This is a genomic window from Streptomyces sp. Root1310, assembly GCF_001426425.1.
Taxonomy (GTDB): Bacteria; Actinomycetota; Actinomycetes; order Streptomycetales; family Streptomycetaceae; genus Streptomyces.
Map to the genome: position 1 here is coordinate 54,567 of NZ_LMEQ01000033.1, position 430,011 is coordinate 484,577.

At 71.4% G+C, this 430,011-nt stretch carries 365 protein-coding genes, 19 tRNA genes, 1 other RNA gene, 10 pseudogenes and 2 riboswitches (1 of these 397 cut by a window edge); of the genes and pseudogenes, 200 read left to right on the forward strand and 195 right to left on the reverse strand.

Features of this window, described 5'->3' with window-relative positions:
* A protein-coding gene (locus tag ASD48_RS36450; RefSeq protein ID WP_057606173.1) for an AAA family ATPase crosses the window boundary here: on the reverse strand, nucleotides 1-1,851 show its 5' portion. It extends 1,176 nt beyond the left edge of the window; the window shows 1,851 of its 3,027 coding nt (coding positions 1-1,851); it begins with the start codon at nucleotides 1,849-1,851; its stop codon lies off the left edge, out of view.
* 348 nt (nucleotides 1,852-2,199) lie between these two features.
* Here ASD48_RS36450 and ASD48_RS36455 point away from each other — a divergent pair, with 348 nt between their 5' ends.
* From ASD48_RS36455 to ASD48_RS36465, 3 genes are all read left to right on the forward strand, one after another.
* Nucleotides 2,200-2,859, forward strand: coding sequence for a response regulator transcription factor (locus ASD48_RS36455; RefSeq protein WP_057606174.1), 660 nt, complete (start codon nucleotides 2,200-2,202; stop codon nucleotides 2,857-2,859).
* A gap of 139 nt (nucleotides 2,860-2,998) precedes the next feature.
* A complete protein-coding gene (locus tag ASD48_RS36460) occupies nucleotides 2,999-3,673 on the forward strand; it encodes a DUF4255 domain-containing protein (protein WP_057606175.1) in 675 nt (224 codons plus the stop codon).
* A 278-nt stretch (nucleotides 3,674-3,951) separates the two neighbouring features.
* Nucleotides 3,952-5,913 (forward strand): AAA family ATPase, encoded by a 1,962-nt coding sequence (locus tag ASD48_RS36465; RefSeq protein ID WP_242432852.1) that lies wholly within the window; start codon nucleotides 3,952-3,954, stop codon nucleotides 5,911-5,913.
* A 30-nt stretch (nucleotides 5,914-5,943) separates the two neighbouring features.
* Here ASD48_RS36465 and ASD48_RS36470 read toward each other — a convergent pair.
* Together ASD48_RS36470 and ASD48_RS36475 are read right to left on the reverse strand one after the other, a co-directional pair.
* Nucleotides 5,944-7,277, reverse strand: a pseudogene (locus ASD48_RS36470) (RICIN domain-containing protein).
* A 119-nt stretch (nucleotides 7,278-7,396) separates the two neighbouring features.
* Nucleotides 7,397-8,776: a hydrolase gene (locus tag ASD48_RS36475; protein ID WP_057606177.1), complete on the reverse strand. Its 1,380-nt coding sequence runs from the start codon at nucleotides 8,774-8,776 to the stop codon at nucleotides 7,397-7,399.
* A gap of 313 nt (nucleotides 8,777-9,089) precedes the next feature.
* Between ASD48_RS36475 and ASD48_RS36480 the strand changes: the two genes are divergently transcribed.
* From ASD48_RS36480 to ASD48_RS44950, 4 genes are all read left to right on the forward strand, one after another.
* Nucleotides 9,090-10,682, forward strand: coding sequence for a phage tail sheath subtilisin-like domain-containing protein (locus ASD48_RS36480; protein ID WP_057606178.1), 1,593 nt, complete (start codon nucleotides 9,090-9,092; stop codon nucleotides 10,680-10,682).
* A 61-nt stretch (nucleotides 10,683-10,743) separates the two neighbouring features.
* Nucleotides 10,744-11,187, forward strand: coding sequence for a phage tail protein (locus ASD48_RS36485; protein WP_020132887.1), 444 nt, complete (start codon nucleotides 10,744-10,746; stop codon nucleotides 11,185-11,187).
* Entirely contained in the window at nucleotides 11,187-11,711 is a 525-nt protein-coding gene (locus ASD48_RS36490; RefSeq protein ID WP_057606179.1) for a hypothetical protein, read from the forward strand. The genes ASD48_RS36485 and ASD48_RS36490 overlap by 1 nt, the downstream gene beginning before the upstream one ends.
* Nucleotides 11,708-11,866: a DUF6760 family protein gene (locus ASD48_RS44950; RefSeq protein WP_020132885.1), complete on the forward strand. Its 159-nt coding sequence runs from the start codon at nucleotides 11,708-11,710 to the stop codon at nucleotides 11,864-11,866. Before ASD48_RS36490 ends, ASD48_RS44950 begins: the two co-directional genes overlap by 4 nt.
* Nucleotides 11,867-13,008: 1,142 nt before the next feature.
* On the opposite strand, the gene ASD48_RS44580 is transcribed toward ASD48_RS44950, so the two are convergent.
* Entirely contained in the window at nucleotides 13,009-13,371 is a 363-nt protein-coding gene (locus tag ASD48_RS44580) for a hypothetical protein (RefSeq protein WP_157880767.1), read from the reverse strand.
* Nucleotides 13,372-14,659: 1,288 nt separating this feature from the next.
* Here ASD48_RS44580 and ASD48_RS41385 point away from each other — a divergent pair.
* The 9 genes from ASD48_RS41385 to ASD48_RS36540 all read left to right on the forward strand — a co-directional run bounded on the left by ASD48_RS41385 (nucleotide 14,660) and on the right by ASD48_RS36540 (nucleotide 24,450).
* A complete protein-coding gene (locus ASD48_RS41385) occupies nucleotides 14,660-15,784 on the forward strand; it encodes a hypothetical protein (protein ID WP_063887539.1) in 1,125 nt (374 codons plus the stop codon).
* A 66-nt stretch (nucleotides 15,785-15,850) separates the two neighbouring features.
* Entirely contained in the window at nucleotides 15,851-16,276 is a 426-nt protein-coding gene (locus ASD48_RS36505) for a phage tail protein (protein ID WP_020132884.1), read from the forward strand.
* A 58-nt stretch (nucleotides 16,277-16,334) separates the two neighbouring features.
* Entirely contained in the window at nucleotides 16,335-17,060 is a 726-nt protein-coding gene (locus tag ASD48_RS36510; protein WP_057606181.1) for a LysM peptidoglycan-binding domain-containing protein, read from the forward strand.
* Nucleotides 17,060-18,961, forward strand: a complete 1,902-nt coding sequence (locus tag ASD48_RS36515) for a VgrG-related protein (protein ID WP_057606182.1) — start codon at nucleotides 17,060-17,062, stop codon at nucleotides 18,959-18,961. The genes ASD48_RS36510 and ASD48_RS36515 overlap by 1 nt, the downstream gene beginning before the upstream one ends.
* Before the next feature lie 49 nt (nucleotides 18,962-19,010).
* The gene (locus ASD48_RS36520) at nucleotides 19,011-19,454 is read left to right on the forward strand and encodes a GPW/gp25 family protein (protein WP_020132881.1); all 444 of its coding nucleotides are present in this window, start codon (nucleotides 19,011-19,013) and stop codon (nucleotides 19,452-19,454) included.
* Nucleotides 19,454-21,412, forward strand: a complete 1,959-nt coding sequence (locus ASD48_RS36525) for a putative baseplate assembly protein (protein ID WP_057606183.1) — start codon at nucleotides 19,454-19,456, stop codon at nucleotides 21,410-21,412. The genes ASD48_RS36520 and ASD48_RS36525 overlap by 1 nt, the downstream gene beginning before the upstream one ends.
* A gap of 31 nt (nucleotides 21,413-21,443) precedes the next feature.
* Nucleotides 21,444-22,001, forward strand: a complete 558-nt coding sequence (locus tag ASD48_RS36530; RefSeq protein ID WP_057606184.1) for a phage tail protein — start codon at nucleotides 21,444-21,446, stop codon at nucleotides 21,999-22,001.
* Between the two features lie 389 nt (nucleotides 22,002-22,390).
* Nucleotides 22,391-23,734, forward strand: coding sequence for a zinc ribbon domain-containing protein (locus ASD48_RS36535; protein ID WP_242432841.1), 1,344 nt, complete (start codon nucleotides 22,391-22,393; stop codon nucleotides 23,732-23,734).
* Between the two features lie 179 nt (nucleotides 23,735-23,913).
* On the forward strand, nucleotides 23,914-24,450 hold the full coding sequence (locus tag ASD48_RS36540) for a hypothetical protein (protein ID WP_057606185.1): 537 nt from the start codon (nucleotides 23,914-23,916) through the stop codon (nucleotides 24,448-24,450).
* A gap of 315 nt (nucleotides 24,451-24,765) precedes the next feature.
* On the opposite strand, the gene ASD48_RS36545 is transcribed toward ASD48_RS36540, so the two are convergent.
* From ASD48_RS36545 to ASD48_RS36555, 3 genes are all read right to left on the reverse strand, one after another.
* Nucleotides 24,766-26,079, reverse strand: coding sequence for an LCP family protein (locus tag ASD48_RS36545; RefSeq protein WP_057606496.1), 1,314 nt, complete (start codon nucleotides 26,077-26,079; stop codon nucleotides 24,766-24,768).
* A 430-nt stretch (nucleotides 26,080-26,509) separates the two neighbouring features.
* Nucleotides 26,510-28,231: a lysyl oxidase family protein gene (locus tag ASD48_RS36550; protein ID WP_242432842.1), complete on the reverse strand. Its 1,722-nt coding sequence runs from the start codon at nucleotides 28,229-28,231 to the stop codon at nucleotides 26,510-26,512.
* Between the two features lie 167 nt (nucleotides 28,232-28,398).
* Nucleotides 28,399-29,322, reverse strand: coding sequence for a hypothetical protein (locus ASD48_RS36555; protein WP_063887540.1), 924 nt, complete (start codon nucleotides 29,320-29,322; stop codon nucleotides 28,399-28,401).
* Between the two features lie 111 nt (nucleotides 29,323-29,433).
* On the opposite strand from ASD48_RS36555, the gene ASD48_RS36560 reads away from it, so the two are divergent.
* From ASD48_RS36560 to ASD48_RS36570, 3 genes are all read left to right on the forward strand, one after another.
* Nucleotides 29,434-29,877, forward strand: coding sequence for a GNAT family N-acetyltransferase (locus ASD48_RS36560; protein WP_057606187.1), 444 nt, complete (start codon nucleotides 29,434-29,436; stop codon nucleotides 29,875-29,877).
* A gap of 112 nt (nucleotides 29,878-29,989) precedes the next feature.
* Nucleotides 29,990-31,000 carry a glycosyl hydrolase gene (locus tag ASD48_RS36565; protein WP_057606188.1) on the forward strand — a complete coding sequence of 337 codons (1,011 nt, stop codon included), beginning with the start codon at nucleotides 29,990-29,992 and terminating at the stop codon, nucleotides 30,998-31,000.
* Between the two features lie 62 nt (nucleotides 31,001-31,062).
* The gene (locus tag ASD48_RS36570; protein ID WP_057606189.1) at nucleotides 31,063-31,947 is read left to right on the forward strand and encodes a M23 family metallopeptidase; all 885 of its coding nucleotides are present in this window, start codon (nucleotides 31,063-31,065) and stop codon (nucleotides 31,945-31,947) included.
* 77 nt (nucleotides 31,948-32,024) lie between these two features.
* Here ASD48_RS36570 and ASD48_RS36575 read toward each other — a convergent pair whose 3' ends face one another.
* Nucleotides 32,025-32,513 carry a hypothetical protein gene (locus ASD48_RS36575; RefSeq protein WP_057606190.1) on the reverse strand — a complete coding sequence of 163 codons (489 nt, stop codon included), beginning with the start codon at nucleotides 32,511-32,513 and terminating at the stop codon, nucleotides 32,025-32,027.
* 186 nt (nucleotides 32,514-32,699) lie between these two features.
* On the opposite strand from ASD48_RS36575, the gene ASD48_RS36580 reads away from it, so the two are divergent.
* Nucleotides 32,700-33,230, forward strand: a complete 531-nt coding sequence (locus ASD48_RS36580) for an FxLYD domain-containing protein (protein WP_057606191.1) — start codon at nucleotides 32,700-32,702, stop codon at nucleotides 33,228-33,230.
* Nucleotides 33,231-33,478: 248 nt separating this feature from the next.
* Here the strand turns inward: ASD48_RS36580 and ASD48_RS36585 are convergent, their stop codons facing one another.
* Genes ASD48_RS36585 through ASD48_RS36595 form a run of 3 tightly spaced genes read right to left on the reverse strand, consistent with a single transcriptional unit; the run spans nucleotide 33,479 to nucleotide 36,773 of the window.
* Nucleotides 33,479-34,864 (reverse strand): dipeptidase, encoded by a 1,386-nt coding sequence (locus tag ASD48_RS36585; RefSeq protein WP_057606499.1) that lies wholly within the window; start codon nucleotides 34,862-34,864, stop codon nucleotides 33,479-33,481.
* 5 nt (nucleotides 34,865-34,869) lie between these two features.
* Nucleotides 34,870-35,307, reverse strand: a complete 438-nt coding sequence (locus ASD48_RS36590; protein ID WP_057606192.1) for a hypothetical protein — start codon at nucleotides 35,305-35,307, stop codon at nucleotides 34,870-34,872.
* Nucleotides 35,304-36,773, reverse strand: coding sequence for an APC family permease (locus ASD48_RS36595; RefSeq protein WP_057606193.1), 1,470 nt, complete (start codon nucleotides 36,771-36,773; stop codon nucleotides 35,304-35,306). Before ASD48_RS36595 ends, ASD48_RS36590 begins: the two co-directional genes overlap by 4 nt.
* A gap of 586 nt (nucleotides 36,774-37,359) precedes the next feature.
* On the opposite strand from ASD48_RS36595, the gene ASD48_RS36600 reads away from it, so the two are divergent.
* Nucleotides 37,360-37,545, forward strand: coding sequence for a hypothetical protein (locus tag ASD48_RS36600; RefSeq protein ID WP_057606194.1), 186 nt, complete (start codon nucleotides 37,360-37,362; stop codon nucleotides 37,543-37,545).
* A gap of 9 nt (nucleotides 37,546-37,554) precedes the next feature.
* Here the strand turns inward: ASD48_RS36600 and ASD48_RS36605 are convergent, their stop codons facing one another.
* The 3 genes and pseudogenes from ASD48_RS36605 to ASD48_RS36610 all read right to left on the reverse strand — a co-directional run bounded on the left by ASD48_RS36605 (nucleotide 37,555) and on the right by ASD48_RS36610 (nucleotide 39,021).
* On the reverse strand, nucleotides 37,555-38,259 hold the full coding sequence (locus tag ASD48_RS36605) for a DUF6445 family protein (RefSeq protein WP_199876140.1): 705 nt from the start codon (nucleotides 38,257-38,259) through the stop codon (nucleotides 37,555-37,557).
* A gap of 121 nt (nucleotides 38,260-38,380) precedes the next feature.
* Nucleotides 38,381-38,608, reverse strand: a pseudogene (locus ASD48_RS45825) (hypothetical protein); the annotation flags it as partial.
* Nucleotides 38,609-38,619: 11 nt separating this feature from the next.
* Nucleotides 38,620-39,021: an ATP-binding protein gene (locus ASD48_RS36610; RefSeq protein ID WP_057606195.1), complete on the reverse strand. Its 402-nt coding sequence runs from the start codon at nucleotides 39,019-39,021 to the stop codon at nucleotides 38,620-38,622.
* 199 nt (nucleotides 39,022-39,220) lie between these two features.
* Here ASD48_RS36610 and ASD48_RS36615 point away from each other — a divergent pair, with 199 nt between their 5' ends.
* The 3 genes from ASD48_RS36615 to ASD48_RS36625 are packed head-to-tail and all read left to right on the forward strand — an operon-like array spanning nucleotide 39,221 to nucleotide 40,551.
* On the forward strand, nucleotides 39,221-40,057 hold the full coding sequence (locus ASD48_RS36615; protein ID WP_057606501.1) for a helix-turn-helix transcriptional regulator: 837 nt from the start codon (nucleotides 39,221-39,223) through the stop codon (nucleotides 40,055-40,057).
* Nucleotides 40,058-40,065: 8 nt separating this feature from the next.
* A complete protein-coding gene (locus tag ASD48_RS36620; RefSeq protein WP_057606196.1) occupies nucleotides 40,066-40,296 on the forward strand; it encodes a DUF397 domain-containing protein in 231 nt (76 codons plus the stop codon).
* Between the two features lie 9 nt (nucleotides 40,297-40,305).
* Nucleotides 40,306-40,551: a hypothetical protein gene (locus ASD48_RS36625; RefSeq protein WP_057606197.1), complete on the forward strand. Its 246-nt coding sequence runs from the start codon at nucleotides 40,306-40,308 to the stop codon at nucleotides 40,549-40,551.
* Between the two features lie 24 nt (nucleotides 40,552-40,575).
* On the opposite strand, the gene ASD48_RS36630 is transcribed toward ASD48_RS36625, so the two are convergent.
* The gene (locus tag ASD48_RS36630; RefSeq protein WP_057606198.1) at nucleotides 40,576-41,070 is read right to left on the reverse strand and encodes a MarR family winged helix-turn-helix transcriptional regulator; all 495 of its coding nucleotides are present in this window, start codon (nucleotides 41,068-41,070) and stop codon (nucleotides 40,576-40,578) included.
* Between the two features lie 71 nt (nucleotides 41,071-41,141).
* On the opposite strand from ASD48_RS36630, the gene ASD48_RS36635 reads away from it, so the two are divergent.
* Entirely contained in the window at nucleotides 41,142-41,957 is an 816-nt protein-coding gene (locus ASD48_RS36635; protein WP_057606199.1) for an alpha/beta hydrolase, read from the forward strand.
* Nucleotides 41,958-42,021: 64 nt separating this feature from the next.
* Nucleotides 42,022-43,641, forward strand: a complete 1,620-nt coding sequence (locus ASD48_RS36640) for a carboxylesterase family protein (protein WP_057606200.1) — start codon at nucleotides 42,022-42,024, stop codon at nucleotides 43,639-43,641.
* Between the two features lie 11 nt (nucleotides 43,642-43,652).
* Here ASD48_RS36640 and ASD48_RS42885 read toward each other — a convergent pair.
* Both ASD48_RS42885 and ASD48_RS36650 read right to left on the reverse strand, forming a co-directional pair.
* A pseudogene (locus ASD48_RS42885) lies at nucleotides 43,653-44,273 on the reverse strand (MOSC N-terminal beta barrel domain-containing protein); the annotation flags it as partial.
* A 15-nt stretch (nucleotides 44,274-44,288) separates the two neighbouring features.
* Entirely contained in the window at nucleotides 44,289-44,972 is a 684-nt protein-coding gene (locus tag ASD48_RS36650) for an O-methyltransferase (RefSeq protein WP_057606503.1), read from the reverse strand.
* Nucleotides 44,973-45,222: 250 nt separating this feature from the next.
* Here ASD48_RS36650 and ASD48_RS36655 point away from each other — a divergent pair, with 250 nt between their 5' ends.
* Entirely contained in the window at nucleotides 45,223-45,945 is a 723-nt protein-coding gene (locus tag ASD48_RS36655; RefSeq protein ID WP_057606505.1) for a DUF4142 domain-containing protein, read from the forward strand.
* 91 nt (nucleotides 45,946-46,036) lie between these two features.
* Here ASD48_RS36655 and ASD48_RS36660 read toward each other — a convergent pair whose 3' ends face one another.
* Complete coding sequence (locus tag ASD48_RS36660) at nucleotides 46,037-47,686, reverse strand: glycoside hydrolase family 13 protein (RefSeq protein WP_199876144.1); 1,650 nt, start codon at nucleotides 47,684-47,686, stop codon at nucleotides 46,037-46,039.
* 268 nt (nucleotides 47,687-47,954) lie between these two features.
* Between ASD48_RS36660 and ASD48_RS36665 the strand changes: the two genes are divergently transcribed.
* Nucleotides 47,955-48,923, forward strand: coding sequence for an LAETG motif-containing sortase-dependent surface protein (locus ASD48_RS36665; RefSeq protein ID WP_057606203.1), 969 nt, complete (start codon nucleotides 47,955-47,957; stop codon nucleotides 48,921-48,923).
* Between the two features lie 266 nt (nucleotides 48,924-49,189).
* On the opposite strand, the gene ASD48_RS36670 is transcribed toward ASD48_RS36665, so the two are convergent.
* Together ASD48_RS36670 and thrS are read right to left on the reverse strand one after the other, a co-directional pair.
* A complete protein-coding gene (locus ASD48_RS36670; protein WP_057606204.1) occupies nucleotides 49,190-50,149 on the reverse strand; it encodes a nucleoside hydrolase in 960 nt (319 codons plus the stop codon).
* A gap of 57 nt (nucleotides 50,150-50,206) precedes the next feature.
* Nucleotides 50,207-51,490, reverse strand: coding sequence for a threonine--tRNA ligase (gene thrS, locus ASD48_RS36675; protein WP_079074209.1), 1,284 nt, complete (start codon nucleotides 51,488-51,490; stop codon nucleotides 50,207-50,209).
* 401 nt (nucleotides 51,491-51,891) lie between these two features.
* Between thrS and ASD48_RS36680 the strand changes: the two genes are divergently transcribed.
* Complete coding sequence (locus ASD48_RS36680) at nucleotides 51,892-52,677, forward strand: hypothetical protein (RefSeq protein WP_057606205.1); 786 nt, start codon at nucleotides 51,892-51,894, stop codon at nucleotides 52,675-52,677.
* Between the two features lie 113 nt (nucleotides 52,678-52,790).
* Here the strand turns inward: ASD48_RS36680 and ASD48_RS36685 are convergent, their stop codons facing one another.
* From ASD48_RS36685 to ASD48_RS36710, 7 genes and pseudogenes are all read right to left on the reverse strand, one after another.
* Nucleotides 52,791-53,522: a GAF and ANTAR domain-containing protein gene (locus ASD48_RS36685; RefSeq protein ID WP_057606206.1), complete on the reverse strand. Its 732-nt coding sequence runs from the start codon at nucleotides 53,520-53,522 to the stop codon at nucleotides 52,791-52,793.
* 87 nt (nucleotides 53,523-53,609) lie between these two features.
* Nucleotides 53,610-54,437, reverse strand: a complete 828-nt coding sequence (locus ASD48_RS36690) for a TIGR03943 family protein (RefSeq protein WP_057606207.1) — start codon at nucleotides 54,435-54,437, stop codon at nucleotides 53,610-53,612.
* Entirely contained in the window at nucleotides 54,434-55,441 is a 1,008-nt protein-coding gene (locus ASD48_RS36695; RefSeq protein WP_057606509.1) for a permease, read from the reverse strand. Before ASD48_RS36695 ends, ASD48_RS36690 begins: the two co-directional genes overlap by 4 nt.
* Before the next feature lie 52 nt (nucleotides 55,442-55,493).
* Nucleotides 55,494-56,837 (reverse strand): helix-turn-helix domain-containing protein, encoded by a 1,344-nt coding sequence (locus tag ASD48_RS36700; protein ID WP_057606208.1) that lies wholly within the window; start codon nucleotides 56,835-56,837, stop codon nucleotides 55,494-55,496.
* Nucleotides 56,838-57,157: 320 nt separating this feature from the next.
* Nucleotides 57,158-57,577: pseudogene (locus ASD48_RS41390) on the reverse strand (hypothetical protein); the annotation flags it as partial.
* Nucleotides 57,578-58,351: 774 nt separating this feature from the next.
* Nucleotides 58,352-58,972 (reverse strand): annotated as a pseudogene (locus ASD48_RS45830) (hypothetical protein); the annotation flags it as partial.
* A 78-nt stretch (nucleotides 58,973-59,050) separates the two neighbouring features.
* Nucleotides 59,051-60,355, reverse strand: coding sequence for a PP2C family protein-serine/threonine phosphatase (locus tag ASD48_RS36710; RefSeq protein WP_057606209.1), 1,305 nt, complete (start codon nucleotides 60,353-60,355; stop codon nucleotides 59,051-59,053).
* Between the two features lie 188 nt (nucleotides 60,356-60,543).
* On the opposite strand from ASD48_RS36710, the gene ASD48_RS36715 reads away from it, so the two are divergent.
* Nucleotides 60,544-60,990: a hypothetical protein gene (locus ASD48_RS36715; protein ID WP_057606210.1), complete on the forward strand. Its 447-nt coding sequence runs from the start codon at nucleotides 60,544-60,546 to the stop codon at nucleotides 60,988-60,990.
* Between the two features lie 85 nt (nucleotides 60,991-61,075).
* On the opposite strand, the gene ASD48_RS36720 is transcribed toward ASD48_RS36715, so the two are convergent.
* The gene (locus tag ASD48_RS36720; RefSeq protein ID WP_057606211.1) at nucleotides 61,076-61,612 is read right to left on the reverse strand and encodes a hypothetical protein; all 537 of its coding nucleotides are present in this window, start codon (nucleotides 61,610-61,612) and stop codon (nucleotides 61,076-61,078) included.
* A 144-nt stretch (nucleotides 61,613-61,756) separates the two neighbouring features.
* Here ASD48_RS36720 and ASD48_RS36725 point away from each other — a divergent pair, with 144 nt between their 5' ends.
* Nucleotides 61,757-62,665 carry a hypothetical protein gene (locus ASD48_RS36725; protein ID WP_057606212.1) on the forward strand — a complete coding sequence of 303 codons (909 nt, stop codon included), beginning with the start codon at nucleotides 61,757-61,759 and terminating at the stop codon, nucleotides 62,663-62,665.
* On the opposite strand, the gene ASD48_RS36730 is transcribed toward ASD48_RS36725, so the two are convergent.
* Nucleotides 62,562-63,920: a PLP-dependent aminotransferase family protein gene (locus ASD48_RS36730; protein WP_057606213.1), complete on the reverse strand. Its 1,359-nt coding sequence runs from the start codon at nucleotides 63,918-63,920 to the stop codon at nucleotides 62,562-62,564. The genes ASD48_RS36725 and ASD48_RS36730 overlap by 104 nt on opposite strands.
* Before the next feature lie 190 nt (nucleotides 63,921-64,110).
* Here ASD48_RS36730 and ASD48_RS36735 point away from each other — a divergent pair, with 190 nt between their 5' ends.
* From ASD48_RS36735 to ASD48_RS36745, 3 genes are all read left to right on the forward strand, one after another.
* Nucleotides 64,111-64,893 carry an alpha/beta hydrolase gene (locus tag ASD48_RS36735; RefSeq protein WP_057606214.1) on the forward strand — a complete coding sequence of 261 codons (783 nt, stop codon included), beginning with the start codon at nucleotides 64,111-64,113 and terminating at the stop codon, nucleotides 64,891-64,893.
* 11 nt (nucleotides 64,894-64,904) lie between these two features.
* Complete coding sequence (locus ASD48_RS36740) at nucleotides 64,905-65,858, forward strand: endonuclease/exonuclease/phosphatase family protein (RefSeq protein ID WP_057606215.1); 954 nt, start codon at nucleotides 64,905-64,907, stop codon at nucleotides 65,856-65,858.
* Between the two features lie 78 nt (nucleotides 65,859-65,936).
* Complete coding sequence (locus tag ASD48_RS36745) at nucleotides 65,937-67,916, forward strand: FUSC family protein (protein WP_057606216.1); 1,980 nt, start codon at nucleotides 65,937-65,939, stop codon at nucleotides 67,914-67,916.
* On the opposite strand, the gene ASD48_RS36750 is transcribed toward ASD48_RS36745, so the two are convergent.
* A complete protein-coding gene (locus ASD48_RS36750; RefSeq protein ID WP_057606217.1) occupies nucleotides 67,913-70,048 on the reverse strand; it encodes a PhoX family protein in 2,136 nt (711 codons plus the stop codon). The two genes, ASD48_RS36745 and ASD48_RS36750, sit on opposite strands and share 4 nt — an antisense overlap.
* A 266-nt stretch (nucleotides 70,049-70,314) precedes the next feature.
* Between ASD48_RS36750 and ASD48_RS36755 the strand changes: the two genes are divergently transcribed.
* The 3 genes from ASD48_RS36755 (at nucleotide 70,315) to ASD48_RS36765 (ending at nucleotide 74,399) form a co-directional block, all read left to right on the forward strand.
* Nucleotides 70,315-72,066: a VWA domain-containing protein gene (locus tag ASD48_RS36755; protein ID WP_057606218.1), complete on the forward strand. Its 1,752-nt coding sequence runs from the start codon at nucleotides 70,315-70,317 to the stop codon at nucleotides 72,064-72,066.
* 83 nt (nucleotides 72,067-72,149) lie between these two features.
* The gene (gene metG, locus ASD48_RS36760) at nucleotides 72,150-73,766 is read left to right on the forward strand and encodes a methionine--tRNA ligase (protein WP_057606219.1); all 1,617 of its coding nucleotides are present in this window, start codon (nucleotides 72,150-72,152) and stop codon (nucleotides 73,764-73,766) included.
* A 141-nt stretch (nucleotides 73,767-73,907) separates the two neighbouring features.
* Nucleotides 73,908-74,399, forward strand: coding sequence for a hypothetical protein (locus tag ASD48_RS36765; protein ID WP_057606220.1), 492 nt, complete (start codon nucleotides 73,908-73,910; stop codon nucleotides 74,397-74,399).
* 62 nt (nucleotides 74,400-74,461) lie between these two features.
* Here the strand turns inward: ASD48_RS36765 and ASD48_RS36770 are convergent, their stop codons facing one another.
* The gene (locus ASD48_RS36770; RefSeq protein WP_057606221.1) at nucleotides 74,462-75,805 is read right to left on the reverse strand and encodes a polysaccharide lyase family 1 protein; all 1,344 of its coding nucleotides are present in this window, start codon (nucleotides 75,803-75,805) and stop codon (nucleotides 74,462-74,464) included.
* A 227-nt stretch (nucleotides 75,806-76,032) separates the two neighbouring features.
* Between ASD48_RS36770 and ASD48_RS36775 the strand changes: the two genes are divergently transcribed.
* The 3 genes from ASD48_RS36775 (at nucleotide 76,033) to ASD48_RS36785 (ending at nucleotide 78,697) form a co-directional block, all read left to right on the forward strand.
* Nucleotides 76,033-76,398: a PH domain-containing protein gene (locus ASD48_RS36775; protein ID WP_057606222.1), complete on the forward strand. Its 366-nt coding sequence runs from the start codon at nucleotides 76,033-76,035 to the stop codon at nucleotides 76,396-76,398.
* 110 nt (nucleotides 76,399-76,508) lie between these two features.
* Entirely contained in the window at nucleotides 76,509-77,966 is a 1,458-nt protein-coding gene (locus tag ASD48_RS36780) for an FG-GAP repeat protein (protein WP_057606223.1), read from the forward strand.
* A 53-nt stretch (nucleotides 77,967-78,019) separates the two neighbouring features.
* The gene (locus ASD48_RS36785; protein WP_057606511.1) at nucleotides 78,020-78,697 is read left to right on the forward strand and encodes a hypothetical protein; all 678 of its coding nucleotides are present in this window, start codon (nucleotides 78,020-78,022) and stop codon (nucleotides 78,695-78,697) included.
* A gap of 55 nt (nucleotides 78,698-78,752) precedes the next feature.
* Here the strand turns inward: ASD48_RS36785 and ASD48_RS36790 are convergent, their stop codons facing one another.
* The gene (locus ASD48_RS36790; protein WP_057606224.1) at nucleotides 78,753-79,781 is read right to left on the reverse strand and encodes a dioxygenase; all 1,029 of its coding nucleotides are present in this window, start codon (nucleotides 79,779-79,781) and stop codon (nucleotides 78,753-78,755) included.
* Nucleotides 79,782-80,221: 440 nt separating this feature from the next.
* On the opposite strand from ASD48_RS36790, the gene ASD48_RS36795 reads away from it, so the two are divergent.
* The 4 genes from ASD48_RS36795 to ASD48_RS36810 all read left to right on the forward strand — a co-directional run bounded on the left by ASD48_RS36795 (nucleotide 80,222) and on the right by ASD48_RS36810 (nucleotide 83,571).
* A complete protein-coding gene (locus ASD48_RS36795; RefSeq protein WP_057606225.1) occupies nucleotides 80,222-80,737 on the forward strand; it encodes a toxin-antitoxin system HicB family antitoxin in 516 nt (171 codons plus the stop codon).
* 132 nt (nucleotides 80,738-80,869) lie between these two features.
* A complete protein-coding gene (locus ASD48_RS36800; protein WP_057606226.1) occupies nucleotides 80,870-81,718 on the forward strand; it encodes a DUF4097 family beta strand repeat-containing protein in 849 nt (282 codons plus the stop codon).
* 60 nt (nucleotides 81,719-81,778) lie between these two features.
* On the forward strand, nucleotides 81,779-82,783 hold the full coding sequence (locus ASD48_RS36805; RefSeq protein WP_199876146.1) for an ATP-binding cassette domain-containing protein: 1,005 nt from the start codon (nucleotides 81,779-81,781) through the stop codon (nucleotides 82,781-82,783).
* A complete protein-coding gene (locus ASD48_RS36810; RefSeq protein WP_057606228.1) occupies nucleotides 82,780-83,571 on the forward strand; it encodes an ABC transporter permease in 792 nt (263 codons plus the stop codon). The genes ASD48_RS36805 and ASD48_RS36810 overlap by 4 nt, the downstream gene beginning before the upstream one ends.
* A 188-nt stretch (nucleotides 83,572-83,759) precedes the next feature.
* Here ASD48_RS36810 and ASD48_RS36815 read toward each other — a convergent pair whose 3' ends face one another.
* The 3 genes from ASD48_RS36815 to aspS form a co-directional block, all read right to left on the reverse strand.
* Nucleotides 83,760-84,293 carry a hypothetical protein gene (locus ASD48_RS36815; protein WP_057606229.1) on the reverse strand — a complete coding sequence of 178 codons (534 nt, stop codon included), beginning with the start codon at nucleotides 84,291-84,293 and terminating at the stop codon, nucleotides 83,760-83,762.
* Between the two features lie 209 nt (nucleotides 84,294-84,502).
* The gene (locus ASD48_RS36820; RefSeq protein WP_057606230.1) at nucleotides 84,503-85,480 is read right to left on the reverse strand and encodes an intradiol ring-cleavage dioxygenase; all 978 of its coding nucleotides are present in this window, start codon (nucleotides 85,478-85,480) and stop codon (nucleotides 84,503-84,505) included.
* Between the two features lie 228 nt (nucleotides 85,481-85,708).
* Entirely contained in the window at nucleotides 85,709-87,472 is a 1,764-nt protein-coding gene (gene aspS / locus ASD48_RS36825) for an aspartate--tRNA ligase (RefSeq protein ID WP_057606231.1), read from the reverse strand.
* A 144-nt stretch (nucleotides 87,473-87,616) separates the two neighbouring features.
* Here aspS and ASD48_RS36830 point away from each other — a divergent pair, with 144 nt between their 5' ends.
* The gene (locus tag ASD48_RS36830; protein WP_057606232.1) at nucleotides 87,617-89,758 is read left to right on the forward strand and encodes a SpoIIE family protein phosphatase; all 2,142 of its coding nucleotides are present in this window, start codon (nucleotides 87,617-87,619) and stop codon (nucleotides 89,756-89,758) included.
* Here ASD48_RS36830 and ASD48_RS36835 read toward each other — a convergent pair.
* Complete coding sequence (locus ASD48_RS36835) at nucleotides 89,722-90,774, reverse strand: AI-2E family transporter (RefSeq protein ID WP_057606233.1); 1,053 nt, start codon at nucleotides 90,772-90,774, stop codon at nucleotides 89,722-89,724. The two genes, ASD48_RS36830 and ASD48_RS36835, sit on opposite strands and share 37 nt — an antisense overlap.
* A 171-nt stretch (nucleotides 90,775-90,945) precedes the next feature.
* On the opposite strand from ASD48_RS36835, the gene ASD48_RS36840 reads away from it, so the two are divergent.
* Complete coding sequence (locus ASD48_RS36840; protein ID WP_057606234.1) at nucleotides 90,946-91,890, forward strand: Bro-N domain-containing protein; 945 nt, start codon at nucleotides 90,946-90,948, stop codon at nucleotides 91,888-91,890.
* A 97-nt stretch (nucleotides 91,891-91,987) separates the two neighbouring features.
* Here ASD48_RS36840 and ASD48_RS36845 read toward each other — a convergent pair whose 3' ends face one another.
* Together ASD48_RS36845 and ASD48_RS36850 are read right to left on the reverse strand one after the other, a co-directional pair.
* Complete coding sequence (locus ASD48_RS36845; protein ID WP_057606235.1) at nucleotides 91,988-92,959, reverse strand: pirin family protein; 972 nt, start codon at nucleotides 92,957-92,959, stop codon at nucleotides 91,988-91,990.
* Nucleotides 92,960-93,225: 266 nt separating this feature from the next.
* Entirely contained in the window at nucleotides 93,226-93,708 is a 483-nt protein-coding gene (locus tag ASD48_RS36850; protein ID WP_028806966.1) for an SseB family protein, read from the reverse strand.
* A gap of 207 nt (nucleotides 93,709-93,915) precedes the next feature.
* Between ASD48_RS36850 and ASD48_RS36855 the strand changes: the two genes are divergently transcribed.
* From ASD48_RS36855 to ASD48_RS36865, 3 genes are all read left to right on the forward strand, one after another.
* On the forward strand, nucleotides 93,916-95,757 hold the full coding sequence (locus tag ASD48_RS36855; protein ID WP_057606236.1) for an acyl-CoA dehydrogenase: 1,842 nt from the start codon (nucleotides 93,916-93,918) through the stop codon (nucleotides 95,755-95,757).
* A 120-nt stretch (nucleotides 95,758-95,877) separates the two neighbouring features.
* A complete protein-coding gene (locus ASD48_RS36860) occupies nucleotides 95,878-97,200 on the forward strand; it encodes a M18 family aminopeptidase (RefSeq protein WP_057606237.1) in 1,323 nt (440 codons plus the stop codon).
* Nucleotides 97,201-97,293: 93 nt separating this feature from the next.
* On the forward strand, nucleotides 97,294-97,542 hold the full coding sequence (locus ASD48_RS36865; protein ID WP_054242050.1) for a DUF6458 family protein: 249 nt from the start codon (nucleotides 97,294-97,296) through the stop codon (nucleotides 97,540-97,542).
* A gap of 245 nt (nucleotides 97,543-97,787) precedes the next feature.
* Here ASD48_RS36865 and ASD48_RS36870 read toward each other — a convergent pair whose 3' ends face one another.
* Nucleotides 97,788-98,186, reverse strand: coding sequence for a cupin domain-containing protein (locus ASD48_RS36870; protein WP_057606238.1), 399 nt, complete (start codon nucleotides 98,184-98,186; stop codon nucleotides 97,788-97,790).
* A gap of 52 nt (nucleotides 98,187-98,238) precedes the next feature.
* On the opposite strand from ASD48_RS36870, the gene ASD48_RS36875 reads away from it, so the two are divergent.
* Nucleotides 98,239-99,249 carry a helix-turn-helix domain-containing protein gene (locus ASD48_RS36875; protein ID WP_057606239.1) on the forward strand — a complete coding sequence of 337 codons (1,011 nt, stop codon included), beginning with the start codon at nucleotides 98,239-98,241 and terminating at the stop codon, nucleotides 99,247-99,249.
* Nucleotides 99,246-99,740, forward strand: a complete 495-nt coding sequence (locus ASD48_RS36880; protein ID WP_057606240.1) for an LURP-one-related family protein — start codon at nucleotides 99,246-99,248, stop codon at nucleotides 99,738-99,740. The genes ASD48_RS36875 and ASD48_RS36880 overlap by 4 nt, the downstream gene beginning before the upstream one ends.
* 189 nt (nucleotides 99,741-99,929) lie before the next feature.
* On the opposite strand, the gene ASD48_RS36885 is transcribed toward ASD48_RS36880, so the two are convergent.
* Nucleotides 99,930-100,754 carry a carbon-nitrogen family hydrolase gene (locus tag ASD48_RS36885; protein WP_057606241.1) on the reverse strand — a complete coding sequence of 275 codons (825 nt, stop codon included), beginning with the start codon at nucleotides 100,752-100,754 and terminating at the stop codon, nucleotides 99,930-99,932.
* A gap of 211 nt (nucleotides 100,755-100,965) precedes the next feature.
* Here ASD48_RS36885 and ASD48_RS36890 point away from each other — a divergent pair, with 211 nt between their 5' ends.
* Nucleotides 100,966-101,790, forward strand: coding sequence for a maleylpyruvate isomerase family mycothiol-dependent enzyme (locus tag ASD48_RS36890; RefSeq protein WP_057606242.1), 825 nt, complete (start codon nucleotides 100,966-100,968; stop codon nucleotides 101,788-101,790).
* 75 nt (nucleotides 101,791-101,865) lie between these two features.
* On the opposite strand, the gene ASD48_RS36895 is transcribed toward ASD48_RS36890, so the two are convergent.
* Complete coding sequence (locus ASD48_RS36895) at nucleotides 101,866-102,768, reverse strand: D-alanyl-D-alanine carboxypeptidase (protein WP_057606243.1); 903 nt, start codon at nucleotides 102,766-102,768, stop codon at nucleotides 101,866-101,868.
* A 363-nt stretch (nucleotides 102,769-103,131) separates the two neighbouring features.
* Here ASD48_RS36895 and ASD48_RS36900 point away from each other — a divergent pair, with 363 nt between their 5' ends.
* From ASD48_RS36900 to ASD48_RS36920, 4 genes are all read left to right on the forward strand, one after another.
* On the forward strand, nucleotides 103,132-103,803 hold the full coding sequence (locus ASD48_RS36900; RefSeq protein ID WP_079074231.1) for a GntR family transcriptional regulator: 672 nt from the start codon (nucleotides 103,132-103,134) through the stop codon (nucleotides 103,801-103,803).
* Between the two features lie 62 nt (nucleotides 103,804-103,865).
* Nucleotides 103,866-105,113, forward strand: coding sequence for an MFS transporter (locus tag ASD48_RS36905; RefSeq protein ID WP_057606245.1), 1,248 nt, complete (start codon nucleotides 103,866-103,868; stop codon nucleotides 105,111-105,113).
* Nucleotides 105,114-105,389: 276 nt separating this feature from the next.
* Nucleotides 105,390-105,461 (forward strand) — tRNA-Ser (locus ASD48_RS36915).
* Between the two features lie 3 nt (nucleotides 105,462-105,464).
* Nucleotides 105,465-107,792, forward strand: coding sequence for a hypothetical protein (locus ASD48_RS36920; RefSeq protein WP_057606246.1), 2,328 nt, complete (start codon nucleotides 105,465-105,467; stop codon nucleotides 107,790-107,792).
* 180 nt (nucleotides 107,793-107,972) lie between these two features.
* Here ASD48_RS36920 and ASD48_RS36925 read toward each other — a convergent pair whose 3' ends face one another.
* The 3 genes from ASD48_RS36925 to pdhA (ASD48_RS36935) are packed head-to-tail and all read right to left on the reverse strand — an operon-like array spanning nucleotide 107,973 to nucleotide 111,721.
* Entirely contained in the window at nucleotides 107,973-109,493 is a 1,521-nt protein-coding gene (locus ASD48_RS36925) for a dihydrolipoamide acetyltransferase family protein (protein WP_057606247.1), read from the reverse strand.
* A gap of 10 nt (nucleotides 109,494-109,503) precedes the next feature.
* A complete protein-coding gene (locus tag ASD48_RS36930) occupies nucleotides 109,504-110,496 on the reverse strand; it encodes an alpha-ketoacid dehydrogenase subunit beta (protein WP_057606248.1) in 993 nt (330 codons plus the stop codon).
* 1 nt (nucleotide 110,497) lies between these two features.
* The gene (pdhA, locus tag ASD48_RS36935; protein WP_057606249.1) at nucleotides 110,498-111,721 is read right to left on the reverse strand and encodes a pyruvate dehydrogenase (acetyl-transferring) E1 component subunit alpha; all 1,224 of its coding nucleotides are present in this window, start codon (nucleotides 111,719-111,721) and stop codon (nucleotides 110,498-110,500) included.
* 631 nt (nucleotides 111,722-112,352) lie between these two features.
* On the opposite strand from pdhA (ASD48_RS36935), the gene ASD48_RS36940 reads away from it, so the two are divergent.
* On the forward strand, nucleotides 112,353-113,636 hold the full coding sequence (locus tag ASD48_RS36940) for a phosphotransferase (protein WP_057606250.1): 1,284 nt from the start codon (nucleotides 112,353-112,355) through the stop codon (nucleotides 113,634-113,636).
* A gap of 72 nt (nucleotides 113,637-113,708) precedes the next feature.
* On the opposite strand, the gene ASD48_RS36945 is transcribed toward ASD48_RS36940, so the two are convergent.
* The gene (locus ASD48_RS36945; protein ID WP_057606251.1) at nucleotides 113,709-115,223 is read right to left on the reverse strand and encodes a protein kinase; all 1,515 of its coding nucleotides are present in this window, start codon (nucleotides 115,221-115,223) and stop codon (nucleotides 113,709-113,711) included.
* Between the two features lie 412 nt (nucleotides 115,224-115,635).
* Here ASD48_RS36945 and ASD48_RS36950 point away from each other — a divergent pair, with 412 nt between their 5' ends.
* Entirely contained in the window at nucleotides 115,636-117,273 is a 1,638-nt protein-coding gene (locus tag ASD48_RS36950; protein ID WP_057606252.1) for a Stk1 family PASTA domain-containing Ser/Thr kinase, read from the forward strand.
* A gap of 84 nt (nucleotides 117,274-117,357) precedes the next feature.
* On the opposite strand, the gene ASD48_RS36955 is transcribed toward ASD48_RS36950, so the two are convergent.
* A complete protein-coding gene (locus ASD48_RS36955) occupies nucleotides 117,358-117,906 on the reverse strand; it encodes a bacterial proteasome activator family protein (RefSeq protein ID WP_057606253.1) in 549 nt (182 codons plus the stop codon).
* A 163-nt stretch (nucleotides 117,907-118,069) separates the two neighbouring features.
* Between ASD48_RS36955 and ASD48_RS44585 the strand changes: the two genes are divergently transcribed.
* The gene (locus tag ASD48_RS44585; protein WP_079074211.1) at nucleotides 118,070-118,600 is read left to right on the forward strand and encodes a hypothetical protein; all 531 of its coding nucleotides are present in this window, start codon (nucleotides 118,070-118,072) and stop codon (nucleotides 118,598-118,600) included.
* Between the two features lie 13 nt (nucleotides 118,601-118,613).
* Here ASD48_RS44585 and ASD48_RS36965 read toward each other — a convergent pair whose 3' ends face one another.
* Nucleotides 118,614-119,594 (reverse strand): NAD(P)H-quinone oxidoreductase, encoded by a 981-nt coding sequence (locus ASD48_RS36965; RefSeq protein WP_057606255.1) that lies wholly within the window; start codon nucleotides 119,592-119,594, stop codon nucleotides 118,614-118,616.
* A gap of 187 nt (nucleotides 119,595-119,781) precedes the next feature.
* On the opposite strand from ASD48_RS36965, the gene ASD48_RS36970 reads away from it, so the two are divergent.
* Both ASD48_RS36970 and ASD48_RS36975 read left to right on the forward strand, forming a co-directional pair.
* The gene (locus ASD48_RS36970; RefSeq protein WP_057606257.1) at nucleotides 119,782-120,837 is read left to right on the forward strand and encodes an ATP-binding cassette domain-containing protein; all 1,056 of its coding nucleotides are present in this window, start codon (nucleotides 119,782-119,784) and stop codon (nucleotides 120,835-120,837) included.
* Nucleotides 120,834-121,682, forward strand: a complete 849-nt coding sequence (locus tag ASD48_RS36975) for an ABC transporter permease (protein WP_057606258.1) — start codon at nucleotides 120,834-120,836, stop codon at nucleotides 121,680-121,682. Before ASD48_RS36970 ends, ASD48_RS36975 begins: the two co-directional genes overlap by 4 nt.
* 32 nt (nucleotides 121,683-121,714) lie before the next feature.
* On the opposite strand, the pseudogene ASD48_RS36980 reads toward ASD48_RS36975, so the two are convergent.
* Nucleotides 121,715-122,413, reverse strand: a pseudogene (locus ASD48_RS36980) (NAD-binding protein); the annotation flags it as partial.
* A 120-nt stretch (nucleotides 122,414-122,533) separates the two neighbouring features.
* Here ASD48_RS36980 and ASD48_RS36985 point away from each other — a divergent pair.
* Nucleotides 122,534-123,652 carry a potassium channel protein gene (locus tag ASD48_RS36985; protein WP_057606259.1) on the forward strand — a complete coding sequence of 373 codons (1,119 nt, stop codon included), beginning with the start codon at nucleotides 122,534-122,536 and terminating at the stop codon, nucleotides 123,650-123,652.
* A gap of 90 nt (nucleotides 123,653-123,742) precedes the next feature.
* Here ASD48_RS36985 and ASD48_RS36990 read toward each other — a convergent pair whose 3' ends face one another.
* From ASD48_RS36990 to pdhA (ASD48_RS37010), 5 genes are all read right to left on the reverse strand, one after another.
* Complete coding sequence (locus ASD48_RS36990; RefSeq protein WP_057606262.1) at nucleotides 123,743-125,161, reverse strand: molybdopterin molybdotransferase MoeA; 1,419 nt, start codon at nucleotides 125,159-125,161, stop codon at nucleotides 123,743-123,745.
* Nucleotides 125,158-126,105 (reverse strand): NTP transferase domain-containing protein, encoded by a 948-nt coding sequence (locus ASD48_RS36995; protein WP_057606263.1) that lies wholly within the window; start codon nucleotides 126,103-126,105, stop codon nucleotides 125,158-125,160. Before ASD48_RS36995 ends, ASD48_RS36990 begins: the two co-directional genes overlap by 4 nt.
* Before the next feature lie 81 nt (nucleotides 126,106-126,186).
* On the reverse strand, nucleotides 126,187-127,572 hold the full coding sequence (locus ASD48_RS37000; RefSeq protein WP_057606265.1) for a dihydrolipoamide acetyltransferase family protein: 1,386 nt from the start codon (nucleotides 127,570-127,572) through the stop codon (nucleotides 126,187-126,189).
* A complete protein-coding gene (locus ASD48_RS37005; protein ID WP_057606267.1) occupies nucleotides 127,572-128,576 on the reverse strand; it encodes an alpha-ketoacid dehydrogenase subunit beta in 1,005 nt (334 codons plus the stop codon). Before ASD48_RS37005 ends, ASD48_RS37000 begins: the two co-directional genes overlap by 1 nt.
* Nucleotides 128,573-129,718 (reverse strand): pyruvate dehydrogenase (acetyl-transferring) E1 component subunit alpha, encoded by a 1,146-nt coding sequence (pdhA, locus tag ASD48_RS37010; RefSeq protein WP_057606268.1) that lies wholly within the window; start codon nucleotides 129,716-129,718, stop codon nucleotides 128,573-128,575. Before pdhA (ASD48_RS37010) ends, ASD48_RS37005 begins: the two co-directional genes overlap by 4 nt.
* A 175-nt stretch (nucleotides 129,719-129,893) precedes the next feature.
* Between pdhA (ASD48_RS37010) and ASD48_RS37015 the strand changes: the two genes are divergently transcribed.
* Nucleotides 129,894-130,469 carry an Lrp/AsnC family transcriptional regulator gene (locus ASD48_RS37015; protein WP_242432843.1) on the forward strand — a complete coding sequence of 192 codons (576 nt, stop codon included), beginning with the start codon at nucleotides 129,894-129,896 and terminating at the stop codon, nucleotides 130,467-130,469.
* Nucleotides 130,470-130,515: 46 nt separating this feature from the next.
* On the opposite strand, the gene ASD48_RS37020 is transcribed toward ASD48_RS37015, so the two are convergent.
* Both ASD48_RS37020 and ASD48_RS37025 read right to left on the reverse strand, forming a co-directional pair.
* Nucleotides 130,516-131,106 carry a TetR/AcrR family transcriptional regulator gene (locus tag ASD48_RS37020; protein WP_057606269.1) on the reverse strand — a complete coding sequence of 197 codons (591 nt, stop codon included), beginning with the start codon at nucleotides 131,104-131,106 and terminating at the stop codon, nucleotides 130,516-130,518.
* Nucleotides 131,103-132,620 carry a 3-hydroxyacyl-CoA dehydrogenase gene (locus ASD48_RS37025; RefSeq protein WP_057606270.1) on the reverse strand — a complete coding sequence of 506 codons (1,518 nt, stop codon included), beginning with the start codon at nucleotides 132,618-132,620 and terminating at the stop codon, nucleotides 131,103-131,105. The genes ASD48_RS37020 and ASD48_RS37025 overlap by 4 nt, the downstream gene beginning before the upstream one ends.
* Before the next feature lie 159 nt (nucleotides 132,621-132,779).
* On the opposite strand from ASD48_RS37025, the gene paaN reads away from it, so the two are divergent.
* On the forward strand, nucleotides 132,780-134,489 hold the full coding sequence (gene paaN, locus ASD48_RS37030) for a phenylacetic acid degradation protein PaaN (RefSeq protein ID WP_057606271.1): 1,710 nt from the start codon (nucleotides 132,780-132,782) through the stop codon (nucleotides 134,487-134,489).
* 31 nt (nucleotides 134,490-134,520) lie between these two features.
* On the opposite strand, the gene ASD48_RS37035 is transcribed toward paaN, so the two are convergent.
* From ASD48_RS37035 to ASD48_RS37045, 3 genes are read right to left on the reverse strand one after another with little or no spacing between them, the layout of a single operon-like run.
* Nucleotides 134,521-135,297 (reverse strand): TrmH family RNA methyltransferase, encoded by a 777-nt coding sequence (locus tag ASD48_RS37035; protein ID WP_057606272.1) that lies wholly within the window; start codon nucleotides 135,295-135,297, stop codon nucleotides 134,521-134,523.
* The gene (locus tag ASD48_RS37040) at nucleotides 135,294-136,505 is read right to left on the reverse strand and encodes an HTTM domain-containing protein (RefSeq protein WP_057606273.1); all 1,212 of its coding nucleotides are present in this window, start codon (nucleotides 136,503-136,505) and stop codon (nucleotides 135,294-135,296) included. The genes ASD48_RS37035 and ASD48_RS37040 overlap by 4 nt, the downstream gene beginning before the upstream one ends.
* Nucleotides 136,502-137,500: a DUF5819 family protein gene (locus ASD48_RS37045; protein WP_057606274.1), complete on the reverse strand. Its 999-nt coding sequence runs from the start codon at nucleotides 137,498-137,500 to the stop codon at nucleotides 136,502-136,504. The genes ASD48_RS37040 and ASD48_RS37045 overlap by 4 nt, the downstream gene beginning before the upstream one ends.
* A gap of 283 nt (nucleotides 137,501-137,783) precedes the next feature.
* Between ASD48_RS37045 and paaA the strand changes: the two genes are divergently transcribed.
* The 6 genes from paaA (at nucleotide 137,784) to ASD48_RS37075 (ending at nucleotide 142,717) form a co-directional block, all read left to right on the forward strand.
* Nucleotides 137,784-138,797, forward strand: coding sequence for a 1,2-phenylacetyl-CoA epoxidase subunit PaaA (gene paaA / locus ASD48_RS37050; protein WP_057606275.1), 1,014 nt, complete (start codon nucleotides 137,784-137,786; stop codon nucleotides 138,795-138,797).
* Entirely contained in the window at nucleotides 138,794-139,081 is a 288-nt protein-coding gene (gene paaB / locus ASD48_RS37055) for a 1,2-phenylacetyl-CoA epoxidase subunit PaaB (RefSeq protein WP_057606276.1), read from the forward strand. Before paaA ends, paaB begins: the two co-directional genes overlap by 4 nt.
* On the forward strand, nucleotides 139,078-139,800 hold the full coding sequence (gene paaC, locus ASD48_RS37060) for a 1,2-phenylacetyl-CoA epoxidase subunit PaaC (RefSeq protein WP_057606277.1): 723 nt from the start codon (nucleotides 139,078-139,080) through the stop codon (nucleotides 139,798-139,800). Before paaB ends, paaC begins: the two co-directional genes overlap by 4 nt.
* Nucleotides 139,794-140,333, forward strand: a complete 540-nt coding sequence (paaD, locus tag ASD48_RS37065; RefSeq protein ID WP_057606278.1) for a 1,2-phenylacetyl-CoA epoxidase subunit PaaD — start codon at nucleotides 139,794-139,796, stop codon at nucleotides 140,331-140,333. Before paaC ends, paaD begins: the two co-directional genes overlap by 7 nt.
* A complete protein-coding gene (locus tag ASD48_RS37070) occupies nucleotides 140,333-141,394 on the forward strand; it encodes a 2Fe-2S iron-sulfur cluster-binding protein (RefSeq protein WP_057606279.1) in 1,062 nt (353 codons plus the stop codon). Before paaD ends, ASD48_RS37070 begins: the two co-directional genes overlap by 1 nt.
* A gap of 99 nt (nucleotides 141,395-141,493) precedes the next feature.
* Entirely contained in the window at nucleotides 141,494-142,717 is a 1,224-nt protein-coding gene (locus ASD48_RS37075) for an acyl-CoA dehydrogenase family protein (protein ID WP_057606280.1), read from the forward strand.
* Between the two features lie 226 nt (nucleotides 142,718-142,943).
* On the opposite strand, the gene ASD48_RS37080 is transcribed toward ASD48_RS37075, so the two are convergent.
* The 5 genes from ASD48_RS37080 to ASD48_RS37100 all read right to left on the reverse strand — a co-directional run bounded on the left by ASD48_RS37080 (nucleotide 142,944) and on the right by ASD48_RS37100 (nucleotide 147,667).
* Nucleotides 142,944-143,273 carry a rhodanese-like domain-containing protein gene (locus ASD48_RS37080; protein ID WP_057606281.1) on the reverse strand — a complete coding sequence of 110 codons (330 nt, stop codon included), beginning with the start codon at nucleotides 143,271-143,273 and terminating at the stop codon, nucleotides 142,944-142,946.
* Nucleotides 143,274-143,334: 61 nt separating this feature from the next.
* Nucleotides 143,335-144,132 carry a J domain-containing protein gene (locus ASD48_RS37085; protein WP_057606282.1) on the reverse strand — a complete coding sequence of 266 codons (798 nt, stop codon included), beginning with the start codon at nucleotides 144,130-144,132 and terminating at the stop codon, nucleotides 143,335-143,337.
* Nucleotides 144,133-144,248: 116 nt separating this feature from the next.
* On the reverse strand, nucleotides 144,249-145,727 hold the full coding sequence (locus ASD48_RS37090; RefSeq protein WP_057606283.1) for a DUF2252 domain-containing protein: 1,479 nt from the start codon (nucleotides 145,725-145,727) through the stop codon (nucleotides 144,249-144,251).
* A gap of 307 nt (nucleotides 145,728-146,034) precedes the next feature.
* A complete protein-coding gene (locus ASD48_RS37095) occupies nucleotides 146,035-147,336 on the reverse strand; it encodes a histidine kinase (protein ID WP_079074233.1) in 1,302 nt (433 codons plus the stop codon).
* Nucleotides 147,337-147,583: 247 nt separating this feature from the next.
* Nucleotides 147,584-147,667: transfer RNA gene (locus ASD48_RS37100), tRNA-Leu, on the reverse strand.
* A gap of 411 nt (nucleotides 147,668-148,078) precedes the next feature.
* Between ASD48_RS37100 and ASD48_RS37105 the strand changes: the two genes are divergently transcribed.
* From ASD48_RS37105 to pknB, 6 genes are all read left to right on the forward strand, one after another.
* Nucleotides 148,079-148,951 carry a DUF3662 and FHA domain-containing protein gene (locus tag ASD48_RS37105; RefSeq protein ID WP_057606285.1) on the forward strand — a complete coding sequence of 291 codons (873 nt, stop codon included), beginning with the start codon at nucleotides 148,079-148,081 and terminating at the stop codon, nucleotides 148,949-148,951.
* Nucleotides 148,952-148,961: 10 nt separating this feature from the next.
* Entirely contained in the window at nucleotides 148,962-149,477 is a 516-nt protein-coding gene (locus ASD48_RS37110; protein ID WP_020130618.1) for an FHA domain-containing protein, read from the forward strand.
* 140 nt (nucleotides 149,478-149,617) lie between these two features.
* A complete protein-coding gene (locus tag ASD48_RS37115; RefSeq protein WP_057606286.1) occupies nucleotides 149,618-151,141 on the forward strand; it encodes a Stp1/IreP family PP2C-type Ser/Thr phosphatase in 1,524 nt (507 codons plus the stop codon).
* 27 nt (nucleotides 151,142-151,168) lie between these two features.
* Nucleotides 151,169-152,608, forward strand: coding sequence for an FtsW/RodA/SpoVE family cell cycle protein (locus tag ASD48_RS37120; RefSeq protein WP_057606287.1), 1,440 nt, complete (start codon nucleotides 151,169-151,171; stop codon nucleotides 152,606-152,608).
* On the forward strand, nucleotides 152,605-154,074 hold the full coding sequence (locus ASD48_RS37125; RefSeq protein WP_057606288.1) for a penicillin-binding transpeptidase domain-containing protein: 1,470 nt from the start codon (nucleotides 152,605-152,607) through the stop codon (nucleotides 154,072-154,074). The genes ASD48_RS37120 and ASD48_RS37125 overlap by 4 nt, the downstream gene beginning before the upstream one ends.
* A gap of 169 nt (nucleotides 154,075-154,243) precedes the next feature.
* Nucleotides 154,244-156,226: a Stk1 family PASTA domain-containing Ser/Thr kinase gene (pknB, locus tag ASD48_RS37130; RefSeq protein WP_057606289.1), complete on the forward strand. Its 1,983-nt coding sequence runs from the start codon at nucleotides 154,244-154,246 to the stop codon at nucleotides 156,224-156,226.
* A gap of 263 nt (nucleotides 156,227-156,489) precedes the next feature.
* Here pknB and ASD48_RS37135 read toward each other — a convergent pair whose 3' ends face one another.
* From ASD48_RS37135 to ASD48_RS37155, 6 genes are read right to left on the reverse strand one after another with little or no spacing between them, the layout of a single operon-like run.
* Nucleotides 156,490-157,251, reverse strand: coding sequence for a class E sortase (locus ASD48_RS37135; RefSeq protein WP_107104494.1), 762 nt, complete (start codon nucleotides 157,249-157,251; stop codon nucleotides 156,490-156,492).
* 22 nt (nucleotides 157,252-157,273) lie between these two features.
* Nucleotides 157,274-158,329, reverse strand: a complete 1,056-nt coding sequence (locus ASD48_RS37140; RefSeq protein WP_079074213.1) for a class E sortase — start codon at nucleotides 158,327-158,329, stop codon at nucleotides 157,274-157,276.
* The gene (locus ASD48_RS37145; RefSeq protein ID WP_020130625.1) at nucleotides 158,326-158,964 is read right to left on the reverse strand and encodes an aminodeoxychorismate/anthranilate synthase component II; all 639 of its coding nucleotides are present in this window, start codon (nucleotides 158,962-158,964) and stop codon (nucleotides 158,326-158,328) included. The genes ASD48_RS37140 and ASD48_RS37145 overlap by 4 nt, the downstream gene beginning before the upstream one ends.
* On the reverse strand, nucleotides 158,961-159,122 hold the full coding sequence (locus ASD48_RS43970; protein WP_020130626.1) for a hypothetical protein: 162 nt from the start codon (nucleotides 159,120-159,122) through the stop codon (nucleotides 158,961-158,963). The genes ASD48_RS37145 and ASD48_RS43970 overlap by 4 nt, the downstream gene beginning before the upstream one ends.
* Nucleotides 159,123-159,174: 52 nt before the next feature.
* Nucleotides 159,175-159,852, reverse strand: coding sequence for a class E sortase (locus ASD48_RS37150; RefSeq protein ID WP_057606517.1), 678 nt, complete (start codon nucleotides 159,850-159,852; stop codon nucleotides 159,175-159,177).
* 33 nt (nucleotides 159,853-159,885) lie between these two features.
* Nucleotides 159,886-160,704 carry a DUF881 domain-containing protein gene (locus tag ASD48_RS37155; protein WP_057606290.1) on the reverse strand — a complete coding sequence of 273 codons (819 nt, stop codon included), beginning with the start codon at nucleotides 160,702-160,704 and terminating at the stop codon, nucleotides 159,886-159,888.
* 139 nt (nucleotides 160,705-160,843) lie between these two features.
* Between ASD48_RS37155 and crgA the strand changes: the two genes are divergently transcribed.
* On the forward strand, nucleotides 160,844-161,098 hold the full coding sequence (crgA, locus tag ASD48_RS37160) for a cell division protein CrgA (RefSeq protein ID WP_054242100.1): 255 nt from the start codon (nucleotides 160,844-160,846) through the stop codon (nucleotides 161,096-161,098).
* A 301-nt stretch (nucleotides 161,099-161,399) separates the two neighbouring features.
* Here crgA and ASD48_RS37165 read toward each other — a convergent pair whose 3' ends face one another.
* The gene (locus ASD48_RS37165; protein WP_057606291.1) at nucleotides 161,400-162,290 is read right to left on the reverse strand and encodes a rhomboid family intramembrane serine protease; all 891 of its coding nucleotides are present in this window, start codon (nucleotides 162,288-162,290) and stop codon (nucleotides 161,400-161,402) included.
* 178 nt (nucleotides 162,291-162,468) lie between these two features.
* Complete coding sequence (locus ASD48_RS37170) at nucleotides 162,469-163,002, reverse strand: peptidylprolyl isomerase (protein ID WP_057606292.1); 534 nt, start codon at nucleotides 163,000-163,002, stop codon at nucleotides 162,469-162,471.
* A 332-nt stretch (nucleotides 163,003-163,334) separates the two neighbouring features.
* Between ASD48_RS37170 and ASD48_RS37175 the strand changes: the two genes are divergently transcribed.
* Nucleotides 163,335-164,042, forward strand: coding sequence for a DUF5324 family protein (locus ASD48_RS37175; RefSeq protein ID WP_057606293.1), 708 nt, complete (start codon nucleotides 163,335-163,337; stop codon nucleotides 164,040-164,042).
* Between the two features lie 90 nt (nucleotides 164,043-164,132).
* On the opposite strand, the gene ASD48_RS37180 is transcribed toward ASD48_RS37175, so the two are convergent.
* Nucleotides 164,133-164,205: transfer RNA gene (locus ASD48_RS37180), tRNA-Ala, on the reverse strand.
* Nucleotides 164,206-164,385: 180 nt separating this feature from the next.
* Between ASD48_RS37180 and ASD48_RS37185 the strand changes: the two genes are divergently transcribed.
* Together ASD48_RS37185 and ASD48_RS37190 are read left to right on the forward strand one after the other, a co-directional pair.
* Nucleotides 164,386-164,934 carry a DNA-binding protein gene (locus ASD48_RS37185; RefSeq protein WP_020130633.1) on the forward strand — a complete coding sequence of 183 codons (549 nt, stop codon included), beginning with the start codon at nucleotides 164,386-164,388 and terminating at the stop codon, nucleotides 164,932-164,934.
* Between the two features lie 166 nt (nucleotides 164,935-165,100).
* Complete coding sequence (locus tag ASD48_RS37190; RefSeq protein ID WP_057606294.1) at nucleotides 165,101-167,203, forward strand: serine/threonine-protein kinase; 2,103 nt, start codon at nucleotides 165,101-165,103, stop codon at nucleotides 167,201-167,203.
* On the opposite strand, the gene ASD48_RS37195 is transcribed toward ASD48_RS37190, so the two are convergent.
* Both ASD48_RS37195 and ASD48_RS42900 read right to left on the reverse strand, forming a co-directional pair.
* On the reverse strand, nucleotides 167,167-168,573 hold the full coding sequence (locus ASD48_RS37195) for a hypothetical protein (RefSeq protein WP_242432844.1): 1,407 nt from the start codon (nucleotides 168,571-168,573) through the stop codon (nucleotides 167,167-167,169). The two genes, ASD48_RS37190 and ASD48_RS37195, sit on opposite strands and share 37 nt — an antisense overlap.
* A 182-nt stretch (nucleotides 168,574-168,755) precedes the next feature.
* Nucleotides 168,756-168,884, reverse strand: coding sequence for a DLW-39 family protein (locus tag ASD48_RS42900; RefSeq protein ID WP_003999697.1), 129 nt, complete (start codon nucleotides 168,882-168,884; stop codon nucleotides 168,756-168,758).
* 349 nt (nucleotides 168,885-169,233) lie between these two features.
* On the opposite strand from ASD48_RS42900, the gene ASD48_RS37200 reads away from it, so the two are divergent.
* Complete coding sequence (locus ASD48_RS37200; protein WP_057606295.1) at nucleotides 169,234-169,599, forward strand: DUF6344 domain-containing protein; 366 nt, start codon at nucleotides 169,234-169,236, stop codon at nucleotides 169,597-169,599.
* 143 nt (nucleotides 169,600-169,742) lie between these two features.
* Here the strand turns inward: ASD48_RS37200 and ASD48_RS37205 are convergent, their stop codons facing one another.
* The 11 genes from ASD48_RS37205 to dnaA all read right to left on the reverse strand — a co-directional run bounded on the left by ASD48_RS37205 (nucleotide 169,743) and on the right by dnaA (nucleotide 184,767).
* Nucleotides 169,743-170,096, reverse strand: coding sequence for a VOC family protein (locus ASD48_RS37205; RefSeq protein WP_057606296.1), 354 nt, complete (start codon nucleotides 170,094-170,096; stop codon nucleotides 169,743-169,745).
* A gap of 137 nt (nucleotides 170,097-170,233) precedes the next feature.
* Nucleotides 170,234-171,043 carry a maleylpyruvate isomerase family mycothiol-dependent enzyme gene (locus ASD48_RS37210; protein WP_057606297.1) on the reverse strand — a complete coding sequence of 270 codons (810 nt, stop codon included), beginning with the start codon at nucleotides 171,041-171,043 and terminating at the stop codon, nucleotides 170,234-170,236.
* A 239-nt stretch (nucleotides 171,044-171,282) separates the two neighbouring features.
* A tRNA-Ile gene (locus ASD48_RS37215) sits at nucleotides 171,283-171,356 on the reverse strand.
* A 123-nt stretch (nucleotides 171,357-171,479) separates the two neighbouring features.
* The gene (locus ASD48_RS37220; RefSeq protein ID WP_057606298.1) at nucleotides 171,480-172,271 is read right to left on the reverse strand and encodes a DUF3566 domain-containing protein; all 792 of its coding nucleotides are present in this window, start codon (nucleotides 172,269-172,271) and stop codon (nucleotides 171,480-171,482) included.
* An 18-nt stretch (nucleotides 172,272-172,289) separates the two neighbouring features.
* Entirely contained in the window at nucleotides 172,290-174,884 is a 2,595-nt protein-coding gene (gene gyrA, locus ASD48_RS37225) for a DNA gyrase subunit A (RefSeq protein ID WP_057606299.1), read from the reverse strand.
* Nucleotides 174,885-174,926: 42 nt separating this feature from the next.
* Entirely contained in the window at nucleotides 174,927-177,011 is a 2,085-nt protein-coding gene (gyrB, locus tag ASD48_RS37230; RefSeq protein ID WP_057606300.1) for a DNA topoisomerase (ATP-hydrolyzing) subunit B, read from the reverse strand.
* A gap of 374 nt (nucleotides 177,012-177,385) precedes the next feature.
* Nucleotides 177,386-177,919 (reverse strand): DciA family protein, encoded by a 534-nt coding sequence (locus tag ASD48_RS37235; RefSeq protein WP_057606301.1) that lies wholly within the window; start codon nucleotides 177,917-177,919, stop codon nucleotides 177,386-177,388.
* Nucleotides 177,916-179,037 (reverse strand): DNA replication/repair protein RecF, encoded by a 1,122-nt coding sequence (gene recF / locus ASD48_RS37240; RefSeq protein ID WP_057606302.1) that lies wholly within the window; start codon nucleotides 179,035-179,037, stop codon nucleotides 177,916-177,918. Before recF ends, ASD48_RS37235 begins: the two co-directional genes overlap by 4 nt.
* A gap of 52 nt (nucleotides 179,038-179,089) precedes the next feature.
* Nucleotides 179,090-179,965: a phosphogluconate dehydrogenase (NAD(+)-dependent, decarboxylating) gene (gene gnd / locus ASD48_RS37245; RefSeq protein WP_057606303.1), complete on the reverse strand. Its 876-nt coding sequence runs from the start codon at nucleotides 179,963-179,965 to the stop codon at nucleotides 179,090-179,092.
* Nucleotides 179,966-180,166: 201 nt separating this feature from the next.
* The gene (gene dnaN / locus ASD48_RS37250; RefSeq protein ID WP_054242113.1) at nucleotides 180,167-181,297 is read right to left on the reverse strand and encodes a DNA polymerase III subunit beta; all 1,131 of its coding nucleotides are present in this window, start codon (nucleotides 181,295-181,297) and stop codon (nucleotides 180,167-180,169) included.
* 1,439 nt (nucleotides 181,298-182,736) lie between these two features.
* The gene (gene dnaA / locus ASD48_RS37255; protein WP_079074215.1) at nucleotides 182,737-184,767 is read right to left on the reverse strand and encodes a chromosomal replication initiator protein DnaA; all 2,031 of its coding nucleotides are present in this window, start codon (nucleotides 184,765-184,767) and stop codon (nucleotides 182,737-182,739) included.
* Nucleotides 184,768-185,144: 377 nt separating this feature from the next.
* Here dnaA and rpmH point away from each other — a divergent pair, with 377 nt between their 5' ends.
* The 9 genes from rpmH (at nucleotide 185,145) to ASD48_RS37295 (ending at nucleotide 192,050) form a co-directional block, all read left to right on the forward strand.
* Nucleotides 185,145-185,282 (forward strand): 50S ribosomal protein L34, encoded by a 138-nt coding sequence (rpmH, locus tag ASD48_RS37260; protein ID WP_020130646.1) that lies wholly within the window; start codon nucleotides 185,145-185,147, stop codon nucleotides 185,280-185,282.
* A gap of 21 nt (nucleotides 185,283-185,303) precedes the next feature.
* On the forward strand, nucleotides 185,304-185,675 hold the full coding sequence (gene rnpA / locus ASD48_RS42910) for a ribonuclease P protein component (RefSeq protein ID WP_079074216.1): 372 nt from the start codon (nucleotides 185,304-185,306) through the stop codon (nucleotides 185,673-185,675).
* Nucleotides 185,672-186,031, forward strand: a complete 360-nt coding sequence (gene yidD / locus ASD48_RS42915; protein ID WP_078615782.1) for a membrane protein insertion efficiency factor YidD — start codon at nucleotides 185,672-185,674, stop codon at nucleotides 186,029-186,031. Before rnpA ends, yidD begins: the two co-directional genes overlap by 4 nt.
* Before the next feature lie 3 nt (nucleotides 186,032-186,034).
* Nucleotides 186,035-187,321, forward strand: a complete 1,287-nt coding sequence (gene yidC, locus ASD48_RS37270) for a membrane protein insertase YidC (protein ID WP_057606306.1) — start codon at nucleotides 186,035-186,037, stop codon at nucleotides 187,319-187,321.
* A 15-nt stretch (nucleotides 187,322-187,336) separates the two neighbouring features.
* Complete coding sequence (locus ASD48_RS37275) at nucleotides 187,337-187,849, forward strand: R3H domain-containing nucleic acid-binding protein (protein ID WP_020130649.1); 513 nt, start codon at nucleotides 187,337-187,339, stop codon at nucleotides 187,847-187,849.
* Nucleotides 187,850-187,967: 118 nt separating this feature from the next.
* Nucleotides 187,968-188,684 carry a 16S rRNA (guanine(527)-N(7))-methyltransferase RsmG gene (gene rsmG, locus ASD48_RS37280; protein ID WP_028806977.1) on the forward strand — a complete coding sequence of 239 codons (717 nt, stop codon included), beginning with the start codon at nucleotides 187,968-187,970 and terminating at the stop codon, nucleotides 188,682-188,684.
* A gap of 250 nt (nucleotides 188,685-188,934) precedes the next feature.
* Nucleotides 188,935-190,008: an AAA family ATPase gene (locus ASD48_RS37285; RefSeq protein ID WP_078615788.1), complete on the forward strand. Its 1,074-nt coding sequence runs from the start codon at nucleotides 188,935-188,937 to the stop codon at nucleotides 190,006-190,008.
* Nucleotides 190,005-191,105 carry a ParB/RepB/Spo0J family partition protein gene (locus ASD48_RS37290; RefSeq protein WP_057606307.1) on the forward strand — a complete coding sequence of 367 codons (1,101 nt, stop codon included), beginning with the start codon at nucleotides 190,005-190,007 and terminating at the stop codon, nucleotides 191,103-191,105. The genes ASD48_RS37285 and ASD48_RS37290 overlap by 4 nt, the downstream gene beginning before the upstream one ends.
* A 327-nt stretch (nucleotides 191,106-191,432) precedes the next feature.
* Nucleotides 191,433-192,050 (forward strand): GNAT family N-acetyltransferase, encoded by a 618-nt coding sequence (locus ASD48_RS37295; RefSeq protein WP_057606308.1) that lies wholly within the window; start codon nucleotides 191,433-191,435, stop codon nucleotides 192,048-192,050.
* Between the two features lie 89 nt (nucleotides 192,051-192,139).
* Here the strand turns inward: ASD48_RS37295 and trxA are convergent, their stop codons facing one another.
* The 7 genes from trxA to ASD48_RS37330 all read right to left on the reverse strand — a co-directional run bounded on the left by trxA (nucleotide 192,140) and on the right by ASD48_RS37330 (nucleotide 201,968).
* Nucleotides 192,140-192,472 (reverse strand): thioredoxin, encoded by a 333-nt coding sequence (gene trxA, locus ASD48_RS37300; protein WP_020130654.1) that lies wholly within the window; start codon nucleotides 192,470-192,472, stop codon nucleotides 192,140-192,142.
* A gap of 42 nt (nucleotides 192,473-192,514) precedes the next feature.
* Nucleotides 192,515-193,483 carry a thioredoxin-disulfide reductase gene (trxB, locus tag ASD48_RS37305; RefSeq protein WP_057606309.1) on the reverse strand — a complete coding sequence of 323 codons (969 nt, stop codon included), beginning with the start codon at nucleotides 193,481-193,483 and terminating at the stop codon, nucleotides 192,515-192,517.
* 177 nt (nucleotides 193,484-193,660) lie between these two features.
* Nucleotides 193,661-194,572, reverse strand: a complete 912-nt coding sequence (locus tag ASD48_RS37310) for a hypothetical protein (protein WP_057606310.1) — start codon at nucleotides 194,570-194,572, stop codon at nucleotides 193,661-193,663.
* Nucleotides 194,569-195,294 carry an RNA polymerase sigma factor SigM gene (gene sigM / locus ASD48_RS37315; protein ID WP_057606311.1) on the reverse strand — a complete coding sequence of 242 codons (726 nt, stop codon included), beginning with the start codon at nucleotides 195,292-195,294 and terminating at the stop codon, nucleotides 194,569-194,571. The genes ASD48_RS37310 and sigM overlap by 4 nt, the downstream gene beginning before the upstream one ends.
* A gap of 27 nt (nucleotides 195,295-195,321) precedes the next feature.
* The gene (locus ASD48_RS37320) at nucleotides 195,322-197,037 is read right to left on the reverse strand and encodes a protein kinase family protein (RefSeq protein WP_057606312.1); all 1,716 of its coding nucleotides are present in this window, start codon (nucleotides 197,035-197,037) and stop codon (nucleotides 195,322-195,324) included.
* Nucleotides 197,038-197,175: 138 nt separating this feature from the next.
* The gene (gene murJ / locus ASD48_RS37325) at nucleotides 197,176-199,464 is read right to left on the reverse strand and encodes a murein biosynthesis integral membrane protein MurJ (RefSeq protein WP_057606313.1); all 2,289 of its coding nucleotides are present in this window, start codon (nucleotides 199,462-199,464) and stop codon (nucleotides 197,176-197,178) included.
* Nucleotides 199,465-199,508: 44 nt separating this feature from the next.
* Entirely contained in the window at nucleotides 199,509-201,968 is a 2,460-nt protein-coding gene (locus ASD48_RS37330; RefSeq protein WP_057606314.1) for a DUF6049 family protein, read from the reverse strand.
* A gap of 257 nt (nucleotides 201,969-202,225) precedes the next feature.
* Here ASD48_RS37330 and ASD48_RS37335 point away from each other — a divergent pair, with 257 nt between their 5' ends.
* Complete coding sequence (locus ASD48_RS37335) at nucleotides 202,226-203,692, forward strand: CCA tRNA nucleotidyltransferase (protein WP_057606315.1); 1,467 nt, start codon at nucleotides 202,226-202,228, stop codon at nucleotides 203,690-203,692.
* A gap of 111 nt (nucleotides 203,693-203,803) precedes the next feature.
* On the opposite strand, the gene ASD48_RS37340 is transcribed toward ASD48_RS37335, so the two are convergent.
* The 4 genes from ASD48_RS37340 to ASD48_RS37355 all read right to left on the reverse strand — a co-directional run bounded on the left by ASD48_RS37340 (nucleotide 203,804) and on the right by ASD48_RS37355 (nucleotide 207,611).
* Nucleotides 203,804-204,313, reverse strand: coding sequence for a hypothetical protein (locus tag ASD48_RS37340; protein ID WP_057606316.1), 510 nt, complete (start codon nucleotides 204,311-204,313; stop codon nucleotides 203,804-203,806).
* Nucleotides 204,314-204,427: 114 nt separating this feature from the next.
* Nucleotides 204,428-205,705, reverse strand: a complete 1,278-nt coding sequence (locus ASD48_RS37345) for an MFS transporter (RefSeq protein WP_057606317.1) — start codon at nucleotides 205,703-205,705, stop codon at nucleotides 204,428-204,430.
* 95 nt (nucleotides 205,706-205,800) lie between these two features.
* Nucleotides 205,801-206,883 (reverse strand): inositol-3-phosphate synthase, encoded by a 1,083-nt coding sequence (locus tag ASD48_RS37350; RefSeq protein WP_057606318.1) that lies wholly within the window; start codon nucleotides 206,881-206,883, stop codon nucleotides 205,801-205,803.
* A gap of 44 nt (nucleotides 206,884-206,927) precedes the next feature.
* The gene (locus ASD48_RS37355) at nucleotides 206,928-207,611 is read right to left on the reverse strand and encodes a PadR family transcriptional regulator (RefSeq protein WP_057606319.1); all 684 of its coding nucleotides are present in this window, start codon (nucleotides 207,609-207,611) and stop codon (nucleotides 206,928-206,930) included.
* A 353-nt stretch (nucleotides 207,612-207,964) separates the two neighbouring features.
* Between ASD48_RS37355 and ASD48_RS37360 the strand changes: the two genes are divergently transcribed.
* Nucleotides 207,965-210,643, forward strand: a complete 2,679-nt coding sequence (locus ASD48_RS37360; RefSeq protein WP_057606320.1) for a transglycosylase domain-containing protein — start codon at nucleotides 207,965-207,967, stop codon at nucleotides 210,641-210,643.
* A gap of 131 nt (nucleotides 210,644-210,774) precedes the next feature.
* Complete coding sequence (locus ASD48_RS37365; RefSeq protein ID WP_057606321.1) at nucleotides 210,775-212,274, forward strand: glycosyltransferase 87 family protein; 1,500 nt, start codon at nucleotides 210,775-210,777, stop codon at nucleotides 212,272-212,274.
* 115 nt (nucleotides 212,275-212,389) lie between these two features.
* Here ASD48_RS37365 and ASD48_RS37370 read toward each other — a convergent pair whose 3' ends face one another.
* The 3 genes from ASD48_RS37370 to ASD48_RS37380 all read right to left on the reverse strand — a co-directional run bounded on the left by ASD48_RS37370 (nucleotide 212,390) and on the right by ASD48_RS37380 (nucleotide 215,161).
* Nucleotides 212,390-213,421 carry an alanine racemase gene (locus tag ASD48_RS37370; RefSeq protein WP_057606322.1) on the reverse strand — a complete coding sequence of 344 codons (1,032 nt, stop codon included), beginning with the start codon at nucleotides 213,419-213,421 and terminating at the stop codon, nucleotides 212,390-212,392.
* Nucleotides 213,422-213,514: 93 nt separating this feature from the next.
* Nucleotides 213,515-214,636 (reverse strand): peptidoglycan bridge formation glycyltransferase FemX, encoded by a 1,122-nt coding sequence (femX, locus tag ASD48_RS37375; protein WP_057606323.1) that lies wholly within the window; start codon nucleotides 214,634-214,636, stop codon nucleotides 213,515-213,517.
* 213 nt (nucleotides 214,637-214,849) lie between these two features.
* Nucleotides 214,850-215,161: a hypothetical protein gene (locus ASD48_RS37380; protein WP_057606324.1), complete on the reverse strand. Its 312-nt coding sequence runs from the start codon at nucleotides 215,159-215,161 to the stop codon at nucleotides 214,850-214,852.
* Nucleotides 215,162-215,446: 285 nt separating this feature from the next.
* On the opposite strand from ASD48_RS37380, the gene rpsF reads away from it, so the two are divergent.
* The 4 genes from rpsF (at nucleotide 215,447) to rplI (ending at nucleotide 217,211) form a co-directional block, all read left to right on the forward strand.
* Entirely contained in the window at nucleotides 215,447-215,737 is a 291-nt protein-coding gene (gene rpsF, locus ASD48_RS37385) for a 30S ribosomal protein S6 (protein WP_006604399.1), read from the forward strand.
* A gap of 78 nt (nucleotides 215,738-215,815) precedes the next feature.
* On the forward strand, nucleotides 215,816-216,427 hold the full coding sequence (locus ASD48_RS37390; protein ID WP_057606325.1) for a single-stranded DNA-binding protein: 612 nt from the start codon (nucleotides 215,816-215,818) through the stop codon (nucleotides 216,425-216,427).
* Between the two features lie 82 nt (nucleotides 216,428-216,509).
* A complete protein-coding gene (rpsR, locus tag ASD48_RS37395) occupies nucleotides 216,510-216,746 on the forward strand; it encodes a 30S ribosomal protein S18 (protein ID WP_020130672.1) in 237 nt (78 codons plus the stop codon).
* An 18-nt stretch (nucleotides 216,747-216,764) separates the two neighbouring features.
* Nucleotides 216,765-217,211: a 50S ribosomal protein L9 gene (rplI, locus tag ASD48_RS37400; RefSeq protein WP_020130673.1), complete on the forward strand. Its 447-nt coding sequence runs from the start codon at nucleotides 216,765-216,767 to the stop codon at nucleotides 217,209-217,211.
* A 138-nt stretch (nucleotides 217,212-217,349) separates the two neighbouring features.
* On the opposite strand, the gene ASD48_RS37405 is transcribed toward rplI, so the two are convergent.
* Nucleotides 217,350-218,687 (reverse strand): MATE family efflux transporter, encoded by a 1,338-nt coding sequence (locus ASD48_RS37405; RefSeq protein WP_057606521.1) that lies wholly within the window; start codon nucleotides 218,685-218,687, stop codon nucleotides 217,350-217,352.
* A gap of 458 nt (nucleotides 218,688-219,145) precedes the next feature.
* On the opposite strand from ASD48_RS37405, the gene dnaB reads away from it, so the two are divergent.
* Complete coding sequence (gene dnaB, locus ASD48_RS37410) at nucleotides 219,146-220,624, forward strand: replicative DNA helicase (protein WP_057606326.1); 1,479 nt, start codon at nucleotides 219,146-219,148, stop codon at nucleotides 220,622-220,624.
* A gap of 32 nt (nucleotides 220,625-220,656) precedes the next feature.
* On the opposite strand, the gene ASD48_RS37415 is transcribed toward dnaB, so the two are convergent.
* Nucleotides 220,657-221,223 carry a dihydrofolate reductase family protein gene (locus ASD48_RS37415; RefSeq protein WP_057606327.1) on the reverse strand — a complete coding sequence of 189 codons (567 nt, stop codon included), beginning with the start codon at nucleotides 221,221-221,223 and terminating at the stop codon, nucleotides 220,657-220,659.
* A gap of 209 nt (nucleotides 221,224-221,432) precedes the next feature.
* Between ASD48_RS37415 and ASD48_RS37420 the strand changes: the two genes are divergently transcribed.
* Nucleotides 221,433-222,818 (forward strand): serine hydrolase domain-containing protein, encoded by a 1,386-nt coding sequence (locus ASD48_RS37420; RefSeq protein WP_057606328.1) that lies wholly within the window; start codon nucleotides 221,433-221,435, stop codon nucleotides 222,816-222,818.
* A gap of 84 nt (nucleotides 222,819-222,902) precedes the next feature.
* Here ASD48_RS37420 and ASD48_RS37425 read toward each other — a convergent pair whose 3' ends face one another.
* Nucleotides 222,903-223,355, reverse strand: a complete 453-nt coding sequence (locus ASD48_RS37425) for a GNAT family N-acetyltransferase (protein WP_057606329.1) — start codon at nucleotides 223,353-223,355, stop codon at nucleotides 222,903-222,905.
* A 9-nt stretch (nucleotides 223,356-223,364) separates the two neighbouring features.
* Nucleotides 223,365-223,838 (reverse strand): MarR family transcriptional regulator, encoded by a 474-nt coding sequence (locus ASD48_RS37430; RefSeq protein WP_057606330.1) that lies wholly within the window; start codon nucleotides 223,836-223,838, stop codon nucleotides 223,365-223,367.
* Between the two features lie 143 nt (nucleotides 223,839-223,981).
* Between ASD48_RS37430 and ASD48_RS37435 the strand changes: the two genes are divergently transcribed.
* Both ASD48_RS37435 and ASD48_RS37440 read left to right on the forward strand, forming a co-directional pair.
* Complete coding sequence (locus tag ASD48_RS37435) at nucleotides 223,982-225,199, forward strand: MFS transporter (protein WP_057606331.1); 1,218 nt, start codon at nucleotides 223,982-223,984, stop codon at nucleotides 225,197-225,199.
* A gap of 171 nt (nucleotides 225,200-225,370) precedes the next feature.
* Nucleotides 225,371-225,790, forward strand: coding sequence for a heme-binding protein (locus ASD48_RS37440; RefSeq protein ID WP_057606332.1), 420 nt, complete (start codon nucleotides 225,371-225,373; stop codon nucleotides 225,788-225,790).
* 70 nt (nucleotides 225,791-225,860) lie between these two features.
* Here the strand turns inward: ASD48_RS37440 and ASD48_RS37445 are convergent, their stop codons facing one another.
* Nucleotides 225,861-226,727 (reverse strand): GNAT family N-acetyltransferase, encoded by an 867-nt coding sequence (locus tag ASD48_RS37445; protein WP_057606333.1) that lies wholly within the window; start codon nucleotides 226,725-226,727, stop codon nucleotides 225,861-225,863.
* Nucleotides 226,728-226,993: 266 nt separating this feature from the next.
* Here ASD48_RS37445 and ASD48_RS37450 point away from each other — a divergent pair, with 266 nt between their 5' ends.
* A complete protein-coding gene (locus tag ASD48_RS37450; RefSeq protein ID WP_057606334.1) occupies nucleotides 226,994-227,620 on the forward strand; it encodes a haloacid dehalogenase-like hydrolase in 627 nt (208 codons plus the stop codon).
* 454 nt (nucleotides 227,621-228,074) lie between these two features.
* Nucleotides 228,075-229,829: a globin domain-containing protein gene (locus ASD48_RS42920; RefSeq protein ID WP_199876148.1), complete on the forward strand. Its 1,755-nt coding sequence runs from the start codon at nucleotides 228,075-228,077 to the stop codon at nucleotides 229,827-229,829.
* Nucleotides 229,830-229,885: 56 nt separating this feature from the next.
* Here ASD48_RS42920 and ASD48_RS37460 read toward each other — a convergent pair whose 3' ends face one another.
* The 5 genes from ASD48_RS37460 to ASD48_RS37480 form a co-directional block, all read right to left on the reverse strand.
* A complete protein-coding gene (locus tag ASD48_RS37460; RefSeq protein WP_057606335.1) occupies nucleotides 229,886-230,368 on the reverse strand; it encodes an NUDIX hydrolase in 483 nt (160 codons plus the stop codon).
* An 88-nt stretch (nucleotides 230,369-230,456) separates the two neighbouring features.
* A complete protein-coding gene (locus ASD48_RS37465) occupies nucleotides 230,457-231,362 on the reverse strand; it encodes a LysR family transcriptional regulator (RefSeq protein WP_057606336.1) in 906 nt (301 codons plus the stop codon).
* A gap of 231 nt (nucleotides 231,363-231,593) precedes the next feature.
* Entirely contained in the window at nucleotides 231,594-232,751 is a 1,158-nt protein-coding gene (locus tag ASD48_RS37470) for a cystathionine gamma-lyase (protein ID WP_057606337.1), read from the reverse strand.
* The gene (locus ASD48_RS37475; RefSeq protein ID WP_057606338.1) at nucleotides 232,748-233,239 is read right to left on the reverse strand and encodes a low molecular weight protein-tyrosine-phosphatase; all 492 of its coding nucleotides are present in this window, start codon (nucleotides 233,237-233,239) and stop codon (nucleotides 232,748-232,750) included. Before ASD48_RS37475 ends, ASD48_RS37470 begins: the two co-directional genes overlap by 4 nt.
* A gap of 7 nt (nucleotides 233,240-233,246) precedes the next feature.
* On the reverse strand, nucleotides 233,247-233,624 hold the full coding sequence (locus tag ASD48_RS37480; RefSeq protein WP_057606339.1) for a phage holin family protein: 378 nt from the start codon (nucleotides 233,622-233,624) through the stop codon (nucleotides 233,247-233,249).
* 58 nt (nucleotides 233,625-233,682) lie between these two features.
* Here ASD48_RS37480 and ASD48_RS37485 point away from each other — a divergent pair, with 58 nt between their 5' ends.
* The 4 genes from ASD48_RS37485 to ASD48_RS37500 all read left to right on the forward strand — a co-directional run bounded on the left by ASD48_RS37485 (nucleotide 233,683) and on the right by ASD48_RS37500 (nucleotide 236,099).
* Nucleotides 233,683-234,000, forward strand: a complete 318-nt coding sequence (locus ASD48_RS37485) for a cupin domain-containing protein (protein WP_057606340.1) — start codon at nucleotides 233,683-233,685, stop codon at nucleotides 233,998-234,000.
* A gap of 278 nt (nucleotides 234,001-234,278) precedes the next feature.
* On the forward strand, nucleotides 234,279-234,491 hold the full coding sequence (locus ASD48_RS37490) for a DUF5326 family protein (RefSeq protein WP_020130691.1): 213 nt from the start codon (nucleotides 234,279-234,281) through the stop codon (nucleotides 234,489-234,491).
* A 197-nt stretch (nucleotides 234,492-234,688) separates the two neighbouring features.
* Nucleotides 234,689-235,552 (forward strand): IclR family transcriptional regulator C-terminal domain-containing protein, encoded by an 864-nt coding sequence (locus tag ASD48_RS37495; protein ID WP_199876150.1) that lies wholly within the window; start codon nucleotides 234,689-234,691, stop codon nucleotides 235,550-235,552.
* A gap of 100 nt (nucleotides 235,553-235,652) precedes the next feature.
* Nucleotides 235,653-236,099 carry an SsgA family sporulation/cell division regulator gene (locus tag ASD48_RS37500; RefSeq protein ID WP_020130693.1) on the forward strand — a complete coding sequence of 149 codons (447 nt, stop codon included), beginning with the start codon at nucleotides 235,653-235,655 and terminating at the stop codon, nucleotides 236,097-236,099.
* Between the two features lie 218 nt (nucleotides 236,100-236,317).
* Here the strand turns inward: ASD48_RS37500 and ASD48_RS37505 are convergent, their stop codons facing one another.
* Nucleotides 236,318-237,955, reverse strand: a complete 1,638-nt coding sequence (locus ASD48_RS37505) for a YibE/F family protein (protein WP_079074218.1) — start codon at nucleotides 237,953-237,955, stop codon at nucleotides 236,318-236,320.
* A 585-nt stretch (nucleotides 237,956-238,540) separates the two neighbouring features.
* Nucleotides 238,541-238,730, forward strand: a riboswitch (TPP riboswitch).
* Here ASD48_RS37505 and thiC point away from each other — a divergent pair.
* Together thiC and ASD48_RS37515 are read left to right on the forward strand one after the other, a co-directional pair.
* A complete protein-coding gene (thiC, locus tag ASD48_RS37510; protein ID WP_057606342.1) occupies nucleotides 238,723-240,549 on the forward strand; it encodes a phosphomethylpyrimidine synthase ThiC in 1,827 nt (608 codons plus the stop codon). (Overlaps the previous riboswitch by 8 nt.)
* Before the next feature lie 143 nt (nucleotides 240,550-240,692).
* Entirely contained in the window at nucleotides 240,693-242,171 is a 1,479-nt protein-coding gene (locus tag ASD48_RS37515; RefSeq protein WP_057606343.1) for a VWA domain-containing protein, read from the forward strand.
* A 218-nt stretch (nucleotides 242,172-242,389) separates the two neighbouring features.
* On the opposite strand, the gene ASD48_RS37520 is transcribed toward ASD48_RS37515, so the two are convergent.
* The 3 genes from ASD48_RS37520 to ASD48_RS37530 all read right to left on the reverse strand — a co-directional run bounded on the left by ASD48_RS37520 (nucleotide 242,390) and on the right by ASD48_RS37530 (nucleotide 246,247).
* A complete protein-coding gene (locus ASD48_RS37520; RefSeq protein WP_057606344.1) occupies nucleotides 242,390-243,265 on the reverse strand; it encodes a hypothetical protein in 876 nt (291 codons plus the stop codon).
* A 204-nt stretch (nucleotides 243,266-243,469) separates the two neighbouring features.
* Nucleotides 243,470-244,555, reverse strand: coding sequence for a metallophosphoesterase (locus tag ASD48_RS37525; RefSeq protein WP_057606345.1), 1,086 nt, complete (start codon nucleotides 244,553-244,555; stop codon nucleotides 243,470-243,472).
* 579 nt (nucleotides 244,556-245,134) lie between these two features.
* Entirely contained in the window at nucleotides 245,135-246,247 is a 1,113-nt protein-coding gene (locus ASD48_RS37530; RefSeq protein ID WP_079074219.1) for a LacI family DNA-binding transcriptional regulator, read from the reverse strand.
* Nucleotides 246,248-246,661: 414 nt separating this feature from the next.
* Here ASD48_RS37530 and hisC point away from each other — a divergent pair, with 414 nt between their 5' ends.
* The 7 genes from hisC (at nucleotide 246,662) to ASD48_RS37560 (ending at nucleotide 256,331) form a co-directional block, all read left to right on the forward strand.
* Complete coding sequence (hisC, locus tag ASD48_RS37535; protein WP_057606347.1) at nucleotides 246,662-247,741, forward strand: histidinol-phosphate transaminase; 1,080 nt, start codon at nucleotides 246,662-246,664, stop codon at nucleotides 247,739-247,741.
* A 166-nt stretch (nucleotides 247,742-247,907) separates the two neighbouring features.
* A complete protein-coding gene (locus tag ASD48_RS37540; protein WP_057606348.1) occupies nucleotides 247,908-249,416 on the forward strand; it encodes a cytochrome ubiquinol oxidase subunit I in 1,509 nt (502 codons plus the stop codon).
* 20 nt (nucleotides 249,417-249,436) lie between these two features.
* Nucleotides 249,437-250,441 carry a cytochrome d ubiquinol oxidase subunit II gene (gene cydB / locus ASD48_RS37545; RefSeq protein ID WP_057606349.1) on the forward strand — a complete coding sequence of 335 codons (1,005 nt, stop codon included), beginning with the start codon at nucleotides 249,437-249,439 and terminating at the stop codon, nucleotides 250,439-250,441.
* 93 nt (nucleotides 250,442-250,534) lie between these two features.
* Nucleotides 250,535-254,023, forward strand: a complete 3,489-nt coding sequence (gene cydD, locus ASD48_RS37550; RefSeq protein WP_057606350.1) for a thiol reductant ABC exporter subunit CydD — start codon at nucleotides 250,535-250,537, stop codon at nucleotides 254,021-254,023.
* A gap of 55 nt (nucleotides 254,024-254,078) precedes the next feature.
* The gene (locus tag ASD48_RS44590; protein ID WP_157880768.1) at nucleotides 254,079-254,231 is read left to right on the forward strand and encodes a hypothetical protein; all 153 of its coding nucleotides are present in this window, start codon (nucleotides 254,079-254,081) and stop codon (nucleotides 254,229-254,231) included.
* A gap of 78 nt (nucleotides 254,232-254,309) precedes the next feature.
* Entirely contained in the window at nucleotides 254,310-255,365 is a 1,056-nt protein-coding gene (locus ASD48_RS37555) for a M23 family metallopeptidase (RefSeq protein ID WP_057606351.1), read from the forward strand.
* 99 nt (nucleotides 255,366-255,464) lie between these two features.
* Nucleotides 255,465-256,331 (forward strand): AraC family transcriptional regulator, encoded by an 867-nt coding sequence (locus ASD48_RS37560; RefSeq protein ID WP_057606352.1) that lies wholly within the window; start codon nucleotides 255,465-255,467, stop codon nucleotides 256,329-256,331.
* 15 nt (nucleotides 256,332-256,346) lie between these two features.
* On the opposite strand, the gene ASD48_RS37565 is transcribed toward ASD48_RS37560, so the two are convergent.
* From ASD48_RS37565 to ASD48_RS37595, 7 genes are all read right to left on the reverse strand, one after another.
* On the reverse strand, nucleotides 256,347-257,234 hold the full coding sequence (locus ASD48_RS37565) for an HAD hydrolase family protein (protein WP_199876152.1): 888 nt from the start codon (nucleotides 257,232-257,234) through the stop codon (nucleotides 256,347-256,349).
* Nucleotides 257,235-257,305: 71 nt separating this feature from the next.
* On the reverse strand, nucleotides 257,306-258,208 hold the full coding sequence (locus ASD48_RS37570; RefSeq protein WP_057606353.1) for an LLM class flavin-dependent oxidoreductase: 903 nt from the start codon (nucleotides 258,206-258,208) through the stop codon (nucleotides 257,306-257,308).
* Between the two features lie 42 nt (nucleotides 258,209-258,250).
* Nucleotides 258,251-258,694 (reverse strand): hypothetical protein, encoded by a 444-nt coding sequence (locus ASD48_RS37575; protein WP_242432845.1) that lies wholly within the window; start codon nucleotides 258,692-258,694, stop codon nucleotides 258,251-258,253.
* A 50-nt stretch (nucleotides 258,695-258,744) separates the two neighbouring features.
* Nucleotides 258,745-259,308: an RNA 2'-phosphotransferase gene (locus ASD48_RS37580; RefSeq protein WP_057606355.1), complete on the reverse strand. Its 564-nt coding sequence runs from the start codon at nucleotides 259,306-259,308 to the stop codon at nucleotides 258,745-258,747.
* Between the two features lie 122 nt (nucleotides 259,309-259,430).
* Nucleotides 259,431-260,381: a MerR family transcriptional regulator gene (locus tag ASD48_RS37585; protein WP_057606356.1), complete on the reverse strand. Its 951-nt coding sequence runs from the start codon at nucleotides 260,379-260,381 to the stop codon at nucleotides 259,431-259,433.
* A gap of 76 nt (nucleotides 260,382-260,457) precedes the next feature.
* On the reverse strand, nucleotides 260,458-262,269 hold the full coding sequence (locus ASD48_RS37590) for an SDR family oxidoreductase (protein ID WP_057606357.1): 1,812 nt from the start codon (nucleotides 262,267-262,269) through the stop codon (nucleotides 260,458-260,460).
* Complete coding sequence (locus ASD48_RS37595; protein WP_057606358.1) at nucleotides 262,266-263,153, reverse strand: M24 family metallopeptidase; 888 nt, start codon at nucleotides 263,151-263,153, stop codon at nucleotides 262,266-262,268. Before ASD48_RS37595 ends, ASD48_RS37590 begins: the two co-directional genes overlap by 4 nt.
* A 248-nt stretch (nucleotides 263,154-263,401) precedes the next feature.
* Between ASD48_RS37595 and ASD48_RS37600 the strand changes: the two genes are divergently transcribed.
* The 6 genes from ASD48_RS37600 (at nucleotide 263,402) to ASD48_RS37625 (ending at nucleotide 267,616) form a co-directional block, all read left to right on the forward strand.
* The gene (locus tag ASD48_RS37600) at nucleotides 263,402-264,379 is read left to right on the forward strand and encodes an ABC transporter ATP-binding protein (protein WP_057606359.1); all 978 of its coding nucleotides are present in this window, start codon (nucleotides 263,402-263,404) and stop codon (nucleotides 264,377-264,379) included.
* Nucleotides 264,369-265,277 carry an ABC transporter permease subunit gene (locus ASD48_RS37605; protein WP_057606360.1) on the forward strand — a complete coding sequence of 303 codons (909 nt, stop codon included), beginning with the start codon at nucleotides 264,369-264,371 and terminating at the stop codon, nucleotides 265,275-265,277. Before ASD48_RS37600 ends, ASD48_RS37605 begins: the two co-directional genes overlap by 11 nt.
* Nucleotides 265,274-266,185, forward strand: a complete 912-nt coding sequence (locus ASD48_RS37610) for an ABC transporter ATP-binding protein (protein ID WP_057606361.1) — start codon at nucleotides 265,274-265,276, stop codon at nucleotides 266,183-266,185. The genes ASD48_RS37605 and ASD48_RS37610 overlap by 4 nt, the downstream gene beginning before the upstream one ends.
* 9 nt (nucleotides 266,186-266,194) lie before the next feature.
* Nucleotides 266,195-266,914: an ABC transporter permease gene (locus ASD48_RS37615; RefSeq protein WP_057606362.1), complete on the forward strand. Its 720-nt coding sequence runs from the start codon at nucleotides 266,195-266,197 to the stop codon at nucleotides 266,912-266,914.
* 90 nt (nucleotides 266,915-267,004) lie between these two features.
* The gene (locus tag ASD48_RS37620; RefSeq protein ID WP_057606363.1) at nucleotides 267,005-267,247 is read left to right on the forward strand and encodes a hypothetical protein; all 243 of its coding nucleotides are present in this window, start codon (nucleotides 267,005-267,007) and stop codon (nucleotides 267,245-267,247) included.
* A gap of 284 nt (nucleotides 267,248-267,531) precedes the next feature.
* Nucleotides 267,532-267,616, forward strand: a tRNA-Ser gene (locus tag ASD48_RS37625).
* 324 nt (nucleotides 267,617-267,940) lie between these two features.
* On the opposite strand, the gene ASD48_RS37630 is transcribed toward ASD48_RS37625, so the two are convergent.
* From ASD48_RS37630 to ASD48_RS37670, 9 genes are all read right to left on the reverse strand, one after another.
* Nucleotides 267,941-268,747 (reverse strand): HAD family hydrolase, encoded by an 807-nt coding sequence (locus tag ASD48_RS37630; protein WP_057606364.1) that lies wholly within the window; start codon nucleotides 268,745-268,747, stop codon nucleotides 267,941-267,943.
* A complete protein-coding gene (serS, locus tag ASD48_RS37635; RefSeq protein WP_057606365.1) occupies nucleotides 268,744-270,021 on the reverse strand; it encodes a serine--tRNA ligase in 1,278 nt (425 codons plus the stop codon). The genes ASD48_RS37630 and serS overlap by 4 nt, the downstream gene beginning before the upstream one ends.
* 551 nt (nucleotides 270,022-270,572) lie before the next feature.
* Nucleotides 270,573-271,505, reverse strand: coding sequence for a prephenate dehydratase (gene pheA / locus ASD48_RS37640; protein WP_057606366.1), 933 nt, complete (start codon nucleotides 271,503-271,505; stop codon nucleotides 270,573-270,575).
* A 287-nt stretch (nucleotides 271,506-271,792) separates the two neighbouring features.
* Nucleotides 271,793-273,112: an iron uptake transporter deferrochelatase/peroxidase subunit gene (gene efeB, locus ASD48_RS37645; protein WP_057606367.1), complete on the reverse strand. Its 1,320-nt coding sequence runs from the start codon at nucleotides 273,110-273,112 to the stop codon at nucleotides 271,793-271,795.
* An 8-nt stretch (nucleotides 273,113-273,120) separates the two neighbouring features.
* Nucleotides 273,121-275,067, reverse strand: a complete 1,947-nt coding sequence (locus tag ASD48_RS37650) for a copper resistance protein CopC (RefSeq protein WP_057606368.1) — start codon at nucleotides 275,065-275,067, stop codon at nucleotides 273,121-273,123.
* 13 nt (nucleotides 275,068-275,080) lie between these two features.
* Nucleotides 275,081-275,554 carry a copper chaperone PCu(A)C gene (locus tag ASD48_RS37655; RefSeq protein ID WP_079074235.1) on the reverse strand — a complete coding sequence of 158 codons (474 nt, stop codon included), beginning with the start codon at nucleotides 275,552-275,554 and terminating at the stop codon, nucleotides 275,081-275,083.
* Between the two features lie 5 nt (nucleotides 275,555-275,559).
* Nucleotides 275,560-276,210, reverse strand: a complete 651-nt coding sequence (locus tag ASD48_RS37660; RefSeq protein WP_057606369.1) for an SCO family protein — start codon at nucleotides 276,208-276,210, stop codon at nucleotides 275,560-275,562.
* 149 nt (nucleotides 276,211-276,359) lie between these two features.
* Nucleotides 276,360-277,124, reverse strand: a complete 765-nt coding sequence (locus ASD48_RS37665) for a YcnI family protein (RefSeq protein WP_057606370.1) — start codon at nucleotides 277,122-277,124, stop codon at nucleotides 276,360-276,362.
* Between the two features lie 124 nt (nucleotides 277,125-277,248).
* Nucleotides 277,249-278,115: a hypothetical protein gene (locus ASD48_RS37670; protein WP_057606371.1), complete on the reverse strand. Its 867-nt coding sequence runs from the start codon at nucleotides 278,113-278,115 to the stop codon at nucleotides 277,249-277,251.
* 242 nt (nucleotides 278,116-278,357) lie between these two features.
* On the opposite strand from ASD48_RS37670, the gene ASD48_RS37675 reads away from it, so the two are divergent.
* The 3 genes from ASD48_RS37675 to ASD48_RS37685 all read left to right on the forward strand — a co-directional run bounded on the left by ASD48_RS37675 (nucleotide 278,358) and on the right by ASD48_RS37685 (nucleotide 280,831).
* A complete protein-coding gene (locus ASD48_RS37675) occupies nucleotides 278,358-278,819 on the forward strand; it encodes an ATP-binding protein (RefSeq protein ID WP_057606372.1) in 462 nt (153 codons plus the stop codon).
* A gap of 200 nt (nucleotides 278,820-279,019) precedes the next feature.
* On the forward strand, nucleotides 279,020-279,988 hold the full coding sequence (locus tag ASD48_RS37680) for an intradiol ring-cleavage dioxygenase (RefSeq protein WP_199876169.1): 969 nt from the start codon (nucleotides 279,020-279,022) through the stop codon (nucleotides 279,986-279,988).
* 9 nt (nucleotides 279,989-279,997) lie between these two features.
* Nucleotides 279,998-280,831 carry a triphosphoribosyl-dephospho-CoA synthase gene (locus tag ASD48_RS37685; protein ID WP_057606373.1) on the forward strand — a complete coding sequence of 278 codons (834 nt, stop codon included), beginning with the start codon at nucleotides 279,998-280,000 and terminating at the stop codon, nucleotides 280,829-280,831.
* A gap of 202 nt (nucleotides 280,832-281,033) precedes the next feature.
* On the opposite strand, the gene ASD48_RS37690 is transcribed toward ASD48_RS37685, so the two are convergent.
* From ASD48_RS37690 to ASD48_RS37705, 4 genes are all read right to left on the reverse strand, one after another.
* Complete coding sequence (locus ASD48_RS37690) at nucleotides 281,034-282,251, reverse strand: MFS transporter (protein ID WP_057606374.1); 1,218 nt, start codon at nucleotides 282,249-282,251, stop codon at nucleotides 281,034-281,036.
* A gap of 238 nt (nucleotides 282,252-282,489) precedes the next feature.
* The gene (locus ASD48_RS37695; protein WP_057606375.1) at nucleotides 282,490-283,857 is read right to left on the reverse strand and encodes a PLP-dependent aminotransferase family protein; all 1,368 of its coding nucleotides are present in this window, start codon (nucleotides 283,855-283,857) and stop codon (nucleotides 282,490-282,492) included.
* 82 nt (nucleotides 283,858-283,939) lie between these two features.
* The gene (locus ASD48_RS37700) at nucleotides 283,940-285,433 is read right to left on the reverse strand and encodes an aminopeptidase P family protein (protein ID WP_199876154.1); all 1,494 of its coding nucleotides are present in this window, start codon (nucleotides 285,431-285,433) and stop codon (nucleotides 283,940-283,942) included.
* A 105-nt stretch (nucleotides 285,434-285,538) separates the two neighbouring features.
* Nucleotides 285,539-287,074 carry a PP2C family protein-serine/threonine phosphatase gene (locus ASD48_RS37705; protein WP_079074220.1) on the reverse strand — a complete coding sequence of 512 codons (1,536 nt, stop codon included), beginning with the start codon at nucleotides 287,072-287,074 and terminating at the stop codon, nucleotides 285,539-285,541.
* 524 nt (nucleotides 287,075-287,598) lie between these two features.
* Here ASD48_RS37705 and ASD48_RS37710 point away from each other — a divergent pair.
* Both ASD48_RS37710 and ASD48_RS37715 read left to right on the forward strand, forming a co-directional pair.
* Complete coding sequence (locus tag ASD48_RS37710; RefSeq protein WP_057606377.1) at nucleotides 287,599-288,264, forward strand: bifunctional DNA primase/polymerase; 666 nt, start codon at nucleotides 287,599-287,601, stop codon at nucleotides 288,262-288,264.
* A 56-nt stretch (nucleotides 288,265-288,320) separates the two neighbouring features.
* Nucleotides 288,321-288,875 (forward strand): hypothetical protein, encoded by a 555-nt coding sequence (locus ASD48_RS37715; RefSeq protein WP_057606378.1) that lies wholly within the window; start codon nucleotides 288,321-288,323, stop codon nucleotides 288,873-288,875.
* A gap of 277 nt (nucleotides 288,876-289,152) precedes the next feature.
* Here ASD48_RS37715 and ASD48_RS37720 read toward each other — a convergent pair whose 3' ends face one another.
* The 3 genes from ASD48_RS37720 to ASD48_RS37730 all read right to left on the reverse strand — a co-directional run bounded on the left by ASD48_RS37720 (nucleotide 289,153) and on the right by ASD48_RS37730 (nucleotide 292,067).
* A complete protein-coding gene (locus tag ASD48_RS37720) occupies nucleotides 289,153-290,118 on the reverse strand; it encodes a DUF5926 family protein (protein WP_057606379.1) in 966 nt (321 codons plus the stop codon).
* 290 nt (nucleotides 290,119-290,408) lie between these two features.
* The gene (locus ASD48_RS37725; RefSeq protein ID WP_057606380.1) at nucleotides 290,409-291,047 is read right to left on the reverse strand and encodes an ATP-binding protein; all 639 of its coding nucleotides are present in this window, start codon (nucleotides 291,045-291,047) and stop codon (nucleotides 290,409-290,411) included.
* Between the two features lie 183 nt (nucleotides 291,048-291,230).
* Entirely contained in the window at nucleotides 291,231-292,067 is an 837-nt protein-coding gene (locus tag ASD48_RS37730; RefSeq protein ID WP_057606381.1) for a glycerophosphodiester phosphodiesterase, read from the reverse strand.
* A gap of 281 nt (nucleotides 292,068-292,348) precedes the next feature.
* Between ASD48_RS37730 and ASD48_RS37735 the strand changes: the two genes are divergently transcribed.
* A complete protein-coding gene (locus ASD48_RS37735; protein ID WP_057606382.1) occupies nucleotides 292,349-293,968 on the forward strand; it encodes a trypsin-like peptidase domain-containing protein in 1,620 nt (539 codons plus the stop codon).
* 110 nt (nucleotides 293,969-294,078) lie between these two features.
* Here ASD48_RS37735 and ASD48_RS37740 read toward each other — a convergent pair whose 3' ends face one another.
* Entirely contained in the window at nucleotides 294,079-294,930 is an 852-nt protein-coding gene (locus tag ASD48_RS37740) for a hypothetical protein (protein WP_057606383.1), read from the reverse strand.
* 479 nt (nucleotides 294,931-295,409) lie between these two features.
* On the opposite strand from ASD48_RS37740, the gene ASD48_RS37745 reads away from it, so the two are divergent.
* Nucleotides 295,410-295,496, forward strand: a tRNA-Ser gene (locus tag ASD48_RS37745).
* A 124-nt stretch (nucleotides 295,497-295,620) separates the two neighbouring features.
* On the opposite strand, the gene ASD48_RS37750 is transcribed toward ASD48_RS37745, so the two are convergent.
* A complete protein-coding gene (locus ASD48_RS37750; protein ID WP_063887541.1) occupies nucleotides 295,621-295,881 on the reverse strand; it encodes a hypothetical protein in 261 nt (86 codons plus the stop codon).
* 20 nt (nucleotides 295,882-295,901) lie between these two features.
* On the opposite strand from ASD48_RS37750, the pseudogene ASD48_RS37755 reads away from it, so the two are divergent.
* Nucleotides 295,902-296,552, forward strand: a pseudogene (locus ASD48_RS37755) (tyrosine-type recombinase/integrase); the annotation flags it as partial.
* A gap of 212 nt (nucleotides 296,553-296,764) precedes the next feature.
* Here the strand turns inward: ASD48_RS37755 and ASD48_RS42930 are convergent.
* Both ASD48_RS42930 and ASD48_RS37765 read right to left on the reverse strand, forming a co-directional pair.
* Nucleotides 296,765-297,079 carry a YrhB domain-containing protein gene (locus ASD48_RS42930; protein WP_157880769.1) on the reverse strand — a complete coding sequence of 105 codons (315 nt, stop codon included), beginning with the start codon at nucleotides 297,077-297,079 and terminating at the stop codon, nucleotides 296,765-296,767.
* 98 nt (nucleotides 297,080-297,177) lie between these two features.
* On the reverse strand, nucleotides 297,178-298,071 hold the full coding sequence (locus ASD48_RS37765) for a bifunctional DNA primase/polymerase (protein WP_057606386.1): 894 nt from the start codon (nucleotides 298,069-298,071) through the stop codon (nucleotides 297,178-297,180).
* Between the two features lie 361 nt (nucleotides 298,072-298,432).
* Between ASD48_RS37765 and ASD48_RS37770 the strand changes: the two genes are divergently transcribed.
* From ASD48_RS37770 to ASD48_RS37795, 6 genes are all read left to right on the forward strand, one after another.
* Complete coding sequence (locus ASD48_RS37770) at nucleotides 298,433-298,747, forward strand: hypothetical protein (protein WP_020131344.1); 315 nt, start codon at nucleotides 298,433-298,435, stop codon at nucleotides 298,745-298,747.
* Nucleotides 298,748-298,989: 242 nt separating this feature from the next.
* Complete coding sequence (locus tag ASD48_RS37775) at nucleotides 298,990-300,000, forward strand: bifunctional MaoC family dehydratase N-terminal/OB-fold nucleic acid binding domain-containing protein (protein WP_057606387.1); 1,011 nt, start codon at nucleotides 298,990-298,992, stop codon at nucleotides 299,998-300,000.
* Nucleotides 299,997-300,392: a MaoC family dehydratase gene (locus ASD48_RS37780; RefSeq protein WP_057606388.1), complete on the forward strand. Its 396-nt coding sequence runs from the start codon at nucleotides 299,997-299,999 to the stop codon at nucleotides 300,390-300,392. The genes ASD48_RS37775 and ASD48_RS37780 overlap by 4 nt, the downstream gene beginning before the upstream one ends.
* On the forward strand, nucleotides 300,389-301,567 hold the full coding sequence (locus tag ASD48_RS37785) for a lipid-transfer protein (protein WP_057606389.1): 1,179 nt from the start codon (nucleotides 300,389-300,391) through the stop codon (nucleotides 301,565-301,567). The genes ASD48_RS37780 and ASD48_RS37785 overlap by 4 nt, the downstream gene beginning before the upstream one ends.
* Nucleotides 301,568-301,956: 389 nt before the next feature.
* The gene (locus ASD48_RS37790; protein WP_057606390.1) at nucleotides 301,957-302,505 is read left to right on the forward strand and encodes a SigE family RNA polymerase sigma factor; all 549 of its coding nucleotides are present in this window, start codon (nucleotides 301,957-301,959) and stop codon (nucleotides 302,503-302,505) included.
* A gap of 127 nt (nucleotides 302,506-302,632) precedes the next feature.
* On the forward strand, nucleotides 302,633-304,312 hold the full coding sequence (locus ASD48_RS37795; protein WP_242432846.1) for a long-chain fatty acid--CoA ligase: 1,680 nt from the start codon (nucleotides 302,633-302,635) through the stop codon (nucleotides 304,310-304,312).
* Between the two features lie 309 nt (nucleotides 304,313-304,621).
* On the opposite strand, the gene ASD48_RS37800 is transcribed toward ASD48_RS37795, so the two are convergent.
* Nucleotides 304,622-305,803: an MFS transporter gene (locus ASD48_RS37800; protein ID WP_057606391.1), complete on the reverse strand. Its 1,182-nt coding sequence runs from the start codon at nucleotides 305,801-305,803 to the stop codon at nucleotides 304,622-304,624.
* 249 nt (nucleotides 305,804-306,052) lie between these two features.
* Between ASD48_RS37800 and ASD48_RS37805 the strand changes: the two genes are divergently transcribed.
* Nucleotides 306,053-306,652 carry a TetR family transcriptional regulator gene (locus tag ASD48_RS37805; RefSeq protein WP_057606392.1) on the forward strand — a complete coding sequence of 200 codons (600 nt, stop codon included), beginning with the start codon at nucleotides 306,053-306,055 and terminating at the stop codon, nucleotides 306,650-306,652.
* Between the two features lie 90 nt (nucleotides 306,653-306,742).
* Here the strand turns inward: ASD48_RS37805 and ASD48_RS37810 are convergent, their stop codons facing one another.
* Together ASD48_RS37810 and ASD48_RS37815 are read right to left on the reverse strand one after the other, a co-directional pair.
* Entirely contained in the window at nucleotides 306,743-311,320 is a 4,578-nt protein-coding gene (locus tag ASD48_RS37810) for a PAS domain-containing protein (protein WP_079074223.1), read from the reverse strand.
* Between the two features lie 336 nt (nucleotides 311,321-311,656).
* Nucleotides 311,657-312,226 (reverse strand): SSI family serine proteinase inhibitor, encoded by a 570-nt coding sequence (locus ASD48_RS37815; RefSeq protein WP_057606394.1) that lies wholly within the window; start codon nucleotides 312,224-312,226, stop codon nucleotides 311,657-311,659.
* 156 nt (nucleotides 312,227-312,382) lie between these two features.
* Here ASD48_RS37815 and ASD48_RS37820 point away from each other — a divergent pair.
* The 3 genes from ASD48_RS37820 (at nucleotide 312,383) to ASD48_RS37830 (ending at nucleotide 313,950) form a co-directional block, all read left to right on the forward strand.
* Nucleotides 312,383-312,473, forward strand: a tRNA-Ser gene (locus ASD48_RS37820).
* A 193-nt stretch (nucleotides 312,474-312,666) separates the two neighbouring features.
* Nucleotides 312,667-312,739, forward strand: a tRNA-Arg gene (locus tag ASD48_RS37825).
* Between the two features lie 338 nt (nucleotides 312,740-313,077).
* Complete coding sequence (locus ASD48_RS37830) at nucleotides 313,078-313,950, forward strand: helix-turn-helix transcriptional regulator (RefSeq protein ID WP_057606395.1); 873 nt, start codon at nucleotides 313,078-313,080, stop codon at nucleotides 313,948-313,950.
* 66 nt (nucleotides 313,951-314,016) lie between these two features.
* Here the strand turns inward: ASD48_RS37830 and ASD48_RS37835 are convergent, their stop codons facing one another.
* A complete protein-coding gene (locus ASD48_RS37835; RefSeq protein ID WP_057606396.1) occupies nucleotides 314,017-315,258 on the reverse strand; it encodes a PP2C family protein-serine/threonine phosphatase in 1,242 nt (413 codons plus the stop codon).
* An 893-nt stretch (nucleotides 315,259-316,151) separates the two neighbouring features.
* Between ASD48_RS37835 and ASD48_RS37840 the strand changes: the two genes are divergently transcribed.
* The 6 genes and pseudogenes from ASD48_RS37840 to ASD48_RS37860 all read left to right on the forward strand — a co-directional run bounded on the left by ASD48_RS37840 (nucleotide 316,152) and on the right by ASD48_RS37860 (nucleotide 321,243).
* Nucleotides 316,152-316,787 carry a DUF5994 family protein gene (locus tag ASD48_RS37840; RefSeq protein WP_057606397.1) on the forward strand — a complete coding sequence of 212 codons (636 nt, stop codon included), beginning with the start codon at nucleotides 316,152-316,154 and terminating at the stop codon, nucleotides 316,785-316,787.
* 5 nt (nucleotides 316,788-316,792) lie between these two features.
* A complete protein-coding gene (locus ASD48_RS44595) occupies nucleotides 316,793-316,957 on the forward strand; it encodes a hypothetical protein (protein WP_157880770.1) in 165 nt (54 codons plus the stop codon).
* Nucleotides 316,958-316,975: 18 nt separating this feature from the next.
* Nucleotides 316,976-317,452 (forward strand): DUF5994 family protein, encoded by a 477-nt coding sequence (locus ASD48_RS37845; protein WP_242432847.1) that lies wholly within the window; start codon nucleotides 316,976-316,978, stop codon nucleotides 317,450-317,452.
* 431 nt (nucleotides 317,453-317,883) lie between these two features.
* Nucleotides 317,884-319,191 (forward strand): annotated as a pseudogene (locus ASD48_RS46085) (ice-binding family protein).
* Between the two features lie 332 nt (nucleotides 319,192-319,523).
* Nucleotides 319,524-320,057 (forward strand): DUF5819 family protein, encoded by a 534-nt coding sequence (locus tag ASD48_RS37855; protein WP_348983245.1) that lies wholly within the window; start codon nucleotides 319,524-319,526, stop codon nucleotides 320,055-320,057.
* Nucleotides 320,047-321,243: an HTTM domain-containing protein gene (locus ASD48_RS37860; protein WP_057606399.1), complete on the forward strand. Its 1,197-nt coding sequence runs from the start codon at nucleotides 320,047-320,049 to the stop codon at nucleotides 321,241-321,243. Before ASD48_RS37855 ends, ASD48_RS37860 begins: the two co-directional genes overlap by 11 nt.
* 175 nt (nucleotides 321,244-321,418) lie before the next feature.
* On the opposite strand, the gene ASD48_RS37865 is transcribed toward ASD48_RS37860, so the two are convergent.
* A complete protein-coding gene (locus ASD48_RS37865) occupies nucleotides 321,419-321,829 on the reverse strand; it encodes a carboxypeptidase regulatory-like domain-containing protein (protein WP_242432848.1) in 411 nt (136 codons plus the stop codon).
* 183 nt (nucleotides 321,830-322,012) lie between these two features.
* Here ASD48_RS37865 and ASD48_RS37870 point away from each other — a divergent pair, with 183 nt between their 5' ends.
* The gene (locus ASD48_RS37870) at nucleotides 322,013-322,384 is read left to right on the forward strand and encodes a VOC family protein (protein ID WP_057606401.1); all 372 of its coding nucleotides are present in this window, start codon (nucleotides 322,013-322,015) and stop codon (nucleotides 322,382-322,384) included.
* Between the two features lie 46 nt (nucleotides 322,385-322,430).
* On the opposite strand, the gene ASD48_RS37875 is transcribed toward ASD48_RS37870, so the two are convergent.
* On the reverse strand, nucleotides 322,431-322,928 hold the full coding sequence (locus tag ASD48_RS37875; protein WP_057606402.1) for a MarR family transcriptional regulator: 498 nt from the start codon (nucleotides 322,926-322,928) through the stop codon (nucleotides 322,431-322,433).
* 127 nt (nucleotides 322,929-323,055) lie between these two features.
* On the opposite strand from ASD48_RS37875, the gene ASD48_RS45850 reads away from it, so the two are divergent.
* The 9 genes from ASD48_RS45850 to ASD48_RS37920 all read left to right on the forward strand — a co-directional run bounded on the left by ASD48_RS45850 (nucleotide 323,056) and on the right by ASD48_RS37920 (nucleotide 333,784).
* Nucleotides 323,056-323,481 (forward strand): HGxxPAAW family protein, encoded by a 426-nt coding sequence (locus ASD48_RS45850; RefSeq protein ID WP_057606403.1) that lies wholly within the window; start codon nucleotides 323,056-323,058, stop codon nucleotides 323,479-323,481.
* Nucleotides 323,402-324,277 carry a DUF2797 domain-containing protein gene (locus ASD48_RS37885; RefSeq protein ID WP_057606404.1) on the forward strand — a complete coding sequence of 292 codons (876 nt, stop codon included), beginning with the start codon at nucleotides 323,402-323,404 and terminating at the stop codon, nucleotides 324,275-324,277. Before ASD48_RS45850 ends, ASD48_RS37885 begins: the two co-directional genes overlap by 80 nt.
* 216 nt (nucleotides 324,278-324,493) lie before the next feature.
* A complete protein-coding gene (locus tag ASD48_RS37890; RefSeq protein ID WP_199876156.1) occupies nucleotides 324,494-324,868 on the forward strand; it encodes an antibiotic biosynthesis monooxygenase in 375 nt (124 codons plus the stop codon).
* Nucleotides 324,869-325,024: 156 nt separating this feature from the next.
* Nucleotides 325,025-325,765: a response regulator transcription factor gene (locus ASD48_RS37895; protein ID WP_020131327.1), complete on the forward strand. Its 741-nt coding sequence runs from the start codon at nucleotides 325,025-325,027 to the stop codon at nucleotides 325,763-325,765.
* Nucleotides 325,762-327,384: a HAMP domain-containing sensor histidine kinase gene (locus ASD48_RS37900; RefSeq protein WP_057606405.1), complete on the forward strand. Its 1,623-nt coding sequence runs from the start codon at nucleotides 325,762-325,764 to the stop codon at nucleotides 327,382-327,384. Before ASD48_RS37895 ends, ASD48_RS37900 begins: the two co-directional genes overlap by 4 nt.
* A 14-nt stretch (nucleotides 327,385-327,398) precedes the next feature.
* Nucleotides 327,399-328,970, forward strand: coding sequence for a bifunctional glycosyltransferase family 2/GtrA family protein (locus ASD48_RS37905; protein WP_057606406.1), 1,572 nt, complete (start codon nucleotides 327,399-327,401; stop codon nucleotides 328,968-328,970).
* Entirely contained in the window at nucleotides 328,967-331,213 is a 2,247-nt protein-coding gene (locus ASD48_RS37910; protein ID WP_057606407.1) for a glycosyltransferase family 39 protein, read from the forward strand. Before ASD48_RS37905 ends, ASD48_RS37910 begins: the two co-directional genes overlap by 4 nt.
* A gap of 134 nt (nucleotides 331,214-331,347) precedes the next feature.
* Nucleotides 331,348-332,868 (forward strand): MFS transporter, encoded by a 1,521-nt coding sequence (locus tag ASD48_RS37915; protein WP_057606408.1) that lies wholly within the window; start codon nucleotides 331,348-331,350, stop codon nucleotides 332,866-332,868.
* Between the two features lie 151 nt (nucleotides 332,869-333,019).
* Nucleotides 333,020-333,784, forward strand: coding sequence for a TetR/AcrR family transcriptional regulator (locus tag ASD48_RS37920; RefSeq protein ID WP_199876158.1), 765 nt, complete (start codon nucleotides 333,020-333,022; stop codon nucleotides 333,782-333,784).
* 104 nt (nucleotides 333,785-333,888) lie between these two features.
* Here ASD48_RS37920 and ASD48_RS37925 read toward each other — a convergent pair whose 3' ends face one another.
* The 4 genes from ASD48_RS37925 to ASD48_RS37940 form a co-directional block, all read right to left on the reverse strand.
* The gene (locus ASD48_RS37925; protein ID WP_057606409.1) at nucleotides 333,889-334,359 is read right to left on the reverse strand and encodes a PPOX class F420-dependent oxidoreductase; all 471 of its coding nucleotides are present in this window, start codon (nucleotides 334,357-334,359) and stop codon (nucleotides 333,889-333,891) included.
* Nucleotides 334,360-334,408: 49 nt separating this feature from the next.
* On the reverse strand, nucleotides 334,409-335,230 hold the full coding sequence (locus ASD48_RS37930) for a YceI family protein (protein WP_057606410.1): 822 nt from the start codon (nucleotides 335,228-335,230) through the stop codon (nucleotides 334,409-334,411).
* Nucleotides 335,231-335,310: 80 nt separating this feature from the next.
* Entirely contained in the window at nucleotides 335,311-337,926 is a 2,616-nt protein-coding gene (locus ASD48_RS37935; protein ID WP_057606411.1) for an MFS transporter, read from the reverse strand.
* Between the two features lie 13 nt (nucleotides 337,927-337,939).
* The gene (locus ASD48_RS37940; RefSeq protein WP_057606412.1) at nucleotides 337,940-338,467 is read right to left on the reverse strand and encodes a MarR family transcriptional regulator; all 528 of its coding nucleotides are present in this window, start codon (nucleotides 338,465-338,467) and stop codon (nucleotides 337,940-337,942) included.
* A 629-nt stretch (nucleotides 338,468-339,096) separates the two neighbouring features.
* Between ASD48_RS37940 and ASD48_RS37945 the strand changes: the two genes are divergently transcribed.
* Entirely contained in the window at nucleotides 339,097-339,294 is a 198-nt protein-coding gene (locus ASD48_RS37945) for a hypothetical protein (RefSeq protein ID WP_054242212.1), read from the forward strand.
* Between the two features lie 122 nt (nucleotides 339,295-339,416).
* On the opposite strand, the gene ASD48_RS37950 is transcribed toward ASD48_RS37945, so the two are convergent.
* From ASD48_RS37950 to ASD48_RS44955, 5 genes are all read right to left on the reverse strand, one after another.
* A complete protein-coding gene (locus tag ASD48_RS37950; protein WP_242432849.1) occupies nucleotides 339,417-340,151 on the reverse strand; it encodes a hypothetical protein in 735 nt (244 codons plus the stop codon).
* 147 nt (nucleotides 340,152-340,298) lie between these two features.
* Nucleotides 340,299-341,207: an RNA polymerase sigma factor SigF gene (locus ASD48_RS37955; protein WP_020131315.1), complete on the reverse strand. Its 909-nt coding sequence runs from the start codon at nucleotides 341,205-341,207 to the stop codon at nucleotides 340,299-340,301.
* 304 nt (nucleotides 341,208-341,511) lie between these two features.
* Nucleotides 341,512-342,444 (reverse strand): RNA polymerase sigma factor SigF, encoded by a 933-nt coding sequence (locus tag ASD48_RS37960; RefSeq protein ID WP_057606414.1) that lies wholly within the window; start codon nucleotides 342,442-342,444, stop codon nucleotides 341,512-341,514.
* Between the two features lie 219 nt (nucleotides 342,445-342,663).
* Complete coding sequence (locus ASD48_RS37965; protein WP_057606415.1) at nucleotides 342,664-342,957, reverse strand: Dabb family protein; 294 nt, start codon at nucleotides 342,955-342,957, stop codon at nucleotides 342,664-342,666.
* Between the two features lie 18 nt (nucleotides 342,958-342,975).
* Entirely contained in the window at nucleotides 342,976-343,152 is a 177-nt protein-coding gene (locus ASD48_RS44955) for a hypothetical protein (RefSeq protein WP_199876160.1), read from the reverse strand.
* Between the two features lie 182 nt (nucleotides 343,153-343,334).
* Here ASD48_RS44955 and ASD48_RS41400 point away from each other — a divergent pair, with 182 nt between their 5' ends.
* On the forward strand, nucleotides 343,335-343,616 hold the full coding sequence (locus ASD48_RS41400) for a PLD nuclease N-terminal domain-containing protein (protein WP_079074225.1): 282 nt from the start codon (nucleotides 343,335-343,337) through the stop codon (nucleotides 343,614-343,616).
* Here the strand turns inward: ASD48_RS41400 and ASD48_RS37970 are convergent.
* From ASD48_RS37970 to ASD48_RS37985, 4 genes are all read right to left on the reverse strand, one after another.
* A tRNA-Ser gene (locus ASD48_RS37970) sits at nucleotides 343,598-343,682 on the reverse strand. The genes ASD48_RS41400 and ASD48_RS37970 overlap by 19 nt on opposite strands.
* Nucleotides 343,683-343,737: 55 nt before the next feature.
* A complete protein-coding gene (tadA, locus tag ASD48_RS37975; RefSeq protein ID WP_054242215.1) occupies nucleotides 343,738-344,169 on the reverse strand; it encodes a tRNA adenosine(34) deaminase TadA in 432 nt (143 codons plus the stop codon).
* A gap of 50 nt (nucleotides 344,170-344,219) precedes the next feature.
* Entirely contained in the window at nucleotides 344,220-344,774 is a 555-nt protein-coding gene (locus tag ASD48_RS37980; protein WP_057606416.1) for a hypothetical protein, read from the reverse strand.
* A gap of 346 nt (nucleotides 344,775-345,120) precedes the next feature.
* Complete coding sequence (locus ASD48_RS37985) at nucleotides 345,121-345,324, reverse strand: hypothetical protein (RefSeq protein ID WP_079074236.1); 204 nt, start codon at nucleotides 345,322-345,324, stop codon at nucleotides 345,121-345,123.
* A gap of 168 nt (nucleotides 345,325-345,492) precedes the next feature.
* Between ASD48_RS37985 and upp the strand changes: the two genes are divergently transcribed.
* Nucleotides 345,493-346,128: a uracil phosphoribosyltransferase gene (gene upp / locus ASD48_RS37990; protein WP_057606533.1), complete on the forward strand. Its 636-nt coding sequence runs from the start codon at nucleotides 345,493-345,495 to the stop codon at nucleotides 346,126-346,128.
* A gap of 140 nt (nucleotides 346,129-346,268) precedes the next feature.
* Here the strand turns inward: upp and ASD48_RS37995 are convergent, their stop codons facing one another.
* Complete coding sequence (locus ASD48_RS37995; protein ID WP_242432850.1) at nucleotides 346,269-346,928, reverse strand: LytR C-terminal domain-containing protein; 660 nt, start codon at nucleotides 346,926-346,928, stop codon at nucleotides 346,269-346,271.
* A gap of 156 nt (nucleotides 346,929-347,084) precedes the next feature.
* Complete coding sequence (locus ASD48_RS38000; RefSeq protein ID WP_004943146.1) at nucleotides 347,085-347,381, reverse strand: type II toxin-antitoxin system VapB family antitoxin; 297 nt, start codon at nucleotides 347,379-347,381, stop codon at nucleotides 347,085-347,087.
* A 234-nt stretch (nucleotides 347,382-347,615) separates the two neighbouring features.
* Here ASD48_RS38000 and ASD48_RS45855 point away from each other — a divergent pair, with 234 nt between their 5' ends.
* Both ASD48_RS45855 and ASD48_RS45860 read left to right on the forward strand, forming a co-directional pair.
* Nucleotides 347,616-347,903 carry a helicase HerA-like domain-containing protein gene (locus tag ASD48_RS45855; RefSeq protein WP_057606418.1) on the forward strand — a complete coding sequence of 96 codons (288 nt, stop codon included), beginning with the start codon at nucleotides 347,616-347,618 and terminating at the stop codon, nucleotides 347,901-347,903.
* Between the two features lies 1 nt (nucleotide 347,904).
* Nucleotides 347,905-348,453: pseudogene (locus tag ASD48_RS45860) on the forward strand (helicase HerA-like domain-containing protein); the annotation flags it as partial.
* A 117-nt stretch (nucleotides 348,454-348,570) separates the two neighbouring features.
* On the opposite strand, the gene ASD48_RS46090 reads toward ASD48_RS45860, so the two are convergent.
* The 5 genes from ASD48_RS46090 to ASD48_RS38030 form a co-directional block, all read right to left on the reverse strand.
* Nucleotides 348,571-348,693, reverse strand: coding sequence for a hypothetical protein (locus ASD48_RS46090; RefSeq protein ID WP_282438425.1), 123 nt, complete (start codon nucleotides 348,691-348,693; stop codon nucleotides 348,571-348,573).
* Nucleotides 348,694-348,757: 64 nt separating this feature from the next.
* Nucleotides 348,758-349,075, reverse strand: a complete 318-nt coding sequence (locus ASD48_RS44960) for a hypothetical protein (protein ID WP_057606420.1) — start codon at nucleotides 349,073-349,075, stop codon at nucleotides 348,758-348,760.
* A gap of 77 nt (nucleotides 349,076-349,152) precedes the next feature.
* Nucleotides 349,153-349,827 carry an HdeD family acid-resistance protein gene (locus ASD48_RS38020; RefSeq protein WP_057606421.1) on the reverse strand — a complete coding sequence of 225 codons (675 nt, stop codon included), beginning with the start codon at nucleotides 349,825-349,827 and terminating at the stop codon, nucleotides 349,153-349,155.
* A 60-nt stretch (nucleotides 349,828-349,887) separates the two neighbouring features.
* Nucleotides 349,888-350,517 carry an HhH-GPD-type base excision DNA repair protein gene (locus ASD48_RS38025; RefSeq protein WP_057606422.1) on the reverse strand — a complete coding sequence of 210 codons (630 nt, stop codon included), beginning with the start codon at nucleotides 350,515-350,517 and terminating at the stop codon, nucleotides 349,888-349,890.
* A gap of 24 nt (nucleotides 350,518-350,541) precedes the next feature.
* Complete coding sequence (locus ASD48_RS38030; protein ID WP_057606423.1) at nucleotides 350,542-351,285, reverse strand: siderophore-interacting protein; 744 nt, start codon at nucleotides 351,283-351,285, stop codon at nucleotides 350,542-350,544.
* 78 nt (nucleotides 351,286-351,363) lie between these two features.
* Between ASD48_RS38030 and ASD48_RS38035 the strand changes: the two genes are divergently transcribed.
* The 5 genes from ASD48_RS38035 (at nucleotide 351,364) to ASD48_RS38055 (ending at nucleotide 357,346) form a co-directional block, all read left to right on the forward strand.
* The gene (locus ASD48_RS38035; RefSeq protein ID WP_057606424.1) at nucleotides 351,364-353,430 is read left to right on the forward strand and encodes a penicillin acylase family protein; all 2,067 of its coding nucleotides are present in this window, start codon (nucleotides 351,364-351,366) and stop codon (nucleotides 353,428-353,430) included.
* Complete coding sequence (locus ASD48_RS38040; RefSeq protein WP_057606425.1) at nucleotides 353,423-354,043, forward strand: GNAT family N-acetyltransferase; 621 nt, start codon at nucleotides 353,423-353,425, stop codon at nucleotides 354,041-354,043. The genes ASD48_RS38035 and ASD48_RS38040 overlap by 8 nt, the downstream gene beginning before the upstream one ends.
* Entirely contained in the window at nucleotides 354,040-354,525 is a 486-nt protein-coding gene (locus ASD48_RS38045) for a cupin domain-containing protein (protein ID WP_057606426.1), read from the forward strand. Before ASD48_RS38040 ends, ASD48_RS38045 begins: the two co-directional genes overlap by 4 nt.
* Complete coding sequence (locus tag ASD48_RS38050; RefSeq protein ID WP_107104498.1) at nucleotides 354,522-355,286, forward strand: SDR family oxidoreductase; 765 nt, start codon at nucleotides 354,522-354,524, stop codon at nucleotides 355,284-355,286. Before ASD48_RS38045 ends, ASD48_RS38050 begins: the two co-directional genes overlap by 4 nt.
* A gap of 179 nt (nucleotides 355,287-355,465) precedes the next feature.
* Nucleotides 355,466-357,346, forward strand: a complete 1,881-nt coding sequence (locus tag ASD48_RS38055; protein WP_057606428.1) for a copper resistance protein CopC — start codon at nucleotides 355,466-355,468, stop codon at nucleotides 357,344-357,346.
* 30 nt (nucleotides 357,347-357,376) lie between these two features.
* On the opposite strand, the gene ASD48_RS38060 is transcribed toward ASD48_RS38055, so the two are convergent.
* Together ASD48_RS38060 and ASD48_RS38065 are read right to left on the reverse strand one after the other, a co-directional pair.
* Entirely contained in the window at nucleotides 357,377-357,868 is a 492-nt protein-coding gene (locus ASD48_RS38060; RefSeq protein ID WP_057606429.1) for a thioesterase family protein, read from the reverse strand.
* A gap of 105 nt (nucleotides 357,869-357,973) precedes the next feature.
* A complete protein-coding gene (locus ASD48_RS38065) occupies nucleotides 357,974-359,146 on the reverse strand; it encodes a macrolide family glycosyltransferase (protein ID WP_063887542.1) in 1,173 nt (390 codons plus the stop codon).
* 325 nt (nucleotides 359,147-359,471) lie between these two features.
* On the opposite strand from ASD48_RS38065, the gene ASD48_RS38070 reads away from it, so the two are divergent.
* The gene (locus ASD48_RS38070) at nucleotides 359,472-360,803 is read left to right on the forward strand and encodes a wax ester/triacylglycerol synthase domain-containing protein (RefSeq protein ID WP_079074226.1); all 1,332 of its coding nucleotides are present in this window, start codon (nucleotides 359,472-359,474) and stop codon (nucleotides 360,801-360,803) included.
* A gap of 365 nt (nucleotides 360,804-361,168) precedes the next feature.
* Here the strand turns inward: ASD48_RS38070 and ASD48_RS38075 are convergent, their stop codons facing one another.
* Nucleotides 361,169-361,390, reverse strand: a complete 222-nt coding sequence (locus tag ASD48_RS38075; RefSeq protein ID WP_028807083.1) for a hypothetical protein — start codon at nucleotides 361,388-361,390, stop codon at nucleotides 361,169-361,171.
* A gap of 470 nt (nucleotides 361,391-361,860) precedes the next feature.
* Nucleotides 361,861-361,948, reverse strand: a tRNA-Ser gene (locus ASD48_RS38080).
* A 71-nt stretch (nucleotides 361,949-362,019) separates the two neighbouring features.
* Between ASD48_RS38080 and ffs the strand changes: the two genes are divergently transcribed.
* From ffs to ASD48_RS38105, 6 genes are all read left to right on the forward strand, one after another.
* Nucleotides 362,020-362,118: signal recognition particle sRNA small type (gene ffs / locus ASD48_RS41405), an RNA gene on the forward strand.
* A 70-nt stretch (nucleotides 362,119-362,188) separates the two neighbouring features.
* Nucleotides 362,189-364,567 carry a DNA polymerase III subunit gamma and tau gene (locus ASD48_RS38085; protein WP_057606431.1) on the forward strand — a complete coding sequence of 793 codons (2,379 nt, stop codon included), beginning with the start codon at nucleotides 362,189-362,191 and terminating at the stop codon, nucleotides 364,565-364,567.
* A 135-nt stretch (nucleotides 364,568-364,702) separates the two neighbouring features.
* A complete protein-coding gene (gene purD, locus ASD48_RS38090; protein WP_057606432.1) occupies nucleotides 364,703-365,965 on the forward strand; it encodes a phosphoribosylamine--glycine ligase in 1,263 nt (420 codons plus the stop codon).
* 370 nt (nucleotides 365,966-366,335) lie between these two features.
* Nucleotides 366,336-368,774 (forward strand): hypothetical protein, encoded by a 2,439-nt coding sequence (locus tag ASD48_RS38095; RefSeq protein ID WP_242432855.1) that lies wholly within the window; start codon nucleotides 366,336-366,338, stop codon nucleotides 368,772-368,774.
* Nucleotides 368,775-369,078: 304 nt separating this feature from the next.
* Complete coding sequence (locus ASD48_RS38100; protein WP_057606434.1) at nucleotides 369,079-370,590, forward strand: N,N-dimethylformamidase beta subunit family domain-containing protein; 1,512 nt, start codon at nucleotides 369,079-369,081, stop codon at nucleotides 370,588-370,590.
* Nucleotides 370,591-370,683: 93 nt separating this feature from the next.
* Complete coding sequence (locus tag ASD48_RS38105; protein WP_057606435.1) at nucleotides 370,684-371,583, forward strand: phosphoribosylaminoimidazolesuccinocarboxamide synthase; 900 nt, start codon at nucleotides 370,684-370,686, stop codon at nucleotides 371,581-371,583.
* A gap of 37 nt (nucleotides 371,584-371,620) precedes the next feature.
* Here ASD48_RS38105 and ASD48_RS38110 read toward each other — a convergent pair.
* The 5 genes and pseudogenes from ASD48_RS38110 to ASD48_RS38135 all read right to left on the reverse strand — a co-directional run bounded on the left by ASD48_RS38110 (nucleotide 371,621) and on the right by ASD48_RS38135 (nucleotide 373,130).
* Nucleotides 371,621-371,696: transfer RNA gene (locus tag ASD48_RS38110), tRNA-Gly, on the reverse strand.
* A 23-nt stretch (nucleotides 371,697-371,719) separates the two neighbouring features.
* A pseudogene (locus ASD48_RS42945) lies at nucleotides 371,720-372,290 on the reverse strand (hypothetical protein); the annotation flags it as partial.
* A gap of 145 nt (nucleotides 372,291-372,435) precedes the next feature.
* Nucleotides 372,436-372,508: transfer RNA gene (locus ASD48_RS38125), tRNA-Gly, on the reverse strand.
* Between the two features lie 80 nt (nucleotides 372,509-372,588).
* Nucleotides 372,589-372,660, reverse strand: a tRNA-Gly gene (locus ASD48_RS38130).
* A gap of 152 nt (nucleotides 372,661-372,812) precedes the next feature.
* Nucleotides 372,813-373,130: an Lsr2 family protein gene (locus ASD48_RS38135; RefSeq protein WP_020131279.1), complete on the reverse strand. Its 318-nt coding sequence runs from the start codon at nucleotides 373,128-373,130 to the stop codon at nucleotides 372,813-372,815.
* 363 nt (nucleotides 373,131-373,493) lie between these two features.
* Here ASD48_RS38135 and purS point away from each other — a divergent pair, with 363 nt between their 5' ends.
* The 7 genes from purS (at nucleotide 373,494) to purM (ending at nucleotide 381,107) form a co-directional block, all read left to right on the forward strand.
* A complete protein-coding gene (gene purS, locus ASD48_RS38140) occupies nucleotides 373,494-373,766 on the forward strand; it encodes a phosphoribosylformylglycinamidine synthase subunit PurS (RefSeq protein WP_057606438.1) in 273 nt (90 codons plus the stop codon).
* Complete coding sequence (gene purQ, locus ASD48_RS38145) at nucleotides 373,763-374,443, forward strand: phosphoribosylformylglycinamidine synthase subunit PurQ (protein ID WP_020131277.1); 681 nt, start codon at nucleotides 373,763-373,765, stop codon at nucleotides 374,441-374,443. The genes purS and purQ overlap by 4 nt, the downstream gene beginning before the upstream one ends.
* Nucleotides 374,440-376,698, forward strand: a complete 2,259-nt coding sequence (gene purL / locus ASD48_RS38150; protein WP_057606439.1) for a phosphoribosylformylglycinamidine synthase subunit PurL — start codon at nucleotides 374,440-374,442, stop codon at nucleotides 376,696-376,698. Before purQ ends, purL begins: the two co-directional genes overlap by 4 nt.
* Before the next feature lie 132 nt (nucleotides 376,699-376,830).
* Nucleotides 376,831-377,628, forward strand: a complete 798-nt coding sequence (locus ASD48_RS38155; RefSeq protein WP_057606440.1) for a maleylpyruvate isomerase family mycothiol-dependent enzyme — start codon at nucleotides 376,831-376,833, stop codon at nucleotides 377,626-377,628.
* Between the two features lie 72 nt (nucleotides 377,629-377,700).
* The gene (locus ASD48_RS38160) at nucleotides 377,701-378,183 is read left to right on the forward strand and encodes an META domain-containing protein (protein ID WP_057606441.1); all 483 of its coding nucleotides are present in this window, start codon (nucleotides 377,701-377,703) and stop codon (nucleotides 378,181-378,183) included.
* Nucleotides 378,184-378,437: 254 nt separating this feature from the next.
* Nucleotides 378,438-379,964 (forward strand): amidophosphoribosyltransferase, encoded by a 1,527-nt coding sequence (gene purF, locus ASD48_RS38165; RefSeq protein WP_057606442.1) that lies wholly within the window; start codon nucleotides 378,438-378,440, stop codon nucleotides 379,962-379,964.
* A 42-nt stretch (nucleotides 379,965-380,006) separates the two neighbouring features.
* Complete coding sequence (purM, locus tag ASD48_RS38170; RefSeq protein WP_199876161.1) at nucleotides 380,007-381,107, forward strand: phosphoribosylformylglycinamidine cyclo-ligase; 1,101 nt, start codon at nucleotides 380,007-380,009, stop codon at nucleotides 381,105-381,107.
* A 102-nt stretch (nucleotides 381,108-381,209) separates the two neighbouring features.
* On the opposite strand, the gene ASD48_RS38175 is transcribed toward purM, so the two are convergent.
* Together ASD48_RS38175 and ASD48_RS38180 are read right to left on the reverse strand one after the other, a co-directional pair.
* Nucleotides 381,210-381,470 (reverse strand): DUF3073 domain-containing protein, encoded by a 261-nt coding sequence (locus ASD48_RS38175; protein ID WP_020131270.1) that lies wholly within the window; start codon nucleotides 381,468-381,470, stop codon nucleotides 381,210-381,212.
* Nucleotides 381,471-381,780: 310 nt separating this feature from the next.
* The gene (locus ASD48_RS38180) at nucleotides 381,781-382,881 is read right to left on the reverse strand and encodes a Glu/Leu/Phe/Val dehydrogenase dimerization domain-containing protein (protein WP_057606444.1); all 1,101 of its coding nucleotides are present in this window, start codon (nucleotides 382,879-382,881) and stop codon (nucleotides 381,781-381,783) included.
* 188 nt (nucleotides 382,882-383,069) lie between these two features.
* On the opposite strand from ASD48_RS38180, the gene ASD48_RS38185 reads away from it, so the two are divergent.
* On the forward strand, nucleotides 383,070-383,912 hold the full coding sequence (locus tag ASD48_RS38185; protein ID WP_057606445.1) for a hypothetical protein: 843 nt from the start codon (nucleotides 383,070-383,072) through the stop codon (nucleotides 383,910-383,912).
* 603 nt (nucleotides 383,913-384,515) lie between these two features.
* Complete coding sequence (bldC, locus tag ASD48_RS38190; protein WP_003949541.1) at nucleotides 384,516-384,722, forward strand: developmental transcriptional regulator BldC; 207 nt, start codon at nucleotides 384,516-384,518, stop codon at nucleotides 384,720-384,722.
* Nucleotides 384,723-385,212: 490 nt separating this feature from the next.
* On the opposite strand, the gene ASD48_RS38195 is transcribed toward bldC, so the two are convergent.
* From ASD48_RS38195 to ASD48_RS38225, 7 genes are all read right to left on the reverse strand, one after another.
* Complete coding sequence (locus ASD48_RS38195; RefSeq protein WP_057606446.1) at nucleotides 385,213-385,404, reverse strand: DUF6274 family protein; 192 nt, start codon at nucleotides 385,402-385,404, stop codon at nucleotides 385,213-385,215.
* A gap of 265 nt (nucleotides 385,405-385,669) precedes the next feature.
* Nucleotides 385,670-385,744 (reverse strand) — tRNA-Asp (locus ASD48_RS38200).
* A gap of 94 nt (nucleotides 385,745-385,838) precedes the next feature.
* Nucleotides 385,839-389,807 (reverse strand): ATP-dependent RNA helicase HrpA, encoded by a 3,969-nt coding sequence (gene hrpA, locus ASD48_RS38205; RefSeq protein ID WP_057606447.1) that lies wholly within the window; start codon nucleotides 389,805-389,807, stop codon nucleotides 385,839-385,841.
* A gap of 116 nt (nucleotides 389,808-389,923) precedes the next feature.
* Nucleotides 389,924-389,997: transfer RNA gene (locus tag ASD48_RS38210), tRNA-Phe, on the reverse strand.
* 23 nt (nucleotides 389,998-390,020) lie between these two features.
* A tRNA-Asp gene (locus tag ASD48_RS38215) sits at nucleotides 390,021-390,095 on the reverse strand.
* A 38-nt stretch (nucleotides 390,096-390,133) separates the two neighbouring features.
* Nucleotides 390,134-390,206: transfer RNA gene (locus ASD48_RS38220), tRNA-Glu, on the reverse strand.
* A gap of 80 nt (nucleotides 390,207-390,286) precedes the next feature.
* Nucleotides 390,287-391,885, reverse strand: a complete 1,599-nt coding sequence (locus ASD48_RS38225) for a metallophosphoesterase (protein ID WP_107104499.1) — start codon at nucleotides 391,883-391,885, stop codon at nucleotides 390,287-390,289.
* 84 nt (nucleotides 391,886-391,969) lie between these two features.
* Between ASD48_RS38225 and ASD48_RS38230 the strand changes: the two genes are divergently transcribed.
* From ASD48_RS38230 to ASD48_RS38250, 5 genes are all read left to right on the forward strand, one after another.
* Nucleotides 391,970-392,320 (forward strand): metallopeptidase family protein, encoded by a 351-nt coding sequence (locus ASD48_RS38230; RefSeq protein WP_057606449.1) that lies wholly within the window; start codon nucleotides 391,970-391,972, stop codon nucleotides 392,318-392,320.
* Nucleotides 392,321-392,416: 96 nt separating this feature from the next.
* Nucleotides 392,417-392,956, forward strand: a complete 540-nt coding sequence (locus ASD48_RS38235) for a hypothetical protein (RefSeq protein WP_057606450.1) — start codon at nucleotides 392,417-392,419, stop codon at nucleotides 392,954-392,956.
* 710 nt (nucleotides 392,957-393,666) lie between these two features.
* Nucleotides 393,667-395,934, forward strand: a complete 2,268-nt coding sequence (locus tag ASD48_RS38240) for a DEAD/DEAH box helicase (RefSeq protein ID WP_057606451.1) — start codon at nucleotides 393,667-393,669, stop codon at nucleotides 395,932-395,934.
* Nucleotides 395,935-396,181: 247 nt separating this feature from the next.
* Complete coding sequence (locus ASD48_RS38245; protein WP_057606452.1) at nucleotides 396,182-397,735, forward strand: amino acid permease; 1,554 nt, start codon at nucleotides 396,182-396,184, stop codon at nucleotides 397,733-397,735.
* Between the two features lie 100 nt (nucleotides 397,736-397,835).
* Nucleotides 397,836-397,908: transfer RNA gene (locus ASD48_RS38250), tRNA-Lys, on the forward strand.
* A gap of 148 nt (nucleotides 397,909-398,056) precedes the next feature.
* Here the strand turns inward: ASD48_RS38250 and ASD48_RS38255 are convergent.
* Together ASD48_RS38255 and ASD48_RS38260 are read right to left on the reverse strand one after the other, a co-directional pair.
* Complete coding sequence (locus ASD48_RS38255) at nucleotides 398,057-398,416, reverse strand: hypothetical protein (protein ID WP_057606453.1); 360 nt, start codon at nucleotides 398,414-398,416, stop codon at nucleotides 398,057-398,059.
* A gap of 113 nt (nucleotides 398,417-398,529) precedes the next feature.
* Nucleotides 398,530-399,267, reverse strand: coding sequence for a hemolysin III family protein (locus ASD48_RS38260; protein ID WP_057606454.1), 738 nt, complete (start codon nucleotides 399,265-399,267; stop codon nucleotides 398,530-398,532).
* 255 nt (nucleotides 399,268-399,522) lie between these two features.
* Here ASD48_RS38260 and ASD48_RS38265 point away from each other — a divergent pair, with 255 nt between their 5' ends.
* The 4 genes from ASD48_RS38265 to ASD48_RS38280 all read left to right on the forward strand — a co-directional run bounded on the left by ASD48_RS38265 (nucleotide 399,523) and on the right by ASD48_RS38280 (nucleotide 402,784).
* Nucleotides 399,523-400,680: a N(5)-(carboxyethyl)ornithine synthase gene (locus tag ASD48_RS38265; protein ID WP_057606455.1), complete on the forward strand. Its 1,158-nt coding sequence runs from the start codon at nucleotides 399,523-399,525 to the stop codon at nucleotides 400,678-400,680.
* Nucleotides 400,681-400,771: 91 nt separating this feature from the next.
* On the forward strand, nucleotides 400,772-401,593 hold the full coding sequence (locus ASD48_RS38270) for a DeoR/GlpR family DNA-binding transcription regulator (RefSeq protein WP_057606456.1): 822 nt from the start codon (nucleotides 400,772-400,774) through the stop codon (nucleotides 401,591-401,593).
* A 31-nt stretch (nucleotides 401,594-401,624) separates the two neighbouring features.
* On the forward strand, nucleotides 401,625-402,002 hold the full coding sequence (locus ASD48_RS38275) for a hypothetical protein (RefSeq protein WP_057606535.1): 378 nt from the start codon (nucleotides 401,625-401,627) through the stop codon (nucleotides 402,000-402,002).
* Entirely contained in the window at nucleotides 401,999-402,784 is a 786-nt protein-coding gene (locus ASD48_RS38280) for an NUDIX domain-containing protein (RefSeq protein ID WP_079074228.1), read from the forward strand. The genes ASD48_RS38275 and ASD48_RS38280 overlap by 4 nt, the downstream gene beginning before the upstream one ends.
* On the opposite strand, the gene ribA is transcribed toward ASD48_RS38280, so the two are convergent.
* Nucleotides 402,762-403,403: a GTP cyclohydrolase II gene (gene ribA / locus ASD48_RS38285; RefSeq protein WP_057606457.1), complete on the reverse strand. Its 642-nt coding sequence runs from the start codon at nucleotides 403,401-403,403 to the stop codon at nucleotides 402,762-402,764. The two genes, ASD48_RS38280 and ribA, sit on opposite strands and share 23 nt — an antisense overlap.
* A 217-nt stretch (nucleotides 403,404-403,620) precedes the next feature.
* Nucleotides 403,621-404,145 (reverse strand): MarR family transcriptional regulator, encoded by a 525-nt coding sequence (locus ASD48_RS38290; RefSeq protein WP_057606458.1) that lies wholly within the window; start codon nucleotides 404,143-404,145, stop codon nucleotides 403,621-403,623.
* 68 nt (nucleotides 404,146-404,213) lie between these two features.
* Between ASD48_RS38290 and ASD48_RS38295 the strand changes: the two genes are divergently transcribed.
* The 4 genes from ASD48_RS38295 to ASD48_RS38310 all read left to right on the forward strand — a co-directional run bounded on the left by ASD48_RS38295 (nucleotide 404,214) and on the right by ASD48_RS38310 (nucleotide 408,354).
* Nucleotides 404,214-405,341: a dihydrofolate reductase family protein gene (locus ASD48_RS38295; RefSeq protein WP_057606459.1), complete on the forward strand. Its 1,128-nt coding sequence runs from the start codon at nucleotides 404,214-404,216 to the stop codon at nucleotides 405,339-405,341.
* A gap of 71 nt (nucleotides 405,342-405,412) precedes the next feature.
* Nucleotides 405,413-405,486 (forward strand) — tRNA-Met (locus tag ASD48_RS38300).
* A gap of 393 nt (nucleotides 405,487-405,879) precedes the next feature.
* A riboswitch (cyclic di-AMP (ydaO/yuaA leader) is annotated at nucleotides 405,880-406,048 on the forward strand.
* A 7-nt stretch (nucleotides 406,049-406,055) separates the two neighbouring features.
* Entirely contained in the window at nucleotides 406,056-407,078 is a 1,023-nt protein-coding gene (locus ASD48_RS38305) for a M23 family metallopeptidase (RefSeq protein WP_057606460.1), read from the forward strand.
* Nucleotides 407,079-407,409: 331 nt separating this feature from the next.
* Nucleotides 407,410-408,354, forward strand: coding sequence for an aldo/keto reductase (locus ASD48_RS38310; RefSeq protein ID WP_057606461.1), 945 nt, complete (start codon nucleotides 407,410-407,412; stop codon nucleotides 408,352-408,354).
* 57 nt (nucleotides 408,355-408,411) lie between these two features.
* Here ASD48_RS38310 and ASD48_RS38315 read toward each other — a convergent pair whose 3' ends face one another.
* The 4 genes from ASD48_RS38315 to ASD48_RS38330 form a co-directional block, all read right to left on the reverse strand.
* Nucleotides 408,412-409,935, reverse strand: coding sequence for a PrsW family intramembrane metalloprotease (locus ASD48_RS38315; RefSeq protein WP_107104504.1), 1,524 nt, complete (start codon nucleotides 409,933-409,935; stop codon nucleotides 408,412-408,414).
* 99 nt (nucleotides 409,936-410,034) lie between these two features.
* Nucleotides 410,035-410,877, reverse strand: a complete 843-nt coding sequence (gene trmB, locus ASD48_RS38320) for a tRNA (guanosine(46)-N7)-methyltransferase TrmB (protein ID WP_199876163.1) — start codon at nucleotides 410,875-410,877, stop codon at nucleotides 410,035-410,037.
* Nucleotides 410,878-411,305: 428 nt separating this feature from the next.
* Complete coding sequence (gene lhgO, locus ASD48_RS38325; RefSeq protein WP_057606464.1) at nucleotides 411,306-412,523, reverse strand: L-2-hydroxyglutarate oxidase; 1,218 nt, start codon at nucleotides 412,521-412,523, stop codon at nucleotides 411,306-411,308.
* A 79-nt stretch (nucleotides 412,524-412,602) separates the two neighbouring features.
* Nucleotides 412,603-414,027 carry a hypothetical protein gene (locus tag ASD48_RS38330; protein WP_057606465.1) on the reverse strand — a complete coding sequence of 475 codons (1,425 nt, stop codon included), beginning with the start codon at nucleotides 414,025-414,027 and terminating at the stop codon, nucleotides 412,603-412,605.
* Between the two features lie 706 nt (nucleotides 414,028-414,733).
* Here ASD48_RS38330 and ASD48_RS38335 point away from each other — a divergent pair.
* On the forward strand, nucleotides 414,734-416,854 hold the full coding sequence (locus tag ASD48_RS38335) for an asparagine synthase-related protein (protein ID WP_057606466.1): 2,121 nt from the start codon (nucleotides 414,734-414,736) through the stop codon (nucleotides 416,852-416,854).
* 58 nt (nucleotides 416,855-416,912) lie between these two features.
* Complete coding sequence (locus ASD48_RS38340; RefSeq protein WP_057606467.1) at nucleotides 416,913-420,407, forward strand: BTAD domain-containing putative transcriptional regulator; 3,495 nt, start codon at nucleotides 416,913-416,915, stop codon at nucleotides 420,405-420,407.
* Here ASD48_RS38340 and ASD48_RS38345 read toward each other — a convergent pair.
* Nucleotides 420,394-422,409 carry a sigma-70 family RNA polymerase sigma factor gene (locus tag ASD48_RS38345; RefSeq protein ID WP_057606468.1) on the reverse strand — a complete coding sequence of 672 codons (2,016 nt, stop codon included), beginning with the start codon at nucleotides 422,407-422,409 and terminating at the stop codon, nucleotides 420,394-420,396. The genes ASD48_RS38340 and ASD48_RS38345 overlap by 14 nt on opposite strands.
* Before the next feature lie 309 nt (nucleotides 422,410-422,718).
* Nucleotides 422,719-423,486, reverse strand: coding sequence for a TetR/AcrR family transcriptional regulator (locus tag ASD48_RS38350; RefSeq protein WP_057606469.1), 768 nt, complete (start codon nucleotides 423,484-423,486; stop codon nucleotides 422,719-422,721).
* 380 nt (nucleotides 423,487-423,866) lie between these two features.
* Between ASD48_RS38350 and ASD48_RS38355 the strand changes: the two genes are divergently transcribed.
* Together ASD48_RS38355 and ASD48_RS38360 are read left to right on the forward strand one after the other, a co-directional pair.
* The gene (locus tag ASD48_RS38355; RefSeq protein WP_057606470.1) at nucleotides 423,867-425,246 is read left to right on the forward strand and encodes an NAD(P)/FAD-dependent oxidoreductase; all 1,380 of its coding nucleotides are present in this window, start codon (nucleotides 423,867-423,869) and stop codon (nucleotides 425,244-425,246) included.
* A gap of 260 nt (nucleotides 425,247-425,506) precedes the next feature.
* Entirely contained in the window at nucleotides 425,507-427,159 is a 1,653-nt protein-coding gene (locus tag ASD48_RS38360; RefSeq protein WP_057606471.1) for a SpoIIE family protein phosphatase, read from the forward strand.
* Between the two features lie 109 nt (nucleotides 427,160-427,268).
* On the opposite strand, the gene ASD48_RS38365 is transcribed toward ASD48_RS38360, so the two are convergent.
* Nucleotides 427,269-428,540, reverse strand: a complete 1,272-nt coding sequence (locus ASD48_RS38365) for an MFS transporter (protein WP_199876173.1) — start codon at nucleotides 428,538-428,540, stop codon at nucleotides 427,269-427,271.
* Nucleotides 428,541-428,717: 177 nt separating this feature from the next.
* Between ASD48_RS38365 and ASD48_RS38370 the strand changes: the two genes are divergently transcribed.
* A complete protein-coding gene (locus ASD48_RS38370) occupies nucleotides 428,718-429,284 on the forward strand; it encodes a MarR family transcriptional regulator (protein ID WP_020665696.1) in 567 nt (188 codons plus the stop codon).
* Nucleotides 429,285-430,011: the final 727 nt, after the last annotated feature.

The following is a 430,011-nucleotide window of genomic DNA, read 5'->3' on the forward strand; positions in this document are numbered from 1 at the left end:
CGCGCCGACGAGTTCCGGGGAGCGTTCGGCGGTGTCGTTGAGCCAGCGGTAGGCCTCCCGGCGGACCGTCTGGTCCTGGTCCGAGAGCAGCGCGGACGCGGTCTGCAGGGCCCGCGCCAGGTCGGGGTGGCCGGCCAGCCGGCCCTCCAGCCGGCGCAGCACCTCCACCGCCGTACGGACCTCTCCCCGGCCCACGAGCGCGGTGCCCAGCGCGATGGCCGTACGGACCTGGTCACGGGGTTCGGCGGGCAGGTCGAGCGCCTCGGCCAGCCGTGGGATGCCCGCCGGGGTGTCGGCGGAGGCGTACTCCAGGGAGCCGAGTTCGGTGAGCAGCCGCTGCCGTAGGTCGTCGGGCAACGGTTCCTGGAGGGCTCGGCGCAGGTAGCGGACGGCGTCGCCGGGGCGGGCGGCGCGCGCGGCCACGGTGGCGGCGTCGCGCAGCACGCGCAGTGCCCAGGACAGGCCGGCGGGCGCGCTGCCCAGCAACTGCCGTGCCACGGCGTCGAGGTGGTCGCCCCGGCGCAGCATCGCCTGGGCGACCGCCCGGTGCGCGTCCTGACGGCGGGCGGGGGACCAGCCGCCGAGGACGGCGTCCCGCAGGAGCGGATGCGCGTAGCGGGGGCGGCCGGTCCGGTCCGGGCGCAGCACGCCGAGCCGCGTCATCGCGGTGAACCAGCCGGAGACCCGGGCCGGGTCGGCGCCGGAGGCGTCCGCGACGAGCGCGGCGAGGGCGTCGGTGGCGGCTTCGGTGGCGGGCAGGGATGCATGAGCGGCTTCGGTGACGTTGACAGTGCCGGTCACGGTGTCGGGACCAGGGACGGGGCCGGGGCCGGGGCGGGCGTGGGTGCGGGAGCCGGGGACGGCGTTCCGGGCCGTGGAGCCCGCCGCCCGCTCAGCGCCCGCCGCAGGTTCGACGCCCGCCGCCCGTTCGGCGCCACCCTCCCGTTCGGCGCTGTCCTCCCGCTCCGACGCCCGCTCGGCCGCCCGCTCGGCCGCGAGCCCGGCCCGTTCGGCCTGTTCCGTCTGTTCCGTGTGTTCCGCCTGTTCCAGGGCCGCGAGGGTCCGGGCCACCTCCGCCGTCGCCGGGCCGGCGCTGTCCAGCCACCAGGAGACGGCCGCCGGGTAGGAACCCGGGTACAGCGCGGCGCACGTCCTCGGGACGGCCGTCGGCGGCGGGGCGCCGTCGAGGTCGTCGAGGAGGGCGTGCAGGAGCAGCGGGCTGCCCGCGCCGGCCCGCACACAGTCCGCCGTCCACCGGTCGGAGGCCGTCGGAAAGGCGGCCCGGACCAGGTCGGCCGAGGCGTCGTCGGTGAGCGGGGCGAGGGTGTGGGTGCGGACCACGGACGGGGACAGGGCGTGGGTGAGACCGGCGGGACGCGGGTCGATGTCGTACTGGCTGCGCTCGGTGGCCACCAGGAGTACCGGTAATCGGTCGATACGGCGGGCCGCCTCCACGAACCAGCGGCGCGAGGCCTCGTCGGCGAGGTGGACGTCGTCCACGGCCACCATGAGCGGCGACTCGTCGGCGTACGAACGCAGCAGCCGCCACAGCCGCGCCGCGCTCCCCCGGTCGTCGTCGCCCGGCCCGACGTCCGCGAACTCGGGTACGGAGCCGAGGAGATGCAGCACCGAGGAGAAGGGCAGCGCGATGTCGTCGGGCGAGCAGCGGGCGCGCAGCACCCGCAGGCCCAGGTGGGTGGCGTGCGCGGCGGCGGCCTCCAGTACGGCGGACCGGCCGGTGCCGGTGGCCCCGCGCAGCAGGACGAGACGGCCTGCGCCGGCCCGGGCCCGCTCCGCCTCCGCCGTGAGCAGCGCGTGCGCGTCCTCGCGTTCCCGCAACGGTCCGGTCATCCCTGCCTCCTGCTGTCGGGCACATCGGACTTGTCCATGTACACGTAGAGGTCGTGCGGTTCGGTACGGGTCCGCGCGGCCGTTGTGGCGAGGCTCACGGTGCCCTGGCACACGTCGAGCCAAAAAGCTCTGACCTGCGACGATGCAGGCGAATCGTGGTGGTGGAGGGCTTGCTCTCGTGGTCCGCCTCGTGGTGCTCCACGATTGCGCGCGCCCCGGAGGTCACAGAAGTCTGGACCGTACCCACCCGTCACCGAGCCCCATCGGACGGCGGGCCCGTGAACTTGGGGGAAACGGTTGCTCAGCTCACCACGGACACCAGAGACCGGCGCCGCGGGCATCGCCGCGATGGGCGCCGCCGTTCCAGGCGTCGCCCTCGGCACCCGGCGGCGGATTCCCGTGGCCGTCCAGGCATCCGATCCGATCTCCCGCGAGGGCGCCGTCAGCCAGTTGCGCGGACGCCCCGAGGTCGAGGTCCGCGAGGAGGTCTCGGCCGCCGCCGGCACGGTGGCGCTGCTGATCGAGGACACCCTCGACGAGGGGGCGCTGGGCCGGCTGCGGCGGATCGTGCGCAGCGAGGGGGCGCGGGCGGTGCTCGTCGTGGGCACGATCCGCGAGACGGAACTCCTGGACGTCATCGAGTGCGGGGTCGGGGCCATCGTCTGGCGCCGCGAGGCCACCGCGCACCGGCTGGTGCAGGCGGTGCTGGCCGCCCACCGCGGCGACGGCGACCTGCCCGCCGACCTGCTCGGCAGACTCATCAGCCAGGTGGGCACGCTGCACCGCGGTGCGGCGGGCCGGCCCGGCGCCCCCTCCCTGGGACTCGCGCCACGGGAGGTGGACGTCCTGCGGCTGGTCGCCGAGGGCCTGGACACCGGAGAGATCGCCAGCAAGCTGTCCTACTCCGAACGAACCGTCAAGAACGTCATGCACGGACTCACGACGCGGTTGCATCTGCGCAACCGGGCGCACGCGGTGGCATATGCCCTGCGGGAAGGCTACATCTGACCGAACGGGCAATCGAAGGCGGACACGCGGGCAGGATGCCTTGCCCGGCCGCCGACCCTGGCGTGCCTGCGGATCCGGGGGCTTCCGGGGCACGATCGTCGGACAGTGGGTGTGGCACGGCAAGTTGAGGAGCACGACGGTGATCCACGAGGTGGACGAGGTCCTCAAAGAGCTGCTCGGAAGCGGCGCGCTCGCGGGCTCCGGCATCGACGTCTCCTTCGAGGCTCCGACGCGGGACTGGGCGGCCCGGCGCAACGCCCCTGTGATCAACACCTACTTGTACGACATCCGTGAGGACGTGACCCGTCGGCAGCGCGGCCAGATGGCGGTGCGGGACGAGCAGGACGTCGTCGTGAAGCGCCGTCAACCGCCGCGCTGGTTCCGGCTGTCGTACCTGGTGACCGCCTGGACGCGGACCCCGCAGGACGAACACCGGCTGCTGTCGGCCGTGTTGGCGACGCTGCTGCCGCGCGAGATGCTGCCGGCGGACGAGCTCCCGGGCTCCCTGCGCGCGTTGGGACTGGCGATGCCGGTGACGGTCGCCGGTATCCAGACCGAGTCGCGTTCGCTCGCCGAGATCTGGTCCGCCCTGGGCGGTGAGCTGAAACCGTCGCTGGACCTGGTGGTCACGGCCCCCTTCCCGGCCTACCCGGAGTACGACGCCGGGCCGCCGGTCACGGAGGGCGCGGCGGTCCGCCTGCGCGGGATGGACGGCGACCCTCCGGAGTCCGGCGAACGCGCCCACCGCCCCCACCAGGTGGCCGCGGCCCGCGCCGCCCGCGAGGCCGCCACCCACCGCCCGGACCAGCGGTGAACGACGCGTACCCCGAGGCGGCCACGGCCGGCACCGCCGCACCGGCGCCCGGCCCCGCCACCGTCGCGCCCGTGACCGTCGCGCCCGCCGCCGACCCGCACGGGACCGGCCCCGCCGGACACGGGGCGCACCGGGGCTCCGGCGCGCCCGCAGCCGGCACCGGGGCACCCGTACCCGCCACCGCCACCGACACCGACACAGCCGCAGCCGCAGCCGCAGCCGACTCCGAGGCTGCCGGTGCGCCGGGGGCCCGTGCTCGGGACGACGGGGCCGGCGCGCTGCTCGGGCGGGTCGGTGTTCTGCGGGACCGGGTCGGTGCCCTGGTCGACCGGCGGGCGGCCGTCGACCCGACGGCCGCCGATCCGCTGCGCGGCCTGTACCTCTCCGAGGAGGCGGTACGGCACCTGCTCGGCGGAGACCGGGCCGCCGCCGGTCCCGTCGCGACCCAGCCCCGGGAAACGGACCCGGCCGACCCGCTCGGCGCCCTCGCCGCCCGGCTCCGGCTCACCGAGCTGGACGCCGCGATCCTCCTCATCGCCCTCGCGCCCGATCTGGACCGCGACTTCGAGCCGCTCTACGGCTACCTCAACGACGATGTGAGCAGGCGGCGGGCCACCGTCGGGCTCGCCCTCGAACTGTGCGGGGTGCCCGCCCACCTGGCCGCCGCCCGCGCCCGTCTCCACTCCTCGGCGCCGCTGCGCGCGTACGGGCTGCTGGAGGTCGAGGAACCCGAACGGCCCTTCCTGTCCCGGACGTTGCGCGTCCCGGACCGGCTGCTCGCCCACCTGCTGGGCGACGACACCCCGGACGCCGCCCTGCACGGGCACCTGCACCCGCTGCCTCCGCCGCTGCCCGCCGACGACGAGGACTTCGTCCGGCTGCTGGCGCGCCGGATGCGGGAGGGCGGCCCGGTCACCGCCTATCTGCGCGAACACCGCGAGGGCGACGGCCTCGCCGCGATCACCTCCGCCCTGCGCGCCGCCGGAATCGACGCCCTGCGCTTCACGGGGCCCGAGAACGGCGTGCCCGGCCTGCTGCGCGAGGCACGGCTCGGCGGCCGGGCGGTCGTGCTGTCCGGGCTCCCGGACCAGCCGGGGCCGCTGATCGGCGCGCTGGCCGACGCGCCGGACGTCACCGTCCTGCTCACGGACCCGCGCCCCTACGACCCGCACTGGTCCACCCACGATCCGCTGGTCCTGGAGGCGCCGCGCCGCCGGGCCGGCGGGACGGCCGCCTGGGCGGCCGCGCTGGACTCCGCCGGTCCCCTCGACACCGCCCCCGGCTTCGACCTCGCCGCCACCGTCGCCCCCTACCGCCTCGGCGGCGAGCGGGTCGCCCGGGCCGCGCGGGCCGCGTCCGTCCTCGCCGCCTTCGAGGGCGGGCCGCTCACCGCCGACCATGTGCGGCTGGCCGCGCGACAGCAGTCGGCGTCCGGCCTCGAACGGCACGCGCGACGGATCCGGCCGGACGTCGGCTGGCAGGACCTCGTGCTGCCCGAACGGCCGCTGACCCAGCTGCGCGAACTCGCGCTGCGGGCCCGGCACCGCGACCGGGTGCTGGGCGAGTGGCGGCTCAGCGCCGGCGGCGGGCGCGGGCGCGGGGTGCTCGGACTGTTCGCGGGCGAGTCCGGTACCGGCAAGACGCTCTCCGCCGAGGTCGTCGCCGCCGAACTCGGCCTCGATCTCTACGTGGTGCAGCTCTCCTCGATCGTCGACAAGTACGTGGGCGAGACCGAGAAGAACCTGGAGCGCATCTTCTCCGAGGCCGACCGCACCGACGCCGTGCTGCTCTTCGACGAGGCCGACGCCGTCTTCGGGAAGCGGTCGGAGGTCAAGGACGCGCACGACAAGTACGCCAACATGGAGAGCGCCTACCTGCTCCAGCGGCTGGAGTCCTTCGACGGCATCGCGCTGCTCACCACCAACCTGCGCGCCAACATCGACGAGGCGTTCACCCGGCGCCTGGACCTGGTGGTCGACTTCCCGTTCCCCGACGCCGGGCAGCGGCTCGCGCTGTGGCGGCACGGGCTGTGTCACGTGCCGTGCGCCGCCGACGTCGATCCCGGGCCGCTGGCCAAGGACTTCGAGCTCGCCGGCGGTTCGATCCGCAGCGCCGTCGTCACCGCCGCCTACCTCGCCGCCGGACGGGACGAGCCGGTCGGCGACGGCGACCTGCTGGAGGGGGCCCGCCGCGAGTACCGCAAGGCGGGCCGCCTGGTGCCGGGCGAAGCCAACTGGTGAGCCCGGGCGGGGCTCGGCCACCCGCCGGGGCTACTCCGCGCGCCACTTCTGGTTGGGCGTCCCCGAGCACGTCCACAGCTGAAGCTTGGTGCCGTTGCCGGTGCCGTTGTCCTTGGCGTCGATGCACTTGTCGGCCTGCGGGTTGACCAGGTCGCCGTACTGGCTCAGCACCCACTGCTGGGCCGGGTTGCCGGAGCAGTTGGCCACCTGGATGACCGCGCCGTCGTCCTTCGACCCCCAGGCGACGTCCATGCACAGGCCGAGCGCGCGCACGGTGCCGTCGCTCTTGAACACCCACTTCTGATTGGCCGACCCGGCGCAGTCCCACAGCTGGAGCGGGGTGCCGTCCTTGCCCTTGCCGTTCTGGGCGCCGGTGATGTCGATGCACCGGTCGGAGGCCTGGCCGATGATCACGGCGCCGGGCACCGGGGCCGTCGTCTGCGAGCCGCCCGAGCCACCCGAGCCGGATCCGCTGCCGCTCCCGCCGCCCGACCCCGAGGAGCCACCGGACGTGGAACCGCCGCTGCCGTCCTCCTCCGCGGCCGGGGCGGAGGGCGTCTGCTGCTCGGGCAGCGGTGCGGCGGAGGCGTCCGCCTTCGGCGCCGACGGCGCGGAGACGGACGGACTGGGCAGCGCGGTGCTGCCGGCCTCCGCGAGTTTCTCGCTGGCGCTGGTGTTGACCTGCGGCTTGTACGCCAGCCAGATCATCACGAACGCGATCGCCAGGGCCATCGTCAGGCTGAGCGCCGTCGCCAGCCAGCGCGGCAGGAACCCGCGCTGCACGAACGTGCCGTCCACCGCGAGCGGCACCGCCCCCGACCGCTGCACGTTCAGCGCGTACGGCCGCTGCTCCTTGGAGCCGAACCAGATGATCTGGCGCGGGCGCAGCGTCGTGTCGACGAACACCGCCCGTCCCGGCTCGATCTGCACACTGCCCGGCCGGAACTCGTACCCGAGGTGGTCACCCATGTCGGCGCCCGTGACGGACGCCGTCAGCCTGGTGTTGCCGAGGTTGTCGATCGCGAGGCGCGGCCGGCCGCGGAACCGCCCCTTCACCGTCGGCGGCACCAGTTCCGCCCGCACCTCGGTGAACGGCGTGATCGTCAGGTTCCCCTCGGGGACGGTCACCGCCTCCGGATGCTCGGTCGGCGTGATGCGCACCGCGTACGGATTGGGGCCGGCCGTCGCGTCCGGGGTGCGCGGCGGGGCGAATCCACCGCCGTCCAGGGCGCCACCGCGCCGACCGGCTCGAAGCGGTACTCGTCGACGACGTCACCGGTGTTGCGCACCCGTAGCCGTACGGTCGTCGTGCCGCCGGGGTCGACGGTCGCCGCGGCCGGTTCCAGAGAAGTCCACAGAGTCACCTGTCGACGCTATGCCGCGGGGCGAGGGCCCGTCAGGAGACCGTGGGGCACGACCGCTGCCCGAAAGGGCCGAGCGGCCGTGCCCGTCCACCGGGTTTCGGACCGGGTGTCACCGCGTGTCAGACGGTGAAGCGGACCGCCTCCAACTGGAGCTTCTGCTCCATGGGGCTGCCGCCGTAGATCCAGTCGCCGTCCTTGGTGCAGCCGTTCCCCAGCCAGCCCCGGTCCTTGATGTGCGGGTTCTGGCAGACGGAGCCCTCGATCGTCTTGATCGTGTAGCCCTCCATCGCCGCGACCGCCGGCTTGCTGGAGCCCATGTACATGTTGACGCCGTCGCCGGCCTTCGACCACTTGTCGCCGGTCAGCCAGCCCCCGACCACATGGGCGGCGTTGCCCGTGACACCGCCGGTCCTCGCCGTGGCGATGTTGAGGGCCTTGATGGGCAGGTCCTTGCCGGTCGTACCGGCGATCGCGCCGTCGCAGACCGGGTCCTGCCAGCCCTTGTCCGCCACATAGGCGCGGTAGCAGATGTGCCGCCCGTCGCTGCGTGCCGCGAGCTTGTTCACGGCGTCGGCCGCCGTCTCCTGCTTGGGCTTCACGGGGGCCTTCGACTCGGTCCCGCCGCCCCCGCCGCCACCGCTGCCTCCGTCGGCCGGGGCCTGGCTGCTGGCGGGCGCCTCGACCACGGCGGGGGCCGTCGGGGTGGGCACCAGGGCAGGGGCGCTGGGCGTGGCCGAGGGGCTGGGCGCGAGGGTACTGACGCCGGCCTCCGCGAGCTTCTCGTTGGCGCTGGTGTTGACCTGCGGCTTGTAGGCCAGCCAGATCATCACGAACGCGATCGCCAGGGCCACCGTCAGGCTGAGCGCGGTCGCCAGCCAGCGCGGCAGGAACCCGCGCTGCACGAACGTGCCCTCCACCTCCAGCGCCTGCGCACCCGACCGGCGCACCGCCAGGTTGTAGCGCTGCTCCTCCTTCGAGCCGAACCAGATGATCTGGCGGGGGCGCAGCGTCGTGTTCACGAACACCGCCCGGCCCGGCTCGATCTGCACATTGGCCGGCTGGAGCTCGTACGCCAGCCGGTCACCGTGGTCGCTGCCGCTCAGCGAGGCGGTGAGCTTGGTGTTGCCGAGGTTGTCGATCGCGAGGCGCGGCCGGCCGCGGAACCGCCCCTTCACGGTCGGCGGCACCAGTTCCGCCCGCACCTCGGTGAACGGCGTGATCGTCACGTTGCCTTCGGGGACGGTCACCGCCTCCGGATGCTCGGTCGGCGTGATGCGCACCGCGTACGGATTGGGGCCGGCCGTCGCGTCCGGGGTGCGCGGCGGGGCGAACCGCAGTGTCTGCGGCTCCACCGTCGTCCAGGGAGCGGTCGGGCCGACCGGCTCGAAGCGGTACTCGTCGACGACGTCACCGGTGTTGCGCACCCGTAGCCGGACGGTCGCCCGGCTGCCGGGGTCGACGGTGACGGAGGCGGGTTCGAGGGAAGTCCACAGGCTCACGTGCCGACGCTACGGGGAGGGCGGCGGGCGGGGTCAGAGGCGACGGGGCAGGGTGCGTGCCCTGCCGGGCCGCGACCGGCTGCCCGAGGGGACCCGACGGCCCGGCACCGCCCCCGGGACCGCCCCCGTGCTGCCGCCGGGGAGCCCGGCGCACCGGCGGCGACTGCTGCGGCGCGGGCGGATGCCGGGGGCCCGTGCTGCCCGCGAGGGCAACAGCCGTGCCCCGGACCGTGCACCGGAAGCCGTTTCGGCAAACGCGCTTCGCGCGTGACGGTGAAAGACGTCCTGACGCGTACCCCGAGGAGAGCACAGCATGCCGTCCTACCTGTCGCCCGGCGTATACGTCGAGGAGGTGGCCAGCGGCTCCCGCCCGATCGAAGGGGTGGGCACCTCGGTGGCGGCCTTCGTCGGGCTCGCCCCGACCGGCCCCCTCAACGAGCCGACCCTGGTGACCAACTGGACCCAGTACGTGGCCGCGTTCGGTGACTTCACCGACGGCTACTTCCTGGCGCACTCCGTCTACGGGTTCTTCAACAACGGTGGCTCGGCGGCGTACGTCGTCCGCGTCGGCGGTACCTCGGCGGGTGCCGCCGGAGACGCCAAGTCGCCCGCCGCGGTGACCGGTTCCGGCTCCGCGCCGGCCGCCCTCCCGGCCGGTGAGCCCAAGCAGCTCGGCACGTTCACGGTGACGGCCGTGGCGCCGGGCGAGACCGGCGGCCCGCTGAGCGTGGAGGTCGCGGACGCGGAGGGCGAAGGCCCCGCCGAGCGCTTCAAGCTGATCGTCAAGGACGGCGACAAGGCCGTCGAGACGTTCGACGTGTCGGCGAAGAAGGGCAACCGCTCCTACGTCGTCACCCAGGTCAAGGAGCGCTCCAAGCTCATCACCGTGGCCGAGGCCGCGCCCGCCGCGCAGCTGGCCCGCCCGGACAACCAGACGGTCGCGCTGGCCGCGCCGCCCGCCGCCGCGCCGGCCGGTCCGGTCGAGGCCGCGCAGCCCGTCGGCCCTGCGCAGTACCTGGGCGACAGCTCCGACCGCACCGGCTTCGGCGGCCTGGAGGCCGTCGACGAGGTGTCCATGGTCGCGGTGCCCGACCTGATGGCCGCCTACCAGCGCGGCGCGATCGACCTGGAGTCGGTCAAGGCCGTCCAGCTGGGCCTGATCGCCCACTGCGAGCTGATGGGCGACCGTGTCGCCATCATCGACCCGCCGCCCGGCCTGAACGCCCGTCAGATCCGGGTGTGGCGCCAGGAGACGGCCGGCTACGACTCCAAGTACGCGGCCCTGTACTACCCGTGGATCAAGTCCTTCGACCCGTCCGCCGGCAAGGCCCGGCTGATCCCGCCGAGCGGCCACGTGGCCGGCGTGTGGGCCCGCAACGACTCCGAGCGAGGCGTCCACAAGGCCCCCGCGAACGAGGTCGTGCGCGGCGCGGTGGACCTGGAGATCCAGATCACCCGTGGCGAGCAGGACCTGCTGAACCCGATCGGCGTGAACTGCATCCGGGCGTTCCCGGGCCGTGGCATCCGCATCTGGGGCGCCCGCACCCTCTCCTCCGACCCGGCCTGGCGCTACCTGAACGTCCGCCGGTACTTCAACTACCTGGAGGAGTCGATCCTGATCGGCACCCAGTGGGTGGTGTTCGAGCCGAACGACCACGCCCTGTGGGCCCGGATCCGGCGCAACGTCTCGGCGTTCCTCGTGAACGAGTGGCGCGGGGGCGCGCTGTTCGGCGCCCGCCCCGAGGAGGCGTTCTACGTCAAGTGTGACGAGGAGTCCAACCCGCCGGAGTCGGTCGACCTCGGCCGCGTGATCTGCGAGATCGGCATCGCGCCGGTCAAGCCCGCCGAGTTCGTGATCTTCCGGCTGGCCCAGTTCTCCAGCGGCAACGGAGAGCTGGAGGAGTAGGCCCGGAGCAGGCCCTCCGCCGTCGTACCGCCCTCTTCACCACACTTAGAAGGAAAGCCAGATGAGTCTCCAGCCGGGTGACGCCCTTACTTCACATAATTTCGGCCTCCAGATCGACGGCGTGATGGTCGAGTACCTCGCCGAGGTCAGCGGCCTCAGCCTCGAACAGGACGTCATCGAGTACCAGCAGGTCTCCGCACAGGGCAAGCCCGTCACCAAGAAGCTGCCCGGTGTGAAGAAGGCGGGTACCTGCACGGTCGTGCGCGGTATGACCCAGTCCGCGGCGTTCAACCAGTGGATCACCGAGTCGATCAACGGCGTGATGGGCACCGCCCGCAAGAACGCCACGATCATGGTGATGGACTACCAGAACAACCCGGTCAAGCGGTACAACATGCGCAACGCCTGGTGCAGCAAGATCGACACCAGCTCGGTGAAGGCCGGCGAGGCCTCCGCGCTGACCGAGACCGTGACGATCACGTTCGAAGAACTGGTCATCGAGTAATGCGGCGCACGGCTGTCCGGGCAGCGGCGGCGGGCGGGGAGCCGCAGGAGGCGCTCCCGGCCACCGCCGTGCCCGAGTCCGAATCCCTGTCCGGCGCCGCGTCCGCGTTCTCCGCGCCGGGCGCGGCCGCCGCCCCGGCCCCCGCGCCGTACCGGCTCCAGACGGAGTTCCCCTTCGAGCTGCCGCGCGGGTACGTCGACGAGGCGGGCACCGTCCACCGCGACGGCGTGATGCGGCTGGCGACGGCACGGGACGAACTGGTCCCGCTCCGCGACATCCGCGTCCAGGAGAACCCGGCCTACCTGTCGGTGGTGCTGCTGGGCCGGGTCATCACCCGCCTCGGCAGCCTCCCGCTGGTCCACGACGGCGTCGTGGAGAACATGTTCGCCTCCGACCTGGCGTTCCTCCAGGACTTCTACCGCCAGGTCAACGCCGAGGGGCACACCCGCGCCTCGGTGCAGTGCCCCCATTGCTCGGAGCCCTTCGAGGTGGAACTCGGCGGGAGCCGCCTGGGGGAATCGTGACGTACGCGACCGACCGGCTGCACGAGGAGATCGCGTACGTCGCCTACCACTTCCACTGGGGCCAGGACGAGATCCTGGACCTGGAACACCACGACCGGCGCCGCTACGCCGACCAGATCGCGTCCCTGGTGACCCGGGGCGGGGCGGAGGGCTGAGGCATGGGGTTCCTGGAACGCTTCCGGGGTGGCCGCGGGGGCGGACGCGGGGACGGCTCGAGCGCGTCACCGGCCACTGCCGCCGGTGCCCCGGCCGCGACCGGCGGCGCTACCGCTCCGGCGTCCGACGCCGTGACGGCACCCCCCGTCGTCGCGGCCGCCTGGCCGACGCTTCCACCCATCCAGCGCGCGGCGGCCGGGGGCCCGTCGGGGGTCGCCGACGCCGGGTTCGGCGGACGGCTGGCCACCTGGCAGAACCCCTCCTTCACCGGCACCGGATTCCACGCGGTGCTGGACGCCGCGCCGGGCGGCCTGATGAGCAGCCTGCGGGCGGCTCCACCGGTCGCCGAACCCGAGCGGGTGGCCGCACCGCCCCGGCCGACCCCCCTTCAGCGTGCGGTTCCCGCGTCCTCGCCCGTCGCTCCCCGCCCGGCTCCGGCCGGCCCGGGCCCGACGGCCGGTTCCGGTGGCACGGGTGCCGCGGGCGCGGCGGCGCGCCCGTCCGGCCCGGCGGCTCCCGCGTCTTCGACGGCTGCCCGTCCGACGGCTTCCGCGGCTCCGACCGCCCCGGCGGTGCCCGTGGTGCCGTCCCGGCCGACGGAGCCGCCCGCTCCCGCCGCCTTCCCGGCGCGGGGTATCCGGGTGGCCCCGGCGAGCCCGGCGCCCTCGCCGGGTCCGGCCCCCTTGACGAGGTCCCTGTCGGCACCGGTACAGCGGCGCAGCCTGCCCGCCCGCCCGGCGTCCCCGGCCGCCTCCCCGGCACCGGCTCCGACCCCTGCCGCTTCCCCGGCCCCGGCCCCGGCTTCGTCCGGCGGCAGCGGCTCGGCTCAGGCCACCGGGCGGGGTGCGGAGACCGACGGCGGAAGCCCGGCCGGAGGCAAGGACCCCGCCCCGGGCCCGCGAGGAGCCGCCACCCCGGGTTCACCGGCTGCGGGAGGCAACTCCGCTTCGGGGGAGGCCCGTAAGGCCGCCCTCCCGCCCGTCGGGCTCCAGCGGGCGGTGCCCCGTCACGCGGGCTCGGCGCCCGGTGGCGCCCCGGTGCGGGTGCAGCGCGCGACACCGGGCACCGGCGCCACCGGTGCGGCTGTCCCCGGTCCGTCGGCGGTGGGCGGCGTCCCGGCCGCCGCGCGGACCGGCGCGGCTCAGCCGTCGTCGGCGAAGTCGTCCTCCGCGTCGGCCGGTTCGGGTCCCGCGGACGGTTCGGGTCCCTCGGCCGGTTCGGATACCGCGGGAGCGTCCAGGCCCACGGCCGCTCCGTCGGCCGGATCCGCCGGGTCCCCTTCGGCCGGCGCGGGTAACAGCGTGCAGCGTGCCGTTCCGGCGCGTACGGCACCGTCCTCCTCCCCCGCCGGGACACCCGGGGGCGCCGCCGCACCTCGGCCGGGCGGAACGCGACGCGGCCCGTCGCCGACGTCCCCGCCCGGTCCACCCCCGGCGACCCCGCCACGCTCCGCCCCGGCCTCCGGCACGGTCGCGCCGGTCCCTGTGAGCAGGCGTCCTGCCACCGCCGCGAGCTCCACTCCCACCGCCGACGTCCCCACCGGGTCGTCGGCCTCCCGCGGTTCGGGTCCCGGATTCCATCCCGGTCCCGGTTCCGCGGCCGGACACGTGCCCGGCTTCGGTCCGGCGCCTTCGCCGGGCCCGGCCGCCGCCCCCGCTTCGAGCTCCGCCGCGACCTCCGGTGCCGCTTCCGGCCCCGGGCGAGGATCCGGGCCTGCGTCGGGAGCCCGTCCCGCGTCGGGCTCCGGCCCGAGCACCGGCCCCGGCACGCCCGTGCGTCCCGGCTCCGCCTCCGGTGGCGGTGGTCGTGCCTCGTCCCCCGGCGTGCAGCGGGCGGCAGCGACTCCGGGCTCGGCCTCGGGCCCCACCGCGTCCTCGCGGGACGGCGGCGGCACATCGACGCCCGGCGTGCCACGCGCCGCGACGGCACCGGCCCCGGCCTCCGGCACCACTCCCGGTCCCGGCCACGGACCCGGGTCGAGTGCGGCCTCCGGCGCGGGCCCCGCCCCGGCTCCCGGCCCCACCACGACCTCGCACGACGGCGGCCGCACGCCGACCCCGAGCGTGCAACGCGCCGCGACGGCACCGGCCTCGACCCGCGGCCCCGGCTCGGGCCCCGCCTCGGTGCCCGGCCGCCCCACCGCGGGTTCCGGCGACGCCGGCCGCGCAGCGGCCCCCGGTGCACAACGCGCCACGACGGCACCCGCACCGGCACAGACCTCGACGCCGTCCCGGCCGACGACCACACCCACGCCCGGCCCCGCGCCCACGCCAACGCCAACGCCAACGCCAACCGTCTCTCGTACGGCGGCCACCGACGTGCAACGTGCCGTGTCAGCCCCCGTTCCGGTCACCCCGCCCGCGCGATCCGCCACGCCCGCTCCGGGCGGGCCGGGCGGCCCGGGCGGTTCGCTGCCGGCGCACACCGGCCCGGCGCTTCCGGTGCGCGCTGCCGCCGACTCCCCGGCGCCCGGAACAGGTTCGGCGTCCGCGCCCGCCTCTGTCTCCGCGTCCCCTTCCGCTTCCCCTGCCGCGAGGAGCGTCCAGCGGGCCGCCTCCGGTGCGGCCGCCCCCCGGCGTCGCGCGGGCCTCGGGGCGCCCACGAGCCTTCCCTCGGGCGAACCGGGTCCGGCGACGCCGTTCAGCCCGCCCACGGCCTCGCCGAGGCCTCCCGCGACTCCGGCTCCCGTCGGCACGCCCGCCGCGGCCTCGTCCGCCCACGGCACCGGCGCTCCGGGTGCGCGGACCGAACCGCTGCCCCCGCTGCGACGCTCCACCCCTCTCGGCGCCCCCGTGCAGCGCGCCGCCGTGCCGGTCACCGCCGCCGCGCAGCCCACCCAGCCCATGTCCGCGCGCCCCGCGCTGGGCGCCCCCCTCTCCGCCCGCCCCGCCAACGCCGCACCGCTGAACGCACCGCCGACCGCACCGCTGAACGCACCGCCGACCGCACCGCCGACCGCACCAAGCGGCATCCCGGCCGGGCTCCGGGGCGACGCCCCCCGTGCGGCGACCGCGCCCGGTGGCACCTCCTCGGCGCCGCCCCCGTTCACGGCCCCCGTCGTGCAGCGCAGCAGCGCGATGCCCGCCGGCCCCGAACTCCCGCTGCCCGCCCCCTCGTCCGCCCAGAGCACCGGCACGCCGACGCCTCGTCCGGCCCCGCTGCCCCGGGGCGCCGCCACCGGCCCGACGGCCCCCCTCCCCGTCACGGTCCGTCCCACGACGACGATCGGACAGCACCACCCCGCGCACCCCGTCGCCCTCACCGGCAGGCCCCCGGTGGCCCCGGTCGCCCCGGCGTCCCCGGCACCCGTGCAGCGCCACGCCGTCAAGGGGCCCGTACCGTTGCGCCGTACCGCGCCCGGCGCGACCGCGGGCGGGCCCGTGGCGCACCCGTACCCCACCCCCGGCCCCACGCCCGCCCCCGCTCAGTCACCCGCACCGGCACCGGCACCCGCGGCCGCGCCCGCTCCGGTCGTCCAGCGTCGGCCGCTGCCCGCCCCGGTGTCGGCGGCCACCGCCCCCGTACGCCCCGCCGCACCACCGTCACCCCTCGCCCCGACCGCCCAGGCGGCGCCCATCCCGATGCCCGCCCCCCGGCCGGTGCCGACCCCCGCGCCGCTGCCGCCCACGCCCCCCGCCCCGGTGGTGCAGCGACGCCAAGCCGCACCGCCCCCCACGCTGCCGAAGCCGCCGCGCGGCGCCGGCGGGCCCCCGCCCGGCGCCGACCAGGGGGCCGCGGACCCGGCTCACGCGCACGCGCACGCGCACCCGCATCCCGGTTTCGATCCGCGCGCGCTCACCGACTTCCAGCTCGACGAGCTGACGCACCGCCTGACCGGTCGCATCACCCGTCTGCTCCGCACCGAACTGCGGCTGGACCGCGAACGGATCGGCAGACTCCGCGACCCCCGCCACTGACCGCGCCGCCGACCCCGAAGCCCCCGCCGCTCCCGACGCCCCCTCTCCCAGAAAGGCCAGGCCCCGATGCCCTCCGATCTCGACCCGGGCTCCACCATCTTCTTCACCCTGACCATCGACGGCGAGAGCCTCGGCTTCTTCAACGGGTGTGAGGGGCTCTCGTCCCAGGTGGAGATCGAGCACCGCCAGGAGGGCGGCAACAACGGCTTCGTCTGGCAGCTGCCCTCCCGGGTCACGTTCTCCACGATCCGGCTGACCCGGCCGCTCACCCCGGACACCACCAAGGTCGCCAAGTGGATCTCCTCGGTCACCACGGGGGTGACCCGGCCGACCGCGCAGATCGCGGCGCTGCGCGCGGACGGTTCGGAGGTCGCCCGGTGGGGGCTCATCGACGTACTGCCGGTCAGCTGGCAGGGGCCGTCCCTCAGCCCGGACAGCCCCGGTGTGGCCACGGAGGTCCTGGAGATCACCCACCACGGCTTCACGGACTGAGAGCCGGGACGAGAACCAGACCAGCACCAGGACCAGGACGAGGCAGGGAGTACAAGCCATGGCCAAGGGAAGCAAAGGCGGCGCCGGCAAGAGCCTGGTCCGTGCCACCCTCGCGATCCACGAACCGCCGGTGGGCACGAGCACGACCCCCGGCGGGCTGATCAAATCCTTCGGGTTCGACTTCAACCCGGCGCAGCTCCAGCTCGGCCGTCGTGCCCAGTGGAAGGTCACCCCCACGGCGGCCGTCCGGGACGGCTCCGTACCGGAGTTCATGGGTCCCGAGCCCCGCGAGATGACCGTCGAGATCTTCCTCGACACCTCGGACCAGCCGGGCAGCAACACCGTCCTGAAGAAGGTCGAGTCGCTGCTGGAGTGCTGCGAGGTCACCACCAAGAGCATCGCCGCCAAGCAGCCCTCGCCGCCGTGGGTGGTCTTCCAGTGGGGTTCGTTCTCCACGGCCCGCTTCACCTCCTACGTCAGCAGCATCGACGTCACGTACTCGCTGTTCGGCACGACCGGCGTCCCGATCCGCGCCACCTGCCAGGTGCGCCTGCACGAGATCCCCAGCAAGACGAAGGGCCAGAACCCGACCTCCGGCGCCCTCACCGCGCAGCGCGTGCACCGGGTCGTCGCCGGTGACTCGCTCCAGTCGCTGGCCTGGCGCGAGTACGGCGACGCCTCCGCGTGGCGGTCCATCGCCGAGGCCAACGGCATCGACGACCCCTCCCGCCTGCCGACCGGCATCGAACTGGTCATGCCGGCCACCGAGGAGGTGCGCCACTAGTGGTCCAGTCCGCGTTCTCCAGCGTCATCCAGGTCACCCTCGGTGGCGGCCCCCTGCCCGTCGACATCGCGCCCCTCCTCGTCGACGGCTGGGTCGACCAGGGCCTCGGGGTGCCGGCCGCGTTCCGGCTCACCTTCCGCGACCCCGGCCGTCTGGTCCTCGGCAAGCTGGGCGTCAAGTTCGGCACCCCCGTCGTCCTCGCCCCGATCGCCGACGGCAAGGGCGCCTCCGACCCGCTCCTCACCGGCGAGGTGTGCGGCCTGGAGGCCGACTACGACGGCACCGGCACCTTCACCGTCATCCGCGGCTACGACTTCGGCCACCGGCTGATGCGCCAGCGCCGCGTCGCCGCGTACCGCAACCAGAGCGCCTCCGACATCGCCCGCAAGCTGGCCGCCCAGGACGGCGTCCCGGTCGGGAAGATCCAGTCCACCAAGACCGTCTACGAGTTCATCAGCCAGGCCAACGTCACCGACTGGGACTTCCTCGCCCGGCTGGCCGACGAGAACGAGATGGTCATGTCGGTGGACGCCAAGGGCAAGTTCCAGTTCGTCAAGCCCGACCCCGCGTCGGGCGCGCCGCCCACCTCCACCCCCGGCGACAAGAGCCCGTTCGTCCTCAAGGCCGGAACCGACATCCTCCGCCTGCGGGCCGCCGTCACCGCCGCCGAGCAGGTCGCGACCGTCGAGGCGCGCGGCTGGGACGTGACGACCAAGAAGAAGCTCACCGCGACCGCGCCCGCCAGGACCAACCCCGGCATCAGCATCGGCACCACCCCCGGTGAGGCCGCAGCCAAGTTCAAGCCGGCCAAGCTGGTCGACGCGCAGACGCCGTACGACCGGCAGTCGGAGGTGAAGTTCGCCGCCGAGGCGCTCGCCGACGACGTCACCGGCTCCTTCGCCGAGCTGGAGGTCATCGCGCGCGGCACCCCGAAGCTCCGCCCCGGGCTGCCCGTCACCCTCGCCGACGTCGGCGCCCCCTTCGAGGGCAAGTACACCGCCACCTCCGTACGGCACGTCTTCGGCGACGGCAAGCACTACGAGGCCTGGGTGACGGTCAGCGGACGGCAGTGGCGGTCCCTGTACGGACTCGCCTCCGGCGGCGGCAACGCCTCCAACGGCCTGAACCTCCCCGGCACCGCCAACGCCCTGGTCACCGACGTCAGCGACCCGCTCAAGCAGGGCCGCGTCAAGCTCCAGTTCCCCTGGCTCGACGACGCCTACGTCAGCGACTGGACGCGCGTGGTGCAGTGGGGCGGCAAGCGCGGCGGCTCGATCTTCCCCCTCGACGTCGGAGACGAGGTGCTGGTCGGCTTCGACCGGGGCGCCCTGGACCACCCCTACGTCATCGGCGGCCTGTACAACGGCAAGGACAAGCCGACCCCCGTCAAGGACGTGCCCCTGCACGACGGCGCCCGGCAGCGGGCCTCCCGGCACACCCTGTCCGACCGCGAGGGCAACCGGGTGGACCTGCTCAGCCAGCGGACGGGCGGCAAGCAGGGCGTGCGGCTGACCAGCGGCGACGACAAACTCGTCATCAACCTGGACCGGGCGCAGACCGAGATCACCGTCGACAGCAAGGGCACCGTCAGCATCACGGGCAGCCGCTCGGTGACCGTCAAGGCGGGCACAGACCTCACCCTCACCGCCGGCCGCAACATCGCCATCAGAAGCGGCGGCTCCATCACCCTGAGGGGCAACCTGATCAACATCAGGTCGATGACGGGCATGGTGTCGGTCGACGCGGCGGGGCTGCTCAACCTCAAGTCGGGCGGCGCCGCCACGTTCAGCGCGGGCGCCACCGTCCAGATCAACTCCACCGCCAACGTGGGCATCCGGGCCGCCACCCTCATGCTCCAGGGCATGGTCATGGTCAACGCCAAGCCGTACCCGCTGCCGTGACGCGCGGACGGCACGCCGTGAGAATCAGGAAAAGGCAGGTGGCCCTCTGATGGCCGAGCAATTCGTCGGATCGGGCTGGGCGTTCCCGCTCCGCATCGGCCCCACCGGGGGCATCGCCCTGGTCAGCGGGGAGCGCGAGATCGAGGAGGCCATCCGGCTGATCCTCGCCACCGCGCCGGGCGAACGCCCCATGCGCCCCGAGTACGGCTGCGCCATCCACGACCTGGTCTTCGCCCCGGTCAACGAGGCGACGGCCGGGCGTATCCAGCACGAGGTGTACACCAGCCTGGACCGCTGGGAGCCGCGCATCGAGGTCACCGACGTCGAGGTCACCGCCGGCGCCGAACAGGGCGTGCTCTTCATCGACGTCCAGTACGCGATCCGCGGCACCAACAATCCGCGCAGTCTCGTCTTCCCCTTCTACGTCATTCCGTCCCATGACGAGCCGGGTCTTCCCGGTCCGTCCGGTACGGCTTCCGAAAGCGACCGCTGATGGCCCTGCCCTCCCCGAACCTGGACGACCGCCGCTTCCAGCAGTTCGTCGACGACGCCAAGCGCTACATCCAGCAGCGCGCACCGGAGTGGACCGACCACAACGTCTCCGACCCGGGCGTGACGCTCGTCGAGACGGTCGCCCACATGGCCGACCAGATCGTCTACCGCCTCAACCGCGTCCCCGACAAGAACCACCTCGCCTTCCTGGACCTGGTCGGCATCCGCCTCTTCCCGCCGTCCGCCGCCCGCACCGAGGTCACCTTCTGGCTGTCCGCGCCGCAGGACGAGCCGGTCCTGCTGCCGGTGGGCACCGAGGTGGCGACGGTCCGCACGGAGAGCGAGGAGGCCGTCGTCTTCGCGACGGAACGCGAACTCACCGTCGTGCCGAGTCAGTTGAACCGCCTCGTCGTGCAGCACCGGGGCGAGCCGGTCACCGACCGGACCACCGACCTGGCCGAGGGCAAGGACCTGCTCTGCTTCGCGGAGGCGCCGCAGCCCGGCGACTGCATGCTGTTCGGCCTGAGCGCGGCCGTCCCGCACTGCGCGGTGGTCCTGGAACTCGACAGCCGCGTCGACGGCGTCGGCGTCGACCCGCGCCAGCCCCCGCTGGTCTGGGAGGCGTGGACCGAGGACGGCTGGCAGGAGTGCGAGATCGACCGCGACGGCACCGGCGGCCTCAACCGCCCCGGCGAGGTCGTCCTGCACATCACCGGCGGCCACGTCCTGTCCCGCTCCGGCGGCCAGGAGGCCGGCTGGCTACGCTGCCGGGTCACCGAACCCCTCCCCGGCCAGCCCTTCTACACGACCTCTCCGACCGTGCGGTCCGCCGAGGTGTTCACGGTCGGCGGCACCGCGCCCGCGGTGCACGCCGAGACCGTCTACGACGAGGCCCTCGGCGAGTCCACGGGCCTCCCCGGCCAGCACCTCGCCCTCGCGCACGCCCCCGTCGTCGGCGACGACCCGCCGCTCCTGCTCCAGACCGCCGAGCACGAGGGCTGGTCCGACTGGCAGGTCGTCCCGCACTTCGCCGCCTCCGGCCCCGACGACCGCCATGTCACCCTCGACGCGGCCACCGGCGAGATCGCCTTCGGCCCGTCCGTCCGCGAACCCGACGGCAAACTCCGCCAGTACGGCGCCGTCGCCCCCAAGGGCTCGGTCATCCGCGCCCGCCGCTACCGCACGGGCGGCGGCCGCGCCGGCAACGTGGCCCGGGGCGCGGTCCAGGTGCTCCGCACCTCCGTCCCGTACGTCTCGGAGGTCGTCAACCGGGAGGCCGCACGCGGCGGGGTCGACGGCGAGACGGTGGAGGAGGCGAAACTGCGCGCACCGATCACCCTGCGCGCCCAGGAGCGGGCCGTGACCCTGCGCGACTACGAGGAACTCGCCCGCCGAGCCGCCCCCGAGACCGCCCGCATCACCTGCCTGGAGGGGCAGCCCGACGAGCACGGCTCCTACGCGGTACGGGTGCTGGTGGTCCCGCAGGCCGTGCCGGACCCCGGCGGCCGCCTCCGCTTCGAGCAACTGGTGCCCGGCGACTCCCTGCTGGACCGCATCACCCGCCATCTCGACGAACGCCGCCTGATCGGCACCAGGCTGGCCGTCGGCCCGCCCTACTACCAGGGCGTGACGGTGGTGGCGACGGTGCACGCCTTCCGGGGCGTCGACACCGACCGCGTCCGCCGCCAGGCCCACGACGCCCTCTACCGCCACCTCGACCCGCTGATCGGCGGCGCGGACGGCAAGGGCTGGCCCTTCGGCCGCCCGGTGCAGTCGGGCGAGGTCTTCGCCGTCCTCCAACGCGTCCCGGGAGTGGAGCTGGTCGACCAGGTCATGCTGCACCCCGCCGACCCGCTGACGGGCAAGCGCGGCGAGGCCACCGACCGCATCGACCTGGCCGCCCCCGCCCTGGTGTTCTCCTACGACCACCGGGTGCGCGTGATCGGGGACGGCGCATGAGCGGCCCGGACGCACGGAAGGGAACGGGACGTTGAGGGGCTCGGTGGACGGACTCGGCTCCTCCGTGCCGATCGGCGCGATGCTCCCGGCCGTCTTCGCCGACGACGACCTGGCACAGCGCTTCGTCGGGGGCCTGGACGAGGTGATGGCCCCGATCCTCAACGTCCTCGACTGCCTGCCCGCCTACTTCGACCCGGCCCTCGCCCCGGTCGACTTCACCCGCTGGCTGGCGAGCTGGGTCGGCGCGGAGACCGACGGCACGGAACCGGAACCGAGGCTGCGGGCCGCGGTCGCGGCGGCCGCCTACCTGCACCGGGTGCGCGGCACCCGGCGCGGCCTGTCTGAGACGGTCCGGCTGGCCTTCGGCGTGGAGCCGGAGATCTCCGAGAGCGGCGGCGCCGAGTGGAGCGCCCGGCCGCTCGGCCCGGTCCCCGGCGAACCGCGGCCGCACCTGCACGTCACGATCCGGCTGCCCGATCCCGGCCCGGCGGACGAGCACCGCCTGGACACCCTCGTGGCCGCCGCCCGCCCCGCCCACATGCCGTACACGGTCAAGGTGACCGCCGCCGAAAGGACCCCGGAGAGATGACCACCCAGAACTGCGCCGAGTGCGGCACGCGGGCCGAGCCCGGCCAGTCGTTCTGCGACGCCTGCGGCGCCGTACTGAGCTGGACGGACCGCCCCTCGGCCCGTCCCGGCGCGGGCACCGGGACGGCCCCCGGCTCGGGGTCCGGGTCGGGGACCGGTGGGTCCGGGTCGGGCGCGGGGTCGGACCCCGGTACCGGACCCGGGTCGGATGCCGGGCCCGGGACGGGCGACGGGGCAGGGGCAGCGGCGGGGACGGCGGCCTACGGGTCCGCTTCGGCTTCCGGGTCCGGGACGGCGTCCGCTCACGGTTCCGGCTCGGGGTCGGGTTCCGGGACGGGGGCGGCCTCCGCTCACGGAACCGGGTCCGGACCGGGTCCCGGCTCCGGGGCCGTGGGTGGCGGATCCGGTGCCGGGTACCGCCCCGCGGAGGGCACCGGGGAGCCGTCGGGCACCGCGGGACCGGACGCCGGTGCGGTCTCCCGCACGGCCTCCGCCTCCGCCACCACCGCTCCCGCTCCGGCTCCGGCTCCGGCTCCGGCCCACCGCGCCGTCTCCGGTACGGCGGCGGCGAACACGTCGGCGCCCGCCTCGCCCCACGCCCCACCCGAGCCCTCCACCCAGGCCGGCACCCCGGCCGCCGCAGACGACGACTACGACCCGGACGACGAGGACACCACGGAAACTCCCCTGCCGGTCATCCCGCCGGAGGACGGCACCGCCGCCCCGTCAGGCGCGGCACCGGCCTCCGCACAAGCACCCGGCCACGCTCACGCCCCCGACCGGACCGCCCCCACCACTCCCGTACCGGCGGCCGCCCCCGCTCCCGCCCTCGGCGACACGATGGCCGCCCGCGCCCGCTCGCTCCTGGTCCCCGTCGCCGACGCGGAGCCCCGCCCCGCCGCGCCGCCGTCCGTGGCCCCGGTCCTGCCGGGCAGGCCGGTCGCGGACCGGCCGCAGGTACGCGCGCCCGGACCCGTCCAGGGCGAGCAGTACGGCGTCGCGTGCCCCTGGTGCGCCACTCCCAACAACCCCGACCGGCACTTCTGCGTCCGCTGCGCCATGCCCATGACGCTGGAGGACCGCTCCTCGATCCGCCTTCCCTGGTGGCGTCGCCTGTTCAACCGCAACGGTGCGTCCCCCTGGGCCGGCGACCGCCCGCGCCTGCGCCGGACGTTCGACCGCATCCTCAGCTGGGTGGTGGCGGCGGTCGTCCTCACCCTCGTGATCGTCGCGGCGATGAACACGCCGGAGGCGATCCAGGCCACCCGCGACCACTTCGCCAAGCGCGCGCCGGTCGCCCCGGACTCGTTCGCGGCCTCGCGCTCCTACCCGGGGCACAAGCCGGAGCTGGCCTTCGACAAGATCAACAACAGCTGGTGGGGTCCCGGTGTCTCGCAGTCGGGCGAGGGTGAGTGGATCGAGGCACGCTTCGACGAGCCGACCCGCCTGCTGGACCTGATCATCACCTCGGGCACGTCGGTCCGCCCCGACCAGCTCAACCAGTCGGCCCTCCCTCACCGCCTCAAGGCGACGATCACCCTGAAGGACGGCAAGACGACGACCCGGGAGATCACCCTGGACCAGAGCTCGGGGGGCCAGCGGCGCGCCTTCCGGGTGGGGGATGTCACCAAGGTCCGCTTCACCATCGAGTCGTCGTACATGGCGTCCGGGAGCAAGCAGGTGTCGATAGCCGAAATCGAGTTCTTCGGCCGCTCGAGCGCCAACTCGACGTGACGGCTGACGGCGTCGGCCGGAAGGCCTGACCTGGTGGTTCAGGGCCCTGGTCGGCCGGGAGGAAAGTCTCCCGGCCGACCAGGGCCCTCCCTCTTGAGCTTGTACTTGCGTAAGTCAAGCAAGCTATTTATAGTTGCCTGAGTTAAGCAAGCTAGTTACCCGCCGTGGAAGGAACCGCCGTGAAGTCGCTGACCTCCTTCGCCCGCTTCGTGGTCTTCGGCGGCGGCACCGGAGTCCTCTCCGGCCCGACCGTCCCGCTGCTGGCGGTGCTGATGCCGTGGACCCTGTCGAACGCGCTGGTCACCGCCGCCTCGACGGTCCTGTGCACCGAGCTCCACGCCCGGTACACCTTCCGCACCGGCCGCCGCGCGGGCCTGCGCCGGCACTGGCAGTCGGCGGGTTCGGCGGCGGCCGCCTACGCGGCGACCTCCGTGGCCGTGTTCACCCTCCACACGTTCCAGCCCACCCCCGGCATGCTCACCGAGCAGCTCGTCTACCTCTCGGCCTCGGGCCTCGCGGGCACGGGCCGCTTCGTGATCCTGCGTCTGTTCGTCTTCGCGACAGGCACCGACCACGAGACGGCGCAGACGGCCAAGGCGGCGAACACGGCGAAGGCCGCTAAGGCGGCGGCGACGGCGACGGCGACGGCGATCGTCCGCCCCCGGCGGACGCCGGTCCCGGCCGCCGGGCTCACGGCCGCCCTCAGCCCGAGCTGACCGGGGCACGGCCCGCGCGGCCGACGGCTCGCGTCACCGAGCCACCCCGCCCCGCCCCGCCCCGCCCCGCGCATCGCATCGCACCCGGAAAACGAACGAGTCCCACCCCGTCTGACACGGGATGGGACTCGTTCGAACTGGAGCGCCGGGCAGGCCTTGCACCTGCATTTCCCCGCAGGAAGCGGGGCGTCTTTCCTTGGACGACCAACGCATGAGTTCGTTCACCGTTTTTGTTTCCGGTGACCGGCTCAAGATCAAGCTTACCCCATCTCCGGGGTGCTCTTGACCATGTACATCGTCAGGCCGGACGCCTCGTCAGGCGACGTCGCCGACCTTCAACTCGGGCCCCACGACCAGGGTGACGACGCCCGGGGTGGCCGAAGCGTCGGCGGTGGCCTTCCGGCCGGGCAGCCGGGAGGCGAGGACGGCGGCCTGGCTGTCGAGGCCCGTCGGGTAGGTGACGGTCGTCCTGGCCACCGTCCGGGGGGCGTTGCCCGTGCCGGTGACGGTGTATCCGGCGTCCTTCAGCTTCTCCGCGACGGCGGCGGCGCGTCCGGAGACCCCTGTGCCGTTGAGCACCTGGACCCGCACACTGGAGGCGTACACCACGTTCTTCTTCGCCGCCTCCAGCTGCGGCTTGGTGACCTCCTTGTCCTTGGCCAGGGAGGTGAACAGGTCGGCGGCCTGCGGGTACTGCCAGACCACGTTGGCCTTGTCCGTCGGCTGGTCGGCCTCACGGCCGTAGTTGGGCACGGTGAGGAAGCTCAGCCGGTCGCTCGGTATCCCCTTGAGCTCGTCGGCGAGCCCGTACAGCGGCTTGATGCCGGCCATGTCGGGGTCGGTGGTGAGCGACTTGGTGATCGACTGGAGGAAGCCGTACATGGCGTCGGGGCTCGTGAGCTTGGACTTGGCCTTCTTGGCCAGGGCGTCCATGAACTCCTGCTGACGTCCGATGCGTCCGATGTCGGACCCGTCACCCACGCTGTAGCGGACCCGGACGTAGCCGAGCGCCTTCTCGCCCTTGACGGTCTGGCAGCCGGCCTCCATGTCCAGATGGGACTTCTCGTCGTGGATGGCCTGCTTCGGGCAGACCTCGATGCCCTCCAGCGCGTCGACCATGCCCTTGAAGCCGGAGAAGTCGACCGACATGAAGTGGTCGATGCGCAGCCCGGTGTTGGCCTCGACGGTCTTGATGCTGCACGCGGCGGCCTCACCGACCTTGCCGTTGCTGCCGCCGAGCGCGAACGCCTCGTTGATCTTGTAGTGGTGGGGCGAGGACGAGGTGCCGTCCCCCTTCTCACAACTGGGTATCTGCACCCAGGAGTCGCGGGGGAAGGACACGACCGAGGCCCACTTACGGTCGGCCGGGATGTGCAGCACCATCAGCGTGTCGGACTGCATGGTGGTCAGGTCCTTGCCGTACTTGGCGTTGGCGCCGTCGCGGCTGTCGGATCCGACGATCATGATGTTCTTCGAGCCGGGGCTGAGGTTCTCGGGCCGGTTCTCGCCCAGCTTGTCGTCCACGTCGGCGGAGTTGATGTTGTTGTTCAGGTCGTTGTAGACCCAGGCCCCGACCCCGCCCACCGCGAGGACGACGACGGACGTGACACCCGCGCCCCACGCGAGGATCCGCCCGCGCCTGGTGAGCCGCGTCCTGCCGGGCGCGCCCGTCCTGCTCCTGCTGCCGCGGCCGGCCGCCTCCTCCGGAGTACGCCCACGCCTCCTCGTCCCGCTCACCGGCGCTCGCTCCTCCGCCTCGGCTGTCTTCACCCCGTACACCGTGCTCGGATCGTCGGCGCTGGTCACCGCCGAACGTCGGAACCCTACACGCGTGCGGGAATACGTCTGAAAAGCACAGATGACTCAGGAGACTCACAGAGCCTCCCGAGGGTTGCCCCCGCGGTTGGTCACCGCGGGGGCGTCACGGATGGACGGATGGACGGATGGACCGATGGCCCGGCTGACGGACCGACCGCCCGAGAGACGGACCGACCGCCCGAGAGACGGACCGACGGCCCGAAGGACGGACCGACGGTCCGGTGGGTCAGGAGACGGACGCCTACGGCGCGTTGATCAGGTCGACCGGCGGGACCGAGACCGTCCGGGCGCCGTCGGTGCCGCCCAGGACGACCTTGCGCAGGGAGACGTTGTTCTTGGTGTCGGTCTCCTGGAGGCGGTTCGCCGGGTTGGCGATGACCTGGATGTAGTAGGTGCCGTTCGGCAGGCCGGTGATGTCGAAGGACTGGCCGGGACGGTACTGGGTGTACGTGTCACCGGAGCCGACGTCGAGGACCTCCCGCACGGAGATCGAGTTCTGCTGGCCGCAGGCGGTCGACAGATCGGTGTTGTACGGGTGCCAGTTGGCGTTCTTCACCGTGTAGTCGATGGCGTCGGTGTTGGCGAGGCAGAACGCCTCCTTGCCGCTCTTGACGATCTCCTTCTGGTCGGCGGCGAGCAGCCGGTAGCTGGCGAAGTCGGTGAAGTGCCAGTGCTCGTGGCCGATGCGCGGGTCCCACTCCATGGTTCCGGCGGGGGCGTACCCGACCTGCTTGCCCTTGGCGTCGTAGAAGTACTGGTACGAGTCCATCAGGTCCGCGCCCGGCTTGCGGAAGCCGTCCACGACGAGCGGCGCGGGACCGGCGTTCCAGACGTTGGCGCTGAAGGCGAGGTAGTCCTTGCCTGCCACGTCGCCGTCCTCGCCGTCGGTGACCGCGATGTCCCAGGCCGGCAGCGAACGCAGGTCCGGCTTGGGCACGTTGGCCGGTACGCCCGCACGCCCGGTGGGCCGCTTGGTGGCGGACTTCAGCGCGGGCGCGATCCGGGAGCCGTCGGTGTGACCGGAGCCGTCGCCCAGGTGGTGGGCGAGACCGCGGGCCTCCAGGGCGTGCGAGAGCGCGGAGGGCGTGGGGGCGTCGGCGCCACGGGGCCCGTAGTGATGACCGCCCCCCATGCCGGCCATGCCTTCCATTCCTGCCATGCCCGCCATGTCGTGCGACGCGCCATGGCCGCCACCGGTGGTGGCACTGTGGGCGGTGAGGCCGGCCCCGCCGGCTCCGCCTTCCCCGCCGTCGCTGATCTCCCGGACGGTCAGCGCGATGGTCGGCCGGTCGTCGGGGATGCCGAACAGGTCGCGGTACTTCTTCGCCACCCCGACCTTGACGGTGTACTCACCCGCGGCCAGGTCGACCGGCCTGTCGTAGTCGAAGGCGGAGGTGTTGGCCGCCCAGCCCTTCTCCACTCCCCAGACCGAGCCGAGCGTGAAGGGGTTGGTGGAGCAGCTCTCCGGATAGTGCGAGGTGGCCGGGGCGTCCGGACGCAGCCGGCCGGAGGCGTTGTTCAGGCAGAAGTTGCTCTTGCTCTTCTGCACCTCCACCCCGGCCGCGTTCTTGATGGAGACCTCCAGGAAGTCCGGGAGGCCGCCGAAGTCCTTGACGAGCCCGGCGGGCAGCGTCTTCGTCGTCACCTTCGATCCGTTGCGCAGGATCTGCTGGGCGACGATCGGGTCCTTGTACGACTTACGGGTCACCTTCAGCTCCAGCGGAGCGTTGTCGACGGTGACGTACGTACCGAGGTCAAGGTAGACCCCGGAGTTCCCCTCGTACCGGTCGGCGGTCACGGCCTTCGACGCGGCGACGAGCTTGAGCTTCGGCGTCCCGGCCGGGCTCGCCGGCGCGGCCCCGGCGCCGGGAGCGGACCCGGCGACGGCGGCCACGACGGTGAGCGCGGCCCCGGCGGCGAACGCCGTGCGCTTGAGGCCCTTGCGGTGTAGCGATCTGGTCATCGGTTCCTCGTCTGCGAGTGCCATGGTCAGTGGCATCGGACTGGACAGCCCAGACCTCCGGCCGGTCCGACACACCCCACGGACGCCGGCCAGAGCTTTGAGCAACCTGTGAGAGAGGTAAATGGTGTGCCAGGGTTGCCTGTTGACGAGAAACCGGCCGAAGAGCGTCAGAGGTTGTAGCGGGGCTTCAGGTGGCGCCAGAAGTCCCGGAGCATCCACTTGTCGAAGTCGGTGATCCGGGTGGCGCTGCCCGCGTTCATCAGGAAGCAGCACTGGCCGGTCGGGGTCCAGTCGTAGAAGTCGTCGAGGCCGAAGGTGTGGCCGACTTCGTGCAGGTAGATGTGGATGTTCTCCTGGTTCAGGACGCCGGTGAAGTACTCCTGGCCGACGCGCTGGCCCCAGTCACCGCCGGCGCCTCCCTGGAAGCCCTTGGTGAGCCAGAGGGACTGGTCGTAGTGGCGGGCGGTGCCGCCGGGGCACTTGGAGTAGTCGGCGTCCTGGTGGAAGAAGCGGCCGCAGTCGGGGGCGCACTGCGGGGCGCCGGCCCCGTCGAGGACGCCGGAGTAGATGTCGACGGAGTTGTCGGTCCACTGGAGGGTGGAGCGGTTCTTCACCGCCCAGCCGACGATGTTGACCGGGACGGTGGTGTACGGCCAGTTGTCATAGGCCCGGCCGTTCTCCAGTTGCGCCGCCATCCACTTGGCGAACTGCTTCTTCAGGGCCGCGTGGATCTGGTCGCGCAGGGTGGTGCTGACGGGGGCGTCGGACTCCCAGCGGACGCAGTAGTTGATGCTGCCCTTGTTCGCCATGACCTGGTCCCAGCCGTAGTTGCGGAAGCCGTAGAGGTCGGGGTAGGTCGTCGAGACGTGGTTCCAGACCTCGTTCAGGGGCTGGACCAGGTTGCCCGGCGGGTTCCACTCGTCGGCGGCCGCGGCTCGGGGGGCCGCGACACCGGTCGCGTGGAAGAGGAGGGCGGTGAGTGCCGCGAGGACGGTGAGCAGTCGGGCGAGGGGCCTTGCCGGAAGCCTTGCGGGATGCCTCGCGGGATGCCTCGCGGGACGGACGGGGTGCCGTGCGGGCTCTTTGCGCATGGTGAACTCCTCGTGTGGGGAACGGGATTCACTTGCCTTCGCGTTCGTTCGTCCCTGGGTCGTCGCCGGACCCGCGGCGGGTTGCCGCACTGCGGCCGTAGCATCTGCCCCATGGCGGACTGGGTGACCCGACCGGCCACGGCGGACGACGTCGAGGCCGTCGCGGAGGTGCGGGCGGTGGCGATGCGGGCCGATCTGGAGCGGCTCGGGCGCTACGACGACCACCGGGTACGGCAGCGGCTGCGCGACGGGTTCGTGCCCGCGCACACCCGCATCATCGAGGTCGACGGCGTCCTCGCCGGCTGTGTGGCCCTGCGTCCGGCGGACGACGCGCACTGGCTGGAGCACTTCTATCTCGCGCCGCACGCGCAGGGGCGCGGTATCGGCACCGCCGTGTTGCGGGAGCTGGTCGAGACGGCCGACCGCTCGGCGCTCCGGCTGCGCGTCGACGTCCTTCGGGGCAGTCCGGCCCGCCGTCTCTACGAACGGCACGGCTTCACGTTCGACCACGAGGACGCCGTGGACGTGTTCCTGGTGCGTGCGGCCCGCTCCTGACTCCGCCGTCGCCCTGTCCGTCGCCGGGTCCGTCGCCCCGTCCGTCCCCGGTCCGGGTGGTTCCGGGGCGGGTTCGGGGTGGGGGAGGCGGCCGCGGCTCCATCATGAGCCGGTGTTCCGCTTCCTTCGCTCCTTTCGCTCCCCTCACTCCCTTCGCTCCCTTCGGGCGCCGCTGACCGCGCTCCTCGTCGCCTGCGCCCTGCTCGTCGGGCCGGCCTCCGTACCGGTCGGCCGGGGGGTCGGCGCGCCGCCCGGGGCCTTCGGGGCGTACGTCGGGTACGACGACGCCGGTGTGCGGCGGATCGCGGCGCTCGACGGGTGGCTGGGGGCGGCCACCCCCCGGGTCGGGCACGCGTATCTGCCGGGCGACCGGTGGAGCAACATCGAGGGGGCGCCCGGGTATCTGGAGTACTGGGCGCGGTGGCGGCAGGAGCGCGCCGACCGCATGTTCGTGCTCAACGTGCCGATGCTCGAGCGCACCGAGGAGCATGTGCCCGACCGGGTCGTGCGGGAGGAGCTGCGCGCGGGGGCACGCGGGGACTACGACGAGCACTTCCGGGTGCTGGCCCGGCGGCTCGTCGCGCTCGGGGTGCCCGATGCCGTGCTGGTGGTGGGGTGGGAGATGAACGGGATCACCTACACGCACCGGTGCGGGCCCGACCCGGAGGCCTGGAAGCGGTACTGGGCGCGGATCGTCGGCGCCGTGCGGTCCGTGGACGGCGGGCAGCGGTTCCGGTTCGAGTTCACGCCCAGTCGCGGGCTGGACGCCGTCCCCTGGAACGAGTGCTATCCCGGTGACCGGTACGTCGACGTCATCGGCATGGACGCCTACGACCAGCCTCACGGCATGTCCTTCGAGGAACAGGTCGCCGAGCCGTACGGCCTCGCCGCGCACGTGCGCTTCGCGCGGGCGCACGGCAAGCCGGTCTCGTATCCCGAGTGGGGGCTCTACCGCAACGGCGACAACCCGGAGTACGTGCGGGGCATGCTCACCTGGTTCGCCGAGCACCGGCCGCTGTACCAGACCATCAGCGACTACTGCCCGCACGGCGTGTGGCGGTGCTCCGGCAATCCGCGGTCGTCGGCCGTGTACCGGTCGCTGGTCGGGGGGCCGTTCGGCTGAACCCGGCCGCCACGCGGGCCGCGTGCCGCGGTGGGCCGCCCCACCGGTCTGATGATCCCAAGATGGGACGAGAACACCACGCGCGCCGCCCACGAACGCGGGCGCGCTTCCGTGGCGCGACCGGGGCGGCCCTGTTCGCCCTCCTGCTGCTCGCGCTCGCCGCCGTGCCTGCGGGAGCGGGTACCGACGGGGCCCGCGGCGACGGCTTCCGCGGCAAGGGGCTTCGCAGCGAGGAGGTTCGCGGCGACGGCTTCCGCGGCGACGGCTTCCGCAGGGAGACCGCGCGTGCCGTCCGCGCACACGAGCGGGCTCGCGAGCGGGTCGACCGGCTGCGCGAGTCCGACGCCTCTTCCACGCAGGTCAAGGACGCCGAGCGCCGCCGGAAGGCCGTCCGCGCCGGGCTGTGGGACCTGCTGTGGGCCACCGGCAGGAACTCCGGCGATCCGGTGGCCGTCGACCCGTCCGGGCAGGACAGCCGCTGTCCGTTCGGCGACCGGAGCCGTCCGCCCGAGCGGCGCGCACACCCCTGGACGGCCCCGACCCGCCGCTACTGGCTGTCCGCGGGCTATGCCGCCAAGGGCTCCCGCTGGGCGCACCGGCACACCGGCCAGGACTTCGCCGTGGACTCCGGCACCCCCGTGTACGCCGTCGGCTCCGGCACCGTCCGCGCGACGACCTGCGGCGACGGCTTCGGCAACCAGGTCGTGATCCGCCACCGCGACGGCTACTTCACGCAGTACGCCCACCTCTCGCGCATCGACGTGCGCAAGGGCGGGCGCGTGACGGCCGGGCAGCGCATCGGCCTCTCCGGCGCGACCGGCAACGTCACCGGCCCGCACCTGCACTTCGAGGTGCGGATCACCCCGTACGTCGGATCCGCGGTGCCGCCCCTGCCCTGGCTGCGCCGGAAGGACGTCCAGGTGACCGGAGCACCCGCGCTGCCCTGACCGCGGACGGTGGCCGGGTACGCGTGGGGAGGGGCGGGGAAGCGTCGGGAGGGGCGGGGAAGCGTGCCCGGGACGTGCTACGCCTGCCGGGGGCGGTAGGCGGCCAGCGCCCAGATCACGAACACGTCGATGGCGATCTGGATGACCGCCCAGAACGGCGCGTACGGCAGGAACAGGAACTGGAGGATCAGGCTCAGGGAGGCCAGCGCGATGCCGCTGATACGGGCCCACCCGGCCCATTCGCTCCCGCTGAGCAGCCCGTAGCCGGTCAGCACGGCCACGACGCCCACGATCACGAGGATCCAGCCCCAGGCGGTGAGGTTCATCTCGTAGGCGTACTCGGCGACCCGGGTGTACACGTCGTTCTCGGCGATCGCGGCGATGCCCTGGAACACGGCGAGGAAGCCGCTCACGAACATGAGCACTCCGCCGAAGACGACCCCGCCGGTGACCAGTCCACCCCCCGCCGGCGGGGGCGAGCCCAGGCCCGGCGAACCGGTGCCCTGGTGGGACGGGTCCCACACCCGGGGCCCCTGCGACGGCTGGGAGTGCGGCTGATCGCTCATGGCGCCACCCCGTCTCTGAGTCGGTGTTCTGCACTGCACTGCACCGACCATCCGTCCGGACGGGGGCCGCCACCACGGGGGTGCGCCGTACGGGTGACCCGGCATGCGGACCGGCGGCGCCGCCCCTTCACTGGAGGAAGGCCCGCGGGACCCCTCACAAGTGGGACCCCCTCAGGAGGAGACAAGATGCCACGCACCAAGGGCGTGCTGCTGACGGCGGCGGCGATCTGCTGCGCCACCGTGCTCACCGGCTGCTCGGACGACGACACCCCCTCGTCGGTGTCGTCCGCGGCCAGCAAGGCGGCCTCGGCGGCCGAGTCGCTGGGCCGGGAGGCCACCGCGGCCGCGTCCTCGCTCGCCTCCGGTTTCGCCTCGGAGGCCTCGTCGGCGTTCGCGTCGGCCTCGGCGTCGGCGAGCCGCAAGCTGGACGAGATCAAGGGCGGCGTCGACGTGAAGTCCGACGTGAAACTCGGCACCCCGGACACGGACCAGGACGGCCGGGCCACCGTCGAGGTGACCGTCTCCAACACCACCGACGCCTCGAAGTCCTTCGCCGTCCAGATCGACTTCACCGACTCCGCGGGCAACCGGCTCGACACCGTCGTCACCACCGTCTCCGACGTGGCCGCGGGCAAGACCGGCAAGGAGACGGCCCGCAGCAACCGCGCACTGTCCGGCCAGGTGAAGGCGGCGGTGGCGAGGGCGGTGCGGTACTAGCCGGACCGGGGACCGTCACCGACCACGGCCGCCTCACCGAGCGTCCGGCCCTGTGCGCGGTACGCCACCGGACCCGGGTCTACGCCACCCGGGTCCGGTGGCGTACCGCACGAATGTCGGCCCGGCCCCCGCCCGCCCGCACCCGGTCGCCGCCCCGGGCGGCCGCGGGTCCGGCGGAGCGGGGCGACGCCCGACGCGACCCGGGTGAGCACGAGGAACCTCGGGAGCGGTGTGCCACCGGCACCGGCCTAGCGGCTCCGCCTGCTCCTCGTGCTCGCGAACTCCCGCAGGAACAGCGCCTCCACGTGCGCCATGTGCTCGATCTCGGTCGGGTCGACGCTCTCGTCGGGGGCGTGGATGAGGCAGCGGGGTTCCTCCACGCCCATGAGGATGATCTCGGCGCGCGGGAAGGCGGAGGCGAGGACGTTGCACAGGGGGATCGATCCGCCCTGGCCGAGGAAGGCGAGGGGTTCGCCGTAGACCTCTTGCATGGCCGTGCCGAGAGCGGTGTACGCGGGACCGTCGGTGGCGGCGCGGAAGGGCGATCCGGTGCCCTCCGGCTCCACGGTGACCTTCGCGCCCCAGGGAGCGGCCTCGGTGAGATGCCGCTTGAGTGCCTCGCGGGCGAAGTCCGCGTCCGTGCCGGGCGGGACGCGCAGGCTCACCCGGGCGCGGGCGGTGGCCGGGACGGCGGCCGCGGAACCGACGACCGGCGGACAGTCGATGCCGAGGACGGTGACGGCGGGCCGCGCCCACAGCCGGTCGGCGACCGTGCCGGTGCCGGTGAGCGACACGCCGTCCAGGACACCGGCGTCGGCGCGGAACCGGTCCTCGGGGTAGCCGGCGCCCTCCCATGTCCCGTCGCAGACCAGGCCGTTGACGCGGGTCGAACCGGTGACCGGGTCGCGCAGGGTGGAGAGCATCTGGATCAGTGCCGCGAGCGCGTCGGGGGCCGGGCCGCCGAACATGCCGGAGTGCACCTCACCCTCGAGGGTGCGGACGGTGACGACGAGGTTGGCGAGACCGCGCAGGGTGATGGTCGCGGTTCCGGTGCCGACCTCCGCGTTGCCGGTGTCGCACACCAGCAGGGCGTCGGCGAGGAACTGCTCCGGGTGCTGACCGACGTACGCCTCCAGTCCGCCGGTGCCCTGCTCCTCGGAGCCCTCCGCGACGAACTTCAGCCCCACCGGCACGTCCTCGCCGAGCGCGCGCAGCGCCGTGAGGTGCATGACGATGTTGCCCTTGCAGTCGGCGGTGCCGCGCCCGTACCAGCGGCCGTCCGCCCGCTCGGTGAGGGTGAACGGCGGACTGTTCCAGGCGGTGTCGTCGAGCGGGGGCTGCACGTCGTAGTGGCAGTACAGCAGGACGGTGGGCGCGCCGGGCGGGGGCGGGCGGTGGCCGAGGACGGCGTGGCTGCCGTCCGGGGTCTCGGCGAGGTGGACGTCCCGCAGGCCCGCCCGGGTGAAGGCGTCGGCGACCCACTGCGCGGCCCGCGTGCACTCCTCGGGCGGGTACTGGCGGGGGTCGGCGACGGAGGGGATGGCGACGAGCTCGGTGAGGTCGGCCTTCGCTTGGGGCATCAACGCGGCGATGCGCGAGCCCAGTTCGGTCGCTTCGGATGCGGAAGAGGTCATCGTCGTCACCGCCTCACCGTGTCGTCGGTCTCCAGGTCGTCCAGCCGGTCATGGAAGTCGTCGAGTTTCTCCGGACAGTAGATTTCGATGATCTTCGCCTCGGCCCGCAGCGCCCTGGTGTCGCCGACGACCGGCCGCTGGCCGACGAACGCGGCACCGTTGGACACGTTGATCTTCCACAGAGCCGATTTCAGGGCGCCGCCGGGGTTCTCGCACACGATGCCGCCGTCGGTGCCCAGGGCGCGGACGATGGTGTCGGTGTCGGGGCGCGGGTAGCCCGCGTCGACGGCCGCGTCGGCGAGCTGGTTCGCCTTGTCCGTGGTTTTGTTGGTCTTCTTGACGGTCTCGTAGTTGACGAGGCCGATCACGACGAACGCCAGCAGCACGACGATCGCGCCGACGTAGATCCACTTGTGCTCGGAAGCGAACCGGGTGGGGCTCATGACCCCGCCTCCTCGCGCGCGGCCTCCGTCTGCCAGTCCGGCTTGCGGAACTTCAGGAAGGCCCAGGGGATCAGCAGGCCGAGGATGCCCAGACCGCAGCCGATGATGAGGACGTACGACCACACGCTGCCGCCGCCGAACTGCGAGGGCGGCACGAAGCCGATGACCATGGCCGCGGCCGAGGCCAGCAGACCGACGGTGCACAGCACGTTGAGGGCGGGGACGCGGTAGCCGCGCGGGTGGTCGGGCTGGTTCTTCCGCAGGCGCATCGCCGCGACGAACATCAGCAGGTAGACGATGAGATACACCTGCGTGGTGATCGTCGAGAAGATCCAGTACACGCTGGAGACGTTCGGGATGAACGCGTATCCGAGCGCGATCACCGTGGTCACGACGCCCTGCGTCACCAGGATGTTCTGCTGGACGCCGAACCGGTTCAGCCGCTGGAGGAAGGGCGGCAGATAGCCCTCGCTGCGGGAGATCTCCAGCAGGCCCTTGGACGGTCCGGCGAGCCAGGTCAGCATCCCGGCCAGCGACGCGGAGATCAGCATGACCGCCGCGATCGGCGTCATCCAGCCGATGTGGAAGTACGCGAAGAACGAGTCGAAGGCCTGCATCACCCCGGCGGTCAGGCTGGTCTGGTCGGCCGGGACGACCCAGCTGATGGCCAGCGCGGGCAGGATGAAGATCAGCAGCACGAGTCCCATGGCCAGGAACATCGACTTCGGGTATTCCTTCGCCGGATTCTTCAGCGAGGACACGTGGACGGCGTTCATCTCCATGCCGGAGTACGAGAGGAAGTTGTTGACGATCAGCACCAGGCTGGCCAGGCCGGTCCACTCCGGCAGCAGGTGACTCGCCGTCATGGGCGCGGCCGAGGGGTTGCCCTGGGCGAGGAAGACCATGCCGAGCACGACGAGGATCGTGCCGGGGACGAGGGTGCCGATGACCAGGCCCCAGCTGGACAGCCCGGCCAGGGCCTTGGTGCCGCGCGAGGAGACCCACACGCCCGTCCAGTACAGGACCATGATCACGATCGCCGTGTAGAGGCCGCTGGAGGCGAGGGACGGATCGATGATGTACGCGAGGGTGCTCGCCACGAAGGCCAGCAGGCTCGGGTAGTAGAAGATCGTCATCGCGAACTGGCACCACACGGCGAGGAACCCGAGCGGCTTGGACAGGCCCTCGCTCACCCAGCGGTACACACCGCCGTTCCAGCCCGAGGCGAGCTCCGCCGACACCAGCGCGGTCGGCAGCAGGAACACGATCGCCGGCACCAGGTAGAGGAACACACAGGCCAGGCCGTAGACGGCCATCGTGGGGGCGGCACGCAGACTGGCGACGGAGGCCGTCGTCATCAGGGCCAGGGTGAGCCAGGTCAGCCGTGGCGCGTCGACCACTCTCGCCCGGTTCTTCTCCGCCGCGACCGCCGGTTGCCGGCCGGCGGGTACGTCCATCGAGGCCATGCGCCCTCCCTGCGGTGCGTTCGGGTCTCCCGCCAGCGTGTGGGGGCCGGGAGCGGCATGCAGCGCGGGTAGGCCGTTCGGGTGAGGGGCCGTGCCGTACGGGCAACCGGAGTGCGGACGGATCCGCCCGGACGCACGGGGTGACGTGCAGCCCCGGCCCTCGTCGACGACCTCGCCCGGCTCACCGCTCTACTGCTGCGGTCCTCGGGAGAGGGCGCGCACCTGATCGGCGGGACGGTCGCGCGGACCGCGCGGGCCTACGGGGCCGAGACGACCGTGCTGCTCGTGCCGGTGGTCACCGGCACCTCGACCCGGACCCTTTCGATGTCGCCGCCGACGCGGATCTGGCGCGCTGGGCGCTGTTCCTGGGCTGGATCGTGTTCACCGCGGGCACGGTCCTGGCGTTCGCGATCCCGCGGCGGATGTTCCGGCCGCTGCTGCTGCTCGTCTATCTCACGGTCGGTCTGCAGTCCCTGGTCACAAGGCGATCGGGGAGACCGGCGGCACGTTCGTCGCGGCCGTCGTCCTGGGGGCGGCGGCCACCGCCCTGAGCCGCCGCCCGGACCGTCCGCCGGGGCTGATCCTGATGCTGCCGGGCTTCTTCACTCTCACCGTCGGCTCGCCGGGCATGCGCGGGCTGACCACGCTCGCGGGTGGGCACGTCATCGCAGGCTTCACGGACCTGCTGAAACTGGTCACGATCGTGACCGCGATCGCGGTCGGCCTGGTGACCGGCGCGGCGCTGGCGGGCCGACGCGACGACGTCGTCTGACCGGCGGCGTCACGCCATCCAGAAGAAGACGGCCGTCATCCGCTTCTCCTCCAGCGTCGTGCCGGAGTAACCGGTCGCGCTGTGCACGAGGTTGGCGTTGTAGAGGAGCAGCCGGTTGTGCTTGTGGGGGATCCGTACGTCCTCCTCGAAGGCGTCCGGCGCGACGAACCGGGTGCCGAGCGCCTCGACGAGGTTGTTGTGCGGGGCCTGGACGACGTTGCCGCCGAGCCGTCCGCCGGGCAGGGACTGCCGGTAGAAGCTGGTGCCGCAGTCCTTGGGGACCACCGGGTTGAGGTACAGCACGGCTGCGTACCGGCACAGGGCCCGCGAGTCGGAGTGCGGCCGGGGCGTGCTCTCGCCCTCCCCCACCACCTGGATGCAGTTGTGGTTGAGGGTCCCGCCGCCTGGCGCCCGCTGCACCCACAGCTTCTGGGCCCCGGTCGCGTTCCTCACCAGCCGCTCCACCCGCCCGAGTTCACCGACGTCCAGCCCCGGCATGGTGCGCAGTCCGGGCCAGCTCTCGGAGGTGTACGGATACCCCTTGACCCAGTCGTCCTTGGCGAGACAGCGCTCGCGGATCGCGGTGACGTCGGCCTCGGGGAAGACGTCGTCGACGACCCAGTAGTCGCGGCCCTTGGTGGGCTTGCGGTACGGAAGCACGGGGAGGGTGGCGGCAGCCCTGACGGGCTGGTGGGGCCGCTGTGGCATGGACATGCAGTGAATCTAGGTCGGGTGATCCTCATGACTCGCCCTTCCGTTCGTCCGCACTCCTCCGCGAAGTGGTCAACGTTTCATCGAGCCGGTCAACGGTTCACCAATGGAGGAGGCCTGGGTGTCATCCGTTCGGATCGGCGAACAGATCGTCGGCGGCGGTGGCGTGGACGGCGCGCTGCGACCAGATGGTGAGCTGGTCGAGATCGGTGCAAGACTCGACTCGCTCACGGACGGCGTCCGGCACGGAGATGCCACGCCATTCCAGCATGCGAAGGGTCATATCGGCCCGTTCCGCGACCCGCCCTTCTTCGCGTACCTCCTGCGCGAGGGGGTGTCGCCAGAAATACTGTGATCAACGAGCTACGCCGCGTTCAGTTCGCACCACACGAGCTTGCCGCGATGCCCCATGCGCGACAGCGGCTGCCAGTGCCAGAGGTCGGAGCAGGCCCGGACGAGGGCCATGCCGCGCCCGTTCTCGGCGGCGGCCAGGTCCTCCAGCCGTCCCGGCGGCTCGGGCGGCTCGGGGTCCGCGTCCCACGCGCCGATCTGCAGGACCCCGTCCCGGAAGCGGAGCCGCAGACAAGCGGGGCCCTTGGTGTGCAGTACGGCGTTGGAGACCAGCTCCGAGGCGAGCAGCTCCGCGGTGTCCACGAGATGGATCAGGCCGTGCAGGGTGAGGACCAGGCGCAGGGTGCGGCGGCAGACGGTCACGGCGCGAGGGTCACAAGGGATGTAGAGGGAGTACTCCCAGGGATCGGACATGCGTCAACTCCGAGTGACGTGAGGGGATTTACGCGCGGTGGCATCGCCGCAGCCGTCATGGCAGGACGAAGCGGTGCACTTCCGCAGCGTGTGCGGTGCGTCACCGACGGTAGACCTGAATGTTTCGGTGTAACAAGCCGATCGCGTAATCTGGCCCCGAACGGGTCGCGCTTTCGGGCGCGTTGAGCAAGGGGTGTCGATGACGACCAGGCGCGAACCAACAGCACGTCAGATGCGCCTGGCGGTGGAATTGCGCAGGCTTCGCGAAGCGGCGGGACTCTCCGCCCGCCAGGCGGCCGCACTCCTCGGCGTGAGCAACGTCCAGATCAGCCAGATCGAGTCCGGCGTCACCGGCGTGAGTGAGGAGCGGCTACGTCGACTCGCCTCCCACTACGCCTGCACGAACGGCGAGTTCGTCGACGCACTGGTCGCCATGGCCACCGAGCGGACACGTGGCTGGTGGGAGGAGTACCGCGGACTACTGCCGACATCGTTCCTGGACCTGGCCGAACTGGATCATCACGCGAGGTTCCGGGACGAAGTGGCTGTGCTGTACGTGCCGGGCCTACTTCAGACGGCGACCTACGCTCGCGCCGTCTTCTCGTCCCGACTGCCTGAGCTCACACCCGGAGAGGTTGAGTTGCGCGTCCGCCACCGAATGGCGCGACAGGAGATCACCATCCCGTACAAGGTGGTCATCCACGAGTCGGCACTACGCATCAGGGTCAGTGACCGTGCGGCCTCGCGGGCTCAACTCTTGCGCCTCGCAGAGCTCTCCGAAGCGGACCACATCACCCTGCGCGTCATCCCCTTCGACCTGGACGGCTTCTCCCGGGCCGGCAGTTCCATGACGTACGTCGGCGGTGCCGTCCCCAGGCTGGACACAGTGGTCCGCGACGCACCCCACGGCACGGTCTTCATCGACTTCGAGTCCCAACTCAGCGCCTTCCGAGCGCTCTTCCATACTGTGGAGGCGGCGTCACTCGAACCTGACAGGTCGCATGACTTCATCCACAGGCTGGCCAAGGAACTGTGAGGCGCACCATGAGCACCCCGGGCAAATGGCAGAAGTCCTCCTTCTCCGGCGGCGGCGACGGCAACGACTGCGTCGAGCTCTCATCCGCCCCCGCCGCGCTCCACCTCCGTGAGTCCGACGACCCCGGCACCGTCCTCACCACCGCACCGGCCCCGCTCGCTCGGTTTCTGCACGCCATACGCACAGGAACTCCCGGAATTGTGGCCTCCGTCACAGCACACCCGGGCGGCGCCTGCTGAAGTGACCGCATGATCGGTCTCGTAATTCGCGTCCTCCCGTTCTGGGTGCGCGAGCCTCTGCTCGTCGTCGTCGGCGTGCCCTTCAGCGGCCTCCTCTTCTATGCCGCCATCCGGGACCAGGAGTGGATCGGGGCCGCTCTCGGCCTCGCCGTCGCCGTGTTCACCGCCGTCCGTATCCACACGATCCGGCGCGCCCTCCAGACCCGCCGCCAGCTGAAGGCCATGGAGGGCGTGAAGCGCATCGAGGGCATCTAGGGCATCCAGGGCGCCCCGGGTCCCTCAGTCGTCGACGTCGACGTGGTCGAACGTCCTCAGCATCTCCGTCAGCACCCGGACACAGCCCCGCACCTCGGCGTCGGTCAGATCGCCCCCGACCTCACGGTTCAGGGTGTGCTCGCGGTCCAGGACGGTGGCGATCAGGATCCGGCCCTCCTCGGTGATCCGGATCAGGGACGAGCGCTGGTGCGCGGGATTGGGGAGGGTCTCCACCCACCCGTGCGCCACCGCGTCGTTGACCATGCGCTGCACGAACTGCCGGCTCAGCGCCTGGATCCGGCTCAGCTGCGGGACCGTCATGTCCCCCTTGCGGCGCAGCAGATCGAGCACGGAGCGCACTCCGACGGAGGCCCCCTCGACGGCCTCGCCCTGTTCGACCTTGCGCAGGGCGCGGCGGTAGAGGGGGCCCACCAGGTCGAAGACCTCGGTGAGGCGTCGGCCGAGTTCGTCGGGCGGGAGAGGCGTACCGGCGGGGAGAGACGGATCGGTGTCGTTCACCCTCACATCATGCACCCGAAAACATGACACCTTGGTTGCCAAAAACCGATCAGGATGACACCTTGGTTGTCATGACTGCTGCTTCGGACATGAAGTACTTCGCCTCCGCCGACGGGGACCTCGCCTACCGCGAGGCCGGCGCCGGAGAACTCGTGGTCCTGGTCCACTCGGGATTCGTCGATCACCGTGTCTTCGACGCGGTGATCCCGGCGCTGGCCCGCACCCACCGGGTGATCGCGCCGGACGTACGCGGCCACGGCGCCTCCGCCAACGCGACCCGCCCCTTCCGCTGGACCGACGATCTCGCCGCGCTGCTGCGTCACCTCGACGCGGGCCCCGCGGTGCTGGTCGGCGTCTCGATGGGGGGCGTGATCGTCGGCGACACCCTGCTCGAACATCCGGAGCTGGTGCGCGCGGCCGTCGTGGGCGGCGCCTCGACCGGCGAGTTCCAGGACTCCGACCCCTGGCACCGGGCGGTCCAGGCCTGGATCGCCCGTGCCCTGGCCGACGGTGACATCGAGGGCTGGCTGAAGGCGTTCCTGAGCTATGTGCCCGGCCCGCACCGCACGCTCGACGACGTGGACCCGGACATCCCGCGCCGGCTGAGCGAGATGGCCCTGAACACCCTCTCCAAGCACACTCCCGGAGAGCAGGACCACCTCGTCCGGGTCACCGACACCTGGTCGCGGGTACCGAAGATCGACGTCCCCGTGCTCACGGTGAACGGCGCCCTGGACACCTCCGACGCGATCACCGCGGCACAACGCCTGGCCGACGGCGTACGGGACGGCCGGTCCGTGCTGATCGAGGGCACCGGGCACTACTTCAACATGGAGAAGGCCGAGGAGTTCACCGCCGTCGTCGCGGACTTCCTGCGCACCCTCTGACCGGCCGCCGGGGCGACGGGTATCCGGTGGATCAGGTGGTCGGGGAGTGGCAGGCTTACCGCTCATGGGGGAACAGCCTTGGGGGGAGACCGAGTTCAGGACGGCCGGCGGCATCGTCCGCGGCAGGCGATCGCCCGACGGGATCACCGCCGTGCTCGGCATCCCGTACGCCGCCGCGCCCTTCGGCGCGCACCGCTTCCGTCCGCCCCGGCCTGCCGCCCGCTGGAGCGGGTCGCGTGACTGCACGGTGTTCGGACCCGTCGCGCCGCAGTCCGCGGAGCTGCCCGGGGCACCGGTCTGGCGTCCGGGGGACGAGGAGGTGCTCACCGCCAACGTGTGGGCACCGCCCCCGTCGGAGGCCGGCCCGCTGCCGGTGCTCTTCTGGATCCACGGCGGCGCCTACACCTTCGGCTCCTCCGCCCAGCCCGACTTCGACGGCACCGCGCTCGCCCGGGCCGGAGTGGTCGTGGTCAGTTGCAACTACCGGGTCGGCTTCGAGGGGTTCGGCCACGTACCGGGCTTTCCCGACAACCGCGGGCTGCTCGACCAGGTGGCCGCGCTGCGCTGGGTCCGGGAGAACATCGCCGCGTTCGGGGGCGATCCCGGCAACGTCACGGTCGCCGGGCACTCGGCCGGAGCGGGTTCGGCCGCCTGTCTGATGGTCATGGAGCAGGCGCGGGGACTCTTCCGCAGGGCCGTCGCCCACAGCGTGCCCCACGGCTTCTTCGGCGTCGAGGTCGCCGCCGCGATCACGTCGAGGATCGCCGCCGAGGCCGGGGTGCCCGCGACCGGCGCCGGACTGCTCTCCGCGTCACCGCAGGCCCTGGTGGCCGCCTCCGACAAGGTCGCCGAGAGATGCGGGGACGATCCCGTGGCGGCGGTCCAGGCCTTCGACCCGGTCGTCTTCCAGCCGGTGCTCGACGGCGAGGTGCTGCCCGTCGATCCGCTCGCCGCGCTCGCCTCGGGCAGGGCCCGCGAGGTGGACCTCCTGGTGTGCCACACCCTGGAGGAGTACTGGTTCCTGCACGAGGTCGGCGCGGTGCGCGAGGTCGCCTCGGAGCCGGGACTCGCGGACTTCGCCGAAGCCCTCTCGCTGCCCGGCCGCCTGGTCGACGGATACCGCGCGCTGATGCCCGACGCTCCGGCGCAGGACCGCTACCTGGCGATCTTCGGCGACGCGGTGTTCGGCGAGTACAGCAGCCGCCTCGCCGAGCACCACGCGCGGGCCGGCGGCCGGGCGTATCTGGCGCGGTTCGCCCGCCGACGCCCGCGTCCCGGTGGCGGGGCCCGGCCCTGGCACACCGCCGACATCCCCTTCGCGTTCGGCAACCTGGACGCGGCGGGCGCCGACTTCCTCATCGGCGGCGCCCCCGACGCACAGGACAGGGCCCTGTCCCGGCGCATGCTCCGGGCCTGGGCCGACTTCGCCGCCTGCGGTGACCCCGGCTGGCCCGCGGTCACCGCCGATGTCACGACGGTGCGGGTCTGGGCCGTGCCGGACGATCACCTGTCCGACGACGCCGCCTCCGCCGTACGCGCGCTGTGGCGGGGCGTACCGCTCGAAGCCGCGCCCGACCCCGAACCCGTACCCGCACCCGTGCCCGTACCCGCACCTGGGCTTACCGAACTCACCACCACCTCGTCGCCGAGCGACACCTTCCCCCCTCGCCGCACCTCGAAGTAGGCGCCGAAGGCGACTCCGCCGCCGTCCGCCCTGCGGTAGTCCGCGAGGGTGCGCAGGGGTTCCGGGCCCGACCGGAGGCCGGTGCGCTGGTCGACCATCGTGATGGCGCAGCGGATCGTGTCCTCGGTGTGGGCCAGCTCGGTACCGGCGATGGTGAGGCGGGCGGCGCCGTCCTCCGTGTGCGGGATGTCCCAGCCGTCCACCACCAGATTGGGCCGGAAGCGGTTCATCGGGAGGGGGGTGGCTCCGCGTTCCGTGATCCGGCGGTTCAGGGCGTCCAGGCTGGCCCGCGAGACGAGGTGCAGGCGGCCGCCGTTGCCGGCCGGGGACCGGACCAGGGTGCTCGGGGTGCCCAGTACGTCCGTGAGCCAGTCGTGCACGTCCGCGCTGTCCGCCCGCACCGGGTCCCGGCCGGGCGCGCGCAGTGTCAGCCCGGCCTCCGTCGACTCCGGGGTGATCAGGGCCAGCGCGGGGTCTCCCCACTGCCAGCGCAGGTCGCCCTTCTCGTCGGCGATCGCGTACGTGCGGTCGTGCAGCAGCCCGGTGCTCGTCAGCACCGCCTCCGAAAGCTCCGTCCCGGCGCATCCCTTCACCGGGTAGTACGTGATCCCGACCAATCGCGCGACCGTCATCCCCACGCCCCCTCGTCAGTCAGCCAGTCCGTCAGTCACCAGTGCCAGCACGAAACCGTCGTACCCTTTTCCGCCCACCGTCTGCAACGCCGTCGCGGTCAACCCCGGGTTCCGCGCGATCAGTTCGGTGAAGCTGCGGACCCCCTGGACGCGGGGATCCGTGCTGCCGGCGTCCGTGACCGCGCCCTCGCGCACCACGTTGTCGCCGACGATGACGCTGCCGGGGCGGGTCAGCCGCAGGGCCCACTCCAGATAAAGCGGGTTGGACGGCTTGTCCGCGTCTATGAAGACCAGGTCGAAGCGCTCCTCACCGAGCTCGGCGGCCAGCACCGGCAGGGTGTCCGCCGCCTTGCCGACCCGGAGGTCCACCACCCCGTCCAGCCCCGCGCGCGCGATGTTCGCCGCCGCCACCTCCGCGTGCCGCCCGTCCGCCTCCAAGGTCACCAGACGGCCGCCCTCGGGCAGGGCGCGGGCGAGCCACAGCGTGCTGTAGCCGCCGAGGGTGCCGATCTCCAGAATGCTGCGGGCGCCCTGGAGGCGGGCGATCAGGTGCAGCAGCTTGCCCTGGTTCGGCGCCACCTGGTGCGGCGGCAGGCCCGCCGCCTCGCTGCCCTCACCGGCGGCCCGCAGGGCTTCGTCCTCCTCCACCAGCAGGTCGTTGAAGTAGTCGTCGACGGCGGTCCAGGTCTGCTGCACCAGCGGGTCCCCTTCGGTGTCCTGCACGGGCTTCGGTGAGTTCCAGACGAGTTCCCAGCGCGTGCAAGTGAGTTCCTTATGGGAACCTACCTTTGCCCGGGTGACCCGTCCATCAACTTTTCACCCGGGACGGTGAGTACGATCGGCCGCGCGTCCGTACTCCTGTGCGTCCGCCCCCACCGGACACGCACATCTACACATCGGCGGAATCCCCGACCGGGCAGGAGGCACGGTGCCAATTTCGCGAAACATGATGGGAACCCTGTTCGTCGGCGGTGCGCTGACGCTGACACTCAGCGCCCTCGCCTACCCATCGATGCTCGGACTTGACACCGTGTCGGCTTCGGGCGACCGGATCATCGCCAACACCCAGTGGGGCCCGCTGACGGAAAGCGACCGCGCCTTCGTCGTGGCGGTGCGCGCGGCAGGTCTGTGGGAGTACCCGGTCGGGCAGATCGGGCTCCAGAAGGGGCAGAGCAAGGGCGTCATCACCGCCAGCCAGCACCTCATCGACGGCCACGCGGCGCTGGACACCACCTGCCTCAAGATCGCACCGATGCTGAACGTCACCCTTCCCAACGTGGCCAGTCCCCAGCAGGAAGGGTTCGTCAACACCCTGAAGGCGGACCAGGGCAAGCAGTTCGACGTCGACTTCGCCAACATCCTGCGCATGACGCACGGTTCGATCTTCAACACGGTGGCGAAGGTCCGCTCGACGACGAAGAACACGCTGGTGCGCGCGCTGGCCGACCAGGCCAACGACACCGTCCTGGACCACATCACGGTGATGGAGAAGACCGGCCTGGTCGACTTCGACACCACGCTGTTCACCCAGACCACCCCGCCGAAGCTGCCCAAGTCGGACATGACCCCGCCGGTCCCGCCCGCCGGTCAGCCGCTGGTCGTCCTCACCCCGCCGCCGACTGCCACGGCCACCCCCGTGGACATCGGCGCCATCGTGGGCAACGGCGGATAGCGCGCGGACCCGCACACGGTGAAGCGGGGCCGGCCGAGAGCTGTCGGCCGGGCCCGCTCTCGTGCCTGCCTGGCCGAACCGTCACGGGTTGCTAGCCCAGCCACACCGTCGTGTCCGGGCCCAGCAGCCCGTCGCCGTCGAGGGGGACGCTGCTCAGCAGCACCTCGCCCGGCGGCAGCGGCACGGGCGCGGCCGACAGGTTGGTCACGCACCGCCAGCCGTCGTGCCGGGCGAACGCCAGCACACCCGGCGGGGTGCCGTCCCGCAGCCAGCCGAGCTCCTCGCCGTCGAGCAGCTTGCGGCGCAGGCGCAGGGCCGTGCGGTAGAGCTCCAGCGTGGAGCCCTGCACACCCTCCTGGGCCTCGGCGGCGTACCGCGCGAAGTACGGCGGCTGCGGCAGCCAGGCACCGGACGCGCCGAAGCCGTACGACGTTCCCGTCGTCGTCCACGGCAGCGGCACCCGGCAGCCGTCGCGGCCCTTGCGGACGCGGCCCGTCTGCTCCCAGAGCGGGTCCTGCAGCACCTCCACGGGCAGGTCGGCGACCTCGGGCAGGCCCAGTTCCTCGCCCTGGTAGACGTACGACGATCCCGGCAGCGCCAGCATCAGCAGCGTCGCCGCGCGGGCCCGGCGCAGCCCGGCCGCCTCGTCGACGCGCGGAGCGTGGCCGCCGGAGAGGAGCCAGGCGTTGTCATCGGTGCCCGGCGGCAGCATGAGGCGGGAGGTGTGGCGCAGGACGTCGTGGTTGGACAGCACCCAGGTGGCCGAGGCCCCGACGGCGCGGGCGGTGGCCAGGGAGTCGGTGACGACCGTACGGATCTCCTCGGCGTCCCAGCCCGCCTGCAGGTACTCGAAGTTGAACGCCTGGTTCAGTTCCTCGGGGCGGGCGTAGAGGGCGCGGCGGGCACCCGGGACCCAGGCCTCGGCGACGGCCGTGCGGGGCGGGGTGTAGGAGTCGAGGACGCGGCGCCAGTCGCGGTAGATCTCGTGGACCTCGTCGCGGTCGTAGAAGGGGTGGGTGCCGGGGGGCAGGTGGGCCAGGGCGTCCTCGCCCGCGAGTTCCGCTGTGGCCAGGTCGCGGAGGGGTTCGGTGAGGTCCTTGGCGAGGGCGTGGGCCACGTCCACGCGGAAGCCGTCGACGCCCCGGTCGGACCAGAAGCGCAGGGTGGTGCGGAAGTCCTCGTGCACCTCCTCGTGGTCCCAGTTCAGGTCGGGCTGCTCACGGGCGAAGAGGTGCAGGTACCACTGGCCGTCGGGGACGCGCTGCCAGGCGCTGCCGCCGAAGACCGACTGCCAGTCGGTGGGCGGGAGTTCGCCGCTCGGGCCGCGTCCGTCACGGAACACGTAGCGCTCGCGGGCCGGGGAGCCGGGGCCGGCGGCCAGCGCCTCCCGGAACCACCGGTGCCGGTGGGAGGTGTGGTTGGGGACGAGGTCGACGATCACCTTCAGACCGAGGCGGTGGGCCTCGGCGGCCAGCGCGTCGAAGTCGGCGAGGGAACCCAGGCGCGGGTCCACGTCCCGGTGGTCGGCGACGTCGTAGCCGCCGTCGGCGAGCTCGGAGGGATAGAAGGGGGAGAGCCAGAGGGCGTCCACGCCGAGGCCGGCCAGGTGGGGCAGCCGGTCGGTGACGCCGCGCAGGTCCCCGAGGCCGTCGCCGTCGGCGTCGGCGAAACTGCGCGGATAGACCTGGTAGACGACGGCCTGGCGCCACCAGTCGGGGCGATGGGACGAGAAGTCGGTCATGAGCGGAAGCCTGTCCATCTTGCCCGGAAAGTGAACATGCGAGACGTTCGGAGTGGATCATTCCGAACGTGAGGGAGATGTGACGGAACCTTGAACTCCCCAAGGTTTGACGCAGGTTGACAGCGGTCTGTGGTCCGCACGACGATGGGCCCACGCTGTGGCCCCTGTGACCGGAGGGCCTGGTGTTTCTTCTTCTGATCTGACCAATCAGCCCCGGCCATTCCGCTCTGGCCGATCAGTCCTGGCACTCGCCAAGAATGGGATACGCATGTCCATAGCGAGACGTGTCACCGTGCGCCGCCTGCTGGGGACGGGCGCCGCTTCGCTCACCCTGTGCGCCGCCTCCGTCGCCGCCGCCTCCGTCGCCTTCGCCGGTACCGGCACGCCCGGCGGCGACGGCTGGAAGTCCGGCGGCCAGTACCAGCCGGGGACGGGCGCGGGCACCGAGACGGGCACCGACCGCTGCCAGTTCTCGCTCGACGGCACACACTTCTACGACTCGGTCCGGGTCGACGACCAGAATCTCAGGCCGACCGAGGACGGCAAGATCCACGTCAAGGTCCGCGCGGCCGGCGACGCGTCGACGTGCACCGCCTCCCTCGCCTCCTACCTCGCCCACGGCTCCAGCTTCGGCACCTCCGGCGAGCAGGTCTTCGTCGACTTCGACAGCGTGACGGTCAAGCCCGGCCAGACCGACACCCTCGACATCGCCGTGCCCGACGCGGGCTGCTACGCGCAGATCGACCTCTACCGGGGCGCGGTCAAGTTCGACGGCAAGCTCGACGCGAAGGACGGGTTCGTCCACGGCGACCTGCCCAAGGGGCCGGACCGTCCGGTCATCAAGGACAAGCTGATCGCGGCCTGGAACGGCGGCACGAAGGACTGCACGGTCACCGAGCAGCCGCCGTCGTCCCCGCCGGCCGGGGGCGGCTCGTCGCCCTCGCCGTCCGCCTCGACGCCGTCGGAGCCGTCGAAGCCCTCGGAGCCCTCCGCGTCGGCGTCCGAGAGCACGTCCCCGTCGCCGTCCGCGCCGGAGTCGGAGTCGGGCACGCCGACGCCGTCCGCGTCCGAGTCGACGAGCGCCCCCGCCCCCACGCCGAACGGCGGCGGCGGTGACCTCGCCGAGACCGGTGCGGACAGCAACACCCCGCTGATCGCGGGCGGCGCGGCCGCGCTGCTGGCGGGCGGCGCGGCGATCGTCGTCGCGACGCGACGCCGCAAGTCGCTGCGCGGCTGAGCGGTTCGGCGGCTGAGCGGTTCAGCGGCTCAGGGCCTGGGTGACTGGGTGATTGGGTGACTGGATCGGCCCCGAGCGGCTCACTCGGCGGAGTGGCTTGTTCGGCCTCAGCGGCTTGCTCGACCTGAGCGGATGATTCCGCTGACGATGTGGCGCGGGCCTGGGGACATGTCCCCAGGCCCGCGTTCTGCCTTGAGGGGCTCGTGGAGCACGTGGAAGCCGCGGGCCTGCGGGCTCACGGGCTTGCCGGCCTTCGGGCTTGCGGGTCAGCCCTCCACCGTCGTCAGCCACAGCTTCACGTAGCGTTCCGTGTCCACGTCCAGGCCCACGTCCACGAGGGTCTGTTCGCGGGTGCCTTCGTGGATCTCGGACTCGCCGGGGCGCGGGCGGCGGTCGACGACCGTCTGGCCGCGGGTCGGGCCGGGGGCCAGCGAGACCTCCACCGGGAGGATTTCGGTGGTCAGCCCCGCCGGGTCGGCCACCGCGCAGAGCGCGCCCGCGTCGCCGAGGCCACCGGTCGGCGTGGGGTCACCGGAGGTCGCCGGGTCGCGGTGGGCGAGCAGTTCGCCGGCCAGCCGCAGACGCGGCTCGGCGCTCGCCCGCAGCCGCGCCACGTCCGCCGCCGGCACCAGGACCCGCTTGAAGACGTCCAGTCCGTACATGGTGATCGGCACGCCCGCGGTGAGCAGGATCGCGGCCGCCTCCGGGTCGTGCCACACGTTGAACTCCGCGACCGGCGTGGCGTTCCCGGTCGTCACCGCGCCGCCCATGAACACGATCCGCTCGATGTTGCGGCTCACCTCGGGGTGGGTGCGCAACAGCAGGGCGATGTTCGTCAGCGGGGCGGTGGGGACGAGCGTGACCGGGCGTGGGGAGGCGAGGATCTCCCGGCGCAGCAGCGTGACCGCGTCCACGTCGACCGGCCTGCGGGTCGGGGCGGGCAGACCGAGGTCGCCCATGCCGTCCCGGCCGTGCACATGGCTGGCCGTGCGGACCGGTTCGATCAGGGGCCGCTCGGCGCCCCGGGCGACCGGGATGTCCCCGGCGCCCGCGTACTCCAGCACGGTCAGCGTGTTGCGGACGACTCCGTCCACGTCCGTGTTCCCGGCCACGCAGGTCACCGCCCGCACGTCCAGGCCGGGATGGCGTACCGCAAACAGCAGGGCGAGGGCGTCGTCGACACCCGTGTCGCAGTCGATGATCACGGGGATGGGCTGCTCGGTCACCTCAGGGACTCCTTCCGCACCACGTTCGCCGTCGCCACCGACCCTATGCGGGCGCGTTCACCCCCACAGCCCGGTCCCGCGGGCCGCCGCCCGCTCCCCGATCCGGCGGACCAGCTCGTCGGCGGGCAGCGCCCCCGGGCGGCGGCCGTCGCGCAGCCGGACGGCGGCTAGGCCGCCCCGCGCCTCCCGCTCCCCGATCACCGCCTGGTACGGCACCAGCCGCGCCGCCCGGACCCGGGCCCCCAGGCTGCCCCGGTCCGGCCCGGCGAGCTCCGCCCTGAGCCCGGCCGCCACCGCCAGCCGCACCAGTTCCGCCGCCTGTTCCTCCTGCGCCTCCGACACCGGCAGCACGACCAGCTGAACCGGCGCCAGCCACACGGGGAACGCGCCGCCGTGTTCCTCGAGCAGATGCGCCACGGCCCGTTCCACACTGCCGATGACACTGCGGTGCACCATCACCGGGCGGTGTTTCGCCCCGTCGGCGCCGATGTAGTGCAGGTCGAAGCGTTCCGGCTGGTGGAAGTCGATCTGGACGGTGGACAGGGTCGACTCGCGGCCCGCGCGGTCGGTGATCTGGACGTCGATCTTCGGACCGTAGAACGCGGCCTCGCCCTCGACGGCCTCGTAGTCGATGCCCGCCTGCCGAAGGACCTCCCGGAGCAGGTCGGTGGCCCGCCGCCAGAGCTCCGGGTCGGCCACGTACTTGCCGCCCTCGCCCGGCAGCGAGAGCCGGTGGCGGGCCGGGCGGATGCCCAGGTCGGCATAGGCGCGGCCGATGAGTTCCAGGGCGGCCCGGGCCTCTTCGACGGCCTGTTCCAGGGTGCAGAAGATATGGGCGTCGTTGAGCTGGATGGCCCGTACGCGGGTCAGGCCGCCGAGCACCCCGGACGGCTCGGAGCGGTACATGCCGCCCAACTCTGCGATCCGGAGGGGAAGTTCGCGGTAGCTGTGGGAGCGGGAACGGTAGATGAGCGCGTGGTGGGGGCAGAGGCTGGGACGCAGCACGACCTGCTCGGCGCCCAGTTCCATCGGCGGGAACATGTCCTCGCTGTAGTGGTCCCAGTGCCCCGAGATCTCGTACAGCTCGCGCTTGCCGAGGACCGGCGAGTACACGTGCCGGTAGCCGGCGGCGCGCTCGGCCTGCCGTACGTACTCCTCCAGCGCGTGGCGTACGACCGCGCCGTCCGGCAACCAGTACGGCAGGCCCGCGCCCATCAGGGGGTCGGTGTCGAAGAGGCCGAGCTCGCGGCCCAGGCGCCGGTGGTCATGGTTGTGATGGTGGTCATGGTTGTGGCGGTGGTCCGGGTCGTGGTGCTCCGCGTCGCGGTCCTGCTCGTTCATGAGGGCTCCCTCGTTCGGGGAGGGGCGAGGAACCGGAGCACGTCGAAGCCCCGGGGCACTCGCCCCGGGGCTTCGGACATCCAGTTCGTGGATCAGCGCGCCGGGACGGGGTCCGGCGTCGTCGTGAGGAACGGCTGGGCGCGCTTCATGCCGACGACGGTAGCAACGGGATCCCACGCGACGCGATCCGATTTCCCGCGACGCGATCCGGTTTCCCGCGACGGCGGCCCGCGACGGCCGACCCGCCCGTCCGCCGCCCGCGACCCGGCGCCACCACCCGCCCGCCACCACCCGCCCGCACCAACGCCGGTAACCCGTACGGCCCGCCGCGCTGGTCGGCTCGTGGCACCGGTGTTGCCGTGAGAGGACGCACCCGCGCGCACCCCTGGAGGCACCCCCCGATGGCCCGTCCCTCCCTCCTCGCCTCCACGCTCCTCCTCGTCACCGTCGCCACCCTCACCAGCGGCTGCGCCACCCTCGGTCTGGAGCACCCGCCGACCGCCGCCCCGGCCACCCCGACCGTCGAGCGGTCCTCGGCCAGGCCCACCGCGCCGACCACCTCGCCCGTCCTCACCGAGGCGCAGGCACGCGCCGCCCTCATCACCGAGACCGACCTCGGCGCGCCCTGGACCCCGACCCGGGGAGCCGCCACCTGGCGGGACGGCATGCTCAAGGCGACCACCTCGGTCCCCGACTGCCAGAAGCTCCTCGACGCCCTCTACGCCGACGAGCTGCTCGGCGGCCCCGCCCGCGCCGTCGTCGGACTCGACGATCCGGACGCCGGCGCCCAGCTGCGCTACCAGCTCAGCGGCAGCCGTCCGGCGGACGTCGACGCCCGGCTGGCCTGGCTGAAGACGATGCCGCAGAAGTGCGCCCGGTTCACGGCCAAGGCGACCGGCGACACCGTGCTGGACGCGCAGGTCTCCGAGCTGCCGCTGCCGGAGGTGGGCGACGTCCGCCAGGGCCTGCGCGTGACCCTGACGATCTGGGCGACGGCCGAGGAGAACCCCGGCGGCGATCCGACCGCCCTCACCCTGGACGTCGCCGCCGTCCGGGCCGGCCAGGACTCCTTCGCTCTCACCAACGGCGGCCTGAACGACGCGCCGAACGCGGCGACCCAGGCCGCCGTCCAGCTCGGCGTCCGACGGCTGGCCGACATCAGACAGCAGGGAAAGGTGCAGGTCTGAGGCACAAGGACGAGGGCCGGGGCGAGGGCTCCGGCGAGTGCGCGCGGATGCGAGGCCGCGGGGCGGGGCACAGGGGCGGGGTCGGCGGGGCGGGCAGGGCCACAGAGGTGGGGTCACAGGGGCGGGTCGTCGTCGAAGCGTGTGCGCAGGGCGACCACCTCGTGGGACAGGTCCAGCACCGAACGGCTCCTCGCGAAGGCGTGCCCGCGCAGCAGCGACAGCGCCTCGTCCGCGGCGACGCCGAGCTGGGCCATCACCATCCCGACGGCCCGGTACACATCGTCGTGGTCGGTGGCCAGCGGGCTCAGCCAGCGGCTGACGTCGTCCGGGTCGTCCGACTCGGCCCGGGGCAGCGCCACCAGCGCGTCCGTCACGATCTCGGCCACCGCCCGCGCCCTGCGGACCTCCTCGGCGGCGAGCTCGCCGGGCGCTTCCCGGTAGAGATCGAGGGTGCCCACGCACACCGCGCGGTCGCCCAGCGGCAGCGCGTAGACCGACCTCACCCCGAGCGCCGAGGTCTGCTGGGCGAACACCGGCCACCGGAAGGCGTCCCGGCTCGACATCAGATCCGGGGCGGAGACCACCGAACCGGTCTCGGCCGCCTCGAAGGAGGGCCCATCCCCCAGGCTGACCTGCATCTCCATCACATACGCGGCCCGCTCGTCGCTCGCGCTCAACGGCACCGGAATCCCGTCGCCGCGCAGTGACATGCTCGCCCCGCTCACCGGCAGCAGCTTCAGCACGGCGTCGCACAGCCGCTGCGGCACCTCCCGCGGACCGGCGCCGCGCATCTCCTCGGCGATGACTTCGGCGACCCGGTCCCGCTCCCGGTGGCCCACGGTCATCACCTGCCATCACCTGCGTCGACGGGCCGGCTCACCTCCCGTGGTGCGCCGGGTACCCCTCCCGCTCGCCAGGAGAACCTGCCTCGGCTACGGCTTCTCGTAGGGATCCGCCGGCTGCTTCACCCGCGTGACCTCGGCCGCGTCCAGGACCGGCGGCCAGGCCGCGTCGGAGCCGAGCTCGCCCTTCGGACGCCAGGCGCCGGTGACGGTGACCCACGTGTCGGCGGGCAGGACGTCGTCGTCCGCGTTCCGGATCTCGACCTTGCCGGTGGTGGCGTCGGCGGCGCAGCAGGTCACGACGAGGCGGGTGACGTACCAGGTGCCGTCGTCGCCGTGGGTGACGAAGCCGGTCAGGCGGACGGTACGGCCCTTCAGCGAGCGTCCGCTGTCGTAGATCGCGCGCGAGCTGAACTCGGCCACCGTCAGTTCGACCGGGTCGCCCGCCGGGAGCGCGGGGAAGGTGCCGATGCCCTGCGCGGCCCGCTGGGCGGCCTCGCGTCCGGCGCTGTAGGAGCCGAGGGCCGGGGGAGGGAAGAGGAGGAGGGCGAGAGCGGGGAGCGTGAGCAGCCAGGCGACGCGGGGCCCGGCGCGGCCGTGGGAATGCCCGTCGTGACCGGCGTCCCCGCCGTCGTCCTCGTCGACGTCCTCGTGGTCGACGTCCGCGTGGTGGACGTCTTCGTGGTGGACGTCTTCGTGAGGGGCGTCCTCGTGCCGGGTGTCCTCGTGGGGGTCGGGCGTGCGGGGGCGCAGGACCGCCGTCACGAGGCCCAGCAGCACCAGGGCGACCCCGGACACGATCAGGTAGGGCCGCATACCCGCCTGCACATAGCGCAGGTACAGCTCCCCGAAGAGGGTGATCCGCAGGACCGCGCCGCCCGTCAGGAGCAGCAGCGCCGCCGGTCCGTACCGCCTCACAGCAGCCACCGCCCCACGAGGACGGCGGCGGCCACGGCCACCACCCAGGTCATCGACGCGAACCGTACGGCGAACGACCGGCCGAAGGTGCCCGCCTGGAGCGCGAGCAGCTTCAGGTCCACCATCGGGCCCACCACCATGAACGTCAGCTTCGCGGTGGGCGGGAAGGCGCTCAGCGAGGCGGCGACGAAGGCGTCGGCCTCGCTGCACACGCACAGCACGACGGCCAGGAGGGCCAGCAGTGGCACCGCGAGCCAGGGCGACCCGGTGAAGAGGTCGAGCACCGAGCGCGGGACGGCGATGTTGAAGGTGGCCGCGGCCGCCGCGCCCAGCACCAGGAAGCCGCCGGCGTGCAGGAAGTCGTGCTGCAGTCCGGTGAGGAAGGCGCGGGCGCCGGTGGTGTGGGCCGACGGCGTGCCGCGCCCCGGGAGCCGCAGCCACTTCTCCTTCCCGAACCGCGCCCACAGCCAGCCCATCAGCACGGCGGTGCCGAGCGAGGCGAGCAGCCGGGCCAGGACCATCTTCGGCTGGCCCGGGAAGGCGATGGAGGTCGCGACGAGCACGACCGGGTTGATCGCGGGCGCGGAGAGCAGGAAGGCGAGGGCGGCCGCCGGGGCGACCCCGCGCCGCATCAGGCTCCCGGCCACCGGCACCGAGGCGCACTCGCAGCCGGGCAGCACGGCCCCCGCGACACCGGCCACCGGCACGGCGAGCGCGGGGTTGCGCGGCAGGAGCCGCCGGAACACCCGCTCCGGCACGAACGCGCCGATCGCCGCCGAGACGACCGTACCGAGCAGCAGGAAGGGCACCCCCTGGACGGCGACGGCGGTGAACACCGTCCACCAGGCGGCCACCGGCGGGGTGTAGAGGTCGAGCGCGAGCGTCGGCCCGAGAACGGACACGACGGTCGCGATGGCGACGAGCGCGGCGCCGCCGAGCACGGCGTACACGGACGCACGCACGACGACCCGCAGGCCGTCGGCCACGGTCCGTTGATTCTGCACGCGGCGCACGCTAACGCCCTCAGCAGTGAGAACGCTGTGGGTCGGGCGCGCCCTAGAGCGGTGGCTGGGCCGGCGCCGGCCCCAGGGTCGTCGTCCCCGGCGCCGTACGGTGCCCGAGCCCCGTGCGGTACGCGTCGAGCGCCGCCTCCACCCGGCCCGTACGCCGCAGCAGATCCCCCAGCATCCGGCACAGGTCGGCGAGATCCCCGGCGGCCCCCGCCCGCTCCAGCAGGCTGAGAGCGCGCACGTAGTGCTCCTCCGCCGCCTCCGTGTCCCGCGCGTCCTCGGCGATGATCCCCAGCAGCCGGTGCGCCCCCGCGGAGTGCACGGCGCCGCGCTCGGGCGACAGATCCCCGAGGACGGTGTGCAGCAGCGCGGCGGCCTCCTCCGACTTGCCCCGCCGGTGCAGGACGTCGGCCAGCTCGACGGCGACCTGGCTGCTGTAGAGGGCGGCGCGCTGCGCGGAGAGCATGACTTGGGCCTGCTTCAACTCATCCTCGGCGCGCTCCAGTTCGCCGTTCTGCGCGTAGACGTAGCCGCGCATCCAGTGGCAGTTGGCGAGCTCGGTACGGAGCTGGAGCTGACGGTAGAGCTCGGACGCCTTGGCCAGCGAGGCGTCGGCCTCCGCGAGACGGCCCTCGGCGAGCAGGGTGCGGGCGACGGACCGGTGCATACGGGCGACCAGGGCCGGGTCGGCGACCTGGGGCGCGAGGGCGAGGGCGAACTCGGCGGCCTGCGCGGCGCGGGCCTGCGCGCCCATGTCCATGTACGGGCCGATGACGGAGGCGTAGAGGAGGAGCAGCGCGTCGGGGTCGTGCAGCCCGCCCCGGTTGAGCTCGTCAAGAGTGGATTCCAGCAGGTAGACGGCGTAACGGAGTTCACCGGCGAGGTAGTGGGCGACGGCGCGGCCGCGCAGGGCGGGCACGCGGGCCGGGAGCGGCGCGTGCGCGAGAGCGGCCTCGGCGCGCTCGAAGCAGCGCAGCGCCGTGTCCAGGTCTCCCGTGTCGATCCCGCACTCCCCGAGGCCGAGCAGCGCGGTGGCCTGCTCCTCCGCGAGCCCGTGCTCCTCGGCCTCCGCGAGCAGCCCGGCGTACTGGAGGGCCGCTTCCTCGGCCGCCCCGGTGGCCAGCGCCCGCTGGGCCTCGGTGAGACGGAGCCGCAGATCGGTGACGAGGCGGGCGGGGCGGCCGGTCGCCAGCTCCTCGAAGTCGACGCCCAGCCGCTCGGCGATGTGTTTGAGCGCCTCGTCGGAGGGCCGCACCCGGCCGGCCTCCAGCGTGGAGACATAGGCGGGGGTGTAGGTCGGCTCGGCCAACTGCCGCTGTGTCAGCCCTCGTTCGACCCGCAATCGCTGCACCCGGCGACCGACGACCTCCGGCTCGTCCCGCTCTCCCACGCCCGGCTCCCCCAACTACCCCTGTGCCTCTTGCCGTTGGACTATCTCAGCCCCTAGGTTAAACGGCGAGTTAAGCATGCTTAACAGCTTGCTGACGTGAGTATCGCAGTCGCCGACGTTGCGAGGTAGCCGTGCCCGGACGCCCATCCGCACGCCCTTTCACGCCCTACGTCAGGGCCGTCGCCGCGGCCGTCCTGACCGTGACGGCCCTGATCACCGCGGCCAACGCGGGCCCCGCCAGAGCGACGGACGCCGGTCCGGCCTCCCCGGCGGCCCGATCCGAGACGGCTGAGCGCCGCTAAGGCCTGCCGCCGGGCGGCTCAGCCCTGCGTCCGAAGCTGCCGCAACTGCTGTCGGACGTGGTCGAGCGCGCCCTCGCGGCGGCCCGGCACCCGGCCGCGCAGCCGCGCGATCTCCGGGCCCAGTGCGCGGGCCCGCGGCGCGTCGGGGATCCGCCCCCACTGGTGGTGCGCCCGGTCGACCGCCGCCTCCACGGCGGGCGCGTCGACCGGCTGCCCGGCCTCCAGCCGGGCGACGGCGACCGCCATCCAGGTACGGCAACTGCGCTCGGCGTCCCCCGCGAACATCGCCAGATCCGCCCGCACCTCACCCCAGTGCAACGCCTCCTCGGACCCGACCCCCGACGAGACGGCGGCCGCCTGCTCCAGCCGAGCGGCAAGAACATCGGCTTCCCCGTGCCGCCCGGCCCGCACGGCGGTGGAAATGGCGAGGTGAGGGTCGTCAGGCACACCGGATCCGTCCACCGACGTACCGGGGTCGGCGGGGTCGGCGGGGTCGGCGGGGCGGGTGGGCACGCCATGCGCGCCGGGAGTGCCGGGGGCGGCGGGGTCTGCGGGCATGCCATGCTCGCCGGGTACGCCGAGGGCGGCGTGCGTTCCGGAGGCGTTGGGCACGCCGGGCACGCCGGGGGCGGCAGGTGCGTCAGGGAGTGCAGGTACGGCCGAGGCGAGAGGTGCGCCCGGGGCGACGGATGCGCCGCGGGCCGCGGGCACGGTCGAGGTGAGCGGTTTTCCCGAGACGGCGGACACGCCTGAAGCGTCAGGCACGGCCGAGGCAAGAAGCGCGCCCGACGCGACGGGGGCGCCTGCCACGACGGGGGCGCCTGACACGGCAGCCACTCCGGAAGCGGCGGGCGCAAGCGACGCGAGGGGTACGCGCGAGGCGTCAGGTTCGCCGAACGCGACAGACCGGCCCGGCGCCGCCGGCGCGACCGCCGCCAGAGGCGCACGCGCGGCACCAGGATCGCCGGAAGCAACAGGCCCGCCCGGCGCCACCGGCGCGACCGAGGCCAGAGGCACACCTACACCCACAGCACCGGGATCGCCGAACCCGGCAGGAACGACCGGAACCGCCGGTGCGACCGACGTCCAAGGCGCACGCGCGGGAACAGGTGCGCCCGATGCGGCAGGCAGGCCGGGGGTCGTCGGGCCCGTCGGCCCGAAGGGTGCGTGGGCGGTGGCAGGCGCGTCCGAGGCGGTGGGGGCGGACCAGGGGGTGAGTACCAGGTCGCCCACCTCGCCGTCTCCCGCGATGCGGGCCAGCGCCGCCTGGTGCAACCGTTCGAGCACCGGACGTCCTCCGCTGCGCAGTATCGTCGCGACCGCCCTCATGTACGACGGCGCGGCGACGGCCCGGCGGCCCGGCGGCGGCGCGATCCGCCCGTAGACGGCGACCGCGGGCCCGCAGTCCAGGGCGCTGCCCCGCAGCCAGTCCCAGGTCTCCGGGTCCGCGCGCAGATCGAGCACCAGGGTCGTGGAACCGGGCGCCCGCAGCCGCAGTTCCTCCCGGAACCAGTGCCACGGGAACGCCGTGTACCGCACGGTCGGGGGCGTCGTACGGGCGAGCGCCAGGTGGGGCAGCCGTTGCCGCCGGTCGAGCTGGAGCTGACCCGCGACGAACAGGGTGAGCGGCCCGGGGGCCACCGCGGCCGCCCGCAGCCGGGTCAGAACGGCCTGCGGATCCAGCGGATCGGCGAGTTCGACGACGTTCGCGGTGTCGGTTCCGGACAGCACGGGAGGCGGCACGGCCGCGAGCACGGGGAGGACGGAGGCCGCGTCCACCAGACATCCCTTGCCCATGGGCGAGGCCGCGAGCAGCAGCACGGTTCCGGGCATGGTCCCCTCCCGCATGGTCCCCTCCCCTGTCGATCACGTACCTCAGCACCGTAACCGCTGCGGGTGCAAAGGGGACCCTCAGGCCTGCAAACGTCCCCCTACGGGGCCTTCGCCGGACGTCGGCACAGGCGTCGCCGGCCGCACCGCGAAGATCGTCGTGTCGTCGGCGAGACGGCCCCGGCAGTGCCGCAGCGTGCCGTCGCGCACGAAGGCCACCAGCCGGCCCGGCTCGGCGTTCCGCGGGTCGCGGGCGAGGCCGGCCGCGATCTCCTCGGCCAGCGGATAGAACTCACCTGCGCCGTTCCGCGCCTCGGTCACCCCGTCGGTGACCAGCAGCAACGTCTCACCGGGGGCGACGGCCACCCGGAGCACCGGCGGGGGCCCACCGTCCTGCGCGACGAGCTCGCCGAGGCCGAGCGGGAGCCCCTCCCCGCTCGGCAGGGCCCGTACTCCCTGCCGCCCGCCGACCGCGAGCGTCGGCTCGTGCCCGAACCCGACGATCTCGACCACGCCCGGCTCCCCCACGTCCACCCCGGCCGCCCCGGCCACCCCGTCCGCCCCGTCCACCCCGTCCGCCCCGTCCGCCCCGTCCGCCCCGTCCGCCCCGGGGAACCCGATCAGCACGGCCGTCGCGAACCGGTCGCCGTCCGCCCACCCGAGGGCCGCGGTGTGCGCACGGTGCCGTCGCATCCGGGTCTCCAGCCGGCCGGCCACGGTCGCCAGATCCGCCTCGTGGTACGCGGCCTCGCGGAAGGTGCCCAGCAGCGCGGCCGCCGCCTCGACCGCGCCCAGCCCCTTGCCCTGGACGTCACCGAGGAGCACCCGGGTGCCGTGCGGACCGGGCTGGATGTCGTAGAAGTCGCCGCCCACCCGGGCCTCGGCGTCGGCGGCCAGGTAGACCGCCGCGTGGTCGAGGCCGCCCCAGTGCGGGGGCAGCGGACGCAGCACCGTACGGCGGGTCGTCTCGGCGATGTCCATCATGTGCAGCATCCGCCGCTCGGCGCGCACCCGGACCGACGCGGCCAGCACGGACAGCACACCGCCGACCAGCACCAGCACGAAGTCGGCCGCGCCCTCCCGGTACTCGGAGGGCCAGGCGGCGTCGCTGGTGGCGTAGGTGAGCAGGGCGAGCACCGCGAAGAGCGCCGTCGTCCACACCCCGCAGAGCGCGGCGGCGATGGCGGCGACGAAGACGCACCAGGAGACGATGCGGAACTCGCCGGTGGTGTTGAAGTCGGCGTAGGTGATGGCGACGAGCATCACCAGCGGCACGAGCCAGGTGACGCTGCGGCCCCGGATCTGGAGCAGCTGGTGCCGCTGCAGGACGTCCCGGCGCCGGGCCCGCGGAACGCGGTCGAGCAGGCCGTGACCGCCGGACTCCATGAGGTCAGCGAAACACGGGGGCGCGGCGCCCGCATCCGGGAACCGGCGGGCGCACCCGGTGGAGGAATCCTGAGAGGGCAGGGAGCCCCGGCAGAGAACCCGGACGGGGAACCCGGTGCACCCGACTTGCCACCGCCCGCGCCCAGGTGTGCCCTGGAAGGCGGGGGCGAGGAGAGAGGAGTCCTCTCATGGCTCATGCGGCACCCGCGTCAGGCGCACGGACACCGTCCGCACGGTCCCGTACACCCGATGTCTTCAGCGAACGGGCCCACCGGGCCGCGGAGTGGACGACACCCGTGGCACTGGGGCTCGTCTACGGCTACTGGGTCGCGGCCAACAACCGCTCCGGAGGCCCCATCACCGGCTGGAACCTGCTGCTCGGCTTCGTGAGCGCGATCGTGTTCGCGGCCCTGTGGATGGGCATCCACGCCCTGGCCCCACACATGCGGCGCGAGCTGCACGCCCTGCTGTGGACGGCGTTCGCCGGCTGCGCCTTCGGCTTCCTCTACAGCGAGACCGGCGCGACCGTCCTGCGCTCCGTCGGGATGTCCCTGGCGGTCTCGGCAGGCGTCTTCCTGACGCTGTTCTACCGCTTCTACACGCAGGAGGACGCGGCGGGAAAACGTATCCGCTGATCCGCCCACCGACGGCGTCCGCGCAAGGACGCACACGGGCCCCGGCGTTGTACGCCGGGGCCCGTGCCTTCCCTCATCCCTCCACTCACCGGCCGACCGGGACCCACTCCCAGTCACCCGACGAGGCTCCTGATGTTGCGGTGGTGCTGAAGCTCCACGAGCCGGTGAAGCTGAACGTCACGGTGGCCGAGACGCCGACCGCGATGTTGGTGAACGGGTCGTCCCAGTTGGTCCAGTCGCCGTTCTTCCACCGCGGGCACGGGTCGGCGCAGTCGGGCACCCGCGCGCCGCCGGTGTCCACGAAGGCGGCGCTCGCCCAGCCCTGGGCACCGAAGAGCCAGTACCAGTCCGGGTTGCCGTTGACGCTCTGCCCCTTGACCAGGCACTGCACCCGGTCGTGACTGCCGGGCGCGAGCGTCGCGACGACGGGTGAGCGGGTGGTGGGTTCCTGTCGCACACTCAGGTCGGAGCGCGAGACGACGGTGCCCCTGATCGAGCTGTTGCCGTCGCCACCGCTGGTCGGAGGGGCCGCCGCCGCCGTGGTTCCCAGGGTCGCGCCGGCGAGGGTGCCACCGGTGAGCAGGGCCGCGGCCAGAGTCCGCAGGGCCAAAGTGGTGCGCATGATCGACCTCCTTCTCCCCAGAACCAGGAAACACCCGTTCGGGTGAACCCTCCACCGGAGCGCGTCGCCAGGGCCTCCGCGCGGTGCCACCCGGACGGCCGCCACGGGCTCGCGTTCCCCGCCCGGACCCCGTTGCCTGGAGGGGTGTCCTCAAGCCTGCGGACCGCCCTCTCGGCCGTCCTCGTCGCGCTGTCCTGCCTGCTGGTGCCGTTCGGCGCGCTCGCGGCCTGGGCGGCGTACGGCCTCACCGACACCCGCGGCTATGTCGCCACGATGGCGCCGCTCGCCACCGACCCCGCCGTACGGAACGCCGTCGCGGACACGGTGAGTGACGGAGTGGCACGCGAGGCCGGGCTGAACCCGCTCTTCCTGCGGGACGCGGTCCGCTCCTTCACCGCTACCCGCGCCTACCGCACGGCCTGGGACGCGGCCAACGAGACTGCCCACACGGCCGTGATGAGAGCGCTGGACGACGAGAGCGCCGACCGCGACTCCCACCCGGTGACCGTGGACCTCGCGGCCGTCACCTCACCGCTGAAGCGTCAACTGACCGCCGACCATGTGCCGTTCGCCGACCGCGTGCCGGTGGAGCACACCCGTGTCGCACTCCTCCCGCCAGATGGACTGGCCGCTCTCCGGAAGGGCTACCACGTGCTCGACGTAGCCGGTTTCTGGCTGCCCCTGGCAGCCGTCGTGTTCGCGATGGCCGGTATCTCCCTGGCCGTCTCGCGCCGCAGGGCGGTCACGGCGACGGCCCTCGGCACCGCCCTGGGCGGCGCGTTGTTGGGCCTCGCCGTCGCGATCGCCCGCCGCCTGACCCTCTCCGACCTCCCCGACGAGGCCCACCGCCCCGCCGCGGGCGCGGTGTACGACGCCCTCACGGCGACCCTGCGGACGGCCTCGTGGCTGCTGCTCACGCTGGGCCTGACGGTGGCGGCGGCGACCTGGCTCATCCGCCGGTGCTCCCCGGCGGTCCGCCGGCTGCGACGGCGGCGAGTGTGCGCAGCGCCCGTGCCAACTCCTCCTCCGGAGCCGACGCGAGTCCGAGCCTGACCGCGTCCGGGGTGCGGTGCGGGTCGACGGCGAAGGCGGTCCCTGGGGTCACGGCGATGCCGTGCGCGGCGGCAGCGGCGGTGAAGGTGTCGGCCCGCCAGGGCGCGGGCAGCTCCCACCAGGCGAAGTAGGCGCGCGGATCGGTCCGTACCGTGCCCAGCTCGCCGTGGTTCTCGGTGAGGTTCCGGGTGAGGATCGCCTGTCGTCGGGCGGCGTCCGCCCGCTTCTCCTCGACGAGCCGCCGCACCACCCCGTCCCCCGTCCACCGCACGGCCGCCTCCAGCGCGAACCGTCCCGCGCTCCACCCGCCGGACCGCACCGCCGCCCCCACGGCCTCCGTCCGGTCCTCCGGCACGACGAGAAAGCCGACGGTCAGCCCCGGCGCGACCCGCTTGGACAGCCCGTCGACGACATGGGTGAGCCCGGGGGCGTGCGCGGCGAACGCGGCGGCGTCCGGGCGTAGAAAGGACCAGATGCGGTCCTCGACGACCGGCAGCCCCAACGCGACGACGAGGGAACCCAGTTCGCCCCGCCGCCGCTCGCTCATGGTCGAGGACGTCGGGTTGTGGAGCGTCGGCTGGAGGTAGAGGGCGGACAGCGGGGCGGCCCGGTGGGCGGCGGCGAGGGCGTCCGGCCGTACTCCTTCCGCGTCACCCGCGAGCGGGACGAGAACCACCCCGAGCCGTCCGGCGATCTCCTTGACCAGCGGATAGGTCAGCTCCTCGACCCCGACCCGGCCGCCCGGCCGGACCAGGGAGGCGAGGGCCGCGGCGATGGCCTGCCGGGCGTTGCCGGTGAACAGCAGCTGTGCGGGGTCCGGCCGCCAGCCGGGCACGGCGAGAAGCCGGGCGGCGCTCTCGCGGGCGGCCGCGGTCCCGTCGGCGGCGCCCGGACGCATGGCCTCCGTCAGCACGTCGGCCCTCAGCAGCGGCGCGAGGGAGGCCGCGACGATCTCCGACTGGCCTGCGGCCGAAGGATAGTTGAGCTCCAGGTTGACGGGTGCGGAGGTGGCCGTCTCGATGAGCGCCCGGCCCTGGGCGACGGTCGGCGCGGCCCGCACGAAGGTCCCTCGTCCCACCTCGCCCACCACCAGGCCACGCCGCACGAGTTCGCCGTAGACCCGCCCGGCCGTGGAGGGTGCGATGCGGTGCCGCCGGGCGAACCAGCGTTGCGGGGGCAGCTGTTGGCCGGGGCGGAGCCGCCCGGCGACGATGTCCTCGGCGATGCGGTCGGCGATGAGCCGGAAGTCGGCCATGGGGCGTCCGGGAACCTTCCCTCGTCATCACTCGACGATCCCTCGATGATCCTTCGGTGCCCCTCCATGATCCCTGCCCGAGCCCCGACCGAGCCCCGCACGGACCCCGCGTGATCCTTTCGCCCGCGGATTGCACCGAGGGCAAAGATCTTATTGCACCGAGAAGACGGCCCGCCCTACTGTCGCTCCCATGGCACCCTTCCTCGCATACGAGGACAAAGGCGCGGATACGCCCCCGGCGCTCCCCCTCGTCCTCGTCCACGGCCACCCCTTCGACCGCACCATGTGGGCCCCGCAGATCGAGGCGTTCTCCACCACCCGCCGGGTGATCGCCCCCGACCTGCGCGGTTACGGCGCGTCCCCCGTGGTCCCCGGCGTCACCCTGCTGTCCGACTTCACCGAGGACATCGCGGCACTCCTGGACGAACTGAAGGTGGAGACGTTCGTGCTGGCCGGGCTGTCGATGGGCGGCCAGATCGCGATGGACCTCTACGGGCGGTTCCCCGACCGCGTCCGGGGCCTGGTCCTCGCCGACACCTTCCCGGCCCCGGAGACCCCCGGCGGCCGACTGGCGCGCAACGAGATGGCAGACCGGCTGCTCGCGGAGGGCATGCGGGGCTACGCCGACGAGGTCCTGGAGAAGATGGTCGCCCCCTACGCGGCCCCCGAGGTGAAGGCCCACGTCCACCGCATGATGACGTCGGCGCCCCCCGAGGGTGCCGCCGCCGCCCTGCGCGGCCGCGCCGAACGCCCCGACTACCGGGCCCTGCTGACCCGCGTCACCGTCCCCGCCCTGGTCGTGGTCGGCGAGGACGACGAGTACACCCCCGTCTCGGACGCGGAGGCGATGCACGCCGCGCTCCCGCACTCCGAGCTGCGGATCGTCGAGGGCGCGGCCCACCTGCCGAACCTGGAGCGGGCGGGCGAGTTCAACAGGGTGTTGGCGGAGTTCCTGGCGAAGACCGGGGCGTAGCCTTCGGCGGGATGAGGTCGACGCGAGGACGGCTCCTCGGCTCCTGGTGCGCCGGGCTGCTGCTGGCCGGGGTGAGCGTGGTCGTCGGATGCCGGATCGCCGACACCGATGCCGTGACCCCCGTACCGCAGCTGCTCGCCTTCCTGCCGTGGCTGACCGTGCCCGCCGGGGCCGCCGTCGCCCTCTCGCTGCTCGCCCGCCGTCCGGCCGGGCTGATCTGGGGAACCGTCGTGCTCGGGCTGCTCGCCTGGTTCGTCGAGCCGTACGGGACGGGGGAGCAGCCGGACGGGCCGGTGCTCGCGCGGCTGCGGGTGCTGACGTCGAACGTGGAGTTCGGCTGGGCGACCGACGCCCTGATCCCGGTCGTCCGGCGCGAGCGGCCGGACCTCGTGTTCGTGGAGGAGTGCGAGTACACCTGCCAGGCGACGGTGGCGAAGGAGCTCGGGACCGCCTATCCGTACCGGCAGGCCGTCGCGGGCGACGGCTCCGTCGGGTCCGTCGTCCTCAGCCGCTTCCCGCTGACGGCCACCGCGGACGTGCCCGGCACCATGGGCATGCCGGGGGCGGTGGCCGACGTCGGCGGACATGCCGTACGGCTCCAGCTCGCGCACCCCGAACCCCCGCTGCCCCGCCAGGTGTCCCTGTGGAAACGGGAGCTGGGCCGCCTGCGGGACTTCGCCGCCCGGCACGCGCACGCCCCGCTCGTCCTCGCCGGGGACTTCAACGCCTCCCAGGACCACGCCGCCTTCCGCCGCGTCCTCGGCACCGGACTGCGCGACGCGGCCCGGCTGGCCGGCGAGGACCGCGAGCCGAGCTGGCCCAGCCGCACCGCGCCCGGCTTCGGCACGCAGATCGACCATGTGCTCGTGTCGCGGGACTTCTCGGCGGCCGGGGCCCGCTTCCTCCGCCTCGCCGGCACCGACCACCGTGCGCTGGTCGTCGACATCACCCTCCACCAGCGCTGACGGCCGCCGGCCGGCCGCCGGGGCGGGATGCCGGGGCAGGATGCCGGGGTGCCGGGGCGGGGTGCCCATAATGAGCGCATGTCCCGCGAGTTCCGCATCGGCCTCACCCCTCCCGACTGGCTGGTCCGGAACCTCCGCTCCGAGCAGTCCGCCGTCAACCGGCCCGCCGTCGCCCGCGCCGCGCTCGCCATGACGCTGCCGCTGCTGATCGGCCTCGCCGCGGGGCACCCCGCGTACGGCGCGCTCGCCTCCATGGGCGCCCTGTCCGGTGTCATCGGCGACACCGCCGACGCCTACCGCATGCGGATCATGAACATCGCGATCCCGCAGCTCTTCGGAGCGGTGGGCGTCACCCTGGGATCCCTCGTGTACGGACACGGGTGGCTCGCGGTGGCCGTCGTCACCGGCGTGGCCCTGGTCTCCGGGATGATCTCGACGATCGGGGCCGTGGCGTCCGTGTCCGGACTGCTGCTCCTGCTCAACTCCGTGGTGGGGGCCGGACTCTCGATGCCGGGGGAGTGGTGGCTGGCACCGCTTCTGATGACCGGCGGCGGGCTGCTCGTGCTCCTCCTCGCCCTGCTCGCCTGGCCGCTGCGCTCAGGGGTGCCGGAACGCACGGCGGTCGCCGCCGCCTATCGCGCGGTCGCCGATCTGCTGGCCGCCTGCGGCAGCGAGGTCCCCGGCGCGTACGAGGACGCCCGGCACACCGTCACCCAGTCCCTCAACCAGTCCTACGACCTGGTCCTCGCCCGCCGCACCGGCCAGCACGGTCGCAGCACCGAACTGACGGTGCTGGTAGCCGAGTTGAACGCCATCATCCCGGTGGTGGAGGCGGCCCCCGCGGCCCATCTGGAAGGCCGCCCGCTCCCGGCGGAGGTCCCCGCGGCCGTACTCCATCTCGCGCGGGCCGTGGAGACCGGCTTCACCGGACCGATAGGGCTCCGGCTGCCCGGCCCCGGCTCCGAGACCGCGCGCGCCGTCGACCACGCCCTGCGGCACGCCGCCGAGGTGGTGGCCGCCCCCGACCCCGACCCCCGGGGCGTCGACGACCGGCTCGGCCGTCCGGCCGCCCTGCGGGTCCGCGCCGCCCGCGCCACCCGCGACGTCGCCCTCTCCGCCGCGTCCTGGCGCTACGGGCTGCGGCTGGCCCTGTGCATCGGCCTCGCCCAGGTGCTGGTCTCGATCGTCCCGGTGCCGCGCTCCTACTGGGTGGCCCTGACGATCACCTTCGTGATGAAGCCCGACTTCGGCTCGGTGTTCTCACGGGCTCTGCTGCGGGCGCTCGGCACCGTGGCCGGACTGGTGGTCGCGGCGGCGGTGCTGTCGCAGGTCCCGCGCGGCTGGTGGGACGTGCCGGCGATGCTGCTGCTCGCCTCGCTGATCCCGGCGCTGACCCCCCGCGGCTACGGCTACCAGACCGCGGCGATCACCCCGGTGATCCTGCTGCTGTCGGACATCCTCAACCACCAGGGCACGGCGCTGCTGCTCCCCCGCCTGGTGGACTCGCTGATCGGCTGCGGCATCGCGCTCGTGGCGGGCTACCTGCTGTGGCCGGAGAGCTGGCACACCCGGGTCGGCGACCGGCTGGCGGACGCCGTCGCGGACACCGCCCGCTACGTCGACTCGGCCTTCGGCCCCGCCGTCGACCCCGCCGCACGCGCCCGGATGCGCCGCCGTCTCTACCGCGACCTGTCCGTCATCCGTACGGAGTTCCAGCGCGCCCTGACCGAGCCGCCGCCCACCGGACGCCGGGCGGCGGCCTGGTGGCCGCTGGTCGTCGCGGTGGAACGCATCGTGGACGCGACGACGGCGGCCCGGGTCCGGGTGAAGCACGGAGCCGGGCCGCCGTCGGCGCGCGAGGTCGGGCATGTCACGCTCCAGCTGCGGGAACTGGCCGACGGCCTGCGCGACACGGATGTGCTGTACCCCGTGCGCACCGACCTGACCGGCCCGCCCGGCAGCGTCCTGGAGCCCCTGCGCCAGGAGGTCGCGGCGGCGAGGGCGATCGCCTCACCGCACGCGGACGGCCGACGCGCCGGCCGGGGGTCGGGCGGCTAGACCCCGATGTCCTCGCCGTCCGTGCGCCACACGGCCACGACAGCCGGGCGGACGATCTTCCCTGCGCCGTCGGGCCAGGTGCTCGCCGGCTTCTCCACCGTGGCGCCGTCGACCTCGCCCGGATGCTGCACGGCGACGAGCACCCGCCGGTCCTGGACGATCGGGCCGCAGGTCTCCGCACCCTTCGGCACCGTCAGGAACTGCTTCAGTTCACCGCGCCGCGAGCCGCGCGTCGCGACGCCGAACAGTCCGTCGTGCGAGCCGAGCTGGCTGCCGTCGGTGGAGATCCACAGGTTGCCGTGCGGGTCGAAGGCCACGTTGTCCGGGCAGGAGATCGGGCTGACGTCGTCCTTCGGGAAGCCCGCGAAGTAGGTCGCCGGGTCGTCGGGGTCACCCGCGACGAGGAACAGCGACCAGGCGAACGTGGTGCTCTCGGGACGGCCGCGCCGCTCGGTCAGCTCCAGGATGTGCCCGTGCTTGTTGGCCTTGCGCGGGTTGGCCTCGTCCGCCTCGGCGTTCGCGCCGACACCTCGGTTGGTGTTGTTGGTGAGGGCCACGTACACCTTGCCGGTGACGGGCGAGGGCTGGATGTCCTCGGGCCGGTCCATCTTCGTCGCGCCGACCTTGTCACCGGCGAGCCGGGTGAAGACGAAGACCTCGTCCGCGGTCATGCCCTCGACGTGCGAGACGGCGCCCTCGGCGGTGGCGGTGGCGATCGGGATCCACTCGCCGCTCCCGTCGAACTCACCGTCGGCGGGCAGCTTGCCGGTGCCGTCGATCTCGATCGCGGGGGAGTCCCCGGTGAGCCGGGCGACGTAGAGCGTGCCCTCGTCGAGCAGCGACAGGTTGTGCTCGCGGACGGCCCGGCTCGACCCCTTCCTCATCCGCTTGCCGCCGACGAACTTGTAGAAGTAGTCGAACCGCTCGTCGTCACCGGAGTAGACGACCGGCCGCCCGTCCTCGGTCAGCCGGACGGTCGCGGCCTCGTGCTTGAACCGGCCGAGAGCGGTGTGCTTGCGGGGCGTGGAGGCCGGGTCGTACGGGTCGAGCTCGACGACGTACCCGAAGCGGTGCACCTCGTTCGGCTCCCGGGCGACGTCGAAGCGCTTGTCGAACCGCTCCCACTTGCGCTCGGTCGCGCCGGTCCCGATCCCGTACCGCTTGTCCGTGGCCCGGTTGCCGTTGGCGAAGTACTGGTTGAAGTTCTCCTCGCCGTGCAGCGTGGTGCCCCACGGCGTGGTGCCGCCGGAGCAGTTGTTGAGCGTGCCGAGCACCTTCGTGCCGGTCGGGTCGGCGGAGGTCTTCAGCAGGTCGGAGCCGGCGGCGGGCCCGGTGAGCCGGAACTCGGTGGTGGCGGTGACCCGCCGGTTGAGGTGGTGCCGGGGCACGGCGGTCAGCTTGCCGGTCCTGCGGTCCTCCTGCACGACGACCACGCCGAGCCCGTGCGCCGCCCAGGCGACCTCGACCTGCTGCCGGGTGGGGTTGGCGGCGTCGTAGCCGCGGAACATGAGCACTTCGTCGGTGTACTCGTGATTGGCGACGAGCAGCTGCCGGTCGCATTCACCCGGAATGGGCAGCAACGCCAGGAAGTCGTTGTTGTAGCCGAACTGTCCGGCCTGGGCGGCGGCGGTCTGCTTCTCCGGGTCGAAGGCGGGAGCGCCGCGCAGGATGGGCTCACCCCAGCGGATGACGACATTCTGCCCGTATCCGTCCGGAACGGTGACGGCGTCGACGGTATTCGGAGCGACAGCGCTGTACCGCAGCCCCCGCGCACCCTTGGCGGCCGAATCCCCGGAACTCCCGGAATTCCCGGAACTCCCCGAACTCCCGGAGGGCCGGACGGAATTCCCGGAGGACTTTCCGGACGTATCGGCGGAAGCGGCGGCCACGGGCGGCGCACCGGCCATACCCGCGGTCCCGGCGGCGGCCGCGACGGTGACGACCGCGGCGGCTCGCACCATCGCGCGGCGGCCGATCGCCCCCGCGATGACCTCGCCGACATACGCGTTGTCGCTGGTGTTGGGCACCTCGTGGAAGCAGGCGTCACCGCACCGGAAGCGGCAGGTCATGGCGGAGCGTCCGCCGGGATGGGACTGGGACGGCGTTCCGATCAGCGGCAGAAGCTTGCGCACCTTTAATCTCCCCTTGCATGCCCTTGGTGTACTCGTGACGTTAGGGGCACGTATGTGCGGAGGCGCTGCCGCGGAATGAACGAAAAGTGAATCCCCGGCAGCCACAAGGGTGTTGGACTTGCGCGGAGGGGGTGCCGAGGCGGTATTGACACACCTGGATTCCTTACACTCACCCCTGCCCAAGATCACCATCCGGGGCCGTTAACCTTACGTGTCCGTCCTGGCCAGGGATTGACGGGCTTCAACTCACGCGAAGGGTTGCGCACATGGGCATTCTCACTCTCCTGCGGAACGCGTTCGGACGGTCACGCAAAGAGCGGGCCGCCGAGGCAGAGGGTGCGGAACAGGTTCCTTCGCAGGAACAGACCGCCTCCGAGGAGCGGGACCAGGAGTCGACCGGGGCTGCCCCCACGTCGGCAGCCGCGCCGACCCCGGCGCCCGAACCGACGGTCCCCTCCCCCTCCCCCGAACCCACCCCGAGGGCCACCCCCACGGCCCAGGTCCCGGAACCCCGCCCGGCATCCCAGGACGAACACGACCTCGTCTCGGCAGCCTTCGACAACGTCTCGGTCCCCAAACCGACCCAGTCGACAGAGGACCTCCCCACACCGACGGCGGAGGCGGCGGAGCCGTCGGCCGAGGCGGCGGAGGCGACGGCGGAGGCGGCGGAGCCGTCGGCCGAGGCGGCGGAGGCGACGGCGGAGGCGGAGCCGACCACCGAGGCGGCGGCCCCCTCGGCCGAGGCGGCAGAGCCGACGGCTGAGGCCAAGGTTGAGCCGACGCCCCAGGCTGAGCCGACCGTCGAGGCCGAGGTTGAGCCGACCGTCGAGGCCGAGCCGCAGGCGGAAGCCGAGGCCGACGAGCCGACGGCCGAGGCGGTGGTCGAGGAGCCCGCACCGGAAACGGCCGACGAGCCCGCGGCCGCCGACGGCGAGGACGCCGCACAGGGGCCACTCGCGGCCGACAACGAAAGCCGCACGGGTGGTGCGGGTGGGAACGACCCGGCCGAAGGCGAAGCCGAGCCCGAGGTCAAGCCCGAGCCCGAGGCCGAGGCGGAGCCCGAGGCCGAGGCCGAGGCCGAGGCCGAGCCCGAGGCCGAGGCCGAGGCCGAGCCCGAGGCCGAGGCCGAGCCCGAGGTCACACCGGAGCCCGAGCCGGCCGCCACCGCCGACGAGCCCGCACCCGCCACAGCTGAGGCGGAGACCGACGAGCCCGCGGCCGCCGACGGCGAGGACGCCCCGCAGGGGCCACTCGCGGCCGACAACGAAAGCCGCACGGGTGGTGCGGGTGGGAACGACCCGGCCGAAGGCGAAGCCGAGGCCGAGGTCAAGCCCGAGCCCGAGGTCAAGCCGGCCCCGGCCGAGACTCACGGCACCCCCACCCCCACCCTCCCCGCCGGCCTCGCCACCGCGTACGCCGCGGCCGCCACCGCCCTGGAGGCAACCCACCTCACCGCCACCCGAGCGAAGCTCTACCTCGTACTGGACCGCTCCGCGAGCATGCGCCCGTACTACAAGGACGGCTCCGCCCAGGCCCTCGCCGAGCAGACCCTCGCCCTCGCCGCCCACCTGGACCCCGAGGCCAAGGTCCACGTCGTCTTCTTCTCCACGGAACTGGACGGCACCGGCGAGCTGACCCTCACGGACCACGAGAACAAGATCGACGACCTGCACGCAGGGCTCGGCCGCATGGGCCGTACCAGCTACCACGCGGCCGTCGAAGCGGTCCTCGCCCACCACGAGAAGGAAGCCGCGGACACCCCGGCCCTGGTCGTCTTCCAGACGGACGGGGCCCCGGACGCGAAGACCCCGGCCACCCAGTCCCTCACGGAGGCGGCGAAGACCCACCCCGCCGTCTTCTTCTCCTTCGTCGCGTTCGGCGAGCACGACAACAAGGCCTTCGACTACCTCCGGAAGCTGAAGACCCCCAACACGTCCTTCTTCCACGCGGGCCCGACCCCGCGCGAGCTGACGGACGCCGAGCTCTACGAAGGCGTACTGGCCACCTGGCGCCCGTAGGCCCCCGTCGGGGGGTGGAGAATCACGTCCACCCCCCGAAACGCATGTGAGTGGATCTTCGCGAGCCCAGTAGGATTTCGGGCATGGCGGCCACTGGAACCGAGAAGCAGGGTGGCAAGGCGTTCTACGTCTCCACCCCCATTTACTACGTCAACGACGCTCCTCACCTGGGCCACGCCTATACGACCGTCGCAGGCGACGTGCTCACCCGCTGGCACCGCCAGCGTGGCGAGAAGGTGTGGTACCTCACCGGCACGGACGAGCACGGTCAGAAGATCATGCGCACCGCGGAGGCGAACGGCGTCAGCCCCCAGCAGTGGGCCGACAAGCTCGTCGACGAGGCCTGGCGCCCCCTCTGGGAGCACCTGGAGATCGCGAACGACGACTTCATCCGCACCACGCAGCAGCGGCACACCGACCGCGTCCAGGAGTTCGTACAGGACCTGTACGACAAGGGCGAGATCTACAAGGGCGGCTACGAGGGCCCGTACTGCGTCGGCTGCGAGGAGTACAAGCTCCCGGGAGAGCTGCTCGACGGCGAGGGCGACTTCGCAGGTCAGAAGCTGTGCCCGATCCACAAGAAGCCCGTGGAGATCCTCAGCGAGGAGAACTACTTCTTCAAGCTGAGCGAGTACGGCGAGAAGCTCCTCGCCCTGTACGAGGCGAACCCGGGCTTCATCCAGCCCGAGTCCGCGCGCAACGAGGTCGTGAACTTCGTCCGCCAGGGCCTCCAGGACCTCTCCATCTCGCGCTCCACCTTCGACTGGGGCATCCCGATCCCGTGGGACCAGAAGCACGTGATCTACGTGTGGGTCGACGCGCTGCTGAACTACGCCACCGCGGTCGGTTACAACGAGAACCAGGAGAAGTTCGAGGCCACCTTCCCGGCCGACGTCCACCTGGTCGGCAAGGACATCCTCCGCTTCCACGCGGTGATCTGGCCCGCGATGCTGATGGCGCAGGGCCTCCCGCTGCCCGGGAAGATCGCCGCGAACGGCTGGCTGATGGTCGGCGGCGAGAAGATGTCGAAGTCGAACCTGACCGGCATCAAGCCGCAGGACCTGACCTCGCACTTCGGCGTGGACGCGTACCGCTGGTACTTCCTGCGCGCCATCGCGTTCGGCCAGGACGGCTCGTTCTCGTGGGAGGACTTCTCCGCCCGCTACACGAGCGAGCTGGCGAACGACTACGGCAACCTCGCCTCCCGCGTGGCCGCGATGGTCGGCAAGTACTTCGACGGCGTCCTGCCCGAGGCCGGCGCCGACAGCGAGGCGGAGAAGGCGCTGCACGACGGCCTGGCGACCGCGGTCGCGGTGGCCGACCGGAAGATCGGCGAGGAGCTGGACTTCCAGGGCGGCATCCTGGCCGTGTTCGACTTCGTCAAGCAGGTCAACGGCTACATCACGGAGCAGGAGCCGTGGAAGGTCGCGAAGGACGACTCGGCCGAGGGCCGGGCCCGGCTGGCGACCATCCTCTACACCGCCGCTGAGTCCCTGCGCGCCGTCGCCGTACTGCTGAACCCGGTCATGCCGGACACCTCCCAGAAGCTCTGGGACTCGCTGGGCGCCGAAGCCGTCCTGGGTGCTCTCGCGGACCAGCGGGTCCAGGAGGCCGGCACCTGGGGCACGCTCCCGGCCGGTACGACGGTCACCAAGGGCGCGGTGCTCTTCCCGCGCCTGGAGGAGAAGCCGACCGCGTAACGCGTCGGCGACCCACCACGAGGTTCGCCACGGGGTCCGGGAACGAGCGGTTTCCCGGACCCTGCTCGGAAGACGCGCGGGAAGAGCCGTAGAGGTTCCCCCGACTCGGGCATGTTCCCGCCAAGCCGTATGGTTTCCGCCATGGCAGTCCCACACGTCATTCCGATCGCCTACGAGCCGAAGCACCGCACCGAGTCCATCGGGCGGTACGCGGACGGCCAGTTCCTCGCGTCGGTCACGTACGCCTTCCCCGAAGGGTTCCGTCTCGACGACGGCTGGGAAGAGCACAAGCGCCTCTACACCGTGCTGCACACCTTCGACACGGACGGCAACTACCGCGACTCGGACATCTGGTGTGCCGGCACCTGGGCCGAGCAGCAGCGCGACCCGCACGGCGACGACTCGGTCCTCACCCGGGCCCGCGTCCGCCTGGCCACCCTCCTGCGCAGCCTGCCCCGCCGCTCCTACACCGACATCGCGGTCCGCCCCTTCCGGCTCACCTTCGAGGGCGTGCTGTTCGGCCTGGTGATCCGCGAGGACAAGGACGAGGACGGCGAGCCGGAGACCTGGGCGGAGCTCTACCCGGACCGCCTGGCCTTCGCCGAACCCTGGGACGGCACGTACGACACCTGACGGCGGGGGAACGCGAGGGCCGGGGGCTCGTGGTCACCCGGCCCTCGCGTGTCTTGGGGGTGCTACTTCAGGACGCTCGCGCCCGTGGTCGTCGCGAGGGTCGTGGGCAGGTTCTTCGCCGACGTCTCGAGGCCCGAGGTGAGGGCCGGGGTCCAGTTGACCGTGGTCTTCAGGTCCTTCGACGAGGCGGCGTTGTACGCGGCGACGACGTCGGTGACCGTGCCGTTGACGAGGTTGCCGGAGCCCTTGACCGCGCCGGTTCCGTCGCCGCTGAGGAGCTTGGCGACCTTTCCGCCGGCCGGGACCTTCCAGTAGTTGTTCTCGGCGACGACCTGGGCCTTGGCGCGCGAGTTGATGCTGTACTGCGTCGCGTAGCCGTTGAGGGTCGTGACGTCGTAGTAGTTGTTGTAGATGTGCACCTGGCCGACGCGGGCCAGCGGGGCGCGCTGGACGATGCCCTTCCAGATGTTGTGGTGGATCGACACACGCAGCTTGCCGCTGGGCTCGCTGTCGCTGCTGCCGATCAGCATCGTCTTGTCGTGGTTGGTGAACTGGTTGCGCGAGACCGTCACCAGGTCCGAGCTCTTGGTGATGTCCAGGGCGCCGTCGTGGATCTGGTACTCGCGGCCGTAGTACTTCGGGTTGGCGCTGTCCAGGTGGGGCGCGTCGGTGAACGTGTTGTGGTCGGCCCACACGTGGGTCGCGCCGCGCAGCGTGACCGAGTCGTAGTTGGAGTTCCAGTTGCCGTCGTCGCCGTCGGTCGGGTCCCACTGCGGGAAGCAGTCCTCGGTGGCGGCGAAGGTCAGGTTGCGGACGACGACGTTGTCCACGTTCTGGATCTGGAGCATGCCGCCGGAGATCCCGGCGTCGGTGCCCGGCACGCCGACGACACTGGTGTTGGCCGGCACCTTGAAGACGATGTTCTTCGCCTGCTTGGTCTGGGCCGCGGCGCGGGCCTTCTCCTGTGTCCCGGAGGGCAGCTTGGAGGTGCCGTAGGACGAGGGGTCGTACGCCTTCAGGTAGGCGGAGAGCGAGTAGCCCGTGCCCGACGCGTAGTCGGCGCAGGTCAGCTTCTTGCCCGCGTCGTCGGTGTTGGCGTCGATCGTGCCCTTGATCTTGATGATCCGGGGGGTCGTGTCGGAGGCGGACCCCAGTGCCTTCACCAGCTGGGCGCGGGTGGAGACGGTGAAGGTGTGCGCGGCGTCGGCCTTGGTGCCACCGGTGGTGCCCGTGCCGGAGGAGGCCCAGCCGTCCTTGGCGGCGAGCGTCTGGTGGTACAGGTCGACGGTCCCGGCGTTCGCGTTCATCACGACGACACCGGCGCCGACGGCCGCGGCCACGGCGGCGGCGGAGACGACGAGGGCGCGGCGCGAGCGGAGGGACCGGCGGTGGGAGGGAGCTGCCACGGGGGATCCTTACGGGGAGGAGCGGGCTTACGTCCTGTCAGTGGTCGCCGCCGCGTGAAGAGTTGCCGCGCGGGAAGGATTTTTTCCGGGGCCTTCTCCGCCGGTTGATCAAACGCCTTCACGATTACCCCACCACCCCCTTAAGGTGCGCATCGGGGACGAACACCTCCCTCCGGGGAGAGATCACCCCACACGGACCGGCGTCATCGTCAACTGGGGGATCTTCCATGGCACTCTTCGGCAACGCGCACCCGATCGACCCGGCGCAGGCGCAGCAGGACTACGCACGTCTGCTGGGCCAGGGCGAGCAGGTGCAGGCCGCCTTCCTGCTGATCCGCGACACGATCCTGTTCACGGACCGGCGGCTGATCCTCGTCGACAAGCAGGGGATCACCGGCAAGAAGACGGAGTACCACTCCATTCCGTACCGCAGCATCACGCACTTCGCGGTGGAGACCGCCGGCACCTTCGACCTGGACGCCGAGCTGAAGATCTGGGTGTCCGGCTCGTCCGTGCCGATCCAGAAGACGTTCACCAAGGGCGTGGACATCTACGAGGTGCAGGCGATCCTCACCCAGTTCGTGGCGAGGTAGCACCCTCGTCCACGACCCCGTTCGGGGGGGCGTGCGCCCCCGGCGCGCTTTACACTCGCGGGCGGGGCGCAGACGCACGGACGGTGCGCGCGCGGGGATGGGGGATTCGCGTGAACGAGCTTGCTTTCAGGCGTGGTTGGCGGGTGGCCGTGGTGCTCCTGGCCGGGCTGACGGGTGCGGCGGCGCTGCCCGCCGCGCCCGCCGTCGCCGTGCACGGTGCGCTACCCGGTGACTTCAACGGGGACGGCTACCGCGACGCCGTGCTGCCCGCGCCGGGCGCGAACGTGGCGGGCAGGGAAGGGGCGGGCGCCGTCGTCGTCCTGTACGGGTCGAGGACGGGACTGTCGGCCGCCCGGCGAGCGCTGATCACGCAGAACACCGCGGGCGTGCCCGACACCGCCGAGGCGGGCGACGGGTTCGGCTCCGCGACCGCCACGGCCGACCTGAACCGGGACGGCTACGCGGACCTGGTCGTCGGCTCCCCCTTCGAGAGCACGGCGAGGGGCACGGAAGCGGGATCCGTCACCGTGCTGTGGGGCAGCGCGAGCGGACTCACCACGGGCACCGACCTGCCCGCCTCGGCGACGGCGGGCATGGCGCCCTACCACTACGGCGCGGACATCGCCGCGACCCGCGGCGCCTCGGCCGCGCGGTCCGAGATCCTGGTCGCGAGCTGGGGCGGCGCCGTCCGCTTCACCGGCCCCTTCACCCGCACCGGCGGCTACGGCGCCTCCGCGGTCGCGGCGGACAGCTCCTGGGGGGACTCCGTCGCACTCGGCGACTTCGACGGCGACGGCTCCCCCGAGCACGTGAACGTGACGTACGGACAGGGCGGGGAGACCGGCGGGTTCGTCTTCGTCGACCCGGAGGACCAGGACGGCGTCGGCCTGCCCTCCCGCCTCACCCACGGCAACGGGCACATCGCCGCCGCCGGGGACCTCGACGGCGACGGCTACGACGACCTGGTGGTCGGCGACCCGGACGAGCCCGAAGTCCCGGGCAGGGACGGCGCGTCGGGCGGTCGTGTGCTCGTGTGGCGCGGTTCGGCGGCCGGCATCGCACCCGACGCCGTGCCCGAGCAGATCACGCAGGACACCGCCGGCGTCCCCGACGTCAGCGAGAAGGGCGACGTCTTCGGCGGCGCCCTGACGGTGGCCGACCTCAACCGCGACGGCCTCGCGGACCTCGTGATCGGCGCGCCGCGCGAGTCGGTCGGCACCAGGGCGCAGGCCGGTCAGGTGACCGTCGTACCCGGCCGCCGCACCGGCGCCCTGGGCACCGGCTCGTACGCCTTCACCCAGGACACGGCGGGCGTCCCCGACGCCTCCGAGGCGGGCGACGGGTTCGGTACGACGGTCGCGACCGGGGACGTGAACCGGGACGGCAGGCCGGAGCTGTTCGTCAGCGCCGCGGGCGAGAACGAGTCCACGGGCGCCGTCTGGACCTTGCCCGGCTTCACCACGGGCCCGACCGCCGCCCGCAGCCGCGTCTTCACGGCCCCCTCGGTCGGTCTCACCCAGCAGAACTCCGTCCTGCTGGGCGGGTACGGACTGGGCTGGGTGATCTGACCCCAGGGGGAGTGCTTCCCACCGACGGTCGCCGCACCTGGTACGACTACCCGGTGGACCTTCTCGAACCCCACCTCCGGCTCCTCGCCGAGGTCTTCGACGTGGCCGCCGCCGGCGCCCCCTGGGCCCTGGCCGGCGGCTATGCGCTCCAGGCGCACGAGCTGCTGCAACGCCCGCACGCCAACGTGGACTTGGCGACCGAGAGCGCGGAGCCGATGCCCCGGCTCGCCGAGGCGCTGGGCGCGGCGCTCACCTCCCGGGGCGGCCACGAGGCGACGGTCCGGGACACGGACCCGCTGTCCGCGCACCTGGCCGTGCTGGACCGCGCCACGGACACGGTCCTCCGGTTGGCCCTGCACAAGGAGACCTTCTGGAGCCCGCCCGTCCCGACCCCGTACGGTCCGGCGCTCGCCCTCCCGGACGCGGTGGGCACGAAGGTCCGGGCGCTCTACGACCGCGGTCTGGCCGTCGACCTGATCGACGCGCGGGCGGCGTCGGCCCTCTTCACCCACCCCGACCTGGAGGAACTGGCCCGCCGCCACGCCCGGGACGACTTCGACCTGCCCACCCTCCAGACCCGGCTGACGGGCACGGACCACTACCCGGACACGGCGTTCACGGCGTACGGCCTGACCGAGGACCAGCTCACAGACCTGCGTGCGTGGGCCCAGAGCTGGTCGACGGACATCGCGGAGCGGCTGCTGGAGGAGGGGGCGTCACCGGACGAGTGACCGGGACGCACGGGTGCGGGCCCGGTCGGTCGGGACGCCCCCGCCGCCGCCCGGATCAGCCGGCGGAGGCCGACGTCTCTGCCGAGGCCGTCGCGGACGCGCCGGGCTGGACCGCGTCGTCGGTGCCCTCGTGGGTGGCGTCGGGTTCGACACCCAGCGTGATCGAGCCCACGACACCCTTGGCGATGTTCTTCTTGTTGTACTTCAGCTGGAGCAGACCGCCCTGGACGCCGCTCTGGTCGTAGATCGTGTCCTCGGTGAGCGTGGTGCGCTCGGTGGTGCTGGTGGAGTACGGCTCCACCTCGGCCGAGGCGAGCACGGACTCCTCGTCGAAGAAGAACTGGCCCGTGTGGCAGGTGTTGCCGCCCTCGTAACCGGCGTCGGTCCATTCACCGTTCACGTGCACCTTGGTGTGGATGTGCACCGTCCGGCCGCGGTACCAGCCCGGGAAGATCGTCTTGAAGGTGACGCGTCCCTGCCGGTCGGTCTTCCAGGTGCCCCGCAGATAGCGCTCGTCGTCGGTGGGCTCCGAATGCCCGCCGCCACCGCCGCCGGACGGCGGCTCACCGGTCGGGGTGCCGGTCGGCACGTCGGTCGGCGTACCGGTCGGGGTCCCGGACGGCGCGTCGGTGGGAGCGCCGCCACCGCCACCGGTGGAGAGGCTCTCGTAACCGGAGTAGATACCGAGGGCGTCGCAGTGCCAGATGTCCACGGCGGCGTTCGCGACGGGCTTGCAGGTCTCGGAGTCGATCACCTTGAGGGCGAGGGTGAGCGGGATGCCCTCCTTGTCCTCGGTGATGTCCTGGCGGAGCTTGTCCGCGTCGATGTAGTACGGGCCTTCGGTGGTCTCGGAGGTGAGCTTGTAGCAGACCTCGCCGGCGGAAGCGGCGGCCTTGGGCTTGGTCCCGCTCTTCTCCCCGGCGAAGGCACCGGCGGCGAGCGCTCCGCCCGCCCCTACGGCGACGGCCGCGCCCGCACCGGCGACGACCACCTTGCGTCGGGTCAGATCACGCTTGTGCCTCGGGCCTTGCTGGTCATTCTCGGCACCGGCTGCGTTTGCTGTGTTTCCTGAGTTTCCCGTCATGGCCGCGAAGCTAGGAGGCGGGCCTGTCAGAGGCGTGGGAACGACCTGTGGAATTCCAAGTGCAGGCAAAAAAGCGCCGGGCTCGGGGGCTGTTTTGCGCCTGGCCATGATAGAGGGGTTGGTGAGGCTTACCTTACTTCCATCCTCCGTGTCAGTGCACGGCTCGACCCGGTCCGGCACCGCGAGGCGCCGCGGGGTGCCATCCGACACCACTCGGCGCCACTCGGCGCCACTCGGCGCCATGAGGTGCCACGGGGTGCCACGGGGTGCCACGGGGTGCCACCCGATGGCGCCAGCGGCCCATGAGCCCACATGGCGCCACGGTCACCCAACTAGGCGCCATAGCGTTTCCGCAGGTCAGCGGGCTACAGTCAGCCAGTATCCCAAGGATGCCACCGCACGGCTTGCATGTGGCACCACTATGGTGCCATCATGGCGTCATGGACCTCACCCCGTATGTCGACACCCTCCGCCGTGAACTCGCGGTGGCCGCCGAGGCCGGCGGTGACGAAGCCCGCGAGCTGGCGGAGCGGCTCACCGCTCCCCTGGAGTCGGCGACCCGGCTGACCATGCTCCATGTGCTTTCCGCGGCCACGGACGAGATCACCCGCGATCTCGCCCCCGGCTCGGTCGACGTACGGCTGCGCGGGCTCGACCCCCAGTTCGTGGTGACACTCCCGCCCGGCGACGGCGGTGCCATCGCGGAGCCGGTCACGCCCACCGAACCGCTCAAGGCTCCGGCCGAGGGCGACGAGGGCGGCACCGCCCGCGTCAACCTGCGCCTGCCGGCCCACCTCAAGGCCCGCGCCGAGGAGGCCGCGACCCGCGAGGGCCTGTCGGTCAACGCGTGGCTGGTGCGAGCCGTGTCGGCCGCGGTCGACGGCGGCGCCCGGCAGCCGCGCACGACCGAGAAGACCCAGGTCGTCGGACAGAGCTTCACGGGCTGGGTGCGCTAGCCCCGCTCCCGCCGCCCGCACGCACCTCCGCACCCGCACCACCTCCGCACCCGCACCCGCACCCGCACCACCTCACTCACACCACGTCCCACCAGCGGGGACGCCCTGAAGACCCAAGAGGACGGGACAGCCATGCCTTCTTTCGACACTCCCGAAGCGATCTCGGTCACCGCACGCGTGGACGCCGGTTCCCTCCAGTTCACCGCGGGCGACCGCCCCGACACCGTCGTCGAGGTGCGGCCCCGCGACCCGGAGAAGGACCTGGACACACGGGCGGCCGCCCAGACCGAGGTCACCTACGCGAACGGTGTACTGACCATCAGGACGCCCAAGCCCACCCTGTTCGGCCTCGGCCGCACCGGCACCGTCGACGTGACGGTCGACCTGCCCACGGGCTCACACGTCGACACGACCGGCGCCTGGACCCAGGTGATCGGCGAGGGCCGGCTCGGCGAGGTCCACGTGAAGAACTCGGCCGGCGACGTCCGTCTCGACACCACGGGCCCGCTGGAGCTGACCGCCTCGCACGGCACGATCACCGTGGACCGCGTCGAGGGCTCCGCCGAGATCACCTCCAGCTCCGGCAGCATGCGCGTCGGCTTCGTCGACGGCTCCGCCGTCCTGAAGAACTCGCACGGCAGCACGACGGTCGGCGCCGTGACCGGCGAACTGCGCGTGAGCGGCGCCAACGGCGACATCGACATCACGCGGGCCGAGGACTCGGTCACCGCCACCACCGCCCACGGCACCCTGAGGGTGGGCGAAGTGGTCCGCGGAACCGTCCAGTTGGAGACCTCCTACGGCGCCATCGACGTCGGCATCCGCGAGGGCACGGCCGCCTGGCTCGACGTCAGCTCCGACTCCGGCCAGGTGCGCAACACGCTCACCGCGTCCGACTCCCCGGAGAAGACCGAGGACACCGTGAAGATCCGCGCCCGCACCCGGTTCGGCAACATCCAGGTCCGCCGCGCCAAGGCCTGAGCACCGCGTCCACGACCAGCCCCGCCCCCACCCGCTTCCAGCCTTCGAACGGAGGGCCCCATGCCTTCTTCTGTCATGCCCACGTCCACTCGGGGTGACGGTCACCCGTCGCCGATCGCCGTCTCCGCCATCGGTCTGCGCAAGTCCTACGGCGACAAGACCGTCCTCGACGGCATCGATCTGCGCATCCCGGCCGGTTCCGTGTTCGCGCTGCTCGGGCCGAACGGCGCCGGCAAGACCACCGCCGTGAAGATCCTGTCCACGCTCATCGCCGCCGACGGCGGACAGGCCCAGGTCGCGGGTCACGACCTCGCGGCCGATCCGCAGGCGGTGCGTGCCGCGATCGGTGTCACCGGTCAGTTCTCCGCCGTGGACGGACTGATCACCGGCGAGGAGAACATGCTCCTCATGGCGGACCTGCACCACCTGTCCAGGGCCGAGGGGCGGCGGGTCGCCGCCGATCTGCTGGAGCGCTTCGACCTGGTCGAGGCCGCGAAGAAGCCCGCCGCCACCTACTCCGGCGGCATGAAGCGCCGCCTCGACATCGCCATGACCCTGGTCGGCAGCCCGCGGATCATCTTCCTCGACGAGCCGACCACCGGCCTCGACCCGCGTTCCCGGCACAGCATGTGGCAGATCATCCGCGAGCTGGTCGGCGACGGCGTCACCGTCTTCCTCACCACCCAGTACCTCGAAGAGGCCGACGAACTCGCCGACCGCATCGCCGTACTGAACGACGGCAGGATCGCCGCCGAAGGCAGCGCCGAGGAACTCAAGCGGCTCGTCCCCGGCGGGCACGTCCGGCTCCGCTTCGCCGACCCGGCCGCCCACCACCGGGCCGCCCGCGCACTGGGCGAGGCCACCCGCGACGACGAGGCACTCGCCCTGCAGATCCCCAGCGACGGCAGCCAGCGCGACCTGCGCGCCATCCTCGACCGGCTCGACACGGCCGGCATCGAGGCCGACGAACTGACCGTGCACACCCCCGACCTCGACGACGTCTTCTTCGCCCTCACCGCCACCGCCACCACCGTCCCCGGCCAGTCCAAGGAGAACGTCCGATGAGCTCCCTCTCCCTCGCCGTGCGCGACTCGTCCACGATGCTGCGCCGCAACCTCCTGCACGCCCGTCGCTACCCCTCCATGACCCTGAACCTGCTGCTCACGCCCGTCATGCTGCTGCTGCTCTTCGTCTACGTCTTCGGCGACGCGATGAGCGCCGGCATCGGCGACGGCGGCGCCGACCGCTCCGCGTACATCGCCTACCTCGTCCCGGGCCTGCTGCTGATGACCATCGGCTCCACCACGATCGGCACCGCCGTGTCCGTCTCCATGGACATGACCGAGGGCATCATCGCCCGCTTCCGGACCATGGCGATCCACCGCGGATCGGTGCTCTTCGGGCACGTCGTCGGCAGCGTGATCCAGTGCGTGATGAGCGTGGCCCTCGCCGGCGCCGTCGGGGTGGCCATCGGCTTCCGGTCCACCGACGCCACCGCCCTGGAGTGGCTGGCGGCCTTCGGACTGCTCGTGCTCTTCGCCACGGCACTCACCTGGATCGCGGTCGGCATGGGACTGTCCAGCCCGAACCCCGAGGCGGCCAGCAACAACGCCATGCCGCTGATCTTCCTGCCGCTCATCTCCAGCGCCTTCGTCCCGGTCGACGCGATGCCCGGCTGGTTCCAGCCGATCGCCGAGTACCAGCCCTTCACCCCGGCCATCGAGACCCTCCGCGGACTGCTCCTCGGCAGCGAGATCGGCCACAACGGATGGCTCGCCGTCGCCTGGTGCCTCGGGCTCGCGGTGCTCGGCTACCTCTGGTCCACGTCGCTGTTCGACCGCGACCCGAAGTAGGGGGAGAAGGACCGGTCAGCAGCGTGCGGGCGTGGGCCCGAAGCTCGTCCCGCTGCGGGGCGGCGCACTCCGACACCGCGTCGGCGTACGCCGCCCCGCAGCCGTTCCCCCCGGCGCACCGGCGCACCGGGGGAGGGGCGACAGGACAACACCAGGGCAGGGCAGGGCAGGGCAGACAGCATGGTCGACTAGCGGGACGTGACCGCGCAGGCCGTGCCGACCACCGGGACGCGGGCGGCAGGGGGGAGAGCGGGCCCGTGCACGGCCGAGGCCGGTTGTCCCAGCGCCGCACGCGCCGAGCGAAGATGCTCCAGCCCTTCCTTCGCCACTCGCGTGACCTCCTCGTACTCCCCCGCCGTACGGGCCCCGGACAGCCGGTCGCGCGCCGCGTGATGGCACTCCGCCGCGCTGGTCAGCGCCCGGCCCGCCGCCTCGTCCGCACCCGCCCAGGCCCGCGCGCCCAGCGGGACCAGGCCGCCCCCCAGCCGGATCAGCCAGTGGTTCGCCTCCGCCTCGGCGTCCAGGTCGGACAGTCCGGAGGAGCCCGACGCACCGGACCGACCGGACCGACCAGGACGCGCGGGCCGACCGGACCGACCTGGGTGTCCGGGCCGGCCGGCCGGACGTCGGGTGCGACCCACGCGGCGCTGGGCCACCACGCCCGCCACCGCACCGACGATCAGCAGCACCGACAGCGTGATCATGAACCCCGTGGATCCCATGGCTGGCTTCCTCCCTCGCCCCGTCGTCGGCCCGTGCCGGCGTACCGCCATCAGACGACGCGGCGCTGTGCTCCCCCCTCGGGCTCGCTGTGCGCCTCCGGTGAGGTTTCCAGGAGCGGTCCGGAGGCCGCGCGGGCTCCGCGGAACGGCCCATGAAGAGAGCCACGCCCCCGACGCGCAGGTCGGGGGGCGTGGCCCGGGGAAATCCGTCAGCCGTCGGAGGCCGAAGGTGAAGCCGACGCCGAGGCGGAATCGGACGCCGACGCGGACGCGCTCGGCTGCGGCGGTGAGCCCTGGCCGTCCTCCGTGGCGTCCGGGTCCACGCCGACCGTGATCGACCCGTGGACGCCCCTCGCGATGTCCCGCTTGTCGTAGCGCAGCTTCAGCAGACCGCCCTGGGTACCGCTCTGGTCGTAGATCGTGTCCTCGGTGAGGGTCGTGCGCTCCGCGGCGTTGCTCGCGTACGGCTCCACCACCGCCGAGGCGAGCACGGACTCCTCGTCGAAGAAGAACTGGCCGGTGTGGCAGGTGTGCCCGCCCTCGTAACCGGCGTCCGTCCACTCGCCGTCCACGTGCACCTTGACGTGGATATGGACGCACCGGCCGCGGTACCAGCCCGGGAAGACCGTCCGGAAGGTCACCTGACCGTGCCGGTCCGTTCGCCAGGTGCCGCGCAGATAGCGGCTGTCGTCCGTGGGTTCCTGATGGCCGCCTCCCGGGGGCGCCCCGGTGGGTGCCCCCGTCGGAGGTTCGCCGGTCGGAGGCTCGCCGGTCGGCGCGGGACCGCCGCCACCGCCGTTGCCCTGGTCCTCGTAGCCCGAGTACACCCCCGCCGCATCGCAGTGCCAGATGTCGACGGCCGCGTCCCGGATCGGCCTGCACGTCTCCGAGTCGATCACCTTCAGGCCGAGGAGGAGCGGGATGCCCTCCCGGTCCTCCGTGACGTCCCGGCGGATCTTGTCGGCGTCGATGTAGTAGGGGCCCTCGACCGTCTCCGAGGTCAGGCGGTAGCAGACCTCCCCGTCGGTGTCGGCGCCGGTCCGAGCCGGTCTGCCGTGCCCGTCGGCGGCGCTCGCGGCGAAGGCGGTGCCGCCCAGGCCCGCCACCGCGATGCCGCCCGCGGCGACGGCCACGACCTTACGACGTGATAAGTCCTGTTCGCTGTGTGGTTTCTGAGATCCCGTCATGAGGCCGGGACGCTAGGGACGAAACCTGTCAGGAGCATAAGGAAGAGCTGTCAGTTGCCGGGGAAAACGAAAGTGGCCCGGAACCGACGTCGGTTCCGCGCCACTCTCCCGCCTACGGCCTGCCTCAGCCTGCTTCCGCCTGCCTCAGCCTGCTTCTTTCCGCGTCTGCCGGCTGCTGCCTGCTTCCGCCTGCTGCTTTCCGCGTCTGCCGGCTGCCGCCGACGACCGCTACTTCGGCTGCGGCTTGCGCACCGACAGGTGCAGCTCCCTCAGCCGGGCCTCCTCCAGCTCCGTCGGCGCGCCCATCATCAGGTCCTGGGCGTTGCCGTTGAGCGGGAAGGCGATGGTCTCGCGGATGTTCGGCTCATCGGCCAGCAGCATCACGATGCGGTCGACGCCCGGCGCGATACCGCCGTGCGGCGGGGCGCCGAAGCGGAACGCGCGCAGCATGCCGGCGAACTTCTCCTCGACCGTCTCGTGGTCGTAGCCCGCGATCTCGAACGCCTTGAGCATGATCTCCGGCTCGTGGTTCCGGATCGCGCCGGAGGACAGCTCCACGCCGTTGCAGACGATGTCGTACTGCCAGCCCAGGATGTCCAGCGGGTCCTGGGTCTCCAGGGCCTCCAGACCACCCTGGGGCATCGAGAAGGGGTTGTGCGAGAAGTCGATCTTGCCGGTCTCCTCGTCCTTCTCGTACATCGGGAAGTCGACGATCCAGCAGAAGCGGAAGACGTTCTCCTCGAAGTGCCCGGCACGCTTGGCGGCCTCGACCCGCACCGCGCCCATGATCTTCGAGACCTCGTCGTACTCGCCCGCGCCGAAGAACACCGCGTGGCCGGCGGCCAGCGACAGGCGCTTGGTCAGCTCGGCGACGTTCTCCTCGGTCAGGAACTTCGCGATCGGACCGGTCAGGGAGCCGTCCTCGGCCACCCGGACCCAGGCCAGGCCCTTCGCGCCCAGCGTCACCGCGAAGTCGCCGAGCTGGTCGAAGAACTTACGGGGCTGCGCGGAGACGTCCGGCACCGGCAGCGCGCGGACGTGCTTGCCCGCGAAGGCCTTGAACTCCGAGCCCTCGAAGAGGTCGGTGATGTCGACGAGTTCGAGCTGGGCCCGCAGGTCCGGCTTGTCGGAGCCGTACTTCAGCATCGACTCGCGGAACGGGATGCGCGGGAACGGGGAGGTGACGTGGCGGCCGCCGCCGAACTCCTCGAACAGCTCCGTCATGAGCTTCTCGATCGGCTGGAAGACGTCCTCCTGCTCGACGAAGCTCATCTCGACGTCGAGCTGGTAGAACTCGCCCGGCGAGCGGTCCGCGCGCGCGTCCTCGTCGCGGAAGCAGGGGGCGATCTGGAAGTAGCGGTCGAAGCCCGAGATCATCAGCAGCTGCTTGAACTGCTGCGGGGCCTGCGGCAGGGCGTAGAACCGGCCCGCGTGCAGACGGGACGGGACGACGAAGTCACGGGCGCCCTCGGGGGAGGTCGCGGACAGGATCGGCGTCGCCATCTCGTTGAAGCCCAGCGCCGTCATCTTGTGCCGCATCGCCGAGATGACCGACGTGCGCAGCATGATGTTGCGGTGCATGCGCTCACGGCGCAGGTCCAGGAAGCGGTACTCCAGGCGCCGCTCCTCGTTGACCCCGTCCTCGGCGTTGATCGTGAAGGGGAGCGGCTGGGCGGCGCCGAGCAGCTCGACCTCGCCGACCTCGACCTCGATCTCGCCGGTCGGCAGATCCGCGTTGACGTTCTCCGCGCCGCGCGAGACGACCTTGCCGTCGATGCGGACCGTCGACTCCTTGGTCAGCCGGTCGAGGGCCTCGTACGCGGGCGTGCCCGGACGGGCCACGAGCTGCGTGATGCCGTAGTGATCGCGCAGATCGATGAAGAGGATGCCGCCCAGGTCGCGCCGATTGTGCAGCCAGCCGCTCAGCCGGACGTCGGTGCCGACGTCAGAGGCGCGGAGCTCGCCGCAGGTGTGGGACCTGTACCGATGCATCGTCGTTCATCCAGTCTTCGCGGATCGGGGGCGTGTTTCACGTGAAACAACCCCCAGCGTACCGGGCGGTCACTGATCACCTCCCCTCAATACGGGTGCGGCGATCAGTGGCACTTCTCCATCGCATCTTCCTAAAGTGGGGCAATGCGCACTGGCGAGCCGTTGCCCGCCGTGGGGGAGGTCCTCGCCTCCCTCGCGACCGGCCTGTGGCACTGGAGCACCGCCACCGGGCTGGTCACGGTCGACGCCGAGGCCGCCCGGCTGCTCGGGCTGCCCCGGGAGGAGACGGTTCTCACCGAGGCCCAGACCCGGGCCCGCCTGCACCCCGTCGACTGGAACGAGATCACCGGCGTGGTCCAGCTCGCCGTCGCCGAGGGCACCCTCGCCGAGGTCCGCATCCGGATCATGGACGACCGGGGACGGGTCGTCCGGGTCGTGCGCAGCCGGTCCAAGCCGTCCTTCGACCCGGTGAAGAAGGCGTACGAGCTGATCGGCACCCTCCAGGAGGTGACCGAGCCGACGCCGGGCACCCCCGCGGGGCGGACCGCGGTCACCGGCGACTGGCGGCGATCGCGCGAGGCGTTCCTGCTGGACGCGGGACGGGCGCTGGCGGAGGCCCGGTCCACCGAAGAGGTACTGAGGGTCGCGGCGGCCCTGTCCATGCCGGGCTTCTCCCCGGACGGACTGGCCGTCTTCGGCGTGGAGGGCGAGCGGCTGACGATCATCGGCCACCACGGGCACCAGTCCGGCGACGACGACCCCTTCAGCCACATGTCCATCCATACGGACTATCCGGCCGCCGAGGTGGTGCGCACCGGACGGGCCGTATACCTGTCCTCCCCCGAGCGGTACAAGGAGCGCTACCCGCTCACCTGGCCGCTGGCCGCGCACTTCGGCCGTCACTCGTGGGCGTTCCTGCCGCTGACGGTGGCCGGCCGCACGATGGGCGCCTGGATGGCCGGCTTCGCCTACCCGGTGGCGTTCACCCCGGACGAGCGGTCGGTGCTGACGACGGTCGCGCGCATGCTCGCCCAGGCCCTCACCCGCGCCGGTCTGGCGGAGACCCAGCGCGAGCTGACCGACGGTCTCCAGCGCTCCATGCTCCCCACCCTCGGCCCCGAGATACCGGGCATGACCCTCGCCGCCCGCTACATACCGACGGGCGGCGGCCTTCAGGTCGGCGGCGACTGGTACGACATGATCCCGCTGCCGAGGGGCCGCTTCGCCCTGGTCATCGGCGACGTCCAGGGCCATGACGTCCGCGCCGCGGGGCTCATGGGCCAGCTGCGCATAGCGGTACGGGCGTACGCCGCCGAGGGCCACCGCCCGGACGCCGTTCTCTCCCGCGCCTCCGGTTTCTTCCACGGCCTCACCGACACGGACGGCGGAGCGGGGGCCGATCCGCGCTTCGCCACCTGCCTGTACATCGAGGTGGATCCGGTGACCGGGGTACTGGAGACCGCCCGCGCCGGACACCTGGACCCCACGATCCGGATGTCCGACGGCACCGTGCTGGTCCGCGCCACCGCCGGCGGCCTGCCCCTCGGCATCGACCCGGACGCCGACTACCCCACCACCCGACTCGCGCTGGAACCCGGCGAGGCGCTGATGCTCTGCACCGACGGCCTGCTGGAGACCGGCGGCCACGACCTCGACACCGGCTGGGGCCGCGTCCGCAAGATCCTCGAGGCGCACGAGGGCGATCTGGAGGAGCTGGCCGACGCTCTGGTCCAGGCGGTGCACGGGCCCTCCTCCCACCACACCACCGGCCCCCTCGCGGACCGCCGCGAGGACGACATCGCCGTACTGCTCCTGTGCCGCCAGGGCGAGGGCGGCTGCGGTCCGGGCGCCGCTCCCGCGCCGGTCCGGCAGCCCGTGCGCCGCTCGATGCTGACGGTCGCGCAGGCCGAGCCCGAACGGATCGCCGTGGCCCGGCAGCAGGTGCGTGAACTGCTGCACGACTGGACCTGCGAGGACCAGGTCGACTCGGTGGTCCTGCTCGTCTCCGAGACACTGACGAACGTCCTCGTCCACACCGACGCGGACGCCCTGCTCGTCGCCGAGGTCACCGGCACCCCCGGCGAACGCCGGCTCCGTATCGAGGTCACCGACGCCGGCGACGACCTCCCCCACAAGCGCCGCCCCGGCGAACTGGCGTCCTCGGGGCGTGGCCTGGTCCTCATCGAACTGCTCGCGGACACGTGGGGGGTGGCTCCCCGGGGTGAGGGCAAGAGCATCTGGTTCGAGCTCTACGAGTCCGGCGAGCCCCCGGCGGGATCCTTGTGACGCGCCCGTAGCTCGTACAGGACCCCGAAGGCCGCGGCCGTCGCGGGGACGGCGAACAGCATGCCGAGGATCCCGGCCACGGACGCCCCGGCCGTGATGGCCACCATCACCACCGCCGGATGCATCTGCACGGTCCGGCTCTGGATCACCGGCTGCAGCACATGCCCCTCCAGCACCTGCACCGCCAGCACCACCCCGAGCGCCCACAGCGCGATCACGAAGCCCCGGTCGGCGAGGGCCACCAGCACGGCGACGGCCCCGGAGAGAAAGGCGCCGAGATAGGGGATGTACGCGCCGACGAAGACGAGGGCACCCAGCCCGACCGCCCCCGGCACATCGAGGACGAGCAGGCCGACGGTGATGCACACGGCGTCGATGAACGCGATGAAGGTCGTGCCCCGCATGAACCCCTCCACGGCCCGGAAGGCCCGCCGGGCCATGGCCTCCAGGGTGTCGCCGGTGCCGCTCGGAGCGACGGATCGCAGCACGCCGATCGCCCGGTGCGAGTCGCGCAGAAAGAAGAAGACGAGCAGCAGCGCGAGCACGGCCATGGCGATGCTCTCGCCGACGACACTCACGCCGCTGATGACATTGGACGCGGCCGTCCCCCCGAACTTGGTCAGCAACTCCTTCGCGTTGGACGCGAGGTCGTCGAGCGAGGTCCCGGCGGCCCCGAAGTGCTCGGCGATGCTCCGCGCCGCCGACCTGAGCGCGGCGACGATCTGATCCCCGCTGTCGATCAGCGCGGCGACGACGATGTACACCGCCCCGCCGACCACGGCGACGACGGCGACACACGTCAGCCCCGCCGACACCGACCGGGGCACGCCCACGTCCACCAGCCTCCGGTACAGCGGCCTGAGCAGCGCGGTTCCGAGCAGCGCGAGCAACACGGGCGTGACGGCCGTACGCAACTCGGCGCACAGCCGGATCCCCACGTACCCGACACCGGCCGCGAGCAGAATCACGGCGCACCAGGCGGCGAACCGGCGAGCGGGGACGGGGAGCAGGTGCACGCGTCCAGCGGATCACGGAGGCGCCGGGTTGTCCTGGCCTGACGGGCCGCCCGGGTGAGGGCACGTGAGCCGGGCCCGGAATCGAACGTCCGCTCCGAAAGGGTGAACATCCTTGCCAGCACCGACAGTTGCGGTGGCATATGCCTATTTTCCTGGCGGAGGTGACGCTCGATGTACGAGCAGAACAACACACCGCCGCCGGACTCGTCGGCGGCACAGCAGGACGCGATCGACATCAACGACTTCGTGTTCGCGGCGACGGGGGCGCGGCTGCGGAGGCTGACGCTGCCGGATGGGGAGCACTGGTTCGTGGCGGCGGACGCGGCCACACAACTCGGATACGCGAACACGCGTCAGGCGCTCCTTGCACATGTCGCGGCAGATTGCACAAGGTCACTGGCCGAGCTTGCGCAAGGCGTCTGTACAGCAGACGCCTTGCGCAAACTTGCAGCTCACAGGCTGCAGAAGTCGATGAAGCTGGTGAACCTGAAGGGGCTCGTCAGGCTCGTCAACGGCTGCACCAAACCCGCTTGCGAGCCATTCAAGGCATGGGTGTCCGAAGTCATCCAGACCGTCCAACAGCAGGGCTCCTACTCCCTGGAACCGGCCCCCGGACGGCCCGCCCCCGGACGACCGGCCCCCGCCGGCGGTACCGCGTACGTCATGCCCGAGCAGGTCGTCGAAGCCATCGTGCGGCTCGAGGAACGCAACCTGTGGGCGGACGAGCTGCTGGCGTCCGCGGCAGGGGAGCGCAACGACCTGCTGCGGCAGATCACCGACAGCCAGAACAGGATGGCCGACGCGCTGAGGGACATCGCCGAAGCCCTCAGGCAGCCCGGCCGCAGCTCCCCCGCGCCTGAACTGACGGCCCAGCAGCTTCTCGACACCTGGAAGAAGAGGCACCTTCTCGTCACGGATGACGTGCACACAGTCGCCGCCGTCCTCGCCCCGGCACTGACGCGTGGTGAGGCCCGCTACCGCGTCGATGAGATCGCCGCCCGGACCGGTATGTCGCAGGATCGCGTCCACGACTGTCTGCGCATGCTGCTGAAGCGCGGCTGTATGCGGCAGACCGGCTGCTCCACTGACGGAGCGCCCGTCTACGTGCTGCCGTAGCGGCGTCACCGCGATACGAGACAGGGCCCGAAGTCGCATTCCTAAGTTGCGGCTTCGGGCCCTGTCACACCGTAGCGGCTTCCGGCCGGCCGGAGGGCTAGATGCCCTCTGCCGTCATCCCGTGCACCGCCGGGATCGTGCCCAGCCGGCCCTTCTGGAAGTCCTCGAAGGCCTGCTGGAGCTCGTCCTTGGTGTTCATCACGAACGGGCCGTAGTGGGCCATCGGCTCACGGATCGGCTGCCCGCCCAACAGCACGACCTCCAGGTCGGGCGTGTGCGAGTCCTGCTTCTCGTCCGCGCGGACCGTCAGCGAGGAACCCGCGCCGAAGACCGCCGTCTGACCCAGGTGGATGGGCCGACGCTCGGCGCCGACCGAACCGCGGCCGGCCAGGACGTAGGCGAGACCGTTGAAGTCCTCACGCCACGGAAGAGTGAGTTCCGCGCCCGGCGCGAGGGTCGCGTGGACCATGGTGATGGGGGTGTGGGTGATGCCGGGACCGGAGTGGCCGTCCAGCTCGCCCGCGATGACACGCAGGAGCGCGCCGCCGTCCGGGCTCGCCAGGAGCTGTACATGGCCGCCGCGGATGTCCTGGTACCTCGGCGCCATCATCTTGTCCCTGGCCGGCAGGTTCACCCACAGCTGGAGGCCGTGGAAGAGACCGCCGGACATGACCAGCGACTCCGGCGGCGCCTCGATGTGGAGGAGGCCCGAGCCGGCCGTCATCCACTGGGTGTCGCCGTTGGTGATGGTGCCGCCGCCGCCCTGGCTGTCCTGGTGGTCGAAGATCCCGTCGATGATGTAGGTGACGGTCTCGAAGCCACGGTGCGGGTGCCAGGGGGTGCCCTTCGGCTCGCCCGGCGCGTATTCCACCTCGCCCATCTGGTCCATCATGATGAACGGGTCGAGGTGGCGGTAGTTGATCCCGGCGAACGCACGGCGTACCGGGAAGCCCTCACCCTCGAAACCGCTGGGCGCGGTCGTGACGGTGAGCACGGGACGTGCGACCGCGTCGGCCGATGCGGTGACGCGCGGCAGGGTCAGCGGGTTCTCGACGGTCACAGCGGGCATGTCCGTACCTCCTTGGGCGACGTACGTCCCAGTTTAGTTGAGCATTGAACTTTCTGCTACCCGTAACGATGGAAGCCCGGAGGACATTCCCGTGGAGAGGCGACCACGCAGGGGCAGTGGCGCGGGGGAACCCTATGGCATGGCTGTGAAGGGCATGAGTCGTCCGCCGGACGCCCGAGAGACGGCCGGGAAGAACACCCGGGGGTCAGCCGGGAAGAAGAAGAGGAAGAAGAAGAGGAAGAGAAGGGCGAGCGGGGAGGGTCCCCTCAGCCGTACATCCGCCGCATCGCGAACTCGACCATCTGCTCGACGGCCTTGGCGTCGAACACCATCCGGTGCTCACCCTCCATGTCGAGGACGAAGCCGTACCCGGTGGGCAGCAGGTCGATCATCTCGGAGCCGGTGATCACGAAGTACTTGGACTCCTTGCCCGCGTACCGGCGCAGCTCCTTGAGCGAGGTGAACATCGGGATCACCGGCTGCTGGGTGTTGTGCAGGGCGAGGAAGCCGGGGTTGTCACCGCGCGGGCAGTAGACCTTGGAGGTCGCGAAGACCTGCTGGAAGTCCTCCGCGGCCAGCTGTCCGGTGGTGAAGGCCCGCACCGCGTCCGCGAGGGACGGCGGGGACGGCTCCGGGTAGAGCGGCGGCTGCTGACCGTACCCGCCGTGGCCGCCGGGCATCTGCTGCTGCGGCGGGGCGTACTGCTGCTGTGCAGCACCGCCGTCCATGGGCTGGCCGTATCCGTACATGGGCGCAAGCGTACCGAGCGCGCCCGGCGGGCGGGGCGGTACGGGGGCCCCTTCCGAGGCGCACGGGACGCGTTACGCGTCACAGATGGCCGGTTCGGGGTTGCGACTTATTACCGACGGGTAGCATCATCGGTAGCTACTTGTTGGTACGTGAACTAGTGCGAGGATCCAAGTCCCTCGCCGATCTCTCTTTACGGAGCCGTCGCCATGGGGCACTACAAGTCGAATCTCCGCGACATCGAGTTCAACCTCTTCGAGGTGCTCGGGCGCGACAAGCTGTACGGCACCGGCCCGTTCGGGGAGATGGACACCGAGACCGCGAAGAGCATCCTCGAGGAGCTGACCCGCCTCGCGGAGAACGAGCTGGCGGAGTCCTTCACGGACGCCGACCGCAACCCGCCGGTCTTCGACCCCGAGACCAACACCGCGCCGGTCCCCGCGTCCTTCAAGAAGAGCTACCAGGCCTTCATGGACTCCGAGTACTGGCGTCTCGGCCTGCCCGAGGAGATCGGCGGCACCACCGCCCCGCCGTCCCTGATCTGGGCGTACGCGGAGCTGATCCTCGGCGCCAACCCGGCCGTGTGGATGTACTCCTCCGGCCCGGCCTTCGCCGGCATCCTCTTCGACGAGGGCAACGACGTCCAGAAGAAGATCGCGCAGATCGCCGTCGACCGGCAGTGGGGCTCCACCATGGTGCTCACCGAGCCGGACGCCGGCTCGGACGTGGGCGCCGGCCGTACCAAGGCGGTCCAGCAGGAGGACGGCTCCTGGCACATCGAGGGCGTGAAGCGCTTCATCACGTCCGGTGAGCACGACATGTCGGAGAACATCCTCCACTACGTGCTGGCCCGCCCCGAGGGCGCCGGTCCCGGCACCAAGGGCCTGTCCCTCTTCATGGTCCCGAAGACGCTCTTCGACTTCGAGACCGGTGAGCTGGGCGAGCGCAACGGCGTCTACGCCACCAACGTCGAGCACAAGATGGGCCTGAAGGCCTCCAACACCTGCGAGATGACGTTCGGCGACCGGCACCCGGCCAAGGGCTGGCTGATCGGCGACAAGCACGACGGCATCCGCCAGATGTTCCGCATCATCGAGTTCGCCCGCATGATGGTGGGCACGAAGGCGATCTCCACGCTCTCCACCGGCTACCTCAACGCCCTGGAGTACGCCAAGGAGCGCGTGCAGGGTCCCGACCTGGCGAACTTCATGGACAAGGCCGCGCCGAAGGTCACCATCACCCACCACCCCGACGTGCGCCGCTCGCTGATCACGCAGAAGGCGTACGCGGAGGGCATGCGCGCCCTCGTCCTCTACACGGCCTCCGTCCAGGACGCGATCGCCGTGAAGGAGGCGAACGGCGAGGACGCGAAGACGGAGCACGCACTGAACGACCTGCTCCTGCCGATCGTCAAGGGCTACGGCTCCGAGAAGGGCTACGAGCAGCTCGCCCAGTCCCTCCAGACCTTCGGCGGCTCCGGGTTCCTCCAGGAGTACCCGATCGAGCAGTACATCCGCGACGCCAAGATCGACACCCTGTACGAGGGCACCACGGCGATCCAGGGCCAGGACTTCTTCTTCCGGAAGATCGTCCGCAACCAGGGCGCCGCGCTGAACTCCCTCGCCGAGGACATCAAGAAGTTCCTGGCGCTGGGCACCGGCGGCGAGGAGCTGGCCGGCGCCCGCGAGCACCTGGCCAAGGCCGCCGTCGAGCTGGAGGCCATCGTCGGCCTGATGCTGACCGACCTCGCGGCCACCGAGCAGGACGTCAAGAACATCTACAAGGTGGGCCTGAACACCACCCGCCTGCTGCTCGCCTCCGGTGACGTCATCGTCGGCTACCTGCTCCTCAAGGGCGCCGCGATCGCCGCCGAGAAGCTGGAGTCGGCCGCCACCAAGGCCCTCTCCGCGAAGGACGTGGCGTTCTACACCGGCAAGATCGCGGCGGCGAAGTTCTTCGCGGCCGACGTCCTGCCGGGCGTCACCCTGGCCCGCAAGATCGCCGCGGGCGTCGAGCTCGACCTGATGGAGCTGGACGAGGCCGCCTTCTAGCACTCAGAGGCCGCGTTCCAGGACGCATCCGCACAACCGCGCGACACTCCACATTGTCCTCACGAGGGCCCGCTCCCCATCACCGGGAGCGGGCTCTCGTACGTCGTTAAGGTGAACCCCATGAGCGCACCCTCCCGCTTCGACCGCGGCCACACCGACGACCTCATGACGTTCCTGACGGCGAGCCCGTCGCCGTACCACGCCGTGGCGAACGCGGCCGAGCGCCTGGAGAAGGCCGGGTTCCGTCAGGTCTCGGAGACGGATGCCTGGGACGCGGAGAGCCCGGCGGCCTCCGCGGCGGGGAGCGGTGGCAGGTATGTGCTGCGCGGCGGCGCGATCGTGGCCTGGTACGTGCCCGAGGGCGCCGCGCCGCACACGCCGTTCCGCATCATCGGTGCGCACACCGACTCCCCGAACCTGCGCGTCAAGCCACTGCCCGACACCGGGGCGCACGGCTGGCGCCAGGTGGCCGTCGAGATCTACGGCGGTCCGCTGCTCAACTCCTGGCTCGACCGCGACCTGGGCCTGGCGGGCCGGCTGACCCTGCGGGACGGCTCGACGCGCCTGGTCGACGTGAGCCGCCCGCTCCTGCGGGTCCCCCAACTCGCCATCCACCTGGACCGGGCGGTCAACACCGACGGCCTCAAGCTCGACAAACAGCGCCACCTCCAGCCCGTCTGGGGCCTGGCGAACGACGTGCGCGACGGCGACCTGATCGCCTTCCTCGAGCAGGAGGCCGGGCTGGCCGCCGGTCAGGTCACCGGCTGGGACCTGATGGCGCACTCCGTGGAGCCGCCCGCCTATCTGGGCCGCGACCAGGAGCTGATGGCGGGCCCCCGGATGGACAACCTGCTCTCCGTGCACGCCGGTACGGCGGCGCTCACGGCCGCGGCGACCGGCGGTGCGGGCCTGTCGTACATCCCGGTGCTGGCTGCCTTCGACCACGAGGAGAACGGCTCGCAGTCGGACACCGGCGCGGACGGGCCGCTGCTGGGCAGCGTGCTGGAGCGTTCGGTGTTCGCGCGCGGAGGGTCGTACGAGGACCGGGCGAGAGCCTTCGCCGGCACCGTCTGTCTGTCCTCCGACACCGGTCACGCCGTCCACCCCAACTACGCGGAGCGGCACGACCCCACGCACCACCCGCGGGTCAACGGCGGCCCGATCCTCAAGGTCAACGTCAACAACCGCTACGCGACCGACGGTTCGGGCCGGGCGATCTTCGCCGCCGCCTGCGAGAAGGCGGGCGTGCCGTTCCAGAACTTCGTCTCCAACAACTCCATGCCCTGCGGCACGACCATCGGCCCGATCACCGCGGCCCGGCACGGCATCCGCACCGTCGACATCGGCGTGGCCATCCTGTCGATGCACAGCGCGCGGGAGCTGTGCGGCGACGCCGACCCGTACCTGCTGGCCAACGCGCTGGTGGCGTTCCTGGAGGGGTAGCAAGTCGGCCGCCGCGCATGGGAGTCGAGCCCCGGGGTACCCGGATCCGGTGGTGAACCGGAGTGGCCGGTACACCGGACAGGAGGCAACATCATGGGCCTCGGCGGATGCATCATCCTCATCGCCGTGGGAGCCATCCTCACGTTCGCGACGGACTGGGACATGCAGGGCGTCAATCTCGACCTGGTCGGCGTCATCCTGATGATCGTCGGACTGATCGGCGTGACGACGTTCAGCAGCATCGCCCGGCGCCGCCGGGTGATGGTGCCTCCGACCTCGACCACGGTGGTCGAGACAGAGCGGCACCAGCGTGATGGTTACAACGGCGGCTACGGCGTCTGACCGTGACCCGGGGCAGGCACCCGGAACGGCCAGGACCTACGGCAACCGGTCCGCCCCGCCCTCGGTGAGGCGGACCGGAACCCCCGTTCCTGCCCGTGGACATGGCCGACGGGGTACTCGCCCCCGGCCCTCGAACCTCGCCCCGCCTCGCCCTCGTCTCGCCCTCGTCTCGCCCTCGCCCTTGAACAACAGCTCGGGCCGGCCCCACGAGCGCGACGTCCTCCCCGGCCGACCGTCACGTCACCTCAGCGCGAGGTCAACGCGTGTCCCGTCGTCGCGTCCACATGGTCCGGGACCTCCTCGTGGCGATCGCCGACCGTCGAGGTGCCGGTGGGTTCCAGGAGGAGGATCTCGGTCGGCACGGGCGCGTACGGCTTGTGTTCGGTGCCGCGCGGAACGGTGAAGACGGAGCCCTTGGGAAGGGTCACCGTGCGCTCCCCCTCCGGCTCGCGCAGGGAGATGCGGAGCTCCCCCTCCAGGACCAGGAAGAACTCGTCCGTGTCGTCGTGGACGTGCCAGAGGTGCTCTCCCTCGACATGGGTGACACGCACGTCGTAGTCGTTGACGGTGGTGACGATGCGCGGGCTCCAGCGCTCGGTGAAGGAGGCGAGCGCGGCGGGGAGAGAGACGGGTTCGTTGGTCATGCCCCTCATCGTGGGGTGGGCCGCGCCGCCCCACGAGTGCTAGGAATCGCACATGCCGCAAGATTCCTCTCAACGCCTCGTGCGTGCGCCCCACCGGGTCGCCGTGATCGTCGACGAGGGCACCAATCCCTTCGAGGTCGGTGTCGCCACCGAGCTGTTCGGACTGCCCCGGCCCGAACTCGGCCTGGCCCGGCCGCTGTACGAGGTCGTGCTGTGCACCCCCGCGCGCGAGGTGCGGATGAACCACGGGTTCTTCACCATGACCGGCGGACGCGGCCTGGAGGCGGTGGACTCGGCGGACACCCTGGTCGTGCCGGGCCGGCCCGACAACGTCGTCCCGCGCGGCCCCGCCGTCCTCGACGCCATCCGGCGCACCCACGCGCGCGGGGCGCGGGTCATGAGTTTCTGCACCGGCACCTTCGCACTCGCCGAGGCCGGGCTGCTCGACGGACGCCGGGCCACCACGCACTGGATGTGGGCCGAGAGGTTCCGCGCGCAGCATCCGAAGGTGCGGCTGGAGTCCGACGTCCTCTTCGTCGACGAGGGCGGCATCCTCACCGCCGCGGGCAGCGCCGCCGCTCTCGACCTCGGGCTGTACGTCGTACGCCGCGACCACGGCGCGGAGATCGCCAACGCCGTCTCGCGCCGGCTGGTGTTCGCCGCGCACCGGGACGGCGGCCAGCGGCAGTTCGTGGAACGCCCGGTGCCGGACGTGCCCGACGAGTCGCTGGCGCCGCTGCTCGCCTGGGCGCAGGAGCGGCTGGGGGAGCCGCTGACGGTGGCGGAGCTCGCGGCGCGGGCGGCGGTGAGCCCGGCGACCCTGCACCGGCGGTTCCGGGCGCAGCTCGGCACCACCCCGCTCGCCTGGCTGACGGCGGAACGGGTGGCGCTCGCCTGCCGGCTGATCGAGCGGGGTGAGCAGCGGCTGGACGTGGTGGCGGCCAGGAGCGGGCTGGGGACCGCCGCGAACCTGCGGGCACGCGTGCGGCGCGAGACCGGACTCAGCCCATCGGCCTACCGGCGGCGTTTCGGACCGGCCGTCGGGGAAGCCGTAACCGCATGAGATTCCTCGTACGCGACCGGCTCCTCGGCTTCGGTGACGACTACTGGATCGAGGACGACCGCGGCAACAAGGTGTACCTCGTCGACGGCAAGGCGATGCGGCTGCGGGAGACCTTCGAGCTGAAGGACACCAGCGGGCGGGTCCTGATCGACATCCACCAGAAGATGTTCGCCCTGCGGGACACGATGGTGATCGAGCGGGACGGCGAACCGCTGGCCACGATCCGGCGCAAGCGGCTGTCGCTGCTGCGCAACCACTACCGGGTGCCCCTGGCGGACGGCCGCACCGAACTCGACGTCAGCGGCAAGATCCTCGACCGGGAGTTCGCGGTCGAGTACGACGGTGAACTGCTGGCCGTCGTCTCCCGGCGGTGGCTGCACGTCCGGGAGACGTACGGTGTCGACGTCGTACGGGAGGACGCGGATCCGGCGCTGCTGATCGCGGTGGCGGTGTGCGTGATCCACCTCGCCGACAAGGACCACGACGACTAGGAAGACCCGGGAGCGGCCGGGAGCGGCCGGGAGCGGCTGGGAGCGAAAAACCGGGAGCAGCCTGCCGGGCGGCAGCCAGGAGCCGGAGGCCGGGAGCGGCTGGGAGCCGAAGGCCGGGAGCGGGCCGACACCGGCAGCCCCGGGAGCGGCCAGGAGCCGGAGCCCGGGAGCGGCTAGGGCTGGGAGCGGCTAGGGGCGGCGTTCTGGAGTGCGCAGGCCGAGCACCCGGTCCTTCAGGGCCGGGAACTGCTCCCGGGTCGTGGCGACCCTGGACGGGTCGAACTCGACCCTCAGGACCTCCTCGCCGGAACCCGCCTCGGCGAGCACCTCGCCCCACGGATCCACCACGATCGAGTGACCCGCCTGCGGAACTCCGGCATGCGTCCCGGCCGTTCCACACGCGAGCACGAACGCCTGGTTCTCGACCGCCCGTGCCCGGGCCAGCAGCGTCCAGTGCGCCCGGCGGCGCTCCGGCCAGCCCGCGGGGATCACCAGGGTCTCGGCGCCGGCGTCGACGAGACCGCGGAAGAGTTCGGGGAAACGGAGGTCGTAGCAGGTGGCGACGCCGACGGTCGTTTCGGGGAGGCGGACCGTCACCAGTTCCTCCCCCGCGCCCATCAGGACGGCCTCGCCCTTGTCGAAGCCGAAACGGTGGATCTTGCGGTAGGAGGCGGCAAGCTCACCGGAGGGGGAGAAGACGAGAGACGTGTTGTAGAGGGGGCCCTCGCCCGCGGCGGAGCCGCCGGACGGAGCGCGCTCCGGGATCGAGCCCGCGTGCAGCCACACGCCCGCGTCACTCGCGGCCTTGGCCATCGCCTCGAACGTCGGCCCTTGCAGGGGCTCGGCCTCGCTGCCGAACTCCTCGTAGGCGAACGCCCCGGTCGTCCACAGCTCCGGCAGCACCACGAGGTCGGCGGCACCGGCCTGTTCCCGTACCAGTGCGGCAACCCGCACTCGGCGCGATTCGACCGATTCGCCCTCTTCTACAGCGATCTGGATCAGAGAGGCGCGCACACTACCACCGTCCTGGCATTCGAGCCGTCCACACGGGCCTACGATCGTCACACGAAAGCACTGCCGGGGTGCCTCACAGCAGCGTAACTTAGCGTTCCGAGACACCCGCCGACACCCGGCGACACCCGCCGATATCCGCCCACACCGCCACCTCCCGCTGGCAACGCCGCCACAACCACCCGAGTACCGACCGCCGAGGGGTCCCGTTTCCGTGAGTCTGCATCCCACCCTCCAGCCCTACGCCGACGCCTGGACCCACTCCATCGAAGCGATATCCGAGCTGGTGCTGCCGCTGGTGGAGGCGGACTGGAACCGCCGGACGCCGTGCCCCGGCTGGTCGGTGCGCGACATCGTGTCGCATGTCATCGGGCTGGACTGCGAGATGTACGGCGATCCGCGCCCCATCCACACCCTGCCGCGCGACCTGTATCACGTCACCAACGACATCCAGCGCTACATGGAGATGCAGGTCGACGTCCGCCGCCACCACACGGCGCCGGAGATGACGTCCGAGCTGGAGTACACGGTCATCCGCCGCAACCGCCAGCTGCGCAACGAGTCGCGCCAGCCCACCACGATGGTGCGCGGCCCGCTCGGCACCGAGCTCACGCTCGAGGAGTCCATGCGCAAGCACGCGTTCAACGTGTGGGCGCACGAGCAGGACCTGCGCGCCGCCCTCGGGCGGCCCGGCAACCTCGACTCGCCCGGCGCGCACATCGCCCGCGACGCGCTGCTCGCCGAACTTCCGGCGGTCGTCGCCGAGAAGGCCGACGCCCCGCGCAGCTCAGCGGTCGTCTTCGACGTGCACGGGCCGATCGAGTTCCTGCGCACCATCCGCGTCGACATCCAGGGCCGCGGCACCCTGGAGACGGCGCCGGCGCTCGGCCCGGCCGCCGCGTTCACCCTGGACTGGGAGACGTATGTGCGGCTCGCCTGCGGCCGGGTGACGGCGGAGGCGGTCGCCGACCGGGTGAAGGCGGAGGGCGATCCGGAGCTGACGGCGGCGATCCTGCGGAACTTCGCGGTCACCCGGTAGCGGGCGCGGGCGGACAACGGAACGGGCCCGCCGTGTGGATCACGGCGGGCCCGGTCGCGTATGCGGCCTGCGAGGTCAGCTGATCCTGGCGTAGCCGTAGTTGATGAGCTTCTTCACGTCGGCCGTGCGGTTCACCGCGTCGGGGGACGTGAGGACGGTGCCCATCACGGACTCGCCGTTGAGCGTGGCGGCGAAGATGAGGCAGTACTTGGCCTGGGTACCGGAACCGGTCTTCACGCCGAGCGTGCCGTTCCAGCCGAGCAGCGTGTTGGTGTTGGTCCAGGCACTCATGGTGCGCGTGGCACCGGTCTTCGTGATGGTCTTCGCCGTGTACGACTTGGCCTTCACGACGGTCTTGAACGTCGAGCTCTTCATCACACTGCGGGCGAGCTTCGTCAGGTCGCGCGGCGTCGAGTAGTTGCTGCCGTTGCTCAGGCCGTCGAACGAGTCGAAGTGCGTGTTGGTCATGCCCAGGGCCTTGGCCGTGGTGTTCATCTTGGAGATGAAGTTCTTGGTGCGGGCCGCGACCGTCGTACCCGTACCGAACTTGTCGGCGAGGGCCATCGCCGCGTCACAACCGGACGGCAGCATCATCCCGTACAGCAGCTGGCGGACGGTGACCTTGTCACCGACGATCAGCTTGGCCGACGACGGGTAGCCCTCGGCGACCATGTAGTCGCTGACGGCCTTCGAGATCGTGACCTTCGCGTCCAGGTTCAGGTTCGCCTGGGACAGCACGACCTTCGCGGTCATGACCTTGGTGGTCGAGGCGGTGAGCCGCCTCGTGTCCGCGGCCTTGGTGTAAAGGGTGGCTCCGGTCGCGCTGTTCATCAGGTATCCGCCCTTGGCGGTGATGGTCGGCGTCGTGACAGCCTGCGCGGGCGCCGCGGTGAGGGCTCCGGTCGCGAGCACTGCGCCGACGGTGACGGCAACGGATGCGGCCCTGCGGACTCGGATGCCCTTGGTGGCGGTTATCAACTGAAATACCCCGATTACGTCGAATGCCCCTGCGATGCGGCCAAGTTGAAGGGGAAAGAAGAAGGGGCCGCATGTGTGTGACACGTAAGTAGCACAGAAAGTTGTGCGCTTGCTGGGCCGAATTTCCGATTACTTGACCCGGCGCTCGCCGGGCCCCCGCCCGCCCGGCTGCCCGCCAGCCTTCCCGCCGGGCCGTCCACCCCTGCATCCCGCGCCCCTCCCCGCCCCCTCCTCGCACCCCGTCACGGCTCCGCGTTCGGCTCCGCGTTCGGGTCCGCGTTCGGCTCCGCGTTCGGGTCCGCGTTCGGGTCCGCATTCTGGACCGGCCCCCCGTTGCGTACGTGTTGTATCTATCCTGTGGGCATGCCGTCCTCCGCTCCGCCCGCCCCAGCCCCCGTGAAGCAACCGCCCGCCGCCGACCGTGTGTACGCCCACGTGAAGCAGGGTGTCCTGGACCGCCGTTACGAGGGCGGCACGCTCCTCACCGAGGGCGAGCTCGCCGAGGCCGTGGGGGTCTCGCGCACTCCGGTGCGGGAGGCGCTGCTGCGCCTGGAGGTGGAGGGGCTGATCAAGCTCTACCCGAAGAAGGGCGCCCTGGTCCTGCCGGTCTCCGCACAGGAGATCGCGGACGTGGTGGAGACCCGGCTGCTGGTGGAGGAGCACGCGGCACGCAAGGCGGTCCCCGCCTCGGCCGCGCTGATCCAGCGACTGGAGGAGCTGCTCGCGAAGCAGAAGGCGCAGGCAGCCGCCGGCGACCTGGCAGGGGCCGCCATGACGGACCGCTGCTTCCACGCGGAGATCGTCCGCAGCGGCGGCAACGACATCCTGTCGAGGCTGTACGACCAGCTCCGCGACCGCCAGCTGCGGATGGGCGTCGCCGTGATGCACTCCCACCCCGACCGCATCGCCAAGACGCTGGGCGAGCACGAGGAGATCCTTCGGGCGCTGCGCTCCGGTGACGCCGAGGCCGCCGTCGAGATCGTGCACCGGCACGTCGGCTGGTTCTCGCACCTGGCCCGCGGGGAGGTCCGATGAGCCCCGGCCCCCGCAGCCTGAACTCCACCCTTCCGGGTGATCCGCCGGGCGGACGGCGCGCGATGGCCGTCTGGGGGATCGGCGTCTCGGTCTACTTCGTCGCGGTCATCTTCCGCACCTCCCTGGGAGTCGCCGGCCTGGACGCCGCCGAGCGCTTCCAGGTCAACGCCTCCGCCCTGTCCACCTTCTCGATCCTCCAGCTCCTGGTCTACGCGGGCATGCAGATACCGGTGGGTCTGCTGGTCGACCGGCTCGGCACCAAGAAGGTGCTGACCATCGGCGTCGTGCTGTTCACGGCCGGTCAGCTCGGATTCGCCTTCTCCCCGTCCTACGGCACGGCCCTCGCCTCACGCGCGCTGCTCGGCTGCGGGGACGCGATGACGTTCATCAGCGTCCTGCGGCTGGGGAGCAGGTGGTTCCCGGCGCGCCGTGGACCGATGGTCGCGCAGCTGGCGGGACTGGCGGGGATGGCGGGCAACCTGGTCTCGACCCTCGTCCTGGCCCGCCTCCTGCACGGCATCGGCTGGACGGCTGCCTTCGCGGGGAGCTCGCTGGCGGGAGTGGTCGTCCTGGTCCTGCTGCTGCTGTTCCTGAAGGACCATCCCGAGGGCCACGAGCCCGAGCCGTTCCCGCACCGGGGCGCGGCGTACGTCCGCCGCCAGATCGCCGCGTCCTGGCGCGAGCCGGGCACCCGCCTCGGCCTGTGGGTGCACTTCACCACGCAGTTCCCGGCGATGGTGTTCCTGCTCCTGTGGGGCCTGCCGTTCCTGGTGGAGGCGCAGGGGCTGTCGCGCGCGACGGCCGGCGAGCTCCTGACCCTGGTGGTGCTGAGCAACATGGTCGTGGGCCTGGTCTACGGCCAGGTCGTCGCCCGCCATCACGAGGCGCGGTTGCCGCTGGCCCTGAGCACGGTCGGCGCGACCGCCCTGATGTGGGCGGCCACGCTCGCCTATCCCGGCGACCGGGCGCCCATGTGGCTGCTCGTGACGCTCTGCGCGGTCCTGGGCGCGTGCGGCCCCGCCTCCATGCTCGGCTTCGACTTCGCCCGCCCGGCCAACCCGCCCGAGCGCCAGGGAACGGCCTCCGGCATCACCAACATGGGTGGCTTCGTGGCATCGATGACGACGCTCTTCGCGGTCGGCGTGCTGCTGGACGCGACCGGCGACGACTACACGATCGCCTTCTCCTGCGTCTTCGTCCTCCAGGCCCTCGGCGTCAGCCAGATCCTGCGGCTGCGCAGCCGGGCGGCTCGGCGCGAGCGGGAACGGCTGGTGGCGAGCCGCGTGGAGACGGTGCACGTGCCCGCGTAGACGGCCCGGAGGGGGCGTGGCCGACGGAGAGGGCGTAGCCGACGCATACGCCACGCGGGCGTGGACGGCGCACGGGCTCACATGGTGAGCGGGTGCAGACGGCACGCGGGCGCAGACGGCGAGCGGGCTGTTCCCGGCCCCTTGTCGCCGAAACACGGTTGAACGGACGCCCGTTCGACGTCTACCGTCGGGCCTCATCGACGTGTAGCTCAGTAGCCAGAGCGCCGGGCTTCAGACCCGGAGGGCGCAGGGGCAGGACCTGCCACGTCGGCTCATCGACGTGTAGCTCAGCAGCAGAGCACCGGGCTCGAGACCCGGAGGGCGCGGGGGCGGCACCCGCCACGTCGGCTTATGAACGACGACGCTGACCAGCAGCACCTCGCAGAGGCCAACCCGGGCTACGCCTCCGGCCAACTGGCCAGGGCGCTCGGCACCGCGCTCACCCACGAAGACCCCGACACCCGCCGGCGCGCCGGAGAACGACAGCGCGCGTGGCGGTCCGTACTGGCGGGCATGGCGAACGGGCTGCTCACCATCGGCTCCCGCACACCGGTCCGGGATCTGCCCGCGTGGGTGACTCCCGAGGTGCTCCGGGGCGGCTTCGCCACCGGCGCGCCGAGCGCCGGCGGCCCCCTGACGGAGTACGAGACCGAGGCCGCGCGCCGGGCCGGCGTGCCGGCGGACCGGAAGGCGCTGTTCGCGTACTGGCTGTCCGAGGACGGGCTGGCGCAGCTGTACGAACTCCTCGACGGCGGACGGTACGAGGTGACCGTCCCCGAGGAGGCCGCCCTGCTCACCGTGGCCTGGCTGGCCCGGGCCGGGGAGACGGACGCCGCGCTCGGACTCGTCGAGGAACTCGCCCCGTTCGCGGGACGGCTGCGGTTCACACCCCGCCCGTCCACCCGGCCTGCGCCCGACGCCGGCACGGTGCACCGCCTGACCGTCGCCGAGGCCGGGGAGAGCCTGGCGCGACGGCGGACCAGCGAAGCGGTGGAGACGCAGCGGGAGGCGCTGGCCGTGTGGCAGCCGTTCGGCGACGAACTGCTCGCCCACTGGCTGGAGACCGCCGACGACGGGCAGCCGGCCCGGGTGCTGACGCGCGCCCCCGGCGCCGCCTGGCACGGCCACGGCGCCGAACTGCTCGGCCGTTACCGCGACCTGGCAGACCGGCACACCCACTGCACCAAGCACCTCAAGCCGAAGGAGAACCTGGGGATCCTGCGCGGGGCGCTGGAGGAGACCGTCGCCGGACGGGAACTGGACGCCCGACGGCTCGGGTTGCTGCGGCACGCCGTCACGTCCATGGTGCGGCGGCGCGGGCTGCCCGGTTCCGCGGAACTCACCGCGCTGCGCCGGGAGCAGGCCGCGCAGGCGGCGCTGCCCTCGCATCACGCGCTGGCCCAGCTGGTGCTGCGCCGGCTGTCCGGGCTGGATCAGCAGGCGGGCGTGGCCGAGGTCGCGCCGCTCGTCGCCGCGGTCGGCGAGGAGGAGGCGCGGGAGACGGGGCTGCCCGTGGGCGCCGTGGTTCCGGCGGGCGTACGGCGGCCCGTCGAGGCGGCGCTGAGCGCGCCCCTGAGCACCCTCGTGGAACGCGGGGTCGTGCCCTCGGCCGAGGTACTGGCCGAGCTCATGCCGCAGCTCGTCGCCGCCACCACCGCGCAGGCCTACCCCGACCCTGCCCTGCGCACGCTGGCGGCCGCCCACCACCGGGCGTTCGCGGGCCGTCGTTCGCTGCTGCTGCTCAACCTCCAGCGGCAGGTACGGGCGGAGGAACTGCCATGGGTACGGGCCGTGGCCGGGCAGCGCACGGACGGCGAGGCGGGCGCGGTGTCGGCCGTCGCGCTGCGGCAGCTCGGCGAGCTGGCCGTGCAGGCCTTCCCCGGCACGATCCTGCCCAACACCCTGATCCGTGAGCTGTCCGTGCTGGCCCGCCAGGCCGAGCTGGGCGCTCCCCTGGTCGAGGAACTGGCCGCGGACATCTTCATGGGCACCTTCACCCCGAAGTTCCTCGCCGCGGCCCGGATCGCGGCGGAGCTGCTGGGCGGCGGCTCGCTCTACGAGCGCTACTACGCCATCGACTACCGGGCCGTCCGCAATCTGGCGATCGTCGAGACCGGCGAGGCGCTGACGAATGCGTACGGGGCCAGGACCTCGCCCGGGTTCGCAAAGCTGTGCGTCCAGCGGGCCGAGGCAGGCTCGGCCCGGTCGCGGCACGGAGGCGGATCGGTGGCCGCGAACGGCAAGGTGATCGAGCAGGCGCAGATCCTCACCACGCACAACCTGGCCACTCTGGTCCACCGGGTCGGCATCGAACCGGCCGCGGGCTGGGCGGACCTGGCCCGCCGCTGCTTCGTCACCGTGTGCCGGCTGACCGGTCGCGTGCACGGCAACCCGCGCCCGCTGGGCACGATCAAGGACGTGGCCTACGCCTGGCGGCAGCTGATGTTCCACCTGTCCCTGTGCACCCCCGGCGAGCGGGCCCGCACGCTGGCTTGGCTGCCGGAGGAGCTGACCCGGCACCCCGGCCATGTGGCGGGCCGACTGGCGCCCGCCCTCACCGGCCTGCACCAGGTCGCCGAGGGAGGCCGCGCCGACGAGGGCACCGGCCGGCTGCTCCTCGGCTGGACCACGAACGAACACTGGCTGCGCCCCCACCCGACCCCGCCCTCGACAGGCTGAGACGCCGGGCTCAGCAGCCATCGGACCGGGGACCAGGGGTGGGAGACCACCGGGCAAGTCCGGGCAGGCAGTTCCAGGCCTGCCGGGTCCAAGCCCGCCGGTCCGGGCCTGCCGGGTCCAAGCCCGCCGGGTCCGGGGCCGCGCCCCATCGGGGTGCGCGGCCCGGTCGGCAGGGGCGCGCTAGCCCCAGGTGATCAGCTTCTTGGGCTGCTCCAGGATCGCCGCCACATCCGCCAGCACCTTGGAGCCCAGCTCCCCGTCCACCAGCCGGTGGTCGAAGCTCAGCGCCAGCGTGGTCACCTGACGCGGCTTCACCTTGCCCTTGTGGACCCACGGCTGGAGCTTGATCGCACCGATCGCGAGGATCGCGGACTCGCCGGGGTTGAGGATCGGCGTGCCGGTGTCGACGCCGAAGACGCCGACGTTGGTGATGGTCACCGTGCCGCCCTGCATGGCGGCCGGTGACGTCCGGCCCTCCCTCGCCGTCGAGACCAGCTCGCCCAGCGACTCCGCCAGCTGCGGCAGCGTCTTGGCGTGCGCGTCCTTGATGTTCGGGACCAGCAGGCCCCTGGGGGTCGCGGCCGCGATGCCCAGGTTCACGTAGTGCTTGACCACGATCTCCTGCGCCGCCTCGTCCCAGGACGCGTTGATCTCCGGGTTGCGCTTGACGGCGACCAGCAGGGCCCTGGCGATCAGCAGGAGCGGGTTGACCCGCAGGCCCTGCATGTCCTTGTCCCGCTTGAGCTCCTCGACCAACTTCAGCGTGCGCGTCACGTCGATCGTCACGAACTCCGTGACGTGCGGCGCGGTGAAGGCCGAACCGACCATCGCCGCAGCCGTCGCCTTGCGGACACCCTTGACCGGGACGCGGGTCTCACGAGCCGTGTCGTACGACGGCACGGGCACGGCCGCGGGGGTCGTGACCGGGGCCTGTGCCACCTGCGGCACCGGCTCGGCCGCCGGAGCGGCCTGCGTCGCCGGGGCGGCCTGGGCCACCGCCGCGTGGACGTCCTCGCGGGTGATGATGCCGTCCGGGCCGGTCGGGACCACGGTGGCGAGATCGACGCCGAGGTCCTTGGCCAGCTTGCGCACCGGCGGCTTGGCCAGCGGGCGCTCGCGCACCGCGGGCGCGGCGCCGTGGCCGTTGAGCTCCGCCTGGATCGTTTCCGGGACCTGGGAGACCGCGATCTCCGGGCCCTTGCGCGGACGGCGCTTGGTGGAGGACGCGGCCACGCCGTACCCGACGAGGACCGGCTGGCGGCCTGAGCCCACCGGCTTCGCCGCCTCGGCCTGAGGTGCGGCCGCCTGAGGTGCGGCGGTCTGAGGTGCGGCGGTCTGAGGTGCCTCCGGCTGTGGCGCCGGGGCCTGCGCGGGCGTCTGCACGGCCGCCTGCGCCGGCACCTCGGCGACCGGAGCCGCCGCCGGGGCGTCGCCCGCCCCTCCCGACACGTCCACGGCAATGATCGACATGCCCACGTCGACCGTGGTGCCCTCGGGGAAGTGCAGCGCGCGGACCACCCCGTCGTAGGGGATGGGCAGCTCGACGGCGGCCTTGGCCGTCTCGACCTCGCACACCACCTGGCCGTCCGTCACCGTGTCCCCGGGCTGGACGTACCACTTGAGGATCTCGGCCTCGGTGAGCCCCTCGCCCACGTCGGGCATCTTGAACTCGCGTACGGACGCTTCCGTCATCGTCGTCACGACCCTCTCCTCAGTACGCCAGGGCACGGTCGACGGCGTCGAGCACCCGGTCCAGGCCAGGCAGGTACTCCTCCTCCAGACGCGCCGGCGGGTACGGGGCGTGATAGCCGCCGACCCTGAGCACCGGAGCCTCCAGGTGGTAGAAGCAGCGCTCGGTGATCCGGGCCGCGATCTCCGCGCCCGAACCGAAGAACACCGGCGCCTCGTGGACGACGACCAGCCGGCGGGTCTTCTCGACCGACGCCTGGATCGCGTCGAAGTCCAGGGGGGACACCGACCGCAGGTCCAGGACCTCCAGGTTCTTGCCCTCCTCGGCGGCCGCGGCGGCGACCTCCTGGCAGAGCTTCACCATCGGACCATAGGCGACGAGGGTCAGGTCCGTGCCCTCGCGGACGACCTGGGCCTTGTGCAGCGGGCCGGGGATCGCCTCGGGGTTGACCTCGCCCTTGTCCCAGTAGCGCCGCTTCGGCTCGAAGAAGATCACCGGGTCGTCGCTCTGGATGGCCTGCTGCATCATCCAGTACGCGTCGGACGCGTTGGACGGGGAGACGATCTTCAGGCCCGACACATGCGCGAACAGCGCTTCCGGCGACTCCGAGTGGTGCTCGACCGCGCCGATGCCACCGCCGTAGGGGATGCGGACGACGACCGGCAGCTTGACCTTGCCGAGCGAGCGCGCGTGCATCTTGGCGAGCTGGGTGACGATCTGGTCGTAGGCCGGGAACACGAAGCCGTCGAACTGGATCTCCACCACCGGGCGGTAGCCGCGCAGGGCCAGCCCGATCGCGGTGCCGACGATGCCGGACTCGGCAAGCGGGGTGTCGATGACACGGCTCTCGCCGAAGTCCTTCTGCAGGCCGTCCGTCACCCGGAAGACGCCGCCGAGCTTGCCGACGTCCTCACCCATGATCAGGACCTTGGGGTCCGCCTCCAGGGCGCGGCGCAGCGACTCGTTGATCGCCTTGGCCAGGGCCAGGTTCTTGGACGTCACGGTTTCCGCCATCTCAGTTTCCCCCCGAACCCGCGGCGAAGCCGCTCTCGGCTTCCGTCGCGAACGATGCCTGGTAGGCCGCGAACTGGGCCCGCTCCTCGTCGACGAGCGCGTGTCCGTCCGCGTACACGTTCTCGAAGATCGCGAAGCGGTCCGGGTCCGGCATGGCGCGGACCGCTTCGCGCACTCGCCTGCCCAACGCCTCGCTCTCCGCTTCGAGTTCCGCGAAGAATCCCTCGTCCGTGTGGTTTGACGCCTCCAGGTGGCGGCGCAGGCGCAGGATCGGGTCCTTCGCCTCCCAGGCCTCGCGCTCCTCGTCGGCCCGGTACTTCGTCGGGTCGTCGGAGGTGGTGTGGGCGCCCATGCGGTACGTGTACGCCTCGACGAGGGTGGGGCCCTCGCCGTCGCGGGCCCGCTCCAGCGCCCACCTGGTGACCGCGAGACAGGCCAGGACGTCGTTGCCGTCGACCCGGACGCCGGGGAAGCCGTAGCCCTGCGCGCGCTGGTAGAGCGGCACCCGGGTCTGCTTCTCGGTGGGCTCGGAGATCGCCCACTGGTTGTTCTGGCAGAAGAACACGACCGGCGCGTTGTAGACGGCGGAGAAGGTGAAGGACTCCGCCACATCGCCCTGGCTGCTCGCGCCGTCGCCGAAGTAGGCGATCACCGCGCTGTCGGCGCCGTCCTTGGCGACGCCCATGGCGTAGCCCGTGGCGTGCAGCGTCTGGGAGCCGATGACGATCGTGTAGAGGTGGAAGTTGTTGCCGTTGGGGTCCCAGCCGCCGTTGTTCACCCCTCGGAACATGCCGAGCAGGTTGGTCGGGTCGACCCCGCGGCACCAGGCGACGCCGTGCTCGCGGTAGGTCGGGAAGACGTAGTCGTCGTCGCGCAGGGCCCGGCCGGAGCCGATCTGGGCGGCCTCCTGGCCGAGCAGCGAGGCCCACAGACCCAGCTCGCCCTGACGCTGGAGGGCGGTGGCCTCCGCGTCGAAGCGGCGGGTGAGCACCATGTCGCGGTAGAGGCCGCGGAGCTCTTCGGGCGTCACACCGGCGACGTACTTGGCGTACTCGGCGTTCTTCGCGTTCTTGACCCGCTTGCCCTCCGGCGTCAGCAGTTGCACGAGCTCGGGCTCTGCGGACTTCTTGGCGGTGGTGCGGGTGGTGCGCTCGGTGCCGGTGGTGCCGGCCTTGCTTCCGGCGCTGCGTCGCGGCTTGCGCGCGGCAGTGCTCTCCACGGTCACGTGTGCTCCTCCGTCGGTCCGGCCCCCGGGGTTGCCGGGTGACCAGTGCGGCTCACCTGTTCCGGCACCCGTGCACGGGGTGGGTGTCACATGGTCGGAACAGGCGTGACAGGTGCCCCGGCGAGCGCCCTGCGGTCATCACGTTACCCAGTGCTTCACATTTCTGTGAAACCCCTCTTGACCTGCGTTTTTGCTTGGATTTCCAAGTAAATCGGCAAAGTCGGGAGAGAGCCAGGTCACAGCCTTGCAGGAGGCCGGAGCAACGGCACGTTATCCCGGGCACCCAGTCCACGGGAAGACTTGGTGGGTGAGACTGATCGTGTGCAGGAAGAAGGAAAAGTGGGTCGATGACCGGTGGCCGGTGGTCGGTGGTCGGTGGTCGGTGGTCGGTGGAGATCGTCGGGACGTGTGCGGCCGTGGGACCCGCCGCCGCCGAACCGGAGCTCTTCGGACCCGCGCCCCGGTCCGTGGACGGTGGCGTCCCGTTCGACCCGGTCCACTTGCGCGCGACCCCGCGGTTCGTGACCGTGAGGCGACCTGGAGCGACCACCCCTGACAGTTGTTGATCTTTAGTGACTTTCTGTGACAACGCCCAGCTCACAGCCTCGGATCGTGCCCTAGCATCGGGCGCGTGCCGCGCTCCTGTGTACCCCCCTTAGTACTCCACGCGCCCCCTCTGGGCGCCCTGCTCCGCCGGTACGCCGCCGGCACCGCGCTCACCTGTGAGCCCGTCGACGAGGGGCTGCTGAACCGCGGCTACCGGCTGCGCACCACCCGCGGCCGCTACTTCCTCAAGCACCACTTCGACCCCGACACGGCCGACCCCGCCTCCATCGCCCGCCAGCACCGCGCCACCGAGCGGCTGGCCGACCTCGGCGTCCCGGTCGCTCCCCCGCTGCCGGGCCACGACGGACGCACGGTCGCCGTCGTCGGCGGCCACGCCTACGCCCTCCACCCGTGGATCGACGGCCGCCACCGCCACGGCGCCCAGCTCACCCCCGGCCAGTGCGGCCGCCTGGGAGCGCTGCTGGGGGTGGTGCACGCCAGCCTGGAGCAGGTGATGCGGGCGGCTCACGGCGAGCTCCTGCCCCCGCCCCGCGGAGGACACGTGCCCCGGGGCCTCGGCGTCAACGCGCCTTCGAAGGCGGACGCGTCTCCCGGGGCGGACGTGCCTCGGACGCGCGCCCCGCAACACGCCCCGCGACACGCCCCGGACCGTGCCCCGGGACCCGCCCCTGAGGGCCGCATCGCCCCGTTCGAGCGCCCTGCCCGCGCCGCGACCGCCGCTCCCGCCGGGCCCCCCACCGCCGCCGGACGCACCACCCCCGCCGAGGCCGCCGTCGCCGCCGCGAGCCCCGAACCCGCCGACACCTTCGTCCTCATCGAGGACCTCCTCGCGCGCGTGCGCCGCCACCGCCCCGCCGACTCCTTCGACGAACTCGCCCGTCACCGCCTCCTGGAACGGCGCACGCTGCTGGAACGGCACGCGGACCGGCGCCCTCCGCACAGCGGCCCGGTCGGCTGGGTGCACGGGGACTTCCACCCCTTCAACCTGCTCTACCGCGGGGACGCCCCGGCCGCCATCGTCGACTGGGACCGGCTCGGCGTGCAGCCCCGCGCCGAGGAGGCCGTCCGCGCCGCCGCGATCTTCTTCGTCCGGCCCGACGGCACCCTCGACCTGCCGAAGGCGAAGGAGTACGCACGCGCGTACCGACGCACGGCCGGGGCCACGCCCTCCGAACTCGCGGCGGCCGTGCACCGGGTGTGGTGGGAGCGCCTCAACGACTTCTGGATGCTGCGCTGGCACTACGAGCGCGGCGACACCCGCGCGGACTGCCAGTTCCCGGCGGCGTCGGCCCTCGCCGTGTGGTGGACCCGGGAGTACGACGCGGTGTGCGGCGCGTTCGCGGACTGACCGATCCCACGAACGCGACACGCGCGCGTGGAGCCCTGTGACGGGCCCACGCGCGCGTGAGGCGTACCGCGGTCAGTTCCCGATGCTGCCGAGGGTGCCGCCCTCGGTGGCCGGGTCGCTCGGCTCCACGTCCGTCGGATCGTCCGAGGGCTGCGTGTCCGTCGGATCGTCCGACGGCTGGGTCTCCGTCTCCTCGTCCGTCGGCTCGCTGCTGGCCGACTCGGAGGGGGAGTACGACGGCGAGTACGAGGGCGAGTACGACGGCGTCCAGTCCGAATCGGAGTTCGAACCGGAGTTGTCGTCCGAGGTGTCGTCCGAGGACGTGTTGCTCGCCTCGTCGCTCGGCGTCGCGCTGGCGGCGTCGTCCGTCGCGGACTGCGAGGTGGACGGCGACGGCGAGGTGTCGGTGCCGCCGCCGCCCTCTCCCTGGCCGTTCAGCGCGAGCGCGACGCCCGCGGCGATGGCGATCACCGCGAAGACGGCGAGGATCCACAGCTTGCCGCGGCCACTGCCCTTGTTGCCGTGCCCCTCGAAGCCGCCGTCGTCACCGCCGCCGTAGCCGGTGGGCAGGATCGGCTGCGGGATCTGCGAGGTGCTGGAGCCGTCGGCGCCGTGCGCCAGCGCGGTCGTGCTCGCGAAGCCGCCGGAGGGCGTGCCGCGGCCGTCGGGCGCGCCGACCGGGCCGGTGTTCCAGGTGCCGGTGTGGCCGCCCTGGTCGTACAGCATCTGGAGCCCGTACTGGACCAGACCGCGCATCTCCTCCGCCGTCTGGAACCGGTCGTCGGGGTCCTTGGCCAGGGACCGCATGACGAGGCCGTCGAGCTCCGGCGGGCACTGCCCGTCCGAGGTCTGGGACGGCGGCACCGGGATGTCCTGCACGTGCTGGTAGACCACCGACAGCGGCGTCTCGCCGGTGAACGGTGGCCGAAGCGCGAGGAGTTCGTACAGCAGGCAGCCCGTCGCGTACAGGTCGGAGCGGTAGTCGACGGCCTTGCCGAGCGCCTGCTCCGGGGAGAGGTACTGCGGGGTGCCCATGACCATGCCGGTCTGCGTCATCGTCGTGGACGCGCCGTGCAGGGCGCGCGCGATGCCGAAGTCCATCACCTTGACCGCGCCGTTGTGCGTGATGATCACGTTCGCCGGCTTGATGTCGCGGTGCACGATGCCGTGCTGGTGCGAGTAGGCGAGCGCCTCCAGCACCCCCGAGGTGATGATCAGGGCCTGCTCGGGGCCGGGCGCCTCGGCGTTGAGGAGGAGGTCGCGGATGGTGCGACCCTCGACGATCTCCATCACGATGTAGGGCACGCTCTGGCCGCCCACGAAGTCCTCGCCCGAGTCGTACACGGCGACGATCGCGTGGTGGTTGAGTCCGGCCACCGACTGGGCCTCGCGCGTGAAACGGGCCTTGGACACGGGGTCCTCGGCGAGATCGGCGCGCAGCAGCTTCACCGCGACGGTGCGTCCGAGGCGTACGTCCTCGGCCGCGAACACCTCGGCCATACCGCCTCGGCCGAGTCTGCGGGTGAGCCGGTACCGGCCGTCCCCGACCAGCCCGCCGTTGCCCCAGTTCTCCGGCGCATCTGACATACCGCCGCCAGTCGCCTCGGGGTCGGACGGGCCCTGAGCGCGCTGCTGTGCCATCAGTCCTCGCCGTCGTTTCTGCCCGCGGAACGCGCGGTGTTGTTACGGTCTCCGTCGGCCACGCTACAGCCTCCGCGCAAGCCTCCGGCCCGGGACGATCCCCGGAGCATCGCCCGGGGCTGGCCCGGGCGCCGATCCGCGACGGACCGGCCATCAAACCTGTACTCCGTACCGCCGTGCAAATTCTGTGTACCGGCCGTACGGCACCTGTAACGCTTCCGCGACGCTTCTTTCTCGTAGGGTCACGGAACGGGCACCGAGCTTGACGTGTCAGTGCCCTACGGCAGACTTGGCCGGGAATAGCACTTTCGATCAACGACAGTCAACGGCGCCTGAGGGCCTACGGGGGACGCAGAAGATGAGCCAGGACGGCGCGCAGGGCCGGTATGCGGGGCGGGCGCTCGCCGCCGGCCGGTATCAGCTGCGCGACTTGCTCGGCGAGGGCGGCATGGCCTCGGTGCACCTCGCCTACGACGCCGTGCTCGACCGTCAGGTCGCGGTGAAGACCCTGCACACCGAACTCGGCCGTGAGCAGGCCTTCCGCGAGCGCTTCCGCCGCGAGGCCCAGGCCGTGGCCAAGCTCACGCACACCAACATCGTCTCCGTCTTCGACACCGGCGAGGACGATGTCGAGGGGTTGACGACTCCGTACATCGTCATGGAGTACATCGAGGGCCGCCCGCTCGGCTCGGTGCTCGACGAGGACGTACGGCAGCAGGGCGCGATGCCCGCCGACAAGGCGCTGAAGATCACCGCGGACGTGCTGGCGGCTCTGGAGATCAGCCACGAGATGGGGCTCGTCCACCGCGACATCAAGCCCGGCAACGTGATGATGACCAAGCGCGGCGTGGTCAAGGTGATGGACTTCGGCATCGCGCGCGCGATGCAGTCCGGGGTCACCTCGATGACGCAGACCGGCATGGTCGTCGGCACCCCGCAGTACCTCTCGCCCGAACAGGCTCTGGGGCGTGCGGTGGACGCCCGGTCCGACCTGTACTCGGTCGGCATCATGCTCTTCCAACTGGTCACCGGGCGGCTGCCGTTCGAGGCCGATTCGCCGCTTGCGATCGCGTACGCGCACGTGCAGGAGGAGCCGGTGGCTCCTTCCTCGATCAACCGGGCGCTGCCGCCGGCCGTCGACGCGCTGATCGCCCGCGCGCTGAAGAAGAACCCGAACGAGCGCTTCCCTACCGCTGTTGCCATGCGCGACGAGTGCCTGCGGGTCGCCGCCTCCTTCCAGCCGGCCCCGCCGAGCATCGTCCCGGGCGCGCAGACGTCGAGCGGCGCGGGCGTCGGTTCCGCGGTGTTCCCGCCGATCGGCCAGAGCACCCCGGCGCCGCAGGCCGGCGTCCAGACGCCCTACCAGCCCGCGCCCCCGACCCCGAACCCGTACGGCACCCCGACGCCGTCCGCCTCCTACGGCTACCCGCAGCAGGGCTACCAGACGCCCGCTCCGGCCTACGGCCACCAGCAGGCCCCGCACACCCCGCCCGCTTACAACCTCAGCCCGCAGCCGTCCACCACGGTGTCCTCGGGCGGTGGCGGCCGCCGGAACAGCAAGCCGGTGCTCATCGGCTCGGCCGTCGTCGCCGTGGTGGCGGTCGGCGGCCTCATCGCCAGCCTCGCGATGAGCGGAGGCGGTGACGACGACGCCAAGGGCGGCACCACCAGCTCCTCGCCGTCGGTGACGAAGGCGGCGGACTACCGGGCGCCGGACACCTCCAAGACGATCGAGTCGACTGAGTGCTCCGAGCCGCAGGAGTCGTACAACGACCCCGACAAGATCCGGGTGCCGAACTTCAAGTTCAAGTACATCGGCTCGGTCAAGGAGTGCTTCCAGGCCGCCGGCTGGCAGTACAAGATCACGAAGGTGGACGAGAACACGTACGGCGACGGGGCGGTCATGGACCAGTTCCCCTCCGCCGGGACGGACGTCGACCCGAAGGACATGCCCGAGATCGAGATCAAGGTCTCCACGGGCAACCCGGCGTCGTGACCGTCTGACGTCATGGGAGAAGGGCCCGGCGCCGAAACGCCGGGCCCTTCTCGTGTGTACGGCTACGGATGGCGGTCCGGCGCCCTAGAGGTACGGCCCGCCCGTACGGCCGCCCGCCGCGCGCGGATCGTCGACGCCCTCGTGGCTCGCTCCCGGCGGCAGCGCCCGCCGCATCTGCTCCAACTGGGCGCGCGCGGCCATCTGCTGGGCGAAGAGGGTGGTCTGGATGCCGTGGAAGAGGCCCTCCAGCCAGCCGACCAACTGGGCCTGCGCGATGCGCAGTTCCGCGTCGCTCGGCGTCGATTCCTCGTTGAACGGCAGGGAGAGCCGCTCCAGTTCCTCGACCAGCTCCGGCGCCAGGCCGTCCTCCAGCTCCTTCACGGAGCTCGAGTGGATCTCCTTCAACCGGACCCGGCTCGCCTCGTCCAGAGGAGCCGCGCGCACCTCCTCGAGCAGCTGCTTGATCATGCTGCCGATCCGCATGACCTTCGCCGGCTGTTCGACCTGCTCGGTCACCGGGATCTCACGGGAGTCGTCGTCAGCGTCGATGTCACCGAGCGCCATGCCGTCCTGACCTACGACCAGGATCTTCTGGGCGTTCTCCGGCGACCTTTCGTTCCTCGGCATCTCCATGCCGTCATTCTCTCGCACGTCCCCACCTCATCACCGTGGCACCCCCCGGGAAAGGTGATCCACTGTTTCCGTTCGGCGGAGTCCGGAATGCGGTGGTAGTTCCCCGATGTGAGGCTTGTTGCGTCTTTTCTTGGCGACTCGGCACCGGGAGGGGGTCACGGACGTGACTCCATGGCAACAGGCGTGGTGCGCCACGCGGGTCGGCGTGGGCGTCGGAGCGGTCGTGCTGGGCGTGCTCGTGCCGCCCTGCGGGAGCGTCTCCGCGTACGCGGCCATCGCGTCGTACGCCCCCGTCTCGGCGTCCGCCACCCCCGCCCCCTCGTCCTCCGGACCGGACCGGGCCGGCAGCCGGGCGGGCGAGGGACGCCAGCGGCCCGGCCGGGCGGGCGACCACGCGGAGGAGGAGACCGACGAGGAAGCGGACGAGGAGACGCAGGACACGGAGGGCGAGGACAGCGCGGGCGACGGGAGCGACGACGGCGACCTCTCCGACGACACCGCCGCGTCCGCGTCGCCGGAGGCCGCCGCGCCCGTGCCCCCGGGCACCCCACGGGACCCCGTGCGTCGTCCCGTGGCGCAGCCGGAGGGGTCCGACGGCCCCGTGCTGCAGATCCTGCCGCTCGGCAGCGGACTCGTCCTCATCGGCCTGGGCATCGCCCTCGCCCTGGCCGCCCTGCGGCTGCGCCGCACCTGAGACCGCCGCCGCGCTAGGTCGTGACCAGCAGCACCTTGCCGACGTGCGTGCTGGCCTCGACGATCCGGTGGGCCTCGGCCGCGTCGCTCATCGGGACCTCGCGGTCCACGACGGGGCGAACGTGGCCGGCGGCGAGCAGGGGCCAGACGTGCTCGCGCACCGCCGCCACGATGGCCGTCTTCTCCTCCAGGGGACGGGCCCGCAGCGAGGTCGCGCTGATCGCGGCGCGCTTGCCGAGCAGCGCGCCGATGTTCAGTTCGGCCTTGATGCCGCCCTGCATGCCGATGATCGCGAGACGGCCGTTGACGGCGAGCGCCTGGACGTTGCGGTCCAGGTACTTCGCGCCCATGTTGTCGAGGATGACATCGGCGCCCGCGCCGTCCGTGGCCTGCTTCAGCTCGGCGACGAAGTCCTGCTCGCGGTAGTTGATCAGGATGTCCGCGCCCAGCTCGGCGCACCGGTCCAGCTTCTCCTTGGTGCCCGCGGTGACGGCGACCCTGGCGCCGACGGCCTTGGCCAGCTGGATCGCCATGGTCCCGATGCCGCTGGAGCCACCGTGCACGAGCAGCGTCTCGCCGGGACGGAGGTGGGCGATCATGAAGACGTTCGACCAGACGGTGCTGGTCACCTCGGGGAGCGCGGCGGCCCGCCGCAGATCGACGCCCTCCGGCACGGGCAGCAGCTGGCCGGCCGGCACGACGACCTTCTCCGCGTATCCGCCGCCCGCCAGCAGCGCGCACACCTCGTCTCCGACGGCCCAGCCGGAGACGCCGGGGCCGACCTCGACGATCCGGCCGGAGCACTCCAGGCCGGGGTAGCGGGAGGCGCCGGGCGGCGGATCGTAGAAGCCCTGCCGCTGAAGGATGTCGGCCCGGTTGACGGCGCCGGCCACCACCTCGACCAGGACCTCGCCCGCGCCGGGTACGGGATCGGGGACCTCGTCCCACACCAGCGCCTCGGGACCACCAGGTTCGGGAATCGTGATCGCATGCATGAAGGGGACGCTACTCCTCCCCCTCTCCTCCCCCGCGTCCGCTCCCGATCATGGTCCGTGGCGGAAACCGGGAGCGGACACGGGGGAGGGAGAAACGGGGAGGGAAAAACGGGATGCGATCACCGATGAGTTCGGGCGACGGTAAAGGTCTCCCCATGCGTAGCCCATGTACGCGGAAGGAACCCCCATGAGCCAGCACACCGCCGGCCTGGCGATCGAGACTGCGGGCCTGGTCAAGACGTTCGGCGAGACCAGGGCCGTGGACGGCGTCGACCTCGCCGTCCCCACCGGCACGGTCTACGGCGTCCTCGGCCCGAACGGCGCCGGCAAGACGACCACCGTGAAGATGCTCGCCACACTGCTGCGTCCGGACGGCGGCCAGGCCCGGGTCTTCGGCCACGACGTCGTCCGCGAGGCCGACGAGGTGCGCGGCCGGGTGAGCCTCACCGGCCAGTACGCGTCCGTGGACGAGGACCTCACCGGCACCGAGAACCTGGTGCTGCTCGGCCGGCTCCTCGGGCACGGCAAGAAGGCCGCCCGGGAACGGTCCGCGCAGCTCCTCGACGCGTTCGGGCTCTCCGACGCGGCCGGTAAGCAGGTCAAGCACTACTCGGGCGGCATGCGGCGCCGGATCGACATCGCCGCCTCCATCCTCAGCACCCCCGACCTGCTCTTCCTCGACGAGCCGACGACCGGGCTCGATCCGCGCAGCCGCAACCAGGTGTGGGACATCGTGCGGGCCGTGGTCGCCCAGGGCACCACCGTGCTGCTGACCACGCAGTATCTGGACGAGGCCGACCAGCTGGCGTCCCGGATCGCCGTCATCGACCGGGGCCGGGTCATCGCCGAGGGCACGAAGGGCGAGCTGAAGGCGTCCGTCGGCGCCGGCTCCGTCCATCTGCGGCTGCGCGACCCCGAGCAGCGGCCCGAGGCCGAGCAGGTGCTGCGGCTGGCCCTGGACGCGGACGTCCAGCGGGAGCCGGACCCGGTGGCGCTGACCGCCCGGCTCGACGCGGCGGCGGGCGACACGGCCGCCGCGCAGGCCGCCCGGGCCCTCGGTGAACTGGCCCGGGCCGGGGTCGTCGTCGACAACTTCTCGCTGGGCCAGCCCAGCCTGGACGAGGTGTTCCTCGCCCTCACCGGACACGACACGCAGACCGACGCGGACCTACCGGGCGGCAGCGGGACACCGGCCGGTGCCGGTACACCGGCCCGCGGCCAGAAAGGCGAGGTGACGGTATGAGCACCGTGACCGGCACGGACGTCCAGGATCTCGCCCCCGTCAGCGCCGAGTCGCTGGCCGCGCTGCTCGTCACGCAGGAACGGCCGCCGCGCCCGAGCGCCCTCTCGGCCTCCCTCACCTTCGGCTGGCGGGCGATCCTCAAGATCAAGCACGTGCCCGAGCAGCTCTTCGACGTCACCGCGTTCCCGATCATGATGGTGCTGATGTACACGTACCTGTTCGGAGGCGCCCTGGCCGGGTCCCCGGAGCAGTACATCCAGTTCCTGCTGCCGGGCATCCTGGTGATGTCGGTCGTGATGATCACGATGTACACGGGCGTCTCGGTGAACACCGACATCGAGAAGGGCGTCTTCGACCGCTTCCGGTCGCTGCCGATCTGGCGGCCGTCGACGATGGTCGGCTACCTGCTGGGCGACGCGCTGCGCTACACGATCGCGTCCGTCGTGATGCTCACCGTCGGCATGCTCCTCGGTTACCGGCCGGACGGCGGTCTCGCGGGCGTGGTCGCCGGAATCGCCCTGCTGGTCGTCTTCTCGTTCGCCTTCTCGTGGATCTGGACGATGTTCGGGCTGCTGCTGCGCACCGAGAAGTCGGTGATGGGCGTCAGCATGATGGTGATCTTCCCGCTCACCTTCCTGTCCAACGTGTTCGTCGACCCCCGCACCATGCCGGGCTGGCTCCAGGCGTTCGTCAACAACAGCCCGGTCACCCATCTGGCCTCGGCGGTGCGGGGACTGATGGCGGGTGACTGGCCCACCGCCGAGATCGCCTGGTCGCTGGGGTGGGCCGGACTGTTCGTGCTGGTCTTCGGCCCGGTGACGATGCGGCTCTACAACCGCAAGTAACGCCGTCGGACCGCGCCGGAGGACATGCCCCCTCAGGCCGGCGGCAGCGGCGGGACCCCGGGCATGCCGGGGGTCCCGAGCGGGGCCCTGCTGTGGCTCGGGCCCACCCGCACGATCGTGACCACCCGGTCCGTCGGCTCCAGCATCCCGATCGCCGGGTCGTCGTAGGCGAGGATGCGGTGCCCGCGGACGACACTCACCACCAGGTCGTCCGTCTCACGCGGTCCGCGGCCCGCCTCGGCCTTGGTCACGGGCCGTTCGACGAGGTCCAGCCCGTCGCCCTGCTGGATGAGGTCCTCCATGACCCTGCCCGCCGCCGGACTGAGCACCGACAGGCCGAGGAGCCGGCCGGCCGCACCGGCGCTGGTGATGACCTCGTCGGCGCCCGACTGCCTGAGCAGCGGGGCGTTCTCCTCCTCACGGACCGCCGCCACGATCTTCGCCCTGGGATTGAGCTGGCGGGCCGTCAGCGCCACGAGGACGGCCGTGTCGTCCCGCTGGGTCGCGATGACGATCCGTCCCGCCCGCTGCACCTCGGCCCGCCGCAGCACATCGCTGCGGGTGGCGTCCCCGACCACGCCCTCGTAGCCCTCGGCCGTCGCCGCGTCGATCACCTTCGCGCTGGGATCGATCACCACGACCTGTTCCCTGCGCAGGCCCGCCGCACAGGCCGTCCGGATCGCGGACCGCCCCTTCGTTCCGAAGCCGACGACGACAGTGTGGTCGCGCAAGGGGACCTCCGGGATCATGGACATCTGTGGACTCATGGACACGTGTTGCTTCATGACGGGCGGGAGCCCGCCGGGAACCATGGTGCCCACCGATCGGATCACCGTCACAGGGGGCACACGATGAAGGACCACGAACGACGGTCGGCCGGTCCGGCCAGGCTCTCCCTCTTCCGGTCCCTCTGGTACCGCTCACGCACGGAAGCCCGGGACGACGCCGAAGCGGGCCGTTCCATCACGATGCCCATGCGCATCGCCGTCCCTCCGCTGCTGCAGGTACTCCGCCGCCTCGCCATGGGCCTGCTGGTACTGGCCGTCACCACACTGATCGTCTACGCCGACCGCGACGGCTACAACGACAACTCGGACGGCTCCGTCACCCTCCTCGACGCCGCCTACTACGCCACCGTCACCCTCTCCACCACCGGCTACGGCGACATCACCCCGGTCAGCGAATCGGCCCGGCTCATCAACATCCTCGTCATCACGCCGCTGCGCGTGCTGTTCCTGATCATCCTGGTCGGCACCACCCTGGAAGTGCTCACCGAACGCACCCGGCAGCAGGTCCGCGTCCACCGCTGGCGGGCCCGCACCAGCCATCACATCGTGGTCGTCGGATACGGCACGAAGGGCCGCCACGCGGTGGAGACCCTCGTCGGGCAGGGCATCGCCAAGGACCGGATCGTCATCGTGGACGCCCAGCGCAAGGCCGCGCTCGCCGCAGGAGACGACGGCCTGGTGTCGGTGACCGGGGACGCCACCCGATCGGAGACGCTCCTCAAGGCCGAGGTCCAGACCGCCTCCCGGGTGATCGTCGCCCCGCAACGCGACGACACGGCCGCCCTGGTCACCCTCACCGCCCGGCAGCTGAACCGGCGCGCGACGATCGTCGTGGCCGCCCGGGAGGACGAGAACGTGCCGCTGCTCAAGCAGAGCGGCGCGGACACCGTGATCACCAGCTCCAGCTCCGCCGGCCGGCTGCTCGGTGTCTCGATGGTCAGCCCGACCGTGGCCAGGACCCTGGAGAGCCTGATGACCCTCGGCAACGGCCTGGACCTCATCGAGCGGCCCGTCGGCAAGGAGGAGGTCGGCGCGGCGCCCCGCAGCTGCGCGGACCTGGTCGTGGCCGTCGTCCGGGGCAAGGAACTGCTGGACTACACCGACCCCCGGCTCACCCGACTCCAGCCGGGGGACCGCGTGATCACGGTCAGCCGGGCCGTCCCGGCGCCTGAGCAGGCATGACGTTGTTTCACGTGAAACCGGGGGCGAACGGAGGCGGGCTGAAGCGAGCCGGGAGCGTTTCACGTGAAACACGGGGGAACCGGGGCTGTTTCACGTGAAACAGGCGTCGATCCCGGCCGTCGCCCCTGGCAGGTCGAGAAGCTCGGTCTCCTGACCCGCGCGGGCACCGCCCGGCGGCACGACGGCGAGGGCATCGGCCGCCGCGATCCCCCGCAGCATGGCCGGGCCGTTGTAGTGCAGCGGTACGGCATGGTCGCCCCGCAGGACGACCGGGATGAGCCGGGTGTCGTGCGGGTGCCCGTGCACCGATTGCCGCAGCGGCAGCGCGTACGGCTCGGGAGCCGGCCGGGCGGCGAGGGCGCGCAGCAGCGGCTCGGCGAGCGTGAGCAGGCCGGAGACGGCCGCGAGAGGGTTGCCGGGCAGGCCGACGAGATGCTGGTCCTCCTTCAGGCGGGCCAGCAGCATCGGGTGACCGGGGCGCACCTCGACGCCGTCGACGAGGAGTTCGGCGTCGAGCCGTCGCAGGGTGGGGTGCACATGGTCGACGGGCCCCGAAGCGGTGCCCCCGGTGGTGACGACGAGATCGGCACCTGATCCGGCGATGGCCTTGTGCAGGGCCTTCGCGTCGTCACCGAGCCGGCGTACGGAGGTGACCTCGGCGCCCAGCGCCCGTAGCCACGGAGGCAGCATCGGACCGAGCGCGTCCCGGATGAGGCCGTCGTGCGGGCGGCCCTCGGTGAGCAGTTCGTCGCCCAGGACGAGAACCTCGACCCGGGGCCGGGGGACGGCGGCCAGCGTGTCGTACCCGGCGGCCGCGGCGAGGCCGAGGACGGCCGGGGTCACCACGGCCCCGGCCCGCAGCAGCTGATCCCCGCTGCGGCATTCCTGACCCCGTGGACGGATGTCCTGGCCGTGCTGCATCTCGCGGGTCGGGTGCAGTCGGCCGTTGTCGTCGGTCCGGCCGTGTTCGCTGCGCAGCACCGCGGTGGTGTCCGGGGGGATCCGGGCGCCGGTGGCGATCCCCACGGCCTCGCCGTCGGCCAGGGGCGCGGGCGCCGAGCTGCCGGCCAGTACGCCCTCTTCCCGCACGTGCCAGGGGCCGGGGCCCGCGACCGCCCAGCCGTCCATCGCCGAGGTGTCGAAGGAGGGCAGGTCGGTGAGGGCCGTCAGCGGGGCGGCCAGAACGAGGCCGAGGGCGTCGCCGAGGGTCACGGAGACGGGGGCGAGACGGGCGGCACCGGACCGGGCGGCGCGGGCGGCGATCGTCCGGGCCTCGGGCCAGGAGGCCGCCCGGTGGCGGTGCTCGGCAGTGTCGGCCCGGTGACCGCTCTCCGGGCTCTGGGCCGGGGAGGAGGGGGTCCGCGGGCCGTCGCCGCCGCCTCCGCGCTGCGCGGGGCTGTGGCCGCCGGCCGGGCGGGCGGTGCCGTTGCCGTCCTTCACGAGGGCGAGTGCCTCCTCGACGTCGAGGTCCTCGGCGTCGAGGCCCTGCCGGGTACCGCGGGCGGTCATCCGGCGTCCGGTCCGGAGCCGCCGGGCTTGTCGTCCTTCTGCTGCCCGGCTTTCTGCCGGCCGGCGATCCCCTGCTCGGCGATCGCCTGCCCCGCTTTCTCCTGTTCGGCCTCCTCCGCCCAGCGCAGCGCGAGCGCGGCGGCCTTGCGGGCGGCCTCGGCGACGGCTTCGGGGCCGCCCTGGGCCTGCGCGGCGGCGTAGCCGACCAGGAAGGTGGTCAGCGGGGCCGCGGGCCGGGCCACCCCGTGGGCGGCGTCACGGGCGAGATCGAGGAGGGCGCCGGTGTCGACGTCGAGGTCGATGCCCAGCTCGTCCTTGACTGCGGAAATCCATTCATCCAACACGTGGTCATGCTCCCTGATACGTGCCCTGGCGGCGGCGATGTCGTCCCAGGTGTCGCAGTCGAACGACGCGACCGGGTCGGGGACGCGGGCGAGGTCGAGTCCGGCGGTCAGCCGGCGCAGCGGCAGTCCGGTGAGGCCGCCTTCGCCGGCGGTGAGCACCGCCAGTTCGCGGCGCAGGGCGGCGGTGCGGTACGCGGCGACGAGCGGCTGGTCACGGCCGTCGGCGTCGGTGAGCAGCACGCCCTCGGCCGCGCCCGCGCGCAGGGCGGCGAGCAGTCGCCGTACGGTGTCCGGCGCGAGGAAGGGCAGATCGGCGGAGAGGACGAGGACGTCGTCCGCCGCGGTGTGGCGCAGCCCGGCGTCGAGCGCGGCGACGGGGCCCGCGCCGGGCGGATCCTCGCGTGCCCAGCGCACGGGCCGCGCGGTGGGGCGGGGATCGGCGACGACGACGGTGGTGCGCGCGTCGGCGCAGGCGCCGAGCACCCGGTCGAGCAGCGCGCGCCCACCCACCCGTACCGCCGGCTTGTCGGCGCCGCCGAGCCGGCGGGCGCCGCCACCGGCGAGCACGACGGCGTCGTGGGCGGGCTCGTTCGAGGTCACCCCCCGAGTATGCGGGCCGCCCCGGGGATACGGGCCCGCAGGATCACGGGAAACGCGCGAATCACCGGGGCCCGCCCGCCATCACAGGGTGCGCAACAGCACCGCCGGCTGCTCCACGCAGTCCGCCACGTAGCGCAGGAAGCCACCCGCCGTTCCGCCGTCGCACACCCGGTGGTCGAAGGTGAGCGAGAGCTGGACGACCTGGCGCACGGCCAGCTCACCCTCGTGCACCCACGGCTTGGGGATGATGCGTCCGACACCGAGCATGGCCGCCTCGGGGTGGTTGATGATCGGCGTGGAGCCGTCGACTCCGAACACCCCGTAGTTGTTCAGGGTGAAGGTGCCGCCGGTCAGGTCGGCGGGGGTGAGACGGCCGTCCCGGCCCGCCTCGGTGAGCCGGGCGAACTCCGCGGTGAGTCCCTCGGCGTCCCGGGCGTGCGCGTCGCGGACGACGGGCACGACGAGTCCCCGCTCGGTCTGCGCGGCGAAGCCGAGGTGGACATGGTCGAACTGGACGATCTCCCGGGCCGCCGGGTCGACGGTGGAGTTGAGCTCCGGGAAGCGGGCCAGCCCCGCGGTGCAGATCCGGGCGAGCAGCGCGAGAAGGGAGATCTTCGGGCCGCCGGACGCGTTCATCGCCGCCCGGGCCCGCATCAGCTCCGTCGCGTCAACGTCCACCCAGCAGGTGGCGTCGGGGATCTCGCGGCGGCTGCGGGAGAGCTTGTCGGCGACGGCACCCCGGACGCCCTTGAGCGGGACGCGGCGGCTTCCGGAGGGGGCGGAGGACACGGGCGACGGCTCCGCCGCCCGTTCCCGGGGGACGGAGGACACGGGCGACGGCTCCGCCGCCCGTTCCCGGGGGGCGGACCCCCGCAGCGCGTTCTCCACGTCCGCCCGCAGGATGAGCCCCTCGGGCCCGGAGCCCGTGAGCTCCCGCAGGTCCAGGTTGTTCTCCCGGGCGAGTCTGCGCACCAGGGGGGAGATCACGGGGACGGGGCCGTCGGACCTTCCGGCCGACACACCCGGAAGACCGGCCGGGACACCCGGAGGAACCGGGGCGGCCGGGAGAGGGGCGGCGACGGTCACGGAAGCGGGCGCTTCCGGACGCACCGACCGGATCCGGCGCCTGCGCGCGGGCGCCTCGGAGGTGCCGTAACCGACGAGGACGTTGCCCGACCCCTCGGTGCCCTCGGTGGCGGCCTCCGGGCCGGCGGAGGCCGGCGCACCGACCGCGACCGTGATCAGCGGGGAGCCGACGGGCAGTTCGGTGCCCTCTTCGCCGAAGCGCGCGGTGACCACACCGCCGTAGGGGCAGGGCACCTCGACCATCGCCTTGGCCGTCTCGACCTCGACGACCGGCTGGTCGACGGCGACGACATCGCCGACCTGGACCAGCCAGCGGACGATCTCCGCCTCGGTGAGTCCCTCCCCGAGGTCGGGAAGCTTGAACTCCAGCACCTGTGCCATCAGTTGTCCGCCTCCCACTGCAACCGCGCCACGGCGTCCAGGATGCGGTCGACGCCGGGCAGGTGGTGGCGCTCCAGCATCGGCGGCGGGTACGGAAGGTCGAAACCGGCGACGCGCAGCACCGGTGCCTCCAGGTGGTGGAAGCAGCGCTCCGTGACGCGGGCCGCGATCTCGCCGCCCGGCCCGCCGAAGGAGCCCGACTCGTGCACGACGACCGCGCGGCCGGTCCGGCGCACCGAGGCGCAGACCGTCTCGTCGTCGAACGGCACCAGGGAGCGCAGGTCGACGACCTCGAGGTCCCAGCCCTCGGCGCGCGCGGCCTCGGCGGCTTCGAGGCAGACCGGCACCGAAGGACCGTAGGTGATCAGCGTGGCGCTCCGGCCTGGGCGCCGCACCACCGCGCGGCCGATCGGTTCGACAGTCTGCGGTTCCTCCGGGTTCCAGGAGTCCTTGGACCAGTACAGACGCTTGGGTTCGAGGACGACGACCGGGTCGTCGGAGGCGATGGCGGCGCGCAGCAGACCGTAGGCGTCGGCGACCGTGGCGGGCGTGACGACATGGAGGCCCGGGGTCGCCATGTAGTACGCCTCGGAGGAGTCGCTGTGGTGCTCGACGCCGCCGATGCCGCCGCCGTAGGGCACGCGGATGGTGATCGGCAGCGGCATGCGGCCGCGGGTGCGGTTGCGCATCCGGGCGACATGGCTGATGAGCTGCTCGAACGCCGGGTAGGCGAAGGCGTCGAACTGCATCTCCACGACCGGCCGCAGTCCGTACATCGCCATGCCGACGGCGGTTCCGAGGATGCCCGCCTCGGCAAGCGGCGTGTCCGTGCAACGGTCTTCGCCGAACTCCTTGGCGAGCCCGTCGGTGACCCGGAAGACACCGCCGAGGGTGCCCACGTCCTCGCCCAGGACGTGCACGGACGGGTCGGCGGCCATCGCGTCGCGCAGCGCGCGGGTGAGGGCCTGCGCCATGGTGGCGGGCTTGAGGGCGACGGTGGTCATCGGTGCGTACCCTCCTGGTCGGCGTGCTCGGCTTCGAGCTCCGCCCGCAGCAGGTCCCGCTGTTCCCGCAGTTGGGGGGTGGGTTCGGCGTACACGTGGGCGAACAGGTCCATGGGGTCGAGGACCGCGTCCTGGTTCATGCGGGCGCGCAGGTCGGCGGCCATGGTCTCGGCGGCGTCCCGCGCGGACTGCTTCGCGTCCTCGTCGAGCAGCCCGCGCGCGGTCAGTTCGCGCTCCAGCAGCTGGATCGGGTCGTGTTCGCGCCAGGTCTCGACCTCGGCGTCGCCGCGGTAGCGGGTGGCGTCGTCGGCGTTGGTGTGGGCCTCGATGCGGTAGGTCACCGCCTCCACGAGAGTGGGGCCGCCGCCCTCACGCGCGCGGCGTACGGCGTCGGTCAGCACCTCGTGCACGGCGGCCGCGTCGTTGCCGTCGACCAGGCGGCCCGGCATGCCGTATCCGACGGCCTTGTGGGCCAGCGACGGGGCGGCGGTCTGCTTGGCGAGCGGTACGGAGATCGCGAAGCCGTTGTTCTGCACGAGGAAGACGACCGGGGCCTGCCAGACGGCGGCGAAGTTCAGCGCCTCGTGGAAGTCGCCCTCGCTGGTGCCGCCGTCGCCGACCAGGGCGAGCGCGACCACGTCGTCGCCCTTGAGGCGGGCGGCGTGCGCGAGGCCCACGGCGTGCGGAAGCTGGGTGGCGAGCGGGGTGGACAGCGGCGCGACACGGTGCTCGTAGGGGTCGTAGCCGGTGTGCCAGTCGCCGCGGAGCAGGGTGAGGGCCTCCACGGGGTCCACGCCGCGCGCGACGACGGCGAGGGTGTCGCGGTAGCTGGGGAAGAGCCAGTCCCGCTCCTGGAGGGCGAGCGCGGCGGCGACCTCGCAGGCCTCCTGGCCGGTGCTGGACGGGTAGACCGCGAGTCTGCCCTGCTTGGTGAGGGCGGTGGCCTGGACGTTGTAACGGCGGCCGCGCACCAGCTCGGCGTAGAGCCGGCGCAGCAGCTCCGGGTCGGCCTGCGCGGCCGCGTCGGTGCCGAGGACGCGGTACGGCTCCGCGTCGGGCAGCAGCGGCGCGGGGTCGGTACGGGGCTGCCAGGCCGGCGGCGGGGTAGGCCGGTAGGCGCCCCGCTGCTCCATGACCGTCATGACGGCACCTCCTCGTAGGAGTGGCTACGGGAGACGCGTCGGTTGTGATGCGCCTCACCTACCGATTGTTCGGTCGTCGGCACATTTTGGCTACAGGGCCCCTCAGGCTGTGGACAAACGGTTCTCCACAACCTGAGATGGGTGCACTACGTCCATGGCAGGGAGGCAGGGGGACATGGCACCTGAACAAATGGCCGAAGGGCCGGAGAACGGCAGCGCGCCGCCTCCGGGCAACCCTCCGCCGCCGACCGGTGTCCTGTCGCCGAGCAGTGCCCCGTCACCGGGCGGCGCCCCGCTGCCGCCGCCGCGTCCGCTGGACGCCATCGATCAGGACATCCTCCAGATACTCCAGGCGGACGGCCGCGCGTCGATACGGTCGGTCGCCGAGCGGGTCCACGTCTCGCGCGCCAACGCCTACGCGCGGATCAACCGGCTCATCGAGGACGGCGTCATCCGCGGTTTCGGCGCCCGCGTCGACCACGAGCGCGCCGGGCAGGGCACGAGCGCCTACATCACGCTGAAGATCGTGCAGAACTCCTGGCGGACGGTGCGCGAGCAGCTGCGGCTGCTGCCCGGCGCCTCCCACATCGCCCTCGTGGGAGGCGATTTCGACGTGCTGCTCCTGGTGCACACGCCGGACAACAGGGCGCTGCGCGAGGTGGTGCTCACCCGGCTCCAGTTGATCCCCGAGGTGCTCAGCACGCGCACGCTGCTGGTGTTCGAGGAGGAGGATCTGGAGCCGCAGGGGTGAGAGCCGCAGGGTGAGAGCCGCAGGGTGAGAGCCGCAGGGATGAGCCCTACGGGGCCGTGCGCAGCCCTTCGAAGACCAGGCGCACCACCGCGTCGGCGACCTCGCTCTCGACCATTCCCCGGCCGCCCGGCCGGTACCACTCGACGATCGAGTTGATCATCCCGAAGACCAGCCGGGTGGCGAGCCGCACCTCCATGTCACCCCGTACGTCCCCGTCGGCGGCGGCCGCCCTCAGCAGCTCGGCGACCCGGTGGTCGAAGTCGCGGCGCCGCTCCAGGGCCCACCGCTCGGTGCCGGTGTTGCCGCGCACGCGCAGCAGCAGCGTCACGTACGGCAGTTCGCCGATGAGCACCTCGACCATGCGTCGCACGACGTACTCCAGGCGCTCCGAGGGGTGCCCCACACGCGCGTGCTCCTCCTCGAGGATCCCGAAGAGGCCGTCCAGGGCTCGGCTGACGGCCCGCCGCAGCAGTTCCTCCTTGCCGGCCACATGGTGGTAGATCGACGACTTGGAGATGCCGGCCGCCTTGGAGAGGTGCTCCATGGAGGTGCCGTCGTAGCCACGCTCGTTGAAGACCTGGACGGCGACGGAGAGCAGGGTCTCCGGGGTGTACGTGTCGCGCTTGGCGGTCGTCACGACGCGCCCTCCCGCTTCTCGGTGGCATAGGAGTGGCGGTACAGCGCGAGGGACGGCGCGTAGCGGCCGGAGGGGTCGCGCTCGTGCAGGTCGTCCAGGAGGGAGCAGGCCCAGGTGCGGCCCAGCCTGCGGCTCCACTCGAAGGGGCCGAGGGGGTAGTTGACGCCCAGGCGCATCGCGGTGTCGATGTCCTCCTCGGTGGCCACGCCCTTGGCCACGGCGTCGTGCGCGAGGTCGACGATCCGCGCGACCGTACGGGCGACGATCATGCCCGGGACGTCGCCGATGACGCTGACGTCCTTGCCGAGCGCCTGGAACAGGCCGATCGCCTCGGACATCGTCTGGGTGGAGGTGTCCTGGGAGGCGGACAGGGCGATGCGGGTGGCCTTGCGGTAGTCCAGGGCGAGGTCGAAGTAGACGACGTCCCGGAACTCCACGGACGTCTGCCCGTCGGCGAGGGCGAGCTGGCCGTCGCCGGGCAGCACCAGGCGGGTGCCGTGGTCCTCCTCCTCCTCGCGGACCTGGATGCCCGCCTCGCGGATCAGCGCGAGCAGTTCGGAGGCGGGGCCCAGATTGCCCTCGGCGACGACGTACGCGGGCGGCTGGGCCTTCTCCGCGGTGTGCGGTTCGGCCGACCCGGCGGCCCCGCCCGAGTAGTCGTACCAGCCCTGGCCGGTCTTGCGGCCGAGGCGGCCCGACTCGACCAGGCGCCGCTGGGCGAGGGAGGGCGTGAAGCGCACGTCGTGGAAGAAGGACCGCCACACGGAGTGCGTGACCGACTCGTTGACGTCCTGTCCGATCAGGTCGGTCAGCTCGAAGGCGCCCATCTTGAACCCGCCCGACTCGCGCAGGATCGCGTCGATGGTGGCCGGGTCGGCGCCCTGCGCCTCGTAGACGGCGAACGCCTCGGCGTAGAAGGGCCGCGCGATGCGGTTGACGATGAAGCCGGGGGTGTCGGCGCAGGCGACCGGCGTCTTGCCCCAGGAGCGGGCGGTCTCGTACGCGCGCGTGGCCGACGTGACGTCGGTGGCGTACCCGGAGACGACCTCGACCAGGGGCAGCAGCGGCGCGGGGTTGAAGAAGTGCAGGCCCACCAGGCGGCCGGGGTTGCGCAGGGCGCCCCCGACGGCGGTCACCGACAGGGAGGAGGTGTTGGTGGCGAGCAGACAGTCCTCGCCGACGACGTCCTCCAGCTGCCGGAACAGCTCCTGCTTGGCCTCCAGGAGCTCCACGACGGCCTCGACGACCAGGGAGCAGTCGGCGAGGTCGGTGAGGCTCTCCGCGGGCCGCAGACGGGCCCGTGCCTCGTCCCGGTCGCCGGCGGCGAGGCGGTCCTTCTCGACGAGCCGGTCCAGGCGGGCGCCGATCGCGGCGGCCGCCTCACGGGCGCGGCCCGGCACGGCGTCGTACAGCCACACGGGGTGACCGGCGACGAGCGCGACCTGGGCAATGCCCTGGCCCATGGTGCCGGTGCCGACGACGGCCACGGGGCTGCTGAGGTCGAGTGCTGTCATGTGCGCGATCCTCCCGCACGAGGTTTTCCACAGATGCGGCAGGCCCCCTTGTCCCGACCGATCGTTCGGTTACTCTAACCCTGACTGGCTGTTCCTGCCCAGGTTTCCGCCAGGTCATGAGCTCGACGGAGAGTTCTCAAGACGAGGAGTTGGTCCCGCATGGCCGCCGCCGAACCGACCGCGCACGCTCTGATCGCCCAGCACCGGCCCACCCTCGATCAGGCCCTGGAAGCGATCCGTACCCGCGCGTACTGGTCCCCGCACCCGGAACACCCCAAGGCCTACGGGGAGAACGGCAGCCTCGACGCCGCGGCCGGCAAGGCCGCCTTCGACGCCGTCCTGCACACCCGCCTCGACCTCGGCCAGCCCGGCACCGACGACTGGGTGGGCGGCGAGGTCTCGCCGTACGGCGTCGAACTGGGCGTGACCTACCCGCACGCGGACGTGGACACGCTGCTGCCCGCCATGCGGGCCGGACAGGGCGCCTGGCGGGACGCGGGAGCGGAACTGCGCGCGGTGGTCTGCCTGGAGATCCTCAAGCGGATCAGCGACCGGACGCACGAGTTCGCGCACGCGGTCATGCACACCTCCGGCCAGGCCTTCATGATGGCGTTCCAGGCGGGCGGCCCGCACGCGCAGGACCGCGGCCTGGAAGCGGTGGCGTACGCGTACGCGGAGCAGGTCCGCACGCCCGGCACGGCGGAGTGGAGCAAGCCCCAGGGCAAGCGCGACCCGCTCGCGATGACGAAGACCTTCACCGCGGTCCCGCGCGGTATCGCCCTGCTCATCGGCTGCAACACCTTCCCGACGTGGAACGGCTATCCGGGCCTGTTCGCCTCCCTGGCCACCGGCAACGCCGTCCTGGTCAAGCCCCACCCGCGCGCGGTGCTGCCGCTCGCACTGACCGTGGGGGTCGCCCGCGAGGTGCTCGCCGAGGCCGGCTTCGACCCGAACCTCGTCGCACTGGCCGCCGAACGCCCCGGCGAGGGCATCGCCAAGACCCTGGCCACCCGCCCCGAGATCAGGATCGTCGACTACACCGGCTCGACCGCCTTCGGCGACTGGCTGGAGGCCAACGCCCGCCAGGCGCAGGTCTACACCGAGAAGGCCGGCGTCAACACGGTGATCGTGGAGTCCACGGCGAACTACAAGGGCATGCTCGCCAACCTGGCGTTCTCGCTCTCCCTGTACAGCGGCCAGATGTGCACGACCCCGCAGAACCTGCTGATCCCGCGCGACGGCATCCGCACCGACGAGGGCGCCAAGACCTTCGACGAGGTCGTCGCCGACCTCGCCCGCTCGGTCGACGGCCTCCTCGGCGACGACGCGCGCGCGAACGCGCTGCTCGGCGCGATCGTCAACCCGGACGTGAAGGCCCGGTTGGAGGCCGCCGCGGGTCTCGGCGAGGTCGCCCTCGCCTCCCGCGAGGTGGGCAACCCGGAGTTCCCGGACGCGATCGTGCGCACCCCGGTGGTCGTCAAGCTCGACGGGGCGCGCAAGTACTGGGACGGGGCGGACGACGAGGCCGCCTACATGGGCGAGTGCTTCGGCCCGGTCTCCTTCGCCGTCGCCGTCGACTCCGCGGCCGACGCGGTCGCCCTGCTGCGCCGCACGGTGCGGGAGAAGGGCGCGATGACGGTCGGCGCGTACACCACCGACGCGGAGGTCGAGCGGGCGATCGAGGAGGTCTGCCTGGAAGAGGCCGCCCAGCTGTCCCTCAACCTCACCGGCGGCGTCTACGTCAACCAGACGGCCGCGTTCTCCGACTTCCACGGCTCGGGCGGCAACCCGGCGGCCAACGCGGCCCTGACCGACGGCGCGTTCGTCGCCAACCGCTTCCGGGTGGTGGAGGTCCGCAGGGACGCCTAGGACGTCCAGGGCCTGTCCGGCCGGACAGGCCCTAGGGAACGTGCGGTGCGCCCCCGGTGGCACTCCAGTGGTACAGCGTCATGGCCACACTGGTCGCGAGGTTGTAGCTGGAGACCTGGGGGCGCATCGGCAGGGCGAGCAGGTGGTCGGCACGCGCGCGCAGCTCGGCGGAGAGCCCGCTGCGCTCCGAGCCGAAGGCCAGAAGGGCTTCGTCCGGCAGCTTGACGCCTCGGAGATCATCGCCCTCCGGGTCGAGGGCGAACACCGGGCCGGCCGGCAGCTCGCCGACGGTCAGCCGCTCCACGGCGGTCGCGAAGTGCAGCCCCGCCCCGCCCCGCACCACGGTCGGATGCCAGGGGTCGAGCGTGCCGGTGGTGACCACCCCGGTGGCCCCGAAACCGGCGGCCAGCCGGATCACCGCCCCCGCGTTGCCCAGGTTGCGCGGGTTGTCCAGGACCACGACGGGGGTGGCGCGGGGCGCGTGCCCGAGCCGCGCCAGGTTGGCCTCCCGGGAGGGCCGTACGGCCAGGGCGGCGACCGCGGTGGGATGCGGGCGCGGCACCAGGGAGGTGTACGTCGCCTCCGGGACCTCGCTCAGCAGCGCCTCCAGCGCGTCGCGCACGTCCGGGGCGAGTTCGTCGGCGAGGGCGAGCGTCCCCCGCCGGTCGGTGGTGACCGCCACCGGGACCTCGGCTCCGAAGCGCACCGCGTGCTTGAGGGCGTGGAAGCCGTCGAGCAGGACGGAGGCGTCGGCGAGCCGCCGCCACCGGCCGAGCGGATCGGAGCCGGCGGTCACGGGGTCGGTCATGCCGTGAACCCTACGCGCGCGTTCTCGGGGTTCTCCTGCGCCCGCGGCTCCGGTGCCGGCGTAGGACCGACGCCGGCGAACAACCGTCCACGCGCGCGTGACGCCCATCCGCCCACCCGGTGCAGGAAGGTCGTCGGCAGGAAGACGGCGTCCGTCGCGATCATCGCCAGCGAGAAGAACGGCAGCCCGAGCACCACGGCGATCACCGCGTGCTCCGTCATCATCAGGACCAGCAGGACGTTCTTCAGCCGCCGGTTGGCGAGCGTGAACGGGAAGGCGACCTGCACGATGACGGTGCCGTAGGTGGCCAGCAGGACCATCGTGCCGCTGCCGGCCAGCAGGTCGGCCAGCGCGGGCCAGGGCGAGAAGTAGTCCAGGTGCAGCGGGTAGTACGCGGCGGTGCCGTCCTGCCAGCGCGAGCCCTGGATCTTGTACCAGCCGGCCGTCGCGTAGATGAGGCAGGCCTCGGCCATGATCACGACCAGGGCGCCGTTGTGCAGGATGTTGCCGATCACGTCGAGCAGGATCCGGGGCTCCGCCGACTTCGTGCGGCGGCCGACGGCCCACCACAGGCCCTGTACGGCCCACGCCGCCCACAGAAGCGCCGGAATGGTCCAGTCGCTGTGGAAACGGCCCGCCACGGTCACCGTGACCAGGACGAACCCGGCCACGGCCCACAGGACGGGACCCACCCGGTCCGTGGCCCGCTCCCCACGCGCGCGTATCTCCTGCGCGCGCCGTTCCCGCCGCGCGTCCAGCGACCACACCCGGCCGCACCGTATGAACACGAGATAGATCGACATCAGGTGCAGAACGTTGTCCCCGCCGTCGCCCATGAAGACGCTGCGGTTCTGGAGCGACAGCACGCCGACCATGAACAGCACCGACATCGCGCGGGTCCGCCAGCCGAGGAGCAGCAGCGCGGCGGAGAGCAGCGCGAGCAGGTACACCGCCTCGAACCAGCCCTGCCCGTCCGACCACATCAGCGCCGTGAACGCGCCGTTGGTGTCGATCAGCTGCCGGGCCAGCTCCCAGTCCCAGGGACCGTCGGGACCGTACAGCTCCTGGCGGTGGGGGAACTCGCGCAGCAGGAACAGCAGCCAGGTGGCGCTGAAGCCGATCCGCACCACGGCGCTCTGGTACGGCGCGAGCGCCGACTCGGTGACGCGCGCGATGACGGCGGACACCCTCAGGGAGAACCGGTTCACCTCGTGCCTCCCTCGGTCTCGCCGTCCGGCACCGACCACCAGGACAGTTCGCGGTACACCGGGCTCATCGACACCTTCTCGGTGCTCCACTTCGGCGGGGTCACGTTGGTGGTCTGCGAACGGATCTGGATCCGCTCGACGACACCGCCGTCACCGGCCGCGCCGCCGCGCTCCAGACGCTGCACCACGATGTGGCGCAGGTACGTCTCGGAGAGGGCGCCGCGCAGGCCGACGGGGCGGTTGCCGTTGTCGTGCGTGGCCGTGAAGAAGTCCCAGGCGCGGCGCAGCTCGTTCTGCTGGGTGTGGCTCGGCAGCAGATTGCCGTCGATGGCCCGGCCGTCCTGCGCCGACAGGTCGTACCAGCCGGTGGTCCGCGAACCGCCGTCCGCGGTACGGATCTGGGCGCGGACGTGGACGGCGACGTTCTGCTGAAGCGGGTTCGGCGCGAAGAGTTTCCAGTTCTGCTCGAACTCCGGATATATCCATTCGTCGATCGCCTTGCCGTGCGCCTTGGTGACGGTGTTCGACGGGGCGACGTGCAGGAACACCATCCCGACATGCACGCAGACGGTCACCGCGACGACGGCCAGCGCCAGTGCGGCGCCGACCTGGTAGCGAGTGGAGAGGGCGGCCACACCCGTGCGGGGCTCGGGCCGCCGAGGCCCCCTCACGGGACCGGCGGCGGGCTCACCCTCGGGCTCGCCCACGAGCTCACTGACGGGCGCAGGGGCGGGGCCACCGACGGCTTCGCCGACCGGGCGACCCACGGGATCACCGGCGGGGTCGGCGGCCTCGGCCCGGACAGCACCGTCCGAGTCGGCGTGCCCGGCCCGCGGAACCGGCTCGGAGTCCGCTTGCCCGGCCCGCGAGGCAGGTTCAGGGCTCGGGAGTTCGGCTCGGGGGCGGGGAACGGTGTCCCGGGCGGGTGGCGTCTCCGCCTCCCTCGACGTGTTCGGCCCCTTGGGAGAGCCGGCCCCTCCGTCGTGCACGTCCATTCCGCCCCGTTCCCCGATACCGGTCGTCTTCGCGCTGCGTCGCGCAATCGCGAACGGTACTCAGCCTCACCCGTTCGGCGCAGCCCCCTCCCCGCGACACCCGGGCCGGGAAGGGCCGGGGCAGGTTGTCCACAGGGGATGCCCGCAGGTTATCCACAGCGGTTGACACCTTACGACGGCCGTCCCACCATGGAATCGCACGGACCGAACGATCGGTCGGGAGAAGGCTCGGCAGAGCCGAGGCCAAGGCGCCGAGCCGAGGCCCGAGGTCAAGGGGGACCGCATGGCGACAGCAGCCGCGCACCAGACGGCCCGCACACAGCCGCACACCGGGCAGGACGGCGGAGCCGGAGCCGACGAGGCGTACGCGCGCGTCTTCGACGCCACCGTGGCCGCCGACGAACGCATCGAGCCACGCGACTGGATGCCCGACGCCTACCGCGCGACGCTGGTACGCCAGATCGCCCAGCACGCCCACTCCGAGATCATCGGCATGCAGCCGGAGGCCAACTGGATCACCCGCGCGCCCTCCCTGCGCCGCAAGGCCATCCTCATGGCGAAGGTCCAGGACGAGGCGGGCCACGGGCTCTATCTGTACAGCGCCGCCGAAACCCTCGGCGCCAGCCGTGAGGAACTGCTCGACAAGCTCCACTCCGGCCGCCAGAAGTACTCCTCGATCTTCAATTACCCCACGCTGACCTGGGCCGACGTCGGCGCGATCGGCTGGCTGGTGGACGGCGCCGCGATCACCAACCAGGTGCCCCTGTGCCGCTGCTCCTACGGCCCGTACGCCCGCGCGATGGTCCGCGTCTGCAAGGAGGAGTCCTTCCACCAGCGCCAGGGGTACGAACTGCTGCTGGCCCTGAGCCGAGGCACCCCTGAGCAGCACGCGATGGCGCAGGACGCGGTGGACCGCTGGTGGTGGCCGTCACTGATGATGTTCGGCCCGCCCGACGACGAGTCCGCGCACTCCGCGCAGTCGATGGCCTGGAAGATCAAGCGCCACTCGAACGACGAACTCCGCCGGCGCTTCGTCGACATCTGCGTCCCCCAGGCGGCCTCGCTCGGCCTCACGCTGCCCGACCCGGACCTGAAGTGGAACGAGGAGCGGGGCCACCACGACTTCGGAGCCATCGACTGGACCGAGTTCAAAGAGGTCCTCAAGGGCAACGGCCCGTGCAACGAACAGCGGATCACACAACGCAGGCGCGCCCACGACGAGGGCGCGTGGGTACGCGACGCGGCCGCCGCCTACGCGGCCAAACACAGCTCTGGGACGGAAGTGGAGCAGGCATGACGAACACCGACTGGCCCCTGTGGGAGGTCTTCGTGCGCTCCCGGCGCGGCCTCTCCCACACCCACGCCGGCAGCCTGCACGCGCCGGACGCCGAGTTCGCCCTGCGCAACGCGCGCGACCTGTACACCCGGCGCGGCGAGGGCGTCTCGATCTGGGTCGTGCCGTCCTCCGCGATCACGGCCTCCTCGCCGGACGAGAAGGACCCGTTCTTCGAGCCCGCCGCCGACAAGCCGTACCGGCACCCGACGTTCTACGAGATCCCGGAAGGGGTGAAGCACCTGTGACCACGACGACGCACACCCACAGCGCCGCCCTCGCCCTCGGCGACGACGCCCTGGTGCTCTCCCACCGGCTGGGGGAGTGGATGGGCCACGCGCCCGTGCTCGAGGAGGAGGTCGCGCTCGCCAACATCGCCCTCGACCTGCTGGGCCAGGCCCGGATCCTGCTGTCGATGGCCGGCGACGAGGACGAGTTGGCATACCTGCGTGAGGAACGCGCCTTCCGCAACCTGCAGTTGGTAGAGCAGCCCAACGGCGACTTCGCCCACACCATCGTCCGCCAGCTGTACTTCTCCACCTACCAGCACCTGATGTACGCGCGGCTGGCGTCCGTGGAGGGCCCGTTCGCGGGACTGGCGGCGAAGGCCGTCAAGGAGGTCGCCTACCACCGCGACCACGCCGAACAGTGGACGCTGCGGCTGGGCGACGGCACCGAGGAGAGCCACGAGCGGATGCAGCGGGCCTGCACGGCGCTGTGGCGGTTCACCGGGGAGATGTTCGCCCCCCTGGACGGCCTCGACCTCGACCGGTCGGAGCTGGAGTCGGCCTGGCTGGAGTCGGTGCGGAGCATGCTGGAGCGGGCCGGCCTGGCCGTGCCCGAGGGATCGCGCACCGGAGCCTGGAGCGCCGGCGCGGGCCGCGAGGGGCTGCACACCGAGTCCTTCGGACGCATGCTCGCCGAGATGCAGCACCTGCACCGCAGTCACCCGGGTGCGTCATGGTGACGCTCACCCCGCTGGAGGCGGAACTCCTCGAGGTCGCGGGCTCGGTGCTCGACCCCGAACTGCCCGTGGTCACGCTCCGGGAGCTCGGCGTGCTGCGCGCGGTGCACGTGCGCGACACGGACGCCGTCGACGTCGACCTGACCCCCACCTATACCGGCTGCCCGGCGGTGGAGGCGATGTCCCTGGACATCGAACGGGCGCTGCAGGCACACGGGGTCCGCGAGGTCACCGTGCGCACGGTGCTGTCCCCCGCCTGGTCGACCGACGACATCTCCGCCGAAGGGCGCCGCAAGCTCCGGGAGTTCGGCATCGCACCGCCCCGCGTGCGCACGGCAGCCGAGCCGGTCGGCATCACCCTGGGCCCCACCCGGACCCGGGACGCGGACACGGGCGCGGACCTGGAGCCGATCCTCTGCCCGCACTGCGGCTCCGCCGAGACCGAGCTGCTCAGCCGCTTCTCCTCCACCGCCTGCAAGGCGCTGCGGCGCTGCCTCGCCTGCCGTGAACCCTTCGACCACTTCAAGGAGTTGTGATGGCCCGCTTCCACCCGCTCCAGGTGGCCGCGGTGGACCACCTCACCGACGACTCCGTCACCCTCACCCTCACGGTTCCCGACGCGCTGCGCGAGGAGTACCGGCACGCGCCCGGCCAGCATCTCGCCCTGCGCCGCGTGGTCGACGGCACCGAGGTCAGGCGGACGTACTCGATCTGCTCCCCCGCACCCGGTCCCGACGGTACGGGGCCCGGCACGCTGCGGGTCGGCGTGCGCCTGGTCGAGGGCGGGGCCTTCTCGACGTACGCGCTGAAGGAGATCGCCGTCGGCGACGAGCTGGACGTGATGACGCCCGCCGGCCGGTTCACCCTCACCCCCGCGCCCGGCCGGTACGCCGCGATCGTCGGCGGCAGCGGGATCACGCCGGTGCTGTCGATCGTCTCGACGCTGCTGGCCCGCGAGCCCGCGGCCCGGTTCTGCCTCGTCCGCAGCGACCGGACGGCCGCCTCGACGATGTTCCTGGAGGACGTCGCCGACCTCAAGGACAGGTACCCCGAGCGGTTCCAGCTGGTCACCGTGCTCTCCCGGGAGGAACAGCAGGCCGGGCTGCCGTCCGGGCGGCTGGACCGGGAGCGGCTGACCGGGCTGCTGCCGTCGCTCCTGCCGGTGGCGGAGGTGGCGGGGTGGTTCCTGTGCGGGCCGTACGGCCTCGTCCAGGGCGCGGAACAGGCCCTGCGGGAGATCGGGGTCGACCGGTCCCGGATCCACGAGGAGATCTTCCACGTGGAGGACACGGCGCCCCCGGCGCGCGTGGCGGCTCCCACCCACAGCACCGTGACCGCCCGGCTCGACGGCCGGGGCGGCAGCTGGCCCGTGCGGGACGGGGAGTCGGTCCTCGAGACGGTGCTGCGCAACCGTCCGGACGCGCCCTACGCCTGCAAGGGCGGGGTGTGCGGGACCTGCCGGGCCTTCCTGGTCTCCGGCGAGGTGCGCATGGACCGCAACTTCGCGCTGGAACCGGAGGAGACGGACTCCGGATATGTGCTGGCCTGCCAGTCACATCCGCTGACGGAGGCGGTGGAGGTGGACTTCGACCGGTAGGGGGCGCGCGACGAAGGGGCGCCCGACCGTTCCCTTCTTCTAGAACCTGTTCTATCTTGACGCTCCGTCAGATCAGCTGACCCGTCGGGAGGACAGGCCGTGGACTTCACCTTCACCGAGGAGCAGCAGGCGGCGGCGGAGGCGGCCCGGGGGGTGTTCGCCGGGGTCGCCCCCGACGCGGTGCCGAGTCCCGCGCTCACCAGGGGCGCCGTGGCCGACGACTTCGACCGCGCGCTGTGGGCGAGGCTCGCCTCGGCGGACCTGCTGAGCCTGCTGCTGGACGAGGAGTTCGGCGGAGCCGGCCTCGACGCGATCGCGCTCTGTCTGGTGCTGCGCGAGGCGTCGAAGGTGCTGGCACGGGTACCGCTGCTGGAGAGCAGCGCGGCCGCGGCCGCCCTACAGGCCTACGGCGGGCCGGAGTTGAAGTCGTCCCTGCTCGCCCGGGCCGGCCGGGGCGAGATCGTCCTCACCGTCGCCGCGAACGGCCGCACCGGCCACGATCCGGCCGAACTCGCCGTGACCGCACGGCAGAACGACACGCCGGGCGGGACCGGCGCCCGCGGCCCGGCTGACGCAAGCGGCCCGGGTGACGCAAGCGGCACGGGCGGCCCGGGGGAGCCGGGCTCCGGTGAGTGGGTGCTGGACGGCGTGCAGACGGTGGTGCCGTGGGCGTACGACGCCGACTTCGTCGTCGTACCGGCGCGCACCGGGGACGACCGCAGCGTCCTCGCCGTCGTCGCACGCGGGCACGAAGGAGTCGTGCTCGCCGAGCAGATCTCCACCACCGGCGAGCGGCTCGGCGAACTGCGTCTCGAATCGGCGAGGATCGCCGACCGGGACGTCATCACCGCCGACGGCGCCTGGGAGTGGCTGCGCGCCCTGCTGACCACGGGGACCTGCGCGCAGGCGCTCGGTCTGGGCGAGCGCGTGCTCGCGATGACCGGCGAGTACGCCGGCAAGCGGGAGCAGTTCGGACACCCCATCGCGACGTTCCAGGCCGTCGCCGTGCAGGCCGCCGACCGCTACATCGACCTGCGCGCGATGGAGGTCACGCTGTGGCAGGCCGCGTGGCGGATCGCCTCCGGGGCGCCGGGCGCGCTGCCGGCCTCCGGGGACGTCGCCGTGGCAAAGATCTGGGCCTCGGAAGGTGTACGGCGGGTCGTGCAGACCGCACAGCATCTGCACGGAGGCTTCGGCGCCGACGTCGACTACCCGCTGCACCGCTACCACGCCTGGGCCAAGCACCTGGAGCTGTCGCTGGGCCCGGCCGCGGCACACGAGGAAGCCCTGGGCGACCTACTGGCCGCCCACCCCCTCGGCTGACGCCCACCCCCGCACCACGCACCACGCACCGGCCGACCAGGCAGAACACACCGGCCGAAACGGCGCAGAACACCCGCCGACCCGGCAGGACGAACCGCCGACCCGACGAGGCGGAACCGCCGGCGAAAACCAGCAGCGCCCCTGCCCGCAGGCCCCGGCTCGCCGGTCCCCCGACCCACCAGCCCGTCTACGGCCGACCGCTGCGACGACCTGTCGTCGCGAGCGCTTACAGGACGGAGCCCGGGTTGCCCTCGTCCGTGACGACCGGGCGGCCCGTGGCCGCCCAGAACTGCATACCGCCGTCGACGTTCACGGCGTCGATGCCCTGCTGGACGAGGTACATGGTGACCTGGGCCGAGCGACCGCCGGAGCGGCAGATCACATGGACCCGCCCGTCCTGCGGCGCCGCCTCGGTCAGCTCGCCGTAGCGGGCGACGAACTCGCTGATGGGGATGTGCAGTGCCCCTTCGGCGTGACCCGCCTGCCACTCGTCGTCCTCCCGGACGTCCAGCAGGAAGTCGTCGTCCTTGAGGTCGCCGACCTCGACCGTGGGCACACCAGCTCCGAAACTCATACGCCCGACGCTACCCGACCGGGCAGACGACACGACCGGTCCGCTAGCCCACCAGCTCGGCCAGCTCCGCCTCGCGGGCGGCGACGTCCGCGAGGAGCTTGTCGGCGATCTCGTCCAGGAGCCGGTCCGGGTCCTCCGGCGCCATGCGGAGCATCGAGCCGATCGCGCCGTCCTCCAGTTCCCGGGCGACCAGCGCGAGCATCTCCTTGCGCTGGGCGAGCCACTCGAGACGGGCGTAGAGCTCCTCGCTGGGGCTCGGGCTCCGCTCCTCGGGTGCCGGACCGGCCGCCCACTCCTCGGCCAGCTCGCGCAGCAGGGCTTCCTCGCCACGGGCGTAGGCCGCGTTGACCCGGGTGATGAACTCCTCGCGCCGGGCCCGCTCGGCGTCCTCCTGGGCCAGGTCCGGGTGCGCCTTGCGGGCCAGCTCGCGGTACAGCTTGCGGGCCTCCTCGCTGGGCCGTACCCGCTGCGGGGGCCGGACCGACTGGTCCGTGAGCATCGCCTCGGCCTCGGGGAAGAGGCCTTCGCCGTCCATCCAGCCGTGGAACAGCTCCTCGACCCCGGGCATCGGCATCACCCGGGCCCGCGCCTCGGCGGCCTTGCGCGCGTCCTCGGGATCACCGGTGCGGGCCGCCTTGGCCTCGGCGATCTGGGCGTCCAGTTCGTCGAGCCGGGCGTACATCGGGCCGAGTTTCTGATGGTGGAGCCGCGAGAAGTTCTCGACCTCGACGCGGAAGGTCTCCACCGCGATCTCGAACTCGATCAACGCCTGCTCGGCGGCCCGCACGGCCTGCTCCAGCCGTGCCTCGGGCCGGGGCTGCTCAGCTTCGGGGGTCGTCACCCGACCAGCCTAGGCCAACGCTCCCCGGAACCCACCAGGCCGAGGATCCCGCAGGGGTCCCCCTGCCCCGGCCGCCCTGCCCGGGCTCCCCTGCTCCGTCTCCGCACGGCCGCGTCTCACACGCCCGTCTCGGCCGGGATCCGCCCCTCCCGTACCGCCGCCACCAGGTTCGAGTGGTCCGCCTCGGTGCGGTCGGCGTAGGCGACGGCGAAGGCGGCGATCGCCTCGTCGAGTTCCTCGTTCTTGCCGCAGTACCCGGCGATGAGACGAGGGTCGGCGCTGTGGGAATGAGCGCGGGCGAGAAGCGCGCCGGTCATCCGGCCGTAGTCGTCGACCTGGTCGGCGGCGAGCGCGGCCGGGTCGACGCTGCCCTTGCGGTTGCGGAACTGCCGTACCTGGAAGGGAAGTCCGTCGACCGTCGTCCAGCCCAGCAGTATGTCGCTGACCACCTGCATGCGCTTCTGGCCGATGACCACCCGGCGTCCCTCGTGCTCCACCTGCGGCACCTCGAAGCCGGCGGTCAGCAGATGCGGGACCAGGGCCGAGGCGCGGGCCTCCTTCACCTGGAGGATCAGCGGCTCGCCCCGGTGGTCGAGCAGCAGCACCACATACGACCTCGTCCCCACGCTGCCCGTGCCGACGATCCGGAAGGCCACGTCGTGGACGGCGTGACGGGCCAGCAGCGGGTGGCGGTCCTCGGACAGCGTGGTCAGGTAGTGCTCCAGGGACGCGGCCACCGCGTGGGCCTCCGCGTCCGGGACGCGGCGCAGCACCGGCGCCGCGTCGACGAAGCGGCGGCCGCCGTCCTCCGTCGGCTCGGTCGACTTCGCCGCGAACCGCCCACTGGTGTTGGCCCGCGCCTTCTCCGAGACCCGCTCCAGGGTGCCCAGCAGGTCGTGCGCGTCGGTGTGGGAGACCAGTTCCTCGTCGGCGATGGCGTTCCACGCGTCCAGCACGGGGAGCTTCGCCAGCAGCCGCATGGTGCGACGGTAGGAGCCGGCCGCGCCGTGCGCCGCCCGGCGGCAGGTGTCCTCGTCCGCGCCGGCCTCGCGGCCCGCGAGCACCAGAGAGGCGGCGAGACGCTTGAGGTCCCACTCCCAGGGGCCGTCGACGGTCTCGTCGAAGTCGTTCAGGTCGATGACCAGGCCGCCCCGCGCGTCGCCGTACAGACCGAAGTTCGCGGCGTGGGCGTCGCCGCAGATCTGGGCGCGGATCCCGGTCATGGCGGTCCGGGCCAGGTCGTACGCCATGAGTCCGGCCGAGCCCCGCAGGAACGCGAACGGCGTCGCCGCCATCCGGCCGACCCGGATCGGGGCCAGCTCCGGGATGCGGCCGCGGCTGGACTCCTCGACCGCCGCCACCGCGTCCGGCCGGGAGGGGTCCAGGTCGAAGGCGGCGTGCGCCGACCGGGGCACCCGGGCACGCAGCGCCTTGCCCGCCTCCTTGGGAGACCCCGACCGGGGCGACCCCGGCGCCGCTCCCGCTTCCGGTCCCGCTGCGGCGCGGTCGGTGGGCCACTCGGCGAAGCCCCGCACGCGGGGAAGTCTGCGTGCCCCGCTCATCTCTGTCCCCGCACCACCGGCCTCGGTCACCATGACCGCCTCCCCCGCACACGTACGTCCGTCGGCTCGACGAGCCGAACATCAACTCGTGCCGACCGTACAGCCCGACGACGGGACGGCGGCAGCCCCTGTGGACAACCTCCCGCCTGTGGAAAACCCCTCGTCCACCCCGATGGGAGAGCCCACGCGGCGGCCCGCCCCCGCCGCACGCGACAGCTTCACGACGGCGGCTCCGACAGCGGATCCGACGGCAGCTCCGACCGCGGCTCCGCCAGGGCGGCTCCACAGCGGCGGGAATGTTTCACGTGAAACACGCCTCCCGTACCAAAACGCCCACGCCTCACCACGCACAGGGCAGCTCCACAGCGATCGTGGTCGGTCCCCCGACGGGGCTGTCGACGTCCAGCACGCCGTCCAGCGCGGCGACCCGGCGCCGGATCCCCAGCAGCCCTGACCCCGCTCTCTCGTCCGCGCCGCCGAGACCCTCGTCCCGCACCACCGCTCGCAGCCCGTTCCGCAGCCGCACCAGCTCGACGGCCGCCCGCGGCGCCCCGCTGTGCTTGACGACGTTGGTGAGCGCCTCCGCCACCGCGAAGTAGGCAGCCGCCTCCACGGCCGCGGGCGCCCGGTCTCCGCGAGAACCGGCACCGCCACCCGACCCACTGCTCAGGCCCGCCGCCCGACTGCCGCCCACACCGCCACCACCCCCGACACCCCCGACACCACCGCTGGCGCCGCTGCGGCCACTGCGGCCACTGCGGCCACTGCGGCCACTGCGGCCACTGTCAAGGAGTCCTTCCACCTGCACCGTCACGTCCAGCCCGCTGCCGGCGGCCAGTGCCCGTACCGCTCCCGTGAGGCCGCGGTCGGTGAGGATCGGCGGATGGATGCCGCGGACGACGTGGCGCAGTTCCGTGAGCGCCTGCCCGGCCTGGTCCTGCGCGTCTTCCATGAGCTTGCGCGCGGAGTCCGGATCGTGGTCGAAGGCCCGCTGGGCGAGCCCGATCCGCACGGACAGGGCGACCAGGCGGGCCTGGGCGCCGTCGTGCAGGTCCCGTTCGATGCGACGCAGCTCGGCACCGTGCGCGGCGATCGCGTCGGCGCGGGTCTCGGTCAGCACCCGGACCCGGGCGGCGAGCCGCGCCTTGGGGGACGGCGCGAGCAGGGCCGCCGACCAGCGCGCCTCGACGTCGGCGAGCCGGACGACCCACGGCAGGACGACCGCGTCCCGGCGCAGCGGCCCGCACCACACCCCGTCGACGAGCAGACCCACCGGCCACAGCGGCAGCGCGAGCAGCACCAGCCAGCCGTAGACACAGTGGGCGGCCATCCAGCGCAGGTCGGCGAGGGTGCCCGGATCGCGGACGGCCGTGCGCAGCCGCTCGCGCAGGGTGCCGGTGAGCGGCTCGTAGGCCTCGGGGATATCGCGGCCCGTCCAGCCGGCCACCTGACGGCGTTTGGCCCCGGCGATCCGGCGGACCGGTAACACCGCCTCGGGCAGCATCCACGCGCCGACGACCAGAAGCGTGCCGATGGCGGCGATGAACAGCACGGTGACGAAGAGGTAGGTGCCGAAGGCCATCAGCGCCGCGACGAGCAGCCGGCCCGTGGCTCGTCCCGCCTGCCGGATCGTCGTCGTCACCGGGATCGTTCGCGCCATACATCCCACGCTAGGCCGCATCCGGGGGGAACGCGGTGTAGCCCGCTACACCCTGATGAGGCCCCCGCCGACGACCGGCCGCCCGCCCTGATCGTCACCGCCACGGGCCTGAGACGTTCCTCACACGCGGTGAGCAGCCGTGGCCAGGACACACACGTCCATGCCGGTCGGCACCTCCTCGGAACACGCGAAAGCCCCGCAGGTCTGAGACCTGCGGGGCTTTCAGCTGTGCGCGAGGGGGGAGTTGAACCCCCACGCCCTTGCGGGCACTGGAACCTGAATCCAGCGCGTCTGCCTATTCCGCCACCCGCGCATTGGGTGTGTCTTCGGGCTTGTGGGCCTTTCGGCCTGGCGCCTTCCGACACGCAGAACATTAGCACGCGGGCCAGGGTGCGTTCACATCCCTTCTGCGGGGGCAGGGAGCAGGTGGGAGGCCGTCCGCGGCGCCCGTACGTCTCGGCGGTGACTGGTTCACGTATCAACCTCGTACCTAAGGCGGCCGTCTCCCCAGGAGCCGGACGAGGACCACAGTCAGGTGCGGGACACTGGTCCTCGGCCGCCTCTACGATCCTGGGCAGAAGCGGGTGCGCAAGAGGGCGTCGACACCCGTCGACGGGGCCGACAGGGGGAACCAGCCGATTCACCGGCGCGTGGATACGATCAGTAAGCAGTACCAGGTAGGCAGCACGGCACGGGACAGCAGCCACTACGGAGGAGGTGCCCCATGGGAGTCCTGAAGAAGTTCGAGCAGCGTCTCGAGGGTCTGGTCAACGGCACCTTCGCGAAAGTGTTCAAGTCCGAGGTCCAGCCCGTGGAGATCGCCGGCGCACTCCAGCGCGAGTGCGACAACAACGCGACCATCTGGAACCGGGACCGGACCGTCGTCCCCAACGACTTCATCGTGGAACTGAGCACGCCGGACTACGAGCGGCTCAGCCCCTACTCCGGCCAGCTCGGCGACGAGCTCGCCGGCATGGTGCGGGACTACGCCAAGCAGCAGCGCTACACCTTCATGGGCCCGATCAAGGTCAACCTGGAGAAGGCGGACGACCTCGACACCGGTCTGTACCGGGTGCGCAGCCGTACGCTCGCCTCCTCCACCAGCCAGGCACCGGAGCAGCCGCCCGCGGGCGGCCGGCAGCGTCCTGGCGGGCCCGGCTATCCCGGGGCCGGAGCCGGCGCCGCCGCTCCGCCCATGCCTTCCGCCCCGCCGCCCGGCGCCCGTGCCGGCGGCTACGGCTATCCGCCCGCCGCGAGCGCCCAGCGCCCCGGTGCGGCGGCCGGCGGCCTGGCCGGGGCTCCGCAGCCCGGGTCACGGGCGCGCCACTGGATCGAGATCAACGGCACCCGCCACCAGATCTCCCGCGGGACGCTGGTGATGGGCCGCAGCACCGAGGCCGACGTACGGATCGACGACCCCGGCGTCTCCCGCCGGCACTGTGAGATCTGCACCGGTTCGCCCTCGACCATCCAGGATCTCGGCTCCACTAACGGCATCGTGGTGGACGGGCAGCACACCACCCGCGCTACGCTCCGCGACGGCTCGCGGATCGTCGTGGGCAGCACCACCATCATTTACCGGCAAGCCGAAGGGTGAAGCGGGGGCAATGTCAGAGCTGACCCTCACGGTCATGCGGCTGGGTTTTCTGGCCGTACTGTGGCTGTTCGTCATCGTGGCCGTGCAGGTCATCCGCAGCGACCTCTTCGGTACGCGTGTCACCCAGCGCGGGTCGCGCCGGGAGGCGGGGCGGGCGCAGCAGGCACAGCGCCAGCAGGCGCCCCCGCAGCAGCGCCAGCAGCCCGCCGCCGCAGGCCGCACGCGTCGTAACGCACCTACCAAGCTGGTCGTGTCCGAGGGCACCCTCACCGGCACGACCGTCGCGCTCCAGGGCCAGACCATCACTCTGGGCCGGGCGCACGACAGCACGATCGTGCTGGACGACGACTACGCCTCCAGCCGTCATGCCAGGATCTACCCGGACCGCGACGGCCAGTGGATCGTCGAGGACCTGGGTTCCACCAACGGCACGTACCTCGACCGATCGCGGCTGACGACTCCCACACCGATCCCGCTGGGTGCGCCGATCCGTATCGGCAAGACCGTCATCGAGCTGCGGAAGTAGTGCTACATCATGAGTGAGTGCGAGCGGAGCGAGCACGCGGCGGCGGCCGGCACCCATGGCCCCGGTGTGCTCCCGACCGGAGGGTGGGCAGTGTGGCTCGACACGACCGGCTGTACCCGGGGCCGACGGGCGAGGTGCGCATGAGCCTGTCTCTGCGTTTCGCCGCCGGATCGCACAAGGGCATGATCCGGGAGGGCAACGAGGACTCCGGTTACGCCGGCCCCCGCCTGCTCGCCATCGCCGACGGCATGGGCGGCGCCGCCGCCGGTGAGGTTGCCTCCTCCGAGGCCATCTCCACCATCGTCGCCCTGGACGACGACGTCCCCGGCTCCGACGTCCTCACCTCGCTCGGCACCGCCGTCCAGCGGGCCAACGACCAGCTGCGCTCGCTGGTCGAGGAGGACCCCCAGCTCGAGGGCATGGGAACCACCCTGACCGCCCTGCTGTGGACCGGCCAGCGCCTCGGGCTCGTGCACGTCGGCGACTCGCGCGCGTACCTGCTGCGCGACGGCGTCCTGACCCAGATCACGCAGGACCACACCTGGGTGCAGCGCCTCGTCGACGAGGGCCGCATCACCGAGGAAGAGGCCACCACCCACCCCCAGCGCTCGCTGCTGATGCGGGCCCTGGGCAGCGGTGAGCATGTCGAGCCGGATCTGTCGATCCGCGAGGTCCGGGCCGGCGACCGCTATCTGATCTGCTCCGACGGCCTGTCCGGCGTCGTCTCGCACCAGACGCTCGAGGACACCCTCGCCAGCTACCAGGGCCCGCAGGAGACCGTGCAGGAGCTGATCCAGCTCGCGCTGCGCGGCGGCGGCCCCGACAACATCACGGTCATCGTCGCCGACGTCCTCGACCTGGACACCGGCGACACCCTCGCCGGGCAGCTCTCCGACGTCCCGGTCGTGGTCGGCGCGGTTGCCGAGAACCAGCTCCAGCTGCACGACAACGGCATCATGCAGACCCCGGCAGGGCGCGCCTCCGGCCTCGGCCGCAGGCAGCAGGGGCGCGGCGGGGGCGGCGAGTTCGGCCCGCCCGGCTCCGGCGGCGACATCACCGGTTTCATCCCCACCGACGGCTTCGGCGACTACACCGACGAGGACTTCGTCAAGCCCCGCAAGGGCCGCAGGTGGCTGAAGAGATCCTTCTACGGCGTGCTCGCGCTCGCCGTGATCGGCGGCGGTCTCTACGGCGGCTACCGCTGGACGCAGACGCAGTACTACGTCGGCACCAGGGGCGAGCACGTCGCGCTGTACCGGGGCATCAGCCAGGACCTGGCATGGGTGTCGCTGTCGAAGGTGGAGAAGGACCACCCCGAGATCGAACTCAAGTACCTCCCGGACTACCAGCAGAAGCTGGTCGAGGCGACGATCGCCGAGGGCGACCTGTCCACCGCCCAGAAGAAGATCGACGAGCTGGCCGTCCAGGCCTCCGCATGCAAGAAGCACGCCGAGACCCCCACGGCGAGCAAGACCGGTTCGAAGACCGGCGAGGGCCAGGCCGGCGGCACCACGGGAACCACGCCCGTCTCCGTCACGTCCAAGGCATCGCCGAGCCCCTCGGCAACCGCGTCCCCGTCCGCACCCGCGACCACTACTCCCACCCCCGGCCCCAGCCTTTCGGAGGAAGAGCAGAAGGTCGTCTCGCGGTGCGGTGAGCAGTAGGCAAGCCGTGAGAGGCCCCGTCACACGATGAGCAGTACTACCAACTCGCCGACGCACCACACGTCCACGATCGGCTCGATCGGTACACCGAGCCGGCGCAACACCGAGCTCGCGCTGCTGGTGTTCGCCGTCGCCATCCCGGTCTTCGCCTACGCCAACGTGGGCCTCGCCATCAACGAGCAGGTGCCGTCCGGCCTCCTGAGCTACGGCCTCGGCCTCGGCCTGCTGGCCGGCGTCGCGCACCTCGTCGTGCGCAAGTTCGCGCCGTACGCGGACCCGCTGCTGCTGCCGGTGGCCACGCTGCTGAACGGGCTCGGACTCGTCGCCATCTGGCGGCTCGACCAGTCCAAACTGCTGCAGCGGATCGAACAGGCCGGTACCGCGGCGCCCCGGCAGCTGCTGTACACGGCGATGGGCATCGCGCTGTTCGTCGTGGTGCTGGTCTTCCTCAAGGACCACCGCGTCCTCCAGCGCTACACCTACATCTCCATGGTCGGCGCGATCTTCCTGCTGCTGCTGCCGCTCGTGCCGGGCCTCGGGCAGAACATCTACGGCGCCAAGATCTGGATCTCGGTCGCCGGTTTCTCCATTCAGCCCGGTGAGTTCGCCAAGATCGTGCTGGCGATCTTCTTCGCCGGCTACCTGATGGTGAAGCGCGACGCGCTCGCCCTGGCCAGCCGCCGCGTCCTCGGCCTGTACCTGCCGCGCGGCCGCGACCTCGGCCCGATCATCGTCGTCTGGATCATCTCGATCCTGATCCTGGTCTTCGAGACGGACCTCGGCACCTCGCTGCTGTTCTTCGGAATGTTCGTCATCATGCTGTACGTCGCCACCGAGCGGACCAGCTGGATCGTCTTCGGTCTGCTGATGTCCGCGGCCGGCGCGGTCGGCGTGGCCCAGTTCGAGAGCCACGTCCAGCAGCGTGTCCAGGCCTGGCTCGACCCGATGAAGGAGTACACGCTCTCCCAGCAGGGCGTCGCCGGCCACTCCGAGCAGGCCATGCAGGCCCTGTGGGCGTTCGGCTCCGGCGGCACCCTCGGCACCGGCTGGGGCCAGGGCCACTCGGAGCTGATCAAGTTCGCCGCCAACTCCGACTTCATCCTCGCCACCTTCGGCGAGGAGCTCGGCCTGGCCGGCATCATGGCGCTCCTGCTGCTGTACGGCCTGATCGCCGAGCGCGGTGTGCGCACCGCCCTCGCCGCCCGCGACCCGTTCGGCAAGCTGCTGGCCATCGGCCTGTCCGGCGCCTTCGCCCTCCAGGTGTTCGTCGTCGCCGGCGGTGTGATGGGCCTCATCCCGCTCACCGGTATGACGATGCCCTTCCTGGCCTACGGCGGTTCCTCCGTCATCGCCAACTGGGCGCTGATCGGCATCCTGATCCGCATCAGCGACACCGCGCGCCGTCCCGCGCCCGCCCCCGCTTCGAACCCCGACGCCGAGATGACCCAGGTGGTCCGCCCGTCATGAACAAGCCCCTGCGCCGGATCGCGATCTTCTGCGGCCTCCTGGTCCTCACCCTGCTGCTGCGCGACAACTACCTGCAGTACGTCAAGGCGGACAGCCTCGCCAGCGACACCAAGAACCGTCGCGTCAACATCACGCGCTACTCGACCCCGCGCGGCGACATCATCGTCGAGGGCAAGGCCATCACCGGCTCGGTCGAGACCAGCGGCGACTACAAGTACAAGCGCACCTGGTCCAACGGCGCGATGTGGGCGCCGGTCACCGGCTACTCCTCGCAGGCCTTCGGCGCCAACCAGCTGGAGAAGCTCGAGGACGGCATCCTCAGCGGCAACGACGACCGGCTCTTCTTCCGCAACACCCTGGACATGATCACGGGCAAGGAGAAGGAGGGCGGCAGCGTCGTCACCACCCTCAACGCCGCCGCGCAGAAGGCCGCGTACAAGGGCCTGGGCGACAAGAAGGGCGCGGTCGCCGCGATCGAGCCGTCCACCGGCAAGATCCTGGCGCTGGTCTCGACCCCGTCGTACGACCCGTCGAAGTTCGCCGGGTCCTCCGACACGGACCAGGAGGCGTGGAACGCCGTCCAGAAGAAGAACGACGCCGACGACCCGATGCTGAACCGCGCGCTGCGCGAGACCTACCCGCCCGGCTCCACGTTCAAGGTGGTCACGGCCGCCGCCGCGCTGGAGAACGGCGAGGTCTCCGGCGTCGACGAGAAGACCGACACCCCGGACCCGTTCCCGCTGCCGCAGTCCACGAACAAGCTCACCAACGAGCACGGCACCTGCGAGAACGCCACGCTGCGCTACGCGCTCATGGTGTCCTGCAACACCGTCTTCGCGAAGATGGCCGACAACGTCGGCAACGAGAAGATGATCGAGCAGGCGGAGAAGTTCGGCTTCAACGAGACCGAGCTGGACACCCCGGTGCGGGCGGCCAAGTCCACCTACCCCGAGGACAACCCGCCGCAGAACGCCCTGGACGGCATCGGCCAGGGTTCCAACGCGGCCACCCCGCTCCAGATGGCCATGGTCGCCTCGGCGGTCGCCAACGACGGCAAGCTGATGAAGCCGTACATGGTCGACCAGCTCAAGGCACCCAACCTGGACACCCTGGAGACGACCGAGCCCCAGCAGCTGTCCCAGGCCGTCTCGTCGAAGACGGCGCAGGCCCTCCAGGAAATGATGGAGACGGTCGTCAACGACCCGCAGGGCACCGGCGGCAAGGCCAAGATCGACAACGTCGTCGTCGGTGGCAAGACCGGTACCGCCCAGCACGGCCTCAACAACAGCGAGAAGCCGTACGCCTGGTTCATCTCGTACGCGAAGCTGTCCGACGGCAGCGCGCCGGTGGCCGTCGCCGTCGTCGTCGAGGACGGCGCCGCCGACCGCGGCGACATCACCGGTGGCGGTCTGGCCGGCCCGATCGCCAGGAACGTGATGAAGGCAGTCATCGACAGCAAGAAGTGACCCCCATCACGTCGCCTACACATCGGTGCACGTTGCGATACCGGTCCTGTATCGGGTGACGGGCTTGGCCAGGTCACACAGCGCCGTCCGGGTACGGTATGCCCGGACGGCAGCCTCCGGCCGCACACGTGTGCCGGTCGGGACCGACGGAGAGGGCTGGTAGGTAGCTATGGAAGAGCCGCGTCGCCTCGGCGGCCGGTACGAGCTGGGCCACGTGCTCGGTCGTGGTGGCATGGCGGAGGTCTATCTCGCGCATGACACCCGTCTCGGCCGCACCGTGGCGGTGAAGACGCTGCGCGCGGACCTCGCGCGCGACCCTTCCTTCCAGGCCCGGTTCCGCCGGGAGGCCCAGTCTGCCGCCTCGCTCAACCACCCCGCGATCGTCGCGGTCTACGACACGGGCGAGGACTACATCGACGGGGTCTCGATCCCGTACATCGTCATGGAGTACGTCGACGGCTCCACGCTCCGTGAGCTGCTCCACTCCGGCCGCAAGCTGCTGCCGGAGCGGACGCTGGAGATGACCATCGGCATCCTCCAGGCCCTGGAGTACTCGCACAGAGCCGGCATCGTCCACCGCGACATCAAGCCCGCGAACGTCATGCTGACGCGCAACGGCCAGGTCAAGGTCATGGACTTCGGCATCGCCCGCGCCATGGGCGACTCCGGCATGACGATGACCCAGACGTCCGCGGTCATCGGCACGGCCCAGTACCTCTCGCCGGAGCAGGCCAAGGGCGAGCAGGTCGACGCGCGCTCCGACCTGTACTCGTCGGGCTGTCTGCTCTACGAGCTGCTGACGGTCCGCCCGCCGTTCGTCGGGGACTCCCCGGTGGCCGTGGCCTACCAGCACGTCCGCGAGGAGCCGCAGCCCCCGAGCGTCTTCGACCCCGAGATCACCCCCGAGATGGACGCCATCGTCCTGAAGGCGCTGGTCAAGGACCCGAACTACCGCTACCAGTCCGCCGACGAGATGCGCCTGGACATCGAGGCCTGCCTCGACGGCCAGCCGGTCGGCGCGACCGCGGCCATGGGCTCGGTCGGTTACGGCGGCTACGGCGACGACCAGGCGACCACGGCGCTGCGCTCCGCGGACGCCGGGGCCACGTCGATGCTGCCGCCCATGAACCCGGACGACGGCGGCTACGGCTACGACGACCGTCCCGACCGGCGCCGCCAGAAGAAGTCCAACGCCTCGACGATCCTGCTGGTCGTCGCCGCGGTGCTGGTGCTCGTCGGCGCGGTGCTGATCGGCAAGTGGGTGTTCAGCGGCGGCGTGAACAACGAGTCGGTGGCGGTGCCCAACCTGGTCGGCCAGGTCCAGGCGGACGCCGTGAAACAGCTGACCAACAGCGACCTCAAGCTGGGAACGGTCACCCAGAAGGCCTGCGAGGACCAGCCCAAGGGCAAGATCTGCGACCAGGACCCCAAGGCCGCGACCAAGGTCGACAAGGACTCCACCGTCAACCTCGTCGTGTCGACCGGGGCACCCAAGGTCGCCGTGCCGAGTGTGCTCGGCAAGAGCCTGGAAGACGCCAAGGCGCTTCTGGAAGGCGACCAGTACGGGCTCGTCGTCGAGACCAAGGAGCAGGTGTCCACCGAGGCGGAGGGCACCGTCCTCGAGCAGAGCCTGAAGCTCGGCAAGGAGGTGGAGAAGGGCACCACCATCACCCTCACCATCGCCAAGGCCGAGGAGAAGGCCACCGTCCCGGACGTCTCCAACAAGAGCTGCGACGACGCCAAGGCGCAGATGGAGCAGAACGACCTCAAGGGCAACTGCGTCGAGGTCGACACCCAGGACCAGAACCAGGTCGGCAAGGTCATCCAGACCGTCCCGGCGATCGGCTCCCAGGCCGACAAGGGCTCCACGGTCCAGATCCAGATCGGCAAGAGCAACCAGACCCAGGTCCCGTCCAACCTCCAGGGCCTGAGCGTCAAGGACGCCAAGAAGGCGCTCCAGGATGCCGGCCTGAACGTCGGCAACATCACCGGCAACTCGGACGACGACGCCCAGGTCATCAGCTCGGACCCGGCCCCCGGCAGCACCGTCAACAAGGGCCAGACGGTCAACCTGGTCGCCTTCAAGAACGGTGACAACAACAACGGCGGCAACAACGGCGGCGTCAACTTCTTCGGCGGCACCAGCGGTTAGCGGCCGCGCATGACACCAAGGGCGTGGGCCCCACCGGATGCGTCCGGTGGGGCCCACGCCCTTCGGTGCTGCCCTGCGCGTCGCCGCCGGGACCGGCGGCACCGCCGTGAGCCGGGGGCTGCGCAGGAGTGGAGCGCCGGAACCGCCCAGGTGGCTCTCGGGCAACCGGGAGCCGGGCGGAAGGCCCGAAGCCGCAAAGGCAGGTTGCGGCTTCGGGCCAACGTCATGCCGGGGGACGGACTCCTCGGGGAGAGGCGGTCACGTCAGCCCAGTTCCTTCGGCGGCGTCCGGTCCGCGTCCACCTTCTCCACGCGCTCCAACTCGCCCCACACCACGTACCGGTAGCGGCTCGTGTACACCGGCGTGCAGGTCGTCAGGGTGATGTAGTGGCCGGCCTTCTTCTTGCCCGACTCCTTGGGGATCCGGCCGAGGACCTCGACGTTGTACTTCGAGGTCTCGGGGAGGACCGCGTACACCTTGTAGACGTACCAGTCGTCCTTCGTCTCGAAGACGATCGGGTCGCCCTTCTCCAGCTTGTCGATGTTGTGGAACTTCGCTCCGTGGCCGTCGCGGTGGGCGGCGAGCGTGAAGTTGCCCTCCTTGCCGCTCGTGGGGAGCGCGGCCTTGAAGGGGTCGGTGTAGTAGCCGGCGACGCCGTCGTTGAGGATCTTCGACGAGGTGCCCTTCTCGACCAGGACCTCGCCGTTCTTCATCGCGGGCACGTGCAGGAAGCCGATGCCGTCCTTGGTGTCGAGCGCCCCGGGACCGCTGTCCTGCTGGGCCCAGTTGTCACGCACCTTGTCGCCCTGCCGGTCCGCGTGCCGGTCGGCCACGATGTTCGTCCACCACAGGGAGTAGACGACGAAGAGGCCGAGCACCAGGCCGGCCGTGATGAGGAGTTCGCCGAACACGCTGACGGCCAGCGCGATCCGGCCGCCACCGCGGCGCCGCGGCGCGGGATCGGGCGCGTCCACGCGCGCGTGCTCTTCGTGCTCGGTGTCGCCGGTGGTCGCTGCCACGTTCATCTGCCCCTACTCGACTGCACGCCTACTCGACGAGCGCATCCGGCTTTCCCTTGCTGCGCGGCCGTTCCTCGACCATCTTGCCCCAGACGATCAGGCGGTACTTGCTGGTGAACTCCGGGGTGCAGGTGGTGAGGGTGATGTACCGGCCCGGCCCGGTGAATCCGGACTCCGGCGGCACGGGGTCGAGGACGCTCGTGTTGCTGGGAGCGGTCACCGGCAGGGAGGACGCCATCTTGTAGACGAAGTACTCGTCCTGCGTCTCGACGACGATGTCGTCGCCCGCCTGAAGCCTGTTGATGTAGCGGAACGGCTCGCCGTGGGTGTTGCGGTGGCCCGCGAGCCCGAAGTTGCCGGTCTTCGCGTCGGGCATCGCCGTCTGCAGCGGGCTCTCGCCGTAGTGCCCGACCATGCCCTTGTCGAGCACCTTCTTGTTGCTGATGCCCTCCGCGATCGGCACCACCACGTCCAGCTTCGGGATGTGCAGGATGGCGAAGCCCTGCCCCGGCGAGAACACCCCCGGGGCGCCCTTGCCGTTCGCCCAGTCGTCCTGGAGGCTGCTGGCCTCCCTGTCCGCCTGCGCGTGCGCCCGCACGTTCGTCCACCACAGCTGGTAGGTGACGAAGAGCAGCATCAGCACGCCCGTGGTGATGAACACCTCGCCGACCGCCCGGCTGGCGACCACGGCGGCGCTCGGCTTGCGGGCCCGCTGCCGACGGCGCGCCTCCACGCGGGACAGCGGCCGCTCGTCCTGGGGAGGCGCATCGGCCCCGTTGTACGACTCGGAGACGTCGCCCGTGCCCCCATGGCGGCCGTGACGGCCCTTGGCGGCCTTTCTGCGGGCCGCACGACCACCTGCCGGGGTTCCAGGGGCAGGGGAGGCCGAAGAGGCGCCAGAAGCGGCTATGGGGCCGCCGCCGAACATGGACGCCGGCGGTAGCCGCAGCGCCACCGTCTCCTCGTCGATCGGCGGCTGGTACGGCTCCCCGCCGTAGGGACCTGCTCCGCGGGCATCACCGCCGAACGACTCGTACGGCGCGGTGCCGTACGAGTCCTCGCGCTCGGGGCGCAGCGCGGTCACGCCGAGGCCCTGCCCACCACCGGGGCGAGCCCCGCCGACCTCGCCACCGCGCCCTGGTCGCCGCACTCCACCAGCCAGTTGGCCAGCATCCGGTGCCCGTGCTCGGTCAGCACCGACTCGGGGTGGAACTGGACCCCCTCGACGGGCAGTTCACGGTGGCGCAGGCCCATGATGATCCCGTCGTGCGTACGGGCCGTGACCTCGAGGGCGGCCGGCACCGTCGCGGGCTCGGCGGCCAGCGAGTGGTAGCGGGTCGCCGTGAAGGGGGTCGGTAGGCCGGCGAACACGCCCCGGCCCTCGTGCTCGACCAGCGAGGTCTTGCCGTGCAGCAGCTCCGGCGCCCGGTCCACCACACCGCCGTACGCCACCTGCATCGACTGCATGCCCAGGCAGACGCCGAAGACGGGGACACCGGTGGCCGCGCAGTGCCGGACCATCTCGATGCAGACGCCGGCCTCCTCGGGCGTACCGGGCCCGGGGGAGAGCAGCACGCCGTCGAAGCCGTCCTGGGCGTGGGCCGTGGAGACCTCGTCGTTGCGCAGGACCTCGCACTCGGCGCCCAGCTGGTACAGGTACTGGACCAGGTTGAAGACGAAGCTGTCGTAGTTGTCGACGACGAGAATGCGCGCGCTCACTGGTTGTCCACCGTCACATCGTTGAAGGGAAGCAGCGGTTCGGCCCACGGGAAGACGTACTGGAACAGCGCGTACACCACGGCCACGACCAGCATGATCGAGATCAGCGCCTTGACCCACGCGTTTCCCGGCAGATGCCGCCAGATCCAGCCGTACATGCCGTCCCTTCCGTCGCATCACGGCTCCTGACTCACGCCGTACGCCACCAGACTAACGGCGCAGGGCCTTCGGTTCGCCTGCCTCCACGGGCTGTGTGGAGTCCAGGTGCGCCCAGACGATCAGCCGGTGACTGTGCCCCCATTCCGGATCGCACGTGGTCAACGTCAGGTACCGGCCCGGACGCGTGTACCCCGACTTACGTGGCACAGCGTCGATCACCTCGACGTCGGAGGGCACGGTTTTGTAAGGCCCTTTGTCGATCCGATAGGTGAACCAGGTCGTCCCGTCCGTCAGGACCACCGCGTCCCCCCGCCTGAGCTCGGGAAAGTCCTTGAAAGGGTCGCCATAGGTACGGCGGTGGCCCGCGACGGAGAAATTCCCGGTCTGTCCGAGCCGCGCGCTGCGCGCGTAGTGCCCCAGCCCCTTCTTCAGGGTGCCGGTCGCCGTGCCTTCGAGCACCGGCTTGTTCCACGTGAAACCAAGACGCGGGATGTACATGACCGCGAAGGGCCGGCCGGCGCGGTACGGCGCCGGCCGCGCGGTGGCGCTCGCGCCGGGGGTGGGACCCGTGGTCCCTTGTGCCCACTGGTCGTGGAGGTCGTCGATCTGGTCGCCCATGACGCGGTCGGCCTGTACGCCGGTCCAGAACAGCACGTAGACGACGAAGAGGACGATGACGGTGCCGGCGGTGATGCACAGCTCGCTGAACGTCCTGACGATCACCCGCACCGACACAGGCGCCCCCCGGCGGCCGCTACCCCACTACTCCACAGGCTTGGCGTAGTGCAGATCCACTGTGCCCGAGTAGCCGGGCAGAGTCACCGCCCCGTCCTCGGTGACTTTCCAGCCGAGGCCGTAGACGTTCACGTAGACCATGTAGTTCTGGATCGCGGGGGCCTCGGCGAGCGCCTGCTGAAGCTTCTCCGGGTCGCCGACCGCCTGGATCTTGTACGGCGGTGAGTAGACGCGGCCCTGGAGGATCAGGGTGTTGCCGACGCAGCGCACGGCGCTGGTGGAGATCAGCCGCTGGTCCATGACCTTGATGCCCTGGGCGCCGCCCTGCCAGAGCGCGTTCACGACGGCCTGCAGGTCCTGCTGGTGGATGACCATGTAGTCGGGCTGCGGCTCCGGGTAGCCGGGGAGCTTGGCGGTGGCGTTCGGCGGGGCGTCGTTGAGGGTGACGGTGATGGCCTTGCCCTTGACCTTCTGGGTCCCCGCGTTCTTCTCCAGGCCCGCGAGCTTGTCGTCCTGGGCCTGGGTGCTGCCGTCGTCGGCCTCGGCCAGGGACTCCACGTCGTCGCGCAGGGCCCCGTTCGTCTCGTCCAGCTCGCCGTTCTTCTGGCTGCGCTCCTGGATGAGGTCGGACAGCTTCAGCAGGGAGGCGTCCGTGCGGATGTTGGTGCCCTTGGCCGTGTTGAAACTGGTGAAGAAGAGGAGGCCTGCGAGGGCGAAGACCCCCACGGTGAGCACCCGTACGGGCCGGAAGCCGCCCCGGCGGTCGGAGGCGGAGGAGGGGTCGCCGGCGGACTCGGGGGCGGAACCCGTTGTACCCGTCCCGGGGGAGTCGGCAGAATTGCTCAACGTACCCTTATCTCCTTCGGCGCCGTAGAAGCACTACGCTAACGGACGCCCGGGGGAGCCCTTCAGTCCCCTAGACACAGCCCCCGAGCCCGATCCAGCACCTGCGCGGCCACGCAGCGCATCGACAGGAGAGACCCTCGTGCCGAAGTCACGTATCCGCAAGAAGGCCGACTACACGCCGCCCCCGGCGAAGCAGGCGACCGCCATCAAGCTGAACAGCCGTGCCTGGGTCGCGCCGGTGATGCTGGCCATGTTCCTCATCGGACTCGCCTGGATCGTCGTCTTCTACGTGACGGACGGCTCGCTGCCCATCGACAAGCTGGACAACTGGAACATCGTCGTGGGCTTCGGGTTCATCGCGGCCGGATTCGGCGTCTCCACGCAGTGGAAGTAGCGGTGTCCGCAGCAGTGGAAGCAGCGCTGCCACCGGCGGGGCCGGCGCGGGGCGAGTAGTTCTGCCCAGGGCTATCCCCTGAGTTATCCACAGCAGTTTTCCACATGGGGAAAAGAAAGACGATCTGTGGATAACTCACCGAAGGTTGACGCCGGTGTGACGTAACTACCGGCTGTCACCTTCACTCGAATGACTGTTCGCCCCCTGCCTGACCTGCCCAAACGCCGGTCGATGGCAGGGGGCACAGCTGTTCCCGCACGTTGTGCACAAGATTCGACACAGACTGTGGACAACAGCGCGCTCAGGTGAGCTGGACGGTCCTCAGGAGCGTGGCCACCACGACGACGGCCAGCATCAACGCGCAGGTCCCGAACTGGACGAGGGCCCTCCGCTCACGGGGGGCGTGGACCATGCCGATCCCCATCACGACACCCGCGACCAGACCGCCGATGTGGGCCTGCCAGGAGATGCCGCTCCACCCGAACGTGATGACCAGGTTGATCACCAGCAGGGCGATGATCGGCCGCATGTCCTGCCGCAGCCGGCGCATCAGCACGGCCGTCGCACCGAACAGACCGAAGATCGCGCCCGAGGCGCCCAGCATCGCGGTGCCCGGGGAGGCGAGCAGATAGCTCAGGGCACCGCCCGCGAGACCGGACACCAGGTAGAGCGACAGATAGCGGGCCCGGCCGAGCGCCTGTTCCAGCGGGCCGCCGAGCCACCACAGGCCCAGCATGTTGAAGGCGAGGTGCCAGGGAGCCTCGTGCGTGAACATCGAGGTCACCATGCGGTACCACTCGCCCTCGGCCACGCCCTCCGTCGGGTTGAAGGGGGCCGGCGGCCACTGGCCGATCAGCACCAGGCTGTCCAGCAACGAGGACCGCACCTGCACGGCGAGGAACACCGCCACGTTGATCCCGATGAGGATCTTGGTGAGCAGCCGGGGATCGGCGGTGACGACGCCCCCCGCGAGCGTGCGGGGCTGCGAGGCGCCGGGCGCGTGCCCCGTACCGGAGCCCTCGCGCACGCAGGTGGGGCACTGGAAACCGACGGAGGCGCTGACCATGCACTCCGGGCAGATCGGGCGCTCGCAGCGGGTGCAGCGAATGCCGGTCTCCCGGTCGGGGTGCCGGTAGCAGACGGGCAGGCCGCTCTGCGCGTCGTCCTGCCGGCTGCCAGGCGCCTGGTCCATGGGCTCCCCCAGGTAAGTCGTCCGAGTTGTGGTGGTCGAGTATCGGAGCAGTCGGCGTAGTCGGAAAGGAACCGCCCTGCTCATCCTTACGGACGAGCAGGGCGTTTGGTTCCCGACGGCGCGCCGGTGGCTCCCGAGGGTGCGCCGGTGGCTCCCGACGGCGCGCAGGAGCGTCGCCTCAGCTCTTGCGGCTCTCGACGACGACCGACTCGATGACGACGTCCTTCAGCGGACGGTCGGTGCGCGGGTTGGTCTGGGCGGCCGCGATGGCGTCCACCACCTTCTGGCCGGCCGGGTCGACGACCTCGCCGAAGATGGTGTGCTTGCGGGTCAGCCAGGCCGTCGGAGAGACGGTGATGAAGAACTGCGAGCCGTTGGTCGCCGGGCCGGCGTTCGCCATGGCCAGCAGGTAGGGCCTGTCGAAGCGCAGGTCCGGGTGGAACTCGTCCTCGAACTGGTAGCCGGGGCCGCCGGTCCCGTTGCCCAGCGGGTCGCCGCCCTGGATCATGAATCCGCTGATCACGCGGTGGAAGACCGTGCCGTCGTACAGCCTGTCCTTGGACCGCACGCCGGTCTCCGGGTTGACCCACTCACGCTCGCCGGTCGCGAGGTCGACGAAGTTCTTGACCGTCTTCGGGGCGTGGTCCGGGTAGAGCCGGATCTCGATGTCGCCGTGGTTGGTCTTCAGGGTGGCGTACAGGTGCTCGGCCACGGTCTGCCTTCCGTTGTCTCTCTGTGACCCACAGATCCTCGCACGGTCCGGGGCGGGCATCTTCCGACCGTCCGTTCCGGCATCAGAAGCGTCGGTTCGGGTACACAAAAGCATCCGACTCGTCCGGGACGGGAGCGGGCGGCGCCGATCCGTGGCATCGTCGGCTTTGTCGCCCTGTCGACCCTCTATTGCCATTGCCCCTGATCCGTCCCCTATCGCATGTGATCAGCACCCGTATGCCCGTCCACGCGTGCCGGGACGGCCATTGACAGGCATGATCCGTAAAAGGGTGGAAAGTCGAAATACCGTACGCCACCGAGGAGGAGGAACCCGTGACCCGCATCGACAGCGTGCGCGCCGCGACCGGCTCGGCGAAGGACAGCGTGCTGCACGCCGCGGAAGTGGTGGCGCCCTACGCCGACACGGCCAAGGAACGGGCCGCGCTCTACGCGCATGAGGCCCGTGTACGGCTCGCGCCCAAGGTGTCGCTGGCCGCAGAACAGGCCCGCGTGCAGTACGACGCCCACGTCGCCCCGCGTCTGGAGCAGGCCAAGACCCATGTCCCGCCGAAGGTGGACCTGGCCGCGCAGGAAGCGGCCGCCCGCACCCGGCTGGTCGCACGACAGGCCGCCGAATACTCCCGGCCGAGGATCGAACAGGCCGTGGCCGCGGCCGGGCCCGTGAAGGACGAGGCCGCCGCCCGAGGCGTCGCCGCGCTGGCCGCACTGCGCGGCCAGGTGACGCCGAAGGAGATCGAGAAGCTGACGCGCAAGCACCGGCGGCGGGCCAAGGCGGGCAAGCTCGCCAAGGCGCTGATCGTCCTCGGTGCCGTCGCCGGCGGTGCCTACGCGGCCTGGAAGTGGTGGGACAAGCAGGCCAACCCGGACTGGCTGGTCGAGCCGCCGGCGGCCACGGAGGTTCCCGCCTCGGGCGGCCTCACCTCGGTGGACGGCAGCGGCGATCCGGCGGTCCTCGACGCCGAGGTACAGGCCAAGGAAGCCGAGGAGGAGGCCGCGAAGAACCGCGACGACCGCAGCTGAGCGGCCCACGGCCCACGGCCCACCTGCGGCGCCTCAACGGAAAAAAGACCCCGCCCACCTGCGTTTCCGCAGGTGGGCGGGGTCTTTCCGTGGAGCCTAGGGGAGTCGAACCCCTGACATCTGCCATGCAAAGACAGCGCTCTACCAACTGAGCTAAGGCCCCGCAAGAGACGTCCGGTCGGAAAACCTCGTACCGCCGGGCGCCGCAGACCAGAGTACCGGGTCACCCGGGGTATCTCGCAAAAAGATTGGGGGTCCCCGCGGATGACCACTCTCCGTAAGATGCTCGGACGCGGTTCGCTACAGCGAACCGCGGTTTCTGGGGAAGCGATGGGGAGACGCAATGGACGCCGCACAGCAGGAAGCGACCGCGAGAGCGCGGGAACTTCAGCGGAACTGGTACGGAGAGCCGCTGGGGGCGCTCTTCCGTAAGCTCATCGACGATCTTGGTCTCAACCAGGCTCGTCTCGCTGGGGTACTGGGACTCTCGGCGCCGATGCTGTCGCAGCTGATGAGCGGTCAGCGGGCGAAGATCGGCAACCCGGCCGTGGTGCAGCGGGTGCAGCTGCTCCAGGAGTTGGCCGCCCAGGTCGCGGACGGCAGCGTCAGCGCCGCCGAGGCGACCGAGCGCATGGACGAGATCAAGCGGTCCCAGGGGGGCTCGGTGCTCAGCAACACCACACAGACGACGAGTGGTTCGGGCGCGCCCACGGTCAAGCGGGTCGTCCGCGAGATCCAGTCCCTGCTGCGCTCGGTGGCCGCCGCCGGCGACATCATCGACGCCGCCGACACTCTCGCCCCGACCCACCCGGAACTGGCAGAGTTCCTCCGGGTGTACGGCGCCGGCCGTACCTCCGACGCGGTCACGCACTACCAGTCCCACCAGAACTGAGCCCTCGGCCCGGTCGCCGAAGGGGGTTCGGCAGCCGGGCAGTCGGCAGCTCGGGGGACAGCGGAACGCAGCGGGGCTCACGGGGGTCGTATCACTCATCACGGGGGAAGCAGAGAGGCAGAGGGGGAGACCCGAGCGGGACCAGGGGGAGGAGCGACGCACAGCCATGGGTGAGGTCTTCGCCGGACGGTACGAACTGGCCGATCCGATCGGTCGCGGAGGGGTCGGTGCGGTCTGGCGCGCCTGGGACCACCGCCGCCGCCGTTACGTGGCCGCCAAGGTGCTCCAGCAGAGCGACGCGCACGCGCTGCTGCGCTTCGTCCGCGAGCAGGCGCTGCGGATCGACCATCCGCATGTGCTCGCGCCCGCCAGCTGGGCCGCCGACGACGACAAGGTCCTGTTCACCATGGATCTGGTGGCCGGCGGCTCGCTGGTCCATCTCGTCGGCGACTACGGCCCGCTGCCCCCGGTCTTCGTGTGCACGCTGCTCGACCAGTTGCTCTCCGGGCTCACCGCGGTCCACGCGGAGGGTGTCGTGCACCGCGACATCAAACCCGCCAACATCCTGCTGGAGGCCACCGGTACGGCCCGGCCGCGCCTCAGGCTCTCCGACTTCGGCATCGCGATGCGGCTGGGCGAGCCCCGGCTGACCGAAACCAACCTCGTGGTCGGAACGCCCGGTTACCTCGCCCCCGAGCAGATGATGGGCGCCGAACCGGACTTCCCCGCCGACCTGTTCGCCGTCGGCCTGGTCGCGCTGTATCTGCTGGAGGGGGCCAAGCCGGACGCCAAGGCGCTCGTCCAGTACTTCGCGGAACACGGGACTCCGGGCGCCCCCAAGAGTGTGCCGGAGCCGCTGTGGCAGGTGGTCGCCACCCTGCTCCAGCCGGATCCGCAGGCGCGCTTCCGTACGGCCACGGGGGCCCGCAAGGCGCTCGCGGCGGCCGTCGAGCTGCTGCCCGAGCCCGGCCCCGACGACGAGCTGATCGAGATCTTCGACCAACTCGGCCCACTGCCCCCGGGTTTCGGCCCCAACGGCCCACCAAGACGGCCGAGTCCCCGCAACTCGCCCACGCCCCAACCGAACACCACCCCCACACAGGGCCACCCACACACCCCACCCGACCCGGAAGGCCCGCACGCCCCACCCGACCGGGACGGCCCGCACTCCCCGCCAGACCCGGGCGGCCCGCATCCCCCACCCGACCCCGGTGGCTCGGGCGTCACATCTGACCTCGGTGGCTCGGGCGTCACATCTGACCTCGGTGGCTCGGGTGCCACACCTGACCCAGGGCGCCCGAACACCTCACCTGAGTCCGCCCGCCTCGGCGCCACACCTGATCGAGGCCGGCCGCACACCCCGCCCGAGTCGGCCGGCCTCGGCGCCGCACCCGGTTCGGGTCTGCCGGACGGCGTGCCCCGGTCGGCCGGCCGGGGCACCGGCCCGCTGCCCGCCCGTCCGGGAGGGGCCCTCGGTGCAGCCCCTGCGGGCACCGGATCCCTCCCCTCCGGTCCAGCGACGCCCGACGCCCCTGCCCGTCCGGGCACAGGCGGCCTGCCCTCCCGGCCGGACGGAACACTTGATCCAGCCCGCCCGGGCACAGGCACAGGCACAGGCACAGGCACAGGATTGGGTACCGGCACGGCGTCGGGCGTCGGCAGGGGTGTGGGGCCCAGCACCGGTGCCGGGATGGCGTGGTCGGGCGGGGGATCCGTACCGGCCGCGCCAGGACATGCTCCGGACTCCGCGCCGAACGACCCACGGCAGCACCCGGATTCGACACCTACGGATCCGCGTCGGCCCACGCCGCCGACGCCACGGCCGGCCACCTCCGCGCCCGCCTCCGCACCCCCTCCCTCCATGTCGGACACCGGCAGCTTCCACCTGCCGCCCCCCCGACCGGCGGTCGGCCCCTTCACCGCACCCGGAGCTCCGGAGCCCTCCACTCCGTATCCCCCCGCCTACGCGCCGACGCCGGGCCCCATGGCCGCGCCCCCGTACGAGCCCACCTTCGTGTTGCCCACCCGCGGCCGGAACGGCGAGGCGTCCACGGCCTCCTACACCGCGCACGACCCGCAGGCCTTACCAGCGTCACCAACCCCGCAGGGCCCGTCCGCGCCGCAGGTCGTCTCGCCGCACGGCCGGCGCCGAGGGCATCGTGCCGCCCGCCGTGGGCGTCCCGGTCCGCCCGCCAGGGTCGCGCTGCCGCTGCTGTTCCTCGCGCTGGCCTGCTACGCCGTGGGGTTCTGGGCGTTGACGCGTATCTGAGCCGCCGCCCGGCGGCGGGCGGTCAGCGTCCACACCCCGAGCACCATCAGCAGCACGCTTCCGGTGCCGATGCCGCCCACGGCGACCGCCTTCATCGCGGGGTCGCCGCCCGACGCTCCGTCACCCGAGGCGCCGGCGCCCGCCAAGTCCCCGCCCCCCGAGGGCACGGGGTCAGGCGCGCCGACGTCGAAGAACCCGCGCGGCACCGACTGCCGCACGTACCCCGGACCGGCCTGGGCGCGGCCGCCGAGCCGGACGCGCAGGGTCAGCCCGTACGGCCCCTCACCGAAACGATCGGCGACCTGCGCGGCGAGGTGCACCACCAGGTAGTACGAGCCGGCGAACCGCAGGGACTTCGTCGGCTCGGTGGGGGCGTACCGGTTGGCGTATCCGACCGGCGGGACCGGGGGCAGCGAGGCCGACTTCTGGCTGCCGCCGTACCCGATGCCCGTTTCCTTGACCGAGGCGCGCACCGGGTTGTAGAGCGTCATCTCCAGGGCGTCGACCACGTACCCGGAGTTCTTCTCCGCGCTGCCCAGGTCGACGGTGGCGGACAGCTGCTGCCCCCAGTCGACGGGCACCTTGTAGAAGAGGGTCTGCCCGGGGACGATCTCGTCGCTCCGGACTCCCTGCTTCACGGCGGCCGCCTCGGCGAAGCCCGCCCCTCCCCGGACGGAGACCGGCTCGTCCACGGGCGGCGTGGGCGTGGACGAGTCCCACACCTCGGGCGCACGCGTGGCGGCCGCCTTCCCCAGGGGCGCCTCGGAGACGGGCGCGAGTTCCAAATCCCAGGTCCCGCCGCCGGAGAGGTCCGTGTCCTCGTCACCACTGCCGGAGCCACTGCCGCTGCCGGAGCCGGTGCGCTCGACTACGACGTAGTACGTACCGGCCTTCTGGCACAGCCCCTTGCCCGGCAGGAGTTCGCGCGCTCCCCAGGCGGTGAGCGGCTGCGGGCTCCCGGCTGTTCCGACGGTCACGGAGTCGGAGGAGCAGGTGACGCTGTCGGCGTCCTGCACGGAGACGCCGATCCCGTCCCCGGCGGAGAGCACGGCTCCCGCGCGCGGGATCGCCGTGACGGAGACGTACACGTCCGACGTGCCGTCGAGTTCGAGGCGGTAGTAGGCCTTGTCCTCGTCCTGGAGGGAACTCCGGTACGTGGCACCGGGTTCCAGACGGGCGGCGCCGGTGGTGCCCGTCGTCGCGGGGGCGCTGCGGACGTCGTCGGCGAAGGCGTACGACGGGACGTCCGGCGCGGCCACGGCGACCCGCACGGGCAGCACCGCCGACGACACGCAGAGGACCGCTCCTACGACCGCGCTCCGCACGACGGCCCGCCACACGGCCGCCCCGCGCCCCGTACGCCGGCCCATCGACCCCGCCCCCTCGCCTTCGACCGAACGTGGGCCATCCTCCCCCGCACGCGCGCGTGCCACCCCCGCATTCCGTACGAGCGTCCGAAAAGCCCGCCTCTAACCGGGGTCCGGGGGATCCGCAACACAAAACCCCGACCGCGAGCGGCGGCCGGGGTCTGCTCAGTCTTCGGTATCGATACTCACGAACCCGTGGGCACGGAGTCAGTCGCCTCCGTCCACAGATCCTGCTCGGCGCGATCCGCCTGGATCTGGCGGTACACGAGGAGCCCGCCGATGGCGGCCAGTGCGACCAGGAGAAGCTTCTTCACCGCGCGACCTCGTCTTTCCTTGACGTAGGGGACCTCTGGCGCCCGACTATACACACCGACCGATACCGATCGGTGACCTGCGTGCGCCCCTCAACTCCCGCCCTCGGCAGCGCAGTAGGAGCGGATCACACCACTCCGATCGGAGGGTGATCACACCCGTACGGACGGTGACGTTTGTCCGTCCTCATCCCATCTGATCCTTACTTCTCCGCTTTTAGAGCCCTTTGCGGCCATCCGGGTGGTGTTCATCAGAACAACGCCACGCCACGAGCGTCGGTCCACCACTTCGCGCCCTCCTTACACATCATGAGGAAAGTACGCAAATCGCCCAACCCGAAAGTGAGGGGCCATGCCCGAGAACCCGGTCAAGAAGCTGTGGACCGTCATCGTCACCGCCTTCCTCGCGCTGTGCACGGCGCTCGGACTGATCACGACGACCGCCACCACGGCGGCGGCGCAGACCGCTCCGACGCGCAGCAGCGAGAGCGTGACCACCGCGGACACGACGGCGTGGCCCACGGCCGCGGCTCCCTGGGTCTGGGCCCAAGCCCGCTCCCTGCCCCCCACGATGAAGCAGCGCATCCGCGCCGAGGCACACGGCAAGTCACCCAGCTGCCGCCACCGCGGCCTCCCGGACACGGAAGCGGCCGAGCACGCCACCGCCTCCTGCGACTCCGCGGACCCGGCCGAGCCGGCCACCCCGCTCCAGCGCTGAGCCCCCCGGCACGCCACGTGCCGCCTCCCCCGACGTAACGGCGAACTTGCGTACAGCCCGCACGAGCAGGCCCGGCAGCTCCCCAGGAGCCACCGGGCCTTCGCCGTGCCACGCCGCACTCGCTCGTCCCCGGTCAGGGGCTCTCACCCACGCCGCGGGCCGAGGACACAGAACTCGTTTCCTTCCGGGTCCGCCATGACGACCCACGACTGGTCACCCTGGCCGATGTCGACACGCTTCGCGCCATGCGCCTCGAGGCGAGCCACCTCCGCGTCCTGGTCATCGGGCCTGAAGTCGAGATGCAGCCGGCTCTTGCCCTGCTTGCTCTCCTCGAGCCGGACGAATTCCAACCCCGGCAGACGGTCCGGCTCCCGGCGGATCTCGAACTCGTCGTCGGAGGAGTGGACCACGACCCACCCGAGAGCGTCGGCCCACCACCGCCCCAGGGCCCCCGGGTCTGCCGAGTGAACGATTACCTGTTCCCATTCCAAGGTCATCCGCCGAGCCTAGGCCTACCCGAGCCCGGAGAACCGGCCTGAGAACCGGCCCGGGAACCCCTTCAACGACCGACGGCAGCCGTTCACGGCCGTTGAGGCCGGCCAGGAACGCCGAAGGCCCCCCGACAGCGCCCGTCCTACTCCTCCGGCTCCCACGCGCGGAGCAGGTCGAACAGGCCTGCGTCTCCCTCGATCTGCAGGGAGTCCGCCGGGATACGGTCGTAGACGAAGAGAACCAGCTCACTGGCCGTGCCGCTCACGGAGACGCCGGCCGCGTTCGGGCCCTCGTCGGCAGCGGCGACAGGCGTGGCGACAGGCGTGGCGCCGGGCACGGAGATACGGGTGGAACGTGCGCCGTCGCCGTCGACCGTGAGGCGCCAGGAGCGGCCCTCGGCGGCGTGGAAGTCGAAGGCGGTGGGCTTGTGCGGCCAGGCACCCGTCGTCGCGACGCAGGTGAACAGGAACTCCTCGACACCGTCGAGTGCCACCTCGTCCGGCAGCGGCTCCGGGGCACCCACAGTGACCTGGGCGTCGTAGGTGTGCACCGCCATCTGCTGGAGCTGGTGCCGGGCGACGGCACCACAGGTCTGCGGCGACTGGGACGCACCCCACCACGTCCAGCAACCGCGATCCGGGCCGGCCTCCCGCAGCGCGTCCACCAGTTGCTCCGTGGACTCCGCCAACCAGGCCGTCATGGCCTCGCGCTCCCGAGGCGCAGCCGGGGCGCCCTCTGGTTCGGACTTGGCCGGAGCAGGCCCTGCGGCGACGGTGGCGGCCCAGGCGCGGCGCCCCTCGCCGATGTGCTGCGCCAGATCGAACAGCGTCCACTCGGGGCAGGTCGGCACCTGCACGTCGAGGCTGGGTGCGGAGGCGACCACGGCGCGGAAGGCGCTCGACCGTTCGTCGATCAGTCGCAACAGAACGGGGAACGTAAGTGTCGTTGTCACGTGGACTCTCTATCACCGTGTTCCGATCATCGGACAGTGATTTTCCCAGCCGCGGCGACCAGTACGTGGCACGGTCCGGACGCCCGCGGCACGAGGCCGGACACCCGCGGCACGGGCCGAGCACCCTGGGCTGACGCCGTGTCCACCAGACCGGCTGCCCACGGCCGTCCGCCGCCGCTGGTGTCAGCCACTGATGTCAAAAGACCCCCGGACCGATGGTCCGGGGGTCTTCTCGCATGTGGGGCTAACAGGATTTGAACCTGTGGCCTCATCCTTATCAGGGATGCGCTCTAACCAACTGAGCTATAGCCCCGCCGCGCTCTGCGGTGTGTGTCCCGCGCGCTGACTCCTGAAGATTAGCGCACGACGTGGGCAGTCCCAAAATCGATAGTCGCGGGACGCCCAGCAGGGTTTGGAACCGCCACGACGGCAGAGGTCACTCGTCCTCGGCCAGCGTCAGCTCGACACCGCCGACGAAGCCCGCGGACAGGTTGTAGATGAACGCGCCGAGCGTCGCGAGCGCGGTCGCGAGGACGACGTCGATGACGGCGATGATCGACGTGAACATCAGGACGTGGGACAGCGACAGGAACGACTGGAGGTCGAAGCCGTTCGACTCGTTCGAGCCGGTCGCCTCCGAGACCGTGCTGCCGACCGTCGAGAAGACACCCATCGCGTCCATGACCATCCACAGGACGGCTGCCGCGACGATCGTGCAGATGCCCAGGGCGATGGAGAGCAGGAAGCTGACCTTCATCACCGACCAGGGGTCGGCCTTCGACACCCGCAGCCGCGCCTTGCGCACCCGGGGCGTGGTGCGGGCACCGGTCCGCGGACGCCGTACGGCGCCGGCCGCGGCCGGTGCCGCGGGGGCCTGGGTCGGATAGGCCTGCGGCGGGTGGTAGGGCCCGGCGGGCTGCTGCTGCGGCTGCCGGTCACCGGGGAGCGGCGATGCCTCCTGCTTGGCCTGCGTGCCTCTGGTGTCCGTCACGGTTCCCCCCTGGGATCCCTTCGATCCTTGCGTGTCGGTCGAGGGCGAGGGCGAGTCGCCCGCAGGGGGCTTGATGGCCTTCAGCTGGGTCGTGTGGGTGTCCGCCGCACGCCCTTCGGCACCCCCCGCGCCCCGCGCGTCGGTCGTACGCGCGTCCCCCGCCGGCGCGGCGGAGCCACGGCCGCCGCCGTTCTTTCCCGTACCGGCAGACGTACCGGCGCCCGTGGCTCCGCTCACGATGACTCTCTCCTCGTGCTACTCGGACGAGGGCGACTCACCCTCGTCCGTGCCGGTGGTCGTGGCTGCCTCGACGGTCTCGTCCACGGCGACCTCGCCGTCGACCTCCTCCGCCTCACGCCCCGCCTCGGCGTTACGTGCGATACCGACGACGGCATCGCGCTTGCCCAGGTTGATCAGTTGGACGCCCATGGTGTCACGGCCCGTCTCCCTGACCTCGTTGACTCGCGTACGAATCACACCGCCGGACAGCGTGATGGCGAGGATCTCGTCGGTCTCCTCGACCACCAGCGCGCCGACGAGCGAGCCGCGATCCTCGACGATCTTGGCAGCCTTGATACCCAGGCCGCCGCGACCCTGGACGCGGTACTCGTCGACGGCGGTCCGCTTCGCGTACCCACCGTCTGTGGCAGTGAACACGAACGTACCGGGTCGAACAACATTCATCGAGAGCAGCTGGTCTCCCTCACGGAAGCTCATGCCCTTGACACCCGAGGTGGCACGGCCCATGGGCCGCAGGGATTCGTCCGTGGCGGTGAACCGGATCGACTGCGCCTTCCTGCTGATCAGAAGCAGATCGTCGTCGGCCGAAACGAGTTCGGCTCCGATCAGTTCGTCGTCGGAACCGTCCTCCGTCTCACGGAGGTTGATCGCGATGACGCCACCGGCACGCGGCGAATCGTAATCCTTCAGAGGCGTCTTCTTGACCAGGCCGCCCTTGGTGGCCAGGACCAGATAGGGCGCCGCCTCGTAGTCGCGGATCGCGAGGATCTCGGCGATCGCCTCGTCCGGCTGGAAGGCCAGCAGGTTCGCCACGTGCTGGCCCCGCGCGTCACGGCCGGCGTCCGGCAGCTCGTACGCCTTCGCCCGGTACACCCGGCCCTTGTTCGTGAAGAACAGCAGCCAGTGGTGCGTGGTGGAGACGAAGAAGTGGTCGACGATGTCGTCTTCCTTGAGCTTCGCCCCGCGTACGCCCTTGCCGCCGCGCTTCTGGGAGCGGTAGTCGTCCGTCTTCGTGCGCTTGACGTAGCCACCGCGCGAGATGGTGACGACGATGTCCTCCTCGGCGATCAGGTCCTCGATGGACATGTCGCCGTCGTAGGGCACCAGCATCGTCTTGCGGTCGTCGCCGTACTTCTCGACGATCGCGGCCAGTTCCTCGCTCACGATGCCGCGCTGGCGGACCGGCGAGGCCAGGATCGCGTTGTACTCGGTGATCTTCGCCTGGAGCTCGTCGTGCTCCTGGATGATCTTCTGGCGCTCCAGGGCGGCCAGTCGGCGCAGCTGCATCTCGAGGATGGCGTTGGCCTGGATCTCGTCGATCTCCAGGAGCTCCATCAGGCCCGTGCGCGCGATGTCGACGGTGTCGCTGCGCCGGATCAGCGCGATGACCTCGTCGATGGCGTCCAGGGCCTTCAGCAGGCCGCGCAGGATGTGCGCCCGCTCCTCGGCCTTGCGCAGCCGGAAGCGCGTACGGCGGACGATGACCTCGATCTGGTGCGCCACCCAGTGGCGGATGAACGCGTCCAGCGAGAGCGTGCGCGGCACACCGTCGACCAGGGCCAGCATGTTGGCGCCGAAGTTCGACTGGAGGTCCGTGTGCTTGTAGAGGTTGTTGAGGACGACCTTGGCGACCGCGTCCCGCTTCAGGACGATGACCAGGCGCTGGCCCGTACGGGACGACGTCTCGTCACGGACGTCCGCGATGCCGCCGACCTTGCCGTCCTTCACCAGGTCGGCGATCTTCTGCGCGAGGTTGTCGGGGTTGGTCTGGTACGGCAGCTCCGTGACCACCAGGCACTGGCGGTTCTGGATCTCCTCGACCTCGACGACCGCGCGCATCGTGATGGAGCCACGGCCCGTGCGGTACGCCTCCTCGATGCCCTTGCGGCCGACGACGAGGGCGCCGGTCGGGAAGTCGGGGCCCTTGATGCGCTCGATGAGGGCGTCCAGCAGCTCCTCGTGCGAGGCTTCCGGATTCTCCAGGTACCACTGGGCGCCGGACGCGACCTCGCGCAGGTTGTGCGGCGGGATGTTGGTCGCCATGCCGACCGCGATACCGGCCGAACCGTTGATCAGCAGGTTCGGGAAACGGGCCGGCAGGACGGTCGGCTCCTGGGAGCGGCCGTCGTAGTTGTCCGTGAAGTCGACGGTCTCCTCGTCGATGTCGCGGACCATCTCCATGGACAGCGGCATCATCTTGCACTCGGTGTACCGCATGGCGGCCGCCGGGTCGTTGCCGGGAGAGCCGAAGTTGCCGTTGGAGTCCACCAGCGGCATCCGCATCGACCACGGCTGCGCGAGGCGGACCAGCGCGTCGTAGATCGAGGAGTCGCCGTGCGGGTGGTAGTTGCCCATGACGTCGCCGACGACGCGGGCGCACTTGTAGAAGCCCTTCTCGGGCCGGTAGCCGCCGTCGTACATGGCGTACAGGACGCGGCGGTGGACGGGCTTGAGGCCGTCCCGGACGTCCGGCAGCGCGCGGGAGACGATGACGGACATCGCGTAGTCGAGGTAAGAGCGCTGCATTTCCGTCTCGAGCCCGACGGGCTCGATGCGCATCACGACGTCGCCGCCCTCTTCAGGGGTGACGGGAGTGTTCTCGTCGGTCATTGCTGGTGAGAATCCTTTCTGGTGCGGTCAGCTGAGACCGACTCAGATGTCGAGGAACCGGACGTCCTTGGCGTTGCGCTGGATGAACGCGCGACGCGCTTCGACGTCCTCGCCCATCAGGACCGAGAACAGGTCGTCGGCCTGGGCGGCGTCGTCGAGGGTGACCTGGCCGAGGACGCGGTGCTCCTGGTCCATGGTCGTGATGCGCAGCTCCTCGGCGTTCATCTCACCGAGGCCCTTGAAGCGCTGGATCGAGTCCTCGCGCACGCGCTTGCCGCGCTGGCGGCCCATCTCGAGCAGCGCGTCGCGCTCCCGGTCGGAGTACGCGTACTCGATGTCCTCCCGGCCCCACTTGATCTTGTAGAGCGGGGGGCGGGAGAGGAACACGTGCCCGGCCTCGACCAGCGGCCGCATGAAGCGGAACAGGAAGGTCAGCAACAGGGTGTTGATGTGCTGGCCGTCGACGTCGGCGTCCGCCATAAGAATGATCTTGTGATAGCGGAGCTTGGAGATGTCGAAGTCCTCGTGCACACCGGTGCCGAAGGCGGAGATCAGCGCCTGGATCTCCTGGTTCTGGAGGATCTTGTCGATCCGCGCCTTCTCGACGTTGAGGATCTTGCCCCGGATCGGAAGGATCGCCTGGTACTGCGGGTTGCGGCCCGACTTGGCCGAACCGCCGGCGGAGTCACCCTCGACGATGAAGATCTCGCACTTGGTGGGGTCGTTCGACTGGCAGTCGGAGAGCTTGCCCGGCAGGGACGCCGACTCCAGCAGTCCCTTGCGGCGGGTCAGGTCGCGGGCCTTGCGGGCCGCCACGCGCGCGGTGGCAGCCTGGATGCCCTTGCGGACGATGTCCGCCGCCTCCACCGGGTTGCGGTCCAGCCAGTCGTTGAGGTGCTCGTAGACCGCCTTCTGGACGAAGGTCTTCGCCTCCGTGTTGCCCAGCTTGGTCTTCGTCTGACCCTCGAACTGGGGCTCGCTCAGCTTGACCGAGATGATCGCCGTCAGACCCTCGCGGATGTCGTCGCCCGTGAGGTTGTCGTCCTTCTCGCGCAGCAGCTTCTTGTCGCGCGCGTACTTGTTGACGAGGTTCGTCAGCGCCGAGCGGAAGCCCTCCTCGTGGGTGCCGCCCTCATGCGTGTGGATGATGTTGGCGAAGGAGTAGACGCCCTCGCTGTAACCGCTGTTCCACTGCATGGCGACTTCGAGGGAGAGGCTCTTCTCCTTGTCCTCCGCCTCGAGGTCGATCACCGTCGGGTGCACCGCTTCGCCCTTGCGGGAGTTGAGGTACTTCACGAAGTCGACGATGCCGCCCTCGTAGTGGTACGTGACGGTCTTGACCTCGTCCTTCTCGTCCGCACCCGCCTCGTCCGCCCCGGCGGTCGCCTTCGCCGACTCGCGCTCGTCGGTGAGTTTGATCGTCAGACCCTTGTTGAGGAACGCCATCTCCTGGAAGCGCCGCGAGAGCGTCTCGAAGGAGTACTCCGTGGTCTCGAAGATGTCGGCGTCGGCCCAGAAGGTGACCGAGGTGCCCGTCTCGTCCGTGGCCTCGTGCTGGACGAGCGGGGCCGTCGGGACGCCCATCTTGTAGTCCTGCGTGTGGCGGTGGCCGTCGGTCTTGACCTCGACCGCGACCTTGCTCGACAGGGCGTTCACGACCGAGACGCCCACGCCGTGCAGACCACCGGAGACCGCGTAACCGCCGCCGCCGAACTTGCCGCCCGCGTGCAGCACGGTCAGCACGACCTCGAGGGCCGGCTTGCCCTCGGACGCGACGATGCCCACCGGGATACCGCGGCCGTTGTCGATGACACGGACGCCGCCGTCGGCCAGGATCGTCACGTCGATGGTGTCCGCGTGGCCGGCCAGCGCCTCGTCGACCGAGTTGTCGACGACCTCGTACACGAGGTGGTGCAGACCGCGCTCGCCGGTCGAGCCGATGTACATACCGGGTCGCTTACGGACCGCGTCCAGACCCTCGAGGACGGTAATGGCGCTGGCGTCGTACGAGGTGGTGACCTCGCTGGACGGGGCGGCTGCCCCGCCGCTGGCGCCGGCGTCGGTGGACGGGATGTTCTCGTTGGGGTTGCCGGAATCGGCCACGAAGCGCCCTTTCTGGCACAGCACCAGCCAGGCTCGTCGGCAGGTTGCCGGAGCGGCTGCGGCATGTTGCGTTGGTAAGCCTTGATCGGCGTTGCTCAGCTTCTCCCGGGCGGTCCCCACGTTCGGGGCGGGATTGGCTTCCAGTCTACCGGTAGCACTGACACTGATGGGGGTTTGCCGGTACCTGAGTCCGCATGTGCCGCCCTCAACCGGTCTCTTCCGGGTCCCGATATACGGAAGGGGGCTCCAAGAGGCTCACGGAGGCACTCAGCGCTTCCGGGTGTCAACCCTTGGCTACTTGGGAGTCACGTCCGAATTCGCACCCGCACGCGGGCACACGGAACGAAGGCCGGGCGGTCCTCACGGGACCCTCCCGGCTTGGAAAAGCGTGACGCACGTCACCCGTAGGTATCGCCGGGACCGGTGCTCCCAGGGGCCCTGAGGGGGCCGTAGCGGCGGGCGGGGCCGTTGGGACCGAGCACCTTGATCTGCCGCACCGTCCCGTGGCCCAGGTCCTCGTTGAGGCGCGCGACCAGAGTCGGCGCGAGCAGCCGCAGGTTCGTCGCCCAGGCCGTCGAGTCACAGCGCACGATCAGCGCCCGCTCGTCCTCGTCGTACTTCTCCGGCACACAGTGCTTCGCCACGTCCTCGCCGACGATCTGCGGCCACCGGCCCATCACACCGCCCACCGCCGCCGGCGCCTCCCACCCGCGCTCGTTGAGCAGCCGGTTGATCGCCGCGCCCAGCGCCATGGGGTCGCGGCCGTCCGCGCGCGCGCCGGAGCGCAGGCCGCCACCGCGCCGTGCCTGCTTCTTCTGCTGAGCCGCGTCCCCCCGCGCGCGTGCCTGCTCGCGGGCCGCCCTGAGCGCCACCCGCGCGAGGTCGACGCCGGACGGCTCGGGGGCCCGCTTCGCGGGCTCGTCGGCGGTCATACGCGCTCCACCGTCCCCTCGGCCACGGCGTACCTGGCCCCCGCGAGCACATGCGGTACGTCGTCGTCGACCGCCGCCGTCACCAGCACCTGCTCACCGGGCGCCACCAGCTCGGCCAGCCGTTCCCGCCGACGGGCGTCCAGCTCGGCGAAGACGTCGTCCAGGACCAGCACCGGTTCGTTGCCCTCGGCCCGCAGCAGGTCGTACGAGGCCAGCCGCAGCGCCAGCGCGTACGACCAGGACTCGCCGTGGGAGGCGTACCCCTTGGCGGGCAGCTGGCCGAGCTTGAGAACCACGTCGTCCCGATGCGGGCCCACGAGCGTCACGCCCCGCTCGATCTCCTGCTTGCGCACGTCCGCGAGCGCGGCCATCAGCTGCCCGTAGAGGTCCTCACGCGTGTGTGCCTCACCGGGCGCGGACGGCTTGTACTCCAGGGCCACCGGACCGCCGCCGGGCGCCAGTTGCTCGTATGCCTTGTCGGCGAGCGGCTGGATCGCGGCGACCAGGTCGAGGCGCTGGGCGAGCAGCTCGGCGCCCACGCGCGCGAGGTGCTGGTCCCACACGTCGAGGGTCGACAGGTCCATGGAGCGGCCGCCGTGCCGTCGGGCGAGCGCGGCCGACTTCAGGAGCGTGTTGCGCTGCTTGAGCACCCGCTCGTAGTCCGAGCGCACGCCCGCCATCCGCGGGGAACGCGCGGTGATCAGCTCGTCGAGGAAGCGGCGCCGCTCACCGGGATCGCCCTTGATCAGCGCGAGATCCTCGGGCGCGAACAGCACGGTCCGTACGATGCCCAGCACATCACGGGGCCTGACCTGCGAGGACCTGTTGATGCGGGCACGGTTGGCCTTGCCCGGGTTCAGCTCCAGCTCGACCAGCTGCTGCCGCTCGCCCTGTCTGATCTGCGCCCGGATGATCGCGCGGTCGGCGCCCATGCGGACCAGGGGCGCGTCCGAGGCGACCCGGTGGCTGCCGAGGGTGGCGAGGTAGCCGACGGCCTCGACGAGGTTCGTCTTGCCCTGCCCGTTGGGGCCGACGAACGAGGTGACGCCCGAGTCGAGCGGAACCTCGACCCGGGCGTACGAGCGGAAGTCGGCCAGCGACAGATGCGTGACGTGCATGGTCGTTCGCCGACCTCCCCCAGGGTTGTGGATCGCGGGGCGACCCTGTGGACTACTTCTTCTCGACCGCGTGGCCGCCGAACTGGTTGCGCAGCGCCGCGATCATCTTCATCTGCGGCGAGTCCTCCTGGCGGGAGGCGAACCGCGCGAACAGCGAGGCCGTGATGGCGGGCAGCGGCACGGCGTTGTCGATGGCGGCCTCGACCGTCCAGCGGCCCTCGCCGGAGTCCTGCGCGAAGCCGCGCAGCTTGTCGAGGTGCTCGTCCTCGTCCAGGGCGTTGACGGCCAGGTCGAGCAGCCAGGACCGGATGACCGTGCCCTCCTGCCAGGAGCGGAAGACCTCGCGCACGTCCGTGACGGAGTCGACCTTCTCCAGCAGCTCCCAGCCCTCGGCGTAGGCCTGCATCATGGCGTACTCGATGCCGTTGTGGACCATCTTCGCGAAGTGCCCGGCGCCGACCTTGCCGGCGTGCACCGCGCCGAAGTCGCCCTCGGGCTTGAGCGCGTCGAAGACGGGCTGCACCTTGGCCACGTGCTCCGCGTCGCCGCCGTACATCAGCGCGTAGCCGTTCTCCAGGCCCCAGACGCCGCCGGAGACGCCGCAGTCCACGAAGCCGATGCCCTTGGCGGCCAGTTCCCCGGCGTGCTTCTCGTCGTCCGTCCAGCGGGAGTTGCCGCCGTCCACGACGACGTCGCCCGGCTCCAGCAGCTCGGCGAGCTCGTCGACGGTCGACTGGGTGGCGGCGCCTGCCGGGACCATCACCCAGACCACGCGCGGGCCCTTGAGCTTGCCCACAAGCTCTTCGAGGCTGTGGACATCGGCGAGGTCCGGGTTGCGGTCGTATCCGACGACGGTGTGGCCCGCGCGGCGGATCCGCTCGCGCATGTTGCCGCCCATCTTGCCGAGGCCGACGAGACCGAGCTCCATCAGTTGTTCCTTAAGTCGCTGTGTGGCGTGTGGGGCGCATTCGCACCCATGTCCGAGCCTAAACCCGGACGGTCACGCACACCTGTGGGCATACGCGCTCAGACGTACGACCCCACCTGGGGATTCGCCGATGGCTTCTCCCCAGGGACCGCCCCGGTCGTCCACCGCCTGTGGACGACCGGTCGGATCACGGCACCGGCGTCAGCCGCTGAGACGCACCGGCATGATCAGGTACTTGTAGGCCTCGTCCGCCTCCGCGTCCAGCGCCGGCTTGCCACTGAGCAGCGCGGGCTTCGTGGACGTCGTGAAGGACAGCTGGGCGACCGGGGAGTCGATGGCGCTCAGGCCGTCCAGCAGGAAGGTCGGGTTGAAGGCGATCGAGATGTCGTCGCCCTCGAGCTGGGCGTCGACCCGCTCCACAGCCTGTGCGTCGTCGCTGGAGCCGGCCTCCAGGATGAGCACGCCCTGCTCGAAGCTGAGCCGCACCGGGGTGTTGCGCTCGGCGACCAGAGCCACACGCTTGACGGCCTCCACGAAGGGGGCGGTCTCGATCACGGCGACGGAGTTGAACTCGGTCGGGAACAGCGTGCGGTACTTCGGGAGGTCGCCCTCCAGGAGACGGGTCGTCGTACGCCGTCCCGCGCCCTCGAAACCGATCAGGCCCTCGCCCGCGCCGGATCCGGACAGCGCCAGGATGACGCTGTCGCCGCTCGTGAGCGCCTTGGCGGTGTCCAGGAGCGTCTTGGCGGGCACCAGGGCGACCGCGGAGGCGTCCGGGTTCTCCGGCTTCCACAGGAACTCGCGGACCGCGAAGCGGTAGCGGTCGGTGGAGGCCAGCGTGACCGTGTCGCCCTCGATCTCGATGCGCACACCGGTGAGGACCGGCAGCGTGTCGTCACGGCCGGCGGCGATGGCGACCTGGGCGGCCGCGGAGGCGAAGACCTCGCCGGGCACCGTGCCCGTCGCGTTCGGCATCTGCGGCAGGGACGGGTACTCCTCCACAGGCAGTGTGTGGAGGGTGAAGCGGGAGGAACCGCAGACCACCGTCGCCCGTACACCGTCTGTGGAGATCTCCACCGGGCGGTTGGGCAGGGCACGGCAGATGTCCGCGAGCAGGCGGCCCGAGACGAGGACCGTGCCCTCCTCCTCGACCTCGGTGTCCACGGAGACCCGCGCGGAGACCTCGTAGTCGAAGCTGGACAGGCTCAGCTGGCCGTCCTCCGCCTTCAGCAGCAGGCCGGCGAGGACAGGCGCCGGCGGACGGGCCGGGAGGCTGCGTGCCGCCCAGGCCACGGCCTCCGCGAGTACGTCGCGTTCCACCCGGATCTTCACTCTTGCCGCCTCCTGCTGTTGCCGGCGCTTCTCGCCCTGCCTGGCCTTCGTCGTCTGTCTCGGTGTGGTCGGCCCCGGCGAGGGGCAGGACCAACGGGGACCAGTCTGACGCACCGCACTGACAGTCGGTGCCCCTCGGGGTCAAGTCGTGACGAGGGGCAGTCGGGCACCGAGGAGCGAGTTGTGCACAGGACCCCCTTCTAAACGGTTTTCTCGCTCTCTCTAGTTGGGAGTAGTAGTAGGGGCTGTGGAAACGGTGGATAACCCTGTTTTCGCAGCTCAGGGGCGGTTTTTTATCCACCGGGCCTGTGGGCGGAGGCGGTGGACAACCGGGGCCTTCTGTGGAGAACAGAAAGTTCTGCACACGCCGTGCACAGGCTGAGGCGAGTTCTCCCCAGCGGCGTCCCCAGGTTTACCCACCTTTCCCACAGGGCAACCCGGCACCTTCGTGTGACGCCTTTCACTCGACTCGGTGAGGAGGCGCGTCGCGTTGCCGAACAGTGGACAGACATGTGGAGAAGCCCGAGATCGCTGGGGACAACGGGCCGCAGCCTGTGGGTTGCCGGTGGACAACTTCGTGCACAGCCTGTGGATCATTTTTTTGTCCACAGCCTGTGGAGATCCTTCGTCCACGAATCCACAGGCAGGTGACCTGGTCCGATGGTCTCGCACCTGCGGTGCCTGTGGACACAGTCTGGACAACTTCCCAGTCCCCAGGGTGTGGACGGGAGAAAGTCACCGAATCTGTGGAGAGAGGCCGTAACCCGGCCGCTAATCGAACAACGGGCGAGCGGTGGACGACCGTTGGCGGGCGGTGCCGGGCCCGGTTCGGATGCCGGATCGGCCCGGGAGCGGCCTCGGGCAGGGCCGGGAGCGGCCTCGGGGCGGCCTCGGACCGGACCGGGATCTGCCTCGGGGCGGCCTCGGAGCGCCCGCGGATCGGCCGGGGCTGGCCAGGGAGCGGCTCGGGAGCGGCCTAGGCCGGCTTGGGATGGGCTCGGCATGAGCTCGGGACGACCTCAGGATCAAGCGCGGATCGGGCCCGCGTCCGACCTGTGCCGGGCCCCGGATCAAGCCCGGTAGCGATCTCCGGCCGACGCCCGCGTCCGCCCCGCCCCGCGTTCCACCCGCCCCGCCCCGCCCTGCCCCGCGTCCGCCCCGTCCGCGTTCGCCCAGCCCCGCGTCGGCCAGAGGCGCGGGTGGGGCCGCTGTCGCCCGGCTTCCGTCTCACGTCCGGCCGTCCGCCTCACGTCCGGCCGTGCCCGCCCCATCTCGCGACGCCCCGGCCGTGTCCGCCCCGGGCCGCCCCGGCCGTGTCCACCCCGGGCCGGGCCCCGCCGTGCCCCGCCGGGCCACCCGCGCCCGGCACGACGGAGGGCGCCCCCGGATCTCCTCCGGGGGCGCCCTCCGTGACGTCTGCGAGGCGTTCCGCGATGCCGTCAGCCGTTCTTGATGCGGTTGGTCAGTTCCGTCACCTGGTTGTAGATGGAGCGCCGCTCGGCCATCAGATTGCGGATCTTGCGGTCCGCGTGCATGACCGTCGTGTGGTCACGGCCGCCGAACAGCGCGCCGATCTTCGGCAGCGAAAGGTCCGTCAGCTCGCGGCACAGGTACATGGCGATCTGCCGGGCCGTCACCAGCGCGCGCCCGCGCGAGGTGCCGCACAGGTCCTCGACCGTCAGCCCGAAGTAGTCGGCGGTGGCGCCCATGATGGCCGTCGAGGTGATCTCGGGGGCGGAGTCCTCGCCACCGGGGATCAGGTCCTTCAGGACGATCTCCGTCAGGCCCAGGTCCACCGGCTGCCGGTTGAGCGACGCGAACGCCGTCACCCGGATCAGCGCGCCCTCCAGCTCGCGGATGTTGCGCGAGATCCGGGACGCGATGAACTCGAGCACCTCCGGCGGTGCGTTCAGCTGCTCCTGGACCGCCTTCTTGCGCAGGATCGCGATCCGCGTCTCCAGCTCGGGCGGCTGCACATCGGTGATCAGGCCCCACTCGAAACGGTTCCGCAGCCGGTCCTCCAGCGTCACCAGCTGCTTCGGCGGCCGGTCGCTGGACAGGACGATCTGCTTGTTGGCGTTGTGGAGCGTGTTGAAGGTGTGGAAGAACTCCTCCTGCGTCGACTCCTTGTCCGCGAGGAACTGGATGTCGTCGACGAGCAGGATGTCCATCTCGCGGTACCGCTTGCGGAAGCTGTCGCCCTTGCCGTCGCGGATGGAGTTGATGAACTCGTTGGTGAACTCCTCGGAGCTCACGTAGCGCACGCGCGTGCCGGGGTAGAGGCTCCGCGCGTAGTGCCCGATGGCGTGCAGCAGGTGCGTCTTGCCGAGGCCCGACTCCCCGTAGATGAACAGGGGGTTGTAGGCCTTCGCGGGTGCCTCGGCGACGGCGACGGCGGCCGCGTGCGCGAACCGGTTGGAGGCGCCGATGACGAAGGTGTCGAAGAGGTACTTCGGGTTCAGGCGCGCGGTCGGCTCTCCGGGGCCGGGCGTCGGCGAGGACTGCTTGGCCGACTGGCCCGGACCGCCGGCGCCGGGCTGACCGGGACCGGCCGGGCCGCCGCGGTGCGGATGACCGGGGCCGGCCGACGGGTCGGACAGCTCACGCCGGCCGGTGTCGCGCTGGTCGTAGTCGGAGCGCGACTGCTCGTACTCCGAGCGCTTCTGCCGGTACGGCGAGGGATCGTAGGGCGGCCGCTCCATCGACTGGGGACGGTAGTCCTGCGACGGCGCGCCGTAGGAGTCCTGCTGCGGCGGGGCGCCGTACGGGGCCTGGGACGCGGGACCGCCGTAGGTGTCCTGCGACGAGGGCGACGCGTAGGGGTCGCGCTCCGGGAAGCCGAGCCGCTGCTGCTGCCAGCTGTGCTCGTCCTGCTGCGGCCGAGGCCAGGCGCCGGGCTCCGGGCGCTGGTACTCCGACGGGTACGCGGGCCGCGCGGTGGGCATCTGGTCCGGGCGCGAGCCGGGCTGGTCGCCGGGCGTAGGGGGCATCTGTTCGGCGCGGTGCCGGCCGTAGCCCTCGTACTGGTTCTCGCGCTGGTTCTCGCGCGACGTGTCGTAGCCGGTGTCGTACCGGCCGTCCCCCTGGCCTTCGTACCGGCCGTCCTGACCGTCGTAGGGGCCGGCGGGGAGCTCGGCCTCCTCGTAGCGGGACTGCTGCTGCGAGGGAGGTGCCGGCTGCGCCGGGGGTTCGCCGACGGAATCGTCGACGGTGATCGCGATACGGATCGGCCGCCCGCACTCGCGGCTCAGCGTCTCGCTGACGATCGGGGCGAGGCGGCCTTCGAGGACGCCCTTCGCGAACTCGTTCGGTACCGCGAGCAGGGCGGTGTCGGCGACCAGCGCCAGCGGCTGGCAGCGCCGGATCCAGTGCTCGTCCTTCACCTCGACACCCTGGCCGCGGCCCTCCCCGAGGAGCTGCTCCAGTACTCGTGGCCACACTGCGGCAAGATCGGCAGGCACGTCAGCCACAGGGCACGCTCTCTCGTGGGTCCCACGAACGTGTGGTTGTGGGACGGTCGGGATTCATATCGGGCGGGGGCAGGGACAAAGGAACGAATCGGAGTTCAGCCACGGTAGTCAGGGCGACGGCTACGGTTCAAGTTGTTGTCCCCAGCCTGTGGATAGTGTCTCCCGTGACCGCCGGTTTGACCGAATGGCGCAGCCGCGCGTACCGTAACCAGGTCGAGTTGTCGATGGCTGCTGCCGCCTGCCTCCGATGGGCACAGATCACGTCAGGTGATCGGGAAGCGGTGCACTCGGGCGTTTAACCGCGAGCTACCTCGTGGGCGCACGGTGACAGCCAGGACGGCACCCCGCCACCACCGATTGATTTCTGGAGCCCCCGAGTGAGCAAGCGCACCTTCCAGCCGAACAACCGTCGTCGCGCCAAGACCCACGGCTTCCGCCTGCGGATGCGCACCCGTGCCGGTCGCGCGATTCTGGCGAACCGCCGCAGCAAGGGTCGCACCAACCTGTCCGCCTGAGCCTGATCAGGTCATGACGTCGTGCTGCCTACCGAGCATCGGCTGAGGCGGCGCGAGGAATTCGCGACCGCTGTACGACGAGGTCGTCGGGCAGGCCGCCCGACCCTCGTGGTCCATCTTCGAAGCGGTGCCACGGACCCGCACGCGCCTGGGGAGAGCGCTCCCCCGACGCGTGCGGGTTTCGTCGTGAGCAAGGCCGTGGGCGGCGCGGTCGTACGCAACAAGGTGAAGCGCAGACTGCGTCATCTGATGCGCGACCGGGTCACCCTGTTGCCCCCCGGTAGCCTGGTAGTCGTACGGGCGCTGCCCGGGGCGGGCGACGCCGACCACGCACAGCTGGCCCAAGACCTGGATGCCGCCCTTCAACGGCTACTGGGAGGGGGCGCGCGATGAAGTACCCGCTGCTGGCTCTGATCAAGCTCTACCAGTGGACGATCAGTCCACTGCTCGGGCCGGTGTGCAAGTACTACCCGTCGTGCTCCCACTACGGCTTCACGGCCATCGACCGGCACGGCGCGATCAAGGGAACGGCACTTACCGCCTGGCGGATCCTGCGGTGCAATCCGTGGTCGCTCGGTGGCGTGGACCATGTTCCGCCGCGTAAGCGCCCGCGGTGGCACGAAATGTTGCGTGACGCCTGGCGTGCACGCAGGGGCGGGACCTCCGCCGCCGAAACGGCCACCGAAGAGGGACTTCCTTCTCCTTCGAGCCCGGCCGCAGAGACACCGTCCCATGCCCAAGGAGCATGATTAGTGGACACGATTGCCAGCCTCTTCAGCTTCATCACGACACCTGTCTCCTGGGTCATCGTCCAGTTCCACAAGGTGTACGGGGCCATCTTCGGCCCTGACACCGGGTGGGCCTGGGGCCTGTCGATCGTGTCCCTGGTGATTCTGATCCGTATCTGCCTGATCCCGCTCTTCGTGAAGCAGATCAAGGCGACGCGGGCGATGCAGACGCTGCAGCCCGAGATGAAGAAGATCCAGGAGCGCTACAAGAACGACAAACAGCGTCAGTCCGAAGAGATGATGAAGCTGTACAAGGAGACGGGCACCAACCCGCTCTCCTCGTGCCTTCCCATCCTGGCGCAGTCCCCGTTCTTCTTCGCCCTGTACCACGTGCTCAACGGCATCGCCAACGGTGACACCATCGGCGTGATCAACGAGAGCCTTCTGGAGAGCGCGCAGAAGGCGCACATCTTCGGTGCCCCGTTGGCCGCGAAGTTCACGGACAGCGCCGCGGACCTGGTGCCGTTCGACGCCTCGCTGACCAACGTCCGCATCGTGACCGCGATCATGATCATCATGATGTCGGCGTCGCAGTTCTTCACGCAGCGCCAGCTGATGACGAAGAACGTCGACACCTCGGTGAAGACCCCGTTCATGCAGCAGCAGAAGATGCTGATGTACGTCTTCCCCGTCATGTTCGCCGTCTTCGGCATCAACTTCCCCGTCGGTGTCCTCGTCTACTGGCTGACCACCAACGTGTGGACCATGGGCCAGCAGATGTACGTGATCCGCAACAACCCGACCCCGGGTTCCAAGGCTCAGGCCGCGTACCTGGAGCGCCTGTACAAGCACGTCACGCACCACGGCAAGACCCGCAGCCGCGGCGAGCGGGCCATCGTCAAGGCCATCGTGGCCAAGGGCCGTGACCGCAACGACGCCGAGCGCAAGTTCATCAACGGTCTGACCAAGGTGGGCTTCGCCGCCCAGGCCGACGGCACCGTGATCAAGAGCGAGGCCCAGGCCGCGGCCCAGGCCGAGGACGGCACACCGACGAGCGCGGCCGCCGCCAAGCGGCAGCAGCCCAAGCGTCAGTCGAAGTCGCAGCGCCAGTCCACGGCCGCTGCGAAGGGTGCCGACGAGACCATCTCCCTGAGCAAGTCCGACGAGCCGGAGGACGCCAAGCCCTCCGGATCCGCCGGTACGGCCAAGCAGGCCGCTCCCAAGCCCGCCGGCAGCGGAGGCCGTAGCAAGGCCCAGTCCGGGCAGCGCAAGGGCGGCCCGCAGCGCCCCAAGTCCCCGTCCAAGAAGTAAGAAGGAGCCCATCCCGTGACGGAAGGCACCACCTCCGCCGCCGCCGAGGGTGCAGACACCCTGACCCGCCTGGAGCAAGAGGGCGAGATCGCGGCGGACTACCTCGAGGGTCTGCTGGACATCGCCGATCTCGACGGCGACATCGACATGGACGTCGAGGCCGACCGCGCCTCTGTGTCGATCATCAGCGACGCGGGCACCCGTGACCTGCTCAAGCTGGTCGGCCGGGACGGCGAGGTGTTGGAGGCGCTCCAGGAACTCACGCGCCTGGCCGTTCACCGGGAGACCGGCGACCGCAGCCGGCTGATGCTGGACATCGCGGGCTACCGTGCCCAGAAGCGTGCCGAGCTCTCCGAGCTGGGTGCCAAGGCCGCGGCGGACGCGAAGAACAGCGGTGAGCCGGTCAAGCTGAAGCCCATGACGCCCTTCGAGCGCAAGGTCGTCCACGACGCGGTCAAGGTCGCCGGCCTGCGCAGCGAGTCCGAGGGCGAGGAGCCGCAGCGCTTCGTCGTCGTCCTGCCCAACTGATTCGGTACGTACGTGTCTCCGGCCCCGTCTGTTGCGCAGACGGGGCCGAACTTTGTCAGCCCGGTAGTTCTGGTGGTAGGCGCTCGCAGCGCTGATGCGGTACGGAAGGACGGTCCCCGTGACGGAGGCAGCGGAACTCCCCCCTGCGCCTGAGGTGGCACGAGAGGTATTCGGCGATCGCTTCGGTGATGCGGTCCGGTACGCCGAGCTTCTGGCCGAGGCAGGCGTGCAGCGTGGGCTCATCGGCCCACGAGAGGTGCCCCGCCTCTGGGAGAGGCACATGTTGAACTGTGCGGTGCTCTCCGAGGTCGTGCCCGAGGGCGTGACCGTCTGCGACGTCGGTTCGGGTGCCGGACTGCCCGGCATTCCCCTGGCGCTCGTGCGGGAGGATCTGAAGATCACCCTGCTGGAGCCGCTCCTGCGACGGACCAACTTCCTCACCGAAGTTGTCGAACTTCTGGGCCTGGACCACGTGACGGTCGCGCGTGGTCGTGCCGAGGAGGTCATGGGCACGATGCCGCCGGTGCATGTGGTGACCGCCCGTGCGGTGGCGCCGCTGGACCGCCTGGCCACGTGGGGCATCCCGCTGCTGCGCCCCTACGGCGAGATGCTCGCTCTCAAGGGCGACACCGCCGAGGAGGAGCTGAAGAGCGCGTCCACCGCACTGAGCAAGCTGGGAGCCGTGGGCACCTCGATCCTGCATGTCGGTGAGGGCGTGGTGGACCCGCTGTCCACGGTGGTGCGGGTCGAGGTCGGGGAGAGCCCGGGCGGTGTGAGGTTCGCCGCCAAGCGGGCCAAGGCGGCCCGGACCAGTCGAACGCGCCGACGCCGCTGAGACGTACTCCACACAAGCAGCCAAAGCTACGCATCACGGAGTGTCGTGAGGGATCCGGCCACCGGGGCTGTGCATCGTGTTTCACGTGAAACGTCGCTCCCTGCTCCACGGCATCATCAGCCGCGGTCGCGCCGCAGCCGAACCCCGCGACCGCAAGCCTCTCGGTTCACTCGATGAGGGACGGGAGTTGTCCACAGAGGTGGATTTCTCCACAGAACACCAGGCCTCACTGGTTCACGACCCCGAAGCCATGGGAGGCTCTGTGCATTGCGAGCCTGAAGTCGAGGAGAGTGAATCCTTGCGGTCCGACGCCAACATCGCGGGACCGATGACCGATCCGGTCCCCGGTCCCCGTACCGAGTCTTTTGGGGAGGATGTTTCACGTGAAACACCGCCCCCGATGGACGACACCCCGATCGGTCGTGCTGCCCAACTCGCGGTGGAGGCTCTGGGCCGCGCCGGCGAGGGCCTGCCACGTCCTGAGCAGACCCGTGTGATCGTCGTCGCCAACCAGAAGGGCGGGGTGGGCAAGACGACGACGACCGTCAACCTTGCCGCTTCCCTGGCCCTGCATGGTGGCCGAGTCCTGGTGGTCGACCTCGACCCCCAGGGCAACGCGTCCACCGCCCTGGGAATCGACCACCACGCCGAGGTTCCGTCCATCTACGACGTGTTGGTCGACAGTCGCCCGCTCGCGGAAGTCGTCCAGCCCGTTCCCGATGTAGAAGGCCTCTTCTGCGCTCCCGCCACGATCGATCTCGCCGGCGCGGAGATCGAGTTGGTGTCCCTGGTGGCACGTGAGAGCCGCCTCCAGCGAGCGATCCAGGCTTACGAGCAGCCGCTGGACTACATCCTCATCGACTGCCCGCCGTCGCTCGGCCTGCTGACGGTCAACGCGATGGTGGCCGGCGCCGAGGTCCTCATCCCGATCCAGTGCGAGTACTACGCGCTGGAAGGTCTGGGGCAGTTGCTGCGCAACGTCGACCTGGTGCGGGGACACCTCAATCCCACCCTGCATGTGTCGACCATTCTGCTCACCATGTACGACGGCCGGACGCGTCTCGCGTCGCAGGTCGCGGAGGAGGTGCGCACCCACTTCGTGGAGGAGGTGCTGCGGACGAGCATTCCCCGCTCGGTCCGTATCTCCGAGGCGCCGAGCTACGGCCAGACGGTGCTGACCTACGATCCGGGATCGAGTGGTGCTCTCTCCTACCTTGAGGCAGCACGAGAGCTGGCGCTGCGGGGTGTCGGCGTCAGCTACGACGCGACACACGCCCATATCGGCGCCCAGAACAACGCGAACATGGTGGAGGGCATTCAGTGAGTGAGCGACGGAGGGGGCTGGGCCGCGGTCTTGGTGCGCTGATCCCTGCTGCCCCGACGGAGAAGACACCGGCGCAGGCCGCGGTGGGCAGCGGAGGATCCATGTCCCCCGCAGCCATGCCGGTTCTGACGACCGACCGTGGGGTGGCAGCGGCGAAGGTGGCCGCGCTGCTGCCTGTTTCACGTGAAACGGAGGAGCTGTCGGCGAACGGCTCCGTGGAGACACCCGCGCCGCCCGTCGGCGCCCACTTCGCCGAAATTCCCCTCGACCACATCGCGCCGAACCCGCGGCAGCCCCGTGAGGTCTTCGACGAGGACGCGCTGCACGAGCTCATCACCTCCATCAAGGAGGTCGGCCTGCTCCAGCCGGTCGTCGTGCGCCAGCTGGGCCCCGCCCGCTATGAGCTGATCATGGGCGAGCGGCGTTTCCGGGCCTGCCGCGAAGCCGGCCTGGAGGCGATCCCGGCGATCGTGCGTGCCACGGATGACGAGAAGCTTCTCCTGGACGCCCTTCTGGAGAACCTTCACCGGGCCCAGCTGAACCCGCTGGAAGAGGCAGCCGCCTACGACCAGCTGCTGAAGGACTTCAACTGCACGCACGACCAGCTGGCGGACCGCATCGGTCGATCCCGCCCGCAGGTCTCCAACACGCTGCGCCTGTTGAAGCTCTCGCCGGCGGTTCAGCGCCGGGTCGCGGCAGGAGTGCTCTCCGCCGGTCACGCCCGGGCTCTTCTCTCGGTCGATGACTCGGAGGAGCAGGACCGGCTGGCCCACCGCATCGTGGCCGAGGGACTTTCGGTGCGGGCCGTCGAGGAGATCGTGACCCTCATGGGTTCGCGTCCGCAGACGGCTCAGCGTGCCAAGGGACCGAGGGCCGGCGGCCGGGTCTCCCCGGCACTGACCGACCTGGCGACCCGGCTCTCGGACCGCTTCGAAACCCGGGTGAAAGTCGACCTCGGGCAGAAGAAGGGCAAGATCACTGTCGAGTTCGCCTCCATGGAGGACCTGGAGCGCATCCTCGACTCGCTCGCGCCCGGCGAGGGTCCTGTCCTGCAGAAGGGCCTGGTGGACGGCGACGCCGAGGAGTCGGAAGACTGAGCCGCGGCTTGGCCGAGCGCCTGTCGGCCATGGAGCCTGTGAGCGAGCCGTGTCCGGTGTGTACCGGAACACGGCTCGCTCTTTGCTTTCAGGCGGTATCGATGGAATCGCATCGTGGATACGATGCGATGGGGTTGTGGCGCATCCACCTGGCAGTACCTCGGAGCGGGAGGCGGGGGCCATGCGAATGATGAGCCGGACCGGACTGGTGAGCGCCGGGCTGGGCCTGGGCGCGGTCGGCGGGTTCGTCGGCAGTCTGCTCAGGGAACGGAGCGCTCTGACAGCCGCTCGCGACGCTGCGAGCGAAGGAAGCGAGGAACAGCCTTCATGGGGCGTCGGCTCGTACCGCTCACGCTGGACAACCTTCAAGACCTACCCAAGCGCTGTCGGGCGTGTGTCTTCTGGGAGCTGGACCCCGTCAGCAGTGCGGCCGCGGTAAGGGCGGGGACGTCCGCTCTGGAGAAGGAGTCCTGGATCTCGGCTGTCCTGCTGGACTGGGGGTCCTGCGGCCGGGTCGTCTATGTGGACGACGTTCCCGTGGGGTTTGTGCTCTACGCGCCACCCGCCTACGTGCCCCGCTCGACGGCGTTCCCCACGAGCCCTGTGTCGCCGGACGCCGTGCAGTTGATGACCGCGTTCATCATGCCGGGCTACCAGGGGCAGGGGCTCGGCCGTGTGATGGTCCAGACGGTGGCCAAGGATCTGCTGCGGCGGGGCTTCAAGGCGATCGAGGCGTTCGGCGACGCACGCTGGAAGGAGCCGGCCTGTGTCCTGCCGGCCGACCATCTGCTGGCGGTGGGCTTCAAGACGGTGCGTCCGCATCCGGCTCATCCTCGGATGAGGCTGGAGCTGCGAACCACGCTTTCCTGGAAGGAAGACGTGGAGATGGCGCTCGACCGGTTGCTGGGCGCAGTGCAGAAGGAGCCGGCGCTGCGCCCGCTCTGAAGAGTTCGGTAACGCAATGGGCCAGCCCCTCAGGGCCGGCCCATTCGTGTTTCACGTGAAACATCAGCCGTCGGCGGGACGGCTCAGCGTCACTCGGAGATGAAGCTCTCCAGGTCGCGGACGAGCGCGGCCTTCGGCTTGGCACCGACGATGGTCTTGGCGACCTCGCCGTCCTGGTACACGTTCAGCGTCGGGATCGACATGACGCCGTACTTGGCGGCCGTACCCGGGTTCTCGTCGATGTTGAGCTTGACGATCTCGATCTTGTCGCCGTGCTCGGCGGCGATGGCCTCGAGCGAGGGAGCGATCTGGCGGCACGGGCCGCACCAGGCGGCCCAGAAGTCCACCAGGACGGGCTTGTCGCTCTTGAGGACGACCTCGTCGAAGTCGGCGTCGGTCACATTCTTCAGGGTGCCGGCCACAGGGGGCTCCTTAATTCTCTGTGCGGTGGGGCGGGAGGAGGGTCAGACGGCGGTCTTCTCGGGCTCGGCCTGCTCCTCGTCCGCGAGGGCGGCGAGGTAGCGCTCGGCGTCGAGAGCGGAGGAGCAGCCGGTGCCGGCCGCGGTGATCGCCTGGCGGTAGGTGTGGTCGACCACGTCGCCGGCGGCGAAGACGCCGGTCAGGTTCGTCCGGGTGGAGGGCGCGGCGACCTTCAGGTAGCCCTCCTCGTCCAGGTCGAGCTGACCCTTGAAGAGCTCGGTGCGCGGGTCGTGGCCGATCGCGATGAAGAGGCCGGTCACCGGGAGGTCCGAGAGTTCACCCGTCTTGAGGTTGCGCAGCTTCAGCCCGGCCAGCTTCGGGTCGCCCTGGATCTCGGCGACTTCGCTGTCCCAGACGAACTTGATCTTCGGGTCGGCGAAGGCGCGTTCCTGCATCGCCTTGGACGCGCGCAGGGTGTCCCGGCGGTGGACGATCGTCACGGACTTGGCGAAGCGGGAGAGGAAGGTGGCCTCTTCCATCGCGGTGTCGCCGCCGCCGATCACGGCGATGTCCTGGTCCTTGAAGAAGAAGCCGTCACAGGTGGCGCACCAGGAGACACCGCGGCCGGAGAGGGCGTCCTCGTTCGGCAGGCCGAGCTTGCGGTGCTGGGAGCCGGTGGTCACGATGACGGCCTTGGCCCGGTGGATCGTGCCTGCGGTGTCCGTGACGGTCTTGATCTCACCCGTGAGGTCGACGGAGACGATGTCGTCGGGGATCAGCTCGGCACCGAAACGCTCGGCCTGGGCGCGCATGTTGTCCATGAGCTCGGGGCCCATGATGCCGTCCTGGAAGCCGGGGAAGTTCTCCACCTCGGTGGTGTTCATCAGAGCGCCGCCCGCGGTGACGGCGCCTTCGAACACGAGCGGCTTCAGCGACGCGCGTGCGGTGTACAGCGCCGCGGTGTAGCCGGCGGGCCCGGAGCCGATGATGATCACGTTACGGACGTCGCTCACGGCTTGTTTCCTCGTCTCTGGACTGCATCGGTTGAGCGGTGGGAGCTACTTGGACTCTCACCCACCCAACGGATCCTAAGGGGCGCGCATTCCCGGTGTGTCCGGGCACACGGAGGGACCACACGGCAGGGGATGACGGGGGGACACGGCGCAAGCAGCGAGACGGGACGTCGGTCGTCAGCGGCGCGGGTAGGAGTTCGTCAGCAGAACCTTCGCCGGACTCGCCGACGGATGATCCACACAGGTCTTGTCCATGAGGTAGGCGTCGATCCGCGTGCTGTCGGATGTGTCCGGCAGCACGACGAGGAGGGCGTCCTTCCCTTGGTACGTGCCGTCCTCGACGGCGAGTGCCGTGTCGTCGCGACCGATGCCCTGCTGAACGCAGGAAGGCACCACGGGCTGCCGGAGGATCTTGGTCGATTGGTCACCGGGGGACGCGGCCTCGGATGTTCCTTGGATACCCAGGCTGTGCGGGCCACGGGGGGCCGCGACCTTGGTGAGGAGATCGTTGACCTGCCCCTCCAGCCCGCTCGCGGAGAAGGTGTCCGGCCCGGTCGACTGATGAGCCGAAGTGCCGGGGCCTCCGCCGTCCGTGAGTGACGACACCAGGACGGACCCGAGTCCCAGCGCGGCAACGGTGAGGACCGCACCGAGGACAGCGATTCTGCGGCGGCCGCCCCGCTTGCGCTCCTTGCGGCCCGGGCCGGTGGCGGCGTGGCCGCGCCCGGCGGGTCGGTCCGCGGCCGTTGTTGTTTCACGTGAAACATGGAGCGCGTCGGTCCCGGTCGTGACGGCGTCGACCGACGACGAGGTGTCCGCGTTCTCCGGCGCCGTGGCGTTCAGCAGCGCCTCGGCGGCGAGTGCGGCATCGATGCGATGAGCGACATCGTCCGGCATGCGCGGCGGGCCGGGGACGGAGCCCAGAAGGCCACGGATCTCCTCGAGGGACGCGTGGACGTCCGCGCAGAGCTCGCAGTCGTCCAGGTGCCGACGCACGTCGGCGCTCCGGGAGGGAGCGAGCAGGCCCTCGGTGAGGTCGGAGATCTCCGCGACGTCCGGGTGCCCGGTCGTGTCTTTCGTCGAGGTCACGCTCGCCCACCTCCGCCCTTCACAGCAGCTGAATCGCCTGTCCCGGCGTTGCCCGGTCCCTCGTCCCGAGGTTCCGCTGCCGGTGGGACGGATGTCCCCTGCGCCCGGTTCCGTCCTGCGCCGTTTTCTCTGTCGCCGCCGGTGCCGGCCGGCCGCAGATGAGTGAGGAGCGGCAGGAGTCTGGCTCTGCCCCGGGCGCAGCGGCTCTTCACCGTCCCGGTCGGCACGTCGAGCACGCGGGCGGCCTCGGCGACCGGGTAGCCCTGCATGTCCACGAGGACGAGGGCGGCTCGCTGGTCGGGAGGGAGGGTGCCGAGCGCTTCGAGGAGCTGGCGGTGCAGGTCGTTGCGTTCGGCGGGCGCGGACGCCGACTCGTGCGGCTCGAGCAGCTGCTCCAGTCGCTCGGTGTCGTCGACCGGTGAGGTCTTGCGGGAAGCCGCCTTGCGGGCGCGGTCCAGACAGGCGTTCACCGTGATGCGGTGCAGCCAGGTCGTGACGGCGGACTGGCCGCGGAAGGTGTGGGCGGCCCGGTAGGCGGACACGAGAGCGTCCTGGACGGCGTCAGCGGCCTCCTCGCGGTCTCCCAGCGTGCGCAGGGCCACCGCCCAGAGTCGGTCGCGGTGACGCCGTACGAGCTCACCGAAGGCCTCGGGGTCGCCCTCTACGTGGCGGGTGAGGAGGTCCTGGTCGCTCGCTTCGTCATATCCGGCGCCTTCCGCCATCGGACCTCCTCCCCCCGGGGTGAGACGTCAGCCCGTGAACTTCACGTCGGTGATGGCCTGCTTGTAGCCGGAGCCGCTGTACTGGTCACCCGACCCGAACGGCGCGGCGGTGATCCATACGAGAACGTACCGCGTCTTCACCGGTGTCTTGGCGGAGATCCTCAGTTCCTGTCCGGACGTCTTGGCGTCGGCGATCTTCGTCATGGACGTGAGGGATGCCGACGAGGACAGCGAATCGGCCGCGTACAGACTCGCGGCGGTGTAGTTGCCGTCGTAGCGAAGCCCTATCGAGGCCGCCGAGACGCTCTGCTCGGAGCCGAGGTCGTAGACGATGCCCACGCCCTTCTTGAACGGCGCGAGCACGGGCCCGTCGTCGAAGGAGTACGACCGCCAGTACGTGGAACTGTCGTTGTCGTAGGTCAGTTTCGCGTCGTCGGGGTGCTGGGGCTTGCCGTCCGGGTAGTACTCGGCGGCATCCTGGATCTTGAGCGTCGTGACCGGCTTGGGCGCGGTGCTGTTCTTGTCGCCCTCGTCGGTGGTCTGCGTCTGGTTGGGGTCCTCGGACCGGCTCTGGTCCATCAGGGCGTCCGCCAGCTGCCAGCTGCCCAGGCCGAGGGCGGCGATGAGGAGGGCGGAGACCGCCCACTTCAGCGCCTTGCCGGTGCGGCTCTGCAGCGGGGGCGGCGGGGCTGCCACCTGCTGGGTGGCGCCCTGGTGCGGCGAGGGACGGCCGTAGGTGCCCTGCTGGTACGTCGTGCGCTGGTACTCGGGCGGGGCGGTGAACGCGGGCTCCGGCGGGCGGATGCGGGGCATCTCGCCGATCGCCTTCACCAGCTCCTCCGGCGTCGTGCAGGCGGCCTCGTGCCGGGAGGCGGTCGCGCCGTCGTTGACGAGGGCGCGCATCGACAGCTCCGACAGGCCCCGGTGGACGCCGGCGCGCACCTGGTCGGGGGCGATGAGACCGATGTCCTTGGGCAGCCCCGAGAGGCCGTAGGCGTCGTTCTCGTAGGGCCAGCGCTGGGTGAGCGCCGCGTACAGCAGGGCGCCGATCGCCTCGGTGTCGGTGCGCTGGGGAGTATCGGTGGTGACACCGCGCAGGGCGGCGTTCACCGCGAGGCCGCGGATGCGCCACTGGCCCGACGAGGTGCGCAGAACGGCGTTGGGGTTCAGACGCAGATGTGCCAGGCCTTCGCGGTGGGCGGCGGCCATGGCGGAGGCGATCTGACTCACCATCTGGTAGGCGTCGTGCGGCTCCAGCGGGCCGGCCGCGAGCAGCGCGGTCAGCTCGGTGGCGTCGGGCAGCCACTCATGGACCACGTAGACGAGGTCGTTCTCCTCGACGGCGTCCAGTACTTGGACGAACCGGGGATCTCCGAGCAGGGCGGACGAGCGGGCCGCTGCCAGCACCGAACGGGCCCGGGTGTGGTCCGCGGGCAGGATGTGGACGCCCACGGCACGACGGAGTTTCTCGTCGACCGCACGCCAACTGCTGAAACCGTCCAGACGGGTGACGCACTCTTCGAGGCGATAGCGCCTGGCGAGCTTGTGACCGCTGTGCAGTTCCGGCGGTGAGGCCTTCCCGGGACGCTCCGCCCCGCCGCTCCCCTGTGCCTCGTCGCTGTCCGTGTCCTGCTCCCGGTTCTTGACCACCCCGTCGGCCGTGGACTGGTCCGCTTGTGCGGTCAGCGGCTTGTCACCGCTGTTGTCTGCCACGTCGACGGCAGCTGTGCTCCGTTCCGCCACCGTCGTTCCTGCCTCCCCATTCAGTGCGCGCCGTCCGGCTTCGTGCGCGCCGTGCGACGCCGAACCCAATTGTGCCCACAGTCCGCCGCTATGCACGACACGCGGCGGCGGACGATGGTTGTGCGCCTACCCCCTGACTCAGCGACCCAGGCGTCCGCGAACCATGCCGACGAGCGAATTGAGCTCCTCGATGCGCATGCGGCGGGCGGCGACGAAGAAGATGCCGAGCAACAGGACCCCGCCGGCCAGCAGCGCGGCGAAGGATCCCAGGACGCCCTGGCCCAGGCTGTGGCCGATGCCGTAGCAGGCCGCGCCGCTGATCAGGGCGGCCGGGACGGAGGCGATGCACAGTCGGGCGTAGGTCCGCAGGACGTGGGAGCCGTCGAGGTCGCCACCGAGCCGCTTGCGCAGCCGGTTCCAGGCGACGCCGACGCCGATCGCGTACGCCAGGCCGTAAGAGGCCGCCATGCCGACCACGGCCCAGCGGGAGGGCAGGACGAAGTAACAGATCGCCGAGGCGCTCGCGTTGACCGCCGCCACGATGACGGTGTTGTAGAAGGGGGTCCGGGTGTCCTCGTAGGCGTAGAAGGCGCGCAGCACGACGTACTGCACGGAGTAGGGGATCAGGCCGAGGCCGAAGGCCATCAGCATGAAGCCCATGTTCGTGGCCTCGCTGGTGCCGGAGGAACCGAAGATCAGCGTGCACATCGGGATGCCGAGGGCGAGGAAGCCGAAGGCGATCGGGACGATCGCGACGGCCGTGGTGCGCAGGCCCTGGGAGATGTCGTCGCGGACCGCGCCGGCGTCGCCCTCGGCCGCCGAGCGGGAGATACGGGGCAGCAGGGCGGCCATCAGGGAGACGGTGATGATGGCCTGCGGCAGTCCCCAGATCAGCTGGGCGTTGGCATAGGCGGAGAAGCCGGTGCCGTCGACCGGTGAGTCCTTGCCCGCGGACGTGGACAGCTGGGTGACGACGAGCGCGCCGGCCTGGTTCGCCAGGACGAACAGGACGGTCCACTTGGCGAGGGTCGCCGCCTTGCCGAGGCCGTGGCCCTTCCAGTCGAAGCGCAGCCGCAGCCGGAAACCGGTCTCACGCAGGTACGGGATCATGGCGAGGGCCTGCACGACGAGGCCGAGCAGGACCCCGATGCCGAGGAGTCGCTCGCCCTCCGGCGGGATGGTCGTGACCTTCATGCCGGAGTCGGCGGAGGTGCCGTAGACCCAGATGAACATGCCCAGCGTCACGATGATGACGATGTTGTTGAGGACCGGCGTCCACATCATCGCGCCGAACTTGCCGCGCGCGTTGAGGATCTGCCCCATCACCACGTGGACGCCCATGAAGAAGATCGAGGGCAGGAAGTAGCGGACGAAGGTGATGCCGACCTCGTTGGCCGCCGGGTCGCTGGCGACCGAGTCGGACAGGAGGCGGATCAGGACGGGCGCCGCGGCGACCGCGCCGACCGTGAGCAGGCCGAGCGCCACCATGACCAGCGTGAGCAGGCGGTTGGCGTACGCCTCGCCGCCGTCCTCGTCCTCCTTCATGGCCCGCACGAGTTGCGGCACGAAGACCGAGTTGAGGCCGCCGCCGACGGTCAGGATGTAGATCATCGTGGGCAGCTGGTAGGCGACCTGGAAGGTGTCGCCGAGCAGACCGACGCCCAGCGCCGAGACGATCAGCGCGGAGCGGACGAAGCCGGTGAGGCGGGACACCATCGTGCCCGCCGCCATGACGGCGCTGGACTTCAGCAGGCCGCCGGCGCGTCCGCCCTTCTTGGCGGCGGGGGCCGAAGCGGCGGGGGCGGAAGCGGCGGGGGGCCCGGCCGGCGTGGCGGTGAGGTTCATGGTCTGGTCCGACGCGGCGGACGCCGCCACCGGCGCCTGGTACGCCGGTGCCCCTCCCGGTCCGCCCGGAGCGTGCGCCGGGCCGGGTACCGACGGGGACTCCGGGGAGCGGGCGCCGCCCTGCTGCTGGTCCCGGAAGAGGTGGGCGAAGGCGTCGGGCTGGTGCTGCTCCTCGCCGGAGTGCGTGACCAGGTCGTCCACGCCCACGAACTGCGTCGTACGGGGGTCGTCGCCGTACGGCAGGTACTGGGTGGGGCCCTCCGGCTCGGGTGCCGGGGTCTGGGCCCACACCCGCGGGTCGGGGGCGTACGGGGACTGCGGGGGCCGCCCGTACAGCGGTTGCTGCGGCTGCTGCATGCCCGGCGGCGGCGGGGGGTGCGCGGCACGGTCGTAGAGCGCCTCGGCGACCGGGTCCTGCGCGGTGAGGTCCTGGGCCCGGTAGGGGTCCTGGTCGTAGGCGTCCTGGAGGTACATGTCCGCCGGGTGCTGCGGCGGCACCTGGCCAGGCTCGGGTGGCGGGCCCTCGGGGTGGCCCGAGCCGCCCGCGGCCCGGCCGCGGTCACCGTCGTACGGCGCGTTCATGGTTACCCCACCTCATCGTCCCGGGCCCACCGGCCACGACTTCCTCAACGGTCCACTCTCTCACCCGTGCCGGACGGGTCGGCGCTTTCCGCTGCGGTGTCCGGTGTCTCGTCACTCGGCTGCTCCGGGTCGGCTGCCCCTGCTCGGCCGCCGGACTCCTTCTCGGGACGATTCTCCCGGTCCCCGGCGTTCTCCGGGCCGTCGGCGGGCCTGCCCGTCGCGTCGGAACGGTCCTCGCCGCCGGCACCGTCCTCGCCGCCGGAACGGTCCTCGCCGTCTTCCTCGGTCTCGTCGATCTCGTCGGTCTCTTCCGCTTCCCGGGCCGCGGCGCGCTTGCGCTGCGTGTACATCCGGAAGCCGGCCAGCACGAGCAGCAGGACTCCACCGCCGATGACCAGCATCACCGTGGCCGTGATCTCGGTGACCCGCACGTCGAAGGCGACTGCCTCGCCGTACTTCTGGCCGTCCTCGGTGTACAGCTGGGCGACCACCGTCGTCTGCCCGTTGACCTTGGCGGACGTGGTGAACTTCACCGTCGTGGTGTGCCCGCCGGAGACCGTCACCCGCTGCTCGGCGTAGGCCTCGTCGGAGATCTCGAGGCGGGTCGGGTTCTTCGAGGTGAGCCTCAGGACCAGGTGGTCGACGCCCTGCACCAGGTTGTTCTGCACGGTCACCGGGATCGTCGCACTGCGTCCGGAGAGCTTGGTCTCGGACTTGTCGATCAGCTTGACCTGGCCGGTGAGGGTGTCGAGATAGGCCTGCACACCCTGACGGAACGAGCTCGCGGCGGTGCTCCGGCCCCGCCAGGACGTGGACATCTCACGGTTCATGGCCCGCCCGAAGGGCGTCACCACCCGCGCCTCGTTGGCGAGGATCACCTTGAAGTTGTCGAGTTTGTCCTGCGTGTACGCGATCTGCTCGAAGGCCGACCGGGGCAGCTCCTGCTTGCGCAGCGAGGAGGGGTACGCCGACCTCGACGGCACCTTCGTGGTGGCGTCCGGGTCGGGCTTGGCCTTGGCTGCCGCCGCGAGCTGCTGGGACTGCGACCAGGTACCGCCCTGGAGGGCGCCGACCGCCTCCGCCAGCGACCGGGCCTGGCTCACGGTCGGCATGCGCTGCGGGGCGACGACGGCGCTGCGCTGCTTGCCTGTCTGCAGGGTCAGGGCCAGGCTCTGCGCGAGGAACTCCTGCACGGCGAGCGTGGAGGTGGAGGCCTTGGTCAGATCGCCCTTGAACGCCGTCGACAACCGTGCGTCCGCGACCACCGCCGTGGTGCCGCCGCCGATGGGCCGGGCCGCGGAGGGGGTGTAGGTGAGATCGCCGTTCTCCGTCAGGCTGTCGCTGCGCGCGATCACCTTGTCGGCGCCTGCCGAGGTGGCGACCTTGACGATCGACGGGTCGACGGCGCCGTCGACCGGCCAGGCGAAGTCGGTGTTCGGGGTCACATGGAGCACGGTCTCCACGGTGGTGGCGGCGACGTCGGTGGCCGCCTTGAGCTGGCTCAGGGAGCCGGCGACGCCGGTGCCGTTGTGGGCGAGCGAGGCCAGGTCGGGGTCGGCGAAGGGCAGCGCCACGACCTCCTTGCCGAGCACCGCCTCCTGGAGATCGTCGAGCCACTGCTTGGCGACCGCCTGGTGGGTGCCGGCGGTGGTGGTGTCCCCGTCGCCCCGGATCCGGTAGCTGCCGGTCATGGCGTCGACGGACGCCAGCAGGTCCGGGTCGATCACCCAGGTGACGTCGAGCTCCTTGCCCAGGCTCAGAAGCTGCTCCAGGCGGCCACCGGGCGAGAGCTCCTCGGCCAGGTCGTCGTTGAGGAAGACCGGCGTCTGCTGTGCGTTGGAACCGGTCTCCGCCGACATGTGGACGGTGGAGACCAGCGGCCACAGCACCGTCGTCCGGGTCGGGGTGTCCGCCTCCTCGGGCTGCCACGGCAGGAAGGTCCGCTGGACTCCCAGCACCTGCTCCCACTGCTGCGCGGACGTCTCGCCCGCGAGGGAGACACTGAGCGGGTAGACGCCGTCGTCGTCCAGGTCGAGCTTGTCGACCGGGACGGAGATGCTGAAGTGCTCGGACACGCCCGGTGTGAGCTTGGCGAACTCGGCTACGTACTTGCCGCCCACCTCGGAGCCGTCATTGCCGGAGAGGGCGTCCGCGCGCTTGGCGGCACTGTCGATCGCCGAGCGGGTGGTGAGCGCGGAACCCACCCGCAGACCCACGTGGGCGTCCGTGACCGCCTGCTTGCCGTTGTTGGTGACCGTGCCGGAGACCGTCAGGGTGTCCCCGTCGGTGGGAGCGGCGGGGCTGAGCGTGTCGACGGTGACAGCCACCGTGCCGGCGTCGGAGGCCTCCTTGACGGAGGTCTGGCCGACGGCCTGCGCGGGGGTGGCGGGCAGCTGGAGAAGACCGGCCAGCAGGGGCGCCCCGGCGAGCAGCGCGCCGGTGCGCCGCAGCCACCGGCGGGCAGGTGAGGGAGTCATCCCCGGAAAGTCTGCCGCCTCGGCCACGCGTTCGCCCGTCCCTCGTCGTCGTCAGTGGTCGTCGGAATGTGCGTCCACGCATGGTAACGATGCGCGCCGAGGGGAAGTGCCGCGGACTGCTCCACAAGATCGCGGAAGCCGGTCGGATCGTCCGCTATCTCTGTGTATGAGTGGTAATGGCTATGTAGACGCCAAGAGGCTGTCTTGCCCGGCTATCGCGGGTGATGTCCGATCAGGCAAATCGGGGCGCCCCCGGTCGGCCGGGCCACGTACCCTCTTCTGTTGTGCCGAACGCCAACGAAGACAATCTCAGCGTCCTGAGCCAGGTGCAGCACCGCGCGGTCAGTGAACTGCTGCGGGTCGCCCCTGTCGCCGACGACCTCGCCCGCCGTTTCCAGGAGGCCGGGTTCTCTCTCGCCCTGGTCGGCGGCTCGGTCCGGGACGCGCTGCTCGGCCGGCTCGGCAATGACCTGGACTTCACGACGGACGCCCGCCCCGAGGACGTACTGAAGATCGTCCGCCCCTGGGCGGACGCCGTGTGGGAGGTCGGGATCGCGTTCGGCACCGTCGGGGTCCAGAAGGATGCCCGCGTCGGCGACGTCGATCGATGCTTCCAGATCGAGGTCACCACCTATCGGTCGGAGGCCTACGACCGCACCTCGCGCAAGCCCGAGGTGTCGTACGGCGACTCCATCGAGCAGGATCTCGTCCGGCGTGACTTCACCGTGAACGCCATGGCCGTGGCGCTTCCCGAGAAGGAGTTCATCGACCCGCACGGTGGCCTCGAGGACCTCGCGGCGCGCGTGCTGCGCACCCCGGGTACGCCGGAGGAGTCCTTCTCGGACGACCCGCTGCGGATGATGCGCGCCGCCCGCTTCGCCGCCCAGCTCGACTTCGAGGTCGACCCCGAGGTCGTCACGGCGATGAAGGAGATGGCCGGCCGCATCGAGATCGTCTCCGCCGAGCGGGTACGGGACGAGCTGAACAAGCTGATCCTTTCCGCGAACCCGCGCAAGGGGCTGTCGCTGCTGGTCGACACCGGCATCGCCGACCATGTGCTGCCCGAGCTCCCCGCCCTGCGGCTGGAGAGTGACGAGCACCACCGGCACAAGGACGTCTACGAACACACCTTGATCGTCCTCGAGCAGGCGATCGCCCTGGAGGAGAACGGCCCCGACCTGACTCTGCGGCTGGCCGCGCTGCTGCACGACATCGGCAAGCCGCGTACCCGCCGCTTCGAGAGCGACGGCCGCGTCTCGTTCCACCACCACGAGGTGGTCGGAATGAAGATGACGAAGAAGCGCATGACGGCTCTCAAGTACTCCAACGAACTGGTGAAGGACGTCTCCCGGCTCGTCGAACTCCACCTGCGCTTCCATGGGTACGGCACCGGTGAGTGGACGGACTCTGCGGTGCGCCGCTACGTGCGGGACGCGGGACCGCTCCTCGACCGCCTGCACAAGCTGACCCGCTCGGACTGCACGACGCGGAACAAGCGCAGGGCGGCCGCGCTCTCACGGGCGTACGACGGGCTGGAGGAGCGCATCCACCAGCTGAAGGAGCGGGAGGAGCTGGACGCGATCCGCCCCGACCTCGACGGCAACCAGATCATGGAGATCCTCGGCGTCGGCCCCGGACCTGCCATCGGCAAGGCGTACAAGCACCTGCTGGAACTGCGCCTGGAGAACGGGCCGATGGAGCACGACGCGGCGGTGTCGGCGCTCAAGGAGTGGTGGGCCGAGCAGGGCTGAGTTCGTGAAACGGGGTCATGTTTCACGTGAAACATGACCCCGGTGATGCGGCAGGCACACATGGGAAGGGGCGGTGTTTCACGTGAAACACCGCCCCTCTCAGCAACTGCCCTACTTCTTGTAGTCCTTCAGGCAGAGCAGGAAGTTACTGCCGTCACCGGTCTCGGTGTACGAGTACTGGAAGTCCTTGGCCTTCTCCTCGCACTTGCTGTCGGCCGTGAGCGCGGTGTACGTGCCCTCGACCTTCGCCAGCACGATGTACTGCGCCTGCGAGGAGTCACACTTGACGACCTCGAGGTCGGGGTTGTCGTCGCTGCTGCTGCCTCGGTGCATGCAGTCGCCGACCGCCGCCGTGTTGGCGTCGTCCTGGCTGGATATGTAGGCGCCGATGCCCACGCCGATGACAGCGAGAACGATCACGACGTTCTTGATCAGCTTGAAGCTGACCTTGCGGCGGGGCTGCTCCGGCGGGACCGCGCCGTAGGGAGCGGCGCCCGGCTGCGGGTAGCCGGGCTGCGGCGGGTACGGCGCCTGCCCCTGGGGCTGGCCCTGGGGCTGGCCGTAGGGCTGCTGGCCCTGCTGCGCGAACGGGTTCTGGCCGTGGGGCGGCGGAGTCGACACTTGGAGGTCCCCCTAGAAAACTTTGGGCGTGTGGCGCGAAATCACTCGCGAAGTAAGACTCACGTAAGTTACCGGCCCCCACTGACAACCCTGTAGCCGGAGCCGGAGTCTGTGTCATTGATGTGACACTTGCCGACGTTCAAAGCGGGCCATAGCGGCAGCAACTGTTCCGTAGATAACGGCGACCGTGACCACCAGCGCGATGGAACGTCCGTCTGGAGGCAGCATCAGGGCGGCGACGGCCGCGGCGCCGACGAAAGCGACGTTGAACAGGACGTCGTAGAGGGAGAAGATCCGGCCGCGGAAGCCGTCCCGCACGGACGACTGGACGATGGTGTCGGTGGCGATCTTCGCGCCCTGGGTGACCAGCCCCAGCACGAAGGCCGCGACGAACGTGGTGACTTGCGTGAACGGCAGCATGAGGGCGAGCACGAGGACCGAGGCGGCCGCGGAGCAGACGACGATCCAGCGGGCCGGGCCCAGTCGTCCCGCAGCCGACGGGGTGACCACCGCGGCGACGAAGAAGCCCACCCCTGAGACTCCTACCGCCAGCCCCAGCAAAGCCAGCCCGTCGTCCGGGTCGGACGACCAGGCGTACCGGCACAGCATCAGCACCATGACGGTCAGGGCGCCGTAGGAGAACCGCATCAGGGAGATCGAGCCCAGCGCCCAGGCGGCCTCCCTGCGCTTCGGGTCGGCCAGGTGACGCAGACCTGCGGACAGGCCGCGGGCGGTGCCTCGGAGCGCGCTCATCAGCCGGGGCTGGACCAGATCGCGGTCGGGTCCGAGCAGATCCGCGGCCATGGCCAGGGAGGCGAGCGCGGCGGACAGGTACAGCGCGCAGCCCAGCAGCACCACCGCGGCGTCGGAGTCCGCCACCACCAGCCGGACGACGAAGGCGAGACCGCCGCCCGCGACCGCGGCCAGCGTTCCGGCGGTCGGGGAGAGGGAGTTGGCCATCACCAGGCGCTCGCCGTCGACGACGCGTGGCAGGGCCGCCGAAAGGCCGGCGAGGACGAAGCGGTTGACCGCGGTGACGCACAACGCGGAGACGTAGAAGAGCCAGTCGGGGACATGGCCGATCATCAGGACGGCCGTCACGGAGGCCAGCAGGGCGCGCAGCAGGTTGCCGTAGAGGAAGACCTGCCGGCGGCGCCAGCGGTCCAGCAGGACACCGGCGAAGGGGCCGACGAGGGAGTACGGCAGCAACAGGACCGCCATGGCGGAGGCGATCGCGCCGGCGGAGGTCTGCTTCTCCGGGGAGAAGACGACATAGGTGGCGAGCGCGACCTGGTAGACGCCGTCCGCGCACTGGGAGAGCAGTCGCACCGCGAGCAGTCGCCGGAAGTTCCCGAAGCGCAGCAGGACGCGCAGATCACGGACGACGGCCATGGGGCCCAGCCTCACATACGGGGAGGGTCCCCGGGTCATGCGACCCGGGGACCCTTCTCAGCCCTGGCAGGAGCGAATTTTCCGTGCGGGTCGAGTTAGCGCTCGACCTCACCGCGGATGAACTTCTCGACGTTGGCGTAGGCCTCGTCGTCGAAGTACTGGACCGGCGGGGACTTCATGAAGTACGAGGACGCCGACAGGATCGGGCCGCCGATGCCGCGGTCCTTGGCGATCTTCGCGGCGCGCAGGGCGTCGATGATGACACCCGCGGAGTTCGGGGAGTCCCAGACCTCGAGCTTGTACTCCAGGTTCAGCGGGACGTCACCGAAGGCGCGGCCCTCGAGGCGGACGTACGCCCACTTGCGGTCGTCCAGCCAGGCCACGTAGTCCGAGGGACCGATGTGGACGTTCTTCTCGCCCAGGTCGCGGTCGGGGATCTGCGAGGTGACGGCCTGCGTCTTCGAGATCTTCTTGGACTCGAGGCGGTCGCGCTCCAGCATGTTCTTGAAGTCCATGTTGCCGCCGACGTTGAGCTGCATGGTGCGCTCGAGCCGGACACCGCGGTCCTCGAACAGCTTCGCCATCACACGGTGGGTGATGGTGGCGCCGACCTGGGACTTGATGTCGTCACCGACGATCGGGACGCCCGCCTCGGTGAACTTGTCCGCCCACTCCTTGGTGCCGGCGATGAAGACCGGAAGGGCGTTGACGAAGGCGACCTTGGCGTCGATGGCGGCCTGGGCGTAGAACTTCGCCGCGTTCTCGGAACCGACGGGCAGGTAGCAGACGAGGACGTCGACCTGGCGGTCCTTGAGGATCTGGACGATGTCGACCGGGGCCTCGGCGGACTCCTCGATGGTCTCGCGGTAGTACTTACCGAGACCGTCCAGGGTGTGGCCGCGCTGGACCGTGACGCCCTTGTTCGGGACGTCGCAGATCTTGATGGTGTTGTTCTCGCTGGCACCGATGGCGTCCGAGAGGTCGAGGCCGACCTTCTTCGCGTCGACGTCGAAGGCGGCGACGAACTCGACGTCACCGACGTGGTAGTCGCCGAACTGCACGTGCATCAGACCCGGGACCTTGGACGCCGGGTCGGCGTCCTTGTAGTACTCGACGCCCTGCACCAGCGAGGCGGCGCAGTTGCCTACGCCGACGATGGCTACGCGAACCGAACCCATTCCGGTTGCTCCCTGTGTGTACGAGTGAGGCCCTGAATGGGCGCTCACGTGGCGGTTTCGTCGGGCAGATCCGCCCCGGGGGTGTCCCCGGGGCGGGGCAGGCCGCCCGTCGATCCAGATGTGTTGTTCTGTTGAGCGGATCCCCCGGAGGCGGGACCTGTCAGGTCCCGTCCGGCCCGCTCGCTCTCGATGAGCTCGTTCAGCCAGCGCACTTCGCGCTCCACGGACTCCATACCGTGGCGCTGGAGCTCAAGCGTGTAGTCGTCGAGGCGCTCCCGGGTGCGCGCCAGGGAGGCGCGCATCTTCTCGAGGCGCTCCTCCAGCCGGCTGCGACGGCCCTCGAGGACGCGCATGCGAACATCGCGCGACGTCTGTCCGAAGAAGGCGAAACGAGCGGCGAAGTGCTCGTCCTCGTACGCGTCGGGACCCGTCTGCGAGAGCAGATCCTCGAAGTGCTCCTTACCCTCTGCCGTCAACCGGTAGACGATCTTGGCGCGACGCCCTGCGAGTGGAGCGGCGAGGGCGTCTTCGTGGGTGTTTCCCGGTTCCTCGATCAACCAGCCGTTGGTGACCAGCGTCTTGAGGCAGGGGTAGAGCGTGCCGTAGCTGAACGCACGGAACACACCCAGTGACGTGTTGAGCCGTTTGCGCAGCTCGTAGCCGTGCATCGGGGACTCGCGGAGAAGGCCCAGGACGGCGAACTCGAGGATCCCGGCACGCCGGCTCATCGTCGCCTCCTCTCGGCCTTATGTCGCGCTGATGTATCGACTCGATACATCACGACGATAGAACGGCGTTCCGGATGCGACAAGAGGGGAGAGGGTGAACGGGATCACATCCCCGATTCATTGAGGGCGAGTTGCCTGGTTTGGGGTGAACTTCGGGGCTAGGCGGGTTTTGACGGTGCGTAGTCTGTGCGCCATGCACACCACCGGGACCCATGAGATGCCGGGGGGCGTCGAGGTCCTCGGTGCAGTACGGGTGAATGCGCGACCGACCGCATCCGTACTTCGGGGGGACAGGAAACCAGCCGCCCTTTCCAGGCGCGCACGGATGCGCCTGCCCGAGGAGTAATCGTTCGATGAGCGAGCACCGTCGCAAACCGCCGCAGCCGCAGGGAGGCGGACGTGCCGCGGCCCGACGCGGCCAGTCCGGTCCGTCCTCCGGCCGCCGCGCGGCACCGCGAGGCGCCACCGGATCTCCTGCCGACTACGGGCTGGGTCACGGGGCCGGAGGCGAGGAGCAGTCGCACGGCAGCCGTGCCGACGGCCGGCGCGCGTCCCAGAGAGACGCGGGCGGGCGGCGCAGAGCGGCCGAGCCCACAGGGGGCCGCCGCGGAGCCCCGACCGGTCCCGGCCGCGGCAGAGGGCGACCGGCGCCCGACAGCAAGCGTCTGATCGACTACCCGCGCGCCGGCAAGTACGGCTGGCAGCGCTGGATGCCGTCCTGGAAGCTCGTCGCGGGTCTGTTCGTCGGCTTCGTGGGCAGCTTGGTGGCCGTTGCGGGCATCGGGTACGCCATGGTGGGCATCCCGGACGTCGCCAAGACGGCGACGGCGCAGAACAACGTCTACTACTGGAAGGACGGCAGCCAGATGGTTGCCACCGGTGGTGAGACGAACCGGCAGAACATCGACCTCTCGCAGATCCCGGAGGAGATGCGCTGGGCGGTGATCTCGCAGGAGAACAAGACCTTCTACGACGACAGCGGCATCGACCCCAAGGGCATCGCCCGTGCCGTGTTCAACATGGCGAGGGGCGGCCAGACGCAGGGTGGATCGACGATCACCCAGCAGTACGTCAAGAACGCCATGCTGAACGACCAGTCGCAGACGATCTCCCGGAAGTTCAAGGAGATCTTCGTGTCCATCAAGGTGGGCGCCGAGGTCGACAAGGACCAGATCATGGCGGGGTACCTGAACTCCGCGTACTACGGGCGCAACGCCTACGGGATCCAGGCCGCCTCCCGCGCGTACTTCAACAAGGACGCGATCAAGCTCAACCCCGGCGAGTGCGCGTTCCTGGCCGCCATGCTGAAGGGCGCCACGTACTACGACCCCGCCGGCACGACCTCCGTCGACCCGGTCGGCGCCACGTCCGCGGCCAACAGCAAGCGGGCCCGGCTCCAGATGCAGGACACCCTCGACAAGATGGTCGAGTACGGCCATCTGGACGCCTCGGTGCGGGCCAAGTACACCGACCTCCCCAAGTGGCAGAACCCCCGCTCGAACACCGACCTGAAGGGCCAGATCGGCTACCTCGTCGACCTCGCCAACGGTTACCTGGTCACCAACAGCAAGACGACCGGGATCACCCAGGACCTGCTGCAGCAGGGCGGCTACTCGATCTACACGACCTTCGACAAGAACAAGGTCAAGGAGCTCGAGGCGGCGGTCACGAAGGTCCAGAAGGCCAACATCAAGCCGAAGCAGCGCCCGGAGACGGACACGCACGTCCAGTTCGGCGGGGCGTCAGTGGAGCCGGACACCGGTGCCATCCGGGCGATCTACGGCGGCGAGGACGCCACCAAGCACTTCACCGACAACGCCGACCAGACCGGTGCCCAGGTCGGTTCGACGTTCAAGCCGTTCGTGCTGGCCGCCGCGATGACGTGGGGCGTGCGCGATCCGGACCTGGGCTCGTCGCAGGCGCAGGACGAACGCACCATCGTGTCGCCCAAGAGCCTGTTCAGCGGCAAGAACAAGCTCAAGATCGAGAACTACGACGGCTCGGTCTGGAAGAACGAGAAGGGCGAGGAGTGGCTGCAGACCAATGACGGCAACGTCTCGCTGGGTAGTCCGCCCAAGTACAAGATCGACCTCCGGGAGGCGATGCGCGAGTCGGTGAACTCCGCCTTCGTGCAGCTCGGCATGGACGTCGGTCTGGACAAGGTGAAGGAATCCGCCGTCAGCGCGGGCCTGAAGGAGTCCAGCCTGACCAACAGCGGCTTCCCGTCGTTCTCGATCGGCATCTCCGACCCGAGCGCGATCCGGATGGCGGGTGCGTACGGCACCTTCGCCGCCAGCGGCAAGCAGCGTGATCCCTACTCCGTGGAGAAGGTCACGAGCGAGAAGGGCCAGATCTTCACGCACGAGACCAAGACGAAGCAGGCGTTCACCGCGAAGGTCGCCGACAACGTCACGGACGTCCTGAAGACGGTCGTCGAGAAGGGCACCGGTACCAACGCCCAGCTGCCCGGCCGTGAGGTGGCCGGCAAGACCGGCACCACCGACGGAAACAAGTCGGCCTGGTTCGTGGGCTACACCCCGCAGTTGTCGACCGCGGTCACCATGTTCCGCTACGACGACGATGAGTCGAACAAGAATCGGACCTTCCTGGAGATGTTCGGCACGGGCGGCCAGGAGAAGATCCACGGTGCCTCGTTCCCGGCGCAGATCTGGCACGACTACATGGCCGAGGCGCTGAAGGGCACGAAGGCGAAGGACTTCCCGGAGCCCCAGCCGATCGGCGAGGTCGTGAACGCGGAACCGTCCCCGACTCCTACGCCTTCGGCCACCGAGACCGAAGAGGAGTCGCCGTCGCCGTCCGCGACCCCCAGCGAGACGGAGGTCGAGCCCTCGCCTTCGGCGTCCGAGACCTGCTCGAACTTCTTCGACTGTCAGGACAACAGCGCAGGGACGACCAACGGGAACGAGAACGGCGGAACAGGGGAGATCACTCCGACGCCGACAGCCACGGAGTCGGACGGCAACAGCAGAGGCAACGGAAACGGTGGCTTCTTCGGAGGCCCCGGCGGCTAGCCGCACGGTCGCCCATCTTGGGTGTTTCACGTGAAACATGCGCATGTTTCACGTGAAACGAGGGCCGCTCCACCGAACGAGGTGGGGCGGCCCTCGGTGTTTTCCTAGGTCCGTACGGCAGGATGTCGCTCATGCCCAGTGCAGAATCGACGCCGACGCGCGCGCACGAGCCGGATCCGGTGAAGCCGACCAGCGATGACCCGGTGGCCGCGGCCGGCAGTGAGCTGATCGGCGGTCCCCTGGGCCGCCGGGCCCTGCTCGGGACGTCCTGGTGGACTCCCGTGCGGATCATCGCGCTCGTGGCGATCGGGATGTTCGCCCTAGGACTGATCCAGAAGGCGCCTTGCTACAACGGCGGCTGGTTCTTCGGTGCCACCACCCAGTACACGCACGCCTGCTACTCGGACATCCCGCACCTCTACCAGGGACGCGGTTTCGCCGACGGACTCGTGCCGTACTTCGACAAGCTTCCCGGCGACATGGACTACCTCGAGTACCCGGTGCTGACCGGTGTGTTCATGGAGGTGGCCAACTGGCTTACGCCGGGCAGCGGCAGCATCCAGGACCAGGAACAGTGGTACTGGATGGTCAACGCCGGGATGCTGATGGCCTGCGCGGCCGTCATCGCCGTCTGCGTGGCCCGGACGCACGCCCGGCGCCCCTGGGACGGCCTGCTGGTAGCCCTGGCGCCCGCCTTCGCGTTGACCGCAACCATCAACTGGGACCTGCTGGCGGTCGCTCTGACGGCCGCGGCGATGCTCATGTGGTCGCGGGGCCGGTCCCTCGCCTTCGGCGTCCTCCTGGGGCTCGCCACGGCCGCCAAGCTCTATCCCGTCTTCCTGCTCGGTCCCCTGTTCGTGCTGTGCTGGCGGGCGGGTAAGTGGCGGGACTTCGGCAAGGCCCTGGGCGGCGCGGTCGTCGCCTGGCTGGTGGTGAACCTGCCGGTCATGCTCTTCGCCTTCGAGGGATGGTCGAAGTTCTACCGGTTCAGCCAGGAGCGGGGCGTCGACTTCGGCTCCTTCTGGCTGATCATGGCGCAGAACTCCAGCGATCCCCTCACCACCGACAGCGTCAACACCCTCGCCACGCTTCTCGTCGTGCTGTGCGCCGCGGGCATCGGCCTGCTGGCGCTGACCGCGCCCCGCCGGCCCCGCTTCGCCCAGCTGGCCTTCCTGATCGTGGCCGCCTTCATCCTCACCAACAAGGTCTACTCGCCGCAGTACGTCCTGTGGCTGGTGCCGCTGGCGGTGCTGGCCCGGCCGAAGTGGCGGGACTTCCTGATCTGGCAGGCGTGCGAGGTCGCCTACTTCCTGGGCATCTGGATGTACCTCGCGTACACGATGAGCGGAGACGCCCACAAGGGCCTGCCGACCGACGGCTATCACTGGGCCATCGGCGTGCACCTGCTGGGGACGCTCTATCTGTGCGGCGTGATCGTGCGGGACATCCTGATGCCGGAGCGGGACGTGGTGCGGCAGGCGGGCGACGACGATCCCTCGGGCGGAGTGCTCGACGGGGCGGAGGACGTCTTCGTGCTCGGTGCCGCGGCGCATCCGCCCCGGCACGCCTCCCACTTCGACGGACCGCAGGTCGACTGGGGCAAGCAGGACGTCACCGACAGTTCGCTCTGAGCGAACAGGGCTCGGCCCGAGGTGTCGGGGCCCGGCAGCCGGTCGACGGGAAAGGCCGTACACGGAGTCCTCGTGTACGGCCTTTCCCGTTGCTGCGTTCTTCGGTGCTCGCGCCTCAGCGGTCCACGATCCGGTCGAACTGCGTGGTGGTGTGCCGCAGATGGGCCACTAGTTCGTCGCCGACGTGCGGCTCCGGCGCGTCCGAGGGCACGAACAGGATGGAGACCTGCATGTGCGGCGGCTCGGCGAACCAGCGCTGCTTGCCACCCCAGACGAACGGCGAGAGGTTCCGGTTCACCGTGGCGAGGCCGGCCCGGGCGACACCCTTGGCACGTGGCATGACGCCGTGCAGGGCCTTGGGAGCCTCCAGACCCACCCCGTGCGACGTACCGCCCGCCACGACCACCAGGAAGCCGTCGGAGGCCGCCTTCTGCTGCCGGTAGCCGAAGCGGTCGCCCTTGGAGACCCGCGTGACGTCGAGGACGGCACCGCGGTACTCGGTGGCCTCGTGGTCCCCCAGCCACAGCCGCGTGCCGATACGGGCGCGGAACCGGGTCTGCGGGAACTGCTGCCGCAGCCGGGCGAGTTCGTCGGCCTTGAGGTGGCTGACGAACATCGTGTGCAGCGGCAGCCGGGCCGCGCGCAGCCGGTCCATCCAGCCGATGACCTCCTCGACGGCGTCGGAGCCGTCGGTGCGGTCCAGCGGGAGGTGGATGGCGAAACCCTCGAGCCTGACGTTCTCGATGGCGGCGTGCAGCTGCGGCAGGTCCTGCTCGCTGATGCCGTGCCGCTTCATCGACGACATCACCTCGATGACCACCCGAGCGCCCACGAGGCCGTACACGCCGTCGATCGACGACACCGAGCGCACGACCCGGTCGGGCAGCGGAACGGGCTCCTCACCGCGCCGGTAGGGCGTCAGCACCAGCAGGTCGCCGCCGAAGAAGTCCTTGATGCGCGCGGCCTCGTACGTCGTGCCGACGGCGAGGACGTCCGAGCCCAGCCGGGTGGCCTCCTCGGCCAGCCGGTCGTGCCCGAAGCCGTAGCCGTTGCCCTTGCAGACCGGGACGAGTCCCGGGAACTGCTCCTGCACGTGCTTGTGATGCGCCCGCCAGCGCGCGGTGTCGACGTAGAGGGTGAGCGCCATGGCCGGACCTGGGACCTTTCTCGTGGCTGCGGTGTGGGGAAACGCGTCAGAGGTGTCAGAGGTGTCAGAGGTATCGAATCACTGAACGTGACGTCAGCGGCGCGACATGTAGATGTCGAGGGCCTTGTGGAGCAGCTTGTTCAGCGGGAAGTCCCACTCGCCGAGGTACTCCGCAGCCTGTCCGCCGGTGCCGACCTTGAACTGGATCAGGCCGAAGAGGTGGTCGGTCTCGTCCAGCGAGTCGGAGATGCCTCGCAGGTCGTAGACGGTCGCGCCGAGCGCGTAGGCGTCACGCAGCATCCGCCACTGCATCGCGTTCGAGGGCCGGAACTCACGGCCGATGTTGTCGGACGCGCCGTAGGAGTACCAGACGTGGCCGCCGACGATCAGCATGGTCGCCGCCGACAGGTTCACGCCGTTGTGGCGGGCGAAGTACAGCCGCATGCGGTTGGGGTCCTCGGTGTTGAGGGCCGACCACATGCGCTGGAAGTAGGAGAGCGGGCGCGGCCGGAAGTGGTCCCGTACGGCCGTGATCTCGTACAGCCGCTGCCACTCCTCGAGGTCGTGGTAACCGCCCTGGACGACCTCGACGCCGGCCTTCTCGGCCTTCTTGATGTTGCGGCGCCACAGCTGGTTGAAGTTCTTGTGGACCTCTTCAAGGGAACGGTTCGCCAGCGGCACCTGGTAGACGTAGCGCGGCTGGACGTCGCCGAAGCCGGCGCCGCCGTCCTCGCCCTGCTGCCAGCCCATGCGGCGCAGCTTGTCGGCCACCTCGAAGGCGCGCGGTTCGATGAAGTCGGCCTCGATGTCGCGCAGTCTCTTCACGTCCGGGCTCTGGATGCCGGCCTTGATGGAGGTGGCCTCCCAGCGACGGATGATCACCGGCGGGCCCATCTTCACCGAGAAGGCGCCCTGCTGCTTGAGGTGCGCGAGCATCGGTTCAAGCCAGTCGGTCAGATTCGGCGCGTACCAGTTGATGACCGGGCCCTCGGGGAGATAGGCCAGGTAGCGCTTGATCTTGGGCAGCTGGCGGTAGAGGACGAGGCCCACGCCGACCAGTTCGCCGTTGCGCTCGTCGAACCAGCCGAGGCTCTCCGATCGCCACTCGGCCTTGACATCGGCCCAGGCCGGAACCTGCATGTGGCTCGCCGACGGCAGGCTCTGGATGTATGCCAGATGCTGCTCGCGGCTGATCGTCCTCAGGGTCAGGCTCATTCGGGGCGCTCCTCGGGCTGGTGTGTCCCCATGGGTACAGGGGCTCCGGCTCTCGCGCCGAAGCCTACTGCGCCGTGCGAGCTGCCTGACTGGGCGTACGGAACCTGCGCCCCGGCTCGCGCGCGGCCGGGGCGTTCCGTCCGGATTCGTAGGTTTCCTACGCGTCTTCCGGCGCGGACGGTGTCCGTGGTGCGGGCACCGGCGCCGGTCGGGTCACCAGACTCCGCCGAAGAGGCCGCCGTGGGCCATTCCGATGAAGAAGCCGAAGCCGGCGGCACCGAGACCCAGGATCAGACCGAAGCGCTCACGGGTGGTCTCGGAGATCCACTGTCCGTACGCGCCGGTCAGGATTCCCACCAGGCCGGTCCAGGAGCTGAGCAGATGAAGGCTGTGGAAGAACGACGTGATGAAGGCCGTCACGCCGAGCACCAGCGTCACTGCCAGCAGGGTGTCCTGGATTGGATGGGCTCTGCCGTCGGTGGCGAAGAGAGAACCGGCGGTATTGGGTCGCAATGCCTGTGCCATGGGGCACCTCCTGCGAAAGCGGCGCATCGTAGCGCCATACACACCCGACGTGTACAGACTGACGGTCATCCACGCCGGATTTCAACCGGAAGCGTGTGTGCAGGTAGTCTGTACCCTCTGCACCGGTGTCTGCCCAGGCTTGCCAGGGTGTCCGTCCAGTTGAGAGCGGGGAAGTCGCCAGCCGACCCCCGATTGTCAGTGGCGGCCGATACCGTTGCGTACGCATCACAACCCTCCTGCCACGGATCGACCGTGGCCGCTGAGTCCAAAGGAGGTGGGTTCCACATGCGTCACTACGAAGTGATGGTCATCCTCGACCCCGATCTCGAGGAGCGCGCTGTCTCCCCGCTGATCGAGAACTTCCTCTCCGTCGTCCGTGAGGGCAACGGAAAGGTGGAGAAGGTCGACACCTGGGGCCGTCGTCGTCTCTCGTACGAGATCAAGAAGAAGCCCGAGGGCATCTACTCGGTCATCGACCTGCAGGCCGAGCCTGCGGTCGTCAAGGAGCTCGACCGCCAGATGAACCTGAACGAGTCGGTCCTCCGGACCAAGGTCCTCCGTCCCGAGACCCACTGAGCTCTCCCGCTCAGCTGATCTCGGGATTCTGAGTAGCAGCACTAGCAGCCAGCAGCAAACCCGCCGAGAGGTTCCCCCATGGCAGGCGAGACCGTCATCACGGTCGTCGGCAATCTTGTCGACGACCCCGAGCTGCGCTTCACCCCCTCCGGTGCGGCGGTCGCGAAGTTCCGTGTCGCGTCCACTCCCCGCACCTTCGACCGTCAGACGAACGAGTGGAAGGACGGCGAGAGCCTGTTCCTGACCTGCTCGGTCTGGCGTCAGGCGGCGGAGAACGTCGCGGAGTCGCTCCAGCGAGGCATGCGCGTCATCGTGCAGGGCCGGCTGAAGCAGCGGTCCTACGAGGACCGTGAGGGCGTCAAGCGCACGGTCTACGAACTGGACGTCGAGGAAGTCGGCGCCAGCCTGCGCAGTGCCACGGCCAAGGTCACCAAGGCTTCCGGCCGCGGTGGCCAGGGCGGCCAGGGTGGTTACGGCGGCGGCGGTGGCGGCCAGCAGGGCGGCGGCTGGGGTGGAAACTCCGGCGGCGGCCAGCAGGCCGGCGCAGCTCCCGCCGAAGACCCGTGGGCCACCGGCGCTCCCGCCGGTGGCAACCAGGGTGCCGGTGGCGGTGGCGGCGGCTGGGGTGGAAACTCCGGCGGCAGCAGCGGTGGTGCCGGTGGCGGCTACTCGGACGAACCCCCCTTCTAGGCCGTTCGCGCCCGGGTCTCCGGGCGCGTCCGGGTCGAGGGTGGGTCGTATCCCAACTTCTTGATCACACAGGAGAAACACCATGGCGAAGCCGCCTGTGCGCAAGCCTAAGAAGAAGGTCTGCGCTTTCTGCAAGGACAAGGTCACGTACGTGGACTACAAGGACACGAACATGCTGCGGAAGTTCATTTCCGACCGCGGCAAGATCCGTGCCCGTCGCGTGACCGGCAACTGCACGCAGCACCAGCGTGACGTCGCCACGGCCGTCAAGAACAGCCGTGAGATGGCGCTGCTGCCGTACACCGCTCAGGCGCGATAAGGGAAGGGTGACCGACAAATGAAGATCATCCTCACCCACGAGGTCTCTGGCCTCGGTGCCGCCGGCGACGTCGTCGACGTCAAGGACGGTTACGCTCGCAACTACCTGATCCCGCGGAATTTCGCTATCCGCTGGACCAAGGGTGGCGAGAAGGACGTCGAGCAGATCCGTCGTGCTCGCAAGATCCACGAGATCCAGACCATCGAGCAGGCCAACTCCGTGAAGGCCCAGCTCGAGGGCGTGAAGGTCCGTCTGGCCGTTCGCTCCGGCGACGCCGGTCGTCTCTTCGGTTCCGTCACCCCGGCCGACATCGCTTCCGCGATCAAGGCTGCCGGTGGTCCCGAGGTCGACAAGCGCCGCATCGAGCTCGGCTCGGCGATCAAGACCCTGGGCGCCCACGAGACGTCCGTGCGTCTGCACCCCGAGGTTGCCGCCAAGGTCAACATCGAGGTCGTCGCGGCCTGATCGCTGCGTTTGGCTCGAAGAGCTGAGAAGGGGCCGCACCCTGTGGGGTGCGGCCCCTTCCGCTTGCTTGTTTCACGTGAAACGCAGGTCCTCGACGCGGCAGCCATTTCAGGCGGCCGTCGGTTTCACGTGAAACGGTCAGCGGGTTGCGCCGGTGATGATCCAGCGACCAGAACGTGCACGCAGCCAGAGGGTGAGCATGCGGACCGTCATCATGAGCGTCATCGCCCCCCATATCGCGGTGAGACCGCCGCCGAGAACCGGCACCAACAGGGCCACGGGAGTGAAGACTGCCAGGGTGAGCACCATCGCCCAGGCGAGATAGGGACCGTCTCCCGCACCCATCAGCACACCGTCCAGTACGAAGACGATGCCGCAGATGGGCTGGGAGAGCGCCACCACCAGAAGAGCCGGCAGTGCGGCTTCCCTCACCGCGGGGTCGCTGGTGAAGAGCGGCAGGAACACGGGGCGGGCGACCACGACCAGCAGACCGAGCAGGGCACCCACGGCGATGCCCCACTGGACCATGCGACGGCAGACGTCACGGGCGCCCTGGGCGTCGTCGGCGCCCAGATACCGCCCGATGATGGCCTGTCCGGCTATGGCGATGGCGTCCAGGGCGAAGGCCAGCAGGCTCCACAGGCCCAGAGCGATCTGATGTGCCGCGATGTCGTCGTCCCCGAGGCGGGCGGCCACGGCTGTGGCGATCATCAGAATGGCCCGCAGCGAGAGCGTGCGGACCAGCAGGGGAACCCCGGCCTGGGCGGAGGCTCTGATGCCGGCGGCGTCGGGGCGCAGAGACGCGCCGTGGCGCCGGGCTCCGCGAACCACGACGGCGAGGTAGACCAGGGCCATGCCCCATTGGGCGATCACGGTGCCCCAGGCAGAGCCGGCGATTCCGAGGCCCACGCCGTAGACGAGGCCGACATTCAGCGCGGCATTGGCGACGAAGCCCGCCACGGCGACGTAGAGCGGCGTCCTTGTGTCCTGGAGTCCACGCAGGACGCCGGTCGCGGCCAGTACGACGAGCATGGCCGGGATGCCGAGTGCCGAGATGCGCAGATAGGTGGTCGCGTAGGGAGCGGCGGTGTCCGAGGCGCCGAAGAGTTCCACGAGTGCCGGTGCAGCGGGCAGGGTGGCCGCGATCACGACGGCGCCGAGAAGCAGCGCCAGCCAGATGCCGTCCATGCCCTGGCGGATTGCTGCCGGCAGGTCACCGGCGCCCACGCGGCGCGCTACGGCGGCAGTGGTGGCGTAGGCGAGGAAGACGAAGACGCTGACGGCTGTCATGAGAAGCGCGGAGGCGATGCCGAGTCCGGCCAGTTGCGCGGTGCCCAGATGGCCGACGATCGCGCTGTCCGCCATGACGAAGAGCGGCTCGGCGACGAGCGCGCCGAAGGCCGGGACGGCCAGTGCGACGATCTCTCGATCGTGCTGCCGCCGGACGGTCTCGGGGGACGCGGGAGCCTGTGTCATGAGCACCAATCTAATCGTCCACAGGTAAGAGATCCAGTCGCCATGTGACCCTTACCTCTCCTCACGCCGTGTAGTGTCTTGCGCGCCGTTCGAAGAGATCTTGGTCCGACTGGCCAACTTTTTCTTCTGCACAGCCGGTGGATGGTGAAAGTGCAGGTCAGCGGCGCTTCGCAAGAAAAGAAGAGGGCTTGTTCACAGGGCTGTCCACCGGGTCGTGCACAGGTTTTGCGGAGTTCTCCACAGCATCGGGGCCGTCGTCCACATGGCCTGTGGATAACCAGATTGGCTGACGGTGCCGACGGGCCTACCGTGGTCCGGCGCCCGCTCCGTCCGTCGGCCGAGGAAACCCTCATAAAACCGACGCGCCACAACCGGAGTTGGCGCTCTCGATTGTCAGTGCCGTGCCGTAGAAAGAAGGCATGGCGAGGTCCGCTCGGCGGACGGGAGGAGGCTGCTCGGTGAGCATTTCCGAGCCCTTGGACGACCCGTGGGCCGACAGCGGGCCCAGTGATCGTCTGCCTCCTGCCAGGCGGCGCGGCGAAGGGGGGCGCGGTCGTGACGAACAGCACGATCGCGGCCGGGAAAGCGGCGAGTGGGAAGGCGGGGGCACCGCCTTCGAGCGGGTACCGCCGCAGGACCTCGACGCCGAACAGTCCGTCCTCGGCGGCATGCTGCTGTCCAAGGACGCCATCGCCGACGTGGTCGAGGTGCTCAAGGGCCACGACTTCTACAAGCCCGCGCACGAGACGATCTACCAGGCGATCCTGGACATCTATGCCAAGGGCGAGCCGGCCGACCCCATCACGATCGCCGCCGAGCTCACCAAGCGCGGCGAGATCAACAAGGTCGGCGGCGCGTCCTATCTGCACACCCTCGTCCAGACGGTGCCCACCGCCGCCAACGCCGAGTACTACGCGGAGATCGTCCACGAACGCGCAGTGCTGCGCCGCCTGGTCGAGGCCGGCACCCGCATCACGCAGATGGGATACGCGGGCGACGACGATGTGGACGAGATCGTCAACCGCGCCCAGGCCGAGATCTACGCGGTCACCGAGCAGCGCACCAGCGAGGACTACCTCCCGCTCGGCGACATCATGGAGGGCGCCCTCGACGAGATCGAGGCGATCGGTTCACGCAGCGGCGAGATGACGGGTGTGCCCACCGGGTTCACGGACCTCGACTCGCTCACCAACGGTCTGCACCCGGGCCAGATGATCGTCATCGCGGCGCGTCCCGCCATGGGAAAGTCGACGCTCGCGCTGGACTTCGCGCGCGCGGCGTCGATCAAGCACAACCTGCCCAGCGTCATCTTCTCCCTGGAAATGGGCCGCAACGAGATCGCGATGCGGCTGCTGTCCGCCGAGGCCCGGGTGGCCCTGCATCACATGCGTTCCGGCACCATGACGGACGAGGACTGGACCCGTCTGGCGCGCCGCATGCCCGAGGTCTCCTCCGCTCCGCTGTACATCGACGACTCCCCGAACCTGTCGATGATGGAGATCCGGGCCAAGTGCCGCCGCCTGAAGCAGCGCAACGACATCAAGCTTGTGATCATCGACTATCTCCAGCTGATGCAGGCCGGTGGTTCCAAGCGTTCCGAAAGCCGTCAGCAGGAGGTCTCGGACATGTCCCGTAACCTCAAGCTGCTGGCCAAGGAGCTGGAGGTCCCGGTGATCGCGCTCTCGCAGCTCAACCGTGGTCCCGAACAGCGCACGGACAAGAAGCCGATGGTGTCCGACCTGCGTGAGTCCGGCTCCATCGAGCAGGACGCCGACATGGTGATCCTGCTGCACCGTGAGGACGCCTACGAGAAGGAGTCTCCGCGCGCGGGCGAGGCGGACATCATCGTGGGCAAGCACCGTAACGGCCCGACGGCCACGATCACCGTTGCCTTCCAGGGCCACTACTCCCGCTTCGTGGACATGGCGCAGACCTGATCCGGTGCCCTGGGGCCTCGCGGCTGCGCGGGTCAGCGCCTCGTCTCGTACCTGGTCAGGGCCACGCCGCCGGGAAACGTCCGCGTCTCCACCAGGTTCAGGTTCACCCAGCTGTCCAGCGCGGTGAAGAACGGCGTGCCGCTGCCCACCAGGACCGGATGGGTGGCGATCACGTACTCGTCGATCAGTCCGGCCCGCATGGCCGCCCCGGCGAGCGTTGCGCCGCCGATGGTCATGGGGCCGCCGTCCTCGGCCTTGAGCCGGGTGATCTCGGCGATCGCGTCGCCGGTGACCAGGCGGGCGTTCCAGTCGACCTTGTCGATCGTCGAGGAGAACACCACCTTCGGCGTGTCCCGCCAGTTTCGCGCGAACTCGATCTCCGCCGGGGTGGCGCCCGGCTTCTGGTCGCCGGTCGGCCAGTAGGAGCTCATCGCCTCCCACAGCTTGCGCCCATACAGCGACAGGCCGCTCGCCTGCTCGTGCTCGAGCCACCACTGGAACAGCTCGTCGCTCGGCGGTCCGCTCCACCCGATGTCGTCGCCGGTCGCGGCGATGTAGCCGTCCAGGGTCAGGTTCATGCCGTAGATCAGTTTCCGCATTGGCCGGCCTTCCGTCCGTGGGTGTCCGGGGTATGGACCAGGGCGGCACGGGAATCTCATCGGTGCGCGATCCGGGCTCGCCGGTGGCCATCGTGCTCGGGCTCAGCGTGGTGTATTCGGCCGACTCGGACAAGTCGTCTGATCTCGACCTCCGGTGCCCAGAGCGGAATGGACTCGACGGCGGCCGCGCGGGCGGGTGGACTGGGCCCATGACAACACCTCAGGAAGAGCTGCTTCCCGGCACCCGGCGGGCGCTGCTGCACCGGATCGCCGTGGCCCAGACCGAAGGACGGGCCCCCTCGCTGGTCGCCGCGGTCGTACGGGACGGGCGGGCCGTCTGGCACGGGGCGCGGACCTCGGTCGACGGGCACGCGCCGGACGAGAACGTGCAGTACCGGATCGGCTCGATCACCAAGACCTTCACCGCCGTGCTCGTGCTGCGACTGCGGGACGAAGGAGTGCTCGACCTCGAGGACCCGCTGGAGAAGCACCTGCCCGGATCCGGTGCGGGGGAGGCCACGGTGGCCGAACTGCTCGCCCACACAGGCGGGTTGGCGGCGGAGTCGCCCGGTCCCTGGTGGGAACGGACCCCGGGTTCGTTGCGGCCCGAGCTCGCCGATGTCCTCGGCGACCAGGCCGCCCCGTTTCCGGCCGGCCGCCGTCACCACTACTCGAACCCCGGCTACTCACTCCTGGGTGCGCTCGTGGAGGAACTCCGTGGGGCGCCCTGGGAGGAGGTACTGCGACGCGAAGTGCTCGAACCTCTGGGTCTCGACCGCACGACTGTCCGATCGCAGAACCCGGCCGCGGGAGGCTGGGCGGTCCATCCCTGGGCCGACGTCCTGCTGCCCGAGCCCCTCGAGGACTTCGGACGGATGGCAGCGGCCGGCCAGCTCTGGTCCACGACCGGTGACCTCGCGCGATTCGCCGCCTTCCTCGCCCGGGGTGACGACCGCGTCCTGAGCGCGGGGACCCTGCGCGAGATGTGGACGCCCGCGGCTCCGGCCGGGCTGCCGGATGTGGCGGACGGGGCCACCTATGGACTGGGGCTGCAGATCCAGCACCGGGACGGCAGGTTGCTCGTGGGGCACTCCGGCTCGGTGCCGGGGTTCCTTGCCACCCTCACCATCGGTGTGGCGGACGACGTGGCCGCGGTGGTGCTCGCCAACTGCACGTCCGGCGTTCTGACGTCCCAGGTGGCCGCCGATCTCGTACGGATCGTCGCCGAGGCCGAGCCGCGGATTCCCGAGCCGTGGCGTCCGCTGCGGGAGGTGGACCCCACCGTCCTGGACCTGGCGGGCCAGTGGCACTGGGGGACCAGTCCCTTCGCCCTGCGGGTGACGGCCGACGGGCTGGTCTCCCTGGGGCCGCTGTCCGGCGCCGGTCGGCGTTCCCGGTTCAGGCCGAACGGAGACGGCACCTGGACCGGCTTGGAGGGCTACTACGCCGGAGAGCTCCTGCGCGCCGTACGGCGGCCGGACGGGAGCGTGGACCACCTGGACCTCGGGTCGTTCGTCTTCACGCGCCAGCCGTACGACGAGCGGGCCGCTGTGCCCGGTGGCGTCGACCCGGAGGGCTGGCGCGGCATCGGCTAGCCCCACACGGCCAGGAAGCGCCCTGTTTCACGTGAAACAGGGCGCTTCTGTCCGGGCCCGGGTGTCCGCAGAGCTGGAGCGCCCTCAGAGCTGGAGCTTGAAGCCCACGTGTGAGGCGACGAAGCCCAGTCGCTCGTAGAAGCGGTGGGCGTCGGTGCGCGTGCTGTCGGAGGTGAGCTGCACCAACTGGCAGTTCTCGCGCCGGGATTCCTCGATCGCCCACTCGATGAACCGCGTGCCCAGGCCACTGCCGCGCTCGTCGGCGTGCACCCGCACGCCTTCGATGACCGACCTGGTCGAGCCGCGCCGGGACAGGCCCGGAATGATCGTCAGCTGGAGCGTCCCGACGACCTGTCCCTCGCGGACGGCGACGACCAGACGCTGGTTCGGGTCGGCGGTGAGCCGTTCCAGGGCGGTCAGATAGGGGCTGAGATCGTCCGGCGACTCACGCTGTGCACCCAGGGGGTCGTCCGCGAGCATGCCGACGATCGCGGGGATGTCCTCGGCGACGGCGGCCCGTATTTCAAGATCTCCCATGCCCGCAGCCTATGTGCCCAAGGCGGCAGCGGGCGCGTTCAGTGACTCCACGACCCGTACCAGCGGGGCCAGTTCCGTGTTCCTGGCGGCCTCGTCGAGTGCCTCGCGCAGGGCGGCGTCGTTGGTGGGACGGGCTTCGGCCAGCAGCGTCAGACCGGCTTCGGTGACGTTGGTGTAGATGCCGCGGCGGTCGGTGGGGCACAGGTAGCGCTCGAGCAGGCCCCGGTCCTCGAGCCGGGTCACCAGCCGGGTGGTCGCGCTCTGGCTGAGGACGACCGCGTCGGCCACCTGCTTCATCTGGAGATGTCCCCCGTCGCCGTCGTGCTGCCGGCTGAGCACGTCGAGCAGGGAGTACTCGCGCACGCTCAGGTCGTGCCGGCTCTGCAGCGCGCGCTCGATGTGGGCCTCGATCCTCCCGTGCAGCAGGGAGAGGGCACACCAGCCCTGGGCGAGAGCGGTGAGCGCGGGGTCCGTCGCAGTCATGGGGGTTCTCCTCCGTCCCGGAGCGGCTGAGACCAGGATAGAGCAATCCCGCAATATACGGCGGTTGCACATAGCCCGCGTGTGCAACTATTGTGGAAGCACGTTAAGCGCATCTGCAATCTTCTCGGAAGGTGTTACCTCCTATGCCTCTCGCGCTTCTGGCTCTCGCGATCGGGGCCTTCGGAATCGGAACGACCGAGTTCGTGATCATGGGTCTGCTGCCCGAGGTCGCGGCCGACTTCGGGGTCTCCATCCCCACGGCCGGCTTCCTCGTGACCGGCTACGCGCTCGGTGTCATGTTCGGCGCCCCGCTCATGACGGTCCTCGGCACCAAGGTCTCCCGCAAGCGGATGCTGATGGTGTTGATGGGCCTGTTCATCGCCGGGAACCTGCTGTCCGCCGTCGCCCCCTCGTTCGCCGTGATGCTGATCGGCCGCGTGGTCGCCTCACTCGCCCACGGCGCCTTCTTCGGCATCGGCTCGGTCGTCGCCGCCGACCTGGTCGCCCCGGACAAGAAGGCCGGGGCCATCGCGATGATGTTCACCGGGCTCACCGTCGCCAACGTCGTGGGCGTTCCGCTGGGCACTCTGGTCGGGCAGAGCGTCGGCTGGCGCGTCACCTTCGCCATCGTCGCCGTACTCGGTGTCGTGGGCCTGGCCGGCATCGCCAAGCTCGTGCCCGAGATGCCGCGGGCCGAGGGAGTGCACCTGCGGCACGAACTGGCCGCCTTCAAGAACGCCCAGGTGCTGCTGGCCATGGCGATGACCGTCCTCGGCTTCGGCGGAGTCTTCGCGGCCATCACCTACATCGCGCCGATGATGACGCACGTGACCGGCTTCGCCGACGGATCCGTCACCTGGCTGCTGGTCCTCTTCGGGCTCGGCATGGTCGGCGGCAACCTCGTCGGCGGCAGGTACGCCGACCGCGCGTTGATGCCGATGCTGTACGTCTCTCTGGGCGCCCTGGCGGTCGTCCTGGCACTCTTCACGCTCACCGCCCACAACAAGGTTCTGGCGGCCGTCACGATCGTCCTGATCGGCGCCCTGGGCTTCGCCACCGTCCCGCCGCTGCAGAAGCGCGTCCTGGACCAGGCCCACGGCGCGCCGACGCTGGCGTCGGCGGTGAACATCGGTGCCTTCAACCTCGGCAACGCGCTGTCCGCCTGGCTCGGCGGCCTCGTCATCGCCGCCGGCCTGGGCTACACCGCCCCGAACTGGGTCGGGGCCGCCCTCGCCGCGGGCGCCCTGCTCCTCGCCGTCGTCTCGGCCGCTCTGGAACGCCGTGACAACGCCCCGGCTGGTGTCGGCGCCGTCGTCGCCGGTGGAACCCCCGTCGAGCGGCAGGCAGCAGCCCAGCGGTGAAACCCGCAGTTCACCTCACTGAGTCAGGGCTGGTCCGGCGAGCCGGCGCCCATCCCTGATCACCGCGGACCTCGACCGCGTTCGACTCGGCATCACCGGTACCTCGGTCACGCCGAACCCCAAGAACCCCCCACACGCACCCGGACAACATCGCAAGGAGAAGTTCCCCTCATGAGCACCACCACCTTCGCGCCCCTGACCATTCACGACGCCGAAGCCCTCGTCACGGCCGCCCGCCGTGCCGCCGAGGCCGCCGGGGTCACGGTCAGCGTCACCGTTCTGGACGCCGGCGGCCATCTGCTGGCCTTCCGCCGCGACGACCGGGCCGTACTGATCTCCGGGGAGACGAGCACGCGCAAGGCGTACACGGCGCTTCAGTTGAACGCCCCCACCGCGGACCTCGTCGACGCCGTGCAGCCGGGCGGGCTCTTCCACACCCTGCCCACCGCACTCGACCGGCCGCTGCTGTTCATCGCGGGTGGGGTGCCGGTGCACCGCGACGGCCGTCTGATCGGCGCGATCGGGGTCGGGGGCGGCGCCCCGGAGCAGGACCACGGCTTTGCCACGGCCGCCGTGGAGACGCTCGTCTGACCTGTCACGTCCATGGAGAACGCCGGTTTCCGACCATCATGGAAACCGGCGTTCTCTCGTGTCTCCCGGTTCAGCCGGCCGCCACCGTCAGCGGAGCGAAGCGGCGGCGCCAGTCACCCGGCAGCTCCGTGATCCCGTGGGTCATCACGGAGTTGAAGGCAACGGACTCCAGGCCCCGCGCCTTCACCCACGCCAGCAGTTCCTCGTGCCGTACGTCGATGTCGGTGCGCAGCGGCCGGTCCGTGCGGGCGGCGAGGGAGGCGAGCAGGGCCTTCGCGGTCTCCGTGTCCCTGGCGATCAGCGGGCCCACGACGTGGGTGTCCATGTTGGGCCATGCGGCCGCGTAACCGATGACCCGGCCGTCGTCCTCGGCGACCCGCAGCTGGTCGGCGAAGGCGGGCAGACGGGCGATCACATGCGTCCGATCGGTGCCGAAGACCTGCTCGTCGAGCCGGAGGATCGCGGTGAGGTCCTCGGCCGTGGCAGCGCGGGTGACGACGTCCGGCGCCGTGTCGTCCGGCGTGAGACGCCCGCGCACCATTTCCGCCCGGCCTGTGGTCTTGAAGCCCAGCTCCTCGTAGAGCGGACGGCCGTTCGGTGTGGCGTGCAGGGTCAGCGGGGTGGCGCCCAGCAGGGAGACGACGTGCCGCATCAGCCGTCGGCCGATGCCCTGCCGGGCGTACCGCTCGGCGACCAGCACCATGCCGATGGCGCCGAGGGTGGGGCGGCCGGCCGGGCCGTACTCGGTGAGGACGCAGGCACTGACGAGCCCGCCGTCGGGGTCGTCGATGCCGTAGCCCGTTCCGGCCGAGAGGAGCAGGCCCCACTTGTGCTCCTCGCGCGGCCACCCCCGGTCCTCGGACAAGTCGGCGCAGGCGGTGAGGTCGCGGTGCGTCAGACGACGGATGGGCAGAGCGGTGAGGGAAGGAGTCGGCACGCAGGTCAGGCTGTCCGACCCGTACCGTCGGCGTCCACCTGTTTCCCCTGGGACGCACGTGCTTTTGGCCATGCGACGGCCCACGATCCGGTGCTCGCGGCCCATCGTCGAGCACTCATGTCCACCGTCCAGCGCGACAGCGGTGCGGGAGTTCGGCAGTCCGGGAGTGCGGCAGTGCGGCAGTGTTTCACGTGAAACAGGGGCGAACGGCAGCTCTGGAGAGGCACGGTCAGGGAGGTGCCAGGCCTGCCCGTTAGCCTCGCGTCATGGCCAGACTTCACCTCTTCGACCTTGACGGCACCCTGCTGCACGGGACGTCCGCTCCCTTGGAGATCTCGCGTCAACTCGGCCTGGAGGCCGAGACCGCCGTGCTGGAGCAGTCGATCTCGGCGGGGTTGATCGGCCCGCCGGAGTACGCGGCGCAGGTGTTCGAGCTCTGGACGCAGCTCACCGAGGAGCATGTGACGGCGGCGTTCGAAGGAGCGCCGTGGCTGGCACGCATCCGCGATGTCTGGGCCGAGATAGGGCGCCGGGGGGAGTACTGCGCGGTCGTGTCGCTCTCGCCTTCCTTCTTCGTGGAAAGACTTTCCGGCTGGGGCGCCCACGCGACGTACGGGTCCCGATTCCCGGCGGTCCCTTTCACCGAGCCCATGGACCCGGCGGGGGCGCTGAGCGCGGCGGCGAAGGTACTGATCGCCGACAGGCTCTGCGCGGAGTTCGGCGTGACGCGGGACGACTGTGTCGCTTACGGCGATTCGCTCTCCGACAAGGATCTGTTCGGGGTCGTGCCGGTCTCCGTGGCCGTCAACTCGGACCGCCATCTGGCGGGCCTGGCGACCCACTCCTACGTGGGGAAGGATCTGTGGGATGCCTATGAATTGGTGTGCCACTAAAGCTGATTGACCCCTCGTTGGCCCCGGATTCACGGAAACCCGCGGTTCGCGTGCCGAGCGAATCCAGAGACGGAAGGGGGGGACTTGTGCGGCGGACGGCGGCCGGTATGGTCGACTCCGGTTCGCTTCCGGGACGAAGTGCGCGCGACGCGGTGCATCCTTTCCGCGCGAGCCGAGAACAGGGCAATGCAGCCTAACGGGACGGAGAGATCGAAGACCCGCATTTCAGGTGATGTGACCGAGGCGCCCGGACAGGGTGGGATGCTGCGGTCAGTGTGCCGCCCCACCTCGCACACTCGCCCTACGTGGGGGTGCGGAGGGGACATACGGGTGGGCCGTGGCGGTCCCGTTCGTGGAACCGAACGGAAAAGCAAGCCATCTGCGGGGGAAGCAGGCACCTTCCGATCCAGGAAGTGCGCAGACCGACCGAAAGATGTTCGAGGCGAGGCACACCATGGACGCTCCGACCAGCAGGTCGGCCGACAACGGCATGTCCGGCGGCGGGGACGGATGGTTCACACCGCGCAAGCAGCCGGAGCCGACTCCGCAGGGCGAGCAAGGGGCTTCTGAGGGCCGTCGCCTGGCCGCACTGCGCCCGGTGGGCAGGAACGCGGTCGACACCCACGACGAGGCGCCCCAGGGCGGCACCCCGGACGCCGAGCGCCGAATACACCCGGACCCGCCGACCCTCGACGCGGCGACGACCGCCCCCGCGGGCGCACAGCCCCCGTCGCCGTCCTGGCAGGAATCCCCCGTCGAGGCCCACGCCGTCGAGGCCCACGACCCCGCCGAGGCACCGCCCTCCGCGCAGTCCCGGCCATCGGCCCCGCCCGAGATGCCGACACCGCCCGTGACGCCCGATGCCTCCCGAGACCGCGCGGAACCCGAAGCACCTCTCCGGCGGCAGGCTTCCCCGTTGCCGCCGCCGTCACCACCGCAGCCGACGCGGCAGCCGCAGCCGGTGGTGTCCGCGGATGGGTCCGGGTCCCCGCGGGGCGCCGTGCTCGCCGAGTCCCGTTCCGCCGTGCGACAGGTCACCGCCGCGCCCGTCGATTCCCTGGTGTCCGCTCAACGGCCGTCGCCTGTCGGCAACGCATCGCCGGACGCCGTCCTCATCCGGCGCACGATGGCCGAGGTGGCCCCGGTGGCCGACAAGGTCACGTCGTACTTCTACGCGCTGCTGTTCGTCCGCCACCCCGACCTGCGCTCGCTGTTCCCGCCCGCGATGGACGCCCAACGGGACCGGCTGCTCAAGGCATTGCTCACCGCCGCCGAGCACGTGGACAACAGGGCGGTCCTCGTCGAATACCTCCAGAACCTGGGCCGTGGCCACCGCAAGTACGGCACCAGGGCCGAGCACTATCCGGCCGTCGGCGAGTGCCTCATCGGCGCGCTGAGCAAGTACGCGGACGCCGTGTGGGACGCCGAGACGGAGGCGGCCTGGGTCCGGACCTACACCACGATCTCCCAGGTCATGATCGACGCGGCGGCCGTGGACGAACTGCGCGCCCCGCCCTGGTGGTACGCGGAGGTCGTCACGCACGACCTCAGAACGCCGGATGTGGCGATCCTCACCGTCCGCCCCAACCAGCCCTACCCCTTCCTCGCCGGGCAGTACGCGAGCCTGGAGACGCCGTGGTGGCCGCGGATCTGGCGGCACTACTCCTTCGCCTCGGCGCCACGCTCCGACGGCCTGCTGGCGTTCCATGTGAAGGCCGTTCCCGCGGGCTGGGTCTCCAGCGCCCTGGTGCACCGTGCCCGGCCCGGCGACGTCATCCGGCTCGGTCCCCCGGCCGGTTCGATGACCGTCGACCACACCAGGAACAGCGGGCTGCTCTGCCTTGGCGGTGGCACCGGCATAGCCCCCATCAAGGCACTGGTCGAGGATGTCGCCGAGCACGGCACCCGGCGTCCGGTCGAGGTGTTCTACGGCGCGCGCAGCGACCACGACCTGTACGACATCGACACGATGCTCCGGCTCCAGCGGTCCCACCCCTGGCTGGAGGTCCGCCCGGTGGTCGACCGGCACGGTCTGCTCCAGTTGCCCGACGCGATACGTACGTTCGGACCATGGGCCGAGTACGACGCCTATGTCGCCGGTCCGCCCGGCATGATCCGCAGCGGGGTGGACGCGCTGCGTGGCGTCGGCATCCCCTCGGAGCGCATACGGCACGACTCGGTCGAGGAACTCGTCGCAGCCGGAAGCTGACCCCGCGGCCCTCAGCCCGCGGCCCGCAGCCCGCTTGGGGCGCCGGGCTCGGCCCCTCAGCCGAGGTCGGGCGCGTGCATGGCGCGGACGCCCTCGATGTTGCCGTCGAGGTAGTGCCGCAGCGACAGCGGTACGAGGTGGACGGAGGCGATCCCGACCCGGGTGAACGGCACACGGACGATCTCGTACTCGCCGGCGGGTTCCTCGATCTCGGGACCGTGTCGCAGGGCCGGATCCATGGACTCCAGACGACAGACGAAGAAGTGCTGCACCTTCACGCCGGTCGCGCCCCCGTCGTCACCGATGTGCTCGACGGTGTCGACGAAGCAGGGCACCACGTCGGTGATCTTGGCGCCGAGTTCCTCGTGCACCTCGCGGTGCAGGGCGTCCACCACGGTCGCGTCGTCCGGTTCGACCCCGCCACCGGGCGTGACCCAGTAGGGATCCACACCGGGCTTGGTGCGCTTGATCAGGATCAGGTTGTCGCCGTCCAGCAGAACGGCTCGTGCGGTGCGCTTGACCACGGGTCGGACGGTCATGGGAGAAATGTGGCCCGGCTGGTTCCACGTGAAACATCGTGAGAGGTAACCGGAGGAGCTGATTCCCTGCCGCCGGGTGGAAACCGGGTCAGTACCACGCGGTGGCCGCGGCCAGCAGCCATTCGTGGGCCCGCGCGATATGCGGCGTCGCCAGCGTTCCTGTGCGCGCCACGAGAACGTACGTCCGTAGCGGCGGCACCGCCGGCTCGTGCAGCGCGACGAGATCACCGCGTTCCAGCGCGGCCGCGCACAGATAGCGGGGCAGGACCGCCAGACCGGCGCCCGCGACCGCGCACGCGAGGACGGCGCGCAGGTCGGGCACGATGACGGTGCCCGACGCGGCGGGACGCGAGTCGAAGACGGAGGCCCAGTAGCGGGAGACGAGGGGCAGCGACTCGTGGACCTCGACGACCGGGAGGTTCTCCAGCGCGGTCGCTCCCTTGCGGCACAGCTTCCCGGCGTCGATCCGCTCGTCCCACTGCGGGGCGGCGACCAGGACGTGCTCCTCGTCGCACAGCGGAGTGGCCGTGAGCAGCGCCCCGCGCGGTCGCGCCGTGCTGATGACCAGGTCGTGGTGGCCGGCAGCCAGGCCGTCCAGGACCTCCTCGGCGTTGCCGAAGGAGGCGCGCAGGGCGAACCCCTGGCCGTCGTCGCCGGACAGTTCGGTGAGCGCGGGAAGGGCCCGCTCGGCGGTGAATTCGGGGGGACCCGCCAGATGCAGCGTCCGCCCGGCGGATTGGTCGTCGGGGCCGGTCCCGGCGATCTCCACCAGGGCGTCGAGATGGGGAGCGGCCTTGTGGGCGAGTTCGTCGCCGATGCTCGTCGGCGTCACGCCGCGGGCCTGCCGCAGGAACAGGGGGCGGCCGAGCTGCCGCTCCAGCGTGCGGATCTGTGAGGTGACGGCCGGCTGGGACAGTCCCAGCAGAGCGGCGGCGCGAGTGAAGGAGCCGGCCCGGTGCACGGTCACGAAGGTACGCAGCAAGGCCAGATCCACGGAGCCTTCCTCCCTTTCCCCCCGCCTTTCCTCCAGCTCTGAGACAGGGTCCAACTATAAATAAGTCGATAGGTCTCTGCCGCTACTGTGATTGGACACTGACACAGAGTCAACTAGCCTTGTTCGCGCGGTTCTTCGCGCGCAGAACCGAGGACGGTCCGAGCCACGAGGGGGGAGGCTCGGACCGTCCGTTGTGCGCAGCGGGGGCCCGACGGGGGCTCCGTAAGGCGATCACCGCGCCGACTCCTCCAGCGCTCGCAGCACATCCGCCACCAGGTCCTCGGGGTCCTCGGCACCGACGGACAGCCGGATGAAGCCTTCCGGCACGGCGTCCCCACCCCAGCGTCCCCGCCGCTCCGCGGTCGAGCGCACCCCGCCGAAGCTCGTCGCGTCGTCCACGAGCCGCAGGGCATCGAGGAAACGCTCGGCATGCGCGCGCGTGGACAGCGTGAAGGAGATCACGCACCCGTAGCGACGCATCTGCTGCGAGGCGACCTTGTGGGACGGGTCGTCCGGCAGCCCCGGGTACCGCAGCCCGCTCACCTCGGGCCTCCCCCGCAGCGCCTCGGCAACGGCCATGGCGGTGGTGTTCTGACGCTCGACGCGCAACTGGAGGGTGGCGATCGACCGGTGCGCGAGCCAGGCCTCCATGGGTCCGGGGATCGCCCCGACGATCTTGCGCCAACGCCGCACGGCCGTCATCGGCGTTCCGGCCCGCCCGGTGACATAGCCGAGGAGGACGTCGCCGTGACCCGTGAGCTGCTTGGTGCCACTGGCCACCGAGAAGTCGGCGCCGAGTTCCAGCGGGCGCTGCCCGAGCGGGGTGGCGAGCGTGTTGTCCACAGCCACCAGAGCACCACGCGCGTGTGCCGCCTCGACGAGCCGCCGGATGTCGCACACGTCGAGTCCGGGATTCGAGGGGGACTCGATCCACAGCAGCTTCGCGCCGTCCAGGACGTTCAGCTGGGCGTCGTCGCCGGTCGGCGCGGTGCGTACCTCGATGCCGTACGCCTCCAGCTGCGCGCGCACCAGGGGCAGCACCTGGTAGCCGTCGTCGGGCAGGACGACAATGTCCCCGGCCCGCAGCTGGGAGAACAGCACCGACGAGATCGCGGCCATGCCGGAGGCGAAGACGAGCGTCTCGACGTCGTCCCGGCCCGGCGCCTCGAGCTCGCCGATGGCGTGCTCCAGGTGGGTCCAGGTCGGGTTCTCGTCCCGGCCGTAGGTGTACGGGCCCGTGGGCTCGCCGGGCAGGTGGAAGTGCGCTGCGAACACCGGCCCGGGAAGGGTCGGCTCGTACTTCACCGGCTCGGGCAGGCCCGCCCGCACCGCGCGCGTGCCCTCGCCGGGGCCCCCGGAAAGCTCTCCGTCGATAGCGGATCCGCTCATGCCATGTGTCCTTCCACGTCGTCTCGTACGGCGGCGAGCAGACCGGCGCTCGCCTCCTCCACCATCTCAAGGCATTCCTCGAAGCCGCTCAGGCCCCCGTAGTACGGGTCGGGGACGTCGAGGTCGTCGGCCGCCGCGGGGGTGTAGGACCGAAGCAGCCGTATCTTCGCCGCGTCCTCCTCGGTGGGTGCGAGGAGGCGCAGGGCCTTGAGATGGCCGGCGTCGAGGGCAATGACCAGGTCGAGGCGGGCGAACCACGACGGCTCGAAGCGCCGGGCCGTGTGGTCGAGGGCGTATCCGTGCTCCTCCAGGACGGAGCGGGCACGCGGATCGGCGTCCTCGCCCTCGTGCCAGCCGCCCGTGCCGGCGCTCTCGATCCCGACCAGTGCCTCGAGACCGGCGTCTTCCACGCGCGCGCGGAAGACCGACTCGGCCATCGGCGAGCGGCAGATGTTGCCGGTGCAGACGAAACAGACGCGGTAGGTCATCGCGGCCTCAGTCGCCGTCGGGCATGACGATGTTGAGGGCCCAGGAGACGACGGAAATGATCAGGCCGCCCAGGACCGCGGTCCAGAAGCCCTCCACATGGAAGCTCAGGTCGAGCTTGTCGGCCAGCCAGGAGGTCAGCAGCAGCATCAAGGCGTTGACCACCAGGGTGATCAGGCCGAGGGTGAGTATGAACAGAGGGAAGGTCAGCACCTTCACGACTGGCTTGACCAAGAAATTCACCAGGCCGAAGAGCAGGGCGACGACGACGAGGGTGCCGATCTTCTTGCCCGTGCTGTCACCGGTCAGGGTGATCTTGTCGAGCAGCCAGACGGCGACCGCCAGGGCGCCCGCGTTGGCGATCGTCTTGACTACGAAATTCTTCATGTGTCTGATCGTGGCAGAGAGATCGAGAACGAGCACCGGACGAGGGCGGACCAGGTCGATGAAGGCATTCCGGTTGGATGAACTGGAGGCGGAGCGAGCCGCCAACGACGGTGCCTATCTGCAGTTTCTGCGCGAACGGAACATGTCGGTCGGGCTGTACGCGCTCGACGCCGGCGCGCACGATCCGCAGAATCCGCACCATCAGGACGAGGTGTACTTCGTCGTGAGCGGACGTGCCTCGATCACTGTCGGTCTGGAGACGACTCAGGTGGCGCGGGGCAGTGTGGTGTACGTCCCGGCCGGGGTCGCCCACAAGTTCCACCACATCAGCGAGGACCTTCGGGTCCTGGTCGTCTTCTCGCCGGCCGAGGGTTGATCTCCTCGCCCGGAGCCCATCCGGAGGCCGTCATGAACCGGCCCGGATTCCGTCCTGACCAGGGCCGTACGGTGCCGGTCCGGCGCCCGACCCGAGCCTGTCCGTCTGCCGGTCGACCAGCGATCTCGGGGTTCCCTAGGGGTTGGTTCAGGGGAGGACAAGGGATGCGAGGCCCCCGTCGGCACCCCCTTCGCACCTAGCATCGGCGACAGGACATCGAAACGCTCCGGCCCGACAGGGGCGCCGGGCATCGAACGAAGAGGATGAGGACAAGGGCCATGCGAGAGATCTTCGCGGGAATGCCGTGGTGGGTGAAGTGGGTCGCGGTGCCGGTCATCGCCCTCGTCGTGTTCGGCGGCCTCATAGCCAGCGTCGTCGGGTTCGTGATCGGCCTGCTCTTCAAGCTGCTGGTCTTCGTGGCGCTGGTCGGCGGACTGATCTACGTCGTAAGGAAGTTCACTTCGAGTTCCTCCTCGCGCAGCGACTGGTGAGCGGTGCGGGAGGCCGGTGAGCGGTAACAGGAATCGCCTGTTCCCTCGGCCGGGGGAAGTTTCCCTGACAGCCCGTCTGTACGCGGTGGCAGACGGTTAAAGTCCGGAACTCGTCGCGGGTACGAACCCCCGCGAGTGGCGCACACCCCCTCCCGTGTCCCCGCACGGACCTCCCCCTCGCGCTTCGGAAGTGACCCATGGTCATGGTTGACACCGCATCGGCAGAACCGTTCACACCTCCCGCCCGGCCGCGGTCCGCCGCACCCCCGCTGCAACGCCCACCGAACACGACCGCCCCCGAGCATCCGCACCCCGCGGCCACCCTGATCGGCTCCGTCCAGCGCGCCATGCGGCTGCTGGAATGCGTCGCGGAGCACGAGTACGGGGCTCCGGCCAAGCAACTCGCCCGCGAGACCGGGCTCGCCCTGCCCACCGCCTACCACCTGCTGCGCACCCTCGTGCACGAGGGCTATCTGCGACGGGACAGAGGGCTGTTCTTCCTCGGCGAGGCGGCTGAGCGGCTCGGCAGGAGCGGAGCCGCGCAGAAACGTCGCAGCACGGTCGCCGACACCCTCGCCCAGTGGCGCGATTCGATCGGTGTCCCCGTGTACTACGCCAGGTACCGCGACGGTGAGATCGAGATCATGTGTGTCTCGGACACCCCGGGCAATCCGGCGGTCGAGGAGTGGGCCGACTTCGGCGAGACCGGACACGCGCACGCCATCGGCCAGTGTCTGCTCTCCCAACTGGACGAGGAGGCCCGCCGCGACCACCTGGCCCGCTACCCCGCCGAGTCGATCACCCCGTACACCGTGCGTGACAACCACGCCCTGCTGCGGCGCCTGGAGCGGATGCGGCGTATGGAACCGGTCGTCGAGCGGCAGGAGTACGCGCTGGGCACGGTGTGCGCCGCCGTCCCGATCACCGTGGGCACCACGGCGTCCACGATGGCGATCTCTCTGCCCGCCCATCACGCCGACCGGTTGCTGCCCGCCGCCCGGCAACTTCAGAGCGAGATCGGACGGCTGCTGGGGTCGCTGGCGATCTCTATCAGTATCTGAAAACTCACTCCTTGTGATCTATTGTGTACTTTCTGCAAGATGCGTGCAGTGTCAGAAGGTCCATTCCCGGCCAGTCGGCGGCAAATGACGGGGTTAGGCGATGCGCGAGTCCGTTCAGGCAGTACAGGCAGAGGTCATGATGAGCTTCCTCGTCTCCGAGGAGCTCTCGTTCCGCATTCCGGTGGAGCTGGGTTACGAGTCGTGCGATCCCTATGCCGTGCGGCTCACCTTCCATCTGCCCGGCGATGCCCCGGTGACCTGGGCTTTCGGGCGCGAGCTGCTCATCGACGGGGTGGGCAGGCCGTGCGGCGAAGGGGACGTCCGTGTCTCGCCGGTGGATCCCGATGTGCTGGGGGAGGTCCTGATCCGGCTTCAGGTCGGTGGAGACCAGGCGCTGTTCCGCTCCTCGGCGGCCCCGCTCGTGGCGTTCCTCGACCGCACCGACAAGCTGGTTCCGCTGGGCCAGGAGGGTGCTCTCGCCGATTTCGACGCGCATTTGGACGAAGCGTTGGACCGGATCCTGGCGGAGGAGCAGAGCGCCGGCTGACGTGATGGCGGGGCGAGGCGAGTCGTGGCCAGTTGTGGCGGGGCGAGTCGTGGCGACGCGGGTGATGGCGACACGGGTGTGGTGAAGGCTTTGCTGCGGTCGGTGTTGTGCAGGAACGCTTCTTCATGGGGTGGCGCGGGCGCCGTACAGCCTGGCCGGGAACACTGGGGCGTGCGCCCGAGCCGGCCGGTGCGGTCGGTGCTCGGGCGCCCTCCGCCTCAGCGTTTGCGCCGCCTGCCCCGGCCGCCCCGGGTCTGGGCGCTGCCCGCCACCGCCGCCTCCGCTGTTCCCCCCGGAACCGCAGGAGTGGCTTCCGGAGCCGTCACGGGCGCCTTTCCGGCGCCTGCCCGGTCGGCGGAGACCACCAGGGCCGCCAGCGCCGTCGTGACGGGCACGGAGGCGACCAGGCCGATCGAGCCCACCAGGGTGCGCACGATCTCCTCGGCGACCAGTTCGCTGTTGGCGACCGTGCCCACGCTGCTCTGCGCGATCGAGAAGAGCAGCAGCAGCGGCAGCGCGGCACCGGCGTAGGCGAGGACGAGCGTGTTGACCACGGACGCGATGTGGTCGCGGCCGATGCGGATGCCGGCCCGGTACAGGCCGCGCCAGCCCATCGCCGGGTTGGCCTCGTGCAGCTCCCAGACCGCCGAGGTCTGAGTCACCGTCACGTCGTCGAGGACGCCCAGCGAGCCGATGATGATGCCGGCCAGCAGCAGACCGCTCATGTCGATCGACGGGTACAGGCCGTGGATCAGGCCGGTGTTGTCGTCCGTGTTGCCGGTCAGCGCGGCCCAGTCGATGAACAGCGAGCCGAGGATGCCGATCAGCAGCAGAGAGATCAGCGTGCCGAGCACCGCGACGGAGGTGCGGGCCGAGAGCCCGTGACAGAGATACAGCGCGATCAGCATGATGGCGCTCGAACCCACCACCGCCACGACCAGCGGGTTCGACCCCTGGAGGATCGCGGGCAGCACGAAGAAGTTCAGCACCATGAAGCTGATGGCCAGCGCGACCAGCGCCATCACGCCCCGCAGCCGCCCGACGACCACGACGGCGACCGCGAAGATGATGGCCAGGACCGCCATGGGAATGCGGCGGTTCACATCGGTGACCGAGTACTGGAGGTCCTTCGGCGCGGAGGGCTCGTAGGCGACCACGACCTTCTCGCCCTGCTCCAACTGCCGTGACTGGTCGGGCTGGACGATCTCGGTGAACGTACGGCCCTTGTCGTCGCCGGTGTCCACCCGGATGGTGGCCCGCTTGCAGGTGCCGCCGGCCTGCTGCTGCGCGGAGGAGCCCTCGGCCGTGGAGGTGTCGCCGGTGGGGGTGTCGCCCGAGGCGTTCACCGAGGCACAGCTCAAGCTCACGACCTTGGTGACCGTGGCCTGTTGGGTCTGCCGGTCGAAGCCGACTCCCGTGCGTTCGTGCGCCGGGGCTCCGCCGGGCCACAGCACCACGAGCCCCACCAGTACCGCGGCTCCGAACGGGATGAGGATGGCAGCGATGACCTTGCGCAGATGCTGGGAGACGGGGGCGGCCGGGCCGTGACTGTGACTGTGGCCGTGCGCATGCCCGTGCCCGCCGCCGGAACCGGAGCCTGAACCGGAACCGTGCCCGTCACCCGGGCCATGGCCGTGTCCGCCGCCGTGGCCCCCGCCGGGACCGCTACCGGGGCCGCCGCCATGACCACCGTCGTGACTCTGCCCATGACCGTGGTCGCGGTCGAAGCCATATCCGTCACCGGGGCCGGGACCAGAGCCGGAACCAGAGCCGGGACCACGTGCAGGACGAGGGCCCGGGCCAGGACGAGGGCCGGAACCGTGGTCGGGGCCGTACTCCTGCCCGGGCCCGTACACCTGCCCGGGTACGGGTACGACGGGTACGTCCCCGTACCCGTCAGGCCCGTCGTACCCGCGACCGTTCCCGTATCCCTGGTCGTTCCCGGGCCCTTGCCCACCCTGGAATTCCTGCCCGCTCCGGTATCCCGGGCCGGTCCCGGGCCCTGGACCGTGTCCATGACCCCGGCCACTGCCCGCCCCCGGCTGCGCCTGAGACCCGGACCGCGTCCCGGACCCAGGCTGCGACCCTGGGCCTGAGCCGCGGCCTTCGACCGAGCCGGGTCCATGACCGCCAGGGGTTCCGACGCGTCTCAGCCCGCCGAGCCCGCCCGCGTATCCCGGCCCGTGGCCGGGACTGCGCGGATGATCGTGACCGTCGTTGAAGTCGCGGTCGCCTCTCGGGCCGGGGCCGGAACCGCTCCCAGAACCGCTTCCGGAGCCATTGCCGGAGCCATCGCCGGGGCGGCCGGCGGAGCCCGGTCGGCGGGGCGGCTCGGGCGGCGGATACGGGGGCTGGTGTGTCGTGGTCACCGACCGATCATCGCAAGAACGACCCGGGCCCCCTGTTCACCGCGCCAGAATTGACGCTAGCGTGGAGGCAACCTTTGCACACGCGGGAGCTCGGAGCACCGGGCTGAGAGGGCGCTGACCTCCGTCTTCGCGATGTTTCACGTGGAACGTCTCTCGATTCGAGTGATGTTTCACATGAAACATCGGCAGGCGGTAGCCGCTGCGTCGACCGCCGAACCTGTTACCGGGTAATGCCGGCGTAGGGAGTAGGTCTCATGACCAACAAGGACGCACGCACGCCTGCCTTCACGCAGAACGCGACCAGCGAAAGCACGGTCGACGGGAACGCCTCGGAGGCCGGGAAGTCCATCGGCTGGCACAAGGGGTACGTCGAGGGCACCCGCCCCGACCTACAGGTGCCGGTCCGTCAGGTGCATCTCACCAACGGGCAGTCGGTCAGCCTGTACGACACCTCCGGCCCGTACACCGATCCACTCGTCGAGACCGACGTCCGCAGGGGCCTGTCGCCGTTGCGCGAGAACTGGATCATCGCCCGGGGCGACACCGAGGAGTACGCGGGCCGGCCGGTCCGCCCCGAGGACGACGGCGTCAAGCACACCTCGCCCCGCGGCGGTCTGCGCAACCTCGACGCGGTCTTCCCGGGCCGTCCGCGCCTGCCACGCCGTGGCCGGGACGGCGAGGCGGTCACCCAGCTCGCGTACGCGCGCCGGGGAGAGGTCACACCCGAGATGGAGTTCGTGGCCATCCGGGAGAACGTCTCCCCCGAGGTGGTTCGCGAGGAGATCGCGGCGGGCCGGGCCGTGCTGCCGGCCAACGTCAACCACCCGGAGATCGAGCCGATGATCATCGGCAAGCGGTTCCTGGTGAAGGTCAACGCCAACATCGGCAACTCGGCGGTGACGTCCTCCATCGAGGAGGAGGTCGAGAAGATGACCTGGGCGACCCGCTGGGGCGCCGACACGGTCATGGACCTGTCGACCGGCCGCAACATCCACACCACCCGCGAGTGGGTGCTGCGCAACTCCCCCGTCCCGATCGGCACGGTGCCGCTCTACCAGGCGCTGGAGAAGGTCGACGGCCGCGCCGAGGAACTGACCTGGGAGATCTACAAGGACACCGTCATCGAGCAGGCCGAGCAGGGCGTGGACTACATGACGGTCCACGCCGGTGTCCGCCTGTCGTACGTCCCGCTCACCGCCAATCGCAAGACCGGCATCGTGTCCCGTGGCGGCTCGATCATGGCGGCCTGGTGCCTCGCGCACCACAAGGAGTCCTTCCTCTACGAGAACTTCGAGGAACTCTGCGAGATCCTCGCCGCCTACGACGTCACGTACTCGCTGGGCGACGGCCTGCGGCCGGGTTCCATCGCGGACGCCAACGACGCGGCGCAGTTCGCGGAGTTGCGGACACTCGGGGAGCTCAACCGGATCGCGAAGCGTTTCCATGTTCAGACGATGATCGAGGGCCCGGGCCATGTCCCGATGCACAAGATCAAGGAGAACATCGACCTTCAGCAGGAGATCTGTGATGAAGCTCCGTTCTATACGCTCGGCCCGCTGACGACGGACGTCGCGCCGGCGTACGACCACATCACCTCCGGCATCGGTGCCGCGATGATCGCCTGGTGGGGCACGGCCATGCTCTGCTATGTCACGCCCAAGGAACATCTGGGCCTGCCCAACCGTGACGACGTGAAGACCGGCGTCATCACGTACAAGATCGCCGCCCACGCAGCCGACCTCGCCAAGGGGCATCCCGGTGCGCAGGAATGGGACGACGCCCTGTCCGACGCCCGCTTCGAGTTCCGCTGGGAGGACCAGTTCAACCTGGCCCTCGATCCGGACACGGCACGGGAGTTCCACGACGAGACACTCCCGGCGGAGCCGGCGAAGACGGCGCACTTCTGCTCGATGTGCGGGCCGAAGTTCTGCTCGATGAAGATCAGCCAGAGCATCAACGAGCGGTTCGGTGCCGGGGCGGCCGACGGGGCCTCGGCGGAGGAGATCGCCGAGGGCATGCTGGAGAAGTCGAAGGAGTTCGCGGCGAGCGGGAACCGGGTGTACCTGCCGCTGGCCGACTGACGTAGCGGACCGGCGCTGTCCCTTGTGGTCCGACTTCCGGGGGCGGCGCTGCGTCCCGACGGCACGCTCCTGGCGGTCGCCCAGGAGGAAATGATCGCGCTCGTTCGGTTGCCCCGGGGCGCCGGCTCGGCAGACTTGCCTCCATGACAGCGAGATCCCTGAGCAAGGGTGCCAATCTGCCGGTCGACGTGCCGGACGTACGGGTCGAACTCCGCTGGGCCGAAGGGGCCGGTGGGCCGGACATCGATGCCTCGGCCTTGCTGCTGGCGCAGGACGGGCGGGTGCGTGACGACAGGGACTTCGTCTTCTACAACCAGCCGCTGCACGCGTCCGGCGCCGTGCGGCACCTCGGCAAGCGGCGCGAAGCCGGTGTCTGGACCGACACCGTCCAGGTCGACCTCCGCTCACTGGAGGGCGCCATCACGCGTGTGGTGCTGTGCGCGTCGGCCGACGGGGGCACGTTCGGCCAGGTGACCGGCCTGACGTTGAGACTTCTCGGTGGGGACGGGAGCTCCGAAGTGGCCCGCTTCGAGATGCAGGCCGACACGGAGACGGCGTTCATCGCCGGTGAGCTGTACCTGCGCGAGGGCCGCTGGAAGTTCCGGGCGGTCGGGCAGGGGTACGCCTCCGGGCTCGCGGGGGTGGCCACGGACTTCGGGATCACGGTCGACGACGAGCCGGAGCAGGCGGTCACCCCACCGAGCCGTTCGGCGGCGACCCCTCCGCACCGCCCGGCGGTCACCCCATCCGCCGCTGCCTCACCTGCGGTCACCCCACGGCCCACCACCCCACCCGTATCCGCCCCACCCGCGCCCGCGCCCACGCCACCGACAACCGCCCCGCCGTCGGGCCCCCGTCTGACCAAGGGGGAGGAGCGGCTTCCCGTCGACATGCGGAAGCGGCTGTCGCTGCGCAAGGAGCAGGTCGCGGTCAGCCTGAGCAAGCGAGGGGCGGTGGGGATCAGCGCGCGGGTCGTGCTCGTCCTCGATGCCTCCGGGTCCATGGCGTTCCTGTACTCACGCGGTGTGGTGGCGGACGTCGTGGAGCGCATGGCCGCGGTGGCGGCAGAACTCGACGACGATGGCGAGATGCAGGCCTGGACCTTCGCCAGCGATGCCGCCCGGCTTCCCGACCTGCGGTTGGGTGAGCTCCCCGAGTGGCTGCGACTGCATGTGCGGGTGGGCGAGATCAGTCTGTTCCGGCGGAGCAGGAAGCCGCGCAAGGGGATGGAGCCGGGGCAGGTCGACATGCGCTCGGTCGGCATCCAGAACGAGGAACAGAAGGCGATTGCCCAGGTCAGGTCGTATGTCCGGGAGAATCCGGCGGCCGCCCCGACCTTGGTGCTGTTCTTCTCCGACGGAGGGGTCTACCGCGACGCGGCGATCGAGCAGGAGCTGCGGGCGGCGGTCGAGGAGCCGATCTTCTGGCAGTTCGTGGGGCTCGGCCGGTCCAACTACGGCGTCCTGGAGCGGTTCGACACGCTGCCCGGACGCCGTGTCGACAACGTGGGCTTCTTCTCCGTGGACGACATCAGCACCCTTCCGGACCAAGAGCTCTACGACCGGCTGCTGTCCGAGTTCCCCAGCTGGATCACCGCAGCCGGCCGGGCGGGCATTCTCTGACCGGATGCGCGGATGCGCCGATGCGCCGACGCCTGGACGTACGACTCCGGGATGCCGCGCCGGTGACACCGAGCCGCACGGGGCAGCGCCGAGCACCGCAGGGCAGCACCGAACCGCGGGGCGGCTCTCCGTCAGAGCCGTCGGGCGTCGGGCGTCCGGCGCCCGGCGTACGGCTTGCGCTCCCCTCGGCGGGGTCGGCGGGGGCGCAAGCCGAGTGCCTATTCCGGCTGGTGTTCCGGGCCGCCGAAGTCCGGGCTGCTGTAGTCCGGGCTGCTGAAGCTCGGGCGCGGGCCGGTCGAGCGGCCGTCGTCCGGGCTGCTGAAGCCCGGACGGTCGTAGCCGATCTTCGGGAAGCGGCTGGTGGGGGCCGGTGGCGCCGGGTCGGTGTGCAGGGCGGCTGCCGTGCCGGGATCGGCGAGGGCCTCCCGGAGGAACGGCAGGATGCCGCGTTCCAGCAGGGCGTCTCGCCAGGCTTCCTTGGCCTGGTCGACCTCCCGGCTCAGTTCGCCGTACGGTCCGGCCTCCAGGGAAGGACGGTTGCGCAGGGCGGTGAGCAGCAGCGCGACGGTGGCGACGAGGATCGCGGCCACGGCCACGGCCCCGAACGTCCAGCCGGCGGCGACCATCGTCCGGGCGAACGCCTGCTCGGGGTCCAGCGCCCTGAGGAGGTAGCCGACGAGCAGGAAGATCACCGCGGCGGTCCCGGCGAGGACGGGGGTGAGGACGGCGGCGACGGCGCCCGCCCCGGCGGCTTCGGCGGCCTGCGCCGCCTCCCCCATCGTGGTGGCGAGCCCCATCGCGGCCACGCCCGGTTCCGCGGAGACGGTCTCGGACGGGGACGACGGGGTGGACGGCGCGGGGTGGCGCAGCTCCTCGCGGACCTTCACGTAGTGCTGGTACTCGGCCGCCGCGGCCACCGTGATGAGTGCGGAGGCGTTGAGTGCCATGGTGCGCAGCTGTTCGGGGTTGAGCCGCTGTCCCACTGCGGCCAGTTCCGGGTGGTGTGGGGCGGAGCGCAGCGCCTCGTCGAGGATCCGCTCGTACTCCTGGCGGTCCTCGCTGTTCAGGTGCTGCGGAACGCTGTTCATCTGCATCCCCCGATGCTCCGTAGGGCTTGGGGCTCGCATGCCAACGAGCCGTCGGGCAGAAACGGAGGGGAGCCTGCTACGGATAACCCGATGGTAGAGCGGTGACGGCATGAGGTGACAGGGGGTTTGCCGAAATTGGCCCCTGGCCTGCGATGTCGCCGACGGCTCCACAGTGGGGTACTTCTGCCCCGGGAACTGCCCCGGGAATACTCAGTTTTCCAGGGGCAGTTGCTGGACCAGCAGTTTTCCGGCCATCGTCACGCCGCCGTCCATCGCGATGGCCAGCCCGTCGGCGTAGACGTGCGGTCCCTCGACGTGCGGACCGCCGTTGTCCTCGCCTTCCTCGGAGCCGACTTCGCCCAGCAGGTAGGGAATCGGGCTGTGGCCGTGAACGATGCGGGTGCCGCCGTACGTATCGAGCAGGGAGCGTACGGCGTCGGCGCCGCCCTCGTCGCGGAAGGAGAAGCGCTTGGTGAACTTGCGGAACAGATCCCACACCTCGTCCGCGTCGTTGCGCGTGATCGTCTCGCGGACGGTGTCGTTGACCGCCTCGATCGAGTCGCCGTAGTCGAGGTAGGCGGTGGTGTCGGAGTGCACGAGCAGGTGGCCGTCGACCTCCTCGACCGCGTCGAGGCGGGCCATCCACTGGAGATGGTGATCCTGGAGACGGTCCATGTCGTACTTCTGACCGCCGTTGAGCAGCCAGGCCGCCTGGAAGGTGGCCGTGCCCGCGCCGGAGTTGACGGGCGTGTCGCCGAAGCGCTTGGCACCGAGCAGCAGCAGTTCGTGGTTGCCCATGAGGGCCTTGCAGTACCCGCCGGCCGCGGCGGCCTCCGCGGACAGCCGCATGACGAGGTCGATGACGCCGATGCCGTCCGGCCCGCGGTCGGTGAAGTCGCCGAGGAACCACAGCCGGGCGGTGCCCGCGCACCAGTTGCCCGCGGAGTCGACCAGGCCCTTCTCCTGAAGCGCGGCCACCAGTTCGTCGAGGTAGCCGTGGACGTCGCCGACGACGAACAGCGGTCCCGGGCCGGTCGCTGCCTGCGGGGCCTGGACGGCTGCCGGGTCCACGGCCACCTGGAGGGTGTCGCCTCGCCGGCTGATGACGGGCAGGTCGCGCTGGGTGGGCGTGTAGCCGTCCGGGTGCTCCAGCGGCTCTTCGAGAGGCGGCGCGGCGTTGCCCGGTTCCGTGCCGGGGTCGTACGGACCGGTCTCGTGGACGTACGCGGGCACCCGGAAGTCGCGCAACGTCGCCGTCCGCTCCACCTCGGGTCCCTGACCGGCCCCCTGAGTCATCAGACCCCTCCACCATCGCGCCGCATCTGCACCCTTCGGGCTGCCTGGTCGCAGCGGCCCGCGGTGCCGTGCGTCCATCATAGGAATGCGGATCGTGCCGTGTGATGACCCAGGGGTGGTGAATCGGAGCAAGGCTCCAGTTCATCGCGGCTTTCGCCCCGATTGGGCCGGGCTTCGGCAGTCCGCACTCACCCGGCGCGCGCCTTGCCCGCACCCGCCCCCCACCCCCGCGGGCTGCTCCGTCGGACGGACCGGGGGGCCGCGTCGGCCGGGCAAGGGTCGTTTCGGCGGCCGCGGCGAGGTCGATGAGACGGTTGTGACCGAAGCGACGCCCGATGTCTCCAGCACCGCCGGAAATCGCCCGTACGTGCCTCTTGCCAACTTTCGTTGACGCGGCCCACCCGGTCTCCGCTCGGCCTCCGCCCGGTCCGCCCCCCCCGCAGTCTCGGACCGCACGGTCCGGCCGCCCCAGCCGCCGCGAACGGATCTCACGTCCGCTCCCCGCCGCCCCCGGACAAGCCGCCGCTCCCCACACACCGCACCATGGCGTCGGCGTCGGCGGTGGGGAGCGGCGGCGGGTTACTTCTCCTCCGGTGCCCGCGGGGGGCTGACCGTGGTCCGAGGGGGGCGTCGTTGCGAAGAGGTGCGTACGAACAGTTCGGTGGGTATGACCTGCTCGACCGGACGGTCCGCCTGCTCGCCCTCGATCGCGTCGATGAGGAGTTGCACCACCGCCGTACCGATGCGGCGCGGCTTCAGCGAGAGCGTCGTGACGGGCGGCTCGGTGTTGGCGTACACCGTGGACTCGCTGCAACACACGATCAGCAGGTCCTCGGGGACCCGCAGCCCGTAGCGGCGGGCCGCGGCGAGCAGGTCGGTGCCGTTGGGGTCGAACAGGCCGTAGACGGCGTCGGGGCGGTCGGGGCGGGCCAGCAGCCGGTCGGCGGCCACGGCGCCCGCGCACGGGTCGTGCGCGGGGTAGGCCTCGTAGACCGGATCCTGGCCGACCCGCTCGCACCACCGCAGGTAGGCGCTGGTCGACAGGTGTGTGTACGTGTCCGTCGTGGTGCCGGTGAGAAGGCCGATGCGGCGGGCGCCGGCGTCGGCCAGGTGGTCGAGGATGTCGAGGACGGCGGCCTCGTGGTCGTTGTCCACCCATGCGGTGACGGGGAGCGAGCCGGCCGGGCGGCCGTCGGAGACGACCGGTAAGCCCTGCCGGACCAGCTCGCTGACCACCGGATCCTGGTCGGACGGGTCGATGACGACCGTGCCGTCCAGAGCCACGTTGGACCAGACGTCGTGGCGTGAGGTCGCGGGGAGGATGACGAGTGCGTAGCCGCGGGCGAGTGCGGCCGAGGTGGCGGCGCGCGCCATCTCCGCGAAGTAGGCGAACTCGGTGAAGGTGAAAGGTTCATCCCCGTAGGTCGTCACGGTCAGGCCGATGAGGCCCGACTTGCCGGTACGGAGGGTTCGGGCCGCCGCCGAGGGGCGGTAGCCGAGTCGGTCGGCGACCTCGCGGACATGGCGTCGGGTGGCATCCGGGAGCCTGCCCTTGCCGTTGAGGGCGTCGGAGACGGTCGTGATGGAGACTCCGGCGGCGGCGGCCACGTCCCTGATGCCCGCCCGGCCCGGCCGGCTGCCTCGGCGTGAGGTTTCCGCGCGGCTCACCTGGTGCTTCCCTGCTGCTGTCATGGCGAGCCGATAGTAGGGCTCATCCGGTGGGGTAGGGCGGACGCATATGCACGCATTGACAGGCACGTTTCTGCAAGGCTAAATGGGGTCAAGTTCCTTGGAAAGCAAGGTAGTTGACTCCGTCGATGCCAAGACGTGACGCGTCGGCACGGATGGGCCTGCCAACGCACCGATGTCTCGAAGAGGTCTCAACTCACCTGCACGAGGGATGCGCGCCACGGAGTGCACTACGGGCGCGTAGATATATGTACAGCGCGCCCCCTCGGGCGTACGCCTTCGTGCGGCTTCGTCCGCAGAAGTCGCACCGGTCCCTCCGTTTCAGGTGCCGGGTCCCCGCTCAGCTGTACGCACCCGCGCCGAATCCTCATAAGGTGAGCAGTATTGAAGCCGGTGGTGGTCACGAGGAGGACTGCGGTGAGCGAGACGAGCCCCAAGCTGCGCGCCGAGCTGGAGGGGATCCCCACCTACAAGCCGGGCAAGCCGGCCGCGGGCGGCGGTCCGGTGGCCTACAAGCTGTCCTCCAACGAGAACCCCTATCCGCCGCTGCCGGGCGTGATGGAGTCGGTGACGGCGGCGGCCGCCACCTTCAACCGTTACCCGGACCTGGCCTGCACGCTCCTGATCAAGGAGCTGTCCGAGCGGTTCGGCGTGCCCGCCTCCCACCTGGCCACCGGCACCGGCTCGGTCGGTGTCGCCCAGCAGCTGGTCCAGGCCACCTCGGGCCCCGGCGACGAGGTGATCTACGCCTGGCGGTCCTTCGAGGCCTACCCGATCATCACGCAGATCAGCGGTGCGACCGCGGTGCAGGTGCCGCTGACGCCGGGGGATGTGCACGACCTGGACGCGATGGCCGACGCGATCACCGAGCGGACCCGGCTGATCTTCGTCTGCAATCCCAACAACCCCACGGGCACCGTGGTGAAGCGGGCCGAGCTGGAACGCTTCCTCGACCGGGTGCCACGTGACGTGCTGGTCGTGCTCGACGAGGCGTACCGGGAGTTCATCCGCGACCCCGAGGTGCCGGACGGCGTGGAGCTGTACCGGAAGCGGCCCAATGTCTGTGTCCTGCGGACCTTCTCCAAGGCCTACGGCCTCGCCGGCCTGCGCATCGGTTTCGCCATCGCCCACGAGCCGGTGGCGGAGGCCCTGCGCAAGACGGCGGTGCCGTTCGGCGTGAGCCAGCTCGCGCAGGAGGCCGCGATCGCCTCGCTGCGTGCCGAGGACGCGTTGCTCGGCCGGGTCGGTTCCCTGGTGTGCGAGCGCCTCCGGGTGGTCGAGGGGCTGCGCGCGCAGGGCTGGACGGTGCCCGAGACCCAGGCCAACTTCGTGTGGCTGCGGCTCGGCGAGCACACGGTCCCCTTCGCCGCCGCGTGTGAGCAGGCGGGCGTCGTGGTGCGGCCGTTCCCGGGCGAGGGAGTGCGGGTGACGATCGGGGAGAACGAGGCGAACGACATCTTCCTGAAGGTGACGGAAGGGTTCCGCAGGGAGCTCTAGCGAGTCGCCCGCACCGGTTTTCGCTGGTCGGCAGGGGTCACAGGGGGGTTTCCGCGGGTAGGCGGGGACCCCCCTTCACCTATCGAAAATCAGTGAGTCATACTAGCTTGTGAATGTGAACGCTTTCACAAGCGTGATCCACGAGCGTGAGGTAAGGAGTGACGACGTGGACCTGGCTCTGGCGCCGGAGACACTGGCGCGCTGGCAGTTCGGCATCACCACCGTCTACCACTTCCTCTTCGTCCCCCTGACGATCTCCCTCGCGGCCCTCACCGCCGGGCTGCAGACCGCCTGGGTGCGCACGGAGAACGAGAAGTACCTCAGGGCGACGAAGTTCTGGGGCAAGCTCTTCCTGATCAACATCGCGATGGGTGTCGTCACCGGCATCGTGCAGGAGTTCCAGTTCGGCATGAACTGGTCCGACTACTCGCGCTTCGTCGGCGACGTCTTCGGCGCACCGCTCGCCTTCGAGGCTCTGATCGCCTTCTTCTTCGAGTCCACCTTCATCGGCCTGTGGATCTTCGGCTGGGACAAGCTACCGAAGAAGATCCACCTGGCCTGCATCTGGATGGTGTCGATCGGCACGATCCTGTCGGCGTACTTCATCCTCGCGGCCAACTCGTGGATGCAGCACCCCGTCGGCTACCGGATCAACAAGGAGAAGGGGCGGGCCGAGCTCACCGACTTCTGGGCCGTGCTGACCCAGAACACCGCGCTCGCCCAGGTCTTCCACACCATGTCGGCGGCCTTCCTCACCGGTGGCGCCTTCATGGTCGGCATCGCGGCCTTCCATCTGTACCGCAAGAAGCACATCCCGGTGATGAAGACCTCGCTGCGACTCGGCCTGGTCACGGTGGTCATCGCAGGCCTGCTCACCGCCATCAGCGGTGACACCCTCGGCAAGGTCATGTTCAAGCAGCAGCCGATGAAGATGGCCGCCGCCGAGGCCCTGTGGGACGGCGAGGCGCCCGCGCCGTTCTCGGTCTTCGCCTACGGCGACGTCGAGGAGGGGCACAACAAGGTCGCCATAGAGATCCCGGGCCTGCTGTCCTTCCTCGCGAACGACGACTTCAGCTCGTACGTGCCCGGCATCAACGACGTGAACAAGGCCGAACAGGAGAAGTACGGTCCCGGCGACTACCGGCCCAACATCCCCGTCGCCTACTGGGGCTTCCGCTGGATGATCGGCTTCGGCATGTCGTCCTTCGCGATCGGCCTGGCGGGACTCTGGCTCACCCGCAAGAAGTTCCTGCTGCCGCAGCACCTGAGGGTCGGCGAGGACGAGGTGCCGCATGTGGTGCTGTTCAGGAACAAGGCGCTCAGCCCGAAGCTCACCAGGCTCTACTGGCTGGCGGCGATCTGGACGCTGGGCTTCCCGCTGATCGCCAACTCCTGGGGCTGGATCTTCACCGAGATGGGCCGTCAGCCCTGGGTCGTCTACGGCGTCCTCCAGACCCGTGACGCGGTCTCCCCCGGGGTCTCCCAGGCCGAGGTCCTCACGTCGATGCTCGTCTTCACGGCGCTCTACGCGATCCTCGCCGTCATCGAGGTCAAGCTGCTGGTGAAGTACGTGAAGGCCGGCCCGCCCGAGCTCACCGAGGCCGACCTCAACCCGCCCACGAAGATCGGCGGCGACTCCCGTGACGCCGACAAGCCGATGGCCTTCTCCTACTAGGCCGAGGGAGCTGCACAGTCATGGAACTGCACGACGTCTGGTTCGTCCTGATCGCCGTCCTGTGGACCGGCTACTTCTTCCTGGAGGGCTTCGACTTCGGGGTCGGCATCCTCACCAAGCTGCTCGCCCGCGACCGGCCCGAGCGGCGGGTGCTCATCAACACCATCGGGCCCGTCTGGGACGGCAACGAAGTGTGGCTGCTCACGGCGGGCGGTGCGACCTTCGCCGCCTTCCCCGAGTGGTACGCCACGCTCTTCTCCGGCTTCTACCTGCCCCTGCTGTTCATCCTGGTCTGTCTGATCGTGCGGGGCGTCGCCTTCGAGTACCGGGCCAAGCGGCCCGAGGAGAACTGGCAGCGCAACTGGGAGACCGCGATCTTCTGGACCTCGCTCCTTCCCGCGTTCCTGTGGGGCGTCGCCTTCGGCAACATCGTGGGGGGCGTCAAGATCGACCAGAACTTCGAGTACGTGGGCAATGTCTGGGATCTGCTCAACCCGTACGCGCTGCTCGGTGGCCTGGTGACCCTGACGCTGTTCACCTTCCACGGTGCGGTGTTCACGGCCCTGAAGACCGTCGGTGAGATCCGGGAACGAGCGCGGAAGCTGGCGCTCAAGGTGGGGCTCGCGACCGCCGTGTCCGCTTCGGTCTTCCTGCTGTGGACACAGGTCGACAGTGGTGACGCCAAGAGTCTGGTCGCCCTGGTCGTGGCGGTCGGCGCCCTGGTCGCGGCGCTCGTGGCGAACCAGGCGGGACGCGAGGGCTGGTCGTTCGCGCTCTCCGGCGTCACCATCGTGGCCGCCGTGGCGATGCTCTTCCTGACGCTCTTTCCGAACGTCATGCCGTCCACGCTCAACGACAGCTGGAGCCTCACGGTGACCAACGCCTCGTCGAGCCCGTACACGCTGAAGATCATGACCTGGTGTGCGGGAATCGCCACGCCGATCGTGCTCCTCTACCAGGGCTGGACGTACTGGGTGTTCCGCAAGCGGATCGGTACGCAGCACATCGCCGAGCCCGCGCACTGAGTCTGATGTGGGGGTGTTTCACGTGAAACACCCCCACATGAGGAGAGAGCGTGTTTCACGTGGAACGCGCTCTGTGAGAAAAGGGTGTTTCACGTGAAACCGATCGACCCGCGTCTCCTCCGGTACGCCCGCGCCACCCGCCTCTTCCTGGTGGCGGTCGTCGGTCTGGGGGCTGTCGGAGCGGCTCTGGTCATCGCGCAGGCGATGCTCGTCGCCGAGGTCGTGGTGGGTGCCTTCCAGCACGGCCTGTCCCTCGCCGAACTGCGCACTCCCCTGCTGCTGTTGGTGGCGGTGGCGATCGGCCGGGCGCTGGTGGCCTGGCTCACCGAACTCGCCGCGCACCGTGCGAGCGCCGCCGTGAAGTCGGAGCTGCGGGGGCGGCTGCTGGAGCGGGCCACGGCGTTGGGGCCGAACTGGCTCAGTGGCCGACGTACCGGCTCGCTGGTCGCCCTCGCCACGCGAGGTGTGGACGCCCTCGACGACTACTTCTCGCGCTACCTGCCGCAGCTGGGGCTGGCGGTGGTCGTACCGGTCGCGGTGCTCGCCCGGATCGTGACCGAGGACTGGGTGTCCGCCGCGATCATCGTCGGCACCCTGCCCCTGATCCCGGTCTTCATGGTGCTGATCGGCTGGGCCACACAGTCGCGGATGGACCGTCAATGGCGGCTGCTGTCCCGGCTGTCCGGCCACTTCCTGGACGTTGTCGCCGGGCTGCCCACGCTCAAGGTGTTCGGGCGGGCCAAGGCACAGGCCGAGTCGATCCGGCGCATCACCGGCGAGTACCGGCAGGCGACCATGCGGACGCTGCGGATCGCCTTCATCTCGTCGTTCGCCCTGGAGTTGCTGGCGACGCTCTCGGTGGCTCTGGTGGCCGTGACGATCGGCATGCGCCTCGTGCACGGGGAGATGGACCTGTACGTCGGCCTGGTGATCCTCGTGCTCGCACCGGAGGCGTATCTCCCGCTGCGGCAGGTCGGGGCGCAGTACCACGCGGCTGCCGAGGGGCTGGCTGCCGCCGAGGAGATCTTCGAGGTACTGGAGACGCCGGCACCGGCACCGGGCACGGTCGCGGTGGCCGAGGGAGGGGTGGCCTTCGAGGGCGTGACCGTCCGCTACCCCGGGCGCTCCGCCGACGCGGTCACGGATGTGTCGTTCACCGTGGAACCCGGGGAGACGGTCGCGCTGGTCGGACCGAGCGGTGCGGGCAAGTCCACCCTGCTGAACGCGCTGCTGGGGTTCGTGCGGCCGGCCGCGGGCCGGGTACTGGCCGGGGGAGTCGATCTCGCGTCGGCCGACCTGGAGCAGTGGCGCGCTCGGATCGCGTGGGTGCCCCAGCGCCCGCACCTCTACGCCGGCACGATCGACGAGAACGTACGGCTGGCGCGTCCCGACGCCGACGACGCGGCCGTACGCCGGGCGCTGGCGGACGCGGGGGCGCTGGAGTTCGTCGAGGCGCTGCCCGCCGGGGCCGACACGGTGCTCGGCGAGGACGGGGCCGGGCTGTCCGCCGGACAGCGGCAGCGGCTGGCGCTGGCCAGGGCGTTCCTCGCGGACCGGCCCGTGCTGCTGCTGGACGAACCGACCGCCGCGCTCGACGGGGAGACCGAGGCCGAGGTGGTGGCGGCCGTGCGGCGCCTCGCGGCCGGTCGGACGGTTCTGCTGGTCGTGCACCGGCCGGCGCTGCTGGCCGTGGCGGACCGTGTGGTGCGGCTGGCCGAGACCGAGGCACCCGTGCCCGTGGAGGCCGCTCCCAAGAACGCTCCCGCCCCGTCGGAAGAGGCGGCTGCCCTGCCCGTCGGCGGTGAGCCCGGGACGGGGCTCGCCCCGACCGGCGGTGGCGTCCTCGCGCGGGTCCGCGCCATGGCCGGAGCCCGACGCGGTCGGCTCGCCCTCGCGCTGCTGCTCGGCAGCCTCGCCCTCGGCAGCGCCGTGGGCCTCATGGCCACCTCCGGGTGGCTCATCTCGCGGGCCTCGCAGCAGCCGCCGGTGCTGTACCTGATGGTGGCCGTGACGGCGACCCGGGCCTTCGGTATCGGGCGGGCGGTGTTCCGGTACGCGGAGCGGCTCGTGTCGCACGACGCCGTGCTGCGGATGCTGGCCGACACCCGGGTCGCCGTCTGGCGGCGGCTGGAGCGGCTGGCGCCCGCGGGGCTGCGCTCGACCCGGCGGGGCGACCTGCTGACGCGGCTCGTCGCCGATGTGGACGCCCTCCAGGACTACTGGCTGCGCTGGCTGCTGCCCGCCGGTTCCGCCGTCCTCGTCTCGGCCGGGTCCGTCGCGTTCACGGCGTGGCTGCTGCCGGAGGCCGGATCGGTGCTCGCCGTCGGTCTGCTGACGGCCGGGATCGGCGTTCCCCTGGTCACCGGTGCCGTGGCGCGCCGGGCCGAGCGGCGGCTCGCCCCCGCCCGAGGGGTGCTCGCCACCCACACCGCCGACCTGCTCACCGGCACCGCCGAGCTGACCGTCGCGGGCGCGTTGCCCGTCCGTACCGCGGGGGTGCGTGCGGCCGACTCCGTGCTCACCCGGATCGCCTCGCGCGCGGCGACCGCCACCGCCCTCGGCGACGGACTGACCGCGCTCGTCTCCGGACTGACCGTCACGGCAGCCGCCCTGGTGGGCGCGCAGGCCGTCGCCGACGGGCGGCTGAGCGGCGTGACCATGGCCGTGGTCGTCCTCACTCCGCTGGCCGCCTTCGAAGCCGTCCTGGGGCTGCCCCTGGCCGTGCAGTACCGCCAACGGGTGCGCAGGAGCGCCGAGCGGGTGTACGAGGTTCTGGACTCCCCCGAGCCCGTGCGCGAGCCGGAGCAGCCCCGCCAGGCACCCGCGTCCCCCTTCCCGCTGGTCCTGCGGGGGCTGGCCGCCCGGCACGCCGGGCAGGACCGGGACGCGCTCGCCGAGGTCGACCTCACCCTGACGCAGGGACGCCGGATCGCCGTCGTGGGGCCTTCCGGCTCCGGCAAGACCACGCTCGCGCAGGTGTTGCTGCGGTTCCTGGACGCCGACGCGGGTTCGTACACGCTCGGCGGGGTGGACGCGCAGGCCCTGGACGGCGACGACGTACGTCGGCTCGTCGGCCTGTGCGCGCAGGACGCGCACCTCTTCGACAGCTCGGTCCGGGAGAACCTCCTGCTGGCGAAGAAGGGGGCGGACGAGGAGGAGCTGCGGGACGTGCTGGCGCGGGCCCGGCTGCTGGAGTGGGCCGACGGCCTGCCCGAAGGGCTCGACACGCTCGTGGGCGAGCACGGCGCCCGGCTCTCCGGCGGGCAGCGTCAGCGGCTCGCGCTGGCCCGGGCGCTGCTCGCCGACTTCCCCGTCCTGGTGCTCGACGAGCCGGCCGAGCATCTGGATCTGCCGACCGCCGACGCGCTCACCCGGGACCTGCTGGCGGCCACCGAGGGCCGTACGACGGTGCTCATCACCCACCGGCTGGCCGGTCTGGAGGCGGTCGACGAGGTGATCGTGCTGGACGAGGGACGGGTGGCGCAGCGGGGTTCCTACACGGCATTGGCGGCGGCGGACGGACCGCTGCGGATGATGGCCGAACGGGAGGAAGCCACGGAGCTGTTGGTGGCAGCTCGATGACATATCGACCCCAGCCCCACCTTCCGTGACAAAGAGGGCTGATGAGGCTCGCGGCATGTCCCCTGATCCCGTTCCCGTTCCCCTGCCGGAACCGCGCTCAACCCTGGAGCGGATCTGTACGACCGGGGTGGAGTCGACCCGGGCCCGGTATGCGCTGATCGGGGCGGACGGCGCCGGTACGACGGTGGTGTGGCAGGCGCCGTACTGAGCCATCAGGGGCGGGGCGTCCCCCAGGCGTACGACTTGAACAGGACCGGGGACCGGTAGCCGGGTCAGGATCGCTGACATGCGCTCACCTCGCGGTCGTGTCCTGCTCGTTCCGGTGCTGCTGTGCGTGTCCGGGCTGCTCGCGACCCGGCCCACGGCTGCCGAGGGGGAGCCCGGCGACGGCTCGGACTCCCGGATCAGCGCGCAGGTGGCGCGGCTGTACGAGGACGCGGCGGTGGCGACGCAGCGGTACGAGGCGGGGCGGCGGGAGGCGGACGAGCAGCGGGCGCGGGCCCGGCGTGCGGAGGAACTCCTCACCCGCGAGCGGCGGGAGATCACCGTGCTGCGCGAGGACCTGGGCCGTATCGCCCGTGCCCAGTACCGCGGCGGCGGCGGTCTGCCGGTCGTCGCACAGCTGGTCCTGGCGGGCAGCCCCGACAAGCTGATGCGCGGCCAGCACGTTTTCTCGCAGGCGAACCTCGCCGTGGACAACGCGATCGGCAGGAACCGGCGGGCGGAGGCACGGCTGGCCGCCGACGAGACCAAGGCCGTCGAGGCCTGGCAGGCCGTGGCGCGGCGGGCCCGGGAACTCGCGCGGCTGAAGAAGGACATCGACGACAAGCTCGAGCAGGCGCGATGGCAGTTGCAGGGCCGGGCGGACGCGTCGGTGGCGGCGGGCTCCTGCCGCGGTGCCGTGCGTCTGGACCAGCCGCCGGCGCACTTCGTGGGCGACTGGGTCGCACCGGTCGAGACGTATGCCCTGTCCGCGGCGTACGGCAGCGGTGGCTCGCGCTGGGCGCACCGGCACACCGGGCAGGACTTCGCGGTGCCGATCGGGACGCCGGTACGGGCGGTCGGTGCGGGCCGCGTGGTGCGGGTCTCGTGCGGGGGCGCGTTCGGGATCGAGGTCGTGGTGGGGCATCCCGACGGCTACTACACGCAGTACGCGCACCTCGCCGCCGTCACCGTCGACCAGGGCGACAGGGTGACCACCGGGCAGTGGGTCGGGCAGTCGGGCACCTCGGGCAACTCGACCGGCCCGCACCTGCACTTCGAGGTGCGGGTCACGCCGGACGCGGGCTCGGCGCTCGACCCGGTGCCCTGGCTGGCGGCGCGCGGAGCGCCCGTCGGCTGAGGCTCCCACCCGCACCCGACCTGATCGGGCACAGGATGTCGGGTCCGGCGGGATGTCCGCCGCCTAGCGTGGTGAGCGCGAGAGCGGAAGGAGACCGGAGTGCTGGAGCGGCTCAACCAGGCCATGGAGTACGTCGAGGACCACCTCGACGAGCCGATCGACGTGTCGGCGCTGGCACACGGCGCGGCCACCTCGGAGTACCACCTGCGCCGGATGTTCTCCGCGCTCGCCGGTATGCCCTTGTCGGAGTACATCCGGCGCAGGCGGCTGACCGTCGCGGGCGCCGAGGTGCTCGCCGGAGGGGACTCACTGCTGGAGATCGCGGTGCGCTACGGCTACGGCTCCGGTGAGGCGTTCGCCCGGGCGTTCCGTGGCGTGCACGGCGTCGGGCCGGGCGAGGCCCGCCGTACCGGCGCCGCGCTCGTCTCCCAGCCCCGGCTGGCCTTCCGCCTCACCGTCGAAGGGAGCAGCAGCATGCGCTATCGCGTAGCGGACCGACCGGCGTTCACCGTGGCCGGTCTCAAGGCCCGTGTGCCCTTGGTGCACACGGGGCCGAACCAGGCGATCATCGACTTCGTCCGCGGGATCGACCCGCAGGTCCTGGAGCGTCTGGAGAAGCTGTCGGACCAGGAGCCGCAGGGCATCGTCGCGGTCTGCGACGACCTGGATCCGAGCCGGGCCGAGGGCACCGAACTCGACTACTACCAGGGGGTGATCACGTCCGCGGGCGTCCCCGAGGGCACGACCACCCTGGCCGTGCCGGCCGGCACCTGGGCCGTCTTCACCACGTCCGGGCCGGCACCGCAGGCCATCCAGGAGCTGTGGCGGGACGTGTTCACACAGTGGTTCCCGTCCAACCCGTACCGCAGCCGTCCCGGCCCGGAGATCCTGCGCACCCGGCTCTCGCCGGACGGGACGGAGGCCGACGCCGAGCTGTGGCTGCCGGTGGAGCGGGAGCAGGGCTGAGGTCCCCCGGGAGAGCTACGCCCGCTCGGCGATCAGCTGCTCGATGACGACGGCGACCCCGTCCTCGTTGTTGGCGACGGTCTGTCCGGAGGCCGCCGCGAGCACGTCCGGGTGCGCGTTGCCCATCGCGTACGACCGGCCGGCCCAGGTGAGCATCTCGACGTCGTTCGGCATGTCGCCGAACGCGACGACCTCCTCGTGGGAGATACCTCGTTCCGCGCAGCACAGGGCGAGCGTGCTGGCCTTGGAGACTTCGGGGCCGCTGATCTCCAGCAGGGCGCTGGGGCTGGAGCGGGTGACGTTGGCGCGGTCGCCGATGGCCAGCCGGGCGAGGGTGAGGAAGGCGTCGGGGTCGATCGTGGGGTGGAACGCGAGGATCTTCAGCACCGGCTCGCCGGCCCCGGGGGCGTCCGGCGCCAGCAGTCGCTCGGCCGGCGCGAGGGTGTCGGGTATCTCCATGTGCATCTTGGGATACTCCGGCTCCTGGTAGAAGCCGTACGTCTGCTCGATGGCGTACATCGTGCCGGGCGCCGCCTCCCGCAGCAGCCGCACGGCGTCCAGCGCGTTCTCCCGGGCCAGCTCGCGCACCTTCACGAACCGGTGGGCGCCGGGGCCGCCGTGCAGATCGACCACGGCGGCGCCGTTGCCGCAGATCGCCAGGCCGTGCCCGTGGACGTGCTCGCTGACGACGTCCATCCAGCGGGCCGGGCGGCCGGTGACGAAGAAGACCTCGATGCCGGCCTCCTCGGCGGCGGCGAGGGCGGCGACCGTGCGCGGGGACACCGACTTGTCGTCGCGCAGCAGAGTGCCGTCGAGATCGGTGGCGATCAGCCGGGGCGGGAGGGCGGCGGCCGGGGTCTCGGGCTGTCGAGTCGCTGAGGTCACCGGGCCATTCTCGCGCATATGCCTGCACGGTCGGGCGCGAGCCCGCACACATGAGACACCACTGGGACGCGGACGGCCTGAGGCCGAGGTCAGCGCAGTTGCGCCGGGGCCTCCATGGCGATCTGCTCGAAGACCTTCTCGTCCGCGGCGAAGACGGAGTCGGCGATGGGCCAGTGGACCACGATCTCCGTGAAGCCGAGCTCCCGGTGCCGGCCCGCGAAGTCCACGAAGGCGTCCAGGGACTCCAGCGGGCGCCCGCGGTCCGGGGTGAATCCCGTGAGCAGGATCTTGCCCAGTTCCTGGGTGTCCCGCCCGATCTCGGCGCAGGTGTCGGTGAGCTTCTCCACCTGGCCGCGAATGGCCTGAACCGACTGGTCGGGGGTGCCGCTCTCGTAGAGCTTGGGGTCGCCCGTGGTCACCCAGGCCTGTCCGTACCGCGCGGCGAGCCGCAGCCCGCGGGGGCCGGTCGCGGCGACCGCGAAGGGCAGCCGGGGGCGCTGGACACAGCCCGGGATGTTGCGGGCCTCGTGCGCCGAGTAGTGGTCGCCCTCGTACGACACGGAGTCCTCTGTGAGCAGCCGGTCCAGCAGCGGTACGAACTCGGCCAGGCGGTCGGCCCGCTCGCGCGGGGTCCACGGGTCCTGGCCGAGGGCGGTGGCGTCGAAGCCGGTGCCGCCCGCGCCGATCCCCAGGGTCACCCGCCCGGCGGAGACATCGTCCAGGGAGATCAGCTCCTTGGCGAGGGTCACCGGGTGCCGGAAGTTCGGCGAGGTCACCAGCGTGCCCAGACGCAGGCGGTCGGTGACGGCCGCTGCGGCGGTCAGCGTCGGGATCGCGCCGAACCACGGCCCGTCGCGGAAGGTGCGCCAGGACAGGTGGTCGTAGGTGTACGCGGTGTGGAAGCCGAGCTGCTCTGCCCGTGTCCAGGTGGAGCGGCCTCCCTCGTGCCAACGCAGGTGCGGGAGGATCACGGTGCTCAGACGCAGACTCATGTCATCGAGCGTATGCGGACGCGCGTGTTTCACGTGAAACAGTCACCGTGCGCGTCCGCCCAGCCACGGGCTGAGTCCGACCAGGATGAACTCCTTGTGCACCCGGTCGTGCGGCAGCGGCACCATCAGGAAGTGAGCGGGCGGGAAGCGCCGGATCTTCACCCAGGCGTGGCCGTCGTAGAGCGAGCGGAGAAAGGCGGGGACGTCGTCGCGGTCGACGTCGGGGCACTCCACTCCGTCGACCGTGATCAGGGCGTCGTCGTCGGGGTAGAGCCGCACGCTCACGCTCGGGCGGCCGCCGAGCTCGACGTAGGCCTCGTGCGGCAGCGAGCCGTCCGGGTCGGTGGTGACGCCGACGCCGGCGGAAGTGCGGCGGGAGGTCTGATCGGCGCCGATGTCGTGGGTGACCTCGATCTCGAGCGCGTACTCGGCGGCGATCGACCGCAGGGCGGTGACGGCGGCCTCAGTGCTGGGGAGGTGGTCCATACCTGTGATCATGCCGAAAGAAGACGCGCCACGGCAGCCGGGGTTGCGCCTCAGTGCCGCTCGGGAAAACGCAGGTACCGCGGGGGCACGGCCTTCGTCAGCCACACCCCGTTGGCGCTGACGTGGAAGACATGGCCGTCGCGATGCATGGCCTCCGCGTCGACGGCGAGGACCACGGGGCGGCCCCGGCGCGCTCCGACCCGGGTCGCGGTCTCCCGGTCGGCCGAGAGGTGTACGTCGTGCCGGTTCATGGGCCGCAGCCCCTCGGTGCGGATCGCGTCCAGGGAGCGGGCCACGGTCCCGTGGTAGAGGTACGACGGCGGGGTCGCCGGGGGCAGCCCGAGGTCGACCTCGACGCTGTGGCCCTGGCTGGCGCGGATCCGGGTGCCCTCGACCGCGAAGCGCTTCTTGTCGTTGGCGGCGACGACGTGGTCCAACTCGTCCCGGGTGAAGTGGAAGCCGTGCGCGGCGCAGGCCGCGATCAGTTCGTCGATCTCCACCCAGCCGGCCTCGTCGAGCGTGAGGCCGATCCGCTCGGGCTGGTGCCGCAGGTGCTTCGAGAGGTACTTCGACACCTTCACGGTTCGTCTCTCGTCCCGGTCCATTTCGTTCATCCACTCAGCATGACGGGAGAGACGCAGATCACGCACTCAGTTTTGGGGGTCAGGTTTGGTCCACAGTCAACTGTAGTTATCCACAGGCAAGTTGGTGATTCTGTGGACAACTGGCCGCCGCGTCAGCCCTCTTCGTCAAGATCATCTGATGCCGCGTGACTTGAGACAAGGCGGTCCAAGCTGCGTGCGCGTACCTCGCGTTCGGCCGCGAGCGCGAGGAATCCCGCGGCATGCTCCGGGCCAACCAGGGCCTCCACAGCCCGCATTGTCTCCACCGGGACCTGGACCGGCCGCGTCCCGGACTCGGGTGGCACAGGGTCACCGGTGCCGAGGTGCCGACGCAGGTGACGGCCGGCGAACAGGCGCATGGCCCGCGCGAGTTCGGCGTCCACGGTCTGCCGGGCGAGCGGACGCAGCCGCCGGACGAGCGAGGCCGCCTCGGCCGCGTCGGTGTCGGTCGGCCGGTGCGGTCCGTCGAGGTAGCGCGCGAAGACATGCTCGGTGGTGAACTCCAGGAAACGGGCGGCGATCTGCTCGACCTGACCCCTCAACTCCCGCAGATGGGAGGTGATCGCGCCCAGCGGCACCCCGGCGGCGTGCAACTCCACCGCCACCGCCAGCTCTTGGGGGCTCGGCACGAGGAAGGCGTCCTCGTCGCCGGGGACGGGTTCCAGCACGCCGAGTGCCACGGCGTCGGCGATCGCCCGGTCGTCGGCGGTGCCCCCGAAGCGGGCGGTCAGGTCGGATCGGGAGACCCGGGAGGGCTCCTCGTCGGTCCACGGACCGTCCACCTCGGCGACCAGCCCCAGGACACCGCCCAGGCCACGGCCGGTGTCGTGGGCGTCCAGAAGTTCCTTGATGGAAGCGAGGCCGTAGCCGCGGTCCAGGAGGTCGGCGATCTGGTGGAGCCGCGTGCGATGGGCGTCGGAGTAGTGGTTCGCCCGCCCCTGACGCTCGGGACGGGGGAGCAGGCCCCGGTCCTGGTAGGCGCGGATGGTGCGGACGCTGGCGCCGGTGAGATGCGCCAGCGTCTCTATGCGGTACGGGGGCCCGGCGGGCGGTTCGGTGGTCAAGGTGTCTTTCCCCGAACGGTCGTCGCCGTGGCGGATGCCGAGTCCGCCGCCGGGCGCAGCGAGGCCGAGCGGCGGCTCACAGCGGCGGTCCCACCCGCGCCAGCGCCCGCAACGCCCTGGGCAGGAAACGCGCCAGCGCATACGAGCCCCGCGCCTCCGGAGTGACCGGAACCATCGCCTTGTTGAGCGCGACCGCCCGCAGTACGGCGTCCGCGACCTTCTCCGGCGGGTAGTTCCGCAGCCCGTACACGCGCGTGGAGCGTTTCTGGCGGCGTCGCTCCTGCTGCGCGTCCACTCCCACGAAGGTCGCCGTGGCGGTGATGTTGGTGTTCACCAGGCCCGGGCATATCGCCGTGACGCCGATGCCCTGGTCGGCCAGTTCCGCGCGCAGGCACTCGCTCAGCATCAGGACCGCCGCCTTGGAGGTGCTGTAGGCGGGCAGCGCCTTGGACGGCTGGTAGGCGGCCGCCGAGGCGGTGTTGACGATGTGGCCGCCCTGCCCGCGCTCGGCCATCTGCCTGCCGAAGAGACGGCAACCATGGATGACACCCCACAGGTTGACGTCCAGAACCCTGCGCCAGTCCTCGGGCGTCGTGTCGAAGAACGAACCCGACAGCCCGATGCCCGCGTTGTTCACCAGCACGTCCACCACACCGTGCTCCGCGTGGACCTTCGCCGCGAGTTTCTCCATCGCCTGCTCGTCGGAGACGTCCACCGTCTCCGCCCACGCCTCGGGCGCGCCGACCAGGAGCGACAACTCGGCGGTGCGGGCCGCGCTCTCGGCGTCCCGGTCGACGGCGATCACCCGGGCGCCCGCCTCGGCGAAGGCGAACGCCGTGGCCCGCCCGATGCCGCTGCCCGCACCGGTGACCAGCACCAGCTGACCGCCGAAGCGCTCGGCGTACCGGCCGGCGGCGGCCTTGCGCACCGGCCCGTCCACGCCGTCCCCGCGGGTCTCTCCCGCCGCTTCGGGCGTCCGCTCCCCCTCGACCGACCGGACGAAGTCGTCGATCCAGGAGGCGAGCCGGTGGGGCCGGGTGCGCGGGATCCAGTGCCCGGCCGGGAGGGTGCGCCGGGTCAACCGCGGCACCCAGTCCTCCAGTTCGTCGTACAGCCGCTCCGACAGGAACCGGTCCCCGGACGGCGTGATGAGCTGCACGGGCGCGTGGGCGTGCGCGTCCGCACGCGGCCGGCGCAGGCGGGGCCGGACGTTGTCCCGGTACAGCCAGGCTCCGTGCGCCGCGTCCGAGGACAGTGACGGCGTCGGGTAGTCGCCGGCGGGAACCTTCTCGATCCGTCGCAGGATGCCGGGCCAGCGTCTGCCGAGCGGTCCGCGCCAGGCCAGTTCGGGCAGGACGGGGGTGTGCAGCAGGTACACGTACCAGGACTTGGCACCCTGGCCGAGGAGTTGGCCGACCCGGCGCGGAGTCGGCCTGGTCAGCCGCTTGTTGATCCAGTGGCCGAAGTGGTCGAGGGACGGCCCGGACATCGACGTGAAGGAAGCGATGCGTCCCCTGGTGCGCTCGACGGTGACGAACTCCCAGGACTGCACCGAGCCCCAGTCGTGCCCCACGAGGTGCACCGGCCGGTCCGGGCTGACCGCGTCCACGACCGCCAGGAAGTCGTCCGTGAGCTTCTCCAGGGTGAACCCGCCCCGCAGCGGCTTCGGCGCGCCGGAACGGCCGTGCCCCCGGACGTCGTACAGCACCACATGGAACCCGTGGTGGTCGACCAGCCGGGACGCGACCTCGGACCACACCTCCTTGCTGTCCGGATAGCCGTGCACCAGGACGACCGTCGGCCGCTCCGGGTCCCCCAGCTCGGCCACGCACAGCTCGATCCCGCCGGTCCGCACCCGCCGCTCACGCGCACCCTCTGGCAACGTCACTTCCGCTCCGCCTTCCCCGCCGTGTCCGTTGTCGCCCCTGTGCCCGCCCAGCCCCGGACATGCGGCAGATCGTCGTCGAGCCAGAACGCGCTCTCCTCGGGATCCGCGGAATCCGTGACGACGAGGATCTCCTCGAACTTCGCGCCCGTGCCGCGGAACCCGAGATGGGGTTCGACCGCCCACAGGCCCGGCCGCGGCGGATGGTCGGAGAAGCGGTACGGCGACCACAACGGCGACCAGCCCTCCCGGTGGCCGTGCAGCGCGTCGGACACCAGCCCCTTGAGGGACTGCGTGCCGAACCCGAACAGCCGGGGCGAGAAGCGGCGCTCCCTGACCCGGTCCACCTTGTGCGCGATCACACCGAAGGGATAGGCGCGATGCCGGTTGGCGTAGCCCTGGCGGACCATGAGGCGGTCCACGTCGGCGTAGATCTCGCGCAGCGAACGCCGCTCGCGCACCTCGCGCAGGATCAGCTCCCGGTGTGCCGCGAGGTCGGCCATCAGCCTCTCCTGGACGGGATGGGTCCCGAGCGCGCCCGAGTAGCCGATGTCCGCCGTGTACCCCTCGTACACCGGGGCCAGGTCGAGGATGAACGGCATCCCCGGCTCCAGCCGTCGGTCGGTGGGAAAGAACTGCAACGGGAAGCGGAAGCCGGTGAACGCCGTGCGGTCCCCGAACCAGGCGAACGGCAGATGGAACCAGTCGCGCACGCCCCGCTCGCGCAGCCACTCCCGCTGCATCCGCGCCGCCTCGCGCTCCGTCACCCCCGGTCGCAGTCCGGCGGCCACGGCCTGCGCGCAGTCGTACGCCAGCCGCTGCACCCGCCGGAATCCCCGCAGCTCGGCGGAGAGTTCGCGTGTCCCTGCCGTCGGTGCCGTCGTCATGCCACCCCGTCCCAGCCAGTCCCCGTCGACTGCGCTACGTGCCCGTAACCTGACATCGCCGAATGTGACAGTTGTTAGAGGCGGCGTCAATAGGGGGTGCGAGGCCTGTGGAAAACCCGCCGTCGCCGCCCCCGTAGCTCTCAGGCATGGCATCCCCTACGGACCCGTACATCTGAGGTCTGATGCGAAGACGGCTCTGAGGTCTGACGATTTTCGTGGCGTGCGTCACTAATTTCGATGACGTGACTGTGATCGCGACCGAAAGCCTGAGCAAGCGGTTCCCCCGGGTGACCGCTCTTGACCGGCTCTCCGTGGACGTCGGGCCCGGTGTGACCGGCCTCGTCGGAGCCAACGGGGCCGGCAAGTCCACATTGATCAAGATCCTTCTGGGTCTGTCGCCCGCCACGGAGGGCCGAGCCGAGGTGCTCGGCCTCGACGTCGCGAGCAAGGGCGCCGACATCCGCGAGCGGGTCGGCTACATGCCGGAGCACGACTGCCTGCCGCCCGACGTCTCGGCCACCGAGTTCGTCGTGCACATGGCCCGCATGTCCGGCCTGCCGCCCACCGCCGCGCGAGAGCGCACCGCGGACACGCTGCGCCATGTCGGCCTGTACGAGGAGCGCTACCGCCCCATCGGCGGCTACTCCACCGGCATGAAGCAGCGCGTGAAGCTCGCCCAGGCCCTCGTCCACGACCCGCAGCTGGTCTTCCTGGACGAACCGACCAACGGCCTAGACCCGGTCGGCCGTGACGAGATGCTGGGCCTGATCCGCCGCATCCACACCGACTTCGGCATCTCGGTCCTGGTCACCTCCCACCTGCTGGGCGAACTGGAGCGCACCTGCGACCACGTGGTGGTCGTCGACGGCGGCAAGCTCCTGCGCTCCAGCTCCACCACCGACTTCACCCAGACCACCACCACCCTCGCGATCGAGGTCACCGACACCGACGATCACCCGGACGGCACCCGCGCGGTCCGCGAAGCGCTCCACGCGCGCGGAGTGGACGTCCTGGACGGCAACAGCGGCCTGCCGGGAGCCGGCCATGTCCTGCTGCTGACCGCGCAGGGCGAGGACACCTACGACGTCGTCCGGGACGTGGTCGCCGACCTCGGCCTCGGCCTGGTGCGCATGGAACAGCGCAGGCACCACATCTCCGAGGTCTTCACGGACAGCGACGCCAGCAACGACCAGCAGCGGAAGGAGGCCGTCGGCCATGGCAGTTGAACACCCGGTCACCGCCCTCTCGGGTGACCAGACCCGCATCCACAACATCGGCTACCGCAGTTACGACGGCCCCCGGCTGGGCCGCGCCTACGCCCGCCGCTCCCTCTACTCGCAGTCCCTGCGCGGCGCCTACGGCCTCGGCCGCTCGGTGAAGTCCAAGGTGCTGCCGATGCTGCTCTTCGTGGTGATGTGCGTACCCGCGGCCATCATGGTCGCCGTCGCGGTCGCCACGAAGGCCGACGAACTCCCGGTCGGCTACACGCGCTACGCGATCATCATGCAGGCCGTCATCAGCCTGTACGTCGCCTCGCAGGCGCCCCAGTCCGTCTCGCGCGACCTCCGCTTCAAGACCGTGCCGCTGTACTTCTCGCGGCCCATCGAGACCGCGGACTACGTACGCGCGAAGTTCGCGGCGCTGGCCTCGGCGCTCTTCGTCCTGACCGCCGCCCCGCTGCTGGTGCTGTACATCGGCGCGCTGCTGGCCAAGCTGGACTTCGCCGACCAGACCAAGGGATTCGCTCAAGGACTCGTCTCCGTGGCCCTGCTCTCGCTGCTCTTCGCCGGTCTCGGCCTGGTCATCGCCTCGGTGACCCCGCGACGCGGTTTCGGCATCGCCGCCGTCATCGCCGTCCTGACCATCTCCTACGGCGCCGTCTCCACGCTCCAGGCCATCGCCGACGCGCAGAACAGCACCGGCTCCATCCCCTGGATCGGCCTCTTCTCGCCGGTCACCCTCATCGACGGCGTGCAGTCCGCGTTCCTGGGCGCCACCTCCGCCTTCCCCGGCGGGATCGGCCCCTCCGACGGGGAGGGCGTCGTCTACGTCCTCGCCGTCCTCGGCCTCATCGCCGCGAGCTACGGCCTCCTGATGCGCCGCTACCGAAGGGTCGGACTGTGACCACGCTCAGCATCGACCACGTCTCCCGCTGGTTCGGCAACGTGGTCGCCGTCAACGACATCACCATGACCATCGGCCCCGGCGTCACCGGCCTGCTCGGCCCCAACGGCGCCGGAAAGTCCACCCTCATCAACATGATGGGCGGCTTCCTGGCCCCCTCCACCGGCACCGTCACCCTCGACGGCAGCCCGGTCTGGCGCAACGAGGCGATCTACCGGCACATCGGCATCGTCCCCGAGCGCGAGGCGATGTACGACTTCCTCACCGGCCGCGAATTCGTCGTCGCCAACGCCGAACTGCACGGCCTGGGCGCCAAGGCCGCACAGAAGGCACTGGCCACGGTCGAGATGGAGTACGCGCAGGACCGCAAGATCTCCACGTACTCCAAGGGCATGCGCCAGCGCGTCAAGATGGCGTCCGCCCTGGTCCACGACCCGTCGCTGCTGCTGCTCGACGAGCCCTTCAACGGTATGGACCCGCGCCAGCGCATGCAGTTGATGGACCTGCTGCGGCGCATGGGCGACGAGGGCCGCACCGTGCTGTTCTCCTCGCACATCCTCGAAGAGGTCGAGCAACTCGCCTGGCACATCGAGGTCGTCGTCGCGGGCCGGCACGCGGCCAGCGGCGACTTCCGCAGGATCCGCCGTCTGATGACCGACCGCCCGCACCGCTACCTGGTGCGTTCCAGCGACGACCGCGCACTCGCGGCCGCGCTGATCGCCGACCCGTCGACGTCCGGCATCGAAGTCGACCTTGCCGAGGGCGCGTTGCGGATCCAGGCCGTCGACTTCGGCCGCTTCACCGCGCTGCTGCCGAGGGTCGCCAGGGACCACGGCATCCGGCTGCTGACGGTCTCGCCGTCCGACGAGTCCCTCGAGTCCGTGTTCTCTTATCTGGTCGCGGCGTAGGAGGCCCTGATGTACGACCCCACAGTCGCCCGGCTCACCTACCGGGCCCTGCTCGGCCGTCGCCGGGCCCTCATCCTGGGCGCCCTGCCCCTGCTGCTGATCGCCATCTCCGTGGTGGTGCGCGGCCTCGCCGGCGCCGACGACCAGACGGCGTCCGACCTGCTCGGCGGGCTCGCGCTCGCCACGATGGTGCCGATCATCGGCGTCATCGCGGGCACGGGTGCGATCGGCCCGGAGATCGACGACGGCTCCGTGGTGTACCTGCTGTCCAAGCCGCTGAAGCGGCCGACGATCATCTTCACCAAGCTGATCGTGGCGGTCGCGGTGACGATGGTGTTCTCGGCGCTGCCCACGCTCATCGCCGGTTTCATCCTCAACGGCAACGGCCAGCAGATCGCCGTCGCCTACACGGTGGCCGCGCTGGTCTCCTCCATCGCCTACGCGGCGGTCTTCCTGCTGCTGGGCACGGTGTCCCGGCACGCGGTGGTCTTCGGCCTCGTCTACGCCCTCGTCTGGGAGGCCCTGTTCGGCTCCCTGGTACCGGGTGCGCGCACGCTCAGCGTCCAGCAGTGGTCGCTGGCCGTCGCCCACAAGGTGGCGGGCGGTGACCTCGTCACCTCGGACGTCGGTCTGACCACGGCGACGGTGCTGCTGGTCGTGGTGACCGTGCTGGCCAGCTGGTACGCGGGACAGAAGCTGCGGGCGCTGACGCTCGCCGGCGAGGAGTGACCCTGCCGGGGTGCGGGGCGGCCGTTCTTGACAGTGGCTTCATCTGCGCCCCGGCACACTGGGCGGAACGGACGTGGCGGGGAGGGCGGGATGGCGGACGACGATCCGGAGAGCGGCGGTCGCGAGCGGTCCGAGGACGAGGTGTGGAACGACCTCGTGCTGGACGAGGACTTCGTACGGGCCGCCGACACGTCGGAACCGTCCGCCCGGGCCCGGATGCTGGCCGCACGCTGGCGGGCGGAGGAGCCCGAGCCGCAGCCCTGGCGCTCCGACGACCCGCCCGCGGGCTGGTTCTTCAGCAAGGCCCGCCGACGCAGGTGGCGCCGCCGGTAGCCGTCCCTCGACCCCCGGCCCTCGCACGGGTGTTTTATTCGGTGGCGCCCAACTCCTGCCGCGGGCACAGTGGTTGTACCCGCGGGGCCGGAAGGGATCCGGTGCCACAGACTGGGAGGAGCTCGACGATGTCCCTGCACGACAGTCCGTCGAGTTCCCTTCAGGGCAGCCAGGGGCGGGTTCCGGAGTAGTTAGCCCTCCGTCGAACCCGTTCCGCACTGGGGAGCTGCCCGGGGCGGCCGCTTCGAGCACGCGATTGTCGCTCTCGCGTGGGCCGCCCACCCGGAGGATTGGCCGAGAGGCAAGGCACCGGCTTGCTAAGCCGTGGTCGGGGGCGACCCCGCGCACGTTCGATCCGTGCATCCTCCGCGAGGCGTTGTCACTGGGACTGGGCGGGAGTTGCGCGGGGCGCCGGGCTCGGCGCTCGGCGTGTGGCACTCCGTCCGGTTTCGCGTGCGTGCGTAAGTGCATGTGCGGGCCTGCTTGTACGTGCGCGCCTGCGTGTACGTGCGCGCGCGTGTTGTGCGTGCGGGAGCCTGCTGTGCGCGCTGGTGCTGGAAGCAGTGCGGGTGCGCCGTGGCTGTCGCGCAGTTCCCCGGGTCCCTGATCGCCTGCGGCGAAGGGCCGGGATGAGGCGCTCGCGCAGCCGGGCGCCCGAGCCGCCGCTGACGGCGGTCACCGGGCCCCGGGTGTCTACGCGGGCAGCAGGCTTTCCAGGGTCACCGCGATGCCGTCGTCGTCGTTGGAGGCGGTCACCTCGTCTGCCACGGCCTTCAGTTCCTCGTGGGCGTTGGCCATGGCCACGCTGCGGGACGCCCAGGCGAACATCGGGATGTCGTTGGGCATGTCGCCGAAAGCGATCGTGTCGGCGGCCTTCAGGCCGAGGCGACGGGCCGCCAGGGAGAGGCCCGTGGCCTTGGAGAGGCCCAGCGGGAGCAGCTCCACGATGCCCGCGCCGGCCATGGCGACCGTGACGAAGCCGCCCGCGGCCCGCCGGGCCGCCGCGGCCAGCGCGTCGTCCGACAGCTCGGGATGCTGTATGTAGATCTTGCTCAGCGGGGCGGACCAGAGGTCGGACGCATCCGTGAACGGCGTCGACGGCAGGGCGCCGGTGACCGCGTAACCGGGGCCGACCAGCACATCCCCGTCGAGGCCGTCACGGCTGGCCGCCAGGTACAGCGGGCCGACCTCCGCCTCGATCTTGGCCAGCGCCACACCGGCCAGCTGTCGGTCCAGGGTCACCGAGGTCAGCAGGCGGTGCGCGCCGGCGTCGTAGACCTGGGCGCCCTGGCCGCAGACCGCGAGACCGTCGTAGCCGAGGTCGTCGAGGATGTGCCGGGTCCACTTGACCCCGCGGCCCGTCACCACGATGTGCGCTGCGCCCGCCGCGGTGGCCGCGGCGAGGGCGTCACGGGTGCGCCGCGAGATCGTGTCGTCGGAGCGCAGCAGCGTCCCGTCGAGGTCGGTCGCGACCAGGCGGTAGGGGAACGCGGCGGTCACTTGGCCACCGGCTCCAGGATCTCCCGGCCGCCGAGGTACGGGCGCAGCACCTCGGGCACGTACACGGAACCGTCCGCCTGCTGGTGGTTCTCCAGGAGCGCGACGATCGTCCGTGGGACGGCGCACAGCGTGCCGTTGAGCGTGGCCAGCGGACGGACCTGCTTGCCCTCGCGGACGCGGATCGACAGCCGGCGGGACTGGAACTCGGTGCAGTCCGAGGTCGAGGTCAGCTCGCGGTACTTGCCCTGCGTCGGGATCCACGCCTCGCAGTCGAACTTGCGCGCGGCCGAGGAGCCGAGGTCACCGGAGGCGACGTCGATGACCCGGAACGGCAGCTCCAGCGAGGACAGCCACTGCTTCTCCCACGCCAGCAGACGCTGGTGCTCGGCCTGCGAGTCCTCGGGCGTGACGTACGAGAACATCTCGACCTTGTCGAACTGATGGACGCGGAAGATGCCCTTGGTGTCCTTGCCGTGCGAACCGGCCTCGCGGCGGAAGCAGGGCGAGAAGCCCGCGTAGCGCAGCGGCAGGCGGTCCGCCTCGATGATCTCGTCCATGTGGTACGCGGCGAGGGCGACCTCGGAGGTGCCGACCAGGTAGAGGTCGTCCTTGTCGAGGTGGTAGACGTCCTGGGCCGCCTGCCCGAGGAAGCCGGTGCCCGCCATGGACTGCGGGCGGACCAGCGCCGGGGTGAGCATCGGCGTGAAGCCGGCGGCCGTGGCCTGCGCGATCGCCGCGTTGACCAGGGCCAGCTCGAGCAGGGCGCCGATGCCGGTGAGGAAGTAGAAGCGGGAGCCGGAGACCTTCGCGCCGCGCTCGACGTCGATCGCGCCGAGGATCTGACCGAGCTCCAGGTGGTCCTTGGGCTCGAAGCCCTCGGCGCCGAAGTCGCGGATCGTGCCGTGCGTCTCGAGGGTGACGAAGTCCTCCTCGCCACCCACGGGCACGTCCGGGTGCACGAGGTTGCTGAGCTGCTGGAGCAGTTCCTGCGTCTCGGTGTCGGCGGCGGCGCGCTCGGCGTCGGCGACCTTCACGTCGGCGGCGAGCTGGCTCGCCTTCTTCAGCAGCTCGGCCTTCTCGTCCGCGGCGGCCTTGGGGATGAGCTTGCCGAGCGACTTCTGCTCGGCGCGCAGCTCGTCGAAGCGGACGCCGGACGACCTGCGTCGCTCGTCGGCGGACAGGAGGGAGTCGACGAGCGCGACGTCCTCTCCACGGGCACGCTGGGAAGCGCGCACACGGTCGGGGTCCTCACGAAGCAGGCGAAGGTCAATCACGCGGCCAAGGCTACCCGTGCGGGGTTGCGGCTCACGACACCATTCCGCGCGATGCGTGCGCCGTTCCGAATCATGGCTTACGTTCCGTTATGAGCGAATTGCCCAACGTGTCAATATAAAGTGTCTCACTCCCTGGGACGGGGCATGTGGCGGGCGTCTCGTTGACCCGATTCCCTTGCGGGAGAGGGGACTTGGGAGAGGCGTTGTCCACAGGCGCCCACGCTCCCGAAAGGGTTATCCACAGGCTGTGCGAAAGATCTGTGGACATTGGAATGGATCATTCCGATACCGCCGAGCGGGGTGGGTAATTCCTTGCCCAAACCTGGTCCCAACCCACTTTCGGGTGGAAAAGGATCGCCTCAGGGGGTTGATCGAAGGAAACAGGTGGACGAAGGGTGACCCGGCGCGTGGGGGTCGCGGTGGGGTGCTGTAGGGCGATTTGTCGACTGGATGGCACTTCGTTGTCGACTTGTCCCCAGGTCGAGAAGCGAGCCTGTGGATAACTTCTGTGGATAACGAAGATGTGCAGATAGGACCGGCCGGAACGGCTGCTAGAACCGGCCGTCCTGGCAGCGCGCCACCCAGTCCGCCGCCGCCACGAACTCCCCGTCCGACGTCCCGCGCAGGGGGGCCGCCACATCCGCCACGCTCACTTCCGCACGCGGGTACGAGCCCAGGAAGCGCACCTCACGGCAGATCCGCTTCAGCCCCATGAGGGCCTCCGCCATCCGACGGTCGGAGATGTGCCCCTCGGCGTCGATGCAGAAGCAGTAATTGCCGATACCGGCGCCGGTCGGCCGTGACTGGAGCAGCATGAGGTTGACGCCCCGGGTGGCGAACTCGCCCAGCAGGTCGCGCAGGCCGCCGGGGTGGTCGTCGCGCTGCCACAGGACGACGGACGTCTTGTCCGCGCCGGTCGGCGCCGCGGGCCGGGCGGGCCTGCCCACCAGCACGAACCGGGTCTGGGCGTTCTCGGCGTCGTGGATCTCGGTCTCCAGGGCCGTCAGCCCGTACCGGGCGGCCGCGAACTCGCCCGCGAAGGCGGCGTCGTAACGGCCCTCCTGGACCAGCCGGGCCGCGTCCGCGTTGGAGGCGGCCGACTCCCAGACGGCTTCCGGCAGGTTCGCCTTCAGCCAGTTGCGCACCTGCGGCTGCGCGGCCGGATGCGCGGAGACCGTCTTGATGTCCGTGAGCTGCGTGCCGGGCCGCACCAGCAGCGCGAAGGTGATCGACAGCAGCACCTCGCGGTAGATCATCAGCGGTGTGCCCGCGACCAGCTCGTCCAGGGTCGTGGTGATCCCGCCCTCGACGGAGTTCTCGATGGGCACGAAGGCGGCCTCGGCCTCGCCGATGCGCACCGCGTCGAGCGCGGACTGCACCGACACGTACGGGATCAGCTGCCGGGTGGCCGCCTCCGGAAGCGTGCGCAGGGCGACCTCCGTGAAGGTGCCCTCGGGGCCGAGATACGCATAGCTCGCTGGCATGACCTCACCCTAATGGCCCTTGCCGAGGCAGGGGCACGCGTCTCAGGACAGCCCCACGCAGGAATGAATCCGCCCGAGCAGGCGTAACTTCCCGCTCCCGAGCTCCCGAGCTCCCGGCTCCCGGGTGCTGCCGCTCCCGAGCTCCCGGCTCCCGGGTGCCCCCGCTTCCGGGCGACCAGGCCTTTGGGTGCCCCGGCCCAGGGCGCCCCGGCCTTTGGCACCCAGCCGTCGGGTGCCGGAACCCCCAGAACCCCCGGCGTGACGCCCGGACTCGAAGCCCCCGGGTCTTACGCCTCCAGCAGGCGCTGGCCGACGTACTCGCCTTCCGCTGCCCCGCCCGGTACCGCGAACAGACCGCTCGACTCGTGGCGGATGTACTTCGACAGCGCGTCGCCGCGGTCCAGCTTGCGCTGCACGGTGACGAAGCCGCGCAGCGGGTCCGCCTGCCAGCAGACGAACAGCAGGCCCGCGTCCGGGGTGCCGTCCGGGTCGATGCCGTCGTGGTAGGAGAAGGGCCGCCGCAGCATGGCCGCTCCGCCGTTCTGGTCGGGGCGGGTGATACGGGCGTGCGCGTTGATGGGGACGACGAGATCGCCGTTCGCGTCGGTCTTCTCCAGGTCCATCGCGGTCGTCTCGGTGCCCCCGGACAACGCGGCCCCATCGGACTTGCGTCGCCCGATGACCTGCTCCTGAGCCGTGACCGACAGCTTCTCCCAGTCGTCGAGGAGCATGCGGATACGGCGTACGACGGCGTAGGAGCCGTCGGCCATCCAGGCCGGGTCCTTGGTGCTGTCCGACGGGACGAAGATGCGCTGGTCGAAGTCCGAGTCGGCCGGCTTGGGATTGCGGGTGCCGTCCATCTGACCCATCAGGTTGCGGGCCGTCATGGGGTGGGCGGTGGCGCCGGGCGTCCGGTTGAAGCCGTTCATCTGCCAGCGGACCTTGGCCGCTCCGCCCGCGTCCTTCTGGACGGCGCGCAGGGCGTGGAAGGCGACCAGGGCGTCGTTCGCGCCGATCTGCACCCAGAGGTCGCCGTTGCTGCGTGTCTTGTCGAGGTGATCGGAGGAGAAGTCGGGGAGCGGGTCCAGGGCGACCGGGCGCTGCTTCTCCAGGCCGGTGCGGGCGAAGAAGCTGTTGCCGAAACCGAAGGTGACCGTCAGCGAGGAGGGTCCCGCGTCCCGGGCCACGTCGGTGTCGTCGGTGGCGGCGGCCTCGCCCGCCATCAGCCGCCGGGCCGTCTGCGACCAGCGGCGCAGCAGCGCGGCGGCCTCTTTACGGCCCGCTCCGGCCGCGAGGTCGAAGGCGACGAGATGGCCGCGGGCCTGGAGGCCCTGGGTGATGCCCGGCTGATGTTTCACGTGGAACATCGCCTCGCCGGCGCCGATCGAGGACAGCGGTGTCGCCTGCGAGGGCGCGGCCGTGTAGCCGACGGCCCCGCCGGCCGCGCCGAGCACGAGACCGGTGGCACCGGCGGTTCCGAGCAGCCTGCGCCGGGTCAGCCCCTCGGAGCCCCCTTCGGAGGAGGGGGCGGCCGAGGGGGCACCCTCTACTGCATCCACGGGCGGGCCGGCCTCGGGGAGGGACTGCGGAATGGACTGGTCGGGCATGGTGCGGTTCAGCCGATCTGCGCGTTCTTGGAGACGGTCACCTGGTCGACGTCGGAGGTCCGCACGGTCACGGAGATCTCCCACTCGCCGGCCATGGGGATCTGCACCCCGGTGGCCGACCAGTGGCCGGTGGTGATGTGGTCGGGGACGACGGGCAGCGGCCCGATGTCCTTGGCCTCGAGGGTGAAGGCGACCTTGACCTCGGGCACGTCGAAGGCGCGGCCGTTGGGCCGGGTCACATAGACGTGAATCTCGTTGGCGCCGGTGCGCGCGGGGTCGAGGTCGACGCTGACCACGCCCTTGCCGTCCGTGCCGCCGGTGTCGAACGACATGTCCAGCGTCAGGGCGCCCGACGCGGAGTCCCCCGCGGAGGACGAGGAGGAGGACGAGGACGAGGCCCGGTTGGCCGCGGCGGCGTCCTGTTCCGTGCGGCCGGGTTCGGTCGACGTCAGGAGGGTGGTGACGGCGAGCACCACGACGGCGACGCCGGCCTCGGCGAGCACCGAGCGGCGCAGGCCGATGCGGTGGGCGTCGGAGTCCCGCAGTCGCTTCTGCCGGGTGGCGTCGACGGCGGCCTGCTGCCGGGCGAGCTGCGCGGCCCGCTTGGCGCTTCCGGAACCGGCCTCGGCGTCGCCGGACGTCTGCTGGGCGGTGTCGGTGGTCCCGGCCGACGCCGTGACGTGCTCCTTCTCGGGTGCGGACTTCGTTACCGCTTCCTCGGTCGTCGTGTCGGCCAGCCGTGCCGTCCACCGCCGCGAGATCCACGCGATGCCGACCAGCAGCGCCACGAGCCCGATCTTGACGAGCAGCAGCCGGCCGTAGCCGGTGTCGGTGAGGGCCGACCAGGAGCCGAGCTGGCGCCAGGACTGGTAGGTGCCGGTGGCGGCCACGACACAGACGCTGCCGAGGGCCAGCCGGGAGAAGCGGCGCGCCGCGGGGGCCTCGACGGGCCGGTCGGCGGGCGCCCGGTACAGGGCGACGAGAAGGGTGGTGAGTCCGCCGAGCCAGGTCGCGACCGCCAGCAGGTGCAGCACGTCGACCGGCATCGCGATGCCCGGCTGCAGTCCGGTCGAGGCGTGCTCGGCCATGGCCCAGCTCGCCGCGAGTCCGGCTGCTACGACGGTTCCGCCGATGGCGAGTCCGAAGGTGAGGTCCCGCTTCTCCTCGCCCTCGCGCTTGTCGTACGCGCCGAAGAGCACGGCGATGAACAGCGCGGCCGCGGCGAGCAGCAGCAGGCGCGACACCAGGGCCGCGCCCGTCTTGGTCTGGAGGACCTCCCCGAGGAGGTCGAGGTCGAAGACGTCGCCGAGCTTGCCGGAGCCGGTGTAGGAGCCGCGCAGGAGGAGCAGGAACAGGGTGGCCGCGGCCATCGCTACCCAGCCGGTGACGACGAGCCGCTGCAGGGCCGGTACTCCGGTGCCGCGTCGCCAGCAGGCGAGCACGAAGGCGGCTCCGCCGGTCATCACGATGAATCCGGCGTACGACGCGTACCGGCCGAAGCCGTAGAGCCAGCCGACGACGCCTCCGCCGGCCTCCTGGCCGGACACCGAGACGCTGGTCTCGGAGGGGGAGCCGATGGAGAAGGTGTAGGCGCCGGCGACGGGGTGGCTGTCGGCGGACACCACCTGGTAGGTCACCGTGTAGGTGCCGTCGGGCAGCCCCGAGTGCAGTTGCACGGCGTAGGTGGTGCCGCTGACCTCGGACGGTTTCCCGGTGTCGACCCGGGCGCCCTTGGGGTCCAGGACGCGCAGCGAGTCGTCGTTCATCGAGACGGTCTCGGAGAAGGTCAGCGACACCTGTGCGGGAGCCTTGTCGACCACCACCCCCTGTGCGGGGTCGCTGCCGGTCAGCGCGGCGTGCGCGGATGCGGGCCCGGCGCCGGCCAGGAGCGCACCGGTGACCGCCAGGAACAGCAGCACGAGCATCCGGACGCGGGGGGCGATGGTCTGCGTCAAGGTGGTCCCTCCCTCAGTGGCCGGTCTTGGGGGTGTACGTGGCGGACTTCACCGGCATCTCGACCTCGACGGGGTCGGACGCGGCGAAGTGCAGCTCGACGGTCACCGTCCCGCCCTGCACCGGCTTGCTCTTCAGCTTCTCGAACATCAGGTGGTTTCCGCCGCTCTTGAACACGAGTTCACCGTGCGCGGGCACGTCCAGGGACGTGACCTCCTCCATGGACGACCCGACGGTCTCGTGGAGGGTGACGCTGCCCGCCGCGGTGCTCGTGACGGAGGTCAGCTCGTCCTTCGTGCCGCCCTTGTTGACGATGGTCAGGAAACCGGCGGCCATGGTGTCGGAGACGGGCTGCGGAATGTAGGCGGCCCGGACGGACAGTTCGGCCCGCCCGTCGGAGTCCGACCCGCACCCCGTGAGCAGCAGCACCGCCCCGGTGATCACGGCGGTGGGTACGGCGAGCAGCCGCACGGGCCCGGCGGGCGTCACCCGCCTCACGGGTTCGCGCCCTTGAGGATCTTGGGAAGGTCCTTGGTGTAGTCGTCGACGTCGGCGCTCTCGCCGTACAGGAGGTATCCCCCGTCGGTCTTCGGGGAGAAGGCGACGACCTGGGTGCCGTGGGTGGAGACGATCTTGCCGTTCTTGTCCTTGTGCGGTGCCTCGACGGAGATGCCGAGGGTGCGGGCGGCGGCCTGGATCGTCGCGAACTTCCCGGTCAGGCCGACGACCTGCGGGTCGATGCCCTTGAGCCACTTCCCGAGCGCGGCCGGGGTGTCACGGTCCGGGTCGGTGGTGACGAACACGACGCGCAGCTCGTCCTGCTCGGCCTGCGACAGCTGCTTCTTGGCGACGGCGATGTTGCTCATCGTCAGCGGGCAGACGTCCGGGCAGTTGGTGTAGCCGAAGTAGATCAGGGTCGGGTGGCCCGCGGTCTCCTTGCGGAGGTCGTAGCTCTTGCCCTGGGTGTCGGTGAGGACCAGGTCGGGCTTGGGGAAGGGCTGGTCGAGCACGGTCGCGGCCTGCTGCTTGCCGTCCTCGGAGACGACGGCGACGGGGCTGCTGCCGCTGTCGCCGCTGCCGCAGGCGGAGAGGGTGAGGGTGGCGGCGGCCAGCAGCGCGGCCACGGCGAACGTCTTCTTGCGCATAGAAAAATGTCCCAGATGTGTGAACTCCGGCGCGCACCGGGGGTACGGGGCGGGGGGTGGCGGGGGGTACGACAGGGCGTACGGCCCGGTGCGCGCCGTCGAGGAGCAGGCGTCGGGCGACGACGGCCGCCCGACGCGGAGGGTGGGGCTCAGGCTTCGGTCGTGGTCCGACGGCGGCCGGCGAGCACGCCGTACGCGACACCGGCGGCGCCGACGACGATGCCGACCACGCCGAGGACCCGGGCGGTCGTGTCGCTGCTGTCCGAGTCGGAGGCGGCCTCGGTCGTCGAGGCGGCCGCCTCGGCGTCGTCGGAGTGCTCGTCGGAGGCGTCCTCGGCGGCCGTGCCGTGCGAGTGCTCGTCCTCGGAGGCGGCGGACAGGGCGAGCACGGGGGCCGGGTTCTCCGGCTCCTCGGCGCCGTCCTCCTGGACCTCGATCCAGCGCACGACCTCCTTGTTGGAGTACGTCTGGATCGCCTTGAAGACGAGCTCGTCGGCGTCCTCGGGGAGCGCGCCGACGGAGACCGGGAACTTCTGGAAGTAGCCGGCCTCGATGCCCTTGCCGGTGGCGGTCCAGGTGATCTTTGAGACGGCCTCGGAGATCTGCTTGCCGTGCAGCTCGATGGGCTTGGCGAGCTTCGACTTGGTGACGTCGATCTTCCAGCCGTTGATCGGCTCCGGCATCGCGGAGGCCAGCGGGTGGTCGGTCGGGAAGGTGACCTCGAGCTTGGTGGTCGAGGCGTTGTCCCGCTCGTTGGGAACCTTGAAGTCGACGACCGCGTAGCCGCCCTTGGCGGCGGTGCCCTCGGCGGCGACGCTGACGTGCGCGAAGGCGGGCGAGGACAGGACGAGAACGGCGGAACCGGCGACGGCAGCGGCGGCGGCGACGCGGGAGGCGATACGAGAGGCCTTCATGACAGCGAGCACTCCACTCTGAGTGAATCTGCGGGTGGGAGAGGCATGGGCACGGATGTGCGCACGCGCGCGTGCCGCACGACGGCGGCCGTTCCCCCCGGTGTGGAGTGCTGGTCGTGTCGTGTCAGGCAGCGAGGACGAGAAGGGATACGTCCGGCGGACCGCGCCTGATCACCGAGTGCTGGAGTGCGGCGGCCCGGGGTGCGGGCGCCGCCGCGAGGAGGGCGGTGCGCGGGACGCGCGGTCCCGTCCCGGGCGCGGCGGGCAGTCCGGCGAGCAGGGCGCGCACCAGTGCGAGCGCCCCGCGCAGGGAGCGTACGAGTGCCCCCTCGGCGACGCCGTGGGCCGACAGGGCGAGCAGCCGCAGCAGGGCCGTGTCACCGCGTCGCAGCAGCCATCCGGCGGCGACGGCCGCGAGGACGTGGCCGAGCAGCATGGGCAGGGACGGCAGCAGGGACATCGGCGTGCCGGCGGTGGTCAGGGCGTCCGCGGGATGATGCGCGGAACCCATCCCGCTCATGCCGCTCATGTCCGTACCGCCCCCGGCGGTGCCGCCGTCGCCGCTCGTGTAGAGCCGCGCGTCGACGAGGATCCGCTGGGCCTGGGCGGGGCTGATCGCCGCCGCGGTGGCCCCGCACACCAGCCGGGCCGCCCGTGCGACGAGCGTGGCGTCGGTCATGGCCGACGCCGTGGTGGAGGCGGAGGCGGTGACGGAGGCGGTGTGCTGGCCGAGCCCGAACAGCGTGTGCAGCACGGTCTGTCCGACCGCGAGCAGCACCGCTATGCCCGGCAGCGACCGCTCGCGTCCGGCGAGCGGCACCACGACCGCGAGGGCGCCCAGGAATCCCGCGCCCAGCGTCCACAGCGGAACCGTGGCGCAGGAGGCCATGGTGTGCCCGGCAGCGGCCAGCACGACGCAGACCGCGGCGAACACCGCGGCCCGCAGCAGCCGTATGTCGCGACCTGAGCGCTCGCTGTGGGGGGCAGTCATGGCGGGGTCATCATCGCACTGGCCCCACCGCGGCCATACGGCAGGTCCACAAGATTCCGTACGATGCGGAAGATCACCTTCTGTTGTGACTGATACGACTGATGACCCTGAGTCCCACATACACCGATTTCAGGGCCGCGGGCATCCCCCATATGGGCGGCATCACGTGGAATTCGCGCTTACACAGGGTCTTGAGGGGCAATACGTATCGGTATGTCGAGCCGCGGCCTGGAGGCTGGAGCATGAGCATCTGGTGGTCACTCCATCTGCGGCGCGATGCCGCGAGCGTGCCGCTCGCCCGCCGCCTGCTGCTCGGCACCATGGAGACGGCGGGGGTCGATCCCGACGTCTGTTACGACCTCTCCGTCGCCCTGAGCGAGGCCTGTGCCAACGCCGTCGAGCACGGCGGGGGAGCGGCGCGCGGCGGCTGTTCGGAGGCGTACCGCGTCACCGCCTACCTCGACGGCGAGAAGTGCCGCATCGAAGTCGCCGACTCGGGGCCGGGTTTCGCCGGTGGGCGCACCCCGCGCGTCGACCGCTCCGCGCACGGCGACACCTACGCCGAGCACGGCCGCGGCCTCTATCTCATCCAGGAACTCGCCGACCACGTCCACATCGGCAACAAGCCGGGGCGCAGCGGTGCGGTGGTGAGCTTCGACAAGATCCTCAAGTGGCGCAAGGACGCCCCTCTCATGGCCGTCTGACGACGCGTCTGACGGATCGGCGGGCGGGTCGGGGGCCGATCGTCGGGCGGATCGTGGAGCGAAGCGGGGGGCGATCGCGGCCGATCGCGGCCGGTCAGGGCCGGTAGGAGCCGCCGGGAAGCCGGAGTTCAGCTTTCTCAGCACTCACAGGTCGCTCTCAGCGTTCCCCCATGTCGCTGACTGGTGGCGTTCCTACGTTCATGTTCATGACGGGAAACCACACAGACTCCACGATCACGCGGCGCCGCGCCCTCGCGGTGACCGGCGGCACGGTCGCGGCCGGCGGACTCGCCGTCGTCGGGTACCAGTCGGCCTTCGCCGACACGGCCGCGGACGCCGAGGCGAGCGCGTCGGCGTCCGCGACCTCCACGAGCAGCAGCTGCATGACGCTGATGACGAGCGTCACGGAAGGGCCGTACTACCTCGACGGTGCCTTGGTGCGCAAGGACATCACCGAGGGCAAGAGCGGTGTGCCGCTGACCCTGCGCCTCACCGTCGTGGACGCCACCGACGGCTGCACGCCGGTCTCCGGAGCCGCTGTCGAGATCTGGCACTGCGACGCCTGGGGGTACTACTCCGGTTACACGACCGCCAACCCCGGCGGCTCGGCCCCGGCGGAGAGCGAGGACGGCTCCACCGCCGACGACGACACCTACCTGCGTGGCTACCAGATCGCCAACGCCAACGGGGTCGTCAAGTTCGAGACGATCTTCCCCGGCTGGTACACCCCACGCACCTGCCACATCCACCTCAAGGTGCACACGGGCGGCCAGAAGGAGGACGGCACCTACGAGGGCGGCAAGGTCAACTACACCGGCCAGCTCTTCTTCCCCGACGACATCGCCGAGGAGATCTTCACGCTGGAGCCGTACTCCAAGCACTCCGGCAGCTACACCACCCTCGACAACGACATGGTCTACGACGGCGGCGGCACCTCCAGCGGCCTGCTGACCCTGAAGGCCGTGCACAAGGCCGACCCCTCCAAGGGCTACAAGGGCTCCATCACCCTGGGTGTCGACCCCGACGCCGAGAACACCGGCGCGGGCGGCGGAGGCGGCGGCGGTACGCCCCCCAGCGGCGCCCCGAGCGGCGCCCCGAGCGGCGCCCCGAGCGGCGCCCCGACGGGCACTCCGCCGAGTGACGCCCCGTCGGCCTCCGCCTCCTCATAGGGTCTGGACATGACAAGCCGTGAGGACGAGGCGCTCGCGCAGGCCGCGGTGGCCGCGCTGACGGGACAACTGGCCCTGGCTCCCAAGCCGGGCCTGCCCGACCCACGTGACCTGGCCGCCCGCGTCACCCGCAAGGACCACTGCGGGCTGCGCTGGTCGGCCAAGGCGCTCGCACCCGGCCTCGCGGCGATGGCCGCGGCCGCCCGCCGTACCGGCGAACCCACGCCCCGGCTCCGCGCGGAGCTGGGCGCGATCGGGAGGTGCACCGAGCACTCGGTGGGCCTGGCCGGCGGCGGGCACCGGGGTGCGCTGTGGACGCTCGGCCTGCTGGTCGCGGCGGCCGCCCTGGACACCCGCGCGCGGGGCGTCGACGTCGCCGCGACCGCCAAGCGGATCGCCGCCCACCCCGACCGGGCCGCTCCCCGGCGGCCCTCGCGGGGCGCGACCGTCTCGGCGAAGTACGGCGCGGCCGGCGCCCGCGGTGAGGCACGCGCCGGATTCCCGCACGTACGGCGGGCCCTGGACGCGCTCGCCGCGGCCCGCTCGGCCGGCGCGGACGAGTCCGAGGCGCGGCTCGACGCCCTGCTCACCGTCATGTCCACCCTCCAGGACACCGAACTCCTGCACACCGCGGGCCCCCTGGGGCTGCGTCATGTGCAGGCCGGCGCCCGAGGCATCCTGGAGGCGGGCGGCACGGCGACCCCGGCAGGCCGCGCGGCCCTGACCGACCTCGACACCGACCTCCACGCGCGCGCGTGGAGCCCACGCGGCAGCGCGGGCCTCCTCGCGGGCGCACTCTTCGTGGACTCCCTGCCGGTCGCCGCGCTCACGCGGGCGGCCTGAACCGGGCGACGGACGACGCAGACGGACGACGGTGACGTTGACGGCGACGGGCGACGGACGACGGACGACGGGCGACAGCGAGGGGCGATGGACGACGCGTGACGGGTGACGGCGGTGGCCCTCGGGCCGCATCAAGGCGTGCTCAAGGCGTGTTCAAGGTGCGCTCTCAAAGCACTCTCAGGGCGCGCTGTGTGCCCCGCCGTCAGCTCGCCGTAACCAGAGCGGCCGAGGACTCGGTCGTCCGGACGGCCGCGGCCCGCCGGGCCGCCGGCCCCATCGCGTAGGACGCCGCGACCATCGCCGCGCCCAGCAGCAGCCAGCCCGGTGTGCCCCACTCGACCAGCAGCCAGGTCAGGACCAGCGGACCGAGGGTGCGGGCCACGGTGACGCCGGTGCCGAACAACCCCTGGTACTCGCCGACCCGGTCGGCCGGCGCCAGATCGAAGGAGAGTTGCCAGGAGCCCGCGGACTGCCCCATCTCCGCGATCACCTGAAGCACCGACCCCAGCACCAGCACACCCGCCGCCACCCACGGTGAGGCCCCCGCGGACAGGGCGAACACCGCGCACGCGGCACACATCACCCAGCCCGCCCGGCGCACCGCGCGCGTGGCGCTCGCCGGCCCCGTCACGCCACGTGCCGCCCGCACCTGGAACACCGTCACCACGGCGGTGTTGAGCACGAACAGCGCGGAGACCAGCCAGGCGGGCGCCCCGGTCCGCTCCATAATCCACAGCGGCAGCACCAGACTGAGCAGCGGCATCCGCAGCAGCAGCACGGTGTTCAGGAGCGCCACCACGGCGTACGGCCGGTCCCGCAGCACACCCAGGCCGCTCCCGCGCGGCCGGACCTCTCCGGAAGCCACCCGGGGCAGCCGGGCGAGCAGCGACGCGCACACCAGGAAGCTCACCGCGTCGACCACGAACACCCCGAGGTACGCCTCCCGCGTCCCGGCGTTCAGCGCGAGCCCGCCGAGCCCCGCGCCCACCGCCAGACCCGCGTTCAGGGTCGCCTGGAGCCGTGCGAGCAGCCCCGTCCGCTCCCCGGCGGGCACCAGACCGGCCAGCAGGGCCTGCCGGGCCGCCGCGAGCCCCGACTGCGCGGCCGCGTACCCGCAGGCCACGAACACGAACGGCACGAATCCGCGCACGAGCGTGAAGGACGCCACCGCCAGCCCGGTGGCCAGGGCCAGCAGGACCGCCGTCCCGCGCGCCCCGCGCCGGTCGGCCAGTCGCCCCAGCGGCACCCCGGCCAGTGAGCCGACCGCCCACCCGAGGGTGAGCCCGAGCCCCACGCGTGCGGGGGCGAGACCGATCACCTGGGTGAAGTACAGGGCCGACGTCGTGTAGTACGCGCCGTCCCCGACCGAGTTGCTCAACTGGGCGAGCGCGAGCAGCCGCCTGGGGCGAGTCTTCGACATACCGATGACGCTAGAGGTGCAGTGGGCCGCTCGGGAGCACCAATCATGGGCCGTGAAATTGGCCCAATCCTGCGCCCGATCAGCCGCCCGATCAGCCGCCCGATCAGGCACCCGCGCATGGCCCGAGCATGGCCCCAGCACGGGCCGTGCACGGCCCGGATACGGCCCGGATACGGGCCCAGCATGGTCGGATCATGGTCCGTCCGGACGGTTCCGATCATGGTCCGCCCCGCTCCGGTCAGTCCCGGCCCAGGACCCTCGCCAGCACGTCCAGTGCCTCCGGATACAGCCGCTCCCGGGGCGTGCCGTACCCCACGACCAGCCCCTGCGGACGCCCCGCGCCGGGGGTGTGCCAGTGCTCGCCCAGGCGGCCCACCGCGAGGCCCTCCGCCTCCGCCCGCGCCAGCACCTCCGCCTCGTCGCCGACCTCCACCAGCGCGTGCAGCCCGGCCGCGATCCCGCGCACGCCCCGGCCCGCGCCCACCCGTTCCAGGAGCAGGTCCCTGCGGCGGCGGTAGCGCAGCCGGCACGCGCGTACGTGCCGGTCGTAGGCGTGACCGATGATCAGCTCGGTCAGCGCGAGCTGCCCGATGGACTCGGTGTGGTGGTCGCTGTGCAGCTTGACGTCGGCGACCGCGTCGACCAGCTGCGGCGGCAGCACCATCCAGCCGAGCCGCAGCGCGGGCCCGAGTGTCTTGGAGGCGGTGCCCAGATAGACGACCTGCCCCGGCGCCATCCCCTGGAGCGCGCCGACCGGCTGCCGGTCGTAGCGGAACTCCCCGTCGTAGTCGTCCTCGACGATCAGCCCGTCACGCGCGCGTGCCCACTCCGTGAGGGCCCGCCGCCGCCCCGGGTGCAGCGTCACCCCGGTCGGGTACTGGTGCGCGGGCGTGACCACCACGGCCCCGGCGTCACCCAGTTCCCCGACGCGCACCCCGCGCTCGTCCACCGGTACCGGCGTCACGGTCCCGCCGTTGCGTCGTACGACCTCGCGGTGGAAGGGCAGCCCAGGGTCCTCCATCGCGATCCCGGCGCCGCCCAGCACGCGCGTGAGGAGCGCGAGGCCCTGCACGTACCCGGAGGTGATCACGATCCGTTCGGGCGGCGCGATGACGCCCCGCGCCCGCCCCAGATACCCCGAGAGCGCGGTGCGCAGTTCGATGCGGCCGCGCGGGTCGCCGTAGTCGTACGCCAGGGAGGGCGCCGTCGCGATGGCCCGGCGCAGCGCGCGCAGCCAGGCCGCGGCCGGGAACGCGCCGACGTCCGGGCTCCCGGGCCGCAGGTCGAAACGCGGCGCACGCGCGTGTGCGGCGGCGCCCGGCGGTTCGGCGGCGTCGGACGGCAGGGCCGCGACCCGGGTCCCCGAGCCCTGGCGTGCCGTCAGGTAGCCCTCGGCGACCAGCTGGTCGTAGGCGGCCTTCACCGTGTTGCGCGAGATGCCGGTCTCGGCCGCGAGCCGCCGGGTGGCCGGCAGCCGGCTGCCGGGCGCCAGCCGCCCCTCCCGCACGGCGTCCCGCAGAGCCCGTTCCAGCCCGGCCCGCCGCCCTTCGGCGGCATCCGGTTCCAGATGCAGGTCGACGCCGACACCGGACCAGAAGTCGTTCACGCAGTCCCCCTGGACAGAAGCACGCCCGGACAGGTGAATGGCCGGGCACCCACCGGTACCCGGCCGATCGATCAGCGATGTGTCAGCCCTTCAGCGAAGCCATCCAGGCCTCGACCTCGTCGGAGCGGCGCGGCAGGCCGTCCGACAGGTTCCGGTTGCCGTCCTGCGTGACGAGGATGTCGTCCTCGATCCGGACGCCGATCCCCCGGTACTCCTCGGGCACCGTCAGGTCGTCGGCCTGGAAGTACAGACCGGGCTCGACCGTCAGCACCATGCCGGGCTCCAGCGTCCCGTCGACGTACGACTCCACGCGCGCGGCGGCGCAGTCGTGGACGTCCATGCCGAGCATGTGACCGGTGCCGTGCAGCGTCCAGCGGCGCTGGAGGCCGAGCTCCAGGACGCGCTCGACCGGGCCTTCGACCAGGCCCCACTCGACGAGCCGTTCGGTCAGCACGCGCTGCGCGGCGTCGTGGAAGTCGCGGTACTTGCCGCCCGGCTTGACGGCCTCGATACCGGCCTCCTGGGCGTCGTACACGGCGTCGTAGATCTTCTTCTGGATCTCGCTGTAGCGGCCGTTGACCGGCAGCGTGCGCGTGACGTCGGCGGTGTAGTACGTGTGGGTCTCGACGCCCGCGTCGAGCAGCAGCAGGTCGCCGGAGCGGACCGGGCCGTCGTTGCGCACCCAGTGCAGCGTGCAGGCGTGCGGACCGGCGGCGGCGATGGTGCCGTAGCCGATGTCGTTGCCCTCCACACGTGCGCGCAGGAAGAACGTGCCCTCGATGTAGCGCTCGCTCGTCGCCTCGGCCTTGTCCAGGACCTTCACGACGTCCTCGAAGCCGCGGACCGTCGAGTCGACGGCCTTCTGGAGCTCGCCGATCTCGAAGTCGTCCTTGACGAGGCGGGCCTCGGAGAGGAAGACCCGCAGTTCGTCGTCGCGCTCGGCGGTGACCTTGTCGGTCAGGGCCGCCTCGATGCCCGCGTCGTGGCCGCGCACGACCCGCACCGGGCCGGTGGCCTCGCGCAGCTTGTCCGCCAGCTCGCGCACGTCGGACGCCGGGATGCCGTACAGCCGCTCCGCCTCGGTGAGCGAGTGCCTGCGGCCGACCCACAGCTCGCCCTGGCCGGACAGCCAGAACTCGCCGTTCTCGCGGTCGGAGCGCGGCAGCAGATAGATCGTGGCCTTGTGGCCGTCGGCGACGGGCTCCAGGACGAGGACGCCGTCCTCCGTCTGGTTGCCGGTGAGGTACGCGTACTCGACGGAGGCGCGGAAGGCGTATTCCGTGTCGTTCGAGCGGGTCTTCAGGTTGCCCGCCGGGACCACCAGGCGCTCGCCCGGGAAACGCGCGGAGAGCGCGGCACGGCGGGCGGCGGTCTCCGCGGCCTGGGCGATCGGCTCCAGGTCACGCAGTTCCGTGTCGGCCCAGCCGGACTTCATGCTCTCGGCCAGCTCGTCGGAGACGCCTGGGTACAGGCCGTTCTTCCGCTGCTTGATGGGCTCCTCGGACTCGGTCTCCGGATCCGCTGCGGTAGCAGCGTCGTCCGGCACCGCCGGGGTGAGCTCGTCGGCCACGGTCATCCTCCTTGATATGGCACTGGACCCCCTCCATCGTACGGTCGTACGTAAGGGGGCCCAGGGCCGAAGGACCTGTTATGGGACCGGTCACCCGGTGTCACCGCCGCACTACTCGAAGCGGGCCGCCAGCAGCACCACGTCCTCGTCGCTGTCCCGCTCGGCCGCGCCGTCCGGCAGCAGCGTGCGCAGCACGTGGTCGGCGATCGCGCCCGGGTCGTGCCGCAGCGGTCTCGGGACCCCGGCGGCGGCCGCGTGCAGCCGGGCGAAGGCACGGTCGACGGGCTCGCCGGTGCGGTGCAGCAGTCCGTCCGTGTAGAGCAGCACCGTTTCGCCCGGCTCGGCCTCCATCTCGACGCTCGGCGCCTCCCAGCAGGCCAGCATGCCCAGCGGGGCGGAGACGGAGGTCTCGACGAACTCCGTGCGCCGCTCGCCGACCAGCAGCGGCGGGCAGTGCCCGGCGCCGGCCAGCGTGATCTTGCGCAGGGCGGGCTCGCAGTAGGCGAACAGGGCGGTGGCGGACCGGGCGGGCTCGGTCAGCCGCAGCAGCAGCTCCAGGTCGGACAGGACGGCGACGGGGTCCTCGCCCTCCATCACGGCGTACGCCCGCAAGGAGGCGCGCAGTCGGCCCATCGCGGCGACCGCGCTCGGCCCGGACCCGGTGACGGACCCGACGGCGAGGCCCAGCGCGGCGTCCGGCAGCGGCAGCGCGTCGTACCAGTCGCCGCCGCCGCGCGGGCCGGTGTGATGCCGGGCGGCGAGCTGGACGCCGGGCACGCGCGGCAGCCGGGAGGGCAGCAGCTCCTCGGCCATGGTCCTCATGGACGCGCGGGTGCGTTCGAGTTCCAGGAGCCGCGCCAGATGCTCGGCGGCGTACCGGACGTACAGGCCGATCAGGTGACGCTGACGCTCGTCCGGCTCGGCGGGCTCGTCGTAGAGCCATACGGCCGCGCCCAGGCGGCCGGGAGCGCCGTCCGTCTCCAGGGGCAGCGCGTAACTGGCGGCGTAACCGAGGCGTGCGGCCACCTCCCGGTGGCGGGGGTCCATGCCGTCCTCGGCGAACAGGTCGGGCTCGGCGATCTCCCCCTCGCCGCCGGGCAGCCCCTCGAGGATGCGGCCGTACGACAGGGCGCTGCGCGGCACGGTCTCGATATGGCCGAGATCGGCGCGGCCGAGGCCCAGTCCGATCATGGTGTCCGGCCCGAGCCGGTCGGCGGGTTCGAGGACGACGAGACCGCGCCGGGCGCCCACGAGGGCGGCTCCGGCGTGCAGCATCTCCTGGAGGGTCTCCGTCAGCGCGTCCGTGCGGGCCAGGCGTTCGGTGAGTTCGTGGAGGGTGGTGAGATCGGAGACCCAGCCGGCGAGCCGGTCGGTCAGGAGGGCGCCCGGGCCGGTGGAACCGGCTGCGCCGGTGGGGGCGGCAGGGACCGTCGGGGCACCCGGGGTGGCGGGCGCGGGCGCGACAGTGTGTGCGGGCGAGGGAACCGTTGAATCGATTCCGGCCACTTTCGGAGGGTGAGGGGCGTTCATGGCGTCCGGCTCTCGGACCGGAGCGTATTGCTCAAAAGCATCGCAAACCCCCATGTCATTCTGCGCCGCTAGCGGTGTCTCCACATGTACACGCACTCGTGAGGGGATGTCCAGCATTGTCCTGCTGGGCTTGCTGGTGTCCGTGGGTTCTTTGGGAGAATCGGGCACAGTTCTTCCGGCTCCCTTGCGGAATTGTAAAGTTGGCTTAAAAATGCCTCGGGTAACGGGTGTTTGCGGTCGACTGGCCTTGCTCCACGGAGCGTCACAGCGGTCGTGATGGGTACGTACTCGGTAAGGGCCAGGTGTCGTTGGGAGCTCGTTGGGAGCCTCCCGGAACCTGGTGACCGGCCCGGGCGTCATAGTCATCGACGACCGTGCCCCATCCTCCCGTGGCGGAGGCGGAGAGAAATACGCGCGACGCTAAACGCCAGACTTCGCCACCCCACGCCACGCCCAGGCATTAGATGGATGCAAGTCGGACGGAGTGGCCGCGGAAGCAGCCACCGCTCGACCCTGAGGGGTTCCCCTTGTCTCGTACAGGGGTGTGATGCGCCAACAGGTACGCACAGTGAAGTGATCGACACATGATGTGATGTGGCCCACGGTGTTGCCAGCGGTGCAACGGAAAGGAACGAGCGCTCATGCGCGAGATCCTCGGAAAGCGACGCAGGCTCCTGTCCCAGTCCAGCGACAGCGGACCTGAGTTGATCGACTCGGCCCTGACCTTCGCGACGGAATGGCAGTGGCCCGTCCTCCCGGGCGTGACGGCGGACCCGCAGGGGCGTTCCCGCTGCGGCTGTCCCGACCCGGAGTGCACGGTCCCCGGTGCTCACCCCTTCGACCCCGGCCTGCTCGCGGCCACCACCGAAGCGCGCATGGTGCGCTGGTGGTGGACCAACCGGCCGACCGCACCGATCATCCTGGCCACCGGGGGCACGGCCCCCTGCGCGGTCAGCCTCCCCGCCCTCGCGGCCTCGCGCGCGCTCGTGGCGCTCGACCGGCAGGGCATCCGACTCGGCCCGGTCGTCGCCTCGCCCACCCGCTGGTCGGTCCTCGTCCGGCCGTACACGATGGAGCAGCTGGGTGAGCTGCTCTACGCCAAGGACTTCGTGCCCGGCTCCCTCCGCTTCCACGGCGAGGGCGGCTACATCGCCCTGCCGCCGTCCGAGACGGGTCGCGGCGACATCCGCTGGGAGCGCGCGCCGCTGCCCGGTTCGGCCTCGCCCTGGGTGCCCGACGTCGAGGCCGTGGTGGACGCCGTCGTCGACGCCCTCACTCGTACGGGTGTGAGCGCACCCGAGTTGTAGGGGTGTCGGGCGCGCGCCGGACAGACCACCGGCGTTCGCCCTCTATCTTCCGCTACATGAACCTTCGTCTCCTCGCCCTCGTGGGCGCCGTGGCAGGCGCGATCGCGCTGCCCCTCGCCATGGCGTCCGCGGGGCCGGCCGGCGACGAAGGGCGTACGGCCGGCGTCGTCGAAGTGGCCGATACCCGCGCCACCGGCGACACGGATCCGAAGGCGCCGCCCGCCGAACCCTCCCGGTCCCCGCTGCTGCTCGGCCTGGGGCTGGCCACCGCCGCCCGCTGCGGCCCCGAACTCTCCTCGCCCGACGGTGTGGAGGCTCAGACCTGTGTGCTGTCCCAGGGCGACGACAGCTGGGCGCGCACCTACTACCGCAACGCCACCGGACGCGCCCTGGACGCCTTCCTGAGCCTCATGGGGCCCGAGGGGCGCACCGTGCGGACGCGCTGCGCCGTGGGCGCCGACGACGAGCCGGAATCCTGCGAGACACCCCATGAGCGGACCCGGGGCGAACTGCCGGCGTACACGGCGGTCGCGGAGTTCGCGCGAGCGACCGGTGACGGACCGCTGCTGCTGCGCTCCGGGAGCAACTCCGAGTCGGATACGGGCAGTTGACGTGCGACCTCACCCTGTAAACGGCGACGCACATGAAAAGACCCGGTTGCTGACGACGGGGGATGCATCAGCAACCGGGCAACTCGAACGGTAACAAGAGATCTGCTCCACGCAAATTCGATCTCTTGTTTTCATCGGTATTCCGGACACCGGCGAAACGGCGCTTCTCACGCCGACTCACCCTGAACGGGCGGGAGTTGTGAGCGCAGTCACGCCACCCGCCGGCGCAGGGAGTGCTGACCGGTCGGTCAGTTCGGCCGGGGTCCGCACCTGTACGTCAGCTGAGCGTCACCTGTCGGTTGGTCAGACCGCCCCGCGCACGGCGCTCGTCCGCCGTGAGCGGCGCGTCCGAGGCCAGGGCGGTGGCGAGCCGCTCGGCGAACTCGGCCGCCGGCTTCTCCACGTCGTCCGCCGTGACCGCGCTCGGCAGGTCCCAGACCGGCACGGTCAGACCGTGCGCCCGGAAGGAGCCGACGAGGCGCGTGCCCTCGCCGAGGCTCGAACGGCCCGCCGCGTGCAGCCGCGCGAGGGCGTCCAAAAGCCGCTCCTCCGGATGCGGCATGACCCAGCGCAGGTGGTTCTTCTCCGGCGTCTCGCACCAGTACGCGGCGTCCACACCGGTCAGCTTCACGGTCGGGATCGCCGCGGCGTTGGCGCGCTCCAGGGAGGCGGCCACCTCCGGCGCGGCGTTCTCCGGGTCCGGGACCCAGAACTCGAAGCCGCTGTGCACAACTGGCTCGAACGCGCCTTCGGTGTCGAGCAGATCCTGCATCCGCGGACCGTCGGCCGGCGCGCGGCGCGCCTGCACCGGGGTGCCGGGGTCGGCGTCCAGGGCCCGCCGCAGGGTGTCGGCCAGGTCGCGGCTGATGTCGCCCGACGGCGTGTCGTTCTGCAGGCCGAGGAGCACCGAGCCGTCGTCGCGGCGCAGCGCGGGCCAGGCCATCGGCAGCACCGTGGCGAGCGTGACGGACGGGACGCCCTCGGGCAGCCCGCCCTCGAGCGTCAGCTCGACCGTGGCGGCCGGCACCAGCTCGCGCAGCGCCACCCAGTCGCCCTCGCCCGGCAGGCCCTCGAATGGGCGCTGCACCAGCTCGGTCACGGCATGCGCGGCGGCCCGGCCGTGACAGGCCTTGTAGCGGCGGCCGCTGCCGCACGGGCAGGGCTCCCGCGCGCCGACGACCGGGATGTCCGCGTCGGTGGGCTGCGGCCGCTTGGCCTTCGTCTGGGGTCGCTTCTTGGCCATCTGGGTGTCTCCCGGGTACGGCTCGTCTGGTACGGCGGGAGCCTAGCCGTTCGCACGCTCCGTCACGGGAACCTGTGGACGACGCGGGGCCTGCGGACGACGGTCACCACGCTCGGCCGCGCGGATCTCCCCGGAACGTTCGGCGTCTCTCTCCGACCGCCTCCGGGCCGTCTCCGACCGTCTCCGGGCCGCCTCCGACTGCTCCGACGACCGTTCCGACGACCGTTCCGACGTCTGTTGTGACGTCTGTTGTGACGACTGTGGTGAAGACTCTCGCGACCGTCGCCGGTCTAGTCCAGGTCGTCGAACGCGTCCGCGAACTCCAGGCCGGGCATCGAGGCGACCGACGGGGCCGCGACCCGGGACGCGAAGTCGTCGCGTCGGCAGCCCGCGTCGGGGTCGTGGACGTCCGTGTGGACGACGACCCAGACCGTGACCTCGCCGCGGGCGTCGTCCCGGACACCCCAGTCGTCGGCCAGTGCCGTGATGATGTTGAGCCCGCGGCCGCCGTGCGCGGTGACGGAGGGGGTCGCCGGGGCCGGGCGGGTCGGGCCGCCGCCGTCGGTCACCTCGACCACCAGCCGGCCAACCTGATCGACACGCCACGCGGCCCGGACGTCGCCGTCCCCGGCCAGGGCGTCGCCCAGTGGCCTGCCGTGCTTGCACGCATTGCTCAAAAGTTCGGAAAGGATCAGTACGGCGTCGTCGATGACCGATTCCGACACCCCTCCCCTGCGCAACTGATCGCGCATGCGGTGTCTCGCATTACCCACGCCCGCAGGGCCATGGGGTACGGCCATGCTCGACGACGCGGGCACCTCCTGTGCCACCACCAACGCCACCCCCGAGACCTCCTTCGCCCCACGCCACGGTGTGGATGCCCCATTGGCCTGTACCGGAAACCGGCCAACGCGGCCCCGGCGACGCATTCGTCATGGTCGGACACGGAACGAACGCGCCGGAGCACTCCCTGTGAGGGGCCTGTCAGCGAGTGGCTAAATTTGGACGGTATGGCTGAGAACGGAGGATGCTGTAAGGGCGCTGTGGGGTCAAGAGGTGTGGACGGGGCTTCTGTGACTTCTGGGACTTCTGTGACCTCCGCGGGGCACGGTTCAGCGGCCCAGCCGTCGCAGCACCTCGGCGGGGCGGTTGGTGATGATGGCGTCGACGCCCAGCTCGACGCAGAGGTCGACGTCCTCCGTCTCGTTCACGGTCCACACGTGCACCTGGTGACCGGCCGCCTTCAGGCGCTCGATGTACGCCGGATGGTTGCGCACGATCCGGATCGAGGGGCCGGCGATGCCGACCCCCGCGGGCAGCCGCCCGTCGCGCAGCCGGGGCGAGACGAACTGCATCAGGTAGACCGTCGGCACCGTGGGCGCCGCCGCCCGTACGCGATGCAGCGAGCGGGCCGAGAAGCTCATGATCCGCACCGGGGACTCGGCCGCCGCGACCGGTGCGTCCAGGCCGAACCGCTTCAGCAGTACCAGCAGCCGCTCCTCCACCTGTCCGGCCCAGCGCGTCGGATGCTTGGTCTCGATGGCCAGCTCCACCCGGCGCCCGGCGTCGGAGACGAGCTCCAGCAGCCGCTCCAGGGTCAGGACGGAGGTCTCCTCCCGGTCCTCGGGCCGGACCTCCCAGTCGGGGTCCTCCTCGCGCGCGTGCCAGGCCTCGCGGGCCTCCCGCGTCTTCCAGGAGCCGAAGTCCAGCGCCGCCAGGTCGGCCAGCTCCAGGGCGGAGACCGCCCCGCGGCCGTTCGACGTACGGTTGACGCGACGGTCGTGTACGCAGACGAGATGGCCGTCCGCGGTCAGCCGTACATCGCACTCGAGGGCGTCGGCACCGTCCTCGATCGCCTTCCTGTACGCGGCCAGGGTGTGCTCGGGGGCCTCCTCGGAAGCCCCGCGGTGGGCGACGACTTGAATGTGGTGCTGCCGTACGTGGGTCACCGCGTCATGGTGCCATCGGCGCCCGGTCGTCTGAGAACCCTCTGAGATGTTTCGATGATGCGCGCTTATTGTGCGTAATGACCCATATAAAGAATCGCCAAGGACCCACAGCCACCGCTTATGGTGCTCTGACGGCCCGTGGGAAAAGCTGAGACGTACAAAAGCACATGCACAGCTTCAGCGCGCGGGGTCGACGACAAAGCGCGTGAAAGCGCGACAAGCGCCGACGAGCGTGACCCAGTGCGACCGACGACAACAGCCGTGGATCGAGGAGAAGAGCTGTGAGCACCGAGAACGAGGGCAAGAGCGAGGGCACCCAGGTACCCCCGGCCCCGTCCGCACCCCCCGTGCCGGTGGAATCTCCCTCGGCCTCCCCGCAGGCGCCCGCGCCCGACGCCGGCGCGCCCACGACTCCGCTCCCGGCGGCGCCCGCGCAGGCACCGGAAGCCGGTCAGGCCTCCGCGGGTGCGCCTGAGGGCCACTGGCCGCCGCCCACCGCCCCGCAGGGAGCGCCGGCCCCGGTCGACGGCGACTGGCCGCCGCCCACCGCCCCGCAGGCCGCCCCGGCCCCGCAGGGAGCCCCGGCCGCCGACGACTGGCCCAACCCGGCCCCGACGACACCCCTCTACGCCGGCGCCGGCGCCGGCACGCACGCGTACGGCACCCCCGGCTCCGCCGACGTCGCCGCCGGTGGCCCCGGCGGGGTCGGCGGCCCGGGCGGTCCCGGTGGCCCCGGCGGGACCGTCTGGGGTGCCTCCTACCAGCAGCCCGCGCCCAAGTCGGGTCGTGGCCGCGGCGGGCTCGTCGCCGCGATCCTGGTCGCCGCGCTGGTCGCGGGCGGCCTGGGTGGCGGACTCGGCTACACGCTGGCCAAGAACGACGACGACACCGGCTCGACGACCGTCTCCGCCTCCACCAACGGCGGCGACGTCAAGCGCGACCCGGGCACGGTCGCCGGGGTCGCCGCCAAGGCGCTGCCCAGCACGGTCACGATCGAGGCCGAGTCCAGCAGCGGCGAGGGCGGCACCGGCACCGGCTTCGTCTTCGACACCCAGGGGCACATCGTCACCAACAACCACGTCGTCGCGGACGCGGTCGACGGCGGCAAGGTGACGGCGACCTTCCCGGACGGCAAGAAGTACAACGCCGAGGTCGTCGGGCACGCCCAGGGCTACGACGTCGCCGTCATCAAGCTGAAGAACGCCCCCTCGGACCTGAAGCCGCTGACCCTCGGCGACTCCGACAAGGTGGCGGTCGGCGACTCGACGATCGCGATCGGCGCCCCCTTCGGCCTGTCCAACACGGTCACGACGGGCATCATCAGCGCGAAGAACCGCCCGGTGGCCTCCAGCGACGGCACCAGCAGCGCCGCCTCCTACATGAGCGCCCTCCAGACGGACGCCTCGATCAACCCGGGCAACTCCGGCGGCCCGCTGCTGGACGCCTCGGGCAACGTCATCGGCATCAACTCCGCGATCCAGTCCACCGGCAGCGGCGGCCTGGGCGGCACCACCCAGTCCGGCTCGATCGGCCTCGGCTTCGCCATCCCGATCAACCAGGCCAGGTACGTCGCCCAGCAGCTGATCAAGACCGGCGAGCCGGTGTACGCGAAGATCGGCGCCTCCGTCTCCCTGGCGGACTCCACGGAGGGCGCGAAGATCACCGAAACGGCCGAGGGCGGCAACTCCGCGGTCGAGACGGGCGGCCCGGCGGACCAGGCCGGCCTCAAGCCCGGCGACGTCATCGTCAAGCTCGACGACATGGTGATCGACAGCGGCCCGACCCTCATCGGCGAGATCTGGACCCACCAGCCCGGCGACAAGGTCACGATCACCTACGAGCGCGACGGCAAGTCCCACACCGTCGACCTCACCCTCGGCTCCCGCAAGGGCGACAGCTGACGCCCACGCGCGCGTGCCCGGCCGTCGGGAACGCCCACTGAACCGAAAGATGCGGTCTGCCGGAAGCGTGGCTTCCGGCAGACCGCATCTGTTCGTGGTGCGCTGCGGGATCAGAGAATCGCGCCGTCGGTGATCTTGGTGGCGATGCCGTTCTCGATCACGACCTCGGCCTCCACGCCCTTCTTGGCGGCCTTCTCCAGATCGGCCTCGTCGCACGGGGCGTCCACCTTCGAACCGGCGGTGCCGCAGATCTGGCCCCCGCCCAGGATCACGGTGTCCTCGGCGAGGTAGAAGGCCTGCTGTTCACCGCCGGAGCCCTGGGCCGCGGGCCCGTCGACCTGGTACTTGCCGGGCGCCATGTAGCGCACGATGCCGTACCAGGTGCCGTTGACGCCCTTGCCCTTGTCGAGACCGTCCACGACGCCCTCGCTGCCGCCGGACGTGCTCCCGGGGGCGGTCGTGGCGCCGCCGGACGTGCTCCCGCCGCCCGTCGCGCTGCCGCCGCTCGTGCTGCCGCCGCCGGAGGACGAGCCGGAGGCGCGGCGCTCGGTGATCTGCGTCGCGGCGCCGTCCTTCATCACCACGTCGGCGTCGACGGCGCGTCCGCCCTTGGTGGCGGTCTCCAGGTCGGCCTCCTCGCACGGGGCGTCCACCTTCGAGGAGGCGTCGCCGCAGATGGTGCCCGCGCCGAGGATCGTGGTGTCGTCCGCGATCCAGAACTGCTGGTCGGACTTGCCGGACACGCTGACGATGTACTTGCCCGACGCGAGGTACGTCACCGTCCCGCCCGCGAAGGTGCCGCTGACGCCCTTGGCACCGGACTTGTTCGCGGCGGCGGTCGTGTCGGCCTTGCCGGAGGAGCTGTCGGCCGCGTCGTCGCCCTGGTTGCATGCCGACATCAGCAAGGTGCCGCCCAGGAGCGCGGCGGAGACGAGGAAGGCCTTGCGACGGTTGCGAGTCATGGGTCAAATTCCCTGATCAGTCGGCTGGTTGGTGCTGAGATGAGGTCGGTTCCTCAGCGCTGTTGATCACTATGAGGGGACCGGGAGCCGAAAGGATGCCTCGGTCCTCGATCCAGGACGATGCCGTCACCGACTCGTGACACGCACAACTCGCCTTAACAGAAACGAGGTTGCCGCTCCGCGCCCTACCTCGGCGGCATCGGCGACCGCGGCTCACCTCCGCGGAGTGCCGTCGCGTCCTTCCCGGCCCGTGCTCGTACGCGTCGACGCGCGGACGGCCGACCCGGTCGCCCCGTGCTCGTACGCATCGATGCGCCGACGCGCGGACGGCCGACCCGGTGCCGATCGGAGGGGCGGCCCCGGGCAGCGGAACCGACCCCGCGGAACCGACCGAGCGACCCCCGCGTGGACCACGCCCCCCGAGCGGCCCCCGCGCCCGGTAGTCTGTACCCGCTCCGCCCCAGGTGGGCCGGGGCGCGGGTGGGTTGCCCGAGCGGCCTAAGGGAACGGTCTTGAAAACCGTCGTGGCAGCGATGTCACCGTGGGTTCAAATCCCACACCCACCGCAGGTGAACGGCCCCTGACCAGGTGAATCGGTCAGGGGCCGATCTCATGTGCGCTGCCCGTCAACGCCCGCGGTTCCCCGCCGGTTACCGGGCGATCGGGCACGGCAGGGGCACGGCCCTTCGGCTACTCGTAGATGACGGCCGCACTGAGGGCCCGCGCAAAAAACGTCCAGTCGCCGTCCGGCGGCATCTCTTCGCCGAGGTACCGGTACGAGCCGGGCGAGTCCGTGATCCACGAGGCGAGCGCACCGAGGTAGTCCTCCACTGTGCGGTTCTCCCACTCCTTTCCCCGTCGTTGAAAGTCATCGCAAAGGCCATGGATCATGGCGGCAAGGGACTCTCGCGTCATGACTTCCTTGAAGGGATCGGGCGCATCGTTTGACATGGCCGGACCCTAGCGTGGACATCCTCACCCCGCTCGAAGCCTCCCGGGTCGTGCGGAGCGCCGCCGAGCCTCATGGCCTGCTGATCGCTCTTCTCGCGTACGCGGGCCTGCGAGTCGGTGAGGCGTTCGCCCTTCGGCGCTCGGACATCGACGTGTCCGGCGGCTTCGTCCTGGTCGACGAGAACCTCGCCGAAGCTAACGGAACCTTGGTCTTCGACACCCCCAAGTCCCATCAGAAGCGGCTTCTTCGCGTCGGCCCCTCGCTCGCGAAGCGGCTCGGCCGGCACTTGGAGACTCTGCCTGGCGGGGATGGCACGCTCCTGTTCACCACCCCGGGCGGCAAGCCGCTGCGCTACAACCAGTGGCGCAAGGCGTACTTCGACCCGGCCGTGGCTGCGGCTGGGCTGACCGACGTCACTCCGCATGACCTCCGGGCCTCGCACGGCACCTGGGTCGCCGACCGGTACGGCGTGATGACCGCAGCTCACCGCCTCGACCATTCGAACGCCAGCGTCACGACCCGGCACAACGCCCGGCCGGTCGCCGGTCGTGACGACCACGTGGCCGAAGCGGCTGACTCCTGGCTCAGCGGGCACGATCACGAGCCTGGGGCACGTAGCGGGCACGATGACGATGACGACGGCGCTGCCGGGGTCCTCGTACCCGCCTGACCTGCGGTGGAGCGGCTCACCATCCCTACTGCCGAGAGATCTTGAAAACCGTCGTGGCAGCGATGTCACCGTGGGTTCAAATCCCACACCCACCGCAGGTGAACGGCCCCTGACCAGCGAGATTGGTCGGGGGCCGTGTCGTTTGCGCACACCGTGATCGCCCGGTGTCGGGCCGTGGTTCCCCGGCCGACCGGGCGCGGAAGGGGCACGGATCACGGGATCCCGTCAGTGATCGTCTCTTGGTCGTACACGCGCTGATACTCGGCGACCGTGTCGCCGAACTGCCGGCCGCCAAGTTCCTGTAGGCGGCCGTCGCGACGGTCTACGACGACGGGCCCGGTCCCGAGCCACATGTCGCGCGGATTGCCCGTCTGCGCGTACGTCGAGCTCTGATACCGGAACTCCCACCCGAAGCGGTGCTCCTGCTCGCTGATGAACACAGCAGAAACGCCCGGTTCCGGCGGGTAGGGCGTCGCTTGGGCGAGAAACGCGTCGAAGATCTCTCTGGCTCGCTCGGCTGTGATCACAACGCGAGCGTACGTAGGACGAGAGGTCGGCGGAACGGCTTTGGGCCGGAGCTGTTTTGGGGCCCAACGCTCGCACTGACGGTGGAGCGCCGGGGCCGTCACGGTTCGGGGCGGTGCGTGGTCATGCGGGCCGCCGACGTGATCGTCCCCCGTGCTTCCCGGGCCGTCAGGCCGGTCCGTACGGCGGCGTCGACCAGGTCCTCGGTCAACTCCGGGCCGATGCCGTCCTCGTAGGCCCGGCAGGCCGCCCAGAACAGCCGTGTGTTGCGTTGCCCCTCGTGGGCGGCCAGCACGAACTGGACCAGGCCTCGCCCGTGTGCGCCGCCCGCTGTCGCGCCGGGGCCCGGGCGGGGTGAGCGCGGCGGTGGCAGCAGCAGGCGCAGGAGGGAGCGCGGGCAGGGCGCGGGGGTGAGGTGGGCGGTGCCGGGGGCGGTGGCGTAGACGCCGTGGGCGGTGCGGGAGCCGGGGCCGACCAGGTAGCCGCCGGCGCCCCGGATGTCGATGCCGGGGGCGAGGCGGCCGGCCGAGTTGGGGACGACGACGTCCGGCGGGCCGGTGAGCCACAGGTGCCGCCCGCCGGACGGGGTGAGGACGACGATCGTGGGCGGGATGGTGAAGAGGTGGCGCAGGGCCAGTTCGCGCAGGGCGGCCGTGGAGTCCGTGTCGGACTTGGTGTCCAGGTCGACGCCGATGAGGTGGTGCGGGGACAGGCCGCAGGCGATGCCGTAGCCGGTGGCCCAGGGCGCGGCGGCGAACAGCTCGCGGATGCGGGCCGGGTCGGTCGAGGCGTCGTACACGCCGTGGCCGAAGCGGCCGCACTCGCCGTGGCAGGGCGGCCCCGCCGGCTCGGGGTCGTCGCGGTGAGGGGAACGCAGGGCGGGCAGTTTCGTGCGGGACAGGGGGATGACGGCCAGGCCGCGTTCGGCGGCCGACAGCGCGTGGGCGAGGGCCAGCGTGGTGGCCTGCCGGGAGTACCGGTCGGTGGTGGCCATGAGAATAGTGTCGTACGCGTGTTCGATAAAGGGAAGAGGGTGGGCCGCGACGCGCCCGGGGGCGGTCGGCCGGGGCGGAAAATTGCCGGAACGCTTCGCCTCGTGCCGGGCCCGGAAAGCAGGTGTCCGACTTGCCGGGGTTTGTGGCGGCACGTGCAGGAAAAGTGGTGGTAGGGGTTTATCGACTTGTCATCACGCTTGAGTGCGAATGACGGCTTCCGGGGTGGTTCGCCGGGGATTCGGTGGGCAACCCTGGTCTCGCGACGTCGTCACACATGCCGGGCGGTCGGCCAACCGCCCGGATGAAAGCCGTGCTTCATGCACTTCGGGTACGCACGTACTTCCGTTCTGGAGGAACCACATGGCAAGCATCCGTACCGCCCGCGTCATCGCCGCCGTCTCCGCCCTCCCGCTGGCAGCCGCCCTCTTCACCGGCGTCGCGGTGGCGGACAACGGCGGCTTCGCGGACGACGGATCGAACGCGGGTGTCGCGAGCATCTCCGGCAGCGGTGTCGGGCGGGACAACAGCGGCAACTCGGCCACCACACAACAGAACGCCGTCGGCTCGGGCGCCTCGAACCAGAGCAATACCGCGCAGGTCAACGGGTCCGCGTTCACCGCGGTCAACCAGGGCAACAGCAATGTCGCGGTCGCCTTCACCCCGCTGTGGTGGTGATCTGAGGGGCCGGGGCGGGGTCCGGCGCCGGACCCGGGGGGAGTTCGCGCCGGGTGGGGGGTGAGGGGGGTGTTGGGGGCGCGTGGGGGGTGGCGAGGCGTTTGCGCGGCGGTACTTCGGTACCGCCGCGCAGGCGTTTTCCCACGGGGAAGTGACCTTGACAGAGGCTTATATCTGACGGACAGTCAGAAACTGTTCCCGGTAAGCCCTGGCAAGCCTTTCCCGCCGGAAGGAGTACGACCGTGGACGACGAGCTCCACGCGCGGCTCAAGGCCTACGAGGGCCGCCCCGCGGCCGTCGCGGGCACCGGTCGGGACCCTGTCAACGCGCCCATGATCCGGCACTGGTGCGAGGCGACGGGCGACCGGAACCCCGCGTACACCGGCCCCGGCGCGATCGCCCCGCCGACCATGCTCCAGGCGTGGATCATGGGCGGTCTCAGTGGCCACGAGGGGCGTGCGCAGGCCTACGACGAGCTGCTCTCCCTGCTCGACGAGGCGGGCTGCACCTCGGTCGTCGCCACCGACTGCGAGCAGGAGTACCTGCGCCCGCTGCGGCCGGGGGACGAGGTCGCCTTCGACACGGTGATCGAGTCGGTCTCGCGGCGGAAGACCACCAAGCTGGGCACCGGGTACTTCGTCACCACCCGCACGGACGTGCGCGTGGGCGAGGAACTGGTCGGCACCCATCGCTTCCGCATCCTCAAGTACGTGCCGAGCGCACACGTGCCGAGCGCACACGTGCCGAGCGCACACGTGCCGAGCGCACACGTGCCGAGCGCACACGCGCCGAAGGGACGGGAGCAGAAGGCGCAAGGCCGGCCGGACGTACCGAGGCGGCCGCGTCCCGTCGTCAACCGGGACAACGCCGGTTTCTGGGAAGGCGTCCGGCGCCACCGCCTCCTCGTCCAGCGCTGCACCGCCTGCGAAACGCTTCGTTTCCCCTGGCTGCCCGGCTGCAACGCCTGCGGTTCGCCGGAGTGGGACACGGTCGAGGCCGGTGGCGAGGGCACGGTCTTCTCGTACGTCGTGATGCATCATCCGCCCTTCCCGGCCTTCTCCCCGCCCTACGCGATCGGGCTGATCGAGCTCGCCGAGGGCGTCCGCGTCATCAGCAACGTGGTCGACGTGCCCTACGACAAGGTGCGGATCGGCATGCCCGTGGAGCTGGAATTCCGGTCCTATGACGACGACGAGGACGGCGGACTGGTGCTTCCCGTGTTCCGGCCCCGCGCGGGGGAGGTGGCCGCGTGAAGGCCGGTGACGAGCTGCCGCCGCTGGAGATCGGGATCACCCGCACCCTGATCGTCGCCGGAGCCATCGCCTCGCGCGACTACCAGGACGTCCATCACGACCCCGAACTGGCCCGGCGCAAGGGGTCCCCCGACATCTTCATGAACATCCTGACCACCAACGGCCTGGTCGGCCGCTACCTCACCGACCACTTCGGTCCTGCGGCCGTGCTCCGCAAGGTCGCCATCCGGCTGGGGGCGCCCAACTACCCGGGAGACACCATGGTGTTGAGGGGCACGGTCGAGGAGTTCGACGGAGCCACCGCCGTGGTGCGGGTCACCGGGGACAACGGGATCGGCAGACATGTCACCGGCACGGTGACGCTCACCGTCCCGTCGGGAGGTGCGGGGTGAGCGTGCGGACGCGTGACTCCCTCGGCGGCCGGGCGGCGATCGTCGGCATCGGGGCCACGGAGTTCTCCAAGGACTCGGGGCGCAGTGAACTGCGGCTGGCCGTGGAGGCGGTGCGGGCGGCCCTCGCCGACGCGGGACTCACGCCCGCCGACGTGGACGGGCTGGTGACGTTCACGATGGACACCAGCCCGGAGATCACCGTGGCGCAGGCCTGCGGCATGGGCGAGCTGTCCTTCTTCTCACGGGTCCACTACGGCGGCGGGGCGGCCTGCGCGACCGTGCAGCAGGCGGCGCTCGCCGTCGCGGCCGGGGTGGCCGAGGTCGTGGTCTGCTACCGCGCCTTCAACGAGCGGTCGGGGCGCCGCTTCGGCTCGGGCGTGCGACATCGCGAACCGTCGGCGGAGGGGACGGCGCTCGGCTGGACGCTGCCGTTCGGGCTGCTCACCCCCGCCTCCTGGGTGGCGATGGCGGCGCAGCGCTATCTGTACACGTACGGGCTGACCCCCGAGGACGCGTTCGGGCCGGTCGCCGTCACGGCCCGCCGGCACGCGGCGCTGAACCCGGCGGCGTACTTCCACGGCCGTCCGATCACCCGGGCCGACCACGCGGCCTCGCGCTGGATCGCCGAGCCGCTCAGGTTGCTGGACTGCTGCCAGGAGACGGACGGCGGCCAGGCGCTGGTCGTCACCTCGGTGGAACGGGCCCGGGACCTGCCGCGGCCGCCCGCCGTGGTCACCGCGGCCGCGCAGGGTGCCGGCCGGGCCCAGGAGCAGATGACCAGCTTCTACCGCGACGACCTCACGGGCCTGCCGGAGATGTCCGTGGTCGCCCGCCAGCTGTGGCGCGGCTCCGGCCTCGCGCCGGCCGACATCGACGTGGGGATCCTGTACGACCACTTCACGCCGTTCGTGCTGATGCAGCTGGAGGAGTTCGGCTTCTGCGCCCCGGGCGAGGGCCCGGCCTTCGTGGCGGAGGACCGGCTGCCGCTGAACACCCACGGCGGCCAGCTCGGCGAGGCCTACCTGCACGGGATGAACGGTGTGGCCGAAGCCGTACGACAGCTGCGCGGCACGTCCGTGAACCAGGTGCAGGGGGCCGCCCGGGCCCTGGTGACGGCGGGGACCGGGGTCCCGACGTCGGGCCTGGTCCTGACCACGGACGGAGCCGTGGACTGAGGAGTGGACCGAGCCGTGGACCGAGCCGTGGACCGAGCCGTGGAGCGAGGCTTGGACCGAGCCATGGACTGAGGAGTGGAGCGAGGCTTGGACCGAGCCGCGGACCGAGCCGCGGACCGAGCCGCGGACCGAGCCGCGGACCGAGCCGCGGACCGAGGCGTGGACCGAGGCGTGGATTCAGCCGGGCACCGGGTCGTGAGCGGGCCGTGGACCGGGCCACGGCCACAGCCCCGGACGGATGAGCACCCAGGGGTCATCCCGTAGTAGTCGGCGCCGCCTCGTCCACCTTCAGGAGGTGGGGCGGGCACCACCCCTACAACCTGAGACGGACCCGCCTTCGGGACCTGCGGCCGATCCGCCCGAGCGGGCCGCGAACCTAGCGTGGAGCCATGACCACACCCGTCTGCACCAGCGCTTCGAACGGCATGACGCGGCCTTCTCCGTACCCGTCCTTCGCGTCGTACGTCAGGGCCCGTCAGCCGGTGCTGCTGCGCACCGCACGGTCGCTGACCGCGAACCCGAGCGACGCGGAGGACCTGCTGCAGACCGCGCTCACCAAGACGTATGTCGCGTGGGAGCGGATCGAGGACCACCGGGCGCTCGACGGCTATGTCCGCCGGGCCCTGCTGAACACCCGCACGTCGCAGTGGCGCAAGCGCAAGGTCGACGAGTTCGTGTGCGACGAGCTGCCGGAGCCGGACCCGGTCGCCTCCGCGGACGACCCGGCGGAGCGGCAGGCCCTGCACGACGCCATGTGGCGGGCGATCACGAAGCTGCCCGCGCGGCAGCGGGCGATGGTCGTCCTCAGGTATTACGAGGACCTCAGTGAGGTCCAGACGGCCGAGGTGCTCGGCGTCTCGGTGGGCACGGTGAAGTCGGCGGTGTCGCGGGCGCTCGGCAAGCTGCGCGAGGACCCTGAGCTGGTGCTCGTCCGCTGACAAGGGCGGATCTTCCGGCACGCGCCGTGATCGGGGCCGCGCCGTGACCTGATCGATCACCGCTCCCTAGTGACATACCGCGCGGTATGTGCGCAGAATCAGCACAACCGTTACCACCGCGTAGGCAATGTCGCCGCCCTGGGAGGACGCCGTGCTGAGCACCATGCAGGACGTACCACTGACCGTCACCCGCATTCTCGAGCACGGTGTGCTGGTGCACGGCCGGTCCCAGATCATCACCTGGACGGGTGAGAGCGAGCCGCACCGGCGCAGTTTCGCCGAGGCGGGCACCCGCGCGGTGCAGCTGGCGAACGCCCTGCGCGACGACCTCGGCGTCCGCGGCGACGACCGGGTGGCGACGCTGATGTGGAACAACGCCGAGCACGTCGAGGCGTACTTCGCGATCCCCTCCATGGGCGCGGTGCTGCACACCCTCAACCTGCGCCTCCCGGCCGAGCAGCTGGTGTGGATCGTCAACCACGCCGCCGACAAGGTCGTCATAGTCAATGGTTCGCTGCTCCCGCTGCTCGCGCCCCTGCTGCCGAAGCTGCCCACGCTCGAGCACATCGTCGTCTCGGGCCCCGGTGACCGCTCGCTCCTCGAAGGCGCCCACGCGCGCGTGCACGAGTACGAGGAGCTGATCGCGGACCAGCCGAAGACCTTCGACTGGCCCGAGCTGGACGAACGCCAGGCCGCCGCCATGTGTTACACCTCCGGGACCACGGGCGACCCCAAGGGCGTGGTCTACAGCCACCGTTCGATCTACCTGCACTCGATGCAGGTGAACATGGCCGAGTCGATGGGCCTGACCGACCAGGACACCTCGCTCGTCGTCGTCCCGCAGTTCCACGTCAACGCCTGGGGACTGCCGCACGCCACCTTCATGACCGGCATCAACATGCTGATGCCGGACCGCTTCCTCCAGCCCGCGCCCCTCGCCGAGATGATCGAGAGCGAGAAGCCGACCCACGCGGCCGCCGTCCCCACCATCTGGCAGGGTCTGCTGGCCGAGCTCACCGCCAAGCCGCGGGACGTCTCCTCCCTCACCCAGGTCACCATCGGCGGATCGGCCTGTCCGCCCTCCCTCATGACCGCGTTCGACGAGCTGGGCATGCGGGTCTGCCACGCCTGGGGCATGACGGAGACCTCCCCGCTCGGGACCATCGCCCGTCCGCCAGCCCACGCGGTCGGCACCGACGAGGAATTCGGCTACCGCCTCACCCAGGGCCGCTTCCCGGCCGGGGTCGAGGGTCGCCTCACCGGCCCCGGCGGCGAACGCCTTCCCTGGGACGGCGAGTCCGCGGGCGAGCTGGAGGTGCGCGGCGCGTGGATCGCCGGCGCCTACTACAACGGCCCCGACGGCGAGCCCCTGCGGCCCGCCGACAAGTTCAGCGAGGACGGCTGGCTGAAGACGGGCGACGTCGGCACCATCTCCCCCGACGGCTTCCTCACCCTCACCGACCGCGCCAAGGACGTCATCAAGTCCGGCGGCGAGTGGATCTCGTCGGTGGACCTGGAGAACGCGCTGATGTCCCACCCGGACGTCACCGAGGCCGCCGTCGTGGCCGTCCCGGACGAGAAGTGGGGCGAGCGCCCGCTGGCCACGGTCGTCCTCAGGGAGGGTGCCACCACGGACTTCGAGGCCCTGCGTGCCTTCCTCGCCGCCGAGGGGCAGATCGCCAAGTGGCAGCTCCCGGAGCGCTGGACGATCATCGGGTCGGTCCCGAAGACCAGCGTGGGCAAGTTCGACAAGAAGGTGCTGCGCAGGCAGTACGCGGAGGGCGAGCTGGACGTCACCCGGCTCTGAACCCGCCCGCGCCACGGCTGCGGTGACCGGTGCGGCGGCCGTCGCTGCCGTTCACGCGTGTCGTGTACGCCGGGCAGGGCACCTCGCGGCCCCTGCCCGGCGTACGCCGTTCTTCACGGCGGTGAGCCGTCCCACGGTCATGACCGTCCGTCCGGTCGCAGGCCGACTCCCAGGGTGACTTCCGCGCCGGGGGCCGGCTTCAACGCCGCACGGGCTTCACCGCCGTAGGGCTGCCACCGGCGTACGGCCGTCACCTTCGTTGGCCGCCTTCGCCGTCGTACGGTGGCCTTCGCCGTCGTACGGCTGCCGTCACCGTCGTACGGCCGTGGTCGTCCAGCCCAGGACCAGCCACGCGCCCGCCACCGCGACGACGCCACCCCAGCCGAAGTGGCTGAAGGCGAGGCCGGCCAGGGCCGAGGCGGTCGCGCCGCCCGCGAACCCCGCGACGACATAGGCGCTGTTCGCGGTGGCCGGGGCCGAGGTGGTCGTCAGGGCGAGCGTCTGGTTGGCGACGTGGGAGGCGACGAGCGCCGCGTGGATCACGATCGCGGCCACGAAGAGCGCCACGAGCACCTGCCCGCCCAGCCAGAACAGCGGCACCGAGACGGCAGCGAGAAGATACGCGCTGCGGACGACCTTCGCGGCGCCGAAGCGGTCCACCAGACCGCCGGCCAGGGGCGCGACGACGCTGGCGGCCAGTCCGAAGAGGCCGAAGAGACCGGCGGCGGCGGTCGTCAGCCCGTAGGACTCCTCACCCGTCAGCAGCAGGGCCAGCGAGGTCCACAAGGCACTCCAGGCGCCGTACATCCCGGCCTGCCGCACGCAGGCCCGCCACAGGTCGGGCGAGCGCCGCACCAGGCCCGGCATCGCGGTGAGACCCGCGAAGAGGTGGCCCTCGCGGGGGCGTTGGCGTTCGGCGGGGAGGGCGCCCGCGGTCAGCAGGCCCAGGACCGTGGTGAGGACGGCCGCGCCCAGGAACACCGCCCGCCAGCCGAAGGCCTGCCCGGCCAGCCCGCCGAGGACCCGGGCCGCGACGATGCCGGTGAACAGCCCGGCGATGACGGCGGCCACGTGCCGGGCGCGCCGGTCGGCGGGGGCGCGGGCGGCGACCAGCGGCACGAGCAGCTGCGGGACGACGGTCGCGGCCGAGGCGACGAGCACGGCCGCCGCGAGCGCGCCGGTCCCGGCGGCGGTGGCCGCTGCGACCAGGGCCGCCGCGGTGACCAGGGAGAGGACGGCGACCAGTCGGCGCCGGTTCACCCGGTCGCCGAGCGGGGCGAAGACGAGCAGGCCGGCCGCGTAGCCGAACTGGGCGACCGAGGCGATCCAGGCCACGGCCGAGGGCGCCGAGCCGAAGTCGTGGGCGATGAGGGGGAGCAGCGGGGCCGCGAGGTAGATGTTGGCCGCCGTGACGGCGGTGCAGAGCGCGATGAGAACGAGGAGAAGCTCGTTGCGGCGACCCGCGGCAGCCGAGGGCGCTACTTCCTTCACCTCTCGGGCGTCCGGGGCTTCTCGGGTCCCTCGGGTCCCTCGGGTCCCTCGGGTTTCTCGGGCTTCTGTGGCTTCGGGTGACATGGTGCGGTGCTCCCACTCCGACATCTGACATCTGGCCTGCGAGGCGTCCGGCCTGCGAGGCGTCCGACAACCAACTGGTTGGTTGGAACGGAGGGAGAACAGTCTGGAGCGCGGGTGAATTCCCTGTCAACCAACTAGTTGGTTACCCCTCGCTACGATGGCTCCATGGCAACCACCAGGGATCCCGAGGCCACCCGAGCCCGGATCTTCGACGCCGCCGTCGCGGAGTTCGCCCGCCACGGCATCGCGGGCGCCCGCATCGACCGCATCGCCGCCGAAGCCAAGGCGAACAAGCAGCTGATCTACGCCTACTTCGGCAACAAGGCCGAGCTGTTCTCCCACGTCCTCGGCCGGTCCATGGTGGACCTCGCCTCCGCCGTCCCGGTCGACCCGGACGACATCGAGGGCTGGCTCGACCGGCTGATGGACTACCACGCCGCCCACCCGGAGCTGCTGCGCCTCCTGTACTGGGAGGGCATCGAGTACGGCAGCACCGAGCTGCTGCCCGACGAGGCGCAGCGCCAGATGCACTACGCGCTCAAGGTCGCCGCCGTGCAGGACGCCCAGGACCGGGGAGTGATCTCCGACGCGATCCCGGCCCGTGACCTCTTCTTCCTGCTGATCGCGATGGCCAACTGGGCCGCCTTCGTCCCCCAGATGAGCCGCATCCTGGCGGGCTCCGAGGACACCGACCGCGACCGCCTGCGCGCCTCCATCAAGGAGGCGGCGCGGCGGATGGTCGCCCGGGAGGACGGGCCTCGGTAGGACGGGCCCCGGTAGGACGACGCGGGGCCGGACGGGCTGTGCCGAACGCCGATGCGGTGCCGTGTCGGTCGGGCCGTGCCGGATCGGCTCCTAGTTGGTGCCGATCCGGGCCAGCAGATCCACGATCCGGCTCTGCACCTCCGCGCTCGTCGACCGCTCGGCGAGGAAGAGGACCGTCTCGCCCGACGCCAGCCGCGGCAGGTCGGCCGGGTCGACGGCGGCCGTGTACACGACCAGCGGGGTGCGGTTGAGCTGGCCGTTCGCCCGCAGCCAGTCCAGGATCCCGGACTGGCGCCGGTGCACCTGCATCAGGTCCATCACGACCAGGTTCGGTCGCAGCTGCCCGGCGAGCGTGACGGCGTCCGCGTCGCTCGCCGCCCGCGCCACCTGCATCCCGCGACGCTCCAGCGTCGAGGTCAGGGCGAGGGCGATCTCGGCGTGCTCCTCGATGAGCAGCACCCGCGGCGGATGCTGCTCGCTGTCGCGCGGCGCGAGCGCCTTCAGCAGGACGGCGGGATCGGCGCCGTACGCCGCCTCGCGCGTCGCCTGTCCGAGCCCGGCCGTGACCAGCACCGGAACCTCGGCGGCCACCGCTGCCGTGCGCAGCGACTGCAGCGCGGTACGGGTGATCGGCCCGGTCAGCGGGTCCACGAACAGCGCGGCCGGGAAGGCGGCGATCTGCGCGTCGACCTCCTCGCGCGAGTGCACGATCACCGGCCGGTAGCCGCGGTCGCTGAGCGCCTGCTGCGTACTGACGTCCGGCGCCGGCCACACCAGCAGCCGACGCGGGTTGTCCAGAGGCTCCGGCGGCAGCTCGTCGTCCAGTGGCTGCGGGCGGGGCGGATCCGCCACCTCGACGGCCCCACCGGGCCCGTCCAGCGGCTCGGGCCCCTCGGCGGCGTTCTCGTCCGGGGCCCCTATGGCGTACGACCGCCCGGCGCCCTCGGTTCCCGGCCCACCCGGCGCCAGCCGCGACTGACCCGCGAGGGAGGGATGCGGTACGGGGGGCGGCACGGGCGCGGCCGCCGGCGTGGTTGCCGTGCCGGGCGCCGGTGCCGGAGCCACGACGGCCTGCGCCTGCGCCTGTGCCTGTGCCTGGGACTGCGCCGCGACGGGCTGCTCGGCCGACGGGTGCGGACGCGCCGTCTGCTCCGGGCGCGTGGTCGGGTCGGGCGGAGTCCCCAGCTTGCGGCGCCGCCCGGAACCACCGGGGGCGTGCGGGGCGGGGGTGGCCGTGGACTGCGCCGACGGCAGTCCCGGCTGAGAGTGACGCATCGCCTGAGCCTGCTGTGCGTGCTGAGCCTGCTGTGCTTGCTGCAGCTGTTGCGCTTGCTGCAACTGCTGTGACTGCTGCACCTGCGCGGCCTGCCGGGTGAACGGCACGCCCTGCCCCAGGGTCCGCACGCTGATGGCGCGGCCCTGCGTCGAGTTGGGGTCCATGGGCTGGCCCGCGGCGGCCTCTGCGGGCAACGGCTGCGCCGCCCGCGGCTGTCCGACGGCGGCCTCGGGCGGAAGCGGGGTACCACCGCTGGGCGTTGTCGTCACCGCTGCGGGCTGCGCCGCCGCGGGGGCGGGGACCGGGCCGGGGGCCGCTTCGGCCGGGAGCGGCTGACCCTGGCCGGCCGCGTTCGGCACGGGTGGGGGAGCCGCCTGGGCGGGGAGCGGCTGACCTGCGGCCGGCTGCCCGGGCAACGGCTGCCCGGGGACGGGCGCGGCTGCCGGAACAGGCTGCCCGGGGGCGGGCTGGGCACCGGCAGGCTGCGCGACGGCGACGGGCCGTCCCACTTGCTGCGGCTGAGCTGAGGGCTGCGGCTGGGGCTGCTGGGGCTGAACCTGTGCCGGGGCGGCGACCTCCGCGGCCTGGGCGACGGCCCGTCGACGGCGGCCCGTGGGCGCGCTCGTCGGGTGCGGCTGAGGCGGGGTGTGGTCGTCGGCCTGGTCGTGCGGGACGGCGTCGTGCCGCCCGTGGTCGAACGCGGAATCCTCGGCGGAGCCCTGAACGGGCGCCTGAGCCTGTGAGGGAACCGGTCCCTGCGCGGGAACCGGCCCCAGTGCGGGAAGCGGTCCCTGTGCGGGAACCGGCCCCTGTGCGGGAACCTGCACCGCTCCCGGGGCCGGAACCGAACCCGGAATCGGCCCCACGGCTCGGGCGGCCTGGGGAGACTGCGCGGCCTGGGGAGCCTGGGCGGCCTGGGCGTTCGCACTCGTGCCGACGGCACCGTCCGGCGTCCGGTCGGCCTGCGCGGGCGGCAGGGCGAACACCGCGCGGGGCCCCGCCTCCTGCGCGGCGGCGCGCTCGTTGGCGGCGGCCAGGGCACGCCGTCGCCTGCCCGTCGGCTGTCCGTCCTCCGTCTGCGCCTGTGCCATGGCTCCCGGACCCGTGCCCGGAGCGTCGGCCGGCGCGCCCGCCGACGCCGGCAGCGCGGGCGGCAACGCGTTCTGCGGCTGCCGGCCGTCGGGCGCCCGGTGCGGGGGCCGCTGGCCGCCCGGCACGGGTACGCCCTGCGGCGGAACGGTGCCGCCGAGTCCCGTACCCGAGGCCGCGGTTCCCGCCGCGTGCTCGGCTGCCGTGACGACGGCGCCCTCGCTCACCCCGCCGTCGAGTGCCGCGGGCATCCCCGCGTCGGCCCCCACGACGGCGACCTCGGCCGACCGCCCACGCCGCCGCCCGGTGCCGCCGGAGCCGTCCGGGCCCTCGGCCTCGTCCACGGCGGGCGGCAGCTCGCCCGGCGTCTCCTCCGGGGCCGCGGCCCCGGCCCGCCTGCGCCGTCGTCCGGTCGGAACCGCCGCCTCCGCGTCGGCGCCGCCCTCCGCCGCCGGGACGTCGCCCTCCAGGAAGGCGTCCACGGAGGACCGCCGTGCCCGTCGGCGCCCACCGGCGGCGTACTCGCCCGGAACGTCCTCCTCCGAGGCCATGGCGTTCGCGGGGGCCGCCGAGGCGGCGCCGCCTCCGGCCGCCAGAGCGGGCAGGGCCATGGCCGCCGGAGCCGCCATGGCCCCCGCACCACCGCCCAACGGCACCTCCAGCACGTACGCGCTGCCGCTCATGCCCGGTACCTCGTGCGTCTGCAGCACGCCCCCGTGCGCCCGCACGATCCCGCGCACGATCGGTTCGTGCACGGGGTCGCCGCCGGCGTACGGCCCGCGCACCTCGATGCGGACGACCTCGCCGCGCTGGGCGGCCGCCACCACCACCGTGTTGTCCATGTAACCGCCCGCCGAGACGGGCGCGTTGCCGGTGGCGTCGACGCCGGCGACGTCGGCCACGAGGTGCGCGAGCGCGGTCGCGAGGAGCCGCGCGTCGACCTCGGCCTCGATGGGCGGCGCGTGCACGGCGAACTGCACCCGTCCCGGCCCGATGAGATCCACCGCGCCGTCGACACCGGCGGCGACGACGGCGTCGAGCATCACCTTCGACCGGGCGATGACCTCCGACCCGGTGTCGAGACGCTGGTAGCCGAGCACGTTGTCGATGAGCGTGGTGATCCGCGAGTAGCCGGCCGACAGGTGGTGGAGCACCTGGTTGGCCTCGGGCCAGAGCTGACCGGCGTCGTCCGCGGCGAGCGCCGCCAGCTCGCGGCGCAGTTCGTCCAGGGGACCGCGCAGGGACTCTCCCAGCAGGGTGAGCAGCTGCTCGTGTCGCCCGGCGAGCGCCTCGTACCGGTCCTTCTCGCGCTCGCCGAGCGAGGCGTAGCGCTCCTCGCCGGCCGCGAGCTCCTCCTCGTGCCGCTCGCGCAGCTCCTCGAGCTCGGTGACGTGCTGCTGGCGCAGCGCGGTGAGGTCGGAGGCGTGCTCCTCGGAGAGCTTCTCCAACTCCTCGGCGTGCCGCTTCTCGACGCCGTCCTTCTCCTCGGCGAGGGCGTCGAAGGGCCGCCGGTCGGTGAAGGTCATGACGGCGCCGACGAGCTGATCACCGTCGCGCACGGGCGCGGTCGTCAGATCGACCGCCACCCTGTCCCCGCTCTTGGACCACAGGACCTGGCCGCGCACCCGGTGCTTGCGCCCGGACCGCAGGGTGTCGGCGAGCGGCGACTCGTCGTACGGGAACGGCGAGCCGTCGGCGCGGGAGTGCAGCACGAGGGTGTGCAGCTCCTTGGCGCCGAGATCGCTGGCCCGGTATCCCAGTATCTGGGCGGCGGCCGGATTGACGAGGACGATCCGGCCGTCGGTGTCGGTCCCCACGACGCCCTCGGACGCGGCCCTGAGGATCATCTCGGTCTGCCGCTGCGAACGCGCCAGCTCGGCCTCGGTGTCGACGGTCCCGGACAGGTCGCGCACGACGAGCATCAGCAGTTCGTCGGAGGCGGAGGAGTAGCCGTAGCCGTCGTAGGCCTGCTGACCGTTCTCGAGGTTGGCGCTGGTGACCTCGACCGGGAACTCGCTGCCGTCGGTGCGGCGCGCGACCATCCGGGTCGGCTTGGTCCGCCCGCGCGGGTCCATGTGATCGGGCCGCCGCATGGACCCGGGGATGAGCTTGGAGTCGAACTGCGGCAACAGATCGAGCAGCCCCCGCCCCACCAGCGCGGTACCCGGCGTCTCGAACGCCTCCAGCGCGATGGTGTTCGCGTTGACGACGGTTCCGTTGGCGTTGACCAGCAACAACGCATCGGGGAGCGCGTCGAGTATGGCTGCGAGGCGAGCAGCGCCTCGGGATGGCCTGCTGCTCACGAGTCGCTTCCTCCCTGTTACCGCACCTTGCCGACCGTTCGGGCCATCTTGCCAACCGGCCCGCACCGTGTCACGCGAGGGAGTCTAAGGGCTGGGGTCCCGTCGGCGGCGCCGGATGAGAGGGAGCTCGCACGACGAAGTGACACAGAACGTGTGTCCTCACCTGTCGTGGCCCGTCCCCGCACGGGGTGGACCGCCGCCGCGCCCGCCCCGTATCCCGCTCGGGCTGCGCGGGACCTTCGCGCGACCTTTACGGAACCGGTGCTTCCGCCACGGCTCGCCTGTACGCGCACGACCGCGGCGGCGGTACGGGGCTCGTCGGACACCGGGCGCGCGTCAGCGGGCGGCCGGGCGCAGGTCGGGCAGCAGCGGCACGAGCCGGTCCCACCGCTCGATCCGGCAGCCGTTGCTGCGGTCGTACGTCGCGTCGACCGGCCGCCCGGCCCAGCGGCCCGTGACATGGGCGGTGGCCGGCCCGCCGTACCGCATGGTGCAGACGCCGCCGTCCGGAGCGGGCGCGAAGGCATCCCTGCCCCACCGGGTGTTGCGGTCCACGGCCCGACAGGCGCTTCCCACGTCCGGGTGACTGCCGCCTCCCGGGTGGCAGTACAGCTCGAACGTCCCGTCCGCCCGCCCGCCGGCGTGCCGGACGGTGACCGTGAGGTGATCACCGGAGACCCGGTCCTCCTCCCGGACGGGCGGAGGCGCGAGCGACGCGAGCGAGGTGACGTCGGCGACGACCGGCGTCACGGCCCCGGCCGTCCCGGAGGCGTACGCGGTGACCGGCCCGCCGGCGGAAGAGGCGACCACGGCGGCACAGGCGGCGGAAGCGGCGACGACGAGCCGTCGCAGTGACCGGAGCGACCGGAGTGATCGGAGTGGTCGGAGTGAGGTGACCTGCAACATGACAGGACTAACGCGAGGCCCCGGACGACGTTGCGCCCGGCAACCGCTTTGCCCTGCGACCCACCTGCCTAGTACCGTGGACGCCGATTGGTGACACGCCCTTCGACTGTGTCATCATCTGCACGCACCACTCGCCCACCCGCGAGCGGTTGTGCTGGAGGCGTCGCCTAGTCCGGTCTATGGCGCCGCACTGCTAATGCGGTTTGGGACTTCAATCCCATCGAGGGTTCAAATCCCTCCGCCTCCGCGCGATCACCGAAGCCCCGGTCCAGAGGACCGGGGCTTCGTCGTTCCGCAGAGCCCCCGGACAGGCGTTTCCGCAGCTCACAAGCGGTATGGCAAACGGATTTCACATGTCGGCGGCAGTCATGTAATGTTCTTCCTGTCGCCGCGAGCGGGCCGCAAGGGCCGAGAGCGAAGACAGAAAAACCGAATAACAAGCACTCGTAGCTTAACGGATAGAGCATCTGACTACGGATCAGAAGGTTGCAGGTTCGAATCCTGCCGAGTGCACAGCTGCCCAGAGGCCCCAAGGATCACTCCTTGGGGCCTCTGGTTTTTGCCTTGACGGCAGTGTTTGACGGCAACCGGCTGCGGGGCGGATCAGACCCCTCGGTTCGGTCGTCCTGACATGCCGCTCCGGCTCTCGCAGCCCGGCTCTCAGGTTCCTTCCCGCCGACAGGGGGACGCCGGTTGCTTGCCCGCGGGAGGTCTTTCACCACGGCAATTGCCAACGTAAGAGTCCGTTTCGGCCGCTGACGATCACAGCGGCATTGCGCATCATCGGCAGCCCTCGTGCCATGACAACCTGCCTGCCGACACACCCATTTGGAGCCGGAGGTACACCGCGCGTGGCGGCGAAGACCAATCCCACTGTCAGGAGACGCCGTCTCGGCGCCGAGCTGCGTCGGCTCCGCGTGCTCAGTGGGTTGAAGAGCACAGAAGTGGCTGAGCGGCTCATGGTCTCTCAGCCCAAGATCAGTCATCTGGAGAACGGCAACCGCGCCATCAGCCCCCGTGATGTGCGCGACCTGTGCGTGATCTACGAAGTGACGGACCAGCAAGTCATCGACTCCCTGATGGAGATGGCCAGGGAATCCGGTCAGCGGGGCTGGTGGCACTCCTACGGCGAGCTCTCCGGCAGCGTCTACATCGGCCTGGAGACGGACGCCGCTTCCCTGCACACCCACGCGCCCATGATGGTGCCCGATCTGCTGCAGACCCCTGCCTACGCCCAGGCTGTCATCGGGGAAACCATCCCTCGGCTCACTGCCGAACAGGCCGCCACGCAGCTCAAGGTCCGGCTGCGCCGACAGCACCGGATCTACGACCTGGCCTGCCCGCTGCGCCTGTGGGTCATCATCGACGAGTCGGCTCTGCGCCGCGTCGTCGGCAGCCCGGACATCATGCGTGAACAACTGGAGCACCTGAAGGCACTCAGCGCGGAGCCGCACATCACGGTGCAGGTCCTTCCCTACACGGTCGGCGCTCATCCGGGTCTGTCAGGACAGTTCTCCATCCTGCGGTTCGCCGACAGTCCCGAGGCGGGGGTGGTGTACCTGGAACGGTTCGCCAGCGACCTCTTCCTGGAGAAGCCGTCCGACGTGCGGCACTACAACGTCATGTACGACCACCTCCAGGCGCAGGCCCTCACCCCGGACAGCAGCCGCGACTTCATCACCGACATCGCCAAGACGTACGTCGACGCGATGCTCCCGTCCTGAGTGACCGCGTACGAACCACAGGTCAGCGGGAAGGCTTTGGTGAGGAGCCGGTGCATCGCCGCGGGCTCAATCGAGGGTGGCGAGGTGATCGGCATCGCCGCCTCGCCACTCGATGAGGAAGATGGTCGCGTCGTCGGTGGTGGTGCCGCCGCGTTCCTGTTTCAGGGCGTGGGAGAGCGCTCGTACCACCGCCCGTACCTGGGGGCGGTCGCGGAGGATCCGATTGGTCCACTCGATCAGCTGCTCCTCACCGAACTGTTCTCCACCGGCCTGGTGCTCCTCGAACAGGCCGTCGGTGAAGCACAGCAACCGGTCCCCGGGGTGCAGCATCCGCTCGCTGACCACCGGCTCCTCACCGCCGAAGCCGACCGGCAACGTGGTCGGGCTCTCCAGCCGGTCCACGACTGCGCGGTCACGGATCAGGAAAGGAGCCGGGTGGCCGGCGTTGACCCACAGCAGCCGGCCCGTGGTGATGTCCAGGGTCATCATCTGAGCGGTGACGAAGTGGTCGTGGCCGAACTGTTCATTGATGGCCCTGTCCATGAACGCATACACCTGGGACAGATCCGTATGGGCCCGTCGCGTGTGGCGATAGGCGCCGATGGCCACCGTCGCCATGGTCGCCGCGTCCAGCCCGTGGCCCATCGCGTCGATCATGGCCGCGTGCAGGATGTCGCCGTTGAGGGCATAGTCGAAGCTGTCGCCGGCCACGTCGTAGGCGGGCTCCAGGATCCCGGCCACCTCGACCTGCGGCACGGTCATCGACAGCGGGGGCAGTAACGACCACTGGACCTCCGCGGCCACACTCATCGGGGCACTGCGGCGGGCCTGGAAGAACTGGTCGGTGTAGGCGTCCTTGGTGACGATCATGTCAGCGACCAGACCGGCGAGTCTGCGCAGCAGGCGCCGGTCGTCGTCATCGACCCTGTCCAGGGTCACGGCCATCACCCCGATCTGGTCGCTGCCGTCCAGCAACGGCAGGTACATCCGCACACTGCCGTCCTGCGGCACCTCCACCGTTCTGCGGCTCAGGAAAGCCTCGCCTGCGGGGGAGTCCTCGACCGACTCGGGGCCGCCCAGCTTCAGCCGCCGGCCCGGCAGCGGCACCAGCAGCACCTGCTCGTAGTCCTGGAGAAGGATGGAGACGTCCCTTCCCCCGACCCTGGCCACCTCTTCCGCGACGAGTGGGGCGATCAACTGCGGCGGCATCTCGTGGGCGCGGTCCAGCAGTACTCCCAACAGCCGTTCGCCGAACCCCTCCGACCGGTCCACCCCGATCCGGTCCGGCTTGCGCCCAGCATCCGTCATGGCTGTCCGCTTCCCTTCGTCCCGGGCACGGGGAACTGATCGGGTGGCAGCGTCCACGTCCGCGCGGTGTTCGCCAGGCGGCCCGATGTCCCGGCCTCGTCGAACCGCAGCCGGTGCGGTCGGTGCCGAACGGACGGCGCCGGCGCTTCCAGCACCCCGACCACGTGTCCGGACGTGGCGTCCCGACGCGACGCACACCCCGCTCCTCCCCGGATCCACCCGGCAGGCACGGCGAGCAGCGTGGCACGAGGCAGTCGACCGGCACAGGCTCGCATCGCCGATCGGTCCGACGAGCCGATTACGCCATGGGCGGCACGGCGCCCCGGACATCGGTCACCACCAGAGGCCTGGGCGGCGGGAGCGGGAGCATGCCGACCGATGAGCGGGCCGGGTTCGTGACACCGGACACCGGTCTTCCTCGAACGGGCCGTCGGCGGCCACGGCGGCCATCACGCCTTTCTCCCGGCGGCCGTGTTCCTCGTGCTTCAACGACCCCGGCGTATACACACCGGGGCCGCCCTTCCGGGCCGGTCGCACGTGAGAGTGTGCCGACCCGTTTTCATGGTAGCCCTAGTGCATTTTTCGGGCATATGGCATCTTGCGGTTCTCGCGGGCCAGGGGTTCGTCGGTCTGCTCCCGGTATTGCGACCCTGGTGCCCGGTATCGAGACGGCGTCCTTGCACGGTGGCCCGGACGGTGCGTCGTCCGGGAGAACGGCTGGTCACACTTCCCCCACCGGGGCCTTCGAGCCGACGGCACGGCCCGTGCGGCTCGGCCGGGGAGTACGCTCGAAGTACCGAGGATATTTCGCGCACCGGCTTCCAAGCTCGTGTCGTTTTCGGCGATCCAATAGGCCGGGCCGACCGTGGTCGGCCCGGGGCAGGGTTCGCGTCATGACTGCGACCATTTCCCTCTCGCCGATACTCGAAGACCGGCTCTCGTCGTCCTCCGCCCTTTCTTCCTCTCTCCGCCTGTCGCTGGCTCCTGTCGGCTCCGCCCCGGCGTTGCTGGACGGCGCCTGGTGGCCCCGTTCCCGTGATCTGGCTGCGGAACTGCCGATCCTGGCTGCGGTACTGGATCCGTTGTGGGGGCGGATCACCCGGGTCACGGTGAATCCCACCCACTGGCCCGTCGTCCCGCGCAAGGTGCCCGTCGCGGGGCATGTGGTGAAGGTGGGCTGGTTCCTGGCCGAGCAGGATCCGCACGAACTGCTCCTGCTCTCCTACCGCACGGGCCGCTGGAACCTGCTGGTGGTGCCGCCTCGGACGGATCCGGTCTCGGCGGCCTGGCTGATGTCCGCCGCGAGCGCCCCCCTGGGCACGTCGACCGCGAGCCGGTTGATGCGGGAGGCGGCGCGCCTGCGGGCGGTGTCCGAGACCGACCGGGCCGTGGAAGCGGTCTGGGACTCCGAGGGCGGGCACGGAGTCCGCGAGACGGCCGCGCGGCCACGGATCCCGGGAGTCATGGCCGAGGGCGTACCCGAGCCGTTGCACCTGTCGCGGCCCGGTCCTCTGCCGATGGGGATGTGAGGACCATGGAGACCTTCGTGGCCGTGGCCGTGGTCCTGGCGATGATCGCTCTGGGTGTCCTCCTCATCCACCTGGCCAACCGGCAACACGCGATCGCACCGCCGCCCTCCACCGAAGCCGCCCCTGGGGCGACCTGGCGGAGACGCGGCACCGGGAAGGGAGTGAGGTGAGTCCCCATGATCCCCGTCATGCTCTTGGCGGACACCGGCAGGGATCCGATACTCCCCGGTACCGCGGTCCTGCGGATGGAGACGACGCCCCAGCGCACGGGGACGTTCGACGGCGCGTGGTGGCCGAGGTCACGTGACCTCGAGAGTCAACTGTCCGGACTGCTGACCGTGTTGACCGCCAGGCTGGGCCCTCTGGCCCGCGTCGGCCTCGATGCGGGCGCCTGGGACGAGAGGCCGGTTCATCTGGTCGTCGACGGTCGTACCGTCCGCATCGACTGGTCGGCCGTCGGCGACGACACCATGATCGTCACTCGGGGCGAACAGGACCACTTCATGTTCCTGGTGATCCCTCCGCAGACGGCTCCCTCGCTCGCTCGCGCCGCGATGGCCATGGCCGTACGGGACGACAACGACGCCTCTGCCGAACGGATTCTCGCCGCCACCGGCGTCACCCCCGCCGACCGGACGAACGTACTGCCCGGCGCTCCCGGCTGACAGCCCGGCGGGTCCCTCGACGCGGGCTCCGGTGCCGGAGGTCGCGTCCAAGAACTAAGGGCTCCTCACGCGGAGCGTCGAACAGCTCACGGCGTCCGGGTACGTCCTTGCGATCCTCGAGTCGATGTTGCCGATGGCTCGTCGTATTCGAGGGTGGCGCGTAGTCGGAAATGCGAATCAGAGTATTTCCGCAGTACTGTCCGCTGTCTGAGTGAGGTGGAAATTCCCCTGTTTCGTTGCTGCCGGGGCAAGGATATTTCTGCGTAATATGCGGCAGCAATGAAAAGGCTTCCGGGTGATCGGTAGGGCCCGGTACGCCACGGCCCCCACAGAAAATGGCTTTGATGAAGCTGAAGATCCCCCAAGCAGCTGACCGCCGCACTCTGTCCGGCTTGCTGGCATCCGCCCTCGCGGCGACGGTTTCCGCTGCGATGGTCTTCCTGACGCCGACGGCCGCGTCGGCGATCGCATTGCCCGTACCTCTGGGCACAACCGCCACTTACTCCGTTCTGGCGGGTGCGGGAGTCACCAACACCGGCAACTCGGTGCTCGCCCACGACCTCGGGACGCACCCGACTCCGTCGATCACCGGATTCCCGCCCGGTCAGGTGGGCGGTGCCATCCACGCTGCGGACGCTGCGGCCCTCTAGGCGAAGGCCGACCTGCTCGTGGCGTACAACAACGCTGCCGGCCAGGCCGTGGACTTCGCGCTTCCGGCCGGAATCGGCGGAGGCCCGGCGCTGCTTCCCGGCGTCTACCACGCCACAGCCGGTGTCGGCATCACCGGCGACCTGGTCCTGGACGGTCAGGGCAGCTCCGACGCGGTCTGGGTGTTCCAGATTCCCGAGTCCCTGACGACGGCAACCTCCAGCCGGATCCTCCTCACCAACGGCGCTTCGGCCTGCAACGTGTTCTGGCAGATCGGCGAAGACGCGTCGCTCGGCGTCACGACCAGCTTCGTGGGCACCCTCATGGCCGAGAACTCGATCACCGCGAACCAGGGAACGAACGTCGAGGGCCGTTTGCTGGCCCAGGTAGGTTCTGTGACCCTCAACAACAACAGGATCTTCCTCGGTAGCTGCGCGACCTCCACCACGGGTGGAACGACCACCGGTACCACCACCGGTACAACCACCGGTACAACCACCGGCACCACCACCGGTACAACCACCGGTACAACCACCGGCACCACCACCGGTACAACCACCGGCACCACCGGCGGCACGACCACCAGTGGGGGGCTCCTCGGTGGCGGCCTCGTCAGCGGTGGCCTCTTGGGCGGGCCCATCGTCGGGACCGGCGGCACCTCGGGCAACACCGCCGGTAACTCGTCCGGAAACACCGCGGGCAACACCGCCGGGAACACCACCGGCGGGAACACCGCGGGCAACAGCGCCGGAAACACCACCGGCGGAAACGGCCACGGCGGGAACGGTCATGCGCCGGGCGGACCGGGCCATGGTGACCACGGAAAGCCGGACCACGGCGGACTCGACCTCGGGCAGTACATGCACCCCGGAAAGCCCGACCACGGCCACGGGGACCACGGCAAGGGCGACCACGGCCACGGGGACCACGGCAAGGGCGACCACGGCAACGGGGACCACGGCAAGGGCGACCACGGCAACGGGGACCACGGCAAGGGCGACCACGGCAAGCAGTCGGACGAGAACTTCGGCTACGACGACGTGCCCAAGAGCCACCAGGGCGACGACCACTCCCAGGGTTACGAGGGCTAGGCACCGCACCGCGGTCGGTCCGCTCACCGGATGACGGCGCGCGGCGGAATTCTCATCGATTCCGCCGCGCGCCGTCGGGGGCGGGCCGACGCGGAATGCAGGTGCGGTCAGCTGAAACGAGAAAGACAGGGTACGTGGTGTCGAGCGGAATTGACTCAGCGGATGTGAACGAAGTCCCGCACCTTGAATCAGGCCCGGTCGTGCAGGAATGTGCTGACGCGACGGCCGCTCCGCCCAAGCTGCCGAGACCCAAGCTGCCGAGAGGTGCCCGTGCGCTGAAATGCGGACTGTGTGCCACTGTGGTCCTGTGCCTGACGGCGAGTGTCGTCCATGTGATTCTGGTGTTCCTCCATGTGGCACCGCCCAACACCATCTCCAAGAAATACAGCCCGCTGATCAATTCATGGGTTTATCCCTTCTTCGAACAGAATTGGCGGCTTTTCGCTCCGGACCCTGAATCCGTAAACCGGCAGATTCTGGCGAGAACCGCGCACACCGGTTCCGACGGATCGTTTCAGGTGAGTCCCTGGTTCGACCTGAGCGCCGTGGACCGTTCCGCAGTCCTGCATGATCCGTTCCCGAGCCACACAGCACAGAACCTGTTGCGCCGTGCCTGGGCCGGCTACGTCGACTCGCACGGAGGAGACGACAGGGCGCGCACCGAACGTGCCCTGATGATGCAGAAGTACCTCGGCAACATCGCCGCGGACCGCGCCGCCGCCCGCGAGAACGGCCCCTTCGACTTCATCCAGCTCCGCGTTGTCACACTGCCCATCCCCGTGGCCGGCCCCGCCGTCGGCAACCGCCCGCCGACTGCCGAGAACCGGCTCCTGCCCTGGTGGAAGGTGACCCGCCATGGAAAATGAGGCGCAGAGGTCCGTGTCCGCCGGCGTCGACCGATGGCTCGCCGGCCGGATCACCGTCGCGTGGGACCTCCTGACCGGCCGTCCGGTGTCCCTGTACGCGGCATCGGTGCTGCGCATCGGCTACGGACTGCTCTACCTGATCTTTCTGCTGCGCGAGTTCCCGCACCGTGACGAGATCTGGGGCCCGGGTTCTGCGTGGACGCCGGCCCTGGCACACCAGCTCTTCGAGCAGACGGGCTGGTTCAGCGTTCTGGTCCTGTCCGACAGCCGTGCCTACTTCGAGCTCTGCTATGTGCTGGCGCTGGTCACGACCGCACTGTTCATGCTGGGCTGGCGAACCCGTGTCCTGTCGGTCCTCTTCGCCGTCGTGGTGACCTCGTTCCACGGTCGGGCGATCTTCATGACGGACGGGGGCGACAACCTGGTCCTGCTGATGTCCCTCTACCTCGTCCTCACCGCGTGCGGCCGGCGCTGGTCCCTGGACGCCCGCAGAAACAGGCTGAAGGCGGCCCGCGCGGGCAGCGCGTCCGAACCGGTCGGGAGTCCCTTCGCCCGGCAACTCCGCCATGCCCGCACCACGTTGATCACGGTGGTGCACAACTGCGGCATGTTCGTCATGGCGGCGCAGGTCTGCTTCCTGTACGGATCAGCCGGCCTGTACAAGGTCCAGGGAGCCTTCTGGGGCGGCGGCACCGCGCTCCACTACGTCCTGAACCTCGAACTGTTCCAGCCCTGGCCCGCCCTCTCGCACTTCGTGGACGAGCACACGCTCGTGGTCGCCGTCGCCGGCTACCTGACCGTGCTGTTGCAGGTGGCCTTCCCGTTCGTGCTCTTCGGCAGGCTCAAGTACCCCGTCCTCGCGATGCTGCTGGGCATGCACATCAGCATCGCCGTGCTGATGGGGCTGCCTCTCTTCTCCGGCGCGATGATCGTCGCGGACGCCGTGTTCCTTCCCGACCGCTGCTACACCCTCCTGCCCCATCTCTGCCGACGAGCGGTGCAGTGGACGGGCAATGGACGGCCGGCGCCCGGAGCGGCGGCATGCCCCGGAGCCGTACCTGCGCAAGGCGGGCCCGGCGGCGCACCCGGCTCGAAGCATCGAGTCGTGCTCCCGGCACGACGGAAGGACACCACGCACGTCACCGAGCCCGCGCCGTCCAAGTCTTCCCCGACAACGGCTGACTGACCCTGCCACGACGACGGGGCACGCGGCGGAGCGAGCCGCCTGATTCAGCAGACAATGACGGCCGGGGCCGGGGCCGGGGGCCGGGCTGGGCGCCGCCAGCCGGGCGGTGGCGTCTTCAGCCCGGATTTGACGGCAGTTCTGACGGCACCACGCCCTGGGCGGGGCCGTCGGGCGGCTAGGTGGGTGGTTCGCTGAAGTGGTCGAGGAGTTTTTGCTGAAGGCTCTGGAGTACCAGGTCCGGCTGTTTGAGCATCGCGAGGCGCCGCACCGCGGTGGCGGCGTACTCCTCGCCCTCGCCCACCGCCGCCGCGATCACGTACCCGTTCAGCGCGTCCATGCTCGACGCCGCGCCGAAGTCCTGCCCGGTGGGCAGCAGACAGCGGTCCAGCGAAGTCCCGTCGCTGGTGATCGTGTTCGCGATGACCGAAGGCTGCCAGTCCTCGGCGTTGGTGAGCGAATGATGGGTGTCGAACCGGACGGTGACCCGCTCGTCGGCGCCGATCGCCACCACGTACCGGCCCTCTTCGTCGGTGAACACGTGATCGATCTCGGTCAGGTCGGACCGATAGACACTCACCTTGATCATGAAAATGGGAGCGTTGTCAGAAAGCGCTCGCACCAGTCCGAACACCTGGGTCTCCTCCCGGTCGGACCACCTCTGGAAGCGACGCCACCCCGTGTCCAGTCTGGGTGGCTCCCGTCGCCGCCGCCAGTCGTACGAGACTTCGTCCCGGGCCCGGCTCGAAGGAGTTGCGGGACACTGTCCGGCATGCCGGTCTCGTTGCATCACCTAGTCATCGACGCTCATGATCTGCCCGGCCTGGCCCGGTTCTGGGCCGAGGCGCTGGGGTGGCGGATCCTGTCCGAGCGGGAGCGGGAGGTGGTGATCGGGGCGGACGAGACGGCCCCGGTGGGGATCTGCTTCATGCCGGTGTCGGATCGCAAGGCCGTCAAGAACCGGCTGCATCTCGATCTGACGGCTCCGGCGGAGGAGCGCGAGGCCGAGATCGAGCGGCTCCTGGCGCTCGGCGCTCGCCGGGCGGACGTCGGGCAGAGCGGCGACGAGTCGTGGACCGTGCTGGCCGATCCCGAGGGGAACGAGTTCTGCGTGGTCCGCCCGAAGACCACCCTCGTCCGGTAGGCGTCGTCCGGTCCCGCGGTACGGCGGCGGAGTACGGGGTGGCCGTTCAGCCGTCGTGCAGGCGGAGTTCCTCGCGGTAGGTGTTGGCCAGGCCGGTGGCGCGGGCGAACCAGTCCGTCAGGACGGCGGTCTCCTCGGGGGAGTACTCCGCGAAGAGGGCGTTGAGGCGGGCGTAGTACGGCTCGTAGAGGGCGTGGACGCGGGCGACGGCGGAGGGGATCGCGGCGACGCGGACCCGGCGACGGTCCTCGGGGTCGGGGCGGCGGGTGACATAGCCGGCGCGTTCCAGGCGGTTGAGGATGCCGGTCACGGCTCCCGTCGTGACGTGGACGCGGGTCGCGAGGTCACCGGCGGTGAGGAGGTCCTCGCCGGCCTGGATGACGTAGCCGAAGCAGGTCAGGTCGGTGACGTTCAGGCCCAGGCGCTGGGCCATCTCCTGCTGGCCGACCATGCTGGCCGCGATGAGGTCGTCCATCGCCGCGAGCGCCTGCGCGGGGGTGGCGGCGGGGCGGGCGTGGTGCGGCGGTGTCGGCTCGGCTGGCATCCGGGGGCTGCTCTCTTTTCCTTGCTCATCGGGCTGCGGGGTTCTGCTGGGTCCTTGTTATCCGCTTTCGGTTTCTCTTACCCTCTAAGAGGTTCATTACCGCAACTTCTTAGAAGGTGAGGCAATCGTGGCGGGTCATCTGTACGACGAGGGGCATACGGTCGCCGGCTGGACCGGCGTCGGGATCGTGACGGTCGGGACCGCCGTGGTGGGGGTGGGGGTGTGTGCCGTGTCCGGGGTTCTCCTGGCCGGCGGACTCGTGGTCGTGGGGCTGGGCGCGTTGGTCACCTGGGGGCTGCATCTCGCCGGGTGGGGCAAGCCGCCGGGCGTGCGGCCGCGGGCCGAGTGGGGGATGCGGGTCCGGGATCCGTGGGCCCGGGAGGGGCACCCGGGGTGCGTCGGATGCCGGCTCGCGGGGCGAGCGTCCAAGGTCCGGGTCGTGGTGTCAGTGCCTGGGCCTACCGTGGTGGGTGATGGCACAGGCATGGAAGTGCGCGGGGCTGCGGTGGTCGGCGGAGGGGCCGGAGCTGACGTGGGACGGGGGGCGTCGTAGCCCGTTGTCCTGGGGGAAGCGGGTCTCCTTCGCGGTGGTGGAGGGGGGCGTACGGGAGTGTGCGGGTGCTCGTGGGCACGCCTGCCCCCGGCGGGTGGTCGTGCCGGGGAGGAGCGCGGGCGGTCGGTGCGAGGAGTGTGCGCGGCTGGACCGGGCGCACTCCGTCGCCGCGGACCGGGTCGCCGACGACCCGCGGCCGTACCGCGTGTACCTCGCGTGGTTCGGGCCCGGTCTGGTCAAGGTCGGGATCACGGCGGTCGAGCGGGGCTCGGTGCGGTTGCTGGAGCAGGGCGCCGTCTGCTTCAGCCCGCTCGGCAGCGGGCCGCTGATGGCCGCCCGGCGTACCGAGGAGCTCCTGCGGGCCGCTCTGCGGGTGCCGGACCGGATTCCGTACGCCGTGAAGCGTGCGGTGCGGTCCGCGCTGCCGGAAACGGAAGGGGAACGGGCCGAGGAGATCCGCGAGGTGTACGCGCGGGCCGTGGAACTGGGCGGCTGGCCCGAGTCGTTGGAGCGCGCGCCCTTCCGCCCGGTCGATCACGTGCGGGCGTTCGGGCTGGCCGGAGCGCCGGCCGCGCTCGGGGAGGTGGGCGAGCTCGTCCCCGGCGGAGCGGTGAGCGGGGAACTCGTGTCGGCTGCCGGACCCGATCTGCACCTCGCGACCCCGGACGGGGTGGTCGTGCTCGACACGCGGTTGATGCGGGGGTGGCAGCTGGTGCCGGTGGCGGGCGGTGAACCCGCCTTCCCTGTACGCCACTTCGAGGCCGGGGCGGACCATCGTCAGGACGGCCTGTTCTGAGAAGCCGCGCGGACCTGCGTCGAGTCGGCTCGGGCGAGGAGCGGCGCGGACCTGCGTCGAGTCGGCTCGGGCGGGGGGCGGCCGGGCGTCGAGTCGGCTCGGGCGGGGAGTTGGCGCGGGTGAGGAGTCGGCTCGGGTAAAGAGTTGGATCCCGCCGGGATCCCTTTCGGTAAGAAGGGTGGACCGGAGTGGGGCGCCCGGCTGATCGTGGGTGACATGAGCGAACAGCGCATGACACCTGTTTCCGCATTTCAACCCCCCTACTACGCCGTGGTCTTCACCTCCGTGCGCACCGAGGAGGACGCCGGTTACGGGGAGACCGCCGAGCGGCTGGGCGAGCTGGTCCAGGACGTCCCGGGGTTCCTGGGGGAGGACTCGGCCCGCACCCCGGGCGGACTCGCGATCACCGTCGCGTACTTCCGCGATCTCGACGGGATCGAGCAGTGGCGGGCGCACGCCGAGCACCGGGCGGCCAAGGAGCACGGACGGGCGCACTGGTACGAGCGGTACAGCCTGCACATCGCCAAGGTGGAACACAGCCACGGGTTCGAGCGGACGCCCCCGGCGATGCTCACGGAGCGCGCGTCCTGAGGGTGGCACGGCATGCCGTACCGGGCATACCGCCCTGCGAAGTCGATGTGGAGCAAAGGGTTCCCAGGTGTTGCCTGAGAGGTGCCTGTGCGTTTCTCAGGCAAATCACAGATTAGTGAAAGAGTGCTCTCAGGGGGCCCCGCCAAGGTGTTCACCATGACCACGACCTCGCCCCAGGGGCGCACCGAACTGCTGAGGCCGGACGGGAGCCCCGTCCGAGTGCTTGTGGTGGACGACGAGCTGTCGATCACCGAACTGCTGTCCATGGCTCTGCGCTATGAGGGATGGCAGATCCGGAGTGCGGGAGACGGTACCGGTGCCATCCAGACCGCGCGGGAGTTCCGCCCCGACGCCGTCGTCCTGGACATGATGCTGCCCGACATGGACGGGCTGACCGTCCTGGGACGGCTGCGTCGTGAGCTGCCCGAGGTGCCGGTGCTGTTCCTGACGGCCAAGGACGCCGTCGAGGACCGGATCGCCGGCCTCACCGCGGGCGGCGACGACTATGTCACCAAGCCGTTCAGCCTCGAAGAGGTCGTGGCCCGGCTGCGTGGTCTCATCCGGCGCTCCGGCGCCGCCGACCGCCGCTCCGACTCGGTGCTCGTCGTCGGGGACCTCACCCTCGACGAGGACAGTCACGAGGTGTCGCGGGCCGGGGACAACATCCACCTGACCGCCACCGAGTTCGAGCTGCTGCGCTTCCTGATGCGCAACCCGCGGCGCGTGCTCAGCAAGGCCCAGATACTCGACCGCGTCTGGTCGTACGACTTCGGCGGTCAGGCGAACGTCGTCGAGCTGTACATCTCCTACCTGCGGCGGAAGATCGACGCGGGACGCGAACCGATGATCCACACCCGGCGCGGCGCCGGGTACCTCATCAAGCCCGCTGTGTCATGAGCGGGCGACGACGACCGCGTGCGCAGAAGAGACGAGCGGGACAGCCGCGCACCCTGCGGACGCGGCTCGTCGTCGTGTCCGTGACCTTGATCGCCGTGATCTGCGCGGTGATCGGCACCGTGACCACACTGGTGCTGCGGGATCACCTGTACGGCCAGCTCAACGGGCGACTGGGTGAGGTCGCGGCGCGTGTGGCGCCCCGCGGCTTCGGACCGCCCGACCAGCAGAAGAACGGCACGACCGCGCCCAGCCAGCAGCAGGGCAAGGCGCAGGAGACCGATCTCGAGAAGTTCGTCACCCAGGGCCCTCAGCCGGACAGCACCATCGCGGCCAAGGTCGTCAACGGCGTCGTCACCGACGCCGAGCGTGGAGTGAAGTCCAAGGACGACTTCCAGATGAGCCCCAAGTCGCTCACGGAAGCGCAGATCAAGGTGCTCAACTCCGTCTCCCAGGACGGAAAGACGCACACCGTGGAGATCCCCGGTCTGGGTGACTACCGCGTCAAGTACGCCAGCAACGACACCTCCGGCTACTACGTCGCCATCCCCACGACGGACGTCGACAACACCATCAACACCCTGATCCTCGTCGAGATCAGCCTCACCGTCGCCGGCCTCATCGCCGCCACCCTCGCGGGCACGGTCATGGTCAGTGTCGCCACCCGTCCTCTCCGCAAGGTCGCCGCCACCGCCACCCGGGTCTCCGAACTCCCCCTGCACACCGGCGAGGTCAACCTCAGCGAGCGGGTGCCCGAGGCCGAGACCGATCCGCACACCGAGGTCGGGCAGGTCGGTGCCGCGCTCAACCGGATGCTGAACCACGTCCACGGCGCCCTGCACGCCCGCCAGGAGAGCGAGATGCGGGTCCGCCAGTTCGTCGCGGACGCCAGTCACGAGCTCCGGACGCCGCTCGCCTCCATCAGGGGATACGCCGAGCTGACCCGGCGCGGCCGGGAAGAGGTCGGCCCCGACACCCGGCACGCCCTCGGGCGTATCGAGTCCGAGGCCGGCCGGATGACCTTCCTCGTCGAGGACCTGCTCCTGCTCGCCCGGCTCGACGCGGGGCGCCCCTTGCAGTTCGAGCAGACCGACCTGGTCCCGCTGGTCATCGACACGGTCAGCGATGCCCGCGCCGCCGGACGCGACCACGTCTGGCGCCTCGAACTTCCCGACGAGCCCGCGCTCGTCTCCGCCGACGCGGCACGCCTGCAACAGGTCCTCGTCAACCTCCTCGCCAACGCCCGGACGCACACGGCGCCCGGTACGACCGTCACGGCACGCGTGCAGCGACGGGGGCCGTGGCTGTGCGTGGACGTCCAGGACAACGGCCAGGGCATCCCGGCCGATCTGCTCCCGCACGTGTTCGAACGCTTCGCCCGAGGCGACTCGGCGCGCTCCCGCACCACCGGTTCGACCGGCCTCGGCCTCGCCATCGTGCAGGCCGTGGCGACCGCGCACGGCGGCGCCGTGACGGTGGACAGCGTGCCCGGACAGACCGTCTTTACCGTGCATTTGCCCGCTCTTGCCCCCGCCGTTCCCCAGCCGTCCCCCGAAACGAACTGGCAACTCGACTCACAGGTCGAGCACAGTGCCACCACATGGGTGCAACAGGGCGCCTGACGAAAGTCGATGTCATGCGAACCGACCCTTCTCCCGGCACCCTGCCGGCGCGGGAGCACCTCCCGGCCGACACCGCCGGTACGCCTGTCCTGGACGTAGTGATCCCCGTCTACAACGAGGAGAAGGACCTCCAGCCGTGTGTCCGGAGACTGCACGACCATCTGACGCGGACCTTCCCGTACTCCTTCCGTATCACGATCGCGGACAACGCTTCGACGGACACCACCCCCCTGGTGGCCCAGCGGCTGGAAGCGCACATCCCGGAGGTCAGGAACTTCCGGCTCGAGCAGAAGGGCCGCGGCCGGGCGCTGCGGACCGTCTGGTCGGCCTCGGACGCCCCGATCCTCGCCTACATGGACGTGGACCTGTCCACCGACCTGAACGCGCTGCTGCCGCTGGTGGCACCGCTGATCTCCGGCCACTCGGACCTGGCGATCGGCTCCCGGCTGGCGCGTAGCTCCCGCGTGGTGCGCGGGCCGAAGCGGGAGTTCATCAGCCGCGCCTACAACCTCATCCTGCGCGGCTCGCTCCAGGCCCGCTTCTCGGACGCGCAGTGCGGGTTCAAGGCGATCCGGCGTGATGTCGCACAGATTCTGCTCCCCCTGGTGGAAGACACCGGCTGGTTCTTCGACACTGAGATGCTGGTACTCGCCGAACGTGCCGGCCTCCGTATCCACGAGGTGCCGGTCGACTGGGTCGACGACCCGAACTCCACGGTGCACATCGTGAAGACGGCGACGGACGACCTGAAGGGGGTATGGCGCGTGGGCCGGGCGCTGGCCACCGGTTCGCTTTCCCTGGACCGGCTGACCAGGCCGTTCGGCGACGACCCCCGCGACCGCGACATCATGGACGTACCCAAGGGCCTGGCCCGCCAGCTCGTCGGCTTCTGTGTCGTGGGTGGCCTCTCCACCCTCTTCTACCTCCTGCTCTACACCGTGTTCCGCCAGTTCGGCGGATCCCAGGTGGCCAACGCGCTGGCGCTGCTGGTGTCGGCCGTCGCCAACACCGCCGCCAACCGGCGGCTCACCTTCGGGGTGCGCGGCCCCGGCGGGGCCGTCAAGCACCAGGCCCAGGGCCTGGTCGTCTTCGGCATCGGCCTCGCGCTGACCAGCGGCTCGCTCTTCGCCCTGAACACGGCGACGTCGAGCCCCGCCCACTCCACCGAACTGGCGGTGCTGATCGCCGCCAACCTCGCGGCGACCGTGCTGCGCTTCCTGCTCTTCCGCGTCTGGGTGTTCTCCGACCGGCGCGAGGGCGACGAGCCCACGAACGGCGTGACGGCCGCCCCGGGAGCCTCCGCTCCCGCGCCCCGCGCCTCCGCCCCCGGCGCCTCCTTCCCGCCCGCCTCCGCACCGACGTACCCGACCGGCGCTCCGCAGGGCGGTGCCTCGCAGGCCGGCATTCCGCAGGCCGGCGGCCCGTCCGTGCCGCCGCCGCAGCGGCACATCGTGCACCCGCACGACCACGACACCACCACTCAGTTCCGCGCCGGCGAAGCCGCGGACGGCACCTGGAGGGACGCGACCATGCAGATGCTGCCGGTACGCCGCCCCCATGACACCGACCCGGGGGACGCCCGATGAGCACCGACATCGACCGGACGACGACCTGGGATCCGCCGCCGACCGCGGCGCCGCTCGGCACGGACCCCGACGCCCGGGAGACGGCCGTCCCGGCTCCCCGGTCGGGTGAGCCGAAGCAGCCCTGGCATCGCAGACTGTGGCGCGGCCGCCCCGAGGACCCCCGCTGGGCCCGCCCGGCCTTCCTCGGCCTGCTGGCCGCCACCCTCCTGCTCTACCTGTACAACCTGAGCGCCTCCGGTTACGCCAACTCCTTCTACTCCGCGGCCGTCCAGGCCGGCAGCCAGAGCTGGAAGGCCCTGTTCTTCGGCTCGCTGGACGCGGGCAACGCGATCACCGTCGACAAGCCCCCGGCCTCGCTGTGGCCGATGGCGCTGTCGGTCAGGCTCTTCGGCCTGAACTCCTGGGCGATCCTCGTCCCCGAGGTGCTGATGGGCGTCGGCGCGGTCGCCGTCGTGTACGCCTCGGTGCGCCGCCGGTTCAGTGCCGCGGCCGGTCTGATCGCGGGCGCCGTGCTGGCGCTGACGCCGGTCGCCGCGCTGATGTTCCGGTTCAACAACCCGGACGCGATGCTGGCCCTGCTGATGGCCGTGGCCTGCTACATGGTGGCCCGCGCCCTGGAGGACGGCCGGACGAAGTGGCTGGTGTGGGCCGGGGTCGCGATCGGCTTCGCGTTCCTCGCCAAGACCCTCCAGGCCTTCCTGATCCTGCCGCCGCTGGCGATCGTGTACGCGGTGTGCGCCCCGGTGGGCCTGAAGAAGCGGTTCGGCCAGCTGGCCGTGGCCACCGGCGCGCTCATCGTGTCCGGCGGCTGGTGGGTGGCGATCGTCGAGCTGTGGCCGGCCTCCTCCCGCCCGTACATCGGCGGTTCGCAGAACAACTCCTTCCTGGAGCTGACCTTCGGCTACAACGGCCTCGGCCGCCTGAACGGCGAGGAGACCGGCAGCGTCGGCGGCGGCGGTGGTGGCGGAGGCACCGGCCAGTGGGGTGAGACCGGCTGGGACCGGATGTTCAACTCCGAGATCGGCGGCCAGATCTCCTGGCTGCTGCCGGCCGCGCTGATCCTGCTGGTCGGTGGTCTGGTGGCCACGCGGAAGCTGAAGCGGACGTCGGCGACCCGCGGTCTGTTCCTGGTGTGGGGCGGCTCGCTGCTGATCACCACGGTCGTCTTCAGCTACATGGCGGGCATCTTCCACCAGTACTACACGGTGGCCCTCGCTCCCTACCTGGCGGCCGTGATCGGCATGGGCGCGGGTCTGCTGTGGGAGAAGCGGTCCGAGCTGTGGGCCTCGATCACCCTCGCGGCCTCGGTCGTCGCGGCGGCGTCCTGGTCGTACGTCCTGCTCAACCGCACCTCCGACTACCTGCCCTGGCTGAAGTGGCTGGTGCTGATCGGCGGCCTGGCGGCCGCGCTCGGCCTGACCTTCGCGGGCCGGATCAACCGTCAGCTCGCCCTCGCGGCGGCCTCCGTGGGCCTGGTGGCCGCGCTGGCCGGACCGACGGCGTACACCATCAGCACGCTCCAGGAGGGTCACACCGGTTCCATCGTGACCGCCGGTCCGTCCGGCGCCGGCATGATGGGCGGCGGCGGCCCGGGCGGTGGCGGTGGCGGTGGCCGAGGCGGCTTCGGCGGCGGCCAGAACGGCAACGGCAACGGCAATACGCAGAACCAGGGGCAGGGCCAGGGGCAGGGCCAGAACCAGCAGGGTGGGGGCACCGGCGGCTTCCCCGGCGGGGGCATGCCCGGCCAGAACCAGCAGAACGGCAACGGCAGCACCCAGGGCCAAGGCCAGGGCCAGGGCCAGAACCAGCAGGGCGGCCCCGGCGGTCAGACCGGTGACGGCGGCGGCATGGGCGGCGGTGGCGGCGTCGGCGGTCTGCTCAACGGCGCCTCGGTCACCGACGAGGCCAAGAAGCTGCTGGAGGCCGACTCCGGCGAGTACACGTGGGCGGCGGCCGCGATCGGCGCCCAGAACGCCGCGAGTTACCAGCTCGCCACGGGTGACGCGGTGATGGCGATCGGCGGCTTCAACGGCACCGACCCGTCCCCGACGCTGGCGCAGTTCAAGCAGTACGTGACCGACGGCAGGATCCACTACTTCATCAGCAGTGGCTCCGGCGGCGGCATGAGCGGCAGCAGCGACGGCACGTCGTCGCAGATCACCTCCTGGGTCGAGGCCAACTTCAAGAAGGTGACGGTCGGTTCGGCCACCTTCTACGACCTGACGCAGAAGGCGAGCAGCTGACGTAGCGCGCGAACGGACAAGGGCGGTGACCACGGTCACCGCCCTTCTTCGTGTCCGCTCCTCCTCGCGTCCGTCCTGCCATGCCCCGAACAATTCTGTTGTACAGCGTACGGGGGAGTCCTACGGTGTAGAACATGCCTGAGTCCCCCTCCCCGCTCCCTTCCTCGTCCGCGCCCCCGTCCCCATCGCCGCCGGGCAACTCCCCAGGGCACCCCCAGCGCTGGCTGATCCTCGGTGTCATCTGCCTCGCGCAGCTCACCGTGCTGCTCGACAACACCGTCCTGAACGTCGCCATCCCCTCGCTCACCCGGGAGCTGGACGCGGCCACCGCCGACATCCAGTGGATGATCAACGCCTACTCGCTGGTGCAGTCCGGTCTGCTGCTCACCGCCGGTAGCGCCGCCGACCGCTACGGCCGTAAGAAGATGCTGGTCGCGGGCCTGGCGCTGTTCGGCGTCGGCTCGCTTGCGGCCGGTCTCTCGGAGACCACCACCCAGCTGATCGCGGCGCGGGCCGGCATGGGTGTGGGCGGGGCGCTGCTGTTCACCACCACCCTCGCCGTGGTGATGCAGGTCTTCGTGTCCGAGGAGCAGCCGAAGGCGATCGGCATCTGGGCCGCGGTGAACTCGCTGGGCTTCGCGGCCGGCCCGCTCATCGGCGGCTTCGTCCTCAATCACTTCTGGTGGGGCGCGATCTTCCTGGTCAACCTGCCGGTGGCGGCGCTGGGCCTGGTGGCCGTCGTCACCCTGGTCCCCGAGACGAAGAACCCGCAGGGCGATCGCCCCGATCTGCTCGGCGCGTTCCTGTCGACCGTCGGGATGACCTCGCTGGTCTTCTCGATCATCTCCGGCCCCTCGCACGGCTGGACATCGGCGAGGGTCCTGGTGAGCGCGGGGCTGGCGGTCGTCGTCCTCGCCCTGTTCGCCTACTGGGAGACGCGGATCCCGTACCCCATGCTCGATCTGGCGTTCTTCCGCGACCGACGGTTCACGGGCGCGGTCGCCGGCGTGGTGCTGGTCACCTTCGGAATGGGCGGCGCGCTGTTCCTGCTCACCCAGCAGCTTCAGTTCGTCCTCGGCTACGGCCCGTTGGAGGCGGGCCTGCGGACCGCGCCGCTGGCGCTGACTGTCGTGGCCCTCAACTTCACCGGACTGTCGGCGAAGGTGATGGCCAGGCTCGGTGGGCCGGTGTCGGTGCTGGTGGGGATGGCGCTGGTGGCGGGGGGCCTGACGGCCGTCGCCACGCTCGCCTCCGGCGGCTACTCCGGGATGCTGACCGGGCTGCTGCTCATCGGCGCCGGGACGGCGGTCGCCAGCCCGGCGATGGCCTACGCGATCATGAGTTCGATCCCGCCGGCGAAGGCGGGGGTGGGCGCGGGCGTCAACGGGACGCTGGCGGAGTTCGGCACCGGGCTGGGGGTCGCCGTGCTCGGCGCCGTGCTGAACGCGCGGTTCGCGGCGGTGTCCCTGCCGGTGGCGCTGGCGGCGGCGAACTCGGTGGCGGAGAAGGCGCGGGTGATCGACTCCTTCTCCTCCGGGCTGGAGGTCAGCCTCCTGATCGGGGCGGCCGCCGTGCTGCTGGGCGGGGTGGTGGCCGCGGCCCTGCTGACCCGGGCGGAGCGCGGCGACGAGCCGTCGGTGCCGTCGGTCGCGTGAGGACGGAGGCTCCGGCGTACCGAGCCCGTCGGCCCGTCGGCCCGTCGGAGCGCCCGAGTGCCCGAGCCGCATGTCAGGGCGGTCCCCCGCAGCGCGACGACGGGTCGCGGCCTAGCATCTTCCCCAGTTACCGGAAGGAAGGTGCCTTGCCATGGCCGAGACCGCCAAGGGCGCCGCGCATCACAGTGTGTGGCTGGAGGGCAGGGCGCGTCGGCGTGGCCGTGGCGGGGGGCAGCCCTCCGGACTGGACCGGGACCGGATCACCGAGGCCACCGTGCGGCTTCTGGACGCGGAGGGGCTCGCCAAGTTCTCCATGCGGCGGCTGGCGGCCGAGCTGAACGTGACGGCGATGTCCGTGTACTGGTACGTCGACACCAAGGACGACCTGCTCGAACTCGCCCTGGACAGCGCCTTCGGCGAGCTGACGGCGCTGCCCGACCCGACGGACGAGGACGCGGACTGGCGTGAGCAGCTGCGTGTGCTGGCCACGGAGTACCGCCGGCTGCTGGTCCGCCACCCGTGGCTGTCCCCGCTGGCCGGCAACTACCTCAACATCGGCCCGAACTCGGTCGTCTTCTCCCGGACGGTCCAGCAGGTCGTCCGCCGCACCGGACTGCCCGCGTACGGCATCACGGGCGCGATCTCGGCCGTCTTCCAGTTCGTGTACGGCTACGGCACGATCGAGGGCCACTTCTTCGCGCGGGTCGCGGACACCGGTCTGACCCCGGACGAGTACTTCCACCGGGCCATGACCGCGACGGCCGGCGCCCCGCAGACCGCCGAGATCATCGAGGAGTCGAAGGCCCTCATGGCGGCCCGCGGCGGCGACACGGTCGAGGAAATGATGAGCCGCGACTTCACCTTCGCCCTGGACCTGCTGATCGCAGGCATCGAGGCAATGGTGAAACGCGGCTGACCCCCCCGGGCTCCTGGCCCGGCGGGACCGGGACTCCCGGCCTGGTGGCCTGGGGGTTCCCCGGCCCGGGCGGGCTCGGGGCTCCTGGCCCGGCGGGCCCGCGCCTACTGGTCGGCGACCAGACGGGCCGGGAAGCCGCCTGTTGCGACCGGGCCCCAGCGCCGCGGTGTGATCCGGATGATCGACTTGCCCTGCTTCAGCATGGCCCGGCGGTACTCGTCCCAGTCCGGGTGCTCGCCGGCGATGTTGCGGTAGTACTCCACGAGCGGCTCGACGGAGTCGGGCGTGTCGATCACCTCGGCGTCGCCGTCGACCTGGACCCACGGCCCGTTCCAGTCGTCGCTGAGCACGAGCACGCCGACCCGCTCGTCCCGCTTGGCGTTGCGCGTCTTGGCCCGCTCGGGGTAGGTGGAGACGACGATCCGCCCGGAGTCGTCGACCCCGCAGGTCAGCGGCGAGGCCTGGGAGCTGCCGTCGGCGCGCCGGGTCAGCAGGATCGCGCGGTGCCGGGGCCGTACGAAGTCCAGCAACTCGTCCAGGGAGACCTTGGTGTTCGTCGCGATGTTCGGTGCCATGGCGCCAGCCTAGGCGCAGCGGTGCCCGTTCCGGCTGACCCTGGCGTGCCTACGCCTGGGGCAGCGCGTCGCCCTGCACCGCCTGGACGTCCAGCTCCACCTTCAGGGTGGTGCCGATGGCCGCGATGCCCGCCTGGACGACCTGGTTGTAGTTCATCGCGAAGTCCTCGCGGTGCAGCTCCGCCGTGGCCCGGAAGGCGGCCCGGGTGCCGCCCCAGGGGTCGGAGCCGGTGCCCAGGTAGGCGAGGTCCAGGTCGACGGGGCGGGCGACACCGTGCAGGGACAGCTCGCCGTGCACGGTCCAGCGGTCCGGGCCCGCCGGGGTCAGGCCGCCGGAGCGGTAGGTGATCTCCGGGTACGTCTCGACGTCCAGGAAGTCCGCCGAGCGCAGGTGGGTGTCGCGCATGGCGTTGCCGGTGTCGATGGACGCCGCCCGGATCACCGCGTCCACTCGGGACTTGGCGATGTCGTCCGGGGCGACCTCGATCACCGCCGAGAACTCCGTGAACCGCCCGCGCACGCTGGAGATGCCCAGGTGGCGGGCGACCGCGCCGACTGCGGAGTGCGCCGGGTCGACGGTCCAGGGCCCGGGAGGGGGCAGTTCGGTGCCGCCCCGCCGGGCCAGCGTCACGGTGCCCACCTCGGCGCGCCCGCTCGCCGTCACGATCGCGCTGGAAGCCGCGGGCGCGTACCCGACGGCCGTGACGATGACGGTGTACGCCCCCGGGGCGAGCGCGGTCGCGTCCCGTACGGCTCCCTCCCCGTCGGCCTCGGCGCGCAGCACCTGGCCGCCCGCCGTGTCGGTCACCGTGACGACCGCGTGCGACACGGCCCACCCGTCCCGCGTACGGATCTTCGCGGTCAGTCCCATCTCATGTACTCCTCGAACTGGAACCGGCCCGGTGCGGGGCGAAAACCCCCGCACCGGGCCGGAGCCGACAACTGCCGGAACTACTCGCCGGGGTGGGCGAGTTCGATGTCGTGGCCGTCGACGCCCGCGCCCGCCACGGTCAGCGCGGTGGCCACCGGCGGGTAGCCGGTCGCGATGACCGTGTACTCGCCGCCGTCGAGGTCGGCGAAGGCGTACGCCCCGTCGGCGCCGGTGGTGGCGGTGCCGGCCACGTTGCCCGCCGCGTCTACGAGCGTCACGCGCGCGTCGGCCAGCGGACCGTACGGCGCCCGGACGACTCCCCGCAGCTGGGCACCCGCTTCGAGGACGACCTCCGCGCGGGTCACACCGGTCGCGCCGATCTCGACGGGCAGGGCGCGCGGCCGGAACCCGACGGCGTTCACCGCGACGGTCACGGCGCCGGGTACCAGCTCGGCGAAGGAGAACTCGCCCTGCTCGCCGGTGGCCGCGGTGGCCAGCAGATCGCCGCGCACATCGGTGACGATCACCATCGCGTCCTTGACGAACTCACCGGACTCGGCGGCGCGCACGACACCGCTGAGGCCGCTGGTCCCGCTGAGCAGGATGTCGTACGCGACCGGCTCGCCGTTCACGACGATCGTGGAGGCCTGCGGCTGGAAGCCGTCGGCGGAGGCGATCAGCACGTACGAACCCGTGCCCGGCGCGTCCAGCCCGTAGGAGCCGTCGGCCTGCGCGACCGACCGGCCGAGCTGGCGTCCGGCGAGCGAGATCAGGGTGACGGCGGCCTGCGGGACGGGCGCGCTCTCCGCGCCGCGCACGAAGCCGTGCACCGGGATGCCGCCCGAGGGCGCCCGGAGGGGTTCGGCGGTGGCGACGGCGGCGAGCCGCTGGGTGCCCAGCGGGTCGGCCTCCCGGCCGGGCTCGGCGACCGCGGCCGTCTCGGCGACCGCCCAGCTGGGGACGTGCTCCTCGGCACGAGCCGTGACCGCGGCCGGAGCCGCGTCGGTCACGTCGGTCACGTCGGTCACGTCCGTCACGTCGGTCGCGTCGGCCGCGGACGGGGTGCCGGTCGTGGCCGGGATGTCCGTCTCCGTCGTGGCGGCCTGCGCCAGCGCGCCCTTGGTCCGCAGCGGGACCTCCTTGATGAACAGGGTGATGAGAAGGGCGAGCAGCGCCAGGACGGACGCGATCAGGAAGACGTCCGCAATGCCGTGGCCGTACGCGCTCTCCATGACCGTGCGCAGCGGCGCGGGCAGCTTGTCCATGTCCGGGATCGAGCTGGAGGAGCTCGAACCGGAGGCGAGGGAGGCGTACTTGGGGCCGAGGTCGGTGATGCCGTCCTTGGCGTAGTCGGTGATCCGGTTGGCCATGACGGCGCCCAGCGCCGAGACGCCCATCGCGCCGCCCAGGGACCGGAAGAAGGTGACCGTGGAGCTGGCGGAGCCGAGGTCCTTCGGCTCGACCTGGTTCTGCGTCGAGAGCACCAGGTTCTGCATCATCATGCCGACGCCGAGGCCCAGCAGGGCCATGAAGACGGCGGTCTTCCAGTAGTCCGTGTCGTAGCGGATGGTGCCCAGCAGACCGAGGCCGGCCGTGATGAGCACGCCACCGCTGACCAGCCAGGCCTTCCACTTGCCGGTCTTGGTGATGAACTGCCCGGAGACGGTGGAGGAGACGAACAGGCCGCCGATCATCGGGATCGTCATGACGCCCGACATCGTCGGGGACTTGTCCCGGGCCAGCTGGAAGTACTGGGCGAAGAACACCGTGCCGGAGAACATCGCGACGCCGACGAACATCGAGGCGATGGAGGACAGCGTGATGGTGCGGTTGCGGAAGAGACGCAGCGGGATGATCGGCTCGCTGGCCTTCGACTCGACGAGGACGAAGATCAGCCCGAGCGCGATCGAGCCGGCGACCATCGCGTACGTCTGCCACGACAGCCAGTCGTACTTGTCACCGGCGAAGGTGACCCAGACCAGCAGCAGCGACACCGCGGCGGAGATGAAGAACGCGCCGGCCCAGTCGACCTTCACGTCCCGCTTCACCGTCGGCAGGTGCAGCGTCTTCTGGAGCACGATCAGCGCGATCACGGCGAAGGGGACGCCGACGTAGAAGCACCAGCGCCAGCCGAGCCAGCTGGTGTCGGTGATGACGCCGCCGAGCAGCGGACCGCCGACGGTGGCGACGGCGAAGGTCGCGCCGAGGTAGCCGGAGTAACGGCCGCGCTCACGCGGCGAGATCATCGCGGCCATGACGATCTGGGCGAGGGCGGACAGACCGCCGACGCCGACGCCCTGCACGACACGGCAGGCGATCAGCATGCCGGGGTTCTGCGAGAGGCCGGCGGCCGCGGACCCGAGCACATAGATGACCAGCGCTATCTGGACGAGCGCCTTCTTCGGGTACAGGTCGGCGAGCTTGCCCCAGAGCGGGGTGGTCGCCGTCATGGACAGCAGGGTGGCGGTCACGACCCAGGTGTAGGCGGACTGGCCGCCGCCGAGGTCGCCGATGATCTCCGGCAGGGCGTTCGAGACGATCGTGGACGAGAGGATCGCCACGAACATCCCGAGCAGCAGCCCGGAGAGGGCCTCCATGATCTGCCGGTGGGTCATCGGAGCGGCCTCGGCGGAGCCGTGGGACCCTCCGCCGTGCTTCGCGTGAGCCCGCACACCGGCTGGTGTGGTCGTTGCCATGGGCTTCCTTTTCCTATGTTGCTTGTGCGGGTGTACGGGTGGTCTGTGTCTGTTCGCTTACGGGAACGGGAGGCGGTGGCACGGGCGGCGCCGGCGGCCGGTGCGTGACCGTCCGGCAGTCGCCGAAGCTGGCGCGCAGCCGGGTCAGCAGGGCGATCAGCCGGCCGACCTCGGCGTCGGTCCAGTCGCCGAGCCGTTCCGCCAGCAGCTCGGTGCTCCGGCGGGACAGTTCGACGAGCATCGCGTGGCCCTCGGGCGTGAGGTGCAGGATGCGGGAGCGCTTGTCCGCCGGGTCGGGGGAGCGTTCGATCCAGCCCCGGTCGGCCAGGTGCGCGGCATGTCGGCTGGTCACGGACATGTCGACGGCGAGCAGCTCGGAGAGAGCGCTCATGCGCATGTCGCCGTGGCGGCCGAGGAGCGCCAGTACGCCGGCCGAGCCCGCGGAACAGTCGGGCGGCAGAATCCGCCCGAGGTCGCGCTTCACCGCCCCGACGGCACTGAGCTGACGCGCCAGCTCCTCGTACTGCGCCTGCCCTGCCATCACACCTCCCAGTTTGTTGCTTAGGGCAACCATAGGAGCGGTTGGTTGCTACAGGCAAATAAAACCGCCGTGAGGCCCGCAAAAAGTTGGCAAAGGCAAGTATTGCGACGGTAAATGTCCAGGTGGGGGCGGTGCGGGTGCCCGATCCGGAGAGGTCGCGCGGTGGTCGGGGCGGGTGCCGTAGCGGGGCTTGGCAGAGGGTGCCCGGCGGCGGGCGTCCGCAGCGGCGGCTCGGCGGCGGGGGTGGCTGGCGCGGGCCGAGCCGCCTCCCGGAGTGGGGTGATTCGGTCCGGCTGGTTCCGGGGGCCCGGCGATTGTGTTGGGCCGTCTCCCAGGTGCGGGGTGATTCTGTTTGGGCCGTCTCCCAGGTGGGTGCACACGTCCGACCGGCGGTGCTCGGCGCGGTGCTCCGCGGTCCCCGGCGGTGCTCGGCGCAGTGCTCCGCGGTCCCCGGCGCGGTTCCCGGCGGTGCTCGGCGGTGCTCGGCGGATGCCGGGTGATGTGGTCGGCGCGAGCGCCGGGAGTGTCCCGGGTGTCCAAGTGGCCGGGCAGGGCCGGGGGGTTCCGGTCGTCCGGACTTCCCACCCCCACTTGGGCCGCCCCGCGCGTTTTCGCTAGTGTCTCGGCCCATGGCTAACACGCAGGGCCCCCAGGGCAACCACGACCCCGCCGGCAGCACCCAGATGTTCCGCGCGTTCGTCGACGACGGCGCCCCCCGCGCCGCCCAGCCGGCCCCCACCCAGTCCGGGCCCCGCATCGGCCTGATCGTCGGCATCGTCGCCGCGGTCGTGATCGTCGCGGCGGTCGCCTGGCTGGCGCTCAAGTAACCGCCGGCCGGCACCCGGACAGGGTGGCGGGATGACGGGATGAGCGAGCGCGTCGACCGCGGTGCGTCACAGCGGGGTCGGCGCGCACGCCCCCGTCTCTTCGTGTGTCCGGCGCCGCCCGCTCACTCCCACCGGACCGAGACGTCCCGCGTCTCGATGCGCATGCCCAGCGGTACGCGCCACGCGTCGACGCAGACGGTCCAGGTCTTCTCCCTGCGCGCCCCCGCGGCGATCGGCGTCGGGAGCGCGGCCGTCGACTCGCGGGTCGCCCAGTCGATGCCGATCGCGTCGATGACATGGGTCCCGAAGGTGACCGTGCCGGAACGCACCGCGGTGCCGCCGGAGTTGCGGAAGGTGAGGGTCACGTCCTCGCACCACCGCTGATCCGTGCCCGCGCGGACGGGAGCGCTCACGACCAGCGAGGCCGGTCCCGCGGGCGGGGTGCTCTGCGGGGCCGTGGGCGTGGGTGAGGGCGTGCCCGGTGACGTACTGCCCCCGGAGCCGCCCTCCGCGCCCCCCGAGCCGCCTCCGGCACCCGGGGAGCCGCCCGGGGAGCCTGAGGCGCCCGGGACGTCAGGGGCACCCGTGACGTCAGGGGAGGCGGTCGGTGGGGCGCCGGACCCGGCGCCGCCTCCCGCGGTGCCCTCCGGCCCCTGGCCGGGTGTCCCTCCCGCCGTGGCCCCCGGACCGGCCCGCCCCGCCGGGGACCCGCTCTCGTCGTCCAGCGGGACGAGCCGTACTCCGCCCGTCGGATCCGCCGAGCCGCCCGTCCGCTGGTCCGGGAACGCCGTGTCGCCCGCTCCGCCGACCGCGACGTAGCCGCCCGTGTGCCCGTCTCCCCCGCAGGCGGCCAGCATGCCGGCCGCCATCACGACGGCGGCCGCCGACGCGCCCCATAAGGCGCCCCGGCGGCCACGTGCCCGTGTCGGATCCCATGTCGGACTTCGCATCGCGCCAGTGTCGCTGACGCTCCGTCAGGAGGGAAGTCCCCGGGTCGAGTCCGGCTAGTCGGAGATCAGGCCCTCGCGCAGCTGCGCCAGGGTCCGGGTCAGCAGGCGGGAGACGTGCATCTGGGAGATGCCGACCTCCTCGCCGATCTGGGACTGGGTCATGTTGGCGAAGAAGCGCAGCATGATGATGCGGCGCTCGCGGGGCGGGAGCTTGGCCAGCAGCGGCTTCAGCGACTCGCGGTACTCGACGCCCTCCAGGGCCGTGTCCTCGTAGCCGAGGCGGTCGGCCAGGGAGCCCTCGCCGCCGTCGTCCTCCGGGGCCGGGGAGTCCAGCGAGGAGGCCGTGTAGGCGTTGCCGACCGCGAGGCCGTCGACGACGTCCTCCTCGGACACGCCCAGCACCGCGGCGAGTTCGGCGACCGTCGGCGAGCGGTCCAGCTTCTGGGAGAGCTCGTCGCTGGCCTTGGTGAGGGCCAGGCGCAGCTCCTGCAGGCGGCGCGGGACGCGCACCGACCACGAGGTGTCGCGGAAGAAGCGCTTGATCTCGCCCACGACCGTCGGCATGGCGAACGTCGGGAACTCCACGCCCCGTTCGCAGTCGAAGCGGTCGATCGCCTTGATCAGGCCGATGGTGCCGACCTGGACGATGTCCTCCATCGGTTCGTTGCGGGAGCGGAAGCGTGCCGCCGCGTAACGCACGAGGGGGAGGTTGAGCTCGATGAGGGTGTCCCGGACGTACATGCGCTCGGGGCTGTCCTCGGCGAGGGTGGCCAGTCGCAGGAACAGGGAGCGGGACAGGGTGCGGGTGTCGATGGCCCCTGTCGTGAGTACCGGGGCCGGAGCGGCCTCGGGGGCCGTGACGTCGTCGAGCACGTCGAGCACGGCGGGCTCGACGGGCGCGCTTGGCGCGGACTCGCTCTTTGTGAGCGTGAGCACCTCGGAGCTGCCCTGATCTGCGGACATGCCACCCCCTTTGGGTCGCGGGACGGTCGCGGCGAACATTCCCGCTTGAGGAACGTCAGCCTTCACCTGAATACCGGAGCCGAAGCCCCGGCAAACGCGCTTCCGGCAGAATGTCACATGTCGGCAACACGCTGTAGTGACATGTCGACATGTGAGTGACGAATCAGCCCTGGAAAGAGGGGGTCTGACGGCATTTCAGAGCAGATACGCCGGGAAGGGGTCGGGTGAGCGATTCGCTCTCGGCGGTGACGTCTCGCTCATGCTTCCGAGCCCTGATCGAGTGACGTGTCCTTCGGGTCCCGCGTCACGCCTCGATGCGGTTCGCCGAGCGAAGCCGCTGGAAGCTACGCGCGAGTAGCCGGGACACGTGCATCTGGGAGACGCCGAGTTCCGCACTGATCTGGGACTGCGTGAGGTTGCTGTAGTAGCGCAGGAGGAGGATGCGCTGCTCACGCTCGGGGAGTTGGACCAGGAGGTGGCGCACGAGGTCGCGGTGCTCCACGCCGTCCAGCGCCGGGTCCTCGTAGCCGAGGCGGTCCAGCAGGCCCGGCAGGCCGTCGCCCTCCTGGGCCGCCTCGAGCGAGGTGGCGTGGTACGAGCGGCCCGCCTCGATGCAGGACAGCACCTCGTCCTCGCCGATGCGCAGCCGCTCGGCGATCTCGGCCGTCGTGGGAGTACGGCCGAAGGCGGTCGTCAGGTCCTCGGTCGCGCTGTTGACCTGCACCCACAGTTCGTGCAGCCGGCGCGGTACGTGGACCGTGCGGACGTTGTCGCGGAAGTACCGCTTGATCTCGCCGATGACCGTCGGCATGGCGAACGTCGGGAACTGCACGCCCCGCTCCGGGTCGAAGCGGTCGATGGCGTTGATCAGGCCGATGGTGCCGACCTGGACGACGTCCTCCATCGGTTCGTTGCGGGAGCGGAAGCGGGCGGCCGCGTAGCGCACGAGCGGGAGGTTGGCCTCGATGAGCGCCCCGCGCACCCGGTTGTGCTCCGGCGTGCCCGGCTGGAGCTCCTTGAGCTCGCCGAAGAGCAGCTGGGTCAGCGCCCGGGTGTCGGCGCCCCGGCGCCGCTCGGGCGGCTCGACGGGCTCCGTGGGGGCGTCCGTGGGGGCTGCCGCAGGAGCTTCCGCACGGGCTGCCGTAGGGGCCTGCGGGACGGCTTCCAGGGCGGGCGCGGGGGCGGGTGCCGGGGGTGCCTCTTCCTGAGGCGGCGCAGTACTGGCCGACACGGTCAACGCCACCTCTTCGTCAGGTCAACATCGGTCAACTCATCCGTCAAAAGCGGTCATAGCATCACAAGACATGTGCACTGTGTGCAAGCACCCCATAACGCCGTGTTGAGGGAGAAGTTGAGCCGTGCACCCTGATGCCCGGCGTGCGAAAGCCCCCCGCTGTTCCCGCGGAGGGCTCCGAACTGACGAAAGGGCGGCGCGAGGAACGCCGGGAAGGGCGGCTCAGAACTCGTAGTCGGCGACCACCCAGGTGGCGAACTCGCGCCACAGGGCGACGCCCTCCTGGTGGGCCGGGTGCTCGATGTACCGCTTCAGCGCGTCCGCGTCCTCGACCGCCGAGTTGATGGCGAAGTCGTAGGCGATGGGCCGGTCGCTGATGTTCCAGCCCAGCTCCCAGAAGCGCAGCTCCTCGATCCGGCCGCCGAGCGCGCGGAAGGCCGCTTCGCCCTGCACGACCCGGGGGTCGTCGCGCTCGACGCCCTCGTTGAGCTTGAAAAGGACCAGGTGGCGGATCATGGGCACTCCCAGTGCGAGCTACTCGGCCCCGTCGGCCAGCCAGGTGAAGAAGTCCCCGATGGCCTTGGCGGCGTCCGATATGCCCTGGAAGCCTATCTGGACGTAGTCCGCCGCCTTCGCCGGGTCCGTGATGATCACGTAGAGCACGAAGACCACGAGTACGTAGACGGCGATCTTCTTGGCGTTCACCGCCACCTGGCCTCCCCTGTATGAGCCCACCCGGGCCTCGTTGACGGCGGCGAGTGTAACCGGAAGTGCGATTTTCACACCGCTTTTGAGTGTCCACGGCGGTTCGTGAACCGTTCGGGGGTCCTCGTCCGATGAGGGGGTGAACACCGGTACGTGCCGGGCGGAGTGAAGAAGGGAAGGGGAGGAAAATGCTGGGACTGCTGGAACCGCTGACCATCGCCCCGATGGTCCTCGTGACCCTGTTGTGCGTGGGGGCGTTGCTTGACTGCGTCCGCACCCCCGCGGAGCGCGTCCGGTACGTGCCGAAGCCGCTCTGGCTGCTCTTCCTGCTCAGCGCCCCGGTCGTCGGCGGCCTCGCATGGCTCCACCTGGGCAAGCACCCCGAGCCGCGCGAAAGCCCGGAGACACGACGAAGGGCCCGACTCACAGAGCCGGACCCTTCGTCCAGAAGCGGTAGCGGAGGGATTTGAACCCTCGGTGACTTGCGCCACACTCGCTTTCGAGGCGAGCTCCTTCGGCCGCTCGGACACGCTACCGAGGGAGACCTTACAGCAAGGCGGGCCCTGGTTTGAAATCGGTATTCGGGGGTGGTCAGCGGTCGCGGAAGAACTCCGTGAGGAGTCCCGCGCACTCCTCGGCGAGGACGCCTTCGACGACCTCGGGACGGTGGTTGAGCCGTCGGTCGCGGACGACGTCCCAGAGGGAGCCGACCGCGCCCGCCTTGTCGTCACGGGCGCCGTAGACGACCCGGTCCACCCGGGACTGCACGAGCGCGCCCGCGCACATCGTGCACGGTTCGAGGGTCACGACGAGCGTGCAGCCGGACAGCCGCCACTCGCCCAGCGCGGCGGCCGCCCGCCGGACGGCGAGCACCTCCGCGTGGGCCGTCGGATCGCCGCCGGCCTCCCGTTCGTTGTGGCCCCTGGCGAGGACCGTCGTACCGTCCGGAGCCAGCACGACGGCGCCGACCGGGACGTCTCCGTCCCGGGCGGCCAGCCGTGCCTCGTCCAGGGCCAGCCGCATCGCGGCCCGCCACCGGTCGCGTACGGGATCCGGCGCCGTTCGCGGTGCGGTCAGCGGACGGTCTCCAGAACCTCCGAGGCGCCCAGGGCGTCGGCGATCTCGGTGACCGCGTCCGAGGACAGCGACCTCAGCTCCTTCTCTCCGACGCCGAGGTCGTCGAGGATGCCGGCGTCGCCGACCGGGCCGTGCGGCACGGCCTCGGCCGAGCTGCCGTTCACGAGGCCGACGGCACCCTCGTCCTCGGTGTCGTCGGCCTCGTCCTCGTTCTCACCGTCCTCGGTGCCGTCGAGGTCGAGGGCGTCCAGGTCGTCGTCGTCACCCGGGTCCCTTCCGAGCAGTTCGTCGGTGAGCAGGATCTCCCCGTACGAGCTGCGGGCGGCGGCGGCGGCGTCGGAGACGAAGATGCGAGGGTCCTCCTCGCCGTCGATGCGGACGACCCCGAACCAGGAGTCCTCCTGCTCGATCAGCACGAGAACCGTGTCGTCGTCGGGAGAGGCTTCCCGGGCCAGGTCGGCCAGATCCGACAGGGTCTCCACATCGTCGAGCTCTGTGTCGCTCGCTTCCCACCCGTCTTCGGTGCGCGCGAGCAGTGCGGCGAAGTACACCGTGACTCTCCCACTGGTCTTAGGCGTGCCGGTTGGGGGTCCCCCCGGCGGAGGTTGCGGGCGGAGAGAGCTCAGGCTCCGAGCCCCACCCACTCGGAATCGTGGCAGAAACAAGGCCTCCAGGGGACATCTTCGGCTCCCTGTGTCCGGTGGTTTTGATCGCACGCCCACGAGTACGTCCATGAGCACGTCCATGAGGCATCCGTCGAGCGACTCACCAGTGCTCTCGTTGCCGCCACCAGCGGATCGTACGCGGCTTTGCCTCGCGCCCACGCACGCCCGCCCCACGCGACACCCGTGACGGTGGCGATCTTCCCCGTATGCCCCAAGTCCCGTACGGCTGCGGCTACCAGCGGAAGGTGCGCATGCGCATCGCGTGGCGCAGCCGGGCGGTCTTGGCACGGCGCGGCTGGACCCGGTCGCGCAGTTCGCGGGCCTCGGCCAGCTCGCGCAGAAACCGGGCGCGGCGCCGGCGTCGCTCGGCGTCGGTCTCGTCCGGCCGCGCCTTGTCCGGCGAGTCGTTGTCGGGCAGGTTGGGCAGCTCAGGCATCAGCACACCACTCCGGGTACCCCGCTCCGTCTCCTTACGTTTCTCCCACTTTCCCTCTGACGGGCGGTTTGACGCCAGCCAACGGCCCAACCTGAGGGCAAGCCGAGGCGGAGAGGTTCACTGAGAGTGGGGACGCCGGGCGGGTTCGGCCCGGTTACTGTTGTGGACATGCGTCTCCACGTCGTCGACCACCCTCTGGTCGCCCACAAGCTCACCACGCTGCGCGACCAGCGCACGGACTCCGCGACCTTCCGCCGGCTGGCCGACGAACTGGTCACCCTGCTCGCCTACGAGGCCACGCGTGATGTGCGCACCGAGCAGGTCGACATCAAGACGCCGGTCTCCCCGACCACCGGCGTGAAGCTCTCCCACCCGCGCCCGCTGGTCGTGCCGATCCTGCGCGCGGGGCTCGGCATGCTGGACGGCATGATGCGGCTGCTGCCGACCGCTGAGGTCGGCTTCATGGGCATGATCCGCAACGAGGAGACGCTCGAGGCGTCCACGTACGCCACGCGTATGCCGGAGAACCTCCTCGGCCGCCAGGTGTACGTACTGGACCCGATGCTGGCCACCGGCGGCACGCTGGTCGCCGCGATCCGCGAGCTGATCCGGCGCGGCGCCGACGACGTGACGGCCGTGGTGCTGCTCGCGGCCCCGGAGGGTGTCGAGCTCATGGAGCGCGAGCTCGCGGGCACCCCGGTCACCGTCGTCACGGCGGCGGTCGACGACCACCTGAACGAGCACGGCTACATCGTCCCGGGCCTGGGCGACGCGGGCGACCGGCTGTACGGCGCGGCCGAATAGGCCGACCGCCCGACCTCTTCGACCGCCCCTCCCGGACCGCCCGACCTCCGGACCTCCGGACCTCCCGAGCAGGCCGGAACATCGGGCTCGGACAGGCGGCGGCGGGCGGGGCGGGGCGGGTGTTGCGGGAAGGGCTGCTGCTAGCAGCCCTTTTTCGTGGACGCCGTCGGCTGCGGCGCGGCCAGGGCCGACAGCGCCTTGACCGAGGCCGTCGGGCTGGTCAGCGCCTTGAACTGGTTGCCGATGATCAGGTCGATGGCCGTGCCCGCGCGGGCCGCGTCGGTGCGGCGTTCGGCGGTGGTGAGCTGGGTGGCGAGCACCGGCAGCGAGGTGTTCAGCGAGGACGCGGGGCCGAGCAGTATCCCGGTGCCGGTGACCTTCTTGTCGTACTGCTTGGTGGCGTTGCCCACCTCGCCGATCTTGAAGCCGCGTTTCTTCAGCTCGTCCGCTGTGGTCTTGGCGAGGCCGCTGCGGGTGGTCGCGTTGAAGACGTTCACGGTGATCTGCGCGGGCTTGGGCGCCGTGCCGGCCACGGCTGCGGCGGCTGACGCGGAGGCCGCGGGGCTCGCCTTGGTCGCCTTCGTCGAGCAGCCGACTCCGGCGGCCGTGGCCGTACCCCCACCGCCCGTGAAGACGTCGATGAGCTGGAGGGTGCCCCAGCCGGCCACGCCGAGCACGGCGCCGCAGGCGACGACCACCACGACCAGCCTGCCGCGTCGTCGGTGGGGGCGCATGCGGGGGTATTTGTCCCCCGTGATCCGGTACTTGCCGCCCATGCCGGGGGGAGTCAGCATGCTCATGGGCGCAGCGTAGTGCGCCCGGGCGGCCGTGACGAATAAACGATCATCTGACACCGCTCGAGGCGCGGGAAAGCACCCGAAAGGGTCAACCCGAAGGGTCGGCCGGAGCCGGGGCGGGGGTCCTGACGGGGCTGCGGGTGGGGCTCCTGGCCGGGGTCAGTCCAGCTCGAGCACGCGCGCGTGCAGTACCTGTCGCTGCTGGAGTGCCGCCCGCACCGCGCGGTGCAGCCCGTCCTCCAGGTACAGGTCGCCCTGCCACTTCACGACGTGCGCGAAGAGGTCGCCGTAGAACGTGGAGTCCTCCGCGAGCAGGGTTTCCAGGTCGAGCTGCTGCTTGGTGGTCACCAGCTGATCGAGGCGGACCGGGCGCGGCGCGACGTCCGCCCACTGCCGGGTGCTTTCCCGGCCGTGGTCGGGGTACGGCCGGCCGTTTCCGATGCGCTTGAAGATCACACGGAAAGCCTACCGGTCCAGACGTTCCGGGCGCAGCCATGGAGACGGAGTGCGGCGCTGGAAAAGATGTGAGGAACGGGGGTAAAACGGAACGAGGGTCTGTCGATGAGTGAGCCGACGAGCGCCGCTGACATCGCCGCCGGGTAGGCCTTCGGCGGGCCCGCCCTCGACCTGGGCGCGCTCCTGTGGGACGGGAGGTGTCTGCCCGGGGCCCCCGTGCGCATCCCCCTTCCCATGCTGAACAGGCACGGACCGGTCGCGGGCGCCACCGGCACCGGGAAGACCAGGACACTCCGGCTGATCGCCGAGCGGCTCGCGGCGCAGGGCGTGCCGGTCTTCCTCGCCGACGTCGAGGCCGATCCGTCCGGAATCTCGGCGCCGGGCGCGGCGAACGGCCTGGTGCGGGGGCGGGCGGCGGAAGTCGGCCGGAAATGGACGGCGACCGGCTTTCCGGCCGAGTTCTACGCCCTCGGCGGCCTCGGCCACGGCATCCCGCTGCGGGATTCTTCTCGACGTTCCTGATGTGGCCGCCGGCCGATCTCTTCCACGGCCCGCCGAGATCGGCGACGCCGACAGGCCCAGGCTCGTCGTCGTCGTCTTTTTCTTCTTCTTCTTCGACGAGGCGCACCTGCTCTTCTACGACGCCTCGAAGGCGTTCCTCGACTCCACGACGCGGACCGTCCGGCTGATTCGCTCGAAAGGGGTCGGCGTGTTCTTCGTCACGCAGACCGCGAAGGATGTGCCCGGTGACGTCCTGGCCCGGCTCGGCAACCGGGTCCAGCACGCCCTGCGGGCCTTCACGCCGGACGCCCAGGAGGCTCTCAAGGCCACGGTGAGGACGTTCCCGGACTCCTCCTACGACGACCTGGAGGAGCCGCCACCGGGCTCGGTACCGGCGAGGCCGTTGTGACCGTCCTCGGTGAGCGGGCGCCCCGACGCCGGTGGCCGCGACCGGCTGCGTGCCCCCGAGTCGCTGATGGGGCCGGTCGGTGACCCCGTCCTCGGCCGGGCGGTGCGGGAGTCCCCGCTGCGCGAGCGGTATGCACAGGCTGTGGACAGAGAATCCGCGTTCGAGGAACCGGCGGCCCGGCCCGCCGGGCGACCGGAGTCACCGCGGGCGACGCAGGACTCGCGAGGGACGGGCCCGGCACGGCCCGGCGGAGGCGGTGGTCCCGCCTCCGCCGACCGGTCAGCGGTCCCGGTGCTCCGGGGACCGCTGCGGCTTCGCTTCCTTCACCTGCGGTTTCTGTGTGCTGCGCGCGGCTTCCGCGCGCAGCAGGGCGCGCAGGATCGCGTACGGATCTGTGGGCATGACTCTTTCCCTCGCATGTTCCTTGCGTGAGCGTGATCGCCGACGGGCCTGGGAACGGCGTCCGTCAGCAGCGCAGGACCACGGTGCGCAGGGCGTGCAGGGCGTACGAGGGCCGGGACGGCGCGGGGCGCGGCCGGTCCGCGGGGACACCGGGCGCCGGGGCCGGGAGAGCCGCGGGGCGCGGCGGGGCGGCGGGGCGCGGCGCGCGGGGGGCCGGTCGCAGCGCCGTGTCGACGACGTCGTACTCGGCGATCGCGGCGATCTCGGCGGCGACGGGTGCCGCCGACACCTCGGCGGCCGCGCCCGGCACCAGGAGGGCGAGCAGCAGCACGAGCGTCCGCAGCCAGGTCCGGCTGCGGGGGAGGCGTGCTGCGGGGCTCATGAGAGGTCATCTCCCCGCGACACGCCCTGGGTTCAGCATGCCGGGGCTCGGATCCGCCCGTTCGGCGGACAACCGGCTCACACGGTGTGCGGCACCTGGCGGGCCCGGCTCCGGATGCGCAGCGCGGTGACGATCTCGACGGCGCCGACCGCCACCAGCCAGACACCGACGACGAAGGTGAGGACGCCTACCGACTCGAAGGGGGCGTCGATCAGGACGATCCCGGCGACGAAGGTGACGATCCCGAGGAAGATCTGCCAGCCGCGGGCGGGCACGGTGCCGTCGTGGGCGGCGGCCAGGATCTGGGTGACACCCCGGATCAGCCAGCCGATGCCGATCCACAGCGCGAGCAGCAGGGTCGACTGCATCGGGCCGCGGAAGCAGAACAGGCCCAGCACGAGCGACAGCGCGCCGCTGAAGAAGGCGAGGACGCGCAGCGAGGTGGCCTTGTGGGTGCCGAAGGCCGACGCCAGCTGGAAGATCCCGCTGATCACCAGATAGAGGCCGAAGAGGATGCCGGCGGCGAAGAGCGAGGCGCCCGGCCAGACCAGCACCAGGATGCCGAGGATCAGGGAGACGACGCCGGTGAGCAGCACGATCTGCCAGGCGGCCCGGGAGAGGGCGTGCAGGGGGCCCTCGAAGGGCGGCTCGGGCTCGTGGTCGTGTCGCTGCTCGTGCGCGGGGCGGCGGCTGTGGACCTTGCGGTCGTCGTACTCCGGGCCCCAGGAGGAGCCGGTCGGTGGCTCGGTCATGTCCCAGGCTGAGACCGGGTGGCGGTGGCCCGCCACCCGGGCGGGCCACCCGACTTACCCCTACCGCTTCGCGGCCCCGTCCGCTCCCCTCGCCTTCTCGGCCTTCTCGGCCTTCTCCGCCTTGGCCGCCGCCTTCATCTCCTGCTTGTGTGCCCGGACCTTCGTCAGGGATTCCGGGCCGGTGATGTCGGCGACGGACCGGAAGGACTTCGGTTCGCCGTAGGCACCGGCCGCCTCCCGCCAGCCCGTGGGCCGCACGCCGAGTTGCTTGCCCAGCAGCGCGAGGAAGATCTGCGCCTTCTGGCTGCCGAAGCCCGGCAGTTCCCGGAGCCGCGCGAGCAGCTCCTCGCCGGTTTCCGCGTCCTTCCAGACGGCGCCGGCGTCCCCGTCGTAGTGCTCGACGAGGTACTGGCAGAGCTGCTGGACGCGCTTGGCCATGGACCCGGGGTAGCGGTGCACGGCCGGCTTCTCGGAGAGCAGCGCGGCGAAGGCCTCCGGGTCCTGGGCGGCGATGTCGTGCGCGTCCAGGTCGTCGGCGCCGAGCCGGTCGGCGATCGTCCGGGGGCCCTTGAACGCCCACTCCATCGGAACCTGCTGGTCCAGCAGCATCCCGACCAGCGCGGCGAGCGGGGACCGCCCGAGGAGCTCGTCGGCCTCGGGGTCCTGGGCGAGGTGAAGGGTGACGTCCATGCGTCGATGATCCCGCCTGGGCCGTCAGCTCGCGCGCCAGTACCCCAGCGCGTGCAGCCGCTCCTTGGGGAGGCCCAGCTCCTTGCGCAGATAGGCCGACAGCGTCCGGGTGGTGCGGGTGTCGCAGGCGATCCAGACGTAGGGGTCGGGGGTGGCCGTCAGCAGGGCGGGCAGTTCGGCCTTCACGCGCTCGAGGAGATGGGCTCCCGAGTCCACCCGGGGCACGTGCCGTATCTCGTGGCGGGCGGGGTCGGTCCGGAAGGGGAGGCCGTGCGCGGCGTCGGGCGAGCCCTCGAACCAGACGGTCGCCGGGGCGGAGCCGAGAGCCTCTTCGCCGTCGCCGAGCAGGGAGTTGATGGCGGGCAGGGAGGCCGGGTCGCCGATCACGAGGACGTGCGAGGGGGCCGGGGCGGGCCGTTCGAAGCCGGTGCCCTGGACGGTCGCCTCGATGGTGTCGCCGGGCTTCGCCGCCCGCGCCCAGTCGCTGGCCGCGCCCTCGTGCAGCGCGAACTCCAGGGCGAGGGTGCCGGCCGCCGGGTCGGGGTCGACCAGGGTGTAGGCCCGCTGGTGCGGCCGGCCCGCGTTCTCGAACCAGAGCCGGATCCAGATCGTCGGGTGGACACCGGTGGCGGCGAGCAGCCCGCCGTCCGAGAGGAGCAGCCTGCGGTATTCGCCGGTGACCTCCTCCACGCCCGTGACCGTGAGCGTGAAGTCCTTCGCACGCATCAGTCTGAGGACCGTGCCCTCCCAGCCCCGCCCCTGCGCCATGCCCTCTCCACCCCTCGCGTACGATTTCGGCACAACCTACTTAGGCAAGCCTAACCTAAAGCAAAAAGGGGCCAGAGGGTGACCACCGAGATCTACCGTGACGCCTGGGGCGTCCCGCATCTGCGTGCCGACAGCGCGCTCGCCCTCGCCCGCCTCCAGGGATCGGTCACCGCCCGCGACCGCGCCTGGCAACTGGAGGTCGAACGGCACAGGGCGCGCGGTACCTCGGCGTCCTTCCTCGGCTCCGAGGCCCTCCCCTGGGACCGGTTCGTACGCCGCGCCCGCCTCGACGACACGGCGAGACGCTGCTTCGACGAACTCGCGGGACAGGACCCGGAGACGGCCGACTGGGTCCGGGCCTACGTCGACGGCGTCAACGAGGGGCTGGCCGCCGGCGAAGCCCCCGAGTTCGCCCGGGTCGGCCTCGCGCCCGGCCGCTGGGAACCCTGGACCCCGCTCGCCGTCTGGCTGGCCACGCACATCCTGTTCGCCGGGTTTCCCGCCAAGCTGTGGCGCGAGGAGGCCGCCCGGCACCTAGGCCCCGAGGCGGTCGGGCTGTTCGCCACCGACGGGCCCGGCAGCTCCGGCAGCAACGGCTGGCTGGTGGAGGGGGCGCGGACGGTCACCGGGCACGCGGTCATCGCCGGCGACCCGCACCGCTTCATCGAGGACCCCGGCGTCTACCAGCAGATCCGCCTGGCCTGCGACGAGTTCGACGTCGTCGGGCTCGCCGTCCCGGGTGTCCCCGGCATCGCCCACTTCGGCCACACCGGCACGGTCGCCTGGGCCATCACCAACGCCATGGCCGACTACCAGGACCTCTACCGCGAACGGCTGCGCCGCACCGGCGCGGGCGTCGAGGCGCTCGGCCCGGACGGCACCTGGCGGCGGGTCGCCCGGCACACCGAACTCGTACGGGTGGCGGGCGAGGAGAGCGTCGAGGTGGAGGTGCTGGAGACCGAGCGGGGCCCGGTGATCGCGGGCGGCCCGGAAGGCCTCGACGACGGCACCCCGCTCGCGCTGACCCTGCGCCACCCGCCCCGCGTCACCGCCGACCTGGGCTTTCGGGCACTCCTCCCGCTGCTGCGGGCCCGCCGGGTCGCCGACGTGGACCGCGCCTTCGACCTCTGGGTCGAGCCCGTCAACGTCGTCCAGGCCGCCGACACCGAGGGCGGCCTGCTGCACCGGGTCGCGGGCCGTGTGCCGCTGCGCGCCGGGGCGAACGGCACCCGGCTGGTGCCCGCCTGGGAACCCGGTCACGAGTGGACCGGCTGGCACGAGATGCCCCGCGCGGGACTGGCCGACGGCGTCGCGGTGATGGCCAACCAGCGGGGCCCCGCCGCGGGGCTGGGCGTCGAGTTCGCCCCGCCGCACCGCGCCGACCGCATCCGGGCGCTGCTGGCGGAGCGCCGGCGGTGGTCCGCGTCCGACATGCCGGCCATCCACACGGACACCCATCTGGCCTCCGCCGCGCCCCTGCTGGACCGGCTGGCCGCCCTCGACGACCTGACGGGACCCGCCGCCGAGCTCCGCGACCGCCTGCTGAGCTGGGACCGCCGGATGGACGCCGACAGCCAGGACGCGGCACGGTTCGCGGCCCTGCGCAGCGCCCTGGTCCGCCGGCTCGCCGCCCACCCGGCCTTCGCGGCCCTCACGACACCGCCCGCCTACCCGGAGGTCTTCCTCCCCTGGCTGGCCCTCCTCCCGCGCATCGGCTTCGCCCTCGAACACCTCCTGCGCGCCGAGGAGCTGTACGGCATCGACCGGACGGCACTCCTACGGGAGGCCGTCGAGGAGGTCGCCGGCCTGCCAACCGCCCGCTGGGGCGACACCCACCGCCTGGCCCCCTGGCAGGCGCTGCCCGACCCCGGCCGGCAGGCCCCGGCCCTCGCCGGCGACCACGACTGCGTGCTGTGCACCTCGGCCGTGCCCGGCTGGACCGACCTCGCCGCGCGCGGCCCGGCCGCCCGGTACGTGTGGGACCTGGCCCGCCGCGAGGACAGCCTGTGGGTCGTCCCGTACGGCGCGTCCGGCCTCCCCGACCACCCCCACCACCACGACCAGCTCCCCCTGTGGCTCAAGGGCGAACTGGCCCCGGTCGTCACCGACTGGGCACGACTGACGAAGGAGAGCGACGATGAGTGACCGCCAGGACGGCCGGTACGTCCGGGATGCCTACGTGCACGAGCAGGTGGTCGACGGGTTCGGGACCGTCGGCATCCGGCCGCTCGACGCCGAGGGCGACGCGGACGTCGTCCACGGATGGGTGAGCGAGGAGCGGGCCGCGTTCTGGGGCATGAACGGCCTGACGCGGGACCAGGTCGCCGAGACCTACGCCCACATGTCCGGCCTCGACACCCATCACGCCTTCCTGACCGAGCTGGACGGCGAACCGGTCGCCCTCCTGCAGACCTACGAGCCGACCGAGGACCGGGTCGGCGAGTGCTACCCGGTCGAGCCCGGGGACATCGGCGTCCATGTGCTCATCGCACCCCCCGGCGGGCGCGGGGCACGTCCGGGCTGGTCGGCGGCGCTGATGGGTGCGTTCGCCTCGTACGTGCTGGTCGGACTGGACCGGACGCGTGTCGTGGTGGACCCCGATGTGCGCAACGAGAAGGCGGTCGCCCGTTTCCTCCGGCAGGGCTTCGAACGGGGGCCGGTCGTCACGCTGCCGGAGATCGACCTGCCGGACGTGTACCTGCCGGAGAAGAAGGCGCAGCTGGCCTTTCTGCGCCGGGAGGTAGCGTTCCCCGGGTGACCTCACCCCCCACCCCCGAAGACCTCGTCGCGCACTACGGACTGGAGCCGATCCCCCGCGAGGGCGGCCTGTTCCGCCGTACCTGGGCGGGTCCGGAGGGGCCGGACGGCCGCCCCGCCGGCTCCGCGATCGTCGCGCTGCTCACCGCCGACGACTTCTCGGCCCTGCACCGCCTGCCCACCGACGAGGTCTGGCACCACTACCTCGGCGACCCGCTCACGCTGCTGCTGCTCGCCCCCGACGGCACCTCCCGTACGGAGGTGCTCGGCCCGGACGTCCTCGGCGGGCAGCAGCCGCAGCTCACCGTGCCCGCGCGCACCTGGATGGGCGCGCGGGTGGCCGCCGGGGGCGCCTGGACCCTCTTCGGCTGCACGATGGCCCCCGGCTTCACCTACGGGGACTACGAACACGGCGACGCGGCCGACCTCACGGCGCGGCACCCGGACCGGGCCGCCCTCATCGCGGAACTGTGCCGTCCATGACGTTGCTGGCGGGCCGGGTGGCCCTGATCACGGGTGCGGGCGGCGGTATCGGGCGCGGCATCGCGCTGCGGTTCGCCCAGGAGGGCGCGGCGGTGGCGCTGCACTGCCGTACGGGCACCGAGGCGGCCCACGCGCTCGCCGAGAGGATCGCCGACGAGGTCGGCGCACGGGCCGTCGTCCTGGCCGGCGCCGACCTGACCGTCGAGGACGAGTGCCGAAGGGTGGTGGCCCGGGCCGCCGAGTGGGGCGGCGGGCGGCTCGACGCGCTGGTGAACAACGCGGGCGTACAGCCGGTGCAGGACCTGCCCGGGATGTCGGCGGCCGACTGGCGTGCGGTCGTCGACACCAACCTGACCAGCGTGTTCGCCTGCACGCAGGCGGCTGCGGAGGTGATGCGGGGGCGCGGGGGCAGCATCACGCACATCGCCTCCGTCGAGGCGGCGGCGCCGGCGCCCGGGCACGCCCATTACGCCGCCTCCAAGGCGGCCGTCGTGCTGCACGCCCGGGCGGCGGCACAGGAGTACGGGGCGTACGGCGTCCGCGTGAACACGGTCTCGCCCGGGCTGATCGACCGGGAGGGGCTGGCCGACGCGTGGCCCGAGGGGGTGCGGCGGTGGCGGAAGGCGGTCGCGGTCGGCCGGCTGGGCCGCCCGGAGGACGTCGGCGACGCCTGCGTCTTCCTGGCCTCGCCGCTCGCGTCCTGGATCACCGGACACGACCTGGTGGTGGACGGCGGGGTGTCGGCCCGCCCGACGTGGTGAACCGGATGTCCCGTGCATGCGTACGTATCCCCGAGCACACGAGTCTCGAGTCCCAGGCAAGGCGGAGCGGTGACGTGAGCGAAGGGCGAGATGGCGGACGACACGGTGGTGGGCGGTACGGCGGCGCGGGACACGGCGGCCGGGGACACGGCGGCGGCCGCGGGGGACTTCAAGGGCTGGTGCTGCTGGGCACCGTGCTGGTCCTGCTCCTCCTCGGCGGCGGCCCGGCCTCGGCGCACGCGGCCCTCCGCAGCGCCGATCCCGCCGACGGAAGCGTCGTCAGGACGGCCCCCGACGCCATCACCCTCACCTTCACCGAGTCCGTAGGGCTGCTCGACGACTCCTTCCGCGTCTTCGACCCCGACAACCGGCGGGTCGACACGGGCGAGGCGGGCCACGCGGACGGCCGCGCCGACACCGCGCGGATCAAGCTCCCCGCGAAGCTCGGCACCGGCACGTTCACGGTGGCCTGGCGCGTGGTGTCGGCGGACAGCCACCCGATCGCCGGTGCCTTCACCTTCTCGGTGGGCACACCGTCCGCGACCCCGCCGGCCCTGCCCGGTACCTCCGTGGAGAACCCGGCCACCGGAGGCCTGTTCAACATCGGCCGCTACCTCGCGTACCTCGCCGCGGCGCTCCTCATCGGCACGGCCGCCTTCATCGCCGTCTGCCGCCCGCCGGACGTCCGGCCGCTGCGCAGGCTGCTGGTGGCCGGCTGGTGGGCGCTCGCCGGATCGACGGTGTTCCTGTTGCTGCTGCGCGGCCCCTACGAGACCGGCACCGGCCCCGCGCAGGCCCTGGACCCGTCGGGTCTGACCCGCACCCTGGGCACCCGGCCGGGAGTGGCCCTGGTGGCGCGCCTCGCGCTGCTCGCGGCGGCCGCGGCCCTGCTGCTGTGGCAGCGGAAGGCGCTCGGCGCCGGGCGGCGGCCGTCCCGCGCGGCGCTGCTGACCGGCGCCACGCTGGCCGCGGGCCTGGCCCTGACCTGGGCCGGCGCCGAACACGCGTCGGCCGGTATCCAGGTTCCGGCGGCGATGACGTCCACCGTGCTGCACCTGCTGGCGATGGCGGTGTGGCTGGGCGGCTTGGCGGCCCTGCTCACCCTGTTCTACCGCGCGTCCGTCCCGTCGCGCGTGGTCGGCCGCTTCTCGCGGCTGGCGGGCCTCTCGGTGACCGTCCTGGTGGTGACGGGCGTCTACCAGTCCTGGCGTGGCCTCGGCTCGGTGTCCGCGCTGACGGACACGACCTACGGGCGGGTCCTGCTGGCCAAGCTGCTCGCGGTGACGCTCCTGCTGCTGGCGGGGGCCCGGTCGCGGCGGACGGTGACAAGGGAAAGGACGGCGAGGAACGTGACGGTGGAGGCTGCCGAGACGCGGGAGACGAGGGAGACACGGGAGGCGCTGGTACCGGAACCGGTGGGCGGCCGGGCCGAAGGCGCGGCGGACGGCCTGACGGACGGCCGGGTGGCCGGTACGGCCGACGTCCCGGCGGGTGGCCCGCCGCTCCCCGGGAAGCCCCGGCCGCCGGCCGCTGCGGCCCTCACCCCGGCCGAGGACGCCCAGCGCCGGGCGCTGCGCCGCTCCGTGCTGGCCGAGGTCGTCGTCTCCGTCGTCGTCCTCGTCTTCACTACCGTCCTGACGGGCACCCTGCCGGGCCGGGCGGCGGCCGAGGCGGCGACGGCGGAACAGTCCGCCGGGCTGCCCGTGGCCTCCGTGACCGACATCCCGTTCACCATCGGCTCCGGCGCCCCCGGCGTCCGCGGTGTCAGCGGGAAGGTGCAGGTCACCCTCGATCCGGGCCGGGTCGGCGACAACGGCCTCCAGGCCGTGGTCTACGGCCCCGACGGCGGCTTCGTCAGCATCCCCGAGCTGCGTATCTCCTTCAGCCTGCCCGGCCAGGACATCGGCCCCCTCGACGCCAAGGTCACCGACCGGGGCGGCTACTGGGCCGCCGACACGGTCAACCTGCCGCTGCCCGGGACCTGGGAGATGAAGGTGACGGTACGGGTGTCGGAGACCGACCAGGTGAGCGAGTCCGAGTCGGTGGAGATCGTGCGCTGAGACAGCGGCCGCCCCCGGCGGGGCGGCCGGTCAGCGTGCCGGGTCGGGAGTGGCGTGCCGGGCCGCGAGGGCACGTTCCGCCTCCTCGAGCCGACGGGAGCACCGGGCGTCCGGGTCGTAGGCGACGGCCGTGCTCACGCAGGTGCAGAACACCCGGGCGTCGCGGGTGACGCGGCTGGTGACGCGGAAGGTCGAGCGGCGCAGGTCACCGATGGTCGTGGTGATGGTGACCGGCTCCGGCTGCAGGACGAGGGGTTCCGTGTAGTCGAGTTCGTGGCGTGCGTAGACGAACCTCGGGCGGATCTCCTGTCCCGGCAGTCCGGGGCGCAGATAGAACATGTCGATGTGGGCGTCCTGGATCATCTCCAGCAGCCGGACGTTGTTCACATGGTTCATGGAGTCCAGGTCGCTCATGCGTACCTGGCGGAGATAGAGGTGCGGCCGGCAGTCCGGCACCTCGAGGGGCGGGCGGCCGGTGCCGGTGCGGCGGACGTCGGACGCCAGGTCGTGGGTCAGGGTCAAGGTGTCACTCCTCGGAACATCGGAACAGGGGCCCCGGCCTCCCGACCGGTACGCGCTACCGGTGCCGATACCGGTACCGGTGCCGGGGCTGCGGGGACTGCGGGGCTACAGGGCCCGCTCGATCAGGTCGGCGGCGGCTGCCGCACCGCCGGCCGCCGCGATCTCCCGGCGCATGGCGGACACGCCCGCGCGGATGTCCCGGTCGGACGAGACCCGCAGGACGGCCTCCCGCAACGCCTCGGGGGTGACGCTCTCGCGCGGCAGGTGGACGCCGAGCCGGAGGTGTTCGATCCGGGCGGCGTTGACCCGCTGCTCGGCCATCTGCGGGACCGCCACCAGCGGCACGCCGTAGTACAGGGCCTCCATCGTGCCGCCCATTCCGGCGTGGGTGACGAAGGCGTCCGCGTGGGCGAGCACGGCGAGCTGCGGCACATGGGGATGGACCTCGACGTTGGCGGGCAACGGCCCCAGCCCGTCCGGCGGGACGGCGCCGACGGACATGACCACATGCCAGGGCAGCTCGGCGAAGGCCTGGACGCAGGACCGGTAGAACTCCGGCCGCCGGGTGAACTGGGAGCCCAGCGAGACCAGCAGGACGGGCACATCGGGCCGCGGCGGCCGCCAGGAACCCTGGTAGGAGCGGTCCCCGAGCGCCGGCCCGACGTACGCGACGCGCTGTGCCGCGACGGTGTCCGCCCTGCGCTGGAAGGTCCGGGGGAAGAACGCGACGGCGTGTTCGGGCCGCACGAGGTCCTGGATCCGGGCGGCCTCGACCCCGTGGTCGGCGAATGCGGCCGCCAGCCGCGCGAAGCCCGGCAGCTGCGGGAGGCCCGGCACGCCGAAGAACTCCGGGACGATGCCGTCGTAGGCGAGGTGGGTGGGCGACGCCACGACCGTCGGCACCTGCCACCGTGCCCCCAGCAGCAGGCCCGCGAAGGCGTAGATGTCGCACAGCACCAGGTCCGGGCGGTCCCTGCCGAACGCCCGGGTCAGCGCGGGCAGGGCCGCCAGCGCCACCTCGACCACCCGCGCGAACCCCTCGCCCATGTCCTCCGGCGCGTCCGAGCCGTCCCCCGCGTCCGGGTAGAGCACGGGCTCGGCACCGGCCGCCTTCACCTGGTGCACGAAGTCCTCGGTGACGGCGTAGCTGACCCGGTGCCCCCGCCGGACGAGCTCCTCGACGACCCCCAGGGTCGGATTGACGTGCCCGTGCATCGGAACGTTGAACACGGCGATGTGCGCGGGAATGTGCGCGGGATTCGGATGAGTACCAGGCACGACACACAACTCCTGTCCGGCACGGAGCCGGGGCGGGGGATTCGGGAACGGGACGCCCGACGGCGGACGCGGAGTCCCGATTAAAGGCGCACGGACACCGTTCGTGACCGCAAACCTGCGGCAGTGTCACCCCATCAGGGAGCCTCCACGGCCGCGCGTTGACACCTGCGGAACACCTGAGAGGTACCTGGCGGGGCTCCCGGTGACGCGGCGGACGTGACCGCCGGTCCGATCGGCCGTTGGGGGTACAGGACGTCGTCCGTCAGCAGCCGGCCCACGACAGGACCGGCCCACGGCACGGACGGCCCACGACAGGAGCAGTCTCATGCCCGGATCGCATCTGCCCTTGATGGAAGAGGGGATGGCCCGCTGGCCGTTCGGCCCGCCCAACGCCGGGATCGCCCTGGACCTCGCGGGCGCCCCACCGTCGCCGGACGAGCTGCGGGCGTTGGTGGAGGAACGCTGGAAGGCGTTGCCCAGGCTGACCCAGACCCTGGTCGCCCCCGGCGCTGCCCGGACGGGCCTGGCCTGGTGGACCGGCCGGCACCGCTGGGCGCGGCGGGACGGCCACGACCTGGGCCGGCAGATCGACAGCGCGGACCTCACCCTGCGCGACGCGGTCCGGCTGTGGTTCCACACCCCGTTCCCGGCCGACCGGCCGCCCTGGAGCCTCCACCTGCTGCGCGGGGCGACGGAGGGGGAGTTCTCCCTGCTGTTCCGGATGCACCACAGCCTGCTCGACGGCCGTTCCCTGACGACCCTGCTGCGCGCCCTCTTCGACGACGGCGGGCCGCTGGACGGCGCCGCGTCCCTGGCGGTGCCCGGCCCCCGGCGACGGACGGTCGGCCCCGGCCCCACGGGGGGCGGCCCGCCGGGTGTGCTCACCACGGGCCGTGCGGTGCCGCTGCCGCACCGGGGCCCGCGGGAGCCCGCGTACACCGTCGTACGGCTGCGCGCCGACGTCCTGCGGGCCGCGCGCTCGGCCGTCTCCGTGGGAGCGCCCGGCGCCCTCCGCCCGGCGACCACCAACGAGGTGTTCCTGGCGACCGTCTCCGGAGTCCTGCGCGCCTGCCTCTCGGCTTCGGACTCCGCCTCCGCGTCCGACGCCGGCCGCGCCCCCGCTTCCGGCGGCGGTGACCGGGATCCGGACGGGAGGCAGGTGTGGCTGTCGGTCCCGGTCGACGAACGGCCCGACGACTGCGGTGAGTTCCTCGGCAACGCGTTCGCCAACGTCCGGGTCCCCGCGCCGGTGACCCTCGCCGACCCGACGGCCCGACTGACCGCGTGCACCGGCCTGCTGACCACCGTGACCCGCCCCCGGCGCACCGCCGAGAAGCTGGTCGAGGGCACGCTCGCGGCGGTTCCCGGGGCGACCCTGGCGCTGGCCGGCGGAAGGATCTTCGCGCCCGCGTACGCGCCGGCCGCCTGCTCCTACGTCCATCTGCGCGAGCGGGGCCAGACCCTGGCCGGACGACCGCTGCGCCACCTCACCATCGTCCCCATGGTGCCCCCGGCCGGCACGGCCACCTTCGCGCTGGGCGGCTGCACCAAGGGCCACACGCTGAGCGTCGCCACCAACTCGGGCGGCGAGGACGCCGGCCTGCTGGCGGAGGCGTTCCTCGACGAGCTGACGCTGCTCGCCGAAGGGGCTCGCTGACCCGCCGGCTCCGCACATGTCGAAGGGCCCCACAGCGAACGGTGGGGCCCTTCGGCACGCGCGGGACCGGGACGGCGCGTGGCCGCCGGCTGCGGGGCCACGGTCACCGGCCGGAGCTAGCTCGCCTGGCGTCGAGCCGCACCCGTGCCGGAGAGGGGTGCCTGCGCATCCTCGATCAGGAAGATCTCGTCCTCCCCGAAGTCCGGGGCCTGGAAGGGGTTGGTCGTCGGAGGCGGCGATGCCGCGGTGGCATAGCGAGTCGCCCCTTCCGGAGCGGAGAACAGCGAGGTCGGGTCGATGAGAGGTCTCCCATTCGTTACAGGGCCGCGAACGGACCTGGCGTGCCGTGACCGGGCACAGCGGTCCTACAGCTTGCTCATCTTGGTGTACGGGCTCAGGATCCGCATTTGCGCCGAACCGAAATCCACGAGGGCCGCGATTCCGTCCTCGATGCCGATCACGCGGCCGAGGCCGTACATGTCGTGCGTGACCTGGTCGCCCACCTCGAAGTGCTTGGGGGAAGGCGCGGCCGGGGCCTTGAAGGGACTGGTGGGCAAGTAGCGCTTCGGTGCCGATGGCTTTGTCATTGCCTCCAGTATGGGCCTGCATGCGCCAGTCGTAGCGGCCGTCTTTCCCCGCTGTTCGTCACAGACCCGGACAGCGATCATCACCTCGCCCGGAATACGGGCGGCTGCGCGCCTCTGACCTGGTGCTTCGCCGATGAGCCCACGGAAGCGCCCACGGGACCCCACCACAGACCGTTACCTTCGGAAACCCGCTCCACGTCAGCCGGTCGCGAGGATCGGGCTCAGGATCATGAGCATGACGCACAGCGCCGGGGGCGACCCCGCCGGATGTTCCCGGATCGGTGGACGAGACGGCGGGCAGGCGGGTGCGGCAGGCGCGTGCGGCACGCCGGGCAGGCGTCCGAGGCCGGGATACGGACGGGATGCGGACGGCATGCGGACGGCATGCGCGGACGGCATCCGGGACGGGCGACGACGAAGGGCCCCACCGCGAACGGTGGGGCCCTTCGACATCGTGCCCGGTGAGGCACTGGCGGAGGATACGAGATTCGAACTCGTGAGGGGTTGCCCCCAACACGCTTTCCAAGCGTGCGCCCTAGGCCACTAGGCGAATCCTCCGCGGCAAACAATACAAGACGTTGAGGAGTGCTCGCGAACTCGTTCCCCCCGCTCAGATCCTGTAGCCTGTGCGCAGCCCCTCACGCGGCGCTATCTGACTGAACTCCCCCAGGGCCGGAAGGCAGCAAGGGTAGGTCGGCTCTGGCGGGTGCGTGGGGGGCGCTTGCGTGTGCGGCGGGGGCCGGGTGCCGGGTCCGCGTGCGGGACCCGATGTCAGCGGTCGCCTATAACCTCGTATGCGTGTCGTCTCTCGCGCTGTACCGCCGCTATCGCCCGGAGTCGTTCGCCGAGGTCATCGGGCAGGAGCATGTCACCGGCCCTTTGCAGCAGGCGCTGCGGAACAACCGGGTCAATCACGCGTACCTGTTCAGCGGGCCGCGTGGGTGCGGGAAGACCACCAGCGCGCGGATCCTGGCCCGGTGCCTGAACTGCGAGCAGGGGCCCACCCCGACCCCGTGCGGGGAGTGCGAGTCGTGCAAGGACCTCGCCAGGAACGGCCCGGGATCCATCGACGTCATCGAGATCGACGCCGCCTCGCACGGTGGTGTGGACGACGCCCGTGACCTGCGGGAGAAGGCGTTCTTCGGGCCCGCCCGCAGCCGGTACAAGATCTACATCATCGACGAGGCCCACATGGTCACGCCGGCCGGTTTCAACGCGCTCCTCAAGGTCGTCGAGGAGCCGCCCGAGCATCTGAAGTTCATCTTCGCGACCACCGAGCCGGAGAAGGTCATCGGGACCATCCGGTCGCGGACCCACCACTACCCCTTCCGGCTCGTGCCGCCCGGGACGCTGCGGGACTACCTCGGCCAGGTCTGCGGGCAGGAGGCCATCCCCGTCGAGGAGGGCGTGCTGCCGCTCGTCGTGCGCTCCGGCGCGGGTTCCGTGCGTGACTCCATGTCCGTCATGGACCAGCTGCTCGCCGGCGCGAGCGACGCGGGTGTGACGTACGCCATGGCCACCTCCCTGCTCGGTTACACGGACAGCTCGCTGCTCGACTCCGTCGTCGAGGCCTTCGCCACCGGTGACGGCGCCGCCGCCTTCGAGGTGGTCGACCGGATCATCGAGGGGGGCAACGACCCCCGCCGTTTCGTCGCCGACCTGCTGGAGCGGCTCCGGGACCTCGTCATCCTCGCCGCCGTGCCGGACGCGGCCGACAAGGGGCTCATCGACGCCCCCGCAGACGTGATCGAGCGCATGCAGGCCCAGGCCGGCGTCTTCGGCGCCGCGGAGCTCAGCCGCGCCGCCGACCTCGTCAACGAGGGGCTGACGGAGATGCGGGGCGCCACCTCACCCCGTCTCCAGCTGGAGCTGATCTGCGCGCGCGTGATGCTGCCCGCCGCCTACGGCGACGAACGCTCCGTCATGGCCAGGCTCGACCGCATCGAGCGTGGCGTGAACTTCTCGCCGGGCGGCGCGGTGCAGGGCGCGGCGCACGGTGCGCCCGCGATGCCGACGGCGGGTTACGTGCCGGGGCCCGAGGCGCACGCCGGTGCCCCGCTGACCGGGGGCGCGCCGATCCCGCCCGGTGGCGGGGCGGCCGCCGCCCGCGCCGCGGTACGGGGCCCGGGGCAGGGTCCCGTACCGGGTCAGGCACCGGACCGGTCGCCCGCGCCGGCCGCCCCCGCGCCCGCCCAGCCTTCCGCCGCCGCGCCGCCCGCGGCAGCCCCGGTCCACACCTCCGCTCCCGCTCCCGCCGCCCCCGTCGCGGCCTCCGCGCCGCCGGTGGAGGAGGCGCCGGCCGCGAGCTCCCAGGCTCCGGCTCAGCCCGCCCCCGGTGCCTGGCCCACCGCCACCGCGGCGGGCAGCGGGCGACGCCCCGGCGGCTGGCCCACGGCCGCACCCGCGGGCGGCGGCGGCCGGCCCCCCGCCCCGGCACCCGCTTCCCCGCCCGCCGCCTCGGCGGCTCCCCCGGCCTCGGCCCCGGCTCCCGCGGCGGCCCCAGCGCCCGCGCCCGGCGGGTACGCGCCCCCCTCCGGCGGCCTCGACCCCCGCATGCTCTGGCCGAACATCCTGGAGGCGGTCAAGAACCGCCGTCGCTTCACCTGGATCCTGCTCAGCCAGAACGCCCACGTGGCGGGTTTCGACGGCACGACCCTCCAGCTCGGCTTCGTCAACGCCGGGGCCCGTGACAACTTCACGAGCAGCGGCAGCGAGGACGTGCTGCGGCAGGCGCTGGCCGAGCAGTTCAGCGTCCAGTGGAAGATCGACGCGGTCATCGACCCGTCCGGCGGCTCGGGGCCCCCGCCGGCCGGCGGCCTCGGTGGCGGTGGAGGCGGTGCGCCCGGCGGCTACGGCAGCCCGGGGGGTCACAACAGCCCCGGTGGCTACGGCGGTGGCGGCGGCTCGACGGCCCCGTCGGGCGCGGCCCCGGCCCAGGGACCGGCGGCCTCCGCGGGCCCTGCCCAGCACGCTTCGCCCTCGGCATCGGCGTCGGCCCACTCCCACGCGGCGTCCGCCCCGGCGCAGTCCCGCCCGCCCGCCCCCGAACCGGTGGCCCCGGAGGACGACACCCCCGAGGACGACGACCCCGACCTCAACGAGTCGGCCCTCTCCGGCTACGAACTCATCGTGCGCGAGCTCGGAGCGACGGTGGTGGAGGAGTTCACCAACGAGTAGGGGCCGGCGCGGACGTCCCCCGGCGGCCCCCCTTCCCCGTGCCCTGCCGCTTGGAGGAACGCACGAGATCCCCGCCTCCCCGCTTTCGGAAGCCCGCACAAAACACCCCCGCCCCCGCCCGTTAGGCTGACCCCCGTGAACGTCCTCGTCATCGGCAGCGGCGCCCGCGAACACGCCCTGTGCCGCTCACTGTCCCTCGACCCCGCCGTCACCGCGCTGTACTGCGCCCCCGGCAACGCCGGCATCGCCGAGGTCGCCGAGCTGCACCAGGTCGACGCCCTGGACGGCGAGGCCGTGTCCGCGCTGGCCGTCGAGCTCGGCGCCGAGCTGGTCATCGTCGGCCCGGAGGCGCCGCTGGTCGCCGGGGTCGCCGACGCCGTACGCGACGCGGGCATCCCGGTGTTCGGCCCCTCCAAGGAGGCCGCGCAGCTCGAGGGCTCCAAGGCGTTCGCCAAGGACGTGATGGCCGCGGCCGGCGTGCCGACCTCCCGCTCCTACGTCTGCACCACCCCCGAGGAGGTCGCCGAGGCCCTCGACGCCTTCGGCGCGCCGTACGTCGTCAAGGACGACGGCCTGGCCGCCGGCAAGGGCGTCGTCGTCACGGACGACCTGGAGGCCGCCGCCGCGCACGCGGCCGGCTGTGAGCGGGTCGTCATCGAGGAGTTCCTCGACGGCCCGGAGGTCTCCCTCTTCGCGATCACCGACGGCGTGAGCGTCGTCCCGCTCCAGCCCGCCCAGGACTTCAAGCGCGCGCTCGACGGCGACGAGGGCCCGAACACGGGCGGCATGGGGGCCTACTCGCCGCTGCCCTGGGCGGACCCGAAGCTGGTGGACGAGGTCCTGGAGACGGTTCTCCAGCCGACCGTCGACGAGATGCGTCACCGCGGCACCCCCTTCTCCGGACTGCTCTACGCGGGCCTCGCGATCACCAGCCGCGGTGTCCGGGTCATCGAGTTCAACGCCCGTTTCGGCGACCCCGAGACGCAGGTCGTCCTGGCCCGGCTGAGGACCCCGCTGGCCGGTGTCCTCAAGGCGGCCGCCACCGGCGACCTCGCCGACCTGCCGGCCCTGCGCTGGAGCGAGGACGCGGCCGTCACCGTCGTCATCGCCTCGCACAACTACCCCGGGACCCCGCGCACCGGCGACCCGATCTCCGGCCTCGCCGAGGTGGCCGCCGAGGACGCCCCGCACGCCTACGTCCTGCACGCCGGGACGAAGTACGACGGTGACGACCGCGACACGGTCGTCAGCGCCGGCGGACGCGTACTGTCCGTCACCGCGACCGGCACGGACCTCACCGAGGCCCGCGAGCGCGCCTACCGGGCGGTCGGGCGCATCGGGCTCGACGGTTCGCAGCACCGTACGGACATCGCCGCGAAGGCGGCGGCAGGCGCGTAGCCACCCGCCGCGACAGGTGTCGCCAGGCGCCCCGAGCGGGCGCCTCGGCAGGCATCAGCAGGGATCTCCCAGGCCCCGGGCCACCACGGAACTCCACACGGAGGCCCCGTGGAACCCGGGGCCTGATCGTTGCCCACCGTCGTTCACCTTTCCCCAAAGCCATTCCATCGTGTGAGCGCTGAGCCATCCGGCTGACGTGGGCCGGAGCGCCAACTAGGGTGCGGCGCAAGCGTTCCGGCACTCGTTCCGGCACTTGGCCCACCGGCATTGCGATGTCAGTGGGCGGTGCCACAGTGGGGGAGTGACCACTGCGAAGACAGCCGGGGGAAACAGGACCGTAGGGAGGGGGTGAGGTCCGGTCGTGACCGGTATGGGAGTGGAGATGGGCGCGCAGGCCGCGCGGGCCCGGGCACTGGCGGTGCTACGCATCCGCAGCCGGGCGCTCGCCGTCGCGCTGCTGCCCGCGGCCGCCGCGGTGATCCTGCTGGCCGGCGGTTCCACCGGGCATTTCGTGGGCCCGGGATGGGACGCCGCCCGCTGGACGGTGTCCGTCGTCGCGCTGGTCGTACTGCTGGCCGCCGGTGTCATCGGCCTGGTCGTCGCCCGCGCGCGCCCCGCGGTCAGCCCCACGGTCGCCATCGCAGAGGCGGCGGCCCCCGATCTGTACCGGCTGGTCCGGGACCTCGCCGACCGCCTCGACGTCCCCGCGCCCTCCGCGATAGCGCTCACGCCGGACTGCGACAGCTGGCTGGAGGACCGCACCCACCCGGCCCACGGCCCGTCGCCGTCCCGCGGCGGTGACGAGATAGCCGGCCCGGGCGGCTCCCACGGCCCTCTCCACCGCCGTACGGCAGCGTCACCGGTGCTCGTCATCGGCTCCCCGTTCCTGTGGTGGATGCGGGTGGGGGAGCTGCGCGCCGTGCTGGCCCCGGTCGTCGCCGGGACGGGCCCTTCCGCGCACCCCGACATAGCCGCGGCCCGGCGCTTCGTGCGCGGGCTGGACGCCGCGGTGGCCGTCTGCGCCTACCGAGGCGAGCGGTATCCCGTGCTGCGCCCGGCCTGCGCGGGCATCGGCTGGGCCGCCCGCCTGATGCTGCGCGGCTGCCAGATCCACGCCGGCGAGATGGAGCGGGGAGTCGCCGCCGCGGCCTCCGAGCGTGCACAGGCTGTGGACTACGGGCTGCGTATCGTCGCCCAGGAGCAGGTGGGCCTGGCCTACGCGGGGTGGGACCGCCTGCTGACGCGGGTGGCGCTGCCCGCCTGGCGGATGGGCCGCTGGCCCTCCCGGCTGGACGCGGGCGTCGTCGCCGCCCTCACCGAACTGTCCCGGCGCGACCGGCTGGCCGAGGGGTTCGCCTCCCGGCTCGGCGAGCGCCCCGCCTGCGACCTGCTCGAAGAGCCCGGCACCATCGACGAGGCCGCCTCGCTGCTCGCCGCCCGCCTCTTCCACGGCGGCCCCGCGGATCCGGGCCCGGACTGGTCGCCGGTGGCCTGGGAGGATTACCCGGACGAGGTGGTCGACCGCAAGTGGCGCACCGACGCGGCCCGGCTCCACCGGGTCCTCGACACCCTCGGCGTCCGCCGCACCTGCGACCCGACCGGCACCGGCCACCCCGCCGGACCGCACTCCGGCGGCCACAGCGGCCCCACTCTGGCCCGAGTCCTGGACCACCTGACGGACAGACCCGCCGACACGGAGGGCCCCCACCCGACGGCCTTGCCGGACCCGACAGCCTTGGCGGACCCGACGGCCTTGGCGGACCCGACGGCCTTGGCGCATCTGACGGACCCGACGAGCTTGACGGACGCGACGGCTATGGCGGACCCGACGGCTCCGGCGGACCCGACAGATCTGGCCCGTCCGGCGGACCCGACAGATCTGGCCCGTCCGACGGCCACAGCCGCCCCGGCGGGTACCTCTGCCCCGGCTCCGAATCCCGGCTCGGACCCGGATCCGAATCCCGGCTCGGACCGGGACCCCGGCTCGGACCGGGACACCGACCTTGGCCCGGACCCCGACCTCGCTCCGAGCCCCGCTCCGGGGTCCGGCCCCGCCCCGGGCCCCGGCCTCGCTTCGAGTCCCGCTCCGGGCCCCGGCCTCGCTTCGAGTCCCGCTCCGGGGTCCGGCCCCGCCCCGGACACCGACCCCGCCCCGGACACCGACCTCGGCCCGGACCCCGACCTCGCTCCGAGCCCCGCTCCTGGCCCCGACCTCGGCCCGGACCCCGACCTCGCTCCGAGCCCCGCCCCGGGGTCCAGCCCCGCCCCGGGCGCCGGCCCCGGCGCCGCACCCGCTCCCGTTACGGCCCCGGCCCCCGCCCCCGCTGCCGTCCCAGACCCCGAACCCGTCCACCTCGCCGATGACGACGACGAGGATCTCGTGCCTCCGAACCCCCGCAGCGTGGCCCTGGCCGCCGGGATCGGTGCCGAGCTGGGGCGGGAGGAGGCCGCGGCCGCGGCGGCGGCGCCCCCCGCTCCATCCGGTCCCCCGGCGTCCGGCCAGGGCCCCGACATGGCTCTCTGGGACCAGGGCGCGCTCCCCCTGTTCCCCCTCCAGCCCCCGCGCACCGAACGCGAGCTGCTGGCCGATCACGTCACGGCGATGGTCTGCTGCGCCGCGATGGACACCGTCGGCGCCGTGCCGGGTCTCGACTGGCTCGACGGTCCGACCCTCCTGGTCGACGGTGTGCGGGTGGCCGACCTGGCACCCCGGGTGCTCAGCCTCGTCGAGGACGGTGACGCGGTCCCCCTGCGCACCTGGCTGGTGGAGCTCGGGATACGCCCGGAGAAGCCGGTACGGCTCGGCTGAGCGCGCCGAAGCACCCACGCTGCCCCCTGCCCCCTGCCCCCTGCCCCCTGCCCCCTGCCGTCCGACCCCAGCCGCCCCCAGTCACCCCCGGGTGACCCCCGCGCCCCCAACGGCCAAGCCCTAGCGGAGCTCTATATTCCACTTTCGGCCAATTCGCAACGAATAGTGACTGCCTGCGCGCGTTATGTGATGTGCTGGGACCGATCGGGCCCATGGCAAGGGCTTGCGACATAGGACAAACGCGCGGGCGGTCACGTACGGCATACGCACGAACCAGCACGGGGGCACTAGGGAGGGGAGCACCATGGGACCCGGACCAGGACCGGAACACATCCGCCGATGGGAGTCGGGGGCGCTGGCCCACGCCGTGACGGACCCCTTCGGACAGGGCCCCGTCCCCTGGCTGCGCGGCAGCGAGACGTACTTCGACGACACCGGCCAGGTCGTCCCCTGGTACGTGGACGCCGCACCCGCCCCCGCCCGGGGCGGCCCCCGTGTCCCGGGCCCCCGCACCGCGCCCGCGACCGGCGGCCCCCGCTCGGCCGACGACGTGCGCCGCCAGATCAAGGGCTTCGTCTCGACCGGCGCGGTCGCCCCCGGCGAGGCGGTCGACTTCCACATCACGGTCGACCCGCCCCAGGAATTCAGCGTCGACGTCTACCGCATCGGCCACTACGACGGCGACGGCGCCGCCAAGATCACCACCAGCCCGCGCCTGTCCGGCATCGTCCAGCCGCCGCCGCTGACCGCCGACCGCACGGTCTCCTGCCACCACTGGTGGCTCTCCTGGCGCTTACAGGTCCCGTCGTACTGGAACGTCGGCGCGTACGTCGCCGTCCTCACCACCGCCGACGGCTACCGCTCCCACGTCCCCTTCACGGTCCGCGACCACCACCCCGCCGATCTGCTCCTGCTGCTGCCCGACGTCACCTGGCAGGCCTACAACCTCTACCCCGAGGACGGCCGCATCGGCGCCAGCCTCTACCACGCGTGGGACGAGGACGGCCGTCTCCTCGGCGAGGCCGACGCCGCGACCACGGTCTCCTTCGACCGCCCGTACGCGGGCGCGGGCCTGCCCCTCCATGTCGGCCACGCCTACGACTTCATCCGCTGGGCCGAGCGCTACGGCTACGACCTCGCCTACGCCGACGCCCGCGACCTGCACGCCGGCCACATAGACCCGACCCGCTACCGCGGACTGGTCTTCCCCGGCCACGACGAGTACTGGTCGGCGAGCATGCGCCGCACCGCGGAACTCGCCCGCGACAGCGGCACCTCGCTCGTCTTCCTGTCCGCCAACTCCCTCTACTGGCAGGTGGAGTTGGGCCCCTCCCCGTCCGGCGTCCCCGGCCGCCTGCTGACCTGCCGCAAACGCAAGGGGCCCGGCAAAACCGTCCTCTGGCGGGAGATCGACCGCGCCGAGCAGCAGTTGGTGGGCATCCAGTACGCGGGCCGGGTGCCCGAGCCGCATCCGCTGATCGTCCGCAACGCCGACCACTGGCTGTGGGAGGCGACCGGCGCGTGCGACGGCGACGGCATCGAGGACCTGGTCGCGGGCGAGGCCGACCGCTACTTCCCCCGCACGCCGCTTCCGCCCCACGAGGACCGCATACTCCTCGCCCACTCCCCGTACGCCGACAGCGAGGGCGTCCTCCGTCACCAGGAGACCTCCCTCTACCGGGCCCCCTCCGGCGCCCTGGTCTTCGCCTCCGGCACCTTCGCCTGGTCCCCGGCCCTGGACCGCCCCGGCCATGTGGACGCCCGTGTCCAACGCGCCACGGCCAACCTCCTGGACCGCATCTGCAAACGCGACTGACGCCCGCGTGCCCGCTCGCGCCACCCGCTGTCCGGGGTCGATCCCGATGTACGGGACAATCGACCCACTAGGACAGAACCACGGGGAGGAACCGTGTCCGGATTCGTAGAAAAGCCCGAGCCCCTTCAGGTGCCGGGCCTGGTGCATCTGCACACCGGCAAGGTGCGCGAGCTGTACCAGAACGAGGCGGGCGACCTCGTGATGGTCGCCAGCGACCGCACCTCCGCCTTCGACTGGGTGCTGCCGACCGAGATCCCCGACAAGGGCCGTGTCCTCACCCAGCTCTCCCTGTGGTGGTTCGACCAGCTCCGCGACCTGGTCCCGAACCACGTCCTGAGCACGGAACTGCCTGCGGGCGCCCCCGCCGACTGGGCCGGCCGCACCCTGGTCTGCAAGTCGCTCCGGATGGTCCCGGTCGAGTGCGTGGCACGCGGTTACCTGACCGGCTCGGGCCTCGCGGAGTACAAGGAGTCCCGCACGGTCTGCGGCCTCGCCCTTCCCGAGGGCCTGGTCGACGGCAGCGAACTCCCCGCGCCGATCTTCACCCCGGCGACCAAGGCCGCAGTCGGCGAGCACGACGAGAACGTCTCCTACGAGGAGGTCGCCCGTCAGGTCGGCGCCGACACCGCCGCCCAGCTCCGCCAGGCGACCCTCGCCGTCTACGGCCGCGCCCGCGACATCGCCCGCGACCGGGGCATCATCCTCGCCGACACCAAGTTCGAGTTCGGCTTCGAGGGCGAGAACCTGGTCGTCGCCGACGAGGTCCTCACCCCGGACTCCTCCCGCTTCTGGCCGGCCGACCAGTGGCAGCCCGGCCGCGCGCAGCCCTCGTACGACAAGCAGTTCGTGCGGGACTGGCTGACCTCGGCCGAGTCCGGCTGGGACCGGGCGAGCGAGCAGCCCCCGCCGCCCCTGCCGCAGCACATCGTGGACGCGACCCGCGCGAAGTACATCGAGGCCTACGAGCGCCTGACGGGCCTCGGCTGGGCCTGACGCGAAAGGCCCCGGTCGATGACCGGGGCCTTTGCGATGGAGCGGACGACGAGGCTCGAACTCGCGACCTCAACCTTGGCAAGGTTGCGCTCTACCAACTGAGCTACGTCCGCAGTGCGCCGTGGCGCGAGGCCAACTATACCCAACCCCGCTCCCTGGTGAGCCGCACGGCCGCGTGCCGGTTCTCAGCCCGGAGCCGGAGCCGGCCGACGACAGCCCGACGACAGTCCGACGCCGGCGCGACGACAGATGGTCCCGTGCGGTCCCGCCGGGACAGCACGCCCCGCTCGGCGATCTCCGCGACGGGCGCCGCGTCGGCGGCGAGTTCGAGAACCTCCGCCGCACGCGAGGTCGGCGGCGAGCCACCGGCGGCGACCGCGTCGGCGGCCAACTCCGTTTCGGCGTAGAGGTTTCCGGCGCGCACGGTACGGATGATCTCCGCGAGCGGCTGCGCGCGCTCACCGTCTTCGGGACGAACCCCCGCACACCGGCCGCGAATCCCGCGCACCGGCCGCGAACCCCCGCACACATGCCGCGAGCGCCCGCTCGAGATGCCCGGGCCGGCCGTGCCTGGTGACGATCGGCGCCCGGCACCCCGGCAGTTCGACGCGCAGGGATGTGGCGACGTTCACACCGCCGGTGCCCGGCATCCACAGATCCAGGCCGGCGACGTCGGCCCGGTGCACCATCGCCGTCGCCGGGGCGTCCTCCGGCGAGAGCGTGGTGTCACCACTCCGCAGGACGGACAAATGCCGGACGGCCACCCGCGTCACGCACTCGTTCAAAGCAGTCGCGCACCCGCTGACGGCATACGAAAAGACCCCGGTCCAATGGACCGGGGTCTGATTCCCGAGCGGACGACGAGGCTCGAACTCGCGACCTCAACCTTGGCAAGGTTGCGCTCTACCAACTGAGCTACGTCCGCATTGCCTCCGACCGGCTTTCACCGATCGGCGCGAGCACCACCCTACCTGATCCACAGCAGTGGTCAGACAGGTCGTGCAGAGCGGGTGACAGGGATCGCACACTGCGCCTTCCCCCTGGAAGGGGGATGTTCTACTACTGAACTACACCCGCGTGTACTCCGTGAGCTGGGCTTTTCGGCCTGGCCCCTCGGCGTGCTCCAGACTCTAGCTGACCAGGAGGGGTGGAGCGCAAGTCGGTACGTTCGAGGGGCCGGTGACCGGCCGTCGGCCCGCGGTTCCGGGTAGCCGATCAGCGGGTGCGGCTCACTGCGCGTCGGCGAACGCCTCGTAGACCTTCTTGGGGATGCGGCCGCGCGCCGGCACCTCCAGCTTGTTGGCCTGGGCCCAGGCCCGGACGGCCGCGGGGTCGGGTGCGACCTCCGTCTGCTTGTACGCCTTGCCGGACCTCGACCGCTTGCGGCCGGCGTCGACGTAGGGCTCGAGAGCCTTACGCAGTTTCTTGGCATTGGCTTCATTCAGGTCGATCTCGTACGACTTGCCGTCGAGTCCGAAGGCGATCGTTTCCGCCGCTTCCGAGCCGTCGATGTCGTCAAAGAGAGTGACCACGACCTTCTGCGCCACGAATATCGGTCCCTTCGTGCGACACCTCTGCGATGACGTGCCAAGACGTCACGGAGATGTCGACTGTCCGCCTGTTATGGGGCAAAGTATCGGCTATTGACAATTCATTTGTACAGTGCCCGGCATTGCAATGTGAAGCTCGACTAAATCTCCCCGCGTGTCCCAGGGCAATAGGGAACGTCGGTGCACCCCGGATCTTTCCCTGAAATTTTCGCCAAGGCACTGGTCCGATACCTGATCGTGATGGCGCTCACGTAGTTTCCTACAACTCTACCCGCGTAGAAATTTTGTACGGGTAGTCTGAAGACACCTGTTGGAGACACCCGCAGGCACCTGCTCAGCACCACACCACCGGGAGTGCCAGTGGCACGCGTCGTAGTCGACGTCATGCTCAAGCCGGAGATCCTCGACCCCCAGGGCCAGGCGGTGCAGCGCGCACTGCCGCGGCTGGGTTTCGAAGGCATCTCCGACGTACGTCAGGGAAAGCGATTCGAACTGGAAGTTGACGGGCCGGTCGACGACGCCGCCCTCGCCCGCATCCACGATCTTGCGGAATCCTTCCTCGCGAACACCGTGATCGAGGACTTCACCGTCAAGGTCGAGTCGGAAGAAGCAGTAGCGGGAGCCGCGAAGTGACCGCTCGTATTGGCGTCGTCACTTTCCCGGGCAGCCTCGACGACCGGGACACTCAGCGTGCGATCCGCCTCGCGGGTGCCGAACCCGTCGCTCTCTGGCACAAGGACAAGAACCTCCATCAGGTGGACGCCGTGGTGCTGCCCGGCGGTTTCTCCTACGGCGACTATCTGCGTGCCGGAGCCATCTCCCGCTTCTCGCCGGTGATGGAGACCGTCATCGAGCAGGCGAAGGCCGGTCTTCCGGTCCTGGGCATCTGCAACGGCTTCCAGATCCTCACGGAGGCCCACCTGCTGCCCGGCGGGATGCTCGGCAACGACCACCTCCACTTCATCTGCCGCGACCAGAAGCTGCGGGTGGAGAACGCGGAGACCGCCTGGACCGCCGACTACGAGGCGGGCCAGGAGATCCACATCCCGCTGAAGAACATGGACGGCCGGTACGTCGCCGACGAGCGCACCCTCGACCAGCTCGAGGCCGAGGGGCGGGTCGTCTTCCGCTACCTGGACGTCAACCCCAACGGCAGCCTCCGGGACATCGCCGGCATCACCAACGAGGCCGGCAACGTCGTGGGCCTCATGCCGCACCCGGAGCACGCCGTCGAGCCCCTCGTGGGCTCCGGCCGCACCGACGGTCTCCCGTTCTTCACCTCGATCCTCAAGAAGCTGGTCAACGCATGAGCCGGACGCCTCTGGACACGGTCGAGCACGCGGCCGAGACCCCCGACGTCGAGCTGCCCTGGGCCGAACTCGGTCTGAAGAAGGACGAGTACGAGCGCGTGGTCGAGATCCTCGGCCGCCGCCCGACCGGCGCCGAGCTGGCCATGTACTCGGTCATGTGGTCCGAGCACTGCTCGTACAAGTCCTCCAAGGTCCACCTCCGCCAGTTCGGTGAGAAGGCCCCCCAGTCCGACGCGCTGCTCGTGGGCATCGGCGAGAACGCGGGCGTCGTCGACGTCGGCCAGGGCTACGCGGTCACCTTCAAGGTCGAGTCGCACAACCACCCCTCGTACGTCGAGCCCTACCAGGGCGCGGCCACGGGCGTGGGCGGCATCGTCCGCGACATCATCGCGATGGGCGCGCGTCCGGTCGCGGTCGTGGACCCGCTGCGCTTCGGCGCCGCCGACCACCCCGACACCAAGCGCGTCCTGCCGGGCGTCGTGGCCGGCATCGGCGGCTACGGCAACTGCCTGGGCCTGCCGAACATCGGCGGCGAGGTCGTCTTCGACGCCTGCTACCAGGGCAACCCGCTGGTCAACGCCGGTGCCATCGGTGTGATGCGGCACGAGGACATCCACCTCGCGAAGGCCTCCGGCGCCGGCAACAAGGTCATCCTCTACGGGGCCCGGACCGGCGGCGACGGCATCGGCGGCGCGTCGATCCTCGCCTCCGAGACGTTCGACGACGCCAAGCCGTCGAAGCGCCCGGCCGTGCAGGTCGGCGACCCCTTCCAGGAGAAGCTCCTCATCGAGTGCACCCTGGAGGCCTTCCGGGAGAAGCTCGTCGTCGGCATCCAGGACCTCGGCGCGGCCGGCCTGTCCTGCGCGACGTCCGAGCTGGCCTCCAACGGCTCCGGCGGCATGCGCGTGACGCTGGACGACGTACCGCTGCGCGACTCCACGCTCTCGCCCGAGGAGATCCTCATGAGCGAGTCGCAGGAGCGCATGTGCGCGGTCGTCGAGCCGGCGAAGGTCGACCGGTTCCTGGAGATCTGCGACAAGTGGGACGTCATCGCGACCGTCATCGGTGAGGTGACCGACGGCGACCGGCTGGAGATCTTCTGGCACGGCGGCAAGATCGTCGACGTCGACCCGCGGACCGTGGCCCACGACGGTCCCGTCTACGAGCGCCCCTACGCCCGCCCGGAGTGGCAGGACGCCCTCCAGGCCGACGACGCGAACCGGCTGGCCCGGCCCACGACCGGCGCCGAGCTCAGGGAGCAGGTGCTCAAGCTGGTCGCCTCGCCCAACCAGGCGTCCAAGAAGTGGATCACCTCGCAGTACGACCACTTCGTGCAGGGCAACACCGTCCTCGCGCAGCCCGAGGACTCCGGCATGATCCGGATCGACGAGGAGACCGGCCTCGGCGTCGCCATCGCGACCGACGGCAACGGCCGGTACGCCAAGCTCGACCCCTACGCGGGCGCGCAGCTGGCCCTCTCCGAGGCCTACCGGAACGTGGCGACGACCGGCGCCAAGCCGCTCGCCGTATCCGACTGCCTGAACTTCGGCTCGCCCGAGGACCCGGCGGTGATGTGGCAGTTCGCGGAGGCCATCCGCGGCCTCGCGGACGCCTGCCAGCAGCTGGGCACCCCGGTGACCGGCGGCAACGTCTCCCTCTACAACCAGACGGGCGACGTGGCCATCCACCCGACCCCGGTGGTGGCCGTGCTCGGCGTGATCGACGATGTCGCCCGCCGCACGCCCGTCGCCTTCCGGGAGGAGGGCCAGCTGCTCTACCTCCTCGGCGACACACGTGAGGAGTTCGGCGGTTCGGCCTGGTCCCAGGTCGTCCACGACCACCTCGGCGGTCTGCCCCCGAAGGTCGACCTGGAGCGGGAGCGGCTGCTCGGCGAGATCCTGATCTCCGCCTCCCGCGACGGCATGATCGACGCCGCGCACGACCTGTCCGACGGCGGTCTGATCCAGGCGGTCGTCGAGTCGGCGCTGCTCGGCGGCAAGGGCGCGCGGCTGGTCGTACCGGACGGGCTCGACGCCTTCACCCTCCTGTTCTCCGAGTCGGCGGGCCGTGCCGTGGTGGCCGTCCCGCGCTCCGAGGAGCTCCGTTTCAACGACATGTGCGGGGCGCGCGGTCTGCCCGCCACCCGCATCGGTGTCGTCGACGGCGACACGGTCGAGCTGCAGGGCGAGTTCGAGCTGTCCCTGGAGGAGCTGCGCAAGGCCCACGAGGACACCATCCCGGCGCTGCTCGCGTAAGCACCCGCGGCGTCTGTACGGCGGTCCAGGCCTCGCCCGTTCCCACGGGCGGGGCCTTCGTCGTGCCGTCACGCGGTCGCGCGGAGCAGCGGGACGGCCCCGGTGTCACAGGCGCCCACTAGGCTCACCGCCATGCCCCCGGCCAGGAAACGCACCCGCGCGTACGACCCCGCCAAGATCCGTACCGCCGTCACCGCGCAGTTCGGGAACGTACGGCGGGCCGTGGCCGGCCTCGGTCCCGAGCAGCTCGCGCTGTCCACGCGGCTGCCGGGCTGGACCGTGCGGGACCTGGCCGCGCACGTGACCATGGCGGTGGCGACCGTGAGCCGCAACCTCGACCGGGACGAGCCGCCGAAGGCGGAACTCACCCTCCTGGAGTGGCCGTTCGCCACCGCCCGGCGGGCCGCCGACATCTCCGACGGCACCCGGGAGCTCGCCGCGGCCCACCCCGACCTGAACGCCCTGTTCGCCCGCACCGAGGAGCGCGTCGCCGAGGCCCTCGCCACCGCCCCCGGCGACCGCCTCCTCGCCACCCGCACCGGCGCGATGAGCCTCGCCGACTACCTCGTCACCCGGACCGTCGAACTCGTCGTCCACACCGACGACCTGAACGCCGCCGTCCCCGGCCTGGACATCCCGTACGACCGCCAGGCGCTCGCCGCAGCCACCCGGCTCCTCGCCGACGCCCTCGCCGCCAGGGCGCCCGGTGGTGCGACGGAGGTGCGGATCCCGCCGTACGCCGTCGTGCAGTGTGTCGAGGGCCCACGGCACACCCGGGGCACCCCGCCCAACGTCGTCGAGACGGACCCGCTGACCTGGATCCGGCTGGCCACGGGCCGGGTGACCTGGGAGGACGCCGTGGATCAGGCGAAGGTCGCGGCGAGCGGCGAGCGGGCCGACCTCACGGCCCTGCTGCCCCTCATGTCCTGAAGCCTGTCCCGAAACCTGTCCTGAATCCGACCCCAGCGGGAACCGGCGCCCCACCTGCCCCGTCGAACCGGCATGTACAGGCAGAGGCACAGCCCTACGCACACGTACAGGCGGCGCCTGACGCTGACCGCGGCCGTCCTGCTCCTCCCGCTCGCCGCGGCCTGCGGCAGTGAGCAGGCGGACGGCGAGCGGCCCGGCAGCGGGGCGGTGAGCGCCGAGCAGCCCGTCACCGGTGTCCGCTGGAACGTCGACAGCGTCACCGTGGACGGCACCACCCACCGGGCCCCGGCCGGCGCGCACGTCGAGATCCGGGACGGCAAGGCGGCGGGCAGTTACGGCTGCAACAACTTCACCGCCAAGGCCGCCGTCGAGGGCGACAGCGTCCGGTTCAGCGACGCCAGGTCGACCAGGATGGCCTGCGCGGACCAGCCGATGGACTTCGAGCGCACGCTGGCCGGAACCCTCGCCGAGGGCGCCCTCAGCGCCGAGGTCGACGGCAGCACGCTGACGCTCGCCACGGCCGACGGCGATCAGGTCCTGCTGACCAGGAAATGACCCGCGGGCGGCTCCCCGGCCCGGCCGGAGCGCGCCCGTCGGCCCCGCTGGTGTGCGACACCTCACTCGCCCCGGCGGAACGGGTGCTCGGGCGGTCGCCCCCGGGACCCGCCGCACCCTCCAATGGATCACCATATCCGGCCATTGACCTGCGGAAATGAGTCGATCATGGAGATGGCGGCCGACCGGTGATCGAGTTACCGGCGGGTATCCCCAATTCGGACCAGTGGTCGATCTCGCCTACACTCGGTGGCGTGCCACGTGGTGACGGTCGACTCAGTCATGATCTGCTCCCCGGCGAGAAAGGCCCCCAGGACGCTTGCGGCGTCTTCGGAGTCTGGGCTCCCGGTGAAGAGGTCGCCAAGCTCACTTACTTCGGGCTCTACGCCCTCCAGCATCGAGGTCAGGAATCCGCGGGGATCGCGGTCAGCAACGGCTCCCAGATCCTCGTCTTCAAGGACATGGGCCTCGTGTCCCAGGTCTTCGACGAGACCTCGCTCGGTTCGCTCCAGGGTCATATCGCGGTCGGACACGCCCGCTACTCGACCACCGGTGCCTCCGTGTGGGAGAACGCCCAGCCGACGTTCCGTGCCACCGCGCACGGCTCGATCGCGCTCGGTCACAACGGCAACCTCGTCAACACCGCCCAGCTCGCCGAGATGGTCGCCGACCTGCCCAAGCAGGAAGGCCGCACCCCGCGCGTCGCGGCGACCAACGACACCGACCTGCTCACCGCGCTGCTCGCGGCCCAGGTCGACGAGGACGGCAAGCCGCTGACCATCGAGGAGGCGGCCCACCAGGTCCTTCCGCAGGTCAAGGGCGCCTTCTCGCTCGTCTTCATGGACGAGCACACCCTCTACGCCGGCCGCGACCCGCAGGGCATCCGCCCGCTGGTCCTCGGCCGCCTGGAGCGCGGCTGGGTGGTCGCCTCCGAGTCCGCCGCCCTCGACATCTGCGGCGCCGCCTACGTCCGTGAGATCGAGCCCGGCGAGTTCATCGCCATCGACGAGAACGGACTGCGGACCTCCCGGTTCGCGGAAGCGAAGCCCAAGGGCTGTGTCTTCGAGTACGTGTACCTGGCCCGCCCGGACACCGACATCGCCGGCCGGAACGTGTACCTCTCACGCGTGGAGATGGGCCGCAAGCTGGCCAAGGAAGCGCCGGTCGAAGCCGACCTGGTGATAGCGACCCCGGAGTCCGGAACCCCGGCCGCCATCGGTTACGCGGAGGCCTCCGGCATCCCCTTCGGCGCGGGTCTCGTGAAGAACGCGTACGTCGGCCGGACGTTCATCCAGCCCTCGCAGACCATCCGCCAGCTCGGTATCCGCCTGAAGCTGAACCCGCTCAAGGAAGTCATCAAGGGCAAGCGCCTGGTCGTCGTCGACGACTCGATCGTGCGCGGCAACACCCAGCGGGCCCTGGTGCGCATGCTCCGCGAGGCGGGCGCGGCCGAGGTCCACATCCGGATCTCCTCGCCGCCCGTGAAGTGGCCCTGCTTCTTCGGCATCGACTTCGCCACGCGCGCGGAGCTCATCGCCAACGGCATGACCATCGACGAGATCGGCACCTCCCTGGGCGCCGACTCCCTCTCCTACATCTCCATCGACGGCATGATCGAGGCGACCACCATCGCCAAGCCGAACCTCTGCCGCGCCTGCTTCGACGGCGAGTACCCGATGGAGCTCCCGGACCCCGAGCTGCTCGGCAAGCAGCTCCTGGAGACCGAGCTGGCCGCGGGTCCCGCAGCCACGGCCGCGGCTGACGCCATCCGTCGCCCGTAGCGCCGCAGAGCCCCGTTTCACCAACCCGAAAGATCCCAGGCAATGGCTTCTGTGTCTGATCAGTCCCCTCCGGCCACGGGCAGTGCCTCCGGCGCGTCCTACGCGGCTGCCGGAGTCGACATCGAGGCGGGCGACCGCGCCGTAGAGCTGATGAAGGAGTGGGTGAAGAAGACGCAGCGCCCCGAGGTTCTCGGCGGCCTCGGCGGCTTCGCCGGCCTCTTCGACGCCTCCGCGCTCAAGCGTTTCGAGCGTCCGCTGCTCGCCTCCGCCACGGACGGCGTCGGCACGAAGGTCGACGTTGCGCGCCGGCTCGGCGTGTACGACACCATCGGCCACGACCTGGTCGCCATGGTCATGGACGACATCGTGGTGTGCGGCGCCGAACCGCTGTTCATGACCGACTACATCTGCGTCGGAAAGGTCCACCCCGAGCGGGTGGCCGCCATCGTCAAGGGCATCGCCGAGGGCTGTGTGCTCGCCGGCTGCGCCCTGGTCGGCGGCGAGACGGCCGAGCACCCGGGTCTGCTGGGCGAGGACGACTTCGACGTGGCCGGCGCCGGTACGGGCGTCGTGGAGGCCGACCGGCTGCTCGGCCCGGATCGCATCCGCACGGGTGACACGGTGATCGCCATGGCGGCCTCCGGTCTTCACTCGAACGGATACTCCCTGGTTCGGCACGTCCTGCTGAACCAGGCCGGGCTGTCCCTGGAGGCGCGGATCGACGACCTCGGGCGCACTCTCGGCGAAGAGCTCCTGGAGCCCACCAAGATCTACTCGCTGGACTGCCTGGCGCTCACCCGCACCACGGACGTGCACGCCTTCTCGCACATCACCGGCGGCGGCCTCGCGGCCAACCTGGCCCGCGTGATCCCGGACGGGCTGCACGCCGTCGTGGAGCGCTCCACCTGGACCCCGGCCCCGATCTTCGACCTGGTCGGCAGGACCGGCTCCGTCGAGCGCCTGGAGCTGGAGAAGACCCTGAACATGGGCGTCGGCATGATGGCGATCGTGCCCGGGGAATCGACGGACGTGGCCCTGGCGACGCTCGCCGACCGCGGCGTGGAGGCCTGGGTCGCCGGCGAGATCACCGAGCGCGGCGAGCACCCGACGGGCGCGGAGCTTGTCGGGGACTACGCAGGCTGAGGACCGGGCGGGCCCGCGACCGGGCAGGCCCGTGACCTTGTAGGCAGCACAAGACCCGGTCGGTGACCGAAGTCACCGACCGGGCGGGTGCTCAGTACAAGGTCAAGCGCCGCGACGGTGTTGCGAGGAATCCTCGCCGTCATCCTCGTCGTCGTCCCCGTACAGCTCGGCGTACCGGGCGTACGGGTCGTCGTCTTGCTCATCGTCATCGTCATCGTCCTCGAATGGCTCACCATTCGGCGGAATATTCGATGGCGATGCGCCCAGCTCTTCGGCCAGGCGTGAGAGATCTGTCCCGCCGCTGTTGTACTTCAGCTGGCGGGCGACCTTCGCTTGCTTGGCCTTGGCCCGGCCGCGCCCCATGGCTCGACCCCCTCAACGACGGGGCTCGACGGCCCCAGGTTGACACGCGTTCATGATCCAGGACGGTCTCTCCGTGGAGAGCCCGTCGTAGGGCTCCCACGGTACCTGAGCCCACGCCCGTACGGTACGTCGCCCGTAGCACGCGCGTGTGCGCAGCACCTTTCGGTCGCCCCGTCCTCGCTGGTCAGTGGCGATTTTAACCACTTATTGGTGGCCGACCCGCCGGGAAGAGTGAGAGTTCTCTCCAACTTTCCTCCCGGCGGTACCGCCGAGACCCCCTCAGGGGTCGCCGCGGGGCCCTACGCGGGGGTCACCAGCCGCGCGCCTGGGCGGCCTCGTGCATCCGCTGCTCGGCGATCCGGTCGGCCGCCGCGGCCGGCGGAATCCCGTCCGCCTTCGCACGTGCGAAGATGGCGAGCGTGGTGTCGAAGATCTTCGCGGCCTTCGCCCTGCACCGGTCGAAGTCGAATCCGTGCAGCTCGTCGGCGACCTGGATGACCCCGCCGGCGTTCACCACGTAGTCCGGCGCGTAGAGGATCCCGCGGTCGGCGAGGTCCTTCTCCACACCGGGGTGGGCGAGCTGGTTGTTGGCCGCGCCACAGACGATCTTCGCCGTCAGCACCGGCACGGAGTCGTCGCTCAGCGCACCGCCGAGGGCGCAGGGCGCGTAGATGTCGAGTCCCTCGATCCCGATCAGGCGCTCGGTGTCGGCGACCACCTCCACCGAGGGGTGCTTGTCCGCGATCCGCCGCACGGCTTCCCGGCGCACGTCCGTGATCACGATCCGGGCGCCCTCCGCCAGCAGGTGCTCCACCAGGTGGTGGCCGACCTTGCCGACGCCCGCGATGCCGACCGTGCGGTCCCGCAGCGACGGGTCGCCCCACAGGTGCTGCGCGGAGGCCCGCATGCCCTGGTAGACGCCGAAGGCGGTCAGCACGGACGAGTCGCCGGCCCCGCCGTTCTCCGGTGAGCGACCGGTCGTCCAGCGGCACTCCCGGGCCACGACGTCCATGTCGGCGACGTAGGTGCCGACGTCGCAGGCGGTCACGTACCGACCGCCGAGCGAGGCCACGAAACGGCCGTAGGCGAGCAGCAGCGCTTCGGTCTTGATCGTGTCGGGATCACCGATGATCACGGCCTTGCCGCCGCCGTGGTCCAGACCGGCCATGGCGTTCTTGTACGACATCCCGCGCGCGAGGTTCAGCGCGTCGGCGACGGCCTCCGCCTCGGTCGCGTACGGGTAGAAGCGGGTACCGCCGAGGGCCGGGCCCAGAGCGGTGGAGTGGAGGGCGATGACGGCCTTGAGGCCGCTGGCGCGGTCCTGGCAGAGCACGACTTGCTCATGACCGCCCTGGTCCGAGTGGAACAGGGTGTGCAGTACATCAGCAGGTGCGCCGGAAACGTCGGTCACTGTGGTGACTCCCGGGTATCGAGCGGCGATCGGGACGCAGGCACCGTAAGGGTGGCGGGCCTGATGGACTGAGCGTAGAGCCTGCCCGGCCCGCCGACCTCGCAGTGTCGGGGATCACCTTCTCCCGGAGTACCGCCATGGGACGATTCGCAGGGTTTCCCGATCGGCCGAAGGGGGAGGGAGCAGGCGTGCCCAAGGTGTCCTCGGTGGTCGTTCCGTACGCGGTCTATCTGCGTGTGTACGAGCCGCTGGCCGCCTTCTCCGAGCCCGAGCGCACCCACTGGGCGCGCTACGCCGGCCGCCCCGAGCTCCCCTCCTACCAGGACGAGCTGCGCCGTTCGCTGGCCGACCTGCTGCCCACCCCGCCGGTCGCGGTGCCCGTGCACGAGAGCGGCGACGCGTTCCTGGCACAGGTGGACGGGGTGCTCTGTGTCTGCCCCTGGCGCACCCGGCTGCGCGGCTGGCTGGCCCTGGCGGAGCTGGACGACGAGCTGCCCCGGCCGGTCCTGGAGGCGGCACTGCCCGAGGTCGTGCGCCTGGAGGCGGCCAAGGACCACGAGCGGTGGCTGGAACGCAACCCCGATGCCCGCCCGTGGATCCGTACCGCCGTCTGGCAGGTGCCCCTGAACTGGTTCGTGCTCGTCTCCGACGAGGAGCGGGAGTACGAGAAGGGGACGGCGGAGGTGTCGCCCGTGCTGCGCTACCGCACCCCGATGGTGCAGGCGCGTCGCAGGGTGGCCCGGTCGCTGCGGACGCTGAAGGACACCATGGACGGCGGACCGCTCGTCGACGGCCTGATGGACGTGGGGCGCTGGCTCGAGGAGTTCCATCCGCGTTCGCTGGTGGAACTGGATTACGGCGGTCTGGTGCACGTGCTGCCGGCGGGTGATCTGGAGGACGATCACTCGGCGAAGGACGTGGCCGAGGGCATCGAGGCGCTGCGGGTCGGCGACGGCGCGGCGGCCGGCGAGGCGTACGCGCGGCTCGTCGAGCGCTGGCGGTCGGTACGGGAGCGGCGCTCGGCGAACTGACGGCCGCCGCGGGTCCGCACGGCCGCCGACCTCCCGCGCTTGCTGTGATCTGACGATGTGACAGACGCGACAGCTCTTCCGGTAGTGACGTACGTCACGGCCGTAAAGCAGTGGAACAGCGTACGGTCAACCGCACTTCACGGAACTGACGGGACGTAGGTCCCGATCCGGGCTTATGTCGCAAGGGTGATGGAACGCACGTACACGGCCCTTGCGTCGCTTGCCCCTCCTCGTGCCAAAATAGGACAAGGAGTCCGGGGAGGGCTCCATCCGCCTGCTTATGCTCCATCGTGGGGGGAATCTCAGCATTGCAGCGCTTTGGGGGGTCTGATGCCTCCTGATCGTCCTGTGACTGATCGTCACAGTGGCGTGACTGTCCGCTATGGCATGGTCCATCGGCTTCCGTCGCCGATGAACACCTGGGGGGCAATTCCATCGGTTTGGCCGACGCGGCTGGACGGATGGTGTAGTTGTAGTGCCGAGGACAAGCCGTTCGTCCTATAACCGACTCGACTCGCGTCCGCCATTTCGGGCAACGCGGGTCAAGGTGCAGAATTTAGAGGAAAGAACCGAGAAGGTTCGGTTCTCCCGAGGAGGCCGCTCATGACCGCTCGCACCCCTGATGCTGAGCCGCTGCTGACCCCGGCTGAGGTCGCCACCATGTTCCGTGTCGACCCCAAGACGGTCACGCGGTGGGCGAAGGCCGGCAAGCTCACATCGATTCGTACGCTCGGCGGACATCGCCGTTATCGCGAGGCCGAGGTCCGCGCACTGCTTGCGGGCATCCCGCAGCAGCGCAGCGAGGCCTGAACAAGTGAATAACCGGGCAACACGTCAGGTCCCCCAACCTGTTCGGACGCCCGAAACCTAGCTACAAGCGACGTGGGTCCTGCCCCAACAGGCCCCTCGCCCATCGGGAACGTCGTCGATCGCGCTGGACTCCGCCGGGTCCAGCGCGATCTTTTTTGTGCGCTTGAGACTGCTTGAGGTTGCTCGGCCGGTCGTATCAGGTGGCTCTGTGAGCGGCCTTGTCGGAGTCTGGGGAGGCTCTGGGAGGGTTCCTGGGGGCATCCTCCGGAGTGGTGCAATTGCACATATAAAATTGACCAGTTGTAGGAGCCTGGTAAGAACCCGGCTTTTCAAAACTCATGCCGTGACACCCGTCACATGACGGCAGCCTTGTTGCCTCTGGCTCAGGTGCGCTAAAGGAAGCGCGCGTTCCAGCACCCCACGCGGGCAAGGCCGTTGGCGGCCGCGCGTGCGGCCGCCGGGCGCGGCCGGAGCGCGTGAGGGCGCCGGATCACGTCGTCGGGGGACTCTCGCCCTCCACGGCCCCTTCAGGGGCCTCCGTGCCCCGTGGGGTGCCGTCCATCGCCAGCCGCAGCAAGCGGTGGCAGATCGGGCAGTGGCGGGTCAGATGCCGGTAGGGGGTCGCGGCCGACAGGTGCGCGCGAAGCAGTGCCCGCGTCTCGTGCCTGACCGATGCCGCCATGCCCCACCTCCGTCGGGGCCACGCGGAAACGGGCCCTGGCTTCTGGGGTACCGGCGGAAGGTGACGGCGTCAAGGGAGCGGCGGACAACGCGAAGAGCCCGGATCCGAGGATCCGGGCTCTGTGCCGTACCCGATCGCGGCCGTCCCGCGGGCGCGGCCGCCGTCCTCGCGGAGTGACCGGCAGGTCGGGCGGCGGGTCGGCGCAGGTGGCGACACGAGTGAGGCCCGCTTCCCTTACCGGGAAGCGGGCCTCACTCGTTCACTGCGGTCCTGACGGGATTTGAACCCGCGGCCTCCACCTTGACAGGGTGGCGAGCACTCCAAACTGCTCCACAGGACCAGGTTTTGCGGCACTTGATGTTGCGCTGTGCTGCGAGAAGGACTGTACAGGAGGGTGAGCCCGCCGGTCGAACTCACCCTCCGTACGGGAGCCGTTACGGCGCCAGCGCGTCGATCGCCTTCACGATCCGCTTGTCGGAGACCGCGTACGCCGTGCCCAGCGCGTGGGCGAAATAGCTGACCCGGAGCTCCTCGATCATCCAGCGGACGTCCAGGACCTGCTGGGGAACCGGCCGGCCCTGCGGCAGCTGCTCCAGCAGCCACGCGTACTCGTCCTGCATCTCGTGGACCTTCTCCATGCGGCTGGTGTCCCGCTGGACGCCGGTCGGCATCTGCTGGAGCCGCCGGTCCGCGGCCACCAGGTAGCGCATGAGGTCGGGCAGGCGGCGCAGCCCCGCCCAGGTCACGAAGCCGGGCTTCACGAGGGCGTCCAGCTGTGTGCGCACGTCCGCCAGGTTCGCGAGCAGCACGGGGCTGCGTACGCCCTTCAAGCGGCGCTCACAGGCCTGCCAGGCGGCCAGGACCTGCTGGACCTGGCCGACCGTCCGCACCGTCGTGTCGACGATCTCCGCGCGGACCTTCTCGTAGAGCTTCCGGTACGACTCCTCGTCCCAGGCCGGACCGCCGAAGTCGGCGATCAGCCGGTCCGCCGTCGCCATCGCGCAGTCGTCGAACAGCGCCTGGATCGAACCGTGCGGATTCGCGGACAGCGCGAGCTTCTGGGCGTTCGTCAGCTTCTCGGATGCGAACTTTGCCGGATTGACCGGGATGGTGCGCAGGATCAGCCGGCGCGTGCCCTTCCACATCGCCTCCGCCTGCTCCGCCTCCGTGTCGAAGAGGCGCACGGACACGGTGTCCCCGTCGTCGACGAGCGCCGGATACGCCTTCACCGGCTGGCCCGCGCGGCGGGTCTCGAAGACGCGGGCGAGCGAGCCGATCGTCCAGTCCGTCAGGCCCGAACGCTCCAGGGACTCGCCGCCCTGCCGTTCGGCGGTGGCCGCTGCGGCCTGCGAGATGGCCTGCCTCGCCTTCGGCCGCAGCCGGAGCTTCAGGGCCTCGAGGTCCTTGTCCTCGGCCAGGTTGCGGCGCCGCTCGTCGACGATCCGGAAGGTGATCCTCAGATGGTCGGGGAGCCGCGACCAGTCGAAGTCGTCGGCCTCGAACGGGACGTCGACCATGCGCTTCAGCTCACGCGCCATGGTCGTCGTGAGCGGCTCCTGAAGGGGCACCGCCCGGTCCAGGAAACGCTTCGCGAAGTTCGGCGCGGGTACGTAGTGGCGGCGGATCGGCTTGGGGAGGGAACGGATCAGCTCCGTGACGACCTCCTCCCGCAGACCCGGGATCTGCCAGTCGAAGCCCTCGTCCGTGACCTGGTTGAGGACATGCAGCGGGATGTGGACGGTCACACCGTCCGCGTCCGCGCCCGGCTCGAACTGGTACGTCACCCGGAACTTCAGCTGACCCTGCCGCCAGGAGTCCGGATAGTCGGCCTTGGTGACGGCCTCCGCCGACTCCCGGATGAGCATCTCCCGCTCGAAGTCCAGGTAGTCGGGCGTCTCGTGCCGTTTGCGCTTCCACCACGAGTCGAAGTGCGCGCCGGACACGACGTGTTCGGGCACCCGCTGGTCGTAGAAGTCGAACAGCGTCTCGTCGTCCACCACGATGTCCCGGCGCCGGGCGCGGTGTTCCAGCTCCTCGACCTCGCTGAGGAGCCGGCGGTTGTCGGCGAAGAACTTGTGGTGCGTGCGCCAGTCGCCCTCGACCAGCGCGTTGCGGATGAACAGGTCGCGGGAGGTCTCCGGGTCGATCCGCCCGTAGTTCACCTTCCGCTGGGCGATGATCGGGACGCCGTACAGCGTGACCTTCTCGTCGGCCATCACGGCCGCCTGGTCCTTCTCCCAGCGCGGCTCGCTGTACGTCCGCTTCAGCAGGTGCCCGGCGAGCGGCTCGACCCACTCCGGCTCGATCTTCGCGTTGACCCGGGCCCACAAGCGGCTCGTCTCCACCAGCTCGGCGGACATCACGAAGCGCGGCTGCTTCTTGAAGAGGGCCGAACCCGGGAAGATCGCGAACTTGGCGCTCCGCGCGCCCAGGTACTCGTTCTTGTTGCCGTCCTTCACGTCCTTCATGCCGATGTGCGACAGCAGGCCGGCGAGGAGCGAGACATGGACACTCTGCTCGGGCGCGTCCTCCTCGTTCAGATGGATCCCCATCTGCTTGGCGACCGTGCGGAGCTGCGAGTAGATGTCCTGCCACTCACGGATGCGCAGGAAGTTCAGGTACTCCTGCTTGCACATACGCCGGAAGGAGGAGGAACCGCGCTCCTTCTGCTGCTCGCGCACGTACCGCCACAGGTTGAGATAGGCGAGGAAGTCGCTGGTCTCGTCCTTGAAGCGGGCGTGCTGCTGGTCGGCCTGGGTCTGCTTGTCGGCCGGGCGCTCGCGCGGGTCCTGGATGGACAGCGCGGCGGCTATCACCATGACCTCGCGGACACAGCCGTTCTTGTCGGCCTCCAGCACCATCCGCGCGAGGCGCGGGTCGACGGGCAGCTGGGCCAGCTTGCGGCCGGTCTGGGTGAGCCGCCGGCGGGGGTCCTTCTCGGCCGGGTCAAGCGCGTTCAGCTCTTGGAGCAGCTGCACGCCGTCGCGGATGTTGCGGTGGTCCGGCGGGTCGATGAAGGGGAACTTCTCGATGTCGCCGAGGCCCGCCGCGGTCATCTGGAGGATGACGCTCGCCAGGTTCGTACGGAGGATCTCGGCGTCCGTGAACTCCGGGCGGGCGAGGAAGTCGTCCTCGTCGTACAGCCGGATGCAGATGCCGTCACTCGTCCGGCCGCAGCGGCCCTTGCGCTGGTTGGCGCTGGCCTGCGAGACCGGCTCGATGGGCAGGCGCTGGACCTTGGTGCGGTGGCTGTAGCGGCTGATGCGGGCGAAGCCGGGGTCGATGACGTACTTGATGCCCGGGACGGTCAGGGACGTCTCGGCCACGTTCGTCGCCAGAACGATCCTGCGGCCCGTGTGCTGCTGGAAGACCCGGTGCTGCTCGGCGTGCGAGAGCCGGGCGTAGAGGGGCAGCACTTCCGTGAAGCGGTACTTCTTCTTCTCCAGCGCGTCGGCCGTGTCCCGGATCTCCCGTTCACCGGAGAGGAAGACGAGGATGTCGCCCTTCCCTTCGGCCTGGAGCTCCTCGACGGCGTCGCAGATCGCGGTGATCTGGTCGCGGTCGGCGTCGTCGGAGTCCTCTTCGAGGAGCGGCCGGTAGCGGACCTCCACCGGGTACGTCCGCCCGCTGACCTCGACGATCGGGGCCTCGCCGAAGTGCCGGGAGAAACGCTCCGGGTCGATGGTCGCGGAGGTGATGACGACCTTGAGGTCCGGGCGGCGGGGGAGCAGCTGGGCGAGATAGCCCAGCAGGAAGTCGATGTTGAGGGACCGCTCGTGGGCCTCGTCGATGATGATCGTGTCGTACGCGCGCAGCTCGCGGTCGGTCTGGATCTCCGCGAGGAGGATGCCGTCCGTCATCAGCTTCACGAAGGTGGCGTCCGGGTTCACCTGGTCGGTGAACCGGACCTTCCAGCCGACGGCCTCGCCGAGGGGCGTGGCGAGCTCCTCGGCGACCCGCTCGGCGACGGTGCGGGCGGCGATCCGGCGGGGCTGCGTGTGCCCGATCATGCCGCGGACGCCGCGCCCCAGCTCGAGACAGATCTTGGGGATCTGGGTGGTCTTGCCGGACCCGGTCTCACCGGCGACGATGACCACCTGGTGATCACGGATGGCGGCCGCGATCTCGTCCTTCTTCTGGCTGACCGGAAGCTGCTCGGGGTACGAGACGGCGGGCACCCGGCCGCGCCGCAGGACCATCCGCTCCTCGACCTGGGCGACCTCCGCCTCGATCTCGGCGAGGACGGCGGCCCGGGCCTCCGGCTTGCGGATCTTGCGCGCGCCTTCGAGCCTGCGCCCGAGCCGGTGCGCGTCGCGCAGGGACAGCTCGGTCAGGCGGGGGGCGAGGTCGCCGAGGGCGGGAGTGCCCGGAGCGGAGGCGCCGGGAGTGGGGTGCGTAGACATACGCGGTCCAGGATCTCATCTCGGCGAAAGAAGGGGCGAGTGCTTTTGGGCCCGCCCCGTCCGACGCGCAGCGACGAAAACCCCCTCCGGTCGCCCGGAGGGGGTTTTCGTTCTTGTGGCTGGGGCCGGGGTCGAACCGGCGACCTATCGCTTTTCAGGCGATCGCTCGTACCAACTGAGCTACCCAGCCACGAGGTTTCAGTGAAACCTCAGCGGTCCTGACGGGATTTGAACCCGCGGCCTCCACCTTGACAGGGTGGCGAGCACTCCAAACTGCTCCACAGGACCAAGCTGTTGTGTACGACAGTGTCGCACACGGTGTTGCGTGCCCCCAACGGGATTCGAACCCGTGCTACCGCCTTGAAAGGGCGGCGTCCTAGGCCGCTAGACGATGAGGGCTATCGGCCCGCCTGGGCGCTTCTCAGCGCGTCGGGGACGTCATGAGCATATGGGATGGCGGGGGGTATCGCCAAAACGGTTTACGGGGCCGTCCTGGAGGGGGTTCCGGAGGCGCTCGCGGACGGGCTGAGCGGCGGGCTGGGGGACGGGGTCGGCGAGGGGGTCGGGGAGGGACTCGGGGACGGTACGGCCCCGGGCAGGTTCTCCTTCGGGAGGTGGCGGCTGACCTCGGCCGTCGTCAGACCCAGGCCGCCGAGTTTGATCTCGTCCCAGGCCTGCAGGCGGCGGGTGTCGCGGTCGAAGTAGAGGATCGACGCCTCGATGGGGTCGGGGTACTTGCCCTCGACGGCACGCAGGCCGCTGCCGCCGGTCGAGCCCTCGACGCGCAGCCGCGTGCCCTTCCTCATGACCTCCATGTCCTCGTGGTGGAGGTGCCCGGCCAGGACGAGGGGCACCTCGCCGTCCGTGCCCCGGGCGGCGGAGGGCTCGTGGGCGACGGCCACGTCCGCCGGGGTGCCGGCGTCCCGCTGGGCGCGCAGGGCCCGGGCCAGCCGGGCGCCCGCCTCCTCCTGGGACTCCTCGGCGCCCGGCGCGGAGGAGCGGTCGGGGGTGAACTGGGGGTCGCCGATGCCGGCGAAGCGCAGCCCGGCGAGGGTGACCGCGCGGCCGTCGTCGAGGACGTGCACGTTCTTCATGCCCTCCAGGTAGCGCTGGGTGACGAGCGAGTCGTGGTTGCCCCTGACCCAGACGTAGGGCGCGCCGATCGTGGCGATGGGGTCCAGGAAGCCGTTCTCCGCGGCCGAGCCGTGGTCCATCGTGTCGCCGGAGTCGACGATCACATCGACCTTGTACTGCTCCACGAGCGAGGCGATGATCTTCCAGCTCGCGGGGTTCAGATGGATGTCGGACACGTGCAGGACGCGGACGGTGGTCGGGTCCGGCTGGAACGAGGGGAGCGTCGAGGTGACGTCGTAGAGCTTGGTCACGTTGGTGACCAGGCGGGCGAGTTCCTGCTGGTAGACGTCGAACTCGGTGACGATGCTGCGGGCGTTGCCGACGAGCGAGGGCGCGGAGGACAGCAGGCCCGAGAACCGCGGCTCCAGCACCGACTTGGGGTTCCAGGTGGCGTACGCGGTCGCGCCCGAGGCGGCCAGCAGGGTGAGGGCGAGGCCGCCGGCGGCCAGCGCGCGGCGGGGGCGGCGGTAGACGGCGAGGCCGAGCGCGGTGGCGCCGGAGACCACGGCGACGCAGGAGCGGAGCGCGAGGTCGAGGGTGCCGTGCTCGATGTCACGGGCGACCTCGTCCTGGAGGCCGGAGAGGCGTTCGGGGTGGTCCACCAGGGCCTGCGAGCGCTCGGGGTCGAGCTGGTCCACGTTCACGTCGAGGCGGACCGGCGCGATGTGGCTGTCCAGGCTGAGCGCGCCCAGCGGGGAAATGTTGATCTTCGTGCCGCCCGTGACGGACGGGCGCAGGGTCATCGTCGTGTCCATGGGGCCGACGGACACGCGGACGTCCCCGACGATCAGCAGGCCGAGCCAGGCGCCGACGAGGACGACGGCGGTCAGGCCCAGGGCGCGGATCCAGGGGTTGGGGCGGGCGGCGAGTTCGGGGACCGGGTTCCCGCTCCTGGCGGGCTTGCGGCGCTTCAGGACTGCGGTGGGGAGGCGGGCTCGGACCATTGGTGCCCTATGCCCCGGTCCGGGCATCGGTATGCGGACGGTTCACGACCTCCCCCCGACCGCGCCGTACCGGACAATGGGCCTGTGCTGGAGATGACGCGCGAGGAGTTCGAGGAACTGGTCGCCGAGGCGCTGGACCGGATTCCGCCGGAGTTGACGCGACTGATGGACAACGTCGCGGTGTTCGTCGAGGACGAACCGGCGGCGGACGATCCCGAGCTGCTCGGGCTGTACGAGGGGACGCCGCTGACGGACCGCGGGGAGTGGTACGCCGGTGTGCTGCCGGACCGGATCACGATCTACCGGGGGCCGACACTGCGGATGTGCGGGACGCGGGAGGAGGTCGTCGAGGAGACGGAGGTCACGGTGGTCCACGAGATCGCCCACCACTTCGGCATCGACGACGCGCGGCTGCACGCCCTCGGCTACGGCTGAGCCGTCCGGCAGAGGGGCGGGCGTCGGCGCGTGTCTTCTTGCGTGCGCCGGGAGTTGGGCACGTCGACTCCTTGTGTCTGCCCCGGAGGTGGCCTCGTGCGCCCCTTGTACGTACCCGTTCGTCTGGCCGCGACGGTCATGGCCGTCGCCGCGGCCGCCGGCTGCATGAGCGTGGGGCACGAGGAGGGCGGCCGGGCCAAGCCGTCGCACTCGGCGGGGCAGCGGGGCGGTGAGGCTCCGGGCGGGGTGTCGGCGGGCTCCGGCGGCGGCTTCGGGGTGGGTGCGGCGGGCGGTGACGGCAAGCACGGACACGGCAAGGGCGGCAAAGGCGGAGCGAGCGCCTCGGCGTCGTCCCCCGCCGCGCCGTCGGCCGGGGCGAGCGTGCCGGCCTCGGCGGGGGCGGTGCGCCCGGGGACGAGCGAGCAGCCGGGGGTGCCGACGCCCAGTGGGGCGCAGCCGCCCGCGCCCACGCGTTCGCCGGACCCGGAGCCGCCCGCGCCCACGCCGGAGCCGCCGTCGCCCACCCCGGAGCCGACGGTCGCCGAGCCCTCGTCCTCGGCGCACGAGGGCGACGGGGGCGCGGCGGCGCAGCTGGCGGACCGGGAGCCGGCGCCGGAGGCGGGATCGCCCGCCTAGACCGCATGCTCCACCCCGGTCGGCCGGTCGGCCGGTCGGTCGGCCGTCGGCCGCGGTCGATCGTCCGTCACGGGCGGTCGTCCGTTGCGGTGGGTCGTCTGTCACGGGCGGTCGTCCGTCCGGCCCGTGCTCCTCGGCCGTCCCTGGTTGTCGTCCGTCCCGCATCCGGCGGCGCGGGGTGGCCCGCCCAGGCCGGATCTCCGTCCCGGTCCGTGGTCCGTCGCGGTTGGTCGTCCGTCCAGGACCGTCGTCCGTCCCGCGGGCTCGCCCGCCCAGGCCGTCGGATGCTCCGTCGCGGACCGTCGTGCGTCTCACACCGTCGTGCGTCTCACACCGTCGTGTATCCCGGGCCGTCGTGCGTCTCGGACGGTTGTTCGTCTGGGGCTGTCGTGTGCGGGGGCGGGTGCTCTGGCTCGGGCGGCCTGTCCGTCTCGGGGAGGTCTGTCGCGCGGGGCCTGCGCGCAGGCCCTCCTCTCGGGCCCGGGGAGGCCGCTGAGCTGCGGTGATGGGGTTCAGTTTGCCTTCGGTGGCCAGGGTGCTTATAGTGGTAGATCGTTTGATCCCATTTGCCCGGCGCCACCGCAGAGCGCGCCGTGTGGCGCGTACTCTCCCTTGCCGTGGCTGACCGCATAGAGGCGGTCGTAGTGCAATGCGAACACGGAGTTGACGGGCGCGTGCCGACTTGAGACTCCGGAAGGTTTCGCATTCGCATGTCCATTTCCAGTACTGATCACTCCGTCGTGCCCGAGAACAACGACGAGCCGATCAACCTCGAGGCGATCGAGGTCGCGGAGACCGTCGGGGCCGCAGAGGCCATCGCCGAGGCCGTAGAGGCCATCGTCGAGACGCCCGAGGCCCCGAAGACCCCCGAACTCACCTTCGCCGACCTCGGGCTCCCCGAGGGCGTTGTGCGCAAGCTCGCGCAGAACGGCGTGACCAGCCCCTTCCCGATCCAGGCCGCGACCATCCCGGACGCCCTGGCCGGCAAGGACATCCTCGGCCGCGGCCGCACCGGCTCCGGCAAGACCCTCTCGTTCGGTCTGCCGCTGCTGGCGTCGCTGTCCGGCGGCCACACCGACAAGAAGAAGCCCCGCGGCATCATCCTCACGCCGACGCGTGAGCTCGCGATGCAGGTCGCGGACGCGCTTCAGCCGTACGGCGACGTGCTCGGCCTGAAGATGAAGGTCGTCTGCGGCGGTACGTCGATGAGCAACCAGATGTACGCCCTGGAGCGCGGCGTCGACGTCCTCGTCGCCACCCCGGGCCGTCTGCGCGACCTCATCAACCGCGGCGCCTGCTCGCTCGAGAACGTCCAGGTCGCCGTCCTCGACGAGGCCGACCAGATGTCCGACCTGGGCTTCCTGCCCGAGGTCACCGAGCTGCTCGACCAGATCCCCGGCGGCGGCCAGCGCATGCTGTTCTCGGCCACGATGGAGAACGAGATCTCCACGCTGGTCAAGCGCTACCTGAGCAACCCCGTCACGCACGAGGTCGACAGCGCCCAGGGCAACGTCACGACCATGTCGCACCACATCCTGATCGTGAAGCCCAAGGACAAGGCGCCGGTCACCGCCGCGATCGCCTCCCGCAAGGGCCGCACCATCATCTTCGTCCGCACCCAGCTCGGCGCCGACCGTATCGCCGAGCAGCTGCGCGACTCCGGTGTGAAGGCGGACGCGCTGCACGGCGGCATGACCCAGGGCGCGCGGACCCGCACGCTGGCCGACTTCAAGGACGGCTACGTCAACGCGCTCGTCGCGACCGACGTCGCCGCCCGCGGTATCCACGTCGACGGCATCGACCTGGTGCTCAACGTGGACCCGGCCGGCGACCACAAGGACTACCTGCACCGCGCGGGCCGCACCGCGCGGGCCGGCCGCACCGGCACGGTCGTCTCCCTCTCGCTGCCGCACCAGCGCCGTCAGATCTTCCGTCTGATGGAGGACGCGGGCGTCGACGCCGGGCGTCACATCATCCAGGGCGGCGCCGCCTTCGAGCCGGAGGTCGCCGAGATCACCGGCGCCCGTTCGATGACGGAGGTCCAGGCCGAGTCCGCGGGCAACGCGGCGCAGCAGGCCGAGCGTGAGGTCTCCGAGCTCACCAAGGAGCTGGAGCGCGCGCAGCGGCGTGCGACCGAGCTGCGCGAGGAGGCCGACCGTCTGGTGGCCCGCGTGGCGCGTGAGCGCGGCGAGGACCCGGAGGCGGCCGTCGTCGCGGCCGCCGAGGCGGTCGTCGAGCAGAACACCGCGGCGGCGGCGCCGGCCGAGGCCGCGGTCGCCGAGCAGCCCGCGTACGAGCAGCCGCGTCAGCGCCGTGACGAGCGGGGCAACTACGAGCGCCGCGACGACCGTGGCGGCCGCTCCTTCGAGCGCCGCGACAACGACCGTGGCGGCTTCAACCGCGACGACCGCGGCGGCTTCAACCGTGACCGTCGGGACGGCGACCGTGGCGGGTTCCGCCGCGACGACCGCCGCGACGACCGTGGCGGCCGTTCCTTCGAGCGTCGTGACGACCGCGGTGGCTTCAACCGCGACCGCCGTGACGACCGTGGCGGCGCCGGCCGTGACGACCGTGGCGGCCGCTCCTTCGAGCGTCGTGACGAGCGTCCCGCGGGCGGTTTCAACCGTGACCGTCGCGACGACCGTCGTGACGAGCGCCCCTCCGGCGGGTTCCGCCGGGACGAGCGTCCCGCGGGCGGCTTCAACCGCGACCGTCGTGACGAGCGCCCCTCCGGCGGGTTCCGCCGCGACGACCGTCAGTCGGGCGGCTTCAACCGCGACCGTCGCGACGACCGTCCGTCCACCCACCGTGGCAGCGACCGTCCGTTCAACCGTGACCGTCGCGACGACCGCCCGGGCTTCCGCTCCGGCGGCCACGACCGCCCGTTCGGCCGTCGTGACGACCACCGCGGCACCGGCTCCGGCTCCGGCACGACCGGCCGTCGCGACGACAAGCCGCGCTGGAAGCGCAACGGCTGACGTCGGCTCAGTCAGGTGAACGCCGTGGCCCCCACCGAACACCGGTGGGGGCCACGGCGTTTTCCCGTCCCCCGGTGACCCCTTTTGCGCCGGGCTGTGGGGCGGGCGGGGCGTACCGGCTGTCCGGCACGGGACGGGCAGGTTCGCGGCCCGGGTCAAGATCGGCGCCGGGCGGCGGAACCGCAAGGGCTCTTTCTGGCCAAGTTGTGACGTGTGTCACGCCCTTGGCGAGGGAATTGCTGGGGGCATGACAGATGACGGCACAGTGGGCCGGCCGGCTCCCGGGAAACTCTCGGACGAAGAGCGGCTGGCCGAACTCGGTTACACCCAGGTCCTCGCCCGCCGCATGTCGGCGTTCTCCAACTACGCGGTCTCCTTCACGATCATCTCGGTCCTGTCGGGCTGCCTGACGCTGTATCTGTTCGGCATGAACACGGGCGGCCCGGCGGTGATCACCTGGGGCTGGGTCGCCGTGGGGCTGATGACCCTGTTCGTCGGCCTGTCCATGGCCGAGATCTGTTCGGCGTACCCGACGTCGGCGGGCCTGTACTTCTGGGCCCACCGGCTGGCGCCCCCGCGATCGGCGGCGGCCTGGGCCTGGTTCACGGGCTGGTTCAACGTGCTGGGCCAGGTGGCGGTGACGGCGGGCATCGACTTCGGCGCCGCCTCCTTCCTCGGCGCCTATCTGAACCTCCAGTTCGACTTCGAGGTGACACCCGGCCGGACGGTCCTGCTGTTCGCCGGGATCCTGGTCCTGCACGGACTCCTGAACACCTTCGGGGTGCGGATCGTCGCCCTCCTCAACAGCGTGAGCGTGTGGTGGCACGTGCTGGGGGTGGGCGTCATCGTCGGAGCGCTGGCCTTCGTCCCCGACCAGCACCGGTCGACGTCCTTCGTGTTCGGCGAGTTCGTCAACAACACCGGCTGGGGCAGCGGGGTGTACGTCGTCCTGCTCGGCCTGCTGATGGCCCAGTACACCTTCACCGGGTACGACGCCTCCGCCCACATGACCGAGGAGACGCACGACGCGTCGACGGCCGGCCCCAAGGGGATCGTGCGGTCCATCTGGACCTCGTGGATCGCGGGCTTCGTGCTGCTGCTCGGCTTCACGTACGCGATCCAGTCCTACGACGCGGCGCTCGCCTCCCCGACCGGCGCGCCGCCCGCCCAGATCCTGCTCGACGCGCTCGGCGCGACCGCCGGCAAGCTGCTGCTGCTCGTCGTGATCGGCGCCCAGCTGTTCTGCGGAATGGCGTCGGTGACCGCCAACAGCCGCATGATCTACGCCTTCTCGAGGGACGGGGCGCTGCCGTATTCGCACATCTGGCACACGGTCAGCCCGCGCACCCGCACGCCCGTCGCCGCGGTCTGGCTGGCGGCCGGCGGCGCGTTGGTGCTGGGCCTGCCGTACCTGATCAACGTGACCGCGTACGCGGCCGTCACCTCGATCGCCGTCATCGGCCTCTACATCGCGTACGTCATCCCGACCCTGTTGCGCCTGCGCAAGGGCGAGGCCTTCGCGCGGGGGCCGTGGCACCTGGGCCGTTGGTCGAAGGCGATCGGCGTGGTGTCGGTGGCCTGGGTGGCCGTCATCACCGTGCTGTTCATGCTGCCCCAGGTCTCCCCGGTCACCTGGGAGACCTTCAACTACGCCCCGGTGGCCGTCCTCGTGGTGCTGGGCTTCGCGGGGGTGTGGTGGCAGGTCTCCGCCCGCCACTGGTTCCTCGACCCCGAGCACGAACGGACCATCGCCCGCGAGGCGTCACGGGCGGCGGCGCCCGCCGAACTGCCCGAGCAGTGACCGATCCCGACCGCTTCGCGTCGCCCGGCGCGCCCGTGTCTCCGATACCCGATCGGAGACACGGCCACGTCCGGCTATGCTCGGGGAGGCAACATCGCCTGGGCCCTTAGCTCAATTGGCAGAGCAGTGGACTTTTAATCCATTGGTTGTGGGTTCGAGTCCCACAGGGCCTACGGCGGCGCGGCGGGGGACACCCCCTTCCGGCCTGTGGTGCGGCGCCCGGGTCGACTTCGGTCGGCCCGGGCGCCGCTTCCGTTTGCGGGCCGGTGCGCGGGCGTGGGTGCCCTGCCGTCCACCGGCCCGGCCGCGGGTCGTCGGCGGTCAGTGGTCGGAGTAGCTGAAGTCCCCGATCGTCCAGGCGCTGACGTCCTCGATCGCCACGCGGTACATCCCGCCCGTCTCGGGGATCCCCACCGTGCCCTGGAGGATCCGGGCGACATGGAAGTGCAGATGCGTGGGCGGCCCGTCCTTCTTGGCCGGGGTGTCGAAGACGGCGGAGAACCCGCCCAGGTGGGCGGAGTCCGTCAGCACCTCCGACACCCTCTGCCGCCAGGTGGCTTCGGGAGCCAGTCGACCGGTGATGACGGCACCACCGGTGACCACGGTCAGGGGCATCTGATTGCTCTGCTCGGACTCCACAAGGGCGGCGATGTCAACGATCAGCTCGTCAGGCTTCGGCATGGGATCGGATTCTATGCACCGAGCCGTCCGAGACGGGCCCGCGGGGAACACCGGTGCCGCGGTCGGCGCAGTGCCGGGGCGGGCGGGCGGCCCGCACGGCGATGCGCCGGAGGTCAGTAGGCGGCGAGGGAAATGGCGGTGTAGTGCGCGGCGAAGGCGGCCACGGTCAGGCTGTGGAACACCTCGTGGTAGCCGAACCAGCGGGGCGAGGGATCGGGGCGGCGGACGGCGTAGACCACCGCGCCCGCGCTGTAGAGGAGACCGCCGGTCACCACCAGGGTGAGTACGGCCGCTCCGCCGGCGTGCAGGAAGTCGGGCAGGTAGCTCACCGGTGCCCAGCCCAGGGCCAGGTAGCAGGGCGTGTACAGCCAGCGGGGAGCCGAGACCCACAGGACCCGGAAGGCGATGCCGGCCAGCGCGCCCGCCCAGACGATCCACAGCAGCAGGGCCCGCTGGTCCGAGGGCACGAGGAGCACCGCCAGCGGCGTGCAGGTGCCGGCGATGATCAGGAAGATGTTGGCGTGGTCGAGGCGACGCAGGACGGCCTCGCCCAGTGGCCCCCAGGTGCCCAGGTGGTAGACGGCGCTCGTCCCGAACAGCAGCCAGGCGGTGACGGCGTACACGGCGCAGGCCAGGGTCGCCGCAGGGGTCCCGGCCAGGCAGATCAGGACGATGCCGGCGCTCAGTGAGGCGGGGACCATCGCGGCGTGGAGCCAGCCCCGCAGCTTCGGCTTGATCGGCTCGACCAGGTCGGCCGCCCGCTCCACCAGGTCGGTGACGGGGTGCGGGTCGTCCCCGGCACCGCCGTCGCCGTCGGCGTCGGAGTCGGCCTCGGAGTCGGCGCGGGACATGTCTTTCCGGCCTGTCCCGGACCGCTGGGCGTCATCGGCAATCATTCGATCATGCTAGAAGCCCGCGGGGGCCCGGATGTCCCCTGGACCTGCGGATCCTTCGGGCTCAAACGAGCGGCGGGCGCTCCGTCGCCGGGCCGGGAGTACGGTGGCGGTACCGAGCGCACCTCGCATGCCGTCATCCGTTTCGGCGTCGCCCTCGGGGAACGGCAATGCCGGTGCACATCGTGTCCGGTCGGAAATGAGCCGCCCCACATGAGCCTCTTGAGTCTCGGAGTACTCGCCTCCTCCCGCAAGGAGAACGAGTTCCGCCTACCGCTGCATCCCCGCCACCTCGACCGGATCGCCCCGGACGTACGCGAGCGGATCTTCCTCGAACACGGCTACGGCGAACGGTTCGGCATCGCCGACGACGCGCTGCGACCACTCGTGGCGGGCCTGCGCTCCCGCGAGCAGCTCATCGCCGAGTGCGACATCGCGCTGCTGCCCAAGCCGATGCACGAAGACATCGCCGAGCTGCGCGAGGGCCAGGTGCTGTGGGGATGGCCGCACTGTGTGCAGGACGAGAAGATGACCCAGATCGGCATCGACCGCCGGCTGACCCTGATCGCCTGGGAGGCCATGAACCACTGGACCTCCACGGGCGCCTTCAGCGTCCATGTCTTCCACAAGAACAACGAGCTCGCCGGCTACTGCTCGGTGCTGCACGCCCTCCAGCTCGGCGGGCTGACCGGCCACTACGGTCGCCGCCTGCGCGCGGTGGTCATCAGCTTCGGCGCCACGGCGCGCGGCGCGGTCACCGGCCTGGGCGCCATGGGGGTCACGGACGTCACGGTGCTCACCCAGCGTGCCGCCGCGGCGGTGGCCTCGCCGATGCCCTCCGTCGTGATGGCCCACTTCGAGGAGCGGGAGGACGATCCGTCACGACTGCAGGCGGTCACCGCGGCCGGTTCCATGCCGCTGGCGGAGTACCTGGCCGGGTTCGACATCATCGTCAACTGCGTCCTCCAGGACACCGACGCGCCGCTCATGTTCGTCACCGAAGAGGAACTCGCCCTGTTCCGGCCGGGCACCTTCTTCGTCGACGTCGCCTGCGACGAGGGCATGGGGTTCGAGTGGGCCCGTCCGACCACCTTCGGCGAGCCCATGCCCGCGGTGGGCCCGGGCTGTCACTACTACGCGGTGGATCACAGCCCGTCCCACCTGTGGAACTCCGCCACCTGGGAGATCAGCGAGGCGCTCCTGCCCTATCTGCGCAAGGTCATGAGCGGCCCCGCGGCCTGGGACGCCGACCCCACGGTCAGGAAGGCCGTCGAGATCCGCGACGGGGTCGTCCAGAATCCGAAGATCCTCTCCTTCCAGCACCGGTCGGCCGCCTATCCGCACGCTCCCGAGGTCCCGGCGACCCCGTAGGGCCCACACAGCGCACACGGAGCACACGACCCACGGACGTGCGCGAACATGCCGATGTTCATTCGAACATCGGCATGGTAGAAATGGCGTCATGGATGTCGCAGACCGTCTCGACCTGACCCTTCGCCTCGTTCAGGGGCACGGCCAGGACCAAGGGCAGGGGCACGCGCAGGGCCAGGCGCGGGTCTCCGTCGCCGAGCTCGCCCAGCGGCTCGGGGTCTCGGAGATGACCGTGCGCCGGGACCTGGACGTGCTGGAGCGGCAGGGGCTGGTGCGGCGGGTGCACGGCGGGGCCGTCGCCGGGCGGCCGCGCGAGGAGGGCGGCGGCTTCGAGGCCCGGCAGGCGTGGCAGGCGGCGACGAAGGACCGGCTCGGCGCGGCCGTCGCCTCACTCGTCGAGCCGGGGTCACGGGTACTGCTGGACGCCGGGACCACGACCGTGCACGTGGCGGAACACCTCGCCGCGCGGGGCCCGTTGACCGTGGCCGTGCTCAGTCTCCAGGCGGCGGTGCGGCTGGCCGACCGGCCCGGCATCGAGCTGCTCGTCGTCGGTGGCCGGTCCCGGCCGGGTGAGCGGTCCCTCGTGGGGCCGCTGGCCCTGCGCACCCTCGAGGCCCTGGCCTTCGACGTGTTCGTGATGTCGATCGGCGGGGTGCACGCCGTGCACGGCTGGTCGGAGTTCTCGCTCGAGGACGCGGCCGTCAAGCAGGTGGGGCTCGGCCAGGCCGCCCGTACGGTCGCCGTCGCCGACGCGACCAAGCTGGGTGTGCGCGCGTTCAGCCAGGTCGCCCCGCTCGACGCCGTGCAGTCCTTCGTCACCGACGCCGCCGCGGCGGATCCCGCCACCCATCCCGGCGGCCCGCAGACCCTGGACGCCCTGCGTGAGGCCGGCGTCGAGACCAGGCTCGCCTGAACCCGCTGGAGGAGACCCCGTGAAACCGCTGATGATCCTGGTCGCCGGCCCGTACCGCGCGGGCACCGGCGACGACCCCGCGAAGCTCGCGGCTCATGTGAGGGCCATGAACGAGGTCGCCCTCGTCCTGTTCCGGGCCGGGCATCTGCCCGTCACCGGCGAGGCGCTCGCGCTGCCCCTGCTGGAGGCGGCGGGTGGCGCCGCGCCCGGTGACCCGCTCTTCGACGAGCTCTTCCATCCCGTCGCCGAACGCCTGCTGGAGCGCTGCGACGCGGTGCTGCGCATCGGCGGCCCGTCGCAGGGCGCGGACCGGATGACCGAGCAGGCCCGCGCCCAGGGCAAGCCGGTCTACACCGACCTCGGCGCCGTCCCCGACGCCGCCGCCACCCTCCTCGAAGGCCGCCGATGACCGAGCACGTCGCCCCCTCACCCGCCCCCGCGTCCGGCTCCCACGACGCCCCGGCCCGCCATGTCCCGTCCCACGACGCCCCGTCCCGCCTCGCCCCCGGCACCCCCGGCATCGACGTCCCCGACCCCCGCGGCCGCACCGGACTCGACCGCCACGGACGCGACCTCACCGGCAACGACCGGGTCCGCGTGCTCGACGTCGAGGTCCTCGCCTGCGACTGGTCCGTCCTGCGCCGCACCACCTTCGACTACCGGCACAGCGACGGCCACTGGAGCCGTGAACTGCGCGAGACCTACGACCGGGGCGACGGCGCCACGATCCTGCTCTACGACCCCGACCGCCGTACCGTCCTGCTCACCCGGCAGTTCAGGCTGCCCGCGTACGTCAACGGGCATCCGGACGGCATGCTGCTGGAGGCCGCCGCCGGACTCCTGGACGGCGACGACCCGCGCGAGGCGATCCGCCGAGAGGCGGCCGAGGAGACCGGCCGGGCGGTGCACGACGTCGAGCACGTCTTCGACGCGTTCATGAGCCCCGGTTCGGTCACCGAGCGCCTCAGCTTCTTCGCCGCGCCCTACGACGCCTCCGCCCCCGGGGCCGACACGGCGGGCGTGGCCGCCGAGGGCGAGGACATCGCCGTCGTCGAACTCCCCTTCACCGAGGCCCTCGACCTCGTCCGCACCGGCGCGATCGCCGACGCGAAGACCATCATGCTGCTCCAGTGGGCCGCGCTGGACGGCCCGTTCGGGCCGTCGGCGGTCAGCCCACGCTCAGCCCGGTGAGGTCCGCCAGCGGCAGCGTGTGCTGCGTCTGCAGGACCTTCGCGCGCAGGTAGCGGACGTTGTGCGGGGTCGTGAAGACGCCGGTCGGGACACGGCCCTGGACGTCGATGCCCAGATCGCGCAACTGGCCCGCCTTGTCGGGGTTGTTGGACAGCAGGTCCAGGCTCGTGATGCCCAGGGCGCGCAGCATCTGGGCGGCGGCCGTGTAGTCCCGGTCGTCCTCGGGCAGGCCGAGCGCGGCGTTCGCCTCGTAGGTGTCGAGGCCCTGGTCCTGGAGGGCGTACGCGTCGAGCTTGTTGTAGAGGCCGATGCCGCGGCCCTCCTGACGGAGGTAGAGCAGGACACCGCCGGTCCCGGCTATGCGCTCGACCGCCTCGCGCAGCTGCGGACCGCAGTCGCAGCGGGCCGAGCCGAAGACATCACCGGTCAGGCACTCGGAGTGCAGCCGGACCAGGGGGGTGGCGCCGGGCACCGGCTCGCCGAGGACGACGGCGACGTGCTCCTGGCCGTCGACGAGGCCGTGGAAGGTGACCAGTTCGGCGTCGACGGAGTAGCCGTCGGGGAAGCGCAGCGGTACCCGGACGCGGGCGCGCGGGGTGGCGGCGGGGGTGTCGGGCATGCGGTCTCCCGGGTCCGGAGGACGGTGACAAGGCGGCGTCGGGCCGCCTTGTGCTTCAGATTTGAAGCAGATCCAACGAGTCGAGACCCTATCCCATGCTTTAAATTTGAAGCAACTGGTTTGTGGCGCCCCTCACGGGGCCCCGGTCGCAGGAGACCCGGTCACGAGGTGCCGGTCACGGGGGTACCGGTCGCGGGCTCCGGTCACGAGGTGCCGGTCACGGGGTTCCGGAGCAGGGTGACGAGCGGCGGCGCCACGGGAGGTCCTCCGGTGCCGTCTCGCCGCCGTCGCTCTCCTGGAACCCGCGTGCCACCTGCGTGAAGATGTCCTCCAGCTGTCCCACCTGCTCGGGGGTGAGCCGGTCGAAGAGCGCCGTGCGGACCGTCTCGACATGACCGGGCGCCACGTTCTCCAGCACCGTCGTGCCCTCGTCCGTCAGGACGGCGATGCTGCCGCGTTTGTCCTGGGGGCAGTCCTCGCGCCGGACCAGCCCGTCCTTCTCCAGCCGGGAGACCGCGTACGTCAGCCGACTGCGGGTGATCTTCAGCCGCTCCGCGAGGTCGGTCATCCGCAGCCGCCGCTCCGGGATGTCGGAGAGGTTGGCGAGGATGGAGTAGTACAGGTGGGGCATGCCGGCCTCCTGCTGGAGCTGCCGGTCGATCGCGTCCTCGAGGAGGAGGTAGCCGGCAACATACGCGCGCCAGGCGCGCTGCTCCTCGGGGGTGAGCCAGCGAGTCGTCATGCCCCCAGTGTAAGTTTGTTTCAAACTTGAACCAAGCCCTGCCCGTCATCCCAGGGAGAGCCGCGCCGATGCCGTACCCGTACGTCCTGCTGTCCGCCGCCGTCTCCCTCGACGGCTATCTGGACGACACCACGCCCGAGCGCCTGCTCCTCTCCAGCCGCGCCGACTTCGACCGCGTCGACGAGGTACGGGCCTCCGTCGACGCCATCCTCATCGGCGCCGGCACGATCCGCGCCGACAACCCCCGGCTCCTCGTGAACTCCCCCGAGCGCCGCGCCGCCCGCGTGGCCGCCGGACTGCCGCCGTACCCCCTCAAGGTCACCGTCAGCGGCTCCGGCGACCTCGACCCGGCGGCGAACTTCTGGCACACGGGCGGCGAGAAGATCGTCTACACGACGGAGAAGGGCGCCGAGCGGGTCCACGCGCTCGGCATCGCCGCGGACGCCGTCCCGCTCGGCACCGAACTGGACTGGCGCCGCCTCCTCGAACACCTCCATGACGTGCGCGGCGTACGGCGCCTCATGGTCGAGGGCGGCGGAACGATCCACACCCAGCTGCTGCGGCAGGGCCTCGCCGACGAACTCCAGCTCGTCCTCGCCCCGCTCTTCGTGGGCGACCCGGCCGCGCCCCGCCTGTTCGGGCCGGGCGGCTACCAGGGCGGACGCCTGCGCCTGGTGGAGACCCGGCGCATCGAGGACGTCGTCCTGAACCGTTACGAGCCCACCGCCCCCGGCGCCGGACCGCTGCCCGCCGCGGCCGACCGGCACTGGCTGGCCCTCGCCTGCGCACTCGCCGCCGACTGCCCGCCGTCGGAGACCGCCTTCAGCGTCGGCGCGGTGATCGTGGCGGCCGACGGCACGGAGCTGGCACGCGGTCACTCCCGCGAGGCCGGCGACCCGGTCGTGCATGCCGAGGAGGCCGCCCTCGCGAAGCTCGACCCCGCCGACCCCCGGCTGGCCGGCGCCACCGTCTACAGCAGTCTCGAACCGTGCGCGCGCCGCTCCTCCCGCCCGGCCCCCTGCGCCCGCCTCATCCTCGACGCCGGGGTGCGCAGGGTGGTCACGGCCTGGCGCGAGCCGGACACCTTCGTCACGGAGGCGGACGGAACCGGCCTGCTGACGGCCCGGGGCGTCGACGTCCTCGTGTTCCCGGAGTACGAGGAGCGGGCGAAGGAGCCGAACCGCCACCTCCTCTGAGGTCACCGGGGCCCCGCGAATCAACCGATGTGCTTTCTGCCCCGCCGATGGCGTACAGTTGTATTCATCGCCGCGGGGTGGAGCAGCTCGGTAGCTCGCTGGGCTCATAACCCAGAGGTCGCAGGTTCAAATCCTGTCCCCGCTACTGATTGACCGAAGGCCGGAATCCGAAAGGGTTCCGGCCTTCGGCGTTTCGTCGACCACTCCGACTACTTCGCCCCCTCCGACTGGTCCGACTGGTCCGGCAGCTCTGACAGCTCCGACGACTCCGACGGCTCTGACCCCTTCCTCACTCTTGGTGACCGGTCGACCGCCCTGCGCATAACAACTGGGTCACCATCAAAACCCGTGTGACTGACGAAGCGTTTCCGGGGCATGGCGAGGCGCGGCCAACTCGCCCGTTTTTCACCGCTGGTAGCCCAAAAGTCCAGGCCGGAAATGTTGTTGATCAAGAGGAACAGCTTGGAAACCCACCCCCGGGTCTATTAACGTTCGATAACGCAGCGCGGTCGTCCCAGCCGGCACCAGAGTCGGCTCCGTGCGGCATGTGCCGAATCCCGCAAGGGAACCGGGGAACCACCACCATGGGGTGAATCACGCGGAAGCCGTCGTGAACTCGCAGAGTCCACGACCGGTATACGCGCGTAGGAGACCTTCCCGCTCCGAACCCGTCAGCTAACCCGGTAGGCGACGGAAGGAAAGGAGTGCGCCCGCGTGGCGTCCAACCCGCCTGCCCCCGAGGCCCCGTACGTCCCCGGCCAGCGGTCCACCGAGACCTTCGGCTACGGCGACTACCGCACCGACGAGGGACCTTGGGAGGAGTGGAACCCCACCGCGGAGTCCACTCGCCCGGTACGCGGCAAGCACCGCGTCGCCAAGCAGCGCGGCGGCGGATTCGCCCGCAGCTCCACCGTTCTCGGCGTCGGCGTCATAGCCGCCGTCAGCGCGGGTGGGATGGCCAGCGCCAACACCGGCAAGGCCCCGGTCTCCATCTCGATGCCGGACCTGCCCAACGTGGGCTCGCTCATCACCGACGACGAGCCCGCCCCGGAAGCCGCCCCGGCCCTCGCCAGCTTCGGCTCCGAGGCCGCCGTGGACACCGAGGAGAGCGCCGCCGACGCCGGCGAGGCACTGCGCAGCCGGATCATGGCGCAGGCCGAGTCGCAGCAGTCCCAGGTCGAGGTCAAGGCCCTCGCCGCAGCGGCCAAGGCCGAGGCCGACGCCGCCGCCAAGGCCGAGAAGGAGGCGGAGGCCAAGGCCGCCGCCGCGAAGAAGAAGGCCGCCGAGGAAGCCGCCGCCAAGGCCGAGGCCGCGCGCCTCGCCGAGCTGGCCAAGCAGTACACGCTGCCGACCTCCTCGTACACCATCACCTCGACGTTCGGTCAGGCCGGTTCGCTCTGGTCCTCCGGCTACCACACGGGTCTCGACTTCGCTGCGCCGACGGGCACGCTCATCAAGGCCGTCCACAGCGGCACCATCACCGAGGCCGGCTGGGCCGGTTCCTACGGCTACCGCACCATCCTGACCCTGGACGACGGCACCGAGCTGTGGTTCTGCCACCAGTCGTCGATCAGCGTCAGCGTCGGCCAGAAGGTCGCCACCGGCGATGTGATCGGCCGGGTGGGCGCGACCGGGAACGTCACCGGGGCCCACCTCCACCTCGAGGTCCACCCCGGCGGCAGCGCCGACGGCATCGACCCGGCGGCCTGGCTGCGCGGCAAGGGCCTCAACCCCTGAGCCGTCCCTGCGGAGCCCCTGAGCCGTCCCTCCAGGAACCCTGAGTCTTTCGCTCGGCTTCCCCGAGCCGGTTCGTCCGGTCACCCTGATAGATCCTGATCCACCCCGAGCCACCCCGAGCCACCCTGATCCGAACAACAGCCCTGGCGCCCTCCGCGTCAGGGCTGCCGGTCTTGTGGCGCCATAGGTGCCGGTCTCTGCCGTCCATGGGTGCCGGTCGTAGGTGCCCGGTCGTAGGTGCCGGTCAGAGGTGTCGGACATACGTGCTGTTCACATGTTCTTCGCGTCACGCCCGGAATGGGCGGGCCGTCGGCGTCCGTTGACACGAAGCATGACTTCTCTACGCAAGCTCGGCTCCTCCGACCTCGAGGTCTTCCCGCTCTCTCTCGGCGGCAACGTCTTCGGCTGGACCGCCGACGAGACGGCCTCCTTCGCCGTACTCGACGCCTACGCGGCCGCGGGCGGCAACTTCGTCGACACCGCCGACTCCTACTCGGCGTGGATCGACGGCAACAGCGGTGGTGAGTCCGAGACCATCATCGGCAGGTGGCTGCAGACCCGGGGCAACCGCGACGACGTCGTGATCGCCACCAAGGTGAGCCAGCACCCCGAGTTCCCCGGCCTGTCCGCGGACAACATCAAGGCCGCCGCCGACGCCTCGCTGCGCCGTCTTGGCACCGACCACATCGACCTCTACTACACGCACTTCGACAAGCCCGAGGTGCCCGTCGAGGAGATCATCGGCGCGCTCGACGAACTGGTGCGGGCGGGCAAGGTGCGGCACATCGCCGCCTCCAACATCACGCCCGAGCGCCTCCAGGAGTCCCTGGAGTTCTCCGACCGTGAGGGCCTGGCCCGGTACGTCGCCCTCCAGCCCCACTACAACCTGGTCTCCCGCGACACGTACGAGGGCGGACTCCAGGACCTCGCCGCCGGCTTCGGCCTCGCCGCCGTCCCGTACTTCGCCCTGGCCGCCGGCTTCCTCACCGGCAAGTACCGGCCCGGGACGACCGTGCGGAGCGCCCGCGCGGCCGGCGCCGCCAAGCACCTCGACACGGAGCGGGGCCGCAACGTCCTCACCGCCCTGGACGAGATCGCCCGGGCCCATGACGCCCAGATCCCCACGGTCGCCCTGGCGTGGCTCGCCGCGCAGCCCACGGTGGCCGCGCCGATCGCCTCCGCGCGGACGGTCGAGCAGCTGCCGGCGCTGCTGGGGGTGGCGCGGCTGGAACTGACGGCGGAGGAGATCACCCGGCTGACCCGCGCCTCGGCCTGACGGCCTGACGACCTGACGGCCTGAGCCGGGCCCCGGCCCCGCCTGCCCCGGCCCGCGTTACTGGTGCGAGTGGGGGGCGGGGTACGGTCCCGCCGGATACCCGGCTCCGGGTCCGTGCGCGGGTCCGTGTCCGGGTCCGGGGACGTGTGTCGCGGGGTAGCCGTACCCGTACCCGTACCCGTACCCGTAGCCGATGCCGTACCCGTACGACGGCGCCGCCGGATTGCCGTACACCGGCGCCGTCGGACGGCCGAATCCGGCGCTCTGGGCCTGGCCGTGCGCCTGGCCGTGGGCGGGACCCTGGGCGTACCCGTACACCCCGGGGACCGGCCAGGGCGGCGCCGCCACCCGCACCGGCGGGGCCGTCATCCGGGCCGCGTGGTCCAGCGCGGGCCGGGCGACGTCCATCCGCCTCCACAGTTCGTTGAGCAACTCCCGCTCGCGTACGAGGAAGTCGGCACCGGCCCGCCCCAGTCGGCCGCGGTGCCGCAGGAACGCGAGTGACGTCGCGTACGCCTCGTACCGCGCGACCTCCCGCGCGGCCGGTTTGCCGAGGTGCCGGCCGGCGTACTCCCGGGCCAGCCGCCGGGCCCGCATCGAGCCGAGCGCGAACGGCTCGGCCGGGGTGAGCCAGCCGGCGGCCGCGTAGGCGGGCAGTTCCTCGCGTACGGTGCGCAGCTCGCGTTGCCGCGTCCACACCACCAGCCAGGTCAGCAGCCCGAACGCGGGCACCATGATCGCCGCGTACACCGCGAAGAACCCGAACTCGCCGAACGACGAGGAGCCGTTCCACAGGGCGTGCATGCCCATCGCGAGGAGCAGCCCGCCCAGCGGGAACAGCACGCGCCGCACGCGCCGGCGGTCCCCGGTCAGCGCGGCGACGCCGAAGCCGATGCCGGTCAGAACGGTGAACAGGGGGTGCGCGAACGGCGACATGACGACGCGGACGAAGAAGGTCGCCGCGGTGACCGAGGCGATGCCGGTGTCGCCCGTGAGCTGGTCGGTGCCGAAGGCCGTGCCGAGGTAGAGGATGTTCTCGGTGAAGGCGAAGCCGGTGGCGGTGACCCCGGCTATGACCACGCCGTCGACGATCCCGGTGAAGTCCCGCCTGCGGAAGAGGAACACCAGCAGGACGGCGGCCGCCTTGGCGGACTCCTCGACGATCGGCGCTATGACGGTCGCCCCGAGGGTGTCCGCGCCGGACGGGTCGGCGGTCGCGGTGGCTATCCATCTGGTCGCGAAACTGTTGGCGATGATGGCTATCAGCGCCGCCGCGCACGCGCCCCAGGCGAAGGCGAACACCAGGTTGCGCCAGGGTCCCGGCTCGACCCGGTCCAGCCATCGGAAGGCGGCGACCAGCAGCGGCACGGGCAGTACGGCGAGCCCGAGACCGACCAGGAATCCCTCCGTACCGGTCTGTTCGCGCACCAGCGCGAGGATGACCAGGCCGGACAGCGTGAGCAGGGTGATCAGAGCCCCGTACCGCACCCTCCTGCGCTGCCACCAGTGAGCGTGCCGGAGAACACCGTCCTCGGGTGCGCCGCCGGGATGCGGCGGACAGGGCGGAAACGGAGGACTGATGGCCACGGCATCGACCCTAACGAGGGAGGGGACTGTGGTGGAGGGGGAGGCCGGTCGGCGATCCCTTTGTTCGATCTTGCTGATCGGCCCCTTGGGCGCTCAGCGATCCCCGGGCCGGACGCGATGCTGTACGCGACGGAAGAGCAGATCGTTCACGACGTGACCCTTGTCCAGTCCCTGTCCCTCGAAACGGGTCAGCGGCCGGAACTCGGGCCGGGGCGCGAACCCGCCGTCGGCCCGGGTGTTCTCGAAGAGGGGGTGCGCGGTCAGTACCTCGAGCATCTGCTCGGCGTACGGCTCCCAGTCCGTGGCGCAGTGCACGGTCGCGCCCGGCTTCAGCCTGGTCGCGGCCAGGTCGAGGAACTCGGGCTGGATGAGGCGTCGCTTGTGGTGGCGCTTCTTCGGCCAGGGGTCGGGGAAGTAGACGCGCAGCCCGTCGAGCGAGTCCGCCGGCAGCATCTCGCGCAGCAGGATGATCGCGTCACCGTTGGCCACCCGGACGTTGGTCAGCCCGGTGCGGTCCGCGAGGTTGAGCAGATTTCCCTGGCCGGGCGTGTGCACGTCCACCGCGAGGATGCCGGTGTCCGGGTCGGCGGCCGCCATCTGCGCGGTCGCCTCACCCATGCCGAAGCCGATCTCCAGCACGACGGGACGGTCGTCGCCGAACAGCTCGGCGAGGTCTACGGCGTGCCCGTCGATGTCGAGCCCCCACTTGGCCCACAGCCGCTGCAAGGCGTCCGCCTGCCCGGCCGTCACCCGGCTGCGCCGGGGCTGGAAACTCCGGATCCGCCGCTCGAAGTGCGATCCGGCGGGATCGGCCTTGGGTCCGTCGGGGAACCTGGGTTCCCCCTTGGCCCGGCTGTGCCGAACGGACTCGCCCGGGTGGTGCTCGCTACCGGGAAAGGGCTGGGGGGCTTCGGGGGTGCTCACGGAATCAGACACAGTGGTGTCGATTTTACGGGTCGCCTCCCGATGCCCGCGGCACCCACGAACCCGGCACCCGACCTCCGTCTCCGGGTACCCGGCGGCTGACCTCTGTCTCCGGGTACCCGGCGGCTGACCTCTGTCTCCGGGAGCGCGGCGTCTGACCTCTGTCTCCGGGCGCCCGGCGTCTGACCTCTGTCGCCGGGAGCGCGGCTCTGACCTTCGCTTCCGGGAGCGCGGCACTCGACCTTCGCCTCCGGCGGCACCCGACCTCCCTTTCCGGGGGCCCGGCACCCGACCTCCCATTCCGGGGGCCCGGCACCCGACTTCCCTCTCCGGGGGCCCGGCACCCGACCTTCGCCTCTGGCGCGGCACCGGACGGCCGGCTCCGTGAGCGCGGCACCCGACCGTCGCCCCGGTGCGCGGGGAGCCCGGTGCCCCGCCGCTCACGCGTCGGTCAGTGCTGCCAGGGCACGGCGGGCCACCTCCCGTCCGATCGGGAGGGCGGCGGTGGCCGCGGGCGAGGGGGCGTTCAGCACATGGACCGTCCGTGGCGCCTCCCGGATCAGGAAGTCGTCCACCAGAGCGCCGTCCCGCAGCACCGCCTGCGCCCGCACCCCGGCCGCCGCCCGCACCAGGTCCCCCTCCTCCACCGCCGGCAGCAACCGGCGCACCGCGTCCACGAAGGCACCCTTCGACACCGACCGCCGCAGCTCCCCGACGCCATACCGCCAGTGCCTCCGGCCCATCCGCCACACCCCGGGCCAGGCCGCCGTCGCCATCGCCTCGCGGGGCCGTACGACACCCCAGCCGTACCCCTCCCGGGCCAGCGCCGGCACGGCGTTGGGGCCGACGTGCACGCCCCCGTCGATCCCTCTGGTCAGATGGACGCCGAGGAACGGGAACGCCGGATCGGGCACCGGGTACACCAGCCCGCGCACCAGCTCCGGCCGCGCCAGCTCGTAGTACTCGCCCCGGAACGGCACGATCCGCACCTCGGGTTCGTCCCCCGTCAGCCGGGCGACCTCGTCGGAGTACAGCCCGGCGCAGTTCACGAGCACCCGCCCCCGTACGACCTCCCCGCGCGCGGTGAGCACCGCCACCCCTCGCTCCGGCCGCCGGTCGATCCGCACGGCGCGCGCGCCGTACCGGATCTCCGCCCCGGAGGCCCGGCCCAGCTGCCGGGCGACGGCCGTGTAGTCGCAGATCCCCGTCGTCCGTACGCGTATGGCGGCGAGTCCCCGGACCTCGGGCTCGTACTCCGCGATCTGGGCGGCGCCCAGTTCCCGGACCGGAATCCCGTTCTCCCTGCCGCGCTGCACCAGTGCGTGCAGCCGGGGCAGCTCGGCCCGGTCCGTGGCGACGATCAGCTTGCCGGTGACGGCGTGCGCGATGCCGTACTCCGCGCAGAACTTCGTCAGCTCCGCCGCGCCCCGCACCGCGTACCGCGCCTTCAGCGACCCCGGCCGGTAGTAGATCCCGCTGTGGATGACCCCGCTGTTGCGCCCCGTCTGGTGGCGGGCGACCCCGGGCTCCTTCTCCAGCACCGTCACCCGCGTACCCGGCGCGGTACGCGTGATCGCGTACGCCGTGGACAGCCCGACGATGCCCCCGCCGACCACGAGCACATCACAGTCGTAAGCGATCTTCGACACGTACACCACCTCCCGGCTTCGATAGTGCACTGCGCCACTGACAGTGCCTTCAAACCCGGGTCGGACGACCCGCCCGTGCCGCGCTCCCCTAGGCCGGAGTCATCAGCAGGGGCCGGGCCCGCTCACGCAGTTCCACCACCCGGGGTTCGTCGCCGTAGGGCTCCAGCCGGTGCAGAAGATCCTTGACGTACTCGGTGGTGCGGGCGGAGGAGATGCGCCCGGCCACCTCCACGGCCCGCACTCCCTGCGCGCAGGCGGCGTCGAGGTTCCCCGACTCCAGTTCGGCGACCGCCGAGACGACGAGCCGCAGCCCGTGCGAGCGGACGAACTCCTCCGTCGGCTGGGACAGCGCCTGCTCGGTGAACCTGCGCACCTGACGCGGTGCCTTCAGGTCGCGGTAGCACTCGGCGGCGTCGGCGGCGAAACGGTCGTAGGAGTAGAAGCCGAGCCAGGACGGGTCGTGGTCGCCGTCACGGGACCGCTCCAGCCAGCCCTCGGCGGCCTTCAGCGCCGCGCCGGCGGCGTGCGCGTCCCCGGCGCGTGCGTGCGCGCGTGCCTCGACGAGCCGGAAGAAGCTCATCGTGCGGGCCGTGGCCAGCCCCCGGTTGCGCTCCAGGGCCGCCTGCGCGAGATCGACGCCCTCGTCGCCGAAGCCGCGGTAGGTGGCCTGGAGGGACATGGAGGCCAGGACATATCCCCCGAGGGGTACGTCGGCCGCCGCGCGGGCGAGCCGCAGCGCCTGGATGTAGTAGCGCTGCGCGGCCTCCTGCTGACCGGTGTCGAAGGCCATCCACCCCGCCAGCCGGGTCAGTTCGGCGCTCGCCCCGAACAGGGCCCGGCCGACCTCGTCGGAGTACGAGCCGAGCAGCAGCGGAGCCGCCTCCACCCGCAGGCACTCCGGCACCATGGACGAACGCCAGTCGCCGCCTCCGTACTTGGAGTCCCAGCGCCTGGCGTCCTCGGCGGCCTCCCGCAGCTTCTGCACGTCGCTGTGGCCGACTTTGAGCGGGGCGCCGGACTCCTCCACGAGGTGTGCGTCGCGCGCCACCGAACTGTCGGCCGGGGTTATCAGCCACCGTGAGGCGGGCGTCGCGTACGCGCTTACTGCGAACGATCCGGCCAGCGACTGCCAGATGCCCCCGGTACCGGCCCGGCGGCCGGCGAGGTCGAGGCGATAGAGCTCCGTGGCGGAGCGCACGGCCTGGTTGACGTCCCTGGGGAAGGCGAGGCCCACTTCGGGCGCGGGATCCGCGTCCGCCAGGCCGATCTCGTGGAGCGGCACCGGACGGCCGAGCTTCTGACCGATGGCGGCCGCGATGAGGTGGGGCGCGGCGCCCTGCGGCACCATGCCCTTCGACACCCAGCGCGCCACGGACGTCTTGTCGTAGCGAAGAGTCAACCCGCGTTGAGCGCCAAGATCGTTGACGCGTCGCGCGAGTCCTGCGTTGCTGATTCCCGCGAGGGCGAGAACGGCGCCGAGTTTTTCGTTCGGCCCGCGTTGCTCCCTGGACATTGCGCCACCCCTCGACACAGACGGCTGCCGCGCTGGCATAACCATGCGGCATTCGTAAACCCAGCGTAGTTCGCCGCATCCCAAGCGTTAAGGGGCATTCTTCCGGTTGGCGGGATTGTGGTCCGTACGAATGCCGGGGCGCCGGTACGGACCGTCGCGGCGTGCTCCCGCTGTGTGGCCGTGCGCCCGGCCGTGCGCTCTTCTCCGGCCACCACGGGAGCGGTTCCATGGGCCGTGCGTGGGTCGGCCCGCTGTACTGGATCCAGTGGGCTGGGGGACACCGCCGCCTTCATCCCCGCGGGCGGCGGAACGGTCCGGGAGGCGGCGTCCGTCTCCCGGACCGGCGCGAGCCTTGCCGGGCACGCGTGTGTGTACGGAGCGTGTGCGAAGCCTGCGCGGGACGTTCTCGACGCACGGCGCACAACGGGGATTTGGCCGAAAATCGACCCTCTGCTCTGTGGGGGACAACGCCTCCCACCACGGAAATCGAGGGCGCGCAGGGCGTCTTGGGGGAGCGTACCGGGGGCGCATTCACGTCGCAGACTCCGGGGTGCACAGGGACTCCCCCGGAGCCGCCGACGAGTTGACGCGGGCGCAGTCCCCGGATCGCAAGCGGCGCCGCCTCCTTCTGCAGCGCGTTCTTCGTGGCAGCATGGTGAACCGTTCGTACGGTGCACTCGGTTGTCCACAGCCTGTGGAGGCGTCCATGCGGTGGTTGGTGGGATGGAGCAGCACCGCCGCGGGCGCGCTGGGCGGGTCCGTTGCTCACGACGGCCGTCACGACGACGACGCGCCGTACGGAGGGCGGGTCGGCGACGACGGCGAGACCCTGCAGCCGGTCGGCTCCCAGCTTCTGTGGGGCGACCCCGATCCGCTGTGGGCCGTCGGCGACTGGCGCCCCGACGAGGTGCGGGTGGTCAAGGCCGACGCCCAGACCCGGGTCGCGGTCCTCGGCACCTGCGGCGCGACCGACGAACAACTGCGCGTCGGACTGTTCGCCGCGCGCGGAGGGGCACTTCGGCATCTGACGGCCTGGCCGGGCAGCTACACGGCGATCGTCCAGGTCGGCCGGCGCATCACCGTCTGCGGCGATCTGGCGGGCGCACGCCCGGTGTTCCACACTCCCTGGGCCGGTGGCACGGCGTACGCGACGGCCGCGCTGCCGCTGGCCGACCTCATCGAGGCCAACCTCGACTTCGGCCACCTGGCGGCGCTCCTCGCCGCCCCCGACGTACCGGCCGCCCTGCACGACTCCACCCCGTACGACGGCGTGCACCGCATTCCTCCGGGGCACGCGCTGATCCTTCGCGCCGGGGCGCGTGAGATCGCCGGGTACGAGCAGGTCGCCTCGCTCGCCGTGGCGGCCCCCCTCGCCGACCCGGACAGCGCGGTCGGCGCCGTGCGCGACGCGCTCATCGAGGCGGTACGCGCGCGTCTGGCCGCGCCCCGGCACGTCCCGGACATCGACCCGGGCCCGGTGCCCGGCATGGGGCCCGCGGAACGGCGTGCCGCGCGCGGGATGCCCGTTCCGGGCATCGGCGCCGACCTCTCCGGCGGTCCGGCCTCCGGCACGCTGGCGCTCCTCGCGGCGGGCCTGCCCGGCATGCCGGGCACGCTGCTGGGGCACGGCACCGGCGCGGGGGAGCGGCTGCTGGCCGTCACCTTCAACGACCTGGCCGTCGGCGGACGCGAGGCCGAGCTGGAACGGGCCGGCTCCCTCGCGGCCAACCCGCGCCTGCACCACGTCGTGGTGGCCGGCGGCGAGGAGGCACTGCCGTACGCCGACCTGGACGGCCCGCTGACCGACGAACCCGGCCCGAGCCTGGTCACTGCCGCCCGCCACCGGGCGCGCCTCGCGGCGGGCAGCGCGGACCACTTCACGGGCTACGGCGCCCGCCAGGTGCTGGACGCCCACCCGGCCCGCCTCGCGGACCTGTTGATGGACCGCAAACGCCGTCATCTGGTGCGCCCGGTGGCCGCGCTGACGAAGGCCGACGGCTCGGTGCTCGTCCCCGCGCGCGTGTACGGCGCGGCCCGCCGGCTGGCCCGCACGTCGTACCGCGCGGGCGTGGAGGGGCTGGCCGAACGCCTCCTGCACCGCAGCTTCGGCTCCGACGACCCCTCAGGCGCCGTAGGAGCCTCCCTGGCGGCTCTCACCTGGGGTGGAGCGGGCCCCGCCGCGCGCTGGCTGACGGGGGAGGCGCTGGCTGAAGTATCGGTTCGCCTCCAGGGGGCCGCGCACCGCACCGGCGTGGGACCCGGCCAGCGTCCGGGCGACTACCGGGCCCGTGCGGCCCTCGCCCGGCACGCCATGGACCTGCGCGTCCTGGAACAGGCCGCCGAGATCCGCTCCCAGCGACTGCACGCGCCGTTCCTCGACAACCAGGTCGTCCGCGCGTGCCGTGCGCTCCCCGAGACCCTGCGCGTGCAACCGGGGGCGCGCGCCGCGATCCTGCGCACCGTCCTGAAGGGCGCCGGCGTCACCGACCTCCCGCCCGGCTGGGGCGCCCCCTCCCAGGAGTCCGTCACGGCGGCGGCCCGGGCGGGCCTGCGCATGGCCATGGACCCCCTCCTCACCCTCTTCGAGGCGCCGCTCCTCGCGGAGGCGGGCCTGATCGAGGCGAGAGTGGTCCGCAAGGCCCTCAGGGCCGCCGCGGCGGGCGAACCCCTCCCCCTGGACGGCCTGGCCGACCTGGTCTCCCTGGAACTCTGGCTCCGCCGCCTGCTGTCCCGCAGGGGCACCTGCTGGACGGGCACACCGGCACGCGCGCGTGCCGTACCGGCGGGCATCGCGCCCCAGCGACGGGCGGTCTCCTCCGGAGGGTGAGAGACCCACCGCCCACAAACCTCGTGCCCCACGCCTCACCCCCGGTGACAATGAACGGGTGCGGTACAGAATTCTGGGCGTCACCCAGACAGCGGACGACCAGGGCGACGCCGTACCCGTTCCCGGTGCCCGGCTCCGCGCCCTCCTCACCGCCCTGGCCCTGCGCCCGGGCCGTCTCACCGCCCCGGAGACCCTCATCGACGAGGTGTGGGGCAATACCCCGCCCCAGGACGCCCCGGCCGCGCTCCAGGCCCTGATCGGCCGTCTCCGCCGTGCCGTCGGCAAGGACAGCGTCACCTCCGCCCCGGGCGGGTACCGCCTCGCCGCGACCGAGGACGACGTCGACCTCTTCGTCTTCGAACGACTCGTACGCCAGGGCAACGAAGCGCTGCGACGAGGCGACGCCCCCGCCGCCGCCCGCAACCTGGACGACGCCCTGGCCCTGTGGCGCGGCCCCGCTCTCGCCGACCTCCCCGACCGCACCGCGGCCACCCGCCCCGAGGCGCTCCGGATGGAGGCCATCCGCGCCCGCGCCGAGGCGGACCTCCTCCTCGGCCGCGCCCGCGAAGCCGTACCGCGCCTGACCGAACTGGCCGCGGCGCACCCGTACGACGAGCCGCTGCACGCCCTCCTCATCCGCGCCCTGCGCGACACCGGCCGCGAAGCCGACGCCCTCGCCGCGTACGAGACCGCCCGCCGCACCCTCGCCGACGGCCTCGGCACCGACCCGGGCCCGCACCTGCGCGCCCTGCACACCGAGCTCCTCAACCGCCCGGAACCGCCCCACGTCACCCCGGCGACGCACGCCACTCCGGCGACGCACGCCACTCCGGCGACGCACGCCACCCCGGCCCCCCACGGCCCCCCAACGGCTCACGGCCACCGGCCGGTCGCACCGCCGACGCCCCGTACACCGCTCCGACTTCCCGAGCGCACCGGCAACATCCGTCCGCGGCTCACCTCCTTCGTGGGCCGGGAACCCGAGCTCGACGCCATCCGTTGCGAAATGCACAGGACCCGTCTCGTCACGCTCACCGGACCGGGCGGCTCCGGGAAGACCCGCCTCGCCGAGGAAGCCGCCGCCGGGCTCCCCCAGGCGTGGCTGGCCGAACTGGCGCCGCTCGACCGGCCGGAGGCGGTGCCGGGCGCGGTGGTCAGTGCCCTCGGTCTGCGCGAGACCGTTCTGATGAGCACCGAGCTGGCATCCCCGCAGGACGACCCGGTCGCCCTGCTCGTCGAGTACTGCGCCCCGCGCAGCCAGCTCCTGATCCTTGACAACTGCGAACATGTCATCGGCGCCGCCGCCGCCCTCGCCGAGACCCTCCTCACCCGCTGCCCCGGGCTCACGATCCTCGCCACCAGCCGTGAACCCCTGGGCGTCCCCGGCGAGTCGGTCCGCCCGGTCGAGCCCCTCCTCCCCGACCAGGCGCACCGCCTCTTCACCGAGCGCGCGACCGCCGTCCGCCCCGACGCGGCGGCCGCCCTGCGGGACGAGGAGGCGATCGCGGAGATCTGCCGGCGACTGGACGGACTGCCGCTCGCCATCGAACTGGCCGCCGCCCGGCTCCGGCTGCTCACCCCGCGCCAGATCGCCGACCGCCTCGACGACCGATTCCGCCTCCTCACCTCGGGCAGCCGCACGGTCCTGCCCCGCCAGCAGACCCTGCGTGCCGTCGTCGACTGGTCGTGGGACCTGCTCGACGAACCGGAGCGCACCCTGCTGCGCGAGCTGTCCGTGTTCGCGGGCGGCTGGGACCTGGAGGCGGCGGAAGCCGTGTGCACCGGCCCGGTCGCGGACCTGGTCGGCGCGCTCGTCGACAAGTCCCTGGTCGTCGCCGCGCCGTGCGAGCGGGACGACGCAGGCGGCATGCGCTACCGCATGCTGGAGACGATCCACGAGTACGCCACCGAACGCGCCGCCGAGCTGCCCCACTGCCGCGCGGCGGCCCGAAGGCGGCACGGCGCGTGGGTGCGCGCGCTCGTCGAGCGGGCCGACCCGATGCTGCGCTCCGCCGGGCAACTCCGCTGGATCTCCCGCCTGGAGACCGAACTGGACAACATCCGCGCGGCCCTCCGGCGCGCCATCACGTCGGGCGACGAAGAGGAGGCCATCGCCCTCTGTCTCGCCGCGGGCTGGTTCTGGTGGCTGCGCAACCACCGCCACGAGGGCGCCGAGTGGAGCGAGCGGACCCTGCGCCTCGGCGCCGTCCTGGACACCCTGCGCGAGAGCGGTCACTCCGTGCCGTTCACCGTCCCCGCCGACCTCACCGCCCGCATGGCCGACCTGGACCCCGTCGACGCCCTGCTCGCAACACCCGCCGCCACCGATGAGGCACACCCGCGCCACGCCCAGCGGATGAACCTGCGCATGCTGAACCTGTTCCTGGTCTCGGAGTCCGAGCCGAAGGACCTCGTGGCGGACCCTCGCTACCAGGAGTACCTGCTCCGCCTGCGCGCCGCCTACGAGCACGGCGGCCCGCGAGCGGCGCGGATGCCCGGCCTGCTCTGGCCGCTGACGGCCTTCCAGATGCGGGACATGGCCGACGTCCGGGGGATCCTGGACCGGGCGGTCGCCAACTGCCGCCTCCACGGCGGCGACTGGGAGCTCGGCTGCGCCCTGATGTTCCGCACCCACATGGTCGTCGACTCACCCGGCGGACTGCACGGCGTGGACGACGACCTGGCGGATCTGCGCGTGCTCAGCCTGCGCGTCGGCGACCGCTGGATGCGGGCCCAGGTGTGCGGCGCGGCCGGCGAGGCGGAGATGGCGCGCGGCCGTTTCGCGCAGGCGGAGCGGGAGTACCGCGAGGCCCTGCGCCTCGCCTACGAGGTCGGGGCGTACGCCGAGTCGCCGTTCCTCATGGCCCGGCTCGCGGAGATCTCCTACCGCTCGGGCGACGTCGAGGGCGCCCTGACCGCGCTGGAGGAGGCGAACAGCGCCGCCGACCGCTACGGCGTGCCCGACGTCCGGGCGTTCGTCCTCCTGCTGCGCTCCCACATCGCGCTGCACGAGGGCGAAGTGGCCCGCGCGCGCGTGCTCTGCGACGAGGTCCGCGTGGCGGCCGCGAGGGGCACCCCGCCGCCCCAGTTCGTGGCGGCGCTGAACATGCTCGACGCGGACCTCACCGCCGCCGAGTCCGGCCCGGAGCACGGCCTGCCGATGCTCGCCGACACACTGCGGCAGGCGGTGACCGACCAGTGCGCCGAGGCGGTCACGTCGTCGATCCTGGACACCGCCGCGCACCTGCTGACCCAGCTCGGGGACCATCCGCGCGCGACCCGTCTCCTGGCGGCCGCCGACACCCTCCTCGGCCCCCACCCGCGCCCCGCCCCGCAGCACGTCCGGGCCGAGCTGGCCGACGCCGCCGCCCGCGACGCCCTGGGCGCGCAGCGGTACGCGGCCGAGCGCGCCCTGGGCACGCCTTTGACGGTGACCGAAGCCCTGCGCGAGCTCACGGACGGCGTGCGCGCACACCCGGCCGGACCGTCGGCCGCTACCGCTGCCGCTGCCGCTACCACCACCGCTACCGCGCAGGCGCCTACGTGCAGGTGAACCCGGAGTCCGCCCAGTCCGCGAGTGCCACCGAGTCGACGCCGCTGTGCGGCTCGACCACCAGACGCACGGTGGTGCGGCCGGTGAGATCCACATGGACGGGCACGGCCGGGTCGCCGCCCTTGATCACCCCGGACGCCCAGACCCGGCGTCCGTCGGCGTAGACGGAGAAGGAGACCTTGCCGAGCTTCATCGTCAGGTCGTCGACGCCGACGAACGCGTCGTAGGAGCTGCACGCCCGGTTGAGGTCGACGGTGACGGAGGAGTCGCCGTGCACGGTCACCCCGCGCTCGTAGTGCCGGTCCGCGATGGACAGCCCGTACCGCTGCCACACCCAGCTGCTTCCGCCGAGCCGGATCTCGGGTCCGGTCCCGTCACCGCTGACGTCGAAGGACAGCCCGCTCAGCGGATAGACGGCCGGGTCGGGCGGCGGCGTGGGCACCCGCGTCGGTGTGGGCGTGGGGGGCGGGGTGGGTGTCGGCGTCGGGACGGGGGTGGGCGTCGGGCTCGGCGTGGGGGTCGGCGTGGGCGAGGGCGTCGGCTCGGGGGCGCGGGTCGGGGTCGGGGCGGCCGCCGGGACGATCGCCGGGGGCTCCGGCTCGCGCTCCTTCGTCGGCGTCGGCGTCGGCGTCGGGGCGGGTGTCGGGTCCTCGGGCTGTGCGACCGGCGCCGGCACGGACGCCGGGGGTCTTGCCTCCGGCTGCCCGGCGGGACCGCCCTGGCCGACGAGCGCGAGGGCCACCGCGGCGGCCGCCACCGCGACCACACCGGCCGCGATCCCGGCCTTCACGGGGGCGCCCAGCCCTTCCGAGGCCAGCGCTCCGCCACCCGCGCCCGCTCCGCCCGAGGAGCCGCTCGCCGCGGCGGCCGCGCCCGCGGCGCCCGCCGCCCCCGCACCGCCGGCGATGAGCGCCATCGCCTTGGCGTACCCGGCGGCCCCGAACCAGCCGATGACCGCGACCGGCACCACGGCGGGGATGCTGCCGGCGACCTCTTCGATCTGGAGGGCGGCCAGCCGGCACCTGGCGCACTCCTCCAGGTGCTTGCGCAGCCCCCGTTCGGCGCGGGTGCGCAGCCTGCGGCGGGCGTAGGTGCCGAGCTGGTCGGCGTAGCCGGCGCAACTCTCGTCGCTGGTGAGGGTGGCGCTGACATGGGCCTGGAGGTAGGCCTGCTTGAGTCCCTCACGGGCGCGGCTGGCGAGCACGCGCGTGCCGTTGGCGTCGAGGCCGAAGAGCATGGCGACCTCGCTCGGCGACTCGTCCTCGACCTCGGTGTGCCACAGCACCGCCTGCCAGCGCTCGGGCAGCGAGCGGAAGGCCTGCATGGCCATGGACTGCTCGGCCTCGTGCATCGCGCGCACGTCGGCGCCCAGCTCCAGGCCCGCTCCGAAGGAGCCGGGGGGCACCGTGTCGTCGGCGGCCTCGGAGGAGCGGGTGGACTGCGCCGCGAACACCGCGAAGTCGTCGACGAGTTGCTCCCGCTTCGCCGACCGCGTCCAGTCGGCGGCCACCCGGCGGACGCAGGTCAGGAGATAGGCGCGGACGGCGTACTCGGGTCCTGAGCCGCCGCGCACCGCCTGGAGCATGCGGGCGAAGACCTCGGCGGTGAGGTCGTCGGCGGTGTGCGCGTCCCGGCAGCAGGTGCGGGCGTAGCGGCGCACCGCGTCGGCGTGCCGCCGGTACAGCTCCTCGTAGGCGGTGTCGTCGCCCGAGCGCATCCGGCCGATCAGGTCGGTGTCGGCCGGCGGCAGGTCCCGCGACGGCGGCAGGACCACCTCGGCCCGCCGCTCGCGCTGGGCCGGCACGCTGCCCTCGGACGGGCCGTCGAACGGACGCAGCGGCGGACGGGCCGCGGGACCGCCCGGTCGACTGCCGGTCGGACCGCCAGGGTGACCGCTCGCGCGTCCACCCTGGCTCGGCACCTGCGGTGAGGTCAGGCCGTCGGCCTCCGTGTCACCGTCACCGGACGGTCCGAGCGAGTCGTCCCCACCGTCAACACTCATCGCGGAAAGCCCCCGCCGCCGGCCCAACCAGTCCTGACCACCGGGTCAGAGTGCCATATTGGCTTTTGTTCAGAACCCCGTCGGACGGGCCGTCCACTCGTCCGTGGGGACCTGACGCAATCCAGTACTAGGTTTCACTCGTTCGGGGAAGGTTCAACTGTCGTGCCACGGGCAGCAGTTGAGCTCCCTGCCGGGAATGTCGTGCTTGTCCGGCACCGGGGACGAGGGCGAGGGGCACGCGCCATCCCCGCCCACCGTCACCCATTCGAGCCACCGGCCCGAAGGCCGCCCGAGCCGCCGGGCCGGCCCTCACGAGGAGGGACGCGACCGCAGACCCTCCAGCAGGATGTCCAGCAGACGAGCCGAGGCCGCCGCCTGCTGAGCCGGATCCGGCAGCGAGGGCGCCGCCGTCGCGATGACCAGCAGCACGTCCGACACCGACACGTCGGCGCGCAGCTCGCCCGCCTCCCGCGCCCGCTCCACCAGCAGGCCCACGACCTCGAGCAGCGCGGCCGCTCCGGCGTCGTCGACGGCGGCCGTCGTGCCGTCACCCGCGACCAGCCGCAGTTCACCGCCGCCCGACTGGGTCCGCTGCTGCGGCACCCGCGCCTCGTCGGCCGGCACACCCTCGGCTTCGTCCTCCGCGACACCGACCCGCAGCACCTGCGGCGGCAGCAGCCGCCCGGCGCCGGACGCCACGGACGTCCGCAGGAAGCGCGACAGCGCCGACCACGGCTCGTCCTCCTGGCCGAGCGCCGCCCGCGCCTGATCGGTCAGCCGGGACGTCTCCTCCTCGGCTATCCGCCGCACCAGGACGTCCTTGCTCGGGAAACGCCGGTACACGGTGCCGACCCCGACCCGCGCACGCCGCGCCACGTCCTCCATCGGCGCGCCGTAACCCAGCTCGCCGAACACCTCGCGCGCCGCGCGCAGTACATGCTCCAGATTGCGCTGTGCGTCCACCCGCAGGGGTGCCGTCCGCGCGCCTTCTCCACGTCCGTTGCCCACCGCCGTACCGACCGCGCCGCCTGGTGAAAGGGCCGACGTGGACGACCAATGCGAATTGTGAGTGTGCATGAATGTTCCCCCGGTAATGACGTCTCCCCCCGGAGACTCTCCCCGCCATCGAAAGTCGGGGGCGTGGAACACAGGGGGCGGCCTCCCGGGCCCACCCGTCGCAGACCCGCAGAGCACTTCCCCCTGACACCCCGTCGACACACGAACATAGTTGAGAGGGAGTCAATTCAGAAGGGGCAGGTTCCGCACGGAGCGCCCCCCGATCGGAGTACGGGCCGTATACGTCCCGATTGCGCCCCTTCCCGCACCCCGGCGCACAGCCGCTGACCTGCGCTCCTGCCGCGCACTCCGGTGTTTCGGCCAACCCTGCGCACGCCCGACTCGCGGTCACACAAATTGTCGGGGCTGTGGACAAAGTCCGGCGTCCGGTGCGTCATGGGATGGTGAAGGAACGTGCGCGCATTCTCGTTGTCGGCGGTGGCTACGTCGGGATGTACACGGCCCTGCGGCTCCAGCAGAAGCTGAAACAGGAACTCGCCCGGGGTGAGGCCGAGATCACGGTCGTCACACCCGACCCGTACATGACCTACCAGCCCTTCCTCCCCGAGGCGGCCGCGGGCTCCATCTCCCCCCGGCACGTCGTCGTGCCCCTGCGCCGCGTCCTGCCGCACTGCCGGGTCGTGGTCGGCGAGGTCACCGCCGTCGACCACGCCAAGCGCAGCGCCACCCTCACCACCCTCGCCACCGACGAAGAGGGCACCGGCCCCCAGCAGCTGACGTACGACGAACTCGTCCTCGCGCCCGGTTCCGTCTCCCGCACCCTGCCCATCCCCGGCCTCGCCGACCACGCCATCGGCTTCAAGACCGTCGAGGAAGCCATCGGGCTGCGCAACCACGTCATCGAACAGATGGACATCGCCTCCTCCACACGCGACCCCGCGATCCGCGACGCGGCCCTCACCTTCGTCTTCGTCGGCGGCGGCTACGCGGGCGTGGAGGCGCTCGGCGAGCTGGAGGACATGGCCCGCTACACCACGCGCTACTACCACAACGTCGAGCCCGGGGACCTGAAGTGGATCCTGGTCGAGGCCTCCGACCGGATCCTGCCGGAGGTCGGCGCCGACATGGGCCGCTACACGGTCAGCGAACTGCGCCGCCGCAACATCGACGTACGCCTCGACACCCGCCTGGAGTCCTGCGCCGACCGCGTCGCCGTCCTCAGCGACGGCGCCCGCTTCCCGACCCGTACGGTCGTGTGGACCGCCGGCGTCAAGCCCCACCCGCTCCTCGCGGCCACCGACCTCCCGCTGAACGCACGAGGGCGGCTGAAATGCACCCCCGAGCTGGCCATCGACGGCGTCACGCACGCGTGGGCGGCCGGGGACGCCGCCGCCGTCCCCGACGTGACGGCCGACGAGCCCGGCAAGGAGACCGCCCCGAACGCCCAGCACGCCGTCCGCCAGGCCAAGGCCCTCGCCGACAACATCGTGCGCTCCCTGCGCGGCGAACCCCTCCTGCCGTACTCCCACAAGTACGTCGGCTCGGTCGCCTCGCTCGGCCTCCACAAGGGCGTCGCCCACGTCTACGGGCGCAAGCTCAAGGGCTACCCGGCCTGGTTCATGCACCGCGCGTACCACCTCAGCCGCGTGCCCACCTTCAACCGCAAGGCACGCGTACTCGCCGAATGGACCCTCTCCGGGCTCTTCAAACGAGAGATCGTTTCCCTGGGATCCCTCGAACATCCCCGCGCGGAGTTCGAACTCGCTGCCGGTGGAAAGCCTTCTGACGAGTCACCCGGCGACCCGAAGGGGTCGTCCTGACCTGATCCAGGAACTCCACCGACCGCCCCCACGTCTGACGAATGTCGGCCCGGACGGCGGCCACACTGCCAGACTGCTCCCTGCTCCAGTCCCTCCCGAGCCCCTCCCGGCGGGCCACCACCCGCCCCCCGACCCACGAGGCCGTTCCACGTGCTCCACACCCCGGGTGCTGTAACAATGTGCGGCCACCGCCGCGCGGCCACCCCAGCCCAGGCCGGGCCCGGAGCCGGGCCGCCGACGACTACACGAGGCAAGGATTCGTGAACTTCACGCGCTGGAGCGCCCGGCTCCCCGGAACGCAGCGCCGCGCCGCCGCGCGAGCCGAGCACCCGGTCACCACCACGGACCGGCGGAGCGAAGGCTCCGTACCCGCGGCCCGCGCCGAACGACTCACCGACGAGCCGCCCCCGGTGACCGCCGTCGACGAGCTCCCGGTCCGTGAGGTCCTCGACCGCGTCCCGGCCCTCGTCGCCCTCGTGCACGGCCCCGACCACCGCCTCGCCTACGTCAACGAGGCCTACACGGCGGCCTTCGGCGTACGCCCCTGCGGCGAACCGGCCTCCGAGGCACTCCCCGAACTCCGCGACCTGGGCCTCATGCCCCTCCTCGACCAGGCCCTGCGCAGCGGCAAACCCCGCACCCTGAAGTCCCGCAAGGCCCCCGACGGCCGCTCCTACACCTTCACCTGCACCCCGGCCGCCGAGGACAACGGCAAGGGCGCCGTCCTGATCTTCGCCACGGACGTCACCGACCACGCCGAGGCCGCCGAACGCCTCAGAACCAGCGAACGCCGCCAGCGCGAGACCGCCGTCACCCTCCAGCGCTCCCTCCTCCCCCAGGAGCTCGAAGAACCCGACGACCTGCGCATCGCCGCCACCTACCAGCCCGGCGGCACCGAGGCCGCGGTCGGCGGCGACTGGTACGACGTCATCACCCTCGGCGGCGGCCGCACCGCCCTCGTCATCGGCGACGTCATGGGCCGAGGCGTCCGCGCGGCGGCCGTCATGGGCCAGCTCCGCACGGCGGTCCGGGCATACGCCCGCCTCGACCTGCCCCCGCACGAGATCCTCCAGCTCCTCGACGGCCTCGCCGCGGAGATCGACGCCAACCAGATCGCCACCTGCGTGTACGCCATCCACGACCCCAACGAGGGCCGACTGGTGTACGCCTCCGCGGGCCACCTGCCCATCCTGGTCCGCGACGACAACGGCACCGTCCTGCGCGCCGACGAACCCACCGGCCCGCCCCTGGGCACCGGCGGCTGGATGCACGCCTCGGGTTCGATCCCCCTGGGCCCCGGCTCGACGGCCGTCCTCTACACGGACGGCCTCGTCGAGCGCAGGGACGAGGACCTCGACGAAGGCATCGCCTCCCTGGAACGCGCCCTGTCCGGCGCCACCGGCACCCCCCAGGTCGTCTGCGACCGACTGGTCCGCTCGGCCGGCGTCACCGCCGACCACGACGACGACGTCGCCGTCCTGGTCCTCCAGCACCCGGCCCGCACCGGCCCCGACGGCGAGCTGTTCCGCAACGCGGCCCTGGAGCTCCTCGGCGGCGTCGAGGCGGCGCCACGCGCGCGTGCCTTCGCCTCCGGTGTCCTGACCAGCTGGCGCTTCCCGCCCGACCTGCACGACCTCGGCGTCCTCGCCGCCAGCGAACTCGTCGCCAACTCCCTCCAGCACGGCACCCCGCCCATGCGGCTGCGGCTGCGCCGCACGGACCGCCGCCTGATCATCGAGGTCACCGACGGCGACGACCACCTCCCGCGCCGCCGCCGCGCCGAACCGGGCGACGAGTCGGGCCGAGGCATCGCCATCGTCGCCACGATCGCCTCCCACTGGGGCAGCCGCCGCACCCCGGGCGGCGGAAAAGCCGTGTGGTGCGAGTTCGTCCTGCCGAAGCCCTCCGACTGACAGCCGCAGGGCCGGCGAAGGCGCCCCGGCCGGGTCACGGCCGCCCGCCGACGGAAAAGGCAGAGGCGGCCGCCGCCCTCTCGGACGACGACCGCCTCCCCCACCCGTCTCACGCCTCGGCGGCCACCGGCTCCGCCACCGCGCCGCCTCGCGCGACCACCCGCTTCCGCGCCAGCCACGGCTGATCCTGGACGGCGGTCAGCTGCCGCCCCAGCCGCAGCGCCAGGTAGGTGATCCCCAGCGAGAACAGCAGGAACGTCACGATGTACGGCGCGTGCAGCGAGGCCCCCATCGGCCCGCCCACCGCCGGCCCGACGGCCAGCGCGAGCTGCTTCACCAGGGCGAACGCCGAGTTGTACTGCCCCGCCAGACCGGCCGGCGCCAGATCGGCCACCAGCGGCGCGACCGTCGGCGACAACATCGCCTCGCCCAGCCCGAACAGCGCGTACGTCGACACGAACGCGGCCGTCGCCATCTCCCGACTGCCGTGCCCGAGCCCCGCGTACCCGGCGACGACCCACGCGACGGCCCAGATCAGCCCCACGGCCGCGATCACCCGGGACCGCTTCTGCCGCTCGACGAACTTCAGCACGGCGAACTGCGCGACCACGATCATCGCGGTGTTGGCGGCGAGCGCGGTCCCGAGCGCGGACGTCGAGATCCCGGCGGCCTCGACCCCGTACGCGCTCAGCCCCGACTCGAACTGTCCGTAGCAGGCGAAGAACAGCACGAAGCCCAGCACACACAGCTGCACCATCGCCCGGTTGCCGAGCAGCCGCTTCCAGCTGCCCCCGGCGGACTGCGGGGCGTCCCCCACACGCGGGGCGTGCGGCAGCCGCACGGTCGACAGCACCACGGCGAGCAGCAGGAACATCGCCGCCTCGATGGCGAACAGCAGCGTGAACGAGGACACGCGCGTGGTGTCGACGAGGTGCCCGCCGATCAGTCCGCCCACGCCGAGCCCGAGGTTCTGAAGGAAGAACTGCGTCGCGAAGGCCCGCGACCGGGTCTCCGCCGTCGAGCAGTCCACGATCATCGTGGCCAGCGCCGGCTGCATCACGGCCTGCCCGGCGCCGAGCGCGGCCGCTGCGGCCAGTACGGCGGTCGCGTTACCGGCGAGCCCCAGGCTCAGTGCGCCCAGCGCGGCGGTGACCAGGGCGGTGAGCAGGACCGGCAGTGGACCGCGCCGCACGATCGCCCGGCCGGCGAACGGCAGCACGATCAGCGCGGCCACGGCGAAGACGGCGAGGACGAGCCCCGCCGTCATGGCACCCAGTCCCCGTACCTGCGCCACATAGACGTACAGGTAGGGGACGGTGAAGCCGAGCCCGAACGCGCTGAGTGCGTTGCCCACGTGGATCCGGCGCATCGCTGCGCCCATCGCCCTGGTCACGTTCACCTCTCTCAGATGGTCGTCGTCGGTCCACGTGCCCGAGCAGCGCCAGTACTTCCGCTGCCTCAGTACTTAGTGCCGAAGACTTCGAAGCTAAAGTTAGAAGCTAAACTGTACACCGCGAAGAACTTCAACGCGAACGAGCCCCGTGCGATACTTGCGCCCATGGGCGACACCCCCGGCACGGTCGGCACCGGCAGCGGCGGCGAGCCGACCCTCGAAGAGCAGATCGCGGCCTATCAGCGCGAGTTCCAGGACCTGGACCCCCAGGTCGAGAAGATCGTCTCGGCGCTCTCCCGCCTGAACCGCCGGATGAACGTCGCCTATGGCCGCCAGACCGCGGACCTCGGCATCAGCAACGCCGAGTGGGAGGTCCTGAAGGCCCTGGTCCTCTCCGGGGCTCCCTATCGTCTGGGACCCAGCGATCTGGCCAAGCGCCTCGGCCTGACACCGGCCGCGATGACCCACCGCATCGATCGCATGCTCGCCGAGGGGCTGGTGACCCGTGAGCGGGACGAGTCCAACCGCGTACGCGTGATCGTCGAGCTGACGCCCGAGGGCCGCGAGAAGTGGCTGGAGGCGATGCGCATGGCGACCGTCTTCGAGGAGGACCTCCTCCAGGACCTCTCCGCGGACGAGCGGACGGTCCTGGGTGAGGTCCTGACCAGGCTCCTGCGCCGGGTGGAGCACGCCCAGCCGGACGCCGGCGGTCGGCTCAGCGACCTCGACTGAGCTGCCCACCCCGGCCAGGCTAAAAGATCTTGACAGGGGTGGTTGACATCCCCATCCGGGGTCCGTAAAGTTCTTCGGGTTGCCGGGGAGCCGTAACGGTTCTTCGACAGCGCCTCCGCCGCAGTAGCGGCACTACAAACCACCAGCACGATCTCCCCGCGGGGCGAATTCGGCGTGCCCGAATTCAATTCGATTTGGGGTCGGCAGCCCGATTAGGAACTGCCGAGCGGATCCGCTAAGGTTTGAGACGTCGGAACGGCCCAACAGCCGGGAAGACAAACCCCCGCTGACTGGGAATCAGGCCCGAAAGGATCTGATAGAGTCGGAACCGCCGGAAAGGGAAACGCGAAAGCGAGAACCTGGAAAGCACCGAGNGAGGTGGAGACGTGCTTCCCGATCTGTCTCACTCGTCGGAACGGCCCAACAGCCGGGAAGGCAAACCCCCGCTGACTGGGAATCAGGCCCGAAAGGATCTGATAGAGTCGGAACCGCCGGAAAGGGAAACGCGAAAGCGAGAACCTGGAAAGCACCGAGGAAATCGGGTCGAGAAAAGATCTGATAGAGTCGGAAACGCAAGACCGAAGGGAAGCGCCCGGAGGAAAGTCTGAGAGAGTCTCTCGGGCGAGTACAAAGGAAGCGTCCGTTCCTTGAGAACTCAACAGCGTGCCAAAAATCAACGCCAGATATGTTGATACCCCGTCCCCGGCAGTGATAGCCGAGGATGAGG

Bases quoted from the DNA above. Each gene is read 5' to 3' on its own strand.
- ASD48_RS36455 (WP_057606174.1), top strand. From the start codon at position 2,200: ATGGGCGCCGCCGTTCCAGGCGTCGCCCTCGGCACCCGGCGGCGGATT.
- ASD48_RS36480 (WP_057606178.1), top strand. From the start codon at position 9,090: ATGCCGTCCTACCTGTCGCCCGGCGTATACGTCGAGGAGGTGGCCAGC.
- ASD48_RS36485 (WP_020132887.1), top strand. From the start codon at position 10,744: ATGAGTCTCCAGCCGGGTGACGCCCTTACTTCACATAATTTCGGCCTC.
- ASD48_RS36490 (WP_057606179.1), top strand. From the start codon at position 11,187: ATGCGGCGCACGGCTGTCCGGGCAGCGGCGGCGGGCGGGGAGCCGCAG.
- ASD48_RS36505 (WP_020132884.1), top strand. From the start codon at position 15,851: ATGCCCTCCGATCTCGACCCGGGCTCCACCATCTTCTTCACCCTGACC.
- ASD48_RS36510 (WP_057606181.1), top strand. From the start codon at position 16,335: ATGGCCAAGGGAAGCAAAGGCGGCGCCGGCAAGAGCCTGGTCCGTGCC.
- ASD48_RS36520 (WP_020132881.1), top strand. From the start codon at position 19,011: ATGGCCGAGCAATTCGTCGGATCGGGCTGGGCGTTCCCGCTCCGCATC.
- ASD48_RS36525 (WP_057606183.1), top strand. From the start codon at position 19,454: ATGGCCCTGCCCTCCCCGAACCTGGACGACCGCCGCTTCCAGCAGTTC.
- ASD48_RS36550 (WP_242432842.1), bottom strand. From the start codon at position 28,231: ATGACCAGATCGCTACACCGCAAGGGCCTCAAGCGCACGGCGTTCGCC.
- ASD48_RS36555 (WP_063887540.1), bottom strand. From the start codon at position 29,322: ATGCGCAAAGAGCCCGCACGGCACCCCGTCCGTCCCGCGAGGCATCCC.
- ASD48_RS36560 (WP_057606187.1), top strand. From the start codon at position 29,434: ATGGCGGACTGGGTGACCCGACCGGCCACGGCGGACGACGTCGAGGCC.
- ASD48_RS36570 (WP_057606189.1), top strand. From the start codon at position 31,063: ATGGGACGAGAACACCACGCGCGCCGCCCACGAACGCGGGCGCGCTTC.
- ASD48_RS36575 (WP_057606190.1), bottom strand. From the start codon at position 32,513: ATGAGCGATCAGCCGCACTCCCAGCCGTCGCAGGGGCCCCGGGTGTGG.
- ASD48_RS36580 (WP_057606191.1), top strand. From the start codon at position 32,700: ATGCCACGCACCAAGGGCGTGCTGCTGACGGCGGCGGCGATCTGCTGC.
- ASD48_RS36585 (WP_057606499.1), bottom strand. From the start codon at position 34,864: ATGACCTCTTCCGCATCCGAAGCGACCGAACTGGGCTCGCGCATCGCC.
- ASD48_RS36590 (WP_057606192.1), bottom strand. From the start codon at position 35,307: ATGAGCCCCACCCGGTTCGCTTCCGAGCACAAGTGGATCTACGTCGGC.
- ASD48_RS36595 (WP_057606193.1), bottom strand. From the start codon at position 36,773: ATGGCCTCGATGGACGTACCCGCCGGCCGGCAACCGGCGGTCGCGGCG.
- ASD48_RS36600 (WP_057606194.1), top strand. From the start codon at position 37,360: ATGCTGCCGGGCTTCTTCACTCTCACCGTCGGCTCGCCGGGCATGCGC.
- ASD48_RS36605 (WP_199876140.1), bottom strand. From the start codon at position 38,259: ATGTCCATGCCACAGCGGCCCCACCAGCCCGTCAGGGCTGCCGCCACC.
- ASD48_RS36610 (WP_057606195.1), bottom strand. From the start codon at position 39,021: ATGTCCGATCCCTGGGAGTACTCCCTCTACATCCCTTGTGACCCTCGC.
- ASD48_RS36615 (WP_057606501.1), top strand. From the start codon at position 39,221: ATGACGACCAGGCGCGAACCAACAGCACGTCAGATGCGCCTGGCGGTG.
- ASD48_RS36620 (WP_057606196.1), top strand. From the start codon at position 40,066: ATGAGCACCCCGGGCAAATGGCAGAAGTCCTCCTTCTCCGGCGGCGGC.
- ASD48_RS36625 (WP_057606197.1), top strand. From the start codon at position 40,306: ATGATCGGTCTCGTAATTCGCGTCCTCCCGTTCTGGGTGCGCGAGCCT.
- ASD48_RS36635 (WP_057606199.1), top strand. From the start codon at position 41,142: ATGACTGCTGCTTCGGACATGAAGTACTTCGCCTCCGCCGACGGGGAC.
- ASD48_RS36640 (WP_057606200.1), top strand. From the start codon at position 42,022: ATGGGGGAACAGCCTTGGGGGGAGACCGAGTTCAGGACGGCCGGCGGC.
- ASD48_RS36655 (WP_057606505.1), top strand. From the start codon at position 45,223: ATGGGAACCCTGTTCGTCGGCGGTGCGCTGACGCTGACACTCAGCGCC.
- ASD48_RS36660 (WP_199876144.1), bottom strand. From the start codon at position 47,686: ATGACCGACTTCTCGTCCCATCGCCCCGACTGGTGGCGCCAGGCCGTC.
- ASD48_RS36665 (WP_057606203.1), top strand. From the start codon at position 47,955: ATGTCCATAGCGAGACGTGTCACCGTGCGCCGCCTGCTGGGGACGGGC.
- thrS (WP_079074209.1), bottom strand. From the start codon at position 51,490: ATGAACGAGCAGGACCGCGACGCGGAGCACCACGACCCGGACCACCGC.
- ASD48_RS36680 (WP_057606205.1), top strand. From the start codon at position 51,892: ATGGCCCGTCCCTCCCTCCTCGCCTCCACGCTCCTCCTCGTCACCGTC.
- ASD48_RS36685 (WP_057606206.1), bottom strand. From the start codon at position 53,522: ATGACCGTGGGCCACCGGGAGCGGGACCGGGTCGCCGAAGTCATCGCC.
- ASD48_RS36710 (WP_057606209.1), bottom strand. From the start codon at position 60,355: ATGGAGTCCGGCGGTCACGGCCTGCTCGACCGCGTTCCGCGGGCCCGG.
- ASD48_RS36715 (WP_057606210.1), top strand. From the start codon at position 60,544: ATGGCTCATGCGGCACCCGCGTCAGGCGCACGGACACCGTCCGCACGG.
- ASD48_RS36720 (WP_057606211.1), bottom strand. From the start codon at position 61,612: ATGCGCACCACTTTGGCCCTGCGGACTCTGGCCGCGGCCCTGCTCACC.
- ASD48_RS36730 (WP_057606213.1), bottom strand. From the start codon at position 63,920: ATGGCCGACTTCCGGCTCATCGCCGACCGCATCGCCGAGGACATCGTC.
- ASD48_RS36735 (WP_057606214.1), top strand. From the start codon at position 64,111: ATGGCACCCTTCCTCGCATACGAGGACAAAGGCGCGGATACGCCCCCG.
- ASD48_RS36740 (WP_057606215.1), top strand. From the start codon at position 64,905: ATGAGGTCGACGCGAGGACGGCTCCTCGGCTCCTGGTGCGCCGGGCTG.
- ASD48_RS36745 (WP_057606216.1), top strand. From the start codon at position 65,937: ATGTCCCGCGAGTTCCGCATCGGCCTCACCCCTCCCGACTGGCTGGTC.
- ASD48_RS36755 (WP_057606218.1), top strand. From the start codon at position 70,315: ATGGGCATTCTCACTCTCCTGCGGAACGCGTTCGGACGGTCACGCAAA.
- metG (WP_057606219.1), top strand. From the start codon at position 72,150: ATGGCGGCCACTGGAACCGAGAAGCAGGGTGGCAAGGCGTTCTACGTC.
- ASD48_RS36765 (WP_057606220.1), top strand. From the start codon at position 73,908: ATGGCAGTCCCACACGTCATTCCGATCGCCTACGAGCCGAAGCACCGC.
- ASD48_RS36775 (WP_057606222.1), top strand. From the start codon at position 76,033: ATGGCACTCTTCGGCAACGCGCACCCGATCGACCCGGCGCAGGCGCAG.
- ASD48_RS36790 (WP_057606224.1), bottom strand. From the start codon at position 79,781: ATGACGGGAAACTCAGGAAACACAGCAAACGCAGCCGGTGCCGAGAAT.
- ASD48_RS36795 (WP_057606225.1), top strand. From the start codon at position 80,222: ATGGACCTCACCCCGTATGTCGACACCCTCCGCCGTGAACTCGCGGTG.
- ASD48_RS36800 (WP_057606226.1), top strand. From the start codon at position 80,870: ATGCCTTCTTTCGACACTCCCGAAGCGATCTCGGTCACCGCACGCGTG.
- ASD48_RS36805 (WP_199876146.1), top strand. From the start codon at position 81,779: ATGCCTTCTTCTGTCATGCCCACGTCCACTCGGGGTGACGGTCACCCG.
- ASD48_RS36810 (WP_057606228.1), top strand. From the start codon at position 82,780: ATGAGCTCCCTCTCCCTCGCCGTGCGCGACTCGTCCACGATGCTGCGC.
- ASD48_RS36815 (WP_057606229.1), bottom strand. From the start codon at position 84,293: ATGGGATCCACGGGGTTCATGATCACGCTGTCGGTGCTGCTGATCGTC.
- ASD48_RS36820 (WP_057606230.1), bottom strand. From the start codon at position 85,480: ATGACGGGATCTCAGAAACCACACAGCGAACAGGACTTATCACGTCGT.
- aspS (WP_057606231.1), bottom strand. From the start codon at position 87,472: ATGCATCGGTACAGGTCCCACACCTGCGGCGAGCTCCGCGCCTCTGAC.
- ASD48_RS36830 (WP_057606232.1), top strand. From the start codon at position 87,617: ATGCGCACTGGCGAGCCGTTGCCCGCCGTGGGGGAGGTCCTCGCCTCC.
- ASD48_RS36840 (WP_057606234.1), top strand. From the start codon at position 90,946: ATGTACGAGCAGAACAACACACCGCCGCCGGACTCGTCGGCGGCACAG.
- ASD48_RS36845 (WP_057606235.1), bottom strand. From the start codon at position 92,959: ATGCCCGCTGTGACCGTCGAGAACCCGCTGACCCTGCCGCGCGTCACC.
- ASD48_RS36850 (WP_028806966.1), bottom strand. From the start codon at position 93,708: ATGTACGGATACGGCCAGCCCATGGACGGCGGTGCTGCACAGCAGCAG.
- ASD48_RS36855 (WP_057606236.1), top strand. From the start codon at position 93,916: ATGGGGCACTACAAGTCGAATCTCCGCGACATCGAGTTCAACCTCTTC.
- ASD48_RS36860 (WP_057606237.1), top strand. From the start codon at position 95,878: ATGAGCGCACCCTCCCGCTTCGACCGCGGCCACACCGACGACCTCATG.
- ASD48_RS36865 (WP_054242050.1), top strand. From the start codon at position 97,294: ATGGGCCTCGGCGGATGCATCATCCTCATCGCCGTGGGAGCCATCCTC.
- ASD48_RS36870 (WP_057606238.1), bottom strand. From the start codon at position 98,186: ATGACCAACGAACCCGTCTCTCTCCCCGCCGCGCTCGCCTCCTTCACC.
- ASD48_RS36875 (WP_057606239.1), top strand. From the start codon at position 98,239: ATGCCGCAAGATTCCTCTCAACGCCTCGTGCGTGCGCCCCACCGGGTC.
- ASD48_RS36880 (WP_057606240.1), top strand. From the start codon at position 99,246: ATGAGATTCCTCGTACGCGACCGGCTCCTCGGCTTCGGTGACGACTAC.
- ASD48_RS36900 (WP_079074231.1), top strand. From the start codon at position 103,132: ATGCCGTCCTCCGCTCCGCCCGCCCCAGCCCCCGTGAAGCAACCGCCC.
- ASD48_RS36905 (WP_057606245.1), top strand. From the start codon at position 103,866: ATGGCCGTCTGGGGGATCGGCGTCTCGGTCTACTTCGTCGCGGTCATC.
- ASD48_RS36920 (WP_057606246.1), top strand. From the start codon at position 105,465: ATGAACGACGACGCTGACCAGCAGCACCTCGCAGAGGCCAACCCGGGC.
- ASD48_RS36930 (WP_057606248.1), bottom strand. From the start codon at position 110,496: ATGGCGGAAACCGTGACGTCCAAGAACCTGGCCCTGGCCAAGGCGATC.
- ASD48_RS36945 (WP_057606251.1), bottom strand. From the start codon at position 115,223: ATGTCAGATGCGCCGGAGAACTGGGGCAACGGCGGGCTGGTCGGGGAC.
- ASD48_RS36950 (WP_057606252.1), top strand. From the start codon at position 115,636: ATGAGCCAGGACGGCGCGCAGGGCCGGTATGCGGGGCGGGCGCTCGCC.
- ASD48_RS36955 (WP_057606253.1), bottom strand. From the start codon at position 117,906: ATGGAGATGCCGAGGAACGAAAGGTCGCCGGAGAACGCCCAGAAGATC.
- ASD48_RS36965 (WP_057606255.1), bottom strand. From the start codon at position 119,594: ATGCATGCGATCACGATTCCCGAACCTGGTGGTCCCGAGGCGCTGGTG.
- ASD48_RS36970 (WP_057606257.1), top strand. From the start codon at position 119,782: ATGAGCCAGCACACCGCCGGCCTGGCGATCGAGACTGCGGGCCTGGTC.
- ASD48_RS36975 (WP_057606258.1), top strand. From the start codon at position 120,834: ATGAGCACCGTGACCGGCACGGACGTCCAGGATCTCGCCCCCGTCAGC.
- ASD48_RS36985 (WP_057606259.1), top strand. From the start codon at position 122,534: ATGAAGGACCACGAACGACGGTCGGCCGGTCCGGCCAGGCTCTCCCTC.
- ASD48_RS36990 (WP_057606262.1), bottom strand. From the start codon at position 125,161: ATGACCGCCCGCGGTACCCGGCAGGGCCTCGACGCCGAGGACCTCGAC.
- ASD48_RS37000 (WP_057606265.1), bottom strand. From the start codon at position 127,572: ATGGCACAGGTGCTGGAGTTCAAGCTTCCCGACCTCGGGGAGGGACTC.
- ASD48_RS37005 (WP_057606267.1), bottom strand. From the start codon at position 128,576: ATGACCACCGTCGCCCTCAAGCCCGCCACCATGGCGCAGGCCCTCACC.
- pdhA (WP_057606268.1), bottom strand. From the start codon at position 129,718: ATGACGGTCATGGAGCAGCGGGGCGCCTACCGGCCTACCCCGCCGCCG.
- ASD48_RS37015 (WP_242432843.1), top strand. From the start codon at position 129,894: ATGGCACCTGAACAAATGGCCGAAGGGCCGGAGAACGGCAGCGCGCCG.
- ASD48_RS37025 (WP_057606270.1), bottom strand. From the start codon at position 132,620: ATGACAGCACTCGACCTCAGCAGCCCCGTGGCCGTCGTCGGCACCGGC.
- paaN (WP_057606271.1), top strand. From the start codon at position 132,780: ATGGCCGCCGCCGAACCGACCGCGCACGCTCTGATCGCCCAGCACCGG.
- ASD48_RS37035 (WP_057606272.1), bottom strand. From the start codon at position 135,297: ATGACCGACCCCGTGACCGCCGGCTCCGATCCGCTCGGCCGGTGGCGG.
- ASD48_RS37045 (WP_057606274.1), bottom strand. From the start codon at position 137,500: ATGGACGTGCACGACGGAGGGGCCGGCTCTCCCAAGGGGCCGAACACG.
- paaA (WP_057606275.1), top strand. From the start codon at position 137,784: ATGGCGACAGCAGCCGCGCACCAGACGGCCCGCACACAGCCGCACACC.
- paaB (WP_057606276.1), top strand. From the start codon at position 138,794: ATGACGAACACCGACTGGCCCCTGTGGGAGGTCTTCGTGCGCTCCCGG.
- paaD (WP_057606278.1), top strand. From the start codon at position 139,794: ATGGTGACGCTCACCCCGCTGGAGGCGGAACTCCTCGAGGTCGCGGGC.
- ASD48_RS37070 (WP_057606279.1), top strand. From the start codon at position 140,333: ATGGCCCGCTTCCACCCGCTCCAGGTGGCCGCGGTGGACCACCTCACC.
- ASD48_RS37090 (WP_057606283.1), bottom strand. From the start codon at position 145,727: ATGGTGACCGAGGCCGGTGGTGCGGGGACAGAGATGAGCGGGGCACGC.
- ASD48_RS37105 (WP_057606285.1), top strand. From the start codon at position 148,079: ATGGGAGTCCTGAAGAAGTTCGAGCAGCGTCTCGAGGGTCTGGTCAAC.
- ASD48_RS37110 (WP_020130618.1), top strand. From the start codon at position 148,962: ATGTCAGAGCTGACCCTCACGGTCATGCGGCTGGGTTTTCTGGCCGTA.
- ASD48_RS37115 (WP_057606286.1), top strand. From the start codon at position 149,618: ATGAGCCTGTCTCTGCGTTTCGCCGCCGGATCGCACAAGGGCATGATC.
- ASD48_RS37120 (WP_057606287.1), top strand. From the start codon at position 151,169: ATGAGCAGTACTACCAACTCGCCGACGCACCACACGTCCACGATCGGC.
- ASD48_RS37125 (WP_057606288.1), top strand. From the start codon at position 152,605: ATGAACAAGCCCCTGCGCCGGATCGCGATCTTCTGCGGCCTCCTGGTC.
- pknB (WP_057606289.1), top strand. From the start codon at position 154,244: ATGGAAGAGCCGCGTCGCCTCGGCGGCCGGTACGAGCTGGGCCACGTG.
- ASD48_RS37135 (WP_107104494.1), bottom strand. From the start codon at position 157,251: ATGAACGTGGCAGCGACCACCGGCGACACCGAGCACGAAGAGCACGCG.
- ASD48_RS43970 (WP_020130626.1), bottom strand. From the start codon at position 159,122: ATGTACGGCTGGATCTGGCGGCATCTGCCGGGAAACGCGTGGGTCAAG.
- ASD48_RS37165 (WP_057606291.1), bottom strand. From the start codon at position 162,290: ATGGACCAGGCGCCTGGCAGCCGGCAGGACGACGCGCAGAGCGGCCTG.
- ASD48_RS37185 (WP_020130633.1), top strand. From the start codon at position 164,386: ATGGACGCCGCACAGCAGGAAGCGACCGCGAGAGCGCGGGAACTTCAG.
- ASD48_RS37190 (WP_057606294.1), top strand. From the start codon at position 165,101: ATGGGTGAGGTCTTCGCCGGACGGTACGAACTGGCCGATCCGATCGGT.
- ASD48_RS37195 (WP_242432844.1), bottom strand. From the start codon at position 168,573: ATGGGCCGGCGTACGGGGCGCGGGGCGGCCGTGTGGCGGGCCGTCGTG.
- ASD48_RS37200 (WP_057606295.1), top strand. From the start codon at position 169,234: ATGCCCGAGAACCCGGTCAAGAAGCTGTGGACCGTCATCGTCACCGCC.
- ASD48_RS37205 (WP_057606296.1), bottom strand. From the start codon at position 170,096: ATGACCTTGGAATGGGAACAGGTAATCGTTCACTCGGCAGACCCGGGG.
- gyrA (WP_057606299.1), bottom strand. From the start codon at position 174,884: ATGACCGACGAGAACACTCCCGTCACCCCTGAAGAGGGCGGCGACGTC.
- ASD48_RS37235 (WP_057606301.1), bottom strand. From the start codon at position 177,919: ATGACCGCCGACGAGCCCGCGAAGCGGGCCCCCGAGCCGTCCGGCGTC.
- recF (WP_057606302.1), bottom strand. From the start codon at position 179,037: ATGCACGTCACGCATCTGTCGCTGGCCGACTTCCGCTCGTACGCCCGG.
- gnd (WP_057606303.1), bottom strand. From the start codon at position 179,965: ATGGAGCTCGGTCTCGTCGGCCTCGGCAAGATGGGCGGCAACATGCGC.
- yidD (WP_078615782.1), top strand. From the start codon at position 185,672: ATGAAGTACCCGCTGCTGGCTCTGATCAAGCTCTACCAGTGGACGATC.
- ASD48_RS37285 (WP_078615788.1), top strand. From the start codon at position 188,935: ATGGGAGGCTCTGTGCATTGCGAGCCTGAAGTCGAGGAGAGTGAATCC.
- ASD48_RS37295 (WP_057606308.1), top strand. From the start codon at position 191,433: ATGGGGCGTCGGCTCGTACCGCTCACGCTGGACAACCTTCAAGACCTA.
- sigM (WP_057606311.1), bottom strand. From the start codon at position 195,294: ATGGCGGAAGGCGCCGGATATGACGAAGCGAGCGACCAGGACCTCCTC.
- murJ (WP_057606313.1), bottom strand. From the start codon at position 199,464: ATGAACGCGCCGTACGACGGTGACCGCGGCCGGGCCGCGGGCGGCTCG.
- ASD48_RS37345 (WP_057606317.1), bottom strand. From the start codon at position 205,705: ATGGCCGTCGTCCGTGATCTGCGCGTCCTGCTGCGCTTCGGGAACTTC.
- ASD48_RS37350 (WP_057606318.1), bottom strand. From the start codon at position 206,883: ATGGGTTCGGTTCGCGTAGCCATCGTCGGCGTAGGCAACTGCGCCGCC.
- ASD48_RS37355 (WP_057606319.1), bottom strand. From the start codon at position 207,611: ATGAGCCGGCGTGCCGGGATCCTCGAGTTCGCCGTCCTGGGCCTTCTC.
- ASD48_RS37360 (WP_057606320.1), top strand. From the start codon at position 207,965: ATGAGCGAGCACCGTCGCAAACCGCCGCAGCCGCAGGGAGGCGGACGT.
- ASD48_RS37365 (WP_057606321.1), top strand. From the start codon at position 210,775: ATGCCCAGTGCAGAATCGACGCCGACGCGCGCGCACGAGCCGGATCCG.
- ASD48_RS37370 (WP_057606322.1), bottom strand. From the start codon at position 213,421: ATGGCGCTCACCCTCTACGTCGACACCGCGCGCTGGCGGGCGCATCAC.
- femX (WP_057606323.1), bottom strand. From the start codon at position 214,636: ATGAGCCTGACCCTGAGGACGATCAGCCGCGAGCAGCATCTGGCATAC.
- ASD48_RS37380 (WP_057606324.1), bottom strand. From the start codon at position 215,161: ATGGCACAGGCATTGCGACCCAATACCGCCGGTTCTCTCTTCGCCACC.
- rpsF (WP_006604399.1), top strand. From the start codon at position 215,447: ATGCGTCACTACGAAGTGATGGTCATCCTCGACCCCGATCTCGAGGAG.
- ASD48_RS37390 (WP_057606325.1), top strand. From the start codon at position 215,816: ATGGCAGGCGAGACCGTCATCACGGTCGTCGGCAATCTTGTCGACGAC.
- rpsR (WP_020130672.1), top strand. From the start codon at position 216,510: ATGGCGAAGCCGCCTGTGCGCAAGCCTAAGAAGAAGGTCTGCGCTTTC.
- rplI (WP_020130673.1), top strand. From the start codon at position 216,765: ATGAAGATCATCCTCACCCACGAGGTCTCTGGCCTCGGTGCCGCCGGC.
- ASD48_RS37405 (WP_057606521.1), bottom strand. From the start codon at position 218,687: ATGACACAGGCTCCCGCGTCCCCCGAGACCGTCCGGCGGCAGCACGAT.
- ASD48_RS37415 (WP_057606327.1), bottom strand. From the start codon at position 221,223: ATGCGGAAACTGATCTACGGCATGAACCTGACCCTGGACGGCTACATC.
- ASD48_RS37420 (WP_057606328.1), top strand. From the start codon at position 221,433: ATGACAACACCTCAGGAAGAGCTGCTTCCCGGCACCCGGCGGGCGCTG.
- ASD48_RS37425 (WP_057606329.1), bottom strand. From the start codon at position 223,355: ATGGGAGATCTTGAAATACGGGCCGCCGTCGCCGAGGACATCCCCGCG.
- ASD48_RS37430 (WP_057606330.1), bottom strand. From the start codon at position 223,838: ATGACTGCGACGGACCCCGCGCTCACCGCTCTCGCCCAGGGCTGGTGT.
- ASD48_RS37435 (WP_057606331.1), top strand. From the start codon at position 223,982: ATGCCTCTCGCGCTTCTGGCTCTCGCGATCGGGGCCTTCGGAATCGGA.
- ASD48_RS37440 (WP_057606332.1), top strand. From the start codon at position 225,371: ATGAGCACCACCACCTTCGCGCCCCTGACCATTCACGACGCCGAAGCC.
- ASD48_RS37450 (WP_057606334.1), top strand. From the start codon at position 226,994: ATGGCCAGACTTCACCTCTTCGACCTTGACGGCACCCTGCTGCACGGG.
- ASD48_RS42920 (WP_199876148.1), top strand. From the start codon at position 228,075: ATGGACGCTCCGACCAGCAGGTCGGCCGACAACGGCATGTCCGGCGGC.
- ASD48_RS37460 (WP_057606335.1), bottom strand. From the start codon at position 230,368: ATGACCGTCCGACCCGTGGTCAAGCGCACCGCACGAGCCGTTCTGCTG.
- ASD48_RS37470 (WP_057606337.1), bottom strand. From the start codon at position 232,751: ATGAGCGGATCCGCTATCGACGGAGAGCTTTCCGGGGGCCCCGGCGAG.
- ASD48_RS37475 (WP_057606338.1), bottom strand. From the start codon at position 233,239: ATGACCTACCGCGTCTGTTTCGTCTGCACCGGCAACATCTGCCGCTCG.
- ASD48_RS37480 (WP_057606339.1), bottom strand. From the start codon at position 233,624: ATGAAGAATTTCGTAGTCAAGACGATCGCCAACGCGGGCGCCCTGGCG.
- ASD48_RS37485 (WP_057606340.1), top strand. From the start codon at position 233,683: ATGAAGGCATTCCGGTTGGATGAACTGGAGGCGGAGCGAGCCGCCAAC.
- ASD48_RS37490 (WP_020130691.1), top strand. From the start codon at position 234,279: ATGCGAGAGATCTTCGCGGGAATGCCGTGGTGGGTGAAGTGGGTCGCG.
- ASD48_RS37495 (WP_199876150.1), top strand. From the start codon at position 234,689: ATGGTCATGGTTGACACCGCATCGGCAGAACCGTTCACACCTCCCGCC.
- ASD48_RS37500 (WP_020130693.1), top strand. From the start codon at position 235,653: ATGCGCGAGTCCGTTCAGGCAGTACAGGCAGAGGTCATGATGAGCTTC.
- thiC (WP_057606342.1), top strand. From the start codon at position 238,723: ATGACCAACAAGGACGCACGCACGCCTGCCTTCACGCAGAACGCGACC.
- ASD48_RS37515 (WP_057606343.1), top strand. From the start codon at position 240,693: ATGACAGCGAGATCCCTGAGCAAGGGTGCCAATCTGCCGGTCGACGTG.
- ASD48_RS37520 (WP_057606344.1), bottom strand. From the start codon at position 243,265: ATGCAGATGAACAGCGTTCCGCAGCACCTGAACAGCGAGGACCGCCAG.
- ASD48_RS37525 (WP_057606345.1), bottom strand. From the start codon at position 244,555: ATGACTCAGGGGGCCGGTCAGGGACCCGAGGTGGAGCGGACGGCGACG.
- ASD48_RS37530 (WP_079074219.1), bottom strand. From the start codon at position 246,247: ATGACAGCAGCAGGGAAGCACCAGGTGAGCCGCGCGGAAACCTCACGC.
- cydB (WP_057606349.1), top strand. From the start codon at position 249,437: ATGGAACTGCACGACGTCTGGTTCGTCCTGATCGCCGTCCTGTGGACC.
- ASD48_RS44590 (WP_157880768.1), top strand. From the start codon at position 254,079: ATGTCCCCTGATCCCGTTCCCGTTCCCCTGCCGGAACCGCGCTCAACC.
- ASD48_RS37555 (WP_057606351.1), top strand. From the start codon at position 254,310: ATGCGCTCACCTCGCGGTCGTGTCCTGCTCGTTCCGGTGCTGCTGTGC.
- ASD48_RS37565 (WP_199876152.1), bottom strand. From the start codon at position 257,234: ATGCGCGAGAATGGCCCGGTGACCTCAGCGACTCGACAGCCCGAGACC.
- ASD48_RS37570 (WP_057606353.1), bottom strand. From the start codon at position 258,208: ATGAGTCTGCGTCTGAGCACCGTGATCCTCCCGCACCTGCGTTGGCAC.
- ASD48_RS37575 (WP_242432845.1), bottom strand. From the start codon at position 258,694: ATGGACCACCTCCCCAGCACTGAGGCCGCCGTCACCGCCCTGCGGTCG.
- ASD48_RS37580 (WP_057606355.1), bottom strand. From the start codon at position 259,308: ATGAACGAAATGGACCGGGACGAGAGACGAACCGTGAAGGTGTCGAAG.
- ASD48_RS37595 (WP_057606358.1), bottom strand. From the start codon at position 263,153: ATGACGACGGCACCGACGGCAGGGACACGCGAACTCTCCGCCGAGCTG.
- ASD48_RS37605 (WP_057606360.1), top strand. From the start codon at position 264,369: ATGGCAGTTGAACACCCGGTCACCGCCCTCTCGGGTGACCAGACCCGC.
- ASD48_RS37615 (WP_057606362.1), top strand. From the start codon at position 266,195: ATGTACGACCCCACAGTCGCCCGGCTCACCTACCGGGCCCTGCTCGGC.
- ASD48_RS37620 (WP_057606363.1), top strand. From the start codon at position 267,005: ATGGCGGACGACGATCCGGAGAGCGGCGGTCGCGAGCGGTCCGAGGAC.
- pheA (WP_057606366.1), bottom strand. From the start codon at position 271,505: ATGCCAGCGAGCTATGCGTATCTCGGCCCCGAGGGCACCTTCACGGAG.
- efeB (WP_057606367.1), bottom strand. From the start codon at position 273,112: ATGCCCGACCAGTCCATTCCGCAGTCCCTCCCCGAGGCCGGCCCGCCC.
- ASD48_RS37660 (WP_057606369.1), bottom strand. From the start codon at position 276,210: ATGCGCAAGAAGACGTTCGCCGTGGCCGCGCTGCTGGCCGCCGCCACC.
- ASD48_RS37665 (WP_057606370.1), bottom strand. From the start codon at position 277,124: ATGAAGGCCTCTCGTATCGCCTCCCGCGTCGCCGCCGCCGCTGCCGTC.
- ASD48_RS37670 (WP_057606371.1), bottom strand. From the start codon at position 278,115: ATGACTGCCCCCCACAGCGAGCGCTCAGGTCGCGACATACGGCTGCTG.
- ASD48_RS37675 (WP_057606372.1), top strand. From the start codon at position 278,358: ATGAGCATCTGGTGGTCACTCCATCTGCGGCGCGATGCCGCGAGCGTG.
- ASD48_RS37680 (WP_199876169.1), top strand. From the start codon at position 279,020: ATGTTCATGACGGGAAACCACACAGACTCCACGATCACGCGGCGCCGC.
- ASD48_RS37685 (WP_057606373.1), top strand. From the start codon at position 279,998: ATGACAAGCCGTGAGGACGAGGCGCTCGCGCAGGCCGCGGTGGCCGCG.
- ASD48_RS37690 (WP_057606374.1), bottom strand. From the start codon at position 282,251: ATGTCGAAGACTCGCCCCAGGCGGCTGCTCGCGCTCGCCCAGTTGAGC.
- ASD48_RS37700 (WP_199876154.1), bottom strand. From the start codon at position 285,433: ATGACCGTGGCCGACGAGCTCACCCCGGCGGTGCCGGACGACGCTGCT.
- ASD48_RS37705 (WP_079074220.1), bottom strand. From the start codon at position 287,074: ATGCTGGACATCCCCTCACGAGTGCGTGTACATGTGGAGACACCGCTA.
- ASD48_RS37710 (WP_057606377.1), top strand. From the start codon at position 287,599: ATGCGCGAGATCCTCGGAAAGCGACGCAGGCTCCTGTCCCAGTCCAGC.
- ASD48_RS37715 (WP_057606378.1), top strand. From the start codon at position 288,321: ATGAACCTTCGTCTCCTCGCCCTCGTGGGCGCCGTGGCAGGCGCGATC.
- ASD48_RS37720 (WP_057606379.1), bottom strand. From the start codon at position 290,118: ATGGCCAAGAAGCGACCCCAGACGAAGGCCAAGCGGCCGCAGCCCACC.
- ASD48_RS37725 (WP_057606380.1), bottom strand. From the start codon at position 291,047: ATGCGTCGCCGGGGCCGCGTTGGCCGGTTTCCGGTACAGGCCAATGGG.
- ASD48_RS37740 (WP_057606383.1), bottom strand. From the start codon at position 294,930: ATGACTCGCAACCGTCGCAAGGCCTTCCTCGTCTCCGCCGCGCTCCTG.
- ASD48_RS37750 (WP_063887541.1), bottom strand. From the start codon at position 295,881: ATGTCAAACGATGCGCCCGATCCCTTCAAGGAAGTCATGACGCGAGAG.
- ASD48_RS37765 (WP_057606386.1), bottom strand. From the start codon at position 298,071: ATGGCCACCACCGACCGGTACTCCCGGCAGGCCACCACGCTGGCCCTC.
- ASD48_RS37770 (WP_020131344.1), top strand. From the start codon at position 298,433: ATGGCAAGCATCCGTACCGCCCGCGTCATCGCCGCCGTCTCCGCCCTC.
- ASD48_RS37790 (WP_057606390.1), top strand. From the start codon at position 301,957: ATGACCACACCCGTCTGCACCAGCGCTTCGAACGGCATGACGCGGCCT.
- ASD48_RS37795 (WP_242432846.1), top strand. From the start codon at position 302,633: ATGTCGCCGCCCTGGGAGGACGCCGTGCTGAGCACCATGCAGGACGTA.
- ASD48_RS37805 (WP_057606392.1), top strand. From the start codon at position 306,053: ATGGCAACCACCAGGGATCCCGAGGCCACCCGAGCCCGGATCTTCGAC.
- ASD48_RS37815 (WP_057606394.1), bottom strand. From the start codon at position 312,226: ATGTTGCAGGTCACCTCACTCCGACCACTCCGATCACTCCGGTCGCTC.
- ASD48_RS37835 (WP_057606396.1), bottom strand. From the start codon at position 315,258: ATGACGGATGCTGGGCGCAAGCCGGACCGGATCGGGGTGGACCGGTCG.
- ASD48_RS37840 (WP_057606397.1), top strand. From the start codon at position 316,152: ATGACTGCGACCATTTCCCTCTCGCCGATACTCGAAGACCGGCTCTCG.
- ASD48_RS44595 (WP_157880770.1), top strand. From the start codon at position 316,793: ATGGAGACCTTCGTGGCCGTGGCCGTGGTCCTGGCGATGATCGCTCTG.
- ASD48_RS37845 (WP_242432847.1), top strand. From the start codon at position 316,976: ATGCTCTTGGCGGACACCGGCAGGGATCCGATACTCCCCGGTACCGCG.
- ASD48_RS37860 (WP_057606399.1), top strand. From the start codon at position 320,047: ATGGAAAATGAGGCGCAGAGGTCCGTGTCCGCCGGCGTCGACCGATGG.
- ASD48_RS37865 (WP_242432848.1), bottom strand. From the start codon at position 321,829: ATGATCAAGGTGAGTGTCTATCGGTCCGACCTGACCGAGATCGATCAC.
- ASD48_RS37870 (WP_057606401.1), top strand. From the start codon at position 322,013: ATGCCGGTCTCGTTGCATCACCTAGTCATCGACGCTCATGATCTGCCC.
- ASD48_RS37875 (WP_057606402.1), bottom strand. From the start codon at position 322,928: ATGCCAGCCGAGCCGACACCGCCGCACCACGCCCGCCCCGCCGCCACC.
- ASD48_RS37885 (WP_057606404.1), top strand. From the start codon at position 323,402: ATGGCACAGGCATGGAAGTGCGCGGGGCTGCGGTGGTCGGCGGAGGGG.
- ASD48_RS37890 (WP_199876156.1), top strand. From the start codon at position 324,494: ATGAGCGAACAGCGCATGACACCTGTTTCCGCATTTCAACCCCCCTAC.
- ASD48_RS37895 (WP_020131327.1), top strand. From the start codon at position 325,025: ATGACCACGACCTCGCCCCAGGGGCGCACCGAACTGCTGAGGCCGGAC.
- ASD48_RS37900 (WP_057606405.1), top strand. From the start codon at position 325,762: ATGAGCGGGCGACGACGACCGCGTGCGCAGAAGAGACGAGCGGGACAG.
- ASD48_RS37905 (WP_057606406.1), top strand. From the start codon at position 327,399: ATGCGAACCGACCCTTCTCCCGGCACCCTGCCGGCGCGGGAGCACCTC.
- ASD48_RS37910 (WP_057606407.1), top strand. From the start codon at position 328,967: ATGAGCACCGACATCGACCGGACGACGACCTGGGATCCGCCGCCGACC.
- ASD48_RS37915 (WP_057606408.1), top strand. From the start codon at position 331,348: ATGCCTGAGTCCCCCTCCCCGCTCCCTTCCTCGTCCGCGCCCCCGTCC.
- ASD48_RS37920 (WP_199876158.1), top strand. From the start codon at position 333,020: ATGGCCGAGACCGCCAAGGGCGCCGCGCATCACAGTGTGTGGCTGGAG.
- ASD48_RS37925 (WP_057606409.1), bottom strand. From the start codon at position 334,359: ATGGCACCGAACATCGCGACGAACACCAAGGTCTCCCTGGACGAGTTG.
- ASD48_RS37930 (WP_057606410.1), bottom strand. From the start codon at position 335,230: ATGGGACTGACCGCGAAGATCCGTACGCGGGACGGGTGGGCCGTGTCG.
- ASD48_RS37935 (WP_057606411.1), bottom strand. From the start codon at position 337,926: ATGGCAACGACCACACCAGCCGGTGTGCGGGCTCACGCGAAGCACGGC.
- ASD48_RS37940 (WP_057606412.1), bottom strand. From the start codon at position 338,467: ATGGCAGGGCAGGCGCAGTACGAGGAGCTGGCGCGTCAGCTCAGTGCC.
- ASD48_RS37945 (WP_054242212.1), top strand. From the start codon at position 339,097: ATGGCTAACACGCAGGGCCCCCAGGGCAACCACGACCCCGCCGGCAGC.
- ASD48_RS37950 (WP_242432849.1), bottom strand. From the start codon at position 340,151: ATGCTGGCCGCCTGCGGGGGAGACGGGCACACGGGCGGCTACGTCGCG.
- ASD48_RS37955 (WP_020131315.1), bottom strand. From the start codon at position 341,207: ATGTCCGCAGATCAGGGCAGCTCCGAGGTGCTCACGCTCACAAAGAGC.
- ASD48_RS37965 (WP_057606415.1), bottom strand. From the start codon at position 342,957: ATGATCCGCCACCTGGTCCTTTTCAAGCTCAACGAGGGCGTCGAGCGC.
- ASD48_RS41400 (WP_079074225.1), top strand. From the start codon at position 343,335: ATGCTGGGACTGCTGGAACCGCTGACCATCGCCCCGATGGTCCTCGTG.
- tadA (WP_054242215.1), bottom strand. From the start codon at position 344,169: ATGCGGCTGGCCCTGGACGAGGCACGGCTGGCCGCCCGGGACGGAGAC.
- ASD48_RS37985 (WP_079074236.1), bottom strand. From the start codon at position 345,324: ATGCCTGAGCTGCCCAACCTGCCCGACAACGACTCGCCGGACAAGGCG.
- upp (WP_057606533.1), top strand. From the start codon at position 345,493: ATGCGTCTCCACGTCGTCGACCACCCTCTGGTCGCCCACAAGCTCACC.
- ASD48_RS37995 (WP_242432850.1), bottom strand. From the start codon at position 346,928: ATGAGCATGCTGACTCCCCCCGGCATGGGCGGCAAGTACCGGATCACG.
- ASD48_RS45855 (WP_057606418.1), top strand. From the start codon at position 347,616: ATGCTGAACAGGCACGGACCGGTCGCGGGCGCCACCGGCACCGGGAAG.
- ASD48_RS46090 (WP_282438425.1), bottom strand. From the start codon at position 348,693: ATGCCCACAGATCCGTACGCGATCCTGCGCGCCCTGCTGCGCGCGGAA.
- ASD48_RS44960 (WP_057606420.1), bottom strand. From the start codon at position 349,075: ATGAGCCCCGCAGCACGCCTCCCCCGCAGCCGGACCTGGCTGCGGACG.
- ASD48_RS38020 (WP_057606421.1), bottom strand. From the start codon at position 349,827: ATGACCGAGCCACCGACCGGCTCCTCCTGGGGCCCGGAGTACGACGAC.
- ASD48_RS38025 (WP_057606422.1), bottom strand. From the start codon at position 350,517: ATGGACGTCACCCTTCACCTCGCCCAGGACCCCGAGGCCGACGAGCTC.
- ASD48_RS38030 (WP_057606423.1), bottom strand. From the start codon at position 351,285: ATGGCGCAGGGGCGGGGCTGGGAGGGCACGGTCCTCAGACTGATGCGT.
- ASD48_RS38040 (WP_057606425.1), top strand. From the start codon at position 353,423: ATGAGTGACCGCCAGGACGGCCGGTACGTCCGGGATGCCTACGTGCAC.
- ASD48_RS38050 (WP_107104498.1), top strand. From the start codon at position 354,522: ATGACGTTGCTGGCGGGCCGGGTGGCCCTGATCACGGGTGCGGGCGGC.
- ASD48_RS38070 (WP_079074226.1), top strand. From the start codon at position 359,472: ATGCCCGGATCGCATCTGCCCTTGATGGAAGAGGGGATGGCCCGCTGG.
- ASD48_RS38075 (WP_028807083.1), bottom strand. From the start codon at position 361,390: ATGACAAAGCCATCGGCACCGAAGCGCTACTTGCCCACCAGTCCCTTC.
- ASD48_RS38095 (WP_242432855.1), top strand. From the start codon at position 366,336: ATGGGAGTGGAGATGGGCGCGCAGGCCGCGCGGGCCCGGGCACTGGCG.
- ASD48_RS38100 (WP_057606434.1), top strand. From the start codon at position 369,079: ATGGGACCCGGACCAGGACCGGAACACATCCGCCGATGGGAGTCGGGG.
- purL (WP_057606439.1), top strand. From the start codon at position 374,440: ATGAGCCGGACGCCTCTGGACACGGTCGAGCACGCGGCCGAGACCCCC.
- ASD48_RS38155 (WP_057606440.1), top strand. From the start codon at position 376,831: ATGCCCCCGGCCAGGAAACGCACCCGCGCGTACGACCCCGCCAAGATC.
- ASD48_RS38160 (WP_057606441.1), top strand. From the start codon at position 377,701: ATGTACAGGCAGAGGCACAGCCCTACGCACACGTACAGGCGGCGCCTG.
- purM (WP_199876161.1), top strand. From the start codon at position 380,007: ATGGCTTCTGTGTCTGATCAGTCCCCTCCGGCCACGGGCAGTGCCTCC.
- ASD48_RS38175 (WP_020131270.1), bottom strand. From the start codon at position 381,470: ATGGGGCGCGGCCGGGCCAAGGCCAAGCAAGCGAAGGTCGCCCGCCAG.
- bldC (WP_003949541.1), top strand. From the start codon at position 384,516: ATGACCGCTCGCACCCCTGATGCTGAGCCGCTGCTGACCCCGGCTGAG.
- ASD48_RS38195 (WP_057606446.1), bottom strand. From the start codon at position 385,404: ATGGCGGCATCGGTCAGGCACGAGACGCGGGCACTGCTTCGCGCGCAC.
- hrpA (WP_057606447.1), bottom strand. From the start codon at position 389,807: ATGTCTACGCACCCCACTCCCGGCGCCTCCGCTCCGGGCACTCCCGCC.
- ASD48_RS38225 (WP_107104499.1), bottom strand. From the start codon at position 391,885: ATGGTCCGAGCCCGCCTCCCCACCGCAGTCCTGAAGCGCCGCAAGCCC.
- ASD48_RS38240 (WP_057606451.1), top strand. From the start codon at position 393,667: ATGTCCATTTCCAGTACTGATCACTCCGTCGTGCCCGAGAACAACGAC.
- ASD48_RS38245 (WP_057606452.1), top strand. From the start codon at position 396,182: ATGACAGATGACGGCACAGTGGGCCGGCCGGCTCCCGGGAAACTCTCG.
- ASD48_RS38255 (WP_057606453.1), bottom strand. From the start codon at position 398,416: ATGCCGAAGCCTGACGAGCTGATCGTTGACATCGCCGCCCTTGTGGAG.
- ASD48_RS38260 (WP_057606454.1), bottom strand. From the start codon at position 399,267: ATGTCCCGCGCCGACTCCGAGGCCGACTCCGACGCCGACGGCGACGGC.
- ASD48_RS38265 (WP_057606455.1), top strand. From the start codon at position 399,523: ATGAGCCTCTTGAGTCTCGGAGTACTCGCCTCCTCCCGCAAGGAGAAC.
- ASD48_RS38270 (WP_057606456.1), top strand. From the start codon at position 400,772: ATGGATGTCGCAGACCGTCTCGACCTGACCCTTCGCCTCGTTCAGGGG.
- ASD48_RS38275 (WP_057606535.1), top strand. From the start codon at position 401,625: ATGATCCTGGTCGCCGGCCCGTACCGCGCGGGCACCGGCGACGACCCC.
- ASD48_RS38280 (WP_079074228.1), top strand. From the start codon at position 401,999: ATGACCGAGCACGTCGCCCCCTCACCCGCCCCCGCGTCCGGCTCCCAC.
- ribA (WP_057606457.1), bottom strand. From the start codon at position 403,403: ATGCCCGACACCCCCGCCGCCACCCCGCGCGCCCGCGTCCGGGTACCG.
- ASD48_RS38290 (WP_057606458.1), bottom strand. From the start codon at position 404,145: ATGACGACTCGCTGGCTCACCCCCGAGGAGCAGCGCGCCTGGCGCGCG.
- ASD48_RS38295 (WP_057606459.1), top strand. From the start codon at position 404,214: ATGCCGTACCCGTACGTCCTGCTGTCCGCCGCCGTCTCCCTCGACGGC.
- ASD48_RS38310 (WP_057606461.1), top strand. From the start codon at position 407,410: ATGACTTCTCTACGCAAGCTCGGCTCCTCCGACCTCGAGGTCTTCCCG.
- ASD48_RS38330 (WP_057606465.1), bottom strand. From the start codon at position 414,027: ATGTCCAGGGAGCAACGCGGGCCGAACGAAAAACTCGGCGCCGTTCTC.
- ASD48_RS38335 (WP_057606466.1), top strand. From the start codon at position 414,734: ATGCGGTGGTTGGTGGGATGGAGCAGCACCGCCGCGGGCGCGCTGGGC.
- ASD48_RS38345 (WP_057606468.1), bottom strand. From the start codon at position 422,409: ATGAGTGTTGACGGTGGGGACGACTCGCTCGGACCGTCCGGTGACGGT.
- ASD48_RS38350 (WP_057606469.1), bottom strand. From the start codon at position 423,486: ATGCACACTCACAATTCGCATTGGTCGTCCACGTCGGCCCTTTCACCA.
- ASD48_RS38355 (WP_057606470.1), top strand. From the start codon at position 423,867: ATGGTGAAGGAACGTGCGCGCATTCTCGTTGTCGGCGGTGGCTACGTC.
- ASD48_RS38365 (WP_199876173.1), bottom strand. From the start codon at position 428,540: ATGGGCGCAGCGATGCGCCGGATCCACGTGGGCAACGCACTCAGCGCG.
- ASD48_RS38370 (WP_020665696.1), top strand. From the start codon at position 428,718: ATGGGCGACACCCCCGGCACGGTCGGCACCGGCAGCGGCGGCGAGCCG.